The sequence below is a fragment of the Aquimarina sediminis genome, assembly GCF_002895435.1.
Lineage (GTDB): Bacteria > Bacteroidota > Bacteroidia > Flavobacteriales > Flavobacteriaceae > Aquimarina > Aquimarina sediminis.
Map to the genome: position 1 here is coordinate 288,358 of NZ_POYJ01000002.1, position 461,373 is coordinate 749,730.

A 461,373-nucleotide genomic window follows, 5' to 3' on the forward strand; every position below is an offset into this window, starting at 1 on the left:
AACAAATAACAAATACAAATATAGTAGTGTTAGTACAAGACCATTCCTATATAAAATATCAAATACTACCAAATGAGAAGTTTCAAATTCCTGCCCTGTTTCTGGAATAGTAAAATCCATACTGCCATTGCCGTGACCAAATAGCATTTGAAAAATAGAAGAGTTAATAAATTCGTTAAAAACATAACCTATTAATGTTCCTCTTCCAGCAAAAAAAGTATCCAAAGAAGTTTTTCCATCCAAAAAGCTTAAAAATCGAGTATTTAACTGGTATACTATTTCATCCATTTTTCCTGAAAAGATTAAAATTGCCATTCCGGCAATTACCCCTATAACCGAATATTTTATAATAGCATTAAACGTTTCTCTTTTAACATCATATAGAGCAGTTATGAATAGTGTAAAAACAGCCGCGATTAAAGCTCCTCTGGACATGGTTAATAATATGATAAGTAAAAATAAAAGGCAAAGAAAAATCCTTAGGCTTTTTTTCTTCAAATAAAAAAAACTAATTACGAGTCCTAGACCATTAAATATAGCAAACGTATTAACCCCAGCCACAAACTCTGCTTCAATTCTTTCTCCCCAGAGTACACTAAGTCTAAAAACATGGTCTGGTTCTTCTAGAAACACCCTGAGGCTAACAAAAATAACAATGACTAAAAACAAATTGAGAATATATTTTAAGCTTAAAGCCCTTATGTAATATGTCATAAGTATTAAGGCTAATACATTTTGAAAATAAATTACAGTTTTAGTAATTTGTTCATTTATTAACATCTTATTAGAAAGGATATTAATACCTGTACTAAAAAAAACTAGACTAAAAACAAGTACAGCAATAAGCGTAATATTATTATTAACTAATCTTCCTTTGGTTAATACCAACATAACCAAAAACTGAAATAAAACCATTAAAGTCGACAAATAGATATTTCCCATTCCGCTCAACACAATAAAGTTAAATGGGAATGACAACAATAATGTTGTTAAAGACGCCTTTGCAATGTTTATTTTCATTTTGACAGTTTTTCTAAAAACAGTTCTTTCATTTTTATTCCTGTCCTAATAAATAAATCTTCCATTTTTTCATTCTTAGGTAATTTTTCATCTCTAATTAGATAAACCCAACTTTCGACAAAAGTAGGTAAAACCAGTTTTAAGTTTAAGGAAGCTGTTGATCCAAAAGAAATAACAACTGATGGTTCTATGTTTTGTACTATACTATGAATTGGGGATTTATCTTCAATTAACACTAGTTTTTCCCTTAATTCTCGTTTCAAGAAATCCTTTACCAAATCTTTTTTTCCGTGGTGATGAGGTTTATAATATACTTTTTGTAAATCAGGAGTGGTTTTAAAATCTTTAATAATAATTTCTAAAGATTGTTTATAACCTGAGATAGGAATAAAATTAATAATTGGTTCCTGTCCTATTATCAAAACATTTCCTCTTTTTTGATAAGAGAAAGATTCATATGGAATCACCAAACTTTTTTGGGGTCTATTAGCTAGTTTTGGAAAAAATACATATTGCCCATTAACTTCCTTCATTTCAACTCCTGTAATATGCCCATCAAAATTTTGAGTCCGTAACCCTAAAACTCCAAGAAAATAGTTAACACTTTGTTTCCCTAGCATTTTCCCGTCCAAAGTAACTTTATAATAATTAAGCAGACCATCTTCAATGATAAATCTTTCTTTAATTTTTTTAAAATTAAAGAAAATAGCGTTAGTTAACACATGAGCTAAATCCACATAGAAGAAATTTAGCTCTATATTTTTCATGTATTTTATTTTCCTATATACTTTTAAAAAGGTAATAATTTGTTGCGCAAAATTAATATAACGTTGAATTTTGTTTTCGCTTACCTCCCTCGAAGCTTCTTCAAAATATACTTGATTCCAAAACACGGGATTATAGGAAAGCCCATGAGGGTTAATCAAAATATTTTCGTATTCATCATCCAAATGAAATTTCTTAGCTATTAAATTCTCAGAAATAGTCAAAGTATATGGCGTAATAGGTAGAAACAAATTTACTTTAGTCATATATCCAATTTTAATTTCTTTACGTAAAGAAATTTCATTACAAAAATTAAGAAAAAGCTTGCAAAGGTAGAAATTCCAGCTCCAATTAAACCTAAATTAGGTAATAGAATAAAATTTAAAACTACATTAATAATACATGCATAAATAACAGGTTTTATAAGGTAACTATCCTTATGAAGTGCGTACAAAATTATATGTGGAATTAAAGAAAGGTTAAAAAATACGTTAGCCAAAAGTAAGATAACGTAGGTATCCAACTCTGTACTATATTCTGATTTGCCAATCCAATTTAATACTGGGTGCAAAAAGACCAGCAGTAGTATTACCGATATACTCAGAAAAATAATCATTTCTTTCTTATAAGATCGAATTAGTACTTTTAGTTTTGCTTTGTCATTCTCTTTAAAAGCCTTAAGTATTTTTGGGTATAGCATAATTACAACTGCCGTATTAATTACAACATTAAGACTATTAGAAATATTGGCGTAAAATGAATAAATTCCTACCTCTATATTAGAATAGAAATAACCAATAATATACCGATCAGAAAGTTCAATTATTTTTAAAGTAATAGTACTTAACAAGAAGGGAATACTAATCAAAAATCCTTTGGTTATCCAGGTTCTATCAATATACAACTCTTTCAAATTTACATATCCAAAACTAAAAGTTAGAACAAAGCATAATAGAACCAGTATTACATTGCTAAATAACCAATAAGTGATAATATCAAAGATCTCGATTGAGTCCTCATTATATCTACTAATTAATACTAATACAATAATCCAAAAACTCGACCTAAAAAACATAATAAAATTAGCCAAAACGGGTCTTGAAAAAAGCACTAATAACCTATACAATTCTTGCCCAAAATATTCAGTAAACAGTAATAGATATACTATAAAAATATATGGCAAGTTATTATACGACATCGACACATAGAAAAGTGGAAATGACACAATAAAGAGAAGAAGACTAAATACTAATTGATTAAAAAGTTTTAAGGCAATTTTCTCCTGGCTATCACTTATGAAGTCACGATGGGCATAATTATAGAAGTCAAAACCAACTAAGTATATGAAAAAAGTAATTGTGGTAACCAAGAGGCTTAGATCCCCATAATCAGCAACCAGCATTTTTTTAGGAAGAAAAATAGTGAAAAAAAGGAATTTTATCCCCATTGAAAATACTTTCAAAAAAAGCACCAGTCCTTTGTTAAATATAGATTTAGATATTTTCATTGTCCATTTTTCATAACCAAATCCTTTTTACGCATAAATTGTCTAATCTTTATATCTAATCCTAAGCTCATGTTTTTTCTTGTGTTTTTTGATGTTTTTCATCTAAAACATACAAATAAAGTTTCCAAAAGGATTTTGAATTACTGAAGGATTTTAAAAACTTAAAATCAATATCGTCATGGTTCATGATGGGTACTGATGAAATTAGGTATTTACCATTCATTACTTTAAATTGCTCTGAGTTTAAGGATAAGTTTTTGATAGTGTATCCTGCTTCTTTGTTTATAATATATCTTCTCCCTATTTCTGAAGAAAACAAATAACATCGGCTTCCCCAAAAATCAAAATATTTTTGATTCCCTTTATTCTTTTCTAACTCTTCTTGAATTATTTTTCGAAACTGATGTTTATAGGACAACAGGTAATTATTTTGATAACTATCTAGAGTATTAAAACCATGATATTGCGCTACATTGGGGAAAATTCCTAAGCTTAAAAAATTATGATTTTCAATTTCATTTTCTCCTAAATAGGTTTTTATATCACCAAATAAATCTTCTGCAAAAAACTCTCTGAAATTTGGTTCTTCTATTGGAGTTTTAAGTAAAATCTTTGTGTTGTTTATATATTCTTTGTTCTTTTCGAAAATACTAAACAAACAAAATAAAACAGTCACGACACTAACTATCTTATGAATATGAAATCTGGACCTAAGGTTATCAATTACAAGAGCAAGAAACAATAACCACAAAAAAGGCAATAAAAAATAAAATCTCTCAGAATTAAAGCTTCTCAGAAAATTAATTTCTTTAAACATAAAAGTTAAAGAAGAATTAAGCCCTACCCATAATATTATAAACAAAATGCTAGCTCCCACTATTTTGATTTCTCGAGTAAACTTAAGTTTAAAAAACAATAGTCCCAGAAAAAATAATGCAATTATCGGTCTAACATCCAAAACTCCAGAATGGTAATGAGTTGCTTTTAAATAAGTAAGGATAGTATTATAAATACTTTTTAAAGAAGGTTCTCCCGACATAATAAAATTATTCCATTCTACCCTATGAGAAATGATATCACCCCTAAAAAAAGTGGAATATATAAGTTGAATTTCTACAAAAACATTAATAAGACATAAGAATAATATCCCTACAGCAAACGTTTTTGGAAAAACCCGATTGTTATAATAGTACACTCCCCCTATGAGTATAAGGAAAGGAATAATAAACGGTAGGGTAACAACAATAAAAGAATAAAAAGGGAATACTATAATAATCAACCAATCATACCATTTCTGCCTATTGTAAAGTAAGTTCAAAAAAGAAAACAATAACAAAGGTTGCCCGGAAATTGAGATTCCGTATTGTATATGGTAATACGATATAAATCCAAAACAGATGGAAATTATCACGACTACTCCGTTATTTTCTTTAATAAAGAATCTTTTTAGTAGCAAGAACATCCCTAGATAACCAATTACATGAACAAGCAAATGATTAACCAAATAGGCATATACCGGAGAAAGTATAGCAAAAATGAGAAATGTAATATTAAGTCCACTTCTGAGTAAGCCTCGAGGGAGACCATTCATAATACCCTCTATCTCATTTTGAAACCCTAGATTAAGGGTCATGTTTTGTTCAATAATTTTTTTAATGTAAACTAATTCTCCATCTAAATTATCATGTATTAGAATATAAGATTCCTCTCCCAAAAAAAACCAAAACACATAAGGAATTAGTATAAAAAGTAATCCAAAAAGAAAGTATTTTCTACTATTTTTCATTTTTAAAAATTCCTATTAAAGATTTTCCGAATACTTTAAAAAATAATACATCAAATACGACAGATAATCTAACTATATAATTATCCCAAAATTTTATATCTCCCAAACTAGGTAATTCTTTTTTTAAGAAGAGTTTATTGGCTAGTGATGCAAAAAAACCCATTGAATCTAAATAAAACAATTTTTCTAAACTTAGTTCGTCATTGACTTGCCGCAGTAATAATGATTTATTATATCGTCGATAATGTCCAATTCGTTTATCAAAATCACTAAACAAAAAATTATAAGTAGGAACAAGAATAATAAGTTTCCCATTCGGTTTAAGACATTGCTTTGCTTTCTTTATTTCCATAACAGCATCTTCAATGTGTTCTAAAACATCAATATAAACAATAGTATCGTACCTATGATCTTTTAAATCATCTATAGTTCCATTGATTACAGAAGTTTTATTTATTTTTAAGGAATCTATATTGGACTTAATTTCTGAAGCCAAATTTGCGTCTGGTTCTAATAAAGACCACGAGCTTATTTTCTGTTTTTCTTTTGCCAGAAACCTAGTGTTTATACCTATACCTGCCCCAACTTCTAAAACATCTCCCTCTATATATGGTCTTATTTTACTTGAAAAGTAAGATTTCCAATTTACAGCATTTTTAAACAACTGTAATTCATCTCCAATATACTCAGAATGCTCACCTAATTTCTTCATATGATTTAATATTATAAAACATTGACTTTTTAATAGATAATAACAGTAACCCAATAATAACCGTACTAATTATTAAAACACAAACAATAAGTATACTTGATCCAACAGAGCTAGCCCATCCTAAGATGGCATTATTTAAAATAAATTTAGAGTATAATACATACCCTCCTAATGTTATGGCAAAAAAGAACATTACAAAAAAGAATCTAATTAAAAAGAATAGAATTTCTTCAGAATATTCAATAAGGGAAGAAAGCCCGTGAAAAATCAATCCTTTATGATTCATCTTTGATTTTCCATCAATTCTTCTTTGCCTATCAAAGCGAATTTTTATAATATCAAATTTCTGCTTTGACAAAAACGCGGCATAGTGCAAAAAACGCTGATTATGAATTGCAAAAAGAACCTTGGGGCTAATTAGAGAGTAGTTTCCAAAAGTTATACTCTTTCCAATAATTAATCTAAATAATATTTTATACAAAAAGTAACCAGTTTTAAAGACAAATCCATCTTTTCGTTTTCCTCTACTTACAAAAACAATATCGAAATCCTTTAGTTTCAATAATTCTTTTATAGCATTAGGGTCATCCTCTCCATCGCTATCCATAATAATAGCTCCCTTCATATCTTCTTTATACTTATAAGCATAATTAAGCCCGATATTTATCGCTTCCTGATGTCCCATATTAAAATTAAGGCGAATTACTTTTAAACTAAACCTTGAAGAGCTGAATTGAAAGTTCTGGAGAATGTTCAAGCTAGAATCAACCGAAGCGTCATCCACTACTATTACTGTAAAAAATTTATTAGTGTCAGATAGCTTTGATTCTATTTCCTTAAGAAACGTTTCAATTACTTCCTCTTCATTAAAACATGGGGATATAATGTAATATTTCTCATCCATTTTTACTTAAGGTTTTATAATGATAGCTTTTCCCATGATACTGGAGTTCCTTTTTCAAAGGAGTCGCTAAATTTTTTACCTAATATCTCATTATAATATTTAGGATGTATTCCATTACCTGGTCGAATTGATTTAACATTATCCTCCGTTAATACTTCTCCTTTTTCAACATCCTTAACAATAAAGAGAGAACGAGAAGCTAATTTAGATAAATTTGATGCTTTCCCTCCAATATTATAGGAAACCTTCCCTATTGCCTTTTCAGCATTTCGAACAGAAGTTACCATTTCTGTAAATTCACTAACATCCAATGAAAACGCAGCATCCGCGCCTCCAATAGACTTATCCATAATAAAGTGTTTTTCTATCACTTTGGCTCCTAGAGCAACAGAAACTGTCGGTACTACAGTGCCAAGTGTATGATCAGATAGTCCAGGTATAACATCAAAAGTCTCTGCCAGATTATTTAATGTTTTTAAATTGGCATCTTCGATAGGTGCTGGATAAGAGGTTGTACACTTTAGCAAAACAATATTATCATTCCCAACATTCCTACAGGTATTAACCGCAAGTTCAATATCTGAAATAGTAGCGATACCTGTACTAATAATAATTGGTTTTCCTGTTCTTGCACATTTTTCGATTAAAGGTATATCCAAAATTTCTGGAGATGCAATTTTATAGGCAGGTGCATCCAAATTCTCTAAAAAATCTACAGCTGTCACGTCAAAAGGAGAGGAAAAACAAACCAACCCTTCTTCCTTTGCCACCTCAAAAAGTTTTTTATGCCATTCTCGAGGTAAAAAAGTTTCTTGATATAAATCATAAAGATATCTTCCATCCCACATGGTACCGTGATCTATAAAAAATTCTGGTCTTTTGGAATCTATGGTTATTGTATCAGGAGTAAACGTTTGTAACTTTATTGCATCTGCTCCTGTTTTTTTTGCTTCTCTTATGCTCTGAATTGCAATATCAATCTTTCCTCCGTGGTTTGCAGAAAGTTCTGCTATAATAAAACAAGGGGCATCTCCGCCAATCTTTTTATTTCCAATATAAAATTCTTTCATAATTATCGATTAAGAGATGTATTCATTAAATCCTTTATAAAACTGTTTCCCTTCTGCTACTTCTTCATAAGGTGATATACCTTGCCCCATTTTGTCTTCAATAGACCACAATAAATCTTTAAATCCAAACATGTGTCTAAATAAAACGGTACTAGAAAATCTAGGATTGATTTCAAAAACTACAGGTCCTTTAGAGGTTAATCTTAATTGAACATTGATACTCCCTACAAGATGTAATTTTTCTGCAATTTTTTTCAGAAGTTCTGATATTTCAATGTTAGAAACCACTTCTCCATAACCACTATATCCTCCTGTTAGTTCACGTTTAAGAATAATACTTCTTATTTCTCCTTTTTTGCTTCTAAATAAACCACATGTATATTCTCCTTGCTCAGAAGACAAATACTCTTGAACAATATAATCTTTATGTTTATTTTTTAAGTAGTTAAACTCAAAACTATCTTTTACTATATTCACCTTTGATGATCCAGAACCTGTTCTTGATTTAACAATCACAGGAAAGTTCTCTTGACCTGGATAACTTTCTATTAACTGGGTATCTGGAAAAGGAAGATTATTTTCTTTCAGAAAATTTGCAGTTTTAAGTTTATCAAAACCTATCTCTAAAGAAGATTCGTTAGCACAAACCATTCTGGCTGATCCAATTTTGTCTAATATCTTCGATTTTGAAAAAAAACGTAGTTCTGGCTCAGAAATAGGTATTATCAAATCAATATTGTTATCCTCAACAACTTGTTCAATCTTTGTTAAGTAATCTTTATGTGTGTATGGTAATCCTAAAAAAAAGTTTTTATAAATAAATTGACCTGCATTTTTATCAGAGATATCACACCCCATCAAATAATCTATATTTTCATTTTCGTTTAGTATTTTCCCAATACTTTGCCCTATATCACCTCCACAACCAGTAACTAATACATTCAATTTCATAATGTGCTATTATTTCTTCTTAGAATTTTATATAAATAATCTCTTTCTTTGTTCTCTTTTAACCTTTCTTCTAACTTGGTTACATCATAAGGTGTGCTGAAAGGCGTGTATACTTTATTTTCTGTATTGATTATTCCCCAATTTGCAATTCCGCCAGTAGTTCTTGCCTGACCTATTGAACCAACATTTATAAGTAGTGCATTTTTGCCTTTATACATCATTGGGTAATGCGTATGTCCCATAAACACAAAATCATAGTCCTTAGAATCGCAATTTTCTAAAATATTCTTTTCTACATCTGGATAGATATACTGATCCTTATCCAAAGGTGAACCATGACATAATAAAAAACGAATATTATCGACAACTACTTCTTTTTCAGTTGGAAGTTTCGATATTTCATAAATTAAATCCCTACTAAACTCCTTTTCATAACTCAAATAACTACTTCCGTACTTTGCTATTATGTTTTCTCTATATTTCTCATTCTCTTTTAGAAAATTTAAAAATACTCTTTCATGATTTCCTGAGATCATATGATGATCCCATTTCTTTATCTCATCAAAAACTTCAATTGCTCCATCGTAATATCCCAAATGATCTCCTAAAGAAAAAACTTTGTCAACTTTTTGTTTTTTCATCTGTTCCACTACAGCTTTCAAAGCGTCAATATTACCGTGAATATCAGATAGAATAGCTATTTTCATAATATTTAACGCTAAACCAGATTAGCCTGTTTAATAATTTTTAAGGCTGCTGCTTCAGGAGTTTGTAATTCATTTTTGTTTTTTAATTCAATAAAATCATTAACTCTAGGAAAAACACTATCATCTACTGTTCTAATTATTCCCTGCATTCCTGAGTCAACCACACCAGGATCAATACTTACAACATTAATTTTGATATTTTCTTCTTCTTGCGCCTTTAGTGTTCTAAAGAACATCTCATTAGCAGCTTTGGAAGCACAATACAAACTCCACCCTACAATAGGCGAGTTAGCGGCCCCACTAGAAATGTTTATAATAGATATCTTTTTACCTGAAGCTTCTCTGAAAAGATAATTGGTTATAACAATGGGAACAAATGTATTTAGATGTAACAATTGCTTTATTTCATTATTCTTAAAGGCTCCTATTTTGTTAATAGGGCTAATAGTTGCTGCGTTATTTATATAAAATACTTCTTCTGCTTTATCAAGAAATTCTAAAATTTTCAAATCTTGTTCGGGATTATTCAGATCAAGCAAATCCATTTTTACATAGATAAATTTACCCTCTTTAAGCAATTCTTGTTGTTTTTGTGTTATTCCTCTAGAAATCCCAATTATTCTATAATTACCATTAGTAATAAGATGATTGAACAGGGCTTCTCCAAGCCCTTTATTTATTCCTGTGATAAGTACCAGTTTCATATTTCAGATTTTCAGAAACACATATTTTTTTTAAAAACAAACTTCGTTTATATAGTCATTAATAATTCTAGAAATCTTTTTTTTTGATTTCCATCTATACATTTAGCTTGATTGTCTGTATATGACTTTAACAAAGATACATCAGTAAATTTTACAATTATATCTTTTAAGTTATTAAAATTGAAATTACAGAAGTCATCTATTCCATAAAAACATTTATTCTTATTAAACCAATGATATACTGCTTTTTGATTATCGACAAAATAACCTGAAATAATTGGCATTTTCACACATATAAGTTCGTATAAAATTGTGCTTGTTGGGGCAATAGCCAAATTACATATTTTCATTACATCTATTAATTCAAACTCTGACAGGTTTCTGTATATTTTTATTTTAGTTGGATAGTTTTGTTGTAATCGATTAATTTGGTCATCATCATATGCTGCCCCTAAAACAATATGTATTTTCTTAATTTGGTCAATTTCGAGCAGTACTTTGGTCGCTTGTAGAGAAAAATTGAACTTATCTGCCCCTCCAAAACAAACAAAGGCTTCATCTATATGCGTTATCAATTTTTTTCCTTTAGCTATTTCTATAAAAGATGGTCTTAGTAATGCATACTCAGTTCCTAATGCAAACTTTGTATACTCTTCATGATTATAATCTGAAGTTGTATAGGAAGAAGAATGGTTAACTACAACATCTGCGTACATATGCTCTTCTGCCAAATCATCTATATAGATTAAAGAAAAGCCAAATTCTTTTATTTTTTTTTGATAAGACGCTCTAAAATGATAGCCATCTGCAATAATAATATATTCATTGGGACTAAAGTTATCAGCAAGCCAAACGGGTTCCTTCAAAAAATCAACTTCGTCATCGTTAATAAGAGTTAAAGGGTACTCTTGGGGAATTACTTCTGCATTCGATGAAGAACGTGTTATATACACATACTCATAACTTTCTTTAAATATCTCTACAAGGGCGAATAAACGATATAGATGACCTAAACCTGTTATTGTATTACCGTCTGCTCTAAAAATAATCTTCTTTTTCAAAACTATCTTACTTTAAATAGAGGAACTAACGGTTTTGATTTTAAAATCGTCTGAATATTTTTATCTTGTTTGACTTCTATTAATGCATCAAAAAATACGGTATACGCATCCATTAATTTATCTATATCTTCTTTGGTATGAGCATAACTTAAATTGTGAGTTCCTAAGGCAAAAATTCCCTGCTCAAACATAATTTGCATAAACAGTGTTTTTAATTCTTCCGTGTTGGCCCAATCTGTTGATTTCATTACTAAAAAAGACCAACAAGGATATCCTTCTACACTAACAACATTTCCTAAGTCATACTTTGCTATTAACCCATTTAGATTATCCATCAAATACTCTCCTATCTTAAATATAGATTGTATTACAGGCTCTGACTGAAGAGTTGATAATGTAGCATATGCCGCTGCTAATGACAATGTTTCTCCTCCAAAAGTAAAAGAGAAAAAAACATCTTCCATTAAAGCCATAATTTCTTTTTTACCAGCCACTGCAGAAACTGGATAACCATTGGCCAAACCTTTTCCAAAAGTGGCTAAATCTGGAGTTACCCCAAAGAATTCTTGCGCTCCTCCATTAGCATACCTAAATCCGGTTACTGTTTCATCAAATATTAAAACAGCTCCTTCTTTGTGTGTCAATTCTTTAACTTTTTGAAGAAAGTTATCTTTGGGCGAAGCAATGTTTACAGGCTCCATGATTACTGCAGCTATATTTCCTTTTAGTTCTTCGATTTTTTCTTCAAGAGAATTAATATCGTTATACGCGAACTTATGCGTCAACTCTTGTGTGGCTTTGGGAACTCCTTCATTACGCGTTGTAGATCCAATATACCAGTCTTGCCAACCATGATACCCACAAACCAGAACATAATCTTTTTTTGTATAAGCTCTAGCAATTCGAATAGCTCCTGAAGTTGCATCAGAACCATTTTTTCCAAATCTCACTTGTTCTGCACAAGGTACCATTTCACAAATTTTTTCTGCAACCATAAATTCTAACTCATTAGCCAGAGAAAAAATAGTTCCTTTTTTTAATTGTTCTTGGACAGCGTTTGTGACTTTTTCATCATTATATCCAAGAGTAATGGCCGCCAAAGAATTAACAAAGTCGATATACTTATTGCCATCTACATCCCACATATAGGCTCCTTGCCCTTTTGAAGCAAAAAAGGGAGAGATTCCGATAGGGAGTTGTGTTTTGCTTTTACTAAATGTTTGCGAACCCAGAGGTACTGTTAATTCTGCTCTTTTAAGAAATTCCTCTGATTTTTTATATCTATTGCTCATTCTTATCTTCTTTTAACGATTTTATATACCCTTCATTTCGGATAATATTTTTATTTAAAACATTAACCTCTTTATTATTCATATAATAATCAGCATATGTTTTCCAATCCATATCCAAACCTAGAGCGCTAACCATTTTCTCAATTACCTCAAAATCCTTCTGTTCATCAACTGTAAGTCTAACATCATTATAATTTTCATCAATAAAATGATTATCGGATGTAAATAATTTTCCTTTTTTATAAGATGAGTTATTTCTAATATATGGAGTCACATGTTCTCTATCAGATTTTAAAGTTGTTTCATTCCAAGCTTTTTCCAGAGCATTAAACGTAAAAACTTCTATATCTTGACCATCAGGATATAATTCTTTCAAAACATTAGTATAATAGTCCAATTTTCTGTCTTTAGCTTCTCTAATAACCTCGTCTATCAAGACTGGATCAATTAATGGACAATCTGATGTCAATCGAACTATATAATCTGGTTTAACCTTTTTTACGGCTTGATAAAAACGATCTAACACATCATCTTCGCTTCCTCTAGAACACTTTACCTGTAATTGATTTGCTAGTTCTTCTATTTGATCATCCTCTTTGTTGGTTGTAGTAGCAATAAAAATGTCATCAACTAATTTGGCTTGCCTTATTCTATCAATATGGATTTGAAGCAATGTTTTCCCTTCTATTTCTTTTAAAACTTTATTTGGTAATCTTGTAGAACCTGACCTTGCTTGTGTAATTACAACTACTTTCATCTTAATTCCAATTTGAAGGGTTTAATAATTCATCTTCCACAACATGAATAGCATCAATTACATCGTGTGGAAAACTAATTTTTTCTTTACATATTTTGATATTATTTAGTAGCTGTTCTACACTTTCAACTCCTATTAAAACGTAATTTATATATTCTTTTTGAAGTACATATTGCAATGCTAGGGCTTCTGTACTTAAGACTTCCTTTTCTTGTATGTTTTTTAATGTTTTTAAATATGGTAGTAAAGGATTTAATTTCTTGGGCACTTCGGTACTCTTCTTAAAAAACAAACCTTGTAGAAAAACAGACCGAGTATGGACTTCAATTCCTTTGTCTTTTGCTTTTTCTAATAGTTCTTTTCTTTTAGACTCGTTGTCAAATAAATTAAAAGGTATTTGAATAAAATCAAAATCGCTATAATTAGAAATTATATCTTCAATTTCTCCGTTTGTATATAGAGAAATTCCTGCTTTCTCGATTATTCCTTTAGTTTTAGCTAATAAAATCTCATCATAAAAGCTCGTGTTATTTTTAAAGCTTTGGTAATTGTGAAACATGTATCCGTAAAGATCACTAACTCCTAAAACTTCACAGTTTTCAAGAATATGATCTAAGAGATCATTAGTTTGTAATGTGTGTTGCCCGTTCAATTTTGTAATGATCTTAAATTTTTTGTCAGGATTTTCTTTTTGAAACTTACCTATGACCTCTTGAGAATTACCATATGCTTCTGCTGTGTCTAATATTCTGATTCCACTAGTAAAAGCAGTTTCCAAAATATTGAACGCGCTCTCTAAAGAAGGTTTACCTGATTGGTTATTGATACCATAATCCAATCCTAATTGAACAGTTCCTAAAATAAGTTTATTTATCATTTTCTTTGATCATTCTTATAGAGTTACATACTTCTCCCTGATAAATTCCACTATTTTCATTTAAAGATTCAACAACAAACCCTATTTTTTCATATAATCTTAATGCCGAAGTATTGTTTTCAATAACCCCTAATGTAATTTTCGAGAGCCCTATTTCATCAAAGCAATACTTTATAACCCTTAATGAAGCCTCTTTAGCATATCCCTTTCCCCACTCATTCTTATCTCCCATCATTATTCCATACTCTCCAGAGTTATTGATTGGATCGATTGGATCAATCTTAATATTTCCTATATGCTTATTAGAATCTCTAAGATGAATTGCCCAAAACAAAATACTCTTTTCATCTTGCTCCTTAAGATATTTCTCTAATTCTTGAAGAGTATAGTTTCCTCCTGTCTCAAGATATTTATATACATCCACATCATTCAACCAATCAACATATTCATTCGAGAGGTGTTTTAAGGATAAGGGGTGTAGTTGCAATCTTTCGGTTTCTAAATTAATGGCCTTCATTCTATAAAGCTTAACACTTTCTCTATTACAAATACTTGTTCTTCATCTGATAACGTAGGGTACATTGGTAAACTAATGCAATGGGCATAATAATTCTCTGCATTACTTAAATCAACATCTTGATATCCGATTTCTCTATAATATGGTAATGTATGAACTGGGATATAGTGAATTTGGGCGTATATATTTTCATTTCTTAAATAGTCATATAACCCCTTTCTATTATTTACTTCAATAACAAACAAATGATGTGCATTGTAAGTGTTTGGTGGCAAAGATTGGTATTTTACTTTACCTTCAAAAGCATTCTTATACTTTGTAGCAATTTCATTTCTTCTTATCACTCCTACATTATTCTTTGCCAACTGTGTAATTCCTAATGCAGATTGAATATCTGTCAATCTATAATTAAATCCTAATTCTTTCATCTCATAAAACCACCCACCATGGTTTTCTGACATATTTTCTTTAGTAATCCCGTGAGTTCTTAATGATAATAGTTTATCATAGATCTTTTTGTTATTAGTTGTTATCATTCCTCCTTCTCCACAGGCTATATGTTTAACAGGATGAAAAGAAAAAATCCCAACATCTGCAAAATTACCATTACCACAGTTTTGTTTTATATTTTGAGAATCAACAAAGTACCCTCCAGGAGCATGGCACGCATCTTCAATAACCCATAAATCATGTTCATTTGCCAGATCTCTAAACTCTTGTAAATTAACCGGAAGACCTCCAAAGTCAACTGGGATAATACCTTTAAAAAAGCCTTTTGGTTTACTCTCAATAAGTCTTTTTGTGTGTTCTATAGAAAGTAAATAAGTATTTGGATCTATATCAGCAAACCAAACTTCACCTCCTCCGTATCTAATGCAATTAGCAGAAGCTGCGAAAGTTATTGGTGTGGTAATCACTCTATCACCAGGTTCTAATCCAAGTGCTAAAACAGAGATATGCAACCCAGCAGTTGCATTACTAACCGCCACGGCATATTTGGAGCCTACATAAGATGCAAATTTTTCTTCAAATTCTTTAACTTTCGGACCTTGGGTTAAGAAGTCTGCTTGTAACGTTTCGATAACGGCATCAATATCAGTTTTTTCTATTGACTGACGGCCATAAGGTATTGCTTTCATTATGCTATAAAATGTGGATCAACATGTTGTTTAACTAGTTCTCTTAGGCTTTCTATAGTTTCCCAGTCCGTATTTTCTCCAGAGTTATAATAAAATCCTTCAGGCACTTTACTTGCGTTAAAACGAGACACATACTCATCCAAATTAAAAATTGGTTTCTGAGGAAGAATTGCATAGTACTTACCTAAGTCCCATGTATTAAAAGAATCAGACATTGTAATCATTTCTTCATGTAATTTTTCGCCTGGACGGATACCAACAATTTCATGTTTAGCTTCAGGAGCAATAGCTTTTGCAACATCTGTAATTTTATATGACGGAATTTTAGGAACAAAAATCTCTCCTCCCCATGCGTTATCAATAGCGTTAAAAACCATTTCGCATCCATCTTCTAAACTAATATTGAATCGAGTCATTCTAGAATCGGTAATAGGTAATTTACCTTCTTCTCGTTTTTTTAAGAAAAAAGGCATTACAGAACCATTAGACCCCATAACATTACCATAACGAACTACAGAAAACTTAATCTTTCTTTTCCCTTTTATATTATTGGCAGCAACGAATAACTTATCCGAAGCTAGTTTTGTTGCACCATATAAATTAATTGGGGCAGCAGCTTTATCAGTAGAAAGAGCAACAACACTCTCAACATTAGCTTCTAAAGCGGCTTCAATCACATTTTCTGCTCCAAGTATATTTGTTTTTACACATTCCATAGGATTATATTCAGCTATATGCACATGTTTCATAGCTGCTGCATGAATTACAATATCTATCCCTTCAAACGCTCTTTTTAGTCTGCCTTGGTCTCTTACATCTCCTACAAAATAGCGAATTGCCGGGTATTTACTATCCGGGAAACTCATTGCCATTTGGAAATGTTTCTGTTCATCTCTAGAAAATATTACCAATCTTTTTACCTGAGGGAATCGTTCTAAAATGAGTTTAGTGAATGTTTTTCCAAAACTACCTGTTCCTCCAGTTATAAGGATTGATTTCCCATTTAAATCTAGCATAATTCGAAATTTTATCTTTTTTGAAATGTTTTAATGTTTTTTTGTAAAGACTTTTTCCAGTTTTCAATGTCTGAATTAAAGGATCTTAAGCATTTCTCTTTACAAAGTACACTATAATTTGGTCTTTGTGCAAAAGTAGGGTAATTATCCGTTTTTTTTAGTATTATCGAATCAAGTTTACCTGATACCCTTAAGATTTCTCTCGCAAAATCATACCAAGAAGCTTCACCAAGGTTACTGAAATGATAAATCCCATACTTTTGACTATTGTTTTTAACTAAACTAAGAATAAACTCAGCTAAATCATTAGCATTCGTTGGAGTACCGGTTTCAGAAGTTACAATTGTCAATTCTTGTTCCGTATTAGATTTCTTCAAGATTGTCTTAAAAAAATTATTTCCAAATTCAGAGTATAACCAAGAGGTTCTCAAGATATAGAACTTGTCCAATATTTCTTCAATGTACCGCTCTCCCACAAGTTTTGACTTGCCATACTCATTTAGCGGATTTGTAATATCATCTTCTGTATAAGGAGATCTTTTCATACCATCAAAAACATAATCAGTAGATATATGGACAAGAGTACTATTGTGTTTTTTACAAATTTGTGCTAAATTCTTAGCCCCTTCTGCATTAACCATAAAAGCTAATTCTGGTTCTTTTTCGGCTTGTTCAACATTTGTATATGCCGCACAATTGATAATATAATCAATTCTTTTATCATTAAAAAATTGTTCCAATTTATCTTTGTTTGTAATATCCAACATTGTTGAATTAGCAAAAAACAAATCTATCTTTGAATGGTTTTCCTCTATTTTTTGCAGGCATTGACCCAATTGTCCATTTGATCCAGTAACCAAAACATTTTTTACTTCAGATTTTTCGTTCATTTATGAATTTATCAGATCGTATTATTTTTAACATCATATCTTATCAAATATCTATTTAACAAAATTAGAATTAATGCCAAAAATAATATAGTATCAAATACAACTGGTATTAATACTATTTTTTTATTTAAAAAATCATTCACCAATGCTGCTTTATCCGGAAACTCAGAAATAACATTGATTGTATTCTTTGTGTTTGCCTTCTCATTGTTTAATTCAATCTTTTCGTCTTTTAATTTTCTGGCCTGATTTAACAGTTCAATTTCCGATGTTTGGTTTGGTTTGTTTTCTGCCAAATTAATACTTGTCACACCTTCAGGTTTTTCTGCTTCGATAATTTTTATCTTCTTATAAAACACTTGTAAATCATTGATTTCATCTTGTTGTGACTCTATAATCGAATCTTTAAGAGCAATATTATGATCATTTATTTGCTTTTGTAATTTAAAATACTCATTGTCTTCTATAGATGTTACAATTGCCACTTGGCACCTTTTGGCAATATCCTGAGAAGTAGCTTCTATCTTTATTCTATGAAATTTTGCATTGATATCGTTAAAGTTCTTTAAATAGTATTCATAATCTACCTGTTTTTGAGAAATTGAATCTAATCCACTAATAAATTCACTGAATTGCTTTATACGTTGTGTTTCATCAGAAAATGATTCTATTTCAACTTTTTTTATGTGTGATGCTTCATTTTCATTAATTCTTAACGCTTCTGATAGTGCTTTACTTTCATGTTGTAGGGCTAATTGATTATAAAACTCTATGTTATTATATAACTGTTGAACACTATTAAAATTAGGTTCAATAATCATTGAAGATCTATATCTGGGTTGTGAATTATAGTCCCAAAAACCTCCCACAACAATACCAAGTACTGTAGCAATAGTAAATTTGAATAAATGAGTTCTTATAAACTTAAGGAATAAGATAATTAAGTGAAAAATGTTTTTAAGGACATTACCAATAATCTTGAAAAATCTATTAAAAGCGTTTCCAACCAATATAAATAATTGTCCTAAATCGATTTCCTCTGAAGTGTTTTCTTTCATCGTCATCTGTTAATTTTTAAAGAGCATTGTTGCTCAAAATTGAGTAAATTATAAATAAGACCATATAATGTAACGGATTCAAAAAACACCAGACACACTAAAAAGAGTATCTTATTTTTAAAATCAAACGAAATATTATATTTGACGATAGGGTAGGAAAAACGTCAATCAAAACATACAATTTCTTGTATTTATCCTAAAATAGATTTTAGGAATTTTCTTTTTACGATGTAAAAAGAAAGGAATGCAAATTAGTAAAAAAACTTAAGTAAAAATGAACTTTATGTTATTTTTTAAAACTTAACGTTTATCTAACAAAATCAGGTAAAGTTTCTTAATGCTTTTGGCATTTTACAATTTTAAGTCTTTGGCATGCAGAAGATGGCTATCTTTCTCTGATAATTGAATTTCTGATGTATTTAGCTTCCAATCAATAGCAAGATCAGGATCATTATACATAATTCCAGATTCTGAGGACTTATGGTAATAGTTATCACATTTATATGCAAAAGTCGCACTTTCACTTAATGTAATAAATCCGTGAGCAAAGCCTCTGGGAACAAACAATTGAAAATTATTCTGATCATTTAATATTATTGAGAAATGCTGGAGATACGTTTTAGAATTTGGTCTTAAATCTACCGCAACATCCAATACCTCACCTTTAATCACTCTAACCAACTTAGCTTGCGCAAATTCGTCTTTTTGAAAATGTAACCCTCTGAGTGTTCCTTTTTTTGAAATTGACTGATTGTCTTGTACAAAATCAACTTTTAATCCAGAAACCTCTTCAAATACATCTTGATTAAAGCTCTCAAAAAAAGAACCTCTATCATCAGTAAAAATTTTAGGTTTAACCACAAAACAGCCTTCAATGTATGTTTTTTCTATTTTCAATTTAATTTTTATTTGTACTCTTTTTTGTTATTCAATATAAAAATGGTTCTCCCTTTAGGGTTGGGGTAAAAACCATTTTTATCACTCCAATTCTAATAAATATTTGCCATAACCACTTTTTACTAAAGGTTTTGCTAGTTGATGAAGTCTCTTCTTATCAATAAAACCTTTTTTATAAGCCATTTCTTCTATTGCTCCAATTTTAAGCCCTTGTCGTTCTTCAATAACCTGAACAAATTGACTTGCTTGCATAAGCGAATTAAACGTTCCTGTATCCAACCAAGCTGTACCTTTATCCAAGATACTTACTTTTAGTTTTCCTGCTTTCAAATACGCGTTATTAACATCTGTTATTTCTAACTCCCCCCGATCACTAGGAAATATTGTTTTGGCAATTTCTATAACTTCATTGTCATAAAAATAAATTCCTGGAACGGCATAATTTGATTTAGGTTTTTTGGGTTTTTCTTCTATAGATGTAACCTTCCCTGTTTTGTCAAAATCAACAACTCCGTATCGCTCTGGATCTTGTACATGATAGGCATATATAATTCCACCATCGGGATTGTTATTATTTTCTAACAGATCCTCTAGACCGGATCCATAAAAAATATTATCTCCAAGTATTAAAGCCACCTTATCTTCTCCAATAAATTTTTCTCCAATAATAAAGGCTTCTGCTAATCCATTAGGTTGATCCTGAACCGCATATTCAAACCTACAACCATAACTATTACCATCACCTAACAACTTTTTGAATAATGGCAGATCCTGAGGTGTTGAAATAATCAAGATTTCTCTAATCCCTGCAGAAATCAGCGTAGTGAGTGGATAATAGATCATTGGTTTGTCATAAACCGGCATTAACTGCTTGCTAATAGCCAATGTAAGCGGGTGTAAGCGAGTCCCTGATCCTCCTGCTAATATTATTCCTTTCATCTCTTTCTTTATAAGTCTGAATTCGGGTATCCGAAGTCAGAAGCTACTTGTTTTAACAGTAAAACACCTTGTTTATCATGAAATCCAAAATTTTAGTAAATATCTGTCATCTGTTTTCGGATTTCTCTTCAATATACTTATTCAAATACCATTTGATTGTTTTTAGAATTCCTGATTCAAAATTTTCTTCTGCGCTCCACCCCAGTTGGTTTTCAATTTTGGTAGCATCAATTGCATATCTATAATCATGACCAGGTCTATCCGTAACAAAGGTAATAAGGTCTTTATATGATTTAGAATTAGCTCTAGGAGAAATAGAATCCAAAATTTCACATATCGATGTAGCAATATATATGTTTTCTCGTTCGTTTTTACCACCAATATTGTATGTTTCTCCAACTTTTCCTGTCTGTAAAGCTAAATCTATTCCTTTACAGTGATCCAAAACATACAACCAATCTCTAATATTTTTACCATCACCATAAATGGGTATATTTTCTTCATTAATTGCTTTTCTTATAATAGTAGGGATTAATTTTTCATTATGTTGTCTTGGTCCATAGTTATTTGAACAATTCGTTGTTACTACGGGCAATCCATAAGTATGAAAATAACTCCTAACCAACATGTCTGAAGATGCTTTAGAAGCGCTATATGGGCTATTAGGGGCATAGGGAGTATCTTCTGTAAAAAGACCTGTTTCTCCTAATGTTCCGTATACTTCATCTGTCGAAACATGTAAAAATCGTGCATGATCAAATTCAGAATTTAACTGATTTGGTTCTTTCATCCATGTTTTATACGCTGTATTAAGAATATTAAAAGTTCCAACAATATTAGTATCTATAAATGCTTTAGGACCAGAAATAGAATTATCTACATGAGATTCTGCTGCAAAATGTACTACTGCATCTATTTTGTGTTCCTCAAAAATCTTTTCAACGATCTGTTGATCGCATATATCTCCTTCTATAAAAGTATAATTTTCATTAAACGGAGTCTCAATGTTGGATAGATCAGCGGCATATGTTAATTTATCAAGATTAATGAGTTTTGACTCAGAATTTTTTAAAACATAGTTGATATAATTTGACCCTATAAACCCTGCTCCTCCTGTTATTAATATATTTTTATTCATCTGTTTATTTTATTGTTTTAGAAGTCAGATGGAATCGCATAATAATCATTTCAGTTGGTATTTAATACTTAAGTATGCTTATTTCATAATGTATCTTAGATATAAACTTCTAAAAGTTTCATATCTTGAGTGTCACTTATAATAGATAATTTTTTAATACTTGCCGGAATTAATATCGTCTCTCCATACGAGATTTTTTCGGAAAAGCCCTCAACACTGATTTCGCCATTTCCTTCAACACACATTAAAATTTTGAACGAATCTAAGCTAGTATAATCTTTTTCAAACCTACCACTTATCTCAATAGCATTTGTGGTAAAATACTTTGAAGAAATCATTTTATTAGTAGTGTTTTTTTCTTTACCGTAATCTAACTTAAAAGATTTATCGGCTTTAAAATCTAGTGCATCCAACGCTAGATCAGTGTGCAACTCTCTTCCAACACCATTGGCATCTTTTCGATCCCAATCATATACTCTATAAGTAATATCAGACGTTTGCTGGATCTCTGCAATTAGTGACCCTGCACCTATAGCATGTATTCTACCTGCTTTAATAAAATAACTGTCTCCTTTAGAAATATTTTCGAAGTTGAGCAATTCCGTTATTTTTCCTTCTTCCAAAAAAACTTCATATTCCTTTCTTGAAGTATCAGTTTTGAAACCAACAATCAGTTCTGCTTTTGGGTCAGCCTGAACTACATACCACATCTCTGTTTTTCCAAAAGAATTATGGCGCTCTTTTGCTAATTCATCATTTGGATGCAGTTGAACAGATAAATCTTCTTTTGCATCAATAAATTTGATTAATAGTGGGAATTGATCCCCAAATTCCTCATACACCTTTTTGCCTAATAAACTTTCTTTATACTCAATAATCAAGTCATCAAGTTTTTTTCCAGAAAAGCTACCATTAGAAATTATCGAAATATCCTCACCTACTGTAGAAATCTCCCAACTTTCACCAATATTTTCATCTAATACTGACTTATTGAGGATAGTTTTTAATTTATTCCCTCCCCAGATTTTCTCTTTTAGAATTGGACGAAATTTTAAAGGATATAACATATTTTTTTCTTTATAATTCTTTTATAGGCTTTGACAATGAGTACTAAGAGTGAATTAAGATTTTCAAAATAAGATGTTTAAACTTCTTCGTCTTTTACAAAGCTATTAATAGATTTTGATAAGTATTTTAAAAGGTAAAATAAAGTAACTACTCCAATCAGAAGTAAAGGAATAAAGGTAAGCATTCTGTTTAGCAGTTTCTTACGTTTTGAAATAACATCTCCATAATCGATAGTTGAGAAAATCTCTTTATCCAATGTCACTAATTTTTCTTCTTCACTAATCATTTCTATTAGTTCTTCTTTTCGTTTCAACAACAGAGGGATTGTTGGGTTTTGTGATTCTATTTCAAAAACATACTTACTATCTTTTTCTACTGGATTTTGGGTCAAATTAGACAAATACTCATTAATAAACTGTAATGATCTCTTGTTCTGACCTAAATTCACATTGGCTTGTTTCAACTCTAAATCTAATAACTCTTTAAAATAATTGTTAGATTTTATATGTTTTAAAATGCTCTCAGCAACCTTTTCATTATCGCTATTTAGACCATCAAATATTATGGTTAACTTATGTTGTTTATAAAAGTTTCTATATTTTTTTTCTTCCAATAGTTTTTCATCATAAACCTCTATAAAGGACCCTTTATCTTCATATTCCTTATGTAATTCGCTTAGAACATCTTCTGCCCTGATAATAGGTTCAAAAGAAATCTCTTTTATATTTTCTACCAAATCCACTTTCAGACCTAGTTTTTTAACAAATACATCGTCTTTAAAATTATCTTCTAAATCTTCTATAAAGTTGTAAATGTATTCTGTAGAGTTATATTTAGGCTCAATTATAACTTCTTGAACATATTTGGTTCTTGCATCTTGACTTTGGTCTAAGAAAAAGCCAATACCCCCACCAATTACCAGTAAAATTAAGAATAAAATTGCCTTTTTCTTATAAAATAAAATTACAGAAATAATCAATTTTAGAAATTTTCTAAAACCATTTTTAATCATTCCAAAAATTTGAAATAAATCTATTTCATCATTGTAATTTTCATTACTCATAATACTATCTTTCTTTAAATATTTGTTCTATTATTTTCTCTGTTATCAAGTACGTTGGTTTCACCCCTGTAGTTCCCAATCCTCCAGATGCAAGAGTACTTCCTGTTTCTAATGGGTTATCAGAAGCATAATACGCATATCTTACTTTAACGTTCCAGCTTATACTTCTTCTAAGTTTTGAGGCGGATTGTATTGCTTTTTGATAATGCGCCCCTTCCATTTCTAATCCGATTACATTCCATGTAGAATCATGAAAAAACTTTAGAATATCTCTGTTTTGCAAAGATGTTCCTAAAACAGTAATCATAGCTCCATCATAGATATCGATACCATGCCCTTCTAATTCTTCCTTTTTAAGCTCGTTTTTAAACGGATAATTATCGGCTGTACCTTCAAAAACATGGGCAGAAGGTATCATAATGTCTCCTTTTCCTCCTTCAAGAATACCAGCTTTACCCATAATAGATATTGATTTGACATCAATAAGGGTTTTTTCTCCCTTGAGAGTAACATAGGGTTTTAACAATTCATCCATCGTTTCATACGCTTGTTCTCCAAAGGCATAATCCATTACGATAATTACTGGCTTATCTTTATCTTCGAGATCAGAGATTAGATTTTTATACTCCCCTTGGTTGTATTGTACTGTATCAAATATCTGAACATTTATATTTGCTCCACTCTGATCTTCGATATAGGTCATTCCTTGTTGTAATGCTACTTTTTTAACCTTGGATCTTAATCGATCATTATTGTTATCACTTAGTGATTCATAAACATCAAAAGGATCTTTATTTTTTAGTTCTGCTTTTAAAGCAACGGGTACATATAGTGCATTCATAACGCTATGCATATTGGCACTAATAATATGAATCGGGCGATCAAGTAAATCTAATCGTTCTAGTTTATTTTTAATTGTATTAGCCCAAATCTCACCATGAATATGATGCCCCAATCTTTCTCTTAATACCGGACTAAAAGTTACAATTCGCTTGTTATCTTCTACAGACTCTTCTATAGCCAGTTTACCAAGCCAATATATAATATCTAAAAATCGTTCTTTATTTTCTGGACACGAGAAGCTACTATAAACAGAAGTTACTTCTTCAAAAGTTCGCCCTAGAATATTAGCAGTATGTGTCAAAGCAATTTCTCTTTCGGCTTTGGTTAGGTCTTTTTTAGAAAGCACTGCTTTCTCCAGTTTCTGCCAATCTCTATTCACATTCCCTTGCTCATTAATCAATACCCTGTTCATAATCTTATGTGATTCTATAAACAAAAACGTAAGATGGGTTAGAACATCATAAATTTCAGAACGACCACGGGTAACTTCTATATTCATCTGTTCTTCGTCAATACGATAACAGTTTCTACGTCTCTTTGGAGGAACTATAACTTTAAAATGAGAGTTTTTATACCCTTCGTCACTAGTAAGATTAATATATCGACATTCTTCTATACCATATGGCAATCGATCTACTACATAAAGAAGCCCATTAAGTTCAACTTTTTCTTCTGCTACAGAGCCATAAATTTCTGGGCGAAGAGTTAACAACGCTTCTCTAAGGGTATCTCCAGAAACTCCCATGGGTTTATAAAAACCTCTATTGAAAAGATGACGCATAGTAATATACATACGTTCTATTGCGCTCGAACTTTCCTGAGCCCTCGTTCTTCCTTGTAATATTAGATTTGCCATAAATTTTTCCTAGCAAATATAATCTATTTGTATATCATAGTGGTGAGTGCATCTGCAATATTTCTATCATTAGATAACCTAGGAAGCTTGTTTTGCCCTCCAAGTTTACCCACAGATTTCATGTAGTCTTTAAATCCTCCTTTAGGAATGATAGTAATTTTTAAAGTCTTCAAGATCTTTCCTTTAATTAAATCATCATAGTAAGAATTTTGCTTTCGCAGGGATTTCTCAATCTCCTGTACTAATGTTTCTATCTCTTCTGGAGATTCTTTAAACTCTATAAACCACTCATGATATGGTAATTCTGAAGGTTCGGGGTTAACTTGAGGTGCTACCGTAAAATCATTGATTAAAGCTCCTGTTGCTTCTGCCCCATCTTTAAGTGCCTGATCTACTTCTTTTCCGATTACATGCTCTCCGAAAGCCGAAATAAAATGTTTTATTCTACCCGAAACAATTACCCTATAGGGGGAAACGCTAGTAAACATTACTGTATCACCAATATTATATGCCCATAATCCTGCATTAGTAGAAATAAGCATTACATAATTAACTCCCACTTCTACTTGACCAATAGTTAATCTCTTTGAGTCTTTTTCAAAAAATTCATCGGCTTTAACAAATTCATAAAACATCCCAGAATCTAGTTGTAACAGCATCCCTTTCTCATTCTGGCTATCCTGAAACGCAAAAAAACCTTCAGAAGCTGGGTACAATTCTATACTATCAACTTTTCTTCCTATTAGCTTCTCAAAAGTATTTTTATAGGGTTCAAAATTAACACCGCCATATATAAATAACTCAAATCCTTTAAAAAGTTCTCCTATTGTTTTTTGTGATCGCTGCTGCAATTTTTCAAAATACATCTGAACCCATGGTGGAATACCACTAATCACACTCATATTTTGATTTATTGTTTCCTCGACAATTGCATCAACTTTTTCTTCCCAATCTTCAATACAATTCGTTTCCCAACTAGGCATTCTATTCTTTTGAAGATACTTAGGAACATAATGTGCTACTATACCAGAAAGCCTACCTAGCATTATTCCGTTTTTCTCATTCATTTCTGGGCTTCCTTGAAGAAATATCATTTTACCATCAACAAAATTGGATTTTCCTGTTTCTTCAATATAGCACAAAATAGCATTACGAGCTGCTCTAATATGGGTAGGCATAGACTCCTTGGTTAAAGGAATATATTTTGCTCCACTCGTAGTTCCTGATGTCTTTGCAAAATATAATGGTTTTCCTGGCCAAAGGATATCTTTCTCCCCATCTACTACTCGATTTACATATGGTTTTAGCTCTTCATAATCTCTGATAGGGACCTTTTTTGTGAAATCTGAATGGGTTTTAATACTATTAAAACCATGATCAATCCCAAAGGAGGTGTTTTTTGCTGTTTCTATAAGGGTAGCAAAAACCTGTTCCTGAGTTTTTACCGGATCAGATGCCCATTTATTAATTTTTTTTCGAATACGCTTGGCAAAGACTTTAGCTCCTAGTGCTTTTAAAGACATAAATAATTATTGTTCAAAATCTATAAAGTTTGATGGATCCGTTGGGTATCCATCTCTCCATAATTCAAAATGTAAGTGAGGTCCTGTTGACAATTCTCCAGTAGAACCAGCTGTCGCAATCACTTCTCCTGCTCTAACCTGCTCACCTTGCTGTTTGGTCAGAGAGGCATTGTGTTTATAAACTGTGAGTAAGTTATTATTATGCTTGAGTATGATAACATGACCTGTTTCTGCAGTCCATTCAGAAAAAATTACGGTACCTGAAGATGCAGCTTTAACAGGAGTATCCTTAGGAACAGCTACATCAATACCATAATGTTTTTCATTTATATTGTATCTAGAGGTAATATTACCTTTTACCGGAGGAAATAATGAAAAATCAGAATTAGATTTTTCGCTTTCAAATAAACTGTATTTATCTTCTTTGGACACTTCCTCTCTAAGCTGAATATCCTGTTCTGAAGGCTTTAGATCAACTTCTTCAGGGTTTAATTTTTGAGATTGTATAGCAGAGTCAATATCAAATTCTACTGTTTTTACATCACCAGTAAGCACTTTTTTTATTGACTTATAATATTCTTTATTTACTTTAATTACAGATGCCAAAGAATCCGTTGTAGTAGCTAATCTGGTAGCTCTTAGATTTAATGAGGTAGAAGAATATCCAGGGATATATTCTCTTAATGGGGTGAATGCGATCAAAAATGTTGTACCTGCTATCAGAACTATTGAGGTAATAGTTAGCATAACAAAGACATTTAATCTGTTTAATTTAAACGATATCCTCTCTTCAAAAGTATCTTCATTAAGGATTACCAAGCGATACTTATAAAGTAGCTTTCTGGCAATCTTCTTTTGTTCTTTATTCTTTTTTGTCATTAAATAGGTATTCTATAAAAGAATGTTATCAAATCGGTATCATTAATCGCAAATATACATAATCTACCAATATCTAAACACAACGTTTATTCATGCTTAATCGTCTGTTTAGTTTGCTAAAATTGATATAAAAAGTGTTTTTTAATATCAAAAATATATATTTTGAAAGTTTGTTTTACTCTTTTGGAGGATATCTTGAGTCTTAAATGATTAAAATATAGTCTTACTATATCGTTAAAGATGGTATTAATTGTGTAGGTTTAATCATTTCTTGCTAACTTTGTATTCTAATTATTAAGATCATGATGTTATCCAGTATTTTTTTAGGAATGATAGGCCCATGGCAAATCGCCTTAATTGTGGCAATTGTATTACTTTTATTTGGAGGAAAGAAAATTCCTGAATTAATGAGAGGTCTAGGTAGCGGTATAAAAGAATTTAAGGATGCTTCAAAAGAAGAAGAAGATCCTAAGATTGATGAGAAAAAATAGTTTTCTAAAACATTTATATATAAAGCCCGACTATAACTAGTTGGGCTTTTTGTTTCTATTTTCTATTGGACTGGTATAAGGATATTAATCTACAAGTGACAACTGAATCCTTTTTCTACTCATGTCTACTTCTAATACAGTAACCATAAGATGTTGATGTAATTGTACCACAGCATTTACATCACTAATAAATTCGTTGGCTAGCTTAGAAATATGAATTAAGCCACTCTCTTTAATTCCTATATCAACAAAACACCCAAAATTTGTAATATTATTTACAATCCCAGGCAATTTCATACCTGCTTTTATATCTGCTATGGTTTTTACATTAGGATCGAACTCAAAAACCATTACCTTTTTTCTAGGGTCAACACCTGGTTTTTCGAGTTCTTTTACAATATCTGTCAATGTAGGGAGTCCTACTTCATCGGTGATGTAGTTTTGTAGTTTAATTTTTGTTATCGCCTCTCGGTTACCTATTAGTTCACTAATGGGAACACCCGCATCCTTAGCCATTTTTGAAACTAACTTATACCTTTCTGGGTGTACAGCAGAATTATCAAGTGGGTTTTTAGGGCTCGTAATTCTTAAAAAAGCTGCTGCTTGTTCGTAGGCTTTCCCCCCAAGTCTTGGTACTTTTTTGAGTTGTTCTCTAGATTCTAGCGCTCCATTTTCTGATCTGTAAGCTACAATGTTTTCTGCTAGTTTTTCTCCAATTCCTGAAACATAACTTAATAACGGAACACTAGCAGTATTTACATTGATCCCCACGCTATTCACACAACTCATCACTACGGTATCTAACTCATTTTTGAGTTTAGTTTGGTCTACATCATGCTGATATTGCCCAACTCCAATAGCTTTTGGATCGATTTTTACGAGTTCTGCCAGAGGATCTGCTAATCTTCTTCCAATAGATACTGCTCCTCGTACAGTTACATCATATGTCGGAAATTCTGCTCTTGCTATTTTGGAAGCTGAATACACAGAAGCTCCACTCTCATTTACCATGAATACTTGTATGGTTTGATCAAATGGTATTTTCTTAACAAAAGCTTCTGTTTCTCGTGCTGCAGTTCCATTTCCTATTGCAATAGCTTCAATCTTATATGCATTGACAAGAGATTTTATTTTTTTGATCGCATTGGTAGTTTCACGTTGAGGAGGATGAGGATAAATATTCTCATTGTGCAGCAAATCTCCTTGTTTATCAAGGCATACCAATTTACACCCTGATTTAAAACCAGGATCCAAAGCCAAAATATTCTTTTGTCCTAATGGAGAAGCCAGTAGTAATTGTTTTAGGTTTTGGGCAAATACATTTATAGCCTTATCATCTGCTTTTTCTTTAGATTGCTTGAGTACTTCGGTAGAAATTGCAGGTGTTAACAATCGTTTATAAGCATCTGATATCGCCAAAAACATGTGATCAGTACATGCTTCTACATTTGTTTTGATCATTACATCATCTATAATATCTAATGCATCATTTTCTGGTACTGCAATTTTTACTCTTACGATTTTTTCATTTTCTGCCCTCAAAATAGCCAATAATCTATGTGACGGACATTTGTGAAGTGGTTCTTCCCAATCAAAATATTGTTGATATTTCTGAGCCTCTTCTTCTTCTTTTTTGGTTTTAATAACTGTAGACGCGATTGTGGCTTTACGCTGGTAGAGCCTTCTTAGCCTATTTCTAATTTTTTCATCCTCATTAATCCATTCTGCAATGATGTCTCTTGCTCCCTGCAAAGCCAATTCCTCGGTGGTAACGGTATCATTTAGGTATTGAGAAGCGACAAAAAGAATCTCTTCTTCTCGTTGTTGCATAATAATATTAGCCAGAGGTTCTAATCCTTGTTCTTTGGCAACTGTAGCTTTGGTTTTTCTTTTTTTCTTATACGGTAAATACAAATCTTCAACCTGGGTAAGCGTATCTGCAGACAAAATTCTTTTTTCTAACTCTTGAGTTAGTGCTTCTTGTTCTTTGATCGAAGCCAACACGCTTTCCTTTCTCTTTTGCAATACTTCAAAAGCAGTTTTATGCTTTACTATTTCGCCAATTGCAACCTCATCAAGATCACCTGTCATCTCTTTACGATATCTCGATATAAAAGGGATAGTAGCACCTTCATCTAACAATGAAATGGTTTTAGCAATTTGTTTTTCTGAAACAGGAACTTGCTTCGCTATAAAAGAAACGATACTCATAAAAATCAATTTTTAGAATCGATAAATATAATGCCAAATAGAAGACATTATTTTATGAGAAAGAGAAAGTTTTCTACAATTTTTAAAAAAGTATAACTTTTACCTTAAAATGAATTACCACAAAAAGGCATTATTCAAACTTTATTGACTTAATAATAGCTTCTAACTCAAACATATTATCTCTTTTGTTTGTCGAAGGAGCAAATACAAAGCCTTCTAATACCATTAATCTATTATTCGTTATATCTTCTATCACGTAATTAACAAAAGGACCTGCCATAAAACGATCCTTGATCTCCCATGTTCCTTTAGTTTCAAAAGTAAATCTCCCATCCAGTTTGGTTTCATACAGATATGGAGCATAGGCTTCTTCTGTAATAAAATGACCAACTTCTGGAGTAGGAATCTTAACCGTTCCTATAGAGTCTCTCATTTTTATAATACTAGAAACAGTATTAGAATCTTTGGTTACAATTCCTAAAGGAAGTTCATAAATCATTAGGTTCATACTACCATGTGGGATATCTTTTCGTATCCAGAAAAACTTATCTTCTTCAATAGCAATTCTATAAGCCGAAGGAATATCTACTGTAACGCCAAATTGTTCTTTTATCTGCGGAATTTTTTCAAGAGATTTTCTTATTCGCCTCTGTTTTTCTTTTGTTTCTATGATTTTATACTCTGAAACGATTGTTTCATAATTTTTCCTAATCAAAGCAATAATTTCATCATCCGTAGCTCCTGTAATTACAACTCCTGTCTGCGGGGTGGCAAATTTATTGGTCAGCTTTCCATAACCACTCTTTTCTTCTTTAACTTTTTTGATCCAAAGAAATGTACGATTCTTTCTGGCCAATCCAGAAAATGCCGTGATAGGGATTTGCCTCATAGAAAACAAAGGTTCTTCCTGAGGTAGTCCAGGTACTTCGGCTCCAAAATACTTGCGAATAGTATCACCCACCTTGCTTTTCCATAATTTATTATCCACAACAACAGAAAGTTCGTTTATTTTTCCTACAGAATGAGCCATGGCTCCCTGTGTTTTTTTTGTTTTATCTTTTTTAGTTTCTGTGCAGCTAACAATACAAAACAGACAAAGAATTACAAGCGATAGTTTTTTCATAAGATGATGATAATAGCGGTTATGATTTAGAAAGTTTTAATTTCATACCTGGTTTTATACCACTACCGCGAATATCGTTCCAATTTTTAAGGTTTTCTACAGATACTCCTTTAAATTTTTGTGAAATACTCCACAATGTATCCCCAGTTTTAACAGTATATAACCCTGAACCACCACTAGAAGCAACTGTTTTTGAAACCGTTTTAGTAGTCTTCTGAGCTCTATCTACAACAGGTTTTCGAGGATAAATAGTAAGGCGTTGACCAATTTTAAGGTTATTACTTCGTAACCTATTCCATTTTTTTATTTGACTTACTCTAACACCATATTTTCTAGCAATTTTACCCAAATAATCACCACTACGAACTCTATATCTAACTCTGTCATTAGCTTCAAAGTATTTTGGCAATGGTTTTTCTCTCTTATCAAGCTCTGCTTTTGCTAATGAATATATTTTATCTTCATTGGCAACAAAAGGACCTATTTTATCCAAAGGGAGTCTTAATACATAATCTTCATCTTTAATATATGGAATGATATCCAATTTATAAGAAGGGTTTAAAAATTGTAATTCTTCTATGTCAATGTTCATATATTCTGATACCTGATCCAAAGAGATCATCTGCTTAACTCGTATGGTGTCTGTTTCAAAATAAGCAATTTCAGGTTTTTTAGGTTTAAAACCATGCTTATCGGCATATTCAAAAATATATAGGTTGGCTAAAAACGCAGGTAGATACCCGGCAGTTTCTCTTGGAAGATTATGTCTAATATTCCAATAGTTTGTATATCCTCCACTTCTACGAATAGCTTTGGTAACATTTCCAGGACCAGAATTATATGATGCCAAAGCGAGATCCCAGTCGCCAAATACTTTATATAAATTAGCCAAATATTTACATGCTGCTTTGGTAGCCATAATTGGATCCATACGCTCATCTACATATGAGCTTACTTCTAAACCAAACATTTTTCCTGTACCAAACATAAATTGCCATAATCCTGTTGCTCCAACTCTGGATTTTGCCCTAGGTTTTAGAGCAGATTCTACAATGGCTAAGTACTTTATTTCCAAAGGAATGTTTTGATTATCTAATTCTTGTTCAAAAAGCGGAAAATAAAACTCACTTAGAGACATCAAGCGTTCTAAATGTTTATGGCGATGTTTTAAATACCTTTTGATGACACTTTCTAATGCGGGATTGTATTCTACATTAAACGGAGTTCTGGCATCGAGTTCTTTCAATCTAGCTTTTAAAGTATCGGTAGGAAGATCAACATACTCTACTGGTTCGTATTCTAACTCTGTTACTGATTTATAGATTGTATCAAAAAGACTAGAATTATATAACTCTTGTTTCCAAATAGAGTCCAATTGAGACAGTTTGGGGTGATCTGTGGCTGTATATATTATACTATCTTTTACACTTGTAGATGTTAAGGTAGTTGTTTGCAGTTCACCAATCGTTTTAATGATCTTTGTAGTATCTACCACATGAATAGTTTCCTTTTTTATCTCTAGGTCTTTGTCTAGTTTAATTTCCTTAGAGTTCTCAGAATCCGATTGTTCTTTTGATGAAGATTCCTGTCCCATTACTGAAAACGAAACTAATAGAAAAAAAAGAAATGATATGCGATAGGTATTCATCTTATAAATAAGTTTATTTTAGTTCAATAAATTTTTGAAGGTTGTGTGTATTGTTTTTAACATGTTATCAACAATATATGAGCGAAAATCGTTTTTTTTTTCTAAACTACAAAAAATCAAGGCGTTAAAAACATAAAAAAACCAGTTAAAATGACTGGTTTCTCTTAATTTTTTCAAAAAATACGTATTTTCTTACAAAATATGGTTGCATTTTATGTTATGCTTCTATTGCAGCAATTCCTGGTAATGTTTTTCCTTCCAGACTTTCTAACATGGCTCCTCCTCCTGTAGAGACATAACTTACTTTATTTCCAAAACCAAACTGTTTTACGGCCGCTACAGAATCTCCTCCTCCAACAAGAGAAAAAGCTCCTTTTTCTGTAGATTCTGCTATAGAATTACCTAAGGCTATAGTTCCCTTAGCAAAGTTTTCCATTTCGAAAACTCCTAAAGGTCCATTCCATAAAATAGTTTTTGATTCTAGAATCACTTTATGAAAATTCTTCATTGTTTCTGGTCCTGCATCGAGTCCTTGCCATCCCTCTGGGATGCTATTTACAGCTACCACATTGGTATTTGCATTATTATCAAAAGCATCTGCTCCAAGTACATCTACAGGCAGATGAATCTGCACTCCTTTTTCTTTTGCTTTTTTCAAAATCTCTAATGCTAACTCTTGCTTATCGTCTTCACAAATAGAGCTTCCTATTTGCCCTCCTTGAGCCTTGATAAAAGTGTATGTCATTCCTCCTCCTATAATCAAATGATCTACTTTATCCAGAATGTTTTCAATTATAGTAATTTTTGAAGACACTTTAGATCCTCCTAGAACAGCCGTAATAGGTTTCTCTCCACTTTTTAAAACTTTATCAATGCTTTCAATTTCTTTTGCTAGTAAACTACCAAAGCATTTATTTTCAGGGAAAAACTGAGCGACTATAGTTGTAGAAGCATGAGCTCTATGAGCTGTACCAAAGGCATCATTGACATAAATATCTCCCAATTTTGATAATTGCTCTGCAAAACCAACATCTCCATTTGTTTCGTTTGGATGAAATCTCAAATTTTCTAATAATAAGACCTCTCCAGAATTCATTGCTGCAACGGCGTCTTCTGCTTCCTGACCAACACAATTTGCTACATACTTCACTTGTACACCAAGAACATCTGCAACTTTTTCTACAATGTGCCTTAACGAAAATTCATCCTGTACTCCTTTTGGTCTACCCAAATGAGACATTAATACTGCGCTTCCTCCATCTTCCAAAACTTTAATAATAGTAGGTTTAGCTGCCTGTATTCTAGTATCATCTGTTACTTCAAAATTCTCATTCAGGGGCACATTAAAGTCTACTCTAATTAATGCTTTTTTATCTTCAAAATTAAAATCGTTAACTGTCTTCATCTTTTTGAATTGGTTTTTCTGCAAACGAAAATAATTCTATTTCATTAAAAACACTTAAATCTCGTAGAAAAAATGCTTTAAATTAAAGGGAATCTTTCACTTTTATCGAATTTTTAGCAAAATCCCATATTAAATAAAAAAATCATATTACATATTCTTCTTTTTTGCTTACTATTCTCTTTTATTTTTTACAAATCTTCTATAATCGAAACCCTATTACTAAATGTTTCTTTTAGTATTATAAATTCTCAAATCATACAACCAACATCATACTTCTTTTTATATTTGCCTATGCTATTTTCACAGATTCTAGGCTTAAAACACATCAAGAGCTATTTGACTACAAGTTCAGATCGCAAAAGAATACCTCATGCTCAACTTTTTGTAGGTCCAAATGGTAGTGGAACACTCCCCATGGCAATTGCATATGCTCAATATATTTTATGTCAAAATCAAAATGCAGAAAACGAAGGGGGAAATCAGGCATGCAACATTAAATTTGATCATCTGGCACATCCAGATTTGCATTTTGTATACCCTGTAGCTACAAATGATAAGGTAAAAAAACATCCTACATCAGATCAATTTGCTGAAGAATGGAGAAGTTTTGTAAAAGAAAACCCTTACGGAAGTATCTTTGATTGGTACCTTTCTTTGGGTATTGAAAACAAACAAGGTCAAATCGGAGTAGATGAAGCATTAGAAATTGTAAAAAAGCTTTCGCTGAAAAGCTATGAAGGAGGCTATAAAGTAATGCTAATTTGGATGGCAAATAAAATGAATATTGCCGCTTCTAATAAGCTTCTCAAATTAATTGAAGAGCCTCCTGCAAAAACAATATTTATTCTGATCACCGAAGATGAGGAACAACTGATTCAAACTATTAGATCTAGATGCCAGGTATTACATTTTCCTCCATTAGGAGAAAAGGTTATAAAAGAGGCACTTCAAGAAAAAGAAAATGTTCCCGACAGTGAAGCTTTAAAGATTGCCCATCAGGCTAATGGTGACTATAGTAAAGCTTTACACCTATTGCATCACGACGGTGGTGATGATCAATTTGAAGATTGGTTTATACAATGGGTTCGTACAGCTTTTAAAGCCAAAGGAAATAAATCTGCTGTAAATGACCTAATTACCTGGAGCGAGTCTATCGCTGGAACTGGAAGGGAAACACAAAAGAAATTTCTAAAATATTGCTTGGATTTTTTCAGACAAGCAATGCTGCTTAATTATGGGGCAGAAAAACTGGTGTTTTTAGAGCCCAAAACAAATGGCTTTAAATTAGAAAAATTTGCTCCGTTTGTTCATGGAGCAAATATTATGGATATCTGTAATGAAATTCAGGATGCTACATATCATATAGAACGAAATGGAAATTCTAAAATCATTCTTACGGATCTTTCCATAAAACTAACTCGATTACTACATAAAAAAGAAAATTAATAGTACTCACTAAACCTTTTACATATGGATAATTTTATAAATAATATAGTTCCAATAACCATTTTACTGTTTCTTTTAATTACTTTCTTACAATCTGGTATTGATAAAGTAGTAGATTGGAAAGGAAATCTCGGCTGGTTAAAAGAGCATTTTGCATCAACTTTTATGGGAAATATGGTTCCCCTTCTATTGTCAATTATTTTGATTGTTGAAATCGTTACTGCGATATGTTGTGTTATGGGAATATATTATCTTATCCTAGATAACCATACCTGGTATGCTGTTTTGGCCATGTTTTTAGCATGTATAACACTATTAATGCTTCTTTTTGGGCAAAGAGTGGCAAAAGATTATCAAGGAGCATTAACGATTACCTGTTACTTTATAGTAGCGATTTTTGGTTTGTATGTAGTTTCTTTGTAAAAAAACTTTAAAATATAAAAGAGCACCCATTGGTGCTCTTTTGTTATAATATATATTCTTTTATTAATAAGTACATCCACATTTACTTTGTCTACATCCAAAATCAAAGCCTAAGGTAATCATATGAGATCCTGCTGCTGTGGTAGGTTCTAAAACCTCATTCACATTAACCTGATAACCATAAGCTACATAAAAATTAGACTTCTTGATACCAATCATAGGTGAAACAGATAAGGGCTTAAAATCCTGATCAACCAAAGAACGTAAACTAATACCTGCCCAATAATAATCACCTCGATGCATCTTACGAACCTTTAAGTTAAGATCAGTCGTAGATCGACCATCCCCAGCAAAATTCTGATACAAAACCGAAGGCTCAACCTCAATATCACTAAATCGATGATAAAAGGTATAACCTGAATAAATATAATAATTCTGAATCTGAGAAGGCTCTGTAGGATTAAAATCATCTATCTGCTTCTGTAACAAGTTTACTGCATTGGCACTCAAAAAGAAACGTCCCAATCGATATAACATAGAAATATCAAAATTAGAATCATTAACACTAATATCTGCCAAGCCTGGATTAAATGGATTGTCAGGATCACCATTGTTGAAGTCTGATGTGTCAATACCAAACTGAGTGAACTTATAACTGATACCAAAGGATAAATATTGATTGTTATATTCACTTAAAGTCAAATGATGAGCAAAGGATAACTGAATACCCTTCTGAGTCGTAAAGCCATTCTGGTCATTAAACAAAATTGCGCCAACTCCTGAACGATCTGAAATCCTACCATCCAAAGACAAAGACTGAGTCCCAGGAGAATCTTCAATACTAACCCACTGCTCAAAACCGGAAGCCCGAACCTGCCAGCAGTCACCAATACCAGCATAAGCCGATGATATCAAATAAGGATTATCTGCAATATATTGGTTTTGAACAGGGGCGAAAAACTCCTGCGAATTACCAAAATAACTCACAAATAAACTTAATACTATTACAATATATCTCTTCATATTAAAAATTACGGATCATTAAATCGTTTCTCTTTCTATATCTCTTAGTTTTATCCATATAGTTTATAACTCACTTAGATTGATAAATATTATCTATATAATGTAAAGTGACCTGTAAACTCTCTATTATCGACATCATTAAGAATAATGGTAAACCAATAATCTCCTGATGGAAGTTGCTTGCCTTGGTAAAGACCGTCCCATCCCTGTTCATCTCCTTTAAACTCTGCCAACATCCTACCATATCTGTCAAAGACTATAACCTCCATGTTCTCAAAGAAGAAAGGATCATTAGGATCTGGTGAAATCTGACGAGGATACCAAAAACGCTCCTCAACTGTACTATTGGGACTATCTGGTGTAAAGTAATTTGGAATACGAATGTTGATATAGGTCAAATTCTGAACACTAATAACCTCACATCCATCAGCATCAACAACTCGGATAACATAATCTGCAGTCTCACGAATCGTAAAGGTGTTGCCTTCTAACTCCGTATAATCTGATTGCTCTAAATCAGCAATACTCATACCGTCTTCCAACATAGTAAAGTAGAATGCATAGAATGGATCATTCTCAAAGGGTCGCCCGCCCGAAGCTATAATCTGATACTCATTAGGATCCTGTGCATTACCCGTCATCTGAGCTACAGGAATTGCTAATGGAGTATAGTCATTTATATCAATAGTACCTATCGTTTGACTACATCCCTGGAACTCCATAACACCTTCATAACTTCCTGGACTAACCTCAAAGATACCTGTCAAGTTAGAGTTGTTAGCTGGATTAGAAGTGCCATTAATACCATTCAAAGTATAAATAATACCCAAACCTTCGGACTCAGCAATGATATCAAAGTCTACAAAATAGCGCTCCTCACTGGTCATAACAACATTTGATGGATCGCTATAATCATAAACAGGACATTCTAATCGTGGAACCAAAGTAGCTCCTAGGTTAACTCCTGGCTCAATATCAAGATTAAAGGCACCCTGACAATTTGGATTGTTCTGAGAATCTCTAATAAACAAAGTAGTAGTGCCTCCTGGTAAATTGCTAACAAACAAATTAGACGGATCTGTTACCGGTAAATACGTTACCCCATCAATACTCCAGAAATAACTAGGGTCACTTGGATTAGCTGGTGGTAAACCTCCTGTAATAGATACAGTTGCTGTACCATTCATATCACCCGCACAATCCTCAGGAGTAGTAGCGATAACCGTAGCCAAAATAGGAGCTGGCTCTATAATTAAAATGTCTAGAACTTCTCGTGGACACCCATTATTATCCTCAACCTCTACTCGATATGTATCGGCTGGTAGATCTGTAAAAGTATGCTCACCCAAAGTATTATCTGAATCATCCTCTATAAAAGTAAATACAGCATCACCAGCACTATTGTATAAAGAATAGAAATAAGGTGCAGTACCTCCTGTTGCAGTTACTCGTATCGTACCATCTGTTTCTCCATTACATGAAATAGGAGTCTCAAATGCCTCAATAATAAATTCTGGTGGTTGAACAATACTAAAAGGAGTTACATTATCAACACAATCTCCACTAGTAACAGTATAAGTATAAGTACCTGCTAATAAATCTCCAAAGAAACTAGAACTTTGAGGACCCACTGCAACTGCAGCACCTAGGTAATCAACTCCGGCAATACTATACATATAACCACCTAAACCTCCTGTAGCAACTGCATCCACTGAACCTGTTGGCTCACTGAAACAAACAATATTAAAATTGCTAGAGTCTAGGGTAACTACAAATGGATCTGGATCCCGAACCTGAATACGAGTAGAAGCTGGTGACTCACATAAGTTACTATCACGCACATAAAAATCATAATCCCCAGATGGTAAGTTAATAAATGTATCTCCTGCTTGCCATACAATAGCACCACCGTTTAGACTAGATCCATACTCATAACCTGGGATACCACCTCCTGCAGTAACCAAAATATTGTTAGGATTTGCTGTCAAACAACTAATACCCGTTGGAGTAACATCTATCGTAACAGCTGGTGGAGCATCAATAACAACAGGGTTTTGAATAGCCTCGCATGCTAAGTTATCCGAAACAGTAACAATATAGTTGCCTGGCTTCAAATCTGTCCACTGGAATGTATCCGTAGCACTAGAAACGGCAGCTGATTGAGAACCATCAGGGAAGGTTAACATAAAGAAATATGTACCTGGACCCTGACCTCCAGTAGCGGTAGCGGTGATAATACCATCCTCACTATCTGCACAACTTAAAGTTGTCGGCGCAATTGGGTTTAGTCCTAATGGTGTCGGAGGTTGAATGTTTATAGTAGTGGTCTGCTCACAATTATTAGCATCACGAACTCGAATAACATAATCAATACCTGCTGGTGCAACACCACCATCTAATCCAAATCCTCCAAAGCGTGGATCGCTACCATAAATAACGAGAACACCTCCAACTGAATCTTCTAATTGATATTCTAAGGCACCGGTACCTCCTGAAGCAATTGCCTCTACTGTAGCATCATCACCAGGAGTACAAGTCTCATCTTGTAACTGATTAGCAGAAAGAATTATCGGCGCTGGTTGATTAATAGTAGTGGTATTCGATACCTCATCACAAAATGGAGTATCTAAAGCCTCTACAGAAACCTGATAAGTACCGCCTGGTAAGCTTCCTATTAATAATGGATTGGTAGTCGTATTTCCTAAAGTACTCGGAACAACAACTGCTCCTGTACCTGTATTAGTTACAATATAATTATAAGCACCAGTATAATTACCAATGTTTAATGAAATCTCTCCATTCGTATCTGTTGAACAGGCAAGGTGTGTAGTCGTTGTTAATTCTGCTGTGATTGTATCAAAAGCACCAATATCATATGGTGCAGTATCTATACTACAACCTGTACCCTGATCAGTAATTCTAAATACATAAGAACCAACATTAGGTAAAGAAAATGTAGCAGTAGTCTCAACTCCTGGAGTACCTCCATTGTCACCTGTACCAGCAACAACTGCCAATTGTGAAGCAACCGTACCGCTTAAATCTACAAAATCAAAAGGTCCTGTACCTCCAGTAATAGAAACAATAACAGTCTCATCATTATCACATGAAATAACACCTCCATTAACAGCTCCCGTATCTCGAACAACTGTAGGATCTGTCATAATTGGGAATGCTGGAACAACAACATCAAAATTAGCAAATGCACAATTATTATCATCAGTAACAGTAAAGGTATACGTACCAGAAACACTTGCTGTAACCTCATACTGAACACCTGCCGTACCACCATCTGCATCAGTAACATCAGTCTCTGATCCACTTGCTGCTCCTGTATAAGAAACATCATATGGTGCTGTACCGCCCGTAATAGTCAACGTAATCACTGGGAAAACATCCCCATTAGATGCATCACAACCATAAGCAGTCTGTGCAAAAGTAACATCAACTGCTGCTGTAGGACCACCAATAGTAACCTGAATAGCAGGTGTATTTGAACAGCCCTTATCCGAAGTAACTACAATATCATATGTACCTGCTGGTAAATTCTCAAATAATGGATTTGATTGTAATGGTCGCGTTGTAGGACCTGCTACAATCTCATATTGATATGGCGGATTATCATCTGCCGAAGCGTCCAAACTAACTAAAATAGTACCATCACTACCACCAAAACATGAAACATCTGTAGGAGTACCTGAAGGAATTGGGTCTAAGAAAGTAGGAACCGTAATATCAAAGGTAGCTGTACAACCCGGAGCTGCACTAATACCACTATCAATAACCTCAACACGGTAATCTCCTGGGAAAATACCATCAGTACCTGCAACAGTACTACTAAAAGTAATCTGATCTGCTCCTGGTCCTGGAGTTTGAGTAACTCCTGGAATCGTAGTACCACTTCCTGAATCAACTAAATCAAAAGTAAAGTTACCTGGATTAGCTGTAATGTCTGAACCACCGCTAACCGTAGCTATTATAGTAGCATCATTATCTCGACACGTAGGATCAGTAAAAGTAGCGCTAACCAATAGCTCTGGGAAAACTGTAATGCTTTGTGAAGTCGATGGACATCCATTCTCATCATAGACCGTAACCGTATAAGTACCTGGTCCCGAAACTGTAAACTGATGCTCGGTATTACTTACATTACCAACAACAGGTGTCCCAGCGTCTAACTGATATGTCAGCTCACCTGTACCTGGTGGAGATGCTACATTACTTGAAGCTGTTACCGTAAAAGTATAATCATTATCAAATGTACATGGATCATCTACAAAAGCAGGAATAGGGTTTAAAACCGGTGGAGGTGTTACACCAGGGATAGTAATCTCTCTGGAAATAACACAGTTATTACTGTCCTCTACAAAAATAACCCATGTCGTGCTGGTAGCAGGATCCAAAGTAAAGACTTCGGTCAAAGGATATACTCCTGGGTCTGGCTGTGGAGCAGTTCCTGCAACAGCAGCAAAACTATAAGGTCCAACGCCTCCATTGGCATCCATAGTAACCGTTGATAATGCATTATTACAATCAGGTATCGTAGCGCTTAATAAATCTAACGTTAACGCTGCTGGCTGATCGATAGTAGTCGTATTAGATACCTCATCACAAAATGGAGTATCCAAAGCCTCTACAGAAACCTGCAAAGTACCTCCTGGTAACCCTGTGATCAATAATGGATTCGTGGTTGTATTTCCTAAAGTACTCGGAACAACAACTGCTCCTGTACCTGTATTAGTTACAATATAATTATAAGCACCAGTGTAATTACCAATGTTTAATGAAATTTCACCAGTGGTCGCACCAGCACACAACACATCTGTTATTGTAGTTACTGTAGCTGTGATTGTATCAAAAGCACCAATATCATATGGTGCAGTATCTATACTACAACCTGTACCCTGATCAGTAATTCTAAATACATAAGAACCAACATTAGGTAAAGAAAATGTAGCAGTAGTCTCAACTCCTGGAGTACCTCCATTGTCACCTGTACCAGCAACAACTGCCAATTGTGAAGCAACCGTACCGCTTAAATCTACAAAATCAAAAGGTCCTGTACCTCCAGTAATAGAAACAATAACAGTCTCATCATTATCACATGAAATAACACCTCCATTAACAGCTCCCGTATCTCGAACAACTGTAGGATCTGTCATAATTGGGAATGCTGGAACAACAACATCAAAATTAGCAAATGCACAATTATTATCATCAGTAACAGTAAAGGTATACGTACCAGAAACACTTGCTGTAACCTCATACTGAACACCTGCCGTACCACCATCTGCATCAGTAACATCAGTCTCTGATCCACTTGCTGCTCCTGTATAAGAAACATCATATGGTGCTGTACCGCCCGTAATAGTCAACGTAATCACTGGGAAAACATCCCCATTAGATGCATCACAACCATAAGCAGTCTGTGCAAAAGTAACATCAACTGCTGCTGTAGGACCACCAATAGTAACCTGAATAGCAGGTGTATTTGAACAGCCCTTATCCGAAGTAACTACAATATCATATGTACCTGCTGGTAAATTCTCAAATAATGGATTTGATTGTAATGGTCGCGTTGTAGGACCTGCTACAATCTCATATTGATATGGCGGATTATCATCTGCCGAAGCGTCCAAACTAACTAAAATAGTACCATCACTACCACCAAAACATGAAACATCTGTAGGAGTACCTGAAGGAATTGGGTCTAAGAAAGTAGGAACCGTAATATCAAAGGTAGCTGTACAACCCGGAGCTGCACTAATACCACTATCAATAACCTCAACACGGTAATCTCCTGGGAAAATACCATCAGTACCTGCAACAGTACTACTAAAAGTAATCTGATCTGCTCCTGGTCCTGGAGTTTGAGTAACTCCTGGAATCGTAGTACCACTTCCTGAATCAACTAAATCAAAAGTAAAGTTACCTGGATTAGCTGTAATGTCTGAACCACCGCTAACCGTAGCTATTATAGTAGCATCATTATCTCGACACGTAGGATCAGTAAAAGTAGCGCTAACCAATAGCTCTGGGAAAACTGTAATGCTTTGTGAAGTCGATGGACATCCATTCTCATCATAAACCGTAACTGTATATGTACCTGGTCCCGAAACTGTAAACTGATGCTCGGTATTACTTACATTACCAACAACAGGTGTCCCAGCATCCAACTGATATGTCAACTCACCAGTACCTGGTGGAGAGGCTACATTACTTGAAGCTGTTACTGTAAAGGTATAATCATTATCAAAAGTACAAGGATCATCTACAAACGTAGGAATAGGATCCAAAGTAGGTGCCGCAGTAAATGCTGGGATAGTAATATCTCTTGAAACTACACAATTATTACTATCCTCTACAAAAATAGTCCATGCTGTATCGGTAACTGGATTCAAAGTAAATACCTCTGTCAATGGATATACTCCCGGATCCGGAGAACCAGCTCCTGCAACGGCAGCAAAACTGTAAGGTCCAACTCCTCCATTGGCATCCATAGTAACCGTAGATAAAGTATCATTACAATTCGTATCAGTTGCATTTATAAAATTAAGTGTAAGTGCACTACTTGGCTGAGTTATCGTAAAAGGTGCCGCATCCGTACAAGGTATCGCAGCTCCAGCTGTCTCTACAGCTCGAATAAAGTAGTTTCCTTCACTCAAACCAGTAGCTGTACCCGAAAGTATAGGCGCAACTAAAGTACCAGAGATACCAGCGCTTATTCCTGTATCGGCATCAAAAATTTCCCAAGCAATATTCGTAGCTCCCGCTGGGGTAACAACAGTAAAGTCGATTTCCCCATCTGAGCCTCCGAAACAATGAACAGGATCATTATTGGTTATTGTAATATCAAATCCTGGAGGATCGACAGCAGGCACCGTTTCAAAATATTTACATCCCGAAGAAGTATCTACAATTTCAAATACATAAGGTACTCCATAATCCAGACCTGTAAATTCATGTCGCGTTTCATTACCAGATCCGTTTAACAAAGAAGAAGGCAATCCATTTAAAGGTTCATATGGAGGAATTGATGAGCCTGTAGCTCTAAATTCGTTAATCAAAAACGGACCTACTCCTCCTGTTACCGTAACTCGATAAGTAGCTCCCGCAGCACAATCCGAAGGAATACCCGTAGCCGAAAAATCTAAATCAAAAGGTGGTTGGGTAACTAAAAATGGCCCTACTCTATTACTACACCCATCAGAAGCTATAACATCTACAAAATAAGAGTCCGGATCCAGATTATCAAATGTAGGACCTGAACCAGCTGCTAAATTGATAGGATTTGTTGTTGTTACGGTGTTTTGTGTTAAATCACTGTTTAATAATACGTATGTATAATCTGTCACTCCAGCTGACCCTCCTGTTGCAGGGTTTAATACTATTGTTCCGGTTACATTAGTCGTACAATCAATATTAGTAATAGAGCTAGCTGTAACGTCTATCTGAGGTGATTCGGTTACGGTAGCCTGTACCGTACCAACACATTCCTTTGAATCCCTAACTTCAAAATCATATGTCCCTGCAGCCAAACCAGTAAAAGTAAGATTAGTCGTAAAAATACCAGCCGGTAAAATTCTGGCTTCAAATGGGCTAACACCCGCAGTAGGGGTAATTGTTACGACCCCTGTAGATTCTCCAAAACAAAGAACAGGCGTAACCGTAGTTGTAGCTGTTGGAGTAACTGTAGGTGATACCACTATTGGTGCTGAGTTACCAACACAATTCAATCCATCTGTAACACGTATTTCATAAGTTCCAGCGGTGTTAATCGAAGCTGGAGAAGTAACCCCTGCCAAGAAAACTGTACCTGATCCCGAATTAATAACATCATAAGTATATGTCCCATCACCACCACTTGCTGTAAAAGCAATCGTAGCGTTTGGACTCACTGAACAATCTAGGTCTTTGGTAAGATTAGCCGTAATGGTAAGCTCTGGATTAATTGTAAAATTAATCGAAGGAGAGGTACAATTACTAACCGTATTAGTTACCGTCACAGTATGATTACCCGGTGTAAGATCCGGAATCTCAAATGTGTTTGCCGGTGCAGCTCCTCCTAAAAAGGTAACTATCTCTGGTGCACCACCATCCAAACTATAAGTAAATGGACCAACTGGTGTAGGAACCCCTAACGTAATAGTAATCCATTGTGTAGCAAAATCGGTAGTATCATAACATGGATCTCCTCCTACTGCAGTAGCGATAGTAGGAGGGGCTAGTTGACCAACTGTCTCCTGCTGAGTAACCTCACAGGCAGCAGCACTATTACCATCTCGAACAGCGATAGTATATGTCGCAGCCGCTAAACCACTAAATGTATTACTACTCTGAAAAGCAGTCAAAACTGTAGTGCCAGCTGCATCACGCAACTCATACTCATATCCGCCCCGTCCTCCTGCAGCAGTAACCGTAATAATACCAGAATTAACTCCACAGTTCGAATCCGTTACAGCAGTAGTAAAACTCAACACCGCAGGATCTGTAATGGTAACTTGAGTTGTATCACTACAATTCGTAGTGTCATCAGTAACGACAATGTTATACGTCCCAGCTCCTAATCCTGTTAAAGGAGTCGGTGTAGTATTGATCGAACCACCAGTAACCATACCCACAATTGTTCCACCAGTAATTACATAACTATATGTAGTCGTTGATAAATCAACTCCTGTAACATTAAAAGATAAAGAAGCATCCGTATCTCCATTACAAGTAGGCTCAGCAGTAATACTACCACTAACAGCTATAGGGTCTATAGGGTCTATTGTATAAGTCTCTGAATAAATACATCCATCAGTAGTCGTACGCGCTTCAAAAGTATAGGTGTCGTCTGCCGGTAATGTATAAACTGTTGTAGCACTAAAAGCTGTAGCACTTGCAGCCGGTGCAGTAATTCTATATTCAAAGCTACTCGCACCATTGGTACCTGTAGCAGTAACAGTAACATCTGAAGTCAAGCCAGGACATTGAACCTGTGTCTGTGAAAAACTAAGATCACTAACCTCCTGAAGTGGGTCTATCGTTAAATCTCCCAAGTTAACAGGACAGGCTGCTGTATTAGTATCTCGAATGTACAAAGTATAAGTACCATCCGTTAAACCTGTAAATACACCTGTAGTATTCGTATAATCAACACCATCAATACTATATTCATAACTACCATTACCATTTGCCGCACCTGAAACTGTAATCTCTCCTAAAATTGGAGTCGTACTCGATCCGGAAGCATCACAACTATAATCCTGTGTAATAGCAATATTAGCCGTAATCGGTGTAGGAGCAGTAATAGTTGTATTCAAGACAGGTGCTAAAGCACATCCATCACCATCAGTAATAGTAATAACATGGGCACCAACAGCTACATTAGTAAATGTAGTTGAAGTTGCTCCTATTGGTCCTATTGTTGTTGTTCCATCAAGAACATATGTAAATGGTCCATCTCCTGCAGTAACATTTACTAAAATAGAACCTGTATCTCCTGTACATAAAGGATCTGTCGGTGTAGCCGTCGCGGCTAGTGGAACATATGCCGTCACTACAATTGGTGCTGAAGTAGCAACACAATTCAATCCATCTGTAACACGTATTTCATAGGTTCCAGCTGTATTAATTGATGCAGGCGAAGTAACCCCTGCCAAGAAAACTGTGCCTGATCCCGAATTAATAACATCATAAGTATATGTTCCATCACCTCCACTTGCTGTAAAAGCAATTGTAGCATCCGGACTTGGAGCACAATCTAAATCTTTTGTAAGATTGGCCGTAATGGTAAGCTCTGGATTAATCGTAAAACTAATCGAAGGAGATGTACAATTACTAACTGTATTAGTCACAGTAACTGTATGATTACCAGGTGTAAGATCTGGTAACTCAAAAGTGTTTGCTGGTGCTGCTCCTCCTAAAAAGGTAACAATCTCTGGCGCACCGCCATCTAAGCTATATGTAAATGGACCAACTGGTGTGGGAACTCCCAACGTAATAGTAATCCATTGTGTAGCAAAATCTGTAGTATCATAGCATGGATCACCTCCTACTGCCGTAGCAATTGTAGGTGGAGCTAGTTGACCAACTGTCTCCTGCTGCGTAACCTCACAAGCAGCAGCACTATTACCATCTCGTACTGCAATTGTATATGTCGCAGCCGCTAAACCACTAAAAGTATTACTACTCTGAAAAGCAGTCAAAACTGTAGTACCAGCTGCATCACGCAACTCATACTCATATCCTCCTCGCCCACCTGCTGCGGTAACCGTAATAATACCAGAATTAACTCCACAATTCGAATCCGTAACCGAAGTCGTAAAACTCAATACCGCAGGATCTGTAATGATAACCTGAGCTGTATCACTACAATTTGTAGTGTCATCAGTAACAACAACATCATAAGTACCTGCACCTAACCCCGCTAAAGGTGTCGGTGTAGTGTTGATAGGACCACCAGTAACAGAACCTACAATAGTACCTCCAGTTATTACATAGCTATATGTAGTCGAAGATAAATCAACTCCTGTAACATTAAAAGATAAAGAAGCATCAGTATCTCCATTACAAGTAGGCTCAGCAGTAATACTACCACTAACCGCAATATTGTCTATAGGGTCTATTGTATAAGTCTCTGAATAAATACATCCATCAGTAGTTGTACGTGCTTCAAAAGTATAGGTGTCATCTGCTGGTAATGTATAGACTGTAGTGGTACTAAAAGCTGTAGCACTTGCAGCTGGTGCTGTAATTCTATATTCAAAGCTACTCGCACCATTAGTGCCTGTAGCGGTAACTGTAACATTTGAAGTCAATCCAGGGCATTGAACCTGAGTTTGTGAAAAACTAAGATCGCTAACCTCCTGAAGAGGATCTATTGTTAAATCTCCTAAGTTAACAGGACAAGCTGCTGTATTAGTATCACGAATGTACAGAGTATAAGTACCATCTGTTAAACCTGTAAATACACCTGTAGTATTCGTATAATCAACACCATCAATACTATATTCATAACTACCATTACCATTTGCCGCACCTGAAACTGTAATCTCTCCTAAAATTGGAGTCGTACTCGATCCGGAAGCATCACAACTATAATCCTGTGTAATAGCAATATTAGCCGTAATTGCCGCTGGAACTGTAAAATTAATAGTTGGCAGTACCAAGTCACATCCAAATTGATCCTCTACTGTAACAACATGAGAAACACTCGGATCAACACTATTAAATGTCTCTGAGGTACTAACTGTTGGGCCTATACTTACTTCTGTCGCAGTTCCTTGATCCAAAATATAGGTGAAAGGACCTTCTCCTGCAGTAATATTTACCAGAATAGAACCTAAACCTGTTGGACATACCGGGTCTGTAGGTGTAGCCGTGGCAACAAGTTGCTCATAAGGGCTTACATCTACACTTCCTGCAAAAATTGTACAAGTATTATCTAAATCATTAATATAAACCGGATAATTACCAGCAACTGTAGCTCTAAACTGATAAGTAGTCGCTGTCAAAGGAACTAGGGTAGTCCCTAAGAAATCTGATTGCGTATTAAACGCAAAATTACCCGACCCTCCTGTGACAGTAACCTCATAAATCGCAATAAATTCATCCGGATCAAATGGCAATGCTGCAGGATCATAATCCGGATGTAATGGATCGTTCAAATTTGGATCTGGTTGATATCCAGGATTACAATGTAAATCCTCGAGTAATACTACTGTAGCCGAAAATGGTGCTGCAGGAGCAACTACTCTTGTAAAAGTCTCAGAACAGCTACCGTCTGCAGATAAAACCTGAACCTCATAAGTATCAGGAACAAGTCCTGTAAACGTATGATTCGGAACTGTTACTGGTCCTTCAGAATCTGTAAAAGCAGTAGTGGTACTGTTTATAGTATATGTATAATTAATCTGTGAATCGGCAACTGTAATAGCAATAGATCCTCTATCATCTGGACAAGTTGGTGAAGTTACCGTAACGGTTTCATTAGCATCCAATTCGTCTAAGAAAACTGAATCTTGAAAAATACAAGCTGTAGGCAATCCTCCTGTCTGACGAACATTTACAGTATAAGTTCCTACTTCTGTCAATCCTGTAAACTCAGGAGAGACTTGGTATCCAATTGTAGCTCCACTTGGTGCTTCTAGTTGATATTCATATTGAGCAGATGAATTCTGCACACGTAATGTTCCTGGAGTACCACAAATGATTTGACGAATTACAGCAAGATCAGGGTCAAAATTATTCTGAAATACATTGAAGTAAAATGGAATCGTACAATTGGCATCAAAAGTAGCATTGATTCTATATTCTCCTGCTTGTGATACCGTATAACTATTCGTATCTGTACTTACCGTTACCCAATCACCATCACATGCTCCTGAATCTATCACGGGAGTAGGACAGTTAGGGTCTCTTGTTACAGAAGGGCAAGCAGAAGGATCTAATCGTTGCCATTCAATTGTAACTCCAGCAGCAAAACTTATAGGAATTGCTAAGGTAGTACCTGCTCCACATAAAAAGAGCTCTGGTAACTCATCTCCTGTAATAGGACATGTGCGAACATTACCATTTACATTTGGATTTGATCCTAAATTATTAGCAATATCAATTACAGGGTTTACAACCGTGTTAAATGCATCAACAACAAAAGTTTGTTGAGCATCCTGACAACCTGGTGCACCTGTCTCTGTAACAATATACGTTCCTGCTACTGTTACTACCAAATCCCGATTCGTTCCAATAACTACTCCTGGAGCACTTGCATTTACCCATTCATATGAAGTAAATCCATCTCCAGCAGTAAGGGTTAAAGATCCTGTACAAATAAATGCTGGTTGTTCTTCTGTAAAACAAATACCATCATTCACTAATACATTAGATGAACCTGCAATATCAGCTCTACAAGCATCTTGCGCAAGAATACTTTCTTCTCCTGTTTTGGTCGTGCCAGAATCCACACCCGTATAGGTAGAAATTGCAACATTATTAATTTGATTAGAACAAGCATCTCGTAAATCAGCACATGTAGCTACAACGCTAACTCCAAAACGAACAGTATGTACACCTCCGTTACGAACAACCAAAGGATCCACTATTGTAATATCTATTTCTCTGTTAGTGCCATTTGGTGTAGCCACAATACCGGGGTTACTGGTTGTAATACTGCCCAGAGTAAAATCTACATTATCAGGAAGAACATCAAGAATACTTGCATTAGTAATATCTTCATTACCTTGGTTCTCTATAGTAAGTTCATAAAACAGCTGATCAGCAAAATTTACTGGATCACCAGTAATATCAATACCATTAATATCTAATACACGTTTGGTAACGGTAAGCTCAGGTTCAATAATCTCAATTTGAAAAGAATTAAAGAATACACTATACGCATCACCAGACGAGGTTGTTCTAAAACTTGCAGTAGTCTGATTATTACCTATAACTGAATTCCCTGGATTAGGGATATCAAAAATATCTGCATCAAACCCCAATGTATTTATTGAAAAAGGTAATCTTGTATTTACATAATTACCATCGACAGAAACCGAACTGTCATAAAAATTATTGTTAGGGTTCGCCGGGGTTGTAAAAATGTTTTGCCAAGCTGTATCTGGTCGTTGTACCTGAAATATATCACCTGCAAAAGGTCTATCCCCCTCTAAAGTAGCAATAGCATACCTTGCTCTTACCGGTAATGGTGCTGGTAAGGTTTGAAAACCTGAATATCCAAAAGTTTGAAGTGGATTACCTGGAGCAATTACCAAATACCCATTGTTTGTACTAATATATCTTGCTGGTAAATTATTATCTTCATAAGCAACAACTAACACCCATCCTCCTGCAATACCGTTAGCATTATATCCTGAAAAACCTGTCGAAGCTCTCATATCGGCAACCGTATAGGTTCCATTAGGGCTAGCTAATCCTTGTACATAAGCCGTAACATCCGCATAACACACATATGGAATATCAATTCTTGCCGTATTACTAGGATTAGTGGCTGTATTACGATATCCATCATAAATTACCTGAGTTTGTGAAGGAGGAATAGTGACATATGCTCCTGCATCCTTTTTAATTTTTATAGTCCTAAAATCTGGTCTGTTATCTGGAAAAGGTAGACCTGAATACTGAACATAGTTAGGGTTTGATTGCATCTGAGTAAAATATGATGCTGACCAATATAACCCTGCATATCTTATTTCTTCACAACCTGTACTTAAAATTAAATCAGCACTACTAGAACTAAATGTAGAACCATCGCCATCTATATCTATATATCCAAAAGTTTTAGCATTATTAGAGGCGTTTCCATTATAGTTCATGTTTGGAGTAAAACCACTCTGATTTAATCCTACAATAGCGTTACCTATTATTTTAAGCTCTCCATTCATTGTAAACGTACTACCAGGAACAGGATTAAAGGGGACCTGAGCCGATAGTTTCATGCCTATCATTAAGAAAACTAAAATGATAGCAGATTTCAGTCTAAGTTTCATAAGCCGGGGGGTGTTTGGGTATTTGGTCATCACATGTCTTTCTTACATTATTGAATCTTCAATATATAAAGATCTCCATCATACGAATTGTTTACGTTTGAGAACAAGCTTTGCTTAGCCTCATCAAGATTGTCAAACCTTTTTAAATACACGTATATATAGTTGTCTTTGGGGTTCCTGAAATATTGAGGTTCCAATCCTTGAGATCGTAACTTCGCCATTCCTCTTTCAAAATAATTTTCTCTCTTAAAAATATTAGTAATCAGGTAGTATCCATTTTCGATATTATGTCCTCCGATATAAGAAAGACTTTCAGCTAATACAGTATCGTCTTTAACTGTATCTTTAATCAGTCTGGTTTCTTGTAATAACTTTTTATATGATTCTACTCTACTTTTGGCAATATGTAGTATCCACATATCACCAAAATACCTATTATCAATATTATTTAAATATTTCTCTGTCACTTCATTCTTATCGGTATAGCTCTCAATCGCTACATACTGAAACTGGTTTTCTGGATTAAGAATAATCTGAGCATCATTGAATCCAAGATCCTTTAATGTTCCAGTAAATTTATCGGCATAAGCTCCTCCTTTAAACACATTACCAATCAAGTAGTATCCTTCTGGATATCCAGGGATAAATTTAGTTGCAATCTGAGCTTCTGGTCTGGTTGTTTCAGCAAATTTTACAAATCTATTTCTTGCAGTAAGTTTCTTAGAACTACTTGGATCAGGATCTTTTTTAGCTTCTTCAGCGTCATCATCCATATTTACCAGAGACTCTAATAATTTTGTAAACTCACGCTTATCTACATTTAAGCTAGTATTTAACAATGAATCTCTACGAGCAAATATTTTATCAGTAATTCGACTACTATTATCCAACTCTTTCTTAATATCATCTAGCCCTTCTTCATTAGCTGATGCTGCTGCTTCGGCTTGCTTGATTCTTTCTGCTTCTGCCAATCGTGCCGCTTCGGCTGCTGCTTCGGCTTGCTTTAATCGTTCTTCCTCAGCCAATCGTGCCGCCTCTGCTGCTGCCTCTTGTCTTAATCGCTCTTCCTCAGCCAATCGTGCTGCCTCTGCTGCTGCCTCTTGTCTTAATCGCTCTTCCTCAGCTAATCGTGCCGCTTCTGCTGCCTCTTGTCTTAATCGCTCTTCCTCAGCTAATCGTGCCGCTTCTGCTGCCTCTTGTTCAGCTACTTCCCTTTCTAATTGCTTCTGAGCAGCTAGACGATCTTCTTCTACTTTTTGTTCAGCTACTTCTCTTTCTAGTTGCTTCTGGGAAGCTACTCGTTCTTCTTCAGCTTTTTGCTCAGCTACTTCACGCTCTATTTGTTTTTGAGCAGCCAAACGTTCTTCTTCGGCTTTTTGTTCTGCCACTTCACGTTCTAATTCTCTTTGGGCAGCTAAACGTTCTTCTTCAGCTTTTTGTTCTGCTTCCTCACGTTCCAATTCTCTTTGAGCAGCTAAACGTTCTTCTTCGACCTGCTGTTGTTTTGCGGCTTCTGCTTCTCTGGCAGCTTCTTCTGCAGCAATTCGTTCTTCTTGTGCTTTTTGCTCTGATACCTCTCGCTCAATTTTTCTTTGAGCAGCCAAACGCTCTTCTTCAGCTTTTTGCTCAGATTCTTCTCTTTCGATTCTTCTTTGAGCAGCCAAACGTTCTTCTTCGGCTTTTTGTTCTGCCTCTTCTCTTTCAATTCTTCTTTGGGCTGCCAAGCGTTCTTCTTCTGCTTTTTGCTCAGATTCTTCTCTTTCAATTCTTCTTTGGGCTGCCAAGCGTTCTTCTTCTGCTTTTTGCTCAGATTCTTCTCTTTCGATTCTTCTTTGAGCAGCCAAGCGTTCTTCTTCTGCTTGTTTATTGAGTAGTTTTACTTCTTCTTCTCTTTGTAATTCAAGTTCTCTTGCAGCCTTCGCTTCTTTTTCTTTAGCTTCGGCAATAGATCTTTCGAGTTCACTCATAGCTCTTTTATCCTGACTTTGAGAATCTCCTCTTTCATTTTGTAAGTCTCTTATGACTTTATTTTGTTCTAAAATTTCCTTTTTAAGTCTTCTTATTTCAGAATCTCTTGCTTCATAAGCTTTTTGTGTGCTTGTTTTTGATTTGCTTCGTCTTCGTGGCTTTTCAGTTTCAAAATTATAAGCCAAACCTACTTCGTGAGTTGCTCCAAAATTACTTGTATCTCCAAACCCTGTTTCATAAGTATACCCTACAGAAACATTTGAGGTAATATTTCCTCCAATTCCTAAAGAAACACCATAAAAACTATTATATCCGGCCTGAGCCCAACCCAACGCAGGTAATTCTACAATAACATTACCCCCATATCTTAAACTAGATGTTTCTGTCCCTGTATCGGGTAACATGTTTGCATACCCAATACCTCTAATTATTTTATCCGAACGTCTTGTTAAACTTCTTGTATACATAACATGACCTGTAAAAGCCATATTATCTGTAAGTAGTTCACTAGACGTTAAGTTATAAGCCACAAGATTTGATACAGAAACTCCTACATCAAATTCGTTATAATTAAAATTAACACCAGGAGTTATTTGAAAAACAGAACTGTTTTCGTAATTAAGGATAATAGGGTCACTTACTTCGACCCCATTATTTAATATAATACTAGTTGCAGAATCAATATTAGATTTAATTCCGCTTTGAGAAAAACCAAGGTTCATCCCAAAAGTCAAATTCATATCTCTATCTATCTCAACATTATATGCAAAGTTTGCAATTCCTCCAAAATACCTATAAATACCTTCATTTTGTTGATGTAACCCAATTGATACCCCAATTCTCTCATCAAAATTAGCCGTATAATTTATTAAAAATGTTTGTGGATTATCATTAAATGAAGCCCACTGTGTTTTATTATAAACGTTGATAGATTTTTTGTTTTCGCGTACTAAAGAAAAAGTAGGGTTAAAATAAAACCGATTGTATTTAACGAGGTTATGAGTAGGAATATCTGTGGGAAGAATACCATAAGTAGTGGTTTTCTCATCCTGTCCTCTAAGAAGATTAAAGGATACACACACGATTATTAAAAGTAATTTTCTGACCATAAACTTATCTCATTACCGTTATAGAACCTTTTCTGACTACGGAATTATTTTTTGTGATTATAAAATAATAGATCGGATCCTGACCCGATGACTTAGAATTCTCTGCAGGCCAATTATTCTGATAACTAGACGATACAAAATCAACCTGACCACGGGAACTATAAATCGTAACCTCTACATCCTGCTGATTAAATAAAGAAGGAGGCAACAACCAATTATCATTAATACCATCATTATTGGGGGTAACTACATTGGGAACAATCTCTGAATTACCCGCCTCTTCGGAAACCGTAATAGGTTGTGAGTCTACAATACAGTCTTGTAAAGTAATGCGCACAAAATAAACGCCTCTGGTATCAACAACTATAGAATGACTACCCTGACCACTTACTATAGTCTCACCATCAACCGCCAACTCATTATCGCCGTCAACAACTAAAAACCACTCGTATGTATAATTACTACTCTGTGCAACACTGAGAGTAACCGTAGATCCAAATGAAAGAAATCCAGGATCGGAATCTATAACAACTGTATCGCCTAAAAACTCAACCGTCAAATCATTTGAACGTGCAGTATCCATACCTGAGTCACGAAGTGTAGCTTCTAAAGCATAAACCTCGCCTAAATTATCTGAACCAACACTAAGTGTAGTCTCGGTAACTCCAGTAGATTGAGTACCCAAAAACCATTCAAAATCAAATAGTGGGTATTGTTCCTCTAGAATAGGAACCTCGGTTCCTGTAGAAGTAACACCATATAAGGTCTCTAATCCCAATGTACTGGTAGTAGCATCACAATCTAAAATCGTAGAAATCTCTGTACGAAAACCTACTGGCTCAAAAACTTCAGTTATAGCCTCCAAAGTATCCATACACACATCATTGGCAAAGACACTGGCACTATAAACGCCAGGGTTTGTTACATCAATAGACAAAGCTCCCGGATCTGTAATCGGAAGCACGCCTTGAAAACTTATACCGTTTCGAAACCATTCTACAGTACTGCCCGAAGTAGGCGCATTGGTAGTTATCGACAACGTTAAACTCGTTTGGGTCGGTAACAACATCACCTGGGGAGGCGGCTGAGTCAGAATATCTGAACCCAAATTGATAACCTCTACCGGATCTGTGGTGATAGAACAGGTTTCTGTACCAATTACATTTACAGTATAAATACCAGCAAAATTACTCTGTGGCAAATTAACAGATGGACCATCTAGTTCGGGAACCAAAACACCATCTTTAAACCACTCATAGGTAAAACCTGGATCTGATACACTAGTCGTTAATATTTTTACATCACTTGGACAAAAACTCTGCGGTGATGGTTCATTGATTCGTACTGTAGTAGTGTTAAAATCCATAACCTCTACAGTAGCCGTATCAAAATTAAAGGCAGGATTACAACTTCCAAAATTAACCTGAACAGTATATGTTCCTATTTGGTTAATATTTTCCAAGGTATTTCCAGATTCTCCCGAGATAACAGTACCATTAAAAGACCATATATATTCTGGAAAATCACCAGGCAAAGCGGTTAATGTAGCGGACTCTCCATCACACAATGCCACAGTATTGGCTTCTATATTTGATCCAGTTAATGTTACTCCCTGAGAAAAATCAAAATAATAGATAGGAATATTTTCTCTTACATCACTTAATGTACTTGTCGCTGGTACATTTACTCTTAAACTATAATTTTCTCCTCTTAAATCCGTAGGAATTGGAAAAGAGGGAAATTCAATATCGCCTCCAGGCGGGATAGCTATACTTGTAGTAAATCTGGTTAGTTCTCGAGTTACCCCATCAGAAAACACGCCATTTTCATCAGACAATTCTAAAACAAATTCTGTTCCTGATGCAAACAAAATATTAGCCTGTGCCATGGCCTCACGATTAGGAGTATTTTGATTTACACAGAGTATTGTTGCCGTGGCTCCACCAATAGAGAAGAAAGGAGCAGATATATCTTGACCATTAGCTTTCAATGAAGAAAATAGAAAGCTAGTCACTATAGCAATTAATGATATGAGGTTAAGTTTTTTTTCCATGATATCACACTTATAATTAAAGTGAATATGCAATATTAACTTTGCGATTTGGGGCGCTTGTTAATAATATTGTTAATATATTTTTTACCAAGACATAAAATTATAAATTAAATGTTTATATCAAACTAAAATTTAACTTTTTTTTGTAATAATTTTCTGACCTTTTATTCTGTGCTAAATTTTGACCAAAGCTATTGCAAACCTAAAATACCTCTCAATATACATAAAATTTTGTTAATCAAAGTATTGTAAACAGCCAAAAGATATTTATAAATGCTTAAACAAGGGTTAAATTTCCCTTCTTTTTGGAAATAAAACTAGGTATTAACGTTAAAAAATAATATAATCTTTTTATATTATGATACGTTCAACGTAAACCAAAAACTCTAAAAAAGGCAACTTTTTTCGATTAAGTGTAAAAAATAGTGTTGCAAACTCAGTGTTAAAAAGAAGCAGAATTCTATTTATAACCTCATGAATTTTCAAATAACGAAGCTAGATTGAGCAATATATTATAAATACAGATTTTTATTAACGCTTTTTTTACATATTATCTGATTTCGAAGCCAAATTTGACCAAAAAGTAATTTTGTAGTATTATCTTTTGATTAAGTCATTGTTACATAAAAAGTTGGTTGATAACCTTATCTATTTTACTTTAATTACGCTTCCAAAATTAGCAAAAACTTGGTTGACATATGAGTAGCTCAAATCATCTACAACTTTTGGTTGCATTCTAATGCTGAAGATAAATATTTAAAAAAGGTTAAAACCCTTTCAATTTACCACCGCTATAAACATGTTTCATTACTCTAAAACAAGAATAAGGTCTTTTAAAGTTATGGAGTTAGTTCTCCAAAATGATAAACAATAAAAAGATTGTAATAGGGTAATTATTTTGAAAATTACCCTATTAAACCTAAGAATCTATTGATTTTGTTCGTATTAAACCCGGATTATGCATTAGAACTTCGTTATGAAGCTCGAAAATGCAATAAAATATGATGTTTTATCAAATTGAGCATAGCACCGCTACGGTTAATTTGAGAAACATAACAAAGTGATATATTTTGAAGCAGTTTCGGGCTGTAGTAGATTTTCTAATGCATAATCCGGGTTAAAGCTTTTCTTCTATCAGTAAGTACATCCACATTTACTTTGTCTACATCCAAAATCAAAGCCTAAGGTAATCATATGAGATCCTGCTGCAGTGGTAGGCTCTAAAACCTCATTCACATTAACCTGATAACCATAAGCTACATAAAAATTAGACTTCTTGATACCAATCATAGGTGAAACAGATAAGGGCTTAAAATCCTGATCAACCAAAGAACGTAAACTAATACCTGCCCAATAATAATCACCTCGATGCATCTTACGAACCTTTAAGTTAAGATCAGTCGTAGATCGACCATCCCCAGCAAAATTCTGATACAAAACCGAAGGCTCAACCTCAATATCACTAAATCGATGATAAAAGGTATAACCAGAGTAAATATAATAGTTCTGAATCTGAGAAGGCTCTGTAGGATTAAAATCATCTATCTGCTTCTGTAACAAGTTTACTGCATTGGCACTCAAAAAGAAACGACCCAAACGATATAGCATCGCTATATCAAAATTAGAATCATTAACACTAATATCTGCCAATCCAGGACTAAATGGATTATCCGGATCACCATTGTTGAAGTCTGATGTGTCAATACCAAACTGGGTGAACTTATAACTGATACCAAAGGACAGATATTGATTGTTATACTCACTCAATGTTAAATGATGAGCAAACGATAACTGAATACCCTTCTGAGTGGTAAATCCATTGTGGTCATTAAACAAAATAGCACCAACTCCTGAACGATCTGAAATCCTACCATCTAAAGACAAAGATTGGGTCCCAGGAGAATCCTCAATACTAACCCACTGCTCAAAACCGGAAGCACGAACCTGCCAACAGTCACCAATACCAGCATATGCCGACGATATCAAATAAGGATTGTCTGCAATATATTGGTTCTGTACTGGTGCAAAAAACTCCTGCCCAATACCAGAATAGCTCGCCAATACACTAAATAGTATTATAATATGTCTCTTCATCTAATATTAAAAATTACAGATCATTAAATCGTTTCTATTTCTATTTCCCTTGGTTGTATCCATATAATTCATTATTCACTTGGATTAATATTATCTTATCTATATAATGTGAAGTGACCTGTAAACTCTCTATTATCAATATCATTAAGAATAATGGTAAACCAATAATCTCCCGATGGAAGTTCCTTACCTTGACAAAGACCATCCCATCCTTGTTCATCTCCCTTAAACTCTGCCAGCATTCTTCCGTATCTATCAAAGACTATAACCTCCATGTTCTCAAAGAAAAATGGATCATTTGGATCTGGAGAAATCTGACTCGGGTACCAAAAACGCTCCTCAACTGTACTATTTGGACTATCTGGTGTAAAGTAATTCGGAATACGGATATTGATATAGGTCAAACTCTCAACACTAATCGTCTCACATCCATCTGCATCCAAAACTCGTATTACATAATTACCTGTCTTATGAATCGTAAAAATGTTTCCTTCCAATTTTGTATAATCTGATGGGTCTAAATCAGCGATACTCATACCATCTTCCAAAATAGTGATGTAGAATGGATCATTCTCAAATGGTCGCCCGCCTGAAGCTATAATCTGATACTCATTAGGATTCTGAGCATTACCCGTCATCTGAGCCACTGGAATTGCCAATGGAGTATACTCAATAATCTCTATATTACCTACCGTCTGAGTACAATCCTGAAACTCCATAACACCTTCATAACTTCCTGGACTAACCTCAAAGATACCTGTCAAATTAGAGTTGTTAGCTGGATTAGAAGTACCATTGATACCATTTAAAGTATAAATAATACCTAATCCTTCTGACTCAGTAATGATATCAAAGTCCACAAAATAACGCTCATCACTAGTCATTACAACATTTGAAGGATCACTATAGTCGTATACAGGACATTCTAAACGTGGAACCAAAGTCGCTCCTAGATTAACGTCTGGTTCTATATCAAGATTAAAAGCTCCCTGACAATTTGGATTGTTTTGAGAATCTCTAATAAATAAAGTCGTAGTACCTCCTGATAAACCGCTAACAAACAAATTAGATGGATCTATTACCGGTAAATAAGTAACCCCATCAATACTCCAGAAATAACTAGGATCACTTGTATTAGCTGGTGGTAAGCCTCCTGTAATAGATACAGTTGCTGTACCATTCATATCACCCGTGCAATCCCCTGATGTTATAACAGTTACTGTAGCCAAAACAGGAGCTGGTTCTATGATTAAAATATCTGGAACTTTTTGTAAACAACCATTATTATCCCTAACCTCTACCCGATACGTATCTGCTGGTAGATTTGTAAAAGTATGCTCTCCTAAAACATTGTCTAAATCATCCTCTATTAACGTAACCACCGCATCGCCTGAACTATCATATAGAGAATAAAAATAAGGTGATGTACCACCAGTTGGTCCTGATAGAGGTGGAACTCTTACAATCTCCACATGAATACCACCATCATTCTCATCATTACACGAAATAGGACTGGCAGTAACTTCTATATCCAAAGATAGTGGCTGAACAATGCTAAAAGAGGTAACATTATCAACACAATCTCCACTGGTAACAGTATAGATATAGGTCCCTGCTAGTAAACCTCCAAAGAAACTAGAACTTTGAGGACCCACCGCAACGGCAGCGCCTAAGTAATCTACTCCAGCAATACTATACATATAATTGCCTAACCCTCCTCTAGCCACAGCATCTACAGAACCTGTCGGCTCACTGAAACAACCAATATCAAAATTGCTTGAATCTAGAGTAACAACAAAAGAATCAGGGTCTCTTACCTGAATACGTGTGGAAGCTGGTGACTCACACAAATTACTATCACGCACATAAAAATCATAATCTCCCTCCGGTAGGTTGATAAACGTATCTTCTGCTTGCCATACAATAGCACCGCCATTTAGACTAGATCCATACTCATATCCTGCTATACCACCTTCTGCAGTAACCAAAATAGTATTAGGATTTGCAGTCAAACAACTAATACCGGTAGAAGTAACGTCTATCGTAACTGGTGGTGGAGCATTAATAACAACTGGGCTAATCACGTCACATGATAAATCATCTGAAACAGTAACAATATAATTACCAGGCTTTAAACCTGTCCACTGGAATGTATTTGTAGGACTCCAAATGGCAGTCGATTGAGAACCATCAGGGAAAATTAACATAAAGTAAAATCTACCCTGACCACCCGTAGCTGTAGCAGTAATAATACCATCCTCACTATCTGCACAACTTAAACTAATCGGTGCAATTGGGTTTAGTCCCAATGGTGTTGGAGGCTGAATGTTTATGCCACTACGATCCCAATTATTATAATTATCACTAACCAATATAACATAGTCGATACCCGCTGGTGCAACACCCCCATCCAATCCTCCAAAGAATGGATTAGGACTAAACGGCACTAAAACACGACCAAACGAATCTTCTAGTTGATATACTAAGTCACCTCTACCTCCATAAGCATCTGCCACCACAATAGCATCATCACCAGGAGTACAACTCTCAGCCTGTAACAGACTGACAAAAAGAGATATCGGTGCTGGTTGACTAATAATAGTAGTATTCGATACCTCGTCACAAAAGGGAGTGCCCAAGGCTTCTACAGACATCCCAAAAGTACCTCCTGATAAGTTTATAGTAGGTAATAAATTCGTAATCGTTCCTACTCTAGCTGGAACCACAACAGCTCCAGTACCTGTATTGGTAACTGTATATTTATAGTCATCAACACCAGCACATGCAGCGGGTATTATATAGGGATTACCTGCAATACACTTGTTTTTTGCCAGTGCAAAAGACTCCCGCCCAATACCATAGTAGCTCGCAAACAGACTAAATAGTATAATATATTTCTTCATCTAATATTAAAAATTACAGATCATTAAATCGTTTCTACTCTATTTAGACACTGCTATCTATACAATGTAAAGTGACCCGTAATCTCTCTATTATCCACATCATTAAGAATAATGGTGAACCAATAGTCTCCTGATGGTAGTTGCACCCCTTGATAATGACCATCCCATCCTTGTTCATCTCCTTTAAACTCCGCAAGCCTTCTACCATATCTGTCAAAGACAATCACCTCCATATTCTCAAAGAAGAAGGGATCACTAGGATCTGGTGAAATCTGACGAGGATACCAAAAACGCTCCTCAACCGTACTATTAGGACTATCTGGAGTAAAGTAATTCGGAATACGAATATTGATATAAGTCAAATTCTGAACACTAATAACCTCACATCCATCGGCATCTACAACTCGGATAACATAATCAGCAGTCTCACGAATCGTAAAGATATTACCCTCTAACTCTGTATAATCTGATTGCTCCAAATCAGCAATACTCATACCATCTTCCAACATAGTAAAGTAGAATGTATAGAATGGATCATTCTCAAATGGACGTCCACCTGAAGCAATAATCTCATACTCATTAGGATCCTGTGCATTACCTGTCATCTGAGCCACCGGGATTGCCAATGGAGTATACTCATTTATATCAATAGTACCTATTGTCTGACTACATCCCTGAAACTCCATAACGCCTTCATAACTTCCTGGACTAACCTCAAAGATACCTGTCAAATTAGAGTTGTTAGCTGGATTCGATGTACCATTGATACCATTCAAAGTATAAATAATACCTAAACCTTCTGACTCAGCAATAATATCAAAATCTACAAAATAACGCTCATCACTAGTCATTACAACATTTGAAGGATCACTATAATCATATACAGGACATTCTAAACGTGGAACCAAAGTAGCTCCTAGATTAACTCCTGGCTCAATATCAAGATTAAAGGCACCCTGACAATTTGAATTGTTTTGAGAATCTCTAATAAATAAAGTCGTAGTACCTCCTGATAATTTGTTAATAAGCAAACTTGATGGGTTACTAACAGGTAAATACGTTACCCCGTCAATACTCCAAAAATAACTTGGGTCACTTGGATTAGCTGGAGGTAAGCCTCCTGTAATAGATACAGTCGCTGTACCATTCATATCACCCGCACAATCCTCGGGAGTAGTAGCGATAACCGTAGCCAAAATAGGCGCAGGTTCTATAATCAAAATATCTGTTCTATCAACAGGGCAACCTAGATTATCTTCTACTTCTACTCTATAGGTATCTGCCGGTAGATCAATAAATGTATGTTCTCCTAAAAGGTTGTCTGCATCATCCTCTATAAAGGTAAATACAGCATCACCCGCACTATTGTACAAAGAATAGAAATAAGGTGATCTACCTCCTGTGGGACCTGATGGTGGTGGAACTCTATTGATGCTTACCCGTATACTACCATCAGTCTCTCCATTACATGAAATAGCACGGGCAGTAACTTCTATATCCAAAGGTAATGGTTGAACTATTTTAAAAGGTATCCGTATCTCATCGCAACTCGCTAACGGATCTACAGGAATAGTGGTACTAGTAACAATATATTCATAAGAATCTGTACTGGCTAACAAGCCTCCAAAGAAACTAGTCTCTTGCGTATCCGTAGGACCAGGACCGGGCAAATTCACAGGGTTTCCTAGATAATCTGTTCCCTCTACTCGATATCTATAATTGCCCAATCCTCCTTTAACCACAGCATCTACCGAACCTGTTGACTCGCCAAAACAAACGATATTAAAATTGCTTGAATCTAACGTAGCTTTAAATGGATCCGGTTTTCGTACCTGAATAGTGGAAGAAGCTGGAGACTTACATTTATTCTTGTCACGTGCATAAAATTCATAATCTCCTGTTGATAAACCGTTAAATGTATCAGAAGTTTGCCATACAATGGCACCATCATTTAGACTATATCCATATTCATAGTCAGAAGCACCTCCTTTGGCAGTAACCACAACAGTATTGGGGTTTTCTGTCGAACAACTAACACCTTCTGGGGCAATTTCAATCTCGACCTTTGATGGTACAGTAATAACAACCGGGTTTTGAATCGCCTCACAAGCCAAATTATCTGAAACCGTAACAATATAATTGCCCGGTTTTAAATCGGTCCACTGGAAAGTGCTTGTATCACCCAAAACAGCAGCTGATTGCGAACCATCAGGGAAGGTTAACCTAAAAGAATATGTGCCAGCACCCTGACCTCCCGAAGCAGTAGCCGTGATAATACCATCCTCACTATCTGAACAATTTAAGGTTATCTGATCAATAGTGTTTAATTCTAATGGTACGGGAGGCTTAATATTAATTGTAGCAGTCTTATCACACTTATTAGCATCACGAACCCGAATTACGTAGTCAATACCAGCTGTCGTAAGGCCCCCATCTAATCTATATCCGCCAAAGCGTGGATCACTACTATAGCCAACCAAAACACCACCAGTAGATTCTTCTAATTGATATTCTAAATCCCCTGTACCTCCTGAGGCAACGGCCTCGACAGTGGCATCGTTACCAGGAGAACACGTCTCTTTGTTAGTTTGTTTTACTTCTAAGGAAATTTCAGTCTCTATTTTTTCTATTTCAAAAAAATCAGAAGCTCCTGCACAAAGCCTACTACCAGATACTTCGCTAACCCTAATATAATACTCACCAGGCGCAAGTCCTCCCGAAACATTAGAATTTATAGTGGTAGGACCTCCACTTGCAGTTACTGGACCTCCAGAAAGTACAGGAGGATCAGAAGGAGTTCCAAATCGATCAAAAATTTCCCATTGTAAATCAACAGGGTCTGGAACATAACCATCCACGGCAAACTCTATTGCTCCATCATTCTTACCAAAACACTGTTGATGAGTTAGCTCTCCTAAAGTAACCTTAGGACCATCCAGTGGATTGAGCATAAATGTTTCTTGATATTCACAATTCGTCCCTAGATCTATCACCTTAAAAGTATAACTTTTACCTAGCTCCAAAGCATTTGCACCAGTTATTCTATGGTCTTTAACAAGTCCAGCCGGTGTTGGAGGCGGTACAGGGTCTACAGCTCCATCATTTAACGGCTGAGTAGGATTGTTAGGATCACCTATAACCTCAATAGTAAATCCAACAATCGAACCGGTGTTATCAACCCCAGAACCGTTAACCACTACAATATCTACTATGGGTGATCCTGAAGAACAGCCACTAGTCACTTTGATATCTAATTCATCAACAGCATCTTTAATCTCAAAAGAACCAAAAGTTTTATTACACCCTTTAGTATCGGTAACCTTAATGGAATACTTTCCAAAATCTAACCCATCAAACGTAACCTGATTGGTCGTAGGGTAAGAAGGAGAAAGCGATGGTGTAAATGGTGATCCGTTTTTTGTTAATTCATAGGTGTAACTTGCTGCAACTGCCTCAGGTGTACCTCCACCCATAGTCAATGTTATTGCCCCTAGGGTGTTTCCTCCTGTTGAGTTACAGGTAATATTCTGAATCGTTTCTGTTGCTGTAATTTCTTTTGGAACCGTAAAATTAATCGTTGGTAATACCAGATCACATTCAAATCTATCTTTTACTGTAACTGTATGAGATACAGAAGTATCAACATTGTTAAAGGTTTCAGATGTATTATGTGTCGAACCTATACTAACTTCTGTAGTTGTACCCTCATCCAAAATATAGGTAAAAGGTCCTTTGCCTTCGGTAATTTCTACTTCGATTGCACCCTTTTCACTATAACATTTGAGCTCTTCGGGTGCAGCCGTTGCAACGAGCTTCTCATAAGCGCTTACATCAACACTCCCCGCAAAAATTGTGCAACCTCTATCTAAATCATTAACATAAACAGGATATGTACCTTTTTCAGTAGCTCTAAACCGATAAGTAGTAGCCGCCAAAGGGGCTAAGGTATTCCCTGAGAAATCCTTTTTATCATTAAATGCAAAATTATTTGAACCTCCTTTAACGGTAACCTCATAAAACGCTATAAATTCAGCAGGATCATATGGTAACGCTGTAGGATCGTAATCAGGATGTAGGGGATCATTAAGCTCCGGATTTGGTTGATGTGCAGGATTACAATGCAAATCCTCCAATAGTTTTACCTGAGCAGAAAAATCTTCTGCAGACTTCACCACTGCAGTAATCGTTTCAGAACAACTCCCATCTGCCGATTCGATCTTAACCTCATACGTATCAGGTTTAAGCCCCTTAAATGTATGACTAGGAACTGTAACTGGTCCTTCAGAATCGGTAAAAAGGGTAGTCGTGCTACTTATTGTATAGGTATAATTAATCTTTGAATTATCTACAGTAATAGAAATCTCACCTTTACCATCTGGGCAAGTCGGCGAAGTCACTTCAACTGTTTCTTTTACATTCGACTCATCTAACAAAATAGAATCTTGAAAAATACAAGCAGTCGGTAAACCATTTTTCTTACGAACATTAACAGTATAAGTGCCTTTTTCTGTCAAATCTTTAAACACAGGAGAATCCTGGTACCCTATTGGAGTCCCATTAGGAGGAACTAACTGATATTCATATTGATTTGAAGAATTTTTTACTTGTAGTATTCCTTTAGTGCTGCAAAATATTTTTTGAATTACTTCTAATTCAGGATTAAAATTATTTTTAAATACATTAAAATAAAACGGAATCATACAATTGCCATCAAAAGTAGCATTGATTCTATATTCTCCTGCCTGTGATACCGTATAACTATTAGTATCTGTACTTACTGTTACCCAATCACCCTCACATGCACCCGAATCTAACTGAGGAGTAGGGCAATTAGGATCTCTTGCCACAGATGGGCATGCTGCAGGGTCTAGTCGTTGCCATTCAACTGTAGTACCTGTTTCAAAATCTATTGGGATAGGTAGTGTAGTATTTGCGCCACATAAAAAGATCTCTGGCAATTTCTCCCCTGTAATAGGACATGTACGAAGATTACCACTAATACTAGGATTGGATCCCAAATTGTTAACAATATCAATAACTGGGTTTTCAACTGTGTTAAACGCCTTAACATCAAAAGTTTGTTGGGCATCCTGACATCCCGGGGCACCAGTCTCTGTAACAATATATATTCCTTCTTTAGTTACTACCAACTCCTGATCTGTACCAATAACCTCTGATGGAGCATTTGCATTTACCCATTTATATGTGGTAAATCCGTCACCTGCCTTTAGGGTTACGGATCCAGTACATATTAACACAGGTTGTTTTTTTGTAAAACAAATGTCGTTTTTAATCAGAACATTAGAGGCTCCATCTATGTTACCATTACAATTATCCTGTCCAAGAACACTTGCTTCTGAAGTCTCTGTTATACCAGAAAGTGCACCTGTATACGAAGATTTTGCTACATTACTAATTGTATCCGAACAAGCGTCTCGTAAATCTGCACAGGTGGCTACAACCTTAGTTCCAAAACGCACTGTGTGTGCTGCCCCATTACGAAGAAGTAAAGACCTATGTATTGTAATATCTATTTGTTTGTTATCTGCACTTGGAGTAGCGCTAATACCCGGATTACTGGTAGTGATACTACCTAAGGTAAAATCTACATTAACAGGAAGAACATCGAGAATCGTCGCATTAATAATATCTTCATTACCATTATTCTGTATAGTAAGTTCATAAAACAACTGATCCCCGAAGTCTACATTTTCTCCAGTAATATCAATACCATTATCATCCAGAACACGTTTGGTAACCGTAAGCTCCGGGCTAATAATTTCTGTCTGAAAAGAATGAAAAAATACGCTATAAGCATCACCGCCAGAAGATGTATTAAAATTAGCTGTTGTTTGATTGTTACCGATAACTGTATTCCCCGGATTAGGGATATTAAAAATATCTGCATCAAACCCCAATGTGTTTATTGAATTTGGTACTCTTGTAACTACATTAGTGCCATTATTAGAGATGGAACTATCAAAAAAATTGTTATTTGGATTTAGTGGATTTGTAAAAATGTTTTGCCAGTTCATATCTGGTCGTTGTACCTGAAATACGTCTCTAGTAAAAGGTCTATCACCTTCCATAGTGGCTATGGCATATCTCGCACGAACAGGTTGAGGAGCCAATAGGGTTTGAAACCCAGAATAGGTAAAATTTTGTGGGGCACCCCCAGGGACTACATTAACATAGCCACTATTAGTGCTCATAAATCTTGTAGGCTCCCTACTATCTTCAAATACTACTACCAACACCCATCCTCCGGATATTCCATTGGCATTATCGCCCGAAAAACCGGTAGACGCACGCATATCTGCAACTGTAAAGGTTTCTCCTGTAAAATTATTACCTAGACTTTGCATATAACTGGTAACATCTGCATAACAGACATAGGGAATATCCATTACTGCAGCATTATTAAGGTTAGTAGCAGTATTACGATATCCATCATAGATTACCTGAGTTTGTGCTGGTGTAATTGTGGTATATCCTGGTTGTGTAGAATGACGAATTTTTAAGGTTCTAAAATCTGGTCTGTTATCAGGTAAAGGTAAACCGTTATATTGCACATTTCTAAGATTGCTCGCCTGCATCTGCGTGAAATACGAAGCTGCCCAATATAGTCCTGCATATTTTACCTCTTGGCAACTATGTATATCCAAGGCAATACTACTGGAGCTAAAGGTTATAGGATCACCATCTATATCAATATACCCAAAAGTTCTCTGATTATTAGAAAGGTTTCCATTATAGGGCATATTAGGGGTAAGACCTCCTTGATTTAATCCCACAATAGCATTGGCATATATTTTAAGTTCTCCTCTCATACTAAACGTACTGCCAGGAACTGGGGTAAAAGGAACAGGAGCTGTAGAGGTCTGAGATGACACCTCTATACCTATCATTAATAAAATTAAAATGAGAGTAAATTTAGGTCTAAGTTTTATTAGTCGGGAATTTGGGGAATTGGTTATCATGTGTTTCTATTGCATTATTGAGTTTTTAACTGCATTATTTGTGTGAAGAATATGCTTTACCTTATTCGCTAGGTTTTTTCTTGTGGTAATTGATTTTGGGAGACGAATTACTCTTCTTCTGCCCTATTGTTACGTAGTTTCTAATCATATTTTTTATCTCATTATTGTTATAGCTCCTTTTTTGATTATAGAGCTGTTTTTTGTGATTATATAATAATAGATCGGATCCTGACCCGAAGACTTCGAATTCTCTGCAGGCCAATTATTCTGATAACTAGACGATACAAAATCAACCTGACCGCGCGAACTGTAAATCGTAACCTCTACATCCTGTTGATTAAACAAGGATGCTGGTAACAACCAATTATCATTGATACCATCATTATTAGGGGTAACTACATTGGGAACAATCTCTGAGTTACCAGCCTCTTCAGAAACAGTGATAGGCTGAGAGTCTACAATACAGTCTTGTAAAGTAATACGTACAAAATAAACGCCTCTAGTATCAACAACTATAGAATGACTGCCCTGACCACTTACTATAGTCTCACCATCAACCGCCAGCTCATTATCACCATCAACAACCAAAAACCAATCGTATGTATAATTACTACTCTGTGCAACACTTAAAGTAACCGTAGATCCAAATGAAAGAAAGCCAGGATCTGAATCTATAACAACTGTGTCTCCCAAAAACTCAACAGTCAACTCATTAGAACGGGCAGTATCCATACCTGAGTCTCGAAGCGTAGCTTCTAAAGCATAGGTCTCTCCTAAATTATCCGAACCAACACTTAGCGTAGTCTCGGTAACTCCAGTAGATTGAGTGCCCAAAAACCATTCGAAATCAAATAATGGATATTGTTCCTCTAGAATAGGAACCTCGGTACCTGTAGAAGTAACACCATATAAGGTCTCTAATCCTAATGTACTAGTAGTGGCATCACAATCTAAAATCGTAGAAATCTCTGTACGAAAACCTACCGGCTCAAAAACCTCTGTGATCGCCTCCAAAGTATCCATACACACATCATTGGCAAAAAGACTAGCACTATAAACTCCTGGGTTTGTTACATCAATAGACAAAGCTCCCGGATCTGTAATCGGAAGCACGCCTTGAAAACTTATGCCGTTTCTAAACCATTCTACTGTACTGCCTGAGGTAGGCGCATTGGTAGTTATTGACAACGTTAAACTCGTTTGGGTCGGTAACAACATCACCTGGAGAGGGGGCTGAGTCAGAATATCTGAACCCAAATTGATAACCTCTACAGGATCTGTGGTGATAGAGCAACCTTTTGGGCTTGTGATAGTCACGGTATATATGTCACTAAAATTACTTATCGGTAAGTTTACAGAATGACCATCATATTCAGATATTAAAACTCCATTCTTATACCATTGATAGGTAAACTCGGGGTAATTAATATTGGTACTTAACACCTTAACATCACTAGGGCAAAACTCCTGAGGAGAAGACTGTTCTATAAATGCTTGACCAGATTTAAAATTAACAACCTCTATTCCTTTAATATTAAAATTAAAAATATCAGTACAAGACCCAAGATCAAATACCGCTTGGTATGAACCAGATTCTGTTACATTTTCTAAAATATTACTAGTTTCTCCAGGAATTATCATACCATTAAACAACCACTCCTTTACAGGAATATCTTCAGGAATTGCAGTTAAAGTCGTTGATTCATTATCGCAGAGAACCACAATAGTTTCCTCATTATTTGGTCCTTGTACAGCAATCTCAGAAGAATCGAAATAATATATAGAAATATCATTTCTAATAGCACTTAGTGTGCCCCTTGCTGGTACAGTAACCCTCAGACTATAATCCTCTCCTCTTACGTCTTTAGGAATAGGAAAAGAAGGGAATTCAATAAGCCCACCTGGAGGAATCGCTACACTAGTAGTAAATCGACTTAATTCTCTGGTCACTTGATCAGAAAAAACACCATTCTCATCTGATAGTTCTAAGACAAACTCTGTACCCGATGCAAACAAGATATTAGCTTCTGCAATGGCTTCTCTGATAGAATCCTCACCCCCCAAACATAATATTTGTCTACTAATCGGAATTCCATTCAAAGAAAAGCTTGGTTTTGCAATTTCTTGAGCAACCGATTGTAGCGAAAATAGAAATAAGCAAATATTACAGGCTACTATTGGTAAGGAAATACCTTTGTTTATCATGTTTTTGTGATTTGGGGCACAATAACCTTGGTTTGATTATCAAATTAAATAGGTGGCTTAAAAACAGTTAGCATGGCGTACTATTTTTAAAGTTAATTGAGTAATAAAACTAGCTCTCTACTTTCTTGTTTCTAAATAAATATGGTGTAGCGTATTATTTACTTGGTGAATGAACAATAAAGAAAGGTAAGTTAGTATATAATAATTCAGAAAATGACCATAAATACATCGCTATGTATTAGAATTTATAATAGCAAACTAGTATGATCATCTATCAAATAACACTAATTCAGGGTCTTGATACAATAGAATGTGCTATGTTTAGGATATATATTTATTATGTTTAAAGTAAGCCTAGAAGAATTGAACCTAATTAGTGATCAAAAGCTAAATGTACCTGCCAAAATTCCTGCTCTCCATTAGGGGGCGTTGATTTTACTTATGTGCTGCCTAAAACATCTTAAATTTAAACAAATTAAACATAAATATCTGATAATCAGTAGTTTATATGTTAAAATGGCTTTCATCTTCCTTTTTATTCTTTTCATTTCAAAAAAAGACATATAACCTTCAATAGACTTAGTAAGATTATCATTTGGTATAAAAATTTAGGTCAATAAAAGTTTTTTAACTTCACAAATACCTGAAAATAGTGAGAAAACTAACTGGTTTTCTTCCTTTATCCGAAAAAACTTCCAGATCTGATCAATTTTGACTCAAAATCGATACAAAAACCTAAAAAGAGTTTCATTTTTTTGGAAAAAAATCAAAATCCCTGTTATTGTAATTAAAATTCAATTATTGGGTAAAAAATAATTTTAGGCAGGCATCTTTATATAAGAACATGGCGCTATAAGCTATAAAGTCCCTTAATATTAGTTATAGAACCCACTTCAAAATATAAATCTCTTTGATTTTTCTAAAAATGCCGATAGTAGCACTAGATTTCATTTGACAAAACAGCACATTTTATTGCATTTGTGAGCTTTTTAACGAAGTTCTGATATTTAATGAAGATAATGTCTACAAATTAAGTTTTCAGCTGTCATTCAGAGCCTATCGAAAGTATTAAAAACATCAATTTGAAACTCATTTGATAAACCCCTTAAAGTATTCCCTAAGAACTCATGTAACAAAGGGGTTATACGAACCTCCTTAACCCAATAGCGTTGATAATTGGTGCTAAAACCAAAAAAAATACCCTTATCGGAAAATCCAATAAGGGTATTTTAAATATTTTAAAAAAGTACTACTCCTTAGTCTCTGAAGTTGTAGTCTCTCCTCCATTTATTTCTTTAAGAATAGTGTCTGTAAGATCCAATTCTTCTTTTCCATAAAGGATATTACTTGCTTCGGTATCTCCATAGATATAAGTATATCCATTTTTCTTACCATATTCTTCTATATAGGTTTTTACTTTTCCTATAATAGAATCGATTTCTGCCTGGCTTCCTTGTTGAATTTCTTGCATTCTAGCTTGTTGTTCTCTTTGTAAAGCTTGTTGCTTATTCATAAGCTCCTGCTCTTTCTTTTCTCTATTGGCAGCAGACATAGATTTCATGATATTTTGGTATCCCTGTACTTCAATCTGAAATTGCTTTGCTTTTTCTTCAAGCTCTGCTCTTACTTCATTATTACGTTTTGTCCATTTTTCTTGTGCTACCTTCATTTCCTTAAAATCAGATACCACTTTCGTGTTATTTACATAACCCGTTTTTTCTATTTGTTGATTACAAGAAGCAAAAATTAAAAAAGCCCCAGCGATCCATAAAAATTTTTTCATTTTTCAAAAATTAAGTTCTCAGCAAAAATATCAAAGTTCAATTGATGTTATCTATTATATCCCTCAAAAAAAGCTTATATAAGAAAAAACGATCATTCTAATGTTTGTAATACACAAAACCTATTAAAAACGATCAAAAATAAAGCGTTTTAAGGCTCTTTTAAAAAAAAGCAACACGAATAGACATGATTTACTCTAAAAAGGCAAAAAAACCACCTAAAAATTAAGATTAGCTATTTTTTAATACATAAATGTGCGATGAATACTCTCCTATTTGTCTTCCTTTATAATTAGAGCGCATTCCTAACCAAAAAGCTTTTAAAAAATTCATTTTTTCATTTTTATATTTTTCTGACAAAAGTGATACATAAAATGAATCGAATTTCATAGGTAGCACTTTTTCCAATTCTAGACCCTGCTCTTGAAAAAGTTTTTTGATAGCAGTTTTGGAAAAATGCCAAAGATGACGAGGTACATCATACGCTGCCCAAAAAGATTTATAATATTTTGCATCATATGACTTAAAATTAGGAACAGCAATAATCACATATCCATTTGGTTTTAAAAGACGTTTTAACTCCTGTATTTGATTTTTTACATCTGGTACATGTTCTAAGACATGCCACATCGTGATCACATCAAATTTTTGAGAATCCAATGTTGTCGTTTCTGGTTGTAGATAAATTTCTTTTTCCTGTGCTAATTTGGTTGCAAAACTGTTTGGTTCTACTCCGTCAACAATCCACCCTTTTTTTTTGGCAATACACAAAAAATCACCCGTTCCTGCTCCAATATCCAAAAGATGACCAGAGCTACCATTTAACTTTGAAATTAATTTTACTTTTTTGTTTAAGGAGTATCCTTTAACCAAATGGTAAAGTTTTTCAAAAAGCGATCGTTTTGAATCTGTATGAGAAATATAGTCTTCACTCTCATAATATTTACCTAATTCGTTCTCATCAGGTTTTGGTGAAGTAATCAACATATCATATTCTCTATCGTAAAGTAAACTAAAACGTTCACCAGAAACAGTGTGATCTTCACACTCTATAAAAAAGTCTAGGTTTTTTTCTTTATTCATTTAAATAAATAGAAATTTTAAAACAATGGTTCTTTCCTTATGTTGTTTTTTATATCAATCAAAAATGATCGGGTTTTATTATAAAACAGTGATTTTGTAGAAAGGCAATTATCCCCCGCAGAATCCACAACTATAATTTTTACAAAAGTTTCTGCCTCTCCAATGATATTTTCTGATTCTTCATCAAAAACAATGGGAGACACAAAATCCATAGTGACTGTTCTATCTACATCAAAACTTATTTTTACATTAAATTCACTTTCAAAATCAGAAAACAGTTTTATATCAAAATCTGATAGCTTTTGATCATTTGTTAAACCAAATTGTTTTCGAAGTGAGCGTTTTGCTTCTTCTGGAAGCATTGAGGGTTTAAAAACAAAAGACTCTTCATTAAAAGCATTTTCTGTTTCAATTCTAAAATTATCAATCTGCCTTACATTATGTGTTGTAATGCACGAACAAAACAAAAACAAAATAAAGTAAAACAAAACACTATTCTTCATTATTATTAATTTTCTCCTTTGTAAAACAAATACCTCGAATCATATCTACGAGGTATTTAATCATAATCTAACTTTTATTATACATCACAGAATTTTCAGAATCACTACATTCTGCAAACAATGGTAAAAAAACAAATACAAAAGATCAAAACAACGAAATATTGATTATTCAAATTTTTTACTACAATTGTTCCACGTGGAACTTGTATCACAACTTCTTCATTTAATCAAAACTGATCTCTTCTATTACATGTTGTGTTTTTTATGCATCTACTCAAAATTCTATTTAATTCTGTTTATCGATACAATAAACAATCATCATATATCAGACAACCATTTTAAAAAAATCATTCCAAATATTATCTTCCCATGTATACCAAAAGAACAGAAATATCACTTGGTGATACTCCACTTATTCTTGATGCTTGTGAAACTGTTGCCGGTTTTATTTTAGACATTTTTTCTCTAGCTTCAAACGATAAAGATTTTAGTTTAGAATAATCAAAATCCTTAGGGATTTTTAAGTTTTCTAATCTACTTAATTTATCAGCATTGTTTTTTTCCTTTTCTATATAACCAGAGTATTTAACTTGAATTTCGGTTTGCTCTAAAACTTCTTTATCCAAATTATTCTCTTTTATATACTCTGAAACTTTTTCAAAATGTTTTATATCATCTAAAGTAATTTGAGGTCTAGAAAATATCTTAAACAGTTTTCCGCTTTGTTTAATAGGTGATGATTTCTTTTCTTCTAAAACAGGATTCACTTCTTCTGGAGACACACTAGTATCCTTAAAAAACTGAACAAAAGATTTAGCTTTCTTTTCTTTTTCTTCCATTCTTCTCATTCTCTCATTTGAAGCTAAACCAATCTCATGAGATTTTGGTGTTAATCGAAAATCGGCATTATCTTGTCTTAACAATGTTCTATACTCTGCTCGAGATGTAAACATGCGGTAAGGTTCTTCTGTTCCTTTAGTAATCAAATCATCAATTAACACTCCTATATAAGCCTCGCTTCTTTTTAAAATAAAAGACTCTTTTTCTTTCACTTTTAAGGCTGCATTCATTCCTGCCATTAATCCTTGTGAAGCTGCTTCCTCATAACCCGTTGTTCCATTAATCTGACCAGCAAAAAACAATCCCGAAATCAGTTTTGTTTCTAATGTATGCGTTAATTGTGTTGGTGGAAAATAATCATATTCTATAGCATATCCCGGTCTAAAAAATTTCACATTCTCAAAACCCACAACAGATTTTAATGCTTTGTACTGCACCTCTTCTGGCAACGAAGTTGAAAAACCATTTACATATACTTCTACAGTATTCCATCCCTCAGGTTCTACAAATAATTGATGTCTTTCTTTATCAGCAAAACGATTAATTTTATCTTCTATAGAAGGACAATATCTAGGACCTATACTTTTTATTCTTCCATTAAACATTGGCGAACGATCAAAACCTTCACGAAGTAAATCATGAACTTCTACCGAAGTATATGTCATGTGACATGATCTTTGTTTTGTTAACGGCTTGGTTAAATTAGAATAACTAAATTTTTCTGGAACATCATCCCCAGGTTGTTCAATCATTTTAGAATAATCTAAAGACCTTCCATCAACTCTTGGAGGAGTTCCTGTTTTCATTCTTCCTGCATCAAAACCAAAATCTATTAATTGTTCTGTTATTCCGGTTGCCGCTTTTTCACCTGCTCTACCTCCACCAAATTGTTTCTCTCCAATATGAATTAATCCATTCAAAAAAGTTCCATTTGTCAAGACAACAGACTTGGCTCTAATTTCAATACCGAGTGAAGTTTTAACACCTCTAATTTCATTATTCTCCACCAACAAACCACTCACCATATCTTGATAAAAATCTAGATTAGGAGTTTGCTCTAACAAGGTTCTCCACTCTTCTGCAAAACGCATTCGATCACTTTGCACTCTAGGACTCCACATTGCAGGTCCTTTTGATTTGTTCAACATTTTAAACTGTATCGCCGTACGATCACTTACGATACCACTATACCCTCCAAGGGCATCAATCTCTCTTACGATCTGTCCTTTTGCAATTCCTCCCATAGCGGGGTTGCAACTCATCTGTGCGATGTTTTGCAAGTTCATTGTAATTAGTAATGTACTACATCCTAAATTCGCAGCTGACGCTGCGGCTTCACTTCCTGCATGACCTGCACCAACTACAATAACATCGTATTCTCTTTCAAACATAACTTTTAAACAACTGTTCCACGTGGAACATATATATAAATTATTAAAAACACTACTACTGTTCCACGTGGAACAATGCTAATTTTTCGTCTTCTTTCATTCTCATCTTTATCTCTTCCTCCTTAGTTTTATCCTTGTATCCACAAAAATGTAATACCCCATGCACTAGCACTCTCCTTATTTCCTCATCAAAATTCACCTCGTATTTTAGCGCGTTTTCTTTGACCCTTTCTATGGAGATAAATATATCCCCACTAAGTTTATTACCAATAGTATTATCAAAACTTATTATGTCTGTATATGTATCGTGTTTGAGAAAATCCTGATTGATCTTTAATAAATATTCATCATTACATATGATAAAATTTATTTCTCCCTCAGACTTTTCTTCAGACAAAATCACTCTATTTATCCAAGAAGATAGCTCTGATTCATTAGTAAACTCTGCCTCTGTTTCGTAAAAAAAATTAATCATTATCTATATTAAAATACTTCTGTACTTTCTGTTTGTAATTTTGCCGCAAAGGTAACACTTGTCTGTTTAATATTTCAGTGGTATTAAAATATTGTTTTGCCTTTTCTAATTGCTGTGCATTCTTGTTATCAAACTGAATTTGATTGGTTTTACTTTCTCTTTTTTCTTCTTCCCCTTGTTCGAATGTTGCCTCTTCAAATTTTAATAGTTCATGCTTTAAATTTACCATCCTTCTTAGGGTTTGTTCATTAAAACCTTTCTCTAATAACTCCTGCTCTACCTGTTCCATTTTTCTTAAAAGATTACCGCCAGGTCTACCTCCTAAACCTTCTTTTCTAATCTTATCCTGTAAAGCGTTTCTTAATTGTTGTTGTTGTTTAAATATTTCATACAACTGACCATTCAACTCCTCCTTTTGCATTTGAGATTCTCCTTCGCCTTCCTTACCATTACCGTTTTTTTGACCACCTTTTTTTCCTCCCTTTTTTTCTCCTTGTTCTTTTCCTTCTTCTCCTTTACCTTTATTTTCCTTTCCGCTTTCTCCCTTCTTCTCCTTTCCTTTTTTCATTCCCTCGCCCATCTTCTTATTAAGTTCTTCTTGAGTTTTTATGATATCAGGTAGCTGCATTTCTTGTGAACCACTCTTTCCTTTACTTCCCGCCGCAGACATGCTACTTTGCATTTGATCCAATGTTCTACTTAATAAATAAGCAAGATCATTTGATCCTGTAACCGTGTACTGCTGATTTGCGGATCCTTGAACTATTTGATTTTCTGCCAACCTACCCAAAGCTTTATCAATATTAAATTCTATGTCGGTTAACTTCTTTGTAACACTTTCTGTTATCTGCGGAGTTCGCAATGCAAGTGCATAAAGACTATCGTCTATGTGGATAAAGTTTTCTCGTAAAACACTTTGTTTTTTTAGTTTAGAAGAATAGCTAGGATTATCTATATCTATACCTTTGAACTCCTTCATCAACCCCTCTTGGCTAATTGAAAAATCTACAAGATTATCCAAGATCTGTCTTAGCATTTCCATGTCTTCCTGCTGCTGTTCTGCTCCTCCCATTTGCATTTGCATTCTCATTCCGTTACTCATCTTCTTCATTTTTTGAGCAGCACTTTTTTGATTTTTCTTTGCTTCAGATTTACTCTCCTTTTCTAAATTATCGCTTGCCTTCTCTTGTTCTTTTTTGATTTCATTCTCATCTTCTTTCTTCTGATCAATGTTCATTGGCTTCTTCAAATTCTCGTTTTCCTTTTTAAGGTTATCCATTTCCTTTTGAAAATCTTCGAATTTTTTATTTAAATCCTCCTGCTTTTCTTTTGTATTTTCTTCATCTTTTTTATCTGCCAACTCTTCTTGCTCCTTGGCCAATTTATCCAATTCGTCAATCAACTTTTCTCTTTTCTCCATTACATAATACCTCTTAGTTAACTCTAAAAGCTGCTCTAGATTTTTCTTTAAATTTTTATTTTCTTTTCCTAACTCTTCAAGCTTTTTTGTTAACTCTTCCTTCTTAATTTTTTCAGCCAACCTTTCAATTTCCTCCAGAAGCTTTTCATTCTTTTTTAATCTTTCTTCATTACGCTCCAACCGTTCTTTTAATGCGTCTTTAAATGGTTCTTCTTTCTGCTTTTCTTCAAACTGATTCAGATTGTCCTTAAGCTTCTTTGAAAAATCTTGCATCATTTTTTCTTGCTGTTTCTGCCTATTTAAAAAATCCTCAAGCTTCTTCTTGTCATTAAAATCAAGTCTCTTTTTCTCTTTTTGTGTCCTACTTAGGCTTTCTAATTCTTTTTCCTGCTCCTTAAATTTATCCAATGATTTGTTTAAACCCGAAATAGCTTCGTTCTGTTTTTGTAATAAACTTTTCTCTTTTTCATCTTTAGTCAGTTGTCTAAAATTAAAAACCTGACTTTTTGTGCTTTTATAATTATGAATAATATCGTTATCAAAAACTTCAAAATAAAACTCGTAATTTACCCCTTCTACCAAATCAATATCACCAGGAAAAGCATAAATAAACTCATCAAATTCTGTTTCCTTAATTTTTATATTTTTAATCTGTATATCAGAGGTATTGTCAGAATCATAATATACCATTCTAAGTTTACTCAACCCATAATCATCACTAACTCTTCCAAAAAAATACATTGTTTGATTATCTATAGAGTCCCTTTCTGATTTTAAATTAAGCTCTGGATATTGGTCTTTAATCACATTAAGATTAAAAGATAAGTTGTCATAATTTTTAACATTTTTATTTGATGTAGTAATTTCATAATCCAAGTTTGTGTACACTCTTTTGTTGTACAAAAACCCTTTATTATTTTTCTTAAGAGAAACAACAGAGTCTTTAGTCTTTAATTCTACCTTTTCTGTATTTCTTGTATATACAATCCAACTCACATTTGTTCCTTCAGGTATGGTAGCATTTCCTGAACTTTTTAAAGTTTCATCCCTTTTTTTGGTGTATCCAGGATAATCTAATTTCATTTCAAAATCCAGTAATGCAGGCACAGGAACAACAGACAAATTGTAGGGAATTGAATTTATATCATTAGCACTAATCACAAACTCCACCGATTCTTTTGGTTGAATAAAAGTATATTCGAACTCACCTACTCCGGTGTTTTTTAAATAATAGACCTCCTGATTATAAGCAACTGTTGCATTCTCAGGAACAATATCGCCAACCATTCTTATTTTAAGAACAAAGTCACTATTTTCGTAAGCATTGAGGTTTTTGTTAACAATAAAAAACTGAAATGGTGCTGGAGGCTCATAAGCTACCTCATAATTAACGACTCTTTTATAACTATCTGAAATCCAGTGTGTTTTATTAAATAAAAATAAAACAAAGAAGAGTACTATGGGTATTGCGGCATATTTTAAATATTTACTATTTTTCTTTAAATTAATTGCAAGTTTAAAAGGAATAGGCTTTAACTCTTTTGATTTTTGTTCTATTCCCGCTATTAACAATGCTGAAAAAGATGTACTTTCGTTTAATTGTAACAGGTTAAGTAACCTATCATTTACTTCTGGAAAATGATTGCCGATTATATTCGAAGCCTTTTGATAATCTATCCCCTTTGTAAGTTTAAATAACTTTGCAATAGGTACTAGTATAAATTGTATAAATAATCCTAGTTCTACACTAATAAACAACCAAAACAAAATAGTTCTTCCTAACCTATTTAGCCATAAAAAATTCTCTATTAAAAGTGTTAGTAAAAAATATAGCACTCCAATTGCAAAAAAAAGTATAACTCCCTTAATTAGTTCATTGATGTAGTACTTCCTAATAAACTGTTCTAATTTATTCTTTATGAGTTGAAAATTCTCCATGATCTTAGCTTTCCTATTTCATTAACCTCTAAATCTACAATTTTATTTTTAATAGAATTGTTATATTTATGATAATTCAATCACCTAGAACATAACTTGTTATGAAAGAATTGAAATACTTATTCGCTTATACAATACCTGTTGTAACGATTCTCGGCCTATTATTACAAGGAGTATATACTTACTTAACTCCAATTTATGCATTTTTGATTATCCCTTTATTAGAATTATTCACCGATTCTTCTGAACAAAATTTAGATGATAAAGCAAGATTATCCATTGCAAAAAAGAAGATATTTGATTGGATGTTATATATTAATCTTCCATTGGTTTATGGTATTTTATATTTCACTCTTGTTACAGTCACTTCTACTTCTCTAGCGTTGTATGAAGTTATAGGAATAATTATCTCAACTGGTATTGTACTTGGTGCAAATGGAATTAATGTGGGTCATGAACTAGGTCATCGATTTACCAAAGAAAGATTTATAGGTAAAGCACTATTATTACCCTCATTATATATGCACTTTTATATAGAACACAACTATGGTCATCACCTTAAAGTAGCAACAAAAGAAGATCCAGCAACAGCAAAATACAACCACACTGTATATCAATTTTGGGTAACATCGATCATTGGTCAATATATTAATGCATGGAAAATACAACTAGAGTTATTGAAACACACTAACTCTCATTTTATTTCATTAAAAAATGATATGTTTTGGTACCTCATTATTACAATTCTATACGTATTGACAGTAACAATTTTCTTTAATATTTATGGTTCACTAATAATCACCTTAAGTGCAATTGTTGGGTTCCTACTTCTTGAAACAATTAACTATATAGAACACTATGGATTAACCAGAACAAAAACTGCAACAGGTAGATATGAACGAGTAACAGAGATTCATTCATGGAATTCTAATCATACCATTGGAAGAATTATGCTATATGAGCTTACCCGCCATAGTGATCATCATCATAGGGCGTCCAAAAAATATCAGCTTTTGGATCATCATGATAAGAGTCCTCAATTACCATTTGGATATCCTACTTCTATGGTTCTTTGTTTGTTTCCTCCCCTATGGTTTTTAATAATGAATAAGCGCGTTCCACGTGAAATGAAAAACTTATAAAATAAAGTTGGTTAATTATTAAATCATTTTCTCAAGATATATAAGATTGTATCTTTGCCTTTTATTTGTAAGACTTCATAAAAGCTTAAAAACACGTAATCATGACAAAGGATATTAGGGTACGATTTGCACCTAGTCCCACCGGACCCTTACATATAGGTGGTGTGAGAACTGCATTATTCAATTACCTTTTTGCAAAAAAACACAAAGGAACTTTTGTATTAAGAATAGAAGATACTGATCAAAACAGATATGTACCGGGTGCAGAAAACTATATAAAAGATGCTCTAGAATGGTGTAAAATTCCATATGATGAAGGGCCAGGAAAAGAAGGAGAATTTGGACCATATCGTCAAAGTGAACGTAAGGATTTATATAAACAATACGCTGATCAGCTCATAAAAAGTGGTTTTGCATACTATGCATTTGATACTCCTGAAGCTCTTGAAACAGAAAGAAAAAATCACGAAGCCAATGGAAAAACATTTATATATAATTGGCACAATAGAGAAAAACTAAACAATTCTTTATCTCTTTCTCAAAATGATATAGCCAATAAAATTAGTTCTGGTGAACCATATGTAATAAGATTCAAATCTCCGCAAGATGAAATATTACATCTTACAGATGAAATTAGAGGAGACATAAAAATTGACACCAACACTCTTGATGATAAAATTTTATTTAAAAGTGATGGGATGCCAACCTATCATCTTGCAAATATTGTAGATGATCATTTAATGAAAATTACACATGTAATCAGAGGTGAAGAATGGTTGCCTTCTTTAGCTTTGCATGTATTGTTATATCGTTCATTAGGTTGGGAAGCTCCAAGTTTCTCACATTTACCATTGATATTAAAACCTGTTGGTAAAGGAAAACTAAGCAAACGTGATGGTGATAAACTTGGATTTCCAGTTTTTCCATTGGCCTGGACAGATCCAAAAACTAATGAAATCTCCTCTGGATATCGTGAAGATGGATATCTTCCTGAAGCCGTAATTAATATGCTTGCCTTTCTTGGTTGGAATCCTGGAACAGAGCAAGAACTGTTTTCTTTGGATGAACTAATTAACGAGTTTGATCTAAAACGTGTTAATAAAGCTGGTGCAAAATTTGATCCCGAAAAAACCAAATGGTTTCAACAACAACATTTACAACAAACCGATAATCATCTGTTATCACAACAATTTTTAAGTATACTAAAAGAAAAAAACATTTCAACAACATTAGATGTTGATATCGTTGTTAATGCGGTAAAAGAAAGGGCTGTTTTTGTAAAAGATCTATGGGACCTAAGTCATTTTTACTTCTTATCCCCTACCGAATATGATCCCAAAGCTATTAAAAAAGCCTGGAAAGAAGACACTCCGAATTTAATGCACGAATTAAACAGAATTTTAGATGATATTAGTGATTTTTCGGAAGACAATGTTTCTTCAATTGTAAAAGGTTGGATCACTGGTAAAGAAATTGGTTTTGGAAAAATTATGATGCCTTTGCGTATTGCATTAGTAGGTTCACTTCAAGGTCCTGATTTGTTTCAAATTTCTTCACTAATAGGTAAAGAAGAAACTATAAAAAGAATTAAAAACGCCATAGAAAGCAACTAGTCGTTTTTTTAAATTATATATCAAACGTCATTAATTTGTTTTAAAACTTAGTGACGTTTTTTCTTTTATTAATGTAACATATTGCTAAGTTATTACACTAATAAGATAGTAATCCTAACTATTCTTATAATAGAATATTTATAATTAGGTAACTACAACAATCTTTAAATTATAAACAATCATTTCTAATTTATTAGTACATTGATTTACTAATAGCTTTTAATCTTTTAATCTAAAAACAATGGGCCTATTTTTAATTCCAATAATAATTTTCGGATTTATCATTTTGATATCTGGGATATTTACAGTCAAGCAACAAACCTCTGCAGTCGTAGAACGTTTTGGTAAATTTTTAAGTATAAGAAATTCGGGACTACATTTCAAAATACCAGTTTTTGATCGTATCGCCGGTCGTATTAATTTAAAAATTCAGCAGTTAGATGTTCTTGTAGAGACCAAAACAAAAGACGATGTATTTGTACGTCTTAAAATTTCTGTACAATTTCAAGTAATAAAAGATAAAGTATATGATGCTTTTTATAAACTAGAAAACCCTCATGATCAGATTACATCCTATGTTTTTGATGTTGTTAGGGCCGAAGTTCCTAAAATGAAACTAGATGATGTTTTTGAACGTAAAGACGATATTGCTATCGCCGTGAAACAAGAACTTAATGAAGCAATGGTAAATTATGGTTATGATATTATAAAAACTCTTGTAACTGATATTGATCCAGATTTGCAAGTTAAAGAGGCTATGAATCGTATTAATGCTGCTGAACGCGAAAAAGTAGCTGCCGAATATGAAGCTGAAGCTGAAAGAATTAAAATTGTTGCCAAGGCTCGTGCCGAAGCTGAAAGTAAAAGATTACAAGGTCAAGGTATTGCCGATCAAAGAAGAGAAATTGCTCGTGGTCTTGAAGAAAGTGTTGATGTATTAAACAATGTAGGTATAAACTCTCAAGAAGCTTCTGCCCTAATTGTAGTTACTCAACATTATGATACTTTACAATCTATAGGAGAAGAAACTAATAGTAATTTAATTTTACTTCCTAATTCTCCACAAGCTGGAAGTGATATGTTAAATAATATGATTGCGTCTTTTACTGCTTCAAACCAAATTGGAGAAGAAATGAAAAAACAAAACGCAAAAAAAGGTATTGGTAAAAAACGTGACGAGAATTAAAATTTATAAAATTTATCTAAAAACCCCGAGTAAAAATATTACTCGGGTTTTTTATTTGAGCATTTTTTAAAACAAAAATCAAAAAAGTATCATTTTTTTTAAAAAACTTAAAATAAAACGTTTTTTAGAGTTTTTAATAAAACAACATTAAATCATATTACCCTTTTTCAAAACAGCCTTAAACAGCTTTATACAAAGCCGTTTTTAATAAAAAATAATAATATATTTATCAAAAACAATAAGAATAATTTATACTATAAAAATTGCCTATCTTTACCAAAAAATCGTCCCACATGAAAAATTTCCTTTTTGTTTTCCTTTTTGTTTCCGGAAGTATTTTTTCTCAAAATCTAGATACCTTAAAAGAATTTGCATTAAGAGATGCCAAAGCAACTTCCCAAGCTTCTATAAATAGAAATATTAGTATAATTCTTAAATATACCCATCCCGAAGTTTACAAAGCTTATGGCGAAAAACAACTTATGGATACTATGGATGAAATTTACAGGACCATGGATGCACAAAAAATAAAAATCCTTAGTTCAGAAATAAACGAAGTGACAGAAATAAAAAAAGAAAATAGAGAATATCGTTGTTTAGTAAAAAACACTGTAAAAATGGATTTTAATGGTAGGTATATAACATTAAAAAGTTCACTCTTTGGATTTTATAATAAGAAAAAATCACAGTGGTATTTTGTAGAGTCTAATAAACTGTTGGATGATCCACAAACGAAAGAGTTATTTCCTAATTTTAAAACAGATATAGAAATCCCTTTAGATGAGCATATTGCGGATAATTAATCTCTAATAATCTAATTAAAAAGACGGATAAAAACCTTAATTGATTATAGGTTTTTATCCGTCTTTTTTAATTTATATACCATATTTTGAGGCAATATTTTTAGCCTCTAATTGCAATAATTCGTTTTTATCTTCAATTGCTTTATTTATAAAATCTTTTGCCAATTGATCTGGGGTAAGATCTTTATTTTCTAAGACAACATCTAATGCAATTATGGTAGCAATTCGAGTTCCTGCTTTTTTAACTGCAGTTTCATATAGAGGTACCAACTCATCAATCTCGACAGCCAAAGCCGCTTCTTTGATTTTCGTTTTAAGCACTTCTCTTTTCTCTTCTGGTAGGTTAGTATACTTCTTCCCTGCCCTTTTTATTTCATCAATTGCAGATATAGTTTTTTGTTGTTTTTGAGGTTGTTTTTGAGCATTTGTTTGTACCGAAGTAGGTTTAACCTTGGCCCAAGTATCTCGTAGACCTACAGTTTTATTAAATACTAAAGCGTCATTTTTACTATCCAAGTCAACATTGAAGTATCCTAATCTTTGAAACTGGAACTGATCCAAATGATTGGCATTGGCTAGACTTGGTTCTAAATATCCAGTAATAGTTTTTAGAGAATTAGGATTTAAAAATTCCATGAAGTCTTTATCTTTATGACCGTCTGGTGCTTCATCACTAAATAATCGATCATAAATTCTAACTTCTGCAGAAATTGCATGTTTTATAGATACCCAATGCAATGTACCTTTTACATTTCGTTTAGATTCCTCAGTACCACTACCTGATCTACTTTTTGGATCATAAGTACAATGAATTTCTGTAATACTTCCGTTATCATCCTTTATTACACTTTCTCCTTTTATGATATAAGCGTTTTTAAGACGTACTTCTTTACCTAAAGTTAGTCTAAAGAACTTCTTCCCTGCTTCTTCCTTAAAATCCTCTCTTTCGATGTACAATTCACCAGAAAAAGGTACTTGCCTAGAGCCTTTGGTTACATCCTCTGGATTATTTTCTGCTTCTAACCATTCTTCTTTTCCTTCTGGATAATTGGTAATGATAAGCTTAACAGGATCCAGAACTGCCATTACTCTAGATGCTGTTTTATTAAGATCTTCGCGTATACAAAATTCAAGCAAAGAAACATCTATTACATTTTCGCGCTTAGCAACCCCAACAGTTTCCACAAATTTTCGAATCGATGTAGGAGTATATCCACGTCTTCTTAATCCAGAAATAGTCGGCATCCTTGGATCATCCCATCCGTTAACGATACCTTCTTCAACCAATTTCAGTAGTTTACGCTTACTCATAATCGTATAACTCAAATTTAGTCGGGCAAATTCTCTTTGTTTAGGGCGTATATTTTCTGTATATATTTGATCCAAAAACCAATCATAGAGCTTTCTATGTGGCTTAAACTCTAATGAACATAAGGAGTGCGAAATATGTTCTATATAATCACTTTCGCCATGTGTCCAATCATACATAGGATATATACACCAAGTATCCCCCGTTCTATGATGCGATTTTTTTAAAATCCTATACATCAATGGATCTCTCATCAACATATTGGGATCAGCCATATCAATTTTTGCTCTCACCACATGCTCACCTTCATCAAATGCTCCTTCCTTCATTTTCTGAAATAGCTCCAAATTCTCCTCTATAGATCTATCTCTATAAGGACTATTAGTACCAGGTTCTGTGGTAGTTCCTTTTTGCTCAGCAATGGTTTCGGCAGATTGAGAATCTACATAAGCCTTACCATCTTTAATCAGTTGAACAGTCCAATCATATAATTGTTGAAAATAATCTGAAGAATAACATTCTTTATCCCATTGATATCCTAACCAACTAATATCTTGCTTAATTGCATCGACATACTCTTGCTCTTCTTTTGCTGGATTAGTATCATCAAACCTTAAGTTTACAGGAGCATTGTACCGAAGTCCGAGTCCAAAACTTATACCTATTGCCTTAGTATGCCCAATATGCAAATATCCATTAGGTTCTGGAGGAAAACGAAAACGTAAATTCTCTGTATCTGTCCCAGTAGTAAGGTCTTCTTCTATAATATGCTCAATAAAATTAAGCGGTTTTTTTTCTTCTGACATGTATAATGTAATAAGATACAAAATTACGAATTCTAATGATGCTTAGCTATTGCATCAAAATCTTTAATTTAATTATTTTTTTAAATGTTTTAATTCATTAGAAAAGGGTCTTTGTCCCCCCTTATATTAAGAAAGATTATCTTTACCTTTGCCTAAAAATCCAGTGGGACTTATAAAATTAAAAAATATTAAGGTTTATGCCTATCATGGATGCCTTATTGAAGAAAAAAAGATTGGATCTGATTATAGAGTAGATTTAAAGGTTAAAGCTGATTTATCTCAATCGGCTGTATCTGATCGATTATCAGAGACTGTAGATTATGTTCATCTTAATCATATTGTAAAGGAGGAAATGGCAATTCCCTCTAAGTTACTAGAACACGCTGCAGAGCGCATTTTAGTGAGAATATTGGATGAAATATCTCTGGTTGATAAAGTTATTGTTAATGTATCTAAAATCAATCCTCCTATAGGTGGAAATGTAGAAATGGTGACTATTACCAGAAGTAAGAGTAGGTAGCTAAATCATAAAAAAAACATAAGAATTGTGTTTTAATTGAAAATGATTTAAGAAGTAATCATAAATTTTTTTACATTTGCCTTCCAATCAAAAATTGGGTGTCGTGGCCGAGTGGCTAGGCAGTGGTCTGCAACACCATCTACAGCGGTTCGAATCCGCTCGACACCTCTAAAAATCCTGTACAAATTGTACGGGATTTTTTATTTAAAACTAGATTCGGGTGTTATTCTTTCTATTTCGTCCTGTATTCTTTTTTCCATAGTATCTGGCAAAAGACCTTTCAAAATTAGAAATATACCAAATACAATCATGACTATACTAATCACCCTTTTAATAACATATGTTCTTTTGGGAGTTAACTTTCTTTTTAATCTTTTGGCGAGTAACATCTTAATTAAATCAATAAAAAGATAAGTACCCAGCACCATAATAAAGAAATATACTATTCTGTTAGTATCCATATCTAATTGAGGACCAATAACAATAATGATACTAAGCCAAAACCCTAATACGCCAATATTTATAAAATTAAGTAAGAATCCTTTGATAAACAGCATTATGTAATTATGTTTATTTATAATTTCTACTGAAGTATCTCTAAGTTTATTATAGTTTTTTCTTTCCTGAATAAAAGAAATAACACCATATGTAGATAACAATACTCCACCAAATATAAATAAGGCAGGATCGTCTTTTATTTTTTCTAAAATCTGATTGGTACTAAAATAAGCTATTAGGATAAAGACAACATCTGCAAAAATAACTCCCAAATCTACAGCTAGTGCTGCTCTAAATCCTTTTATTGCCGCTGTTTCCAGAAGTACAAAAAAAACGGGACCTATTAAAAAGGCTAATAAAAAGCCTAATGGTATTGCTGCCTGAGCATCTTGAAACATTGCGTTGAAGCTTATTTGCTACAAAGTTAAAAAAACTAACTAGTTAACTTCAATAATTTTTCCTCCAAAAAGTTTTTGAGTGTCCATTTCTTTTGGATTTCCATAAATTTTTATTGTTCCACCTGCATTAGTATTTGCTTTTACATATTTACTAGCATATATGTTTGCCCTTCCTCCTGCACTAATTTTTACTTGCGTAGTTTCGGTTTTAAGATCTTTGGACATAAATTGTCCACCAGCTTTTACAGTAACTTCTTGTTCTTTAACTTTTCCTTTCAGGTTTAATTCTCCACCTGTTACCGCTCTTGCTATTAATTTATCACTTTCTATGGTTGCAATAATTTCTGCTCCTTCTTGAGCTCTAAGATCTAAGTCTAAAGATTTTAGTGTTTCTTGGACTGTTACTCTTGCACCTTCATTTACATCAATTTTTGATAGATCGCTGTAATATACAGTTACATTGGTATTATTTTCATCCCAAGTATTATTTAATGACATCTTAATTTTTAAAACCTCACCTTTGAGTACAACATCGACTTTTTGTCTTTTTATACCAGAAATTTCTACTTTATTTTCTTCACCATGAATTAAAATCACTTTTATTTTATCAAATACTTTTAACTCACTAAAATCACCAACTTTTTTAGTTACAACATCCTGTGCTTGTCCAAATATTACAGTAAGTAATACAAAAAGAAATACTATTTTTTTCATTGCCCCGCTATTAAATATTAAAATTCTATTGTGCTTTATATCCTTATAAACGGCACTTGATAAGGGTTTATTCTATCTCTTCTCTATTTCCTAATAAGATAAAATCCAAGTGTCTTTTTACAAGATCAGCATTTTTTACTTTTACATACACTTCATCTCCAAGCTGATATACTTTTTTTGTTTGCTCTCCAATAACAGCATATTCATCCTGATCAAAAACATAGTGGTCATCACCTATATCTTTAAGACGAATCATTCCTTCACATTTATTACTAATGATCTCTACATAAATCCCCCATTCGGTAACTCCAGAAATTACACCTAGAAACTGCTCATCTTTATGATCCTTCATAAATTTTATTTGCATAAACTTTATAGAATCTCTTTCTGCACTGGCCGCCAAATTCTCCATACTGCTGCTATGATTGCATTTTTCTTCATATTCTTCTTCGGCAACAGATTTTCCTTTATCTAAATAATGTTGTAGCAAACGATGTGCCATAACATCTGGATATCTTCGAATAGGAGATGTAAAATGTGAATAATACCCAAAAGCCAATCCATAATGTCCAATATTATGAGTTGTATACTCTGCTTTACTCATACTGCGTATGGCTAATGTATCGACTAGATTTTGTTCTTTCTTTCCTTGGACATCTTTTAATAATCCATTTAATGATTTGGTAGTAGTTTTACGATCTCTTAAATCTAATTTATACCCAAATCTTCCAATAACATTTTGTAGTGCTGCTAATTTCTCATCATTAGGCTCATCATGTACTCTATAAATAAATGTTTTTTTTGGTGTTTGTTTTCCTATGAATTCTGCCACTTTTTTATTAGCAAGTAACATAAACTCCTCTATAAGCTTATTAGCGTCTTTAGAAGTCTTAAAAAACACTCCTACGGGCTCGCTATTTTCGTTTAGATTAAACTTTACTTCTACTTTATCAAAAGAAATAGCACCTTCGCCCATCCGTCTGGATCGCATAATCTTTGCTAATTCATCTAATTTAAGTACAGCTTCTGTTATATTTTGATCTGCACTATATGCTTTACCAGTAATAGAAATATCTGCAGGAATTGCATTTTCTCTAGTTTCGATAATATGTTGTGCTTCTTCGTATGCAAATCGTGCATCAGAATAAGTTGCAGTTCTACCAAACCATTGATTTTTTATTTCAGCTTTATCATTTAATTCGAATACTGCAGAAAACGTATATTTCTCTTCATTAGGTCGTAAGGAACAGGCATTATTTGATAAAACCTCTGGTAACATTGGTACTACCCTATCTACCAAATATACTGATGTTGCTCTTTCATAAGCTTCATCATCAAGTTTTGTTCCTGGTTTAACATAATGTGATACATCTGCAATATGAATCCCAATTTCGTAATTACCATTTTCCAAAATCTCAAAAGACAATGCATCATCAAAATCCTTAGCATCTTTTGGATCAATTGTAAAGGTAAGAGTCTGTCTCATATCTCTACGATTCTTAATTTCAGACTCTTGTATAGAGGTGTCTAATGTATTTGCATATTCTTCAACTTCTTTAGGGAATTCATAAGGTAACCCATACTGTGCTAAAATAGAGTGAATCTCTGTATTATGTTCACCTGGTTTACCCAGTACTTTTATTACTTTTCCAAATGGTGAATCGGCCTTTTCTGGCCAATCTTCGAGTTTTACTAACACTTTATCCCCATCTTCGGCATCATAAATTTTATTTTTAGGTATAAAAATATCGGTATACATTCTACCATCTTGCATATTTACAAATGCGTAATTTTTTTGTATTTCAATTACCCCAACAAACTCATCCTTTTTGCGACTTATTATTTTTGAAATTTCACCTTCACTTTTTCCTCTTCGTTTTCTGCGATATATATATACCTCTACTTCATCACCATGTAATGCTTTGTTTAGGTTATTACTAGGGACAAAAATATCATCCTCTAGATCTTCGACAATTACATATCCTGTTCCTTTGGATGTTATTTCTAATATCCCAGTATAAGTATTAATATTAAGTGCAATTTTAAACTTGCCTCTTTCTACTTCTTCAATTTGTTTTTTTGCTGCAAGCTGTGATAGTTTCTTAATAATTTGATTTCTACTACTAGGATCATCTACACCAAACTTTGCTGCAATCTGTTTATAATTAAAAGTTTTATTGGATTCGGACTTTAATATTTTAAGTATTCCTTGTGTGATATTCTCTATTTTGGGCGACTTTTTTCTTCTTCTACTCTTTCTTTTCATTAATATCGATTCTATTTATTTATGCTAAAAGTACAGTTTATCTTTTAACATCTATGGTTTTAGGTTTAAAGTTTTGTTGCTTATTTACGTATATATGTAGTTAAAACTTATAAAATTTAATTTCTATAAAATCAAATCTTTACATTAAAAAAACATCGTAAATACAGTTTTTTTCTTAAAATTTACTTAATTTTAGTACACTAGGAACAAATTTTGATCGTTAAGTATTTGACCCATTATGTATAAAATCAAAAAAATACATAAAATAATCTTACTCTTCATTCTCATATTTATTTTGGGTATATACTCCTTTTCTATATATATTAACAATACTATTGATCAGAAAAAAGAAACTCTAGAAGGATCAGAAATAAATAGCTCTGTAAGAATTGACAGAGAAGCTACACAAATAAATTAGCTTCCTAAATATCTATATATTTCTTCAAAATTAAGAAAAACAATATTGTTTTCAAGTTCTTACTATCTAGAATATTACACTTATTTTGTATATTGTTGATATTCGAACCCAGGGAAGAACTAGTTAAATGAAAGATTTTATTACTATTAAAACATACACCTATCCATTTGAATATGCAATATTAAAACTTCTTCTTGATCAAGAAGGGATTTCTTATTTTTTCGAAAATGAAACAATGATTGGCGTTTTTCCTTTCTACTCAAACGCACTAGGGGGAATCAATTTAAAAGTCCACGAAAAGGATAAAGAAAAAGTACTTCAGATAATAAACGATCTAAATATAAACTCTCATTTAAGAATTGTATAAATTCATATTCTTACATTTTCTATTTTTAATTTTAGTTTTCAACATATATTATATATATCCTTTCTTTTTTTAAAATTTAAAAATAAATAATGATTATTATTATATAGTGTGAATAGCGGTATATCTTTTTTAGATTTTTTTTGGATATTAAGTAAAAGCATATTTTCATAAACATATAAACAAGATATTAATATCCTAATAGCTTGAAAATCTTGTAAAAGTTATATTTAATTAACAGTTGTTAATAGGTTATAAACACATAAGATTCTTTATATAATTATGGTAAAACCGTAGTTTATAACATTAAATTAATACCTGAAAACTTATCCAAAAAAACATGAGTTATAATTTTGATTTCTGCTTAGCATCTCTGTATTCTAATAAAAATTGATATAGCCAAAAAAACTTCCTCAATTTTAGCAACTACTTATCCACATATAGTGTTAACAGAACATTACTAGTTATTAACATTGGGGTAATATTGGGTTAAATTATTGGCTTTTTGGAGTTTACTTTTTTAGATTAAATTATCTTTGCTTTTTATAATGAAATTAATAAAAGAAATGAAAATAGCTATAGGAAACGATCACGCTGGAACTGAATACAAGTTTGCAATTAAAGAGTATTTGGAGTCTGAAAAAGTTGAAGTTGTAAATTATGGAACAAATGAGAATAGTAGTGTAGATTATCCTGATTTTGTGCATCCTGTAGCAAAAGATGTGGATAACACCAAAGTTGATTTTGGAATTTTAATTTGTGGAAGTGGTAATGGGGTTGCTATGACAGCAAATAAATATAAAAATGTTCGTGCAGGTCTTTGTTGGACAAAAGAAATTACCGAATTAACAAGACAGCATAATGATGCTAATGTAATATGTATTCCGGCAAGATTTACATCTATTCCACAGGCATTGGAGATGGTCAAAACATTTTTAGCTACAAAATTTGAGGGAGGAAGACATCTAAATAGAGTAAATAAAATACCTATGTGTATTTAAAATATGACAAAAAATTACGCTCATAATCAATCACACCATAAACTTACAGGGCGTAATTTATTATATTCTATTTTTTTAAATATTGGCATTACCGTTGCTCAGATAGTAGGTGGATTAATTTCTGGAAGTTTATCTTTATTATCAGATGCATTACATAATTTTAGCGATGTGATTTCTTTAATTGTTAGTTATTTTGCTAATAAATTGGTAAAGAAAGAAGCTTCTATCAAAAGAACTTTTGGGTTTAAAAGGGCAGAGATCATGGCAGCGTTTATAAATGCTGCTTCACTTATAATAATTGCGATAATACTCATTATTGAAGCTATAGAACGATTGCAAAACCCACAAGAAATAAGTGCGCGTCTTGTTATTGTATTTTCTATTGTAGCTATTATTGGTAATGGACTGAGTGTATTATTATTAAGAAGAAATAGTAAGGTAAATATGAATATAAGATCAGCTTATGTACATTTATTTACTGATATGTTAGCTTCTGTAGCCGTATTATTGGGAGGATTAATAATAAAGTTTTTCAAGTTATTTTGGATAGATAGTGCATTAACTTTTATAATTGCCATTTATTTGATTATTGTGGGCTATGATCTTTTTAAAAGGTCTTTTAGAGTATTAATGCTATATACTCCGGATACTATTGAGGTAAAAGAAATTGTTAGTGTAATTAATAAATTAGATAAAGTCAAAAGTATTCATCATATTCATGTATGGCAACTTAATGAAGAAGAAACACATTTAGAAGCACATATAGATTTTGAAAACAATATAAAAATATCAGAGTTTGGAGAAATCCTCGATACTGTTAAAGATATAGTTTACAAAAAATTTGGGATTAACCATGTTACCCTTCAACCAGAATATGATAACAAGGATAATAAGGATATCATAGTGCAAGATTAATACATATGGATATTAAATTTGAAATAAAAAGTTTTGATGAACTTACTACTGAAGAACTCTATAATATTTTACGATTACGAGCAGAGGTCTTTGTTGTAGAACAAGATTGTGTATATCAAGATATTGATAATAAAGATCAAAAAGCACTTCATGTGATTGGGTATAAAAATGAACGAGTTATAGCTTATACGAGACTATTTGATGCTGGAAAATATTTTGAAAGAGCAAGTATTGGTAGAGTAGTAGTAGCTGAAGAAGAAAGAAAATATGGTTATGGTCATGATTTAATAAAAGAAAGTATCAATGCTATAGAATCCTATTTTAAAACTAAAGACATTAAAATAGCAGCCCAAACCTATTTAAAAAACTTTTACGAATCACATGGTTTTATAAAGATAGGAGAAGAATATCTAGAAGATGGAATACCACATATAGACATGATCATTGACTAAAATATAAAAGAGCTGTTAGAATATCTCCTATCAGCTCTTTTATAATATTAAGAAAGTACCTCTATTTTAACATATTTTGATATTTTTTTGAGTCATTAAGAATTTCTTGACTTTTGGTCACTTCAGGATTATGTGTTACATAATAGTTATATAATCCTTCGCGATAGAAATAGCGTTTAATAATCTCATCTGTAAGCAAATTAACAATTTCATTCTTATATGTATCCAAAGCATTCTGTTTAGAGACATTAATAGAAGCTATAAGCTCATTGTATGAAGATGTAATGTCATTGTCTAATTTTTCTCGTTTAGCCACTTCTAGGGCTTTTTTAAAGGATTTTTCGGTATTAGTCTCAAAATTAAAATCACTTTTCTTTACAAAACTCTTAAAATCTTCATAATCATTATTAGTAAATTTAAAATCACTTGATTTTTTTAATTGATGTGAATAATAATATTTTGTTCCGTATTCGAAAATAGCATTTGATCTTAATAAGGCAGTTGTGATTTTGCTAAATTTAGATGTTTCTAATTCAATATCCGGTTGTATACCTCCTCCATCATATACTGTTCTACCGTTTTTGGTTTTAAAAGCTTTAAAATCTTGCTCGTCGATTCTCACGGCTTTATTATCCTTATCACGATTCCAATAATCCAGAGCTTGTATGCATCTGCCACTAGGGGTATAATATCGTGATATTGTAATTTTTAATTGAGTACCATATGTTAGCTTTTTTGGTCGTTGTACTAGTCCTTTACCAAAGCTTCTGGCTCCAATCACTATTCCTCTATCTAAATCTTGTATACTACCGGCTACAATCTCACTAGCAGAAGCACTTCTACCATTAACCAATACTACTAGCGGGATTTGAATATCAATAGGATCTCTTTTTGTAAAATATTCTTTATTATATTTTTTTACTACCGATTTTGTTGTCGTAATCAATTCATCTTTTGGGACAAAGATGTTTGTGACATTTATAGCTTCACTTAATAAACCACCTGGATTTCCTCTCAAATCCAGAATTATTTTATCAGCTCCTTTGGCCTTTAACTCTTTTAGTGCATCTATAGTTTCGCTAGAAGCTTTACTATTGAATTTTGATAATACAATATATCCAGTGTTATCTTCTAACAATGTATGATAAGGAACGGCATCTACTTCTATTTCTTCTCTTGTAAGTACTGTAGTTTTTGTTTGCCCCTGTCTTTTGTAAGTAATATCTACTTTGGTTCCACTTGCTCCTTTAAGAAGCTCTCCCGCGTCATCTTTAAAATCTGCAACAACTATATTTCCTATTTGTATAATTTCATCACCAGCTTTAAGACCAGCTTTATCTGCGGGATAATTTTTATAAGGTTCTATGATAATAATTTTGTCTTTTATAGTCTTTACAGAGGCTCCTATACCTGTATACTCTCCTGCATTACGTATTTTTGATGCTTCTACATCCTGTTCATTCCAATATTTGGTATATGGATCTAAATCATCTAACATGGCTTTAATTGCTGTATCCATTAATTCTGCAGGATTGGTTTCATCTACATAGTTCATGTTTAATTCTTTAAACATAGTAGTGAAAATTTCAATCTGTTTGGCAATTTCAAAAAAATCTGATTTAAAACTTACTGTAGAAAGCAAGAGCAAAATGGCGATAGCCGGGTAGATAATTCTCTTTTTCATGGACATATTTTTTAATATTTTAAATAAAAAACAGTATCAATTTTATATTAACTGGTTTTAATTTCTTGAGAAATAAATTTTTGTAATATTCCTTTTATTTTAGATTCAAGCAATGAATATTCAGGAATTTCTTTCCCTGAATATAAGAACATAAAAGTGAATTGATGGGTAGTATCGGATACAAGATACTTATTTTTTCTATAACTTTCTCGTAATAATCTCTTAATAAGATTTCGATCTACAGCTTTTTTAAAATTACGTTTACTAACAGATACTCCTGCTTTTACAGTAATGTTTTCTTCAAAAATAGATTTTCTATAGACTAATCGAATAGGGTATTTTGAAATAGATTTACCTTCTGAAAAGAGTAAATCTATTTCTGTTTTACTTTTTAATCTTTCTTTTTTATTAAAAGTTGCCTTCATGGGCGTTAAATGTAGTAATTAGATCAGTAATAAGATTTATATATAAAAAAACCTTACAGATTTACTAAAAACCGTAAGGTTAATATTTAGTTCTATAAGGTTTATTCTTAGGTTTTATGGTGTTTATTCTGAAAAAGCATTATTACTAGGGTTGATATCTGCCATAGTTTTTGTAATATCAATTTCAATCGACTTTATCTCAGATTTTGGTTTAGAAATTTCTAACGAATAGGTAGGGTGGGTCCAGGGCCAATCCGGTAAGATCGTTCTTTTCATTGACGGAATTGGGTTCTCTTTTTCACCACGCATCTGTCTTAAAGGAACGTAAAATGATTCTATAGTACTATCATTATATTCTACATAAATATCAACAGGCATAGGCATTAATCCAATACGTTCTATAGTAATTTTTGTAGTGTTGTTATTATCTACTACTTCTTTTATACCATAATCAATTGTGTTTGTTGTTTGTGTCCAATCAGTTAAATACCAATCTAATTGTATTCCGGATACCTTTTCTGCTACTCTTTTAAAGTCATTTGGAGTGGGATGTTTAAATTTCCACTCATTAAAATATCTTTTAATTGTTTTCGCAAGATTGTCTTCGCCTATTACATATCCTAGTTGAGAAAGAAATACAGCCCCTTTTGAATACGCAGAAGCACCATAAGCTGCGTTATGCGAATAACGGTCGGCCTGAGTAGTTTGTGGCTGTTCTATACCAGAAATAGCCAGTTGATAATATCCATTATATAATCCTCTTAATGAATTTGGATTATTTTGTTTCATTACTTCATTCATGGCTAAAGTAGAGATATAGCTTGTAAACCCTTCATCCATCCATTCATGTTTAGATTCATTGGTTGCAAGAATATGTTGAAACCATGAATGAGCCATTTCATGAGCAGTTACTCCAACTAGGCTACCAAAACTTCTTTCTCCAGTAATCAAAGTACACATAGCATACTCCATACCACCGTCACCTCCTTGCAAAACAGAGTATTGTTCATATGGGTATTTTCCTATTTTTTCACTAAAATAATTTATTAGCTCTACAGTTTTAGGCTGCAAATCTTTCCAATTATCAATAATGTTTTTATTGTTTTTATATAAAAAGTGTAAAGTAGGTCCATTAGGAACTTTTACTACGTCATGCAAATAATCAGGATCTGCAGTCCAGGCAAAATCATGTACGTTTTTGGCAATAAAATGCCACGAAAGCTTTTTTCCTTTTCTCTTTACTGTAGTTCCAGGACTCTCATATCCATATCCTATTTCTTGTGGATTTTGTAGGGTTCCTGTACCACCAATGATGTAATTTTTATCAAGCGTTAGTGTTACGTCAAAATTTCCCCATACTCCATGAAATTCTCTGGCTATATAAGGATCTGCATGCCATCCTTCAAAATCATATTCAGCAATTTTGGGATACCATTGTGTCATTGATAACGCTATGCCTTCTTTATTGTTTCTACCAGAACGACGAATTTGTAGAGGTACCTGACCATTAAAATTCATAGAAAAAGTAACTTTTTCTCCAGGCAGAATAGGTTTACCTAATGTTACTTCTAAAACTGTCCCTTCAGTTTTATACATAATAGGTTTACCATTTTGAGTTAGTGATGAAACTTTTAAATACCCTATTTCTTCTGGAGTAAGTTTACTTACTCTATTTCCCACTCTAGGATCTGGATCAGGAAGGTTAAGTGAACGTACATCCATTTCGCTTCCCGGTTGAAACGCATTGAAATGTAGATGATAGAACACTTGATGTAATGTATCAGGAGAATTATTAGAATACACTAATTCTTGTGTTCCTTCATATTGAAAGTTTTCAACATTCATATCTACTTTCATAGTATAATCAACCTGTTGTTGCCAATATGATGTGTTGTTTTGCGCAACTACACAAAATATCCCAACAAAAAAAACGAAAACAAATTTTTTAATCATAACACTATAAATTATTTAGACAACTTATCAGCCATAATGAGGGCGTTATACAAATTTACCATTTTACCTGATTTTGATAAAGAAGAGAAGCTTCCCACATTTGTTTGTTCACCTCCAATCACTACAGAGGCTTTGGTATTTAATCCACTATCCATAAGTATTTTTTTCACTTGCGAAGCTTTCAATTTTGGATAGTAAGATCTAATTAATGCTGCTACACCAGCTACACCAGGTGCTGCCATTGATGTTCCTTGTAAAAACTCATATGAATTGTTAGGGGTTGTTGACCATATTTGAACTCCAGGCGCAAAGGCATCTACATTTGTTTTTCCATAATTAGAAAAATCTGCAACCAAACTAGATCCATATGTATAATTTAAAGCCCCAATAGTGATAAAGTTATCCGCTATTTCTGCACCATTATCTATTTGATCATTTGGATATACTGTTTTTTTATCAAGATCTGCTCCTTCATTTCCTGCTGCATTTACGATTAAGACATCTTTTGAAGCAGCATAAGAAATCGCCTCTCTTACCCATTCTGGGTGTGTGCTGTAATATTTTCCAAAACTCGTATTGATTACTTTGGCACCATTATCTACCGCATATCGTAGTGCTAAAGCAATATCTTTATCATATTCATCACCATTAGGAACAGCTCTAATTGCCATTATTTTTACATTATGAGCAACACCATTCATCCCTATTCCATTATTTCTTTCTGCAGCAATAATACCAGCTACATGGGTACCATGTTTTATACCATCTTTTTTAGGATCTGGCCCCATAACATTATTATTTCCATACTTTTTATCTGTGATATCATCTACATTATCACCAACAACTGTTCTACCATCAAACTCAAGATTTAAATTGTAATTTAATTGTTCAGCAAAATGATCTACACCTTCTTTAATGTTTTTTATAAAATCAGGAATGGTATCTCCTGGCTCCATAAACCCAAACATTTGGGCAAGAAAAGCAACATGCTGTTGCATCTCCTGGGTTTTTGCTTCTACATTTAAAAGTTCTGCACGAGAATAATTTTCTTTTCCGATGGCATCTACAATTGCTTTATGAGACATTTCTGATTGATGTAGAATCTGCTCATATTGCAGCTTTTGTGTTGAGTTTTCCTGATATTCTTTTTCATATTCAGCTTTAGCTTCAATATACTTTTGGTATTCATCTCTATCGGTATCTTCTACCGAAGCTAAAGTTTTACCTACATATTTTGGCTTTAATTTTTTAATGATTCTTACATATTCAAGATTTTCATCTTTAGAATCTCCTAAAAAATTCCAACCATGGATATCATCAACATACCCATTGTTATCATCATCTTTATTGTTTCCTTTAATCTCTTTTTGGTTAGTCCAAATAACGCCATCAAGATCCTCATGTTCTATATCAACACCGCTATCGATAACACCAACAATAACAGTTTGACCCTTTTTATTTTTTAGAAGCTCATTATAAGCTTTATTTACACTCATTCCCGGTATAGTGTCTGAAACTAAATCAAGCGAATTCCAGCCCTTTAATTGAGTTTCTGTTGGGTCTATATTTTTTAAAGGAATGGCGTCAATGTTTTCTATAGGAGTAGAGACGATTGTAGGAGCACCACAGCCAACCAATAATAAAGATGAAGCAATAGTGGCAAAAAATTTACTAGATGTGGGAGTCATTTTGTTTTTTGTTTTAATTGAATATTTCATGACATGTAAAAACGTCTTTAAGACGAACCCCTTTTGGGGTATGTTGTACGGTTATTATTTCATTATGAGCATCATGTTCGAGGAACAAGTACCATCCATTTGATGCAGCGTTTTCGAGAAACAGTTTTTTTTCGTCCAAAGTTAACAAAGGTCTGGTATCATAACCCATTACATATGGTAAAGGTATATGACCAGCAGTTGGCAATAAGTCAGCCATAAAAACAATGGTCTTATCTTTATACTCTATATGAGGAATCATTTGCTTTTCTGTATGACCATTAGCAAATAGTACGCCAAAACCTAATTCAGAGCTTTTTTGGAATGTGGTATCTGTTCTGGAAACAAAGCTCAATTGTCCACTTTCTTGAATAGGAATAATGTTTTCTTTCAAAAAAGAAGCTTTTTCTCTTTGGTTAGGAGCTACTGCCCATTGCCAGTGTTCTTTATTACTCCATATTTTAGCATTTTTGAATGCTAATTCATATCCGGTTCGTGTATTATTCCATTGTACCACTCCACCACAATGATCAAAGTGAAGATGAGTAATAAAGACATCAGTAATATCATCCCTATGAAACCCATTCTTTTTTAAAGAAAGATCTATACTATCATTACCCCAAAGAGAATAATAACTAAAGAACTTTTCAGACTGTTTATCGCCCATTCCAGAGTCTATAAGGATAAGTCTGTCTCCATCTTCAATAAGCAAACATCTTGATGCAATATCAATAAGGTTTTTCTCATCTGCTGGATTTGTTTTGTTCCATAAAACTTTAGGAACTACTCCAAACATGGCACCTCCATCAAGCTTAAAATTCCCGGCATTTATGGGATATAAATTCATCTGTTTATTTATATTAATTTTTTATTCGCGTAATGTAATTGCCAACAATTATTTTTGTTGATGTTAACAAATTGTAATGACATATTCCCATAAAGCATTAAAAATCTTTGCAAAATAGAAAAAATGGAAGGGATCAGGATTTAATTTTTGGACTTTTTAACAATATTTCGTCATATTGTATGCCAGAGATAACTTTTTCTAGTCGAGTTCCATAGTCCAAGAGTGCTTTGATCTCTTTAATACTTGCTAAACGTTCTTTTCGCATTAATGATAAAGATGTACCATTACATTCAATATGATAATATGGATTACTTTCAAAAAACAGAACCAATTCATTGGTAAAAAACAGACGAATTTTTTCGGGATTTTCACCTAAAAGAAAAAATCGTTTAGAAAAATCAGGGTGTCCATGAATTAGGATATCTTTAAAGCCTGCAAATTTATATACAAACTCCAGTAAACCTTCTTTATCTAGAGTAAATCTTGGTACTTCTTTTTTTAATTTTATGGTTAATATCGTTGCCCTTACCAGAGTGCGCGCAATAAACTCTCCTTCTGAAAACTCAACATCCGAAATTCTAAAAACAGATTGAGGATCATAAATAGAGTTGTTTATATAGTTAATTTTTTTAGTTTTAAAGAATACAAAGTCGTGCAGACTCGAAACAGAATGATTCTTTTTTGGGTCATAATGCCATGAAAAATCAGTTGCAATTTTTTGTAAATCTTCTTGTCTTTTGGTTAAATTAGATTTTGCTCCAATTTTAATTTTTTTAGAAAAAGGAATCAAACTTCGTACAGCCAAAGGATGTTCTGAAGAGGTACCGTGAATATCAAGTCCGGTAATTTCAAAAGAGCCTCCTTTTCGGTTAAAGGTATCCTGATATCCCAATAAGCTTTCTTGTACAGTATAATCTACAAAATCACAAAGAGAAAAATCTATAATTGCATCTTGATCCTCTGGAATAGTGTCTAGTCTTCTTTTTAATTTGGAGTAATTCATAAAGTTAGAAAAGTTTTTTACACTTATGTAGTAGGTTCCATTAATTCCTTCTTTGAACATTAATACATTAGGTTTAAAAAGATTTCTTGCAAAAAACACGACGCTTTTATTAAGTATAAAATGTATAACAACGGTGGTTAGTATACCTATTAAGATACCTGTAATAAGATTGGTTGTTATAGTGGCAATTATAGTAGCAAAGAAAATAACAAGCTGTTCTTTACCAATTTTAGCGACATCTTTTAAATTTCTGGGAGCGGCCAATTTGTAACCTGTGTACACTAAAATAGCAGCCAATGCGGTAAGAGGAATTCTTTTGAGCTGATCCTGAAATAAAACCACGAATAGCAATAAGAATATGGAGTGAAAAAAATTGGATGTTCTATTTGTTCCACCATTATTAACATTAACAGAACTACGTGCGATCACTGTAACTACATTAAGACCACCTACAAAACCACTAACAATTGATGCAATACCAAGAGCCGTGAGATCTTTATTAACATTAGATCTTCTTTTTAATGGGTCTAGTTTGTCAACAGCTTTGATACTTAATAATGATTCAATACTTGAAATTAGTGTTATAGCCAATACTACCCCTATAAATTTAAAATCGAGAACCATTGAAAAATCAGGAGTAGGAAAATTTGAAAAAACACTATCAGGTATTTTTACCAAAAGTTCTTTTCCAATAGGAAAAGGATCGTTAGAGAAAAACTCATAATAATAACTAAAACCAATAGGGATCAAAACGATCCACATAGGCGCAGGAACTAACTGAAAATACTTGTTTCTAATTTTACCATAAAAAAACATAATCATAAGGCTTACTACTCCAAGCAGTGCTGCAATTGTAATAGCGCGATGTTCTGGTCTAAAAAGTAACAGTATACTATTAGGGATATTAGCTAGTAAAGAAATTGTATCTCCTTTAATACTAATATTGGCAAGCATTACATGAAATTGTTTGGCAAAAATGCTTATTCCTATAGCAGCCAGCATTCCTTGAATTGCTGAAGAAGGGAAAAAATCACTGAGTATACCAAGTCTTAATTGACCAATAAGGATCATTAATGCTCCAGAACATATTATAGCGGCTAGTGTAAAAATATACCCTTGGTATAAATCTCCATTGGCAAGTGTTGTTATTGCTCCTAGTAAAACGACTACCAATCCATTTCCAGGACCTGTAATAGTTACATTAGAACCACCAAAAATGCTAGCAATAATTCCTCCAACAACTGCCGCAATTACACCAGATATAGGAGGAGCTTCAGAAGCTAATGCGAGACCTAGCCCTAGAGGCAAGGCAATTAACGAAACCACAAAACCCGAAAAGATATTTTTGGGTAATTGAGCCATAAAACCAGATGTGTTACTTTTTGTGTCTTTCATTTATCTCATTATTAAAACATCTGTTGGTAGCTCTGATAAAATATGTTCGAGATCATGCAAAAAAATACGATCCAGAAATGTAGTCCTGTTTGGAGCATTCATAATCAACAAATCTGCAGCCACCACTTTTGCATAGTGACCTATTGAGTACCCTCTTTTTCCAAAGATGGATTGCGTTTTGATTAAGATACCAGTTTTGAGATCTGTAGAGACATCATTTAAAATATGCTGTACTCTAAGATCTTCTTTTTTGGAAAGTTCTTCTTTTACAATAGTATTTTTGAGTAAAGATTGATCATCTTCTACCACTACCTTTACTTCTTGACTGGAGATTTCTTCGACAATAGTAAGTTTTTGGGCTCCTAGGTTTTGAGCCACTTCAAACGAATCCAAAATTGTTTGCCTTGTTTTTTTATCCTTAAGCCCGTTTACAACAATATGATTACAAGGCCTTAAATCCTCTGAAGGTTTTATAAGCAACAATACAGAGCAATGAGCATTTCTTGTGATTTTTCTAGCAATTGAGCCAATATAAAACTTAACAAAGTCTTCTCTTGGGATGGCACCAAGCATAATTAGATCGGCATTTTTTTCACGAGCGGTTTCAATAATTGTGGTTACAGGATCACCTTCTTTCCAGAGAACTTCAGTTTTTTCATCATCATCAGAAAAACCAGAAATCAATTCTTTAATTTCATCTTCCTTATTTTTTGTTTTCTCTCCTACATGAACAATAATCATTTTAGAATCAAAAAAATCAACCATTCGCATGGTCTCAAAAATATTATTTTTCAAGTTCGGAGAAAAAGCAACACCGATAAGTATGGTTTTAAATTTATGATTAGATAATTCGCTCAAAGCTGATTTTTTAACAAAATTTTTAGAGGGGTAGAATATAGACTTAATTTCTGAGACATGAAAATAGTTCTTATTTCTGCTATGTTTAAAAAAATTACGATATTTCTTTAATATATTTGATATAAAGGCAAATTATGTTAGAACTGGCAGGAATAGTTATACTAGGAATTTTAGCACAATGGGTAGCATGGAAATTTAAAATTCCGGCGATTTTACCATTGATTTTAATAGGTCTATTAGTGGGACCACTTGCAACTCTATTTACAAGTGATGGTACCAAATTAATAGAACCTATATGGAATGGCACCGAGGGCTTGTTTCCCGGAGAAAGCCTATTTTATTTTGTATCCTTGGCAATAAGCATTATTCTTTTTGAAGGAGGTCTTACTTTAAGAAAGAATGAGATTGATAATGTTGGTTCGGTTATTATTAAGCTAATTACTGTGGCTGTGGTAGTTACTTTCTTCGGGGCTGGATTGGCTGCTCATTTTATTTTTGATCTAAGTTGGCCAATCGCATTCTTATTTTCTTCCCTGATTATTGTAACCGGTCCAACAGTAATAACACCAATTTTAAGAAATATTCCTCTAAAAAAAGATGTGTCTGCAGTATTAAAATGGGAAGGTATTTTGATAGATCCAATCGGTGCCCTAGTTGCTGTTTTGGTATTCGAATTTATAAGAGCCGGAGGAGGAGAAGAATTTACCTTTACTGCTTTAATAGAGTTCGGAAAAATAGTGCTGTTTGGATTAACTTTTGGTTTTACCTTTGCACATGGTCTTGCCTTTTCTCTTAAAAGAAAGATTATACCTCACTATTTGCTTAATGTAGTTACCTTGGCAACAGTATTAGGGGTTTTTGTAATATCTGATATCTTCGCCCATGAATCAGGATTACTGTCTGTAGTGGTTATGGGTATGGTTTTAGGAAATATTAATCTACCTTACATAGATGAAATCCTGTACTTTAAGGAATCACTGAGCGTACTTTTGATATCTATCTTATTTATTCTGTTGTCTGCTAATATTAACATTGAAGATTTACAATTAATATATAATTGGCAAGCTGTTTCACTTTTTATTATTGTCGTTTTTATAGTAAGACCGATTGGTGTATTTCTTAGTTCTATACGATCTGGGCTTAAAACTAAAGAAAAGCTTTTTATAAGCTGGGTTGGTCCTCGGGGGATTGTAGCAGCAGGGATAGCATCTCTTTTTGGATTAAAATTAGACAAAGTGGGCGTAGTAGGAGCAGAGTATATTACACCATTGGTATTTATGATAGTATTAGGAACGGTATTACTTAATGCAACTACGGCGCGTCTTTTTGCCAAGTTGGTTGGGGTATTTCTAAAAAAATCTGAAGGAATCTTAATCATTGGTGCTTCCAAAGTTTCGAGGTTGATTGCGGTTTATCTCAAAAACAATAGTAGACATGTGGTATTAGTTGATAGCAACAGAAACAATATTAATAAAGCAAAAGATCTTGGGTTAGACGCTATAGAAGGTAATGTATATGGTGATCAGTTAAAAGATAATATAGAACTTAATGATATAGGATATCTCATGGCACTTACAGGAAATAGTGATATCAATAAATATGCAATAGATAAGTTTAAAAATCAATTTGGAGAACACGGGTCTTTCAGACTTATAACGACCGAAGAAATGAGAGATCCGGAAAATAACCCGCAAGAAGGGTTATTTTCTCATACTGATGATTATTATAAACTTATTGAATTAGCTGAAAAATATCCTGGAATTCAGGAAATAAAAATTAGAGATAAAAAACACTATAAAACAATTATAGACCTTACCAAAGAGGATAAAAACATAATTCCATTATTTATCAAAGACCCAGATAAAAATATAAGAATTGTATCTTCATATAGTGAAGAGGTTGAACAGGTCGAAAACGATAGCTTTTTGGCCTATATTGGTAAATCAATAGATATCGAAGAAGTAAAATAGACTTATAAATCATTTTTAAAACAATGGTCTAATTAGTATGTTATCAGATACTCTGATCGCCTCATTATAATACCGAATTACTTAATCCGCGGTATTTTTATTACTTTTGAACTCACTTAACCTATAAAAAAACCAATATGAAAAAACTTATGTATGTTGCTGCTTGCGTCCTTGCCCTTGGATTTGCAGCATGTGATAGTGATGATGATACTGTTGATTGTACTGAAGCAAAGACTGCATATGTAGATGCGGCGATAAACTATGCTGAGGATGGCTCTATAGAAAAATGTAATGCTTATAAAACTGCGATAGAAGTATTTTTAAATAATGGTTGTACCGAGGATGAAGCAGAAATAAAAACCTTAGAAGGAGAATTAAATCGATTAGGTGATTGTACAATTGCAACAAGAGTTTGCTTGAAATGTACCAATAATGGAATTATTCTCGAAGTTTGTAGAGGTGAAAATGGAAATGCTTTTATTGTCGAAAAAGAAGAAGATAGAGATACAGGTATAGCTTTTGATAAATATATAGAACTTTCTAATTGCGATGTGGGCAATTAAATTATAAAACAAAAAAATGACTTGTTTAGAGTCATTTTTTTTGTTGAACACTTAATAAAAAACGATAAAAAACATATTTTATCGTTAAAAAGCATATTATTAACATAATTATTTGTTAACGTTACTTACTTAGGTTATATTCGCAATCATAACCCCCTATTATAAAAACCCAAATTATGAAAAAACTTATGTACTTGGCTGTATTTTCTTTAGCCTTTGGATTTACTGCATGTGGTAGTGATGATGATGGTTCATCAAATTGTAGAGAATGTAGTTTATTAGGAGTTCCTATTTCTGTTTGTGATAATGGAGATGGAACTATAAAGGTTTCTGGTGGAGGAGAAACCCAAACCGTAACTCTAGAAGAAGGAACTACCTATGATCAATATGCAGATGCTCTTTGTTCGGGAACAATTCCTTTCGGACTTTAGTAAATAGCAAAAAAACATGAAGGTGATCATTTTTGATCACCTTTTTTCTTTAATAAGATGTATATACACAGGAAAATGATCGCTATACCCACCAGTATATGAACCATTGGCAAAACTACGAAAAGGATACCCTTTGTATTTACCTCTTGACGTAATCAAATATTCTGGATTAAAGATTCCTGCTTTATAATATCTATATGTCGTATAATCATTCTGTAATAGATTAGCAGAAACAATTATTTGATCAAACAGGCTCCATCGATCTCCCCAAGCCAAAGAACCTATCCCTTTTTTTGCCATGTTATACATAGGATTATAAAGCTCTTTAATATTTACATCTTTTTTATGATGCTTTGCACCCAATGTTTTTCTAACACTTTGGTTATTTGGGTTATCATTAAGGTCTCCCATAATAACAATTTTTGCATAGGGGTTTATAGCAAACAAAGAGTCGGTAATCTTTTTATTTAAGGCTGCTGCTTTTATTCTTTTATATTGACTTTTGGCTTCTCCACCTCTTCTTGATGGCCAATGATTTACGATAATATGAATTAGATCTCCATCCAGATAACCGCTTACCAATAGCTGATCTCTGGTATGTATACGTTTGTTGGCATTAGTATCATAAATTAATAGTTGATGAGCACTTGTGTTTTTGGGTTTAAACATAGATTTTTGATACAGCAAAGCTACATCTATTCCTCTACGATCAGGAGAGTTAAAATGTACAATACCATAGTTCTTTAATCTAAGGGTAGGAGTATTGATAAGGCCTTCTAAAACTTTTCGGTTTTCTATTTCGGCTAGACCAACGATAGCAGGAGTATTGTTTGTTAATTCCTTACCTATATCAGAAATTGCTTTACCCATGTTGCTTAATTTATGATTGTAGATCTCATAGGTCCAGTGATCTTTCCCATTAGGCGTTCTATCGTTATCAAAAGTTATGGGATCATCTTCGGGATGAAAAAGATTCTCGAGGTTATAAAAAGCAATCGTATGAATCTTATACTCACTTTTTTCCTGTCCAAAGAATAATATTGGCAGTAAAAAAAATAGGGTTATAGATATGTTTGTTGACGTCATAAATAAGTTTTTAATCACAAAGATTAGTTTTTTCAGTTTTAAAAAATGAAACTCAGATCTTATATACTTGCCTATTAATAAAATGTTTATCAGCATAATTTTAAAGGCTGTTATGCACAATACAGGTATATGAGATATTATTTTTTTAAAGCTAAATGCGGACTATTGATTTTGCTTTTCAATATTACTTTTCTACATGCTCAACATACAGAAGTAAGAGGAAAGATTGTAGATGCAATTACGGATGAAAACCTTGAAAATGTTATCATCCAAATTAAAAATACTTACACTACAACATATACTAATGCTCTTGGTGAGTTCAATTTTAGTAGTGATAGCCTTCCTGTAGGAGAACAGATACTTATAGTCTCAAAAGAAAGGTTTGTGACCAAACGATTTCCTATTGTTATTAACCAGAATAGTATTCTGGATCTTAAAAAAATAGATTTACATTATGACTTTGAGAGAGAACAACAAATAGGAACAATTAGTCTTTCTGATCAAGAACTTAACGAAACTAATTACGGGTCGATTAGTACCGCTCCTCTGCTTCAATCTACCCGGGATATATTTCTTACTGCGGCAGCCTTTGATTTTAGCACCACATTTTTTCGCCCCAGAGGTCTTGGCAATGAGAATGGAAAAGTTTTGATTAATGGAATTACAATGAATAAAATTTTTAATGGGCGACCTCAATGGAGCAATTGGGGAGGGTTAAATGATGTACAACGTAATCAGGAATTCTCTGAAGGAATCTCACCAAACGATTATGATTTTGGAGGTCTTTTGGGAACAACCAATATTAGTATGAGAGCTTCTCAATATCGAAAAGGAGGGAAGCTATCCTATGCTACCTCTAATCGTAGCTATCGCGGAAGAGTGATGGCTACCTATAACTCTGGAACCACAACAAAAGGGTGGGCTTTCTCTCTTTCTTTGTCAAGAAGATATGCAAATGAAGGATTTGTAGAAGGAACATTATATGATGCGAATTCGGTTTTTGTTTCTGTAGAAAAAAAACTTGGAAACAACCACAGTCTAAACCTAACAGGTTTTTATACTCCTAATCGAAGAGGAAGATCTACCGCAATTACCCAAGAAGTCTTTAATTTAAAAGGAAATAGATATAACCCTAATTGGGGATATCAGGATAAAAAATTAAGGAATTCAAGAGAAAGAAAAGTAAAAGAACCAATAGTAATGCTTAATCATTATTGGAAAATTACTAAAAACACTCTTTTAAATACAAATTTAGCATTTCAAACTGGTAGCGTAGGAAACAGTAGGATTGATAATGGAGGAAGCGACCTAATAATTGGATCTAATGGACAACAAACCTATATAGGTGGAGGGAGAAGTGCCGATACAAACCCTGTGCATCCAGACAACTTACCAAGCTCTTTTTTAGAAAACTCAAATCCAACACCTTTGGATTATCAAAACGCTTATTTGGCGCAGCAAAACTTACTTAATAATGGGCAGTTAGATTGGAATAAAATAATACAAACAAATCAACAAAACACACAACAAGGCAATAATGCAACCTATATCTTATATGAGGACAGAACCGATGATACTCAACTAAATGGTAATATGATATTACATAGTAAAATAAATAAGCATTTAGACATTAATGCAGTTATCAATTATAGAAACCTAAAAAGTCAGAACTTTGCCGAGGTAACTGATCTTTTGGGAGGAACCAGTTTTTTGGATGTTGATATATTTGCTTTATCTGCCAGAGAGTTAACATCTTATGAGCAGATAAACAGAGCGCAAAGTGATTTACGCAACCCAAATCGTAAAGTAAAAGCAGGAGACCGTTATGATTACAACTATGAAATCAACGCTACCACAATTGAAGGTTTCGCCCAAGGACAATTTAAGTATAATCGTATCAGTTTCTTTTTAGGAGGAAATTTTTCTCAGACTTCATATCAAAGAAATGGACTGTTTGAAAACGGATATTTTCCGGGAAGCGCATCTTTTGGGAAAAGTACCCCATTAGATTTTATAAACTATGGAATAAAAGGAGGGATAACTTTAAATATCAATAACCACAATTTTATAAAACTTCAGGGAGCGTATTTTAATAAAGCCCCTTCAATTCGTAATGCTTTTGTTAATGCCAGGCAAAACAATAAGACTATAACCCAATTATTAGGAGAAACTCAGGAAAATGAAAAAATCCAATCCGCTGATGCTAGTTATATTTTTCGCTCACCAAAGATTAAAGCCAAACTAACGGGCTATTATATCAAAATGTTGGATGCTACCAATATTTCGTTCTTTTTTACAGAGGCGATTTCTGGATCAGATATTGGCTTTGTTCAGGAAATTTTAACCGATATCGATAAACTACATATTGGAGGTGAACTTGGTATCGAATATCAAATTACTCCTACATTAAAACTTAAAGCCGCTGCAGCTGCTGGAGATTTTGTGTTTGATAATAATCCCGGACTAACCTTAACTAGTACCAGCGATGTATTTTCAGATTCTGAAGGAGTACGCAACTTTGGAAAATCTACATTAAAAGGATATCACATTGCTGGTGGTCCCCAAAGAGCTGCCCAAGTAGGTTTTGAATATCGAGACCCTGATTTTTGGTGGTTTGGTGCTACCACAAATTATTTTTCTAATGCATATATCAATATAAGCCCTTTTGCAAGAACCTCAAATTTTTATCAGGATGCAGACGGGTTGCCTTTTAATGATTATGATGAGAATGTTGCAAAGCATCTTTTGAAGCAAGAGCAGTTCAAAGATTATTTTCTGGTAAATGCTATCGGCGGAAAATCCTGGAAGATCAAAAAATACAATATTGGTTTTTTTATCTCTGTAAACAATATTTTTAATCAAGAATACAAAACAGGAGGGTTTGAACAAGCCAGAAATGCTAATTATCGGCTGGCATTAGAAGAATCAAAACGAGACACCCCTGTTTTTGGACCAAAATATTTCTTCGGATTAGGAACCTCCTATTATCTCAATGTTTATGTAAGATTTTAAATAGAAATCTTCATAACCCAATTGATTAGTGATTTTAAAAAAAGAGTACAACCAATAAAACAGTCTAAAATGAATTTAACTAATACAAAGAAAATTTTCTGGATTTTGATTGTAGCTACTACAATTACAGCTTGCTCACCAGAAGATGATTTTAAAATATCTCAAATTATAATTGATGAACCGCGTATTGAAGGCACAACAATTACAATTGATGCAATGCTAGGTATTCTTGGACAAGAGCAAGAACAAGAAGGAGAGAATGCCAAAGTTTTTTTTAAAAACACTAATAACTTTATTGAAGGATATGTAATATCTAGTGATAAAGCGAGTAATTTTTTCAAAGAATTAATACTTCAGGACAAGGAGATTAATCCATCGGCAGGGATACGAGTATTAATTGATGATAATCCCTTATTTACTACATATGAATTTGGTCGTAGAATATATATTAAATTAGATGGTTTATCTCTGGGGATAGAAAATGGAGTACCAACTTTAGGAATTTCAGTAGGAAATGATATTGGTGCAATACCTTCTTTTTTTATAGATAAGTCGGTCATACGGTCTACAGAAATTGCCACAATAACTCCGCTAGAAGTTACTTTTGAAGATTTTACGGATAAGTTGTTGAATATATATATCAAAGTAAATAATATTCAGTTTACCAAGAACCTTGTTCAAGAAAATAACACCTTTACTTTTGCAGCAGAAACTCATGATAAATTTGATGGAGAACGTATTGTAGAAAGTTGCATCACAGGTAGAAATACTATTCTGAGCACAAGTACATTTTCAAAGTTCAAAGGGCTTAAACTACCTAGTAGGCAAGGAAGTTTCGAAGGGATATTGACCAAAAACTATCTAGGAAATGCATATAACATAGTAGTTAATACCCCTAAAGGTTTAATCTTTGATAATGAAACCAGATGTGATCCCATAGTGTTAGAATGTTCTAAAGTCTCTAATGGATCGCAGTTACTATTCGAAGAAGATTTTACAAATATCAAAATCAAGGATCTAGAAAAATTTGGGTGGATTAATAGTAATGTAACAGGAGGTAAGCTATCCTATAAAACAGGAAGTTTTGGCGAAAATCAATATCTACAGATCACTGGCTACAGATCCAAAGAAAGTATGTATGAAGTATGGCTTGTTACTCCTGATATAGATCTTAATTCATCAACCCATGAAATTTTAAATTTTGATCTTCAGGCGGGATATGATAACGGAAATATACTTGAAGTTTTTATTACCAATAATTTTAGCGGAAACCCAACAACAACATCTTGGGAAAAACTTGATGTTTCTATTCCCAGAGGACCATTAAATGCTTTTGGAAACATTATACCCGCAGGACCAATAGGTATATCTTGCCTAGAAGGAGTCGTTCGTATTGGTTTTAGATACATAGGGGGAGATCCCAGAGCTACCACCAGATACCATATTGACAATATAAAAATTACGGGAGATTAATATTCTAGTTTATCAATCCTCTCAATACCTGTAAACCTACTCATGTTAATTGACTTTGCCGGGTTGAGTATGGTGTATTCAAAAAAATAAGATCAAGTTACAGATTTCTGTAAGGATTTCATTTTGAGGTGTTTTAGCTTTGTTATCGATCTATAACCAAAACAGAATGATAAACTTGATAAAGCGTATAAAACTTTAACATTTTACTACCACCCGATTCCGAAAAACGAAACTGGCTTCATTTATTATTGCATCTAGAAACCATAATTATTTTAAAACCTAATAAAATCCAACTTATGTACACAAAACAATATCACCACGCATAGCATATCAAAATCAAAAATATACAGGAGTATATGATATGGCTACTATTCTAGACACTGCATCCATGTTTTATACCTCTTAAAGAAAAGTCCTTAAAAGAACTTTTCTACGGGCTTACCTATGGCATTCACCAAAGAATCGCCTTGGGGACACCCTACACAAATCAGCAATATAACTCATTAATTAACAATTTAAATTTATACAAAATGAATAGATCAAACTTGTTGGGGCTACTCTTGTTTGCCCTATGTTTTGTGCATATCAGTCATGCACAACTAACCTGCGAACAGAAAGCAGAAGAAATCTTACAATTTAAAAATGATTTCAAAGATTATCCCCCTCAGCTTATCGACCAACTGATTGAATATATTACTCCCTGTGCCGAAGAAGCATATGGTAAAACCAATCCGTCATCTGCCTATGCCAAGGGCTTGCTACATCTTCAGAAAGGAGATTACGCTTTTCTTTTTGGACAAAGGCGGGAACTGGCATATTTACATATATTCAGAGCAGCATATTATAAGTATCCAGATGCTATGCTCACTCATAGTATTAACCTGCTCACAGATGGATATCAAGAAAACTATCATATTAACTATACACAAATTGCCGGTAATATGGAAAGTTTGGTAACGCTCAACCACAAAACCGATATCGCACATTATATATTAGGATATCTTAATCTAAAAAATCTGGTGACCAATGAAGATTTTACCAATACGACCTTAATCAATAAAGCCAAGACCCATTTTGAGAGTAGTACCCATCCTATGGCAAAACACTGGCTGGCTATTATGCATTATTTTGGGTATGGCATGCCTGTAAACAAAGCAAAGGCATTACAGATGCTATCAGAGAATACTATCCTTAATAGCAAAACATTAAAACAGCAGCTACAAGGGCAAAATAATGACTGGATACCGATCTCGGCAGAGGAACGCCTGGCGAGTCTTGAAGGATATAATACCAACTATACACAAATGACCCTTATAGGGAGTGGCAAGACCACTTTTCATGGACATTATATAGAGTATGACTGGGCTGCCAAAGGAGTAAAACGCTATATCCCGGTTACCTTATCTATAGCCATACGGCAGGATCATGGAGATTATAAAGATGTACGTCTGGAATTTACCATGAATGGAGAGACAAGGATTAAAGACAATAGACTTTATACCCCTCTCAGAGAATATTACATAAATTTTGGTCAGTTCCTTCCGCTTAGGATCCCATTATTGCAGAACTTATTACAAGATCATCCAACTAAAAACACCCTTACTTATAGTATTCAAAGGCTTAATTTTAAAGAAGCTACTATAGATGGTAAGCAAGCACTGATTGTAAAACCTACTAGAAGTACTGAAATTGTAGAATTTAATGAAAAGGTACATACTCCGATCAGGATGGTTTTATACCCTGAGACAGCAGCAAGAACAACTACTATTGCAGCTACCGCTCCAGAAACCACAACATCAAAACCATTGGGTAAAGATTTTGCGGTGATCTCACCCAACCCCATAGGTAATCAGTTTAATATTACCTATACCCTGGATCAGCCGGCTGAAGTGCAGGTGGTGGTATATGATTTTTTTGGTCAGCAAAGGATAAGTGTACCCACTCAAAAATATACTGCCGGAGGTTCACAAACGATTACTGTTGATAGTGCGGAGTTACCAAGTGGTACCTATGTGATACAAATGACCATCAATGGAATGTCATACTCCAAAACAGTTGTTAAACAATAAAACCAATCCATAAAACAGATACAAATGAAACGAGCCATTATAAGAGTTTTTTGATACACAAAAGAATGATTATTAGGCGAGTTCCATATGACATCTAAAACAATATTATAAACACATGAAAATAGTATATAAATTACTGATAATGGGTATGGTATACCTGTTATCCAACACCACATATGCACAGATCCAGCAATACTCAGACGATGGTACAGAAAGCTGTATTGATTGTGAGGAAAAAGGCACTGAGACAGAAAGATGCTTTTGTTTAGGAATTATACAACTAGGTCTTTTTAATCAGTATATGCCCATTGATAATACACAACAGACTTGGCTACAGAATCAAGAGAATATTCTAAAAGAAGTAATGAAAGGAAGACCTACAAGTAGTAGTTTTAGTCAAGTGCAAAAAGAATACTTCGAAAAAACTTTGATTGACAATGCAGAAGAGTATTATCGCCTTGTAGATAAGCATTTCAGAAATTTACAAGGGTATGATGAAAAAAAATTAGAAAGCTCAACACTAAATTTTAAGGTACTGGAAATACGAAAAAACGAAGGAATTAGCAATGCTTCAACTTATGGGGATCTTAAGTTTGAAGATAGGTACTTAAAGGATATTCCAAACAGTCAAATAGAAGCATACATTTTTGTTCTAAAACAAATACGAAAAGAACAAAGAGATGCTTTAAAAAAGTATGATATAAACAGACAACAATTACAGCATGCTAGAACTAATAATCAATTTACAGGATATTTGGTTAACGAATATATTAAGCACTACAATAGTCTGGATTATGAAGATGCCATTCGGTTTATGACTGCATACATTACCTCTGTTAATATAGATAATACGAGTAAATTACCCGTTCCATTTGGTAACAACCCAAACATTTATGAGGTCATCAACAGGAATCATACAGAAGGATTGGCAGGTATTATAGCATTTAATCCTTATCAGAACAATCCGATAACTTTTCCAGAGTTGCCAGAAGATCAAGCTTTATTTAACTATGCTTTAGATAATCATATTAAAGTGCCAACAGAATGGTTTGATGGAAGGAATGAGGTAAAAAATGATCTCAAAAAACACCTGGAAATGGTTAGATATTATGGTCAAGCCATGAATATCCACAGTGATATTTTAAGGCAGTGGAGAAACGGTTCTAGTTATGGCTCTGCTGATATTAACTTAACAGCCGATAATAATACTATTGTATTTCAGGATGAAACCCGCCAAAATATGGCAATGAATGTAGTGTTTCCTGATAATACCTGGACAGGTATAAGCCTGAGAGGATATAACAATTTCCTCAATAGTTTATTTAGTAATAGAATCCCTCGTCCAGAATTTGAGGGTGAATTTATTAAGGATGCTTTTGAAGATAACCAAATAACAATACCTCTTTTATCGTATGATGAGATTGCGGCAATTTTTGATGTAGGACGTTTTAACTATCCTATTATTGGTCCCCCACAGATGCCTATAGTTTTTGAAGGTACTCTGGGACAAACTTTATGGAGTGCAGGCTTACGACTCCCTTCAATGTTTGAGTTACCCTATGTTATAGAAGGTTTTCAAACACTGGCACGAGGGGAAACTTTTGACTTTGCTTTTAGGAAGAAGGTATATGAGTTAACAATAAATTTAAATTTATCTAGCTCACTAGAGTCCTACCTAATTTATAATTTAGACAAAACAGAACTTGTTTATAAGTATTATTCTTCAGTAGTCAATAATGGAAGTTTGTCAATTGAAGAAATAAAATATATAACTAATGCTATTAGTGTTTTAAGAGAATTTCCTGATGTAAATCCTTTTTTAAGTGCTGATTGTAGAAGTTTTGAATATGCTCAACCACCAGGAGCTTCACAGAAAGCATGCGCAGTACAAAATTTTAATCACAGATTTTATACGGCGGGAATAAGACCAAATGGTAGTCCTTATGGTGGTTTTGTAGAAGTAAATTCAAATGGAGTTATATACTTTACTATGCCTAGTTGGATGACAAACGGTCGAGCAGCTAACCTTACAGCTAAAGCAGTATCAGCAGCCATTAAAGCAACAGATGTATACTTTTTTGACAATCCAGATGCAGTAGAAACCGATATACAATCTTTTTTTAATAATGAGTTAGTTATACAATTAAAAACATATGGTGGAAGAGTTACGTATACGCCTCCATTCAATATACCTAGCCCTGCACCTTACATAACAAATCTTTTAGGGGTCGGAGACCCATTTGATTGTGAATAATAAAAAGATTAGTTAATTTTAAACTTATTCTATACTAAATCCGAAGTTTGATGAAATATTTTAATTATTTAATACTAATTTCATTTTTTAATCAGAATAACTATTCGGTAAATAACATGAAATTTGAACAACTTTTAGGGAAACCTCTTTCTGTTTTTGAAAAAACAATAGGAAATGATTTTGAAAATAGACTTCATGGAAAGAGTTTTTATTATATCCCGAATGAACATATTGAAAAAAATTTTTTCAATATGACTTATAATATAATAACTATACTAAAAAATGAAAAAGAAGTTGTTCAATCAATTTCAATACATTTTCCCAAAACTATAAATCGTAAATTTTACGATTTATTTGTTGAAGAGTACGGAAAACCTAATAATATTCAAGTAATCAAAGGACAGGAATTTGTAAGTGAAAGTCATTTAAAAGATAAAAATGGCAAAATTCTTCAAACTGCAAGAAAGGGCAACTTCGATTTAGTTGAAGGAACCTTTGATGAAAAACCTCTGTTTATTATATGGAAAAAGGAAAACTTCTATGTTCAAGCTTTTTTACGGCATGAACAAAATATTAGTGAAATAACATTTAGTTTGGAAGGTCCTTCTTCTTTGAACGTTAAACCAAACTAGTATTTATTAAAGTAGTGATACTAAGCCTTAAAAGTTGACCATGGAAATATGAAAAGAGGATATCTACGCCTTAGATATCCTCTTCTTTCTTTTAAGTCATATAAAACTTATTAAGATGCTTACAAATTAACTGTGTATTTACTAGATGAAAATTATCCCTTTTATATTATAATGTCTCTTTTTATGACAAATGACGTTCCTTTAGACTTACTCGGAGAAGATATAAGAGGTATAACCTCAACAGGTAATATTACTATAGATAAAACCGGAGGCAATGCTCCTACTAAAAAAGGAAGATGTTAACCATATAAATTAAATCTTATTATGCATATAAATAAAAAATTAAAGCTGGCAATACCTTTGTTTTTGGTCTATTCATTGTTCACTTATTGTCAAAACATAGAAATCAAAAAACAAGATTTTGTAATGTCATTCTTTGAAGATGTTTTTATCAATAATAAATCCTTAGAAGTAATATCTAGTCAATATAGATATAAAGGTTCTGAGATTAAATCAGATGAAGAAGCAAATGATATGTTTAAACAATATATCATATATCTAAGAACAGAAAAGAAACATTTGTCTGACAAAAAAGCTCCTTTCAAAATAGAACCATATAATAATAGTTCAATTGAAGATTTATGGTTATTTGAAAGTAAACAACGAGAAAATATTTTTGTTATTAGTGTAAATGGTAAAGTTGAGTCTTATCTTTTATTAAAAGATGAGAAAATATTTTCGCTTTTGTATTTTCGAAAAGGAAGAGATAGTATAGCACATTTTATACCTTATTATATCAAACAAGAATAGTTTTTTCGTTTTAGAAAAACTTTCAGTTTAAAACAATCATATCTTAATTTTCAACGGCTATACTCTGATACATTTTTTAAGTAAATAGTATATCGGAGTATAGTCTGGATTATGAAGATACTATTTCATAGAAAATAGATGGTTCCTATCAAGAAAATAAATAAAGATTATTTATTGGTTTATGACTTTGCAGAAAAAAAGCGTTGCAAAACTTCATGAGATTAAAGAGGTATAAAACCCTGATGTATACACTCCTGAGCATTATGAAAAAACAAATAATACCATTTCATAACTTTTATATTATGAAAAAGGTTTCAATAGTATTGTCGTTTCTCTTCAGGTTACAGATATATAGAAGGAGACCCCAAAACTACCACCAGATATCATATTGACAATATAAAAATTGTAGGAGAGTAATATCCTTGTCAATCAAACCTCTCAAGACCTATATCTCTATTTAAGGGCCAAAATAATTTTTTTAAAATATTTTCTCAGTTTCAAATAATGAAACTACTATGCTGTATACTTGCCTTTTGGTCAGATGTAATGTGCACTACCATTACAAAAAACAGTAAATAATAGAACGTAATAGTAAGAAAACATTTCCAATCAATGATGAGCAACTCATTAATATGAATGAGGAATAGGCTGTTTAAAGTGAGGAGCGCATGATCAATGTTGAGTAGGTCGTGATTAGACATGAGGAATAGACGATTAGTCTTGAGGAAAGCTTCATCCATATTGAGGAATCTATGATCCTGTTTGAGGAATCGAAATATTGAAATTTTTATAACAATTAAATTTATTTATATGGCAAATTCAAGAAAATCAGAAGCAGAGATATTAGAACAATATCGGGTAGCATTCGAGAATGTTAAGAATCAACCTAAGATAGCTACAGAAATGGCAGAATTAGGTTATGATAGTGATAAGATAGAAGAAGGAGAACAACTACTTATCCAAACACGTAATACTTATGATTTTAACAAAAGAGAAGATGATGAAACCATAGTGGCATCTAGAGCTTTTAAACAAGAGAAAGAAACCCTGGATACAAAATTCAGAAAACATCGTAAAAAGGCAAGAGCCATATTACGCAAAAACCCAGAGATACTTAAAAAATTGGGAATGCATAGTGGTGTACCAAATGCATATACTAATTGGATAGAAACCATACGCAAATTTTATGTAGACATCGATGAGGATACATTACAAAAACTAGCATCAGTAAAGATTACTCCAGAAGATATAAGTAATGGTAAATTACAAATTCAGAAAGTCGAAAAAGGCAGAGCAGAGTATTTACGCGAAGCCGGGGAGTCTCAGGATGCTACCAAACAAAAAGATGCAGCATTTGCCAAAATGGATGACTGGATGCGAGATTTTTATGCAATCGCAAATATTGCCCTGGAAGACGAACCACAACTTATGGAAGCCTTGGGTAGAAAAAGAAAAAGCTAAACATAATTAGATCAGAACTGATAGTAACTAAAGAGTTAAAAGAAAACCATGGGCGAGATCATGATATGTATAAACCCGATGATATATTAAGATATATCTGTTTTCGCCCATTTTTGTCAATTTCTCAAAAAAACACTCAAACACCTGTTTTTAGTTAAGGTATATGACTTACAGTCAAGGGGTTAATTACCCCTTTTTTTGGTAGTCATATTTATAAATGCTATATGTAAGTGTTTATAAATCAATGTTTTATATTTATTATTTTCTTTTAAAAGGTATTTATTGTTTTTTTAAGACCCTATATTTAGATAATTTTAACATTGAAATTAATAGAGATTAAATATTTCTTTATTTGATATTACTCCACTCTAAGGGTCAGAACCCTACAATCGATAGAAGAATCATTACGACAAAACCATCAAGAAAGGAAAGAAACAAAAGTATATCTGGCGCCTAATGTAATTGTTTCAATAACTAACAGAATGATCTTATTAGCATTTGTAGGTTTCAAAAAAAATCAGCTCAGACCAATTTATAGGTAAAATAGTTAGATGTAGTTCAAAATCACACATCTCTCATTTTATCAAATTGAATGGCTGTTAATTAATATTCTTAAAACTAAAACAAATGAAAACATTGAAACGATTAGCGTTTTGCGCTATTATCGCAGGATTAATTTTGTCTTGCCAAAAAGATGAAGTTACTAGTGACATACCAGAACAAGTAACTATGCAACCAACCAAAGCACAGCTTACTAAGTTGTTTAATATGGGGGTGAATACAGATAACGTTACCATAGAAGAGGTTACTTTTTTAGATGGATCTTCATCAAAAAATCTGGTTTCGGGTGATATTAATATTCCAATAGCAGATTTAGATAAATATCCTGATCTGGATTCTGGCGAAGGTGATCATAAGCAATACAGAACTCCTAATTTGGTATCTGCACCTAATAGAAACATTAGAATTTTGGGATATACAGGAGGAAGTTTTGCATTAACTCCTAAAATGAAAACCGCTTTATCATGGGCTGTTTTTAATTATAATGTATTACCGAATACACTTAATTTTAGTCTTAGTTATGGTACGAATACCTCTGCAGCAGACATTGTAGTTTATAAAGTCGCAGGAGGAGCTGGTGGAAGTGCCGGATTTCCTACTCCAGCCGGTAAACCGTATAAATGGGTGAGAATTAACTCGGGAACTGATGCCTACAGTACCAATGTTAATGAGCATGTAATTGGTCATGAAATAGGACATTGTATTGGATTCAGACATCAGGATTGGTATAATCGCCAGAGTTGTAATTATACAGGTCCACTACCCGCAGAGTCTCCGGCTATCTGGATACCAGGAACCCCATGGTCTCCCTATGCCGATTCTATTATGCTAGCTTGTTTTGGATCTGGTGAGGATGGAGAGCTTACTCCTTCTGATAAAACAGCACTAAATATATTATACTAATAAATAGATCTCTATTAAATGCACCCCTTGATAATTATCAAGGGGTGCATTCTTATATCGTTTTGGCTTTGAAATCGCATACAAAATGTTATCCCATAAAAAGGAGCTATTGGTATATATAAAATAAAAAATGACTAGGAGGGTAGAATCAGAGTAAAGATTATAATTTTTGAAGATGTACACAAAGGAAGTTACATAGTCCAAAAGATCATTTGCATACTATTAGATAATGTTATATCTTACTGTTAGTTAGTGAATTAAAAACATCCAGTATAAAAGTACAAGGGATAATCAAAGCATGTCTTTAATACAATTTTTTGTATAATAATAAATACAAGGTTGTATATGGAGAGAGTGTTAGTAATAACAAATGATTTATTCTAAAAGTTACTTTTTATAAACGAATTTATATTTTGCATAAGCTATCTTTTCGAATACTGTTTTAAATTCTTCTAAAAGCACTTTAATCTAATATTTTATACAATACCAGTGTATTGGAACTGATATTAGCCGAAGAAACACACTAATAGTTTATCTGTGTGAATAGATTTATATGAACTTCAAAAAAACAGCAATGAAAAAAAATACTCTAATTATATTCATTCTAATTTTTGCAGGGATTAATGCTCAAGAATACAAAACCTATGAATCTCTTGATGAAGCTTTAAAAACCCCTAATCTAGTTTATGAACTGGATTTAAGTAATCAGAAGCTTACAAGACTTTCAAAATCTATAGGAAAACTCACTAATTTGCTGAGACTAAATTTAGACAATAACAAGCTTACCGACCTTCCTGAAACTATTGGTGAACTTACTAATTTAGAAGAGCTTAGTTTAAGCAGAAACAAGCTTAGGTCTCTTCCTAAAGAAATCGGAAAACTCACTAATTTAAAAGAGCTTACTTTAAGTTATAATTACCTATCAGATCTTCCTTTATCCTTTGAAAATCTTACTAATTTGACCAGGCTCAGTCTGGGGAATAATAGGTTTGATACCGTTCCGCAAATTATAGCGCAATTTTCCAACTTAACCAGGCTAGGGATAGATAAGAATCAAATTTCTAGCATTCCAGAGTTTATAAAAGAACTTACTCATCTACAGAAACTCTATTTAAATGATAATCAGATTACATTTATGCCAGAGTTTATAAGCGAAATTCTTTATTTAACAGATCTTAGTCTGAATAACAACCAACTTTCTAATCTACCAAAATCTATAGGCAAACTGACCTACTTAAAAGAACTTGATGTAGGAAAAAACAAGTTGAGTACTCTACCAGAATCGATGAATCAACTGGTGAGTATAACAGAACTCCATTTGGATAATAATAGATTTATTCGTTTTCCAGAATGTATTCCTCAACTTATGAGTTTGACATGGCTCGATTTGGGGAATAATCAACTTGATAACCTTCCTGAATCAATAGTGCAACTTATGAATCTAACCTGGTTTGATTTGAGTAATAATCAACTCGGTCATCTTCCAGACTCTACTACTGAGCTTATGAATTTGAATATGCTTGATTTAAGTGATAACAAACTTGTAAATCTTCCGGACTCTATAGGAAACCATATGAATTTGGCTGTATTGGATTTAGGCAATAATCAACTTACGCACATTCCCAAATCCGTTGGAAATTTCACAAACCTAACAAGACTAAATTTAGGGAACAATGCTCTAATTAGTTTGTCTTTACCTTTCGAGAATTTGATAAATTTAATAGAGTTGGATGTATGTAAAAACAACTTAAAAAATATCCCGACATCTATAGGTAAATTGGTTAATCTTAAAATCTTAAAAATAAATAACAATCAGATCAAAAAATTACCTGAATCAATAGCAAATCTAACCAAACTAACACAATTAGATTTAAGCAAGAATTTTATTAGTATCCTTCCAACATCTATAGGGAATTTAAAAAACTTGACTGAGCTTAACTTAGAAAGCAATCAACTTACTTTTCTTCCTTCATCAGTAGGTGCTTTTTCAAATTTGACCAAATTAAACCTGACCAAAAACAACCTTAAAAATATTCCTTCATCTATAGGTAACCTTAAAAACCTTAGAGTGTTAAAAATTAATAATAATCAACTAAAAACCCTTCCTTCATCTATAGGAAACCTTAAAAATTTAGAAGAACTTTTTTTATATGCCAATCAATTAAAAACCCTTCCTCCGTCTATAGGAAACCTTAAAAATTTAAGAGAACTTTTTATTCAGCAAAATCAACTTACTAATCTTCCGGAGTCAATAGGAGAACTCAGAAGTTTAACAGGGCTGTTTTTAAGAAAAAATCAACTTACAGACCTTCCGGGATCTCTAGAAAAACTTACGAATTTAACTTGGTTAATTTTAAGTTCCAACCAATTAGAAGAGGATAAAAAAGAAGAGCTTAAATTATTAATATCAGATTGTAAAATAGAGTTTTAGTTTTATACTGCGACATTGTGTTTATAACATCTACCTGAATTTTGTTCAGGTAGGCTATTACTTTTTTTCATATTCTTTTCTCTTTTGCTTTTGGTAAAGCGTTGTACTTTGCAAAAAAATAAATCTAATGGCTAATATAGAAATCCGTCATTTAAAACTAATTGACACTGTTGCCGAGGTAGGAAGCCTAAAAAATGCTGCAGAGAAGCTTTTTCTTACGCAATCAGCATTAAGTCATCAACTTAAAGAAATAGAGACACGCTTAGGGACTCAGATATTTTATAGAGTAAATAACCAATTGATATTTACTACTTCTGGTAAAGAATTGCGAGACGCCAGTAAAGAGATATTAGAACGCCTGGAACAAGCCGAAAATAATATTCAGGAAATAAATCAAGATAGCATTAAGGATTATATTCATGGATATTCTGAAGAAGAAACAATTCGATTAAATGATCAGGCAAATTCTATTGCAGAATTATTGCATTGCGATTCAAAATGGGTAGAAGGATCACTAATTCTGGAAGCTGGATGTGGCGTTGGAGCACAAACCAGGATTATTGCAAAAAACAATCCGGGTTCGACTTTTGTTTCTGTTGATTTATCAACTACCTCATTAAAAAAAGCAGAAGAATCAATCAAAGAGAATGATATTAAAAATGTAAGATTTAGTACTGCCGACATATTGAATTTACCCTTCAAAGACGGGCATTTTGATCATATTTTTGTTTGTTTCGTTTTAGAACATCTTTTACATCCAGAAAAGGCATTGCAAGAACTAAAAAGAGTTCTTAAACCCAAAGGAACACTTATGGTTATTGAAGGAGATCATGGTTCTGCTTATTTTTATCCGGATAGTTCTTCTGCACAAAAAGTAATACGGGCGCAAGTAACTTTACAACAACAAAAAGGTGGAAATCCTAATATTGGAAGACAATTGTATCCGATGTTGCTTGATTCTGGTTTTACAGATGTCTCGGTTTCTCCAAGAAATGTATATGTCGATGATTCAAAACCAGAACTTTTAGATGGATTTATAAAAAATACTTTTACGGCTATGATCAAAGGGGCAGGAGAAGAAGCGTTGGCAAATAAAATTATAAGCAAAGAAGAAATGAATACAGGAATAAATGATTTGTATAATACTGCCCAAGGAGGGGGAACCTTTTGTTATACTTTTTTTAAAGGGGTAGCCGTTAAGGGGTAGTATTTTTTATATAAGATCAAAATGGTACTATCTAAAATTATAGTCTTGGCGCTAAACAAGAGTTGAATCCAAAATCCTTCATAGCGGATTTGTTTATGTGTTTTATCTCAACTCTTGTGCGCCTACTTTAAATTCTAAAAAACATAGTCCATTATGTATCTTTGTTAGTAAGATATAATGCTATAAGATATGAAAAACAAGAATAGTAAAGAACAAGCTAATAACCCATTGCATGGTATTAAACTGGTAGATATTTTAGAATATCTGGTAGCACAATATGGTTGGGATGAGTTAGGCGCTAGAATTAATATTCGGTGTTTTAACAACGATCCTTCAATTAAATCCAGTCTTAAGTTCTTAAGAAGAACTCCATGGGCAAGAGATAAAGTAGAGAAACTATATCTTAAGTCTATTTAGGTATTAAAAAACAATAAATATGAGATTTTCTTAAAGCTGAATTTGTCCAAGTTTTAATACTACAAAATACTATTATTAGACTTTAACAGGTTCTGATATAAAGCATGGTTTTTACTATATTTTTAGCTCTTTTTTTAGTACCCTAGTTTATTTAATATAGTGTGAGAACTTTTTTTTAAAAGCAAATGTCTTTCTACTTTGGTTCTTGAATCAAGATGATCATAAGATTTAAGGGAAAACCGAAAACCTTAACAAAGAGTAGGTAATTAAAACATACTATTATGCTTGATAACATTTTAAATTTTGAAGGAACAGTAATTCTAAAAAGAGAAACTCAAAAATCAATTCACGGTGGTACCCATGGATGTCAAAATGAACCTCGTAAATGTTTCAGTGACAGTGATTGTTGTTCTGGAATATGTGGTATTGAAAGGCATATAAATGGTAGGCTCGTTGTGTTATCCGTATGTGCCGCATAAAATTATATCATAACTCCTAAAGAAAAAACTTCTATAGGAGGTTGAGCTATACATTATAGTTGTAACACTTTTTGATTCGCAATGATTGAAAACGTTGGTGTTTAATATAAGTAATAGTAAATAAGAACGCCTTACATAAGTTATAAAACTAATAAACACCAACAAATCCTAATTCCTATTACTCAATAGTATTATTGGTTTGTTGGTGTTTGTTTATTAATGTATTTCAAGACTTGCTTTAAAAAGCTTCTTTCTGTATTTGTTAATTTTTCATAACCTTTTTGGTTATATTTAGTTTTCCACTAACATCAAAGGCTTTTACGATATAAAACCCTTTAGGATAATTATTCATGTCGATAGATAGCTTAGATTGACCGGTATTAAGTCGTATCGTTTGGGTATATATTGTTTTACCTGTTACATCTGTGATGATAACATCTACATCGGTTTGTGTAAAAGAGCTAAACGCTACAGACAATTGATCTTTTACGGGATTAGGAGCGACTACGACATTTACTTCTTCCAAACCAAAGTCTTCGGTAAGTAATTCACTTTCTAAAGCCGTTGGATTTTCGGCATAAACGATATTGTTTTTGGTAGCACCGATGCGTTCACCATTTTCAAGACACATAATCGCATCCAGATCATAACCATCGGCAAACCAAGGGAAAATAGTTTTGTCACTAGTATCTACAACTTTGATATATTTTGCCGATCGTAGATTACCAGTAGCAAGATCAAATTCTCCATCCTGACAGGTGGTACCTAAAGAAACAAAATCAATACCATCTTGTGATGCGAATATCTCTGCTGTTTCTGGATAATAATTACATGGGATATTGTCAAAGAAACCGGTAGATTCGAATACAGCAAATTCATTAGCATCTGTATTATCAAAAATTTCATTGTTTAACTCTATTGTAATCGACCCACCAAAACCTAAACTCACAAAGTTAAGATATCTTCTTTCTCCAGGGCTTCCTAAAGCACGACTGGGGTTGCTTCTATACCGTCGTATTCTTCTACCATCTTGTCTTTTTCCCTGATTAAAAGAAATGACAGATGCACCTGTACACTCATTATCCACATATTCTGGTTCTAATAAGAATCGAGCAGAAACAGGTAAATGATCTGATGTGGTAAATGCATAATCATTATCATAGACTTCATAATGAACACTTACAGAATTTTCTATATAAGCATCATTAAGTTCATTGGTGATTGCAATATGATCAATCATATTTTCTCTAAAAACAAAAGATCGAAATCCTGCTTCGCTTAATGCAGAAGAAACAATATTATAATTTATTGAGTCATTTACATATTCCTGAAAACTAGAGATTGTAGATGGGATATCGGCTACCGTTTCATCAACATCATCATTGTAATCCCCAAGTAGAATAACCTTATTATTGGCAAAATTGACATCTAGTGAATCTTTTAATACTTCGACATCATACTTTCGCATATCATATCGATTCTGAGGATCGTTACTACTATTGGCTCTGGCATGAAGTGCGATCATATCAATACGTTCAGTAACCCCATTTATAGTAACATCTGCTGTCATTAAAAACGGTAATCTTCCGCTGGCGTAGAACCGGTCGGTATCACTAGGGTAGTCAACTAGTGCAGAAGCATCACCACCGTTATATAACGGATGGATAGAAGTAAACATAGCTCTTGTTTCTACTACAGAAACAGTTTCTGTATTATAAATAAATCCTACTTTTTGTGATACTCCTCCAGAACCAGGACGAGAAACGGCATCAGATAGAATATACTCATACCCAGGTAGCAGATCAACCAATTCTGCAAACAAGGTATCATCTGCTATTTCTTCTACCGCATATACATCTGCATTTAATTTTTGAAGAACTGTAGCGGTGCTGTCTCTTTGTATAGCGTCAGATAAAGGGTTTTGACCTACAGGCGAGTTATTTTCATCACCAAACCATTCTATATTCCATGCTACTACATCAAAGGTATCTTCTTTAGGAACCCCAATAGTATCTCCTGGTGGAATAAACTCTACGGCGCAAGGAATATCTGATTCCTGTCTTGGTAACAGTTGAAAAAACTCTCTAAAACGACCTATAACACCGATTACTTCAGGGCAGGTAACAGGTTGTGCCTTCCCTACGATTGAAGCTACATCATTATCTATTCGTAATTGCCCACTTCCGTTGGTATCGGTTAGCGTAAAATTAGAATTTCCGAATAATATATCTCCTGGGTTGGGGAATGTTGTATTGAGTACACGAACCAATTCGCCAGGGTGATCAGCAAGTTCTGCAAGAGTGATATCTATTGGAGTAATAGGATTCTGAGGAAGTCCATTATGTATCACCTCTGCTACAGAACTGATCTGAATTTGATCATTAAAAGCGGCTCTTATCCCAGTTATGGTAATAGAATCCCCTATTTTTAAACTTGCATTAGCATGAACCTGCTCGTCAAAAACAGCAATACCTCCTGTGGCATCCTGTATAAATGCGGGTCCTCTAAAATTATCAGTAGCCGTTAATACCCCTGCAATAGTTACCGGTGTTCCTTCTGCAATGGCTCTGGCTTCTGCAATACTAATAGGATCACCTGGGGTTACAATAACACCATCATTATCAGTTCCAGGAGTAGGAGCCTTGGCAACATAGGTAGAAGTATTACGTGCCCCCCCCTGTCCATTAGGAGCTCGTTGTAATGATTCGCTGTCTTTGTTTCCGTTTGTATTTTCATTTACCTGTGGCTGATCAGTATTCAATAGCACCAATAGCTCTACATCATCTGCATCGTCTGTGTCATATACAATAGCATCGATTATATTATCTGTGGTAACTGCAGTCCCATTAGGAAAACTTGTAGCATCACCAAAATATAGTGCTACAGCATCAGCACCATTCTGAAATGTGTTTCCAGGAACCACAATATCTACATTGGCAACAGCAGCATTACCAATCACAAAATATCCTTCGGCATTGGTAGAAAACCCATCTAAGTCAATGGCATTGTAACTGGTATTATTACTTCCATTATAATTTACCAATACATACCCATTGAGAGAGGTATTTCCTGTACCACCGTCATACAATTCTACAAACTCTAATGCATCAGAACCCTGAGTATCGGCATCGAGTTCATTAATAATAAGGTTTACTATTTCGGTAGCATTGGTATTCGGGTTTCCTGGTGTTGGTATTGCCTGTGTATAGGTTGAGGTATTTCTTAGTCCTCCTGATCCATTAGGAAAACGTTGTAACGAATGAAAGTTTTTATCATTATTTCCATCTTCATTAACTTGTGGTTCACCACTATTTAATAACACTAGTAGCTCTAGATCGTCACTATCATTAGTGTCATATACAATAGCATCTATTAAGTTATCTATAGTAACCGCACTTCCGCTAGGAAAATTAGAAGCTTCCGTTTTGTATAGCGCTACGGCGTCTGCACCATTTTGCAATCCATTGCCAGGAAAAGTAATTCCTACATTAGCAACATCTGCGTTACCGATAACAAAATACCCATTAGCATTTGTGGTAGCACCTGTTAAATCATAAGTGGCATAACTCTGATTGTTTGATCCATTAAAAAACACAAGTATGTGCCCGTCTAAAGTAGTATTTCCTGCACCGCCATCAAAGAGTTCTACAAATTCTAAAACATCTGACCCATCGGTATCTGCATCAATCTCATTGATGACTAGCGTAGCTGGTGGATCAACATCATCGATTACTACATTTTCGCGATTAGGTGTATTTACAGCTTCTCCTGGGTCGGCTACTACGGCAGGAAAACTAGGCAATCCACTTCCATCAAAATCATTTCTGATCCAATCATCTGTAGTATTTGAATCCTGACCATTAGGGAATCTGGATGCGCCTCCTACCGTAAATGAGCTTCCATCAAACGATTGTAATAAAGTAACAGTAGCATAGTTGTGATCTGATGCTCCGCCATCATTAACACCGATATCATCGATACGTTCTTCCCAAGGAGTTAGATCGAGAGTTCCGTCATCATTGCTATCCAGGTCTTGCCCCAGTGTTCCTGTAAAATTTTTCACCAAAAGAAGAGCCACTGTTCCGTTTTCAAAGACATTACTACCAAATGAAGTAGAGAAATATCCATTACTATCTGTGGTACCTAGTTGTATTACTTCATCAATTACACCAGCGGCATTACTATCTCCTTCAATTTCCAATAACCAGTATTCACTTAGATCAGTTTCGGTTCCTGCCAGAATTTCTACAAACTCATCGGTATCAGATCCGGTATGATTCATAACAAACTCATTTATTAGTGGTATGATAACCGGTGTTCCAAAAGTTTGATTGGTATTTACCGCACCATAAGTGTTGGTGTTGGTAGCTTCCCAGATAAAATCTGTTGCTAATGTTCCTGCACCTGATAATTGTAAAGAGGCACCAACCGGAGTACTGTTGGATTCTGATACACCAATATCGCTACTTGTCATTCCTGAAGCAGGACCATCGACTGCTGTAATTATTCCTTCGTAACTGATAAATTGGATAACCGTATTATTGTTATCGACTAATGCGATACCATCGGGAGCACCATTTTGTAATCCGTTGGTCGGAAGAATTTCCACTACGGAGCCATAACCATTTTGTTGGTCGGTAATTGTTCCTGAAATAGATATGGTATTATACACAGAACTATTCGATCCGTTATATAAAACTATGCTCCAACCAGAAAGATCTGTTCCTGCTGTTCCTGCGATTTCTATCGCTTCATTTACATCTGTACTTGAATTGTCGTAGTGTATCTCATTAATAAATACAGATTGCGTAAATCCATTTTGCGTCCCCAAAAAAAGGCAAGAGATAGCTAATGGAATTAAGAGTAATTTTAATTTCATGACTATTTGTTATTTGTGTGATTTTTTGCGGAATACAAGTTATAGCATTAGAATGACTATAATTGCACAGATATGTTAAAAAAAGTTTAATTATTGCTGCTTTTTCAATTTTTACACTCTAAATGGTACAATTATTTATTAAAATAATCATAACGTACTTGTAAAATATGGATTTGCCATTTTTGGTAATAAGAAGTCTAATCGGGAGAGAACTTGAAGATTAACCTTTTATTTATTACGGCTTTCCATTCGTCTACATGTTTTATTCCATTGGACGATAGAAACCTTCCATTGATCTAATTCTTCTCATAACAGTAGTGTGTTTACTATACTTTTATCACATGGTTTAAGTAAACACATTGTTGTCAATATAAAAAGAGAGGTTACACCGGGCTATTGCCCATCTCAATAAAGTTGCAATTACATATTAGTTTTCGTTTAAATTACCCCTAACAATAACTATTAAGCTCAAAGCCGAAGTACACAAGATTTATGACTGTAGTACTTCGGCTTTTGTGTTTTGGAGGTTTGAAAACCGATGACCGGTGACCGGGAGTGAGGGTCAAGGTCGGAATCTGGATGTGTCAAACTACAAGCTTTTTTTGGTGAAAAATTGATGTTCTACTACCTATCAAAAAAAGAACAAGCTCTTTTGCAAGAACCTGCTCTTTGAGTAAATGATCAAAATCCAGTACTATTTTTTAATTATTAACAGTAACTTTTTTCCAGGATTTGCTATAATAGGTATTGGTATTTTTATTATACATCTGGAAACCGATTCTCCATGTAGCAGTATTATTATTTCCATATTTAGGAAACTTGGCCGTCACCGTACTGGGTTGATTTAAATAGGACTGCTTATGAACCCAGTTTCCATTGGAGTTACGTACCTGAAAACGTACTTTAAATCGTCTTAAATGACTAGGCACTGCATTGAGCTCGGCTTGGGATAAAAAATAACTGTACGTTGCGTTTTGATACGCATTAACGTTTGAGGATCCATAAATCCCAGGAAGATATCCAGCAGAAATAACTAGTTTGGATTCAGGGTTTTCTACAATTTCTACATTGGTCTTTTCCAAAGATAATGTTTCGTCAGCTTCTGTAAGGTCAGATGTACTACAGGAAAAAAATAATATTCCTACAGACAAAAGAACTAGCTTTTTAAAATTTTGTGTTTTCATATTTAAAGTTATTGGTTTGTTTGGCGAATATAGAAGGATGCCAAAACAGAAAAGTCCGAATATTTTGAATTTCAAAATATTCGGACTTTTTTAGGTTCTTTTACCTATTTTATGAGGGGTAAAAGACCTTTTTGCTACGCGAGAAATAACTTTTATAGATTATGTCTTAACCGTATATATACAGGAAAATGGTCACTATATCCACCTTTATATTTTCTACCAGCATAGGTTCTAAAAGGGGTGCCTTTATACCGACCCTTATAGATTTTTAAAAAGTCTTTGTCAAATATTGAGGCATCAGAAAAACAATGTTTGCCCGATTCGTACTTATGAAAATTATTGCTAAAGACAATTTGATCAAATAAATTCCATTGACTTTTATAACTGGCACTACCTCTATATCTGGTAAGTAATTTTTCCATTGGATTAAAAAGATCCTGTTGTACCAGATGTTTTTTTACGCTTTCGCTAGATGGATCATCATTAAAATCCCCCATAATCACAATTTTTGCATCAGGGTTTTCATTGGTGATCTGATTTATAATTTCGCGATTCCTTTCTGCGGCGGTAACACGTTTATAAGCTGTTAACTCTGCTCCATCTCTTCTAGAGGGCCAATGATTTATTAATATGTGAATCTCTTCATTATTTAATTTTCCTGTAACCCATAAAATATCACGTGTATAATCCCTCTCGCCATTATCATTGTCAACCAAAAGCTGAACGCTTTTTGAATTAATAACCTCAAAAAATTGTTTTTGATAAAGCAACGCCACGTCTATACCACGTTCGTCAGGAGAATCATAATGCACAATACCATACTCTTTTTGCTTTAGATGTTTAGAATCAATCAGATCTTCGAGAACATTTTTGTTTTCTACCTCGGCGACACCGACCAATACAGGAGCTTTTCTTGATTTTGAAAATCCAATATTAGAAATGGCCGTACCCAGCTTGAATATTTTTTTCTCATACCGTTTGCGATTCCATCGCTTTTCAGAATTTGGCAGAAAATCGTTATCTAAGGTATTAGGATCATCTTTGGTGTCAAAAAGGTTTTCGAGGTTATAAAATGCTACTGTATAATGATTTGTTTTCTTTTTAGTAAAGTAAATTTTTTTGGCCATAGCATTTAATTTTATAGGATATCCGCTATCATATAAGTTTCAGAGTGTATGATACTATTTTAATTTTAAAATAGCACCAATAAACTGTTTCTTTTCATTTATTCTTTGTCAAAAAACTTAAGTATAGCTTCAGATATGCTTAGATTTTTTGCTTGAATACTAAAAAAACGAATTCAATTTTTAGGCGTGCGATTTCAAAATTAAAATAGTATAATTATCGTACTTTTGTAGCTCTGTTTACAGATGCAATATAATAAATTAAGATATAGAAGATTAGGTAGCTAATGTTAGAAAGGAAAGAAGTAGCATACGAGAAGACTGTTTTGATAGGGATTGTAACCAAAAATCAGGATGAAGAAAAGCTTGATGAGTTTTTGGATGAATTAGAGTTTCTTACCTATACTGCAGGAGGAGAAGTAGTAAAGCGATTTACTCAAAAGATGGACATGCCAAATTCTAAGACCTTTATAGGAACGGGTAAGATGGAGGATGTACGAATTTATGTAGAGCAAAATGATATCGGAACCGTAGTTTTTGATGATGAATTGTCGCCAGGACAATTGCGTAATATAGAGCGTATTCTAAAAGCTAAAATCATTGATCGAACAAATTTGATTCTTGATATATTTGCGCAGCGAGCACAAACCAGTTATGCCAGAACTCAGGTAGAACTGGCTCAATATCAATATTTATTACCTAGGTTAACAGGGTTGTGGACTCACTTAGAGAGACAACGAGGAGGTATAGGGATGCGTGGTCCTGGAGAAACCGAAATTGAAACTGACCGTCGAATCGTTAGAGATCGTATTTCTTTACTTAAGAAGAAACTTCTTACTATAGACAAACAAATGGCAACCCAACGAGGTAATCGAGGTAAATTAGTAAGAGTTGCTCTGGTAGGATATACCAATGTGGGTAAATCTACATTAATGAATGTGGTTGCCAAAAGTGAAGTTTTTGCAGAGAACAAGCTTTTTGCAACTCTAGATACCACTGTAAGAAAAGTAGTGGTAGGTAATCTTCCGTTTTTGCTTAGTGATACGGTTGGTTTTATTAGAAAACTTCCTACTCAACTAGTAGAAAGCTTTAAAAGTACCTTAGATGAAGTACGAGAAGCAGATCTATTGTTACATGTAGTTGATATCTCTCACCCTCAATTTGAAGACCATATAGAATCAGTAAACAGAATACTCGAAGAAATTGATTGCAGAGATAAGCCCACCATTATGGTATTTAATAAAATTGATGCGTATAAACATGAGATAATTGATGCTGATGATTTGGTGACAGAAAAAACTAAAGCACACTATACACTTGATGAATGGAAACAAACCTGGATGAGTAGAATAGGAGATAATGCATTGTTTATTTCTGCCATAAACAAAGAAAATATTGACGATTTTAGAAAACGAGTATACAAAGAAGTAAGAGAGATACATGTAACTCGTTTTCCGTATAATAACTTTTTATATCCCGAGATTGTCGAAGAATAGGTTTAAAACTCGTGTTTGAGTCCTAGTCCAATTACTTCACGTATCTGAAATCCACTGGTAGCATTGTCATCATAGATTGATTGAAAGGCGAAACTACCAGTGATATACTTATTGACTTGCAAATTAACATTTAACGTATAATCAATATCTATGTTTTCTGGATCCTCAATATAGTTAGAGTATAAGTTTAAGATTTGTTCTAGTGAGATGTTTTTTGCTACATTATATTTGGCATATGCCGCCAATGACCCTCCAAATTCAAAACGAGAACTCTCCCCTGTATCAACCCCAAAATAATCTCCATCTTTATAGTCTGGTATATTGGTAAATTCTTTGTCAACAAATATCATACGAGAGGTAACAGGTGCAATATTGAGGTGTAAATTATCCCTTTTTTTCCATAACAATCCAGGACCAATCTGTACAAAGGCCGGAGAAAAGAAATGTGTCTCCTCTGTACGAATAGTCTCTTCGGTATCTGGATCTTTGGTAAACCGATACCCTTTATCAAATTGAGACCTGAAGTTGGTAAATAAAGAATAATTCCAAAGACTCTTGCCTATTTTTTGTCCTAACCTAGAATTAAACTCAACCCGATCACTGGTCTTACGGGCAAAATCTTCATCCTTTAAAAAAGTAAGACCATAATCTGCGATAATTTTATTATCCCAGGTTAAGCTATTTTTTTTATAGTTAAACTCATAGTTTAATGTAGTGTTCCCTGCAACATTAGAGGTTCCTCCCCCTTGCCAGTCAAAATTAAAAGCAGATTGATTAAAGAGCATAGAAAAATTAGCCTTATCCTTCCAGCCAATATGCTCCTCTTTTGGCTTTTTTGGAGTAATCTCTTTTAGCTTTTGCTTTAAAACAATAATATTTAGATCGTTTGTTGTATTTTTTAAAATACTATCCAGAGATCGTTTTAAATTTACCTGAATCGAATCCAGGTTTTTTGTTTTCTTTTCTTCTTGCCCCGAAGTTTTGGTTATTAAAAAAAATAGTGAAATAATTAAAAAAAATACTCTCATATGTGGTTATATTACAGGGTTGTAACAAATACACACATGCGCAAAGCAAGTATAGACCTATGATATTTCTATCAAAAACAAGTTGCAGAAAATTACTTCTTCAATAGTTTTATACTGGTTTTGTTTGTATTTACCGATCTATTAACATAGATACTTCAACCCCCTATTATTTGGTAATTACATACTATATTAACGTTAACTGTAGGTTAATGTGTCAAAAATAGATAAAAAGAAAAGGTGTTTAAGATATTTTTGGAATAAAGTTAGTGTCTCGGCATTTATCAAAAACTATACGGTAACACGTAGAAATCTTACTTAAATATTTTACTGTTAATTAGAATTGAAACATACCATGAGATATACAAGATTAGCAATTATAGTAACCTTTTTTCTAAGTATTTACAAACTGTCTTTTGCTCAGTGCGATAAGGATTTGAATATGTATCAACATCATTCTATTGAATTGGAAAATGATACAATACGGTATCATACCTACTCTAAGCAAAGTTTTGATTCTCTAACGACTATACTGCTTTATATTCAAGGCTCTAAAGCATATTCTTTATATCAGGCAAAAAGAGAAAATGGAAAATTATGGATAGGAACCACAGTACCTATAAAGCTTAAAAGCATTCCAGAGAATTATCTTTTCGTGTTGATTTCAAAAAAAGACATACCTTTTTGTACCGTTTTGGATGAAGATATCCCTATTTCTGAGTTATATTATAAAAACCAAACGCTTGGGTATAGAACATTTCAGGTAGATCAAGTAGTTAATGATTTAATGAGAAAACATAAAAATCACTTCAAAAAAATTATTGCTTTGGGGCATTCTGAAGGAAGTGATGTCGTTGCTAAATTGGGGACAATAAATACAGATATAACTCATTTTGGCTATTGGTCTGGAGGAGGATATACTCAATTCCTTGATTTTGTAACTTTTATTAGAAAAAAAGTGGATACAAAACAGTTAAGCGAAGAGGAGGCACAGGCTAAAATAGACACTCTTTTCTATGATCTAAAGGATATAATGGCAAATCCTAATGCAATAGATAAATTTTGGAAAGGAAAAAACAATAGCTACAATAGATGGAGTCATTTTTGTGAACCTCCTATTGATAATTTATTAAAGATTAACAAACCAATATTTGTAGCTATCGGAACAAAAGACCGATCGGTACCAATAGAGTCAGCCTATTTAATACCCATAGAATTTATTAGGCATAAAAAGGATAATTTGACATTTAAGGCTTACCCAAATCTTGATCATGGATTTGGAAAAGAAATTGTGAAGGGAAAGTTTGAAGAGCATTTTAATGATGTTTTTGATGACTTTTTAAAGTGGGTAAATAAAGAATAAAATAGTTAGGCATTTAATCTTCAGTGAAAAAATTAATTATCAGATCATTGGATGTAACATTTTAAATAATTGTAGGTCATAATAAAAACAACATACATCAATCAAAAAAAATCTTTTTTATGAAAAATTTCGCAAAGAGTGTTTCATTATTTACTCTATTGTATTTGCTACCATACGTAAATTATGGTCAGTTACCAGCAAAAATGATACAATATCCGGATGTTTCTGCTACTCAGATTTGTTTTACTTATGCAGATGATTTGTGGATTGTTAATAAACAAGGAGGTAATGCACATCGATTAACGACCAAATATGGTCGAGAAGCCATGGGAAAATTTTCTCCAGATGGAAAAACAATCGCTTTTAATACCAACTATGATGGCAATGTAGACATTTATACAATTCCTGTAACCGGAGGTGTACCCAAACGTATCACTACGCATGGAATGTCTGATAATATTAAAGGCTGGACTCAAGACGGTAAATTTTTAATCTACACCTCTAGAATGGAAAGCGAAAAAGAGCGTTTTTCTAAAGCATTTAAAATATCTATTCAAGGAGGGTTACCAATAAGAATACCTATAAATAAAGTTGAAGAATTAGACTTACATACTAATGGTAATCTTGTAGCCATGACAGACAAATCAAGGCTTAGCAGAAATTGGAAAAGATACAGAGGAGGAATGGCTTCTGATATTTATCTCTTTAATCTAAAAAATCTGACTTCAGAGAATATTACCCAAAATGACAGTAATGATGAATTACCAATGTGGGATAATGATGACCTCTATTACCTTTCGGATAGAGATTCTTCCAAAAAATTTAATATCTGGAAGTATAATCTGCAATCCAAGCAACATGAACAAATTACATTTTTTAATGAATTTGATATAGAACGCCCTTCTATAGGAGTGTCTGAGATGGTTTTTGAAGCAGGAGGAAAGCTTCATCTTTTAGATTTGAAAACCAAAACAACAAAAGAAATAGCAATAAATGCTACAGGAGACTTTATCGCATTAAAACCACAAGTTAAAAAAGCAGAAAAGTATATTCATAGTGTAGGGATTGCTCCCGATGGCAATAGAGTTATTGTTGGCGCACGAGGAGATATCTTTTCTGTTCCTAAAAAAGAGGGAATAACTATAAATCTAACACGTACAAGCGGTATCGCAGAGCGATACCCTAGTTGGTCACCTAATGGAAGGTATATCGCATATTGGAGTGATCAAACAGGGGAGTATGAGCTAATGGTTAGAGACCTGAAAACTAATACTGAAAAACAAATTGCATATCAGGGTCCAGGATTTAGGTATGAATTGTTTTGGTCTCCAGACAGTAAAAAACTAGTTTTTGTAGACCAGGAGATGCGTATAAAACTTGCAGACATATCCGAGAATACTATTAGTCAAATTGATCAGGAAATTCAATTGTTTGAAGGTAGTTTAAGAGGGTTTTCTGTAAGTTGGTCAAACGACAGTAAATATATAACGTATGCAAATTCTCATGAAAACGGAAACCAACATATCATAATATATGATATAGAGAAAAAGAAGAAAAATACGATTACTTCTGCTTTTTATAATGATGCCAGCCCTGTGTTTTCTGCTGATAATGAATATATCTACTGTACAACCAACAGAACTTTCGACCCGGTTTATAGTGATTATGATAATAGTTGGACGTATCCAAATGCTACCAAAATAGGAATTATCCCACTGACAAAAGAGGCGGTACACCCCATTGAATTAAAAAATGATGAGGTTGCTATCAATGAAGATGATAAAAAGAAAAAAGAGCCAAAAGACAAAAAGAAAGACGAAGAAGAGAAAAATGAAGATATAAAACCAATCCGTATTGATTTTGACGGGATAGAAGCCAGAATGATTATTTTACCAGTAGAGTTAGGTAATACAGGAGGAATACGTGCAGCCCAAAACAAAATCATTTTCTTAAAACGCCCTAGAACCGGTTCTAAAGGAGAAAAATCAGTTCTTAAATATTACGATTTTGAAGAAGACGAAGAAAAAACAATCTTAGAGGATGTAGATAACTATGAGCTTTCTTTTGATAAAAAGAACCTACTAGTGTTTAGTGGAGAAAAAATGGGCATCATCAAAGTCGATGCTGATCAATCTCTAAAAGATCATATAGACACCTCTAAAATGGAAATGACGGTCAACCCTAAAGAGGAGTGGAGGCAAATTTTTATGGATGTATGGCGATTAGAAAGAGACTTTTTCTATGATAAGAATCTACATGGGCTAGATTGGGAAGCTATGAAAAACAAATATGAGCCGTTGATTGAATATGCAGCAAGTCGAAATGATCTGAACAAAATAACAGGAGCACTAATCGCAGAATTAAATGCATCACATACTTATAGAGGAGGTGGAGACGTAGTAAGAAGTACATATAAACCCTCTGGTTATTTAGGGATTGATTGGGAAATGAATCAAGGGAAGTATAGAATAAAAAGAATTATCGAACCTGCACCATGGGATACTGAAGTGAAATCGCCCCTAAAAAAGCCAGGTGTATTGGTTGAAGAAGGTGATTATATATTACAGATTAATGGAATCGAATTAACAGACTATGTAGATCCTTATGTGGCATTAGAAGGAAAAGCAGGTCAAACCATAGAAATCACGGTTAGCAAAACACCAGAGGGAAAGAATAGCAAGAAATATCTTGTACAGCCTATAAGAAGTGAAAGGCGACTTAGAAATCTTGCATGGATTGAAAAAATGAGAAAATATGTAGATAAAAAGTCTGGTGGGAGAATAGGATACATTTATGTGCCAAGTACAGGAATAGATGGGCAAGAAGAGCTGGTTAGAATGTTCTATGCACAGCATCATAAAGACGGGTTAATTATTGATGAGCGTTTTAATAATGGAGGGCAAATTCCTGATAGATTTGTAGAATTGTTAAACAGACCATTATTAAGTTACTACAAAGTAAGAGACGGTAAGGATTGGGCATGGCCTCCGAGAGGGCATTATGGACCAAAGGTAATGCTTATCAATGGATGGAGTGGTAGTGGAGGAGATGCTTTTCCTGACTATTTTAAGAAAAGAAAAATAGGACCACTAATTGGCACAAGAACCTGGGGAGGACTTATTGGTATTTCAGGATCTCCAGAATTGATCGATGGAGGGTATGTAACAGTACCTACTTTTAGAATGTATAATCCAGACGGAACATGGTTTGCAGAAGGACACGGGGTAGAACCTGATGTATATATTCCTGAAAACCCAGGAAAAGATGCACAAGGAGTGGATATACAGCTGGATGGTGCAATAGATGAAATCATGAAAACCCTTAAGGCAAATGATAGCAAACCTAAAAACAAAGTACCTTTGGCAGAGGATCGATCTAAATAATAGTGATTTTGTCTAAAAATAAAAGCGAGAGGACAATTCTTTTCGCTTTTATTGCATTGGTATTTTAGTCTATCAGGTTTTATAAATTGAGGTATATTCGTAATTCTATGGTATCATTTATGGAAAAATTAAAACTAATAAAAGCGCAGGCAACAGATAGAGATTTCTTATTTGGTTTAAGAAAGTTAACTATGGTCGAACACTTAGAAAAAGCAGGGATTAATTTATCAGATGCAGAGCATTTATCCAGAGTAAATTTTAATTATGAGTGTGCTTTTGTTGTATTCAAATCAAACAAAAAGGTAGGAGTACTGAAGTATGAAGAGAGAGAAGACACAATAGAAATATTACAAATACAAATATTACCCGATTATCAAGGTCAGGGGGTTGGGAAAAGCTTGATTGAAGATTTAGTTACAAAATCCAGAGATTTGAATAAGAGATTACAATTAAAAGTATTAAAAGAAAACCCCGCCAAGAAGCTATATGAGCGAATAGGTTTTGGTATAATCAGCCAAGATGATGATCAATTTCTTATGCAACTATAAGCTAATAAGGTAGAAAATCAACAAATAAGTAAAAAAGGGGGCTTTTAGAATAAAAGCCCCCTTTTTTATAGTAACTTTCTTGGTTTTAGAATCCGTAGTTAACTCCTAGTCCAAATACTTCTCTAATCTGAAATGCTCCAACAGCATTATCATCATAGATTGCCTGAAAAGTAACGTTTGTAGACAAGTATTTATTTATTGTCATTACAATATTGGCAGTATAATCAATATCTACATTTTGAGGGTCTTCTAAGTAATTAGAGTATAGATTCAGAATATTCTCCATAGATATATTTTTCATAATATCAAATTTGGCATATCCATTAAGAGCTGCACCAAACTCAAAACGCGAAGTCTCGTTTGCTTCTACCCCAAAATAACCGCCTGCTTCATTAAACAAATCTATTTCTGCCTGGCTCGCCTGTTCTGTAAAATCACCATCTACAAAGATAAACTTGGCAGTAGCAGGAGCAATATTCACTTTTAAATTGTCACTCTTTTTCCATAACATACCAGGACCAAATTGTAAAAATGCAGGAGAGAATATATGAGTAGTTTCTGTTCGGGTTTCTCTTGTTCCGATAACAGTACCAGTACCATCAAGTACAGTCTCTTCACCAAATTCATATCCTTTGTCAAACTGTGTTCTAAAGTTTAAGAAAAAAGAATAGTACCAATTAGATTCTTTGATCTGTTTACCTAATAAGGAGTTATATTCAAATCGATCATTTGTTTTACGAGTAAACTCTTGATCCTTAAGTTTTGTCAGACCATAATCTGCAATAATTTTATTATCCCAGGTGATATCACCTTTGCGATAATTAAAGTCGTAAGTTAGCGATAAATTACCTGCTATATTTGATGTACCTCCCCCTAACCAATCGGCATTAAAAGCGGATTGATTAAATAAGAAACTAATATTTCCTCCTCTGGTCCATCCCTCTTTTGGAGCTTCGTCTTTTTTTGTTTCTTCTTGAGCAAATAAAACCGTAGAACCAATTAATAGAACTACTGTTAACAATGTTTTTTTCATGTGATGATAGTTTTAAGGAATTTAATCAAGGTTATTCAGTACTAGTTGAATTTTGCTAAATAACCAGTGTAAATTTTTATGTTGGCAAATATATTTTAAGTAACGTTTTTCACTTTAAAAACATACTATCAGACGAGTGTTTTTCGACAAAAGACAGTATTTGTAGACAAAAGGATTTACTTCTTTTTATACAAAGGAACTGCAGAACATGCCTCTCCATACATAATACTTTTGGCAACAGGTTGTAACTTTTGGATTAAATCAATATAGGCTCCCTCAGGTACCGGTTTATTAGTACACCCTTTTATAATAATAAGTTTGTTTTGATACTCTGAAACATCAAGGTTATTTAAGATTTCAACATAAAGGATAGTTTCTAAAGTCTCTAATGAACCTACCACCACTTTTTTTGCAAATGGGAATAACGAGCTTGTTAGCAAAAGATAGGCCCACCCCGGAATAATGGCATCTGTAGAGCATGTTAATGCAACATAGGCGTCTTTATATTGGCTCCAATCATGTTCTGAAACTTGTTTCCTAAAATCTTTTTCACGTAGAAGTAACCCTTCAAAAAGCCAATCTTTAATGTCAAAAAGCACGCGGTTTCCATTAGGATAATAATCCTCTAAATCAAAAGTGATTAGGTTTTTGTTATTTGCGACTCTATTTACAATTTCTTCGGCCATTGTATGGTCATTTTTATTCTTTAAACAGATTTTTATTTGTATCCTATTTTCTCTGACAACTCTATTTTACTTTTTGCAAAGTTTCCTGTCCCAAAAGCAACTTCTTTACCTTCTTCATTGTATAGAGTAGATTCTGCTACAAAGAGAGTTCGGGATTTGGATTTTATCTTTCCAATCGCAGTAATAGCTCCTTTATGTACAGGGCGTATTAAATTAATATTAAATGAGGTAGTAAGTACAAAAGCATCTTCTACAATAGAATTTACAGCAAAAAAGGCAGCATCATCTAATAGTTTAAAATATACAGAACCATGTATTGCTCCTAATGCATGGAAGTATTTTTCAGAAATTTTAAGTTCTATTTGAGCTAAGCCTTCAGAAATTTTGACAGTAGTTGTATCGTACAATTGGGTATTAATATTCGCTTGTAGATACATTCTCTCTAACTTACTATAGTGTTCAGAACTCATTTTCCTTGTTTAATAATTTAAGAAAATAACATTAAAAGCGTTTTCTAAAAAGGCGCGAACTAAAGCATTCCTAATTCTAATTTAGCTTCTTCACTCATTAAATCTTGTGACCATGGTGGATCAAAGGTAAGTTCCATTTCTACATCGTTTACTTCATCCAGAGATTTTACTTTTTCTCGTATTTCTTCGGGCAAAGATTCTGCAACCGGACAATTAGGAGAAGTTAGTGTCATTAGGATTTTTACATCATAATCTTCATTGACAAATACGTCATAAATTAACCCTAATTCATATATGTCAACAGGAATTTCTGGATCGTAAATTGTTTTTAAAACTCTAACGATTTTTTCTCCTAATTCGTTTGTATCTATAGCGACTTCACTCATATTCTATACTCTTTAATTCAATTGGGTTTGATAAGCAATTGCATATAATTTTAACTGCTTTACCATGCTTACTAATCCATTAGCACGTGTTGGAGACAAATGTTCTTTTAATCCAATTTCGTCAATAAAACCGGTATCTGCTTTAATAATCTCTGCAGGATGTTGACCAGAAAACACACGTATTAATATCGCAATAATACCTTTGGTAATAATGGCATCACTATCTGCAGTAAATTCTACTTTGTCATCTTTCATATCCGCATGCACCCACACCTTACTTTGGCACCCTTTGATGATATTATCTTCTGTTTTATATTTCTCTTCAATAAGCGGAAGTGACTTTCCTAGTTCGATCATATATTCGTACCGTTGCATCCAATCGTCAAACATACCAAACTCATCAACGATCTCTTCCTGAATTTCTTGAATTGTCATTCCGTGTAAATTTTCAACAAAAATACAATAAGAATTAATGCTATTCAATACTTTCTGCCAATGATAGTATAGTATTAACTAATTGTTGTATTTCTTTTGGGGGGTAACCATGATCAAAACCAGCCGAAGTAAATGTATTGGTTTGAGAAATAATCTTTAATTGCGCATGAGGAGCACCATCAAAAAAACGTTTTTCTGTTGGAGATTTTAGCTCATGAATCTTTTGGAGGTTGATATTCTTTAGAAGAGAAAGAATAGAATTCCAATCCCTGTCTGAGCACTTTTTTGACTGAACATTTTTTAAATCTCTATCTATAGCTTTTTCGATAAGATTTTGGCTAAGATTAACTTGAAAAAAAGAAGCCATAGAGAGTGCCTCATATTCGATATTAATTATTTTGTGTTGTTTTTTAAGAGGTGTTATAGAAGTGTTCTGAGCTATAGCATCATCTTTTTCTTTGGAGACAACCTTAATCAAGGTATATCGTAATGAAGAACTATCTGCAGGAGGGTTTTCGATTTTGGTTATCACAACCTCAATCTCATAAGCATACCCTTCTTCATACTCAAAGCCTTCTATGGTATCATAGAAAAGAGACCACTTATCTGCACGATTTTCTTTATATAATAAACATTTTTGAGGAGCCACCCCAACACAATCTGATAGATGGCTACTTATAAAAATTCTTTTGGTTTCTTGGCAGGAAGAAAACAAAAGCATAAGACTTATTACGATAATAACCTTGTTCATGTCTATACTGTATTTTGCAAAAAAGCATCAAAACGATATACGAGATTATTTTATCTCAGACGTAGCTCCTGTTTGCTTTTTTTATTACTGTGATAATAGATTTACTATTATAGTATTGTAAAGAGTGTTGAACACTATAAACGATAAAAATTACATTTTTGTTTTATCTTTTAACAAAAAAAACAATAGTGAATAACTTGGGTAGAATTTCAGTAGTTCTAGCTCAACATCATTTTTGCTTTTTTTACCGCTTCTACCAAGGCATCTATTTCTTCTTTTGTGTTATAAAATGAAAAAGAAGCTCTTATGGTTCCTGGTATTTTATAGAAATCCATAATCGGTTGTGCACAGTGATGTCCAGTTCTCACTGCAATACCTAGTTTATCGACAATGGTTCCTACATCATATGGGTGGATATTCTCAAGATTAAAAGAAATTACAGAGGTTTTGTTTTTGGATGTACCATAGATTTTCAATCCATCTATTTCTAGTAATTTTTGTGTGCCGTATTCAAGCAATTGATTTTCATATGTTGCAATAGCATCAAATCCAATAGTATTCATATAATCCAATGCTGCCCCAAAAGCGATACCGCCACAAATGTTAGGAGTACCGGCTTCAAACTTATGTGGTAGACCAGCGTAAGTGGTTTTTTCAAAGGTAACCTGTTCAATCATTTCTCCCCCACCTTGATATGGTGGAATTTTGTTTAGCCATTCCTCTTTTCCGTAGAGCATACCCACTCCTGTTGGTCCACAAAGTTTATGAGCAGAGGCAACATAAAAATCTACATCCAAACTCTGAACATCTGGTTTGATATGCGGGCAGGATTGTGCACCATCTATCAATACTGCAGCGCCCACGGCATGTGCTTTCTCAATAATTTCCTCAATAGGGTTTATTGTTCCTAATGCATTAGAGATATGATTGGTAAAAACAAGCTTGGTTTTATCAGAAAGTAATTGATCATAGACGTCCATTACCAGTTCTCCTTCTTGATTCATTGGGATAACTTTGAGAATTGCACCAGAACGCTCACAGAGCATTTGCCATGGTACAATATTAGAATGATGCTCTAGGGCAGAAACGATAATCTCATCACCCTTAGAAAGAAGGTTTGTAAAACCAGTAGCTATGATATTGATACTATGAGTTGTTCCAGAGGTAAGAATAATCTCATGAGTGAGTTTTGCATTAAAATGTTCCTGCACTTTTTTTCGAGCGATTTCATAGGCATCTGTAGCTTCTTGAGAAAGCGTATGTACCCCTCGATGGATATTAGCATTGTAGTTACTATAATAATCTACTATAGCATCGATAACAACCTGCGGTGTTTGTGAAGTAGCCGCATTATCAAAATATACCAAAGGTTTTCCATTTACTTCTCTTTTTAGGATAGGAAAATCTTCTCTAATTTTTAGTACATCTAACATATCAATTTCTTTCTGCAAAAGTAGTAAGTATTTCTAATTAGGATTGCCTATTTTTAGAATGATTTAACCCTTTGTATGATGAAACGATTTAAAAAAATAATAAAAGTTCTATTTCTTCTACTTTTTGTAGGAATATGTATTGTTGTTGTTATGAATTACCCCAAGCTCACAATACTAACGGGGTATTCTGCAAAACATATGAATTCATCAGTTTTTATTGGAAATCGTAGTTTGGAATTTACTGATGTAAATGACAATAATTTCTCTCCTGTTCACTTGGCTGATGATGAGGTGAATATGAAGAAGAAAACTGCTGTTGCTTCTGTTTTTGGGCTTAAAGAAAGAAAAGCTATCTATAGAGATGGACTAGGAAGTGTGCTGATTGATGATGACTTTGATGAAAACAAACCGGTTTTAGTACCGTATAGAACCAAAATAAACACGGGATTGCCTTATCCATATGGAGAGTTAGAACAAAAAGACACTGTTTTTGGTGATATTGATTATGATAAAGTGAATAGAGTAGTGGCTTCTATTTTTGATACCAATGAGGAAAATATAAAGAAAACAAGAGCGGTACTAGTACTGTATAAAGATCAGATCATTGCAGAAAAATATATTGATGAGTTAGATAAAAATTCTAAATTATTAGGATGGTCTATGACCAAAAGTATTCTTAGTACTACCTATGGAGTACTCCAGACACAAGGCAAAATTAACATTGAGGACAAAGCTCCTATATCAGCATGGCAAAATGATGAAAGAAAAGAGATAACGATCAATAATTTATTGCAAATGAATAGTGGTTTAGAATGGGACGAAGACTACGGCTCAATTTCTGATGTCACAAAAATGTTATATGTCGATAAGGATATGACTTCTTCACAGATTCATAAGAAAGCAATTCATAAGCCAAATGAATATTGGTATTATTCTTCTGGGACTTCGAATTTACTATCAGGAATTTTGAGAAAACAATTTTCTACCTATCAAGAATATCTAGATTTTCCGTATCGTGAGTTTATTGATAAAATCGGAATGAATTCTATGCTTATAGAAACAGATATGGCTGGCAATTATGTGGGTTCATCCTATGCTTGGGCAACGGTAAGAGATTGGGGTAAATTTGGATTATTATACCTACATAAAGGAGATTGGAATGGAAATCAGATTTTTAACACCCAATGGTTTGATTATATAACCACTCCAAGCCCTACTTCTGAAGGAGATTATGGAGGACATTTTTGGCTAAATGCAGGAGGTTTTTACCCTGATGCACCAAAAGATATGTTTTCTGCAAATGGATTTCAGGGACAACGTGTATTTATTATCCCGTCTAAAGATTTGGTAATTGTACGTTTTGGACTCATTGGAGATGCAGGAGTGGATTTTAATACGTTTCTTAAGGAAATGGTAAGTGCAATAGAATGAGATTATAAAATCACCGCCTAATCTATATAGATTAGGCGGTGATTTTATATATTTTGTAAATATTGATTCTACAAATCGAAACCGATATTTACTCCCAGCTTATTAGCAATAAGCTTATTAATTCTATTTTTTAGCTGAGGTATTTTTACACTCGATAAGACATTATTTGCAAATGCATACATTAATAAAGCTCTAGCTTCTTTTTCTGCAATACCTCTGGAGCGCATATAGAACAAGGCATTGTCATCTAATTGTCCTATAGTACAACCATGTGAGCATTTTACATCGTCTGCAAAAATTTCTAACTGTGGCTTAGAGTTTATAGTTGCTTTATCACTTAATAGTATATTATTATTAGATTGAAAAGCATTAGTCTTTTGAGCCTCTCTGTTTACAATGATTTTGCCATTAAAAACACCTGTTGCTTTCTCATCAAAAATACCTTTATAGTCTTGATGGCTTTCACAATTTGGTTCTGTATGGTGTACCAAAGTATTATGATCTACATGTTGCTTTCCTTCAATAATTGTAACTCCATTGAGGATAGAGTCTATTCTTTCTCCTTTTTGATAGAAATTAAGGTTATTTCTAGTGATATTTCCTCCAAAAGCAAAAGTATGTACTGATGCTATACTTTGTGTATGTTGTTCTATAAAGGTGTTATCAACTAAAGAAGCATTTTGATTATCATTTTGGATTTTATAGTAATCCACAAAAGCTCTTTTATCAGCAAAAATCTCGGTGACAGAATTGGTTAAAACAGGATTTTCTGTTAAACTCTGATGTCTCTCGATAATTTGTACATGAGAATTTTCTCCAACAATAATCAGGTTTCTGGGTTGTAACATCTGGGCAGATTCATTTCCTGTAGAAAAATGTATGATCTGTATAGGTTTGTCTGCTAGTTTGTTTTTTGGAATATAAATATATGCTCCTTCTCTTGAAAAAGCGGTGTTTAAAGAAGTAAGACCATCCTGAGGAGCTATTTTATTGAAATAGTTCTCAATTATTGGGCTATATTTTTCATGAGTTAATGCAGAAGACATTAAACACACATCAATCTTTTCATGAGTGGTTTCGGATAGATGAGAAGAGTACTTACCATCAATAAATACAATTTTATATGTATCAAGGTCATGAAGAAAGTACTTTTTTATATCCTTAAACTCTAGTGCCTTTTCTTCTTTAGGGAAAATACTATAGTCATGTTTTAATACAGTATTTAGAGAAGTATATTTCCACGCTTCCTCTTTTTTTGTAGGAAATCCTTTTTCTTCAAAAGTTTTAATAGCGCGGCTTCTTATATCATGCACTGTTGAATCCACATCTACAGTGTTTTCAAACGCCAAAAAAGAAGATACTAATTTATCTTTCAACTCCATATTCATTGCTTATTGTCTGTTGTTTGTCATTGATTTAATAGTTGCGTAAAATCTGTAACAACCAACTAATTACGCATTTATTTCTTCTTTAATCCAGTCGTATCCTTTTTCTTCTAATTCTAGAGCGAGTTCTTTTGTACCAGATTTTACGATTTTACCATCATATAAAACATGTACAAAATCAGGAACGATGTAATCTAACAGTCTTTGGTAGTGAGTAATTACTACTATAGCATTATTTTCACTCTTTAATTTGTTCACACCATTTGCAACAATTCGAAGGGCGTCAATATCAAGTCCAGAGTCTGTCTCATCCAAAATAGCTAATTTGGGTTCCATCATCGCCATTTGAAAGATTTCATTACGTTTTTTTTCTCCTCCAGAGAAACCTTCATTAAGCGAACGGGATAAAAATTTACGATCAATTTCTAGCAACTCAGATTTTTCTCGAATTTTTTTCAGCATATCTTTAGCAGGCATTTCTTCTTGTCCTTGTGCTTTTCGAGTTTCGTTGATAGCCGTTTTCATAAAATTGGTAACGGTTACGCCAGGGATTTCGACAGGATACTGAAAAGACAGAAAAATACCTTTATGAGCACGTTCTTCTGCCGCAAGCTCCTCGATATCCTCTCCCTCTAAAAGAATTTTACCTTTTGTAACTTCATATTCCTCTTTTCCTGCAACAATACTGGCTAGTGTACTTTTTCCTGCGCCATTAGGTCCCATGATAGCATGGATTTCTCCTGCGTTAACATTAAGGTTTAGCCCTTTCAAAATTTCTTTTCCTTCTACACTGGCGTGTAAATCATTTATTTCTAACATGCTGTACAATGCTTTTATCTCTTAAACGGGAGATATAATTTATGTATTTAATTCTCTTTATTTAAATGTATATTGGAGTTTTCCTGACTTTCTGAAGATTTAATTTTGGTTGGCAATTCAGATGTTGGGGCGCTTACTCCAATAATTTCTTTTATTTCTACTATTTCCTCCCAACCTTGGTCGGGGTTAGGTTTTATAATACCTTTGACCACTACAGGAACCATATCGTATTCTTCTCTCTGTAATGGTTTTACTTTTTTTGCTAGTTCATGTGTTAATTTGTTAATCACTACACCGTATATAAAGTCGTTACCTTTTAATACAGCTGCATCATCAATAAGAATAAATTCTCCTCGAATCAAATCAGATTCTTTATTGTTGTTTTCAGATTTACATGAAAATAGTATCAGGCTTAGAGTAATTAAGATAAATGATTTTTTCATTAATATAGATTTGTTGGTTTTACAATATTACCCGACAGAACCTTCGAGAGAAATTTCAAGAAGTTTTTGTGCTTCTACTGCAAACTCCATAGGCAATTTATTCAATACTTCTTTACTAAAACCATTAACAATCAAAGCAATTGCTTTTTCAGTATCAATTCCTCGTTGGTTGCAATAAAAAAGTTGATCTTCACCTATTTTACTTGTAGTAGCTTCATGTTCTATCTGAGCAGTTTTGTTCTTTGCTTCTATATAAGGAAACGTATGTGCTCCACATTCATTGCCCATTAATAATGAATCACATTGTGAAAAGTTACGGGCATTAGTTGCTCTACTGTTTATTTGTACTAATCCCCGGTAGCTGTTCTGGGATTTTCCTGCAGAGATACCTTTAGAAATGATTGTACTCTTGGTGTTTTTGCCTAAGTGTATCATTTTTGTACCAGTATCTGCTTGTTGATAGTTGTTGGTTACTGCAATAGAATAAAATTCTCCTACAGAATTATCTCCTTTGAGTACACACGAAGGATATTTCCAGGTAACTGCTGATCCTGTTTCTACCTGTGTCCATGAAATCTTGGCATTGTTTTCACAGAGTCCTCTTTTGGTTACAAAATTATATACCCCACCTTTTCCTTCGGCATTACCAGGATACCAATTCTGCACTGTAGAATATTTTATTTCAGCACCATCTAATGCTATTAATTCAACAACAGCAGCATGCAATTGATTTTCATCTCTAGAAGGAGCAGTACATCCTTCTAGGTAGCTTACATAACTGTCTTTATCGGCAATTACCAACGTGCGTTCGAATTGACCTGTTCCTGCTTGATTAATTCTAAAATAGGTTGATAGTTCCATTGGGCAACGAACACCTTTAGGGATATAACAAAAAGAACCATCGCTAAAAACAGCAGAGTTTAAAGCGGCATAAAAATTATCTTTTTGAGGAACTATTGATCCTATATATTTTTTAACTAATTCAGGGTGTTCCTGAATAGCTTCAGAAATAGAGCAAAATATAATTCCTTTTTCGGCAAGAGTTGCTTTGAAAGTTGTAGCTACAGAAACAGAATCCATAACAATATCTACGGCTACTCCAGCTAACTTCTTTTGTTCTTCTAATGAAATTCCAAGTTTTTTAAAAGTATCTAGTAATTCTGGATCCACCTCATCGATACTATTGTATTTTGGTTTTTTATTGGGGGCAGAATAATAAGAAATACTTTGAAAATCGGGTTTTTCATAAGTAACATTTGCCCATTCGGGCTCATCCATCTGTTCCCAGATGCGAAATGCTTCTAATCTCCATTCTGTCATCCATTCGGGCTCTTCTTTTTTCTTAGAAATTGCACGAACTATATCTTCATTAAGACCAATAGGAAAAGTATCTGATTCTATATCGGTATAGAATCCGTACTCGTATTCCTTGGTTTCTAATTCTTTCTTTAAATCGTCTTCAGTATATGCCATCTTCTGTATCCTAAATTAATTCAGGATTTTTTATCAATTAAAGGGAGAAACTTTCTCCACAGCCACAAGTTCTACTTGCGTTGGGGTTATTAAATACAAATCCGGTACCATTAAGTCCTCCAGAATACTCAAGAGTGGTACCGATGAGGTAAAGAAAACTCTTTTTGTCAACAATGATTTTTATATCATTATCTTCAAAAACCTTATCTCCATCTTCTTGGTTTTTATCAAATTTTAAATCATACGATAAACCAGAACATCCGCCACTTTTTACACCTACACGCACGTAGTCTGTAGAAGCATCAAACCCATCATCATTCATCAATTCAACGACCTTCTTTTTTGCTGTATTAGATACTTTGATCATACTTATTGTATAATAGATTAATTATAAATAGAATGCAAATATACTACATAAGTAGATTTTATACACGAAACCTAACATTTATCTATCATATATTAGAATAGGCAAAAACTATAATAGAGATAGAAAAAGGTTTCTAAAATTCTGAAAAACGATTATCATTCAAAAAATCATCATCGGTAAGTGTTTTTAAGAAAGCAATAATTAATTGCTTATCACTTTCTGTCATTGGGATTCCTAAGGTGCCATTTTGATTTTTGAAGATAGGGTCTAATGTTTCTGAATCGACCATACCGTTGCCATAATGATCCAGCACATCATCAAGTGTTTTCAATCTACCATCATGCATATAAGGAAAAGTAAGTTCAATATTTCTTAAACTAGGAACTTTGAATTTATAGGAATCTTCTGATAATCCGGTAACACGGTTTCTTCCTACATCATTATATTGGGGATCAATAGCTAATCCATTATTTCTATAAGATTGGTCAGTAAACAAAGTACCTTTATGACAAGAAGCACATTTAGCTTTGAAAAGCTCAAATCCAGCTGCTTCATTTTCTGTAAATACAGAACCTTCATTTCTTTCTATCTTATCATATTTTGTATTTGCAGAAATCATCATAATCATAAACTGAGATATAGCCTTAAGGATATTGTCAGAATTGATTTTTTGATCATCAAATGCTTCTGCAAATAGCTTTACATATTCGGGTTTTTCTTCTAGTTTTTTGATAATTCCGGTAAATGTTTCATTCATTTCAACCTCTGCGGTAATTGGTATAATAGGTTGCAGATCTAGATGAATTGCTGCTCCATCCCAAGTGAATTCTTTCATAAATGCCATATTGTGCAGGGGTTGAGCATTGCGTGTGCCAAGAGCCCCGCCTACTCCATGACTTACGATATGAGTATGATGAGTAAATGCAAAATCCTGAATATGACAAAAACCACAAGAAATAACACCATCTGAAGCTAGACGACCGTCATAAAATAGCTTTTTCCCAAGTTCAAAACCTTTTTCGGTTGGTGGGTTAAGGGTTATGTTATAACTTGGTTCTGGGAAATTTGCAGGAACAGTAAATTCTAATTTTGTGTTTTCTATAGGGATATATTCACTATCCTTTTCAGAGCTACAAGCAGTTCCGAAAAGGATAATAAATATGTATGATAATAATTTCAAAATGATAGTTATTTGGTAATGCTAATCGCGTTAAACATGGTCATTACGTTTTCTGCAATTTTGGGAGCAAACTCCGGATCTACTTGAATACTATTTTTTACTGCTAGAGAATGTGTGTTTGTACTGTCAAAAACTTTAGTTATATCAGCATTAATTAATAGTATAGGTTCTGCTCCTTCTGCAATAGTTAATGTGCTTGGGAGGTCTAGTGTAATCTCTTTGTAATTATCTAGTGCAGTACCATGACTTCCTACATGAATTAAAAAATCAGTACTTGGTCCTGCATTGGTAGTATACCCTCCTTCAAACTTAAAAAATATATATCCTGCAGACCAATTCCATACCATGGCATTTTCTTCTGCTGTTGGTATAAAGTTAGCCATCCCCGATTCAAAAGGATATTTTGACTGATCAACGCCAACACCAAATTTAATTTTAGAATACTCGCCTGAGGCAATTTCTGAAAGAGAAACACTTTTACTGGTTTCTACTTCTTCATTGATCAAAAAATAGCTTTGTTCTGTAGGGTATTTAAATTCTTCTCCATTTGCTTTGATAAGGACAATGTTACTAACTATGTATTTTAATTCTGCAATGGTATAGGTTTCATTACTATCATTAGTATAAGAGAGATTGTTTAATGCTATAGTTTTGTTATCTATAACATTATTAAAGTCAATTTTTACTGATCCAAACGTAGGTTCTGTTGTTTGATCGTCATCATCACTTTTACATGATATAACCATTAAAAAGGTTAATGTGATTATTGTTATTTTTTTCATTTTTCATTTATATTTTATGATTATAAGGTCTTTTGAACCTTTGTTATTCGGTATGTCAAAATCATTACTTTCTGAGCTACCGACTACAATAATTTTTTTATCACTTGTTTCTATACATCCTTCTCCAAATTCGGCTTGACTCCCTCCAAGAGTAGATTTCCAAAGAATCTTTCCAGTGTTATCAATCATAATGTTCCAAACATCACTTTGTCCATTATTTTTGTCAAGATCAAGATCGTTACTTCTGGAGTTTCCAGTAATGATAAAACCATTATTTTGCATTTTGTGAATTCCTCTACCGGTATCAAACTGGGTTCCGCCTAATGATTTTTCCCATAAGATTTTCCCGGTTCCGTCTATCTGTATCATCCACAGGTCTGCATTTCCTTTGGCTCCAGAGATGTCACCATCAACGCTTCTAGAGTCTCCGACGATTATATATTTTCCATCTCCGGAGGTTGCGATTGCATAGCCTACATCGATTTCTGATCCGCCATAGGATTTTTCCCATACTTTGGTCCCGTCAGCGTTTACTTTTACTGCCCAAAAATCATAACTACCTTTGCTATTGGTAATGTCAAAATCAATACTTTCTGAAGAACCGATCATTAAGAATCCATTATCCTCTGTTTGAACGACATCATAGCTACGATCGTTATTGGTTCCTCCAAAATAGCGTCGCCATACTTTATTACCAGAAGCGTCAAGTTTTATACCCCAAAACTCTCCTACTCCATGTTTTGAGCCATTATCATTACCATCACCATTGCTGGCACTTACATCCAGGAATCCAGTAATAAAATACCCTCCATCATTGGTTTGTACTACAGAAAAAGCACGGTCAATACCAGGGAAACCAAAACTTTTTTCCCATTGAATATTACCACTAGTATCGAGTTTAACAATCCAATAATCTTGTAAGCCAGCATTAATAGTTACATCTTCATCTGCACTTCTGCTATATCCAACAACAGCGTAGCCATTATCATTAGTTTTGATAATTTTTTCTGCTCTTTCATCTCCAGTGCCTCCATAGGTTTTGCTCCAGGCTATTTCTCCATTTTTGGTAAGCCTGAGAACCCAATAATCACTATCAGTAGCTGTCTTATCCGTAATGTCACCGTCTACACTTAGTGTATATCCGGCAATGGCATAACCCCCATCAGTAGTCTCAACTACTGATAGGGCATTATCTTCATTGCTTCCACCAAATGTTTTTGTCCACTCTATGGTTCTTGTAACATTTTGATCAGGGTCAACTACTACGTCGGGCTCAGTAGTATTTGTAGAGTCGTCACTACTGCAAGATATTATGGTGAGTAATGCAATAATGAATGTGAAATTAAGATGTAAGAACTTAGGGGTTTTCATTTTTTTTATAAATTTAATCAATTAGTTTTTTACAAAACGCTTTGTATATGTTTGATCATTGGCTGCGATTTGTATAAAGTAAGTTCCGGTTTTTAAATTAGAAACATTTATGGTATTGGTAACAGTACCTTTGGCAACTACTTGCCCAATAAAGTTCTTAATTTCAAAATCGGCATTCTTTTCAATACCATCTATAAAAACACTTAAAAGATCTCCTTTAACTGGATTAGGGAATATATAAAAAGTAGTTTCTTCTATTGAGGAAATCGTTTCGCTTCTTGAAGCACTGGTTGTAATAGTAAGATTATCTATAGCGATATCTGCTTGCCAGGTGGATCCAGTTGTCCTGTTAAATCGCAATTTTAAACTGCTTCCTACATAAGAAGAGAGATTAACATTAGCAGTTTTCCAGAGATTTCCCTGATTTCCTGTTTTGTTCCAAATGCTAGTCCATGAAGTTCCATCATTGGTGCTTGCCTCTAGAGTAAAACTACCCATATCTGTAGCGCCATACATATGATATGCAAAAGAAAAAGTTGCCGAAGTTTGATTAGTTAGGTCTATACATGGAGAGTTTAGGATAGCTTGCTTATTAGGATGCCCTAAAGGTGCTGAAGCTTCAACATATGCATAATAGGAACCTTGTGCGGCACTAGAGGGTCCCGTGTTTCTTGAAGGAGTTCCATTAGCATCGATGGTCCAATCAATATTATCGGTAGAGGATTGGGTCCATAGACCAAGAGTGTTTTCAAATCCTTCATTATATGGAAATGAAGAAATTCCTGAAGAACAACCTGGATTACCTCCGCCTCCAGTAGTAATGTTTATGGTGTAATCTTCAACTTCTCCATATTGAAATGATTCGCATGGTGTTGGTATGGCATTATATTTCATAGAAACACGCATTCTGGTAGCCCCTTCTGCTGTTCCTGAAGGAATTGTGAATCCCCCACTTACAGGTGTTGTCTTAGAAGCAGTCTTAGTCCATACCTGCTCTCCAGAATCTACAAAATCGCCATCTCGATTATAATCGATCCATACACTATATGCTTCATTGTAGATATTATTTGTCCAGGTTGGAGTTATAGTAATTGTTTGAGGGTTTCCTATAGTTAGATCTGTCGATATTGAAGTGTAATCAGCGTATCCACCAGTTGAAGCCCCTGTTGTATTGTTGATTGTTCCTAAGCTTACATTACTTATATATTCATCTGCTACACTATTTCCGTTAGAGTTACAATAGTTTAGTTGTATATCTGTTGTGGTGAAATTAGTAGATCCACTATAGTTAGAAGTTGTTCCGTCTTGACATTTGCTTCTTACTTGCGCTTCATAAGATGTGTTGGCTGTTAAACTAGTTATGGTGTAGGAGGCACCATTTACTGTGGTAGTTGTCCATGTAGAGGTTCCTGTTTGGCGATATCTTAAATCGTAAGTAGCATTAGGGACGGCTGTCCAAGAAATGGTAGCCGCATTCCCTCCAATGTTTGAAGGTGTAACTCCGGTAGGAACGGTTGCTTGACATACCGCAGGGCTGCTTTTTCGTACTAAAAAAAAACCGCCTTGTATATCACTAATTACAATATTGCCACTATTAAAATATGGATACACGTTCCAAACCCCATCCATTGTTACGCTATTACTTGAAGGATAAGTGTCAAAAGAACCAATTTCGGTAATACTTTTGGCTGCAATATTTGAAATATCAATGACTCTTATTCCTGCTCTATAGTTTGCTAAATAGAATAAATTCCCTTTTACATAACCATTATGATCAGTGGCAGGAGTTGGTCCATAGTAATTAAAATGAAATTTAGGATTGTCTAAGTCTTGAAAATCAAAGATTACGGTTCTAGTGTTAAAACCAACTCCTTGCTCATCCAGTTCATCTCCTAAGATAAAATATTTCATATCCTCTGTAAACCACCCCTGGTGTGTATATTTAACATCAGAGTATTTTATAGTAGATATTGTTGTTGGGTTAGATTTATTGGTTATATCTGCAATTACTATTTCAATCTCATTGCTACCAATTAATATTTCTTTTCCAGTATAATCGGCATCTGGACCATTATATGTAATTACCTGAGCATCGTGAGTGTAGGCTCTCTGACCTACTGATAAAAACCCACCTGCGTTAATAGGGTTTTTAGGGTCTTGGATATTAATAAAGAGAGGTCCTCCTTTATAGGGACCTGAATTTCTTTGGGCGCCAACTACATAAGCATAACCAGAATCTTCATTGATCACTATATTGTGAGCATTTCCAAATTCGGTATATCTTGTGTCTGGAGTAAATGTTTGTGGAGGGTTTGTTACATTTCGTAATCTTGTGAGGTCAAAAACCTGCATTCCATGACCAGAAGCTTCACTTACGATAAAAGCATGATTTTTATATACTTTTACATCTCTCCACGTACTATTAGAGGTTGCAGTTGGAACTTTGCCAAGATAAATAGGATTGGTTGGATTAGAGGCGTCTATGAACGCAGTTCCGTTGTTTAAACCAATAATGGCATATTCTTTACCATTTTGAGGATCTGTCCAGCCCCAGCTATCATTACCAGTACTCGCATTCATGACAGAAAGTGAAATATGAGACATTAGATCATAATCATTGCAAGGATAAGAACCTGCTAGACCATTTTGACATGGGGTCTGACCATAGGAAAAAACTGCTGTAGTTATCAGCAGAAGAGTAATTTTAAAATTTTTCATTGAGTTTGTGATTTTAAGAGTTAGTTTAGAAAACTAAGTTTTTTTCATATTTAAAATGTTTTATGGGTTAAAAATTTAACTAATTTATCAATTTTACTTATGATTATTTGATAATACAATAAGGATTTGATAGTACTTTAACGTTATTTAACTATTTTTAACAAATTCATTGCTGTGTGAAGAGTCGTTTCTTTTGTGGTTAAAGGAAATTTTGATGTAAAGTTATAGTTTGTTGTAAATCAGTAATGTGTGTACGGGGGAGTATAATGTAGCTTTTTAGTAATATATCGGGTAAGTTTATAGATATCCTATCGTTAGAAAGCTTATATTTTCATGGAATACTTTTGCGGACTAGTAAGAAGCCTCTTTCAATATCACTTATTACAATATTGCCACTTTCAAAATATGGATAGACGTTCCATGCACCATTAAAACTGGCACTATTATTTGATGGGTAGGAATCAAAAAAACCAATTTCAGTAATATTTTTATTTCCAATATCAGAAATGTCGAGTACTCTAATTCCGGCACTATAATTGGCTAGATATAATAAGTTCCCTTTTACATATCCATTATGATCGATAGCTGGTGTTGTTCCATTATATATCATATGTAATTTGGGATTATCTAAATCTTTAAAATCAAAGATGATGGTTCGGGTATTAAAACCTACCTTTTGTTCATCGGTTTCATCACCAAGCACAAAATATTGCATATCTTCTGTAAACCATCCTTGGTGTGTGTACCCTACATCTGGATATTTAATAGTTGATATTGTAGTAGGATTATTTTTATCAGTAATATCCGCGATTACGATTTCTATTTCATTGCTGCCTATAAGAATTTCTCTGCCTATATAATCTGTATCGGGTCCTTGGTAATTGATTGCTTGGGCATCATGGCTATAGGCACTTTCACCAGAAGAAAGAAAACCTCCTACCAAAATAGGGTCTTTAGGATCTTGAATATTAACAAATACGGGACCTCCCTGAAAAGTTCCAGATCTACTGGTTCCAACAGCATATGCAAACCCAGAATCTTCATTAATAACAATATTATGAGCACTACCAAAATCAGTGAAATGAACATCTGCATCAAAAGTTTGAGGAGGGTTAGATATATTTCGTAATCTAGTTAGATCAAAAACTTGCATACCGTGGTTAGTAGCTTCGCTTACTATAAAAGCATGATCTCTATATACTTTTACATCTCTCCAAGAACTACTTACCGTTGCGGTTGGGAGTTTACCTAAGTAAATTGGATTATCTGGTGTAGAAAGATCTATAAATGCAGTACCATTATTTAATCCAATAAGTGCATATTCTTTTCCTGTAGATTTATCTGTCCAACCCCAACTATCATTACCAGAGCTAGCTCTCATATCTGCCAAGGTTATTCTGGATACAAAATCATACCCATTACAAAGGTAAGTACCACGGGCAATACCGTTTTTACAAAGATTAGAAACATCAGGATTTGCGGAGGTAATGATTCCTGTTTCTATTGTTGTTTCATTATCATCATCTCCACTACAGCCCAGAAGCATAAAGAGGAATAGAAAAAAATGATAAATGTTAGGGCAACTTCTCATAGTGACTGCTATTTTAGTAAAAATACAAAAGTATTATGTTAAAATCAGGCATTGAAAGTAAGGCTATGTAGGTCATACCAACACCAGTAACATGATATAATTGTTATTGGATAAAAGTGGTGTTCCAGAAATCATAGTATTAATTTGTTCTGGTGTAATGTAAAGTACACCTGGAAATTAAAAAATAAACACAAAAAATGTAGCTGATAAAAAGGGATGTTACCTAAATTTGCAAAATGATTGAAGATAAAAACACACCAAGGACCCCGCTATCTGAATTAGGAGAATTTGGGCTTATTAGTCATTTGACTAAAAATTTTAAGATAAAACAAAAGACAACGACATTAGGTATAGGAGATGATGCTGCAGTTTTGGGTTTTGAGAATAAAAAATGTGTATTGACAACTGATTTATTAATCGAAGGAGTACATTTTGATTTATCTTATGTTCCTTTAAAGCATCTCGGATATAAATCGGTAGTTGTAAATCTTTCTGATGTATATGCAATGAATGCTACAGCCACACAGATTACAGTATCCATTGCGGTGTCAAACAGGTTTCCTTTAGAAGCACTAGAGGAATTGTATGCAGGGATTGAGACTGCCGCAAAAATTTATAATATAGATGTAGTAGGAGGAGATACAACTTCTTCGACAACAGGATTACTTATTAGTATAACTGCTGTTGGTCATGCAAATGAAGAGGAGCTGGTGTATCGCAGTGGAGCCAAAGAAAATGACCTTTTGGTTGTAACAGGAGATCTTGGTGCTGCTTATATGGGACTTCAAGTACTAGAAAGAGAAAAGCAAGTATATGAGGTTAACCCTAATTCTCAACCTGATTTAGATCAATATACTTATTTAATAGAAAGACAACTTAAACCAGAGGCGAGAAAAGATATTTCTGGACTACTCAAAGCTCTTGAGGTAAAGCCAACAAGTATGATAGACATAAGTGATGGACTATCATCTGAAGTTATTCATCTTTGTACGCAATCTAAAGTTGGAGTGAATTTGTATGAAGAAAAAATACCATTAGATCCTACAGTTATATCTGCATGCGAGGAATTTAAGTTAAACAGTACTACAGTTGCGTTAAATGGAGGTGAAGATTATGAATTGTTGTTTACAATCAAACAAGAGGATTATCCAAAAATCAAAGCAAATCCTAGCCTTACAGTTATTGGTCATATAACAGATCAAAAAAGCGGAATAGGACTAGTGACCAGAGCTAATGAAAAGATAGAAATGAAAGCTCAGGGATGGAATCCAATACAAGATAAAAATGATTAAGAAGCTGCCTGTAATGTAGAATCAGGATTTGTTCTTGCTAATTTTTTGGCATGCACAGAGGCTAATGCATTATTAATTTCTTTTAATTTAGGAGTCATGGCTTCTAATCGACCTCTACTATTGGTTGTAGCTTGCTCACCACAATGCGAACATGTATATTCTTTAATATGATGGGTAACGTTTTTTGAAAGGACATAGTTGTGACCAAATAGGGAGCAATATATTTTTGAAAAGGAAAAGGCAGAGCTAGGGGTAGTATTTTTCATTACTTTTTAGGGGAGTTAAAGATTCACAAAATAGGGTTATAGGTTCATTATCAGTACAATAATAATGTTTTTTTTGTTATTAACCATAGTTTTGTAAGAAAAATTTGTCTTAAACTATTGGTTTTTAACTTTAAAACCCTTTAAAAAGTGTTTTTGACCATTAAAAAGGTATTTCGTCTAGTGTTTTTTTTGTTTACTACATTAGGTTGTAGGGCTTACCTCTGGGTATCTATGTTTTTGAATTAACAGAGCTTAAAAAATTATCTAATTCTGTTAAGTATTCATCTTTATTTTCTAGATATGACATGTGTCCCCCATCAAAACTAACAAGATTGATTTTATAGAGTTCAGCTTCCGTTTTGTTTTGCTCATATAATAGTACAGGATCTTTTTTTCCTGCAAATATGATTTTGGGACCTTTAAAGTTGGTTAAAACTGATGTGCGGTCTTTTCTAATTTTCATACCTTCTAAAGCAGAAATAATTCCTTGTAGCGGAATTTTAGAAGCTAGTACTTTTATCGTGTTTATTTCATTAGCGAATCGTTGTTGGTTTTCTTTGGCAAAAAGATTAGCAATAGCCATACTTGTATAAGCGTTAGGGTTATTTTTTACAATAGTAATGGCTCTATCCCTATTTGTTTTTCTTTCTTTACTATCTGGAAGTGATGTAGAGTTGAGTAAAACTAACCCAGAAGTCATATCGGGGAAAAGATCAATACAAGCTAAGGCTACATAACCTCCCATAGAATGACCTATAAAAATTGCGTTAGAAATATTTAAGTCATCCATAACCGCTTTGACAGCTTGTGCCATATCTTCCATTGTATGAATATATCCTATACACTCGGTTTGGCCATGACCTAACAAATCGATAGAAATGCAATGATATGAAGTAGATAGATGGTTGATTGTATCTTTCCACATAGAAGAATTTTCTAAAAACCCATGTAGAAAGATAATAGGTGACCCTTTTCCAAAGGTGTTATAATTTATTTTAATCCCTTTGTATGTTAATATCATTTTGAAAGTTTATTTTTAGGCAAATAAACGTAATTAATGAGATTTAATAAAGAAACTTTCGTTGCAGGATTTGCATTATTTTCTATGTTTTTTGGAGCAGGGAACCTTATGTTTCCGCCACTTCTAGGTTTTAAGTCGGGAGATGCATGGCTAATGGTAGTTATTGGGTTTGCTATATCTGCTGTGGTAATACCTATACTTGGTATTTTTGCACATGCCAGATTACAAGGCACAATGTTGGATTTTGCAAAAAAAGTATCTCCATTGTTTAGTCTAATATATTGTATTTTGGTATACATAATTTCTATTACGTTACCTTCTCCAAGAACCGCTTCGGTTACTCATGAAATGGCAATCGAACCTTTTTTGGGAACAAGCCCCTGGTTAACCAGTACTGTTTATTTTATTCTGGTATTGCTTTTTGTGCTTAATCGATCCAAAGTACTTACGCTATTAGGCAAGTTTCTTTCACCTGTTTTGTTTATAGTTGTACTTAGTATAATATGTGTTGGTATTTTTTCTGTACACAACCCCGTTATAAATCCTACAGAATTTAAGACTCCATTGGTTAAAGGGTTGTTAGAAGGATATCAAACTTTTGATGCCATAGGAGCTGTTGTAGTAGGAGGGGTGATTATAATTTCACTGAAAATGAAAAAGGGAGATAACTTTAAGCAAAATAAAGGGCTAATTATAAAATCAGGGATTGTTGCTGGATTGGGGCTTTTAATTATTTATTCTGGGATGATTTATAGTGGAGCACTATTTAATACTCAATTTGATACGGAGGTTACTCGCACAGAATTGTTATCTGGATTAAGTCTAAAAACTCTAGGTAAAATCGGAAAAGTTTTCTTGAGTATTTTAGTTAGTTTGGCATGTTTTACAACTGCAGTGGGTATAGTAACCGGGACTGCAGATTTTATAAAAGGGATATTTAATAATTCTCAAAAAGCATATTTTTTCACGGCGGTTATTGCTTGTGTTTTAGGAGTTTTAATGGGGCAGTTTGATGTACACTATATTGTTGTTATAGCAATACCTGCACTCATGTTTATTTACCCTATTACAATTATTTTAATTATACTAAATGTACTACCAAATAAATTTACTTCAGCAATAGTATTTAGAGCAGTAGTTTTGGTAACTATTTTGTTTAGTATTCCCGATTTTTTGGGATCCATAGGAATGAAAGAGTTTATACGTCCTGTTTTAGAAACCCTTCCTTTTGGCATGTATAGCTTAGCATGGTTGCTTCCTGCACTGGTCACGTTGTTTTTAATGAATATCCTTTCATATTTTAAAAGAGGGAATAATATATAATTTTGTCTACGAGGTAATTAGGGGGGATTTCCCCTTTTTTACTATCATAGTTTTTATTACTTTCGTGGCGGAAAACAACTAATCAATTATTTAAAGGAAAGGAAATCTATGAGAAAAATAATTACTCTCACTTTTATTGCATTACTTTTATTTTCATGTGCTAATGATGATAATTATGTACCTATAGCCACAGATTTGGATATAGATCTAAAAAATTTATTAACCGATGTTTCTGAAGAGAAAGGTCTAGCATACTTCATTTTGCCTCAAAGTGATGATTATCTAAACATACCGCAAGACCCACTTAATCCAATTACCAAAGAAAAGGTGGATCTAGGAAAGCTTTTAATGCATGAGACCGCAACAGGAGGTAAACCAAAAATTAATGAGATGAAATCTACTTACTCTTGTGCCTCTTGCCATCAGGCAGCAGCTGGGTTTAGCTCTGGACTAAGACAAGGTATCGGAGAGTGTGGTGTTGGTTTCGGAACAAATGGTAATGGTAGGGTTATAAATACGAATGTTCCTGTTGATTCAGTAGATATTCAACCACTTAGATCGCCTACCGTTCTTAATGTGGCGTATCAGGATGTTATGCTTTGGAATGGACAGTTTGGTGGTACAGGAACCAATGCCGGAACAGAAAGTAACTGGACCAACATTCAGGAGAATTTTTTAGGATTTCAAGGTGTAGAAGTTCAAGCTATAAAGGGGCAAGGTGTCCATAGAATAATGATAGATGAAGATTTTGTAAACACTTTTGAATACAAAGCAATGTTTGATGCAGCTTTTGGTGATGTTGCAGAAAGCGAACGTTATTCAACAAAAAATGCAGCACTTGCAATAGCCGCATATGAAAGAACATTATTAGCTAATAAATCTCCATGGCAAGACTGGTTAAAAGGAGATTATAATGCTATGAGCGATGTAGAAAAAAGAGGAGCTATTACTTTTTTTGGTAAAGCAAAATGTTATGAGTGTCATACTGGACCGGCATTAAATGATAAAAGCTTTCATGCTTTTGGGATGGGAGATTTTGATAATTCTGATAAGGCACTAGTTCTGGATACTGAAGGTTTTGAAGCAGTCAAAAAAGGAAGAGGAGGTTTTACAAAAAAACCAGAGGACAACTATAAGTTTAAAACTCCGACTCTTTATAATTTGATTGATAATGGTTTTTATGGTCATGGAGCAACATTTACGTCAGTAAAGGATGTTATCGTATATAAAAACAATGGAATCCCGCAATCGACCGAAGTGGTAGAAGAAAACTTAGCGACACAATTTGGAAATATTGATTTAACAGATCAGGAAATCGATGACCTTACAGTGTTTATAGAAAATAGCTTGCAAGATACCGATCTTACAAGATATGTTCCTGAAACACTAAATTCTGGGTTTTGTTTCCCAACTAATGATGTACAATCTCAAAGTGATTTAGGATGTAATTAGAAAGGGTGTACGGATTTTTTAAACTTAATTTAATGTAGCAATCCACCAGGTATTACCAAATGGATCTTGAAAACCAGCCCCTCGGGCTCCGTAATCTTCTTCCATTGGTTCCATCAAGGATTTGGCTCCAGCATCAATTGCTTCAAAATAAGTTTGATCGGTATCCTTTACATAGACATACATAGATCCAGGATGCGCAGGGTAGTATTGTGATGCTTCTGTAAGAAGAATAGTGCTATCTCCAATTTTGATCTCAGAATGCTGTATTCTATTATCAGTATCCATGCGACGTATCATTTCTTGGGCATGAAATATTTTTCGAATAAAATCGATAAAGTCTTCTGCTTTTTCGACAACTATATACGGCATGGCCTGCTGATGTCCAGCAGTAATTTTCATTCGTTGCATAATGTATAAAAGAGAGTTTTTATACTGAACGAAAGAACTAAGGAAAATATTCTACTAAACTATAAAAATATAGTTTTCAGAGAGTTTTATAAAAAAGTCCGATTTGGTTTTGAAACCAAATCGGACTTTTTTCTTCTTAAGAATATCAAACGTTATTTACGCCTCATTCATTAACTCTTCAATTTCTTCAGCCTCAATCGGGATATTCCCCATTAGGTTAAAAGGCTCTCCTTTTTCCTGGATTATAACATCGTCTTCTAACCGAATCCCGAATCCTTCATCAGGGATATAAATTCCTGGTTCAACGGTAAATACCATGTTTGCGCTCATAGGTTCTGTAAGGATACCATAATCATGAGTATCTAGTCCTATATGATGAGAAGTACCATGCATAAAATACTTTTTGTATGCAGGCCATTCTGGATCTTCCTTTTGTACATCAGCTTTATCTAAAAGCCCTAGACCCAATAACTCCGAAGTCATGATTTTACCAACTTCGATATGATAATCGCCCCAAATAGCACCAGGAACCAATAGCTTTGTTGCTTCATTTTTAACCCTAAGTACTGCGTCATAGACATCTTTTTGGCGTTTGGTATATTTTCCTGAAACAGGTATTGTACGAGATAAATCACTAGAATAATTAGCATACTCAGCGGCTACATCCATAAGAATTAGATCCCCAGCTTTACACTGTTGATTGTTCTCTATATAATGTAATACATTGGCATTATTTCCACTAGCAATTATAGGAGTATAGGCAAAACCTTTGGATCTATTATTTACGAATTCATGTAATAATTCGGCTTCAATATTATACTCCCAAACACCAGGCTTTACAAAGCCTAAAAGTCTACGAAATCCTTTTTCAGTAATATTACAAGCGGTTTGCATTAAATCAATCTCTATAGAATCCTTTACAGAACGTAATCTTTGTAAAATAGGATTGCTTTTTGCTACACTGTGTGCAGGATATTTTTCTTTCCACCATTTGGTAAAACGATCTTCTCGAGTTTCTGTTTCAACATTTGAACGATAGTGTTCATTGGTATTAACATATACTGTTTCACATTGCGTCATTATTTCGAAGAAAATCTTTTCCAGATCAGTAAGCCAGTATACGGTTTTAATTCCTGAAACCTCAAGAGCACGTTCTTTAGTTAACTTTTCTCCTTCCCAAATTGCTATATGCTCATTAGTTTCCTTAAGAAATAAAATCTCACGATGCTTTTCTTTAGGAGCATCAGGAAAAAGTAATAACACACTTTCTTCTTGGTCTACTCCACTTAAATAAAAAATATCTCTATGTTGTGCAAAGGGCATGGTGCTATCTGCACTAATTGGATATATGTCATTACTATTAAATATAGCAATGCTATTGGGTTTCATTTGTGCTGTGAAATTTTTCCTGTTTTTAATAAACAAATTTCTATCTATCTGGTGATATTTCATTGTCTGCGATATTATTTAATTGCAAATCTCATGGCTTTATATACCTGCCAGGAGTTAAGGATATTGATTTTTTTCAAAAATAAGATTATTATTTACGTAATAAAAAAAGGAACTCATTAGATTTTGAGTTCCTTTTTAAAAATTCAATGATTCCTGACTTTTTATGTTAAAGAGAATATATCTTATTTACTTATCGCATTTTTGATTAAACCAATTATAGCCATCAATACACCACCTCCTACACCACCACCGGCTATACTTCCTAATATTCCTGATAAATCCATGCCGCCAGAAGTATCAATTCCTAAATAACTTAGTAGGTATCCTCCGATACCACCTCCAAGTATTCCAAGAATAGAGTTTCCTATTCTGCCAAAAGATGAATTTTTAAGTAATGAACCAGCGATGTTTCCTCCAACAGCTCCACTTATCAGTTGAATAATTAATGGTAAATACTCTTCCATGATTGTATGTTTTAATTAGTTAGTATATAATAAATTAACTAAAAAAATACGAGAAAGACAAAAAATACCTTTTTTCGTTGTTGATTTATATATTTGTTTTTTTTGAAATATTGTTAAACAATGTCTAAAAATTTTGAGATTTATTTAACAATATATACTTTCAGAGCCATAAACATCTTGTCAAAATGAAAACACTCACTTCCTCTCTTTTCTCTTTATTGTTCTCTACTTTTATTTTTTCGCAACAACCGGCTACTAGTGCGGATGTGGTTTTAAAAGGACTGGCGAGTAAAAAACAATTAGAAAATTCTTCATTAGTAAAAAATGTTCCTTTTAAAAACATAGGGCCAACAGTAATGAGTGGTCGTGTAGTAGATGTAGATGTAAACCCTGATAATACCACAGAATTTTATGTGGGGTATGCTTCTGGAGGATTGTGGTATACGGTTAATAATGGTATTACCTTCGAACCTGTTCTGGATTCAGCCGAAACCATTAATGTAGGAGATATTGCAGTAGATTGGAAAAACAATGTTATTTGGGTAGGTACAGGAGAAAATAACTCTTCAAGATCATCCTATGCAGGAACAGGGATTCTAAAATCAACAGATAAAGGTAAAACATGGGAAAATGTGGGACTGCCCGATTCACATCATATTGGTAGAATAATTATTAACCCTACAAACCCCGATGAAGTAGTAATTGGAGTAACAGGACATCTATACTCTACTAATGATGAACGAGGAGTGTATAAGACTACAGACGGAGGGACTACATGGCATAAAACATTGTTTATTAATAATGAGACCGGGATAATTGATCTGGCTGTTGCTCCTAATAATTTCAAAATAATGTATGCCGCTGCCTGGGATAAAGATCGAAAATCCTGGAATTTTGAAGGTAGTGGATCTGGATCTGGTATTTATAAAAGTACAGATGCAGGTATGACCTGGAACAAAATCTCTACAGAAGCCAGTGGTTTTCCTACAGGAGAAGGAGTGGGTCGTATTGGTCTTGCAGTTTTTGATGAAAATACATTGTATGCAGTACATGATAACCAGTTTAGAAGAGAAAAAAATGAAACTAAAAAAAGCGGTGCAGGATTAACCAAGGATGATTTTAAGACAATGTCTAAAGAAAGCTTCTTGAAACTGGATGATAAAAAGCTAAATGCATTTCTAAAAACAAACGGATTTCAGGAAAAATATAGAGCGGATAATTTGAAACAACTGGTTAGAGGAGGTACAGTTGCCCCTATCGATCTGGCAAAATATTTAGAAGATGCTAATGCTATGTTATTTGATACACCTGTGATTGGAGCAGAGGTATATCGAAGTGATGATGGAGGAAAATCCTGGAAGAAAACTCATAGTGATTATATAGATGATGTTTTTTTTAGCTATGGATATTATTTTGCGCAGATTCAAGTAAACCCATCAAATAAAGATCATGTATATATATCTGGAGTACCCATTTTAAAATCTAAAGATGCTGGAAAAACATTTACAAGTATCAACGGTAAAAATGTACATGCAGATCATCATGCGTTGTGGATTAACCCCAAAAACCCAATGCACTTAGTAAATGGTAATGACGGTGGAGTAAATATCTCATATGATGACGGTAAGCACTGGATGAAAGCTAATCAACCTAGTGTGGGACAATTTTATGCCATAAATGTAGACCATGAGAAACCGTATAACGTATATGGTGGTTTACAGGATAATGGAGTTTGGGTAGGAGCGCATAATGCTGTAGAAGATGATTCGTGGCATCAAACTGGTCACTATCCTTGGGAAAGCATTATGGGAGGTGATGGTATGCAGGTTCAGATCGATAATAGAGACGCTAATATTGTGTATACAGGTTTTCAGTTTGGAAATTATTTTAGAATAAATAGATCAAAAAATAAACAAACATATATTCAGCCGAAACATGAATTGGGAGAATCTCCCTATAGGTTTAATTGGCAAACCCCAATCTTATTATCCTCTCACAATCAGGATATTTTATATCTTGGAGGTAATAAGTTAATGCGATCAATGAATCAAGGTGATGATTGGACTGCGATTTCTAACGATTTGACTAATGGAGGTAAGAAAGGAAATGTAGCCTATGGCACCTTGACTTCAATATCAGAATCTCCACTTCAGTTTGGATTGATATATACAGGTAGTGATGATGGATTGGTATATGTCACTAAAAATTCTGGAGGGAGTTGGAACAAAATTTCAGATTCTCTTCCAAAAGATTTGTGGGTATCCAGAGTGATTGCGTCTTCTCATAAAAAATCAAGAGTATATGTTACTTTAAATGGGTATCGCTGGGATGACTTTACTCCTTATGTATATGTAAGTGAGGATTATGGTCAGAATTGGACAACTATAGGAAGTAAATTACCAATATCTGCAATTAATGTGATCCAAGAAGATTCTGAAAATGAAGATGTACTATACTTGGGTGCTGATAATGGAGCTTATGTATCTTTGGATAGAGGAGCTACTTGGCAAGCTTTTTCTGGTGGATTGCCTAATGTAGCAGTTCATGATATTGTAATTCAACCAGAAGCAAAGGATTTACTGCTGGGAACACATGGAAGAAGTATTTACAAAACTAATATCAAAGCAATCCAATCTCTTAATGATGAGATTATGAAAAATGGATTGTATGTTTTTGAAATACCTGAAATAAAGTGGTCAGAACGATGGGGCGCATCTTGGAGCAAATGGTTAGCTTCATATGAACCATCTACTACGATTAAGTTTTATGCGGGAAGCTCAGAAGACTTTTCAATTAAAATTACCACAGAAGAAGGAATAGTATTGCAGGAGATTTCGGCAAAAGGAGATAAAGGACTGAACTATGTAATGTATGACCTGACAATATCAGAAAAAGGGAAGAAAACTCTGGAAAAAGAATTTCCTGATGAAGTGATTTCTAAAAGAAAAAATGGAAAATATTATTTACCTGTTGGAAAATATAGCATACAAATAACTAATGGGAAAGTATCTGAAAAAAGAACCTTTAATGTAAACTAAGATTCGAGTAATACTATATAAGTTTGGGTTATAGAGTATATTAGTACCATAAAAACTCTAATTGTACTAGAATATAACCTATGAAGTTTTTAAATACATCTGCAGTATTAGGTATATGCCTACTAGTTGGTTGTATTAAATTACAAGCACAAAATATTCCACCATATAATGTAAAACATTATGATATTTTTGATGGGCTCTCGAACAATTGGATATCTGACATTTTTCAGGATAAAGATGGCTTTATTTGGCTTGGTACTCAATATGGATTAAATAGGTTTGATGGTCTGAAATTTAAAATTTTCACCTATGTTCCTGGTGATTCTACAGCACTTAGAGCAAATTGGGTGCGAGGTATTACACAGCTTAATGATCATCTTATTTATGTTGGAACTCTTGGTGGTGGAGTTAGTGTTTTAAACCCCTATAATGAGACTTTTACTAAACTTAAAACTTCATCAGATAGTACCGAATATAATGTTTCTATTGTTAATAATCTGGTTAATGATACGAAGGGGAATATGTGGATCTCTTCTGCCATTGGAGCTTTTCGATATCGCCCAAAAGATTCTACTATCCATAAGTTTTATAATAAAGGGACAACCAATATAAGCGTTTCTAAAGATGGGATTACTCGAATTTTATGTGGACGAGTACAAGAAAATTATGAAGTAAAAAATGATACCATTAAGAAACTTCCCTTTGTAAAGGAGGAAAATGTACTGAATCTCTTTGCTATTAATGAAGACAGTACATTGGTATACACCAAGAACAAATTATTACTTTACTATAAGTTAGGTAACGACTTGCATCATCAAAAACTAAATTTTGATACAACCTATAGTAGTGGAGTGAGAGAGAAACCTTTTATTTTTAAAGATAATAAGGGGTGGGTTTGGGTAAATGCAGGTAAAAAAATCTACAAATTTTCTTCTGATTTTAGCCAACAAGATGCTATAGATCTAAAACAGTTATTAAACTTCAAGTCCTCAAAACCGCTCAAAGCTAATTCTATGTTCCAGGACAAAGAAGATAACTATTGGGTCGGAACTAATTTGGGCGTTTTTCAGTTAATTCCTCATAAACAGTTGAGACATCCTATTGTAGGAGGTATGGGAAAGGTACGAGAGATTGAAGAATGTGGGAATCGGGTATGGTTTGCCCTGCCTGATGGCATCTATGCATGGAATAAAAATAGTGATCAATTTCCTCAAAAGATAAATGAATATACAGTAACCTCAATGAAATGTGCTAGTGATGGTCTCTTATATACATTAACAAAACTACCAAATGGGCAAACAGGATTATTAAAGATAGATCCGATAACTGAAAAAACAGAGTCTGTTTTTTTTTCAAATGCAGGATTTTCTTTAGGAGTAAGTTGGCGAATTATAGAAGATCTTAATCAACGTCTCTGGATTGCTCAATGGGATAATATCATAGTATATGACCTGAAAGATCAAAGCTATTTTACGATTCCAGTTTTTCTAGAAAATACTGGGATTATCGAGCTGTATCCTGATAATAAGGATAATATATGGGGAGGTAGTATAGGAAAAGGCTTGTTTAAATTCTCTAATGCAAGTACTATATCAGAGAATAGTAATTACAAATACAAGCAGTTTTTGCACAAAATAGATGACCAGAACAGTATAACTTCTAATTTAATTCAAGCAATACATCAAAGTAACGATGATTTGCTATGGGTAGGTACGGATGGTGGGCTTAACTCTTTAGATCTTGAAACAGAAAAATTTCAAAGATTTCTGAGAAATGATAATATGCCCAATGACAAGATTTTAAATATTACTAGTGACAAAAAAGGTACAATATGGCTAAGTACTGTTAGCCATGGTATTTTATCGTATAACCCGCATACAGGAAAATTTAGCAATTATATTGTAAAAGACGGTTTATATGATAATTCAATGTTGCTTAGTTCCATATGTCAGAATAAAGAAGGTTATATCTGGATGGGTAGCGAAGGAGGTGTTCAATATTTTCATCCGGATCAATTAGCTGCTTCTACATCTGACAACCCAAACATGGTTTGGTTATCTCTAACAAAATACCAGTCAGATTCTACTGTTGTAAAAAAATTCCCCGGAAAAGGAAAAATAACTGAGACCCCTATAAAAATATATCCCGAGGATCAAAGTATTAGTTTTCAGTTTCAATCATTGACTTTTGAAAGACCGGAAAACTTGAGATATCGTTTTAAATTAAAAGGATATCATGAAGATTGGTTACCAATACAGGAGAACGGAACACTTACATTATCCTATTTACCAAAAGGGTCATATCAGTTATTGGCAGAAGCTTCTCTTGACGATCAATGGGAAATACAGTATCGACCAATACCTATAGTAGTTATTCCTCCTTGGTATAAAACTAAGCTAGCCTATGGGATCTATATAATGGTAACAATGTATTTGATTTTTATTGTATATAGAATTCAGTTAAGAAGAAAAATAGCAGAAACAGAGAAGGAGTTTGTTACCGACCTTTCTAAAGCTAAAACTAGGTGGTTTAATCAAATTGCTCATGAATTTAGAACCCCATTAACCGTTATTAATGGAGCGGCCGACCAGATTAGAGACCGTCTTGCTACAAAAGTTAATACAAAAACAGATAGGCATTTATCTCAAATAGAAGACCAGGTTAATCATTTATCAAATCAAGTACACAAGATCCTCGAAATTGCACAAATGCAGGATAATCAATTAGAAATTAAAACTAATACTGGCGACTTTATTGGCTTTCAGCAGTATTTGTTTTATTCTTTTACCTCTCTGGCAGAAAAACAAAATGTTTCCTTAAATTTTTCAAGTTCTCATGAAGAGCTATTCATGTCTTTTGATGAAGATAAATGGAGAAAAATCACAACCAATCTAATATCAAACGCTATAAAATATAATACCAAAGGAGGAGGTGTGTTATTTTCTATACAATATGAAGAAGAGAAAAAAAATCTTACTATTCAGGTTAAGGATACAGGAATAGGGATGTCAAAAAAGTTCATTGGGAAATTATTTGAGCCTTTTACTAAAGAAAAAACAGAAGACTCTAAAGGGGTTGGTTTAGGACTTACCCTAACCAAAGAATTAATACAGTTAATGGATGGTAAGATTACAGTACAAAGCCAAAAAGGGGAAGGAACCATCTTTACTGTTGAAGCACCTGTTTTAACTCCAGATAATGAGTTAGGGATAGAATATCAGGATAGTTTATTTTCAGAGGAAGATAATAAACCTCTTATCTTAATTGCAGAGGATCATAAAGAAGTAAGAGAGTATATTCATTTTTGCCTCTCCTCAGAGTTCGAAATACTACAAGCAAGCAATGGTCTTAAGGCTTGGGAATTGTGTGAGAAACACTTGCCAGATTTAGTGATTTCGGATGTTATGATGCCAGAATTTGATGGGATAGAACTAGGAACAAGAATAAGACAAAGTGTTGCAACAAATCATATTCCATTCATTTTATTGACTGCAAAATCAAGTCATACTAATCAGATAGAAGGATTAAAAATTGGTGCCGATGCATATCTTACAAAACCTTTTGATCGCGAAGAATTGTTAATTCGGGTAGATAATCTAATCAAAACCAGAAAAAAATTACAAGAAAAGTATCAAAAAGGAGATATTACAGTATCTTCAGAAAACAAGACTATCGACAATTTTATGAAATCAATAATCGAAGTAGTAAATAGTCAAATGGATAATGATGAGTTTGGGGTTCCTCAATTAGCAGAACATTTTCATATTAGCAGAGTACATTTGTTTAGAAAGATTAAAAACTTGACCGGTATGTCCCCTACAAGGTTAATACGCAAAATACGTTTACAACGTGCCAAAGAATTATTAAGAGAAAATGAGTTTACAATTGCCGAAATTGCCTACCAAACAGGTTTTAAAGACCCTGCTTACTTCACAAGAGTATATGTAGAAGAATTTAATGAAACCCCTTCTGAATCTAGAAAATAAAACTGCTTAACCCACCATTTTTAAAGAGTTTTAGTCCAAATGTAACCATAGTACAAGCTTTGGTAACCATAGTCCAACACCACTCCAGATTCTTATTTTACCTTGCTAGAGTAATAAAAAGCAGTCAAATCTGATTTGAATGATAACATCTCCTTTTTGAGGGTGTATTTAAGTCGTTTTTGGTAAGGACAAAAAAATAAAAATGGACATTAAGAAAAACTCAGGCAACAAAAAAGCTGCGAAAACAATTCGCATGCTTAAAGAGGTGTGTATCACATTTGTGATGATTACGATTATATTATTTATATTAAAACACCTCTCCTCTTTAGCACTTATGAACAAAGAAGATTTAGGATCATATCTATACTATATTTTAATTGCTATAGTATTTTGCTTCCTTCTAGTATCCATTGAGAAACCAGACCATATTGTATTCGATGGTTTTTTTCATGTTTCTTTTGACCGAAATATTGCATTAAAAGAAACTTTCAGGACTCCAGGAAAAGCTGCTCGTAGAATTTCTAAAACGAAGAAAAGGGCTCAATTCAATAAAGAAAAACCTTTAGAAAATAAGAATCTTACTTCGATCGCTTATCTCGATGAAATTTTTGCAGATTTTGACGATAACTTTTTACAAAACGCACCTATTCAAACAATCTCTATTCTGAGTTATTTTGCCACATCGTTATTTGAAAAAAACAATGTAGACGAGGTGCTTTGGGATATTGTAGAAAATTGTATTTCTCATTTATATTTAGAGGATTGTGTAGTCTATATGTTTGATAAAGAAAAACAATATTTAATCCAAAAAGCATCATTCGGAGACAAAAATAATGGAGAGAAAAAGGTAGTAAGCCCTATTAAAATTAAGAAAGGAGAAGGTATTGTAGGAAGCGTTGCAAAATCTGGGAAATACCAATGTATCAAAGATGTTACCAAAAACCCAGCATATATTCTTGATGATGCCCCTAGAATGTCAGAATTGTCCGTGCCTATTTTTATTGAAGACAACATTGTTGGTGTTTTAGACTCTGAACACTCAGAAAAAGATTTTTTTACTAATGATCATATTTTCTTATTTCATTTAATAGCCAAGCTTACAGAAAAAAAACTTAAACAAATATGCAGTAATGTTTCCAGTCATATTAATAACGATAACAAGTATTTTAAAGAGCTTGATTTTTTGATGCAAGAAGCCAAAATATATAGAGATCCATATTTGGGACTAGATAGTATGGCCAAAAAACTCAAGATAAGCGGTAACTACTTATCGCAACTGGTAAACAAACTAAGCGGTCATAATTTTACAGATTATGTAAATGGATATAGAATAGAAGATGCAAAATCTAAATTAAGAAACCCAAAATTTATAAACTATACTATTATATCTATCGCCTTAGAATCAGGATTTAATTCGAAATCTACATTTTATAGTGCTTTCAAAAAACGAATTGGTGTTTCGCCAAAAGAATACCGAAAAACCTCTTAAGGTAAGTCCGAATTCTTTGAAATTCAAACTTTCGGGACATTGTAAATCATCTTCCCTATTAATTTTACTCTACTGTTAGTATAGCATAAGAAGTAGTATATAATAAAGTACGCTTGCTGTAGGTAAAAATAAAAGATCAGACAGGTAACAAAAATATAGACAGATGAAAAAGAGAATTTTTTTATACGGCTTGAGCATTTTAGGTGCTATAACCTTTGGATGTAATAATGATGATGATAACAAGGATATACTACAGATCGAAAATCAAAATCCAGGGAATTTTTCTGTACAGGTATCAGAAATTACTGAGAATAGTGCATTACTGGATTGGACAACAGCAGTAGATCCAGATGATGATGAGGTAGTTTATACTGTTTTTTTGGGAGAGAACACAATAGAATCGGGACTTAAAACTCAAAAACTACTACTAGAGCAGCTAAATGCACAAACCAGCTATAGTGGTAAAGTGGTCGCTTCTGATACTAAAGGAGGTGTGGTAGAAGAGACATTTACCTTTAACACAGAAGAAGGAGAGGTTATTAATGAAGAAGTATCAATTGCATGGGAGAAATCACTTGGAGGTACCTCAGATGATGAAGGGTATGTTATTAGGCAAACCAGCGATGGTGGATATATAGTAGCAGGAGCATCAGAGTCTTTTGATGGAGATGTTGGTGGCAATAAAGGAGGAAAAGATTGTTGGATTGTAAAGCTAGATACTTCTGGTAATCTGGTTTGGGAAATTAATATTGGAGGATCCGATAATGATACTGTACATGATATACAACAAACTACTGATGGTGGTTATATCATTGGTGCTTTTTCTAACTCTGGCAGTGGAGATGTAGGTGGTAATAATGGGATGCGTGATTTTTGGATTATAAAGTTGAGTGCTTCTGGTAATCTGGTTTGGGAAACTAATATAGGGGGCAATAAAGACGATATACTAGAGTCAATAATACAAACGTCAGACGGAGGGTATGTAGCTGTTGGTTTTACAAGTTCTGATGGGTTTGATGTTAGTGGTCAATCTGATGCTTGGATTATTAAATTAGATGAATCCGGAGATTTTCTATGGGAAACAAATTTAGGTGGTCCTCAAAGAGATCTTGCTTTTTCTGTTGACGAAACTACAGATCAAGGTTTTATTGTTGCAGGGCATAGAGAAACTGGTGGAAACAAAAGAGATATATGGATTGCAAAGTTAAATGCTACAGGTAGTTTTGAATGGGAGAAAACCTACGTAGGTTCTCAAAATGAAGAAGCAGAATCAATTGAGCAAACATCAGATGGAGGGTATATCATTGGTGGATACTCTCGATCAGGCGATGGAGATATTGAAGAAAACAAAGGAGCGGCAGATGCGCTAGTTATCAAAACAGATGTTTCAGGTAATATTCAATGGAAAAATATAATAGGAGGTACTCAATCAGAAGGAATAAGTGACATACATCAAACCAGTGATGGAGGATATATTGCTGTAGGGAGTTCTAGTTCTAATGATATTGATATAGAAGAAAATAATGGAGCGAAAGACTTTCTGATTTTAAGGTTAGATACTTCAGGAGTCATTCTTTGGCAAAAGAATCTTGGAGGTGAAGGTGATGATTATGCTTTTTCTACACAACAAACAGCAGATGGTGGGTATGTTGTTGCAGGTTGGTACGCTAACATTACGGGGTCAGGAGAAGGTACTACAAGCGAATTTAATTATTGGGTGATAAAACTAGAGTAATTCTAAAAACAATACGTAATGACTAGTTTTTTTGTCCATGCTTTTCATTACCCCTGGATCCTCATTAACTAACCTAACAAGGATAATGAGGATCCTTTTTAAAAAATTAACACAGATGAAACGATTTACATTATTTTTGATATTTACTTTTTCTACATTTTTTTCTGGATTCTCTTGTTTTTGGGATTACGATACCATTGAGATGGAAAGAATGCAATTTCCGGATGTAATAGAGTTAATATCTGGAAAATTTCTAAGGCACTCCCAAGAGTTCTATCAATGGAGAATAGAAGATAGAGAGCTAAAACTTCAAAAATATCCTGATAGTTTGTATTTATATAATGATCTGGCAGTGGCGTATTCAAAAGTTGGAAATGATAAAAAAGCGATCGAAATTATTAAGAGGAAAGAGCGAATTAAACCAAATGATTATACAACTTATGCCAATTTGGGAACTTTTTATATTCATAATGGACAACTCTCTTTAGGTATCGAATATATAGATAAAGCAATAAAAATAAACCCGGATGCCCATTTTGGTAGAGAAATATACCAGCGATATCTCGTAGAATATGTGATGCAAAAAATGAAGAATGAAAAAATAACACTGCCTTTATCTTCAGAGGTAAGCCGCAACTTTGATCGTTTTCCACGTTATAAACTTGACAATTTTTATACTTTTTTAGTTAATAAGTACAATAGTAAGATAGAAATTCCCTTACAAAAAGATCTATTACCCAAAGAAGAGCTCGATAAAGCTATTAAAGGTGTTATGGGAATGATGAAATTTGGTAATTATAACTCCCCTGTTTTATTAGAAGCATTAGGAGATTTACTAATGGCTAATGGTTGGAAAAAAGGAGCACGACAACTGGCAGCAAGAGCTTATTTTAAAGCATCTTATCACAGCAAACAAACAGAAACAATACGACTATATGAGCAAAAAGTTGCATATGTTCTTTACCATCAATATACAAAGAAAAAAGGAGATCGATTCACAATTAAAGAATTAGAAAAATTGCTAAAAGAAGAAATAGCCGAAGGAGTTAAGTATTCTGAAAAAATACGTAGAGATGAAATAAATTGGATACAATCAGGTGTCAATCCCGAAAAAGAATTTGCAAAAAAATACTATCGAAAACCCTCATTAGGAGTAAGAATTCAGGAAACAAATTCAATAAATGTAGATGTAGAAAATCATTACCAAAAATATAAATTAAACGAAAAAAATAATCGAAAATCGTTTTCGAAAGACACGGTTTCGTTAAACAAGAGTTTTAAAAATTTGGTTAAAGAACATAAAGGCTTTTAATAAAAATTAGTTTAGAATAGCACTAAAAATCTACTACTCGGAAGAATGAAATATAAACCTTCAGAACTTATTGAAACAATTGGTTTAACTTTTTTTAGACGGCATATAATGTATGGGTTAAAAGGAAGCTTGTTTCCTGTGTATAACTGGGGTGACTGGATTATACATGCAAGATATCTTTTAACAGTTGTCAATACCACGCATATTGATGATCTTTTTGAATTAAGTAAAAAACATGATGAAGTATACGGGTTAAGTGGAGTGTGGATAGCCAGCCTTTTGAAAGAAAGGAAATATATCCCAGCTATTATTGAGATGTTTATCAAATGTAACCCTAGCTTTTTATCTTTTTCATTAATGGGATGTTTAGCAATATATGCAGATCGCAATGTTGCCAAATATGTGATTGAAGTCAAAAAAGAACATCCAGCTCTGAGACCTAGAATAAACTATTTTTTGAAAAGGTTGGATGAGTTATATGAGACGTCCTATTCAATTGATATAAAAATAGATAGTTCTTTTATGGATATCAATAGAAAACAAATTAAGGTCATGAATAACGTGATTACATATAGTGCAGTTATTAGGGCATATCACGATTTTAACTCTGGCGATGAGCTCAAAGCAAGTTTGGAAAAATTGTTAAGAGAAACTACACCACCAAGAAAATTTCCATTACTAAGACATAACAAAATAAATCATTATCCAAATAAAATTAGACATAAAACAAGGTGGTTAACTGCAAAGATGGGTATAAGAGATTATAATGCCGTTTTTCGGCTGAATAGGTATAAACAAAAATATACTTCTTTCTTCTCAAATTCTGTCACGAATTATATGTATGAGATGTCTTCAAAAAATGAAAAAAAACTGAAAGAAGCACTAAAAAAAACAACTAGTTATTATGATATTTTGAGTGGTATCGAATCTGATTATAAGTATAGATTACCTTGTGATATTATAGATAGCGCTTTTCAAAAATTGTTAGAGCTAATAAACCCATCTTATCAAGTATTAGAACAATATGCAATACAATTATTATTGCATGGCACCCAATATGATGAAAAGGCAAAAAGGATTTATGATCAAGCCCAAAGAATAAAAAGCAAATATACCTCTTTGAGTTTTGATGATCATAATGTACGTATGGATTATACATGCAAGTTGTAATCATTAAAATATAGAAGTATGATAATTTATGGAGGTAAAGCGGTTCATTTGAAATCTGAACGATCAAAAAAAACAACTTGTCCAAGTTGTGGAACCCAAGGCTCTTTGATTCTAAGTGTATATAGAATGCATGCTCATATTTTTTGGATCCCTTTGTTTCCTACGGTAAAAAGGGGGACATCTCAATGCCAACATTGCAAAAATATCCTTAAAACTAAGGAGATGCCGGAGTCACTTAAAAGAGAGTGTGAAAGTTTAAAAAATAATACCAAAGGACCGATATGGCAATTTGCTGGATTGGGAATAATTGCAGTTTTGATTACTTGGGGTATTTATGCTGATGGGGAAGACAAAAAATTAGAATATATAGCATCTCCTCAGGTAGGAGACATCTATGAATACAAAATTGAAATAGGAAGTTATTCAACTTTAAAAGTAATAGATGTTTCAAACGACAGTGTATTTGTCTCTCCAAATGAATATGAAATAAATAGAAAGAGTAAAATAAACAGAATTAATACACCCAAAAATTACTCTAAATCGTCATATGGAATTTCAAAAAATGAGCTAAAAAAAATGTATGATTCAGGAGAAATTTTTGATATAAATAGATAGAGATGTGCACTATACATTTAAGAGTTAAGATGCGTGTTATAATGACATATAAACTTCCTGTCATTAATAAACTTACAAGATTAGTATTAACCATATTGTGGGTAATAATTGAATAGGTTCCAAAAATACCAATACAGGTAAATCCCTTAAAAACCGTCCGGATTCTTTGAAATTCAAACTTTTCGGATACTTCAAATAATGACTGTTACTAGGTTTGTACTATGAAATTCTTTATGATAGTAGGATTTGTAGAATAGGTAAGGTTATGAGTGTAGTATTAAGGGTGATCAGAAGAAAATATTGTATCGTGTTATCAATAATTGTAACAAAAAACATGTTGGCAATACTTTTTTTCACTTTGCTACTACTTACATCTTGCGCTACTTTACTTGAAGAAAAAACATATGACTTGGATATAACAACAAATTTAAGTCATGCAAAAGTAAAAGTCTATGATAGTATCTATAAGCTACCAAATAAAGTAAATGTTAGAAGATCAAATGAGGATTTAGAACTAACCTTAATTTCTGATAGTCTGTTTCTGGATTACAAAGTTAGGTCTTCGTTAAACCCCACATTTCTTTATTTGAATATGGCAGGATTACAATTTGCGCCTTTAGGTTATGCAGTGGATTTTACAAATAAAAAGAGGTTCTATTATGGAGAGTCTATTCATTTGGATTTCAAGGATACTCTTAGAGTTGTGAAATCACCATCTTTTGGAAGATTGTGGTCTGATTTTTTTTCTGAAACAAATCCTAAAGCCAAAGGGAACGTTAATTTTTTATTTTCTATCGTAAGAGCAAATAGATTTAGTCTGAAACCGATAGATTTTGGAAAAAAGGTTAAAACAAGTTTTTTCGGCTGGGGAATTTTAACTGGGCTGGAATATTTTTATCGGGATGGTGTTTATAAGTTTAAAAATCGGTAATACAGGAGCTATTTCCTTTACAAGTCCGGTAAATGACACGAGAGAAAATTTGTCTACATGGTATTTACAAGTGACAGATAATTTCAAAAAAGGCAGACTAGGTTTGGGTTATGGACTTCATTATTCTATAAATAGATGGAATTACATAGATGGAAGAGAGGTAGAGAATAGTATTGAAATTGAAAGAGAAAATAAAAGCTTTGGTTTAGCAACTAACATATACTTCCAGTTAGGAAAATTATCTTTTGTAGGAGTAGAATATCAGCCATCTTTCTATAGAGTAGACCCAACAACTGATTTCGAATATGAGCACTTTGTAAGTTTAAATTTTACATGGAAATTTTCACTGAGAGGTAAAAAATCGATTATTAATTAATAAAAAAAGAGATGAAAAGGATGAAAAAAATTCAATATGTAAGTGTACTGTTTTTTGTTGCGCTTGCAGGGTGTAGTAATGATGATGATGTTTCAAATTCGAACTCTGAACCAGACCCTATAACAAATCCAGAAAAAGGAATTTTTGATGACTTTGATGGCACTGGATCACTAGTAAATTATATTACAAATAATGCTACAGCATTGCCAAATGTAAGTAGATTATCAGGAAGATATCATGCAGTTTTAGAAGATAATACAAATAATCAGACATTACATTTTAACGAAGAGCAAGGACGATTAGACGCTAAATTAGTAACATTTCCTTTTGAATTTATAGCAAGAAATATTGGTATTGGTACTACCGCCAATTCTCAAACAGCACCAGCGCATAACGACACTCAATACAATTTTTCGGGGATTCAAGTGCATGTAGAAGACTTTAATTCTATAAACTCTTCTCATGTAGTAGTAGGTCATAGAGGAACAAGAAGATTTACTATAGAAGGTAAAAACACAGTAAATGGTGTCTCTTCTGTAGATGATATAGGTATAGATATGGTTCCCTTGGGGCGAGCAGATATACGTGTTGTAGGAGACGAAAATAATGAACTTACTTTTTATTGGCAACAACCAAATTTAACAAGCAACAGTACTTCAGATGAATGGATACTCTATAATGGAACTGGTAAGTTGCCAGGAACAGCTCCTTCTTACAACAGCAAAGTTTATGTAGGGCTTATAACATATGCTTTTGGTACTGCGGGTACCCCATTTGTGGGGACTTGTGATGCTATCGAAATAAAATAAATAGAACATAATAAATAAACAACAATGAAAACATATACAAATATAATATTACTAGTATTTGTATCTATGACCTTTTTGTCATGTGATACTGAAGAGACACAAATAGAAAGTTTTGAAACAATGAATACTAATGAGGTTACTGCCAAAGCACTTAGTGTAGATGCCAAAAGAGTTCTTAATGAAGCCCCTTTTGCAGAGCGAGCGAGCCATACTACCCTAGTGTTTGATCATAAAATGTGGGTAATTGCTGGAACAAGTTATGATCTGCCTCTTAGTGATGTTTGGAGTAGTAAAGATGGTGAAAACTGGATTGCTATTACCAAGGATGGTGGATTTGGTGAAAGGTATGGTCATGCATCTACCACAACAAGTGATGGAATGTATATTACTGGAGGAACAAAAGGCAGCACTTTTTTGAATGATGTGTGGTATAGCAAAAATGGTAAAGAATGGACTCAAACAGCAAAAAATGCTCCATTTCCTGCCAGAAGATGGCATACATTAACAAATCTTCATGGAAGAATGTTTCTCATTGGAGGATTAAGTGGTGATATAGTTTCTGCAAAAGGAGATGTGTGGGTGAGTAATGATGGAGCAAATTGGGATCAAGTGACTAACCTAGCTCCATTTGGTAAACGTTATGGTCATGCCTCAGTGCTATACGATGATAAAATTTGGATTATAGGAGGATATGATGGTAGTGGAAATTATCTTAACGATGTTTGGTATTCAAAAAATGGATTTCAGTGGGTTCTCGTAACGCCAAATACAGATTTTCCTGTACGTCGTAATCATACCGTTGTTACCAATAAAGAAGGAATGTGGCTTACAGGAGGGATTGATGCAGGTCATAAGTATTATGATGACATATGGTTTAGCAATGATGGAATGAATTGGGAAAAAGTAACTGTCGAATATAAAACGTTTGCTCCTAGAGGATATCACTCCTCAGCATATTTTGATGATCAACTATGGGTGATTAACGGTTTTAGACAAGGTATAGGTGCTCCAAGTGATTTCTATAGTGATGTGTGGTCTTTTCAAGAATAATTAAAAAAAATTGAATAAAGAGAAGATGAATAGAATCTGTTGCAAATACCTTCAATTTATATGGTTTGAAGAAGATAAAAACACAAAAATGGGCAGAAGTAAGCTTAATAATTTAAAAAACAAAAACAAATGAAAAAAATAATTCTAATAATCTTTATTTGTACAGCTTCATTGTTTGGGCAAGGACAAAATAGTACCATCACAGTGACAGGAGAATATTCTCGAGAAATTGATATTGAAAAGTACATTATCTACGTTGATTTTAGAGAGGCGTTAGCTAGGAAACCTCAAAATTCAGAGCAAAAAAAAATACCCCAACTTAAAAGTGAATTTAAAGAAAAACTAAGCAAAGTAGGCGTAGATTTTGGAAAATTTAAAAAACACGATTTATATGAGGTTACCGGTACAGCATATGGCACGAGTTCATATTATTATTATGCTACAAAATCACTGGATGAGGTAAAAAAAATACTTATTCAAAAAATAGAAGGTGTTAGTGCATGGGCAGAAATTATGGCCAAAGAAATAACCAATAAGGATATGGCTATGCTCAATAAAATAGCTATAGATGATGCCAGAGATAAAGCAATGCAAATGGCAAGTAATATCAATAAAAAAATCGGAACGATTAAAGAAATAGAGGACATTAATCATAAGGAATTCGGATATTACAATGCAGGAAGACCATACGAACTCCACAAACACTACGTTAAGGTAACTTTTGCTTTAGAGTAGGATATTTAAAAAAGCGTATTGCCGCCTTTTGATTAAATAGAAACATGAAAGAACTTATTGTAGGTTTCAGTTACGTAATTTGTATTATAATAGTACTATCACTGATTTTATCAAATTGCACTTCAAAAAGGAATAAGTTTGAAGATGAGCTAAGTAAAGAAGAATTGGTTACTGTAGAGCTAGAGGCATTGAAGTTAACTATTATGGTTCCGCAAAAGCACTTTATAGTTAAGAGAGATAGTTTTTGTAGTATACATATAGATCCAAATAATAGATATGGAAGATATTTTACTATAGAAAAACCTAACATCAATGTTCAAAAAAAGAAGTACTCAGAATCTATAGATTTTGATAATGGAATAAAGTTGAGGTATTCAAAATTTATTCTAGAAAATCCAGGAAGCAGTAATGGTAAAGAATATTATGCAAAAGGTTTTTTTAGAACAGAACAGAAATTATTTTTAATCACTTGCTCAGAAACGAAAGAATATACTGAGGGAGACCCTGAGTTTTGTTTTAAATATATTTCGACCATAAAAAATACCACACACAAATAGATGAGACAAATAACACGAATTTTTATCATATTTCTTCTGACCTCATGTGCAGATAATTCTAAAAATACTATAGATAGCAGACCAATTGACAGTGCAAAAGAAAGAATAGAAGTTCTTGAAAAAGAGATTATCAAAAAATCAGAATTTCATGATGCAGAATTTTTATTATTCAATGTAAATGGTTTTTCGAAATCAAGAAATGCAATTCCTGGAGCATCATCATGGGATTATCAATTTGTTGTAAAAGTAGAACCTACTATGGTTACAAATTGGACTATAGGTTTTCAGAAATCAGATAACAAAGAATATGAGACAGGGTGGACAGATGATTTGGTTGCTCATAGAGACAATAATTGGGAAAGAAAATCAACACCCCAGCTGTATAATAGGGTTGATGATAATACCATTGTCATTGTGTATCAAAAAGAGGGAATCGTATTTAAACGAGTAATTGCAAATTAAACATAGGATCAGATTTAAAACCTAATAATGTATCAGATAGCAATAAAAACTATACTAGCAGTTAGTCTTCTTTTTTTGAACGCATGCAGTGCTCAAGGAAAGAAAAGCTCAATAAATGAAGAGAAATCAAGGGATTCTGTGTCAGACACCCTCGCAGTAGGATATACCTATTGGTGGCCACAATCTGGTCCTTTTGTTGGATATTGTGGTGATGAGTATGCATTGGTTTTTTTAGGAACGGTACAATTTATAGACATTCCAGCTAAAGATTCGACTAGTGTAGTTGTTTCTCAACAAGGAGGAATACAGATAAATGAAGTACTTGCAGTTAGAGATTTGAAGAAAAATAGATATATGAACCAGAACCTTCTGGTTTCTGATTGCTTTTATGGAAAAGATTTAAAAAAAGGAGATCGGGTGATGGTTTTCTGCTATGAGTATGAAGACAATTACAGTATTGCAGGAAGAAAATCGATACTAAAAATTGAGGAAACTAATGATCCAATTGTCCAATCCATTAAGAAATATATTAAAGCGAACCAGAACCCAATAGCAATAAAAAGCGATATTCTTTTATGGCAAAACTATGGATTGGATGATCAATTAAAGCAAATCATAAATTGTAAAGAAGCAATGGACTAATACCGTGATCCAAAAACAAATGGGATGGAAGATTTTTCTGAATACGAAAAAGTACCTAAAAAGCTTAATGTAAATGATATTGACTTTAGAAAGCTAGAAAAATTACAATGGGTAGTTACAGAAAAAGTACATGGAGCTAACTTCAGTTTTATTTATGAAAATAGAAAACTAAAATTTGCCAAAAGAAGAGAGTATCTATCCTGGAAAGATGATTTTTTTGGATTTCAATTAATTGTAAAGTGTTTGGAAGACAAAATTTTCCATTTCTTTGAAAGATTAAGTCACGATATTGAAGCAAAAAAATACATTTTGTATGGAGAACTTTTTGGAGGTGAATATCCTCACCCAGAAGTCTTACCAAGCGATAATATAAAGGCAATACAAACAGGAGTATACTATTCACCTGAAATTAAATTCTGCGCCTTTGATATTGCAATAGAAACAGATATCAAATATTATTTACCTTACAAAACAGCTGAAGAGTATTTTGTAAAGCACTCTATTTTTTATGCCAAACCTCTTTTTATAGGAAAGTATCTTGAGGCTTTAAATTTTGATACCCGAATAGATTCTACAATACCCGACAGATTAAGTTTACCATGGATAAAAGATAATCTGATTGAAGGTGTTGTGATAAAGCCCTATACCCAGCAAATCAAAACAAAGAATCAAATCAGACCTATTATTAAACTAAAAAACAAAGAGTTTGATGAAGAGATAAAGTTTCATCAGGCTCAAAAATGGAAATATATTCCTGAAACTTCATCGAATACAGAAGACCTTTCTTTTTTAATTGATGAGTTACAAAATTACATTATCAAGAATAGATTGGATAGTGCAATATCAAAAATAGGGGCATTAGATCAGAATAATGTATTAAGGATGTCTGAGATTGAAGCAGAGTTTTTACAAGATGTTCTGACAGATTTTAATGACGATAATGAATACATATTAAATGAACTCAATGATGCACAAAAAGATTGGGTTACAATTCGAATTAAGGCAGCTATAAAGAGGTTGATGATTTTAATCGACCCTAAATAAATATTCATTGTTGCTGTGCTTAGGGGCGTTTCCCTCAGGAAACTTAGGAAAAACCCTTGAAAAAAGTCCGAATTCTTTGAAATTCAAACTTTTGGGATACTACATTTTTCGGCTAGTATTAGGTTTGTCGTATTAACTTTTAAAATTATTTAAAATGAAAGCGATGACAAATTTAGTAAGGGGTATTATGATACTATTATTATCAGTATTGGTTTTTTCTTGTTCTGATGGAGAAGATGGAGCCATTGGTCCGGCAGGTCAGGATGGTATCAATGGTGTTGATGGGGCTGACGGTCAGGACGGGCAAGATGGAGCCGATGGCGAGGATGGAACCGATGGTCAACCTGGAACTGCAAATGTAATTTACTCAGACTGGATTGCAAGGGATTTTGATACTGCTGGAGCTGCCTCAACTAACGGGCAACTTCTTGCGACCTTGGGTATTAATGATTTTGATTTAAATCAGGATGTTATATTGGTATATGGAAGAAATGAAGTAAATGTAATTGTTTCTGAAGTCAAATTACTACCATATATACTTGCTTCTCAAGAGGAGTATTACGGATTTGAAGTTTCAAGTTTTGTAGGAGGGAGTACTTTACGAATTGAAGTAGCTACATTGGATGGAGGAACAAATTTATTTACCTTTTTTGATGATTTTCGATATGTAATTATTCCTGGAGGAACTGCATTACCGGGGGAAGAAGCTGCTAAATCTATAAAAGACTATACTTCGATGTCTTATGAAGAGATTATAGCCGCGTTTAATATCCCAGAATAATCTTTTTAACCAATCATTAATTGTGATAGTGAAGACTACATAAAAAGTAATCTTCACTATTTCTTTGATTGATAAAAGAGGTTTTTTACCCAAAAACTTAGGGAAACCCCTCAAAAAAAGTCCGAATTCTTTGAAATTCAAGCTTTCAGGATATTGAATCTTTGAGGTAGCGCTAGGTTTGTCATATTAACTTTTAAAATGATTGTAAAATGAAAGCGATGACAAATTTAGTAAGGAGTATGATGATACTATTATCAGTATTGGTTTTTTCTTGTTCTGATGGAGAGGATGGAGCAATTGGTCCAGCGGGTCAGGATGGTATCAATGGTGTTGATGGGCAAGATGGCACTAATGGAGAAGATGGTTCAGAGGGAGCAACAGGTACAGCTAATGTTATTTACTCAGATTGGATGGCTAGGGATTTTCTTTTTCAATTCGCCACTACTGAAAATTTTCAAGGATTAGAGGAGTTTGATTCTAGCGAATTTAATGAGAATACTGATTTTGTTTTTGTTTATGGAAGAAGAGTTACTGGGAGTGATACCGAGATATATCAATTACCATATGTTGGGAATGTTCCTTCTCAAGATTATTACGAATTTGGACTGTTTAATACCGCAGAGGGGCTTATATTACAATTAAGAGCAAGGACTCTAGATGCAAGCCTAAGTGATTTTGATTATTTTAATGATTTTAGGTATATGATCATTCCTGGAGGAGTTGCAAAGTCTGCAAAAGATTATACCTCGATGTCGTATAAAGAGATCGTAACTATGTTTAATATCCCAGAATAATTTTTTAGCCAAATAATTCGAACTAGAAATAGTGGGCGACGTATACGTATTGCTCACTATTTTTCACTAATTAAAATTATGAACAGATGAAAACAATAAAGTATATAGGAGTATTCCTTATTTTAATAATGTATGCTTGTAATAATGATGATGATGCTAATGATTTGTTGGTCATAGATGATAATTCTAATAGTTTGATGATCACATACGAAAAAGAGCGTATAGAAATTACCTTTTTGGAAATAGGAGAAACAGAGTCTCCAACAGTGAACTGGTCTGAAGAAAAAGGATCATTTTCTGCCACTAGCTTAACAACAGTAGGTGGAGATGATTTAGTAGGAAAAGCAGTGTTTATTGATGAAGAAACTGGAGTTCTTACTTGGGATAGGTCATTGCCTTTGGGGGAGAGCGAGATTTTCGTTACAGCTTCTAATTCGTCCGAAACGGCAACTACAACACTAGCCATTAAGAACACTTTTGTTAAAGGTTTTTTTGTAGGAGGATTTAATAATGACACATCTGATGACCCCGATATATCTACCATTATTAATGATACTTTTCTAGAACTATTAGAGGATAGAACCGCTATTTTTTCATCAGAGGATCCTACCTTTTCCGGAACAGGAACATGGGTTGCAGAGGGGAGCGTAATTCTTATTGAATATACAACCACTGATAATCCCGGAGAGAATTTTGTTATGCAAGGTTCTATGGTAGGAAGAACTAATGTTTTACCAATAGTTTTATTCGAGGGTAGATGGGGAAAGGATCTAAATGCAGATAATAACATAGAAGATGTAATGGGGCTATTTCTTTTTGAAATTGATTAGGATGATATGAAAAATTACTTTATTTTATTATTTCTTTGCCAATTTTCTGTTTTAGGTCAGATTGACATACAAATTGAAGCAAGCCGATCATCTGGCGTAGCGCCACTTTATGTTTTTTTTGATGCTACTTTGAGTTCGGGTATCGAGGGAGCTAATGATACTGTAAACACAGATTTCCTATGGAATTTCGATACAACAGATACAGATCCTAATGGTATTCGGGAGACTTCCAAAGGGATGGTCTCAGGATATGTTTTTGAGCATCCAGGTGTCTATACTGTCCAATGTTTAGCTACAGATCCTGACGGAAACACAGATATACAGACTATTATAATAACGGTTAATACCTTTGCAGGCACAACATTCTATGTGTCAGAAGATGGAAACGACGCTAATAACGGAACTAGTGAAGAAACGCCATGGCAAACAGCGGCATTTGCACTACAACAACTTAGCGGTAATGAACAATTATTGTTTAGAAGAGGAGATACTTTTGATACAAATGGAGAGAGTATATTAGGTTTACAAAATGGACCTATTCTTATTGGAACATATGGAACAGGAGATTCTCCTATTTTGTTTTCTGATACCGATGAAGTACTTGATATAAGAAACTCTGCAGATATACGGATTATAGATCTTCATTTAATTCCGCAAGGAAATGGACCTTTTGGTGCAGGAGCAATTTCTGTTATAAATAATTCAGAGAATATTGTAGCGCTAAGGCTTGAAATTGAACAATCTACAGGAAGGGCAATTTATCAGGACGAATCAAAATCTTTTGGTGTCTTTGATTCTTATCTACATGATTTTGGAGTCATAGGTGTATTTTCTGGAAGAAGCAGCTGCTTTTCTTTTGTAGGAAATAGGATAGATCGACTAGTTGGAACCTCTCAACCAGAACACGGGATTAGGATTCAAGGTGGGGAAAAACAATTTTTGGCGCATAATACATTAACAAACTTAGTAGATACCAAAACAGCTATCACCATAAGAGGTGACGGTCAAAGACACGTAATGATTTATAAAAATAGTATGGATAGACTTTTGGGTATAAATCCTCAAAATGCCCAGACTATTGCAGCAATTTCAGAGGTCGTTATAGAAGGCAATTATATAGGACAGAATGCTGATTATATAGGACAAGCCTTTGGACCTTCTTCAAACGGAATTAATATAGAAGCGACTAATATAGCTATTAGAAACAATGTCATCGATGGGTATCGCAATGCTGTTTTTGTCGGAAACGATGGTAATGGAGTTTTATCAGGAGATGTGGATATGTTTCATAATACTATAAACTGGAGACCTGTATCACCAGAAAGCGGAACCTCTGGAAGAATTGTACGAGTTAGAGGTTCTTTTAACGTAAGTATTCGAAATAATGTCATATCTGTTCCCTCGCAAGGTGAAGGTGAAATATTAAATGAAGATGAAGCTAGTACTAATATAGTTGTCAATAGTAATATGATTAGTGACAACCCTAATTATATCGTTTCTAATCTTCCTGATTCTGCTGCCGATCAAAATGATATACTGAATTATCTATTGACAGATTCTAGCCCCGTAATTGATCAAGGGACAAATGATATACCTGTGTTTTTTGATGCATTAAATACCCCAAGACACGAAGGAACAAACAAGGATGTGGGAGCTTTTGAGTACATTAGTTCTATTATGCCTGTAGAGGAAAACAATTTTGTTATCTATCCAAACCCAGTTAAAAACCATATTATTATTAGCAATAGTGATACCCTTTATGATATTATAATAATTGATATTAATGGGAAAAAGGTTTTGCAAAAAACGAAAGATAATTCTCCAATTGATGTAAGTCATTTATCCGATGGTTTTTACTTTTTGGTTTTAAAAAACGATAAAAAAGTAACGACTCATAAAATTATAAAACAAAGTATTTCAAATTAGGCTACCTTAGTGTTAAAAATGTATTTATTATGACATTAACAATGGGTATTCCTGCTTTACTGTTTCCTGCAATATCATTAACTATGTTGGCGTATAATGCTAGGTATTTGGCTATTGCAGCATTAATAAGACAATTGCATAGTGAATATTTGGTTTCGCCATCAACAAATACTGTATTACAAATTAAAAACTTAAGAAAACGACTATGGCTGATAAGAAATATGCAGGCAATAGCAATTGTAAGTTTTCTAACTAGTGTGATTACTATGTTTTTGTTATATGTAAAGCAAGAATCGTGGGCAAATATCGTTTTTGGGGTTAGCCTATTCTTGCTTATGGTTTCACTTTTTTTATCCTTTATAGAAGTTCAGATCTCTACTAAAGCTCTGGAAATTAAGCTTGATAGAATCGAAGAAAATAGTTAATAAATTCTTATCTTGTTGGTATAAATATTCTTTTCCAATTCTTTTTTAATGCTTCAAAATGAACTTTTCAATAATATAATACGGGATTCTAATGCAGGCTACTGGAAGTTGTATGATAATCCTGAAAGGGAAGTCTGGTCAGAAAAGTTCTATGATAATTTAGGGTATGAAAAAGAAAAAGTAACGACTACAATTGACTATTTTTTGGAACACTTGTTACATCAGGAAGATGTAGAGCTGTTTAGGGATAATTTTTTTAATTATAGATGTAATACAGTACATTTTAGGCAACATATAAAAATTTTAACCAAAAAAGGAGAATATAAACTGTTTAGATGTGCAACCAATAATGAGTTACCAGTAAATATAAAATCCGAAATAAGCTTCATTTTTTTTATAGAAGTTAAGCTGGATCCTGAACAGAATATTACAAAAGATAATTTTTATTATAAAGAAACAGCACAAATGACAGCCACTGGGAGCTGGTATGTTGATTTTGCAGAAAGAAAAAGCTTTTGGGATTTTGAAACCAGAAGAATTTTAGAATACCCAGATGATTATATTCCTTCTCTAAAAGATTCTGCTAATTATTATGCAGAAGATTCAAGACAACAAGCTGCAGATTTGTTTTTTAATTGTGCAATGGTAGGGACACCTTTTAACACGGAGATTAAAATGGTAACAGCCAATAATAGGATATTTTGGGTGAGAGCTATAGGAAAACCTGTATACAATGAAGATAAAGAAATAATTGGTATTAGAGGGGTTTTTCAGGATATAGATGAGATAAAAAGAAAAGAACTTAGGTTACTAAAATCAATTGATATTATTGCTTCTCAAAACTCTAGGCTGTTTAATTTTGCCCATATCGTTTCTCATAACCTAAGATCTCATACAAGTAATCTATCTTTATTAGTACAACTAATTGAAGATATTGACAATCCCGAAGAAAAGATTGGGTTGATTAAAGAGATAAAACAAATATCTTATAGCTTAAATACTACAATAGAGCATCTTAATGAGATTGTAGCGATACACACCAATAAAGATCAACAAAAGAAGGCAATCAAATTTATTGACGCTTTTAATTTGGTAACAAATGGTATTGGGCAAATGATTGCTGTGAGTAAAACCAAGTTTATTATTGATTTTAGTGATTTAGAAGAGATCAATTATATTTCTGCATATCTAGAAAGTATATTATTAAATTTAATAACTAATGCTATAAAATATAAACACCCAGACAGAGATCCGGTAATAAGGATTAGAACATATGTTAATGATGATAATAAATATCTGGAGATATCAGATAATGGGATAGGAATAGATATGCAATTATTTAAAGATAAAATCTTTGGAATGTATAAAACATTCCATTATAATAAGGATGCTGTGGGGATTGGATTATTTTTAACAAAAAATCAAGTAGAATCTTTAAATGGAAAAATTACTGTAGATAGTGAAGTAGATAAGGGAACAACTTTCACAATTGAATTTTAACACAAACATAACCCCCGTAATTATGATTAATAAAATAGGATTAGCTTGTATTATTGATGATGACAATATGTATGTAAATCTTATAAAAAAGATTGTAGAAGCAAAGAGTTTATGCCATAATTTGATGGTGTTTAAAAATGGACGAGATGCTCTTAATTATTTTGAAGCTATTTTAACTAGCTTAGATAAAAAGACAATTCCCGAGATTATTTTTCTTGATCTAAACATGCCCATAATGGATGGATGGGAGTTTTTAGAGAATTTTACTAAAATTAAAAATAAACTAGGAAAAACAATTACTCTTTATATTGTTAGTTCTTCGATTAATCCCGTTGACATCGAAAGAGCAAAAGGAATTAATTCTGTAGAAGATTATTTGGTAAAACCAGTAACTATTGAAGATCTGGAATCTATTTTTTTAAAGGAAGTTTAATGACCTTAGTTTTCCTTAAAAACAAAAAGACCTCAAAATACGAATGAGGTCTTTTTGTTCGAAGTACTCTTTTGGAGCAATCTATATTTGAGATACTCTAAGTGTATTTACCATTCCTTTTGCCGTAATTGGCATTGCCGCAAGGTTTATTAACATGTCTCCTTGCTCTACAAAACCACGCTCTAACGCAATATTATTAATATCTTCTACGGTTTCATCTGTACTTACAAATTTATCATAATAAAAAGCTTTTACACCCCATAAAAGGCTGAGCTGAGAAAGAATCCTATGATTGCTTGTAAAAACCAAAATATGTGCATCTGGTCTCCAGGCAGATATTTGAAAGGCAGTATATCCACTATTGGTAAGAGTACAGATTGCTTTTGCGTCAATATCATTAGCCATATGGGCTGCATGATAGCAGATTGATTTGGTAATAAACCTATTAGTTCTGATATGTGGAGGGTCCTGAGGAACCGTTATTAGATCAGATTTTTCTACACTTTTAATAACGTTAGACATAGTCTCAATAACCTGTACAGGATATTTACCTACAGAAGTCTCACCAGATAGCATAACTGCATCAGCACCGTCCATAACAGAATTGGCAACATCATTAACTTCTGCACGAGTGGGCGTAAGACTATCGATCATAGTCTCCATCATTTGTGTAGCAATGATTACAGGTATTCTAGCGGTTTTGGCTTTTAGAACTAATTTTTTCTGAATTAGAGGCACTTCTTGTGCTGGTATTTCTACACCAAGATCACCCCTTGCAACCATTAGCCCATCACAATAAGCTACAATTTTGTCGATGTTTTCTACACCTTCGGGCTTTTCGATTTTAGCAATGATTGGGATTTTATGCTCGCTGTGCTCTTTTATCAGATCTTGTAATTGGATTAGATCCTGAGCATGTCGTACAAAAGATAATGCCATCCAATCCACTCCTTGTTCACATGCAAAAATCGCGTCTTTTACATCTTTTTCTGTCAATGCAGGAAGAGAGATGTTAGTATTAGGTAGATTAACTCCCTTTTTGGATTTTAATGGTCCACCCTGTATTACTTTGGCCTTAACGGTATCTTTTTTATTGGATGAAATGACTTCAAAAATTAACTTGCCATCATCTAATAATATTCGTTCTCCAGCTTTTACATCTTTCGGAAAGCTCTCGTAATTCATATAAACCTTCTCAGAAGTACCTTCAAAAGGGGCGCCTGTTACAAAATTGATACTATCACCATCATTAACAATGATGTCCCCCTTCATAACTCCTACTCGTAGTTTTGGTCCCTGTAAATCTCCAAGTATGGCTGCATTATATCCATATTCTTCGCTTAGGCTTCTTATCATTTTTATGCGCTCTTTGACATCACTGTAATCGGCATGAGAAAAATTTATTCTAAAAACATTTACGCCTGCTTCCAACATTTTTTTTAATATCTCTTTGCTACTTGTCGCGGGTCCAAGGGTAGCAACTATCTTAGTTCTTTTACGTTTTGGCATTATTCGAATATTAAGTTGTTCTTTGATTTTAGTGTTGTGTACTCTACTGTGTACGCAGTGATAATTTGTGGAACGGTGAGTATATTAGTCACCAAAGATTTACTAGAAAAATTTGATGCTTCAGTTTCAATCTTTAGGAAATAATCTACATTCTTTAATTCCGGAATTAGATACTTTGTTGTATACCTCTCTTCTATAGTAGTAAACAACCCTTCTGATGCTTTATTTTTTGATTCTATTTGAGTTCTAAATTTGTTTCCCAAAAGATTATACGTACTATATTGAAAATGGTCGTCATATTGATACAAAGGAAAACTACCCATAAGATCACCATACTCAAAACTAATATCTTCCTTCTTTCTAAATAGTTTTAAATTCAGGTTTTTATTCAATAAAAAAGCTAGCCTGTACGAAGCTATTGAACAGTGAATGGCAATGAGCTCATAATCATCGTCGGCAATGGTATCTAATGCTAACCGTTGAACAGCCACTATCGTTTTTTATTAAGAATTAACGCGAAATATACAAATAAAATCATCTAACGAGTTTAAATCAATGGAAAGATATTTTACGAAAACGATTGAGTTAGTATCTTTTAGCAATAAGAAAATATAGTTTTTCTTATAAGGGTAGGTTTTGATATGTTTTTGGCTTATTTCGAATTATTTGTATAAAATGAATACGAACCTCTTAAATAGGATAAAAGTAAAGCAATTGAAATATAAATATTACGAAAGTTGATTAAGGTGCTTCTTTATACTTTTTTCAATTCTTGATAGTGTGTTTTTATGAATTACTGTTTTATTATCTATAATAGATAATACCGGGTTCATTTTTAAAATAATCTTTTTGATAATATCTTTAGAAACTTGAATATGAGCAGATAGCCTGTTAATTGCTATTTCTTTTTCTTTCTCATTTAAATCACTGTAATTTTTATTAAGCATAAGTAGGTGTTCTGTAAACTTGATAGGTTAAGGTTTGGGGGCATTATAGCTTCTAAGGATAAAAAGGCGCCTGGCTCTATGGATATGCTCTATAGTATCTTCGAGGTTTTTGCCCTTTTTGTATAGTTTGGTGATCCATTTGTGTATAAGAAGTTCGTACGGTCTTTTTTGGGATACATAGTAGAAAAAACTGTGTGATTCCAAATGGAGAGCCTTTAAAACCTTATTTGTGAAATTGTAATATATGTCATCTTCTTTAAGTTTCATTATTTGAAGTTTATGTCTGATATGATGCAAGTTACAAATTTTTATATAAAATACGTTATAAATGACGTAAAATCACGTATTATATGCCGTAATTTTTTAATAAGTGAATACTGATTTTTGCTAGGGTGTATACAAAGTATTGCCGGTTATGATAAAACAGGACAAATTACACCGTATTAAGTTAATAGGGGAACGGGTAAAAGAATTGAGGATCAATTCTGGGTATACGAGCTATGAAACCTTTGCTGTTGATAAAGGGCTAGATAGAAAACATTATTGGCGTTTGGAGAAAGGATCTAATTTTACGTTGAGTACACTTATCCGTATTTGTGATATTCACAATATCTCTCTAAAAGAATTTTTTAAAGACATAGAGTGATCATTTGGTTTTAGAATTAGATATTTATCTTAGACTGAAATGCAAAATATGCCCTTTTCGAAGCCTTTTCTTCGGCTTTCTTTTTTGAAGTAGCTCGAGCTTTTGCGATTACTTTTTCATCGATCCAGAGCTTTACTGCAAAATGTTTCATCTCATCCCTACCTGTATCTTCGTACACTTCGTAGTTAAACACTTTTTTCTCTTTTTGACACCACTCTATCAATAAACTTTTGTAGCTAATTATTTGACCTTCAAGGCTTTCTATATCTACATATGGGTCGATAACTGCTTCTTTAATAAATCGTTCACAGTATACAAAACCACGATCCAGATAAATAGCCCCTATTAATGCTTCAAAAAGGTTTCCATGGATATTTATTCCAAATTGAGATTTAGGAATATTGGTTTTTACTAATTCAATTAATTTAAGATCTTTTCCTAGTTCGTTTAGGTGTTTTCTACTTACTACTTTTGCTCTCATTTTGGTGAGATACCCTTCGTTGCCTTCTGGTACTTCTTTAAATAAATGAGCAGCAATGACACTACTAAGCATGGCATCACCTAGAAACTCTAATCTTTCAAAATTAACTGCATTACCTTTATGATCTTTTAGATTTAAAGACCGATGCGTAAATGCTTTTTCATAAGGTTTAATGTTTCGGGGCTTAAAATTGAGTATTTTCTGAATTTTAGAAAAAAAATTCCCGTTCTTATCAGAGCGGGAATTTAATATGTTTCGAATAACATTCATTATTCGTTCAATTTTTTGAATAACACACAAGCATTATGACCTCCGAAACCAAAGGTATTACTCATTGCATACTTAATTTCACGCTTTTGAGCTTTGTTTAAGGTCAAATTCAATGATGGATCTATGTTTTCATCTACCGTCGTATGATTGATTGTAGGAGGAACAATGCCATTTTGCATAGCCAGTATAGAAGCAATTGCTTCTATGGCTCCTGCAGCACCAAGCAAGTGTCCTGTCATAGATTTTGTTGAATTAATATTGATGTTAAGTGCATGATCTCCAAAAACTTTAGTAATAGCTTTCAATTCTGCAACATCTCCTAATGGTGTGGAGGTGCCATGAGTGTTTATAGCATCTACTTGTTCTGGTGTAACACCTGCATCTCTTAAACAGTTAAGCATCACGCGCTCTACACCTACTCCATCAGGGTGCGGTGCTGTCATATGATATGCATCACTAGACATTCCACCACCAACGACTTCGGCATAGATTTTAGCACCTCGTGCTTTTGCGTGTTCATATTCTTCAAGAATAAGAGCTCCACTTCCTTCTCCAAGAACGAAACCATCTCTGGTTGCGTCAAATGGTCTTGAAGCAGTTTCTGGGCTTTCATTTCTTGTAGATAAAGCATGCATCGCATTAAACCCTCCCATACCAGCAATTGTAACTGCGGCTTCGCTTCCTCCTGTAATGATGATATCACAATGACCTAAACGAATATAGTTTAGAGCATCTATCATAGCATTTGCAGAAGAAGCACAGGCAGAAACTGTGGTATAATTAGGTCCCATAAATCCATTTCGAATAGAAATATGTCCTGGAGCAATATCAGCAATCATTTTCGGGATAAAGAAAGGATTGAAACGTGGTGTTCCATTTCCATTGGCATAACCAATTACTTCTTCCTGAAAAGTTTCTATTCCGCCAATACCTGCTCCCCAAATCACTCCAACTCTAAATTTATCAACCTTTTCCAGATCAATCGCAGCATCTTTTATAGCTTCTTCTGAAGATACAATAGCGTACTGCGCAAATTTATCAAGTTTGCGTGCTTCTTTTCTATCAAAATAATCCGTAGGAGAATAATTTTTGACTTCGCAAGCAAATTTAGTCTTGAAATTTTCGGTATCGAAATAAGAGATAGGAGCACAACCGCTCTTACCATTTACTAATCCATCCCAATATTCATTAATATTGTTACCGATTGGTGTCAATGCACCTAGTCCTGTGACTACAACTCGCTTAAGATTCATATTTTGTTGTGAAGTTATTACTTTGCGTCTTCAATATACGATATTGCTTGACCAACTGTTGCAATGTTTTCAGCTTGATCATCTGGAATCTGAATATCGAATTCTTTTTCGAATTCCATAATCAATTCTACAGTGTCTAACGAATCAGCGCCTAGATCGTTTGTGAAACTAGCTTCATTCACAACTTCGTTTTCGTCTACTCCTAATTTGTCAACGATTATCGCTTTTACTCTTGATGCAATGTCTGACATAATGTTTAATTTTAATTTTTTAATTAGGTGGCAAAAATAAAAAACTTTATTTTAAAACCCCACAATCCCATAAAAATGTGTCTGTATTTTATCAAATATAGCGAAGTATTGCGTTTTTGCTACCTAAAAATGAATAATAATTATTTTTTTTGTGCTCTCTAATTAACAATTTATCACACTATGAAGCGTATTATAATTTTTGCTTCCGGCTCAGGTACCAATGCCGAGAATATAATCAAATATTTTCAAGGGCAAAAAAATGCTGAGGTAACACATGTGTTCTCTAACAACCTGCGTGCCAAAGTATTGAAAAGGGCTCATGCCTTGAAGGTAAAGGCGTTACACTTTGACAAAGAGTCATTTTATGACACAAATGAAGTACTAAATGTCTTAAAAGATGCCAAACCTGACATGATTGTGTTGGCAGGTTTTTTATGGATATTTCCTAAAAAAATTATAGAAATCTTCCCCAATAAGGTTATAAATGTTCATCCAGCATTATTACCAAAATATGGAGGAAAAGGGATGTATGGTCATCATGTGCATGAAGCTGTAGTTAAAAATAAGGAAAAAGAAAGCGGTATTACGATTCATTATGTGAATGAACATTATGATGAAGGAGCAATAATTTTTCAAGCAAAAACTCCAATTTCAGAAAAAGATTCTGCAGAAGATGTGGCTCAGGCGATTCATCAATTAGAATATAAACATTTCCCTCTCGTTATAGAAGAGCTTCTGTTTGCAGAAAAAGAGTAGTTTGAAAAGATTATAACTCAAAGTTGTTTGGTAAGAAAAATAATTGTCATGTTGAGTCGGTCGAAGCAAGTTTATAGAACAAAATCACTTCGACATGCTCAGTGTGACTTCCAAAACATTGTTAATAATGCCTCAAACAGATGTTATAAGGAATAACGAAGAAGAATCAACTGATAAAAATGGCAAAAAAAGAAAAGTTTTATGTTGTCTGGGAAGGGCACAGACCTGGGATTTATATGAGTTGGGATGACTGCAAGGCTGCAGTTAAAGGATTTGCTAATGCGAAGTACAAATCTTTTGATTCTTTTGATGTAGCTAAAAAAGCTTATAAAGGAGATTACGAGGATTATAAAGGTAAAAGCAAAGCAAAAAAAATACTAACCCCAGAACAACTGTCAAAAATAGGAGAACCAAATTTATATTCTATAGCGGTAGATGCAGCCTCCAGCGGTAACCCCGGTAAGATGGAATATCGCGGTGTAGATACTCAAACAGAAAAACAGCTTTTTCACCAAGGTCCATTTATAGAAGGAACTAATAATATAGGAGAGTTTTTGGCTCTTGTGCATGGTCTTGCCTATCTTAAAAAGAAAAATAGTGATCGTATTATATATTCTGATTCAAGAATAGCTATAGGATGGGTAAAACAAAAATCATGTAGAACAAAACTTAAGAGGACTAGTAAAAATGCAGAGATGTTCGAACTAGTAGATCGCGCATTACAATGGCTCAAAAGCAATACATATACTACTAAAATTGTAAAATGGGAAACCAAAGCCTGGGGAGAAATTCCTGCGGATTTTGGTAGAAAATAGATTTTAAAAACTTTTAGAAACAGTAATATATACAAAATGCTCCAGAAAAACTCTGGAGCATTTTTAATAATTATTAATCTAGTATATCAAACAATTGATATCTGGTTGTTCTTTCTTCTAGCTACCACATGCACCAAGATTATTCCATCCACTAGATGTTCTTTGGTATAAAGTTCCTTGGTAAGTTACTTTGTCTCCAACAGAATAAGAAGCATTACTATTATATGGAGCTACCCCACTACAAATATCAACAGGAGTACTATCACATGCTCCAAGATTATTCCATCCACTAGATGTTCTTTGGTATAAAGTTCCTTGATAAGTTACTTTGTCTCCAACAGAATAAGAAGCATTACTGTTGTATTCTGATACACCATCGCAGTTACCACCGCCAGTATTAGTACCTGGATATATTGTGGCAATAAAAGATTTATCGGTTGCAGATAATCGAGAATTATTTCCTACGGCAACACCATCGGTAGTGTGTTCTGCCGGAATAGGATAATGCATAATAGATTTTGGATCATATACGCTATAGTTAGAGACATTCTTTTCATAACGTCTAAAAAGATTGTTGTCTACCTGTGCTCTACTCCAGTTGTTAGGTGGTCCTGCATAATATGCATATACCGCTTCTTTATCCCAGTTAATCCCGGCTACAGGGTTTTGGTGTTCGTGAATCAAACCAAGTGCATGACCAAATTCATGAATAGTAGTTCTTCTAAACTCTGTGTCAGAGGTATTGTTGTTAAACCATCCAAAATGCATACTATGAGAATAGTTGTTAGAATCAGTTCCTAAGTATGACCAAGATCCACCATCATCTGCGAATTGACCTTCTTTAAAACCAATTTTGATATTAGCACTACTATTTGAAGACACCCATTCAAATTTAAGGTTAGCGTAGCTTTCCCATTCCACGGCATATTGTCGTACTTTGGATTGTACATAACTATTCCCATTCAAAAATTTAACACGGATTGTTTGCCCTGGTTCCCACTGCTTTGCTTTAAGACTTGCAGCTTTTGATTGATTAGTATCCCATTTTTCTATACAAACATGGGCGTTTTTTGCAGTTACATTCTGATTAGCTTCGATAAAATCTTCAGAATCCTTTTCACAATTGAACAATAAAATTGACAACGAAGTAACTAAAGCTAGTTTAGCTAAATTTAATTTTTTCATAATTGTTGAGTTTGTAGTTATTGCAAATAACGTTTATTTTTTATAAATATTTTAAGAATTCTGTAATTTTTTTAAATAAAATTTAACATTTTTGTATTATTTAATGTGTTTTAGTAGCTAATTTGTTGCTATTTTTTTATCGTAAAAAATACGTGAAACCCTTTTAAAATCTATGTTTTTCACTTAAGACCAACTCGCTATTGAATTGATTAATTTATCAGGAATGTTTGAAGGTGGAATATTTATTAAAAAACTATTTTTAAAAGATGGATAATGGTATTTTAAATAGAATGATCTAAAAAAAGGAGTAATTATCTAAGAAAAATATCTATTGGTTTTGATGGTACATAAGTTTGTGTAAAACCATCTTTACTACTTAAAACTAAAGCGTATATTTGCAAAAAAATATACTGCTAGTTTATGAGTAAATTACTTATTGTTGGTTCTATCGCCTTTGATGCAATAGAAACCCCTTTTGGTAAAACAGATAAAATATTAGGAGGAGCCGCTCCTTATATAGCACTTTCTGCATCTAATTTTAATGTTTCTTCTGCGATTGTCTCTGTAGTTGGTGAAGATTTTCCTTTGGATTATCTTGCAATGCTAGAGAAAAAGAACATTGATATTTCTGCTGTAGAAATTGTTAAAGGAGGAAAAACTTTTTTCTGGAGCGGTCGATATCACAATGATTTAAACTCTAGAGATACCCTAGATACACAACTCAATGTTCTTGCAGATTTTAATCCTGTAGTTCCAGAAGGATACAAGGATGCTACTATTGTAATGCTTGGTAATTTACATCCAATAGTTCAACTTGGTGTCATAGAGCAGCTTACTAGTCCTCCTAAGCTGATTGTACTTGATACTATGAATTTTTGGATGGATAATGCATTGGATGACTTGCTAAAAGTGATTTCTAAAGTTGATGTTATTACGATCAATGATGAAGAGGCGAGGCAATTAAGTGGAGAGTATTCTTTGGTAAAAGCAGCGCGGGCAATCGAAAAAATGGGACCAAAATATGTGGTGATTAAGAAAGGAGAGCATGGTGCTTTATTGTTTCATGAAGAGCAGATTTTCTTTGCTCCAGCATTACCATTAGAAGAAGTTTTCGATCCCACTGGTGCTGGAGATACATTTGCAGGAGGTTTCTCGGGATATTTAACTAAAACAAATGATATCTCATTTGAGAACATGAAAAAAGCAATTATTCATGCTTCTAATTTAGCCTCCTTTTGTGTAGAGAAATTTGGGACAGAACGAATGGAAAATTTAAAACGAGACGAAGTGCAGAGGCGACTTCAGCAGTTTAGAGAGTTAACACAATTTGAAATAGAATTGTCTTGATATAATAGGCCCTAAAGCGATTGTTTGGGGCTTTTTTAATTATGGTTTATTTAAACACAACAACATTTAGAATTTTTGGAATACAATGAGTGATGCGTTAAAACACGAATGCGGAATAGCATTTATTAGACTACTAAAACCATTAGAGTATTATAAAGAGAAATATGGTAGTGCATTTTATGGTGTAAATAAGATGTATCTGATGATGGAAAAACAGCATAATCGTGGTCAGGATGGGGCTGGATTTGCAAGTATTAAATTAGATACTGCTCCCGGAGAGAGATATATAAGTAGAGTTAGATCCAGCGAATCACAACCTATACAGGATATTTTTTCTCAGATTAATGATAGAATTAATAAAAAGTTAGTTGATCACCCAGAGTATGCAGATGATGTAGCGTTACAGAAAAAAAATATACCATATATAGGAGAAGTACTTTTGGGGCATGTGCGTTATGGTACTTTTGGAAAAAACAGTGTTGAAAGTGTTCATCCGTTTTTGAGACAAAACAATTGGATGCATCGTAATCTGATTGTAGCGGGTAACTTTAATATGACAAACAATGATGTATTGTTTGATAATCTGGTGAGATTGGGGCAGCATCCTAAGGACAAGGTTGATACTGTTACTGTAATGGAGAAAATTGGACACTTCTTGGATTCTGAAGTGGCTAAGCTATATAAGAAACTGAAGAAGGAAGGCTTTAATAAAAATGAAGCTTCCCCACAGATTGCAGATCGATTAAATGTAGCCAAAATTCTTAAAAAATCATCTAGAGACTGGGATGGTGGTTATGCTATGGCAGGTATGTTGGGTCATGGAGATGCTTTTGTGCTTAGAGATCCCGCAGGAATACGACCAGCATACTACTATAAAGATGATGAGGTGGTTGTAGTAGCTTCAGAAAGACCGGTAATTCAAACGGTGTTTAATGTTGCTTTTGATGAAGTAAAAGAATTGAGTCCTGGAAAAGCTATTATTGTTAAAAAGGATGGAAAAACCTCTGTTGATAGAATTATAGAACCATTAGAGAGAAAAGCATGTTCTTTTGAACGTATTTATTTCTCTAGGGGGAGTGATGCCGAAATCTATGAAGAAAGAAAAAACCTAGGGAGATTGATTATGCCTCAGGTTTTAGAGGAAATAGGGCATGATACTGTAAATACGGTTTTTTCTTTTATTCCTAATACAGCAGAAACTTCATTCTACGGTATGGTAGAAGCAGCTCAGGATGAATTAAACAAGCAGAAGAATGAAACTATACTAGCAGAGAAAGAGTCATTAACCGATGAGCGTCTGTCAGAGATTCTTTCATATAGGTTAAGAACTGAGAAAATTGCTATTAAGGATGCTAAGCTTCGTACTTTTATTACAGAAGATAGTAGTAGAGACGACTTGGTTGCTCATGTTTATGATGTTACTTATGGAGTGGTGAAGAAAGAAGACAACCTTGTAATAATTGATGATAGTATTGTTAGAGGAACTACTCTCAAAAAAAGTATTATCAAGATGGTCGACAGATTAAAACCAAAGAAAATAGTTATTGTTTCTTCAGCACCACAAATCCGTTTTCCTGATTGTTATGGTATTGATATGGCAAGACTAGAAGGTTTAATAGCATTTCAGGCAGCGTTGGAGCTTTTAAAAGAAAACGGAAACTATGATTTAGTAGAGCAGGTTTATGAAAAATGTAAAGCACAGGAGAATTTGGAAGATTCAGAAGTGCAAAATTTTGTGAAAGAAATTTATGCCGGTTTTACTGATCAAGAAATAAGTGATAAGATATCAGAATTGTTAAGTGATAATACAGTAAATGCTTCTGTAAAGATTATTTATCAAACTGTTGATAACTTGCATAAGGCATGTCCAAAGAATTTAGGAGATTGGTATTTTACCGGAGATTATCCGACTGTAGGAGGAAATAGGGTTGTAAATAAGGCTTTTATAAATTTCTTTGAAGGTAAAAACGAGAGAGCTTATTAAAAATCCAAAAATGTTTGATGTTAAAAATAGCTAATTTGTGTATTTCAACAATTATTTTGACCTTTCATCTAAAACATTTTTTCACTATGAAATAACGCTCTATATTAGCAAAGCCATAGCATAAGTAGGTTAAGTTCATGGTAGATTTGGGGCAAAAAAAGGTGGTTCTTCCACCTTTTTTTATTTTATGACATTTTTGAAAAATAATTATATAAAAAAAGAGCCGTACTAGTACGGCTCTTTTTGTCTTAAAAGAATAAATTATTTTCCTTGAGCATATCGCTTTGAAACCTCTTCCCAGTCAATTACATTAAAAAATGCAGAAACATAATCTGGGCGACGATTCTGGTAATTTAAATAATAAGCATGCTCCCATACATCTAATGCAAGAATAGGAGTACCTCCACAACCTACACCAGGCATTAAAGGATTGTCTTGATTCGCTGTAGAGCAAACTTCTACCTTTCCTCCTGGGTGAACACATAACCATGCCCATCCAGAACCAAATCGAGTGCCTGCCGCGCTAGAAAAAGCTCCTTTAAAAGCATCAAAAGTTTCATAAGCTGCATTTATGGCATCAGCAAGCTCACCAGAAGGTTTTCCTCCACCATTAGGAGACATTACTTCCCAAAACAAATTATGGTTATAGTAACCGCCCCCGTTATTTCTAACAGCAGTGTTTGACTTATCAAGATTAATTAGAATATTTTCGATAGTTTTTCCTTCAAGATCGGTTCCTTCAATTGCAGCATTTAGCTTACTGGTGTATCCTGCATGATGTTTATCATGATGGATTTCCATAGTTCGGGCGTCTATATGAGGTTCTAACGCATCAAAAGCGTAGTTTAATTTTGGTAATTCGAATGACATATGTTACTGTTTTGATTAATAAAAAAACGAAAATGACACCAAATTTAACAATTAGAGTGGTGAATAAAAATTTATAGTTGTTATAAATTAATTAAATATAAATTACAATAGTAAACAGTAAGTCATAACGCAAAGTTGTATTTGAGATTTATAAGCTTTATTCTTTAAAAGAACAACTAGCGAATTTGTAGTACTGTTATTGAGAAAAAAGTTGGACAAGTCTTATTTGATGAAAAAGTTATTCAATTCATTGATGAGGCTGATTCTCAGAAAGGTAATGTCTTCTGTTGTACTCACCTATTTTAATCAAAACCGTCAATTAAATTTTAAAAACAAACACGCTATGCATAATGCCACAAGCATTTAGTATTTTAGTAAAAAAAATTGAATACAAATACAGCCTTTACTATTTATAATGCTGCTGCTGGTGCCGGGAAAACGTATACTTTGGTCAAAGCATATTTGATAGCTTTACTTAAAGGAGAGTTTAAAGATGGTTACAAGAATATTTTGGCAATAACCTTTACAAATAAAGCGGTTGCCGAAATGAAAAACAGAATTCTAGAAAATCTTGTTGCCATCAGTGCTATTGATACTCCTTCACAATATCAGGATTTACAAAAAGAATTAGTAGAAGAGACTAAAATTCCTGAGAAAGAACTTAAACAAAAATCAAAAAGAATATTAAAAAGCATTCTCCACAACTATGCTGCGTTTGATGTTGTTACCATAGATACTTTTACACATAGGGTTATTAGAACATTTGCATATGATTTAGGAATTCCAATGAATTTTGAAATCGAAATGGATACAGATTCTTTAATCGAAGAGGCAGTAGACGCGGTAGTTGCAAAAATAGGAGTAGATAAAGAACTAACGAGATTAATTATTGATTTCGCAATAAGTAAATTGGAAGAAGATAAAAGCTGGGACATCACTATAGAATTGAATAAGATTGCAAGACTTTTATTTAGTGAAAACGATAGAGAGCATCTCAATAAACTTTCTCATAAAAAAATTAAAGATTTTGAGACCTTTAAAAAACTTTTGGAGCAAAAAATCGAACTAAGCAAGAAAAATGTTATTGATAAATCTATTACTGTGTTGCAATTGATTAATGATACAGGATTAGAATATACCGATTTTACGCGCAGCTCAATTCCAAACCATTTTTCGAAACTGGCAGAAGGAGATGTCAAAGTAGACTATAAGGCAGCATGGAAACAGAATATACAAGAAGCGTCTTTTTATGGAGCCAAACTAGATGATTATAAAAAAGAGTTGATCGATAGTATTCGCTCTAGAATAGAAGATGAGTTTTTGGAAACAAAACAGGTATTGACCCAAATAAATTTCTTTCAGAATGTAAAGAAAAATATAACACCTCTTTCTGTGCTTAATGCAATTAATAAAGAATTACTTGAGATCAAAAAAGATAGAAAGATTCTCCTTATATCAGAGTTTAATACAATTATAAGCAAGGCAATTCAAGGTCAGCCTGCTCCATTTATATATGAGCGTTTAGGAGAACGTTATAGAGATTATTTTATTGATGAATTTCAAGATACTTCAGAATTACAATGGAATAATTTAGTGCCACTGATTGATAATGCCGTGGCTACCGAGACATTAACTGGGAAAAGAGGACGAATTACTATTGTAGGAGATGCTAAGCAAGCCATTTATCGATGGAGAGGAGGTAAAGCAGAACAATTTATCGATTTATCTTCTGATAAAAACCCTTTTTCAGTACAGGAAAAACAAGTTCTTAATCTACCAAGAAATTATCGAAGTCATGAAGAAGTGATTAAATTTAATAATAGTCTATTTACTTTTTTATCTGGTGATTTTAGTGACGAAAAACATAGAGAGTTATACTTGTCAGGAAATAAACAAGAAGTTAATTCTAAAAAAGAAGGATATGTTAATGTGTCGTTTATTAAGGCAAAAAATGTTGCCGAAGAGAATGAGTTGTATCCAGAGAAGGTGTATGAGAGGGTAACGGAGCTAAATGAAAAAGGGTATAGACTTAATGAGATATGTATTATTGTAAGAAAACAAAGAGAAGGCGCCGCAATAGCAGATTTCTTAACCCAAAAAGGGTTATCTATAATTTCATCTGAGACATTATTGATCAATAACGCTCCTCAGGTTGTTTTTATAATTGATTTGCTCACCTGGAGTATCCAGTCAGATCACTTACAATCAAAAACGGATGTATTACATTTTTTAACAGGACAGTTTTTGATACAAGAAAGGCATGCTTTTTTACAAAAAATGATATCTGCTACCAAAAAATCATTTTCTTCAGAATTAAAAACTTTAGGTGTTGATTTTGCCTTTGCTCAGTTAGCAATAAAGCCGCTCTATGACGCTGTCGAGTATATTATATCTTGTTTTTCTCTGGCAGATAAAGAAACTGCGTATTTACAGTTTTTTTTAGATGTAGTATTCGCTTTTACACAAAGGCATACAGAAGGCGTTGTTGGATTTTTGGCTTATTGGCATGCTAATAAGGATAAACTAAGTATTGTAGCACCAGAAGCAGAACAGGCCATTAAAATTATGACAATACACAAAGCTAAAGGGCTAGAGTTCCCCTGTGTGATCTACCCCTATGCAAATATTGACATATATAAAGAAATAGAGCCCAAAACATGGTTGCCCGTTTGCAAAGAAGACTATTTAGGTTTTGAAGAAGTATTTATCAACTATAGTAAAGGTATATCAGACTATGGTGATGATGCCAAAGAAGTTGTTGTAAATAGACAATCTCAATTAGAGTTAGACGCATTTAATTTATTGTATGTGGTGCTTACTCGTGCAAAAGAACAGCTTTATGTTATTTCTAAGTTAGATTTAAATTCAAAAGGAGAGAGCAATCCAAATGCCTTTTCTGGTAAATTGATTTCATATTTAAAGTATATAAATGTGTGGGATCCCGAAAGAATAGAATATGTCTTTGGAAACTCGTCTATGCCTGATAAAGCAAATCCAGGAAAAGATAAAGAATCAAGAGTTGTTAAGCTTTCTCGATTTGAAGATTCTGCAGGGAGATATAAAGTGCATATTATTACTAATTCAGGGAAGCTATGGGATACGTCTCAACAAAATGCAATAGAAAAGGGAAATTTAGTACACGATCTTATGGCCTCTATTGTAACATGCCATGATGTAAAAGAAGTTGTTGAAGAAGCATATAATAAAGGAGAGATTATGATTTCGCAAAAAGAAACTCTTTATGATGAAATAAGGAATATTGTAGAACACCCTGAGCTCTCTCAATATTTCACTACGGGTAATTTGGTTTATAATGAAAGAGATATAATTTCTAATGGAAGGTTATTTCGCCCGGATCGAGTAGTCATTGACCAAAATAAGCTAACAACAATAATAGATTATAAAACTGGAGTGTATAGTGATTCTCATGCTGCGCAGATACAGGAATATGCCTCACTTCTTGAAAAAATTGGTCACATTATAAAAGATAGAGTTCTGATTTATTTTAATGAAGAAACGATTATAAAATATATATAAATACACAATCATTTTTGTAATTACTAAAAGAAAGTTAAGGATAAAAGGTAATTTTATCTTATAATTGTAACATAATTATAGAGATGAATGCAGTATTTTTTTCTCTAACATGGTTAGAATCATTGCTTTTTTCGGGGCTGAAAAATTGTAAATAAAAACGACAATCCCCTTCAAAGCTACGATATCTACTGGTCTGTTAAGAAAAATTTATTAGATTTATCTTTGACAGTTATTTTTAACATATTACATTTGCTCTAATTAACACTTAAAAATTAAATTATTGAATATGAAACATCTTAGCACATTTTTAGTGGCTTCGTTACTAGTACTTGGACTTAGTACGGCGAATGCACAAGATGAAAACAATCCTTGGGCGGTTTCTATAGGTATTAATGCCGTTGACATCTTTCCTACTGGGGGAGACCTTATTAATCAGGGAGAAATTTTCGATGAGTTTTTTAATGCTAGTGACCACTGGAATATACTTCCATCTGTATCTAAATTATCTGTTGGGAGATATATAGGAGATGGTTTTACTTTTACAGTTGCTGGGTCAGTTAACAAAATAGAAAATCTTGGTGAGCTTCCAGATGGTACTCCAGTTAACGCTGATGATCTATCTTACTATGCTGCTGATGCTACAATTGGTTATAGCCTTAAAAATGTATTAAAAACAAAATGGTTTGATCCTTACCTTGGTGTAGGTGGAGGTTATACTTGGATTGATGAAGTAGGAGCTGGAACATTAAACGGTTCTCTTGGATTCAATGTTTGGTTAACTGAAAACTTAGCTTTTAACGTTGGAACAACTTACAAGCACGTATTTGAAGATTATGAGACTGGTGATTATATCCCAACTCACTTCCAACACTCTGCAGGTCTTACTTTCGCTTTTGGAGGTAAAGATACTGACGGAGACGGAATATATGACAAAGATGATGAGTGTCCAGAAGTTCCTGGTTTAGAGGAATTCAACGGATGTCCTGATACTGATGGTGATGGAATCACTGATGCTAAAGATGATTGTCCTGATACAGCAGGTCTTGCTGAATTTAACGGATGTCCTGATACTGACGGTGACGGAGTTCCAGATCCTAAAGATGATTGTCCTACTGAAGCTGGATTACCTGCACTTAATGGATGTCCTGATGCTGACGGTGATGGAATCGCTGATGGTAAAGATGGTTGTCCTAACGAAGCTGGACCAGCTGCTAATAACGGATGTCCTTACCAAGATAAAGATGGTGACGGTGTATTAGATAAAGATGATAACTGTCCTGATGTTGCTGGTACTGTTGCAAACAATGGTTGCCCAGAAGTAACTGAAGAAGTACAGAAAACTCTTAACGAGTATGCTAAGACTATATTATTTGATTCTGGTAGATCTAGTATCAAAGAAGAATCTAACAAAGCACTTGCAGATATTATTGCTATCTTAAAAGAGTATCCTACTGCTAAGTTTACTATAGAAGGACATACTGATAGCCAAGGTAAAGCTTCAAATAACCAGAAATTATCTGACTCTAGAGCTAATGCAGTTAAAAGCTACTTAACTTCTAACGGTATCGATCAGTTTAGATTATCTGCTGTAGGTTATGGAGAAGACAGACCAATCGCTTCTAACAAAACTAGAGCGGGTAGAGCACAAAACAGAAGAGTAGAGATCAACTTAGTGAAGTAATTAAGGAGAATATCTCAATAATAAATAATAAAAACGTCCCGAATTTTCGGGACGTTTTTTATTTTTAGAAAGTCTAAAAAGAATCATCAAAATGTTTTGTTTTTCTAGTAGAGGGTGATTGATAAAAATGCATAAGCTTAATTTTTTTGATGATATAAAATTTTAACTCTTGAAAAGTTTTCTAAAAGAAGTATTACTAGAACTACATGATACCCAAGAAGAAATAAGTGATCTGATTTTTCTTGTGCCTAGTAAAAGAGCTGGTCTTTTTCTCAAAAAAGAGCTTTTAGAAATGTATACAGATCAAACTTTTTTTGCGCCAATTATTATTAGCATAGAAGAGTTTATCGCCAAACTATCAGGGCTTCAGCAAATAGATAATGTACAAACGTTATTTGAATTCTATGAAACATACCTAAATACTCATACTCATTTAGAAAAAGAAGATTTCGAAACCTTTGGTAACTGGGCGCAAACTCTGATTTATGATTTTAATGAAATTGATAGATATTGTATAGACCACAAAAGCTTTTTTACATATTTATCGGGGATACAAGATCTAAATCACTGGTATTTACAAAAAGAAAAGACCGAACTTGTCAAAAATTATATTAGCTTTTGGGAAAGCCTTATTGATTATTACAATAATTTTAAGGATAAACTTCTCGAACGAAAGGTTGGGTATCAAGGGCTATTGTATCGAAAAGCTTCAGAAGATATTAAAGCCTATATAAAAACCGAAAAAAAGAAACATATACTGCTTGGGTTTAATGCCCTAAACAATGCTGAACAAATAATTTTTCAATCACTTTTAGAGGCTGATATTGCCAAGATATATTGGGATGCAGATCGTTTTTTTGTTGAAAACACCTACCACGAAGCATCACTATTTCTCAGAATGTATAAAAATCAATGGGAGTACTTTAAGACTAAGCCATTCCAATGGGTACAAGATAATTTTTCTAAAGAAAAAGACATCTCACTAATAGGAGTACCTAAAAACATAGGTCAGGCAAAATCAATTAGTCAAATACTTACATCTATTCCCAAATCTGATATAGAAAAAACAGCACTAGTGCTTGCAGATGAAAGCTTATTACAGCCCTTGCTTAATTCACTTCCAAATACTGTCGAGGCTCTTAATATTACAATGGGATTGCCTCTTAAAGAAGTTCCAATAGCTGCTTTTTTTGAACAATTGTTTAATCTTCATAAAAATTACAACCACAAGGGATTTTATTATAAGTCGGTATTAGAAATCTTAAATAGCTTGCCGGCATATAGGATGCTTGGGTTTAGTACTACAGATCTAATCAATACAATTTCCAAAGAAAATATAATCTATGTAACTCTTGATAAATTGCAAGAACAGGCTTCTGACAAAGAAAAAGATGCACTAGAGCTATTGTTTGGGTCATGGAAAAATGTTCCTACGGCTTTGGATCAATGCAAGAAGATAATACTACAACTTAAAAATACTTTGGATAAAGAAAAGGATGAATTGGAGTTAGAGTATATATACCATTTTCATCTAGTATTTAATAAAGTTTTTACCCTGCATACTAATTATCAATATTTAAATACAATCGGAGCTTTATATACGCTGTATAAGGATGTTTTGATGACAGAGACCCTTGATTTTTCTGGTGAGCCATTTAGTGGTTTGCAACTTATGGGAATGTTAGAATCTCGTTGTCTGGATTTTGAAACCGTAATTATTACATCTGTCAATGAAGGGGTTCTACCAGCAGGTAAAAGTATGAATTCTTTTATTCCTTATGATTTAAAAAGAGCCTATAACCTCCCAACGTATAAAGAAAAAGATGCAATATATACATATCATTTCTATAGGTTGATTCAAAGAGCTAAAAAGGTATATCTGCTATACAACACAGAAGATGAAGGAGTAGGTGGAGGCGAAAAAAGTAGATTTTTACTTCAGTTGGACATCGATAAAAGACCAAATCATAAAATTACCAAATATACAGTATCAGCAGATGTACCTAAGTTGATCAAGACACCATTAGAGATTTGTAAAAATCAAGAAATAGTACAAAAACTAAAAGAGCTTGGTGTCCATGGATTGTCCCCTTCTGCTTTGACAAGTTATATAAGAAACCCAATGGATTTTTATTATAAATATGTGTTGGGTATTAAGGAAACAGAAGAAGTAGAAGAAACCATAGCAGCAAATACCCTAGGAACAGTAATCCATAATACGCTCGAAATATTTTATAAGCCTATCGAAGGAAAATTTCTTAGTGTTGTACACCTTAAAGAAATGAGGGAGAGGATTGATACTGAACTTCGTCATCAGTTTAAAGAAGAGTATAATAAGATGGATATTACGCAAGGTAAAAACCTTTTGATCTTTGAAGTTGCTAAACGTTATATCTATAATTTTTTACGAGAAGAAGAAAAACTACTACAAAAAGGAGCCCAATTAAAAATAGTATCCATAGAGAGCAATTTGAAGACAGAAATACAAATTCCTAACCTTGATTTTCCTATACATATCAAAGGGAAAGTAGACCGTATTGATGAGTTAGATGGACAAATTAGAATTATAGATTATAAGACAGGAAGAGTAAATAGAAATGATGTTGTTATCATGGATTGGAATGTAATTACCAGTGAGTATAAATATAGTAAAGTGATACAAGTCCTGGCATATGCATATATGCAACATAATGAAAACCCAATTTCAGAACCTTTTCAGGCAGGAATCATTTCATTTAAGAACCTCCAGGAAGGATACCTTAAATTTGGAACAAAAGAGAAGATAAGAGGCAAAGCAAATTATGAGATCACCAATGCCGTGTTTGAAAATTATCTTATAGAATTAAAAAAACTGATTTTGGAAATTTTTAATATTGAAATTCCATTTATACAAAAGGAAGTATAGATATGATAAATAGTAGAGATATTCGAATAGAAGGAAAACATCAAAAACCCATTTTAGCAGATGTTTTTTATAATGATGATAAGTCTAAAAAGCCAATTGTTATTTTCTGCCATGGATATAAAGGCTTTAAAGATTGGGGAGCTTGGAATTTGGTAGCTGAAGCTTTTGCAAATGCGGGAATGTTTTTTATAAAGTTTAATTTTTCGCATAATGGAGGTAATGCAGAACAACCTGTCGATTTTCCTGACCTTGAAGCTTTTGGGAATAATAATTATATCAAAGAATTAGATGATCTGGAAATTATCATAAATTGGGTTACTTCTTCTGGTTTCGAATTTAAAAATCAAATAGATACATCTAGTATTTCTTTGATTGGGCATTCGAGAGGAGGAGGAATAGCTATACTTAAAGCTGCCGAGGATTCGAGAATTACTAAATTGATTACCTGGGCAAGTGTCTCTGATTATAAAAAGAGATTTCCGAAAGGTGAGTCATTGGAAATTTGGAAAAATAATGGGGTGATGTACATTGGAAACGGTAGAACAAAACAACAAATGCCACATTATTTTCAATTTTATACATCCTTTATTGATAATGAAAAAAGGTTAACCATTGCTACTGCTGTAAAAAAGAATCAGATCCCGTATTTGATTATTCATGGTACAGAGGATCCAACAGTAGATGTGCAAGAAGGAAAACAAATATATGCTTGGAGTACAAAAGGTGAATTGTTTTTAATAAAAGGGGCAGATCACGTTTTTGGTGTAAAACACCCTTGGAATAAAGAGCAATTACCAAAGCATCTTAGTGAAATATTGCAAAAAACAATAGATTTTGTGAGTCTTTAACACATTCTTAAGCCATAAATGTAATAAACAATCATTTTTTTTCGTTTATTTGCCGTAATGAAGTTTAATAGACAAATACTTGCTTCTATATTCTTGGTGCTTTTTGGCATCATACTATTGGCAGACTTACACATTGTAGGACATGATGCCGATGATATCGATTGCTCTCTTTGTAAATTTACTTCAGATCATAATGATGATTTTACTTCTGAAGATATAGTTGTAACTCCTGTAGTTGTGCAGGTTCCAGCTGATATTGTTAGAACAACTTATGTGAATCGATATTTTGGTTCATCTACTTCATACACTTTTTTAAACAAGGCACCTCCTGTAGCCTAGTTTTCTATAATTTTAATTGACAATTAACTTGTAGTATATTCTATACTATATAGTATCTCTATTATTTTTTTACAGATGAAAAGACACACCTGGTTTTTGGTGTTTCTTCTCGGGATTAGCTTCTTATCCGCCCAAGAATGTGATAATACACTTTCTGGCAGAATCATAGATTTTCATGATGGAGTACCCTTAGAAGGCGCTAGAATAACATTTAACAATCGTACTATTGTGGCAGATGCTACAGGAACATATCATATCAACGGTTTATGCCCAACGACGTACGCCTTTACTATATCTCATGAAAAATGTAATTCTAAAGTAGTAACACTGGATATGGCAAAGGTTTCTTCTAAAGATTTCTATCTAGAGCATCATCTTAATGAATTAGAAGAGGTAAAAGTTAATGGAGCAAATAAAACCAAGACAACTTCTGCGCAAGAAGAAACTATAGGCTCTGATATTCTTGAGAAATATAGTAGTGCTTCTTTGGGTGATGCACTTAAAAATATTACAGGAGTTTCTTCTCTAAATACTGGGTCTACAATAGTAAAGCCTATAATTCAAGGGCTTAGCGGGAGCAGGGTATTAATTATGAATAATGGTGTCCGAATGCAAGATATGGAGTGGGGAGATGAGCATGCACCAAATATAGATATAAATACAGCCGGAAACGTTACGGTAGTAAAGGGAGCATCCGCATTAAAGTATGGTGGAGATGCAATAGGAGGAGTAGTTATTATGGAGCCGAATAAAGTACCTGCCAAAGATACATTATATGGAAAAACAGTTGTCTCAGGAGCTGTAAATGGTCGTGGAGGCTCAGTCTCTTCAGAACTTATAAAAGGATATGAAAACGGGTGGTTTCTTAAAGCCCAAGGAACAATAAAACGTTTTGGCGATGTAGAAGCACCAGATTATGTTCTCTCCAATACAGGGGTATTTGAAAAAGGAGCGTCCTTGTCTTTTGGTGTAAATAAATTTACTCATGGATGGGATGCGTACTATTCCTTTTTTAATAATGAAATTGGAGTACTGGCAACATCTCACATAGGTAATGTAGATGATCTTATTAGTGCTATTAATAGCCAGCAACCAGCGATTATTAGAGATTTTACCTATAAAATTAATAACCCTAGACAAGAAGTAACACATCATTTAGGACGATTACGATACTTTAAACGTTTTGAAGAACTTGGAAAATGGAATACGCAATATGATTTTCAATATAATCAACGATTTGAATATGATATTCGAAGAACAGAAGAACGTAGTAAAATACCAAGTATTGACCTTGAGCTAAAAACACATACATTAACTTCAGATTTTACCTTTGATTCTAATTCAGAGTTTTTGTGGAATATAGGAGGAGTGGTTAGATATCAGAATAATTTTGCTGATCCAAGTACAGGAGTACGAAGATTGATCCCTGATTATGATAAGTACGATGCAGGTGTATTTATTACAGGCGAATATGATTTAACGAATAATATCATATTGGATGGAGGGGTGCGATACGATTACAATCGTATGGATGCTCAAAAATTTTATTCAAAATCCCGATGGACTGAAAGAGGATATAATGTAGATTTTTCAGATTTTATTACAGGAGATTTTAATTCAGAATGGCTTACTAATCCAGTTTTTGATTATCATAGTATCTCAGGTACTATTGGAGCACAATATACCTATAAGGAAGATTATGAGTTTCGATTTAACTATGCCATGGCGCAACGTGCACCAAACCCATCAGAGCTATTTAGTGATGGTTTGCATCATTCTGCTGCCAGAATTGAGCTGGGAGATTTAAGAATTGATCAAGAGACTTCGCATAAAGTATCAATAAACTTGCAGAAAAACACAGATAAATGGGGTTGGGAAATTGCACCCTACGCCAATTTTATAAATGATTATATCCTACTCGAACCAGTAGATGTTCAGCTTTCGATACGTGGGGCGTTTCCTGTTTGGGATTATCGACAAACCGATGTTAGATTACTAGGAGTAGATGCAAAAGTTTATGCCAATTGGCATCAGGATTGGAGAACAGATCATAATTTCTCTCTAGTAAAGGGAAAAGAAAATAAAAGCGATACTCCATTAATTAATATACCAGCACCTAACTTTAATAATAGTGTTACCTATAAAAAGGAGGATTGGTTTGGATTAAACATTTCTGTTGAAAGTCAGTACTTTTTTGAACAAAATGAATATCCACCTAATTTAACAGTATTCTCTCCTCAACAACAAGAAAATGTATTGTTAGAGATTAATACACCACCGGCAGCGTATCATTTGCTGAATACAGATACAAGTATGGAGTTTTCTCTGGGAGAAAAAAATAAACTGAAAGTAGGATTAACAATAAATAATATATTAAATAAAAGTTACAGAAATTACCTAAACCGTCAGCGATATTTTGCAGATGATCTGGGTAGAAATTTTTTGTTAAGACTATCAATTAACTATTAAATTAAATTATAGAAGCAATGAACACAATCAAAATTTTATCAACGTTTGCAATCGGAGCAATTTTATTTACATCTTGTTCTAGTGATGATGATGCCCCTGTACAAGTTAACGAAGAAGAGCTAATAACAAAAATGACAGTATCTCTAGTAGGAGGAGGAGAAACAGTAACTCTAATTGTTACTGATGAAGATGGCGCAGATGGACCAGTTTCTCCAGAGGTTACTGTTTCAGGAAGTTTAAAAGAAAATACAACGTATAATGGGTCAGTAGTATTACTTAATGAATCTGAAAGTCCTGCAGAACTTATTAATGAAGAGATCGAAGCTGAAGCTGATGCGCATCAGTTCTTCTATGAAGCTAGCTCTGCATTAAACATAACAACGGCATACACGGATAAGGAGTCTGATTATAAAAAAGAAGATGGAACATCTTTTACTTCTACAAATCCAGTGGGACTGACATTTACAGTAGCGACAACCAGTGCAGGTACTGGCACTTTGACTGTGACTTTAAGACATGAACCTAATAAAAGTGCAAGTGGAGTGGCTAATGGAGATATTGCCAACGCAGGAGGAGAAACAGATATTACCCAAACTTTTGATATTACCGTAACACAATAATTGAAGCGTACTTGTTTATGTAAGTTGAGTTTGTGTAAAATTTGCATAACTAGTTTCAATTTTAACCCTCAGGAGTAGTTACCTGAGGGTTTTTAATTTTATATTATTTTAAAAAATAAATAGTGATAGAGCTAACATTGGTACAAGTTTTGATGTATTAAAAAACAATATACATGGGGGTAAGGTCATTTTTTAATAAAAGGGAATAGGGATATAGTAATAAAAATATTAAAAAGACCGTCTAAATCGTTAAAAATATTGACTTTCAGTGGATTAATGATAATAATTTTATGAAGATATTATAGCATCGTTAAATGTTAATTATCATCAAAAAATAGTTAAAAGATTTGGAATATTCCTCTTATATTAGATCTATAAAATATAACCGCTTAAACAATAAAATTGAAACTATCATAATTAGTATAAGTTGAGTTTGTGTTAAATACAATTAAGTTTCAATTCAGACCCCCAGGAGTAGTTACCCGGGGGTCGTTTTTTTTAAATATTGAGATTTGAGCTCAATTTTAGATGGTACTCTCCCACTTTTGTAACAATTGTAATCATTTTTATAGCAATTAATTCATTAATATATTTTTCTAAACTCTCAACGTAGCATATATAAATCATTTTAAAATCCAAAAAACCAAAAGAGGCTTAAAAATCTGATTTTGTGCATGTTGTAGACAACGAAATTCGTAGAAATACCAAAATAAGCTTTACATTGCTAATTATCGAATTAGAACAAAATTGGATAACTCAAAAGATAATAAATGTTTCCTCTCATGCAACCATTTGGTTTTGGGATTGTCAATAGTAAAGAACAATAAATAAAAGATAAAAAATGAAAAAAGTAATTCTGTTTACAGTATTTGTAATAACATCGTTTTTGATGGGTGCACAAGGTGCCTCAGAAAGCTCATCTCCGAAATATGAAGTAAAAGTTATTACTAGTGTAGAATCTATAGTTCCTAGTGGTTTGGGACGTTCGAGAATTATTTCTGCAAACGCAGAAAGAGACTATAAAGAGTTTACATCTGCACAGACAAAAGAAGATAATACACGTAATAAGTCTAAGAGAAAAGAAATTCGAGTTAAGGATTTCGAAGAAACGAAACTCCTGAATTTTTATAATATGGTAGGTATTCGTTTTCAGAATATAGCAGCAAATGATGCGGTAATCTCGTCAAAGATTACATCAATGTTGGCAGAAGGATGGGATCTGGTTTTTGTTACTAGTGCTGTAGAAAGTGATGCTGGAGAGCAAGATGGGAAAGGAATATTTATCACACGTTTTATCTTTAAGCGAGTGATACAATAGTGAGAATGCTCTATAAGGGAAAAAAGAATAAAAGAATCTATCATGTCTTGCTCTTTTGCTCAATAAGTTTACTACAACTACATGCGCAAAATACCAATTCTTTTTATGTAGATATGGGAGGTAGCTTTTCGACTTTTCAGGATGTAAAATACTCTAATGTGAGGTATAATGGATTTGGAGGAGAATTTGGGATGGGATACCAAAAAGAGAATCAAAAAGCGATATGGGGAGTTAATTTTAACGCTATGTTTACTTCGGAAAAGGCTGATAAACATAATGTTGGAACAGCTAGAACTAATAATTTGACAGTAGGGGCAAAATATCTGTATAATGTAAAGAGAAATTTATTTGTAGGAGCAACTTGGGATATACTCGATTTATATAAAAAAGATTTTGATGGTCTGCAGAATAATAGTGGATATGATATTATAGGAAGCACTTTATGGGCTTCGGGAGTTTACGACTATAAAAAATTCAGGTTTGGACTAGATGTAGGATTGGCTTCTTATTTCAGAGAAAGTAGAGGGTTCGCTTTTTCAGTACCTCAAAATGTAATGGAAAGTGGAGATTTTGACTATCAGAACGGCAAATTTGATGACCATTTTGCTTTTAAGTACTACGAGCTAAGAACAATGCCCAGACATTTTCAAGTAAGAACAACTATTCGATATCAACTGTCAAATAAATTTTCTATAGCTTATAAATGGCATCTAAGGAAGTTCTCTGAAGTAAAAAAATACCCAGTAACTTATGGTGCACATTCCATATCTATACGATATAATGTTTTTAATCGTATTAAATAAGGATGAAGTATTTAGTAAACCTTTTTTATAAATACATTATGATGAGATATCTAAAAACAAGTTTGTTTATACTTTTAGTCGGGTTCAGTTCTTGTGAAAAGGTTTTGATGGAACCTAATCCAGAAACTAATGCACTTGCCATATTTGATGAGTATACAACTCTGGTAGAAGAGAAATATGCTATGCTGGATTTTAAAAATGTGGATATAGAGACGTTGAAAAGTAGCCTAAGAACTAGAATCAATAATTCTACAAGCAATAAAGAACTTTTTGAAATAGTAGGAGAGGTTACCAAAAGTTTACGAGATGGTCATTCGAGTCTTATCGAAGATCAGGGTAATCCAAATAGCTTATTTGTGACTTTTGATCTGCAAGAAGGATATCCATTGGGGATTGACGAGTCTACTTTAGAGACTAGTTATGGTGTATATAGAACATATACGGATTATGCTACTGTATTTAACACAGAAATAAAACAATTAAAAGGAGAAGGAGTAATTAACAAAGCCATATGGGGTACCCTACCACAAGACAGAAAAGTTGGATATATTAGGATTCCTTCGTGGAGTGTTGAGATTTCGGATAAGGAAATTGAACAAATATTCACTGATATAAAAAATACAAAAGGTCTTATTTTTGATCTTCGTGGCAATGGTGGCGGAGACCCGGCTTTAGCGACCAAATTTGCTTCCTATTTTATAGATAAACCGATTTATAATGGCTATGAACGTTTTAAAGTCGGTCCTGGTACAAATGATTTTGCTAAGAGTCATATTACATTGCAACCGTCCAATAGTATCAATGAGTATATAAAACCTGTTATGGTACTAACAGACAGAAATGTGTATAGCGCTTCTACAACTTTTTTATATTCAATAGATCCAGTAGAAAGAATAAAAACGATTGGGCAAAAAACAGGAGGAGGTAGCGGGTCTGTAATTGATGGCTATTTAGCAAATGGATGGTATTGGAGCTTGTCTACGAGTGAATTTATTGATACCAAAGAAAGACATCTTGATGATGGTGTCGAACCAGATATTCCGGTAATACTTGATTTAGAGGATGTAACAAAAGATGAAGTAATAGAAAGAGCAATCTTAGAATTACAATAGAATAAAAGAATTGTTGGGGAGTTTCCAAAATCCAAAGTTGGTGATTTGGTGACAAAAAAGCTTGTAGATTCCTACAAGCTTTTTATTTTTTTGTCCCGTCCTGAAATAAGTCGATTTTTTGTCAACCTATTTTAGGACGACTCATGGAGATTGTACAGAATAGGTATTTCCAGAGCAGACAAAATTTTTAGGAATACAAAATAAACAGGTGCTAAAACAGTTTTAAGACAGCGAGACTACCATATTAAGATATCAAACTATGTAGAGTTCTAGCGGCGCTTTCTGCGGTTATATCACGTTGAGGAGAGCCAAACATTTCATATCCAACCATGAATTTTTTTACTGTAGCGCTTCGCAATAAAGGAGGATAAAAACTCATATGCCAATGCCAATGATAATAAGGTTCTCCATTAGTAGGAGCTTGATGTATGCCACTAGAATATGGAAAAGAACAATCAAATAATTTGTCATATGCTTTTGTTAATACAGAAATAGCCTCTGCATATGCGATTCTCTCGTCTGGATTCATTTCCATAATTGATGCTTGTTTTTTTATAGGGAGAATCATAGTTTCAAATGGCCATACTGCCCAAAAAGGAACTAGTATAATAAAATGTTTATTCTGAAATATGATACGCTCTTTTTTTTCTAATTCCTGAGTTATATAATCTTCTAACAGGGATTTTTTATGTTCAGAAAAGTATATTCGTTGATGGTTATCTTTTTTTATGATTTCATTTGGCAAACTCAATTGACTCCAGATTTGTCCATGAGGATGAGGGTTGCTACAGCCCATAACTGCACCTTTATTTTCAAAAATCTGTATATAATTAATATTGTCATGCGCTCCAAGGTTCTCATATTCTACCTGCCATTTTTTTATCACTTTTTCAATAGATTTTATGGACATTTGTGACAAGCTTTTTGAGTGATCAGGACTAAAGCATATTACTTTGCAGATTCCTGTTTCACTTTTGGCTTTAAACAAACCTTCATCAATAGAAAAAGAAGGCGATTCGTTTTGTAAAGCTGCAAAATCATTTTCAAAAACGAAAACATCTTTATATTCAGGATTTTTCTTTCCTCCGGCTCTGGTATTTCCTGAACACAAATAGCAGTTTTTATCATAAGTAGGTAAAGATTGCTTACTAATTTCTTCTTCCTGTCCTTGCCATGGTCTTTTTGCTCTATGGGGAGATACTAATACCCATTCTCCTGTAAGTGGATTGTATCGCTTGTGAGAATAATCTTGTAAATTGATGTCTAGCATGATGTATCTGCTATAATTTTCCAGTTACCATTTATTTTTTTGAAAATAATCATAAATACCCCATTTGCATTACCTGCGCTACGTTTTAAGTGATATTCTCCCATTACAAAATAGGACTCATTATCAATTCTTGAAATGTCGTTAATAACAAAGGATAATTTTCCTGTGTGCGCTTTAGTAGGATATCTTTTCTTATAGTTTGTCAGTGTATTATTCCATCCGTAGGTCAATCCTTTGCTCCCATAAAATTTTAAAGAATCTGATTTCCAATACCCTTCCATAAAACCTTCTAAATCATGATTAGACCAAGATTGTTCTTGTGCTTTAAGAATGGATATAATTTGCTGCTTATCAGATTTTTCATCTGAGTTTACTTTTTGATTGCAGCTAGTTAAGCCTATAACGAGCCATAGGATAAACAAATATTTCATTATCATATTATTCGATTTTATATGTTCCTTGGGAGATTTGTAATTCATATTGACTTAAATTTTTATTAAACTGCTCATAGTATAAAGGAGTGATGGTATTGATAAATGCATCAACTGTTCCTTTTTTAATTATATTTATAGTGCAACCTCCAAATCCACCACCCATCATTCGGGCTCCTAATATATTGGGGTTTTGTTTTGCTTGATCGATTAAAAAATCTAGTTCAGGACAACTTACTTTATATTGATTTTGTAATCCTTTGTGGGATTCAAAAAGTAATCTTCCCAGCTCTGTAAAATCATTATTTGTAAGCGCTTTTGATGCCCTAAGAACCCTGTCGTTTTCTTCAAGCACGAATAAAGCTTTTTGATAATCCTCGCTAGTAATTTTTTCTTTTACTGCATGCAATTTTTCATAGCTTGCTTCTCTTAGAGTGGATACGCCCATATGTTTAGCAATAGTTTCACAGGTAGATCTCCTTTGATTATAAGCACTTTCAGCAAGACTATGTTTAACATTGGTGTTGATTAATAGAATATCATAACCTTCGAAATTGATAGGAAAATAAGTGACGTTAAGATCTCTGCAGTCCAAAAGTAGCGCTTGATTTTTTTTTCCAAACATACTACTATATTGATCCATAATACCGCATTGCACACCAGCGTAATTATGCTCTGCTTTCTGAGAAACATGCACCATTTCTTCTTTAGTAAACTCAAGGTTAAATAATTCGTTTAATCCGAAAACAATACTGTTTTCTAATGCGGCGGAAGAAGACAATCCGGATCCAGGAGGGATATTGCCAGCTAAAACCAAATCAAAATTATAAATGATTCTACCTTCTTTTAGAACCTCGGCAATGACCCCCAGGACATAATTTTTCCATCCTCCATTTTTGATGGGTTTGATCTTTTGTAAGGAAAATTCAAATGCTTCATCGGCATCCATGGCATAAGCTGTACAATGATTCTTGTTGTTTTTTTGTATTCCAGAAACGATACCTTTATCAATCGCGGCCGGAAAAACAAACCCATGGTTATAATCCGTATGCTCTCCTATGATATTGATTCGTCCAGGAGAAAAGGATAATATAGGTTCTGCATCGAACCGTTTTAAAAAAGTAGATTTTACTTTTTGGATTAGTGAGTCATTGATCATTTATGGAGAGTATATTATAAGTTATATTTAGAGGTAATTAGTGTTGTCCTTGGTAGTAATAATACACATAGAAGCATGTTTTTTTTAATTAGTAATTTTTCATGTAATCTTCGTTGAAAATTTTGTTTAAATAGAAAATAAGTTCTTTTGCGTTTTCGGTTGTAAAAATAATCGGTGGCTTAATCTTTAACACATTATGATCAGGACCATCTATACTCATTAATATCCCATAGTCTTTAATTCTGTTAGCCAAATAATCTGCATAGCCTGGTAGAGGTTGGGTGTTTTTGTCAACCAGTTCAAAACCAAGAAATAATCCTTGACCTCTGACATCTCCAATAATTGGATATTTTAGAGCCAATCTTTTAAGCTCTTCTTTAAGAAACTCTCCTACCTTAAGAGCATGCTGTTGTAGGTTTTTATCCTTTACTACCTTTAAAACAGCGGTTCCTATGGCAGAAGAAACCGGGTTGCCTCCAAATGTGTTAAAGTACTCCATTCCATTAGCAAATTTGTCTGCCACTTCTTGTGTACAGACCACAGCTGCCAATGGATGACCATTACCCAATGGTTTTCCAATCGTAACAATATCCGGGATAACATCATACAATTGAAATCCCCAAAAAGCTTTTCCTACTCTTCCACATCCTACCTGTACTTCATCAGATATGCATAATCCACCTTCAGCACGAGTGTATTTGTAGGCTTTATTCAAGAAACCTTCGGGTAATTCGATCTGACCACCACAGCTTATAATGGGCTCTACAATAAAGGCTCCTACTTTCCTGCCTTTTTTGCGTATTGTTTCAAGACATTTCTGAACCTCAAATGCGTATTTATCGCCTGTGTTTTTTCCTCGATATTTTCCTCGATAAGCATCAGGGAGCGGAAAAACATGAGTGTGCTCAGGAGCACCGTGCCCTCCTTTACCATCGAATTTATATGAACTGATATCAATACACATATTGGCGTTTCCGTGATAACCGATTTCTGAAGCTATAATATCGCGTTCTCCCGTGGCAGCTTTAACCATTCTGATCGCTAATTCATTTGCCTCGCTCCCTGAATTGACAAAATGAACTACATTTAATTCGGAAGGAAGAGTTTCCAGTAACTCTTTTGTTAATTGATTGATGTTATCGTGTAGATAACGAGAATTGGTATTAATTAGAGCCATTTGTTCCTGACCAGCCCTAACCACATTATAATTTTCGTGCCCCACATGAGCAACATTATTGACAGTGTCCAAATATTTTCTGCCGTATTGGTCGATTAGATATTGTCCTGCCCCTCGAACCATTTTGATGGGTACTTTATATTGTAAACTCAGACTCTTACCCAAATGCTTTTTTCTATATGAAATTAGTTCTTCATTGGTAATCGTTTCTTGAGAGTTTAATTTTTTTAATTTGAATAAGAGATTTGGATCAGGACATAATCCTTTCCATACCTCTATTTGGTTATAGTATGCTACTCCAGGAAAGTCTACAGTATAGCTTAGTGTAGAAAGCATGATCTGAAAATGTAAATGTGGAGCCCAGTTACCGTTTTGAGATGGGTCTCCCAAGAATCCGATGCACTCCCCTTTTTTTATAATTTCTCCAGGTTGTTTTTGTAAAATACTATCCTTTGTAAGATGCCCGTATAGGGTATAAAATTCTATAGATTCTTGTTTGTGCTTTACTATAATTAAACCTCCATAGTTTTTATCTCCTGTGTCATTAAAAGAAGTTACAACTTCTCCATCTAATAGGGCATGAACCGGTGTACTTGCCGGAAGCCAAAAATCAATTCCTAGATGAACCGTTCTGCTTTCTCGTCCATTATTTCCTATTTTGTCATATGAATCTGATGTGTATAAAGCTCTTGGTTCTAAGTATCCTCCTGCAATAATTTTATTAGGATTTTCTTTTTGAAGACGATCAATCTTAAACTGAAATATATCCAAATCATTAAATTCTTCCTGATGCCCTATCCATGTACTGGATATACTTAGATCTAATAACTGTATATCGTGTTTTTGTACTGTTGGAAATAGTTCTGACAACGAATAATTATTGTTTTTTGCCCAGATCCTGAAAGCTTCTTCATGGGGATGTGTCCTGTACCTACAGATATTTCTAAAACTATAATATGCATATTCTTCATCGATCTCTACCCATTTTTTAAGTACTTTCCAGGCAGGTTTTTCACTAATTAATAAGTATTCATTATCAGGTTCGTTAATTTTATTAATTGCAGATTTAGTTACAGAAGTAACCAGCCGCATGGCTATAGCGATGTACAGATGTTTTAATTCATCTTCTTTTAATGGAAAAGTAGAATGATACCCCTGTATGATTGGTAAAGATGCTTCTAACGGATCGTTGTGATTCATTATGGCGTAGGCACAAGTTACTGCTAGATCATTAATAATCTGAGTATATATTGCATCTCCATAATCGATTGCTGCTTGAACCTTAGGGTGAATAAGATCTTCTGAAACAATAACATTATTATCATTGGCATCATTATGCACAACAGCTTTTCTTAGCTTACTATATGAATCTTGAATAGATGTAAACTTGTCTTGGAAAAAAAGAATAATGTTTTTTTCTTCTCCTTTGAATAAATTAAGGTGTTTTGTGGTCCATAATGACTGAGCAATATCCCAAGCAAATATTCGATGAGCCTTTGGATGATCAAATCCCTGCAAAGCATTTGTTAACAACCCACATTGTTCTCCCAGGCTATGTCTTAGAGAATTAAGTTGAGGATTTACACTACTCCATATTCTTCCACTTACCCATGATAGCAAGCGGATTTTTCTTGGAGTATTAGTGTCATCAACAATTTCGGATATGATATTACCTTGTTTGTCTCGTATTATTTTTGGGGCTATAAGATTCTTGTCATTTAATGCAACATATTCTAATAATTGTTGCTGGTAATTGAGGTAATCGATATCTTCATCTGGTCTTGATATTTTAAGAATATACCCATCTCCATTTTCAGTTTTTATTCTGAAATTAAAATCAATTTCTCCGGGAAGAGATGAAGCTTTTCCATTAATACCATATAATCGCAGCAAAATTTCTTCTGCTTTATCCGGGGTAATTTGTAAAGTTAAATATTTGGTCATTTACTCTTTATAATTGCAGTGTTATATTATATGACGGTCGTAAGAAAATTGTGCACGACGTATATGTCGTATTTTGTTTTCTTCGTATTGAAAATCAACATCTAAGATATTGATGTTTTTGGAATAAATGTATTGATAAAATTTCAATATTAATAGATTTTAAGACCTGATAATTGAATTGAATTTGGTTTGTATTTTAAGTGGTTTAGGATATTGTTTTATTTAGTAAATAGTATTCATTAATAAGTGTTTTTGTTCCAGTTGTATGGTTTGCGTTTTATCCACAGACCTCTGGTAAAATCGGGAAAATCTTGAGGAGCACCATTGTTTTCTATTGAAGCTTCAGAAAGTGGTGTAATTGCACTCCATGCGGCAGCATCATAGGCATCTAATGGAGGTGCAATGTTTTGTTTTGCTGATTCTACGAATGCATTGAGAACAAAAAAATCCATGCCACCATGCCCAGATCCAGTAGCATATTGTCCATGTTTTTTCCATAAAGGATGATCGTATTTTTTGAGCCATTCATCAGCTGTATCCCATTTATGAGGCTTAGATTTTCCTTCAATATAAATTCTATTACCATCAACCTCCCAAAGACCATTAGCACCTTGTACTCTAAACCCTAATGAATATGGTCTGGGTAAATTACAATCGTGTGTTACAATAATAGTTTCACCTTTTGCGGTTTCTATGGTCGTGGTTATTACATCTCCTTGTTTAAATTTTATTTTTGAGTTTTGATGTTCCTTACCCCCATTTTTAACAATATAATTATGAAGCCCTATTGCTTTTGTGGCATTAGAAGTTAATGATATAAAACGATTACCTCTATTGATATCGCAGAGGGTAGCAATTGGTCCAACTCCATGTGTTGGATAGACATCTCCATTTCTAAGCACAGAGTGGTTAGTTCTCCATTTGGCTTCGGATAATGCTTTTTCTCCAAATTCGACACCCCCACCATAAGGTTGCAAACCATTATTAAACTTTACTTTTCTTAAATCATGTTGATAACCACATCTAAAATGTACTAGTTCTCCAAACACATTTTGTTTTACCATATTTAGCACGGCTAAAACGTCTCTTCGGTAATTTACATTTTCTAGAATCATGAGATGAGATCCTGTTGTTTCGTGGGTGTTAACCAGATCCCAGCATTCTTCTAAAGTATTGGCTGCCGAGACCTCTAGTCCGGTATATTTTCCTGCTTTCATTGAGTCTACAGCCATTTTTGTATGCCATAACCAAGGCGTTGCTATAATTACTGCATCTACCTCATCTAATTCTAATAGGTTTCTATAGTCATACTCTGAATCACCAAAAACTTTTGGTTTTTTTAAACCGGCATCTTCAATTTTTTGCAATGCTATTTTTATGCGTTTTGGGTCAATATCACATATGGCAGTCACCTCTATGTCTTTTCTGAGTAAACTATTTTGTAAATGATTTGTTCCTCGAAGTCCTACACCAATAAATGCGAGCCTAAGCTTTGGATCGTTGGCAGTGGTCATAGCACCAAGTGCACTACCAGAAATCATAGATATACCAGCACTGGCTATGGCTGTTTTTTTTATAAAGTTTCTTCTTGAGTTCATTTTTTGATAAATTAAATTGTTTATGTAATGGATAAAAGTGAGATGAAAATGATTGTAGTTCTAAAAGATTATTTTTGGGTCGCTTTCTTCTAGCGTATTATTAATAATTGTGGTTAGTATATGTACTATGACTGTAATTGTTCTCATTTAGATCTTTAGTGTGGTTTTTTAGAATTAATTTTTATCAATGATAATTTGTCATTGTTTCGAGCAACTAGCACCGCTTTGGTTTTGCCAATGGTGATGAGTTGAGCATCTTTTACATCACCTCCTGCCCATAAATTGATTTTGTTATTGGGGATAAACTCAAATTGTTTGTTTGAGTTACCCTGAAGGAAGAAGCCATAATTTGCATCATTTCTTGGTGTTTCGACTTCTGAACCATATAGATTGCCTAATAATAAGATATCGCTGTTCTGATCACCATTAAAATCATGGATTAAAATTTTATTGACAGAAGATAGCTGAGCCCTATTTTCAAAAGGTTTAAACTTAAATTTGCCATCTTCGTTTTTTAATATTGCTGAGGCAAAATAGGTTGCTTTGTATGTAATGCCTGCGTTTAACTTTTCACCGTATATTTCATTTATACTTGCCGATCCAAAATCATTATAGGTCTTAAATTTTTTCTTTACAAAAGGCATTTGGATAGAGGTGCATTCTCTTCCTCTCACAGGATATACTTGATTTTTTTGACTATACCCTAGTACGATATCATTTGTGCCATTATTGTCAAAATCATTAATGTACATAAAGAAAGGTTTGTTGAAATTAGCTTTGTATTTATAATTTAGACCTAGATTTCCAGCTATAATATCAAGATCCCCGTCGGCATCGATATCATCTACCTCTATTGAGCTCCACCAACCTATATGTTCAGACAGCCCATACTTTTTGGATTGGTTTTTGAAAATTCCAGAATCGTTTATAAACAATTCTATGGATCCCCATTCATTGGTAATAAATAAATCACTATCTCCATCTTTATCTATGTCAGCCCATGTTGAAGCGGTGATCATTGTATGTTCTACCAGTTCGGGAATTATTTTTTTTGTAACATCTACAAAGTTTATTTTCTCATTGGTAGAGTTGTTTTGTAATAGATAGCTATTTACCAGATGCCCGTAAGCTCCAGGTTTTATTCTACCCCCAATAAACAGGTCTATGTCCCCGTCATTGTCATAGTCAGAAGTAGAAATTCTTAATCCGCTTGATTTGATATTTGGTATGGCAGTAAGGTTTTTTACAAAATTTCCATGACCTTTGTTTTCGTATAATCTGTCTGCGTAGTATTTATCATTAGGCATGTTTTCTATACCACCACTAATCACATATAGATCTTGATCACCATCATTATCAGCATCAAAAAAAATAGCTCCTACATCTTCGTGTTTTTTATCCAAGGCAAATACTTTAGTGTTTTTGGAAAAAGTGCCTGAAGGATTTTGAAGATACAAAGTGCTCGAGTGATCTTTTGCTCCTCCAATAAAAAAATCATCTAATCCATCACTATTTACATCTGCTACTGCAAGTGCAGGACCAAGTTGAGACATTCTGTGAGGTAACAAAGTTTCTTTTTCAAAATCATCAAAATCGTTTTCTTTGTGTACGAAATTTATACCTGATTGGCTTGTAATATCAGTAAATAAGGCTGTCGAAATTGTATCAATGTTTTTCTTCTGGGAAGTCTTCTTGTCGTTGTAAGAAACCGTAATAGTTTGGTTAGGTTTTATATTTTTGACTAGATGGCTGGTATTGTCATTCCAGATGACTTTTATACTATCTATAACTAGATCTTTATTAATTCCAAAATGAATAACATCTGCCATAGCCGATTGAAAACCACGGGTAAAATGATTTTCTACAGTTTGTTTTGATGATTTAGTATAAAGTATGACTTTTGCTCCTAATGCATTAATGTTTTGATGGTTTCCTACTAGCTTTACTTTTAAATAATTGTTTTGGTTTGAATTGTTTTGATATATATATGAAATGCCGGCAGAGTTATTAACTACAATATCAATAGCTCCATCATTATCAAAATCAGCATAAGCTGCTCCATTAGAGTTTGTTGCGCTTTGCTTTAAGATTAACTTTTTAAAGGTTAAATCACCATTATTTAAATAGAAGTAATTCTTTTTCTTTCTTGTTGGCATTTTGGATAAGATGTCGCCTATGTAACTTTTGGGGTCTATTTTTTTATTTTTTATGACTTCGGCCTGTTTGGCTTTTCTGTAATTAACAAAGTCATTATTCCTAAAATCTCCTTTAATTCCGTTTGAGATAAATAAATCTTTATACCCATCATTATTCATGTCAAAAAATAGTGGTGCCCAACTCCAATCGGTACTCGATACTCCTGACAATTGTCCTATATCAGAAAACATAGGAGTATTTGTTTTTTTATCCACCCCATTGTTTAATTGTAAGGTGTTATACATATACTGATGATGTAGACCTAGTTTTGTGTTTTTGTAAAACTTTTTTGGACGCATTCCGCTCATACTAGTCTTTTGAGAAAAGTTGTCTTCTGCCATCATGTCAACAGCCATAATATCCAATAGACCATCATTGTTTATATCAGCAATATCATTACCCATAGAAAAGTTGGACATATGCCCGAATGCTTGTAAGGAAGCTTCTCTAAAAGTTCCATTTTTATTGTTGATATATAAGTAGTCTTTTTCTGAAAAATCATTTCCTACATATATATCAGGCCAGTTATCATTGTTTAGATCTGATACTGTAACCCCTAATCCATAACCGATCATGTTATGTATAATATTGGCTTGATCAGTAACATCAATGTATTTTCCGTGATCGTTTTTATAAAGGCGATTACCTCTGTGTCTTGATTTTTGAGAAATAAGATTTTCTAAGTTATTTTCATCATATACTTCTATGCCATGATTTAATAAAAACATATCCAGGTCACCATCTTTATCATAATCAAAGAAAGTGGCTTGAGTGGTAAAATCTGGGAAATCTAATCCATATTTTTGTGCTTGATTTTCGAAAATAGGTACACCACTTGCATTTGCACCTTTGTTAATAAGTAGCTCATTTCTTCTTTTATCAGGATCTTTTATTTTTCCTGATTTACAATAATAGATGTCCATTAAGCCATCATTGTTAATATCAACAACAGTAACACCTGTTCCAAAACCATATCCTCCTCCTGCATTTGCAGTTTTCGCTACATTCTTAAATTTCATATTGCCCATATTAAGATATAGAGCATTAGCTTTAGTGCTATGAACAAAATAAATATCTACTAATTCATCATTATTAAAATCTGCAACTGCCACACCGCCTCCATTGTAGTAATACTCATAAAAAAGTCCATTGTTGTTAAGATTTTCTTTAAGTTCATTTAAGAAAAAAATACCCGTTTTGCTTGAAGGTAAGACTGTAAATGATTCTTTTGGTTTTACAGCAGGAATGATATTGCTATTGTTTAGGCTTTCTTCCTGTTTTTTACAGGCATAAATAGAAAGAAAAATTAGGACATATAATTTTAATTTTCTCATAGTAGTATATCATTACTGTTTATGGTAGGAATCCATTTCGTTTTAACGTAAATGGATTCCTTTGGCTAACTCAAATAAATTATATCTTAATTCTCATTAATATCCGGGATTTTGTTCTAGATTCGGGTTTTTATCTAATTCTTCTTGTGGAATGGGCATTAGAAGATTAGAATCATCCCAGTTTCGGGTTTCCCATATCTCTTTTCCATCTCCAATAAGGTTTCCGTCAGAATCCATATCTACTCTATATATCGTTAATGTTTCTGAATTACCCGCAATGCCCCACCTTCTAATATCCCAAAAACGATGTTCTTCAAATGCGAGTTCAATTCTACGTTCGCGTCTTACTCTGGTTCTTAATTCACTTTGACTAGCGATAGTTATAGCTGGCATATTTACTCGAGCTCTTACCGTATTTATTGCATCAACTGCGAGAGGGAGGTCGTTACCCGACTCTATCAAAGCCTCGGCGTAGTTCAGATATATTTCAGCTAGTCTTACATGTATCCAATGTTGTGTACTTCCTTCATTATGGTTTCTATCTTCTTGAATCATTTTTCGCATACCATAACCGGTTCTTGTGAAATCACCACTTGTTGCTATACCTGCAGAACCTCCGGGTCTGAACTCCCATGTTAGCCCTTTCCACTCAGAGCCATCATATAAAATTGATGCTTCGAATCTGGGGTCCCTGCCTGCATATGGGTTACTGGCATCATATCCAGATCCTGCTTCAGATGGTAATAGTCCAGTGTCTTTCATCTCATATTGATCAACCAAATTTTGTGTAGGACCTGTGCCTCCCCATCCACTTACGGCAGCGGTAGATTTGGGAGTGTTAAATAAATTTGCCCAATGAGTCTTATCGGGATCACTAAATTGTGTGTCAAAAATTACTTCAGAAGCTTCATTATTAACAAAAACACTTTCGTAATCATTATCAAGTGTTTTTGAAGTATTATCTAATACTAGTTTAGACGCTGCTGCAGACTCAGGATATTTACCTTCATATAATAATACACGCCCTTTCATAGCAATAGCAGCATCCCAAGAACCTCTGGTAGAGCTTGTGGATGCCGCATTTTCAAAAAAACTAGCTGCTATGTCAAATTCAGAAACTATGAAATTTAAGGTCTCTTCTTTTGTGTTCCTTTCAACAGATAAGTCATCAGAAAGTTCTTGTGGGACAGAGATGATAGGAACGCCTCCAAAGGTTTTTAGTAGTAAAGAATAAAAATACCCTCTTAAAAAATGTGCTTCACCTTTTAACTGATTGTTGATCTCATCCTGTCCTTGTAAATCATCATAGTTATTAATAAAATTATTTAATCTTCTTATTTGAAAATAAGCATTATCCCAAAGACCATTAAATGGAGAGTTGTTTGCTGTAATTGATGCAGTATTAAATATCGTGTTAGAACTCGGCCAGGTATATGAATTTTCAGCATTATCTGTTGCCGCATCTAACATATACCATCCTCCTGGTGCACCAAATCCTTGGGGGACACCATTATAAACAGCATTAAGAAATGCTTTTGCAAATCCGGGATCTTCAAATACGATTTCTGAAGAAATGGTTCCTCGAGGATCGAGGTCTATCGAATCTTTATCACATGAAGTGTGCAAAAAGACAAGTGAAATGATAACAATTGTTATTTTTTTCATAATTGTAGTTTTTTAAAATTGTAAGTTAAACCCTAAGTTGTAGACACGTTGTTGAGGATAGAATCGACCTCTTTGTTGTGGGTTTTCTGGGTCCAAATGTTTGATTTTAGACCAGGTCGCTAAATTCCTTCCATTTAAATAAATTCTCAATTTGTCTAACCCTAATTTGCTTGTGATTTTTTTAGATAATGAATACCCTATTTCTACATTCTTAAAACGAACGTAATCACCGGGGACTATCCAATATGATGATAATCTTTCATTCACAGCATTACTGGTTAAGGTAAGTCTAGGGTAGCTAGCATTGGTATTAATTACATTACCATCTGTACCGATTTGTGCACGATCTAAATGATCATCAAATACTTTTCCACCATTAAAGAAAGCCCAGGCCGCTTCTTGAGATAGATACATATCAAAGTTTGTTGCTCCTTGAAATAATGCTGAAAAATCAAATTGTCTGTAGTTAAACCCTAGATTAAGACCAAAGGTTATTTCTGGAGTAATGCCTCTACCTATTACTGTTCTATCATCGTTATCTACAAGACCATCTCCGTTTAAATCTGCATAACGAATATCTCCCGGTTGAGGGTTTTGAGTTTGATAGACCCCTCCTGGAGCGCTGGCATTTAAGTCATCAATTTCTTGCTGAGTTAAAAATAGACCTTGGGCAATAAAACCAATACGAGGGTGATTTGGATCAATAATAGACCTCCCTGTTAGTCTTCTTAAAGGATCTACATCTTCAACTTCTGCAATGTCTATAACTTCATTTTTGGCATAACCAAAATTAAGATTTACGAAATAGTCTAGATTTTTAATATTGTTGCTGTGGTTTAAAATAATTTCGAAACCTTTATTATCAACTATTCCAATATTTTCTCTTGGTAAGCTTGCACCAAAAGTACTGGGAACCGTTAATGCCCTGGTAGTTAGTATATCTGATGTTCTTTTGTAAAAAACATCGGCTTCGAGGGTAAATAAATTGTTCCACAAGCCTGCTTCGAGACCTAAGTTTACTGTTTTTGCTTTTTCCCAGGTGGTAGAAGGATCGGCTAAACCATTACTGGCTATGGACTGAGATACATCACCGTTATCTACAAAAGGATTGTCAAAGCCGAAGAATTCTAAAAACCTAAAACCACCTACACCGGCATCGCTACCCAATTCTCCATAAGAAGCTCTGATCTTTAAATTGTTAATGGCTTTGGAATCTGCAAGGAAATTTTCTTCAGATAGTCTCCATGCCATAGAAAATGAAGGAAAAAAATCAAATCTCGATTCTTTACTAAATTTATAGGAACCGTCATATCTACCATTAAATTCAAATAAATATTTATTGTCATAAGCATATGTGAACCTACCTGCGTATCCTAGTATGGCTGTTTCAAACCTACCATTAGAAATTGATCGAGTATCTGCATCTCCTGCGATAAATAAATCTGCACTTGTACCAATTATATTATTGATACTACTTGTTACGATATCGTATTCAGTTTCTGTACGTGAGTAAATTAATTTGGCTCCAAAGTCATGTTTATTAATAGTTTTGGAGTAATTTAAAATGGCTTCAGTTGTTAATTGATATCCTTTGGATCGAGATTCAAATAAACTGGCTTTTTCATCTCTATCGGTAGGAGTACTTAATGAGAATTCTCCTGTATCCGGATCAAAAGTAGTGTAAGAGGTAGGTATAGTAAATGTCGAAATACTACCATTAAAATTATCTCTATTAGCATTATTTCCTCCTGCTGACCTGTCATAAGCTACTTGAGTTGTTAAACTTAGACCTTCAATAAAAGGAAGTTTAAAGTTGAGAGCAATTCTAGACTGAAATTCAAAATCCTCTATTTTACTATATCCACCATTATCAATAACGGGTTGCTGGCTAAATATAGAATATCCTCCATTAGAGAATTGATTCACCTCGGTTGGTGGAGTTCTCATTAAGTTTCCAAATATTGTTGTTGAACTTCTTGAAGTACGTTCTCTGTTTTCTAATGCTCCACCAAAATCTGCTTGTAAGTTTATATTGTTATTAATGTCAACATCAACGTTTGATCTAAAGTTAAAGCGATCATAGTTATTGTTATTGTATAGAGCATCTTGGTATAAATAACCTAGCGATGTGAAATATCTTATGGTGTTGTTTTCATCACTCCCATTAGCAGATATGTTAATGGATTGCATAAAAGAATTATTTGCCAATGTTTCGTCAAGCCAATCCGTATTAGGATGAGTGTCAGGACTAGATCCATCTCTGAATTTTTCCAAATCTTCATTGGTATATGCAGGATCTACCCCGTCATTAGAGTTTGCTTCATTTAATAATGTCGCATAGTTGTACGAGTCCAAAAATTTAGGTAATCTGGTTGGCTCTTGAAAGCCTGAATACATATCTACATTAAATTTGGTTTTACCTTTACCTCTTTTTGTAGTTATTAAAATTACACCATTAGCAGCTCTCATTCCATATATCGCAGCAGCAGCAGCGTCTTTTAGAACACTAATGCTTTCTACATCATTTGTGTTTATGTTGTTTAAAGATCTTGGTATACCATCGACTAGTACAAGAGGAGAGTTTGAATTTAGCGAACTGATCCCTCGGATATTAATAGAAGAGCTACCATTTCCAGGTTCTCCCGAACTCTGTATGGTGGTAACACCCGCTAACCTACCAGAAAGAGCATTACTTAAACTTTCGGTACTATTTTTAACAATACCGTCAGACTTGATCATAGTTACTGAGCCTGTAAGGTTCACTTTCTTTTGACTGCCATATCCAACTATGACAATTTCATCTAATACAGAAGTGTCAGTTTTGAGTAATACAGTTATTTTCTTTTCTTTACCAACAACTATCTCTTGGGTTTCATAACCCAGATAGGTGATTACCAAAATATCGCCTTCTTGAGTTTCGATACTAAAATTTCCGTCAAAATCAGTTGTTGTACCAATAGTGGTGTTTTTTACAACTATTTCTGCCCCAATAATCGGAATCTGATTTTCGGCTTCCGAAACAGTACCCGTCACTGTTTTTTGTTGAGCTTGGATTGAGCAGACGGCAAACAGTGTAAAGACGAGTAATGTTTTAATACATAATTTTTCCATACTTAAAGTAATTAGTTTGAATTCAACAGATAAACTTGTGTTATATCTTGTTTTTTGTCATTTAAATAATGATATCTGTAAAAAAACACCTCTCTTTTTATTAATATCATAATTTTTAACATGCCGCAATATATAGTAACTTAATATTTAAAACCAACTACTCCCTACCAGTTTTTTTGTTTTAATTATATTTTTATCTTTGCTATATGAAATTAATTAGTATAGAAGAAAATTTAGGTTTAGCTAAATACAAACAAATAGTTTTGTCTATTGAAAAAGGTTTGCTAGATGGAGTTTTAAAAAAAGGAGATAAATTACCATCTATCAATAGTATCAAAAATAAATTTTCGGTTTCTAGAGATACCGTTTTAATGGCTTATAGTGAATTAAAAACCAGAGGGATTGTACAATCAATACCTGGTAAGGGCTATTATTTGAAAAGTGAAAATATTGATACTATTCACAAGGTATTTTTGCTGTTTGACGAATTAAATGTTTTTAAAGAAGATTTATACAATTCTTTTTTAAACAAATTACCAGATAATGTGCAGGTAGATATTTATTTCCATCACTTTAATTATGATGTGTTTAGTAAGCTTATTTATGATAATATAGGTAACTACAATAGTTATGTAATTATGCCGGCTAATTTAAAAAATACTAAAACTGTTATTGAAAAACTACCTAGTGAAAAAGTATATATTTTGGATCAAACAAATGAAGAATTATTAGAGTATCAAACAATTTTTCAAAATTTCGAAAAAGATATTTTTAATAATCTAATCAAAAGCATAAATCGCATTAAACAGTACGAATGTTTGATTCTCTTATTTCAAGATGATAAGCAGCCTGAAGGGATGCTTGTAGGGTTCAATAAATTTTGTAAAGTGTCAAATGTTGATAATGAAGTAGTAGATTCATTAGAAAGTATAGCACCACAAAAAGGAGATGTTTATATAATACCAGATGATCGAAATCTAATTGAGATAATTCAAAAAGCTAAGAAAGAAAAATTGGTAATAGGAAAGGATATCGGTATCATAGCCTATAATGACACTTTATTAAAAGAAGTTGTAGAAGGTGGAATAACAACCATTACTACTGATTTTAAGTATATGGGAGCTCAATTGGCTCAAATGATTTTTAATAAAGAACACAGTAGAATAGAAAACCCAAACTCTTTAATTATTAGGAGTTCTTTATAATCATTTGACGGATTTTATATAATTGTTATACAAATTAATAAATAAGAAGTAAAATGGTTTTTGGTATTCCCAAAAACAAAAACCCAGAAACACCTTGTACATACTAAACCATATAGATAATAAGGATCAAAATTACTTAGAGTTGAGTAATTCGACAACGAGTTTTTTTGCTAAAATTTGCTTAAGATTTGGAGGAAGCCTACAAAAACTGACACTCCATGAAAATCAAATTATTAAAGAATTTGAACCTTTTAACAAAGAAAAACCTTATGCTTCGGCTATTCTATTTCCCTTTACCGGGAGGATAAGAAATGGGCAATATGATTTTGAGTTAGAATCCTACCAGCTCGAGATGGATAAAGAAAATAACACAGCTCTGCACGGATTTGTTTATAACAAAGAATTTGATTTAGTAGATTATGAATTATCAGAAGAATTAGTGACAGTAAATCTCGAACATATTGAAGATAAAAAAAACAAGGGATTCCCTTATAACTATTCATTATTAATGACATATAAGTTTACCCATGAATCTGTAATTACTTATGTCACTATTAGAAATAAGGATGAATATTCTTTTCCTTTTAGCTTAGGTTGGCACCCTTTTTTTTTCAGTAGTAGTTTGTATAATAGTTATTTGGAAATTGAAAGTGATCGAGAAATAGTTTTCGACAATGAGATGATACCCGTAAAGTTCCAAAACAATGCTCTAAAATCACAAATTCAAATAAAAGATCTAAAACTAGATGATTGTTATAGGCTTAAAAATAATAGTGTAAGGTTTATAACACCAGATTATACTTTAAATATTAGTTCTTCTTCTCAGGAAAATTATTTGCAAGTGTATACACCGGCAGATAGTAAAGATTGTATAGCCATTGAGCTTATGACAGCACCTGCAGATAGTTTTAATAATAAGGTTGGTTTTAAATCTCTAGTCCCAGGAGAAAAATATAATATAAGTTGGAAAATAGCCCTTTCCAAAAATAACTAATGTTTAGTCTAATCAAATATTTATGATGCAGTTTATAACGTTTTTAATATTTACCATTTTAGTAGCAGTAATTTCTTATTATAAATCTAGGAAAACAAGTGAATCTACTTCTGATGGGTATTTTTTAGGAGGAAGGAGCTTAACAGGTATTGTTATTGCAGGTTCATTACTTTTAACGAACCTTTCGACAGAGCAAATTGTAGGGCTTAATGGTGCTGCTTTTAAAGATGGTATCTTGGTGATGGCTTGGGAAACATTGGCCGCGATTGCAATGGTTGTAACGGCAATTTTCCTACTTCCTCGATATCTAAAAGGAGGGATAACAACAGTACCTCAATTTTTAGAAAAGCGTTATGACAAAACCACCAAAACAATAACATCAGGTTTGTTTTTAAGCGGCTATGCCGTCGTGTTATTACCTATAGTATTATACTCGGGTGCATTGGCAATTAGTAATATGTTCAATGTAGCAGAGTTATTGAATGTTTCCAAAAATGAAGCCTTATGGATTACGGTGTGGTCAATTGGTAGTATTGGTTCTGTTTATGCAATTTTTGGAGGGTTAAAAGCTGTAGCAGTTTCAGATACTATAAATGCAATTGGTTTACTAATTGGAGGTATGCTCATTCCTTTTTTTGGATTAATGGCTGTTGGCGATGGAAGTGTATTTGAAGGAATATCGACACTAATGACTGAAAATCCTGAGAAATTCAAAGCATTAGGAGGTCCTAAATCCTCTGTACCTATTGAAACTATTTTTACCGGGATGATGCTAGTACAATTGTTTTATTGGGGCACTAATCAAGCCATTATTCAACGAGCATTAGGTGCTAAAAACTTAAAAGAAGGTCAAAAAGGATTGCTTTTGGCATCGTTTATCAAAATATTGGGACCACTAATAGTAGTGTTACCAGGGATTATAGCGTATCATATGTTTGGTGGTCAGTTAGAGAATCCTGATGAAGCATACCCTATGTTGGTTTCAAAAGTACTGCCCAAAGCATGGGTTGGTTTTTTTGCCGCTGTGTTGTTTGGAGCGATTTTAAGTTCATTTAATTCTGCATTAAATAGTTCGGTAACCTTATTCGGTATAGATATTTATAAATCACATTTTAATAAGGACGCAAGTGAAAGACAAGTCGTAAAAATTGGAAAGCAATTTGGTATTATTCTAGCAATTGTTTCAATGTGCGTAGCACCATTATTGGCATATGCCTCAGAGGGATTATTTGGATATTTGCAAGAAGCTAATGGGATTTATAGTATTCCGATTTTAACTATTATTCTAGTCGGTTATTTGACAAAATATGTGCCAGCAATTGCAGCCAAGGCTGGAATAATATCAGGATCAGTATTATATGTTATAAGTCAGTTTATAATAAAACCATACGTTATTGGTTCAGATAACTATCCCCATTTCTTGCATGTAATGGCAATCTTATTTGTGTTTAATGTACTGATAATGCTAATTATTGGGAAAATTTGGCCCAGAAAAGAAGCTTACGTTCAATCGTATACTCAACAAGTCAATATCGTTCCCTGGAAACATCTGTATAAAGTGGGGATAGGTATTTGTGTCATTGTTTTAGGAATCTATATATACTTTACATAAAATGGAATCAATTTTATCTAACATTACAAAACCATACAGCTTTTTTACAATCATTGTTTTATTGATTTTAGGCAGTTGTACGGAAAGAGAAAGAACATTTAAGGCTTCAGAAGTTTCTATACTCCCAAAACCAAATATGATGGTTTTAGAAGAGAGTTCGTTCAAAATTTCTTCAAAAACTACAATTTCTATTGATGATGATGAACAAAAAAACAGTGCAAACTATCTAATAAAGATGTTAAGTGCCACTACTGGATTTACACTAGAAGTTAATAAGGTACACAAAAAATCAGTAATACAATTTTCAAAAATAGAAGGGTTGCAGCCTGGAGCATATGAATTATATATTAATCCAAAAAAAATTACAATTAAAGCTAGTGATGAGTCAGGATATTTTTATGGTATTCAGTCATTATTACAATTAATTATACTTCAAGAAAATACTGATGCAAAATGGGAGATCCCAAGTTTAATCATTAAGGATCAACCACGATTTAGATGGAGGGCTTATATGTTGGACGAATCACGTTATTTTCATGGTGAGGAGTTTGTAAAACGTATTCTGGATCAAATGGCACTTCTTAAAATGAATGTGTTTCATTGGCATTTAATCGATGATGCAGGGTGGCGTTTAGAAATAAAAAAATACCCTAAGCTTACAGAAATCGGGTCAAAAAGAAAAGATACAGAAATCGGCACATGGAAAAGTGGAAAAACATCTGGAGAACCGCATAGTGGGTTTTATACACAAGAGCAAATTAAAAACATAGTAGCTTATGCCAAAGAACGACATATAACGATTGTTCCTGAATTTGAAATGCCTGGGCATTCGAGTGCTGCCATTGCTGCTTATACCTGGTTAGGCACGGCTGGTAAAGAGATTGAGGTACCAGTCACATTTGGAAGACATTATGATAATTATGATGTCACCAAGCCAGAGGTCATCCAATTTATAAAGGACGTCCTTACAGAGATGTTCGAACTGTTCCCTTCAGAAGTTATTCATATTGGAGGAGATGAGGTTGGTTATAAAGTATGGGAAGAATCAGAACATGTACAACAGTATATGAAAGAAAAAGGAATGAATACCGCTGCAGATTTGCAAGTAAATTTTACCAATGAGATTTCAAAATTTATGCAGCAAAAAGGAAGAAGAATGATGGGGTGGAACGAAATTATGGGGATTAACGTACATAAAGATTTTGAAGAAAAAAAGAATGATAAAGAAGCAGAAACAGAATTGGCTAGAAACGTGGTTGTTCATTTTTGGAAAGGAAATATTGACTTAATGACACAGGCCGTTAAAAACGGTTATGGAGTTGTTAATTCAATTCATAGTAGCACTTACTTGGATTATAATTATAAAACTATTGGTTTAAAAAAGGCTTATGATTTTAATCCTATTCCCAAAGATTTGGAAGAAAAGTATTATAAAAATATATATGGGTTGGGCTGTCAAATGTGGAGTGAATGGACACCTACAAATGCTGATATAGAGTATCAAACATTTCCAAGAATTGCAGCTTATGCAGAAGTTGGATGGACGACTATGAAAAACAAAGATTTTGATAGTTTTAAGATCGGGCTAAATCGACTTCAGAAATATTGGGATTTGCTAGGCATTAATTATGCAAAAATGGTTGATTAACTATTTATTAGCTAGCCTATAATTTAATAAAATTGAATCAGAATTAATATAGAACAAGAAGATACAAGAATATTAGTATAAAAGGTAAAAAACACACTCAAATGCGATTTTATATGATTATAGATAAAAAAACACATTTCAAAGTTAAGACAGTTAGAAGAGGCTTTATGATATTCCTTTTTTCGGTAGTTGTTATGACTTTGTATAATTGTAAAGAAAAAGAAGTCGATACTGTTTTTAGGAGTGATTTTACTTCTTCTTACCAACGTACTTGGATAGGTCCGCAATATTGGTCTAATCCCATACAAGATTGGCAAATTTTTAATGGAAAATTAGAATGTTTAGTAAGTAAGAAAAATAGAAATGTTCATGTTTTAACACAAAAAATAGATTCTATACATGGAAATTTAGAAATGAGCGTAACCTTTAAGTTGTTTAACTTCAATACTGATGGAAACAAAAATTGGATAGGTTTTGGTTTAGGTTCTAAAGGAGAGTTTAATGATTATAGGGATGACGCTATTTTTGGAAAAGGATTAAACATAGGAATTACTACCGATGGAAAGTTGTTTATTGGAACCATTCCAGAAAATGGTGAGGAAAACAAAATGCTTAAAGAGCAATTGAAAAAGGAATTAACATTAAATGTAGAAGTTAAATACAAAGATGAATCATATACAATAATATTATCAGTATTAGATATTGAATCCACTACTCCAGTACATCAAATAATCAAAAAAAATATTGACCCTAAAAGCTTAATAGGTGATTTGGTATTAATAAGCAACTATGAAAATCAAACCAATCCAGAACATAAAAGTGTTGCCTTTAAAGACTGGCGAATTTCAGGATCCAAATTAAAAACATATAAAGAGAACACATTTGGTCCTATAATGTTTTCACAATATACATTAAGTCAAGGAACTTTAAAGTTAACTGCTCAAATGGCACCAGTTAGTCTAAGTAATAAAGAAAAAGTTCATTTGCAGATCAAGGAAGGTAGTAATTGGAAAACCATTAAAAGTTGCAAAATTGATCAAGATTCCCGAACCTCAGTATTCAAAATCAAGAAATGGGATAATAGTAAAGACATATCGTATAGATTGGCTTATAAAATAGATAATGGGAAAAATAAAAAAGAAGAATTTTATAGGGAAGGAGTTATACGAAAAGAGCCGCTTGATAAAGATGAATTTATAATAGCAGCATTTACAGGAAATGATCACTTAGGTTTTCCGCATACTGAAATAACTGATAATGTTAAAAAACAAGACCCAGATATATTGTTTTTTTCTGGAGATCAAATATATGAACCTAGTGGAGGTTATGGAATACAAAGATCCCCACTAGATAAAGCAAGTCTTGATTATCTAAGAAAATGGTATATGTATGGATGGAGCTATAGAGATTTGATGAAAGATAGACCGACCATAAGTATTACCGATGATCACGATGTTTATCATGGAAATATATGGGGAAACAATGGCAAACCTACTCCTAGAGAATATGGTTTTGGAGCTAAAGCTCAAGATGCAGGAGGGTATAAAATGCCTCCGAGATGGGTAAATATGGTTCAAAGAACACAAACGAGTCATTTGCCTGATCCTTATGATCCAACTCCTGTAGAACAGGGTATCAAGACATATTATACTGATATGTTTTATGGAGGAATTAGTTTTGCTATTCTAGAAGACAGAAAATTCAAATCAGCTCCAAAAGAGCTTCTGGGAAAAGCAGATATCTGGAATGGCTGGGTACAGAATAACAGTTTTGATGTAAAAACTGAAGCAGATGTTGCAGAAGCTAAACTTTTGGGAGATAGACAAATATTGTTCTTAAAAAATTGGACTTCTGATTGGAGATATAATACTCAAATGAAAGTACTACTATCGCAAACTATTTTTTCTAATGTAGCTACGTTACCCGAAGAAGCATTGTCTGATGTTGTTGTACCCAAATTAAGAATTATGAAAAAGGGAGATTACCCACCAAATGACAAACCCGTATCAGATTTTGATTCTAATGGGTGGCCGCAAACCGGGAGAAACAAGGCTATAGAAACTATTAGAAAAGGATTTGTTTTTCATTTGGCAGGCGATCAGCACCTTGGTTCTACTATTCAATATGGTACAAAACAATGGAACGATGGAGGATATGCTTTTTGTGTTCCATCTATTACAAATCACTGGCCAAGAAGATGGTACCCTTCAAAAGGAATGGAAAAAGAAAATTCTCAAAAACCGAAATACACTGGAGATTTTGAAGATGGTTTCGGAAACAAAATGACTGTTTATGCAGTGTCGAATCCTTTGTATACGGGAAAAACTCCTGCAAAAATATATGATAGAGCTTCTGGATATGGAATTGTACGATTACATAAAAAAGAGAGAGAAATAACCATGGAATGCTGGCCAAGAGGAGCAGATATTCTAAAAGGAGATAGCCAGCAATATGAAGGATGGCCAATTAAGATAAAGCAAGAAGATAACTATGGAAAAAAAACTAATACATATTTACCAGAAATACAAGTGAAAGGTATAACGAATCCGGTTATACAAATAACAAATGAGGTAACAAACGAGATAGTATATACCCTTCGTATTAATGGAAGTACATTTTTACCCAAAGTGTTTAATAAAAATCATACCTATACCCTTAAAATTGGTAAAAATATTGGTGATCCTTTGGAGACAAAAGTATTTGAAAAATTAAAACCAAATCAAAAAGAAACTTTAATTGTCGAATTTGATGAGTAAGATAAAAAACATAGAATGGTTATTAAGGCTTGGTGTATTTCTAACCTTTTTAGGACATGGTATTTTATCGATCGGTAAAAACCCTCATTGGATTCCTTATATTGAAGCTATTGGGATGTCTAGGAATGTCTCTTTAAAATTGTTAACGATTATTGGATGCTTGGATGTAATAGTTGCTCTGATAATCTTAATAAAACCCAATAAGTATGTAATACTTTGGGCTTTTGTTTGGGCGTTTTCTACTGCACTAATTCGCCCTATTTCTGGAGAATCAATTTGGACTTTTATCGAACGAGGCTCAAATTGGGTAACACCATTAGTGCTATATTTCTACATAATTGAAGTTAAACCATTATCTATTGAGAGTAAGAAAAAGATAGTTTAGAAAATAATAAATAGTGATAATAAAAGATGAAAACATATATGATGCAATTGTAATCGGTACTGGAATTTCTGGTGGTTGGGCTGCAAAAGAACTCTGCGAAAAAGGTTTAAAAACCTTAGTGCTTGAAAGAGGTAAGGAGGTTAAGCATAATGAAGATTATAATACTGCTAATAAGGAGCTGTGGGACTTTGAGTTTAGAAGGAGACCAAGTCTTTCTGATCAAAGAAAACAATATAAACAAGCTAGAACAGGTTTTGTAACAAGGGAAGATACCAAACACTGGTTTGTAAATGACCTGAAGCATCCCTATAATGAAACAAAACGCTTTGATTGGATAAGAGGGTATCATGTTGGTGGTAGATCCATTACTTGGGGAAGACAAACCTTAAGAATGAGTGACCTGGATTTTGAAGCCAATAAAAAAGAAGACATTGGTGTAGATTGGCCTATTCGATATAAAGATATCTCTCCCTGGTATACTAAGGTCGAAAAATTTATAGGTGTGAGTGGTGAGTCTTTGGGACTTCCGCAGTTGCCAGATGGTTATTTTTCTCCTCCTTTTCCCTTGAATGTGGTAGAACAAAAGTTCAAAGAACAAATAAAACTACATTATCCCGATAGGTGTTTAACTATGGGAAGGTTTGCTAATTTGACTGGTGATGAAACGCATTTGGGTAGAGCCAATTGTACGTATAGAAATAAATGTATGAGAGGATGCCCTCATGGCGGTTATTTTAGTAGTAATGCAGCTACGTTACCTGCTGCAGAAAGAACAGGAAATATGGTGTTACGGGCTAATTCAATTGTGTATCAAATTGTCTATGGCGATACTTTAAAAAAGGCGACTGGAGTTATAGTAATAGATGCGCTTACAAAAGAAAAGATAGAGTTTTCGGCAAAGATTATTTTTTGTTGTGCATCCACTATTCCAACTACCAGTATTTTATTGCAGTCTACTTCCAAAAGATTCCCTAATGGATTGGGAAATGATAGTGGTGAGCTAGGGCATAATTTAATGGATCATCATTTTAGAGTAGGGGCTTCTGGTACTTATAATGGATTCAAAGATGTACCATATGTAAATAATCGTCCAGCTAGTTTTCATATTCCCAGATTTAGAAACTTATCGGATAATCGGTCTCAACAAAAGTTTTTACGAGGATATTCCTTTCAAGGAGCAGCTCGAAGGAGTGATTGGAGAAGAGCAATCCAAGAATTAAGCTATGGAGAGCCTTTAAAAGAAAAACTAACAAAGCAAGGTTCCTGGCAAATAGGGATTACCGGTTTTGGAGAGTGTTTACCTTATCACGAAAATAAAATGGTATTGGATTATAGCAAAAAAGATTCCTGGGGATTACCAACGGTGACTTTTGATTGTGAATTTAAGGAAAATGAAAAATTAATGCGTAAAGATATGCAGGAACAGGCTATAAAAATGCTTACCAAATGTGGGTTTACCGATGTAAAAGGGTTTGATTCTTTTTTGGTTCCCGGGCATGCTATTCATGAAATGGGTACTGCACGTATGGGGCGAGATCCAAAAACTTCTGTGTTAAATAAATATAATCAAATACACTCGGTTCCTAATGTTTATGTTACAGATGGCTCATGTATGACCTCCTCAGGTAATCAAAATCCATCATTAACATATATGGCTTTAACCGCAAGGGCAGTTAACCATGCTGTAGAACAGTTAAAAAAAGGAAAATTGTAATTTATGGAAAGAAGACAGGCTATAAAAAACATCGCTTTAGGGCTGGGGCTTACAATCTCTACTCCTACTATATTAAATATTTTGTCTTCTTGTAATTCTGAAAACAAAAGTAGTAAAACCTTATTTCTTACCTCGCAACAAGAATATGTTATTACACATTTAAGCGATATTATCATTCCTGTTTTGGATGAACAGGATAGAAATGAACTTGATTTAGTACAGTTTATTGATAAAATGATTTACCATACCGTAGAAAAAAAGAAAAAAGAGCTTTTTAATTTAGGAGGTCAGCAATTTGAAAAAGCATTTCAATCTCGGTTTGATCAAAATTCGATGAATGGCTCCAGAAAGGAATACCAGGAACTGTTGGATAGCTATTTTTCAATTTCCCAAGAGGACCAAAAACTTTTATTTGAACAACTGGATTTGGATATAGCAGATATTCCGGAAAACAAAAAAACATCCTTATTGACATATCATTTCTTAACTACCATACGCCAATACAGTTTATTGGGTTACTATACATCTAAGATTTATTACGAAAAACAATAAAATTATTGGTCATGAAAAAAAAACTACACCTTAGTACTTTATTCATTTGTTTTAGCTGGGTTTTTTTTGCTCAAAACAAGCCGCTCAAGGATATTTATAATTATATCGAAAACCCAAATATAATTGCGGAGAATAAGGAAGATGCTCATGCTACTTTTTATACATTTTCGACTGTTGAAGAGGCTAGAAAAAATGAATATATTAACTCAGAGAACTATCTTTCGTTAAATGGCCTTTGGAAATTTAAATGGGTAAAAACCCCGGCAAATAGACCATCGTCTTTTTTTAATCCGACCTTCGATGTTAATAATTGGAGTACTATTAAGGTTCCGGCAAACTGGGAAATAGAAGGTTTTGGAATTCCTATCTATGTAAATCATCAATATGAATTTTCAGATTTTAAGGCACCAGTATCCAAAGAAATGGAATTTATAGATGGAAGATATCCTAAAAACCCAGGCAAGATACCTCATGATTACAATCCTGTAGGTTCTTATAAACGAAGTTTTAGCATCAATCCTTCCTGGAAGAATAAAGAAGTTTTTTTACATATCGGAGCTATGAAATCAGGTGGCTTTGTCTGGATTAACGGGCATTATGTGGGGTATTCGCAAGGAAGCAAATTACCAGCAGAATTTGACGTTACCAAGTATGTAAAAAATGGTAAAAATGATATTGCTATTCAAATTTTTAGGTGGACAGATGGTTCCTATCTAGAGTGTCAAGATTTTTGGAGAATCAGCGGGATTGAAAGAGGTGTATATCTGTATGCGCAACCCAAAATCCGTATTAAAGATATAGAAATTACATCTTTATTAGATGACACCTATAAAAATGGAGTGCTGGATGCTACCGTTCTCCTTCAAAATCATACTTCAAAAAGAAGAGAGATACAGTTGTTGTATCAATTACTGGATAAAGATCAAAAAATAGTTAGTTCTGGGAAAAAAGAGTTGAAAATTAATAAAAACCAAACAGCAACAATCAATTTTAGTGACCATATAAAAAGTGCTAATCTATGGTCTGCAGAACATCCAAACCTTTATACATTTATTGTTACTACCAAAGAAAAAAAGAAAACCCTTGAAGTGACATCAAATGTAATTGGTTTTAGGACTATAGAAATTAAAAATGGATTATTACTCTTGAATAATCAACATATTACTTTAAAAGGAGTAAATACACAAGAACATAACCCAAAAACTGGACATGTTGTTGATAAAGAACAGATTGTTAAAGACATAAAGCTTTGGAAAGAGAACAATATTAATGCAGTACGACTAAGTCATTACCCACAACCAGAGATGTTTTATGATTTATGTGATAGATATGGTATTTATGTTGTAGATGAGGCTAATATAGAGTCTCATGGAATGTATTATGGAGAACATTCTTTAGCCAAAAATAAAGCCTGGGAAAAGGCACATGTGGATAGAATGACCAGAATGGTAAAACGAGACAAAAATCACCCATCGGTGATTATCTGGTCTATGGGGAATGAAGCTGGTAACGGCACCAATTTTTATGCAGGGTATAAAGCAATAAAAGAGCTTGATAAATCCAAGCGTCCCGTACAATACGAGCGTACTTATAAAAGTAGAGATGGTTCATTATTCGATATGGATTGGAATACCGATATCATTGTACCGCAATATCCTTCTCCTGCTACCTTTCAAAAGATTGGAGAAAGTAAAACAGATAAACCTTTTATACCAAGTGAGTACGCGCACGCTATGGGGAACAGTACAGGTAATTTTCAGGATTATTGGGATATTATAGAAAAATATGATAATCTACAAGGAGGTTTTATCTGGGATTGGGTAGATCAGTCTATTTGGAAAACAAATGAAAAAAATGAAACCTATTATGCCTACGGTGGAGATTATGGAACAAATATGCCTTCTGATAATACTTTTTTGAATAATGGTATTGTATTTCCAGATCGAACACCACAGCCCGCATTGTACGAAGTAAAAAAGGCACATGAATTTATTAATTTTAAAAGTAAAGGAATTAATAAGTATAACGAACAAAGAATTCTGATCGAGAACCTATACGATTTTACAAATCTAAACCAATTTTACTTTACAGTATTTATTAAGGCAGAAGGGAAAGTAATTAAAGAACTAAAAATTGATGGCCTCGATGTAGTACCTCATACCAGTAAACTAATTAGAGTTCCTCTAGATGAAATCGCATCTAGACCAAACACAGAGTATTTTTTAGAAATAAAAGCGCTAACAAAAAAAGAATGGGGAATACTTAAAAAGGATTTTGAAGTAGCTCATGAACAAATACGCCTGGACTCAAAAATTAAATGGAAACCTAACGTACAAAAAGGCAAAGAAGGAGGTACGTTAAAATTAGAGAATGAGGATCAAAATATGATTACAATTTCTAATGATCATGTAACTGTAGTCTTTGATAAAAGAAAAGGGCAAATAGTATCTTATACATACCAAGAAAATGAGATTATAAAATATGGAAAAGGACCACAATTAAATTTTTGGAGAGCACTTACAGATAATGATTTTGGTAATAAGATGTTCCAGAATAATATTTTATGGAAAGAAGCTTCAACCAATTATAAAGTAAGTTCTTTTACAATAAAAGATGGTGATCCTCTTGAAATCACTATTGTATACACTTTGCCAGGAGTCAATACTACATTTACCTCTATATACAGTCTGTTTAAAAACGGTGTTCTCAAAATAAATAATAAGTTAAACAAAACAAGTTATAAGGGAGATATACCTAGAATAGGAATGAAACTTCAACTTCCGAAAGAAATGAACCTCTTAAGATATTATGGTCGGGGTCCCTGGGAAAATTATATTGATAGAAATGCTTCGACCTTTGTTGACCATTACAAATCGACCGTAAGCGAGCAATATGTGCCATATATCAGACCTCAAGAGAATGGTTATAAGACAGATGTGAGATGGCTTACTTTGGGCAATTCAGATAATATTGGTGTACAGGTTGTTGCCAGTATAAATAACCCTAAAAACCTAAGTTTTAGCGCACTACATATGTTGAATGAAGATTTTGATGCATCAAATCTATCCGGTTATAATAAAACTAAAACGGAGGAAAAGATTAATAAAAGAGATGGGATGCCAAAAATAGAAAGGCAAGGGCATACTATAGATATTGTAGAAAGAGATTTGGTACAATTAAATATTGATTTAGGTCAAAGAGGATTAGGTGGTGATGATAGCTGGTATTCCAAGCCTCAAGAACAATATCAATTAAAGAGTGGCAAGGTTCATTCTTATACTTTTTATATCATTCCTTTTGTAAATGGGGATGAGCAGTTATACATTAATAATTTTAAAAAGTACTTTCCTTTAAGATCTTTTGAAGGTAAAAAGTAATTTCTTAATTCATCTATTTATGAAAAATGTAAGTATTCTAATTTTTTGCTTGGGGATTATAGGTTGTAATACTCCAAAAGATAACGAGGTAGTATCACCTCCCAATGTTATTTATTTTTTGGCAGATGATCTTGGATATGGCGAGCTAGGTGTTTATGGGCAGAAAAAAATAAAAACACCACATATAGATGCATTGGCAAATAATGGGATGTTATTTACTCAGCATTATTCAGGAGCTCCAGTATGTGCCCCTTCACGCAATGTTTTTTTAACAGGAAAACATACTGGGCATGCTTTTATTAGAGGAAATGATGAATGGGCAGAACGAGGAGATGTTTGGGATTACCAGAAAGCATTTTTGGACCCAAGATTAGAAGGGCAATTTCCGATACCTCCAAATACATTAACATTAGGGAGGTTGCTAAAAAAATCAGGATATAAAACAAGTGTTTTTGGTAAATGGGGATTGGGTGCTCCAGAGAGTCAAGGTATTCCTAATCTACAGGGATTCGACTATTTTTATGGATACAATTGTCAGCGACAAGCTCATAATTTGTATCCCTCACATTTATGGGAAAACAGAAACAAAATACTGTTAAAGAATGAAATGATCCCCCCAAATACAAAATTGGATTCATTATCAGATCCCAATAAAGAATCAAGCTATCAAAAATACAACCAAAAGGAATATGCACCCGAAGTAATACATCAAAAAGCATTATCATTTATAAAGGAAAACAAAGAACAACCTTTTTTTATGTATTATGCCACGCCTTTACCGCATTTGCCTTTGCAAGCCCCTAAAAAGTACGTAGATGAATACAAGAATACTTTTGGAGAAGAAGAACCTTATATTGGTAATAAGGGCTACTTTCCTGCGCGGTATCCAAAAGCAACATATGCAGCCATGATTACTTATATGGATAAACAACTTGGTGAATTAGTAGCATTACTAAAGGAAGAAGGGATTTATGAGAATACCATTATTATTTTTTCTAGTGATAATGGTCCAACTTATACTGGAGGTGTTGATTTTGATTTTTTCGAAAGCTCTAAACCTTTTACAAATGGTTATGGGAGAACAAAGGGGTTTGTATATGAAGGAGGTATACGGGTGCCATTAATTGTAAGTTGGCCAAATCATATTAAAAAAGGAAGTAAGAATGACCATGTTTCAGCTTTTTACGATATGATGCCTACAATTTGTGATATAGCAGGGGTAAAACCTCCAGAAGGGATAGATGGTATAAGCTTTAAACCGACTTTGTTTAACCAAAAACAAAAAGATCATGAATTTTTGTATTGGGAGTTTCCGGGTTATAATGGTCAGCAAGCTGTGCGGATGGGTAAATGGAAAGGTGTTCGCAAAAATATTTTTGACGGCAATTTTGATGTTGAATTATATAATTTGGAAACAGATATTAAGGAAATGAATGATGTGTCTAAATCACATCCTGCAATCCTAAAAAAGATCAAACAAATAATGATTGATGAGCATGAACCTTCTTTAAATGAAAATTTTAAGTTTAAAGAATTAGGTGATTTGTAATACAAAATTTCGTAAATATGAATGTAAAAACACTTTCTTTATTAGGTCTTATGATGATTCTTCCTTTATTGGTGGTATCTCAATCTAGAGAAATTATTACTTTGACAGATGATTGGAAATTTCAAAAAGGGAAGAATGATGATGCCTTTCAAAAACAATTTGATGATTTACAGTGGGAAACTGTAACTGTACCTCACGACTGGGCAATTTATGGTCCTTTTGATAGAGAGATTGACCTACAAAAAGTAACTATTACTCAAGATGGAATGTCCAAACCAGCCGAATTAACCGGCAGGAGTGGTGCACTTCCTTATACCGGAGAAGCATGGTATCGAAATACTTTTTTAGCTTCAGACTTTGATGACACAAAAAAAGCCATTGTTCTTTTTGATGGGGCTATGAGTGAACCAAAGGTATATATCAATGGGTCAAAAGTTGGAGAATGGAATTACGGATATAATTATTTTTATTTCGATATATCTAAATACATTGTTTCAGGTTCAGAAAATACAATTGCCGTTCATCTTTCGAATGTTGGTTTATCTTCACGATGGTATCCAGGAGCAGGTTTATATAGAAATGTCAGGATTATTATAAAAAATAAGAACAGTATTGATCAATGGGGAACCTTTATCACTACTCCATACATATCTGATAAAATTGCCAAGGTAAATATTAAAACCAAGGTTTCAGGACAAGATATTGAACTCATTACTAAAATAATAGATGCCACAGGTCAGGAAATTAATTCTCTGAAAACTACTCAATTATTCGATAATGAATTTGAACAGAATTTAGTAGTTGAAACCCCTAAGCTTTGGAGCCCTGATTCTCCTTATTTGTATACAGCTATTTCAGAAGTTTATAAAGATAATGAGTTACAGGATAGAATTTCAACAAAATTTGGAATTCGAGAGATTAAATACCAACCCAAAAAAGGATTTGTTCTCAATGGTAAAGTAACAAAATTCAAAGGAGTCTGTTTACATCATGATCTGGGACCACTTGGGGTAGCTGTTAACAAAGCAGCCTTAAAAAGACAACTGCGTATTTTAAAAGATATGGGAGCTAATGCTATTCGTAGTTCACATAACATGCCATCTATCGAACAATTAGAGCTATGTGATGAAATGGGTTTTTTATTTTTAGCCGAATCTTTTGATGAATGGGCTGTACCAAAAGTCGAAAATGGTTATAATCGATTTTTTAAAACAGATGTTGAAAAGGATATTGTCAATCTTGTTCACGCTACTAGAAATCATCCTTGCATTGTGATGTGGAGTGCCGGAAACGAAGTGCCAGATCAATTCGGTGCAATTGGAGCAAAAAGAGCCAAAATGATTCAAGATATTTTCCATAGAGAAGATCCTACAAGACCAGTCACTGCGGGTATGGATCAGGTAAAGGCAACCATGGAGTCTGGATTTGGCGCGGTTTTAGATATTCCTGGATTAAATTACCGTGTTGGTCTTTATGATGAAGCTTATGACAAGTTTCCACAGGGTATGATATTGGGCTCAGAAACTGCATCTACAGTGAGTTCTAGGGGTATTTACAAGTTTCCGGTTAAAAAGGGAGCACATGTATTGTATGATGATTATCAATGTTCGTCCTATGATTTGGAATATTGTCGCTGGTCAAATACCCCAGATGATGATGCCGTTTTGCAGGATGATAGAGATTGGGTAATTGGTGAATTTGTTTGGACAGGGTTTGACTATCTAGGAGAACCAACACCGTATTACACAGAATGGCCATCAAGAAGCTCTTATTTTGGAATTGTTGACCTAGCTGGTTTGCCCAAAGATCGGTATTATCATTATCGCAGTAGATGGAATACAAAAGACGAGACGTTACATATACTCCCACATTGGAACTGGAAAGGAAAAGAGGGAGATACAATTCCGGTATTTGTGTATACCAATTATAGTGCAGCAGAACTATTTTTAAATGGTAAAAGTTTGGGTGTTCAAAGAAAGAATGACTCTACTTCTTTAAGTCGATATCGACTTATGTGGATGGACGTAATATACGAGCCTGGGGAACTTAAAGTTGCTGCCCTGGATGACAATGGAAATGTTGTAGCAGAAAAAAGTATACATACCTCAGGTGATCCATATCAATTAAAATTAGAAGCTGATAAAACCATATTGAGAGCCAATGGTAAAGATTTGTCATATGTTACAGTTTCGGTCTTAGATAAAAATGGAATTGAATGCCCTACAGCTATTAATCAGCTAAAATTTAATGTGACAGGAAAAGGTTCTTTTCGTGCCGCATGTAACGGAGATGCTACTTCATTAGAAATGTTTCATTACCCGACAATGAAATTGTTTAGTGGAAAGCTAGTAGTTACCGTACAATCAAGTAAGGAAGATGGGGAAATTAAATTCTTAGTAGAAGGTTCTGGGCTAAAAGATGCCGAAATAGTGCTACAATCCAAAAAGTAAAAGGTATCTTATACATCACTTACAATACTGAAAGTCAAAATGAAGTCATTGACACATTAAAAAAGGCTTTACGAGGTAAAATAAAACTCTGTAAAGCCTCTTTATTATTAGTGGAGAAGATGGGAGTCGAACCCACGACCTCTTGACTGCCAGTCAAACGCTCTAGCCAGCTGAGCTACATCCCCTACTGTTTTTAATCAGCTCCTCGCAAAACTAATAACGGGATTCTACTGTCAAAATCCTTTTTGAGGATTGTATTTTCTTCCCAGAGTTTTGCAAAAAAACCTCGTTTTCGTCTAAAAACACAAAGAAGCTCAGGATAGTTTTCATTAAGATGCTCCAAAACTCCCTGAAACAAGGTTGCATTTTCAGAAGATTTATAAGATGAAGTAATTTCACCAAAATCTTTGTCAAATTTAGAATCTTCAGGTAAAAAATTTGCTGTTTTTACTTGAAGTAACTTCATTTCGGCATTAAAAGTACTTAAAATTTCTTTTATAGGTGTTAATGCGTTTTTCTTTTTTAAGACACCCGACTTAACAGCCATAAGCACTTTGTTTATAGGTTTGAAAACATAGTTTTCAGGAATAATTAATATCGGAATCTCTGTGTTTTTTAATAAGCTACCAGAGATTTCCCCAAGAAAATATGGGTTTTTAATATCACTCCTTTCTGCTCCCAGAATAAGTAAATCGATAGAACGCTCTAAGTTAAATTTTGGAATAGCTTCTAAAAGCTCTCCTTCTAAAGGCAGAGCAATTACTTCTACTCCTTTTTTATCAATTTTGGCAACTTCCTCTTCAATCGAAGAAGCCGTAATACTCTTTAGTGTTTTGTTTACAGAAGGTAGACTACCAGATCTAGGGAGTTCTTTAAAAACTTCCACTACATATACTGTTGCTTTGAGTTCTTTTGCAAAATCAATGGCATATTGAAGCCTAGCTATACTAATAGAATGTTTAGACACCCCCAAAGGAACCAATATATTCTTCATTACTTATTGTGATTTGTGATTTAAACAGTAAAATTACAATTTTAGACCTTTTATAAAATAAATTTTTGATAAATATTGATTTTAACCCCTTAGAATTGGTTTTTTCTTAAAGTTTTTTTAAATATTTATCAGAATATTATTCCCTACTATAATCTGCGAGATAAAGTTAGTACTTTTGAACTTAACCAAAAAAAGTATGATTCGTAAAGGATTACTATCAGATTTAGATGCTATTTATACATTGACCCGAGCTTGTGCCAAGGCCATGATGGCTAATGGTATTTATCAATGGAATGAGCATTATCCGACTCAAGAGCGTTTCCAAAAAGATATAGAGTTACAGGAGCTATATGTTTTAGAAGATAAAGATAATTTAATAGGAATTATTGTACTTACAGATCTAATGGATGAAGAGTATATCCCTGTTAATTGGTTGACTGAGAATAAGAATAACCTATATGTACACCGCGTGGCAATTCATCCAGAATACTGGGGTAAAGGGTATGCCCAAAAACTAATGGATTTTGCAGAAAACTACGCCCGAGAAAACCAATATCAATCAGTAAGACTAGATACTTTTAGTGAAAATAAAAGGAATCAAAAATTTTATGAGATACGAGGATATCAGCGCTTGGATGATATTTTTTTTCCGAAACAAAGTGAACACCCATTTCATTGTTATGAACTCATTGTATGAGTAAAGCTATTAGTTTTAAAAATATTAATCGTTTAGCTATACCTGCTATTATTGCCGGTATTGCAGAACCACTACTTTCTATAACAGATACTGCTATTGTAGGAAACATCCCAGAATATGGTACAGAGTCTTTGGCAGCAGTAGGTATTGTAGGCTCGTTTTTGTCGGCATTGATATGGATTCTCGGTCAAACACGAAGTGCTATTTCGGCGATTATCTCTCAATATTTGGGTGCAGGTAAGATAGAAGAAGTAAAAACATTGCCGGCTCAAGCCATATTCTTTAATGTAACCCTTAGTATTATTGTGCTAATTTCGACAGTTTTCTTTGTCGAAGATATTTTTAAGCTCTATAATGCCTCAGGGTTAATCTTGGAATACTGTGTAGTTTATTACGATATTCGGGTTTGGGGATTTCCTTTAACCTTATTCACATTTGCTGTTTTTGGTATTTTTAGAGGTCTTCAAAATACATTTTGGCCAATGATAGTAGCTGTAATTGGTGCAGTATCTAATATTGTACTAGACTTTATTTTGGTATATGGAATAAAAGACCTTATTGAGCCGATGGGAATTAGTGGAGCAGCGTGGGCCAGTCTGATTTCACAGTTTTTAATGGCGATTATAGTTTTTGTATTGCTGATACTGAAAACAGATGTGAGTCTAAAGTTACGTTTCCCTTTAAATAAAGAAATAGGAAGATTGGTAACAATGAGTCTTAATCTTTTTGTACGTTCTATTGCCTTAAATACCGCCTTATATTTTGCAACATCTCATGCGACAGATTATGGAGATGAATATATAGCTGCATATACTATTGCAATGAATATTTGGATGTTTACGGCATTTTTTATTGATGGTTATGGTGGTGCAGGTAATATATTGGGAGGAAAATTATTAGGAGCAAAAGATTATAAGTCTTTGTGGAGACTAAGTAAACGTGTAAGTGCATATGGTATTGGCGTAAGTTTGATTTTAGCAATATTTGGATTTGCATTTTATTATAAGATTGGAGAAGTATTTACAACAGATACTATAGTTCTAGAGACGTTTTATAGTGTCTTTTTTATTGTCTTAATTGTACAGCCTATTAATGGACTTGCTTTTGTCTTTGATGGGATTTTTAAAGGTTTGGGTGAAATGGGGTATTTAAGAAATGTGCTGCTAGGTGCTACATTCTTAGGGTTTATTCCAACGTTGTATTTATGTGATTATTTTGACCTAAAATTATATGGTATATGGATTGGGTTTACTGTTTGGGCACTTTTTAGAGGATTAGCACTGGTTATAAAGTTTAGAAAGAAATTTTTACCTTTAATTTCCTAAAAATAAAGAAGGGCAAATAATAAAGGAGCGTAAATAAGAATCAAAAGAATTCCTATTCGTAATCTATTTTTTTCAAAAAAATCTTCTAACATCATTTGTGTGTATTTTAAGAACCATCTATAAAAAAGACTTGTTTTCATACAGACAGTTACGTTTATTTTTATTTAGAATTAAGTGATAGATTCAGTAATAAAATATGTTTAACCCATATTTTGATATAGAAACTAACTCTAATGATTGGATGGTGTCGATCGAAATAATTACATAGGTATTTTAATCTTCAATCGGTATTAGTTATTTTTACTTTAAAGTTATTACAATAATGATACCAAGATCCAACGGAAGTTTATATACGCATATAGAAAACGATATTGCTACAATAGAGTTTGGGCATGAAGCCAGTAATTCTTTTCCTTCAGAATTATTAGCAAGATTAGCAAAGGCATTTGATACGCTATCAAATGATGAATCTGCAAGAGTAATTATTCTAAAATCAGAAGGAGACCGAGCTTTTTGTGCAGGAGCTTCTTTTGATGAGTTGGTTGCAATCAGGAATCTAGATGAAGGGAAGCATTTTTTTTCTGGATTTGCTAATGTGATTAATGCAATGCGAAAATGCAAAAAACCAATAATTGGTAGAATACAAGGCAAAGCTGTTGGAGGAGGAGTAGGATTGACTTCTGCTTGTGATTATTGTTTGGCTACAGAAGTAGCTTCGATAAAATTAAGTGAACTTACTATTGGGATTGGACCATTTGTAATAGAGCCTGCAGTATCAAGAAAAATAGGATTAGCAGGTTTTGAAGCATTGGCATGGGATGCTTCACAGTGGAAAAATGCCTATTGGGCAAAAGAACAAGGACTGTATGCTCGAGTTTTTGAAACGATATCAGAGCTAGACAAAGAGGTGCAATTGTTTGCAGAAAAGCTAGCAAGTTACAATCCAGAAGCAACACAGCAAATGAAAAAAATAAGCTGGAGAGGAACAGATCACTGGCAAGAACTTCTTATAGAGAGAGCGGCTATTTCTGGAGAATTGGTCCTTTCTGAATTTACTAAACGAGCACTAGAGAAATTCAAAAAATAAAAAGAGCTACGGGAAACCTTATTCTTGGTGATGCTTTTTTCTTTACATTACACCTTTACAAATTAAAACCTATAACCATGTTAAAAAAACTTTTAAACCTTAGTAATGTTCAGCCATTAAAAAAAGTAGAGCAATCAAGTATTAACGGAGGATCTGGAAACTGTTTTCTTGATTGTAGACAAGAGTATATTAGTTGCCTGGGAAGTGGCGGTTCTAATTGTCTTGCAGATTATGTTTTATGCAAATCTACTTGTTAGTAGTTCATATAATCTTACAAAATAATAAAGCGAGTTTTTCTCGCTTTTTTTGTTTCTGAAACAAGATAAAAGAATATCTTATATTGTAGAATTCAAAAATTTATTTGGTAATATTACAGGAGAAAGAAGAAGTTGTTGTTAGCAATACTGTTTTATACAAATGAGATAGAAAAAACATTTAAAGTAAAGTGCTAATTATAAAGAATAAATAAACAATGGATATACTAAATTTTTTAGGAGGGAATGGACTATTCCTATTATTAGGAATCGTTCTCGTAGTGGTTTACTTTATAAATAAGAGAAAGAGACGGTAATCTTCCGTAACTTTGCCAAAAATTACAAAGTAAACGATGAGTAAAATTCGTATCACTAAACAATTCTCTTTTGAAACTGGTCATGCCTTGTATGGATATGATGGAAAATGCAGGAATGTTCATGGACATAGTTATAAATTAAGTGTAACCGTAATCGGAACTCCTATTACAGATACTTCTCATGTAAAACTAGGGATGGTGATTGATTTTGGCGATCTTAAAAAGATTGTAAAAGAGGATATTGAAGATGTTTTTGATCATGCTACAGTATTTAATAAGAATACTCCCCATGTAGAACTAGCAAAAGAATTGAAGGATAGAGGGCATAATGTTATCTTGGTAGATTATCAACCTACCAGTGAGAATATGGTAATTGATTTTGCTGAAAAGATTAAATCCCGATTACCAGAAAATATAACACTATTTGCATTGAAACTTCAAGAGACCGAGACATCATTTGCAGAGTGGTATGCCTCAGATAATGAGTAAATGTTTTGGACTTGTTATTACCATGAACAATTTAGGTTTTGTCCTTTTCTTATCTTTACTTTTTAAACTATAACTATGAACCTTCCTGAAGGGAAAAAAATATACTTTGCTAGTGATAATCACTTGGGAGCGCCTACATCAGAAAAAAGTTTTCCCAGAGAGCAAAAGTTTGTAAAATGGCTGGATGAGGTTAAACAAGATGCTGCTGCAATCTTTTTGCTAGGAGATCTTTTTGACTTTTGGTTCGAATATAAAACCGTAGTGCCTAAAGGATTTACCAGAACATTAGGGAAATTAGCCGAAATTACAGATTCTGGAATTCCAGTGTATTACTTTGTAGGAAATCATGACTTGTGGATGAACGGATATTTTGAAGAAGAACTGAATATCCCAGTGTATCATAAACCTCAAGAGTTTACATTTAATGACACTACTTTTTTTATTGGACATGGTGATGGATTAGGCCCTGGAGATAAAGGGTATAAACGAATGAAAAAAGTATTTACCAATCCGGTAGCCAAGTGGTTTTTCAGATGGTTGCACCCTGATTTGGGAGTACGATTGGCACAATACCTTTCTGTAAAAAACAAACTGATTTCTGGAGATGAAGATGTAACTTTTCTGGGAGAGGATAATGAGTGGTTGGTGCAATATTGTAAAAGAAAATTAGGAGAAAAACATAGAGACTATTTTGTGTTTGGGCACCGCCATCTTCCTATGGAAATACAATTAAATGAGAAGTCACAATACACTAACCTCGGTGATTGGATCGGTTTTTATACTTATGCCGTTTTTGATGGGAAAGAACTAAAATTGATCAACTATAGTGGTTAAATTCTATGTCTTTTTTCAATGATGTTATTCGAGATAGAAATTCCAACTATTTCGGGAGCTGATAATTCTTGATGATGATCAAAAAAGATCACAGTATTGTCCAGAATAGCTTCAATCAGATAATGGCTTCCATTAAAATATGAGTTTTTTACTCTAGCTTTTTTACTTGAGCCTGAAGTAACTTTTATTTCATGTGGATATACTAAAATAGTTCCTGGTTCATGTGATTCTAAAAAAGAAGAAAGTTGTATTTTATTAACTTCTCCAAAAAGCGATGCGATATAATAATCGTTGGGGTTTTGATACAAATTGATGGTTTTTTCTTTAATCAAAATCTCACCTTGGCGAATAACGATGGTCTGGTCTGCAAAAGAAAGAATATCTGTTTTATCATGTGTTGCGGTAATGCTGGTAATCTTATTTCGTTTCAGATACTTGAATAGATTTCGTCGTAATGAACTTCGCCTAAAATTGTCAATATTTCCAAAAGGTTCGTCTAATAATAATAATTCTGGTCTTTTGGCTAATGCTTTAGCCAAGGCAACTCTTTGTTTTTGTCCACCGCTTAATTTTTCAACCTTGGTATTAGCAAAATTTGTCATTTCTACAATATCAAGTAATTCATCTACTCGACCTTGTTTAAGTTCGGGTTCAAAATTAGAAAGAAATTGACCGATATTTTCTGCGACACTACGATAGGACTGTAGTTCAAACCCCTGCGAGAGATATTTCATGTTTTCTTCTCCCGGAACAAGATTAAAAAGAGGACCTAATATTTTCTTTTTATTCCAGGATAGCTCCCCCTTCTGCACATCCAAAAGACCATATATGATCTTTAGTAAAGTACTTTTTCCACAACCACTGGCACCAATTAATGCTATATGTTGCCCTTTTTCGATAGTAAAGCTAACATTCTTTAAGACGGGCTGTGTATCATAAGCAAAGGATATATTGTGGACTGTAAGCATATTGTGGTCTTTTTTATAGTTTTTAAGCGATCTAGATATAAAGTCGCTATTATACATTTAAAGGCGTGTCGACGTGATTAATATAGCGTATTCCAAATATATTGAACTTTAATAAAAAAAATCCGCTTCTTTTCAGAAAACGGATTTTTTTATTTCGAATAAAAAGTCCTAACCTTTTACATCGCTTGTAACTTTTTCGGGTAATACTTCATACCCCATATTGTAGAGTGTAAAACCAAATATATCTGCATATTGCTCAATAGTTTTACTTACAGGTGTTCCTGCACCATGACCTGCATTGGTTTCAATTCTAATTAGCGTAGGGTTATCTCCAGATTGTTTTGACTGAAGTTCTGCTGCAAACTTAAAAGAATGAGCAGGTACTACACGATCATCATGATCTCCTGTGGTCACTAAAGTGGCAGGATACTGTACCCCCTCTTTTACATTATGAACAGGAGAATATGCTTTTATGTATTCGAACATTTCTTTACTGTCTTCAGAAGTACCATAATCATATGCCCATCCTGCACCAGCAGTAAATGTGTGATAGCGTAGCATATCCAAAACACCCACAGCCGGCAGCGCTACTTTCATAAGGTCTGGACGTTGTGTCATAGTAGCACCAACAAGTAACCCTCCGTTAGATCCACCTCGTATTGCAAGATAATCACTGGATGTATATTTGTTTTCTATTAAATATTCTGCTGCAGCAATAAAATCATCAAAAACATTTTGCTTCTGCATTTTAGTCCCGGCAACATGCCATTTTTTACCATATTCACCACCACCTCTTAGGTTAGGAACTGCGTATACTCCTCCTTGCTCCATCCATACAGCATTGCCGATACTAAAAGAAGGTGTTAGACTAGCATTAAACCCTCCATAACCGTATAAGATAGTTGGGTTTTTACCATTGAGTTCTACACCTTTTTTGTGCGTAATAATCATAGGTACTTTTGTTCCATCTTTTGAAGTATAAAAAACCTGTTTACTTTCATAGTTTTCAGGGTTGAAATCTATTTTTGGTTTGCGATATAATTCTGAAGTTCCTTCTGCAATATTATATTTATAAATGCTATTAGGTGTTTTGTAATTAGTGAAGGAATAGTAAAGTTCTTTTTCTTCTTTTTTAGCACCAAATCCATTTGCACTTCCTACCCCGGGTAGTGCTACCTCACGAATCAGTTTTCCATCATAATCATATTGCATTACTTTGGATACAGCATCTACCATATACCCAGCAAAGAAATATCCTCCACCAGTATTAGGGCTCAATACATTTTCTGTTTCAGGAATAAAATCTTTCCAGTTTTCTGGAGTTGGATTAGAAGCATCAACAGTAACAACCTTTTGATTAGGAGCATTTAGATTAGTAACCAAATATAATTTGGAACCTACATTTTCTATGACATAGGTATCATTATCTGCAGTGCCCATGATAGTAACTAATTTGCCATTAGGACCACTTAGATCTTTAATAAATAATTTGTTTCCAGAAGTCGAAACACTGGCAGAAATAATAAGGTATTGATCATCTTCAGTAACACTAGCACCCACATATCTGTGTTTTTCTTCTGGTGTTCCTCCATAAATCAACACATCGTCTTTTTGTGGTGTTCCTAATTTGTGATAATATACTTTGTGCTGATCCGTTTTAGCAGAAAGCTCACTTCCTTTGGGTTTATCGTAGCTAGAATAATAAAAACCATCATTTCCTTTCCAAGATATTCCTGAAAATTTAACATCAATTATTGTGTCACCAACAATCTCTTTGGTTTCAGTATTTCTAACAATTACCTTACGCCAGTCACTTCCGCCTTCAGAGATAGAATAAGCAACAAGCTTTCCGTTTTTAGAAAAATTCATTCCCCCTAATGATGTTGTACCATCTTTGCTAAAGGTATTAGGATCTAAAAAAACCTCGGGAGTATCTCCTTCGTTCTTAAACCGATAAATAACATATTGATTTTGAAGACCATCATTTTTATAAAAATAACTATAATCACCTTCTTTAAATGGGGAACCTACTTTTTCGTAGTTCCAAAGATCTGATAAACGTTTTTTAAGATCTTTTCTAAAAGGGATCTTTTCTAAATAACCAAAAGTGGTTTTGTTTTGGGCAGAGACCCAATCTTTAGTTTCCTTACTGCGATCATCTTCTAGCCAGCGATAAGAATCTTTTACTGGTGTGCCAAAATAGGTATCTACTGTATCTACTGTTTTCGTTTCTGGATAGTTCAATGCTATAGTAGTTTTAGCGGGTTCTTCTTTAATTTGGTTCTTGCAAGCCATGGTTAAAGTAACAATGGATAATACAAAGAGTGCTTTTTTCATGATGTAATGAGTTAATATAATTCGCAAATCTATCAAAAGATGTTGCTATAAATGCTAAAGAAAAGATAAAAAAGACTGCTCCACAAATTATAACCTATAAAGAAAATATCATTTTTCTCATATTGCTTTGGGGTTTAGCACTATGTAGGATAAATATGTAAGAGCAGTCGGAAATTTCTGTAAGAAACGAAAAATTTTGGTTTTAGAAAAGAGTTTTATAGCTGTCCCAGTTTTTAAAAATCAAGAAAGCATTTACAAGAAAAACAAAGGCTCCAGGACCAATATTTGCAGGATCTAGAGTGGCATGGAAAAGAATAATATTTATAGAGATTGGTGCTAATAGTATTAATGAGAAAGGAATAGCACGGTTGGTGAGTAGTAATAATCCGACAACAACCTCGATAATTCCTACAGTTTTTAGAACATAACTATCGCTTAACGCGCCAAAAAAAATACTTGCGTTTGGATTTGCAAATTCTAATACAGGCATGAATCCGATAAATTTGTTACTTCCAAAAATTACTAACATCACTCCTAATACTATTTTTAAAGCTAAAATTAATTTATTCATTTTTCTGGTTTTTTAGATTAAATTTTAAATAGATTCAATTATTTAGAAGAAAAAATGTTAAAAACCTTACAAATGTTGAGGAAAACCAGAGTTAAAAAAATACCTTTCACGAATGTAAATGTGATACATTGATTTGTTTTTTATCCCATAAAATTTTAGTCGCTTTTTCATAATTAATCTTCTAACCAGGAACCAATGAAACTAATAAATTTGTTAAACCTCACTTTTGTTATCTGTGTATTTTCTGCTATTTCTATTAATGCACAAGAATATTTTTATAAAGATAAAACACCTTTTGATTCAGAAATCCCATCTCCAGAAGAATTTCTTGGATACCCTATTGGAAAGCAACATACGCGCCATGATCAAATTGTAGCTTATTTTGCTAAGCTCGCCAGTGTTTCGGATAAAGCAATACTAACGGATTATGGAAAAACACATGAAAATAGAAGGCTAGTGATGCTTACTGTTTCTACTCCAGAAAACATGAACAATCTATCTATGTTAAAACAGCAGCACTTGGCATTTACTGATCCTTCTAAGTCGACTGCTAATTATAATGAGGTACCCGTTTTTGTTCAGCTGGGGTATAATGTACATGGTAATGAACCCTCTGGCTCTGAAGCCGCGATGTTAATGGCATATACCCTGATCGCTTCTAATAGTGATGAGGTGAAGAATTATATAAAAAATGCAGTAATATTTATTGATCCAACCATCAATCCTGATGGTCGTGATAGACACACTCAATGGGCAAATCAATTTAAAGGTAGTCCTTTGGTTAGTGATAATTATGATATAGAACATAATGAAATGTGGCCATATGGTCGTACTAATCATTATTGGTTTGATCTTAATCGCGATTGGTTACTAGGGATTAATCCAGAAAGCCGAGGAAAATTAAAATGGTATCATCAATGGTATCCAAATGTAGTAACTGATTTTCATGAAATGGGAACGAATAGCACTTACTTTTTTGAACCTATGAAACCTATAGGCTCTCAAGATCCTATAATGCCCAAAAAGAATTATGAAGAACTGAATAATTTGTTTGCTCCATATTTTTCTGAAGCTTTGGATAATATTGGATCGTTTTATTTTACCAAAGAAGCGTTTGATGGTACGTACCCCGGGTATGGTTCTTCTTATCCAGATTTACAAGGGGCATTGGCTTTATTGTTTGAACAAGCAAGTTCTAGGGGGCATTTACAGGACACAGATTATGGCACTTTATCATTTCCCTTTACTATTAGAAATCAATATATATCCAGTATTGCAACAGTAAAAGCAGCAGTTGAAAATAAAGGAAAACTTCGCAGGTACCAACAGGATTTTTTTAAGTCAGCAGCGCATACTGTTTTAAACAAGAGCTATGGTGCTTATGAATTTGGAGACACATTTGATCAAAATCGAAATAAGGCTTTTATTGATAAATTGTTACTTCATAAGATTAAAGTATATAGGGATGGAGATAGATTTATTGTACCGGTTAAGCAGCCTCAACAACGTATGGTACAAACCGTTTTTGAGACCTATAATAAATATCGGGATAGCGTATTTTATGATGCTTCAGCATGGAGTTTGGCGAATTTTTATAATATGAAATACAAAGGTGTAAAATCTGTGAACTTGGGACAAGAGATTATTTCTACCGATGAATTAGTTAATATTACGAAAGTTTCAAAATCTGACTATGCTTACATTATGGATTGGGATGATTACAATGCTCCTGCGGCTTTATATTTTATGCAGTCTAAAGGGATAAAAGCTGCTTCAGCATTTAAACCATTTGGCAGTGTGACCTCTGAGGGAAAAAAAGATTTTAATTATGGCAGTGTAATGATTCCTGTGAGTAAACAGAAAAAAAATAGTGCAGAGGTGTATACAATTATAAAAGAAGCACAGAGAAAATTTAGTGTTCCGGTATATGCAGTTAATTCGGGTTTTAGTACATCAGGAATCGATCTGGGAAGCTCTAATTTTAGAAAACTTGATAAGCCTAAAGCAATGTTACTAGTGGGTGAAGGTGTTCGTTCTTATGAAGCTGGAGAGGTGTGGCATTTGCTAGACACTAGGGTACACATGCCTATTACCAAATTAAAACTAAATTATTTTAACCGTGCCTCCTTAAAGAAATACAATGTATTAGTGATGGTGTCTGGTAATTATTCTCAATTAGACTCCCTTCAACAGAAAAAAATAAAAGACTGGGTATCACAAGGAAATACTTTGGTTACTATTGCCAACGCTAGTAAATGGGCTATTGATAAAAAGATTGTTAAAGAAAAGTTTACTAAAAAAGAAAAAGATACTATCAAAAGTAAAGAGGCAAAACGATTGTCGTATGTAGATGCTGATGAGAATATAGGTCGAGAACGTTTGGGGGGTGCTATTTTTGAGGTCGATTTGGATATTACGCATCCATTAGGTTTTGGATATAGAGACAACTCTCTTCCTGTGTATAAAAATAATGAAGTGTTTATTGCACCAAGTGAGAATCCATACTCTACAGTAGCAAAATATACAGATAACGCACATATTGATGGTTATATTTCTGTAAGCAATTACAATAACTATTTAAAGCCTTCTGCTTCTCTAATTGTAAGCAAATTAGGTAATGGGCGTGTTGTTATGTTTGCTGACAACCCTAATTTTAGAGGATCCTGGTATGGGACTAATCGTTTATTTTTGAATGCATTATTTTTAGGAAACCATATTGATATCCCCAATGTAAAAGAGTGATGTACAGTGAAATAAATAACAAATCCCCTATTGTAAATATTAATAGGGGATTTGTTACATCTATTCTATTGTATAGTAATTATCCTATAAGATTATTTTCGACCAGATATTCACCGATTTGTACAGCATTGGTAGCAGCTCCTTTACGTAGATTATCTGCTACAATCCACATATTCAAAGCATTTTCTCTAGAGTGATCTCTTCTGATTCGACCAACAAAAACATCATTTTTACCTTCTGCATAAATAGGCATTGGGTATGTATTGGTATCAGGGTTGTCCTGCACTGTTACTCCTGATGTTTCGTTAAGAATTTGTCTTACGTCATTTTCTTTAAACTCCTGATCAAATTCAAGGTTTACACTTTCACTATGCCCTCCAACCACAGGAATACGAATTGCAGTTGCTGTTACAGCAATTGTACGGTCATCAAGGATTTTTTGAGTTTCGTTCACCAATTTCATTTCTTCTTTGGTATACCCATTTTCCTGAAACACATCACAATGCGGAATAGCATTACGGTGAATAGGATATGGATAAGCCATCTCTCCTTTTTCACCTGCATACTCATTCTCTAATTGTTGAACCGCTTTTACTCCAGTTCCGGTAATTGACTGATAGGTAGAAACAATTGCACGTTTTATTTTATACTTTTCATGTAATGGACCTAAAGCCATTACTAATTGTATAGTAGAACAATTAGGATTGGCAATGATTTTGTCATCTGCAGTTAAACTTTTGGCGTTGATTTCTGGGACTACTAATTTTTTTGTAGCGTCCATTCTCCAGGCAGATGAATTATCGATTACTGTAATTCCTGCTTCGGCAAATTTTGGAGCCCATTCTAGTGAGGTACTTCCTCCTGCAGAGAAAAGAGCAACATCTGGTTTCATCTCAATGGCAGTAGTAAGACCTACTACAGAAAAATCTTTACCTTTATACGAAATCTGTTTTCCAACAGACCGTTCAGAGGCTACAGGAATTAATTCTGTTACCGGAAAATTTCTTTCTTCTAATACTTTTAACATTACGGTTCCTACCAGACCGGTAGCACCTACTACAGCTACTTTCATCAGTTTATATTTATTTTCATTTTCGCATATGCGAACGTCAAACACTTTTTAAATTCATACAAATTTGAGGAATATTTCCTAGACAACAAGCATTTAAGTAAAAAAATATAGAAAATAGTATTAATTGTTATATATGTAACAATTTGTAAAAAAGAACCGCCCTGTTTCTGGGCGGTTTACTGTTAGAATATGTAGTATAGCGGTAGCTATAGATAATTCATTTATGATGTTGAGTTTTTATTTTTTAAGCAAATCTCTTATCTCTGCTAATAACTCTTCTTGAGTTGGTCCAGCTGGTGCTGCTGGAGCCTCTTCTTCTTCTTTTTTCTTGGATTTTTCATAAGCTTTGAGTACCATAAAAATAAACAAACCAACAATAATAAAATTAATTATTGCCTGGATTAAATTACCATAGGTCATTACTGCCGCTCCAGCTTCTTTAGCAGCGGCAAGAGTTGCGTATTCACCGCCGTCTAGAGCAATAAATTTTTGAGTAAAATCAGTTCCTCCAGTAATAACACCAATGACAGGCATTATAATATCTGCAACTGCAGAGCCAACAATTTTGTTAAATGCTCCTCCGATTACAACAGCTGTAGCCAGTGCAACAATATCTCCTTTTAACAGGAAGGATTTAAAATCTTTAAAAAATCCCATAATTAAGTATGTTTTAATAGTTAGTAGTGTACTAATTTAACAAAAAATTGAGAAATTAATCCAACAGCATATAATACTAATGACCTTTTCGTTAAAAATCAATTATCATCGATAACAACACGTTTTACTCTAGGGGAAATTGCGGTGAGTAACTCATAAGAAATGGTTCCAGAGATTTCTGCTACTTGAGCAGCACTCGAATTAGAATCAAAAATAACAACTTCATCTCCTTCTTTACAATCAATATCGGTAACATCCACCATGATCATATCCATACATACATTACCAATGATATAAGCTCTTTTATTTTGAATAGTCACAAAACCTTTTTTGTTTCCATATTGTCTGCTAATTCCGTCGGCATGTCCAATTGGTATTGTGGCAGTTTTGGTGAATTCTGAAGCAATGAATGCCCTGTTGTACCCTAATGACTCTCCTGGCTCTAATTCATGAATTTGTGAGATTACTGATTTTAAACCTGCTACTGGTTTTAATTCAGAGTCATATTTTGCATCATTGCCATATCCATATAGCCCTATCCCGGCACGTACCATATCAAAATGTGCCTCGGGATAATTAAGAATTCCAGAGGTGTTAGATTGATGAAGAATAGGAGTATACCCTAGTTTATCAATCATCTGCGTAGTCATTTCTTTAAAGGAGTTAATTTGTTTTATCGTAAATTCTTTTTCTGTAGCATCTTCACTAGCCGCCAGATGAGAAAGAAGAGCAGCCACCTTAATGGCTTTTGTTTTATGAAGAGTATCAAGGATATGCTCAACATCATTTTTGGAAAATCCAATTCTATTTAATCCACTATTAAATTTGATATGAACAGGATAGTCCTTTTGATTTTGTTCTGCGGCTGTTTCTATAAACGCACTAAGAACTCTGGAGCTGTATAGACTGGGTTGTAACTGGTATTCAATTAATTTTTTAAAATTTACAGGCTGTGGATGCAATACCAGAATAGGTGTTTTTACTCCAGATTTTCGAAGGGTAATTCCTTCAGAAACATAGGCAACAGCAAAGTAATCTGCTCCTGCTTTTTCAAGATGTTTTGCAATTATAGATGCGTCACTACCATAACCCGAAGCTTTAACGACTGCTAAAATTTTAACTCCTGGATTAACCTTACTTTTTAAATAATTAAAATTGTGAGTTAGATGAGCCAGATTGATTTGCAGAACAGTTTCTTTTATACTACTCATCTGATTTTTCCGGTTTTTTGGATATTTCTTTTGGGTCTTTAACCTGTATATGTTTTACTTTTTCTTTTAGCATGGCTTTAAAATATGCGGCACGACTTAAAGGCTCATACTCTTCGGTTTCTCCTAATAGGACTAAATCGTTTTTTGTGGATTTTCTATAACTAAATTGTGCAAGATTACCTGTTCTGGTGCAAACAGCATGTACTTTGGTAACATACTCTGCAGTAGCCATTAATGCAGGCATAGGGCCAAAGGGATTTCCTTTGAAATCCATATCTAATCCAGCGACTATAACACGTATTCCTTTATTCGCTAAATCGTTACAAACAGCCACTATCTCATCATCAAAAAATTGCGCTTCGTCAATTCCAACTACATCACAGGTGTCTGCCAGGATTCTTATATTGGCGGCTGCGGGAACAGGTGTCGAACGAATCTCATTAGAATCATGAGAGACAACCATTTCATCGTCATAACGAATATCAATAGCGGGTTTAAAAATTTCTACATTTTGTTTGGCAAATTGAGCACGCTTTAATCTACGAATCAATTCTTCAGTTTTACCTGAAAACATAGAACCACAGATTACTTCAATCCACCCAAATTGCTCTTTATGATTTACTGTATTTTCGAGAAACATTTTGTATTTTTCAGCATCTATTAAGAATTCCCTTCACCTTACTCTAAAGATGGGGTAAATTTATTAAAAAACAAAAAGCAGTATTATAAACGAATAAGAAAGTTATGAAGAAGAAATTGGAAGCAGAACTTATAAGTATTGCTCATAGAATCCTACAGCTTAAAGACAAGGCTACTATACCAAGATTACAAGAAGAAGCTAGGGAGTTATATGAGAAGTTAACTATTCTTAGCTTTTCCGAATCGCATTTTGCAGGACCACAGCCTACCATTGGTCAGATTAGAGCCGTTTTAGACACAAATGAGCCAGCAGAATTAAAGGAAGTAAAACAAGAAGTAGAAGAGATTATTGCTCCAGAACCTACCCATCCTGTAGAAGAAGAAAAGTTAGAGGAAAACTCTATAGAAGTACTTGAGAAGAAGGAAGAAGAAAAGGATAAGACTGTTGTAGAAAGTAAGCCCGAAATTATAATAGAAGAAATCAATGCAAGAGTTACAGAGGATCTTTTTGTTCCTGCAACTGCAGTTACAAAAGAAGGAGTAGATTTTTCTGAACCTGTAGTATCACAAGATTCATTTGAAAAAAATGACAAGGATGATGTTACTCCCACGGCTCAGGATATTTCTTTTTCTGATAAAATAGATAATGATGAACGACCCAAATCTCTTAACGATCAGCTTAGAAAAGAAATTCATATTGGATTAAATGATCGATTGGCTTTTATTAAATATCTTTTTGAAGGAAATGCTTCGGATTATAATCGGGTATTGTCTCAATTGAGTACCCTCAGAGGTAAAAAAGAAGCAGAAGAGTTTATCACTACAATGATAAAACCTGATTATAATAACTGGAAAGATAAGGAGGAATATGAAGAACGTTTTATGAATATAGTTCTTAGTAAATTTGATCATTAATACTAAGTTATGAAAATTATATACTGGATTGCTACAGGGGCTTTATGTGCAATACTATTGTATTCTGCACAGATGTATTTTTTTAAAACCGAAATGGTAGAAGGTTTTTTTAAAAACTTTAATTACCCAACTTATATTGTAATACCTCTGGCAATAGCCAAAGTATTAGGAGTAATAGCAATTCTTACCAATAAAATAAAATGGATTAAAGAGTGGGCATATGCCGGTATTTTCTTTGATTTGGTTCTAGCCAGTTTGGCTCATTATTATGCAGGACACCCTGTAGGGTTATCTGTATATGCAATTGTAATCCTTATAATATCCTATATTGTCGGAAAAAAAATAAGACCCTAATGTCAAAATTATACTTAGTCCCTACACCTATTGGTAATCTTGATGATATGACTTTTAGAGCGATTAAAGTTCTCGAAGCTGCAGATTTGATACTAGCCGAAGATACACGTACTAGTGGAAAATTATTGAAGCACTTCGAGATAACAACGCCGATGCAAAGTCATCATATGCATAATGAACATAAAACCGTAGATCGCATTATTCAAAAATTACAAGGAGGTGAAATTATTGCTTTGATTAGTGATGCTGGAACTCCAGCGATAAGTGATCCCGGTTTTTTGCTAACCAGAGCATGTGTAGAAAATAAAGTAGAAGTAGAGTGCCTGCCAGGAGCAACAGCCTTTGTCCCGGCTTTGGTTAATAGTGGTTTGCCTAATGATAAGTTTGTTTTTGAAGGATTTTTACCAGCAAAAAAAGGTAGACAAACAAGATTAAAGCTCTTATCAGAAGAAACCAGAACGATGATTTTTTATGAATCCCCTCATAAACTGGTTAAAACATTAAATAATTTTGTTGAGTATTTTGGGGCAGATCGACAAGCTTCTGTATCAAGAGAATTAAGTAAGCTACACGAAGAAACCATTCGGGGTAGTGTCGAAGAAGTGATGAAACACTTCGAAAAAAAACCTCCAAAAGGTGAAATAGTTATTGTTATAAGCGGAAAAAAATAACCTATGAAAATATCAGATTTTTTTAGAAAATTAAAAACAACTCCAGAAGAGGTTTCTTTTGAAGATACCATGAACACAATTGAAGAAAGTTATGACTTTGCTGCTACAGCTTTTGAGAATGGAACCCTAAGCAATGAAGAAGGGCAAAATTCGGGTTCTTGTAAGTTGTTTTATTTTGCTAAACTAAATGATTTGACAGAAGAAGAGACTTTATTCTGTTTTGGAAATTATTATAGAATAGATGTACTTGAACACCCAGAGGGAGAAGATCATCAAAATATTCGAAATTTTATGAAAACGGGATGGACTGGGGTTTCGTTTAAAAAACAAGCATTATTTGAGAAACAGATATAAGTATACCATTTTTATAGTGGCTATAGTTGTATTTGTATTATGGCAACTACCTTATTTTGGATGGATTCAATTTCCATTTATATTATTAGGAACCTGGTTTCATGAAATGGGGCATGGGCTTACTGCCATACTCGTGGGTGGAAGTTTTAAATATCTCGAGATTTATGAAAATGGTGGTGGTGTGGCGTATTATACAATTACCAATGGTTATATGCCTCTTTCTATAGCAAATGCATTGGTTGCGGCAGGAGGTTTATTAGGACCTGCAATTACAGGAGCCATGCTTATTATTAGTGGTAAATCCCATAAAAGTGCAAGAATAGCATTAAGGGTCCTGATTGGAGTGATAATACTTTCCTTGATTTTATGGATTCGATCATTTTGGGGAATTGCAGTACTTATCTCATTTGTGATTTTTTTGATAGCAATTACTTTATTCAAAAACCAAAAACTAGAGGTAGTTACTATCTTATTTTTAGGTTTGCAATCTGTACTAAGTACATATCTTCAGTTGGATTACTTGTTTACAAAAGAATTTGAAAGAGATGGTGCAATTCAGATTTCAGACACCCAGGCAATTGCCGAGAATACTATTGGAACCTATTGGATCTGGGCAATATTAATTGTTTTGATAAGTGTCTATTTACTTTGGAAGAGTTTTCAGTTTTATTTTAAAAAATAATATGATTTGCTATTGCTGGCAACAATCGAGTTAGTCTAAAAATTATTTATAAAAAAACCTTCTAGAGTTTTTAAGCGCTAGAAGGTTTGATAAAATGTATTTTTTAGACTTAATCAAAAGAGGTTAAACATGTTTTCCTTTTTCCCAACCATGTTTGCCAAGATATTGTTCTCCAGATTCTATAGCACCTTCTTCTACTGTTGTACCCATAGAGTCATTCCAACGATTTAAGTATCCAAATAAAGAAATTACGCCTAGCATTTCTACAATTTCACCTTCATCCCAGTGTTTGTATAATTCCTCTTTTATTTGATCATCTACAGCATTTGGGATAACAGAAGCGGCAAGAGAAAAATCAAGTGCAGCACGTTCTGCATCACTAAAAGCTGGATGGGTTTTATATTCCCAGATATTATCTAATTGTTCTTGTTCTGCTCCATATCGTTCTGCAGCTCTAATAGCATGTGCCTGGCAGTATCTACATCCTGTAGCATTACTACTTACCCAGGCAATCATACGTTTGAGAGCCGAGGTTACTCGACCTTCATTTGCCATAACAGCCTTGTTGAGATTTATAAATGCTTTTGAAATAGCAGGTCTTCTTTGCATTGTAAGTACCGAATTAGGGCAAAAGCCTAATGTTTCATTAAAAAATTCTGCTAACTCTTTGGTTGCAGGATCATGGTTAGCGGGTAAGGGAGTAACTAATGCCATATATTTTTTTTAGATATTAAATATTAAATTTTTGAGCAAACCAAAATACAAAACTAATGGCAAATTAGGAGGGGTCGTTATGTTTTTTGTACTTTGGATTTTTTAATTCCAGAATTTACCATATTAATGAGATGGATACTACAACCCAAACCTGATACATCAACAATACAGCGTTTAGCAGAGGCTCTTAATGTAGATACAATAATTGCTACGTTATTGGTGCAACGAGGAATTGAAACTTTTGATCAGGCAAAAAGTTTTTTTAGACCCTCTTTAGAAGAGCTCCACGATCCTTTTTTAATGAAAGATATGGATCTGGCAGTTATTAGGGTTCAAAAAGCAATTGATAACAATGAAAACATAATGGTTTATGGAGATTATGATGTAGATGGCACTACATCGGTGGCATTATTATCTTCATATCTAAAGACGCTGTCTTCGCAGATTACTACATATATTCCAGATCGATATGAAGAAGGATATGGTGTTTCATATAAAGGAATTGATTATGCAGATGATAATGATATTTCTTTGATCATAGCATTAGATTGTGGGATTAAGGCTATTGATAAAGTTGCGTATGCCAAATCTAAAGGGATAGACTTCGTTATTTGTGATCATCACAGACCAGGAGGCAAGATCCCAGAAGCGGTTGCAGTTCTGGATCCTAAGCGGCAGGATTGTGACTATCCTTATAAGGAGTTATGCGGATGTGGAGTGGGCTTTAAATTAATTCAGGCACTAGCAGTAGGTCAAAATCAGACTATAGATGATCTGGTATTGTATTTAGATCTTGTGGCTACGGCAATTGGAGCAGATATTGTGCCAATAACCGGGGAGAACCGGACTCTGGCGTATTATGGATTACAAGTTATTAATATGAATCCCAGAATAGGCTTTAAAGCAATGCTATCTGAAGTTAAAAAGAAAAGTTTAACGATAACAGATGTAGTATTTATGATTGCTCCTAGAATTAATGCCGCTGGAAGAATGAAACATGGACTGCATGCTGTTAATTTATTGACAGAAGAAAATCTTGAAACGGCATTGCAATATGCAGCAGAAATAGAGCTGTATAATAGTGAAAGGAAAGATGCAGATAAAAGAATTACCCAAGAAGCATTGGAGCAAATACGACAAAACAATGAAGAAGATAGATTAACCACTGTGGTATATGAAGAAAGCTGGCATAAGGGCGTGATAGGAATTGTAGCTTCACGATTAACAGAAACTTATTATCGTCCGACTTTAGTATTTACAAAAAGTGGTTCCACATTAGCCGCTTCGGCCAGATCTGTAAAAGGATTTGATGTATATAATGCATTAGAGGCATGCTCTGATTATATAGAGCAATTTGGAGGACACAAATATGCAGCCGGATTAACCTTGTTAGAAGAACAATATGAACCCTTTAAACAAAAGTTTGAAGAAGAAGTGTCCTCAACTATTGATAAAAAACTACTAGTCCCCGAGGTAACTGTAGATATGGAAATAGAATTGGATCAAATCACACCCAAATTTTATCGTATTTTAAAGCAATTTGCACCTCATGGTCCAGGAAATATGTCTCCAGTTTTTATGACAGAAGGGTTAACTGATACAGGATATGGAAAAGGCGTGGGAGCCGATGAAAAGCATCTTAAATGTAAAGTGCAGAAAAATAAGGTTGCTATTGGAGCAATTGGTTTTAATCTTGGTTCAAAATGTAACCTGATTGCTCAAGGACAAAGAATAAAAGCTGCATATACAATAGATGAAAACGAATGGAATGGAGAAGTATCTTTACAATTAAAGCTAAAAGATATTAATTGATTTTTTAGATCTCGTAGTATTTGTAAGGTAATGGTTAATCAATTAGTGTAGATTCTACTATCATCTGGACATTTAACAATATTTAATCTTGTTTTTATTTAGATTTATTATAAATAGTATTATTTTTGAAGTAAAGATAGATTCAAAATGAACGCTATAGATAAAATTTACAGTAATGAACTAGGTATTTCTTTTTTCTGGAAGCAAGAAAAGCAAAACCCTATTTCCAAAGTTCAATTGGTTTTTAGAGACATTGGATTTTTATTGACTTTAAATGAATTAAAGGATTTTTCAAATTCATGTACTGTTACAATTGAGTCACAGTGCTGTAATCAATGCAATAGTCCACAACAATGTAGGACGTTATTATTAAGAACTCCTTCAGATAAGATAGACCTTGCTGTAAATAGAGATGAGCTTCATCAAATTCAAGAGTTAATTAATGGTACAATCTATCGAGTAGAGTTGCAGGATTGGTTTAAAAATCTGCCTCTTAATTAAGGAAATCAATAATTTTATATGTGATTTCACTCGCCTTAGTTTCCTGCAAAAAATGTTTTTCGTCTATAAAATGAATATCTTCCTGATCTACTTTAAGTGCATTGGCAGCTTTAGATTGTTGTGGAGGCCATTGTAGCATGGTATCATGTATTCCCCATATAACGGTAACGGGGATATCTATATTTTCAAAAACATCAGAATAATCAGGTAATTCATTACATGTCTGACTATAAAAATAGTACATGCCATGTGTTTTTCCTTCTAACAAAGGAGTTTTATACCCTTCAACATCCAGAACATTTAGAACATTTTCTTTGAGACCTTGATTAAACAAACCTTTAAGCAAGGTATTTGTAGTAACTCCATTTCTATAGCCCCACATTGCTGTTTTTGCCAACCCTCCCGGTTTCATTCTTACAGGAGGATAGAATCCGGCTTCATAAATAATAGTATTTAGTACAATTAGGTTTTCAATTTTATCAGGAGCTTGTTTCATAAGTTCCCATGTCCATAATCCACCTGCGTCATGCATTACATGAGACCAGGTATCTATTCCTAATGCATCCATAAGTTGTAATAATCTTTTGGCATGATTTTCTGCATTATAAATCTCAAAGCCTTCGGGAGAATCACTAGAACCAAAGCCCAGCATATCGGGTACAATTACACGATATCCATTTGCAACCAACGGCTTAATCATTTTACGATATAACCACCCCGAGGTTGGTACTCCGTGAAGAAGTACAATTGCAGGACCATTTCCTTTATCTATATACTTAATAATACCATCATCAGAAGGGAAAGTACGTTGATCTACCCTAAAATCTTCATATGTAATCTGATTTTTTCTGATTTTAGTGTTTTGATACGGTTTGCACGAAAAAAGGAGTATACCAAGAAGGGCTAATATCGAAATCTTCTTCATTATTATAATGATTTATGTGATAGCAATTTACTTAAATTCATTTAAATGGATTAACGTACTAATTTTAAGAATATTTGCGGCACTGCCATTTTTGTAATTAATGGATTTTCTTTATGGTGATTTGATTGTTATTAAAGCTAAAATTACTTCCAACGGTTTTTCCTAGAAGTAATTTTCCTATTGGAGAATTGGCAGCAACAGCAAAAAATGAATCTTTCTCCACAATTAGTTTTCCGACAGAAATACTTATAAAATAATTAGCTTGCGAAGTAGAGATTAAACTTCCTAGTCGAATATGATTAGAATGAGTGATGGAGATCTTTGATAAAACCTCTTGTAGCTTTTGGATCTCAGCCAGTTGTTTTCCGGCTTTTTCACGTTCTAATTGTAACATAGCCCGACCTGTTTCATGCTTATCCCCAGCGCTGCTTTTAGTTTCTGAGGTTAAAGATTCCTGAATATCAGAAATAGTATGTTGAATCCTTTTTAGCCTTTGGTCTACATAGTTTTGGCATTGTATTAAAAGCTCTTTTTTTATCTTTTCAGGGTTCATATTTTTATTTCTTATCAAGTATTAACGGGCCATAATTACGCATTTGTACGATGATCCATTTTTTTCTTTTTTCGGTATACTTTGAAGCGGGATTAGCCAAAAATCGATTAGGATTTGGTAGAATAGCTGCGATTGCAGCCGCTTCATCTCTTTTTAATCCAGCAGCATTGGTATTAAACCAAAATTGAGCAGCGGCTTGTGCACCATAAATCCCATTGCCCATTTCTATACTGTTTAAGTAAATTTCTAAAATACGTTCTTTACTCCAAAACGTTTCGATCAAAAAGGTAAAATAAGTTTCTAACCCTTTTCTTACCCAGCTACGATGAGGCCATAGAAAAACATTTTTGGCAGTTTGTTGAGAAATGGTACTGGCTCCTCTTAATCGTTTTCCTGATTTATATTCAATCATTGCTTTTTGAATTGCTTTTTTGTCAAAACCATGATGCTCAATGAATCGCTGGTCTTCACTACAAATAACTGCAAGTTGTAATGTTTTAGAGATTTTGGATAGGGGTTTCCATTGGTGTCTAATCGTGTATTTGTTTTTTGATTGTAGCTTTCGAATTACCATTAATGGGGTACCAGGAACATTAATCCATTTGTATAGAAATACCCAAAGAACGCTTAGTATGATAAAGACAATACAGCTTTTGGTAATAAAGCGAAAGAGTTTTTTCATGATTTGATTAACTTATAAAAGATCTGCTAACTCTGCACCAACTAAACTTCCTATTGCTACGCCCATTCCACCTTGGCGCACACCGCAAAAAACATTTTGAGATAGTTGTTTGATAATAGATTGTTTTTGATCTCCAACTCCCATGATCCCACTCCATCGATGATCAATTTCAAATCTGGTATTAGGCAAAATTATTTGGGATAAAAGATCTTCTAACTTTTGTTGTATTAATTCTGTTTGAGCAAGATCAGTAGTTTCTTCAGCCTTAAAATCTAAGTTTCTACCGCCCCCAAAAAGAATTCGATTATCAATATTTCTAAAATAGTAGTACCCTTTTTCTAGATGAAACGTTCCTTTGATCTGTAAATTGTCTATAGGATGAGTAATAAGAACCTGGGCTCTGGCAGGTTTTACTCCTTTAATCCCCAATTGAGAAGCAAAACCATTTGTGGCGATTACTATTTTGTTTGTAGAAAACGTAAATCGGTTAGTTTTTATATGAACAGAAGAGTTGTCATCATTAAGAGCTTCAACCGTACAGTTGTTTAAAATCCTTATCCCAGAAGATTGTACTTTTTTTAATAAAGCATCCATCATTTTTCCTGTGTCGATTTGACCTTCGAATTGATTTATAACGTATTGAGGTTGGATAGTGTTAAAATGGAAATAATTAGCGCTTAGATCAAAGACATCGTCTTTAAAAATTGGCTTTAGCAGTTTGTTGATCTGTTCTCTCTTTGAAAGGCATTCTTCATACAAAGCTTTATCTTCTTTTGTAAAAAGTTCATAGCCTCCGTTTTGAATATAATCAATAGTTTGATCTCCTAAATGTTGTCTTAACAATTGAAGACCATCGTACCTTTTTTTTACTAGCTGCAAGACCTCTTCTTCACTATGAGAATTTAAATCGTCCAGAATTTCAGAAAGGCTTCCAAAACAGGCAAAACCGGCATTTTTGGTACTGGCGCCATTAGGCAATATCCCTCTCTCTAGGATAAGAATTTTTGCTTTCGGAAATTTATTTCTTAATTGAAACGCGCAGCTAAGCCCAACAATTCCGCTACCGACAATTGTAAAATCAATATTAGATAACCAAGTTTTATATTCCCAATAACTTAATGACATTTATCTCATTTAAATATCTGCGTAAAAGCGTTTATAGTCCGTTCTTTAAAAGTAATAATTCCTTCTAAATGTATTGTCTTTGTATCGTTGTTTTTTGCTTTTATATCTATAGAATTCATAGAAGAGATATACGAATTGATAATAGGGAAATGATTTTCTTTTATTAGTTGATCAATATGTACCTGTATTCTAAAAAAATCCGTCGACATTTCTGTCTTTTGGAAAGGTAATGAAAACTCTTTTGAAGTACTTACTATGAATTTGTTTTCTTTTTGCGCTGCATAGAACTGATAAAAAGGAATTTCTTTTACAAATTGATTTTTATCAATAACTCGGCTGTTTTTTAGATATCTCTCAATAGTATTTGTGCTATCTGCCGTAATACTAAGCGACATGTTTGGAACCGTTTTTTCTTTTAAAGACACTACAGGTACTTTTTCAAAGTCATCATTGTACTCATAAGTTATGATACTGTCTTTCTGAAAAGTAGTACCTCCTAATTGAAACGTTATAAGGTCATTGAAATGTTGGGTTATAGAATCTGTAGCTAGAGTGGTTGTTCCCCAGTTTATCTCTTTTCCAAATATTTTTGATAAAGACAACTTATTTTTGGGTTTTCCAGACATATACATCTGAATACACTTGTTATTTGAAAATGAAGGCACTTTTGAGGACTTGTTAAATATAATTTCACTTGAGTTATTAAAACTACCTGTAAGTTCTATCACCCCATCTTTACCATCCAGATGTAGCATCATTTCTTTTCTTCCCGCAATACTTATATGGTGCTCTTCATTTATTAGTTGTTGTAACAGATGGTGAGTCGGTACCATGTATTTTTTATGAATCAAAATCTCTTCAAATACTTTTGAAACATCTTCTTTTTTGTAGGAGAGCGCAATAACAACTGTTTTGTCTAATTGCGCAATTGAGATGGTTTTCTTTTTGTTTGTCTTTTGATAGAAACCTTCTCTTTTTACTTCGTGAGAGGCTCCCAGTGTTTTGCTTAAATAAGAGATTGCCTGTGTTGAGTCCGAAATTTTTAGGGTACAAAAGATTGTATTTGATGCTTTTGGAACGGTATATAAAAATACACTTGCCGGAATATTGATTCCTTTGCCGTCACTTTTTTCTCCTGATATTGAATCCTCTTCTTTTGAAGAGTAATACTCCATATTCCCGACAAAATCCCAAGCCAAAGTTTTCATCAATTCATTAACGTCTACTTTTATTATAGTTGTTGCATCTGCGTGCACTACTTCTTTATAGGCTTGTCTCTGCCAATTTTTATATAAAACAACAAACACTACCAATAGGATTAGTAGTGCTGTTGTGATGACAATTTTATATTTTTTCATATTACTTATCGATCTCTTCAAGAAGAGTGATTAGATATTTTAATCCATTAGCATGCCCTGTTGGTACTCCCATTTTTAGCTCTAAGGTCATGTTATTGTTTTTAATTTTGGAAGTGGTCAACTGGATGTCTTCTACATTGTTAAATACATAATCTAATTTTTTCTTACCTCTATTACTCCTTTCAAAATTTTTGGCTATTCCAACTACTTCTTTAGTATTTATATAAATACTACTAGAGCTTTTTTGCAAAATTTGTCTATGCTTTTTCGAGATCTTGACGGGCGTATTACCTGCTTTTTTGATTCTCTCTAATGAGGTTCCTATAGATATTATACCATTTTCAATCTTAGCGTAGATCTCTGTTGGAAACTCTCTGTGAGTAATCGTGTATATTCCGTTTTTGTATGATGCAAATCCTTTTTCCTGGCTAAACTTAAGTATTTTTTTGAGTAAACTTGTATCATCAGAAGACAATAGTAGTAGAAAATCCGGGATAGTTTCAGTTTTTGTTTTTTCTACCTCGGTATATTTATAGTCCTCGTCGTATTCGTAGGTTTTATATGTAACTTCTTTATCAGAGAGATCATACATTAAAAATAAGGCATCTCCCTTAATAACTTTTCCTATTGCTTTTTCGTCTAATATCACCGAAATTAGATTTGTAATAATATCTGCTTCAGTCTCAAAAAGTCCACCTAGGCTGTTTTTTACCATTTTAGGATATTCTACCAAGAATTTTTCGGTGTCTATTGCATAAGAAGCATAACCTAGAATTTCTTCTTCGCTAATATATTTAAGGAATTTCTTGTTTAAAGAACCGCTATATACTTTCTTCATTCTAGCCGCCATTTTATTATCCATATGATAAACAATGCTAGCTTTTAGCTCATCTTTTTCGGCATACAGGTGTCCAGAAAGCCCTTGGGTTCCGAATTTTGCAGGGTTCATACCATTATAGAACAACTCTGAATAGCGACCCATATCTGCTTCTTTTAAAATATCAGAATATATCTCCATAATATCTGAAATCCATATGGAGAATTCAGCATTTTTATCACGGGATTTTGTATAATCTGCATTGGAGAATATAGATTGTTGCTGTGAAAAAGGTTTGTTGAAAATCTGATCAATTTTGCTTTCGATAAATTGAAAAGCTATTTCTCTTTTTTGAGATCTGTTTTCAAAAATCTCATAACTTCTGTATTCAACCGGAGACTCCTTATCACCATTTTCTTTTATTGATAAGTTATATCTTTTTCTTACTTCATTATTAGAAAAATAGGATTTAGATATCTGCCCATGAACAAATAGCATCATTTGATCGTTCCATGCTATGACAGAATTTTTATCATGATTTTTATAAAAGGCTTTTACTCCTTTAATCTCTTTAATGTTTTCTGATTCATGAATAAGCGATTCGAATTGATTAACATCATTTATAGGGATCAATGAACAATGATACCTAATACTATCTGTTACCTGGTAAAAATAATAGCCTGTAGAAGCAATATCAACACCTAATTCTGCAATGCTATGAATTTTTCCTTTCCTCGATACTTCTTTGATTATTTCTTTTCCAGGAGTAGTTTTGTCAAACTCTTCAATAGGAAAAAGTTCTGTAAGGTTTTCTCCTTTTAAAGAGGCTACAGCGTATACTTCTTTAGGTATTTTGCTAGCTAGGTCTTGAGCACTTATGTGTATTGCACTAAGCAGTACAATGGTAAATAGATAGAATTTATTCATTATTAAGTAATTATTTTGCTAATTGGATTTTGGTGGTGAGTGTTGCTTTGCCGTTTATTAAATCTATTGCATTGACTCTATGCATGGTCGCTTTTTTTGATTTAGAGACCTTTGTTGCCGTGTTTGAAACAGATCGAATTTCTTTCTCAAATCTATAAATGCTAGTGTATGAAGCATTTTCAAAGATTTTTTTATTGTCGTTTGATAGTTTGTTGTATTGTCTTAGTAATTCTGGATCGTAGCTGTATTTTTTAATAAACTCACTGCTTATATTATCATATTTATATGAGTTATATGATCCAATCTTTACTTTCTGTTTATTGAGTACCTCTTTGGTCAGATTATTTATACTCTTAATGTTTTTAAAAGAGCAACTAACAGAAAACACATAGTTTTCATAATCTTCTTTTTTGGTAATATTATAGATCCCTTCAGAATTTTTTAGATAATTTACTACTTCTATCATCCCCTCTTTAAGGTCTTCTTTTGATGGTACTTTATGACCATTTATGCTGTCCAAAAGCATTATAGATTTGATCTTGGATTTGCTTTGGCTTAGGTTTATGGTAAGAGTAAAATCTCCTGAACCATCTTTATTAACATTTACTTCTTCAAGTACTTCAAAACAAGATGTAAGAGACAAGAGTGCTATTACTGTTAAAAGTTTTGCTATTTGTTTTTTTAGCATAATTAGTCTTTTAGTTTTTAATGAAGATTGAGATTCAAGGGGAGTACAAAAATGCAACTAAAAAAGGATAAAAAGAACACGTTTTTAAGTGAAAAATGCCCCCCTGTTTTCAGGGAGGCATTTTTTATTCGAAAAAACAAAAAAGACAGGTATTAAGCCTCTTCCATTTCAAAATCTTCCATAAATTTAGTGGTATAGTTACCAGCTACATAATCAGGATTATCCATAAGTTGCCTATGAAAAGGAACTGTAGTTTTTATTCCTTCAACAACAAATTCGTCTAATGCTCTTTTCATTTTGTTGATTGCCTCTTCACGCGTTTGCGCAGTGGTAATCAATTTTGCAATCATAGAATCATAATTAGGCGGAATGATATATCCACTATATACATGAGTATCTACTCTTACGCCATGTCCACCAGGGATGTGTAAATTGGTAATTTTACCTGGAGAAGGGCGAAAATCCTTATATGGATCTTCAGCATTAATTCTACATTCTATAGAATGCAACTGCGGGAAATAGTTTTTACCAGAAATAGGTACCCCAGCAGCAACTAATATTTGTTCTCTAATCAAGTCATAGTCAACAACTTGCTCTGTAATAGGGTGTTCTACCTGGATACGGGTGTTCATTTCCATGAAGTAGAAATTTCGGTGTTTATCAACCAAAAACTCTACCGTTCCTGCTCCTTCATACTTAATAAATTCTGCAGCTTTTACTGCTGCTTCTCCCATTTTGTTACGCAATTCATCTGTCATGAATGGCGAGGGAGTTTCCTCTGTAAGTTTTTGGTGTCTACGTTGTACAGAACAATCTCTTTCTGATAAATGGCAAGCTCGACCATTGCTGTCTCCAACGACTTGAATTTCGATATGGCGTGGCTCTTCTATGAGTTTTTCCATATACATCCCATCGTTACCAAATGCTGCAGCTGCTTCTTGACGAGCGCTATCCCATGATTTTTTCAGGTCTTCTTTTTTCCATACAGCACGCATACCCTTACCACCACCACCGGCAGTAGCTTTTAGCATCACAGGGTATCCCATTTCATCTGCTAGTTTTTCTGTTTCTTCAAAAGAATCGAGTATACCTTCACTACCTGGGATGGTTGGTACTCCAGCAGCTTTCATAGTTGCTTTAGCAGAGGCTTTGTCCCCCATTTTGTTAATCATCTCGGCACTAGCTCCAATAAATTTTATCTCATGTTCTTCACATATCTTAGAGAACTTAGCATTCTCAGACAGGAAGCCGTAGCCTGGGTGGATAGCATCTGCATTTGTAATTTCTGCAGCAGCTATAATATTTGACATCTTAAGATAAGATTCATTACTAGGGGCAGGTCCAATACAAACTGCTTCATCTGCAAAACGCACATGTAAACTTTCTGCATCGGCTGTAGAATACACAGCAACCGATTTTATCCCCATTTCTTTGCAGGTTCTGATCACTCGCATGGCAATCTCACCTCTATTTGCAATTAGAATTTTTTTAAACATAACTTTTTAAATTTAAAAATCTCAAATTCCAAGCTCCACATTCAAAATAATTGAATTTATGGAGTTGTGTATTGGAATTTTAAAATTTGGTTATGATGGGTCTACCAAGTATAGTGGTTGATCAAATTCTACGGGAGAAGAATCGTCGACTAATACTTTTACAATTTTACCAGAGACTTCACTTTCTATCTCATTGAAAAGCTTCATCGCTTCGATGATACAAAGTACATCACCTTCTTTTATCGAATCACCAACTTCTACAAATGTAGGCTTGTCTGGCGACGGTTTTCGATAAAAAGTTCCAATAATTGGAGATTTGATAGTTATGTATTTAGAATCATCTTCGGTAGCACTTTGTTCTTCTGTTCCGGTAGCAGCAGGTGTTGTTGCTACAGGAGTTGTTTGCGCAGGAGCAACAGGTTGCTGAGATGTTACTGTACCAGCAACGGGTATTTGCTGTACAATTGTTGTTTCTTTACTATCTTCTGATCCAGTTTTAATGGTGATTTTAATGTCATCCATTTCTAACTTTACTTCGCTAGCTCCTGATTTAGCTACGAATTTAATTAAATTCTGAATTTCTTTTAAATCCATAATGTGGGTATTGTGTGTTTTAGTTGTTTAGGAATTATAGGCCCATTTTAGATAAATGGAACCCCAGGTGAAACCTCCTCCAAAAGAGGCAAATACTACATTGTCTCCTTTTTTGAGTTGTTTTTCATAATCATGTAACAATAATGGTAATGTGGCTGAGGTAGTATTACCATATCGTTGAATATTCATGAGAACCTTGTCCTCATTTAGTTCCATTCTTTTGGCTGTAGCATCTATTATACGTTTATTTGCCTGATGTGCAATTAGCCAATCTACATCTTCACCAGTTAGATTATTACGTTCCATAATCTTTGAACTGGCATCAGCCATATTAGAAACTGCATATTTAAATACAGTTTTTCCGTCTTGCTGAACAAAGTGTTGTCTATTGGCTACTGTTTCTTCTGATGGAGGTAGTATAGATCCACCAGCTTCGATTTTCAGGAATTCTCTTCCTACACCATCTGTACGAAGGTACTCGTCCTGTAGCCCCAAGCCTTCTTGGTTGGGTTCAAAAAGTACAGCTCCGCCACCATCACCAAAAATGATGCAAGTAGTACGGTCTGTATAATCAATAATCGAGGACATTTTATCTGCTCCTATTACTAATACTTTTTTATACCTACCAGATTCAATATAACTTGCGGCAGTAGACATTCCATATAAAAAACTGGAACATGCAGCTTGTAAGTCATAAGAAAATGCATTGGTTGCTCCGATTTGGGAAGCGGCATACGCTGCTGTTGCAGCAACAGGAAGATCTGGAGTAGCGGTAGCAAAGATCACCATATCAATCTCTTTTGGGTCGAGATTTCTTTTGGCGATCAAATCTTCTGCCGCTTTTATACCTAAGAAAGATGTTCCTTTATCTTGATCTTTAAGTATTCTACGTTCTTTAATACCTGTACGACTGGTAATCCATTCGTCGTTGGTGTCAACCATGGTTGCTAATATATCATTGGTTAACACGTAGTCTGGCACATAAGCGCCTACAGCTGTAATAGCGGCTGTGATTTTACTCATATCTTAGTTTTAGTTTCACGAACTATAACACAAAATTGTGCTTAAAAATTCGTTGAAATTACTAAATTATACACAAATATGGCGCAAAATAACTGGATTTTGACACATATTCAACTAAAAACAAAAAAACTCTCACAAATGTGAGAGCTCTCTTTGAAATTTTAACAGTATCCTTACGCTACTTCTTCTTCAGTATTGTCGATAACTATTTGACCACGGTAATATAATTTACCTTCGTGCCAGTGTGCTCTGTGGTACAAATGTGCTTCTCCTGTTGTAGGATCAGTAGCAATTTGCGGAGCAGTAGCTTTATAATGCGTTCTTCTTTTATCTCTTCTGGTTTTCGATATTTTTCTCTTAGGATGTGCCATTGCTTAGCTATTATTTATCGTTTAATAAGTTTTTTAATTTATCCCAACGAGGATCTGTCTCCTCATTGTCATCTACTATTTTTTTCTCTTTTGGACTTAATTCTTCTAATTTTTCAAGTATATCGGACTCTAATGTGCCGTTTTCTACACCAGGATGAACTCTTTTCGGAGGGATGGCAAGAACAAGTAGTTCATAAACATATTGATGAATATTAACTTCATATTCTCCATGAGGAATAATAAGAAGTTCTTCATTCTCATCATTATATTCATCTCCAAATTTTACTACTAAAAAAAAATCATTTTTAATAGGTAAATCAAATGGTTCGTTAGTGAGATCACAATTTACATTAACAGTTCCCGTTGCTTTAAATTGAAGTTCCAACATTGTTGTTTTTTTATTGAACTCCAGATCAACTTTTACTGCAGATGCATTAAACTCATCATACTCAAAATGTTCAAAGAACGCATTGTCAATTTGATACTCAAACTGGTGTAATCCTTGCTTCAGCCCAACAAAAGGAATAGTATACTCTTTAAGTTGTTTCATTTCATCATCAGTTTCAAGTGCCTATCAATTTGATAAAGGCGGGTGCAAAGATAATAAAAAATCGTTATGAAAGTATTTTTGTAAACAAAATTATATCAGATTGTTAGTCTTTGTTTGTTTAAGGATGCAACTATACAAGCTTAAAAAACCTAATTATTCTTGTTTTGTGGTTTACGAGGTTGTCTTTTTAAAGGGTTTTTGGTTAATTCTTGATATTCCTTTCTGTTTTTAAAAATATTTAGGGCTGCAAAAACTGCCTCTTTAAAAGAACTGTTATCAGCTTGGTTTTTTCCTGCAATTTCAAATGCGGTTCCATGGTCGGGTGAGGTTCTCACTTTGTTTAATCCTGCAGTATAGTTTACTCCTTTACCAAACGAGAGTGTTTTGAAAGGAATCAGTCCTTGATCATGGTATGAAGCTACAATGGCATCAAAGGATTTATAATTGTTGGATCCAAAAAAACTATCTGCGGCATAAGGACCGTATACTAATTTGCCAGAATCATTAATTTTTTTGATAGTTGGCTTTAATACTTCTTCATCTTCTTGACCGATTACTCCATTATCCCCACTATGTGGGTTAATACCTAATACTGCAATTTTCGGTTTTGAGATACCAAAATCCTGTTTTAGGGCATGATGAATGGTTGCTATTTTCTGCTCGATTAGTTTTGGTGTTATGGTTTCGGCAATATCTTTTACCGCAACATGATCAGTTAAAAGCCCTACTTTTAGATCATCGGTTATCATAAACATTAGACTATTTCCTTCTAGCTCTTGATCGAGATAATCGGTATGTCCAGGAAATTTAAACTCTTCAGATTGAATGCTATGTTTGTTAATAGGGGCAGTTACTAGTACATCAATCTCATTGTTTTTGAGAGACTGGGTGGCAGCTCGTAAGGATTTGATCGCATAGCTTCCTACTTTTTCGTCCTCTTTTCCAAAATTGATATTTACAGCTTCTTTCCAAACATTAAGAACATTTATTTTGCCATCCAAAATCTGAGAGGCTTTATCAATGCCGTGAAGATTAGTGTTGTACTTGTAATGTTTTTTTAAGAAAGACAGAATTTTTACTGAGGCAAAAATCACGGGAGTACAGAAATCTAACATTCTAGAATCCTCAAATGTTTTAAGCACCACTTCGCTTCCAATACCGTTAAGATCACCAATAGAAATTCCTAATCTTATTTTTTCTTCTTTCTTCATTATATAAACTACTTTATCAGTATTTTTGAAACCTAAAATCAGGCTCCAACCTTCAAGCCACAAATTTAATTAAATAATTTGCATTTATGTTTACAGGAATCATCGAAGAATTAGGAACCGTAACTTCTTTACACGCAGACAAGGAGAATCTGGATATAACAGTACGTGCTGGTTTTACTTCAGAGCTAAAGATAGATCAAAGTGTAGCGCATAATGGAGTTTGTTTAACTGTTGTGTCAATAGATAATGATAGTTATACGGTTACGGCAATTAAAGAAACTCTAGATAAGACTACACTTGGCAATCTGGTATCTGGCGATGTTGTAAATCTAGAAAGAGGAATGAGATTGGGGGATCGTTTGGATGGGCATATTGTGCAGGGGCATGTGGACCAAACAGCAGTTTGTAAATCTATATCCGAAGCTGATGGGAGCTGGTACTTTACTTTTAGTTATGATGAGTCACTTAGCAATATTACAATCGAAAAAGGTTCAATAACTGTTAATGGGGTTAGTTTGACAGTAGTTGATTCTAAAAAAAATGAGTTTAGTGTAGCAATTATTCCTTTTACATATGAGCATACTAATTTCAATACATTCCGAGTAGGAACTATGGTGAATCTAGAGTTTGATGTAATAGGCAAATATGTACAGAGAATTACCGAATTGAGATAGAGAAGTAGAATGATAGCTATACCAATTCTACTTCGTTAAATTTAAAAAGTGAAACTCTGTTTCGTTCGATCTTTAAAAGTACTCCTCCAAGATCACTTAGAGTAGAGCAGGACTCGAAATCCAATACTTTACCAAAATACTGGCTTTTTGTATCAATTACTTTATACTGCATAATTTTTTAGATTTGATTAGTATTCCCATGTTTCGATATAGTAATTCTTTCCCCAAAAAATGTACCATACCGTATCAAATTCAAAAGTAAATGTACAGGAGAGTCTTCGTAATTAAAAATAAACTTATCAGGTTTTATTAACAAAGAGGTTGTGTGATAGTTGTTAAGGTGTTGATAATAAGTCTTTTATTTAGATTTTTGATGAGATGTGTTTCCGGAGTGTAGCTTTGTATAGGTCTTATCCTTCTCTAATTGTTTAATAAAAGATGATGGGTAGATTCCTGCTTTTTTATAAAAAGCTTTTGAAAAGGCTTCAGAATTATTGAAACCTACTTCTTGGGCTATTGCTTTAATCTTGTATTTTCTGAAGATAGCATCTTTTCTAAGCTTATCTATTACATAATCTATACGCAGGTCATTGATATAGTTACTAAAGCTTTTTTCTTTATACGTGTTTACTGCCTTAGAGAGGTAACTAGAATTCGATCCGAAACTTTTAGCCAGGTCTTTGGTGTTTAGATTAGGTTTTAGATATTCTTTTTTTTCTTCAAATTGTTGCAAACGTTTAAGAAGATTGCTTAGTGTTTTCTGGTTTATGGGACAGGATTCAGATATGGTTGGTGGTTCTTTTTTGAAATCTTGTTTTGGGATTTTGTTAAATATCTGAATGAGTTTCTGCTTTTTTCGGTAATAACGATAATAATAAATGACACCAAATAGGCTTATAGCTAATAGTATAGAGATGATAATATGAATATAGAAGAATAAAAAATAAGGTAATGCAAAAAGTAACCTACTGCTCATAGTTAAATTGGTATGTGAAACTTGGATCGAATTAAAAATTCTAATAGAGTAGGATGATCAAAATTAAGAAATTTCTGGATAATATAATAAATTCTTCCTCTTTATTTAAGATATTTTTTGGAATAATTCCAAATTTTGTATCTTTGTTGTGGAATTATTCCAACGCAGTGTGCTAAATATTAATTCAAATTTTTAAATACTTTTTACCTTTTGCCGATTTTATTTTTAAAGTCTTGGCATGTGTTTTGTAAAACAATAGAGGTAACCCAATTCGATGAACTACTTACTATAAACAACCTTTATGTTATGAGTGGTATAAACTATGAAATACAGAACAGAAAATTACAATCGTATAAACATACTTTTGATTACGATTTCTGTAAAAGAAAATACGACGAGTACGCAAGTATGACGCTTGACCAATTTAGAGAATGTTTAAAAGACTCTCAAAAATTGGGAGAGATCGGTCATTTGTGCTGTTTTATTTTATGGGTAAAAAATAAGGCAGGCTATGAGTATAGAGATAGTCTGGGAGATTATGGGTTGATTCATTTACTTTTTCATTGTATAGAAAACAAGCATAATGTAGAAGTGCATGCCGAATATATTCACATGTTATTTAAAACGGATATCAAGTTGGCATAAAAGTTTCGATAAAAAAATAGTTATCTCAACAGATAAAATATTTGATGTTTGTTTTTCAGTCTTATTAATACGGGTTTTCCTTAGTAAAACTTATGTAAACACCTACTTTTATGTAGAATAACACCCCCAATTTTTATGGGTTAAATACCCCTTTTTGTTTACTGATTCTTAATGTAAAAACGTTTTAAATTCCTGAAAACAAACTAGTTGTGAGTAATTCAAAATCAGATGTATTACATATGGGTTTTTTAATAAATATCTGTTTTTTATTTTAGATATCAGAATGAATAAGAGGCAAATATTCTTGTGTTTGTGGCTCCGCTCTTATAGTTAGAATCTCGCACAAATTGTAATAGACCTATACCATACGACTACCCTGTGACGAGTTTCACTACTAAAACTATTTAATTAATCTCAAAAGTTAAACAATATGAGAAAGCTCACTTCATTAATGTTGTATACTGTCATTACGGTAATAGTTTGGTCATGTCAAAAAGAGAAAGTTGCGGATCAAATACCAATACAAGAAATATCAGAACCCACAAAACCACAGCTAAACAAGCTTTGTAATATGGGGATAAACACAAGTAAAGTTACCATCCAAGATGTTACTTTTATAGATGGATCTTCTGGTAAACACCTAGTAGCTGGTGATATTATGGTACCTATAAATGGTTTAAACGAATATCCAGAATTAAAACCTGTAGAGAATAATAATAAGCAATTTCAAACTGCAAATTTGGTGTCAATACCTTATAGAAACATTAATATTCTTGGGTATACTGGCAATGGATTTGCATTAACCAGTAAAATGCAAACAGCTCTACGATGGGCGGTTGCTAATTATAATGAAGTTGGTACAACTATTAGATTTAATCTTACTTTTGGGACTAATTATACAGCGGCAGATATGGTGGTGTATGCGATAAACGAAGTGGGTATTGGTGGATCAGCAGGGATTCTTGACCCCTCTGGAAGACCTTACAAATGGATTCGAGTTAATTTGGGGACAAACGCTTACAGCATTAATGTAAATGAGCATGTGATAGGACATGAAATTGCACATTGTATTGGATTTCGTCATCAAGATTGGTATAACCATCAAAGTTGTGGGTATAGTGGTCCTCTTCCTGCCGAGCCACTTGCTATTTGGATTGAAGGGACTCCGTGGTCTCCTTACGAAGATTCTATTACATTAACATGCTTTGATACTGGTACAGACGGTGAATTATCACCTTCTGATATTTTGGCATTAAACATATTGTACTAAAAGAATAGAGACAGATGCTGTTTTTTGATGCCTTTTGTCGAATAATTCTTTTTTGTCTAAACCAGTTTAATAACAGCTTTATACTATCTTAACTCTTATATTTGGTAACTAAAAATTGGTTTAGACATGGATAAATTTGAAAAGAAAGATGTAAAAAATCTATTTGGTGACGTCAAAGAGTATTTCTCTCCCAAAGTAATCGGAGAAGTAAATAATGTGTATGTCAAACTAGCTAAGATCAAAGGGGAAAAAGTACCCTGGCATGCCCATGAAAATGAAGATGAGCTTTTTTACATTGTAAAAGGAGAATTGTTATTTGAGATCGAAGATCAACCTTCTTTTATAATGAAAGAAGGAGATTTGTTTATTGTACCAAAAGGAGTTACTCATAGAGTAAGTGCTACAGAAGAATGTTGGATAATGCTTATCGAAAATAAAGAAACATTGCACACAGGTAATGTAGTCTCTGATATTACCAAATCTATTAAACAGCAAGAGTCTTAAAATTTGGTACAATTAAAATAAGGTTAATTATAGTAAGAAAACGATAGATATATAGGAACTTTATCATTTGGATAAAAAACCTAAATATTGCTGCGATGGCTAGGATAATTGTGCTAACCCTTCTTATTTTAACAATGTTTTTTTGGGCGATTAATTTTCATGTGGTGAAAATTGCGTTGAATTTTTATACTCCTATAAGCGTAGCTACCTTGCGATTTTTCTTTGGAGTAGTTTCACTATTGATCATTTTATATTTGAAGTATGGAAAAGCCTTTTCAAAATTCAAGTTTTCTGGAAAAGAGTGGTGGTATATGTTTCTCACTGCTTTTTTTGGAATCTTTTTGACGATTTACTTCTTTAATTTAGGATTAAAAACTACTAGTGCAGTTAATGGATCTCTGATTATCGCAACCAGCCCGGCAATAACTGCTGTTTTTGCATTTCTTCTTCAAAAAAGGAAAGTTAGTGTATTGCAATGGATAGCAATCGGAATAAGCTTTTTTGGGGTCGTCATAATTTTGGTAAAAGGTGATTTTGGAAAATTAACCCAATTACAATTTGAAATAGGAGATATGCATATCCTATTAATGGCGATTGTATTTTCATTATCCCAGATAATCGTAAGTAAATATTTACCCCATATAGATGCAATTGTATTGACAACCATAAGTTCATTAATAGCATTTGTTTTATTTGCGATTTTTTCAATTCCAGAACTTGTAACTATTCAAGTCCCTTCTGATCTTTCTTTTTGGAGTAGTATTTTGTTTATGGGGATATTGGGAACAGGAGTGGCGTATACAGCATTTTACTTTTGCGTTGTAAAATTAGGAGCCACTACCTCGACATTATACATGAATCTTATTCCTTTCTTTGCAGTATTGCTTGCATTTCCTTTTGGAGAGAAAGTCTATACGGTGCAACTTTTGGGAGGAGGTATTGTGATTATTGGTCTACTACTATTTGGAGTTTCAAAAAAATAAACAAATTCAAAATTATGTAGCCCAATATTTCTTGTGACTGTAATTTTAGAGTCATTTTTATTGAACACATTTTAAAACTATTGTTGTTATATTAGTGACTTTATATTTATTACACGTAAAACAGAGACTTATAAATAGCTAAAAGCTAATCATTGAGAAAAACAAAAAGATGAGTAATCTTAAAGACAAGTATAATTTTGAATTACGAACAGCTACAAAAGAAGAAATACATTTTCTTGCAGAATATCTAGCCAAAAAGAAATGGGAAGATAGCAGGGAGTACGTAAAAGAGCCTAAACCCAAAGTGACTAAAGCCGAGGTGAAAGATTTTATTAATAGAGAAAAAATTCACATTCTCGAACTAATAGGCAGTAGCGTATGGGTTCAGGATTATAAAAAATATAAGGTGTCAATTTTTGTCTATAACTATATTCAGGAGTATGATGAGGGGAGTATTGCCTCAATAACCTGTAGGACAATTAGAACGAAAAAGGGAATGGAAATTTTGGATAATGAAGATGTTATTTTTAATATGAATGAACTCAAAAATGGCATCTATTATAAAAAGAAAGTAAAATCAGGTCGTGCCAATAGACCAAGTGAAAAATCTATCCAGAAAACCCTTGAGATTAAAAAATATATAGAAATTACAAAGCCTGATATGACAATGGATAAGATTTGCCATGAATTTGGCTTTTCTAAAACCACGTATTATAGAGCAATTAAGTGGTTATCGGTGAGAGATATGTAATCACCGATATTTAATTTTTTTAATCACGAAGTTGCACAAATGTTATTTGAGTATTGCTTACCTCAGGAAATTTTGAACAAGTTGAGTATTATAGTATACCTCTCAAATAATTGGTTTTAAGGAAACTATAATCAGATAAATTAGAGATCTATTAGTACTGTAAAAATCTAAACATAGGTAACATTTTACCAAGTCAAGACATATACATTTAGATAACGTAATGAATGTTTAATAGCTAAATAATGAATATATGGCATTTGGTTTTGGTCCAGGAGCAGAAATGATGAAATCGGTTCGGTCTAACCGAAGTCAACTTGGTAAAAAAAAGTCCTTAAAAGATACTCATGAGCAATATAAAGGTGTAGAGGATAAAGACAAGTCTGAGTTTAAAAAAGTTTCAGAAAGTGAGATAAATGCTTTTAAAGAAAAATTTAAAGAGAAACAGAAAAAAGAAAAACGCCAGGATATGATTCTGATTGGGTTTGTGGCAATTGTGGTGCTGTCTTTTTTTTATTATGTATTGTTTTAAGGTATATATGGTTGATTACTAAAGAAATAATCAAGTTTTGATATTATTTAGCTTGTATTAATCTCAAAAACCAACAAATTGACGTAGAATGGTCTAAAAACAAAAAGAGTTACGAAATTTTGTTATCGTAACTCTTTGATTAGTATAGGTGGTCCCACTTGGGCTCGAACCAAGGACCCCCTGATTATGAGTCAGGTGCTCTAACCAGCTGAGCTATGGGACCTAAAACGGAGGGCAAATTTAAGGATTTGATATAAACGTGCCAACATTTTTTTCTATTATTTTAAGATCTCTTTTTTTTAAGATATAAAATCGTCACTTTTTTTTCTGTAGTCACTTAATTTATAGGCTTTTCCTGGCATAATTCAATCAAAACCCCATTAGTGCTTTTGGGGTGCAAAAAAGCTACTAGTTTATTATCAGCACCAGATTTTGGTGTTTTGTTGATTAATTGAAAGCCTTCTTTTTCTAATCGATCCAACTCTAGTTCAATATCATCTACATCAAAAGCAATATGATGAATACCCTCTCCTTTTTTGGTAATAAACTTTCCGATAGGTCCGTCTTCGCTAGTGCTTGCTAATAATTCAATTTTACTATCGCCTACTTTAAAAAAAGAAGTGATTACGGATTCGCTTTCTACCGCCTCTTGCTTGTAAGGGGGTACACCCAAAAGCTTCTCATATAAAGAGTTTGCCTTTTCTATGTCTTTGACTGCAATCCCCAGATGTTCTATTTTATTGATATGGTTCATAATATACTTTTATCACTATATGGCAAAAATACATATAAATTGTACTTTTGCATCATGGAAACAAATAGACAGAAAAAAATTGCAGGAGTATTACAACGCGATGTAGCAGATGTAATACAAATTGCATTGCGTGAAGCAGGGATAAAGGGGATTTTGATTTCCGTTACCAAAGTAAGTGTGACTACCGATCTCTCTATAGCAAAAGTATATATGAGTGTTTTTCCGCATCAGGAAGGAGAAAAAGTACTAAAAGAAGTAAATGCTGTAAAATCTCAAATTAAACATCAGGTAGCGCAGCGTACCAAAAATCAGTTGCGACGTATGCCAGAGGTGTCTTATTATATAGATGATTCTCTAGAGTATATTTCTAATATTGAGAAAGCTGTAAAAGGTGAAGAGAACCCTATTCTTAATCCAGATCTTTTAGAAAAACGCAAAAAGAAATAGTTTTTATGGGTATCGATTAAAATCAATTACAAGCGTATTGGTTAGAAATAGTGATGATATAGAGATGTAAAATTCTTGGTATGTAACCAGAATAAGATTTTCATTTCTGTTATCTTTATTCCGAAATTAAAAATTACATCCATCAAACGATCATACTAAGAATTTGAATTTTTCACTATACATCGCCAAGCGGTATTTATTTTCTCCGGGGAGTAGCAATGCCATCAATATCATTACGATTATTGCGGCTACGGGGGTAGTGATAGGTGCCATGGCTTTATTTTTGGTGTTATCGGGGTTTGCGGGACTCAAGGATTTTAGCCTTCAGTTTTCTACATATTTTGATCCCGATCTTAAGATTTTCCCGTCAAGCGGAAAAACGTTTACATTTTCAGATAGTCAAAAAGAAAAACTTACTGCCCTTGATGGAGTTATTGATTTTTCTGAAATAGTTGAAGAGCGCGTATTTCTGGAGTATAAAGGCAAGCAAAAAACCAGTTTTATTAAAGGAGTAGATGCTAATTATCATAAAGTAATCCATACTGATAGTATTATGGTATATGGCGAATGGCTAACCAATAATGACTTTCAGATCGTTGCGGGTAATACTATAAGTAGAGAATTGAGTATGGTACCAGAACAGACCTATACAAACCTACTCAGTATTTATGTCCCTAAACCAGGAAAAGGAATTCCTAGCGACCCGTCAAAAGCCTTTAGATCAGAGAAGGCTGTTAATATTGGGATTTATAGTGTAAACGAAGAGCTGGATAAAAAATATATTTTTGCGACTACAGGATTGGTGCGCAAATTACTAAACCTGCCAGAAGATAAAGTAACGCATATAGAGCTAAGACTAGCGCCAGAGGCTAACGAAGAGACTGTTTTAGAAAAAATACAACAGATTTTTGACAATGATGTTATCATCAAGAATAGGGTACAGCTCAATGATACGTTATATAAGATGCTAAATACCGAAAACCTGGTATCTTATCTGGTGATTACCTTGATTGCTATAATCGCTTTATTTAATGTAGCAGGAGCTATTATTATGATGATTATCGATAAAAGGGGTAATATAAAAACACTTTATAATGTTGGTGCCTCTTTGGGTAATATCAGAAAAATATTCTTGTTTCAAGGCTCACTTATGACAGTTTTAGGAACTTTATTAGGGCTGCTTTTAGGATTTATATTGATTGTATCGCAACAGCAGTTTGGATTATTAATGATTACTCCTTCATTACCTTACCCAACACGTATTACGGCTATAAGTTTTATTGTGGTCTTTTTTACCATTACTATTATAGGGTTTATTGCATCACTACTGGCATCTAGCAGGATTAACCAGAAATTGGTGGATTAATCTGAGTTTGATATATTTTTTCTTCTATCTTTTTCGAAAAATTCAAAGGATAAATGGTATTGACGGTTTTTTTAGAAGCTAAATTCTTAGATTGAATTCTGGATATAACTAATGCCGAAGTACTACACTTACAGACCCTGTGTACTTCGGCAATGAAATAATCGCTATTATTTGGGGTAAATATTACGAAAACTAATATGTATATGTTTCTTTTTAGAGGTGAACTATAGTTCACTTACTTTATGTTTCATAAAAAAAACAATGTGTTACTTAAACCATGTAGTAAAAGTATAGTAAATAAACGTTGACTAAGACCAAGTTTGGATCAAAGGAAAATATCTATAGACGAATTGGGTATATTGTTTCGATGAATGTAAATACTGAATAAGGGAATGTTCTTCGGTAAATTCAACTTGACATTACTGTTCGGTTTAAAGCTTTAAACTTCCGACCTCTGACCTCGGATTTCTATCCTTTTTATTTCTGCTCTTGGGGTATCAAAAAAACTTCGATATTATTCATTTTAAACCTCTGACATCCGACCTCGGACTTTCTTTCGATACCAAAACAAGCCTGCTAATAACAACAGTGTTAGCCCTCCTATTCCCCAATACAGTAATGTATTACTCTCAAAAGGAATGGGTGCAGCATCTCCCACCAGATAAAATGCTCCCCAGTAAAAAGGATCTAATCGGTTGATATCTGCTGTGGTCAGGTATTGTAATTTTGCCTGTTGCAGGGCTTTGGGTTTACTCATCCCATCTTTGAGATTAGTATAAAAGTATTTCATTAGCTCTGGAGTTGTTTGATCTGATACTTCCCAACTGGTGAGTAGCAAGCTTTTGGTACCTGCATATTGAAAAGCTGTACCCAGACTCATAATCCCCTCTCCCTTGGCAATTTTACCTGTTCCGGTATTACAGGCACTAAGTACTGTAAGCTCTGCAGGGATATTCAGAGCAAATAGCTCGTGACTATAGAGTAAGTTATCCTCTATGGTGTCTTTGTTTTTGGTAAAATAGAGTTTAGAATTCTCTGGTCTTTCGTTATCCACCTTCCCATGCAGGGCGAGGTGTAGGATATTATATTGTCCGGCATTTTTCTTAAAATTAGCTTCTATTGCCTGTGATCCATAATAGTATTGCCCATCGATAATATTAGAGATGGCTTTGATCTCTTTGCGAGTTCCAGGCAGGTCACCTCCTGCATTTCTAAGGGCAGCCAGACTCATTGTTCGGGTTTCTCCTGTTTGTCTACTATCAGAAAAGGAAAAGGCAAGGCATTCTTGTAATTGTTCAGTCTGTTCTTGTTGCTTAGTACCTCCAAACAATAGATTTGCAGAATTAGCATAGGTCACTGCATAGTCTCTAAGCAGATAGGATAATAGTGCCGGGTTATTAGATTTATCATGTTGAGTCAGCAGTAACTCAGAATTAAGATGCCATAAGGAGCCATCGGGTATAATGATAAGATTATCCCCTACAAATGTATTGGCTACAGGAGCAATCAATTGATTGTATAAACCATGTGCTTGTTCTTTAAAATCAGCAGTATTTTTATCAGCTATGGTTTTACGAAATTCTTCTACTTGCTCCGTAAGTTTTGGAGTGGATAATTCTTGTACTGCGATATTGTTTTTAGAAATGGTAAAGGCATAGGTGATACTATCTCCTGTAAAGAATTCTAATACAGTCGTTTTATCATCCAATTGTTGTTGAATATCTTTTACTGATACGATCTTGTTTTGATACTTAAGCTGGTAGTATTTTGGATAGTTTTTTTCTAAGATCTGAGTTAATGAATCCTGGCGTCTATTGATGTCGAAGAGTTTATTCTCAAAAAAAGTGATTCTGGTAGTATCGGTATCCTTATCAGCATATTCTTCTGTGATTTTGGATTGATAAAAAGCTTTATTTATTCTTAATTCCTTTTCTAATGCTACTAGATTTTGTGGTAAACCTGTAAAGTTCTTAGCGTTGGATACATTAAGTAGTTCTTTTAAGGTGTTAGCTTTACTTTTTTCGGCATAGTAAAAAGCTTTTTCCAAGGATTGTTGATTTTTTAGTAGTAGTTGAGCTGTTATAGCACCTTGGTAGATTTCTTTAGCTTGTTTGGCAAATTCTACCTTGTCTTGATAATTCGTAAATGTTTGCCGAATAGTATTGATTATAGTATCTGCTTGTTGATAGTTTAAAATAGAGTTATGAAGGTCGTCAATAATATTATTATGTTGATATAACATGGCTTGAGCTAGAGCTTGACCAGTTAAGGAGTGAAGTGATAATTTTAAACTTTTATATGAGTTTTCTATTAAATCGTGATCAATAACTTCTTTTTTTAAATTAACATCTAATGCTTTTTGATACCATAATAGAGCTGTTTTAAATTCTTTTTTTTCTTTATAAACCTCTCCAAAATTATTATATTCTGTTGCAAGCAAAAAGTTTGTTTCTCCAAGTAATTTTTGTCTAATTCTTAATGCTTTATGATAATTTTCTAATGCTTTGTTATAATTTTTATTTTTTGCATAGATCATTCCAATATCACTATAAGAGCCCGCTACCTTGGAATGATTTTCTCCATAGATTTCATACCATATGGTAAGCGCTCTTTTCTTATAGTCAATTGCTTTTTGGTATTTTTTTAGAAAAAAATTAGCTGAACCAATATTATTAATTAATTGCGCATTAAGTGGTTTGGCGTTTTTTATAGAACTTGAGGTAGTTAAGGCTTTGTTGAAAAAAAAAATCGCCTTTTTATAATTTTGTTTTTTCTCATGGCTAATGCCAATATTATTATAACTAGCTGCTATTCCATAGGAGTAATCATTTAACGTAAAAATTCGTAAAGCTTTATTGGTATACTCAAGAGCTTTATCAAATTCAAAATATTCATTATACAGACTTCCTATATTTATATAACTTTCTCCAACAGAATTATTTGTTTTATCCGATGTATTAAGAAGTACTAATAAATCTTTCTTGTAATAAGATAAAGCTTCTTTATAATCACCTAATTTCTTGGATAATAGCCCTAAGTTATTATAAGTGTTCCCAATTTTTTTATGATTTTCTCCTAGGTTTTTTTTTCTGATTATTAATGCTTTTTCAAAATAATAGCGTCCCTTTATGAATTCATTAATCTGTGTATTAAAAACACCAAGATCATTATAACTGCTAGCAATATCACTATGGTTTTTAGGAAGTACTCTTAATTTGATATCTAGAGCTTTTTGACAATAATATATTGACATATTAAAATCTGAAATTATGTAATAGTATTCTACCATATTACTATAAGCATCAATTTTCTCTCTACTATTTTGAGATAAATAGGTATCACATGTTTTTAATGCATTGGTAGCACTCTCTAAAGATTTTTTAAAGCTAGAATTGAGACGTTGTGTTTTAGAAATCCCATTATAACAAGCTGCCACCCTTTCCCAAGTTTCAGCCTTTTCATAAAGCGGCAATGCTTTTTGAAAATAGACTAAAGAACTATCCAGTTTTCTATCAATTAACAAAGAATCTGCTGTTTTATAGTACTGCGAAGCCAGTAAAGTGTCATTTTCTACCTGCGCATAGCTGGTATATGATAGGACTATAAAAAAAGTGATCCAGAAAAAAGGGGCTAGAAAAAGCGATCGTAGAGGTTTCATAAGAGATAATGTGTTACTATATCAATAACAAAGAACGTAAAAAATTAATCAGATTTGTAATACTACCATCCTGTTTGATAAAAGTGGTTAATCTGCCTTTTAATAGTATAAAAGGGGTGTCCAAGATGACTCGAGCTGATAAAAAGGTCTTTTGAATTGATGCCGAGGTGGTTCCAGCTGATATTGTCAAGCTTCTAGCCACCTATAGAGGTAGTTCGGGCTGATAAAATCATGCTTTGATTTGATCCCGAGGTGATGCTAACCACCTACATAGGTGGTTCGAGTTGATAAAATGGTTCTTCGATTTGATAATTTATCAAATCGAAGCGTGAACGTATCAAATATATTCGATAAAGTATCAACTCGAAGCGTGACTTTATCAAAAATAATCGTCAAATTATCAACTCGAAACGATAAACTATCAGCTCGAAGCGGCAATCTATCAGCTGGAACTACCTTAGGATCAACTCGAATTCTCACCAGATGGGCTACCCCCTTATCGATAAGGGGTAAAAAGGTATAACTGACGTATTAATAGTCAACTTCAACATTCGACTTCTACTACCGGGCTTCGAGAGCCTCAGCCCTCGGCTACTAAGAAAATATACTGTAAGCAATCCGTACCCTGAGGTTCTCGAAGGGTAAGATTCTTTTGTGTGTGTACATTTATATGGTTGTCATAACCTATATCAGGGACGGAAAACACTTCGGGCTTCCGTCATCAAGCTTCGGACTTCCAACCATTCCAGTTTTTCAATTGACCATGGATGTAACAAAGCACTTCGACAGCACTTCGACCTCAGTGTGACAACTCAGTGTGATATCGTTTTATTTTAACTTCTGACACCCGACCTCGAACTTCTTATGCTCTTTTTTTCAGAACTTTATGGTATGTGGGATTTCATCCTTAAATTCGTGGCATGCTTTTTGGTTTTTATCAAATAAAATGAGTATTTTGACTCGATTATTAAGGTTGTTTTAACAATAAAACAAGTTTTATCACGTTTTGATAACCGGTATAATTAACCTATAAATTGTAATACATTAATTAACCCAAACATTATGAAAAAACTACTTCTACTTTTATTCGTGCTAGGCACGGGAATTGCAACTCAAGCTCAACAAAAAAATAGTAAGGAGCTTAGTGATCTATTTAGTGATGAACTATACCCTTTAGCAAAAGATGTTTCCGAATTTACAAATAATAAAGTTATTGCCCATGGTAATGTAATTTCTATTGTAAAAAGTACGGGAACAACTTCTTTAGCGAAAAAAAGAATAGAAGGTATATCTATTGAGGCATATAGCCTTTCGTTACTTACCTCTAAAGGTAAAGAAATAGCGTTAACTGATCAACTATTAGCGAATAAGGTTGTAAATAAATTTTTTGAAGTACTAAAACGTGTTAAGGAAAGTGCTAAAACTGACAACAGAGCGGAGGTTGAAGATATTCTAAATGGTCTATAACAAGATAATAATCCATTTTGCTAAAATATAAAAAGAGCGACCCAATAAGGTCGCTCTTTTTGTTTGGTGCAATTAAAAACTAAATATCATTCAACAACTTCGTGATCTCATCCAGTTTAGGGGTAAGAATCACTTCGATACGTCTGTTTTTGCTTTTTCCTGCACTGGTTGCGTTAGAGGCTACAGGTGCAAATTCTCCTCTCCCTGCTGCGGTAAGATTTTGTGGGTCAATCTTTTTGTTTTGCAATAGGATGGTTACAATGGCCGTAGCTCTCTTGGTAGATAGGTCCCAGTTGCCTGATAATTGAGCATTGCCGGTATAGGGTACATTATCGGTATGTCCTTCTATCAAAACGGCAATATCTTTATTCTCACCAAGCACGCTACCCAATTGCTTTACTGCTTTTTGTCCTTGTGATCCTACTGCCCAGCTACCGGATTCAAACAATAATTTGTTTTCCATAGAGATATATACTTTGCCATTGCGTTCTTCTACCGTAAGACCTTTACCTTCAAAATTACGTAGGGCTTTAGATATAGCAGATTTTAAGGCTTGCATTTTGGCATCTTTAGCAGCGATTAACCCTTCTAGCTCATCTACACGTTTGGCACGTGATGCCAGATCTCGTTGCAGGGCATCCAAACGATTACGCTCCTGGATCAGGGCGCGTTCTTTTTCTTCTAATTGTCGTAATAGTTCTCTGTTTTTCTTACTGTTGGCAGCAATTGCTGCAGAGCTGTTTTTTTCTAGTGCATCATAAGAGTCTTTTAGGTTTTCATAATTGGCTTGCGCTGCATTATATCTTCCCTCGAGATCATCTCGTTCTGCCTTGAGTTTTTGATAGGCTGCTTCTAATTTATCCATTGCCTTTTTATCGGCATCACAAGCTTTTTTTAAAGCTGCCAGTTTATCTCCCGTTTTGCGATGTTCTCGCTTAAGACGTGCGTATTTACCTTCTAATTCTTTGTATACTTTTGTAGTTACGCAAGAGGTCATAAGTGTACCAATAAGTACCGCAAATACAATTCTTCTAATCATTTTTTGTTATTTATGGGGTTGTTTTAATTATTTATAAATGAGTTTGATCGTAGTTTGGTTTTAATTTGCTTCGACAAGCTCAGCATGACAAATTTAATGTAATACTATTGGTCATTCCAAAACCTCGTCACACTGAGCCTTTCGAAGTGCTGTCGAAAAGTCGATGCATTTTTTTTTCATTATAAAAAGCCTATTATATAGTTGGGTTTTATACATCCAATTCTACAACAATAGGGCAATGGTCGCTGTGTTTGGCTTCTGATAAGATAAGGGCTCTTTTTAGATTATCTTGTAGTGGTTGTGATACCATACCATAATCCAGGCGCCAGCCTTTATTATTAGCTCTGGCGTTTGCCCTGTAGCTCCACCAGGAGTATTGATCTGGTTCTGTATTAAAATGCCTGAAAGAATCTATAAAACCACTATCGATAAAATTGCCTATCCATTCTCGCTCTACCGGTAAAAATCCAGACACCTTTTTATTTCGTACAGGGTCATGAATATCAATGGCTTTATGACAGATATTATAATCCCCTAGTATCACAAGATTGGGGTGATCTTTCTTTAGATCATTAATATAGGTCTGAAAATCTGCCATATATTTAAGTTTATGCTCCAAACGATCCATATTCGTTCCACTAGGCAGGTATAAACTCATTATGGATACTCCATTAAAATCAGCTCTTAGGTTACGACCTTCAAAATCCATATATTCTATCCCGGTACCGTATTCTACATGATCCGGTTCTGTCTTAGATAAAATTGCTACACCACTATAGCCTTTTTTCTGGGCGCTGTACCAATAATTATAGGAGTACCCCGCTTCAGAAAAAAGATCCAGATCTAGCTGTTCTTTGTTTGCTTTTATTTCCTGAAGACAGATAACATCAGGATCTGCTTGTTGCAACCACTCTATAAACCCCTTGTTTATTGCTGCTCTAATTCCGTTTACATTATAGGAGACGATTTTCATTGACATATTAGGTTTAAATTTTAGTAAAAATAAAACTTATGAGAGAAAATGAATACTATATGTGATAGATTTTAACCTCTGGTATCTATCTGTATTCTAATATATTTTTATGATCTTTATAGGAAACAATCACAAATCATGAAACATATGCTTAAAATAGCTTGCTTTCTTCTAATTCTTGGTGCTTACAATTGTGTTCCTGCAAAGGGAGCAAATGCAACAAATAGCACTGCATCCAATAATACATCTAAAAACGAAAATGCAAAAGAAATGAAAGAAAACGGATTTAGTAAGGGTACAATCGTTGCCAGTAAATCAGAAGGCTGCCCTTACATTCTTACTGTAGAAGAATATAATGACAGCCTTGATCCTATAAATATTAATGAGTTCTTTAAAACTGAAGTGCCACAACAGGTTTGGGTAAAATTTTCTAGTTTAAGAAGACCAAGCAGGTGTGCAGATGCCCGCCCGGTTTCTATTACAGAAATCAATATCCGTAACGAGTAGTCTACTGTACATAGAACTTAGCGGCATATTCTTTTTTCTTTTCGCCAAACCTTACAAAATAGATTCCTGATCTTGCGTATGACATATCTATGGTATATGCGAATCTGTCATTGGCATCTTTTTTAACCAGATTAGAAGCTATGATCTGCCCAAGGATATTATAAACATAAACTCTAAGCTCTGTTTCTAGTCCTGCATCTTCTTTAGTGATCAAAAATTGATCATCAGGATGAGCAACTACCAACACTTCATTTTCTATGCTTTTATTTTCGCCTATATCTACCGTATAGTCATGGGTAGTTCCAAAATCCATAGAACCACAAGGATCATTAAGATCTGCACCATTATTTGTACCGGTATCTCCGGCTCTAACTCTAAGTAAATGCTTTCCTAAAGCGGCATCACCAGGTAAAGAAAGTACGATATCCTGATCACGATTTTTTTGTTCAATAACTATATTGTTTAATAGCAGTTCAGATTCTTCAAAAACAGTATTGTCATTAAAATCAATCCATAACGATAGTCGCTCTGATTCTTCATTATCAGCAAATCCAGATTGTACTGTTAAAACAAAAGCTCCAATAGAACGATTTAAGTTAATAGTGAGGTTTTCGCTAAAATCATTATATCCCGTAGAACAGTTGATACTAGAGTTAGTAACATTAGATAATTCAAAGAATGTTATTCCATCGTTAAACTGAGCACAATCAGAAGTTGGTCTACAAAATTTTCTTTCTACTGTTCTCAGGATTGCATTATTTGCGACATCCTGATCATCTGGTAAGGCAGTTCCAACCTGGAATCCAAAATTTCCGATTCCTGTTATATCTACTTCTGCATCAAATGTGTAATTTACACTCTGCTGAGCTCCTAGGGTACCCGTAAAAACTTCATCAACTCTACCTTCATTATCCAAAATATAAAAAACCGGAATATTGGATTGTGGCGTATTACCATAGTTAAATATGGTGATAGTTACCCGTTCTGGGGCAATAGCGACACCGCTTTCTGATGTTGGCGATACTAGTTCTGTTACTCCTACGTCTTTTGGAGGTAGGTTCGTAACTTTTTTGATACTACAATCATTTTCGGGAGTTGCATCTCCTGCAAGATTAGTCTCTGCCATAATAGTATAGGTTTCATCTACACTAAGGTCAGCTTTTGTTGCAAACGAAAAAGATGTAGTCTGACCAGGATTAAGCGGTCCTGCAAATAATTCGGTAATTGGAGTGCCTCCATTAACAGAATAGTCAACAGAAATATTGCTTTGTGCTGTAGTACCAAAGTTTTTGATGGTTACTGTGATCGTTTCATCAGCTGCAAAAGAAGCTTCTTTGACAGGGGCATCAATACTCACAACCCCAACATCTGTAGTTACCACTTCTGCTACTTTAAAGACTCCTACAATATTTCTGGCATTAAAACCTCCGTTTTCATAATATTCTGCGATATGCCAAAATGTTTGGTCGTCTGTGGGATCTACAGTAAGTTGTGCATAATCACCATAACGGTTTCCTCCGTTTACCTGATCTCCTGTTCCTACTGCGATTGTTTGTTCTGCAATAGTCATGGTTCCTAATGGATCACTGGCAAGTCTACCTGTATATCTTATCGAAGCAAAGCTATTGACAGTGGCTCCATTTGCGGTGGTTCCCATTGTAGTATATCCCATACCGATATTACCAAAAATATCCATTGCCATACTTCCGCACCAGGCACTTTTCCCATCTGGAGACATATAAGTTCCTTCCTGATATACTGTCCAGGGTTGACCATCACCATTTTGTCGTAACTCATACCATCTGATTGCCGATATGTTATCTGCTACAGCATCTATATCTACTGCAAAGTTGATCAATACAGAGTTATAACTACAAAACCTTCTATAATTAGAAGCAAACATTACTGCTCCTTGTAGCACATCGATATCTGATGCTCCCCCTCCAGGTTGCGGGATATTGCTGAAAGATCCTCCATCGAATGTAGAATCAAAAGGTGTTACTGTTATTTCTTCCGCTTCTGCGATGGTAGATGAGCTTGGTGAAGCCCAGTTTACATCTATTTTCCAAAATTTTAGAGCATCTTGATCTACACCAGCCCATTCATCATCCTGGAAATATATTATTCTTGCATCTCCATCCGGGGGCAATGTGTTACCCAAAGCATTAAATGCTGCCGGGCTGTAAAAACCACCTGTTCTCGCTCCAGGAAGTGGGAAACCAACCATTTTGACATCTTCTTCTCCAAGCAACATTTTTTCACGCTCTATCACAAAGACTACTTCGCTGGTGTCTACAGAGTTTTGGTCTTTATTGGCAGTCACATAATATCCATCAGACCAGATCGAAAATTTTGTGTAATCAGGAAAACTGTCTGTATTAAAGCGATAGGTGAACCATCCATCATTTACAGGGTCTGGTCCCTGACATACTGCTACCAAAAACCCATCAGGAGTATCAGAAAACTGAGTGATTACAAATCGATCTGCAAATTGATCATAAAATACTATAGGATCTCCCAGGGTCTCTCCCGCAAATATATTTGATAACGATGATGATGCTACTAGCTCATTACCACTTCTGTCATGTATGGCAAAGGCAGAGTTTTTAGCACTAACATAATGATTAGGACCTATAGCTCCGGTAGGATCTGTAGGAGATCGACTACTTGAATTTGCTTCAAATGTAAGAGAAGGAGCTTTGCCCGCTCTCATACTTTGATTACTTTTTTGTTGTGCCAGTAGGGGATCGATCCCTCTGGGAAAACCTTTTCCGGGAACAATCTTATTAGCATCTGTTTTCCTGGGGTTAATTTCCCCTTCTCTAGGTTCTTCAGGGATTAGTTTTTTTCCTGCTAATGGTCCTACAGCTCTCATATAGGTGGCAGTACTAATCATACTTGCATTCATGGTTTTCTTTTCTTGAGAAAATCCAATGGCTACAAAAAATAGAAAAGAAACAACTATAATTTTTTTAGATAGCATAAACAATTTATTTATAGAATATATAATAAGATTGGGTTTTAACTTAGCGACTAAAATACAACTAAACTTCAAAATATGACACTGATTAGGTAGTTTATCCTAATTATTGACAAAGAAATCTGGTTTTTTTAAAGAATTATTGATATTTATTAACCAAAAAGCTGCTGTATTATCAGCAGCTTTTTTGAGGAAAAACCTTATTTGTAAAGTTATTTTAGCCAGTATTCGGCATCTGTTTTTTCTGAGATAATAGCTTTGAGTTCAGTTATAGGAACTCTTTTTTGTTCCATTGTATCTCGATCTCTTATGGTAACGGTATTGTCATTTACAGTATCGTGATCTATGGTAATACAAAATGGAGTTCCGTTGGCATCTTGTCTTCTATAACGACGCCCGATAGCATCTTTTTCGTCATAAACTACATTGAATTTCCATTTTAGATCATCAACAATTTTTTGAGCGATCTCTGGTAAGCCATCTTTTTTGACCAACGGAAGTATTGCTGCTTTTATAGGAGCAACTACTGCTGGTAGTTTTAAGACAACCCTACTGGAACCATCCTCTAATTCTTCATCTTGCAAAGCGGTAGAGAAGACTGCCAAAAACATTCTATCCAGTCCTACAGAGGTTTCTACTACATAAGGAACATAGCTTTCTTTTAATTCTGGATCAAAAAATTGTAATTTTTTCCCAGAATATTCTTCATGTGCTTTAAGGTCAAAATCTGTTCTGGAGTGGATTCCTTCTAACTCTTTAAACCCAAAAGGAAAATCAAACTCTATATCGGCAGCAGCATTAGCGTAATGTGCTAATTTATCATGATCATGAAAACGATAATTTTCTTTGCCCAATCCTAAGGATAAATGCCAGTTTAGTCTGGTTTCTTTCCAATATTCATACCATTTCATTTCTTCGCCAGGACGTACAAAGAATTGCATTTCCATTTGTTCGAATTCTCGCATTCTAAAAATAAATTGACGAGCGACGATTTCATTTCTAAATGCTTTTCCGGTTTGAGCGATACCAAAAGGTATTTTCATACGACCGGTTTTCTGAACATTCAAAAAGTTTACAAAAATCCCTTGTGCAGTTTCTGGTCTTAAGAATAAATCGGTAGCAGAGTCTGCAGATGCCCCTAATTTTGTTCCGAACATTAAGTTAAACTGTCGTACTTCGGTCCAGTTTTTAGAGCCTGTTTCAGGATCTGCAATTCCTAACTCTTCTATAAGTGCTTTTACATCAGCAAGATCATCATTATCCAGAGACTTTGCCATGCGTTTTATAACCTCTTCTTTTTGAGAAAGATATTTTACAACTCTTGGATTGGTTGATACGAATTGCGCTTCGTCAAAAGATTCACCAAAACGTTTTTTGGCTTTAGCGATTTCCTTTTGTGCTTTTTGATTTAGCTTTTCTGCATAATCCTCTATAAGCACATCGGCTCTGTATCTTTTCTTAGAATCTTTATTGTCAATAAGAGGATCACTAAATGCATCAACGTGGCCCGAGGCTTTCCAGGTGGTTGGATGCATAAAAATTGCAGCATCCAGACCCACAATATTCTGGTGCATGTTTACCATACTTTTCCACCAGTATTCTCTTATGTTTTTTTTAAGTTCTACTCCATTTTGACCATAATCATATACAGCGCTCAATCCGTCATAAATCTCACTAGAACCAAAAATATACCCATACTCCTTTGCATGGGCTATAACTTTTTTAAATTTATCTTCTTGCTTTGCCATGGCGCAAAAATAACTGAATTTAAATGAATTGAAAACGAATCTTATTTTGTTTTTAGTAAAATTTAGAAATTTTGATAAAGGCATAAAAAAAACCGCCATATTGATATCAATATGGCGGCTTACGTTTTGTCCTAGAAAATTATCTTAATTCAAACTGTGTGTTTGAGATCATTCTTGGTCCAGAGAAAAGGTTTACAATATAGTTCCCTTTTACAAGCTCTCCTTGCGCTGCATCAACTAAGATACATACATCTAATGCTTCATTTTCATAAAATACTTTGTTGGTTCCACTATATGTTAATGCAGCACCTTCAAAGTTTACAGATATTTTATCACCGATTAGAACATTTTCAGGATTTACTACCTGTACAAAAAGGTTTTTGTCTCCTTTTTCAGTCAATTTATTAGGTGAAAGAGTAAAACAAACTCTCACTTTTTCAGATCTACTAGCTTTAGACGAAGTAGTAATTTTACCACTATTACGTACACGTACTCCTTCTGCTTTGATATTGGCAGCAGTAAGTGCAGAACCTCTTTCTACTATTTCGGCAAGTTTACTGTTCTGTGTTTGTAGAGAATCAGATAAGATGATTCTTTGATTTAATGCTACAGAAGTACTGTCTAGATCTGTTGTTAATTGTGTATTGGCAACTGTAAGACTGTCGGCAAGCTTAAATAATCTTTCACGCTCTTTTTTCAGTTTTCCTACTTCTCTTCTATAGCGAGATATTAATGCAAGATTTGCGTCATTGTCTTTTACACTATCCAATAAGACTACAATACGTTCTTTGGCTTTAAGTAGATGATCATCCATCACTTCGTTAAGAGCAATAGCATTATCGTACTTTGTAATTAATTCTCCTAATTCACTTTCAATTAGATCCTTTTCCTGTTGCAAAATTGCTTTATTTTGCTTCTCTTCGTTATAAAACTTATACGTAAAAATCCCTAGAATAAGCAACAGTGCTCCTAGAACACCGATTAGAATTTTTAGGGTCAAGTTATTGTTTTGAGTTGTCATAATTAAATTTTATAATTTTTGATGGTTATTTTAATTGCTAAATATAATAATTAATGTTAATCTCCATTGTAAAATGCTTAGAGACTTAATTTATTTATTTTATCCTATATACTGTGCTGCTTGTGACAATCCTCTATATAAAAACGAACGAGTATTGTGCACTTCTTGCAGGCATGAACTCCCGTTGGGGAATTTTCATAACGTAAACGCTAAAAAAATTGAAAAAGTATTTTATGGGCGTTCCAAAATTGAAAATGCAACCTCATTATTGGTGTTTCAGAAGGATAGTCTGGTGCAAAATTTAATCCATAACTTAAAGTATAGAGGAAGAGAAGAGATAGGGGAAGAACTAGGAAAATGGTTAGGTTATGAAATATCTCAAATACCTGATTATCAAAATATTGATGCGGTTATTCCTGTTCCGTTACACAAAAGAAGAATGCGCGAAAGAGGGTATAATCAGGTAGAACGATTTGGTGTTGAAATTGCTAAAAAAATTGATGCAAAATACATTGATTCTGTATTGAAAAAAAATTCCTACAATAAAAAACAATCTAAACACGGAAAGTTCTATAGATGGATAAATACGGTTGAAACATTTGGGATAAAAAATGAGTCTTTACTTAGAAATAAACATATTTTATTGGTTGATGATATAGTTACGACAGGTGCTACTATTGAATCATGCGTAAATGTATTGAAATCAATTCCTGGAATTAAAATAAGTATTGCTACTATGGCAATAACTGAGTAATTTTTGAGATTTGACTAACTGATATATTGTAATGTTGAATTTTTTACATGTTAAACCTAACCATAGAAGTAAGATTAATATGACTTATGACACTGGAGATTTATTTTAAGTTTTTTGTTTTTTAAATATAGTTGTTTCTTTGTGCCTTAAAATTATTGCGGAGATTATGAGCAGAAGAATAAATATGGTATTGCTTACCTTGGTATTGCTAATTGTAGTGATTGGTTGTGCCAAAAGAGGTTCGATAACCGGGGGTCCTAAAGATGAAACACCTCCTGTTTTTATCAAGGCTTTTCCTCCTAATTTCTCGACCAATTTTGATAAAAATGAGATCCGAATATATTTTGATGAATATATAAAATTAAAGGATCCTCAAAAGCAGATTATTGTATCGCCACCTATGGATCCCAAACCGACGATCACCCCTTTGGGAGGAGCGAGTAAATTCATAAAAATCAAATTTCTGGATACTTTGTTAGCAAATACAACTTATAGTATCAATTTTGGAGAAAGCGTTGTCGATAATAATGAAGGTAACCCTAATTCATTTTTTAGGTATGTTTTTTCTACTGGTGATTTTCTTGATTCACTTAGTATAAAAGGAACCATTGCTGATGCTATCCAAAAAAAGCCAGATTCTTATGTAACCGTGGCGTTGTACGAAGTTGATGAGGATTATAGTGATTCATTAGTGTATCAGACTGTTCCTAGATATATTACTAATACTTTGGATAGTCTGGATTTTAGTTTGCATAATCTGAAAGAAGGAAAATTTAAACTCATAGCGCTAAAAGACGCGTCTAACAATTACCTTTATGAACCCAAATCTGATAAAATAGGGTTTTATGAGGAAATCATTACACTTCCTGAAGATACTGCCAAGGTTTTTGATCTTAAAATATTTAAAGAAATACTTGATTTTAAAGCATTAAAACCAAAACAGACCTCAAAAAATGAGTTTATCTTTCCATACGAAGGTGCAAGAGATAGTATGAAGATTAAATTGTATAGCGATACACCTGATGATTTTGACACACGGGTTTTTCCTGATAAAGAAAAAGATACATTGCACTATTGGTTTAGACCCTTTTTTGAGACTGATACACTGCGATTTGAAATAACAAATTCAAAAACTTATCGTGATACGCTAATTACACGATTTAAAGATCAATATAAGGACTCTCTTATCGTGTCGTCTTCTATACGATCAACTCTTCCTCTTAATAAAGATTTTGTTTTTTCGGCAAACACACCTTTGGATAGTATCAATGAAAAATTAATTTCGCTAACGGATAAAGATACTCTGGAGATTCCTTTTTCTATAGATTTGGATGTCTCTAAAAATGAAGCTCGACTTAATTTTGAAAAAACAGAAAGTAATGTGTATAGCTTACGCTTTTTGCCTGAAGCAATTAAAGATTATATCGGTAATGTTAATGATACCATAAATATTAGTTTTAGTACCAAAAAACTAGCAGATTATGGGACTATTTTCTTAACTCTTCAGAATGTAGAAACGTATCCTGTTTTGGTTCAGATTACCAATGAAAAAGAAGAGGTTGTCATAGAAAAAGTGGTTAATACTCCTGAAACCCTTGTTTTTGATCATCTTAATCCTAACAAGTATTATATTAGAGTGGTCTTTGATAGCAATGGTAATGGAAAATGGGATACTGGTAATTTTCTTAAAGGATTACAACCTGAAGAAATACGTTATTTTGCCGAACCAATTGATGTAAGAGCAAATTGGGAAATTAAACAAACCTTTATATTAAACTAACTTAAAATTATCTCGATCCTCTAAAAAAGACAACTTACTTCGTGTATTTTTTATGTGTGAAAAGGATAAGGTAGCATGCAAGATCGTTTCTTTCTCAATGGGATTTTCTTCTAAAACCGAATTTCCCAAAACATCATATACGGCAGAATGACCATTGTATTCATATCCTTTACCATCAAGCCCTATACGATTTACTCCAATGCAATAGCACATATTTTCTATCGCTCTAGCTTTGAGCAATACATCCCAGGCATTAATCCGAAGCTTTGGCCAACTGGCAACATATAATAAAACGTCATAACCAGAAGTGTTTCTAGCCCAGACCGGAAATCTAAGATCGTAACAAATGAGAGGTTTAATCTTCCATCCTTTATATTCGATAATAACATCTTTTTGTCCTGCTGTAAATACTTCTTGTTCTTTTGCCAATGTAAACAACTGATGCTTGTCATATGTTTTGTAAGTGCCATTAGGAAACATAAAAATCAAACGATTATAATACTTGTCATTTTCTTCAATAATTATACTTCCTACGATGGCGCAATTTGATTTTTTAGCCATTTTGGTAAGCCATTGTAAAGAATCTCCTTCCATTTTTTCAGCTACTTCGAGAGCATTCATTGTAAATCCGGTGGTAAACATTTCGGGTAAAACAATGAGGTCTACTTTTTGGGATATAGCATTTATCTTTTGAGTAAAAGCCGCACGGTTTTGAACTGGATTTTCCCATGCCAGGTGAGATTGAAGTAATACAATGTCTAAGGTCTCTTTCATTTATATGATTTAATTGCTTTTAAATACAGCGAATATTCTCTTTTCTTTGTTGTCATTATCCATTGATTAAAAATAATAAAACCTAACGTTTAATCTATTAGTTTGTAATCTTTGTTTGTTTTTTTGCATCTATTAAAATTTGCTTTGTCCTATGTGCTGTTTCTTCAGTAATGGGTTGCATCCTTTGTAATATTATAACAATTGTTGTCCGTTTCATGTTAAAAAATACGTATTAGCCCTTTGGTAACTTTCTAATTCACGCCATTTATAGCGTAATCAATATCAATTCGATTTATGAACATTTGTTATTATGGCAATAGAGAAAAACGAAGCTCTTAAAAAGGCTATTGGAGAACGTATCAGAGAATTAAGGATCAAAGCTAACTATACAAGCTATGAAACATTTGCCCTTGATAATGACTTGCCTAGAAAGAATTATTGGCGTTTAGAAAAAGGATACAATTTTACAATCGAAACCCTGCTCCGTATTGTTAGTATTCATGATATCACCCTCGAAGAATTTTTTAAGGGGATAAAATAAGCACAACCTAAATAGTATATTACTTATCGCTTACTTTGTATTGTATTTTCCTTTTTTAAAAGGAGCAATCCTAAAAAGAAGTATTACTGCTAAAAGGGGTGTAATTAATGATTTTTTAGTAAAAAGCCAAAAGCTTTGTTAAAAAATCATATTTACCTAACAATTATTTTATATAGTAACCCAAATTCACTCTTCTTTTTTCTAGAAAATCCTTATTTTCGCAGACTTAACAGAAAGAACGATCAAATGAGCACGAAGTTTCCTGAATATAAAGGACTTGACCTACCCAAGGTAGCTGACGAAATACTAGATTTCTGGCAACAGAATTCTATTTTTGAAAAAAGTATAAGTGAGCGTGATGGAGCAGAACCGTTTGTATTTTTTGAAGGTCCGCCTTCGGCAAATGGATTACCTGGAATCCATCATGTAATGGCTCGTGCGATTAAAGATATTTTTTGTCGATACAAGACACAAAAAGGATACCAGGTAAAACGTAAGGCCGGATGGGATACCCATGGTCTGCCGATAGAGCTTGGGGTAGAGAAAGAATTAGGAATTACCAAAGAGGATATTGGTAAAAAGATTTCTGTAGAAGAATATAACGAGGCATGTAAAAAAGCCGTAATGCGTTATACAGATATCTGGAATGACCTTACTCAAAAAATTGGATATTGGGTAGATATGGATGATCCATATATTACCTATAAATCCAAATACATGGAAAGTGTATGGTGGCTACTATCACAGATTTATAAAAAAGGATTATTATACAAAGGCTACACCATTCAACCTTATTCTCCTAAGGCAGGAACCGGATTAAGTTCTCATGAGCTTAATCAACCAGGAACCTATCAGGATGTTACGGATACCACAGTGGTGGCTCAGTTTAAAACTATAGAAAATACATTACCCTCATTTCTGAAAGATGTAGAAGGAGATATTTATTTTCTGGCTTGGACGACTACTCCCTGGACACTTCCTTCTAATACAGCATTAACTGTTGGACCAAAAATTGATTATGTTGTTGTAAAAACATATAATCAATATACTTTTGAGCCTATAAACGTAATTCTTGCTAAGAACTTAGTGGGAAAACAGTTTGCAGGAAAATATGTTTTGGCAGAATCAGAATCAGAAGTAAGTACCTTTAAAGAAGGAGATAAGAAGATACCTTATTTTGTTTCAAAAGAATTTAAAGGAGCAGATCTGGTAGATATTCGTTATGAGCAGCTTATTGATTATGTACAGCCCTATCATAATCCAGAGAATGCGTTTAGAGTTATTACTGGTGATTTTGTAACCACCGAAGACGGAACAGGAATCGTACATACATCACCTACTTTTGGTGCAGATGATGCATTGGTGGCTAAACAAGCTAAGCCAGAGGTACCGGCCTTATTGGTTATGGACGAAAACGATAATCTCGTGCCAACGGTAGATTTACAAGGTAGATTTATCAAGCAAATGGGAGATTTGGGTGGTAAATATGTTAAAAATGAATACTATAATGATGGTGATGCTCCCGAAAAATCAGTAGATGTAGAAATAGCTATTAAGCTAAAAATCGAGAATAGAGCGTTTAAGGTCGAAAAATATGTACACAGTTATCCAAATTGCTGGCGTACAGATAAACCTATATTGTATTATCCATTAGATTCCTGGTTTATAAAAGTTACCGATTTTAAAGATCGTATGCACGAGCTTAATCTAGGAATAAACTGGAAGCCTAAAGCTACTGGTGAAGGACGTTTTGGTAACTGGTTGGCAAACGCCAATGATTGGAATTTATCCCGATCTCGTTTTTGGGGTATACCATTACCTATATGGAGAACAGAAGATGGCAAGGAGGAAATGATTATAGGTTCTGTTGAAGAATTAAAAGCAGAAATGGAGAAATCTGTTAATGCTGGAGTTCTGGAGGCAGATATCTTTTCTGACTTTGTTGTTGGGGATATGAGTGAAGAAAACTATGATAAAATTGACCTTCATAAAAATATTGTAGATCAAATTACTTTGGTTTCACCTTCAGGGAAGACCATGAAGCGCGAGAGTGATCTTATTGATGTATGGTTTGACTCTGGGTCTATGCCATATGCACAATGGCATTATCCTTTTGAAAATAAAGACAAGGTAGATGCGGGAGAAAGAAAAGCTGACTTTATCGCAGAGGGAGTTGATCAAACTCGAGGATGGTTCTATACATTACATGCTATAGGAACCATGATCTTTGATGATGTAGCATATAAAAATGTAGTGTCTAATGGGTTGGTATTGGATAAAAATGGGCAGAAAATGTCAAAAAGACTTGGTAATGCTGCCGATCCATTCGAAACTCTAAAAACATATGGTCCCGATGCTACCAGATGGTATATGATTAGTAATGCTAATCCTTGGGATAATCTAAAATTTGATCTTGAAGGAATAGCAGAGGTGCGTCGTAAGTTTTTTGGAACATTATACAATACCTACTCTTTCTTTACTTTGTATTCTAATATCGATAATTTCTCATATGCAGAAGCTGATATTCCATTAGCAGAACGTCCTGAAATTGATCGTTGGATATTGAGTGAATTACATACCTTAATCAAAAAAGTAGATACTTTTTATAACGATTATGAACCTACAAAAGCCGCTAGAGCTATCTCTGATTTTGTACAAGAAAATCTAAGTAACTGGTTTGTGCGTTTAAGTAGAAGAAGATATTGGAAAGGAGATTATCAACAAGATAAAATATCTGCTTACCAAACATTATATACCTGCATGCTTACGGTTGCTAAATTAGGTTCACCAATCGCGCCATTTTTTATGGATCGATTGTATAAAGATTTGATAGCAGGTACAGGAAAAGAAACTTTTGAAAGTGTTCATTTGGCTCATTTCCCAGAGTATAATGAAGATTTTGTAGATGCAGCATTAGAACACAAAATGCAAAAGGCACAAACTATTTCTTCTATGGTGCTTTCTCTTCGTCAAAAAGAAAAGATCAAAGTAAGACAGCCTTTGCAGCGCATTATGATACCTGTATTGAATGAAGCAGAAAAAAACGAAATAAATGACATTGCAACTCTAATAAAAAATGAGGTAAATGTTAAAGAAATAGAACTTATTGATGATGCTTCGGGTATTCTTGTAAAGCAAATTAAGCCTAATTTTAAAACATTAGGACCTAGATTTGGTAAAGATATGAAGTTGATTTCCAACAAGATACAATCATTTGATCAAGAAGTAATCAAAATACTTGAACAAACAGGTCATTTTGATATAGAAATTAATGATAAAATTATTACATTAGGTACCGATGATGTAGAAATAAGCTCTCAAGATATTGAGGGTTGGTTAGTAGCTAATTCAGGAGCTTTAACCGTCGCATTGGATGTTTCGATAAGTCCCGAGCTAAAAAAAGAAGGAATTGCCAGAGAACTTGTTAATCGTATTCAAAACATCCGTAAAGATAGCGGATTGGAAGTGACTGATAAGATAGAAATTGTTTTCTTAGAGAATCAGGCTATACAAGATGCTATTGCTACTAATGAGAATTATATTAAAAACGAAACCTTAACCGAGACAATTGAATTTGCATCAGATGTAATAAATGGTACAGAAATTGCGTTTGACGACATTGCAACCCAATTGATAATTAAAAAACATTAGAATATGGCAGAAGATATCAAAGTAAGGCACAGTGACGCTAATTTAGCAATGTTCAAGGAAATTATTCTTGACAAAATGGAAAAAGCACAGAAAGATTTGGAATTACTTAGAAGTGCATATAAAAATGATGGGAATAACGGTACAGATGACACTTCACCAACCTTTAAAGCATTTGAAGAAGGTAGTGAGACCATGTCTAAAGAGGCAAATACACAGCTTGCAATAAGACAAGAGAAATTTGTACGCGACTTAAAGAATGCATTATTACGTATTGAAAATAAAACATATGGAGTTTGTCGTGTAACTGGTAAATTGATTAACCCAGAGCGATTAAAATTAGTTCCGCATGCTACACTAAGCATTGAAGCGAAAAATATGCAGAGTTAGTATAAGCAGAACCGTAAAATTATATAGTAGACCTCTTAGGATTTTAACCCTAAGAGGTCTTTTTTTTATCTTGTATGTAACCTTTTTAAAAAAATCAGGTATTAACTATAGAAACCAATCAAAAGAGTAATCTTGAAAAATCTAACCGACGAAGAATTAATGATTTTGGTATCCAATGGCAATTTGGATATGATGAGTGTTCTTTTTGATAGATATCATATTAAGATCTTTAATTTCATACAAAAGATGACTAGAGACAGAGAAATTAGCGAAGATATAACGCAAGAAGTTTTTTATAAAGCAATTAAATACCGAAGCTCATATAGGAAAGGGAAGTTTTCAGCATGGATTTACACTATCGCCAGAAACATATTTTCTGATCACTATCAAAATCAGAAAAACAAAGATGAACGTTTTGAGAATGTAGCATATAAAGTAGAGCAAAAAGAACAGGATTATATCGAAAGCAAAGAAGTTAATGAAGAGCTGTATAGAGCCTTGAATCAATTAAGTAAAACAGATAAACAATTGGTGATTATGAATCGATATCAAGGGATTAAATATCAAGAAATAGCCGAAATCACAGGTTCGACAGCAGGTGCCGTAAAAACCAAAGTGCATAGGGCTATTCATAAATTAAAAAATCATTATTTACAAAATGCCTAAGTCATGAATTGTAAACATATAAAAAATCAACTCATCGATTATATAGATGATAATCTGGACAAAGAAACCAGTAAAAAAATCCAAACACATCTAGCTAGTTGTAAAAGCTGTAGTGAAGACTTGCAAGAACTACACAATGTTTTTGAAGCAATAGATGATACTCCAGTAGAACTCCCCAGTAAAAAACTGAGGATGAATTTTGAAAAGATGTTGGTACAAGAAAAAGAACTGGATGATGACTCAAAAGTGGTGTCATTACATCGAGAATCTAAGAATTCATGGAAAGTGGCAATGCAGATTGCTGCAACTATTGCACTTGTAGTTTGTGGGTATTTCTATGGAAAACTAGAAAAGACCGAATCTTTTTCTCAAGAAATAGCAGTATTAGAGAAAGAAAAATATCAAATGAAACAAACTATGACTATTTCTTTAATAGAAAATGAATCCGCTAGCAAACGTTTGCAAGCAGTAAACTATGCAGAAGAGTTTGAAAAACCAGGAAATGATATCCTAAACGCATTAATAAGTAAAATGCATTATGATGATCATATAAATGTGCGACTAGCTGCAGCAGAAGCACTAAGTAAATTTTCAGATTCAGAGATAGTACGTAAAGCTTTAATACATGCTTTGGATATGGAACAAGATTCAGGTATGCAAATTGAATTAATTCAAATATTAGTTTCTATTCAGGAAAAACGCGCAGTTCCTGCTATGGAAAAATTACTTCAAAACAAAGAAACCCTTGATTACGTAAAAGATCAAGTAAAAATAGGGTTGCCTAGTTTAATTTAAAAGTTCAATCGAAAAACAAATAATTATGAAAAAAATAGCAATAGCATTAATAGTATTTATTGCATCAGGAAATCTAATTGCACAAGATTACACACATTCATTGCAAGGAATAAAAAAGGTAAAAATACATTCATCTCCAGGAGTAACTGTAAAAGCTTATGACAAAAATGAACTGCTCATTAAAGGAGAAGAGGGACTTGAAAAGCCTGATAAAGCAAAAGGCTTAAAAGCTGTGTATTCTGGTGGGACAGATAATACCGGAATAGGAATACATATTGAGAAAGAAGGTAGTGTATTAGTTGTTAAAAATCTTAGAAATATGCATGGTCCTGGTATTCAGATTTACCTACCTAAGAACACGAATGTTTCTGTAGAAAATCATGGGATAAGCAGTTTGCAAATTAGTGGCTTTTCTTCTGAAATTGAAGCCAAAACCAATGTAGGAGGGATAGAAATCAAAGATGTCACTGGTCCCATTGTTGCCAAAAGTGCTGCAGGAGGAATTACTGTAATATTTGACAAAGTAAACCAATCATCACCAATATCAATCGTTTCTTCTGCTGGAGATGTAGATGTAAGCTTGCCTTCTAGTACTCCAGCAAATCTAAACCTGAAAGCCGTTATGGGGGAGATCTATACAGATTTTGATTTAAAAATCCCTGCTGAAGATAATGATATGAAAATTGTGGGTGGTAGAAAATCAATAGAAACAAAAATTAATAATGGAGGAGTGGATATTACCCTACGATCTGCTGTAGGCAGTATTTACTTGAGAAAGAAATAAAAGAGGTCATCAATCAATCAAAAAACAACATATCATGAAAAATGTACTAAAACTTGTGCTTTTTTGCTTTATTTCAATGCAAATAAACGCTCAGAAAGTAATTGAAAAAAAACTTAGGACTTCTGCAGATTTAGTTAAAGTAGAATTCAAATTTGCCGACAATATTGTAATCAAAACTTGGGATAAAAAAGATATCTATCTAAAGGCAAGTGTCGATATTAATGATGGAGAATTTAATGAGTATTTTAGTTTAGAAATAAAAAACACATCATCTGTATTAGATATATCATCTAGCTATGGAGAGTTATTCGACAAATGGAAAAAAGAACGAAAGGATAAGAGTGAAAAGAATTGGAGTCCTTGTAATAATCTGGATATTAATGCTGAGTATACACTTTTTCTTCCAAAATCCTCTACCCTAAGAGTAAAGAGTATTTCAGGAAATGTCGAATCGCAAAGTTATCATGGAGAACTAGTAGTTGATATCATTAGTGGGAATATTGATATTAAAGACTATAATGGAGATATGAACCTAAAAACAATTAGTGGCGATATCGATATTAATGTTTCAAGATCTAGAATAAAAGCAGAAACAATGTCTGGTATGATTTACTCTGATAAAAACATGCAATTTGATCACAATAAAAACCGAATAGCAGGTAGTAAGGTAACGGGTACATTTGGCGATATAAGAAGCGAATTGCACCTACAAACAATAAGTGGTAGTATATTTTTAAGAAAGCAGTAAAGTTAAATTTTACATTTTCTTTTGAATCAAACAGGCTAGCTATTTCCTCAATTTGAGGAAATAGCTAGCCTGTTTGATTCATGATAGTTAACGGTAGAAGTATACCGAAAATTACTTTTTTATGAAGATTATTAAAGAAGAGATGAAAAATCTAGATCTATTCACTAGAACATAAATATTCATAAAACAAAATAAAACACTATTTTTGTCCGTCACTTTTAGCACCCAAGCAAACTATTACGTATATGTCTTTAAAGAAATCAATTTTAGTTATAATTTTAGTGTTACTCATTGATCAAATCACCAAAATTTATATTAAAACCCATTTTACTCTTCATGACAGTGTAGAAGTTTTTGATTGGTTTCGTATTATTTTTGTTGAAAATAAAGGTATGGCATGGGGATTTGAACTTCCTGGTAATTACGGGAAATTGATTCTTACCTTGTTTAGGCTAGTAGCTATTACTGGAATTGGTTACTGGCTGTATGATTCTGTCCGTAAAAATAGCCCTATGGTACTTACATTTTGTATTGCATTAATTTTTGCTGGTGCCTTTGGAAATATTCTGGACTCTATATTTTATGGTATTTTGTTTAGTGAAAGCACACCAGTGGAGATTGCCACTTTTTTACCAGAAGGCGGAGGTTATGAAGGTGTTTTTTATGGCAAAGTAGTAGATATGATTCAGTTTACATTCTATGATGACATTTTGCCAGAATGGATTCCTTTTTGGGGAGGTGAACATTTTTCGTTTTTTGATCCGGTATTTAATGTAGCTGATTCAGCGATTAGTATCGGTGTATTTTTATTAGTTGTTTTTAATAAAAGAGCATTCCCTAAAAAATAAAGAATACCTCAAGCAGATAAAGAGTCTTTTTGTGCCAATACTCTTTCAAAATCTTTTAATGTGATTGGCTTGGTGAGGTAGTCTGTAACTATATCGATTGATTTGGCACGTTCTATATCTCTAGAGTCTATTGAAGAACTAACAACATAAAGAGTAATTTTTTCAAAGATTCCGTTTTTAATCTTTGAAAACTCCTCGAGAAATTTCCATCCATCCATTACCGGCATGTTTATATCTAAAAAGATTATTTGAGGGATATCTATAGTATTTTGTTTGGGTATTGAGTCAATAAAAAAATCTAAAGCTTCCTTACCATTGTTAAAAACTAAAATAGAATCAGATAGTTTTTTTAGTTCAATAATCTTGCTTAATAGGCTGATGTAGATATTATCATCATCAATAATACAGACGTTGTTTAAATTTCGGGACATTTTTTGGGGGCATAAAAAATTCACATTCAATATAATACAAAGTATCTACGAATCCAAAAAAAACGTTAACTATTTGTTAAAATAGAATACTTCCAAGGGTGTTACGCATATGTCCAGAGGTATATCTTTGGCAGTGATATTTTTGATGTTTTCATTCTCGGCAGTAAAAAAAGAAAGACCAATTTTTAATGTACTAGGGCTGCACTTTTCTAAAAACCGATCATAAAACCCTTTTCCATAGCCTATTCTGTTGCCTTTTTGGTCAAAACCTAATAAAGGTATAAAAACAACTTCTATTTTTTCTTCTGGTATTGGTATTCCATCCACAGGTTCAGGGATTCCCCAAGAATTTACTTTTAATATCGTGGTGTCCAAAAGTAAAAAATGCTCTAGGGTACATTCTTTAAAATTACTTTTTGATACGATTACATTTTTATCTTTTCCAAAGAGAATATTTAAAATGAACTCAGTGTTGATTTCTTTCTGTTTGTCTATAGGTAAAAAAATATGATAGTATGATTTTTCCCAAATTGGTAATTGAAGCAATTGATTTGCAATTTCTATACTTAGATTTTCAATTTCTTCATTACTTAAATTAGATCTTAAGGTTTTGTACTTAGCTCGCAATTCTTTTTTATCCATTTACTAACTCTTTGGTTACACGAAAAATAGCATCTCCTTTGTATACTATAGGGGATTCGTTGACATTGATTACGTATCCTTCATTAGAAGCTTTGACTACATGTCTCATCTTACCGTAAGGATCTGTGATCGTGGCTAAAATTTCATCTTTTTCTACATGTTTGCCAATAGGTATTTTAATATGCAATAAGCCACTATATTTGGCACGTACCCAAAAACTTTTTTTAATGATCAAGCTTTTAGAGTTGGATAAGGGAAGTTGAAAGGAATCATTTAGCATTTCTAGGTGGTGTAATATGCGCATGGTTCCTTGTACTCCTTTTATTGCAATATCCTTGCTGCTATTTTGTGATTTGCCTCCTTCAAACAATAATATATCTTTTCCTTTTTTAGCGCATGTAGCCCTATAAGATCCATCTAGATTTTTAGACAAAAGAGTAAATGGAGCATTAAAAATTTTAGCTAATGTAATAAGTCTTTCATTTTTTGGATCAACCCTAATGTGCGGAGCATTAAATCTACTAGCTCCTCCTGTATGAAAATCCAAACAAAAATCTGCTACAGGTAAAATCTCATTAATAAATTGATACGCAAAACGACTTGCTAAGGATCCGTTTTTGGTACCAGGAAAAACTCTGTTAAGATCTCTTCCGTCAGGAAAAAAACGATTCATACTTAAAAAGCCAAATACATTAAGTACAGGAATGCAGATAATACTTCCTTTTGCTGGTTTGTTGATTTTTTTGGCAATGATTTGCCTTACAACTTCTACTCCATTAATTTCATCTCCATGAATACCGGCGGTAATAAGAATAATTGGTCCCGGTACTTTTGATCTTTCTATAATTACAGGTATTTCTACTTTGGTAGAAGTGTATAATTTTGCTATGTTAAAATTTATAGTTGTACTAGTTCCTGGTAGTACTTCTTTACCCAGGATATTAAGTATATTTTTTTCAGTTACTTTGGTCATTGTCTCACAAACTTCTTTCAATATAACGAATAATAGTTTTTGCAATATCTTTTCCTGTTGCGGTCTCTATCCCTTCTAACCCAGGAGAAGAGTTAACTTCTAGAATAAGAGGTCCTCTATCACTTTGCAACATATCTACACCAGCTACACCCATTTTTAGAGCTTTCGCTGCTTTTATGGCTGCCTGTTCTTCTTCCTGGTTTAAGGTGATAACAGATGCGGTACCGCCTCTGTGCAGGTTAGATCTGAATTCTCCTTCTTTTCCTTGTCTTTTCATTGCGCCCACTACCTGATCATCTACAACCAGAACTCTAATATCTGCTCCTTTGGCTTCTTTTATGAATTCTTGTACAATAACTCTGGCTTGTAGACCATTAAAAGCTTCTAATACAGATTCTGCAGCAGTTTTCGTTTCTGCAAGAACAACACCCAAGCCTTGTGTCCCCTCTAGGAGTTTAATGATTAGCGGTGCTCCTCCAACATGAGATATAACTTCAGAAACATCTTTAGAGTAATTTGTAAACACCGTTTTAGGTAGTCCTAATCCGGCTTTAGATAATATTTGTAAGCTTCTTAATTTATCCCGGGATTGTAATAAAGCCTGTGATTTAAGAGTGGTAAATACATTCATTAATTCAAATTGCCGCACTACTGCTGTGCCATAAAAAGTTATAGAAGATCCAATTCTGGGGATTACGGCATCTACATGGTCTAATTTTTTACCTCGGTAATAAATCTCTGGTTTTTGTTTTTCAATTACAATATCACAGTTAAGAGGATCGATAACCTGTACATTATGTTTGCGTTTTACTGCTGCTTGAACCAATGCATTGGTAGAATACAAATTCGCACTACGCGACAATATTTTTATATTCATTATAAGGTTTGATTATAAGACTGATTTTCTAGTTGTGGATCTATTAAAAATTTGCCACTTAAAAACTTCCGACCAATCAAAATCGGAAAACGCATATCATCACGAGGAGATAAAGTAAGTATTATCGGATAAGTTTCATTAAATACAGAAATCTGCGTACGTATGGCATATCGCATTTCTATTTTTCCTGTATTACTTTTTACCGCAGTAATGTCGTAATTTTTAAATGTAAACCTTCTGCCGTTATGCTCAGAGTGCGTAGCATCTAGAAGTGTGCATTGTAATGTTTGGTCGACCTCTCTAATATCTGTGCAATGAATAAAAGAGGTATAGGCTCCTGTATCGATTTTAGCATCGATACTCTTTAATTCTAATAGAGGGAAATCCACCCTATCAGTTCTGCCAATTATTTTCTTTTCTTTTTCCAAAAGATATGATTGATATTGGACTACTAATGTAATAAAAATCAAGAAGCATTGTATATCCTCCTCTCTTTTTAATAAAAAACGAGATTTTAATCCGTATTTAACAAAATTTAACCATCTAATAGTTGCTTTCTAATTGAGGTAAACCCTTAACTTTACGGTTAGAATATGCAAGAAGCTACTTTAGACATACAGATTAAAACATTACCTACGAGCCCTGGAGTTTATCAGTATTATGATAAAGATGATAAATTACTATATATAGGAAAAGCAAAAAACTTAAAAAAAAGAGTTTCCTCATATTTCACAAAAAACCATGATAGTTATAGGATAAGTGTTTTGGTGAAAAAAATCAAAACTGTACGGCATATTGTGGTTGAGACCGAAACAGATGCATTATTACTAGAGAACAATTTGATTAAAAAAAATCAACCCCGTTTTAATGTAATGCTGAAGGATGATAAAACATATCCTTGGATTTGTATTAAAAAAGAACGATTTTCTAGAATATTTCTTACCAGAAACCTTATTAAAGATGGCTCAGAATATTATGGTCCGTATACTTCTGTAAAAACGGTATACACCCTTTTGGATCTTATTAAAGGATTATACCAGTTGAGGACTTGTAATTATGATTTGTCTCAGGAAAAAATAAACAATGGTAAGTACAAAGTTTGCTTAGAGTATCATTTAGGAAACTGTAAAGGTCCTTGCGAAGGGTTTCAAGATGAAAAAGAATACAACGAGAACCTCGAAGCGATTCGTCAAATTGTAAAGGGTAATTTTAAAGAATCTCTTAACCGTTTTCGCGATCAAATGACAGTACATGCCGAGAAGATGGAGTTTGAAGAAGCACAGCAGATAAAGGAAAAAATACAAATCCTAGAGAAGTATCAAGTAAAATCAACAGTAGTTAACCCTAAAATAAGTAATGTTGATGTGTTTTCAATTATATCTGATGAATCTTACGGTTATGTGAATTTTCTTCAAATATCCTATGGAGCAATTATTAGATCTCATACCACAGAGATTAAAAAGAAATTGGATGAATCTGACAAGGAGCTTTTGGAATTAGCGATTGTCGAGCTTCGACAACGTTTTGGGTCTAAATCAAAGGAGATTTTTGCCCCTTTCAAAGTAGAAGTAGGGGAAGGTCTAAAAATTACTATTCCGCAATTGGGGGACAAAAAAAAGATTGTGGATCTATCCTTAAGAAATGCCAAATACTATAGACAAGAGCGTTTTAAGCAAATCAAAATTATGGACCCTGATCGACACATAAAAAGGTTGATGGCTCAGATGAAAAAGGATCTTAGGTTACCAGAAGAACCAAGACATATAGAATGTTTTGATAATTCAAATATACAGGGCACTAACCCTGTTGCAGCATGTGTTGTTTTTAGAAACGGAAAACCCAGTAAAAAAGAGTACAGGAAATTTAATATAAAGACAGTAGAAGGAGCTAATGATTTTGCTTCTATGGAAGAAGTGGTTTATAGAAGGTACAAACGACTTACAGAAGAAGGTCAGCCTTTGCCGCAACTGGTTATTGTAGATGGAGGTAAAGGGCAGTTGTCTTCAGGGCTAAAAGCTCTTGATACATTGGGTTTAAGAGGTAAAATAACAATTATTGGGATTGCTAAGCGGTTAGAAGAGATTTACTACCCCGGTGATTCAATACCCTTATATTTGGATAAAAAGACAGAGTCTCTAAAGGTTATTCAACATTTGCGTAATGAAGCACATCGATTTGGAATTACATTTCATAGGCAAAAAAGAAGTAAGGCAGCTTTGGATACAGAATTAGATTTAATTCCGGGCATTGGAGAGAAAACAGTGGTAGAGCTATTAAAGCATTTTAGGTCAGTAAAAAGGATTAGTGAAGCCTCTAAACAGGAATTAATAGAGGTAGTTGGTAATTCTCGCGCAACCAAAGTACATAATTATTATCTTTCTAAAAAAGGAAAAACGTGACCAAGCATCATACATTAGACATTTTATTATCATGTATTGTCTTTTTGGGTTTCTTTTTTCCAAATACAATTTGGTCACAAGAAAAAGAAATTTTAGAGATTCATGATTATCCTTCGGATGATGTAAAAGTAGGATTGGTTTTAAGCGGTGGGGGGGCAAAAGGTCTTGCTCATATTGGCGCTCTTAAAGTAATAGAAGAATCAGGTGTACGAATTGATTATATTGGAGGCACAAGTATGGGGGCTATTGTTGGAGCATTATATGCTTCTGGCTACCGCGCCTCAGAATTAGATTCTATATTTAGAACAGTCGATTTTAATGCGTTTATACAAGATGAACTTCCTAGAAATGCAAAGACATTTTATGAGCGAGAAGATTCAGAGAAGTATGCCATAAGCTTGCCTTTTGATAAGTTTAAGATTGATTTGCCGAAAGGGCTTTCTAAAGGGCAGAATTTTTACAATCAATTTTCAAGATATGCTGCACATGTAAGCGAAATACGTGATTTTAATGATCTTCCGATCCCTTTTTTCTGTATGTCTACTAATATAGAAACAGGAGAACAAGTACTTTTGGACAAAGGGTATTTGCCAGAAGCTGTTGCTGCTAGTGGTGCTCTTCCTTCTGTTTTTAGCCCAGTAGAATTAAATGGAATTTTGATGACCGATGGAGGGGTTGCCAACAATTATCCAGTAAAGGAGATTAGGGAAAAAGGAGCAGAGATAGTGATAGGTGTTGATGTACAGGATAGTTTGATGTCTAAAAGTCAATTAAATTCTGTAACAGATATCATGTTGCAAATCAGTAATTTCAGAACTTATAATGCGATGAAAGATAAAGTCTCTGAAACAGATGTGTATATTAAACCCTCAATAACAGATTTCTCAGTAATATCATTTGATCAGGCAGATCAAATTATAACTAATGGTGAAAAAGCTGCATTTGCCAACTATGAGAAGCTGAAAGAAATTGCAATGCGCCAGAAAAAACACCCAAAGAAAGCACCAATAGTTAAAGATTCTGAGCAAATATTTATAAATAGTATTGTTATTTCTGGAAATAAGAGATATACCAGAGCGTATATCAAAGGGAAATTAAAGCTAAAAACACCGAAATTAACAACCTATCAAAAATTAAATGAAGGAATTAATAATTTATCTGCTACAGGAAATTTTGATAGAGTAAATTATAAGCTAATTGACAAGAATAAAGGTAAGGAACTAGTCCTTAGTGTTAAAGAAAGTGAAAATAAAATGTTATTGCGTTTTGCTCTTCATTATGATGATTTATATCAAACAGCTGCTTTGGTTAATGTTACCAGAAAAAGTCTCTTTATTGAAAACGATGTTCTGTCTGCCGATGTAGCATTGGGAGATAATATACGTTATGATATAGATTATTATGTAGATAAAGGTTTTTATTGGAGTACAGGATTAAAGGTTCGGTATACCAATTTCAGGAAAGCAATTGACTATGATTTTATACAGCGATTTGGTGAGTTTCCTGACATAAATATCAATACTATTGATGTAGAATACAGCGATTTTAATGGGCAGGCTTATGCAGAAACATTAATACAACAAAACTTCTCTGTTGGATTAGGGGCAGAATATAAACGACTTACGATTATTTCAGAAACATTTGGTGAGGATGAGAATCAAATTCCAAGAACTGTATTTGATGATAGTGATTATTGGAGTGCTTTTGGGTATATCAAACTAGATACCTATGATAATAAGTATTTTCCGAAACAAGGGTTCTTATTCGAAGGTGATTTGCATACTTACCTCCTCTCTTCTGATTTTACAAACGATTTTAATGAATTTTCAATAGCAAAGGCAAAATTAGGATATGCTACCCCGCTAATTAAGGATTTATCGATGAATATAGGTTTTGAAGCAGGTACAAAAATAGGAGATGCCTCTTTGAGCTCCCTTGATTTCTTATTAGGAGGTTTTGGGGCAAGAACCATTAACAACTTTATTCCCTTTTATGGCTATGACTTTCTTGGGATAACAGGAGAGAGTTTTGCAAAAGGAGTTGTGTCATTGGACTATGAAGTATTTAAGAAGAATCATATTAACGCATCCGCAAACTTTGCTAATGTAGGTGATAAATTGTTTAGTACTGGGGATTGGTTTGAGGATCCAGAATTCTCTGGATATGCTCTGGGATATGGACTGGATACTTTTGCTGGTCCTGTGCAAGTTAAATACACATATTCTCCAGAATTAGATGAAAGTAGTTGGTTCTTTAGTATTGGATTTTGGTTTTAAATCAAAAATTTAAGAAAAACACAGAATTATTTCCGATATTTGTGGTATTATGAACTTGTTTTGGCAGGATTTACTATTATTACTACACTACCTTATTAAACGGAACCCCGAATAAGGTAACCGTGCTATTCGTATTATTTTAAAAGAAAAAAGTAGTTAATATTTTAAATTTGCAGCAACATGCCTTTTTATCATTCTTTAGGGAAAATACCTCCCAAACGTCACACTATATTTAAAAAACCTGATGGTAGCTTATACTATGAACAATTGTTTGGAACCATAGGTTTCGACGGGATGTCGACTAATTCTTATCATTGTCATAGACCAACACAGGTAAAAGAGATTAAAGGAAGCTATAATGTAGCTCCTAAGATTGCTATCAAAAACAATATCAAGTCATATAGACTTCATGGTTTTAATGTTAGTCCTGAAAAGGATTATTTGGAAAGCCGAAAAAATGTATTGACAAATAGTGATGTAAGTATTGTTTTATCTGCTCCTCAAGAATCCACAACCGAGTATTTTTATAAAAACACCGACGCGGATGAAGTCATTTTTATACATCGAGGAACAGGAAAATTTCGTAGTCACTTAGGTAATATAGATTTTAAATATGGGGATTATATCGTAATTCCGAGAGGGACTATTTATAAGCTTGATTTTGATACAACCGATAATCGCTTATTTATAGTAGAATCAAGGAGTCCGATATATACTCCCAAAAGGTACCGTAATTGGTTTGGTCAATTGTTGGAGCACTCTCCTTTTTGCGAACGAGACTTTAGAACACCTTATGAGCTAGAAACAAATGATGAAAAAGGGGATTTTTTAATAAAGGTGAAGAAGCAAGACGAAATTTTTGACATGGTGTACGCAACACATCCTTTTGACGTGGTTGGGTATGATGGTTATAGTTTCCCTTACGCTTTTTCGATACATGATTTTGAACCCATTACAGGTAGAATCCACCAACCACCACCAGTGCATCAAACTTTTGAGACAGATACATTTGTAATTTGTTCTTTTGTGCCTAGGTTATATGATTATCACCCAGATAGTATCCCTGCACCTTATAATCATAGCAATATTGATAGTGATGAGGTGCTATATTATGTAGATGGTGATTTTATGAGTAGAAACGATATTGCTGCAGGTCATATTTCTTTGCATCCAGCAGGAATCCCACATGGACCACACCCTGGAGCGGCAGAGCGAAGTATTGGTAAAACAAAAACAGATGAACTTGCCGTTATGGTAGATACTTTTAAACCACTTATGGTAACCGAAGAAGCTATGAAAATAGCGGATGAAGATTATCATAAATCTTGGTTGGAGTGATTAAATGTATTGTTAGACTCTGTTGCATCTTTTAAATATTATGTTATGCTAAACTATAGGAAAGATATTACTGCTCACCTTAGGGCTATGTGGTAGTGTTATAAGATTAGACCGTTAAGGGAAGATTAACTGCGAATTTTCTCATTGATTCATTTTTTAACTATATAAAATAAAACATTATGTCATCTAATATAACACCACAAAATTTAGAAAAAATAGTTCCTCAGGCAGAAGATTTTTTGCCACTATTGGGAACAGATTATGTAGAGCTTTACGTGGGTAATGCAAAACAAGCTGCTTATTATTACCAGGCTGCCTGGGGATTTCAACCAATAGCGTATGCCGGATTAGAAACTGGTCGTACAGATAGTGTTTCTTATGTATTAGAACAAGATAAAATACGATTGGTGCTTACCTCTCCTCTACAACCTGATGGAGATATTAATAAGCATATAAATGCACATGGAGATGGAGTGAAAGTTGTAGCACTTTGGGTTGATGATGCGACCAAAAGTTATGAAGAAACTGTAAAAAGAGGGGCTAAATCATATCTGGAACCTGTTGTAGAGGAAGATGAAAACGGATCTGTTGTGTTTTCGGGAATCCATACTTATGGAGAAACAGTACATGTTTTTGTAGAACGAAAAAACTATAAAGGAGCCTTCTTACCTGGTTATATGCCATGGAACAAACCTTATAAAACAGAGCCTACAGGACTAAAATTTATAGATCATATGGTAGGCAATGTAGGTTGGAACGAGATGAATAAATGGTGTGAATTCTATGCAAAAGTAATGGGGTTTGCTCAATTGGTATCCTTTGATGACAAAGATATTTCTACAGAGTATACAGCCTTGATGAGTAAGGTAATGAGTAATGGTAATGGGCGTATCAAGTTTCCTATTAATGAGCCTGCAGAAGGAAGAAAAAAATCTCAGATTGAAGAATATATAGATTTTTATAATGGCGCAGGTGTACAACATATGGCCTTGGCAACAGACAATATTATTGAAACCGTTTCTGAACTTCAAAAACGAGGTATAGAGTTTCTTACTGTTCCGGCGAGTTATTATGAAACCGTATTAGATCGGGTTGGAGAGATAGATGAAGATTTGGCTCCATTAAAAGAATTGGGAATCTTGATTGATAGAGATGATGAAGGCTATCTTCTGCAGATTTTTACCAAACCTGTTTTAGACCGCCCAACAATGTTTTTTGAAATTATACAACGAAAAGGAGCACAATCTTTTGGAAAAGGTAATTTTAAAGCATTATTTGAGGCAATAGAAAGAGAACAAGAACAAAGAGGTACTCTATAAAGATATTCTAAAATATACTTTTTTGAAGAAAATGTATCCAGTATTTTCTTCACTATTTTGTATACCAATTATTGAACTCAATCAATGATTGGTATGCAATTATAGGTAGTACATTATTCTAATAATGTTTACTAACAGAATCTCTTGTATAATAGTAATTGTTTGTATGGATAAGATACAGAAAACAAACTCTTATAAAATTGTAAAATAATGAAATTAGCAACCATAAAAAATAATACCCGAGACGGGCAATTAATCGTAGTAAAAAAAGATCTAACCAAAGCTGTAAGAGTTTCTGAGATTGCTCAAACAATGCAGGAAGCTTTAGACAGTTGGGATGTTATTTCTCCTGAACTAGAAAAAATATATAAAAAATTACAAAATGATGAATTGCCGGAAGCGTTTGATTTTAATCCTTCAGATGCAATGGCAGCGATCCCAAGAGCTTATCATTGGGCAGATGGAAGTGCTTACGTAACCCATGTAGAGTTGGTAAGAAAAGCTAGAAACGCAGAGTTGCCAAAAACTTTTTGGACAGACCCGTTGATGTATATGGGAGCTTCGGATGCTTTTATTGGAGCTAATGAAGATATTAAAATAGAAAATGAAGAGTGGGGAATTGATTTTGAATCAGAAGTAGCGGTTATAACAGATGATGTTCCTGCGGGGATAAGTGCAAAAAATGCTCGTAAGCATATTAAACTAATTGCTATTATTAACGATGTTTCTTTAAGGAATCTTATACCTAATGAATTATCCAAGCAATTTGGCTTTTATCAGTCAAAACCATGGACATCTTTTTCGCCTGTTGTCGTTACACCAGATGAACTTGATGACGCCTGGGATAATGCCAAAGTACATTTACCATTAATATCTACTTTAAACTCCAAAGTTATCGGATCTCCAAATGCTGGAGTGGATATGACATTTGATTTTGGAGAGTTAATTGCTCATGCAGCAAAATCCAGAACTTTAATGGCAGGGTCGGTTATTGGGTCTGGTACTGTAGCTAATCAAGGAAGTCCAGATGGATCTAGTTGTTTGGCAGAAGTAAGATGTCTGGAAATTATAAAAGATGGAAAACCGACAACTCCATTTATGAGTTTTGAAGATCGAATCGAAATCGAAATGAAAGATAAACAAGGTAAAACTATTTTTGGAAAAATTGATCAAGTTGTTAAAAAATATGAACCTGTAAATTAAACATTAAATCGTTTAATTTGTGATGTAGCCAGACTAAAAAAAGTAATTCAAACAACTAATTTTTTGGATAAATCAGTGTTTTCTTGTTTTGAGAAAAATGCAATTTTAAGGGGAAACCACATAAACTTATGTTAAATTCCATAATAAAAAAACGTTTTCGTTTGATAATTGTTCAAAAAAAGTTCATTTTTGCATATATACGTGGAGTGGTTACCACATATATCTAAAACAATAATTATTCTCATAATTTAAGTTTTTAGTTGGTTAATAAAAGTAAAAAGGAGAGCTGTGGTGGCTCTCTTTTTTGTTTATACTTTTTGTTTGATAGCAATATACATTTTTATCTCTTCGCATTAAATAGTACTTTTGGAATGGATATTGTAATTACCTAACTAAATTATATATGTGTTAAACAATAACAATGCCCTAAACTATGAAGAAGTATATTTTAGTTTTACTTTTAATGATAAGTACGATTCCTGCCTTTGCCCAGAAAAATCATAAAGCGTTTGATTCTGGTGAATGGTTTAGGTTTAGGATTCATTATGGTCTGTTTACTGCGAGCTATGCCACACTCGAGGTCAAAGAAGAAAAACTAAATGGTATGCCTGTACATCATATTGTTGGAATAGGTAAGTCTTCTGGTATTTTAAGTGTTTTCTTTAAAGTAGAAGACTATTACGAGACCTATATTGATAAAAATAAAGTGAAACCATACCGGTTTATAAGAAAAATAAATGAAGGAGGGCATACTAAGGATATAGAAATTAATTTTAACCATAAGAACAGCAAAGCGTTAGTTTTTAATAAAAAGTACAATACCAAAAAGACATTTTCTATTAAATCAGATGTTCAGGATATGATGTCTTCTTTTTATTATTTGCGTAATAGCATTAATACTTCCTCTCTTAAAAAAGGTGATGAGCAATTTGTGAATATGTTTTTTGATAATGAAAACTACCGTTTTAAATTAAAGTTTTTAGGGCGTGAAGTTATTAAAACCAAAGTAGGTAAAGTAGCATGTCTAAAATTCAGACCGTATGTTCAGGCAGATAGAATTTTTAAAGAAGAAGAAAGTATGACTGTTTGGGTAAGTGATGATGATAATCGTATGCCTGTAAGAATAAAAGCAGATATATTAGTAGGTTCAATAAAAGCAGATTTAGATGCTTTTAAAGGGCTTAAACATCCATTTAAAATTGTAGTAGATTAATGAATGAATCTATAAAACCTGAAATTGCCGAGAAAATAAAACAATTAGAGAAAAAATTCCAGAATTCTGGTCAGGATTTGGGATCATATCTAGACGGTTTGCTTCATGATCGATATTTAACCTATTGGGATTATATTCATTTGGATACTTTGTTAAGTTTGCAAATTCCAAGAACACATTTTCCAGACGAAGAGATATTTATTACCTATCATCAAATCACAGAACTTTATTTTAAATTGATCATCCATGAATTAAAACAAATTATTGATGATAAATTACAAACTGCAACATTTTTTACAGACAAAATAAATAGAGTAAATCGCTATTTTAGAGTGTTGATCAATTCTTTTGATGTTATGATTAAAGGAATGGATAAGGAACAATTTCTTAAGTATAGAATGTCTCTTCTGCCAGCAAGTGGGTTTCAATCCGTGCAATTCAGGTTGATTGAGATTTATTCTACACCATTGGTAAATCTGGTTAATACCAAAGAAAGAGATCAGTTTTCTGAAACAGATATGCTAGGAGAAGTGTTCGAGCATTTGTACTGGAAATCTGGTGCAACCGATAAAGAAACTGGCGAAAAAACACTTACGCTCAAACAATTCGAATATAGATACACTCCTAGAATGATGCGTATTGCTCACCAGGTACAACACAGTACAATTTTTCATAAATATCTTGAACTCCCAGAAAAAGAGCAAAATAATGTGCACCTTATCGAAGCATTACGTACTTTTGACACTAATGTGAATATTAATTGGTTATTAATGCACATGGGTGCTGCGTATAGGTATCTCAATAAAGAAAAAGGTGAGGTTTTGGCAACAGGAGGAACAAATTGGAAAAAGTTTTTACCTCCAAGTTTCCAGAGAATCATGTTTTTTCCAAATCTTTGGAGTACTGAAGAAAAAGAAAATTGGGGTCAACAATGGGTCGCTCATCGATTTAATACCGCAAAATAAAACAGTCGTCAGTTGAAACAAATAGGTTACATACTACTTATCGCGGTAGTGTTATTCTCATGTCAGAAAGAAAAAAAAGAATTAAAGAGTATTGCTCCTGAAGTTATTAAGGAAACAACACCTCCCGTCATTACCGAATTTGGTTATGTTCTCAATGATTTTAATGTTGTCAAAGACACCATAAGACCAGGAGATAGCTTTGGTGCTATTATGGATACACATGGTATTAGTAGAACTAAAGTATTTGAAATAACTAATACAATAAAAGACACGTTTAATGTTGCCAGAATTCAAGCAGGAAAACCTTATATGCTTCTCAAATCTAAAGATACTACAGAAAAAGCACAGGTATTTGTATATCAAAACAACAAAATTGATTACACAGTGATTGATTTTAGAGATAGTATTATTGCTAAAAAAAGTAAAAAACCGGTAACCCTCGTAGAAAAAAAAGCTTCAGGAATCATAACCAATAGTTTGATGCAGACATTTGATGATATGGATCTTAATTTTTTGGTAGCTTATAATATGGCAGATATTTATGCCTGGACTATCGATTTTACAAGATTACAAGCTGGAGATAGATTTAAGGTTGTATATACCGAAAGATTTATTGATGATACTATTCCTGCGGGAGTTGAACAAATTAAAGCAGCATATTTTGAACATAGAGATAAACCTATATATGCTTTTAGGTTTATGGATGATTCTATTAATAATTCTTCTGACTATTTCGATGAAAATGCAAATAATTTGCGTAGAGCATTTCTTACATCTCCTGTGAAATTTAGTAGAATTTCGTCTAGATATAATCTTAAGCGTAGAATCAAATATTATGGATATAAAATAAGACCACATAGAGGAACCGATTTTGCTGCCCCTATTGGTACTCCCATATTAGCCACTTCAGATGGGATTGTAACTAAATCAGAGCGTAAAGGAGGTAATGGTAAATATGTAAAAATCAGGCATAATGCTACCTATGACACTCAATATCTGCATATGAGCAAGCAAGCCGTAAAAGTGGGGCAGTTTGTAAAACAAGGAGATGTTATAGGGTATATTGGTATGACAGGTAATACCGGAGGTCCCCATGTTTGCTACAGATTCTGGAAAAACGGAAAAGAAGTAGATCCTTTTAAGCAAGATCTTCCTGCATCAAAACCATTAGCAGATAGTCTCAGAACAGGGTTTTATAACCACATCAAACCCTTAAAAGCAGATTTAGATAGTATTCATTTTAAACCACAAAAGCCACAAGAAATATTATAGACCATGACATTACCAACTATTAACCCAACCACCACAAAAGCCTGGGAAGCATTAAAATCTCATTATGAGAATATAAAAGACATACATCTCAAAGACCTTTTTAAGCAAGCTCCGGATAGGGCAAAAGCCTTTTCTGTAGCGTGGAATGATTTCTATGTGGATTATTCCAAAAATAGAATAGATGATTCTACTCAAAGATTATTATTGGACCTCGCAAGAGAAGTGAAGCTGGATGAAGCGATACAACACTATTTTGGTGGAGGCATTATTAATGAGACAGAAAGCAGAGCCGTTTTACATACTGCACTTAGAGCACCTTCAACTAAAGATGTTATAATAGAAGGGAAAAATGTAATTCCCGAAGTCACTGCAGTAAAAGAAAAAATAAAATCTTTTAGTAAACAGGTTATTTCTGGGGATCTTAAAGGGTATACAGGTAAGTCTTTTACAGACATTGTTAATATTGGTATTGGAGGTTCTGATCTTGGTCCAGCAATGATAACAGAATCATTAGCATATTACAAGAATCATCTTAAGATACATTTTGTCTCTAATGTAGATGGAGACCACGTGCATCAAAATCTAAAAGGATTGGATCCAGAAACAACTTTGTTTGTGGTAGTTTCTAAAACTTTTTCTACACAAGAGACTTTATCCAATGCTACTACTGCCAGGAATTGGTTTACGAAAAAAGCTCCAAAAGAGGCTGTAGGCAAGCATTTTGTGGCTGTATCCAGTAATATTCTTAATGTTACTAGTTTTGGAATTGCAGAAGAAAATATTTTTCCGTTATGGGATTGGGTCGGTGGTCGCTTTTCTTTATGGAGTGCTGTTGGTTTATCAATAAGCTTATCATTGGGATATGAAAACTTTGAAGCTTTATTGGAAGGAGCGTATGAAATGGATGAACATTTTAAGAATACCTCTTTTGAAGAGAATATCCCAGTAATTTTGGGAATGCTCAGTATATGGTATAACAATTTCTTTAATGCAGAAAGCGAGGCGATTATCCCTTATTCTCAATACCTGCACAGGTTGCCGGCCTATCTTCAGCAAGGTATTATGGAAAGTAATGGAAAAAGTGTTGATAGAAATGGAGAACCTGTTAATTATCAAACAGGGACAATTATTTGGGGAGAACCAGGGACTAATGCTCAGCATGCTTTTTTTCAATTAATTCATCAGGGAACCAAATTAATCCCTGCCGAATTTCTAGGTTTTAAACATTCTTTGTTTGGAGATCAGGATCATCAGGATAAGTTAATGGCAAACTTTTTTGCGCAGACCGAAGCTTTAATGAATGGCAAAACCAAAGACGAAGTCCTTGAGGAGTTATCTAATAAAAATATTTCTGAAGAAAAAATAAAACAATTATTGCCTTTTAAAGTTTTTGCGGGAAACAAGCCAACTACAACTATTTTGGTAGATAAACTCACTCCCAAAAGCTTAGGGGCGCTAGTTTCTATGTATGAACAACGCATTTTTGTTCAGGGAGTTGTATGGAATATTTTTAGCTATGATCAATGGGGAGTAGAGCTCGGGAAGCAACTGGCTACCAATATTTTGTCAGAGATTGATACAAATCAAAAGGGAGAACATGATTCCTCTACAACTGCACTAATGCATAAATATCTGGAAAAATCTAAATAAAAAAACAACTCCTAATATTTATTGAGAGTAAAGTTTGTATAAAAAAATGGTCCTAGATTTAATCTGGGATTATTTTTTTATCTTGTAGGCATTACTGGTTTTAATGCATTTAAAGCTAAGTTTTGAACTCAAACACCCCTTTTCTGCCGCTTTGTTGCAACTTTGTAATAATTTTTAATTAACAATTTTTTGGTTAATAACTTTTGGATATTTTCAATTGACTAAGCATCAGTAGAATACAAAAATAATTATACCTTGAATCCATAATTAAATTGTGAAAAAAAATTAACATTAACATAAACTATGCACGCATAAAGATTCGTTCTTTTGCCTAGAATATTAACACTATCAATTATTTATAAAACTGGATGCGATTTAAATAATTCTTAAGACACTCAAAAAAGAAGTATTATTTTCATTGTTAAAGGTTCTCAGACAATTAAAAACAATTAAAACACACTCATGAAAAAGATTACATTTTTATTTGTTGTAATCCTTATGGCGACCGTTGGGGAAACGTTTGCGCAAGGGATCGTTACAGGGACAGTATTTGATGCCGATTCAAATGCTCCGCTACCAGGAGCAAATGTTATTGAAGTAAGAACTTCTAACGGAACAACATCGGATTTTGACGGTAAATTTTCTATTAAAGTAGAGAATACTACAGGAACAATTAACATTTCTTATGTTGGTTTTGAAGCTAAAAACATTGCTTATGATGTAACTAATGGAAATCAAGACCTCGGAACGATTAGCCTAGGGTTAGATAATTCTTTAGAAGAAATTATCCTTGTAGGTACGGGGGTTGTCGATTTGGCAGAAGATAGAAAAACACCTATTGCGGTAGCTACTATTAAAGGAGAAGATATACAACTAAAAGCGGCTGGTAATGTTGAATTTACAGAAACGATGAAAAATACACCTTCTGTATATGTCTCTAATCAAGCAGGAGGCTTTGGAGATAGCCAGATTTTCTTAAGAGGTTTTGATAATACCAACACTGCGGTTTTATTAAATGGGCAGCCTATTAATAGTCCAGAGGATGGTAGGATTTTTTGGTCTAATTGGGCAGGAATGTCTGATGTGGCAAATGCAGTACAGGTACAACGTGGTTTAGGATCTTCTAAATTAGCTATTTCATCCGTTGGAGGTACGATAAACATTATTTCTAAAACTACTGATCAGAAAGAAGGTGGTTTTGTACGATTATTAGGAGGTAATGATAGTTATGCCAAAGGAACTGTTGGTTATAATACAGGTTTAAGCGATAGTGGATGGGCATTCTCTGTGTTGTTAGATCATTGGCAAGCACATAGAAAATATGCAGAAGGTACCGCTGGTCAGGGGCAAAACTATTTGTTCTCCATTGGATATAAACCAAATGAGCAAAATACTTTTAATTTTTTGATTACAGGAGCTCCACAATGGCATGAGCAAAATTTTTCTCAAGATTTAGAAGTTTTCGAAGAATTTAGTGAGAAGCAAAATAGAAACTCTGGTTTCTTAAATGGTGAACGATATACAGAAAGAAGAAATTATTATCATAAGCCAGTTGCTAACTTAAACTGGGATTTTGATATTAATGAACAACTAGATTTGTCTACAGTACTATACGCATCTTGGGGTCGTGGAGGAGGAACCGGAGGTCTAGGTAGAGGTAGAGTTCGTGTTGATAATAATAATAATCAAAACATAGACTTTGATCAGATTGTTGAAAACAACATAGCTAGTGCAGATAGTAATGGTTTTGGAAACTTTGGGGATTCTTATATAAGAAGATCTTCTGTAAACAACCATAATTGGTATGGGTTGCTTTCAAATTTAAATATTGAAATGAATGAAAACTGGGCGTTTAATGTTGGTGTCGACGGAAGATTATATCGAGGAGATCACTTTAGGCAAGTAAACGATTTATTAGGTCTAAGAGGATTCACGGATAACTTTAGAACGGATAGACCAGACGACTATGTATTTACAGAAGAATATGAAGCAGATCCATGGTCAGCCTTATTTGATTTTGCAGATGAGGCTAATCGTACACAGTTTGATTATTCTGAAAACATCAATTACCTAGGAGGGTTTGGTCAGGCAGAATATTCTACAGATAAATTTGCTGTATTTTTTCAAGGGGCATTATCTACTCAATCATACCAAAGAGAAGGGCGTTTTGTAGGAACAGGTAATGGATTGGGTAAATCAGAAAAACTAAACAAAGTAGGATTCAATGTAAAAGGAGGGGCATCATATAACTTATCTCCGCAAAATTCTATTTTTGCTAATGCTGGATTTTTCTCTCGCCAACCATTTTTAGATAATGTATTCGGTGATATAAGAAACTCTAATGATATAGTGGAACCAGAAGTTGATAATGAAGAAATCACTGGTTTTGAAGCAGGATACCGTTTTAAAGGATCTAACTTTGCTTTAAGTGTTGATGTATATAGAACAGAATGGGCAAATCGTTTCTTAAACACTTTTGGTCCAGAGCAGGCAAATGGTGATTTTACAACATATAGATTAACAGGTGTAGGTCAGATTCACCAAGGATTTGAGTTTGATTTAGAATATAGACCAGATGACGGTAGATGGAGATTAAAAGGATATGGGTCTATCGGAAATTGGAAATTTGATGGAAGATCTCCTTACACCTTAACAAATGATCAAACAGCAACGATAATAGATTCTGGAAATGTAGATTTAACTGGAACTAAGGTTGGTAACGCTCCTCAAACTTCATTTGGTGTTAGTGGATATCTAGATATTCTCGATAATTTATCAATTGATATTGATTACAATATTTATACAGATCTATATGGTTTTGTAGATCCGGCAGATGTTGCTCAAGCAGCATTTAATGGAGCAGTTTATCAAGCAGATAGACTGCCATCATATGATCTGGTAGATGCTGGTCTTACATACAAGTTTAATATAGGTGAAAATAGAGTAACGTTTAGAGGGAATGTAAAAAACCTTTTTAACTCTCCTTATATAAACCAATTAGACTCTTTTGGCTACTATTTAGGAGTAGGAAGAACCTGGAACGCAAGTTTAAGTTATAAGTTCTAATAATTCATTAGAAATATAATATTATAAGAAAACCTCTCATTCAACTATTATCGAATGAGAGGTTTATTTTTACATTATGTCGGTACACAAATATTGTTTGAAGATAAATCAATCTAGAACAAATCTAAATAAGCTCATGCGTTGCTAGCACGCAAGGCTTTTTTATGCATAATATGTACCTTTGAATAAACTAATCATATTACTATGTACGAAGCTATTCAAATCGTTCACTCTTATTGGGCTTATCTTGTTGTTCTTGTCGTTACTTTGGCAACTATAAATGCTCTTGCCGGTTTTTTTACCAAAAGAGAATATTCTCCCAAAGACTTTAGAGTTTCTCTATTTGCGCTTATCGTTACACATATCCAACTTCTGGTAGGTATTGTAATTTTATTTGTATCTCCTCTTGTTGTGTGGTTCTCTGGGACTCATAAAATGGGAGAAATCATGAAAGATGCTACCCTGAGATTATATAATGTAGAACATCCATTGGTAATGATTTTAACAATTGTTTTTATTACAATGGGATATTCTAAACATAAGAAAAAACTGACTTCAACACCCAAGTTTAAGGTATTAGCTATTTTTTATACTATTGCATGGATACTTATGTTATCTCGTATTCCTTGGGCGAATTGGTTCTAGATTAAATAGATAATTATTACGTTTTAAGGCTGTAGAATTTAAGGGCAGACCAGTTCTTAGTCAATCTAAGAACCATAAGCGGTTATTACTATTCTTCTTGATCCTCCATAGTCACGATGTTCACAAAGATAAATACCTTGCCAGGTACCTAGGTTTAACTTTCCTTGTGTAATGGGTATTTGTATAGAAGTGCCCATCAGTGAAGATTTTATATGCGCAGGCATATCATCTGGTCCTTCATAGGTATGGATATAATATGGTGCATTTTCGGGTACCATAACATTCATATGGCTTTCAAAGTCCTGACGTACTGTTGGGTCTGCGTTCTCATTTATAGTTAGACTGGCAGAAGTGTGTTTAATAAATACCTGTAACTGTCCTATTGTGATTTGTTTAATCTCCCGCATCTCTTCGATGACTTTGTCAGTAATTAAGTGAAACCCTCTTGGATATGATGGTAGTTGTATTTCTTTTTGGAAAAATTTCATAAATAATAAATCATCTCTGTTTATGTGGAGTCAACGTATTTAATGATGCCGCCAAGAGCAATTTAATATAAATTTCACAGTCTCGCTAGATTGTATTGGTAATAACTATTTACCTTTGTATCTTAAAACTTCAGATCACTATGGATTTATCTCAAATCAAAATGGTTGCCACAGATATGGATGGTACACTTCTTAATACAAATAGTAAAGTAAGCCACCATTTTTTTGAGCTTTTTGAAGAGTTAAATGATCTAGGGGTGATTTTTGTTGCAGCTAGTGGCAGGCAGTATTATAGCATTATAGATAAGCTAAAACCAATCAAAGATAATATTTATGTGATTGCAGAAAACGGAGCCTTAACTATGCGACAAGATCAGGAGCTTCAAACCACAACAATTGATCGACAGACCTACCTTGAACTAATAGATATAACCAAAAAACTAGAAGGTTCTCAGGTTATTCTTTGTGGACGAAAACAAGGGTATATCCAGGATTATGGACAAGATTTTATTAATATGTTTAATGAATATTATGATCGATATGAGATCGTTGAAGATCTTGCTGATGTAACTGATGACCAATATCTCAAAATCGCTATATGTAATCAAAAGGGGTCTGAAGAGTACTTATATCCTGCATTAAAACATCTGGAAAACAGATTAAAAGTAAAAGTGTCGGGAGAAATCTGGCTAGACCTGTCTCATAGCCTTGCAAATAAGGGGCATGCTCTAGAACAATTACAAAAAAGTAATAATGTTTTGCCTGAAGAGACTATGGTTTTTGGAGATTATAACAATGATTTGGAAATGATGACCAGAGCCAAATATAGTTTTGCCATGGAGAATGCGCATCCCAACGTAAAAGCTATTGCAAACTATACCACAAAGAGTAATAATGATAATGGAGTAGAATATATGCTACACAAAATGATTGAAGCTAAGAAAGCAATGCTCAATAAATAGAAAGAAGTTTTGCCTAATAGGCTGTCTTGTCCATTTTTTCTTCCCATTCTTTAAAAACTTTGACAGCTTCTTCTCTCATAAGACCAACAAAATCGATTTGTCTGGTATCAATCGTTTTATCGAGTTCATCATAAATAAACTGATCATCAAAATTAATTGCTGCGGCATCTTCTTTTGTACAGCCATAAAAGACTTTCTTAGGTCTAGCCCAATAAATAGCTCCTAAGCACATAGGGCAAGGCTCACAAGAAGTGTAAATTATACAATCCTCTAGTTGAAAAGTTTTTAATTTATCACAAGCCTTTCGTATGGCTACCACTTCTGCATGTGCAGTTGGGTCATTAGTAGAAGTAACACTATTACAGCCTTCAGCTATGATTTTATCATCTTTGACAACTACAGCGCCAAAAGGACCTCCGGTATTAGAATTCATACCTTGTTGGGCTACTGCGATAGCTCTACCCATAAAATATTTATCTCTTTCTGTCATATTTTATAATTCTTTTAGAATCTGGTTATAACTAATAAAGATTACTGGGCTTTTTGTTGGTGTCGAATTAAAGACGTTAAAAAATCAAAAGCCTAATCATTCAATTTTAGAACCGCCATAAAAGCCTCTTGTGGGATTTCTACATTACCCACCTGACGCATACGTTTCTTTCCTTTTTTCTGTTTTTCCAATAGTTTACGCTTACGAGAGATATCTCCACCATAACATTTGGCTGTTACATCTTTTCTAAGTGCTTTTACAGTTTCACGAGCAATAAATTTAGCTCCAATTGCTGCCTGAATCGGAATGTCAAATTGTTGACGAGGAATCAACTCCTTCAGTTTTTCACATATCTTTTTACCCACATCATAAGCATTGTCTTTGTGTAATAATGCAGATAGAGCATCTACAATATTTCCATTAAGCAAGATGTCCACTTTTACCAATTTGGAAGCACGCATCCCAATAGGTGCATAATCAAAAGATGCATATCCTTTTGATACCGTTTTCAAACGATCGTAGAAATCAAAAACAATCTCTGCCAATGGCATATCAAATGTTAACTCTACTCGCTCTGTAGTCAAATAAGTTTGGTTTGTAATCTCACCACGTTTTTCGATACATAATGACATTACTGATCCTACAAAATCAGACTTGGTAATAATTGATGCTTTGATATAAGGTTCTTCTACTCTGTTCATAGAAGAAGGATCCGGTAAATCTGATGGATTATTTACGATAATAATGTCATCAGGATTTTTGTTGGTATACGCATGATAGGATACGTTAGGCACCGTAGTGATTACGGTCATATTAAATTCACGTTCTAATCGCTCCTGTATGATTTCCATATGTAACATCCCCAGGAATCCACATCTAAAACCAAAACCTAAAGCTGCCGAGCTTTCTGGTACAAATACCAGAGAAGCGTCATTAAGCTGTAATTTTTCCATAGAGTTACGAAGCTCTTCATAGTCTTCTGTATCTACAGGATAAATCCCTGCAAATACCATCGGTTTTACATCTTCAAAACCTTCAATTGCATTTTGCGTAGGCGTTTTGGCATCTGTTATGGTATCTCCTACTTTTACTTCACGAGCATCTTTGATACCTGTGATAAGGTACCCTACATCTCCTGTTTTAATCACCTGTTTAGGAACCTGATTTAACTTCAATGTTCCTACTTCATCTGCATTATAATCTTTACCCGTAGCTACAAACTTAATCTGTTGTCCTTTTTTAATTTCGCCATTAACTACCCTAAAATAGGTTTCTACTCCTCTAAACGGATTGTATACCGAATCAAAAATTAAGGCCTGTAGTGGTTCTTCTGGATCACCTTCTGGAGCAGGGATACGTTCTATAATGGCTTCAAGGATCTCTTCGATCCCAATTCCGGTTTTGGCACTTGCAGGAATAACTTCTTCAGCATCACATCCTAACAAATCCACAATATCATCGGTTACTTCTTCAGGATTTGCACTAGGCAGGTCTACTTTATTAAGTACGGGGATAATTTCCAAATCATTTTCCAGAGCCAGATATAAATTAGAGATGGTTTGTGCCTGTATACTTTGTGCAGCGTCTACTATTAATAATGCACCCTCACAAGCTGCAATAGAACGAGATACCTCATAAGAAAAATCTACATGACCCGGGGTGTCAATAAGATTAAGAATATATTCTTCTCCTTTATAGGTATACTCCATCTGGATGGCATGACTCTTTATGGTTATTCCACGTTCACGCTCCAAATCCATACTATCCAGTAGTTGAGCCTGTGCTTCACGTGCCGTTACCGAACCCGTAAAATCTAATAATCGATCCGCCAGTGTACTCTTACCATGGTCAATATGTGCAATAATGCAAAAGTTTCTTATGTGTTTCATCTCTCGTATATTCATCTTTAGGGCGTGACCTCTCGCTTGTGGCGAGTGGTCGGGCTATCTGCGCTACATGGTAGCTTGCTCCTATCCCTCACGCAATTCTCACTATTGTAATAGCTTGCAAATATAATTGATTTTAGAAGGTTTATACTATCCCTCCCCGTATTTTTAAATCTCACAGGTGTCGTAAACCGCTGAGATCTTAAAGAATTTGTATTTTTGCCAAAAAAAATATTGCTGTGGTCAAAATAGGAGACATAGATGTAGGAGAATTTCCATTGTTATTAGCACCGATGGAAGATGTAAGCGATCCACCTTTTCGAGCGTTGTGCAAGGAGCAAGGTGCAGATGTGGTATACACAGAGTTTATCTCTAGTGAAGGACTTATTCGTGATGCTGCCAAAAGTGTAATGAAACTGGATATTTATGAAAAAGAACGTCCCGTAGGTATTCAGATTTTTGGAGCTAATCTGGATTCGATGTTAAAATCTGTAGAGATTGTAGAAGCATCAGGTCCTGATATTATCGATATTAATTTCGGTTGTCCTGTAAAGAAGGTAGTAAGTAAGGGTGCTGGAGCAGGTATTCTTAAGGATATCGATCTTATGGTGTCGCTTACAAAAGCGATGGTAGATCATACTAAGCTACCCGTGACCGTGAAAACTCGTTTGGGATGGGATCACGATTCGATCAGAATTGTAGAGGTAGCAGAGCGATTGCAGGATGTAGGAGCCAAAGCCATTTCTATTCATGGGCGTACCCGAGCACAGATGTATAAAGGTAATGCCGATTGGAAACCGATTGCCGAGGTAAAAAACAATCCGAGAATGCATATTCCTGTTTTTGGTAATGGTGATGTAGATTCACCAGAACGTGCCAAAGAGATGCGAGATGTTTATGGACTAGACGGAGCTATGATCGGTCGTGCCAGTATTGGTTATCCATGGTTTTTTAACGAAGTAAAGCACTATTTTAAAACCGGCAAGCATTTACCCCCGCCAACGATAGAAGAACGTGTAGTAGCAGCGCGTAGACATTTACAAATGGCTATCGATTGGAAAGGAGAAAAATTAGGTGTTTTTGAAACCCGAAGACATTATACTAATTATTTTAAAGGAATACCTCATTTTAAAGAATACCGAACCAAAATGGTAACCAGCGATCAGCCTGAAGATGTATTTGCTGCTTTTGATGAAGTACAGGCTACATTTTCTGGGTTTCAATTTGTGTAGTTTTTTTGGTATGATCAAAACAAATCTTGTCGAGGCTTAATGTATTTGTTACATTGGAGTAGATAGGAATCCGTAATCAAGTAGCAGAAAATGCATAGCGGTCACTAGCCTGTCGAAGTGCTTTGATGCATCCATAGTCAATTGAAAAACTGGAATGGCTGGAAGTCCGAAGTCGGGTGTTGGGTGCTGTCCGTTCCTGATATAGGTTATGACAACCACATAAATGTATGTACACAAAAGAACCTTACCCTTCGAGAACCTCAGGGTACGGATTGCTTACAATATATTTTCTTAGTAGCCGAGGGCTGAGGCTCTCGAAGCCCGGTAGTAGAAGTCGAGTGTTGAAGTTGACCATTAATACGTCAATTATACCTTTTTTATCCCTTACCGATAAGGGGGTAGCCCATCTGGTGAGAATTCGAGTTGATCGCAAGGTGGTTCCAGCTGATAGATTGCCGCTTCGAGCTGATAGTTTATCGTTTCGAGTTGATAATTTGACGATTGTTTTTGATAAAGTCCCGCTTCGAGCTGATAGTTTATCGAATATATTTGATAGGTTCACGCTTCGATTTGATAAATTATCAAATCGAAGAACCATTTTATCAACTCGAACCACCTATGCAGGTGGTTAGAATCACCTCGGGATCAAATCGAAGCGGCAATCTATCAGCCCGAACTACCTCTGTAGGTGGCTAGAAGCTTGACAATATCAGCTAGAACCACCTCGGCATCAATTCAAAAGACCTTTTTATCAGCTCGAGTCATCTATGATACCCCTTTTATACTATTAAAAGGCAGATTAACCACTTTTAGCAAACAGTGTGGTAATTATTATACATCTGATTGATTTTTACGTTCTTTGTTATTGATATAGTAACACATTATCTCTTATGAAACCTCTACGATCACTTTTGCCAACCCCTATTTTCTGGATTACTTTTTTTATTGCCTTATCATATACCAGCTATGCGCAGGTAGAAAAAGACACCTTACTGGCTTCGCAGTACTATAAAACAGCAGATTCTTTGTTAATTGATAGAAAACTGGATAGTTCTTTAGTCTATTTTCAAAAAGCATTGCCGCTTTATAAAAAAGCTGAAGTTTGGGAAAGAGTAGCGAAATGCCACAACAAAGTCTTTAATGTCCACTGGTATAATCATTCAACATCTAAAGAGTTGTTAGAAAGTGCAAACTTAGCACTAGAGATTTGCAATCGATATTTAAAGAAAAATCATCCAGAAGAGGCAACTGCTTATGATAACTTAGGGCGTTACTATCAAGATATATATGATTTTAAAACTTCAATTAGTTTTCTTAACAAAGCACTATTAATACGTCGTAAATCTCTCCCTAGAAACCATAAAGATTTAGCGATTTCATATCATAATATAGGCTATCTACAGCAGGAACATGGCATGTTTGAAAAATCCTATGAGAACTATCTAAAAGCATTATCTATAAGAATTAATGTTTATGGAGAAAATCATCCTGCAACTTCAGAATCTTATTTTAAAATAGGAGAAATATATGGGCGGCAAGGAAAATACAATGAAGCAATAAGACAATATATAAAAGTATTAAAAATCAGAATCCAAGTATATGGTCAAAATCATGTACAAACAGGAGCAGTATATCGTAGTCTAGGATATAGTTATATGTCTAATTCAGAATATGTGAAATCCGAAATTAACTTAAAAAAAGGATTAGTTATTAGTATTAAAAACTATGGAGAAAATGATATGTACGTCGCAGGTTTGTATTACGTTTTAGGGATGTTATATAAAAGAGTAGGAAAATATGACCTATCTGAAAAAAATTATCAAAAGGCTTTACAAATTTATATTAGTTTGCTTGGAAAACAAACTACTCATGTTGCTAATACTAGTTATAGTCTGGCGGTACTTTTTGAAAACAAAGGTTTACCAGATACCGCCATAAATTATTATCAAAAAGCTCTTGAAATATATCTAAGCAAAAAAAAAGACCATCCCTACATTGGTAATATCTATAGTGGTATAGGAGGTGTGTTTTTTAGCAAAGGAGCTTATAAAAAAGCTCGCCAATTTTATAAAAAAGGTTTAGATATAACCCTGAAAACTGTAAAAGAAAAACATTATCTAACAGCAACTGCATATTCCAATATTGCTTGGACTTATGCCTACCACGAAGACTACGAAATAGCTCTTGAATACAACAAAAAGGCTTTACATATTAGAGAAAATGTTTTTGGAAATAGTCATCCCAAAATAGCTGCATTATACAACCAAAGGGGAGATATCCTTGAAATGGAAGAGCGATATATTAAAGCGTTATCATTTTATGAAAAGGCATTAGATGTATACACAAATAAATTTAAAGAAGGGCACCCAAGCATAGCGGAGTCTTTAGATAAAATAGGTGATTTAAAACAAAAAAATCAACTCTTTGAAGAAGCACAGGATTATTATGGTAGGGCATTAAAAATAAGAAAGAATATTTATCCGGAGAACAACAAGTTTATTGCAGAATCGTACAATAATATTGCTCAAACCTATTTTGATTCTGGAGCATATCAAAATGCCTTAGAAAATTATTCAAAAGCACAAAAAATAAATATCAAAAAAGATAATAGTAGCACTGATAATTTGTCAATTAACAGCTATTTGAGTTTAGATGTTTTACTAACAACCTTAGATGGGAAAGCAAAATCTTATTCATCTTTGTATCAAAAAAGTAAAGATTTGGATGATCTTAAAAAAGCAATCCATGCCTATAGACAAACTGATACGCTAATTAATAGTATACGACAGACATATACTAATTATCAAGACAAAGTAGATTTTTCTAAACAAACTAAAGAAATCTATCAAGGAGCTGTAACTGCCCAGCTATTGCAAAAAGATCAACAATCCATAGAAAAAGCTTTTTACTACGCAGAAAAAAGTAAATCCAATACTCTTAAAGAACTACTTAATGAAGCTAATGCTAAAAACTTTACAGGTTTACCACAAAATCTGGTGACCTTAGAAAAAGAGCTAAGAATCAATAAAGCTTTCTACCAATCTAAAATCACAGAAGAATATTCAGAAAAAGAGATAGACACCTCCAGAGTCACTCATTTCGAAAATAAGCTATTCGGCATCAATAGACGTCAGGATTCTTTAACTCAGGTCTTAGAAAAAAACTATCCAAAATACTACCTGCTTAAATACAAGGATGATATTGCTACCGTACAGGATATCCAACAACAATTGGATGATAAAACGACTGTATTAGAATTCTTTACAGGAGATAGTATTACCTATGCTTTTACCATTTCTAAAAACAATATCGCAGTGCAAGAGCTAGCCACTCCAAAACTTACGGAGCAGGTAGAAGAATTTCGTAAAACCATAGCTGATAAAAATATTGCTGATTTTAAAGAACAAGCACATGGTTTATACAATCTATTGATAGCTCCTGTGGCCAAGACATTTGTAGGGGATAACCTTATCATCATACCCGATGGTTCCTTATGGCATCTTAATTTTGAGTTATTGCTGACTCAACATGATAAATCTAATAACCCGGCACTATTATCCTATCTGCTTAGAGAATATGCTGTGACCTATGCCAATTCTGCAAATCTGTTGTTTGGAGGCACTAAGCATCAAGAACAGACTGAACCATTACAAGAGTGCCTTGCCTTTTCCTTTTCTGATAGTACACAAACTGGAGAGACAAGGGCAATGAGTCTGGCTGCCCTTAGAGATGCAGGAGACGACCTACCCGGGACTCGCAAAGAAATCAGAGCCATCTCTAACATTATCGATGGGCAATACTTTTATGGATCACAGGCAATAGAAGCTAATTTTAAGAAAAATGCCGGACAATATAATATCCTACACCTTGCCCTACATGGAGAGGTAGATAACGAAAGACCAGAGAATTCCAAACTCTATTTTACCAAAAGTAAGGATACACTAGAAGACAATTTACTCTATAGTCACGAGCTATTTGCCCTGGATATCCCCGCAGAACTTACAGTACTTAGTGCTTGTAATACTGGAACAGGCAAAATTGCCAAAGGAGAGGGGATTATGAGTTTGGGTACTGCTTTTCAATATGCAGGTACCAAAAGCTTGCTACTCACCAGTTGGGAGGTATCAGATCAAACCACTCCAGAGCTAATGAAATACTTCTATACCAACCTTAAAGATGGGATGAGTAAACCCAAAGCCCTGCAACAAGCAAAATTACAATACCTAACCACCGCAGATATCAACAGATTAGACCCTTTTTACTGGGGAGCATTTTATCTTGTAGGAGATGCAGCGCCCATTCCTTTTGAGAGTAATACATTACTGTATTGGATTATAGGAATTGTGGTGTTATTATCATTAGGAGGCTTGTTTTGGTATCGTAGGAGAGCCCGAGGTCGGGTGTCGGAAGTTTAAAGTTTTAAAGCGAACAATAAGAACTCTTATAACATAAGTCAGTGAAAGAATATTGCTAATCTGATTGAATTTCTTACATTTGCACTGTACAAATAGTACACGTTCTTTGTAAAACCATACTCCATAGTTTATGAATTTATGTTTAATTTTTAAAACTATGTATGATGAATTGGAAAATTCAAAAACTATTGAATGGTGAGACGATTGTCTCCAAAGAACCTGGTAATTCTATGTTGCCCATTTTGAAATCAAAACAACCTGTCCTCCTTGAGCCTGTAAATTGGGAAGATTGCGAAGCAGGAGATATTGTTTTTTGTAAAGTAAGAGGGAACTGTTTTACGCATTTGGTCAAAGGAAAAAATGCAAAACGAGGATTGCTAATCGGTAATAACCGAGGTCGCCTTAATGGGTGGACCAAAAATGTATATGGCAAAGTAATAGAGATATTGCCAATGTCGTAGAAGTAGCGCCAAGAGCGCTTTTTTTGTTTTTAATAAGTACTGCTCTAATTTTTCCTATTCCTTCCTTATTATTTAGATTTTTAGTGGTATGCGTAAGTTTTTTAGCCTTAAAGGTTAAACATTCAATGTTTTATGTGAGCCGTTTAACTCCAGAGACGAAGTCACGCGTCTTTTTGACGAAGTGTTTAACTTAGAAAGTAAAAACTTTAGCTTTTAGTATTGAAATTTTAACTCCGAAGGTTAAAACTTTAAGCAAGTAGGTTGAATTTTTAACCTAACTGCTTAAAATTTTGACTACCATCATTAAACCGAGCGTCTTTTTGACCCAAAATAAGGTCTTTAAGATGAAATACGGCTACTTTTCATATACATGCTATAAGAGTACTTTGGAAAAAACTAAAGTAAGTCTATATAAAAACATAGATTCCCTCACTCAGAATTACCTTTCCCTCATTGTAGGTTTTGTGAAGAAACGATGTGTACTACTTTTGAGTAAACCAATGAATATATACACTTAGATCTAAAATCTAAAAAATTGGAATTAAGATGTGAAAAAATAAAGGTTAAAAGGGGATATTGGATTTAGATATAGGATAAAGTTAAGTATAGATTCATTCCTAAGAGATATTTGATGGATGTTGGAGGAATTAATTTTAGGTTGGTTAGTTGAGTAAAGCGGATGCGGCAATGGGGTAGTCGTATCCGTTTTAATTAAAAAAGAGCTTCTCATTATAAGAAGCTCTTTTTATGGTTAATTGCATGGTTAATGAGTTTTTCTTTAGTTAAAAGTAAACCCTTTTGCAATTAGAGTTTGTGTTTAGTTAAGTGGTGTTAAAGAAATTATTATTCCAAAAGTATGATATCAAAGATCTTCGCATTTAATCAATTGAAAAACAGGGCGTTATGTTTTGTTGAGTTTTGTAGTGCTATTTGAAAACTGTAGAATGCCACATGTGAACTGTGGATTTATTCCACAATTAGTACGTTAAAAATAAATTTGAGACCAATCCAAAGAATACTTTTTGGGTTTAAGTTTTTTACTTAAAATCGTTGGCAGAATTGAAACTAATAGCTCAATTGTGATCGGTGCCACAAAAGAATAAAAGAAGGCTATAGAATTATGTTTTGCTAATGTTTATTATGATAATTTTTACAATAACTTAAAGAAGAGTTTTTACTTTTGAGCGTATTATACCAAAAGGCAATCAAGAATGCTATTTGGTGTTTTCTACCTAAAAATACATGACCAAAGAGATGAAGTATACTACATTACCCAATACAGATATCAAAGTAAGTAAAATATGCCTGGGATCAATGACCTGGGGTGAACAGAATACAGAAGAAGAAGGGCACCAACAATTGAATTATGCCATTGATCAGGGGATTAATTTTATTGATACTGCAGAGTTGTATTCTGTACCTTCCAGACCAGAAACTCAAGGAAGCACAGAAAAAATTATAGGAACCTGGTTAAAGAAGAGGGGTAAGCGAAATGATCTTGTCATCGCTACAAAAATTGTGGGTCCCAGAGATTTTGTAAAGCATATACGTACAGATGGGTTTACCAAAGCAGAGTTTGCTGATGCAATTGATAAAAGTTTACAACGATTACAGACAGATTATATTGATCTGTATCAGCTACATTGGCCAGAGCGGAATACTAATTTTTTTGGAGTACGAGGGTATGAACATGATGAAAATGAACGATGGAGTGATAATTTTGAGCAGGTACTAAGTTATCTTCAGGAATTTATTGCTGCAGGAAAAATAAGACAGATAGGGCTTTCTAACGAATCCCCTTATGGAGTGATGCGCTATGCCGAAGAAGCTAGAAAAGGAGCTCCAAAAATGATTACAGTGCAGAATCCATATAGTTTATTAAATCGAAAGGATGAGGTAGGGCTTACAGAAGTATTGCATCGCGAAAATATAGGGCACTTGCCGTATTCACCTCTTGGTTTTGGTCAACTGACAGGAAAATACCTTGAAGAAATGCCTAAAAATGCCAGGGTAACCTTGTTTCCACAATTCTCGAGATATCATAACGAGAAATCATTTGAAGCTACCAGAGCGTATAATGAAATAGCCAAGAATCATGGGATTAGTCTTACTCAAATGGCTCTGGCATATGTAAATGAGCGCCCTTTTGTTACAAGTACGATAATAGGCGCAACAACAATGGATCAGCTAAAAGAAAATATTGGTAGTATCGATATTACGCTTTCTGATACGATTATAAAGGAGATCGAAGCGGTGCATGAGAATAACCCTAATCCAGCACCTTAGCCAAAGAGATACTCGACAACATCTTCAATTTTGGTAACCATTTGGATATTGATTTGAGTATTTTGTAATGATATTTTGTTGTATTTGGATACAAAAATAGTAGAGAAACCTAGTTTCTCTGCTTCTTGTATTCGTTGTTCTACTTTGGCTACTGGTCTAATTTCTCCTGCCAAGCCAACCTCGGCAGCAAAACAAAAATCTTTAGAAATAGGAATGTCTTCACTCGATGATAATATCGCTGCAACTACTGCAAGATCTATAGCTGGGTCATCTACAGATATTCCTCCTGTGATATTCAAAAATACATCTTTGGCTCCAAGTCTAAAACCTGCTCGTTTTTCTAAGACAGCCAGTATCATATTAAGGCGTTTAAGGTTGTACCCAGTGGCGCTACGTTGAGGGGTGCCATAGACTGCGGTACTAACCAATGCTTGTATTTCTATCATAAGTGGTCGCATACCTTCTACTGTAGAGGCTATTGCTGTACCACTTAATTCTTCTTCTTTTTTTGAAATTAAGATTTCGCTGGGGTTACTCACTTCTCGCAAACCACTTCCTTGCATTTCATAAATACCTAGCTCAGATGTTGAACCAAATCGATTTTTTAGAGCTCTTAAAATTCGATATACGTGGTTTCGGTCTCCTTCAAACTGAAGTACAGTATCTACCATATGTTCCAGGATTTTTGGTCCTGCGATAGTGCCGTCTTTTGTAATATGACCAATTAACAAAACCGGAGTGGCAGTTTCTTTGGCAAACTTGATTAACTCGGTGGTGCATTCTCTGATTTGAGAAATACTTCCTGCACTACTTTCTATATAATCACTGTGAAGGGTTTGTATAGAATCTATAATCACAATATCTGGTTGAATCTCTTCAATTTGTCTAAAGATATTCTGAGTTTTGGTTTCGGTAAGGATTAAGCAGTTATCAGTTTTAGAATGTATACGTTCTGCACGCATTTTGATTTGCTGCTGGCTTTCTTCTCCAGAAACATATAAGGTTTTATAAGGTAGTTTAAGGCTAATTTGTAGTAATAATGTACTCTTACCTATTCCTGGTTCACCTCCTAGTAGCGTTAAAGAACCAGGAACCAAACCTCCTCCCAGGACTCTGTTTAATTCTGCGTCATCAGTATTATAACGAGTTTCCTTACCCGTACTAATTTCAGAGATGCGTAAAGGCTTGGCAGTTTTATTGGTTTTTGGACTAGAAGTAGCATTTTTCCAGTCACTTTTAGAAGCTTTCTGAACTACTTCTTCGGCAATAGTATTCCACTCTTTACAAGATGTGCATTGTCCTTGCCATTTGGCATATTGTGCACCACAATTCTGGCAAAAAAAAACAGTTTTGGTCTTAGCCATAAAAGATTGATAAGATTGTAAAAATACTATTATTTTAATAACTCTATAAACAAAAAGAGATCCTCATTTCAGGATCTCTTTTTGTTTGTTGTGAAGGCATGTTTACCAACCAAAATCTTCTTTGATTTTGTTTACTTTATCCAACATATAATCTTTGGTTAAGAAAGCAACTTCTGCAAGTTGAAAACCACTTTCATAGGCTCTCATTGCTTTTTTGGGCTCCCCAGTTTGTTCATAAAACATACCAAGGTAATAATATCCTAGCATCAAGTCAGAATGCTCCTTGATAGCTAGCTTGCCTAGAGGTTCCATCTCAGACCAATTTTCGGTCTTTTCTATAGCTGTAGATATTGCTATAAAGTCATTGATTCTTATTTTACGCTTTATTCCATATAATTTTTCTGTAGTCTTGTATATGTCTACCAGATAATCATAAGGAGAAGTTTCTAAAGGAAGAATAACTTCTTTATATGTTTTTTTGCTTATTGGGCGATACATCTCAAAAATATTTTCGAGAGCTTTCGGGATCGCTTTTCCTACCAAAGTGTAGTGCGATGATTCTTCAAAATTGTCAAAGAAATAGTTGATTTCTGGGTTTTCTATAGCTGATAGTTTTTCATCTAGAGCGATTAGATCTTTTTTGATATTATCAGCATCATTGGTTGCAGTAGCCAAATAGTACCAAATCTCGGATCCAGTAGATAGCCTGGTAGTAATTCGTTCTCCCATTGGTGGTCCGAACTCAGGGCTAAGACTTATATAACCTTGAAAAATAGGATTGTCTTTAAACAAAAAATAATTAATAAAATTGGCTGTATAGTCATGACCAACAATAATTTTTAGTTGTGCGGTACGATATGTCTGATTAAGGTACGGTACCAACTCTTGTCCTATAAATTCGAAAAACTCTGCACCTTTTAATTCAGGTAAGAATTCTGCTGTGTCATATTTACAATCATCTTCTCTGGTTTTTCTTTGATTAACCCCTACGACAATTGATTCGGGCATATCTTCCCAGTAAGAGAAATAATCAACATTTCCGGCAACGGGCTCAAATAGATAATCCCCATCCAGTACTATGATTAAGGGGTATATTTTATCTTCGTTTTTTTTGTAATTACGTGGAAGCTGAATTTTTAACTCTCTGTTTTGATCTAATTTAACAGATCTGAAGGACTCGTAGATAGCCTGTCCATAGCTGGAAACAACAAAAACACAAGCGATAATAAGAGTTACACTTTTTTTCATGAGTATTTTGGATTAGGGTTAAGCAAAGGGACAATATATAAATTATTTCCTTATTTTTCTCTGTTTAAAATAGGTAGAAATAAAAAGGATAACGCTCCTATAATTATATTTATTGCAGTTTGAGACCCCCATAAAATCCAACCGAAAGCTTCTCCTGCAGGTTTTTCTACGTCAAAAAGTAATAAAGCAGCAGATATTGCTATAGGAAATACACCAATACCGCCATTGGTCGTAGACATTGCGATAGATCCAGCAACAAATGTAACCAATACAGGACCTATAGATAAATCAGCAGTTTCGGGAACAGTATATTTAATAACATAAAACATCCCAACATATAATCCCCAAATTAAAAATGTGTAAAAAACAAAAGCCCTTCTTCTTTTAATTTTATAAATACTTTTTATTCCTTCGAGAATCCCTTCGCCAAAAAGACGAATTTTAACAAGAATAGGATTGTTAGACGTTTTTATGAGTTTAAGGAATAAAATACCCATAACTATCAGCCCCAAAAGCATGGCTAGCGTAATAAACGGACTAGCTATTTTTTCTTGTAAATAGGATAGTAAGAGTTCTGACTGAAACAATAACGCAATTGCAATTATTAATAAAAGCATTAGTGAATCAATTACTCTTTCTGATATGATAGTTCCAAAAGCTTTTTTAAACGGGATATCTTCATAGGTTGATATGGTACCGCCACGAAGAATTTCTCCCGATCTGGGGATTCCTAAATTAGCAAGATAACCTGCCATAACAGCCATAAAGCTATTTGAAAGTTTTACAGAATATCCCAGAGGTTCTAATAAAAATTTCCATCGATACGCTCTGGAAAGATGAGAAATGATTCCCATGGTCACGGATAGAATAATCCACTTTGGATTTGCTTGAGCAATGTAATCTAGTGTTTTTTGTCTTTCTTCGGGAGTGGCAGAACTGATAGAATACCAAATTAAAAAAACTCCCAAAGCTAATGGGAGTATAATTTTAAGGTACTTTATAAGCTTAGGATTCACTATGCTATTTTAATAAATTGTTTTCTTCATTAGGAAAGAGAAGCTTTGGTTTGAAGCTTTTGGCATCTTCTATATCCATCATGGCATAGGTGATTAGTATTAATACATCTCCTTTTGCCACTTTCCTTGCGGCTGCACCATTAAGCGTTATCTCTCCACTGTTTCTCGGACCTGGTATTGCGTATGTTTCTAGTCGTTCTCCGTTGTTATTGTTTACAATCTGGACTTTTTCTCCCTCAATAATGTTGGCGGCATCCATTAAGTCTTGATCAATTGTAATACTACCAATATAATTTAAATCGGCACCGGTTACTTTAACTCGATGAATTTTTGATTTTACTACGTGTACAAACATGTTACAAAGTTAGTTATTTTTAATTTAGAGCAATATTATCAATGAGTCTTATCTCTCCTGCAAATACAGCTATAAAAGCTCTGTATTTAGTGTCTTTTTGTTTCCGTTTAATAGATTTCAGATCTGATGCTTTCGCAATTTCAAAGTATTCTAATGTTAACTCATCGTTAGCTTTGAATTGTTCTGATACCCATTTGTTTAGAGTAGTAACACTTTTTGTGCCAAAATCCTTTTTTACTTGTTTTAAAATTGAATAAATTAAAGGGGATTCATCAAGCTGTTTCTGGTTTAACCTTTTATTTCGAGAGCTTAGGGCTAAACCGCTCTCTTCTCTGTATATAGGGCAGCCAATAATTTGGACTGACATTTTTTCAATTTCAATTAATTTTTTGACAATTTGAAGTTGCTGAAAATCTTTTTCGCCAAAATAAGCTTTATTGGGAGTAATAATATTGAAAAAATGATACAGAACAGTTCCGACACCATCAAAATGACCAGGTCTAAATTTACCTTCCATTTCATTTTCTAATCCCTTAAAATCATAGCTTATTGAGGAAATCTGGTCTCCATAAACCTCTTTTGGGGTAGGAGCGAACACAATTATTTCTTCTGATAACTTTGATAAAAGTTTGATGTCAGAGTCTAAAGTTCTGGGATAATTAACCAAATCTTCAGAGGTGTTAAACTGTGTTGGGTTAACAAAAATGCTAACTATTACTTTTTGGTTTTCCTTGAGAGCCCTTTCTATCAGGGCTAAATGTCCCTGATGTAACGCTCCCATTGTGGGAACAAATCCAATGGTTTCACCCTTCTTGATAAAACTTGCAACATCTGCAATTATGTCTAGTCTTTTTTTGTGTACCCGCATTGACGTATAACTTATAAGGCGTGCAAAAATAAGATATTACTGGCAGACTGCATAAATTTTCGTAATTTTGCAAAATTAATTCCAAAAGGAGGACGATAAAAGTATCGATTATATGAAAGATAAGAGGATATTGTATGTATCATCAGAAGTAATACCTTACCTACCAGAGACAGAAATTTCATCTATGTCTTTTGAGGCGCCACGAATGGTAAATAGTAAAGGCGGGCAAATAAGAATTTTTATGCCTAGATATGGAAACATTAATGAAAGAAGACATCAATTACATGAGGTGATTCGGCTTTCGGGTATGAATTTAGTAATTAATGATTTAGATATGCCTCTTATCATTAAGGTAGCGTCTATTCCGAAAGAGCGAATGCAAGTGTATTTTATTGATAATGAAGATTACTTTAAAAGAAAAGCAACTTTGACGGATGAAGAAGGAAAGCTGTTTCCTGATAATGACGAACGAGCTATTTTTTTTGCTAAAGGGGTTATCGAAACTGTCAAAAAATTAAATTGGTCACCAGATGTAATCCATGTACATGGGTGGTTAGCTTCTCTTTTGCCATTATATCTAAAGCATTATTACGCTAATGAACCTCTTTTTGGTCATAGTAAAATTGTAACTTCTGTGTATAATAGTGGTTATGATGGGATATTGGATAAAAATATGATGGGGAAGGTAAAATTTGACGGAATAGCAGAAGAAAAAATAAGTGATCTAGAGGAGCCAACATATAGTAATCTTATGAAAGTAGCTGTGGATAATTCTGATGCCGTTATTGTCGGGTCTGAAGAAATTCCTGAAGAGCTTGTAGAGCACTTAAAGACTATAGACCAACCAGTTTTAGAATATAAAAAACCAGATGAATTTGCTGAAGCCTATGAAGCTTTCTATCAAACCGAAGTATTGGTATAGGCAAAATGACTTAAATTATTTATGAAATTGAAGAACGTTTTAATTAGAGTAACAGCTATAGTAGCTGTTATTGTTACCTTTTTGTCTTGCGACAATGATTTTAATTCTGTTGGTAGTGAAATTATTGGAGATGTAAATTTTGAAGACAAAAAATACAGTACAATACCCGTATCTTATAGTAGAAAATTTGAAAGGGTACGTACAAGTAGGTTAGTGCATAATAATCAAGCTCTTCATGCTAATGTGTTAGGTGTGTATAATGACCCTGTTTATGGTCAGTCTGTATATAGCGTGCTTTCTCAGGTACAGCCAAATACCTTTAATCCAGATTTTGGAGATAATGCTGTTCTGGATAGTGTAGTCCTTAATTTACCATATTTCTCTGAAGCTACAGCAACGGCTACCGATGATAATGGAGCTACCATTACTACATATGAATTAGATTCGATTTATGGAAGCCAACCGTTTAAATTATCAGTGTATCAATCAGATTATTTTTTAAGAGATTTTGACCCTGCATCTAGTGATAGGCAGGTATATTATTCAGATGATATTCAAAATAATTTTGGTCCCGAAGTTGAACCAGCAAGTAATTTGCTATACAGTACTACTTCTTTTGTTCCTTCTGCATCAGAATTAACATTACTACTCCCTGATGGAACCGATGAAGGAACAGAGCCAGATGTAAGCAGAGTATCCCCTAGGTTAAGAATTAAGTTTTCTGATGAGGTTAGGGATAGGTTCAAAGAACAATTCCTGGATAAAGAAGGCGGTGTAGAATTGAGTAATGCCAATAACTTCTTTAACTATTTCAGAGGGATTTATTTTAAAACAGAACCTGTTAATAATGATGGAAGCCTTGTTTTGTTTAATATGAGTGGCGGTGATATAACATTACATTATACATCTGACTCTGGAACTCCAGTCGAAAGAACACAAAAAACGCTAGAGTTATCATTTGTCAATAATATAGTAAACGCTATTACGACAACGTTAGATCCTACGATTGCTGAAGAGTTAAAGGATGAAAATCAGGATAAAATTAATGGAGAAGATAATCTTTATCTAAAAGGAGGAGATGGTTCATATGCAGTAATCGATCTATTTGGAGGAACAGTTATTAATGAAAATGGAGAAGAAGAAAACGAATTAAGTTTCTTAAGAAGACAAGATTGGTTGATTAATGATGCAAACCTTACGTTTTATGTTAATAGGGATAAAGTTACATCGGGAGGAGATACAGAGCCAGAAAGAATTTATGTTTTTAATCTGAAAACAGGGACAATCCTTGCAGATTATAGTTTAGATTCTAATTTTCAGTTGCTTAATGAAGAAGATCCGGTGAATTCTATTTTAAGTCATTTAGGAAGAATTAATAGAGACTCTGACAAAAAAGGAGAATCGTATAAAATAAGACTTACGCAGCATATTCTTAGTCTTCTGGACGACGAAGAAATCGAGAATGTAAAGATTGGAGTTGCAGTGTCTCAAAACGTAAATATAACAACAACCGCCATTGGTGATACCCCCACAACTAATGATGAGATAATTCCCTCCTCATCAATAATTTCCCATGAAGGAACAATACTCTACGGAAATGGAGAAAATGTTCCTGAAGCTAAACGTTTAAAACTTGATATTTTTTATACAGCGTCAAAAAAGAACTAACAATATTTAAAAAAACTTAAATCATGTGCGGAATTGTAGGGTACATTGGGCATAGGGATGCCTATCCAATTGTGTTAAAGGGGTTAAAAAGATTAGAGTACAGAGGATATGATTCTGCTGGTATTGCTCTTTATGATGGAGAAGATATTAAATTATCTAAGACCAAGGGTAAAGTAGCGGATCTCGAAAAACGATTAGAAAAAGAGATCTCAACAAAAGGGACTATTGGGATCGGGCATACTAGATGGGCTACCCATGGTGTGCCTAATGATGTGAATTCTCATCCGCATTATTCTAATTCAGGAAACCTTGTAATTATACACAACGGAATTATCGAGAATTACGAATCTCTTAGAAAAGAGCTGTCTAATAGAGGGTATACATTTACATCTGAGACTGATACAGAAGTGTTGGTAAATCTAATAGAAGACGTTAAAACCAAAGAGAATGTAAAACTCGGTAAAGCTGTACAAATAGCTTTAAATCAAACTGTAGGAGCTTATGCAATAGCGGTTTTTGACAAGCAAAAGCCAGACGAAATTGTTGTTGCAAGATTAGGTAGCCCCTTAGCGATAGGGGTGGGTGAAGATGAGTTTTTTATTGCTTCTGATGCTTCTCCCTTTATAGAATACACCAATAATGCAATCTATCTTGAAGATGGCGAAATGGCTATCGTAAGAAGAAATAAAGGTGTAAAAGTAAGAAACATTAAAGATGATAAATTAGTTGACCCGTATTTGCAAGAGCTACAAATTAATCTTGAGCAGATAGAAAAAGGAGGCTATGATCATTTTATGCTTAAAGAGATTTATGAGCAACCTAATGCTATAAGCGACACTTATAGAGGAAGAATGCGAGTAGCAGAAGGAATTATAAAGATGGCAGGAATAGATGATAATCTTGCCAAGCTCCTAAATGCAAAACGTATACTAATCGTTGCATGTGGTACCTCATGGCACGCCGGTTTGGTAGCAGAATATATTTTTGAAGAATTAGTTCGTGTTCCGGTTGAAGTAGAGTATGCTTCAGAATTTAGATATCGAAACCCCATAATCCACCAGGATGATGTTGTGATCGCAATATCCCAAAGTGGGGAAACTGCTGATACAATGGCAGCGATTAAATTAGCCAAAGAAAATGGAGCTTTTGTTTTTGGAGTGTGTAACGTAGTTGGTTCCTCTATATCAAGAGAAACTCATGCAGGAGCTTATACACATGCAGGACCAGAAATTGGCGTTGCCTCGACAAAAGCATTTACAACACAAATTACCGTTTTATCTTTAATTGCATTAAAACTTGCTGAGCGCAAAGGAGCAATTTCTAATAGTGATTTCCATTATTACTTACAAGAATTAGAAAGAATCCCTGAAAAAGTAAAACAGGCATTAGAATCTAATGAACATATCAAGTTTATAGCTGATACTTATAAATCAGCAAAAAATTTCTTGTATTTAGGAAGAGGATTTAATTTTCCTGTAGCCTTAGAAGGAGCATTGAAACTAAAAGAGATATCATATATACATGCAGAAGGGTATCCTGCTGCTGAGATGAAGCATGGGCCGATTGCATTAATCGATGAGCAAATGCCAGTTGTGGTAATAGCAACCAAAAAAGGTCATTATGAGAAAGTTGTAAGTAATATTCAAGAAATTAAATCTAGAAAAGGAAAGATTATCGCGATTGTTACAGAAGGAGATGAGACCGTAAAAAATCTTGCAGATCACGTGATTGAAGTTCCTGAAACCGAAGAGTTTTTAACTCCTCTTCTTACAACAATACCATTACAATTATTGTCTTATCACATAGCTGTAATGTTGGATAAAAACGTAGACCAACCAAGAAATTTGGCAAAATCAGTAACAGTAGAATAGTGATTTACGCTCTATTAGATTATTGATTTGTAAGTAAATATATTCAAAAGCCTGTTTGCAATTTTGTAAACAGGCTTTTTTAGTTTAAACTAAACCCACTAAATGATTGCTTCGCTCTTCAATATGTGCCAGTTTAAAAACGCATCTCTCTCTTTTTAATCGCAAGGAATTAGCTTTAGAAAGGTGATTTTACACTTACTTTTTGAATAAGTTTTAAAGTAAGGTAAAACCGTAAATTGATGATAATTTATGTTAATTGTTATTTATATGATAAAAACACAAAGGTTTGCTTGATATATTGAAAGATTGATAAAAAAACGTATATTGTTGTCATAACTAATAAAACTTAGGGTATGAGAAAAATTACATTAGTAATAATGCTGATGGTAAGCATTATTACTACTGCACAAACAACAATTAAAGGACAGGTTGTAGATGATAGTAATCAACCCATTCCTGGGGCTAACATTTCATTAAAAGATTCTTCTGTAGGAACTGTAACTGATTTTGATGGTTTTTTTTCATTAACAGTTCAGGAGTCACCTCCTTTTACCATAGCGGTAAGTAGTGTAGGATTTGAATCTTCTTTAGTTGGTATATCAGTTCAAACTACAGATATAACTATCGTTTTAAAAGAAGGTACAGAGCTTGATGAAGTGGTTATCTCGGCTTCCAGAACTCCAGAACGTATTTTTGAATCTCCAGTAAGTGTAGAACGTTTTGGGGTTAAAGAGATAAAAAACACACCTTCTGTAGATTTTTATGATGGACTAGAAAATCTTAAAGGGATCGATATCAACACCAATAGTTTAACATTTAAATCAATTAATGCTAGAGGCTTTGCCACATTTGCCAATACTCGTTTTGTTCAATTAGTTGATGGGATGGATAATACAGCGCCGGCTCTTAATTTTGTGCTAGGAAACTTATTGGGAATGACGGAGTTAGATGTAAATAGTGTTGAGCTTCTTCCAGGAGCTTCTTCAGCCTTGTATGGAGCAAATGCATTTAATGGTATTTTGTTTATGACCAGTAAAAGTCCATTTGATCATACTGGGATTAGTTCCTATTTTAAGGGAGGAATAACTTCTCAAGAGGCTGCCGGAGATAATGAATTCTATGACTATGGTATTAGAATTGCACATAAATTCTCTAATAAGTTTGCTGCAAAAGCTAATTTCTCCTATTTGAGAGGTACAGACTGGTTTGCAACAAGTACTGTTAATGTTTTGGATCCAACAACTGATAGATCGGATCCTAATTATGATGGACTTAATATTTATGGGGATGAAGTAAGTACAAATTTGAGAGGGGTTGGTGTGGCTTTAGTAAATTTAGGAGTTTTGCCTTCAGGAGCAGAGAATCTATTGCCTAGTGAAGATGTTAGTAGAACGGGGTATGCTGAACAAGATTTGAATGCGTATAAAGCAGAAAGTATCAAATTTGATGCAGCGCTTCATTATAGACCATTTGCCAATGATTTTGAAATTATTTATAATGGAAAAATAGGGAAAGGAACAACAATTTATCAGGGAGCGAATCGATACTCAATCCGTAATTTTTTCTTGCAACAACATAAGATAGAGTTAAAGAATGATAATTTTTTTATACGCGGATATTTAACAGATGAAGATGCGGGAGATTCTTATGACACTAGGTTTACAGGGATTAATATCAACAGAAAGTGGAAAGATGATCAAACATGGTTTGGAGAATATGCAGGAGCCTTTGTTCAGGCTACATTGGCAGGGCAATTACCAGAGCAAGCTCATACGATTGCAAGGCAAACAGCTGATACTGGTCGTTTAGTTCCGGGAACTGCGGGGTTTCAAAATGCTTTTAGAGAAGTAACTAATGATCCAAATCTGGCGACAGGATCAAAATTCCAAGATGGATCGCAACTCAGACATGTTGATGTGAACTACAATTTTACACATATCACTGGTGATTTTGCTGATATCCAGGTAGGAGGGTCATTTAGAGAGTATAAATTAAACTCCTCAGGAACGATTTTTACTGATTTTGACGGACCTATTCGATATTCTGAATTTGGTGCGTATACACAAGTTCAAAAGAAATTTGCTGATGAAAGAGCAAAAGTAACAGCCTCTGTTCGTTATGATAAATCTGAATTGTTTGATGGAAATCTGTCTCCTAGGTTATCTGTTGGATATACATTGGGTGAAGAGAGAAGTCATAATATTCGTGCTTCTGTACAAACAGGATTTAGAAACCCTACTACTCAGGATTTATACATTGGATTAGATGTTGGTAGAGCTGTACTAGTTGGATCAGCAGAAGATAATTTGGATAGAGATGTTAGAACATTTGATGTAAGTGGTGATGGGCAAAATCTTATTGGAGCTAGTTCGGTTACGGTTTTAGGTAGAGAAGCTTATGAAAATTCATTTTCGGTAAGCTCTGTACAAAATGGAACACCAGAAGCTTCTAATGCAAAACCGGTAGAACCAGAGAAAATTACAGCATTTGAGGTTGGATATCGTGGTAAGGTAAAGAAGTTTGTAATTGATTTAAGTGGATATTATAACCAGTATAAGGACTTTATATCTACAGAAAACGTGTTGATTCCTTTGTATGGGCAGGTGGGTGATGGAACATTATCTCTCTTGGCATTACAAAATGGAGACTCGCAGGTGTATCAGGCGTATACAAACTCAGATATAGATATAAAATCTTATGGAGCTACAATAGGGGTAAATACCAAGGTTTTTGGAGATTTTGATTTGGGAGCTAATTATACATTTTCTGAACAGGATTTTGATAAATCCGAAGATCCTGATTTTAGAACAGAGTTTAATACTGCAAAGCATAAAGTGAAAGCGTCCTTTGGGCATGCAAACTTGTTTAAGAACTTTGGGTTTAATACAAGTTACAGATGGAGTGATAGTTATTTTTGGGAAGCTTCTTTTGGAAATGGAGATGTGCCTTCTTTTTCGGTTATCGATGCACAGATAAATTATAGGATTCCAAAATTAAAAACGACTCTTAAGGTTGGAGCAACTAATATTGGTGGAGATGAGTACTTTACAGCATTTGGAACTGGGTTTGTAGGATCACAGTACTACGTTAGTTTGTCAATAAATAATTTGTAATCAACGATCATTAAGTAAAGTAAAAGTTGAATATGAAATGAATGTGGCCTAAATTATGAATCGTATTCAAAATAACGGCTACATGAGTTTGATTAAGCAATTAAAAACAAAATAAAAAAAGAACAGATGAATACTCAATATAAATGGTTAATACTTCTGCTTGTTTTTGGATGTATCTCCTGTGAATCAGACGATGATGTATCTGCTGCAGATGAAGAAATTGTAATTACTTCTGGAAATGCCGATTTTTCAAAATATGTTTCTTTAGGTAATTCTTTAACGGCAGGATTTACTGATGGCGCCTTGTTTATTGCGGGTCAAGAAAATTCGATGCCTAATATTTTGGCACAACAATTTGCCTTAGCTGGGGGTGGAGAATTTAAGCAACCTTTAATGAATGACAATATAGGAGGGGCTCTTTTGGGAGGGACTCAGATTTTGAACCCAAGATTTTTCTTTGATGGAGCCGGTCCAAGTGTTCTTGATGCCGTTCCTACCACGGAGATTACAAATGCAGTAACAGGTCCTTTTAATAATTTAGGGGTTCCGGGAGCAAAAAGTTTTCATTTACCAGCAGAAGGTTATGGTAATGTGGCAGGAGTAGCTGGTGGATTGGCAAATCCCTATTTTGTAAGAATGGCGTCTAGTCCAACAGCTTCTGTATTAGGAGATGCAATGGTGCAGAGTCCAACGTTTTTTTCCTTATGGATTGGTAATAATGATGTTTTGGGATATGCACTTTCTGGTGGAGACGGAACAGACCCTATAACCGACCAAACAATATTTTCTCAATCTTATAATGCTTTGGTAACAACTCTAACTTCTGGAGGAGCAAAAGGAGTTGGGTTTAATATTCCTGATGTAACATCGATACCACATTTTACAACGGTTCCTCATAATCCCGTTCCGTTGGATGAAGCAACGACAGCAGCAGTAAATGGAGCTTATGCAGCTTATAATGGTGGTATAGTGCAGGCTTTTGCTTTTTTGGTGAGTCAGAATGTAATATCACAAGAAGACGCAGATGAAGAAATAGCCCGAAGAACAATAAGTTTTACTGCAGGAGAAGGAAATGCAGTCGTTATTTTGGATGAAAACTTGACCGATTTAACAGGAATAAATTCTGATTTAGTCAACATGAGGCAAGCTACAGTAGGAGATCTTTTGGTTTTACCTGCTAGTAGTTTTATAGGAACCTTAGCCGATCCTCAAAACCCCTTATCTGTAAATGGAGTAGCTGTTCCTTTGGCTGATAAGTGGGTATTAACACCTGAAGAGCAAGAAGAGATAGCAGTTGCAACGACTGCATTTAATTCAATAATAGACACTGCTGTGCAACAAGCAGGTTTGGCATTTGTAGATGCAAATACCATTCTAAAGGAAGCTTCGGAGAACGGAGTGATGTTTGATGAGTTTTTATTGCAAGGCAATTTGGTGTTTGGAGGAGCTTTTTCGTTAGATGGGGTACATCCTACGGCTAGGGGATATGCCTTTTTGGCTAATAAAGCACTAGAGTCTATAAACGCTACATATGGTTCTAATCTTCCGATGGTAAAAGCAGTAGATTACTCTACTTTTTATTCGGCTACACTACAATAAAAGAATAATATATAATAATAAGCCTGTCTCATATATGAAATGGGCTTTTTTATGCAATTTGCTGAAAAGGTTGAAATCCTTTTTTTCTTTCAATCAATTGAAAGTATAAAGAGCATAAAAAAGAAACAATCATATATCCTAAAATGATGATTGTTGCTCCTTGAAAAACAGTATCAATACCAAACCAATCACCATTATTTAGTATAAAATACAATCCTAGTGAGAGTTTAATAAATTCGGCAAATAAAGAAATCAAATGTCTATCCATTAGCGAAGTGTAGGCAAATATTGAAATTGCTAAAAAAATGGAATAATTTACAATTTGGATAAATTCAAGATCTCCTATGTTAATCAATAAATAATACATTAACGCTATTGTAATTACTAGCTGCGTCCAAGACCATAGTTTTAGTGTTAATGAGCTTTCTGGTTTGTATTTTTTTCTAGTATATGGGTTGATGGTAATTTGGATAGGGTATCTTTCTTTTACATCTTCAGGCCTCCACCCAGTGGGCATAAACCATATTTTTATTTTATCAAGCCAGTTTTGAGTTCTCCAGGCATCTTTAATAATCCCCCATAAATGCATGAAATTAATAAAGAAAGGATTCCATGTGTTCACAGGCTTTTTTACACCATAAACAGGAGGTATGTCAGGAAGTTCTTCTTGAAAACTACCAAAGAGCTTATCCCAAAAAATGAATATTTCTGCATAATTTTTGTCTAGATACTCATCATTAATTGCGTGGTGAACTCTATGATGCGAGGGCGTTACGATAATGTGTTCTAAAAACCCCATTTTATTTATTAATCGAGTATGATACCAAAACTGCGCAAAAAAATGTATCGGAGCGACAAACGCGACTATTTCTGCAGGAATCCCAAGTAAAGCTAATGGAATATAAAGAAAGAAATAGATAGAAACGATTGCCGAAACATTCTGCCGTAACGCACATGCGAGATTATATTCCTCACTACTATGATGAATAATGTGTCTGTTCCAGAATACATTTACAGTATGATTAAAACGGTGAGACCAATATCCTGCAAAATCTAATCCGATAAAGGTTAGAGCATAAACTAATATGGTAGATTTGATTTGGAGTAAAGCAATATGCTCAACCATCCATTCATAACTTATAATGATTACCGTTAGGCCAATCAGACTTTTAAGAGTGTTTGTTATACCCGAACTGATACTGGAAATAGTATCCATACTCTCATTAACAGGTGTTTTTTTTAACCTGCTTATCAGATACTCAATAAGGATAAGTACAATAAAACCTGGGATAGCATAGCTCAATGCTGTTGCGTAAGTTTCCATTATATTTAGTTTTATCTAAAGTTAAGTAAAATATCAATTAGTGAAAATTAATTTGTAAACAATTCAAAAACACCATTAAACCTCAAAAAAACAGACGTATTTGTAGGTAAAAATATGAGCGAATGATTACTTCGAAAAAACAAAACAAAATGAGTTATTTTTTTCATTTTAAAAGACTATATTTGCAGCCTGAAAAAAGCTAGTATTCAGTGTAGTTGAGTACTCGATTTTTTAATAATAGATTAAATACTAAACATTAAATAGTTATATAATGTCTAAAGTTACAGGTAAAGTATCTCAAATTGTAGGTCCAGTTATCGATGTAGAATTCGCCGCTGGTACTGAATTACCAAAAATTTATGATTCGTTAGAAATTAACAAAACAGACGGTAGCAAGCTAGTATTAGAAGTTCAGTCTCACATTGGTGAAGATACTGTACGTACGATTGCAATGGATTCCAGTGATGGATTAAGCAGAGGAGTCGAAGTAGTTGGAACTGGAGCTCCTATTCAGATGCCAATTGGAGGTGATGTATACGGACGTCTATTTAATGTGATTGGAGATGCAATTGATGGTCTTGGAGATCTTCCAAAAGCTGGAGAAGATGGTCTTCCTATCCACCGTCAGGCTCCTAAGTTTGAAGATTTATCCACTTCTACAGAAGTATTGTTTACTGGGATAAAAGTAATTGATCTTATTGAGCCTTATGCAAAAGGAGGTAAGATTGGATTATTTGGAGGTGCCGGAGTAGGTAAAACAGTACTTATTCAAGAGTTGATTAACAATATTGCAAAAGGACATGGTGGTCTTTCTGTATTCGCTGGAGTAGGAGAAAGAACACGTGAAGGAAATGACCTTCTTCGTGAGATGCTAGAATCTGGAATTATCAAGTATGGTGATGATTTTATGCACTCTATGGAAAATGGAGGATGGGATCTTTCTAAGGTAGATAAAGAAGTAATGAAAGAATCGAAAGCAACTTTCGTATTCGGACAAATGAATGAGCCACCAGGAGCACGTGCACGTGTAGCGCTTTCTGGTCTTACTATAGCAGAATATTTCCGTGATGGAGCTGGAGATGGACAAGGGAAGGATGTACTTTTCTTTGTTGATAATATCTTCCGTTTTACACAAGCAGGTTCTGAGGTATCAGCACTTTTAGGGCGTATGCCATCAGCGGTAGGATACCAACCAACATTAGCAACAGAGATGGGGGTGATGCAAGAACGTATTACTTCTACCAAGAAAGGATCGATTACATCTGTACAAGCAGTTTATGTACCTGCAGATGACCTTACCGATCCAGCACCAGCAACAACTTTTGCTCACTTGGATGCAACAACCGTATTATCTCGTAAAATTGCTGAGCTTGGAATCTATCCAGCGGTAGATCCATTAGATTCTACTTCTCGAATTCTTACAGCAGATATTTTAGGAGATGAGCACTATAATTGTGCACAAAGAGTAAAAGAGTTACTACAACGCTATAAAGAGTTACAAGATATTATTGCAATTCTTGGTATGGAAGAATTATCTGAAGAAGATAAATTAGCGGTAGGACGCGCCCGTCGTGTGCAGCGTTTCTTATCCCAGCCATTCCACGTAGCAGAGCAATTTACTGGTATACCTGGTTGTTTGGTAGATATTAAAGATACAATTAAGGCATTTACAATGATTATGGATGGAGAGTTAGATCACCTTCCAGAGGCAGCGTTTAACCTTAAAGGAACTATCGAAGAGGCTATAGAAGCTGGAGAGAAAATGTTAGCAGAGGCATAAGTCAATGCTAATGCTGAATCAACTCAGCACAGCACTAAACAAATAAATAACTTAATCTCGAAATGAATTCGAGATGACAAACAAATTGTCTATGTATTTAGAAATAGTAACACCAGAAGCTGTATTATTTAGTGGAGAAGTAACTTCGGTTGCTGTACCAGGAGCAGATGGAGAATTTCAGATGTTAGATAATCATGCGCCGATTATTTCTTTATTAGGTAAAGGAAATGTTAAAGTGTATGGAGATATGGATTTAAATGAAGAGGTTGCAGATAAATTTACCAAAGGTGAAAATGGAGCAACATTACTTTCTATTACATCTGGTACTATCGAAATGAAAGATAACAAAGTGATTGTGCTAGCTGATTAGTTGCTAGGATATTACTTATTAATAATAAAAAGACTCCTGTATAATAACAGGAGTCTTTTTTTTGTAGGTAAACAGTTTGATTATAAATATTGGTCAGAACAACAAGAGGATCTAAATGATTGATTTTTAGATAAAATTATGTTAAACTGCCTGATTTAGTTAAAAGGTTTTATACATTTCAAGAGCATATTAAATCGCTCTAATATTAAAACCTCACCTATGATTCAAAGACTGATCACCTTTGTAGTTATGCTAAGCACTGTATTGCTGTCTGCTCAGAAAAAACCGCTGGCTCATACCGACTACGATTTGTGGAAAAATATAACTGATGTGAAAATATCAGAAAAAGGTAAACTAGTTGTTTCTACAATAGAAACTAATACCAAAAGAGGGAATGGCTATATAGAGATATACAATACCCAAAGTAAAACTAAATCTAAATACCCTAATGGTTACAAGGTTTCGATATCTAAAGATGAGAACTATGTAGTTTTTCAAAAAAAACCAGATTATCAATTAACTAGAAAAGAAAAAAAGGAAGGTGTTAAAAAAGAAAATCGAACCAAAGATGCCTTGTTTATCTATAGTGTGAAAAGCAATACTATTTATGATTCTATTCATGAAGTTAAAAAGTATAAAATATCAAAAGAACAAAACTGGCTTATTGTTGAAAAATTTGGAAAGACAAAAGAAAAAAAATGTACTGTTGTTAATCGCCAAATAGATACATTGGATGCTAGATCCTCACTATCTTTTAAACAAAATTATGCTCTGGTCTATGATTTAAGAACCCAAAAAAAAGATACTATTCATCAAATAAAAGATTTTGTTTTACCTGAAAATGCAAAGGTTTTCTACTATACGTTAAGAAACAAAAAAGATAAAGAAAAAGATGTGGGGATTTTTAAATATGACCTAACATCAGGTTCAAAATTTGTTATAGACAGTACTAAGTATACTTATGATAAACTGGCAGTACATAAAGATGGAAATAAGCTGATCTATCTATGTGCTACCGATTCTACCTCACTAGATTCTTTAAAATATGAGTTGTATTATTATAAGGATAACTCTTTACAAGTGTTAGTTGATTCTGCGGGTAAAAATCTAAAAGAAAAATGGAAGCTTAGTAAAGATCAATTACCTTTTTTCTCGGATAGTGGTAAGAGAGCGTACTTCTATTCGAAGCCAAAAATTATATACTCCAAAGATACTACTTTACTCAAAGAAGAAATACCTCAGGTTGATGTATGGAATTGGCAGGATAAGTTGATTCAACCCGAGCAAGAATCAAAATTTGAGAAGCTTAATAAAAAGGCATATGTGTCTTACTATAATACAGAAACAAAAAAATATATTCACCTACAGGATAAGACGATAGAGGATCTTATTTTTGATAAAACCAAAGAACAACAATTTATATTAGGGGCTGTGACATCTCCCTATGATGTCAGGCGATCGTGGGATTACCCTTGGACAAAAGACTATTATTTGGTTAATTCTAATACAGGAGATAAGCGAATGATCCTTAAGAATAAAGGACTTCAACCTATTCTTTCTCCCAATGGAAGGTATGTATTGCATTATGATATGAAAGAGAAACATTGGTTTTCGATTGATTTGTCTACAATTAAGAGAGTAAATCTTACCAAAGATCTGGTTATTGCATTTCATGATGAAGATGATGATCGTCCGGCTTTACCTGCTCCATATGGATTTGGAGGATTTGACTCGATGGGATATGCATTGATTTATGATAAATTTGATATATGGAAGATTTCACTTTCAGGAGAAGAAAAACCTGTAAACCTTACTAAAAATGGAAGGAAAAATAATATCAGATATAGGACAGAAATGTTGGATTCAGAGGAAAAAACATTAGTCTCATATATTGGGAAAGAATTATTAATAACTAGCTTTGACAATACGACCAAAGCTTCAGGGGTATATACGTTGCATAAAGGAAAACTTGTAGAAAAAATTAAACCGTCAGAATTCCGAATTACTTCATTTAAGAAGGCAAAACAAGCTGATGTTTTTACCTATAGAAAACAAAATTTCAAGACCTTCTCCGACCTTTACGTTGTTAAGAACACTTTCCATAAAGGAACTAAAATAACAAATGTAAATCCTCATCAAAAAGATTTTAAATGGGGAACGGCAGAGTTGTTTACCTGGAAAACAGGTGACGGAAGAAAGCTAGAGGGAATCGTTTATAAACCAGAAAACTTTAACCCCTCAATAAAATACCCTTTGATTACTTATTTCTATGAAAAAAGATCAGATAGTTATCATTCTTACCATATCCCCAAGCCTAGTGCGTCTATTGTAAATCCATCATATTTGGTGAGTAATGACTATGTGATGTTTGTTCCTGATATTGTATATGATGAAGGTAAACCAGGGGCTAGTGCATATAATTGTATAGTGTCTGGAGTAGAAGCTCTGGAAGAGTTAGGGTATATAGATAGTGATAACATAGGGATACAAGGGCAGAGCTGGGGTGGATATCAGGTGGCTTATTTAATTACAGTAACAAATAAGTTTAAAGCTGCTATGGCAGGTGCTCCAGTGAGTAATATGACCTCTGCCTATGGAGGAATAAGATGGAAGTCAGGATTGAGTAGAGCGTTTCAATATGAAAGAACACAAAGTAGACTAGGAAAAAATTTATGGGATGGTTTTGATTTGTATATAGAAAATTCACCTCTTTTTGGTATACCGAAGATAGAAACACCCTTACTGATGATGCATAATGATAATGATGGAGCAGTGCCTTATTATCAAGGAATAGAAATGTTTATGGGGATGCGTAGACTGCAAAAACCTGTTTGGTTGTTAGTGTATAATGAAGAATCTCATAATTTAAAGAAGGTTAAGAATAAACAAGATCTATCTATTCGGATGATGCAGTTTTTTGATTATTATCTAAAAGGTAAGCCTGCGCCCAAATGGATGACCAGGGGAGTGCCTAGAATTCAAAAAGGAAAAGATTTGGGATATGAGTTAGATAGTCTAAGAACATCACCCAGTATTACGCCCAGTTCCAATGAATAATATTCCATTCTAAGCCGTCAGATTCATGTGTGAGTAATGTCTCAAAACCGATAGCCCGATGAGCATGTAAAGAACGTGTATTGCTAGAAGCTACTTCGGTAATCAGAAAATCGTATTTCTTATGAAGCTCACGTTTCATAGTTTGGTATAGACCTCTGAAAACTCCTTGTTTTCTATAAGCCTTATCAATACATACCTGTCCCATTACGATGTATGATGTGTTAGAATCCAGATGATCGTTAATTTTAGAGAACATGGGTTTTAGTACTTCGATATCATCTTTAAAATCATTGAGCATACATAATGCATAAGCGATGACCTTATTGCCGTCCTTTGCTATAATATGAGGTTGTTTATTATTCATTTTCTTAAGAATAGTAAGGTCGTGTATTACAGAGACAAATCCTTCAGTTTCTTTTTCTTCCTGAGAAATAGAGACAGGTAAATTGTTATGTTGTAAAGTGATAATTTGTTCTAGTTCTGCGACAGAAGTAGCTACAGTGTAGATGATGCTCATTTCACTAAAGGTTTGAAGATGAAACCAAATATAATATTATAATAAATTGATAAGGAGGAAACACTTAATTTTATGATTGAATTAAGATAAGTTAAAAACAGGACAGTTTTTAAGAGGTATTTGTTTTATTTTTGAAGCATTATGCAATTGCCAAAAAAACTTCAGAAAAAACTTCAGAATCGAGAAGAGAACAACTCACTTAGAAGACTCTATAGTAAGGGTAACCATGTAGATTTTTCTTCTAATGACTATCTTGGATTTGCTGCTAAAAAGAAAATTTTTGAACAAGCTCATAAGATACTTGAAGAAAGAGAGATTTATCAGAATGGAGCTACAGGATCTCGTTTGCTTTCTGGAAATTATAAGTTGTATGAAGAGACCGAAACCCAGTTGAAAGAATTTCATAATGCCGAAGCTGCATTATTGTTTAATTCGGGATATGATGCTAACATCGGTTTTTTTTCTGCTATACCACAGCGAGGGGATCTTGTTTTTTATGACGAATTGATTCATGCCTCAATCAGGGACGGCATCCAAATGAGCAATGCCAAAGCGTATAAGTTTGGACATAATGACTTAGATGATCTACAAAATAAGGTTCTGAAGCTTGGGTCTTCCAAAAACAGTATGGCAGAAACTAAGATCTATGTGGTTACCGAATCAATTTTTTCAATGGATGGTGATGCTCCAAATCTAGAGAGATTTGTGTTGTTTTGTAAGAATCATAACTGTCACCTTATTGTTGATGAAGCTCATGCAACAGGGGTGTTTGGAGAATGTGGTGTAGGGCTATTACAGGCTCTGAACCTTCAGGATCAGGTTTTTGCCAGAATCAATACATTTGGTAAAGCTATGGGGTGCCACGGTGCGGTAATTTTGGGCTCTATAGATTTAAAAAAGTACTTAATAAATTTTGCAAGAAGTTTTATATATACTACAGGGCTCCCTCCCCACTCTCTGGCTACAATTCAGGCTGCATATCAAGAGCTTATAAATACATCTCAAGTTGAAAAACTTACTCAAAATATTACTTTTTTTAACTCTAAAGTAGAAATAACAAAGCTGAAATCTCAATTTGTCAAAAGTAATTCGGCAATACATTCCTGCATTATCTCGGGTAATGAGAACGTAAAAAACGTAGCAGCAAAATTACAAGAAAATGGGTTTGATGTAAAGCCGATTTTATCTCCTACCGTTCCAAGAGGTCAAGAACGATTACGCTTTTGTATACATTCTTATAATTCTAAAGAAGAAATTTCGGAAGTTTTAGAACTACTTGCTACTTTTGTCCAAGCATGAAAGAGGCTTTTAAAACTGTTGCGGTTTTTCAATATTCTGCAGAAGCATTGATTATAAAAGGAAAATTAGAATCAGAAGGGATTCAGGTTTTTACCATGGATATGCATACAATCGATACAGATCCACTAGTGAGTAATGCTATAGGGGGAGTAAAATTAAAAGTATGGGCAGAAGATGAACAACGAGCTTTTCAGGTTTTAGAAAGTATACATAAATATGCAATAGGAAATCAAGGACAACCAATTTACTGCCCACAATGTAATGGAGAAAAGATAATGCTGACATCAACAATAGATAGTCTCAAAAGTTTACTCTTTTTCTTATTTGGTTTTATTTTATTCCTCTTGCCAATGTATCAAAAGATGAAGTATAAATGCGAGGATTGTAAAAAAGAATTTAATATTGATGAATAAAAAGATTTTTATCACGGGAATAGGGACAGAAGTGGGTAAAACCATTGCCTCGGCAATTGTAGTCGAAGCACTGCAAGCTGATTATTTTAAGCCAATACAAGCAGGAGATTTAGAATACTCTGATACAGATAAGGTACAAGAGTTAATATCGAATACAAAATCTAAGTTTCATAAAAATAGCTATGCTCTACATACTCCTATGAGCCCTCATGCCGCTGCAGAAATTGATGGTATTACTATTGAAATTGATAAAATAAAGATTCCTCAGGGTGATAATCATTTGGTTGTAGAAGGAGCAGGTGGATTGTTGGTTCCGTTAAATAATGAAGACACTATTTTGGATTTAATAGATCATGATTATCATGTTATTGTCGTTTCAAGGCATTATTTAGGAAGTATCAACCATACATTGATGACTATTAGAATTCTGAAAGAAAAAGGATTAAATGTGTCTGTTATTTTTAATGGAGAAGATCATAAAACTACTCAAGACATCATAAAAAGAATGACCGACATTAATGTTATTGGAAGAATTGATGAAGAACCTTATTTTGATAAAGCTGTAGTTAAGGAATATGCCGAGCTGTTTAGAGATAAATTGCAAAGTATTTAATCCAGGATTTTAGAAGCTTCGTTTTTGAATAAAATGATAAAGACATGAGTTTAAAAGAAAGAGATAAAAAGCATATTTGGCATCCACTTACCCAGCATAAGATTCATCCTGATGCCTTACCAATTGTTAAGGCAAAAGGAGCTCTGTTATATGGAGAAGACGGTAAGACGTACATAGATGGGATTGCATCCTGGTATACCGCTATGTACGGGCATTGCAACGATTATATTTTGAAGCAGGTTCAAGATCAAATGAAGCAGTTAGATCAGATTGTATTTGCGGGTTTTACTCATGAACCTGCGATTAGATTATCAGAAGAGCTAATTAAAATTTTACCTGAGAATCAGGAAAAGATTTTTTTCTCAGATAACGGATCTACAGCCAATGAAGTAGGGATTAAAATGGCTTTGCAGTATCATTTTAATAGAGGAGAAAAAAGAAATACAATTATTGCCTTTGAAGACGGTTTTCATGGGGATACCTTTGGGGCTATGTCTGCCTCTGGATTGTCGGTATACAATGGTCCTTTTGAAGATTTTTTTATAGATGTAAAACGTATTCCTACTCCTAATTTTGAAAATATTGACGATATCATAAAGCTATTGGAAAGGTATATGGCTGCTAATACTGTGGCGGCATTTATCTATGAGCCATTAGTACAGGGAGCAAATGCAATGCATATGTATGAAACCAGGTATTTAGACCAAATTCTTAATGTCTGCAAAGAAAATAATGTTATTACTATTGCAGATGAGGTAATGACTGGTTTTGGAAAAACAGGAAAAACCTTTGCTTCTGATTATATAGAAACCAAACCAGATATTATTTCGATGTCCAAATCCTTAACCGCAGGATTTGTACCTATGGCAGTAACAAGTTGTACGCAACAAATTTATGATGCTTTTCTTGATGATTCTGTAGGTAAGGCTTTTTTTCATGCACATACCTATTCTGCTAATTCTATTGCATGTACAGTTGCATTAGCTGGGATAGAATTACTACAAACCGAAGAATTTCAGAGTCATATCGAAAGAATAGTCAAATCCCATTCAGATTTTAATGCCAAAATAGAAAATCACCCCAAGGTTAAGACAACCAGACAAAAAGGAGTAATCTATGCATTGGACCTGGATATAGAAATGGATCGATATGGTAAGAAACGTTATGAGATCTTTGATCATTTTATGAAAAATGGCGTAGCGTTAAGACCATTAGGAAGTACCGTATATATATTGCCTCCGTATGTGATTACTCAGGATCAATTGGAGAAAGTGTATGATACTATTGTCGAGTTGTTGGAAACGATTTGATTATATAATTATAGCTTGCAGAAAAAGATGCTACTTTTTTATTAGATGTTCTAGGGTGGTCTTAAAATTTTTAGGATCATCAATGAAAAAGGCTAAGGTTTTATAGTTTTTGTTCATTCCATAAAGACCAATAAGTCTATTTTCTTTTTTTAGAGAAATAACAATGTTATGACTTTCTAGGGCACCAAGAGGAGATAGTTTTCTGGTCTGGGTATCAAATTTAATTTCTTTACTTATTATCTCTACAGACTCAATGTCATTAACGTCTATCGTAGTTTCGCTCAGAATACCATAGCGTAAGTGTATTTTGTGACCTTCAATACTAAAAGGTCTTTTGATTATAGATTTTAAAAAACCAAAAATTTGAATACTGGAGTATATACTTATTATACTTGCTATCCAAGCTGCTGATGTATTCCATTTTAAAAGAAGAAAGTGTAATGCATATGTTTCTATACCAATGATAATGATAAGTGCAGAAAGTAAAGAAAGAGTTCCACTGTTTTTGTGATAGGTAAATTCATTATCTGCTATGGCTTTCTTTTTCCAATAAATAAATCCAAAATAGAAAATAGCAAGCTCCATTGTAAGAAGTATTGCGATCTTTTTAGGTAGAATTTGAAGACAAGTTGCCCTTAAAACGGAGAAAAAATCTACTTCATTTTTTGCGTTGATCTTAAATCGTTTTATAGTTTGGCGAACTTTGTAGTAAACAAAAATAACTACTCCTAATTCTATAAAAGGAAACACCCAGGTTTTTATCAGGTTTAATAAGGATTGATGTTCTTTTGGAATGATATAAGAACTGGTAATTATTCCCAGAACAAAAAAAGAGGCAGTGGTGATTTTAGGAATATTTTTCTTTTTGCTTAATAAAAAGAAAATAGTCGGTATTGTAAAAAGTAGATCCAGAGTGATACCAATCGATAATGTATTAGTATGCGTATCAAATATCTTTGATTGTGTAATTAGAACTACAAACAAGATAAGAAGCAGCGGTGTGCCAAATAGTATTACATTATCGTTGATTTTAGTTGTTATATTCTTGCTGTTCATATCCTAATAAATCTATTTGTTCATCAGTTTTGTCGATAATTATATACATTTCGGTGTATGACCATTGATCATTTCGTTTGGATCCTACTACAAATAGCCTAGCTTCTCCTTTAGGTCCTTTTACAGGGATTGACATATCTGCAGATCCGATTCCATTTGTATACGATATGCTACCGCTCATTATTCCGTCTGTTTCTATAGGTTGTCCTAGAATTGTAATCACATACTCATCCTCATTTACTTTTGCAAGAGCCTCTTGAGAAGGTGTAGATTCACTTATTAATTCATTTACACCAAAGATTAGAGAGCCTAAGAAAACAAAAAATAAAACAATTAGGGTAAGACATCCTCCTACTGGCACAGCCCATCCCCAATTTCTGGCAAACCAGCTTTTTTCTTGTGTATGATTATTCATAAATGATTAGTTTGTTTATGTTATAAAGATAAGTATCTAAAAACTGTTTTTTGTTACTAAATTTATTTTTAAAAGAATAGTAAAAAGCGATATAACTATTGAACAAGATCGAACAAACCAGTACATTTGCCAAAACTTGAAAATTGCAACAAAAAGTATCAATAACCGGAATTTCTTCTATATCCCCATTAGGAATTTCTTCTGGAGATATATGGAAAGCATATAAAGACCCTCTGCATCGTATTACGAATAGGGAGTTTGAAGGAGAACAAACTGTCGTAGGAGAATTAAAAGAAGATGTAAAGGGAGTTGTAGAACAACTAAGAGTAGAGGATAGTCATTATGAAGCATTAGATGATTCTGTACTTTTTGGGATATATGCTGCCAGGCAAGCTGTTAAAATTGCAGGTTGGGATAAAGATCGCAACTTTGGAATTAACATAGGTTCTTCGCGTGGAGCAACAGGGCTTTTTGAAAAATATCATAAAGAATTCCTTGAAACAGGTAAATCATCTACGTTAAGTTCTCCTACTACTACTCTCGGTAATATTTCATCGTGGATTGCTCATGATTTACAAACAAGTGGACCAGAAATAAGTCATTCGATTACCTGCTCTACAGCATTACATGCAATGCTTAATGGCGTAGTGTGGCTACAATCGGATTTTGCAAATCAATTTTTAGTGGGGGGAAGTGAAGCACCGTTAACTTCATTTACTATTGCTCAAATGAAAGCGCTTAAAATTTATGCATCAGATACAGAATTGCCATATCCTTGTCAGGCAATGAATTGGGGTAAAAAAAGAAATTCTATGTTTCTTGGTGAGGGTGCTGCCGTAGCGTGTTTAGAAAAAGGAACTAAAGAAAATGCGATAGCTTTAATTGGAGGTGTTGGGTATGCAACAGAACCCTTGAAACATAATATATCTATATCAACTGATGCAGATTGTTTTCAAAGATCAATGAAAATGGCTTTGGGTAAAACACCGACAAATGAAGTAGATGCCATTGTAATGCACGCTCCAGGAACAGTAAAAGGAGATTTAGCAGAATATAATGCTATTAAAGCCGTTTTTAAAGACGTAGTACCTGCTTTGACAACTAATAAATGGAAAATTGGACATACTTTTGGAGCTAGTGGGATTCTTAGTTTAGAATTAGCAGTATTAATGTTAAAACATCAAGAGTTTATACCTGTGCCATTCGTTACGTATGATTCATTTCCTAAGCAATTGAATAAGATTATAGTAAATGCAGTTGGTTTTGGAGGTAATGCAGTTAGTATTCTGCTTGAACGCCCTTAGTACTATTAAAGGTAGTGTCTTTTTATTTGTTTATCTAATATTATAGGCTGTACTATGAAAAACACTGGATAGATAACAAAAAAGCCTTGATCACTCAGTACTAAGGTGGATGCTACTTTGATAACAAGTGGATAAACTGACAAGACTACCTCAAACTTTCAGTATTGAAGTACCTAAACTGACAAAGTTGCGTGGATTTTTAACAGTTGAAGTACCCTAGGGTGCTTCTGAAGTAGGTAGGAGTACTTATATAAGTGAGGGTATGGATATGAAAAAGTACCTAAATCGGATTCAAAATAGGAATGAATCGTATGCCACAGGGAAAATTTGTAATATTTGAAAAAGCAGGCATAATCCGTATCTTGAAGAACCTAAAAAGTTTTTTAAACTATTTGAAAGGTTTTTAGGAATAAAGTAGTGATATTTGTCAACAAAATTTATAGCTTAAAGCTACGTATTTTTTGATACATTTAATTATTTATGATTTATGAGCATTATTAGACACGATTGGACAGAGCAAGAGGTTCTTGATATTTACAATATGCCTTTAATGGATTTGTTGTACAAGGCAGCTACAATTCATAGAGAATGTCATGATCCTAATACAGTACAGGTTTCAACTCTCTTATCTATTAAAACAGGAGGGTGTCCTGAAGATTGTGGATATTGTCCGCAAGCAGCAAGATATCATACCGATATTGGAGGTAATGATCTTATGAGTGTGAGACAGGTCAAAGCACAAGCACTTCGTGCAAAAGCTTCTGGAAGCTCCAGAGTGTGTATGGGAGCTGCTTGGCGTAATGTTAAGGATGGTCAAGAGTTCGAGGATGTGTTAGAAATGGTACGTACCATTAACAAATTGGATATGGAAGTGTGCTGTACCCTGGGAATGCTTACTGAAAACCAAGCGCAAAGGCTGGCAGAAGCAGGGTTATATGCTTATAACCATAACCTAGATACTTCTGAAGATTATTATAAAGAAGTAATTTCTACTCGTGGATTTGAAGATCGTTTAAAAACGATTGAAAATGTTAGAAAAACAAATGTTACCGTATGTAGTGGTGGTATTATTGGTATGGGAGAAAAAGTTGAAGACCGGGCAGGAATGCTAGTAGCACTATCTAGATTAAGTCCTCAGCCAGAATCTGTGCCTATAAATTCTTTGGTAGCTGTAGAAGGAACTCCAATGGAAGATCAGAAACCCGTATCTATGTGGGATATGATTAGAATGGTGGCTACAACACGAATTGTAATGCCAATAACACAGGTTAGACTTTCTGCTGGTAGAACAGAAATGAGTAGAGAAGGACAAGCAATGTGTTTCTTTGCCGGGGCAAATTCAATTTTTGCAGGAGATAAATTATTAACAACTCCTAATCCCGATGTACATGAAGATATGGAGATGTTTAAAATGTTAGGGCTAAATCCTCAAAAACCATTTGTGAAAAAAGCACAACCCGAAACCGTAGAGGCAGAAGATTCAGAATTTGAATCGATGGGAGAAAAACCTAAATGGACTAGACCTACACATACAATTGAAAGAAATGAAGCTGCCAAGCAAAAAGCTAAGGGAGTAACAGTAGATAAATAACATTGTCTGTTTGTGTTTTTTTAAAATGCTAATTTATTATTAATATAGATTAGCATAGGTTGTAGATGCCTATTTTTGTAGTAAGTGAAATTAAATTTAGAACAAATACCAAGGGTAAAAACAATTACCAAAGAGAAGTTTCTTAAGGAATATGTTGAATTACAGAAACCGGTGATCATTGAACGGTTAATTGGAGATTGGGCAGCTTATAAGAAATGGAACCTTTCTTATATCAATTCTTTAGCTGGCAATAAAATCGTTCCTCTGTATGATAGTAGACCTATCTCATCAGAACGAAAATTCAATGAGGCTCATACTAGTATGAAAATGAGTGATTATCTTAGCTTGCTTGAGAAAGGATCTACTGATTATCGTATTTTTTTGTATAATCTTCTAAAAGAAGTGCCAGAGCTTCAAGAAGATTTTAGATATCCTGAGATCGGGTTGAAATTCATGAAAAAATTACCATTTTTGTTTTTTGGAGGCGGTGGTTCTAAAGTGTTTATGCACTATGATATAGATTATGCTAATATTCTTCATTTTCATTTTCATGGAGAAAAACAGTGTATCCTGTTTCCGCCATCAGAAACCAAATATCTATACAAACTACCACATTCGTTAATCTCTCATCAGGACATAGACTTTACAAATCCTGATTTTAAAAAATGGCCTGCACTAGAAAAGGCAAAAGGATATATTGCCAATTTGAAACATGGAGAAACGCTATACATGCCAGAAGGTTATTGGCATCAAATGACATATTTAACTCCAGGGTTTTCTATGAGTATTCGCTCTATTGCTAAAAAGAAAACACGATTTATAAAAGCTACTTATAATGTTTTTATACTTCGCCATTTTGATAATTTTATGCGAAAGATCCGAGGTGAAAAGTGGATAGAGTATAAGAAACACCAAGCTATAAAAAGAACTAGTAGAAAAGTAAAGACTTGAGGTAGTTTTTTAATCTGTGATATGGCGAGGTAGCATTAAAAAGGAGGTTAAGTCAAATGAATATCGTTAGTTTTTTATTATTGATTAGTGCTTTTCAAGGGTTTATTTTTGGTTTTGTAATTCTATTTTCTCCGTTTTTTAAAAGCAAAACCAATAATTATTTAGGGTATTCTATACTTGTACTTTCTTTGTTAATGTTTAACATGTTTTTTAGTAATATTGGTTTTTTTGATAGCTACCCTTATCTTAGGATTATTGATGATATAGAGTGGGTTTTTCTTTTTCCTGTTACCATCTTCTTTTATTTTGTTCTGTTATTAAATTTTAATATACAAAGTAGTAAGTGGATAAAGTGCTTATATATCCCTATAGGTATATCTATTACTCTTAAGGTATTTTATGTGCTAGAGGAGGATTATGAATTCTTTTCAATTATTTCTAATAATGCAGATAACTTTTATTTTATAGCATTTGAAATTGAAAAATATGCATATTATATATTTAATATCTTGTTGTTAACCTTTTCATTTGTGTTTATAAAAAAGAGTACGCCATTTAATGATAAAGAACCTTTGAAATGGGCATTTTTATTATGGAGTATGTTGTTTATTTTGACCTTAATTTGGATAGTCTTAAGTATTGTTGAATCTATATGGGATGCTGTGGATTCTCAGGTTGTAATAAGTATATTGGCAGTAGAGGTGTCATTTTTTTTATGATCTTAAGAAAGTAACTCATTTACTTTTTCATAAACAAGATGTGTTTCCCAGCCTCTGTATAGTAGGTAGTTTATGAGTTTTCTTCGTTTTTTGTTCTTGTCTGATTCTGTAATGCTATGATATTTCTTTTCTGCCAGCTCATGAAAAGTTTCAAGATAGTCTTTGTCAGGGATCTCTTTAAAAGCAGTTTTTATATTATATGGCGAGATCTTGCGGTATTTAAGCTCACGGGTTATACGTTCTTTTCCCCATTTTTTGATGTTAAATTTGCCTCTAGCAAAGGCTTTGGCAAATCGTTCTTCATTAAGAAAATTATGCTCTAGAAGATGTAGTATAATTTTTTCTTTAGCCTCTGGGATTAGTTTCATGGTATTTAGCTTATCCTCGACATCTTTATGGCAGCGCTCCTGGTAGGCACAGTAGTGTTCCATTTTTCTTGTGGCTTCGGTTACGGTTGTAGATTTAATAGGATTTCCATACATATACAGCAAATGTACAGTACTTTTTATCTATCTCAGATAAGCTATGGAAAATAATATCCAGGTAGTTTTGTGTGGCGGGTAGAGATAAGCGTTTTATTCAGAATTAAAATAAAGCATAAAATGGTATATTTATCACTTATTAACAATAGATCAACACCTCTTGAAACAAACGAATCCATACACTTTTTTTGATCAATTTTGTCTGAGAACCCCTCTTTTGCCACTAAATTTTTACTACGAGCTTACAAAGGAAAAGAATATACCTTTAAAAAAATTTAAGGATATCTGGGAAGATGGTATTATCAAAGAAGCAATCTTTTTGGCCTCGCCAGAACTATATTCTGAAATAGAGAAATGGCTTTCGGGTCAGCTTAAAGACGTTCAAAAAAGTAAACGATTAGAATCATCACTGTTAAAATATATATCCAGAATGAGCTCTCGATGCACTCCTTTTGGGTTATTTGCCGGATGTTGTATAGGTACCTTTGGAGAGACTACAGGTATTGAGCTTGTCGATGATAGGAAGCATCAAAGACAAACTCGTTTTGATATGAATTTTTTAGTTGCTTTTTCTCAAAAATTGGCAAAAGAAACAATAGTTAAAAAGCAATTGCAGTGGTATCCAAATAATAGTTTGTATAGGATTGGAGATCAATATAGGTATGTAGAATATGGGTATAACAAATATAACCGAAGAGAGCACTCTATAGAAGCAGTGACCTATTCTGATTACTTAGAAGTAATAATTGAAAATGCTAAATTCGGAAAAAAAATAAAAGAATTAGCGTTGCTGTTGGTTGATGATGAAATATCTTATGAAGAAGCTGAAGCCTTTATTGATGAACTTATAGATAACCAAATTTTAATAAGCGAGATAGAACCGTCGGTAACCGGTGAAGATTTTCTTGAACAATTAGAAAAATGTTTAGGTAGATTAGATGGTGTCGAAGCTATATTAAACGAAATTTATCACTACAAGATGTTTTTGGAGCAGATAGATCAGAAGCTTGGTAACAAGGATAAAGAATACTTGCGATTAAGTGAGAGAGTAGCAAAATTAGATACGCCTTTTGAATTAAAATACCTTTTTCAAACAGATATGTATACCCAGGCAAAATCAAACCAATTAAGTGTTCGGTGGGGGTATAAATTGAAAAGAGCAATGACATTGCTGAATAGAATAAGTAGTTCATCTTCTGAAACGCATTTACAGCGATTCAAGGATGCATTTGTGAAAAGATATGAGACCCAGGAGATTCCCTTGGCGACAGCTTTGGATACAGAAATTGGAATTGGTTACCTTCAGCATCAGGATGCAAACGACTCTACATCATTTTTGGACGGGTTGGACATTCCTTATAAACCTTTGCTAGAACAAAAAGTGCATTGGTCTGATGTTCACGAAATATTAAATGCAAAATTGCAGAAAATAGGTAGAGAAAATCAGTATACCTTGTTGCTAGAAGATAAGGATTTTGAACATCTTGATTTGGATTGGAATGATTTACCAGATACGATGTCTGCTATGGTTCAGGTAGCAAAAATAGAAGGAGAAGAAAAGATGATATTATCTTCAATGGGTGGATCTTCGGCAGCAAACCTTTTAGGTAGGTTTTCTACAGGAAATGAATTAATTTTAAAACATGTTGATAATATAGTGTCTATAGAGCAAGAAATTGGTCAAGATCAAATTCTTGCAGAAATTGTTCATTTGCCTGAGTCTAGAACTGGTAATGTAATTAGAAGAGCCACAATAAGAGAATATGAGATTCCGTATTTGGGAAAATCTAATGTGCCTGCTCGGAAGCAAGTTTTTGTAGAAGACATAATGATATCGGTAAAATATGGACGTATAGTGTTACGATCCAAAATTCTTAATAAAGAAATTATTCCTCGTTTGACAAATGCACATAATTATAGTGCTAATGCTTTGCCGGTTTATCACTTTTTGTGCGATGTCCAAAATCAAAATAAAAGACCAGGCATTGGATTTTATTGGGGTGAGGCGATAGAGAAGAAGGTTTTTTTGCCAAGAGTAGTGTATAAAGATTTTATATTGGCAAAGGCTAGATGGAAAATCAAAACGTCGGACTTACTTTTTCTAAAAGAAAGAGATAAAGTTTCTGCCGTAAATGAATGGAGAGTTAAACATAGGATACCAAGCTTAATCCAATTAATTGATGGAGATAATACTCTGTTGATTAATCTAGAGAATAATACATCAATAGATATGTGGTTGAATGCAATAAAGAATAGGGAAACTTGTGTGCTTGAGGAATTTTTATTCGCAGAAGAAGGTAAATTCGATAAAAAATTGGGAATTGTACAACAGCAAAAAATGAGTTATACTAATCAATTTGTTATTTCATTCTATAATCATAAAAAATTGGAGCGGGCAAGAAATGTAAAGGAAGAGTTAAAAATACTCGAGAAATGAGTACGATAGCTTTCTTTTATAAAATAGAGGATTTGCGTCTGGATATATTTTGAAAGCGAATAATAAGAATGTATATAAAAATCAAAAGATTTTAGTGAATGAGGGTAAAAAGAACTTTTATTGTTGGAGACGAGTGGTTGTATTATAAGCTTTATTGTGGCGCCAGGACATCCGACATGCTTCTTGTTGAAACTATAAAACCCCTTGTAGAGCAATTATTGGAAGAAAAACTAATAGATTCTTGGTTTTTTATACGCTACGGGGATCCCGATTTTCATCTTAGAATACGGTTCCATTTACTTGATCTAAGAAAAATAGGAGATATTATACTCCGTATAAATAACGTATTGCAGCAGTATATAACACAGCGTGTTGTGTATAAAGTGCAGACTGATACATATATACGAGAACTAGAGCGTTATGGGGTTAGTACAATAGAAGCTTCTGAAAAGTTGTTTTTTTATGATAGTGCTATGTTGTTAGATGCTATAAGTGTGATAGAGGATGAAGAATTGTATTTTTTGTTTGTAGTAAAAGGGGTAGACAAGTTGCTAGAGAGTTTTAATTACACCTTGCAAGAGAAGCTAAATATAGTAAACAGGAACACTTTAGCCTTTAAAAATGAGTTTCATGCTGATAAGAGGTTGAATAAACAATTGGATAAAAAATACAGAGGTTTAAAAAGTAAACTTCATTCGTTTTTAGAATCATCATACTCTGCTGAAGACTATGCTATTTTGGATAATATATTAGCTCATAGAAAGAAAAAATCATTAAGTATTGTAAAAAGTATTATTGATGAGCAACAATTTAATCGTTTAGAAGTAGAGTTAGATGATCTATTGAGTAGTTATATACATATGACTGTAAATAGAGCATTTAGATCAAAACAGCGTTTTTATGAATTAGTTTGTTATGATTTTCTACTACGATATTATAAAACAAAAATCAGTTACTCTAAAGCTGATAAAGAAATAAATAAAGTATAGGCTTTGGGCTTATTAATTTTGGTTAACAAAAAAACCCGACTCTTTTTCAAGGTCGGGTTTTATTTTATTTTATCAGTTCACCATTTTTATCGTGAAAATGATATTCTAAATACGTGTAAGCGTCTCTAGGTACAATCTTTACCCATCGTTTATGGTTAAAATACCATTTGGATCGGGTGGATGGAAATCCTTTTGTTAAAAAAGCTGCAATAAAAGGATGCGCACTAAGTGTGATCTTTTTATGATCTTTTTTAATTAATTTTTCTAATTCGACCTTCATTTTTTCTACCAAAACTATGGGCGCCTCAACTTCGCCATTTATTCCATTCGGATCTTCCTCACGGGTTTTGATATTCATCTCAGGTCGCACGCGTTGTCGCGTAATTTGAATCAAGCCAAATTTACTTGGCGGTAAAATTTTATGCTTTGCTCTGTCGTCTTTCATCTCTTCTCTCAATTGATTGAAAAGCGTTCTACGGTTTTCGGCATTGTTCATGTCAATAAAATCAACGACAATAATACCTCCCATATCTCTAAGACGAAGTTGACGAGCCACTTCAGCTGCACTAATAAGGTTTACTTCAAGTGCAGTATCTTCCTGGTTTTTGGCTTTATTAGATCGGTTACCGCTATTTACATCGATTACATGCATCGCTTCTGTATGCTCAATAACCAAATAAGCACCCTTACTCATAGATACCGTCTTACCAAAACTTGTTTTGATTTGCCTTTCGATACCATATTTTTCAAAAATTGGTATTTTAGGATTATGAAGTTTTACAATTGATTCCTTTTTTGGAGCAATTTCTTGCAGATACTCTTTGATTCTATTACATAGATCTTCTTCATCTACAATAATAGAAGTAAAGGTGTCGTTAAATACATCTCTCAATATAGAGGATGCTCTATTCATTTCACCTAATACTTTTGATGGGTGATGGGCTTTGTGCATTTTTTTGCACATACTTTGCCATCTCCCGATTAGATTTTGTAAATCTTTGTCTAGTTCTGCTACTTTTTTGCCTTCTGCTACAGTACGAACGATAATGCCAAAACCTTTAGGCTTAATACTTTTTACAAGCCGTTTTAAACGTTCTTTTTCTTCTGAGGATTCTATTTTTTGAGAAATAGAAATTCTATTTGAAAAAGGAACCAAAACAATATATCTACCGGCAATCGAAAGCTCTGAGCTAATTCGAGGGCCTTTGGTAGATATAGGTTCTTTTACTATCTGTACTAATAGTGATTGATTCGACTTCAACACATTGGTAATAGTACCATGTTTGTCAATGTCGTTCTCTACAGGAAAATCCTTAAGAGAGTAATTTTTTAATTTACCTGTGCTTACACGTTTTATGAATTTAAGTAAAGAAGATACTTGAGGACCTAGATCATGATAATGCAAAAAAGCATCTTTCTCATAGCCAACATCTACAAATGCGGCATTAAGACCTGGGACAGATTTACGAATTTTGGCAATAAATATATCACCTACTGCAAAATCACTATCGTCTTCTTCCTTATGTAATTCAATTAGTTTTCCATCCTTTAGTAAGGCAAAATCTGTAGAGGAACCTGACCTAATGATCAATTCTTTGTTCACTCTGATTAGATTTTTATCCCGATAACAATCGGAATGGATTAAACAATTTTTCACAGGAATTTTAATAATTCCGTTGAAATAAAACTTGCATATTGGTAGTGAATATGATGTTTTACTTCGATTTCAAAGAACTTAACTTTTTAAATAAAAAAAGTAGTTAGAAACTACTTTTTCTTATGGCGGTTGGCTCTTCTTCTCTTTTTTCGCTTGTGCGTAGCTACCTTGTGTCTTTTGCGTTTTTTACCACTTGGCATAGTGTATATTTTTATTTATTATTATTTATTTTACTTCTACGTTAGTCTTTACACCTTCAACAAATACTTTTGCAGGTTTAAACGCAGGTATATTGTGTGCAGGAATTTTGATAGTTGTGTTCTTAGAAATATTACGGCCTGTTTTTTCTGCTCTGGTTTTGATAATAAAACTACCAAATCCTCTAAGGTATACATTATCTCCACTTTCTAGTGAGCTTTTAACCTCTTCCATAAATGTTTCAACCGTTGCTTGAACATCTCCTTTTTCTATTCCCAGTTTTTCTGAAATTTTTGCTACAATATCTGCTTTAGTCATTATAATACCTATTTAGGGGTTTTTAAATTTTCAAGGGGGCAAATATAAGAATTTAAAATCCAAAATATCAATACTTAAGATGATATTTTCATCTTTAAACGTTTAATTTTGCAAAACTTATAATTTTATTATGATTTTTTCTAAAAAACTCATTACGTGGTACTTACAAAACAAAAGAGCAATGCCGTGGCGAGAAACCAAAAATCCGTATCACATTTGGCTTAGTGAAATTATACTTCAACAGACAAGAGTGGCGCAAGGGTTACCTTATTATATGTCATTTGTAGAGGCCTTTCCTACTGTGTTCGATCTGTCCAAAGCAAGTGAAGAAAAAGTGCTTAAACTCTGGCAAGGATTGGGGTATTATTCTAGAGCAAGAAACTTGCACGCAACAGCAAGATATGTAGCAAATCATTTGAATGGAGTTTTTCCTTCAGATTATAAAGGACTTTTAAAGTTAAAGGGAGTTGGAGACTATACCGCCAGTGCTATTGCATCTATATGTTATAGAGAAGCAGTTCCTGTGGTAGATGGAAACGTGTATAGGGTGTTATCCAGATATTATGGAATCGAAACACCTATTAATAGTACAAATGGAGTAAAAGAGTTTAAAGAATTGGCAATAACATTAATGGATACAGAGGAACCCGATCACTATAATCAGGCGATTATGGAATTTGGAGCGCTGCAATGTAAGCCCAAAAATCCATATTGTATTGTTTGTCCTATACAACATGGTTGTGAAGCCCTAAAAAATGGAACTGTCGATGTGCTACCAGTTAAACTTAAAAAGTTAAAAATTAAAAAAAGATACTTTAATTATTTGGTATTCACTTTTGGGAATGAACAAACAATAATCCAGCAAAGAGTTGGTAAGGGGATATGGCAGGGGTTATATGAGTTTCCTTTAATAGAGAGTGCTCATGATGTTGATGTTGATAAAATAATATCTCATACTATTTTTAATAAGATGGTTTTAAACAATAAGTATGAAATTATACCATATAAGGATGAACCGGTTATTCATAAATTATCTCATCAGCATTTGTATACAAGATTTTATATCGTTAAAATGGATAGCACAATAAAAGTGGATGAATCTCAAAGAGAAGTGAGTTTTAAGGAGGTGCATTCATATCCTGTTCCTATTTTGTTAGGTAATTTTGTAGATGGTTTTTTTAACTAAGTGTTTGGTGTCTTAAAACATAAGTTAAGAAGATGTTTAGATCATTTTTTTATCATTTTTTTATTACATTTACTATTCAACAAAGTTATTTATGGATCTCTAAGAAATAAGAAGTATCCTTATAGCGTTATTTATTAAGGATTGTTATTACTTTGTAATTTATAACCTAACAAGAAATTATAGAATAAGAATGTCTGGAACACTAAATAAGGTAATGTTAATTGGTCATACTGGTGATGAGGTAAAGATGCATTATTTTGAAGGAGGTAATTGTGTTGGTAGATTTCCTCTTGCTACCAATGATTCTTATGTTAATAAGAGTACGGGAGAGAGAGTAAATACAACAGAGTGGCATAATATTGTCGTGAGAAATAAAGCTGCAGAAATTTGCGAAAAATACCTTAATAAAGGAGATAAAATTTATATCGAAGGTCGTCTTAAGACTAGAAAATGGCAAGATGAGCAAGGAAAAGACAGATATAGTACAGAAATACAATGTACAGATTTTACTTTTCTTACTCCAAAAAACGAGACTGTCTCTGAGCAAAGACCTCAGAATACCCCTGTAAAGAATCCGCAGGATATTTCAACTAACTCACCAGAGGTAGAAGATGATGACCTTCCCTTCTGATATGTTTAACTAAAGAAAGATAATTTGGACCCTGATCCTGAACCTTTATTTATTTTATTACTTGTTTTTGATATTGCACAAACCATTAATTTGATTGCACTTCTAGTGTTGCTAGTTTTTTCTGCATTGATATCCGGTAGTGAAGTGGCTTTGTTTTCGTTAACACCTACAGATCTTAAGGATGAAGAAAACAGCTCTAAAAACCTTAAAATTGTATCAAGATTATTAGATAATCCTAAGAAATTATTGGCTACAATATTAGTGGCAAATAATTTTATCAATATAGCAATAGTGTTGCTTTTTGATTCATTAGGGAAAGTGTATTTTAAAGATCTTGATTATGTTTGGTTAGGGGTAATAAATGTAAGGTTTGTTGTAGAAGTTGGTGTTGCTGCCTTTTTGATTTTACTATTTGGTGAGATTTTGCCAAAACTGTATGCAAGCAGAAATAGAGTAAAGTTTGCCAAGTTTATGGCTCGCCCACTTAGAGTACTGGATTGGATTATTTCTCCTTTTAGTTTGCCAATGAGAAGCATTACGGTTAGAATACATAATAGATTAGGAAAACAAAAATCTAATTTAAGTGTGGATCAACTATCTCAAGCATTAGAGTTAACCTCGGATAATGATACAACCGATGAAGAGAAGAAAATATTAGAAGGTATTGTTTCCTTTGGAAATACAGATACTAAACAAGTAATGCGCCCTCGGATGGAGATTTTTGCATTAAGTAGTGTGGCTTCTTATAAAGTGATACTCCCTGAGATTATTGAAAATGGGTATTCCCGTATTCCTGTTTATGAAGATAGTATTGATAAGGTTATAGGGATTCTATATGTAAAAGACCTTTTGCCTCATATTAATGAGATATCTTTTGATTGGACAGCTATATTGAGAGAGCCGTATTTTGTACCAGAGAATAAGAAATTAGATGACCTGCTTAATAGTTTTAAAGACAAAAAAAACCATCTGGCAATTGTAGTAGATGAATATGGAGGAACAAGCGGTTTGATTTCATTAGAAGATATTATAGAAGAAATTGTTGGGGATATTAGTGATGAGTTTGATGATGAAGATTTGATATTTTCCAAATTAGATGACCAAAACTATGTTTTTGAAGGTAGAACTCCTTTAAAGGATTTTTATAAAGTCTTAAAGATGGAAGACAGTAGTATTTTTGAAGAAAAGAAAGGTGATGCAGAAACTATTGCCGGATTGCTGCTTGAGATGTCGGGGAGTTTTCCAAAACGAGGCGAGATTATAACTCTAAATCAATATTCATTTAAGATAGAATCATTAGATAACAAACGAATAAAACAAGTGAAATTAACGATTAATGAGAAAGAGGGTAATTAGATTTTTTTTGATAGCGAGTATGTTGGTTGCCTTTTCATGCGGAGGAGAAGTGTTGCCTAAACCTGAAGGAATGCTACGATTAAGCTATCCCGCTCCCAAGTACAAAGAAGTGTCATTGTCATGCCCTTATCTTTTTGATAAAAACGAATTTTCAAAACTTCAAGAAGCTCGAATAAACAGAAAATGCTGGTATAACCTGGATTATAAGAGGTTAAATGCAACAATGTATATTTCTTATTTCGAAATAAATAACAATCTGGATTCTTTACTTAGAGATGCTCAGAATCTTACTCAAGAACACGTAATTAAGGCAGATGAAATTATTCAAACGCCTTATGCAAATGAGGAAAATAGGGTTTACGGAGTTTTTTACGAAGTATCTGGAGATGCGGCATCTCAATCCCAGTTTTATGCTACTGATAGTGTGAGTCATTTTGTGGTTGGGTCAATATATTTTAAAGTAAAACCCAATTATGATTCGATTCTTCCTGCTGCTAATTATTTGCGTAATGATATGAGGCATCTTATGGAGACCCTTCGTTGGAAAGAATAGGAGTGCTTAAATAGACCTGCTTAGTTAATTTTATTCCAAAGTTACTCTGGCTCAATTATAATTTTATCACTTTTGCAATTTATTTTTAATATAATGCAAAGTACTAAGCAAAAATGGATATATCTGGCGGTGCTATCTCTTGTATGGGGTAGTTCATTTATTCTTATTAAAAAGTCTTTAATAGGACTTACTCCAATGCAATTAGGAGCGATAAGGACACTTTTTGCTGCAGCATTTTTGTTTTTAATCGGTTTTAGAAGCATGAAGACTATTGCGGTTTCCGATTGGAAATGGATAACAATATCTGGCTTTATGGGAACTTTTATTCCTGCATTTCTATTTGCCTTTGCAGAAACAGAAATCGATAGCGGTATTGCATCTATACTTAATTCAACAACACCTTTGATTACTTTGATATTAGGAGTAGTGATTTTTTCTGTGAGGTTTAATAAAAATCAATTTGTAGGGGTGATTGTTGGTTTAATGGGTTGTCTTGCTTTGATATTAGAGGGGGCTTCTGTAAACCCTAATCAAAATTATTGGTATGCACTTTTAGTTCTTTGTGCTTCCTTGTGTTATGCAATAAACGTAAATATTATTAAAAGGTATATGCAGCATATACCCCCATTGGCAATCGCTAATGGAAATTTTATTGTGTTGGTTATTCCTGCAATAATAGTATTGTATTTTTCAGGCTTTTTTAAAGCCGAGATTATTTCTGAACCAAAGGTGCATACCAGTTTAATGTACATTTCTATACTTGCTGTAATAGGGACAGGGATTGCCAAGGTGTTGTTCAATAAGCTGGTGCAAATTAGTACTCCTGTGTTTGCAAGTTCAGTAACTTATACTATTCCTATTGTAGCACTATTGTGGGGAGTATTGGATAATGAGAAATTTACTTTTTATCAAGTACTTGCTTCTGGAGTTATTATTTTTGGAGTATACTTGTCAAATAGACGCAAGTAGGTGTGTAGTGTTCTGTAAAACAATAAATTAACAGGGATTTAAGGCTAAGAAACTCTTAATTTTCATACTTTTAAGAAAGAATCTTAAAGAAAAAAGAGATGAAAAAGTCAACTGTTCCCGTTAGATATGGTGTCCTGATTGCTATTGGGCTTATTGCTTATTTTTTAATTCTCTCTTTAATAGGGATGCAAACTAAGCCTGTCTTTAGTATTGGTAATGGTGTCATTGTGGCTTTTGGACTATATATGGCTTTGAAAAATTATAAAATAGAAAAAGGAAAGAACTTTGATTACCAGAAAGGCTTTACTGCAGGTCTTTTTACCGGATTTAATGCCACTATCCTTTTTACGATATTTTTTGCAATCTATGTTACAAATATCAATACTGATTTCTTGCCAGAGATGCTGGCTAATTGGAGTTCACATTACCATGTAGGGGTAGGTATTGTCGTATTTGTTGCTGCAATTATGGGCTTTGCTACTACTTTTGTACTGACCTTGTCTTTTATGCAATTATTTAAAGAAAGCTGGAATCCTAAAAAAAACCAAAAATCCCGCCCTATAGAGGTGTAAAATATTTGTCATTTAATTAATTAGCAGTATATTTGCACCCGCCTATGAAAAATAGGTAAGTTCTTTTTATTTAAAAAAATAATTAATTAAACGTTACGCTATGTACGCAATTGTAGAGATAGCAGGGCAGCAATTTAAGGTTGCAAAAGACCAAAAAGTATTTGTACACCGTTTAGCAGGAGAAGAAGGAGACACAGTTTCTTTTGATAAAGTTCTTCTTGCAGCAGATGGTGAAAACATTACTTTAGGCGCCCCAGCTATAGATGGAGCTCAAGTAGGGGCAAAAATCACAAGACACCTGAAAGGTGATAAAGTTATTGTTTTCAAGAAAAAGAGACGTAAAGGATACCGTGTTAAAAACGGTCATCGTCAATCTCTTACAGAAATCGTTATTGAAAGCATTGTAACTTCTGGAGCTAAGAAAGCAGCTCCTAAGAAAGAAACTAAAAAAGCTGAACCGAAAAAAGATTCTGCACCAAAAGCCGAAACTAAAGCAGTTCCAAAAAAAGAGCAAGCAGGAACTGAGGATTTAGGCACAAAAACAGTGGCTGAATTGAAGGATTTAGCTAAAGCTAAAGGGATTTCTGGAATTTCTTCTATGAAGAAAGCAGAATTAATCGAAGCTTTACAAGGAAAATAATTAGGATAGCAGGAATATCCCTGTTAGTATTAACAATATAAAACCGAAAGAAAATGGCTCATAAAAAAGGAGTTGGTAGTTCGAAAAACGGTAGAGAATCAGAATCGAAACGCTTAGGTGTAAAGATATTTGGTGGACAAGCTGCCGTGGCTGGTAACATCATTGTAAGACAAAGAGGTACAGCCCACAAGCCAGGAGAGAATGTGTATGCAGGTAAAGATCATACACTACATGCAAAAGTAGATGGTTTGGTAAAGTTTACTAAAAAGAAAGACAATAAATCCTATGTTTCTATAATTCCATTTGAAGCATAAAGGATCTTTCCTTTGTAATATAAATAAATGACCCTTTTCAGCAATGAAAAGGGTTTTTTTTGTGAAAATGAACTATATGCTTCAGGGTGCCTGATAAGTAACTCTGTAGAAGGCTTGATTTTAGAATATGAATACTATATGGAAATGACCTGCTAAGAGAAGGGATTGTCAGGTGATGAAATCAAAACAATCTTTTTCCAAGGGGTTTATCTATAGGAAAAATGGTTATAGTTATTTGTATTTGTTCAATACAATGGTTTCAAAATAAAAAGTCCTTATCGTTTAAATGATAAGGACTTTTGTTTGTGGTACTATTCGAAATGCTATATTTCTATAGCTCTAAATTTAGTATCTGTAATATTCTGGTTTAAATGGACCTTCAACAGTAACACCGATATATTCTGCTTGCTCGGGTCTTAGTGTTTCTAATTCTACTCCAAGACGGGCTAAGTGCAATTTAGCTACCTTTTCATCAAGATGTTTAGGTAACATATATACTTCATTCTTGTAGTTTTCTTTGTTGTTCCAAAGTTCTATTTGTGCTAAAGTTTGATTGGTAAATGAGTTACTCATTACAAAACTTGGGTGTCCAGTAGCACAACCAAGGTTTACCAAACGCCCTTCGGCAAGGATGATAATATCTTTTCCGTCGATTGTGTATTTGTCGACTTGCGGTTTGATTTCATCTCTGGTGTCTCCATAGTTGTCATTTAACCAAGCCATATCAATTTCATTGTCAAAATGTCCAATGTTACAAACAATTGCTTTGTCTTTTAAAGCTTTGAAATGCTCCCCTTGTACAATATCCTTATTACCTGTAGTTGTTATAATAACATCAGCATTACCGATTACTGTATTTAGTTTTTTTACTTCAAAACCATCCATAGCTGCTTGTAGTGCGCAGATAGGATCTATTTCGGTAACAGTAACGATAGATCCGGCTCCTTTAAAAGAAGCTGCAGTACCTTTTCCTACATCCCCGTATCCGCAAACAACAACACGTTTACCAGCGAGCATAGTATCGGTAGCACGACGAATCGCATCTACAGCACTCTCACGACATCCATATTTATTGTCAAATTTAGATTTTGTTACAGAATCGTTTACATTAATTGCCGGCATTGGCAATGTTCCGTTTTTCATTCTTTCGTACAAACGGTGAACCCCGGTGGTAGTTTCTTCAGATAAACCATTAATACCATCAACTAACTCAGGGTATTTGTCTAACACCATGTTTGTAAGATCCCCACCATCATCTAAAATCATGTTCAAAGGCTTTCTGTCTTCTCCAAAGAATAATGTTTGTTCTATACACCAGTCAAACTCTTCTTCATTCATTCCTTTCCAAGCATAAACAGGGATTCCTGCATCAGCAATGGCAGCAGCAGCTTGATCCTGAGTAGAAAATATATTACAAGAACTCCAAGTTACTTCAGCACCAAGAGCTTGAAGTGTTTCAATTAAAACGGCAGTCTGTATAGTCATATGAAGACAACCTGCAATACGGGCACCTTTTAGAGGTTGTTCGTCTTTATATTCTTCACGAAGAGACATAAGTCCTGGCATCTCTGCTTCAGCTAATTCTATTTCTTTTCTTCCCCAGGCAGCTAATGAAATATCTTTTACTTTGTAAGGAACATAAGGTACTGTTTTGGTACTCATAGTAGTTAATTTTATGTTTATGGGGTGCGTTCTGGTATTTCGCACTAAATTGTTCTAAATTCGTTTTTTGAAAAATTGGATTTTACCCCATTTTCCAGTTTGCAAAGGTACATAATAACTTTAAGAATATAAATGCCTCTTTACAAAACTATAACAGTAGATGAAAGTACTAATGTGTTGATTTGGAAGATTGAAGAATCTTATGAATCCCTATGTCAAGGAATAGAATTAACACAACATTGTCAAAATAGAGTAGATAACATGAAGTCAGATATGCACCGTAGAGGTTTTATGAGTGTACGACATCTGCTAGCTGTATATGGATATACAGACCATGATCTATATTATGATGAGTTCGGAAAGCCCCATCTAAATGATGGGAAACAAATATCGATATCACATTCTTATGAGTATGCCGGAATTATAATTAGCGATAAGCTCGTAGGGATTGATATTGAAAAACAACGAGAAAAGATTCAGCGAATAGCTCATAAATTTGTGAATAATTTCGAAGCCGGATATGTGGAGCAAAATGATAGCGAAAAGACACGGTTTTTGACAATTATCTGGGGAGCTAAAGAGTCTTTGTATAAATTATATGCAACTGCTGGTCTAAGTTTTGAAGAGCATATTTTTATTTCACCTTTCGAATTAGAATATCCTTTTGTTTTTGGTGCAATTGGACATAATGATACTATTAGTCATTATGATTTGTCATTTATAGAGTTTGAAGGGTTTACATGTGTATATGCTTTACCAGCTACAGAATAATAGATATACAAGTCTTATGTCGAAATGGGAATTAATTCTTATGAATAACGGATTGCATATTTTATGAATTGTAAGAAGTGCTTGTGTTTTTAGTATCGTGTTGAATTTTTTATTTTAAAGCTTAGAATGAAAGCATATGGTAATATGAATCTTGTTTTGATATGTAAAAATGAAAAATAGTAATAGAAGTGATTATGAATTCCTTTTTTGATTTTTTCTTTGGTCAGTATTCAGAATACTCTAATCTGTTTATAACTTTAGAAATAATAGCTGCATTCTTTGGGCTGTTAAGTGTGGTTTTTGCTTGGTTTAATAGAATTTGGGTATATCCAACAGGTATTGTAAGTACTGCAATTTATGTTTATTTATTACTACAATGGACATTGTTGGGAGATATGATGATCAATGCATATTATTTTATAATGAGTATTTATGGGTGGTATATTTGGACTCGAAAAATTGATGATACTCATGTTACTCCTATAAGTAGAACAACAAATGAAGAAAAGAACATTGCCAGTATAATTTTTGTAATGACGTTGCTTTTTGTCTATGGAGTCTATGTTGTTTTTGATAAGTGGAATGATTGGACTGCTTATATAGACACATTAACAACAGGGATATTTTTTGTTGGAATGTGGTTAATGGCAAAAAGAAAAATCGAGAATTGGGTATTTTGGATTATGGGAGATATTATTTCAGTACCATTGTATTTTTACAAAGGGTTTACCTTTACCAGTTTTCAATATCTTTTATTTACTATAATCGCAATTTTTGGATACCTCACATGGAAGAAAAGCTTAGACAAGGAGCTAGTAACTGTATAAAGGTAGTACTTTTTGGTCCTGAATGTACAGGTAAAACTACACTATCGAAACAATTAGCTGATTATTACAACACGTTGTGGGTGCCAGAATATATGAGAGAGTACTTGCAAAAAAAATGGGACGATACAAAAGAGGTGTGTGCTTTTGAAGATTTACTCCCAATTGCTAAAGGGCAAATGAGATTAGAAAACGATCTGGCTGCGAAAACACATGAAATTTTATTTTGTGATACAAATCTTTTAGAATTGAAAGTGTATTCTGAAGCATATTACAACGGATTGGTGCCAAAAAAATTAGATAAAATTTCGCTAGAAAATGTTTATGATTTGTATCTTTTAACTTATATTGACACCCCTTGGGTTCCAGATGATCTAAGGGATAAACCCCACCAACGTGAAGAGATGTTTTTAAGATTTAAAGACTGTCTAGAAAAACATAATCTTCCATATATCGTCATAAAAGGAGATGAAAAATCTCGTTTTGATAAAGCAGTGACAAGTATTAGCCAATTAATAGAACAAAAAAGGTGAATATAACAGATAAAGACATTAAGTTAATCAAAGCAAAAGGATTAACTATTGATAAGGTGCTCTCCCAAATAGAAACTTTTAAAAATGAAATCCCATTTATGGCATTGAGAAGTGCTGCCACATTGGATAATGGAATTCTTAAATTTTCAGAGCACTATCAATCTGAACTTACTAAATTGTATGATTCCAGATTAGATAATCTCGAAACTATAAAATTTGTTCCTGCATCTGGTGCAGCTACCAGAATGTTTAAAGATTTGTTTCGATTTCTTGAAAACTATGAGTATGAAAAAGAAAGCTTGAATTCATATACAAATCACGAGAAAGCAGATGCTATTCGACTTTTTTTAATAGGGTTAGAAAAATTTCCTTTTTATACATCCGTAATGGATAATGTTAAAAAGATGTATCCCAAGTTTGAATCCCTGTCAGAAGGGAGGCAACTCTATATATTCATAGAGATGATGTTGAAAGAAAAAGGGTTGAACTATGGGACTTTCCCCAAGGGGTTATTGCCTTTTCATAAATATACGGATAGCATATCTACCTCTTTTGAAGAGCACCTGTATGAGGCTGCGGGTTATAATACTAATAAGAAAGGTGATTCTAAATTACATTTTACGATTTCTAAAGAACATCTTGAAGGTTTTAAGGATGAATTTGAAAGAATCAAGAAAAGAGTAGAAGAGAAGACCAGCACTAATTTTAGCATCACATATTCATTTCAAAAACCAGAAACAGATACTATTGCTGTAACAGAAGATAATGAACCGTTTAGAAAAGAAGATGGTTCTTTATTGTTTAGACCAGGAGGGCATGGAGCATTGATTGAAAACCTTAATGATTTGGATGCAGACATTATTTATATCAAAAATATAGACAATGTGGTAGTGCGTAAGTATCAGGATGAAGTTTCTGGGTATAAAAAAGTACTGGGGGGTAAGTTAATCGAAATTCAGGATGAGGTATTTAGAATACTGAATGCAATTGATCAAAAAAAACCTTCGGAAGCAGAATTAAAAGACATAAAAAAGTTTTTAGTGCAACAACTCAACGTTAGGTTGCCTTTGGATTTTGATAAGTTTTCGGATAAGTATAAACTCCAATTTTTAAGAGAATCATTAAATAGACCCATTCGTGTTTGTGGTATGGTGATTAATGAAGGAGAACCAGGTGGAGGACCATTTTGGGTAAAAAGTGAAAGCGGAAGGTTAATACTGCAAATTATTGAAGCTCCGCAAATTGATAAAACAGATCGAAGGCAAGAAGAAATTCTTAATCATGCCACTCATTTTAATCCTGTGGATTTGGTTTGCGGAGTGAGAGATTATCATGGTAATAAATTTAATTTATTGGATTTTGTGGATCCCGAGGCTGGATTTATTACAGAAAAAACGATGAATGGTAAAGTGCTAAAAGCTCTAGAACTTCCTGGTTTGTGGAATGGTGCAATGTCCAACTGGATTAGTGTCTTTGTCGAAGTACCTCTTACAACTTTTAACCCCGTAAAGACGGTGAATGATTTGCTGAAATCTGCACATCAGGTAACGCTTTTTTCGTGAATACCTCGGTAATTATAAAAGAATTACAATGTAAAGCTGTGCGAAGTTCTGGTGCGGGAGGTCAACATGTAAATAAGGTGTCTTCAAAAATAGAACTAACTTTTAGTGTCAAAACATCAAAAGGATTAACGAATGAGGAAAAGTTAGTGTTAAGCCAAAAAATGTCTTCCCGATTAACAAAATCGGGAGTCTTGATTTTGAGATGCAGTGATAGCAGAAGTCAATATAGAAACAAAGAACTGGCAATCAAAAGGCTTTTGGATATCCTAAAGTCTAATCTTCATGTTCAGAAAAGAAGAAAACCTACTAAGCCGTCAAAAAGGGCTGTTAAAAAACGTTTGGATAATAAACAAAAGAATGCATTAAAAAAAGCCAATCGTAAAAAGCCTCTACTATAAATAAATCTCCTCTTTTTAAAAGTGTGTATAATTTCTACACTTTTGTGTGGAATCCCCACTTTCTTATAAGCTAAATGGAATAGTTTAATTTATGTAATAATCTGATTTACAGGAAATTAAATTGTTTTGATATTGAAGCTAATCTTTGGAACAATTATTACTATTAAATAGGTGTAAGTAATTCAGTAACCCAATGAAAAAGTTACCAATGATTATAGGGATTGTAGTAAGTATCTTTTCGGCTCAGGGTGTTGTTGCTCAAGATGAATTGGCTGTTCTTAGTGATGATTATGAGTTTCGAGACTATGAATATGAACAACAAGAATATACTGAAATAAATATTGTCGAATTACCTATATCAGTTCAAGAAACTGCTGCAAGGGATTTCGAGCAATTAAGAATTGTAAAAGCATATATGTCTAAAGATAATACGTATAAAATTATCTTACAGGATAAAGATAGTAATACAAAAGTTGTATTTGCAAGCGCTAATGGCAAATGGATAAAGCCAAACGACAATAAATCTTAAATCTAGGGGTAGAAAAAGGATATCGTTTTGCAACCAAGGACGATATAAAGTTGTTTAGTGCTAAAAAAGAGACTCAATCCCAAGGGTCTCTTTTTTTATGTTTTTATTCGTATGAAGTGTTTTAAATCGTAATTTTATAGAATAGCTTTTTTTTAGATAATAAAACACAAAATATGTCAAAAATACTTATCGTTGAAGATGACGTGGCTTTTTGCACAATGCTCAAAACCTTTTTACAAAAAAAAGAGTATGAGGTTTCTACGGCGTTTTCGGGTAATGAAGCTATTCCAAAAATTAAAAAGGAAACTTTTGATGTTGTACTAGCAGATGTGAGGCTGCCAGATAGTGATGGTATTACTCTCTTGGATGAAATTTTACAACAGAACTCCAATACTCAAGTGATTATTATGACAGGGTATGCAGAGATTAATATGGCGGTTAATGCTATTAAACAAGGAGCTTTTGATTATGTTTCTAAACCTTTTAATCCTGATACAATATTACATACTATAGAAAAAGCATTAGATACTAGTGCTACTATAGATAAACCAGAGAAGAATAGGGGAGCTAATTCAATCTTACCTGAAGAAGTAAAAATAGATACTTCTTTTGTGAGAGGTGTTAGTGATGCATCCAAGAAGTTAAATGAATACGTCGCATTAGTAGCTCCTACTCGTATGTCTGTTTTGGTTATTGGAGATAGCGGAACGGGGAAAGAGTATGTTGCAAGTAGTATTCATAAGGCAAGTAAACGTGCAGAAAAACCATTTGTTGCTGTGGATTGTGGAGCTATACCTAAGGAAATTGCTTCTAGTGAGTTTTTTGGACATATTAAAGGATCATTTACGGGTGCTGTAAATGATAAAGTAGGCCATTTTGAGGCGGCAAATGGAGGTACCTTATTTTTGGATGAAATAGGGAATCTTAGTTATGAATTGCAAGTTCAGCTACTAAGAGCCCTTCAGGAACGAAAAATTAAACCTGTAGGTAGTAATAAAGAGGTAGAGGTTGATATTAGGGTAATTGTAGCTACTAATGAAGATCTAAGTCATGCAGTTAAAGAAGGGGAATTTAGAGAAGATTTGTATCATAGGTTGAATGAGTTTTCAATTAAAGTGCCTCCGTTACGAGACAGGATTGAAGATCTTATGCTTTTTGCGAATCACTTTCTCGAAGAGTCAAATATCGAATTAGAGAAGCATGTTGTTGGTTTTGCTGATGAGGTGTTAGAAACGTTCAAAAAATATAACTGGCCTGGTAATTTAAGAGAATTAAAAAATATAGTAAAACGTTCTGTTCTTCTTGCGCAAAGCGATATGATATCCTTAGACATTTTGCCAAATGATATTGTCTATGCTCCTAATATCGCAAAACAAACATATGGACTGTTTAAAAATCAGAATGAGCAAGAGTTAATTCTAGATGCATTAGAAAAGGCAAATGGGAATAAAGCGAAAGCGGCCAGAATGCTTTCAATAGATCGTAAAACATTATATAATAAATTAAAACAATACGATATAAGCCTTTAGTTTTCTACTTTCAGTTTGTTTATAAGGGATTCGATTTTTTTTACACCATCTTTTGCCAAGTCAAGTATTGATTTTTTATCAAGATGATATTGTTCAGAATGCTCAAGTTTTTCGAGAATCGGGACAATTTCTTTTGCTTTGATTTGTTTGAACATAGGAAGCATTTTATGAGCAATCTTTTTAATTCGAGGTATGTCGTTCTCATTAATTACTGATTTTAATTCTCGAATATTGTCTATAGTACTTTCATAAAACGTATCCAAAATAGCATAAAGAGAATCAGAATCTCCATGCGCAAAAAGCATTAAATCATTAAGAGAGTATAGCTCATGTTTGTGATTATCATAGGCTGAAGCTCCGTTAGAACTTAAGTCAACACTAAGTACTTCTGCAATAAGATCTAATAACTGCTTAGGAGCATATGGCTTTCGTAAACTAGCAGCAAATCCAGCTTTTTGGTACTCTAAAAAAGAAGTATCCGTTCTTCCTGACAAGGCAATAACTGGTATAGTGGATAGCTTATTATTGTTTTTTATTGCTTGCAAAAGTTCAAAACCACTCATTTTTGGCATTTGAATATCTGTTAGTACAAGGTTATATTTATTAGCTTGTAGTAATGAGATAGCTTCAACTCCATTCTTGCAAATATCATATGTCAGTCCTGCCAAAGAAGCAACTTCACTGGTTAATGCTAATTGACTTGGGTCATCATCAACTATTAGGACTTTTTTGTTTATAAAATTGTGTATTTCAGCAACATCTGTTTCTTCTTCCGGAATTAGTATAGTAGATAGTTTTAGAGGGATGTAAAAGATAAACTCGCTACCTTTATTAAGTTTACTGTTTAATTCAATTTTGCCATTCAAAAGTTTGATTATCTTTTTGGTAATGGCAAGTCCTAAACCAAAGCCTCCGTATCTTTTTTCGGTATGATCATCACCTTGAGAAAATTCTTCAAAAATGTAGTGCTGCTGCTGTTTTGTAATTCCAATACCAGTATCTTTTACAGAGATAACTAATTGTTTTTCTGATAAGCCATTTTCAATAACCTTACTATTTATGATTATTGATCCCTCATCAGTAAACTTATATGCGTTATTCACCAAATTCGTTAAAACTTGTTTTATCCTAAAAGGATCTCCCAAATATTGCTTGTTTAATTGATCATCCGTTATAATTTTGATCTCAATATTTTTCTTGTCATTTATTGGAATAACACCAGTAATTGTATTTTCAATTAACTTTTTGGGGGAGAAAGGCAACTCTTCAATGACCATTCTTCCTGCCTCGAGTTTTGATAAATCAAGAAGATCATTTACAAGGTGAAGGATGTAATCTGAAGATTTTTTAAGATGATCAAGATAATGTTTTTGTTTGTTGTCTAAACTTGTTCTTTCTAACAAATCAGAATACCCAATCACAGTATTTAAAGGAGAGCGAAGATCATGAGTAACTGTGTTAATTATTGATTCTCTAGTTTTTAATAAAGTTTCGGTAAACGTTTTTTCAGTTTCAAGCTCATTACGATATTTTTGACTTTTAGAAACATCTTTAGTAATTAGAAAAAGAAAGATGATAGCGATCAAAAAGCTTATAGCAGCAATTATTAGAATGATATCCGAGGTATTATTTAAAACTTGATTTGTAGCTTCTAGACGGGCAAAATATTGTTTTCTTTCATTACGATCTATGGCGGCAAGTAAATCTCTCAATTGTTTTGTGATGACTTGATCGTTTTTAAGAAGGTTATTTTCTTTTTCGGTTATCGCACGTCTATATTTTTTATCCTTTTGTTCGAGTTCAGAAAGAACCTGCTTTACAGAAGTGGCCAGCGAATCAACAGTTTGATTAGTAAGTCTTTTGGCATTGTCTTTTTTTGTTAACTCTAAAATATTAATGAGTTTTCTTCTAGTACGAGGGTCGTATTTTTTAAATCGGATATCATAATTAGTATACCCTCCAAAGCTTTTGTTTACCTTTTCAAGTTCATCTATGGCGGTTTCATATAATCCTTTTTGTTTTCTTTGTTCATAGACTTTAATGAGTTCCTCAAGGTTTTTGTTTTTACTATCAATAAGATATTTGATACTATCTATCTTTTGGGTCTGAAGGGTATCATCAGAAATTGTAGAAACCTGGTTGATAGTTTTTAATATAGTGTCTATTTTGGTTTTGTAGGTGATAAATTTTCTAACATCAGAAGTTTGAATAATGTTTCTTGTTAAACTTTCAGCTTCATATAACCCGGTAATTGCCTCTCCAACCAGAAAAAGTTTTTCGTTGTTTTGATTTTTAATTTTTGTAATCTGAGTATAGTTATCTAATTGCTGAGAGATAACCCAAAAAGTGGTTACTGCAAGTAAACCAGCCAGAAAGTATCCAGCGATTATTTTAAAGGTAACAGATCTTTTAGTATTCTTCATAATTATCTTATAACTTCAAAAACCCTAAAGCATTGCTTTATACCAAATAAAGTTACAATAAATCGATAAAACATAGTATTTTTGCGCAGAAATCTCAAAGGGGTGCTTTTTATGGTTTATAACCTGAAATGGCTGAGATCATACCCAATGAACCTGGGCAGGTAATGCTGCCAAGGGACTGCTAGATAATAAGAAGTGCCTAACGGACATTTTTTAGTAAATAGTAAGGTAATTTGTAACGTATTTTTAAAAATAGAATAATTACCCCTTTTATTCGTAATGAATTTTCACGAATGAAAAATCTATTGTTTTATAGTACTCTTTTCTTGTTGAGTATTAATTCGATTGCTCAGGAAAAACAAATGGATTCTGTACCATCCAAAGTAGAAAAACTTGATGAAGTCTTAGTCAAATCTGTTCGTGTAGAAGCAGATTCTCCTATCACTCACTCTAATTTATCTAAAAAAGAACTGGCGACACGTAATCTAGGGCAAGATATTCCTGTTTTATTAAATTATTTACCAGGAGTAGTGACAACCACCGATGCGGGAACAGGTGTGGGGTATACTTACATAAGAGTAAGAGGTAGTGATGCATCTAGAGTAAATGTTACATTAAATGGAATACCCTTTAATGATACAGAGAGTCAAGGTACTTTCTGGGTCAATCTTCCCGATTTTACATCCTCAGTCGAGAATCTTCAACTACAGCGAGGTGTAGGGACCTCTACCAATGGATCAGGAGCATTTGGAGCTAGCTTAAACCTGTTAACAGATGCTGTTTCTGAAGTGGGTAACGCAGAAATTTCGAATACCGTAGGGTCTTATGGCACCAGAAAACATAATGTAAAATTTAGTACTGGACTACTCAATAAAAATATAGAGATAGCAGGGCGATTATCTGCTATCGCTTCTGATGGATATGTTGATCGTGCCTCTTCTGACTTAAAATCTTATTTCTTACAAGGATCATTTGTCGATGATAACACTCTAATAAAAGCGATTACCTTTGGAGGACATGAGATTACATACCAATCCTGGAATGGTATTGATGAAGCTACCTTAGCCTCTGATCGAAGGTTTAATTCGGCAGGACAATATACCGATGAAAATGGAGAAACTCGCTTCTATGATAATGAGGTCGATAATTATAAGCAAGATCATTATCAATTACATTGGAATCAGAAATACACGAATAATTGGTCTACAAACCTTGGGTTAAATTATACTTATGGACGTGGATTTTTTGAGCAGTATAAAGAAGATGAGGATTTTTCAGATTATGACTTTACACCAATCACAATTGGTGGCGAAATTATCAATACTACCGATTTAATACGTAGACGATGGCTAGATAATGATTTTTATGTAATCAATGCTTCTGCTAATTATAAAAACAATAAGATTGATATCGATTTTGGAGGCTTTTATAGCCTGTACGATGGTGACCATTTTGGAGAAGTAATATGGGCTCAAAATGCTGGAGGATCACAGATACGTGACCACTATTACTTCGGAAACGGAGAGAAAAAAGAAGTAACCATTTTTGGTAAAACTACCTATAGAATCAATGATAAATGGAGTGCTTTTTTGGATTTACAAGGACGTTTTGTAGGGTATGAAACCACAGGGTTAACATCAGATCGAGTAGCTATGGAAATTGATGAGAACTATGAGTTTTTTAATCCAAAAGCAGGAGCCACTTTTCAAGTAAACAATTCTAATCAGTTATATGCATCATATGCTAGAGCAAATAGAGAACCTAGAAGAAGTGATTTTGAAAATGGAATTAATACAGCAGAGCAACTTAATGATATCGAACTAGGTTGGAGATTTAATACAAATAAAACTGTTGTTAATACCAATATATATTATATGTGGTATAAGGATCAACTGGTCTTAACAGGAGCATTAGATGATGTGGGAGCTCCAATTAGAGCAACAAGTGGAGAAAGCTATCGTTTGGGGCTTGAAATTGATGCAGATATTACACTTACGGATAAGTTTGTAGTCAAACCTAATGTAGCAATAAGTACTAATAAGAATAAAAACTTTGTAAGCTCAAGAGATGGTAGTTTGGTAAACCTGGGAGATACAAATATTTCTTATTCGCCTAATATTGTTGCCGGAAATATGATTATCTACAGACCGTTAAAAAACCTTCAACTAGGGTTCTTATCTAAGTTTGTTGGCGAACAATATATGGGTAATATTGATAGTGAAACCTCTAAGTTGGATAGTTTCTTTGTAAATGACCTTAATATTGTATATGAAATCAATGATATTCCTGTTTTTAAATCTATAGTGTTGACCGGATTGGTAAATAATGTTTTTGATGAAGAATATGTGTCTAACGGATATTTTTTCACGTATGATGATGATTTTTCTAACCCCGGAACAATAACAACTATCGAAGGTGCAGGTTTTTATCCACAGGCTGGAATCAACTTTTTGCTTGGAGTAACGTTAAAATTTTAATTAAAACTCAAGTTTATAAGTAATTTTAAACTTGAGTTTTATTACTTTTATCGCCTAAACTTTAGGGGTGTCTCTGCGATAGCAGATTCTGAGAAAGACCCTTTGAACCTGATGCGGTTAGTACCGACGAAGGGAAAAGTTAATGTTACATATTTTATATGTGATTTTACCTCTTCAGATTCAAAATAGGTGAGTATTGCCTAAAGTTTATGGACTTAATTAAAAAACAATGACCATAAACGTTAATAACAAATCTCAATCGATTACAGAAAACAGTTCCGTTTCTAGCTTATTAGTACAGTTAGATATTGTTGCTAATGGGATAGCTGTTGCAATTAATAATGATATTATTTCTAAAGAAGAATGGAGTAAAAGATTTTTACAACAAGAAGATCAAGTAACTATTATCCAAGCAACGCAAGGAGGATGATAGTCTGGTTAGAATAAAAAACACCAATAATAAGCCTCTACCAGATACTAACCACTTATACCTAAAATACTACAACATGAAGAAAAAAGATACTGCACCACAAGGAAATGTAATTTCGACCAAGCCTTTTCCTAGTTCAAAAAAAATCTATGTATCAGGAAAGATCCATCCACAAATTAAAGTGGCTATGCGCGAGATTTCATTAGATGATACAACCGATAGTTTTACTGGAAAAAAAATACCAAATCAATCAGTAACCGTTTATGATACCAGTGGTCCTTATACAGATCCTGAAAAAGAGATTAATGTACATGACGGAATTGAACCAATAAGAGAGCAGTGGATTCTGGATCGTGGAGATGTTGAGGAGTTGGATAACTTTTCTTCAAAGTATTGTAATGAGAGACTAAATGATTCTAGCTTGGATCATTTACGATTTAACCATCTTCGCAAACCTAAAAGAGCTAAAAAAGGAGCTAATGTTTCTCAGATGTATTATGCCAAGCAAGGAATCATTACTCCCGAAATGGAATATATTGCTATTCGTGAGAACCAAAAACTAGAAGAGATAAGGCGCCTATCCAAACAACATCCAGGGCAAGATTTTGGAGCGAGTATTCCCGAAGTAATAACAGCAGAGTTTGTAAGAGAGGAAGTAGCACGTGGTCGGGCAGTAATCCCTTCGAATATAAATCATCCAGAAAGTGAACCTATGATTATAGGAAGAAACTTTTTGGTAAAAATCAATGCGAATATCGGAAACTCGGCAACTACTTCTAGTATCGAAGAAGAAGTAGAAAAAGCCGTTTGGGCATGTCGATGGGGAGCTGATAATATAATGGACCTTTCTACAGGAAAAAATATTCACGAAACCCGTGAGTGGATTATTCGTAACTCACCCGTACCTATAGGGACCGTGCCTATATATCAAGCATTAGAAAAAGTAAATGGTAAAGCCGAAGATCTGACTTGGGAGATTTTTAGAGATACATTGATTGAGCAAGCAGAGCAAGGAGTAGATTATTTTACTATCCATGCAGGAGTGCGTCTGGCTTATGTACCAATGACAGCAAAACGTATTACAGGAATCGTTTCTAGGGGAGGATCTATAATGGCAAAGTGGTGCCTTGCTCACCATAAAGAAAGTTTCCTATATACGCATTTTGAGGAAATTTGTGAGATTCTTAAATCCTACGATGTGGCTTTCTCATTAGGAGATGGGTTGCGCCCCGGCTGTATTGCAGATGCCAATGATGAAGCTCAGTTTGCAGAATTAGAAACGCTGGGAGAATTAACAAAAATAGCCTGGAAACACGATGTGCAAACTTTTATAGAAGGACCAGGTCACGTGCCAATGCATATGATTAAAGCCAATATGGATAAACAGCTAGAAGCTTGTGGAGAAGCACCTTTTTATACACTAGGTCCTTTGACAACCGATATAGCACCGGGATATGATCATATTACCTCAGGGATCGGAGCAGCAATGATTGGTTGGTATGGTACAGCAATGTTGTGCTATGTGACTCCAAAAGAACATTTGGGATTGCCAAACAAAGAAGATGTACGTACAGGAGTAATTACATATAAACTAGCAGCGCATGCAGCCGATTTGGCAAAAGGACACCCAGGAGCACAGCATAGAGATGATGCATTAAGTAAAGCACGTTTTGAATTTCGCTGGGAAGATCAATTCAACTTGTCATTGGATCCAGAACTGGCAAGAGAATATCATGATGAAACCTTACCTGCCGAGGGAGCAAAAATTGCCCATTTTTGTAGTATGTGTGGTCCTAAATTCTGCTCGATGAAGATATCACAGGAAGTACGAGAATATGCCGCACAAAAAGAAATTGATGATCAAAAAGTATTCGAAACAGGAATGCAGGAAAAATCAGAAGAGTTTAAAGAAAAAGGAAACGAGATATATCTATAATATTAGGTGTAGTGTTATAGGTTGAGGAATATGAAACCACAACCTATACTCTTATGCTTCAAGCTTGGGTTTTATGCTAATTGTATTAACTTCTGAAAGAGAATTAGAAAACGAAGCAGGTTATATCAATGCTTTATTTGAAAATGGATTAGAACGATTACATTTTCGGAAACCAACTATGGATATCGAAGGATATAGAACTTTGCTTACTCAAATAGATGTAAAGTTTTATAACCGCATTATGATACATCAATTTCATGAGTTGTGCGAAGAATACAAGCTTAGAGGAATTCATATTCAGGAACAGCCTAGATTGGATTTAAAAGAAAAACTAAATAAGTATGTAGATGACTACAGAAAAAAAGGCTATAAAGTAAGTAGTTCTTTTCATTCTAAAGAAGATATTACAAATTGCTCTGTTGATTTCGAATATGTTTTATTGAGTCCCGTTTTTGGTTCAATTTCTAAAGCAGGATATATAGGAAAAGGATTTGATGTTAATGATCTAGAAGAGTTTGTTGTAGGGATGGGGGGAATTAATGAAAACACGTTACAAGCTACATTTGATCTTGGATTTAAAGGAGTTGGAGTTTTAGGTGGAATATGGAATACCGAGAATTCTTTAAAAAGCTTTAAAACAATTCATAATCAACTTAAATCAATCAGCTAATATAAAATGAAAGCGCGCCCATATATTCTCACAATTGCCGGTTTTGACCCATCAAATGGAGCTGGGTTTACCGCTGATATCAAAACAATTGAGGCGTTAAAGGGATATGGATTGACCGTTTGTACTGCAAATACTATTCAAAATGATATTGATTTCAAAATATGTGATTGGGTAGATGTAAAGATGATGACAAAACAAATAGAAATATTGTTTGATCGTTTTGCTATTGATTTTGTGAAAATTGGAATTATAGAAAACTGGAAAGTGCTTCATGAAATTATAGATTTTTTGATAGAAAAAAACAAGGAGATTAAAATCGTTTTGGACCCCATATTAAGATCGAGTTCAGATTTTGATTTTCATAATCCGTCAATACAAAAAGTATCGAATACTAGTGTTTTGTTTGATCAGATTCTGGACAAAATCTATTTGATAACACCAAATTATCTGGAAATAGAAAGGCTATATGTAGACAAAACCATTGATGAAACAGTAAAACACATCAGTAGTAAAACCAACCTGTTTTTAAAAGGAGGGCATAGGGAAGAAGTAGGAAAGGATGAATTGTTCACTAAAGGCGGGAAATATTTTGCTCTCAAGCCAAAAGGGCAAAATTTATCCGAAAAACATGGGAGTGGTTGTATTCTTTCTTCTTCGATTATAACATATTTGGCATTGGGATTTCCATTACTTAAAGCTTGTTTAAAAGGAAAAAGATATACCGAAAAAGTGTTAGGTTCGAATAAAAGCTTACTGGGGTATCACAATGTTTAGAAGTTAAAAATTTGATGATAATAATGACAACAGAAGAAATTTGCTTACAGTATATATCCCAAGGAAAAACTCCCCAAGAGCACCTTCATAATATTGAAGAGGTTTGCAAAGCCGGTTGCAAGTGGGTGCAGCTAAGACTTAAGGATGAAGATGTGGTTACTTATCTGGATACAGCTATAAAATGTCGAGATATTTGTGATCAGTATGAAGCGGTGATGATTATTAATGATAATGTAAGTATAGCAAAAGCTGTTTTGGCAGATGGGATACATTTGGGATTAAATGATATGAATCCTCAGGAAGCAAGAAAAATTCTTGGAGATAATTTTATTATCGGAGGTACTGCAAATACATTAGAAGATTGTATACAACAGGTCGATAATGGAGTAGATTATCTAGGTCTTGGTCCGTTTAGATATACTACCACAAAAAAGAAACTAAGTCCAGTATTGGGATTAGAAGGATATAAGAATATTCTAACAGGAATGAAATCTCAAAATATAGAAATACCTGTGCTTGCTATAGGAGGGATAGTAGAAAATGATATAAAGGATATTTTTTATACAGGAGTTGATGGAATTGCAGTTTCGGGTATGTTGACAAATCAACAGGACCTGAAAAAAACAATTCAAAATATAAAAGTAACTATAAAAGGAGGCGTTAAAAACTCAGAATATAATGGATAAACTAATAATTGCAAATAAAGAGTTTTCATCTCGTTTATTTACAGGAACCGGAAAGTTTAGTTCTTCTCAATTAATGAAAGAAGCTTTACTCGCTTCAGAAAGTGAATTAATCACTGTGGCTCTAAAGCGTGTTGATATTAATAATGAAGAAGATGATATTTTAAATCATTTGAATCATCAGCAAATAAACTTATTGCCTAATACCTCGGGAGTTAGAGATGCTAAAGAAGCAATTTTTGCTGCTCAGTTAGCTCGTGAAGCATTAGAAACCAATTGGGTAAAGTTGGAGATTCATCCTGATCCAAAATATTTACTTCCTGATCCTATCGAAACCCTAAAAGCGGCTGAAGAATTGGTAAAACAAGGGTTTGTAGTGATGCCTTACATTCATGCAGATCCTGTGTTGTGTAAACGATTAGAAGAAGTAGGAGTGCAATGTGTGATGCCTTTGGGAGCACCAATAGGAAGTAATAAGGGATTAAAGACAATAGAGTTTCTAGAAATAATAATAGACCAAAGTAACGTTCCTGTTATTGTAGATGCAGGTATTGGGAGCCCTTCACATGCCGCTCAAGCCATGGAAATTGGAGCAGATGCGGTATTAGTAAACACAGCTATTGCAGTATCTCAGCAACCAATACTAATGGCAAAAGCTTTTAAAATGGCTGTAGAAGCAGGTCGGATCGCGTATAATGCAAAATTAGCCCCCATAAGACAACATGCAGAAGCAAGTAGTCCATTAACGAGTTTTTTAAATGAGTAGCTTCAAAAATACATTTGAGCAGTACGACTGGGACGAGACACTTTCTGATATTTTTTCCAAAACAGAAACCGATGTTACTCATGCATTAGGAAAATCCAAAAGAGATCTTGAAGATTTTAAAGCACTGATTTCCCCTGCTGCAAAACCATTTTTGGAACAAATGGCTCAAATGAGCAGTTATGTTACTAAAAATAGATTTGGAAATACGATCCAGATGTATGCTCCAATGTATTTGAGTAACGAATGCCAAAATATTTGTACATATTGTGGATTTAGTATGACCAATAAAATCCCAAGGAGAACACTTACCGATGATGAAATTCTTAAAGAAGTAGGCTTTCTAAAATCTAAAGGATATGACCATATCCTTTTGGTAACAGGAGAAGCAAATAGAACCGTAGGAGTGGATTATATTAATAATGCTATACGATTAATACAGTCAAGATTTGCCAATATTACTATAGAAATACAGCCATTGAATCAGGAAGAATATGAAGTATTGATAGAAAGTGGTCTATATGCAGTATTGGTTTATCAGGAAACTTACCATAAAGAAGAATACAAAAAACATCACCCCAAAGGGCGAAAATCTAATTTTGATTATCGATTAGAAACTCCTGATAGATTAGGTAGGGCAGGAATTCATAAAATTGGATTAGGAGCACTATTCGGATTAGAAGATTGGAGAGCGGATAGTTTTTTTACAGCCTTACACCTTAGTTATCTACAAAAAACCTATTGGAAGACAAAGTACTCCATATCCTTTCCTAGATTAAGACCCTATAGTGGTGGATTAGAACCAAAGGTTGAAATGACAGACTCAGACTTGGTGCAATTGATATGTGCATTTAGGTTGTTTGATGAAGATGTCGAGTTATCGATGTCTACCCGAGAGAGCGAAGTCTTTAGAGAGAATATTGTTAATTTAGGGATTACTTCTATAAGTGCCGAATCCAAGACAAACCCAGGAGGTTATGCCGTGGCTCCACAATCTTTAGAGCAATTCGAAATTTCTGATGAAAGATCTACAGAAGATGTAGTGCAAATGCTTAAAAATAGAGGGCTCGAAGTAGTGTGGAAAGATTGGGCATATAATTGGCAGTAAATTATTAATATCTTTACGAACTAAAAGTCATTTCTGTGAAAATTGGAAAAGTAGTTTTATACAAGTTTTTTGTTAATAAGATAAAAAGTATAATTTTTCTGATACTCTTTCTAAGTAATCCAATTTATGGACAACAAGGAGTAGATGAAATAAAAAAGAATCGTAAAAAAGCAATACTTGTTGAGGTAAAAATGAATGAACCGGTACTGCTTAAAGATTCTTTATCAATTTTATTAACGTCTTTCTCGTTTAAACGAAAACCACATCTATCAGACAAAGGTCCCATAAAAATAATGGTACGGTTGTCACTTTCTAAAGGAAATAGTTGTGGAGAAGTCGAAATCCGAAGACATGGCTTGGTTGGAAAATCTGAATATACTTATGTTACATCATCATGGAATGGATATACTTTTAAGCTAAGGGATTTTAACCTCGAAGGAGCCTTTGAGATTATAATTTCCAAAACGCCTTTCAAAGAATAAAGGTGGTTTTATCTATTAGAACTAAACCAAACTAATTAGTAATAGTTAGTGTGTTTCCATCTCTTTTGATAGCATAGTTTCTAAGTCCAAATTGTCCATCTCCAGAAGTTTGTTGTCCTGTTACAATATTATATGAGTTCCCATCTTCGCAGTCACAAGTTGAAGTGATTCCTTTAATAGACTGTGATGAACATGAGCTAGGTGGGTGATTGGGATCGCTAAGCTCAAAAGCAGTATATTGAGTATTGTCAATATTGTAAATAATGATTCCTTTGATACTTCCGTTTTCTGTTCTGTCAATAAAGTGATTCCCAGGAAACTTTAAATCATTAAATTGGGGTAAGTTGAGATTAATTTGATAATTAATGCTGGTAGGGGGAAGAAATTGGTTGCTATTGCGATTATCATCACTGCTACATGATAAAATCAAAAGTGTACTTATTAAAAAAATGATCTTTTTCATAACGCTTTCATAATGTATTGGCAAAATACGTAAATTTGTAGTCTTCAGTAAAATTTTTGTTATCTTTGAATAACAAATCCCATTCTTGTGGGATTTTTTGTATTTATATAAACGATGAAGTTATGAGCAAAGTATCTTATTACACTGCAGATGGGCTGAAAAAATTGAGAGACGAACTAAGTCAACTCAAGGATATAGAGCGCCCAAAAGCCTCTCAGGCAATAGCAGAAGCACGTGATAAAGGGGATTTAAGTGAAAATGCCGAATATGATGCTGCAAAAGAAGCGCAGGGATTGTTAGAAATGCGAATTTCTAAATTAGAAGAAACCCTCGCTAATGCGCGTCTAATAGACGAATCTCAGTTAGATACGTCTAAAGCACTTATACATTCTAATGTAAAGATCAAGAACCAAACCAATGGCGCTGAGATGACCTATAAGCTGGTAGCACAAAGTGAAGCCGATCTTAAAACAGGTAAAATATCTGTAGATTCTCCAATAGGAAAAGGCCTCCTGGGGAAAAGCGTGGGAGAGGTAGCAGAAATACAAGTTCCTAATGGGATAATGAAGTTTGATGTCATAGAGATTACAAGAGAATAAAAGACATATTTTTTATCAGTCAGAAAGCCTTTTTTTTATTTTAAAAAAAGGCTTTTTTATGGTTTTGACTTACAGATAAATAAACTATATTTCGAAACCGAAACCCAACAAAAAAAAATAGTAATGTCTACCCTATTTACTAAGATTGTAAATGGCGAAATTCCATCGTATAAAATTACTGAGGATGAGAATTTTTACGCCTTTTTGGATATTAATCCAAATGCAAAAGGACATACATTGTGTATTCCAAAAAAAGAAGAAGATAAAATTTTTGATCTAAGTGAAGATGAATATCTAGAGCTAATGCGTTTTTCTCGAAAAGTAGCAAAGGCTATCGAGAGAACAGTTGCTTGCAAACGTGTTGGTATTGCCGTAGTTGGTTTAGAAGTTCCTCATGTGCATGTTCACCTGATTCCCTTAAACGAAATGAAAGAAATGACGTTCCAGCACAAAATTTCTATGTCAGAATCTGATTTTAAAACGTTAGCATTAGAGATTCAATCGAATTTATAAAATATGCAAGAATCTGATTTTAAATTATCATTAAAGCTTCGTATAGATTGGAGTGAAATGGATACTTATCAGCATGTAAATAATGTGAATTTTATGAAATACATGCAGAGTGCGCGTGTTCAATTTTGGGAGGTAACAGGCTTAGCAAAATTATATGCCGAAACCAAAAAGGGACCTATGCTGGTTTCAACTAAATGTGATTTTAAAAATCCCTTATTTTTTCCTGGTAATGTAGAAATCAAAACCAAAGTTAAGTTTATTAAAAACTCGAGCTTTGGATTATATCATCAGTTGTATAACGATAATGGTGTTTTGTGTGCAGAAGGACATGATGTAGCGGTATGTTTTGATTTTAATATTGACAAAACCTTCTTAATTTCTGAGGACTTAAGAAGGGTTATGCAACAATATTAGATTTAGGAGAATTATAATCCTATAAGCTCAGGTTTGACAAGATATAAATATACTCCAGAGGCTATAATTAAAAATAGAAATACAAGGAAGTAAAATAATCCTGTAAAATGTAAAGATCCTGATTTGTGGGGTATTGTCTTTTTGTGATAGTTATATACCCTTTCTATATCTGTTGTCCATTGACCAGGGAAAATTTGATTTTCACATTTACTACAATTGATGCATTCAATAATGTTGCTTTTGGTTTTTACTAAAAGTTTTGAAGATAGCCGTTGTTGTTTAAAAGAAAGGATCATACCATCGGTAGAATAACATTCTGGACAGTTGTTGTTAAGGCTTGCTTCTTTTAGGGTGATGTACTCAGTTTTCACGTTATTTAGATTTGGTGGTTAGTTATTAAGTTTGAGCTAATCAATATTATACCACTAAATTTGTGTTATAATATTCTATTGCTTAGTAGGACTTTTGTATAACGTTGTGAAGAAAAGATTGTTATACCTCAAGATAAAAAATTAGACCGAGGTTCCAGATTTACGAAGTGTGATTTGAAAGGTAGTTCCTTTACCAATATCTGATCTAAGTACCTTAATTCTTCCAAGATGATATTCTTCAATAATTCTTTTTGACAGGGATAAACCTAGCCCCCATCCACGACTTTTGGATGTATAGCCAGGCTCAAAAATTTTAGTAAATTTACTTTTAGGAATACCTTTTCCAGAATCTTTAATCCTAATAAATACTCGTTTTGCATCATCTGCTAGGTCTACTTTAAGGTCTCCCTTTCCTCTCATTGCATCAATTGCATTTTTTACCAGATTCTCGATAGTCCAACTATATAACTGAGAATTTAGCGATACATAAATCGGTTCTTCGGGTAAATTAAGTGAGAAATTAATTAGTTTAGAACTTCTGGATTGAAGGTAGGTATATGCGTTTTTGGTTTCTTCAACAATATCGACTTCTTCCAGGTTAGGAATAGAGCCAATTTTAGAGAAACGTTCTGTAATGACTTTTAACCTCTCAATATCTTTGTCTATTTCTATAATATATTCTGGATTTACATTTTCAGTTTTAAGAATTTCATTCCAACCTACTAATGATGATAAAGGGGTTCCTATTTGATGAGCAGTTTCTTTGGCCATACCTGCCCATAGTTTATTTTGCTCACTAGCTTTTGAAGTTGTGAAGAAGAAATAAATTACCCCAATAAGCAAAAAGATAATGATTGCTATAGTCATAGGGTAATACTTTAGTTTATTTAAAATATCAGAATTCCCATAATAGATATATTGAACGGTGTCTTTGAGATCTAACTCTATGGGGTCATTTTCAGACTTTAATGTTTTTAAATATGCCTTAAGTTTAATTTCATTATTCATCAAGCTTTGCGATAAATTTTGAAAATAACTCTGATCGGGCTTACCTAAAGAATCTCTAACAAACTCACCTTTAGAATCGGTAATGATAATTGGAATAGATTTATTAGTTGCTCCAATTACGATAGAAAGCTCTAGATAGTCATCAGATTGCTCGCTGTTTAAAGCCTTTTGAGATTGTGCCCATATTTGAACCTTAGTTCGTTCATCATCCTTAAGGCGTCTCATAAATAAAGAGGTGTTCCATAAAACGAGACCAGTTATTACCAAAACAGCAATAATTATAAAATAGCTCGAAAAATTACGCTCATCAGAAAAATTCATACAGCTTATTATCTAATCCTAAATATAAACGTTTTTAAACAATTTTATTGTTTATAAAACAGATAACTAAAACCAGTTTACATAATCGCGGTCAAGAGCAAAGATTGGTTATCTTTGCTTTATATAAAACAAATTATGATTACAATCGATCCGTCACAGGTAACCACAGGAAAATTACATGGTCTAATACTTGGTGCAATTGGTCCAAGACCTATCGCTTTTGCTAGTACGATGGATGCAAATGGCGTGGCTAATTTATCACCATTTAGTTTTTTTAATGTATTTAGTGCAAACCCACCTATTCTTATTTTTTCTCCAGCCAGAAGAGTAAGAGACAATACGACCAAGCATACATTGGAAAATGCAAAATTAACAAAAGAGGTTGTTATAAATATTGTCAATTATGATATTGTTCAACAGATGTCTTTGTCAAGTACAGAATATCCCGAAGGAGTTAATGAATTTGAAAAATCAGGACTTTCTATGGTGCCTTCAGAAAAAGTTAAGGCATATCGTGTTGGAGAATCTCCAGTTCAATTTGAATGTAAAGTAAATCAAGTAGTCCCGATGGGTGATCAGGGAGGAGCAGGAAATCTTATTATTTGTGAAGTGCTTCTTATGCATGTTAATGAGAGTGTATTGGATGAAGATCATAAGATAGATCAACATAAAATAGATCAGGTTGCTCGTATGGGAGGTAATTGGTATACCCGAGCGAATATGGGTATGTTTGAAGTACCTAAGCCTTTGAGTGCTATAGGTATGGGGGTAGACTCTTTGCCAGAAGATATAAAGAAAAGTACTATTTTTACTGGAAATGATTTAGGCAAGTTGGGAAATGTAGTTAATATTCCAGAAAAACTAGATGCTTTAGAATTTGTTAATAAACATAGTGATATTAAGAATAAAATTCAACAGGCTAACCTAATAGAAATTCATAAATTTGCAAAACAGTATCTGGATCAAGACGAAATAGATACCGCATGGAACATATTAGCAGCAAAATAATAATACAGTAAGATGGAAGTACAAGGTAAAGTAAAGATGATCGGTGAGACACAAACCTTTGGAAGCAATGGTTTTAGAAAGAGAGAAATTGTAGTTACTACTGAGGAGCAATACCCACAGCATATTATGGTAGAGTTCGTTCAGGATAAATGTGACTTGTTAAACTCTTTTCAGGTTGGACATGATGTAAAAATAAGTATCAATTTGCGTGGTCGTGAGTGGGTAAACCCACAAGGAGAAACTAAATATTTTAATTCTATCCAAGGATGGAGGATTGAAAGTTTACAACCTGCAGCGCATAACGCTTCAGCTCCTCAAACACCACCTGCAGATGCTTTTGAGCCTGCAACAGATTTGTCTAGTGAAGAACATGACGATTTACCGTTTTAAGCAAGTTTTGAATAAAGAAACTACTTATTAAAAAAAAGAAAAAAGTCCGATATCAAAAAAATATCGGACTTTTCATTATTGTGGTTTTAGATTAACCTCTTAATTAAATTCAAAAAAGCAATGATGAACAAAATTTCTCTTAAAAGGTCTTAACAAAGATTGTGATTTTTTTAATAATTTCAAACAACTGATTGATATTTAACGTTGTATAAACATTAACAAACATATTTTGTATATTCTAACAGATACTATACAGTTTCCACCAGTTAATCATGCTGATCATAATGGATTGCTAGCTGTGGGTGGAGATCTTTCTGTAGATAGACTATTGATGGCATATAATAGTGGTATTTTTCCTTGGTATAGTGATGACCAACCTATTATGTGGTTTAGTCCTGACCCTAGGATGGTGATGTTTTCGTCAGAATTAAAAATAAGCAAAAGCATGCGACAGCTTATTAAGAAAAATCATTTTGAAGTAACGTTTAATCAAGATTTTGATAGTGTAATAAAAAACTGCGCAGAAATCCAACGACCAGAACAAGATGGTACGTGGATTACATCTGATATGCAAAAAGCATATAAGAATTTATATGAAAAGGGATATGTTGTTTCGGTAGAAGTGTCTCTAGAAGACAGACTTGTTGGTGGTGTGTATGGAATTTGGCTAAAGGAAAAAAAAATATTTTGTGGTGAAAGTATGTTCTCTAAAGTGAGTAATGCTTCAAAATATGGTTTTATTGCTTTGGTAGAGTGGTTAAAAGAAAAAGAAGTAAAATTGATTGATTGTCAGGTATACACCGATCATTTGGCAAGTCTGGGAGCCAGAGAAATTCCGAGAGAAGAATTCTTGAAGTATTTACAATAAATAATTGACACAGGATTTGGTGTCTTAATAACTATTTAGTGATGATTATTCATAACTTAGGATTAGAAAATTCAATTTTAAACCAGTTTATTCTTGAACTTAGAGATGTAGAGATACAAAAAGACTCGATGCGTTTTAGAAAGAATATTGAACGTATTGGTGAGATCTTAAGCTATGAGTTGAGTAAAACGATTGCTAGTCAGACTAAAAGTGTACAAACGCCTTTGGGAGTCAAAGAGATTTCGGTACCCGAAAAAACACTTGTGTTATGCTCAATACTGAGAGCAGGATTGCCATTGCATCAAGGATTATTAAATTATTTTGATACTGCAGAAAATGCATTTATATCTGCATATAGAGACCATAAAAACAATGATGATTTCGAAATTATTGTTAAGTATATGGCTTCGCCCTCATTAGAAGGTAAAACATTAATTCTTGCAGATCCAATGATGGCAACCGGTAGAACTTTGGAGAATACCTTTGAGGTTATCAAAAAATATGGGACCCCAAAACAGATACATATTGTTTCGGTAATTGGTTCTGAGCAAGGAGTAGCCTACATTAAAAAAGTATTCCCAGAAAATACTCATTTATGGATAGCAGCTGTTGATAAAGAGCTAAATGATAAAAGTTATATTGTTCCTGGTTTGGGAGATGCCGGAGATTTGGCTTTTGGTATTAAGTTGTAAACCTCCGGACTTTTTTTAATGTACTTTTATAGTACGTTCATATTAACTGTTATCTTTGGTAGTAAAACACCAAAGAAGACTTTTCGATTACATTAGAATTTAAATAATACCCTACCATTGCAGGTGGTGCATCTTTATCTAAATCTATTTTTTCTGTTTTAAGAGCATACACAGTAATAACATATTGATGAATCCCATGCCCTTCTGGTGGACATGGTCCTCCATATCCATAAGTGCCAAAATCGGTTTTACTTTGAATGGCAGTTTTAGAAATCAAATCTTTTGATGTATTCCCTGCATCAGATGATAATTCGTTTATTGTATTGGGGATGTTAAAAACTACCCAATGCCACCAACCACTACCCGTAGGAGCATCTGGATCATGAATGGTAATGGCAAAACTTTTTGTTTCCTTAGGAGCATTTTCCCAGCGTAACTGCGGAGATATGTTTTCTCCAGTACAGCCAAATCCCTTAAACAATTGCTTGTTTGTAGCTTGTCCTCCTAATTCCGAGCTTTTTAAAGTAAATGTCTGGGCGTAGCTTAATGATAAACAAAAGAAAAAAAGTATAATTGTGGTTTTTTTCATAATTGACTCTGTTTTATAAATTAATGATATAGGCAAAATTACAATTTGAAAAAGGTAAAGGTTGTAATTTGAAGTTCAAAAAATGTCGCTAAAAGTTCAATTTTGATGAAGTTGATATTGTTTTGGTGTTATTCCAAAACGCTTCTTAAATGCTTGAGTAAAACTTGATAGGTTACTAAAACCATATTCAGAATAAATATCTGAAGGTCTTACGTTTTCTCTTTGTAATTGCTTTTTGGCAATCTCTAAGCGATTGTTTTGTATCCAATTAAAAGGGGTGTCGTTATAGGTTTCTTATTTATTAAATCACTAGGAAGTAATATAGTGTTCATAAATGAGATTAATTTAGTTTACGAAAAAGAGATTGACTAGACTTCTTTGTATCTAAAACAGCCAATCTCATGGTCATTAACCATACCAGTAGCTTGCATAAAGGCATACATTACTGTAGAGCCAACGAACTTAAACCCTCTTTTTTTTAAATCCTTACTTATAAGATCTGAGATTTCTGTTGTAGCCGGAGAGTCTTTATAATTCGACCAGTTATTCTTAATTGGTTTGCCATCTACAAACCTCCAGATATAATTATTAAAACTACCAAACTCTTCTTGAATCTTTATAAAGTTTTGGGCATTGGATATTGCAGAGTTTACTTTTAGTTTATTCCGAATTATGCCGGCATCTTGTAGAAGTTCTTGTTTTTTGTCTTCGTTGTAGTTGGCAACGATTTTGTAATCAAAATTATCAAAGGCGGCTTTGAAATTTTCGCGTTTTCTTAAAATAGTAATCCAACTTAAGCCAGCTTGAAAAGTTTCTAGTATTAAAAACTCAAACAAAAGTTGTTCGTCATGTAAAGGAACACCCCACTCATTGTCATGATAGGCTTCATATAGAGGGTCGCCAACGCACCATCCGCATTTATGTTTTTGCATAATTAAAACTTGGTTTTGCTAATCAAATCCCTAAAATACTGCTTATTTTTAGAAAGATATCAAACAATCGGGTAGTAGTTTCTTGATTTTTTCTTTCTCAGCATCAGATAGGTTGTTGCCAGACAAATGTAATGCTTCTAAGTTTTTTATGTCTTTTATGGATTCTGGTAATGAAGATAGTTTATTGTTATCCAGATGGAATTGTTTTAGACTTTTGAGTTTATTTATTGACTCAGGTAATTCTGATATATTATTGAATGATAATGAAAGGGTTTCTAATTTTTTAAGTTTCTCAAGTGATTTAGGTAATTTTTTTAATTGGTTGCTAATTAAGTATAATTGTTGAAGATTTTTAAGTTCGCCAATAGATTCAGGTAGTTCCGTTAGTTCATTTTCTGATAGATACAAGATGTCTACATTTTTTTTGTTTAACAGTGCTTTTTGTAAAGAATAGTAACTGTTTTCAAAATTAATAGCACAGTTAGGTAAGAGTTGCTTGCTTTTTTCTTTTTCAGATTTTGATAGTTTGTTACCTGAGATGTTAAAATCTTTTAGCGAAGTAAGCTTTTGAAGAGTTTTTGGTAGTCCGCTGATTTTGTTAGAGTTGAGGTAAAGTAGTTTTAATTTAGAGAGATTCCCAAAACTTTCAGGGATATCATCTAACTTATTCTCTTTACAAATTAACCACTCCAGGTTTTTTAGGTCACCAAAAGAATCAGGTAATTCATCGATTTGGTTATTTGATAGGTTTATAGCTTCTATTTTTTTTAGATTTCCAAATGTATCAGGTAGTCTGGATAGCTGATTTCCTTGTAAAAGAAGTTCTTGTAGGTTCGATAGGTTGCTAAAAGTATTGGGTAGTTCGGTAAGTTGATTATGTTTTACATCTAGTTTTTTTAAACGTGTAAGCTTACCAAAAGAATCAGGTAATACTTTGATTTGATTATTTTTTAAAAAGAGCCACCCTAAATTTTCTAGATTGCCAAAAGAATCAGGTAATATTTTGATTTGATTTTCAGATAATAGTAGTACTTCTATATTTTTCAGGGCACAAAAAGATTCAGGTAAATCAACAAGTTTGTTTTGTTTTAGATTAAGTGTACGTAAGTTTTTTAGATTTCCTAAATCATCTGATAGTGTGTGTATTTCATTCCCTTCAAGATTGAGATATTGTAGTTGTTGAAACTGTGTGATCTCCTTAGGTAGTTTTGTGAGTTTAGAATGGCTGAGGTCTAATTTGTATACTAACTCTTGATTGTCAAGAGCTTCTTGTAATGAGGTGTAAATTTTATTCTTCTGAGCTATTGCTGTTATGCTTCCTATCAGTACTATTACTATAGTAATTATCTTTCTCATACATTAACATTTTTCTATAGAAAACACCATAAAAAGGTATTAAAAAACAGGTAGTATTGTAGAAAGCACATAAAAATCTTTCTGAATATTCCCTATTGTAAAGTTATTGTTTAATTTCTTACTCATTACCTAAAAACCTTATTTTTTTAATTGTAAAACATGAGTAGAATATAGTACAAAGATTCAAATCAAATTGAAGTAATAATACACTGCTATTGGTGAAAAACGCTCACTGTTTTCAGGGAGTTTTGTTTTTTTGATGATGCAAAAATAACCGAGAATTATTGTTTTTGAGGATGCGAAAATATGTTGCATTTTGGGAGATAGCGAATTAACAGTTCTCGTTGCTTAAGAGATAAATAATTACGGGTTACATATAAAGTGGTTAATTTGTTAAGTTGATGTAGAGATTCTGGTAGCGAGGTAAAATTGTTTTTGGATAGATATAGACTTTTTAATTTTTTTAAACTTCCAATGGTTTCAGGCAAGAGGCTAATTTGATTTTTATTTAAATTTAATAATGTAAGGTTGCGTAAATTAGAAAAATCAAAAGGCAGGTTTTTAAGTTTGTTTTGGTCAACATAAAAGGTCGTGAGGTTGAGCAAGTCACCTATAGATTTTGGGATGCTAGTGAGTTGATTTTTAGAAAGAATTAGCTTTTCCAGAGATTTTAAGTTTCCAATTGTCGAGGGTAAAGAAGTAAGGTTGTTTTCGCTTAGGTGCAAAGCTTTTAATACTGATAAGTTACCAATAGAATCTGGAAGAATACAGAGCCTATTTTTACTTAGGTTTAGGGTTTGTAGTGCAGGCAGATTACCTATTGATTTTGGTAAAGATGATAATTTGTTTTCTTGTAAGAAACACGTTGTTAACTGTTGAGCTTTTCCAATTGACAGGGGGAGTTCAGTTAATTCGTTGTTGTTTAGTTCTAATAATTTTAGTTGAGATAACTCACCTATAGAAGAGGGTAGTGATGCTAACTTATTTTTCTTAAGATTAAGGGTTTTAAGATTTTTTAGATTGCCAAAAGATTCAGGTAAATGTATAATTAGATTACCAAATAGGTTAAGATTTTCTAGGGCAATTAAGTTGCCAAAACTATGTGGTAATGTGGTTAATTGGTTATAACTTAGCGTTAATTCTTTCAGTCTATGCAACCCACCTATTGCATTTGGTAATTGTTTCAGTTGGTTTTGGTGTAGATGTAAAAACTCTAGAGAGCTTAAATCTTCTATTGTATTTGGTAAGGATGTTAATTCATTGTTGTATGCTTTTAAATAAACCAGATTGCTAAGATTTCCTATCTCGTTGGGCAAGCTTTTTAGTTTATTACGATCTAGAATTAGAGTTTTTAGGGTAGATAAATTTCCAATAGAACTAGGTAATGAAGTGAGTTTGTTTTGATAAAGGTTTAAGACCGATAGGTTTTTTAAGGTTCCAATACAATCAGGTAATTTTACTAGTTTATTCTCGAAAACTGTTAAGGAATCAAGGTTTTTAAGAGAACATACAGTCTCGGGTAGAGAAGTTAACTCATTCCATTCGAGACGTAATGTCTGAAGATTTACAAGGTGTCCTATTGATTTAGGAATATTTGAAATTTTATTCCCTTCAAGCTCTAGTACTTCTAATTTGGATAAATTACTTATAGAATTTGGTAAAGTGGTAAGTCGGTTTTTGTTTAAAAAGCACTTTTTTAGATTTGATAGATTGCCAAAAGACTTTGGTAATGTGGTGATAATATTGTCACTTAGATCCAGTACTTGTAGCTTGGTTAATTGTTTTATTGATGTAGGGAAAAATTCAATTTTATTTCCTTGAGCAAGAAGAGTGTGTAAATTAGGGAAATCTCCGATAGCTGTTGGTAATTCTGAAATGCTTTTATATGAAAGATCTAATATGTATACTTGATTTTTATCAGCAAGTGCTTCTTTTATAGTTGTAAAAACCTTCTCTTTTTGAGAGAATATTGTTAGATGAAATAGTGTTAAAGTGAAAAAAAGAAAGCCTGTTTTTTTTGATAAAAAAGAATCCAAAAGCAAAGTGTTTTATTTATACAAAGATCAAAAAAAACAAATAGCTTGAAAAGCGTTTTATAACAATTTAAAAAAGGAAATTACTTGTATGATTATTGTAAGGTTTATAGATTAGGATAGTCTAATAAGTAGTAAAGTACAAAAGGATAGAATTGATGAAAAATAAAACCGTTAAAATGGTATCAGAGTATATCGAAGAAGGAATAAATGACTCATATAGTTATCAGGAATATAAAGACTTGGTGAGTAGTTTATTAGCTGAGGGAAAATCTACAGGTCATGAGCAATCAGAGGCATTAACCAATTATAGTAAGCTTAATGATCGTAGGATGAAAAGATGGGATAAAACCTTGAAAATTAGTAAATCTATAGCAGATTCTTTTTCGAATGCTGATCTAAATATAACCTGGGTGGTGTTAACAGAAGGATGGTGTGGAGACGCAGCTCATATACTACCAGTTTTGAATATGCTTGCAGAACTAAATGATGGCATAGATTTAAAAATTGTGTTAAGAGACGATCATGATGAGCTGATGAGTAATTTTTTGACCAATGGAGGGAAATCGATACCCAAACTTATTGCCTATGATAAAGAAAATAAAGAGGTAATAAACTCTTGGGGGCCCAGACCATCAGTAGCCACTCAAATGGTAAATGAATATAAACACAAACATGGTAGCTTAGATTCAGATTTTAAACAGGATTTACAGGTTTGGTATAATAAGGATAAGGGCGCAAATATTGCCGAAGACCTGCTTAATTTATTGTAATATTAAGATCCATAATTAAAGTAATAGGTAATAGAACCTTTCTGTTCTTCAATGTCAGAGCGAGAAAATAGAGCTTGTCGGGCATAATCAAGCGCGTTGTCAAATAAGCATTCGTTTCGCGTAGTAGAGTTTTTCTTATCAATTTTGGTATTGATAACATATCCATTTTGATTCACTTCAATTTTTACAACTACTTTACCACTTCCGTTGCAAGTGTATACAGGGTTAGGAAGATCTACTGCCTTTCTGTTTTTTAAATTGTAAGTAAGAGAACTGTTTCTGTTGTTGCTCTCTTCTTCTTCAGATTTTGGCTTCTCTTTTTTCTCGTTTTCTTTTTCCTCTTCATCATCAAGGGCTACTTCACTATCATCAGTTTTAAGTTCCTGGCTTTCTTCTGCCGCGGTTTCAGTTTCAGTTAGAGATTTAATTCGTTGCTCGAATTCATCATGATCTTCAAAATCTTCGTTATATGCAGAATGTGTTCTTTTGCCCTCTACGAGTTGTCGGTCTTCTTGGGCTATTAGCTCTTCTTCAGGCTGTTCTTCATCCAAAAGGAATTCTTCAGGTATCTCCATCAAAATTTCAGATTGCTCCTTTTGCTTATTCATCATATTGATGTTATAAAGACTTAGAACAACAATTCCCATCAGCATCGAAGTGATAATCAGAGCTTTATGTTTTTCTATAAATTCCATAGGTATCTATAACTAATTTTATTCTACATTATTTTATGTAGCTTCAATTTTTGATTGTAACTGACTCTCGAAAGCATCAACACTAATAGCATCTTCAACAGAAAATGCACCTATTTTAGTTCTTCTTAAACCAGTTAAATGAGCCCCGCTATCTAATTTTTTTCCAAAATCATGTGCCAATGATCGTATATACGTTCCTTTACCACAGACCACTCTAAAATCTACTTCTGGCAAGTCAATTCTAGTAATTTCGAATTCGGTTATTGATATTTTTCGTGGTCTAATTTCTACTGCTTCACCTTCTCTGGCATATTCATACAATCGTTTTCCATCTTTTTTTAATGCAGAAAAAACCGGAGGATATTGTTCGATTTCTCCAATAAAATCGATAGTTGCATTTTTAATCATTTCTTCAGAAATATGACCAATAGAGAAAGTTTGGTCTATTTCGGTCTCGAGGTCGTATGATGGTGTAGTTGCTCCCAACTTAAGAGTGCCTGTATACTCTTTAATTTGACCCTGAAATTCTTGTATACGTTTAGTAAATTTTCCTGTACAGATAATTAATAACCCAGAAGCAAGGGGATCAAGTGTTCCTGCATGACCAACTTTTATCTTTTTTATATTAAAGTTTTTTCGAATAAGCCAACGAAGTTTGTTTACAACCTGGAAAGATGTCCATTGTAATGATTTGTCAATCAATAAGATTTGACCGTCTTTATAATCTTGTTCGGTTAGCATTATAGGTGGGGCTATTTAATAAAACCAAAACTGATGGCTAATAAGCCAACAACAGTACAATATACGGCAAAATAAGTTAATTTGCTTCTTTTTACCAATGAAATCATCCATGTACAGGCAAAAAGCCCTGAAACAAAAGCAGCGATAAAGCCAAGTGCTATTGGAATACTGTTTTGAGATGAAAACGACAGATCTCCACTAAGAACATCTTTTGCAATTTTTCCAAAAATTAAAGGAATTACCATTAAAAAAGAAAATCGAGCAGCTTTAGTTTTGTCATTACCTAGTAAAACAGAAGTAGAAATTGTTGCTCCACTTCTTGAAATCCCTGGTAACATTGCAATAGCTTGTGAAATACCAATTACAAGTGCATTAGAACTGCTAACTGGTTTTTCGGTGTTTTTTGCCTTATCAGCCAACCACAAAAGGACCGCCGTGATAAGAAGCATAAAACCTACAAACATAATATTACTACCAAAAAGTTGTTCTAATTGTTCTTCAAAAAATAATCCGACTATAACTGCTGGTATCATAGAAATAATGATCTTAAGAGAAAAGAAGGTTTCTTCATTTTTTTTGAAACTCAATAATCCTTTTATAATGTCCAAGATGTCTTTTCTAAAGATAACTATTGTACTAAGTGCTGTTGCAAAATGAAGAACTACAGTAAAAAGAAGAGATTCTTCAGGTACACTATTATCACCTAAAATAGCTTTGCCAATTTCAAGATGTCCGCTGGAAGAAACGGGTAGGAATTCGGTTAGACCTTGCACTATTCCTAAAATAATCGCATCAATAATTTCCATATAAGATATTGGATTTTCTTAAATTTGATACAAATATATAACTACCGTAAAATAAAATGTTGAATTACTGTTTTTTCTTCTTATCAGGGTTCAGTAAAATGGCATAAACTTCAATTCCAAAACCTATCAAAACAATTGTAGGTGCCAACCTAATCCTTCTGAAGTTATAAATCTCGGGATTAAAAACATTAGGGTCATCACTTCCGCCACCAGCCATAAGGATAAAGCCAAGAGCAATTACACCAATTCCAATCGCCATAAAGACATAGTTCTTTTTTCCGAAAACAAAATCGGGTTTTGGAGGAGTATTTTTATTGGATTGTTTTTTGGTGCTCATCGTTTTCAATTTCGTTAAATATCACTTGATCATCAATCATTAACTTGGATATATGTCCCATGTTTTTATCTCGGGTAAATATAGTCCATCTTTTTATAGCATACAAAGTAACGGATTTATTAAAAATATCTGAACGCAATTGCTCCAAATTTAAGTTGTATTTGAGTCCCCGGTTAATATAATAGTAATGCGTGTCACCCTTAAGAGTGATTACAATATCAAAACCAGAACTTTCTTTAACCTCAGTAACTACACCGCTAATTTTCATAACATCGTCTGGTTGAACATTTCGAACAGGTCTAAAGGTTTGAATGACTACGACCATAAACGCCACAAAGATCGTAAAGACAATTGAGAGATATATTTTTCCAGTTTTTCCCAAGGTAAAAAATTATTAGATGTATTTTTCTAAAAAGTGGTCTGCAGATTTTAGGTAAATACTTTATTGTTAACGAAATGATTAGTTATATAATTTTCTTCTCTTCAAAATGGTTTGATTTTTTTGATAAAAAAGAAATACTATGCTTTTAGGTTCGAATTCAAATTTAAAAATTATTTAATTTTTTGCTTCTTTCTGATTACCTTTTTTTGATAAAAGGTTATCTGTTCTCTTCTTTGGGATGTAAAAACATTTTATACTATAGATTATACATTTTATACTATTAAGACGTCTTTTTGTATGATATAATAAAAACCTAATGCCTTGTTGAGGTAAATTCGTAAAATCTTAACATAAACTCAAACAACCATGAAAAAAATCATTTTAATTTTATTTGCGTGGGTATCATTAGCCTATTCGTATTCTCCTAAAATAAACACCTTGGAAAGGTTTAGTAATACTGGAGGAGAAAATAATGTTTCAGAAATTATAAACAATTCTAACATTTTGAACCCCTTAAGTGTTAATTGTTCTGAAGTGATAGTGGACATTGTCTTTGATAGATATCGATCAGAAACCAGTTGGAAAATAGAAAATGGTAGTGGGCAAATTATGCTATCTGGAAGAGGTACTTCAAATTCACCGAGTAGTGTTTCACAAAACGTATGTCTTGAAAATGGGAATTATACTTTTGTGATAGATGACACGTATGGTGATGGGATTTGCTGTAGGTATGGAGAAGGATCATACACCGTTTCATTAAACGGAACAGTGCTTGCTTCTGGAGGTTCATTTAGATACTCAGAATCCAAAGTATTTACTATTGGTCAAGCCTTACCACCTCCAAATCCATTTAATTTGACTGCTTCGGATATTAAAGCTAATTCAATGCGCCTAAGTTGGGAAGCACAAGGAGAAATTACGAATCAAACTACTTTTGATATTTATAATAATAATGAAATCATCAAGAGTATAGAGGGAATTGAGACCACAACATCTCTAACCGGTTTAGTACCAGAAACATCATATAATCTTTCTGTAAGAGCTAAGAATATTCAAGGAGATTTGTCTGAATTTTCAAACAGTATTACCGTAAGTACTCTGGCGGATAACAATGGCGGTGGAGTTTCTCAGGAAATGCAGGAACTTTTAAGTTTAGTTAATCAAGCAAGAGAAGCAGAAGGGGTGCATCCTTTGACAATTAATACTAAATTAACAGCGGCTGCCGAGTTTCATGCCAATGACATGAATAATAATGGCTTTTTCTCACATACAGGATCTAATGGGTCTAGTGTATCTGATAGAGTTAATGATCAGGGATATTCTTGGAGAAGAGTGGCAGAAAATATCGCAAAAGGACAACGTAACCCTCAAGAAGTTCATGATGCATGGATGAACAGTAGTGGACATAGAAGAAATATCTTAAATAGTGGTTATACAGAAATAGGACTAGCGAGAGTTGCAAGTTATTGGGTTCAGGTATTTGCAGCGCCTTCAGGTGCAGCCTCTTCACGTAGTAATGCTATTGTAATGGAACAATTTGAACCAAAACAGTTTGATATGTACCCTAATCTATTACAAGGAGATCAGAATAAAATTACCGTAGTTGGTCATGATGGGAATACTGCATATCAAGTTTATAGCCTAACAGGAATGATAATGTCTCAAGGAAAAGTAGAAAATGGTACTGTAGAATTGAATGATCTGTCATCAGGAATATATCTGGTGAAATTTGTTATGAATCAGAAAGTTATTACTAAGCGATTAGTGAAAAAGTAGGTTATAGTGCCTCAATATAATATCGTATTAACTTAATCGGATCCTCAATAGAGGGTCTGATTTTGTTTTAGGTCACTGCAAAGCATTTTTCCCTTAGAAAAGGAAAACCCACTTGAGTTAATAATACAATTCATCTGTTCTTAAATTCAGGAATCGTTGTGTGGCAAAAAACGTACTTATCCAAGTGATAAGTACTCCAATTCCAAAAACGCTTGTAAATAAAATAGCAAGTAGAATTTTGTCACTCAATAAAGCTAATTCTGGAAAAGTTTTATCAAGATAATATAGTACAACACCAACACCAATGATAGCAACTATTGCTCCTATCATTCCGAGACGTACACTTTTCCAAACAAAAGGTCTGCGAATAAATTTCTTAGTTGCTCCTACCATTTGCATGGTTTTAATGATAAACCTTTTAGAGTATACGGACAGGCGGATCGAGCTATTAATAAGTAATACAGCAATAAAAGTGAAAATTCCACTAATTAGCAATACCCAAAAACTAATACGTTTGATATTATCATTTAATAATGAAATCAAAGGTTTGTCATAGATCACTTCATCAACAAAATCTTTTTTGATAATAGATGCATTTATTTCTTCAATTTTAGTTTGATCTACAAAATCAGCTTTTAGATATACATCGATAGAATTTTGAAGAGGATTGTATCCAAGAAAATCCATAAAATTCTCCCCTATATCTTTACTATGCTCCTCAGCAGCCTCTTCTTTAGAAATATAAGTAGTGGATTTAGTGTATTCTGCAAGGGCTAGTGTCTTTTCAAGTTGTTTGATTTCTATATCTTTAGCAGTGTCTTTTAAATAAATAGTAAGCGCAATTTTTTCTTTAAAATGATCAGCTACTTTTTTAGTGTTTAAAATCAATAAACCTAATAATCCCAATAAAAATAATACCAATGAGATGCTAATTACTACAGAAAAATAAGAAGAGATTAGTCGTCGTTTTTGGTACTTTTCAAAAGATGAGCTCATAAATTAATTGATTTGTGCGTAAAAATAATAAAGAATAGTTAATTAACTTTGATTTACATAGGAATAACGTCTACTTAAAAAGATTCTTATTCATAAAATAGATTTTAAACATGCATATAGTTATTATAGGAGTTGGTGGAGTTGGGGGATATTTTGGAGGAAAAATCTCCAATTCTAATCAAAAAGTAACTCTGATTGCCAGAGGAAAACATCTTGAGGCTATTCAAAAAAAAGGGCTACAGGTCAAAAGCATCAATGGGGATTTTATAACACATCCATTTTTGGCAACCGATCGTATTGATATAGTAGAAAAAGCGGATTTGGTATTAATCTGTACAAAGTCTTGGCAAGTTCCTGAAGCAGCAGAATTGGTTAAACCTATTTTAAAGGAAGATACTATTGTTATTCCATTACAGAATGGAGCTGATAATGCCGAAAAAGTTAGTACTGTATTAGGTGTAAAACATGTGCTTGGTGGATTGTGCAGGATTTATAGTAAAATAGAAGCTCCGGGTGTTATCTCACATTTTGGTCACCAACCTGATGTTGTTTTTGGAGAACTTGATAAAAGTAAAACCAACCGCTTGCAAAAAGTAAAAGAAGTATTTGATCAAGCTGGATTTAATAATTCCATTTCGGGAGATATCGAAGTGGATATCTGGAGCAAGTTTATGTTTATTACCACGGTTAGTGGGTTGGGAGCACTAACACGAGTTACAATTGGAGAAATGTACGAAAATAAAGGAACCCGTCACGTTTTAGAGCAAACAGCTACCGAGATATATAAAGTAGGTATAGCAAAAGGTGTTTCGTTGCCAGAAGATATTGTAGATCGAATTATGACTTTTATCGGTAAACAACCGTATGAGTCTACAGCTTCTATGCAACGTGATATTATGGAAGGTAGACCATCAGAACTTGATAATTTTAATGGTTTTATTGTAAAAGAAGGGATAAAGGCAGAAGTTTTAACTCCTGTAAATACATTTATACATAGCTGCTTACAGCCAATGGAAGCTAAAGCTAGAATATAATCTTTGTTGATCCTTATTTTGATTTGGAAAAATAATGCCAAATAAGAAGATATAAAGGTATGGATAAGATATAAAGAACTTCTGTAGCACTTTGTTAAGCAAAAAAACTAAATGTTTTACTTTTTATGATCATCGCAAACAATTAACTAAGGATGTTGCTTCACTATCCTGAAGGTTTTAGTAAATTTGCGATCTTAATTTTAGATTGATGAGTTACGATTTTAATACTATCGAAGAAAAGTGGCAAGCCTATTGGGCTAAAAACGAAACTTTTAAAGCTGATAATGATAGCGATAAAGAAAAGTATTATGTGTTGGATATGTTTCCATATCCTTCAGGTGCAGGATTACATGTAGGGCATCCACTAGGATATATCGCTAGTGATATCTATGCACGGTATAAACGTCATAAAGGGTTTAATGTATTGCATCCACAAGGGTATGATTCTTTTGGATTACCGGCAGAACAATATGCAATCCAAACTGGGCAACACCCAGCGATTACCACCAAAGAAAATATAGCTCGCTATCGAGAGCAATTAGATAAAATCGGATTCTCTTTTGATTGGAGCCGTGAAGTAAGAACCAGTGATCCTAATTTTTATAAATGGACACAATGGATCTTTATTGAGCTTTTCAACTCATGGTATGATAATGATGCTGACAAGGCTAGATCTATTAAGGACTTAGAAGCTATTTTTGCTTCAGAAGGAAATGAAAAAGTAAATGCGGTATGTGATGAAGATATAGCCTCATTCACTGCCAAAGAGTGGAATGATTTTTCTTCAAAAGAAAAACAATCGATTGTATTAAAATATCGATTAACCTATTTGGCAGAGACCGAAGTAAACTGGTGTCCACAATTAGGAACTGTACTGGCTAATGATGAGATTGTAAATGGAGTTTCTGAACGTGGCGGGTATCCTGTGATTCGCAAAAAAATGACACAATGGAGTATGCGAATCTCTGCATATGCAGAACGCCTGCTACAAGGATTAGAGACTATCGATTGGACAGATTCGTTAAAAGAATCACAGCGTAACTGGATAGGAAAATCTGTTGGTGCCAGTGTTACGTTTAATGTAAAAGAACACGATGAAACAATAGAGGTTTTTACAACTCGCCCTGATACTATTTTTGGGGCTACATTTATGACGTTGGCTCCAGAGCATGAATTGGTAGCCAAAATAACAACTTCTAACCAAAAAGAGGCTGTTGATGCATATATAGAAGCTACGGCTAAGAGAAGTGAGCGTGAACGTATGGCAGATGTAAAGACCATTAGTGGGGTATTTACGGGGGCATATGCAGAGCACCCATTTACCAAAGCACCTGTGCCTATCTGGATCGGAGATTATGTATTAGCAGGATATGGTACCGGAGCTGTAATGGCTGTGCCGTGTGGAGATCAGCGTGATTACGATTTTGCAAAACATTTTGATATCCAGATAACTAATATTTTTGAAGGCGTAGATATTTCTGAAGAAGCTTTTGCAGATAAAGAAAAAACGATTATCGCAAATTCTGATTTTCTTAATGGGTTAAACTATAAAAAGGCGACCAAAACTGCCATTTATGAGTTAGAAAAACTAGGTCAGGGAGAAGGCAAAATCAATTATAGATTGCGTGATGCAGTATTTAGTCGTCAACGATATTGGGGTGAACCATTTCCAGTATACTATATAGATGGAATGCCGCAGATGATTAATGTAGAACATCTACCAATAGTATTACCCGAAGTAGAAAAATATTTACCTACAGAGACCGGTGAACCACCATTAGGGCGTGCAGATGTTTGGGCATGGGATGCCAAAAATAATAAAGTCGTTTCTAATGATTTAATAGATCATACGAATGTCTTTCCTTTAGAATTAAATACGATGCCTGGCTGGGCGGGGAGCTCTTGGTATCCATTTAGATATATGGATGCAGGTAATGAAGCAGAATTCGCTTCTGCAAAAGTTATGCAATATTGGCAAAATGTAGATTTATATATAGGAGGGAATGAGCATGCAACAGGTCATCTATTATATTCTCGTTTCTGGACAAAATTCCTGAAAGACAGAGAGTATTTAACCGTTGATGAGCCTTTTAAAAAGTTGATCAATCAGGGAATGATTTTAGGAACAAGTGCAATTGTTTATAGAATAACCGGAACTAATAAATATGTTTCTAAAGGAATAAAAGATCAATTTGAAACAGAAGAACTGCGTGTAGATGTAAGCTTGATTAATAGTTCAGATGAGTTAGATGTAGATGGGTTAAGAAAGTGGCAACCTCAGTATAATGATGCAGAGTTTGAATTCGAGGATGGAAAATACATTGTGGGCAGAGAAGTAGAAAAAATGTCTAAACGATGGTTTAATGTCGTGAATCCAGATGATATTTGCATTAAATATGGGGCAGATACATTGCGTTTGTATGAAATGTTCCTTGGACCGTTAGAACAAGCTAAGCCTTGGAATACAGCAGGGATTACCGGAGTGCACTCTTTTCTTAAGAAATTATGGAAATTATATCATAATGGTGAAGTGTTTAATGTAACAGATACAGAACCTAGTAAAGAAGATTTGAAAACATTACATAAAACGATCAAAAAGGTAGAAGAAGATATAGAGAACTTTTCGTTTAATACATCGGTAAGTACTTTTATGATTGCGGTAAATGAGTTAACAGCTCAAAAATGTACTTCAAGAGCTATACTAGAGCCTTTGATAGTGTTAATTTCTCCATATGCGCCACATATTGCAGAAGAATTATGGCAAAGGTTGGGGTATAGTGAATCTGTTTCTAGAGCGGCTTTTCCTGTGTTTGAGGAGAAGCATTTGGTAGAAAGTACCAAACAATATCCAATTTCATTTAATGGTAAAATGCGTTTTACTATGGAGTTGGCTTTGGATCTAAGTAAAGATGAGATAGAAGTAGCAGTTATGGCTCATGAAAAAACACAGCAGCAACTTGCTGGTCGAGAACCTAAAAAAGTGATCATAGTACCTGGTAAAATTGTGAATATAGTAGGGTAAGTTGTTGTAAGTGAGTTTTTTGTATATTGAGGGTAGGTAACGTCTTTCTTATTAAGGTTTCAGAACCTTTAGTATAAAAAAATGTATTATTTGTTAAATTTACTCTATGATCTTAGAGGTATTTGACGTTATTTTACTACTGTTTTACTGTTTTGATAAAAAAACATTCAATTTCTGTAAAAAGAAGAGTGTTGATTTTTAGGGTTTACTATGATTATACTAATAAAAATTTAATAAAAAACTTAATATCGAGTTGATGTTTTATGGTTTTTGTTAAAAAACAAAAAATCTTCAAATTTGTTAATTCTGTACTTTTAGAGTTTTTTTAATTGTGTATTTTGCGGAAAACATATATTTTCGGCACAAAAATTATAGATATGGTAATTGGTGTTCCCAAAGAAATCAAAAATAACGAGAACAGAGTAGGTGTTACACCTGCTGGGACTATGGAACTTGTTAGACATGGTCATACTGTTTTTATACAACAAAATGCTGGTCTTCAAAGTGGCTTTGAAGATGAAGAGTATATCAAATCTGGTGCTAAAATTTTACCAACAATCGAAGAGGTGTATAGTACTGCCGAAATGATTATTAAAGTAAAAGAACCTATTGAGCCAGAGTATGCATTGATCAAAAAAGATCAATTGGTATTTACCTACTTTCATTTTGCTTCTGGTGAAGCGCTAACTAATGCGATGATTGCTAGTGGTTCTGTCTGTGTTTCTTATGAAACCGTAGAAGATCCAGATCGTAGCTTACCTCTGTTAACACCTATGAGTGAGGTTGCAGGAAGAATGTCGGTTCAGCAAGGAGCTAAGTATTTAGAAAAGCCATTAAAGGGAAGAGGAATTCTTCTGGGTGGTGTTCCTGGTGTTCCGCCGGCAAAAGTACTGGTGCTTGGAGGTGGTGTTGTAGGTACACAAGCAGCAAAAATGGCAGCAGGAATGGGAGCTAACGTAACTATCTTGGATATCAGTATGAAGAGATTGCGTTATTTGGATGATGTGATGGCAGCTAACGTGAATACAGAATTCTCTAACGAATATAATATTAGAAAACACATAAAAGATTCTGATTTAATTATTGGAGGAGTGTTGATTCCAGGTGCCAAAGCTCCAAAATTAATTACCCGAGACATGCTTTCAGAAATGCGTCCGGGTACGGTGCTAGTTGATGTAGCAGTAGATCAGGGAGGTTGTTTTGAGACAACTAAGCCGACAACACACCAGGACCCGGTATATATTATTGATGATATAGTGCATTATTCTGTAGCGAATATGCCTGGAGCGGTGCCATATACGTCAACTTTGGCATTAACTAATGTCACTTTGCCATATGCAGTACAATTAGCAAATAAAGGCTGGAAAAAGGCGTGTGCAGAAAATGAGCCGCTAAAAAAAGGACTGAATGTAATCAACGGAGACGTAGTGTATCCAGCGATATCAGAAGCTTTTGACCTTCCGTTAAAAGATGTAAATGAATATTTGAATTAAACTCGATTTATTGGCTAACTCAAGTTTATTTTATCAAAAACCTCGCTTTGTGGCGAGGTTTTTGTATTTTATATCCCAATAAATTAAGATAAAAAGTATATAGTTATGATGGGATATTATGTCATTGCAGGAATCATATTCTTGGTGAGCTCATTTGTAAGTAATAAGTTAAAAAGTAAATTTAAGAAATACTCTAATATACGCTTGCAAAATGGAATGAGTGGGGCAGAAATTGCAACCAAGATGTTGCAAGATAATGGAATACGTGATGTGCAAGTGGTTTCGACTCCAGGAATGCTTACAGATCACTATAACCCTGCAAATAAAACAGTAAATTTAAGTGAAGGAGTGTATAATCAACGTAATGCTGCTGCAGCTGCTGTTGCTGCGCATGAGTGTGGTCATGCAGTGCAACATGCCAGAGCGTATAGTTGGTTAACAATGCGATCTAAGATTGTGCCCGCAGTAGGGGTAGCAAGTAAGCTTTCTAATTTTGTAATCATGGGAGGTTTGGTGCTTTCTGCATCAGGGATGATCTTCGGAAATACGGTTTTTCTAATAGGGATTATACTGTTTGCAGTGACTACATTATTCGCTTTTATTACGTTGCCAGTAGAGTATGATGCAAGTAATAGAGCTTTAGCTTGGTTAGAAAACAATAATATGCTTACTGCTCAAGAACATGCAGGAGCCAAAGATGCTTTAAAATGGGCTGCTCGTACTTATGTGGTTGCTGCTTTAGGGTCTTTAGCAACATTACTTTACTTTATCTCCATTTTCATGGGAGGAAGAAGGGACTGATATATAGTATTGGTTTCCTTTAATCTTTAAAGGGTAAAAAACAAACTGCTTACAATAGACTGTAAGCAGTTTTTTTATTTATACAGTTTGTGTAGATGTTAAATGAGGAAAAGACTGTTGTAATTGTAAATTAAAAATATTTATGGGTAATAGATTTAGGGATATGACACTGTACTATAAGTAGTTAATTAATGGAGTTAGCCGAAAATCCTTTAAAAAGAGTAGGTTCTTAAAACTTATAGTATTATGAAAAATCTTAAAGCATTTAATCAACTAAAGTGTTTTGTTTTAATCCTGTGTATTGGCACGTTTTTAATGACTTCTTGTGAGCAGGATGAGGAGTTGAAACTAGAGAAGCTCGAAGAAATCACCACGAAGAAATCTGAAAAAGGAGAAGAAATTAGTGGAGAATGTTATGTCGGAAGGGCTTCTTGCCCAGATAATTTAACCAATAATGGTTGTGATTTTACATCTGGTAGCGGTAGAGATATGCCTAATCAATATTTGATGGTAGATATGTTAAATAATTGTCGTAGACAGTCTCTTCCTTCCAATTGTAGCTGGTGGTCGAACATAACAGAGACACGTGTCATAAAAGTAGATTTAAACAATTGTTGTTATCCTGCATATGCAATGACAGGTAGATTGAATTCATGGAAAAATGCTGCAGTAGCCGCTAGACCGAGTTCGGCATATCTAATTACAAATTATGAAAGAATTGGCGGATTTATGGTTACTACTTATGGACCTTATAGAATGTCAATACGAGTTACATATCGTAAAAAAATATGTTCTGCAGTAGCTAATCCGGATGTGGTAAGAGAGTAAGTTATGGTATAGTTTGTGAGAAGAAGTGGTTACCTAAATCTGTAATATGCAATGAAGCTTTGTTGTAAATATTTCATATGCAATAAAGTACAATAAAGAGATGTTGTTTTGTAGTAGTTTCGAGCTACAACAGGTTTGCTACTACATAATGCGGATTAAAGTGTTTAGCTTTAAAGTAACCACTTTTTACTTATATTTTGATCTGTCTGTCGATTTGTTGATTTAGGGATATAAATGTTTCCGTTCGGGATACACCTTCTATAGCTTGGATGTTTTTATTCAAAACATTCATTAGGTGTTCATTGTCTTTACATAGTATTTTAATAAAGATAGACCAATTTCCTGTAGTGTAATGGCATTCGATTACCTCAGGGATGTCTTTTAATTGTTTTACTGCTTTGGGATTGCTTACTGCTTTGTCTAGATGTACTCCTACAAAAGCCATTGTTTTGTAGCCTAATACTTTTGGATCAATAATAAACTTAGAGCCGGCAATAAGTCCTGAAGCTTCGAGCTTACGAAGTCTTTGGTGAATTGCAGCACCCGATATTCCAATTTTTCTGGCAATTTCAAGAATTGGTCTTCGTGCATCCTCCATTAGATTGCGAAGGATTTCTTTGTCAATACCATCAATTTTCAGGTTATTATTTGAGCCTTTCATAGAGTAAAAAATGTCAATTAATAACTAAAAGTACAATTAATGGTTTGAAAATGATAGATAAAATTAAAATTTCGTGATAAATTGAATTTTTAGATAGTAAAAGACTTATGTTCAACCTGTAATAAGGTGAGTTGAATATTCTTGCCTATCCTTTTACTCCGTCAGGATTGTACCCGAGATACTCGCTTTCTTTTTCATTGAATATAATACCATATTCTTCTAGTTCTTTAAGGATAGGGGTGTATATTTCTTCTTGGATTGGAATCAATACTCCTGTTCCTGTGATTTGCTTATTTAGAATTCGTAAGGTTGCCATTGCGACAGGTAAACCTACGGTTCTCGCCATAGCTGTATACTTTTGATCTTCTCCTATGCATACCATTGTAGCATCTATTTGTTTGTGCTTACCATTAAGTTCGTAGCCGAACTTATGATACATCACGATCATGTCTTTATCTCCTTCGTCAAGAGTCCAGTTATCCATTAATATTTTTTGGAGAATTTGTGCAGGAGTGGCGTTAGGGATGCCTACTTTTTTATCCGGATTAAAAAGATCCAGTTCCAGAAGTTTATCCCACATAATATCGTCTTGATCGATTTTAAGATAGTGGCGTAGCTTTAATTCCACTGAATCAGAAGGCGAATACGCTAAAAAAGAATTTGTAAAATCCCGATAACTCATATGTTCAGAATTCTCAAGAGTATAGTCGTCTGCCGTCATGCCTAACTGTACAAAGGTATTCCAGGCTCTTGAAAAGCCTACTCTTCTTATTGTTCCGCGATACAAAGTTAAAATGTTATCTAGTCCATATATGCTTTGGTACTTTAGAGAATTTCGATTGGCATAGGCTTCAAAACGACCGTAGCCTTCGACTTCTAAAAACTCTGTTCTTCTAAATAATTTATGATACGGGATATATTTGTATGTTCCTTCTTGTATAAATTCTGCTGCACCACCTTGCCCAGCAATAACTACATTGCGAGGATTCCAGGTAAATTTGTAATTCCATAAATTAGTGTCACTTTCGGGAGCTACTAATCCTCCTGTAAAAGATTCAAACAAGACTATTTTGCCTCCTTGGTTTCTAATCTTATCGATAACCTGCATTGCGCTCATGTGATCAATTCCTGGGTCTACTCCTATTTCATTCATAAAAACAAGACCTTTCTCACGAACCTTTTCGTCAAGCTCCTGCATTTCTGGGCTAACATATGATGCGGTAACCATGCATTTGCCATAGGTAAGGCAATCTTTGGCAACTTCTATATGAAATCGAGCAGGCAACATCGATACGACAATATCTGCGTTTTGAATAGCTGCTACCCTAGAGTCTTTGTCAAAAACATCTAATAGTATTGCTTCGGTATTCGAATGACCGTTAGCTAATATGTTAGCGTTTTCGATAGAGATATCACCAATGGTGATGTGTAAATTCTCTGAAATAGATTTATCCTGAAAATATTTAATTAAAACAGCAGTGGATTTACCTGCACCAATAACTAAGATCTTTCGCATACCTTGTGATATTTTGATAACTTTGATACGAATGTAATAAATACCTTAAAAAGTAGATCCTTAAATTTAGTGGATTAATTATATTTTTTTTAAAAATGTGTCTAAGTTTTAAAATTCAATACTTATTATAGTCAATTATGAATAAAATATCTATAAACAAAACAATATTGATTACAGGTGCAGTAATGGGATTGCTGGCAGTACTTTTAGGGGCTTTTGGAGCTCATGGGCTGGAAAAATTTGTGGATTCAGAAAGTATCGATTCCTTTACTACAGGAGTGCGTTATCAAATGTATCATGCAATAATATGTGTGGTTTTAGGGAATATGTCTGTTTTACAAGAAGTTACAAGAAAACGGATTTTTTACTTTTTTGTAGGGGGAATAACCCTTTTTTCAGGGTCAATATATCTTTTGGTGATTGATGAAATTTTGGGTGTTTCTTTGTCAAGTATTGGTTTTGTTACGCCTATAGGAGGTTTGTTGTTGATATTGGGGTGGGTTTTCTTTGTAATTTCGCTTGCGAAGATTAAGTGATTTTTTTGTCGGTTAGTGTAATTATTATTTATAGTTTTGCATGTACATAACAAACATATATATATTTTTATGGAACCACTGTATCCAACTACGAAAACGTTTTCGTTAAAGAATTACGGTATTGAGAATGCTACCATGCGTTACCAATTATCTCCGGATGAACTTCAAGACGAGGTAGTGCAAAAAAATCAGGGAAAAATCACAGCATCAGGTACTTTAGCAATTAATACTGGCGAATTTACCGGTCGATCTCCAAAGGATCGTTTTATTGTTAAAGATGATATCACCAAAGATAAAGTGTGGTGGGGGGATATAAATATCCCATTTGACCCAGATGCATTTGATGCATTGTATGATAAAGTAACAAAATATCTTTCAGGAAAAGAGATATTTGTTCGTGATAGTTATGCTTGTGCAGACCCTAAATATCGTTTAAACATAAGGGTGATCAATGAATATCCTTGGTCAAATATGTTTGCTTATAACATGTTTTTGAGACCAACAAACGAGGAGTTGAAAGATTTTGATCCTGAATGGACGATTGTTAATGCACCTGGCTTCATGGCTGATCCAGAGATGGATGGTACAAGGCAACATAATTTTGCGATATTAAATTTCACAAAAAAAATTGCCCTTATCGGTGGTACAGGATATACCGGAGAGATTAAAAAAGGTATTTTTTCGGCATTAAATTTTATTTTGCCTGTGTATAAAAACTCTCTTCCAATGCATTGTTCTGCTAATGTTGGAGAAGAAGGAGATACAGCTATCTTTTTTGGGCTTTCGGGTACAGGTAAAACTACATTATCTACAGATCCGCATCGTAAATTGATAGGTGATGATGAACACGGATGGACTGAAGAGAATACGATCTTTAATTTTGAAGGAGGATGCTATGCAAAGGTAATTGATCTGTCTTCAGAAAAAGAACCTGAAATATATGGAGCTATTAAAAAGGGAGCAATCCTAGAAAATGTAGTTTTTGGAGATGATGGAGAGGTTGATTATGCAGATACTTCGATAACTCAAAATACTAGGGTTAGTTACCCAATTTACCATATAGAAAATATTAAGGAGCCTTCAATTGGTGAGAATCCAAAGAATATTTTCTTTTTAACTGCAGATGCATTTGGAGTGATGCCTCCGATTTCTAAATTAACGCCAAGTCAGGCAGCATATCATTTTATATCTGGATATACAGCTAAGGTGGCAGGAACTGAAGCTGGGGTTGTAGAGCCTACTCCATCGTTTTCTGCGTGTTTTGGAGCGCCATTTATGCCATTACATCCTGCTAAATATGCAGAGATGTTAATTAAGAAAATGAACGAAACAGGAGTAAATGTTTGGTTGGTAAATACAGGTTGGACCGGTGGACCATATGGTGTTGGAACCCGAATCAAGTTGAAATATACTAGAGCAATGATTCAAGCAGTACTTAATGGTGAGTTAGGGCAGTACTCTTATGATGATTATCATATCCATTCTGTTTTTGGAGTTGCGCAACCTAGAGAGTGCCCTGGTGTTCCTACTAGTGTACTTAGTCCAAGAACAACTTGGAATGACGACAAGGCATACTACACTACGGCGTTTAAATTGACAAATGCATTTAGAGAAAATTTCAAGAAATTTGAATCTTATGCTAATGAAGAAATTCGAAGAGGAGGACCTCAGAGATATTCTTTTTAGATAGAAACTATATGATATATATACTAAAAAAGAGTGCTACACTAGCACTCTTTTTTTTATTACAATGTTTTAAAAAACAAATTACATAGATAAATCCTGTGTAGTTTTATTTTTTATTTGCTTCTTTTATATATTTCTGAAGAGCCATTGTCATTGATGGCGTTTCTGGAGTTGGTGCTTGGATATTAACCACTAGATTATGCTCTTTTGCAGCTTTAACGGTAGAGTTTCCAAAGACAGCAATCCTGGTATTATTTTGTTTAAAGTCAGGGAAATTCTCAAATAATGATTGTATCCCAGAAGGACTAAAGAAAACTAAAATATCATAAAACACGTCTCTCAAATCAGAAAGGTCACTTACTACTGTTTTGTAAAAAACAGCTTGTTTCCATTCTACCTTTAAACTGTCTAATGTTTCAGGAATTAAAGGTTTTAATTTATCTGAAGACGGTAATAAGAATTTTTCGTTTTTGTACTTTTTGATTAAAGGAGATAATTCCTGGAAAGTACGCTTTCCAACATATATTTTTCTTTTTCGATATACTACATATTTCTGTAAGTAGTATGCGACAGCTTCGCTTTGACAAAAATACTTAAGAGTATCAGGTACTTTAAAGCGCATTTCATCGGCTATCCTAAAGAAATGATCGACAGAGTTGCGACTCGTAAGAATAATAGCTGTGTACTGTGATAAATCCACTTTTTGTAGTCTTACTTCTTTTGCATCAACTCCCTCTACATGAATGAAGGGGATAAAGTCGATTTTTACTTTTTCCTTTTCTTCTAAATCAAAATAAGGTGAATTTTCCACTTTAGGCTCCGGCTGTGAGACCAAAATTGTTTTCACTTTCATATAGTTTCTTTCTTTTTTGTAAAGGTTCCTACTAATTAACTAATGAGCTTGTATAGTATAAAATAGGGTGCGATTTCAAGTGCGCAAAGATACAAAATAAAATAAAACAAGTAGTTTAAAATAATAGTTTCATTTTTTTTATAAAAAGAAATAAGCATAATTATATTCAGAATAATCAATAAAATCAATAAAATTATAAAAACAATTTTTGTAGGTTGTAATGTGTAAATAAACAGGATATTTACTGGTAATAGGGTGACTGCCATGAAATTGCGATAAGACACCTTGTAGAATAAGTAGGTGTCAATTACGGCGTCTATTGAAAAAATAGTGGCTATGATTTTTTCTACTAGTAATTTACAAATAATAATCACTGCATAAATGATTGCAATCTTAAAATATAGTGTAATCTCATTCGGAATGACCTGCCATTCAAAGACATTAATGCATAAATAGATGAATAGAGATACAGAAACAATCTGAAATAATAAAAGAATGGCATTGAATAAAGATGAGAGTTTATTTAGCTTCTGATGGGTAATAATGTACTTACTATTACTAAAAAGCATCATAAAATCAGCAAACCGAAGCGCATTCACTCTTTTGGCTATAACGAGCAAAAATACAGATACCATTATAAGAATGGTAAGCCAGTTGGTTGACGTTATTTCGCGTAAAATAAATTCCATATGCCGTTAAGGGGTTAAAATTACAATCAATTAAGTGATAAAAACAAAAAAATAGCTAGTAATTATTTAGTTATATTTGCGTGAAAAATAGCCTTGATGGTGGATGCCTTAGTCATAATCCCTACTTATAACGAAATTGAAAATGTGGAGCGTATCATTAAAAATGTGTTTTCGCTTCAACGCGATTTTCATATTCTTATTGTTGATGATAGTTCTCCTGATGGAACCAATGCCAAGGTAAAAGAGTTGCAGTCAAAATATCCTGAAACCCTTTTTTTAATGGTTAGAGAAGGTAAAATGGGGCTAGGAACAGCGTATATTGCAGGTTTTGAGTGGGCATTAGACCGGTCGTATGAATATATTTTTGAGATGGATGCAGATTTTTCTCATAACCCCAATGACTTGATACGACTGTATAATGCTTGTGCCAGAGGATCTGCAGATGTAGCCATAGGATCCAGATATGTTACTGGAGTAAATGTCGTAAACTGGCCTATGAGTAGAGTATTGTTGTCCTGGGGAGCGTCAAAATATGTGCGTTTTATTACAGGAATGGATATTCATGACACAACGGCCGGATTTATCTGTTATAAAAGAGAGGTATTAGAAAAGATAAATTTGAATAAAATTCGATTTGTAGGATATGCTTTTCAGATAGAAATGAAGTTTAAGGCATATTTATTGAAATATAAAATAAAAGAAATCCCTGTAATCTTTACAGATAGAACAAAGGGGACTTCAAAAATGAGCAAAGGAATTATTTCTGAAGCTGTATTTGGAGTTATAAAAATGAAATTTAACAGCTTATTTAATCGTTACGAGATATGATCATGAACAATGTGCTTATTAAAAATGCCAATATCGTTAATGAAGGGAAGATTTTTAATGGAGACGTATATATCGAAGATGGTATTTTTAAAGAAATTGCGCCTCAGATAAGTGCAAAATCACCAGATGTGCATATTTTTGATGCAGAAGGTAAATACTTATTGCCAGGAGTTATAGACGATCAGGTACACTTTAGAGAACCTGGATTGACGCATAAGGCTAATATAGGAACAGAGTCCAAAGCTGCAATAGCAGGAGGGATTACGTCGTTTATAGAAATGCCGAATACCGTTCCTCAGACAACCACAATAGAAAAACTGGACGAAAAGTTTGAAATCGCAGCACAAACCAGTTATGCGAACTATTCTTTTATGTTTGGAGGAACAAATGATAACTTAGAAGAAATACTAAAAGTAGACCCCAAAAAAGTAGCAGGGCTTAAGTTATTTCTAGGGTCTTCTACAGGTAATATGCTTGTAGATAATCCAGAGGTATTAGAAAAAATCTTTTCTTCTACTGACTTATTGATATCAGTACATTGTGAGGATGAGCAAACCATTAAGGATAATACAGCAAAATATGTGGCAGAATATGGAGATGATATTCCTGTAAAATATCATCCAATTATTAGAAGTGAAGAAGCTTGTTATTTATCTTCTTCTCAGGCAATTGCATTAGCTAAAAAAACAGGGGCTAGATTACATGTTTTTCACCTTTCTACTGCCAAGGAGCTAAAGTTGTTTACCAATAAAATTCCATTAAGAGAAAAGAAGATAACAGCAGAAGTTTGTATACATCATCTATGGTTTTCTGATAAGGATTATGAGGAGAAAGGAACCTTGATTAAATGGAACCCTGCGGTAAAGACAGAAAAAGACAGAGATGCCTTGTTTAAGGCGTTACTAAAAGATAAAATAGATGTAATTGCTACAGATCATGCGCCGCATACTATAGAAGAAAAAGATAATGTATACACCAAGGCACCCTCGGGAGGACCATTGGTACAGCATGCACTTCCTGCAATGTTAGAGTTTTATCATCAGGATAAAATCTCTCTGGAAAAGATAGTTGAAAAAATGTGTCATAATCCAGCCATATTATTTCAGATAGAAAAAAGAGGGTATATAAAAGAAGGATACCATGCAGATGCTGTATTAGTAGATCTTAATGCTCCTTGGACCGTAAATAAAGATAATATAGCATACAAATGTGGGTGGTCTCCGTTTGAAGGTACTACGTTTAAATCCAGAATCACGCACACATTTGTAAACGGAAGCTTGGTATACAAGAATTTTAAGTTCTATGATGTGAGACATGCACAGCGATTAACTTTTGACAGATGAATAGAAGTATAATGTATTTTGTGGTATTTCTGATTTTTGTTTCCTGCCAGAGTGTGGATCAGGCAAGTATGCCTAAAACACTGATAGAAGAAGATCAAATGGTAGAAATTCTAACGGATATTGCTTTTTTAAAGGCAGCAAAGACCTCGAATAAAGCTACTTTTGAAGCTGAAAAAATCAATCCAGAATCATTTATTTTAAAAAAATATAGCGTTGATAGTATCGTATTCGCAGAAAATAACGCCTGGTATTCTGGTCAGATAGATAAGTATCAGGCAATTTTTGTGCGTGTAAAAGCAAATCTGGATAAAGAAAAAACAAAATATGAAAAGCTAAAGAAAAAGAAAGACTCTGTTCTAAAGGCTAAAAGAGATTCTATTAAAAAACTAGGTGATACCTTAAAGGTTAAAAAAGATAAGATCACTCCTGTTCCAGAATTTGAAGAAGTAAAAGAAGATATCAAAAATGCAAAGGATAAGAGGATTAATGCTCTTTCTCCTTCAAAAAAAGGGTAGCAGTTTCTTTGATGCTTTTTTCGATAGGAACAAAACTATAAATAAGCTCTTTCTTTATTTTATCATTTTTGTAATACTTTATAGAAAAAGCACTTCGCAGCGATGATTTGAATATAGAACGTTTGGTTCTAAAGAAAAAATGGCTAATACGTTGCAGGTGGTAGACTACTTTCATTAAAAAAGGAGAGATTCTCTTTTTGGGAGCAGGCTTTCCTAATGCTTGGGCAATCATAGTAAAAGCACTTTTGTAGCTTAAGTTCTCTCCCACCAATATATATCGTTGATTTGTATACTTACCTTGCATGAGTAGATGCATAATATTAATAACATCTTGTATAGCTACATATCCAGATGTCCCACAGGTATAATATTTCATACCACTATGTATTTTTTTGAACAGGTATCCACTACCAGTATCAAAAAAACCAGAACCGATAATAATTCCAGGATTTACAATTACAGCATTAAGCCCTTCTTGTACTCCTCTCCAGACTTCCATCTCGGCACCATATTTTGTAATGGCATATACAGAATTAGGAACTTCAGGATTCCATTCTGCACTCTCATCTATATGATCATTTAAAAGACTTTCACTAAGAGTGGCAATTGAGCTCACATAGCAGAGTTTTTTTACATTTTTGATCAGGCAAAGGTTTACAATATTGGCAGTTCCTTCGATATTGGATTTTCGTAATTCTTTATAGTGAGAAGGGTCAAAACTAATCATAGCAGCACAATGATATACCTGAGTTATACCTTCAAAAGCTTCCGTTAAAGCAGGGATATCATTAATATCAGTATGAATCCATCTTATACTATCAAACAGCTGTTGTTGTTCTTTAGGGAAATAAGAACAAAATACTTTTTTGGCATGTTCTTTTTTGGCTTCGGTTCTATATAGTGCACAAATCTGATGTTTCTCTTGTATAAGTTTTACCAATAGATGTGTGCCTACTAAGCCTGTTGCTCCTGTAACTAATATCATAATGTATATTCTACGATAGCTAAAGTAAACAATTAATATACGTTTTGTAAATTAAACCTGGATTATGCAGTCAAAAATCTACTACAGTTTAATAAAAATATAGTGTAGTGATCACTGAACCCTTTGACTAGCTTAGAACAGGTAAGTCGAGGTGAAAGCGGCACGATATGGATAGGGCTTCGAGTGCCTCAGCCCACACAGAGCATTGATAAAATATAGGTTTTGCATTCTGAGGCTCTCGAAGGGTAAGGTTTCTTGGGGTGTAAGTATATTATGAGGTTTTCATAGCACCGGGCTTCGGCTACGCTCAGCCCTCAGGGGAGAATAGTTCAATTAAAACATAGTGTAGCAGTCACTGAATCCTTCGCCAAGACTTAGGGAACACGTAGCCGAAGTGAAGCGGTATAGATTCTTAGATCGTCAGAGTATAAACTAAAGCCGAAGTACAACATTTACAGACCCTGTGTACTTCGGCTTTGAGATTAATCGCTATTATTTAAGGTAAAAAAATATCGCGAAAACTAATATTTAAAACTAATATGCATATGTTTTATATGAAAAAACAATAATGCTACTTAAACCATATTGTAAAAGTATAGTAAATAAATGTTTACTACGGCAAGACTTAGGTCAAAAGGGGTTCTCTATAGATGAATTGAGTATTTTGTTTCGACGAATGGAAATACTTAATAGGAGAATGTGTTTCGATATTCCTCTCATTGGCTATTTGAAGGGTTCTGTATTATATTATTGTTTAACTTTAAATAGATGACTTCTGGTTTCTAGCCTTTCACTTTTTATTGCAGTACCAAGTACATCAAAGCACTTCGATAGCACTTCGACAGGCTCAGTGTGACATCATTATTCATTTTAAACTTCCGACACCCGACCTCGGAATCTCTTGCGATACCAAAACAAGCCTCCTAAAGATAATAACAGCACAACTACTATAATCCAATACAGTAATGTGTTATTCCCAAAAGGAATGGGCGCAGCATCCCCAATCAGATAAAATGCTCCCCAGTAAAAAGGATCTAATCGGTTGATATCTGCAGTGGTCAGGTATTGTAATTTCGCTTGTTGTAGTGCTTTTGCTTTACTCATCCCATCTTTGAGATTGGTATAAAAGTATTTCATTAGCTCTGGAGTGGTTTGATCAGATACCTCCCAGCTGGTGAGTAGCAAGCTTTTGGTACCCGCATATTGAAAAGCAGTACCCAAACTCATAATCCCTTCTCCCTTGGCAATTTTACCTGTTCCTGTGTTGCAGGCACTAAGCACGGTAAGCTCTGCGGGGATATCCAAAGCAAATAGCTCGTGGCTATAGAGTAAGTTATCCTCTATGGTGTCTTTGTTTTTGGTAAAATAGAGTTTAGAATTCTCAGGTCTTTCATTATCAACATCCCCATGTAGGGCAAGGTGCAGGATGTTATATTGTCCGGCATTTTTCTTAAAGTTGGTTTCTATCGCTTGTGATCCATAATAGTATTGCCCATCGATAATATTAGATATGGCTCTAATTTCTTTACGGGTTCCTGGCAAGTCGCCTTTTGCATCTCTGAGAGCAGCCAGGCTCATTGCCCTTGTTTCTCCAGTTTGTGTACTATCAGAAAATGAAAAAGCGAGGCATTCTTGTAATTGTTCAGTCTGTTCTTGTTGCTTAGTACCTCCAAACAATAGATTTGCCGAATTGGCATAGGTCACAGCATATTCTCTAAGCAGATAGGATAATAGTGCCGGGTTATTAGATTTATCATGTTGAGTCAGCAGTAACTCAAAATTAAGATGCCATAAGGAGCCATCAGGTATGATGATAAGGTTGTCTCCCACAAATGTATTGGCAGCAGGAGCAATCAATTGATTGTATAAATGATGGGATTGCTGTTTAAAATCAGCAGTATTTTTATCAGCTATGGTTTTACGAAATTCTTCTACTTGTTCAGTAAGTTTTGGAGTGGATAACTCTTGTACTGCGATATTGTTTTTAGAAATGGTAAAAGCGTAGGTAATACTATCTCCTGTAAAGAATTCTAATACTGTAGTGTTATCATCTAATTGTTGTTGGATTTTTTGTACTGTAGCAATATCATCTTTGTACTTAAGCAGGTAGTATTTTGGATAGTTTTTTTCTAATACGTGAGTTAAAGAATCCTGACGTCTATTGATATCAAATAGTTTATTTTCGAAAAGAGTGACTTTTGAGGTATCCATCTTTTTTTCTGAATATTCTTCTGTGATTTTGGATTGATAAAAAGCTTTATTAATTCTTAGCTCTTTTTCTACTGTTACCAGATTATTCGGTAAACCTGTAAAGTTTTTGGCATTAGCTTCGTTAAGCAGCTCTTTTAGGGTGTTGGATTTACTTTTTTCTGCATAGTAAAAAGCTTTTTCTAAGGATTGTTGACCTTTTTGCAATAGTTGAGCACCTATAGCACCTTGGTAGGTTTCTTTGGCTTGTTTAGAAAAATCTACTTTGTCTTGATAATTAGTAAAGGTTTGTCGAATAGCATTGATTAGTGTATCTGCCTGTTGGTAGGTTTTGATTGCATCGCTAAGATGGTTTGAGTTATTTTCTTGATCATATAGCTTTTGGAATGTTTTAGCTTTTCCGGTCAATGTAGTCAGTAGAATACTTTGATCTAGATATTGAGCTTTTGATTTAGTATTTGCTTTTATGGCTTTATCATAAAACAACAGGCTATTTGTATAGTCTTTTTGATAAAAATATACATTGGCAATATTGGTATAGGATAGGGCAACTTTTGGATGATGTTCTCCATATGCTTGCGATTGTATTGTAAGTGCTTTTTGGTAGTGTACTAATGAGTTAGTATAGGCTTTGTCGTTGAAATAAACACTTCCTAAACTAGTATGAGAATCTGCTACATCAGGATGATTTTTTTTGAATAGATGAAGTCGAATTTTTAGCGCTTTATTAATGTAGTGCACTGCCGTATCATATTCTTTTTTGAGCTTGTATAACTTGCCAATATCATTGTAAGAATAGGCTATATCAGAGTTGTTTGTGCTGTATATTTTTGTACGTATGTTTAATGCTTTTTGATAGTGCAATACCGCTTGATCATAATCTTTTTTTAATCGATATACATTGCCTATATTGTTGTAATTAAGTGCAACATGGGGATTTTGTTTCCCCCCAATTTTTTTATTACTATGAAGTGCTTTTTTTAGGTAATCTAAAGCTTTGGCATATTCTCCTTTATATTTATATATTATACCAATATTGTTATATACTTGTTTGTCAGATTTTTCTTTGTTCTTTTCTGAAAGATTCTTTTCATTAATAATTGCCTTTTTATAAAAATATAATGCTTTATCATATTGACCTTTGTTTTTATAACAAATGCCTATACGATTAAGAGCACTAGTTATAGTATAATGTTTTTCACCATGCATATTGATAAGAGTGGATAAATATTTTTTAAAATAAGTAAGAGCTATATCATACTCTCCTTTTTTTCTATATACATCGCCAATAACTTTTAATGTTTTTGAAGTAATTCTATTATTTGTATTTAGTTGTTTAGTTTTGCTTAATAAAGCTTTTTTTAGGTAGTTTAAAGCTTTATTGTAATGTTCTTTTCTATAGTGTGTAAGACCAATTTGAAAATAATTGTGACGTGTCTCTAAGTGATCTAATCCAAGTTCCCTTTCTCTGATTAATCTTGATTTCTCATAATAAAACAATGCTGCACCATATTTTCTTTGCATAAATAAAGTGTTTCCAATATTAATATTTAAATGGGCGATTGAAAGCTTATTGGAAGAAAAAAAACCTTGTCTAATAGCTAACGATTTCTGATAGTATTCTAATGCTATTTTGTAATCTTTTTTGTTTTTATGCCAGTAATAATGCCCAATATTATCATATGCAAATGCTTCTTCTATATTATTTTTTTGTAAATGTGTTTTGCTGGTGATTAAGGCTTTTTTTGCATTTAAGTGGGATTCTTCATATTGCTCTTTTTGTCTTAAACCTTCCGAGGTTTTATTATAACAACGAGCTACTCGTTCCCATGCTTTGGTCTTTTTATAAAGCGGCAATGCTTTTTCAAAATAGACAATAGAACTATCCAATTTTTTGTCAGTCAGCAACGAATCCGCTTTCTTATAATATTGAGAAGCTAATAAGGTATCTTTTTCTATCTGGGCAGACATGGTGTGAGATAGTGTTGTAAAAAACAGGACTGATAGTAAAGAAGCTAGAGAAGATGATAGCGCATTTTTCATAAGAGATACTGTATTGCTCTATATATTAATAGCAAATAACGTAAAAATGTTACCTTATTGTTGGAGAATAATACAGAAATTGATTTCTATTCTCTGTTTTTAGCATGGCTATGTTGCGTATATTAAAGGGTCTCGTGCCTTGAGGTTCTCGAAGGGTAAGGTTTCTTGAGGTGCAGATGTATTGTGAGTTTTTCATAGTGCCGGGCTTCGGCTGCGCTCAGCCCTCGGGGGAAGGATAGTTTAATCAAGAATATAGTATAGCGGTCACTGAGCGTAGTCGAAGTGAAAGCGGTATCCTATAAAAACCCAATGTATTTTTATCGCTGAGTAGTGAAAAACCATTCCAAGTGAAAACAAAGGATTTCTAACATATTCATAGCTGGATATTATCCATATTTTTATCTTTGCTGCTCTTAATTGAATTATAGCACGATGACCAAAAATTTTATAGAAGAACTACGCTGGAGAGGGATGTTGCATGATGCCATGCCTGGGACCGAAGAATACCTGATAGAACAAATGAGATCTGCCTATGTGGGGTTTGATCCTACTGCCGATTCATTGCATATCGGTAATCTGGTTCCTATTATGTTGTTGGCGCATTATCAAAGAGCAGGGCATAAGCCTTTTGCTTTGGTAGGTGGGGCAACAGGTATGATTGGTGATCCTTCAGGGAAATCGGCAGAGCGTAATCTACTCGATGAAAAAACATTGCGTCATAATCAAGAGGCTATAAAATCACAATTAAGTAGATTTCTGGATTTTGAAAGTGATGCTGCTAATGCTGCTGTACTGGTAAACAACTATGATTGGATGAAAGAGTTTTCGTTCCTGGAGTTTATCAGAGATGTCGGTAAACATATTACCGTAAACTATATGATGGCCAAGGATTCTGTTAAAAATAGAATTTCTTCTGAGTCATCAGAAGGAATGTCATTTACAGAATTTACATACCAACTGGTACAAGGATACGACTTCTTACATCTGTACAGAGCTCATACATGTACACTGCAGATGGGAGGAAGCGATCAGTGGGGTAATATCACCACAGGAACAGAATTAATCAGAAGAATAGCTGGAGGAAAAGGATATGCATTAACCTGTCCGTTGATCACGAAATCAGATGGATCTAAATTTGGTAAGTCTGAAGGAGGTAACGTATGGTTGGATGCTAAACGAACTTCACCATATAAATTCTACCAATATTGGTTAAATACTAGTGATGAAGATGCAGAAAAATACATTAAGATTTTCACATTTTTGACCGAAGAAGAGATAAAAGCTTTGGTTGCACAGCATAAAGAAGCACCACATCAGCGAATTTTACAGAAAAAACTGGCAGATGAAGTTACCGTAATAGTACATTCTCAAGAAGATCTGGATAATGCAATTAAAGCATCTGCAATTCTCTTTGGGAAATCTACTTCTGCCGATCTAAAAGATCTGGATGAGGCTACTTTTTTAGATGTGTTTGATGGAGTGCCGCAGGCAGAAATTACAAAAGACAAAATA

The 461,373-nt window shown here is 33.7% G+C and carries 369 protein-coding genes, 3 tRNA genes, 1 pseudogene and 1 riboswitch (2 of these 374 cut by a window edge); of the genes and pseudogenes, 198 read left to right on the top strand and 175 right to left on the bottom strand.

Annotated features, from left to right (window positions below; genetic code table 11):
- The 27 genes from C1X07_RS05745 to C1X07_RS05875 all read right to left on the bottom strand — a co-directional run.
- Positions 1 to 1,020, bottom strand: partial view of an O-antigen ligase family protein gene (locus tag C1X07_RS05745; RefSeq protein WP_103069034.1) — the 5' portion only. Its footprint begins 186 nt before the window's first position; only the first 1,020 of its 1,206 coding nucleotides appear in the window; its start codon is at positions 1,018 to 1,020; the stop codon falls past the left edge of the window.
- The gene (locus C1X07_RS05750; protein WP_103069035.1) at positions 1,017 to 2,051 is read right to left on the bottom strand and encodes a polysialyltransferase family glycosyltransferase; all 1,035 of its coding nucleotides are present in this window, start codon (positions 2,049 to 2,051) and stop codon (positions 1,017 to 1,019) included. Before C1X07_RS05750 ends, C1X07_RS05745 begins: the two co-directional genes overlap by 4 nt.
- The gene (locus C1X07_RS05755; RefSeq protein ID WP_103069036.1) at positions 2,048 to 3,292 is read right to left on the bottom strand and encodes an oligosaccharide flippase family protein; all 1,245 of its coding nucleotides are present in this window, start codon (positions 3,290 to 3,292) and stop codon (positions 2,048 to 2,050) included. The genes C1X07_RS05750 and C1X07_RS05755 overlap by 4 nt, the downstream gene beginning before the upstream one ends.
- A 67-nt stretch (positions 3,293 to 3,359) precedes the next feature.
- Positions 3,360 to 5,078 (bottom strand): DUF6044 family protein, encoded by a 1,719-nt coding sequence (locus tag C1X07_RS05760; RefSeq protein ID WP_103069037.1) that lies wholly within the window; start codon positions 5,076 to 5,078, stop codon positions 3,360 to 3,362.
- Positions 5,068 to 5,790, bottom strand: coding sequence for a class I SAM-dependent methyltransferase (locus C1X07_RS05765; RefSeq protein ID WP_103069038.1), 723 nt, complete (start codon positions 5,788 to 5,790; stop codon positions 5,068 to 5,070). The genes C1X07_RS05760 and C1X07_RS05765 overlap by 11 nt, the downstream gene beginning before the upstream one ends.
- Entirely contained in the window at positions 5,774 to 6,694 is a 921-nt protein-coding gene (locus tag C1X07_RS05770; protein ID WP_103069039.1) for a glycosyltransferase, read from the bottom strand. The genes C1X07_RS05765 and C1X07_RS05770 overlap by 17 nt, the downstream gene beginning before the upstream one ends.
- 14 nt (positions 6,695 to 6,708) lie before the next feature.
- Positions 6,709 to 7,764, bottom strand: a complete 1,056-nt coding sequence (pseI, locus tag C1X07_RS05775) for a pseudaminic acid synthase (protein WP_103069040.1) — start codon at positions 7,762 to 7,764, stop codon at positions 6,709 to 6,711.
- A gap of 9 nt (positions 7,765 to 7,773) precedes the next feature.
- On the bottom strand, positions 7,774 to 8,715 hold the full coding sequence (locus tag C1X07_RS05780; RefSeq protein ID WP_103069041.1) for an ATP-grasp domain-containing protein: 942 nt from the start codon (positions 8,713 to 8,715) through the stop codon (positions 7,774 to 7,776).
- Entirely contained in the window at positions 8,712 to 9,422 is a 711-nt protein-coding gene (locus C1X07_RS05785; RefSeq protein ID WP_103069042.1) for a metallophosphoesterase family protein, read from the bottom strand. The genes C1X07_RS05780 and C1X07_RS05785 overlap by 4 nt, the downstream gene beginning before the upstream one ends.
- 11 nt (positions 9,423 to 9,433) lie before the next feature.
- Positions 9,434 to 10,126, bottom strand: coding sequence for an SDR family NAD(P)-dependent oxidoreductase (locus C1X07_RS05790; protein WP_103069043.1), 693 nt, complete (start codon positions 10,124 to 10,126; stop codon positions 9,434 to 9,436).
- Between the two features lie 47 nt (positions 10,127 to 10,173).
- Positions 10,174 to 11,187 (bottom strand): UDP-2,4-diacetamido-2,4,6-trideoxy-beta-L-altropyranose hydrolase, encoded by a 1,014-nt coding sequence (gene pseG, locus C1X07_RS05795; protein ID WP_164914102.1) that lies wholly within the window; start codon positions 11,185 to 11,187, stop codon positions 10,174 to 10,176.
- A gap of 2 nt (positions 11,188 to 11,189) precedes the next feature.
- A complete protein-coding gene (locus C1X07_RS05800) occupies positions 11,190 to 12,479 on the bottom strand; it encodes an aspartate aminotransferase family protein (RefSeq protein WP_103069045.1) in 1,290 nt (429 codons plus the stop codon).
- Positions 12,469 to 13,236 (bottom strand): cytidylyltransferase domain-containing protein, encoded by a 768-nt coding sequence (locus C1X07_RS05805; protein ID WP_103069046.1) that lies wholly within the window; start codon positions 13,234 to 13,236, stop codon positions 12,469 to 12,471. The genes C1X07_RS05800 and C1X07_RS05805 overlap by 11 nt, the downstream gene beginning before the upstream one ends.
- Position 13,237: 1 nt before the next feature.
- On the bottom strand, positions 13,238 to 14,113 hold the full coding sequence (locus C1X07_RS05810; protein ID WP_103069047.1) for an aldo/keto reductase: 876 nt from the start codon (positions 14,111 to 14,113) through the stop codon (positions 13,238 to 13,240).
- Entirely contained in the window at positions 14,103 to 14,630 is a 528-nt protein-coding gene (locus tag C1X07_RS05815) for a GNAT family N-acetyltransferase (RefSeq protein WP_103069048.1), read from the bottom strand. Before C1X07_RS05815 ends, C1X07_RS05810 begins: the two co-directional genes overlap by 11 nt.
- Entirely contained in the window at positions 14,627 to 15,769 is a 1,143-nt protein-coding gene (gene pseC / locus C1X07_RS05820) for a UDP-4-amino-4,6-dideoxy-N-acetyl-beta-L-altrosamine transaminase (RefSeq protein WP_103069049.1), read from the bottom strand. Before pseC ends, C1X07_RS05815 begins: the two co-directional genes overlap by 4 nt.
- Positions 15,769 to 16,785 (bottom strand): UDP-N-acetylglucosamine 4,6-dehydratase (inverting), encoded by a 1,017-nt coding sequence (pseB, locus tag C1X07_RS05825; protein ID WP_103069050.1) that lies wholly within the window; start codon positions 16,783 to 16,785, stop codon positions 15,769 to 15,771. Before pseB ends, pseC begins: the two co-directional genes overlap by 1 nt.
- Before the next feature lie 11 nt (positions 16,786 to 16,796).
- Positions 16,797 to 17,675 (bottom strand): dTDP-4-dehydrorhamnose reductase, encoded by an 879-nt coding sequence (gene rfbD, locus C1X07_RS05830; protein ID WP_103069051.1) that lies wholly within the window; start codon positions 17,673 to 17,675, stop codon positions 16,797 to 16,799.
- Positions 17,676 to 17,686: 11 nt separating this feature from the next.
- Positions 17,687 to 18,739 carry a hypothetical protein gene (locus tag C1X07_RS05835; RefSeq protein WP_128755204.1) on the bottom strand — a complete coding sequence of 351 codons (1,053 nt, stop codon included), beginning with the start codon at positions 18,737 to 18,739 and terminating at the stop codon, positions 17,687 to 17,689.
- A gap of 345 nt (positions 18,740 to 19,084) precedes the next feature.
- Positions 19,085 to 19,630 (bottom strand): dTDP-4-dehydrorhamnose 3,5-epimerase, encoded by a 546-nt coding sequence (gene rfbC / locus C1X07_RS05840; protein WP_103069053.1) that lies wholly within the window; start codon positions 19,628 to 19,630, stop codon positions 19,085 to 19,087.
- An 81-nt stretch (positions 19,631 to 19,711) separates the two neighbouring features.
- A complete protein-coding gene (gene rfbA, locus C1X07_RS05845; protein ID WP_103069054.1) occupies positions 19,712 to 20,569 on the bottom strand; it encodes a glucose-1-phosphate thymidylyltransferase RfbA in 858 nt (285 codons plus the stop codon).
- A 106-nt stretch (positions 20,570 to 20,675) separates the two neighbouring features.
- A complete protein-coding gene (rfbB, locus tag C1X07_RS05850; RefSeq protein WP_103069055.1) occupies positions 20,676 to 21,707 on the bottom strand; it encodes a dTDP-glucose 4,6-dehydratase in 1,032 nt (343 codons plus the stop codon).
- Between the two features lie 95 nt (positions 21,708 to 21,802).
- Complete coding sequence (locus tag C1X07_RS05855) at positions 21,803 to 22,774, bottom strand: type I phosphomannose isomerase catalytic subunit (RefSeq protein ID WP_103069056.1); 972 nt, start codon at positions 22,772 to 22,774, stop codon at positions 21,803 to 21,805.
- A 77-nt stretch (positions 22,775 to 22,851) separates the two neighbouring features.
- Positions 22,852 to 23,838, bottom strand: a complete 987-nt coding sequence (locus C1X07_RS05860; RefSeq protein ID WP_103069057.1) for a hypothetical protein — start codon at positions 23,836 to 23,838, stop codon at positions 22,852 to 22,854.
- Positions 23,839 to 23,842: 4 nt separating this feature from the next.
- Positions 23,843 to 25,537, bottom strand: a complete 1,695-nt coding sequence (locus tag C1X07_RS05865) for a DUF6909 family protein (RefSeq protein WP_103069058.1) — start codon at positions 25,535 to 25,537, stop codon at positions 23,843 to 23,845.
- Positions 25,538 to 25,560: 23 nt separating this feature from the next.
- Complete coding sequence (locus C1X07_RS05870; protein WP_103069059.1) at positions 25,561 to 27,060, bottom strand: GH3 auxin-responsive promoter family protein; 1,500 nt, start codon at positions 27,058 to 27,060, stop codon at positions 25,561 to 25,563.
- Positions 27,061 to 27,066: 6 nt separating this feature from the next.
- Positions 27,067 to 27,939: a M23 family metallopeptidase gene (locus C1X07_RS05875; protein ID WP_103069060.1), complete on the bottom strand. Its 873-nt coding sequence runs from the start codon at positions 27,937 to 27,939 to the stop codon at positions 27,067 to 27,069.
- Positions 27,940 to 28,241: 302 nt separating this feature from the next.
- Between C1X07_RS05875 and C1X07_RS05880 the strand changes: the two genes are divergently transcribed.
- Positions 28,242 to 28,430, top strand: coding sequence for a twin-arginine translocase TatA/TatE family subunit (locus tag C1X07_RS05880; protein WP_103069061.1), 189 nt, complete (start codon positions 28,242 to 28,244; stop codon positions 28,428 to 28,430).
- Positions 28,431 to 28,514: 84 nt separating this feature from the next.
- Here C1X07_RS05880 and C1X07_RS05885 read toward each other — a convergent pair whose 3' ends face one another.
- From C1X07_RS05885 to C1X07_RS05900, 4 genes are all read right to left on the bottom strand, one after another.
- Positions 28,515 to 30,641 (bottom strand): Tex family protein, encoded by a 2,127-nt coding sequence (locus C1X07_RS05885; RefSeq protein ID WP_103069062.1) that lies wholly within the window; start codon positions 30,639 to 30,641, stop codon positions 28,515 to 28,517.
- A 130-nt stretch (positions 30,642 to 30,771) separates the two neighbouring features.
- Complete coding sequence (locus C1X07_RS05890) at positions 30,772 to 31,764, bottom strand: DUF4837 family protein (protein WP_103069063.1); 993 nt, start codon at positions 31,762 to 31,764, stop codon at positions 30,772 to 30,774.
- 19 nt (positions 31,765 to 31,783) lie between these two features.
- A complete protein-coding gene (locus C1X07_RS05895) occupies positions 31,784 to 33,412 on the bottom strand; it encodes a LysM peptidoglycan-binding domain-containing protein (RefSeq protein WP_241507201.1) in 1,629 nt (542 codons plus the stop codon).
- 217 nt (positions 33,413 to 33,629) lie between these two features.
- On the bottom strand, positions 33,630 to 34,817 hold the full coding sequence (locus C1X07_RS05900) for a phosphoglycerate kinase (RefSeq protein ID WP_103069065.1): 1,188 nt from the start codon (positions 34,815 to 34,817) through the stop codon (positions 33,630 to 33,632).
- A gap of 291 nt (positions 34,818 to 35,108) precedes the next feature.
- On the opposite strand from C1X07_RS05900, the gene C1X07_RS05905 reads away from it, so the two are divergent.
- Entirely contained in the window at positions 35,109 to 36,263 is a 1,155-nt protein-coding gene (locus C1X07_RS05905; protein ID WP_103069066.1) for a DNA polymerase III subunit, read from the top strand.
- Between the two features lie 24 nt (positions 36,264 to 36,287).
- A complete protein-coding gene (locus C1X07_RS05910; protein WP_103069067.1) occupies positions 36,288 to 36,686 on the top strand; it encodes a DoxX family protein in 399 nt (132 codons plus the stop codon).
- Positions 36,687 to 36,749: 63 nt separating this feature from the next.
- Here the strand turns inward: C1X07_RS05910 and C1X07_RS05915 are convergent, their stop codons facing one another.
- From C1X07_RS05915 to C1X07_RS05980, 14 genes are all read right to left on the bottom strand, one after another.
- Positions 36,750 to 37,709, bottom strand: a complete 960-nt coding sequence (locus tag C1X07_RS05915; RefSeq protein ID WP_103069068.1) for a PorP/SprF family type IX secretion system membrane protein — start codon at positions 37,707 to 37,709, stop codon at positions 36,750 to 36,752.
- Between the two features lie 89 nt (positions 37,710 to 37,798).
- Positions 37,799 to 52,198, bottom strand: coding sequence for a T9SS type B sorting domain-containing protein (locus tag C1X07_RS05920; RefSeq protein ID WP_164914103.1), 14,400 nt, complete (start codon positions 52,196 to 52,198; stop codon positions 37,799 to 37,801).
- Between the two features lie 47 nt (positions 52,199 to 52,245).
- Entirely contained in the window at positions 52,246 to 55,275 is a 3,030-nt protein-coding gene (locus C1X07_RS05925; RefSeq protein WP_103069070.1) for a PorP/SprF family type IX secretion system membrane protein, read from the bottom strand.
- A 4-nt stretch (positions 55,276 to 55,279) separates the two neighbouring features.
- Complete coding sequence (locus C1X07_RS05930) at positions 55,280 to 57,328, bottom strand: T9SS type B sorting domain-containing protein (RefSeq protein ID WP_103069071.1); 2,049 nt, start codon at positions 57,326 to 57,328, stop codon at positions 55,280 to 55,282.
- 1,134 nt (positions 57,329 to 58,462) lie between these two features.
- The gene (locus C1X07_RS05935) at positions 58,463 to 59,422 is read right to left on the bottom strand and encodes a PorP/SprF family type IX secretion system membrane protein (protein ID WP_103069072.1); all 960 of its coding nucleotides are present in this window, start codon (positions 59,420 to 59,422) and stop codon (positions 58,463 to 58,465) included.
- 95 nt (positions 59,423 to 59,517) lie between these two features.
- Positions 59,518 to 62,325, bottom strand: coding sequence for a T9SS type B sorting domain-containing protein (locus C1X07_RS05940; RefSeq protein ID WP_103069073.1), 2,808 nt, complete (start codon positions 62,323 to 62,325; stop codon positions 59,518 to 59,520).
- A gap of 53 nt (positions 62,326 to 62,378) precedes the next feature.
- On the bottom strand, positions 62,379 to 69,233 hold the full coding sequence (locus tag C1X07_RS05945) for a T9SS type B sorting domain-containing protein (protein WP_164914104.1): 6,855 nt from the start codon (positions 69,231 to 69,233) through the stop codon (positions 62,379 to 62,381).
- Between the two features lie 225 nt (positions 69,234 to 69,458).
- Entirely contained in the window at positions 69,459 to 71,510 is a 2,052-nt protein-coding gene (locus tag C1X07_RS05950) for a T9SS type B sorting domain-containing protein (protein WP_103069075.1), read from the bottom strand.
- A 1,249-nt stretch (positions 71,511 to 72,759) separates the two neighbouring features.
- Positions 72,760 to 73,293, bottom strand: a complete 534-nt coding sequence (locus tag C1X07_RS05955; RefSeq protein WP_103069076.1) for an OmpH family outer membrane protein — start codon at positions 73,291 to 73,293, stop codon at positions 72,760 to 72,762.
- A gap of 229 nt (positions 73,294 to 73,522) precedes the next feature.
- Positions 73,523 to 74,374 (bottom strand): class I SAM-dependent methyltransferase, encoded by an 852-nt coding sequence (locus C1X07_RS05960; RefSeq protein WP_103069077.1) that lies wholly within the window; start codon positions 74,372 to 74,374, stop codon positions 73,523 to 73,525.
- Between the two features lie 17 nt (positions 74,375 to 74,391).
- Positions 74,392 to 74,877, bottom strand: a complete 486-nt coding sequence (locus tag C1X07_RS05965) for a hypothetical protein (RefSeq protein WP_103069078.1) — start codon at positions 74,875 to 74,877, stop codon at positions 74,392 to 74,394.
- A gap of 359 nt (positions 74,878 to 75,236) precedes the next feature.
- Complete coding sequence (mnmG, locus tag C1X07_RS05970) at positions 75,237 to 77,108, bottom strand: tRNA uridine-5-carboxymethylaminomethyl(34) synthesis enzyme MnmG (RefSeq protein ID WP_103069079.1); 1,872 nt, start codon at positions 77,106 to 77,108, stop codon at positions 75,237 to 75,239.
- A 55-nt stretch (positions 77,109 to 77,163) separates the two neighbouring features.
- Positions 77,164 to 77,583, bottom strand: a complete 420-nt coding sequence (gene ybeY / locus C1X07_RS05975; protein WP_103069080.1) for an rRNA maturation RNase YbeY — start codon at positions 77,581 to 77,583, stop codon at positions 77,164 to 77,166.
- The gene (locus C1X07_RS05980; protein WP_103069081.1) at positions 77,576 to 80,941 is read right to left on the bottom strand and encodes a DUF4175 family protein; all 3,366 of its coding nucleotides are present in this window, start codon (positions 80,939 to 80,941) and stop codon (positions 77,576 to 77,578) included. The genes ybeY and C1X07_RS05980 overlap by 8 nt, the downstream gene beginning before the upstream one ends.
- Before the next feature lie 101 nt (positions 80,942 to 81,042).
- Here C1X07_RS05980 and C1X07_RS05985 point away from each other — a divergent pair, with 101 nt between their 5' ends.
- The 4 genes from C1X07_RS05985 (at position 81,043) to C1X07_RS06000 (ending at position 85,685) form a co-directional block, all read left to right on the top strand.
- Complete coding sequence (locus tag C1X07_RS05985) at positions 81,043 to 82,083, top strand: alkane 1-monooxygenase (RefSeq protein ID WP_103069082.1); 1,041 nt, start codon at positions 81,043 to 81,045, stop codon at positions 82,081 to 82,083.
- Positions 82,084 to 82,184: 101 nt separating this feature from the next.
- On the top strand, positions 82,185 to 83,696 hold the full coding sequence (gene gltX / locus C1X07_RS05990) for a glutamate--tRNA ligase (RefSeq protein ID WP_103069083.1): 1,512 nt from the start codon (positions 82,185 to 82,187) through the stop codon (positions 83,694 to 83,696).
- Positions 83,697 to 83,937: 241 nt separating this feature from the next.
- Positions 83,938 to 84,882 carry an SPFH domain-containing protein gene (locus C1X07_RS05995; RefSeq protein WP_103069084.1) on the top strand — a complete coding sequence of 315 codons (945 nt, stop codon included), beginning with the start codon at positions 83,938 to 83,940 and terminating at the stop codon, positions 84,880 to 84,882.
- Between the two features lie 293 nt (positions 84,883 to 85,175).
- The gene (locus tag C1X07_RS06000) at positions 85,176 to 85,685 is read left to right on the top strand and encodes a hypothetical protein (protein WP_103069085.1); all 510 of its coding nucleotides are present in this window, start codon (positions 85,176 to 85,178) and stop codon (positions 85,683 to 85,685) included.
- 72 nt (positions 85,686 to 85,757) lie between these two features.
- Here C1X07_RS06000 and C1X07_RS06005 read toward each other — a convergent pair whose 3' ends face one another.
- Positions 85,758 to 87,800: a glutamine--tRNA ligase/YqeY domain fusion protein gene (locus C1X07_RS06005; protein WP_103069086.1), complete on the bottom strand. Its 2,043-nt coding sequence runs from the start codon at positions 87,798 to 87,800 to the stop codon at positions 85,758 to 85,760.
- Positions 87,801 to 87,963: 163 nt separating this feature from the next.
- Between C1X07_RS06005 and folB the strand changes: the two genes are divergently transcribed.
- Positions 87,964 to 88,320 carry a dihydroneopterin aldolase gene (gene folB / locus C1X07_RS06010; protein ID WP_103069600.1) on the top strand — a complete coding sequence of 119 codons (357 nt, stop codon included), beginning with the start codon at positions 87,964 to 87,966 and terminating at the stop codon, positions 88,318 to 88,320.
- A gap of 97 nt (positions 88,321 to 88,417) precedes the next feature.
- Positions 88,418 to 88,488: transfer RNA gene (locus C1X07_RS06015), tRNA-Cys, on the top strand.
- A 32-nt stretch (positions 88,489 to 88,520) separates the two neighbouring features.
- On the opposite strand, the gene C1X07_RS06020 is transcribed toward C1X07_RS06015, so the two are convergent.
- From C1X07_RS06020 to rnr, 3 genes are all read right to left on the bottom strand, one after another.
- Positions 88,521 to 89,216 carry a LysE family translocator gene (locus tag C1X07_RS06020; RefSeq protein WP_103069087.1) on the bottom strand — a complete coding sequence of 232 codons (696 nt, stop codon included), beginning with the start codon at positions 89,214 to 89,216 and terminating at the stop codon, positions 88,521 to 88,523.
- A 39-nt stretch (positions 89,217 to 89,255) separates the two neighbouring features.
- Positions 89,256 to 89,930, bottom strand: coding sequence for a head GIN domain-containing protein (locus C1X07_RS06025; protein WP_103069088.1), 675 nt, complete (start codon positions 89,928 to 89,930; stop codon positions 89,256 to 89,258).
- A gap of 67 nt (positions 89,931 to 89,997) precedes the next feature.
- On the bottom strand, positions 89,998 to 92,196 hold the full coding sequence (rnr, locus tag C1X07_RS06030; protein ID WP_103069089.1) for a ribonuclease R: 2,199 nt from the start codon (positions 92,194 to 92,196) through the stop codon (positions 89,998 to 90,000).
- A gap of 545 nt (positions 92,197 to 92,741) precedes the next feature.
- Here rnr and C1X07_RS06040 point away from each other — a divergent pair.
- The 4 genes from C1X07_RS06040 to C1X07_RS06055 all read left to right on the top strand — a co-directional run bounded on the left by C1X07_RS06040 (position 92,742) and on the right by C1X07_RS06055 (position 95,346).
- The gene (locus C1X07_RS06040) at positions 92,742 to 92,981 is read left to right on the top strand and encodes a putative signal transducing protein (RefSeq protein ID WP_103069091.1); all 240 of its coding nucleotides are present in this window, start codon (positions 92,742 to 92,744) and stop codon (positions 92,979 to 92,981) included.
- A 563-nt stretch (positions 92,982 to 93,544) separates the two neighbouring features.
- Entirely contained in the window at positions 93,545 to 93,979 is a 435-nt protein-coding gene (gene rpiB, locus C1X07_RS06045; RefSeq protein WP_103069601.1) for a ribose 5-phosphate isomerase B, read from the top strand.
- A 3-nt stretch (positions 93,980 to 93,982) separates the two neighbouring features.
- Positions 93,983 to 94,894, top strand: a complete 912-nt coding sequence (locus C1X07_RS06050) for a cation diffusion facilitator family transporter (protein ID WP_103069092.1) — start codon at positions 93,983 to 93,985, stop codon at positions 94,892 to 94,894.
- A gap of 5 nt (positions 94,895 to 94,899) precedes the next feature.
- Positions 94,900 to 95,346, top strand: a complete 447-nt coding sequence (locus C1X07_RS06055) for a GNAT family N-acetyltransferase (protein WP_206604212.1) — start codon at positions 94,900 to 94,902, stop codon at positions 95,344 to 95,346.
- Positions 95,347 to 95,407: 61 nt separating this feature from the next.
- On the opposite strand, the gene C1X07_RS06060 is transcribed toward C1X07_RS06055, so the two are convergent.
- The 7 genes from C1X07_RS06060 to C1X07_RS06090 all read right to left on the bottom strand — a co-directional run bounded on the left by C1X07_RS06060 (position 95,408) and on the right by C1X07_RS06090 (position 105,226).
- Positions 95,408 to 97,030 (bottom strand): S41 family peptidase, encoded by a 1,623-nt coding sequence (locus C1X07_RS06060; RefSeq protein WP_103069093.1) that lies wholly within the window; start codon positions 97,028 to 97,030, stop codon positions 95,408 to 95,410.
- Positions 97,031 to 97,077: 47 nt separating this feature from the next.
- Positions 97,078 to 97,455, bottom strand: a complete 378-nt coding sequence (rnpA, locus tag C1X07_RS06065) for a ribonuclease P protein component (RefSeq protein WP_103069094.1) — start codon at positions 97,453 to 97,455, stop codon at positions 97,078 to 97,080.
- Positions 97,456 to 97,578: 123 nt separating this feature from the next.
- Complete coding sequence (locus tag C1X07_RS06070) at positions 97,579 to 99,408, bottom strand: M1 family metallopeptidase (RefSeq protein WP_103069095.1); 1,830 nt, start codon at positions 99,406 to 99,408, stop codon at positions 97,579 to 97,581.
- Positions 99,409 to 99,419: 11 nt separating this feature from the next.
- Positions 99,420 to 101,096, bottom strand: a complete 1,677-nt coding sequence (locus C1X07_RS06075; protein ID WP_103069603.1) for a S8 family peptidase — start codon at positions 101,094 to 101,096, stop codon at positions 99,420 to 99,422.
- 13 nt (positions 101,097 to 101,109) lie between these two features.
- On the bottom strand, positions 101,110 to 101,970 hold the full coding sequence (locus tag C1X07_RS06080) for an MBL fold metallo-hydrolase (RefSeq protein ID WP_103069096.1): 861 nt from the start codon (positions 101,968 to 101,970) through the stop codon (positions 101,110 to 101,112).
- A gap of 133 nt (positions 101,971 to 102,103) precedes the next feature.
- The gene (locus C1X07_RS06085; RefSeq protein WP_103069097.1) at positions 102,104 to 104,368 is read right to left on the bottom strand and encodes a SulP family inorganic anion transporter; all 2,265 of its coding nucleotides are present in this window, start codon (positions 104,366 to 104,368) and stop codon (positions 102,104 to 102,106) included.
- Positions 104,369 to 105,226 (bottom strand): universal stress protein, encoded by an 858-nt coding sequence (locus tag C1X07_RS06090; protein ID WP_241507202.1) that lies wholly within the window; start codon positions 105,224 to 105,226, stop codon positions 104,369 to 104,371.
- Between the two features lie 134 nt (positions 105,227 to 105,360).
- On the opposite strand from C1X07_RS06090, the gene C1X07_RS06095 reads away from it, so the two are divergent.
- The 3 genes from C1X07_RS06095 to C1X07_RS06105 all read left to right on the top strand — a co-directional run bounded on the left by C1X07_RS06095 (position 105,361) and on the right by C1X07_RS06105 (position 108,190).
- The gene (locus C1X07_RS06095) at positions 105,361 to 107,196 is read left to right on the top strand and encodes a cation:proton antiporter (protein WP_103069098.1); all 1,836 of its coding nucleotides are present in this window, start codon (positions 105,361 to 105,363) and stop codon (positions 107,194 to 107,196) included.
- A 137-nt stretch (positions 107,197 to 107,333) separates the two neighbouring features.
- On the top strand, positions 107,334 to 107,759 hold the full coding sequence (locus C1X07_RS06100) for a hypothetical protein (RefSeq protein WP_103069099.1): 426 nt from the start codon (positions 107,334 to 107,336) through the stop codon (positions 107,757 to 107,759).
- Positions 107,760 to 107,935: 176 nt separating this feature from the next.
- A complete protein-coding gene (locus tag C1X07_RS06105; protein WP_103069100.1) occupies positions 107,936 to 108,190 on the top strand; it encodes a hypothetical protein in 255 nt (84 codons plus the stop codon).
- Positions 108,191 to 108,226: 36 nt separating this feature from the next.
- Here the strand turns inward: C1X07_RS06105 and C1X07_RS06110 are convergent, their stop codons facing one another.
- Positions 108,227 to 109,276, bottom strand: a complete 1,050-nt coding sequence (locus C1X07_RS06110) for an endonuclease/exonuclease/phosphatase family protein (protein WP_103069101.1) — start codon at positions 109,274 to 109,276, stop codon at positions 108,227 to 108,229.
- A 129-nt stretch (positions 109,277 to 109,405) separates the two neighbouring features.
- Here C1X07_RS06110 and C1X07_RS06115 point away from each other — a divergent pair, with 129 nt between their 5' ends.
- From C1X07_RS06115 to C1X07_RS24760, 12 genes are all read left to right on the top strand, one after another.
- Positions 109,406 to 112,288: a carboxypeptidase-like regulatory domain-containing protein gene (locus C1X07_RS06115; RefSeq protein WP_128755205.1), complete on the top strand. Its 2,883-nt coding sequence runs from the start codon at positions 109,406 to 109,408 to the stop codon at positions 112,286 to 112,288.
- Positions 112,289 to 112,357: 69 nt separating this feature from the next.
- Positions 112,358 to 113,761 carry a DUF5689 domain-containing protein gene (locus C1X07_RS06120; RefSeq protein ID WP_103069102.1) on the top strand — a complete coding sequence of 468 codons (1,404 nt, stop codon included), beginning with the start codon at positions 112,358 to 112,360 and terminating at the stop codon, positions 113,759 to 113,761.
- Between the two features lie 530 nt (positions 113,762 to 114,291).
- Positions 114,292 to 115,830: a T9SS type A sorting domain-containing protein gene (locus C1X07_RS06125; RefSeq protein WP_103069103.1), complete on the top strand. Its 1,539-nt coding sequence runs from the start codon at positions 114,292 to 114,294 to the stop codon at positions 115,828 to 115,830.
- A gap of 115 nt (positions 115,831 to 115,945) precedes the next feature.
- On the top strand, positions 115,946 to 118,084 hold the full coding sequence (locus C1X07_RS06130) for a hypothetical protein (RefSeq protein ID WP_128755206.1): 2,139 nt from the start codon (positions 115,946 to 115,948) through the stop codon (positions 118,082 to 118,084).
- Positions 118,085 to 118,200: 116 nt separating this feature from the next.
- Positions 118,201 to 118,716 (top strand): hypothetical protein, encoded by a 516-nt coding sequence (locus C1X07_RS06135; RefSeq protein WP_103069105.1) that lies wholly within the window; start codon positions 118,201 to 118,203, stop codon positions 118,714 to 118,716.
- Between the two features lie 324 nt (positions 118,717 to 119,040).
- Positions 119,041 to 119,526, top strand: a complete 486-nt coding sequence (locus C1X07_RS06140) for a hypothetical protein (protein WP_103069106.1) — start codon at positions 119,041 to 119,043, stop codon at positions 119,524 to 119,526.
- A gap of 810 nt (positions 119,527 to 120,336) precedes the next feature.
- Positions 120,337 to 120,987: a hypothetical protein gene (locus C1X07_RS06145; protein WP_103069107.1), complete on the top strand. Its 651-nt coding sequence runs from the start codon at positions 120,337 to 120,339 to the stop codon at positions 120,985 to 120,987.
- A 627-nt stretch (positions 120,988 to 121,614) separates the two neighbouring features.
- The gene (locus tag C1X07_RS06150; RefSeq protein WP_103069108.1) at positions 121,615 to 122,451 is read left to right on the top strand and encodes a M57 family metalloprotease; all 837 of its coding nucleotides are present in this window, start codon (positions 121,615 to 121,617) and stop codon (positions 122,449 to 122,451) included.
- A gap of 574 nt (positions 122,452 to 123,025) precedes the next feature.
- A complete protein-coding gene (locus C1X07_RS06155) occupies positions 123,026 to 124,882 on the top strand; it encodes a leucine-rich repeat domain-containing protein (RefSeq protein ID WP_164914105.1) in 1,857 nt (618 codons plus the stop codon).
- Positions 124,883 to 125,009: 127 nt separating this feature from the next.
- Positions 125,010 to 126,089 carry a methyltransferase domain-containing protein gene (locus tag C1X07_RS06160; protein WP_103069110.1) on the top strand — a complete coding sequence of 360 codons (1,080 nt, stop codon included), beginning with the start codon at positions 125,010 to 125,012 and terminating at the stop codon, positions 126,087 to 126,089.
- Between the two features lie 189 nt (positions 126,090 to 126,278).
- Positions 126,279 to 126,506 (top strand): VF530 family protein, encoded by a 228-nt coding sequence (locus C1X07_RS06165; RefSeq protein ID WP_103069111.1) that lies wholly within the window; start codon positions 126,279 to 126,281, stop codon positions 126,504 to 126,506.
- A 281-nt stretch (positions 126,507 to 126,787) separates the two neighbouring features.
- A complete protein-coding gene (locus tag C1X07_RS24760; protein WP_128755207.1) occupies positions 126,788 to 126,985 on the top strand; it encodes a hypothetical protein in 198 nt (65 codons plus the stop codon).
- A gap of 262 nt (positions 126,986 to 127,247) precedes the next feature.
- Here C1X07_RS24760 and C1X07_RS06170 read toward each other — a convergent pair whose 3' ends face one another.
- The 3 genes from C1X07_RS06170 to C1X07_RS06180 form a co-directional block, all read right to left on the bottom strand.
- Positions 127,248 to 131,864: a T9SS type A sorting domain-containing protein gene (locus tag C1X07_RS06170; protein WP_103069112.1), complete on the bottom strand. Its 4,617-nt coding sequence runs from the start codon at positions 131,862 to 131,864 to the stop codon at positions 127,248 to 127,250.
- A gap of 701 nt (positions 131,865 to 132,565) precedes the next feature.
- Positions 132,566 to 133,048 (bottom strand): hypothetical protein, encoded by a 483-nt coding sequence (locus C1X07_RS06175; RefSeq protein WP_103069113.1) that lies wholly within the window; start codon positions 133,046 to 133,048, stop codon positions 132,566 to 132,568.
- Positions 133,049 to 133,200: 152 nt separating this feature from the next.
- On the bottom strand, positions 133,201 to 134,175 hold the full coding sequence (locus tag C1X07_RS06180) for an endonuclease/exonuclease/phosphatase family protein (RefSeq protein WP_103069114.1): 975 nt from the start codon (positions 134,173 to 134,175) through the stop codon (positions 133,201 to 133,203).
- A 284-nt stretch (positions 134,176 to 134,459) separates the two neighbouring features.
- On the opposite strand from C1X07_RS06180, the gene hflX reads away from it, so the two are divergent.
- Positions 134,460 to 135,668, top strand: a complete 1,209-nt coding sequence (gene hflX, locus C1X07_RS06185; protein ID WP_103069115.1) for a GTPase HflX — start codon at positions 134,460 to 134,462, stop codon at positions 135,666 to 135,668.
- A gap of 2 nt (positions 135,669 to 135,670) precedes the next feature.
- Here the strand turns inward: hflX and C1X07_RS06190 are convergent, their stop codons facing one another.
- Positions 135,671 to 136,696 carry a DUF3078 domain-containing protein gene (locus C1X07_RS06190; protein ID WP_241507203.1) on the bottom strand — a complete coding sequence of 342 codons (1,026 nt, stop codon included), beginning with the start codon at positions 136,694 to 136,696 and terminating at the stop codon, positions 135,671 to 135,673.
- 352 nt (positions 136,697 to 137,048) lie between these two features.
- Here C1X07_RS06190 and C1X07_RS06195 point away from each other — a divergent pair, with 352 nt between their 5' ends.
- The 3 genes from C1X07_RS06195 to C1X07_RS06205 all read left to right on the top strand — a co-directional run bounded on the left by C1X07_RS06195 (position 137,049) and on the right by C1X07_RS06205 (position 141,987).
- The gene (locus C1X07_RS06195; protein ID WP_103069116.1) at positions 137,049 to 138,056 is read left to right on the top strand and encodes an alpha/beta hydrolase family protein; all 1,008 of its coding nucleotides are present in this window, start codon (positions 137,049 to 137,051) and stop codon (positions 138,054 to 138,056) included.
- A gap of 119 nt (positions 138,057 to 138,175) precedes the next feature.
- Positions 138,176 to 141,439: a S41 family peptidase gene (locus tag C1X07_RS06200; RefSeq protein WP_103069117.1), complete on the top strand. Its 3,264-nt coding sequence runs from the start codon at positions 138,176 to 138,178 to the stop codon at positions 141,437 to 141,439.
- Positions 141,440 to 141,558: 119 nt separating this feature from the next.
- Complete coding sequence (locus C1X07_RS06205) at positions 141,559 to 141,987, top strand: GNAT family N-acetyltransferase (protein WP_164914106.1); 429 nt, start codon at positions 141,559 to 141,561, stop codon at positions 141,985 to 141,987.
- 85 nt (positions 141,988 to 142,072) lie between these two features.
- On the opposite strand, the gene C1X07_RS06210 is transcribed toward C1X07_RS06205, so the two are convergent.
- The 7 genes from C1X07_RS06210 to C1X07_RS06240 all read right to left on the bottom strand — a co-directional run bounded on the left by C1X07_RS06210 (position 142,073) and on the right by C1X07_RS06240 (position 147,181).
- The gene (locus C1X07_RS06210; protein ID WP_103069119.1) at positions 142,073 to 143,020 is read right to left on the bottom strand and encodes a DUF3078 domain-containing protein; all 948 of its coding nucleotides are present in this window, start codon (positions 143,018 to 143,020) and stop codon (positions 142,073 to 142,075) included.
- Positions 143,021 to 143,196: 176 nt separating this feature from the next.
- The gene (locus tag C1X07_RS06215) at positions 143,197 to 143,706 is read right to left on the bottom strand and encodes a DUF2480 family protein (RefSeq protein ID WP_103069120.1); all 510 of its coding nucleotides are present in this window, start codon (positions 143,704 to 143,706) and stop codon (positions 143,197 to 143,199) included.
- Between the two features lie 32 nt (positions 143,707 to 143,738).
- The gene (locus C1X07_RS06220; RefSeq protein WP_103069121.1) at positions 143,739 to 144,176 is read right to left on the bottom strand and encodes a PaaI family thioesterase; all 438 of its coding nucleotides are present in this window, start codon (positions 144,174 to 144,176) and stop codon (positions 143,739 to 143,741) included.
- A 59-nt stretch (positions 144,177 to 144,235) separates the two neighbouring features.
- The gene (locus C1X07_RS06225) at positions 144,236 to 144,562 is read right to left on the bottom strand and encodes a DUF59 domain-containing protein (RefSeq protein WP_103069122.1); all 327 of its coding nucleotides are present in this window, start codon (positions 144,560 to 144,562) and stop codon (positions 144,236 to 144,238) included.
- 12 nt (positions 144,563 to 144,574) lie between these two features.
- Positions 144,575 to 144,997 (bottom strand): SufE family protein, encoded by a 423-nt coding sequence (locus tag C1X07_RS06230; protein ID WP_103069123.1) that lies wholly within the window; start codon positions 144,995 to 144,997, stop codon positions 144,575 to 144,577.
- Positions 144,998 to 145,037: 40 nt separating this feature from the next.
- Positions 145,038 to 145,748, bottom strand: a complete 711-nt coding sequence (locus tag C1X07_RS06235; RefSeq protein ID WP_103069124.1) for a DUF4377 domain-containing protein — start codon at positions 145,746 to 145,748, stop codon at positions 145,038 to 145,040.
- Between the two features lie 218 nt (positions 145,749 to 145,966).
- Positions 145,967 to 147,181: an aminotransferase class V-fold PLP-dependent enzyme gene (locus C1X07_RS06240; RefSeq protein ID WP_103069125.1), complete on the bottom strand. Its 1,215-nt coding sequence runs from the start codon at positions 147,179 to 147,181 to the stop codon at positions 145,967 to 145,969.
- A gap of 78 nt (positions 147,182 to 147,259) precedes the next feature.
- On the opposite strand from C1X07_RS06240, the gene C1X07_RS06245 reads away from it, so the two are divergent.
- A complete protein-coding gene (locus C1X07_RS06245) occupies positions 147,260 to 148,612 on the top strand; it encodes a serine hydrolase domain-containing protein (RefSeq protein ID WP_103069126.1) in 1,353 nt (450 codons plus the stop codon).
- 68 nt (positions 148,613 to 148,680) lie between these two features.
- On the opposite strand, the gene sufD is transcribed toward C1X07_RS06245, so the two are convergent.
- From sufD to C1X07_RS06295, 10 genes are all read right to left on the bottom strand, one after another.
- The gene (sufD, locus tag C1X07_RS06250; RefSeq protein ID WP_103069607.1) at positions 148,681 to 149,994 is read right to left on the bottom strand and encodes a Fe-S cluster assembly protein SufD; all 1,314 of its coding nucleotides are present in this window, start codon (positions 149,992 to 149,994) and stop codon (positions 148,681 to 148,683) included.
- Positions 149,995 to 150,063: 69 nt separating this feature from the next.
- Entirely contained in the window at positions 150,064 to 150,816 is a 753-nt protein-coding gene (gene sufC, locus C1X07_RS06255) for a Fe-S cluster assembly ATPase SufC (RefSeq protein ID WP_103069127.1), read from the bottom strand.
- 47 nt (positions 150,817 to 150,863) lie between these two features.
- Positions 150,864 to 151,259 carry a hypothetical protein gene (locus C1X07_RS06260; RefSeq protein ID WP_206604213.1) on the bottom strand — a complete coding sequence of 132 codons (396 nt, stop codon included), beginning with the start codon at positions 151,257 to 151,259 and terminating at the stop codon, positions 150,864 to 150,866.
- Positions 151,260 to 151,286: 27 nt separating this feature from the next.
- A complete protein-coding gene (sufB, locus tag C1X07_RS06265) occupies positions 151,287 to 152,732 on the bottom strand; it encodes a Fe-S cluster assembly protein SufB (RefSeq protein ID WP_103069128.1) in 1,446 nt (481 codons plus the stop codon).
- A gap of 37 nt (positions 152,733 to 152,769) precedes the next feature.
- The gene (locus C1X07_RS06270) at positions 152,770 to 153,099 is read right to left on the bottom strand and encodes a HesB/IscA family protein (protein ID WP_103069129.1); all 330 of its coding nucleotides are present in this window, start codon (positions 153,097 to 153,099) and stop codon (positions 152,770 to 152,772) included.
- A 133-nt stretch (positions 153,100 to 153,232) separates the two neighbouring features.
- A complete protein-coding gene (locus C1X07_RS06275; RefSeq protein ID WP_394335664.1) occupies positions 153,233 to 154,279 on the bottom strand; it encodes a cytochrome-c peroxidase in 1,047 nt (348 codons plus the stop codon).
- Between the two features lie 8 nt (positions 154,280 to 154,287).
- On the bottom strand, positions 154,288 to 155,061 hold the full coding sequence (locus C1X07_RS06280; protein WP_103069131.1) for an MbnP family protein: 774 nt from the start codon (positions 155,059 to 155,061) through the stop codon (positions 154,288 to 154,290).
- A gap of 3 nt (positions 155,062 to 155,064) precedes the next feature.
- The gene (locus C1X07_RS06285) at positions 155,065 to 156,432 is read right to left on the bottom strand and encodes a hypothetical protein (RefSeq protein WP_103069132.1); all 1,368 of its coding nucleotides are present in this window, start codon (positions 156,430 to 156,432) and stop codon (positions 155,065 to 155,067) included.
- 21 nt (positions 156,433 to 156,453) lie between these two features.
- The gene (locus C1X07_RS25435) at positions 156,454 to 159,150 is read right to left on the bottom strand and encodes a choice-of-anchor B family protein (RefSeq protein ID WP_103069133.1); all 2,697 of its coding nucleotides are present in this window, start codon (positions 159,148 to 159,150) and stop codon (positions 156,454 to 156,456) included.
- Positions 159,151 to 159,481: 331 nt separating this feature from the next.
- Complete coding sequence (locus C1X07_RS06295) at positions 159,482 to 160,741, bottom strand: choice-of-anchor B family protein (protein ID WP_103069134.1); 1,260 nt, start codon at positions 160,739 to 160,741, stop codon at positions 159,482 to 159,484.
- 236 nt (positions 160,742 to 160,977) lie between these two features.
- On the opposite strand from C1X07_RS06295, the gene thiL reads away from it, so the two are divergent.
- Complete coding sequence (thiL, locus tag C1X07_RS06300) at positions 160,978 to 162,033, top strand: thiamine-phosphate kinase (RefSeq protein WP_103069135.1); 1,056 nt, start codon at positions 160,978 to 160,980, stop codon at positions 162,031 to 162,033.
- On the opposite strand, the gene C1X07_RS06305 is transcribed toward thiL, so the two are convergent.
- Positions 162,030 to 162,299, bottom strand: coding sequence for a hypothetical protein (locus C1X07_RS06305; RefSeq protein WP_103069136.1), 270 nt, complete (start codon positions 162,297 to 162,299; stop codon positions 162,030 to 162,032). The two genes, thiL and C1X07_RS06305, sit on opposite strands and share 4 nt — an antisense overlap.
- Positions 162,300 to 162,528: 229 nt before the next feature.
- Positions 162,529 to 163,320 (bottom strand): alpha/beta fold hydrolase, encoded by a 792-nt coding sequence (locus tag C1X07_RS06310; RefSeq protein ID WP_103069137.1) that lies wholly within the window; start codon positions 163,318 to 163,320, stop codon positions 162,529 to 162,531.
- Between the two features lie 36 nt (positions 163,321 to 163,356).
- Between C1X07_RS06310 and brnQ the strand changes: the two genes are divergently transcribed.
- Positions 163,357 to 164,643 (top strand): branched-chain amino acid transport system II carrier protein, encoded by a 1,287-nt coding sequence (gene brnQ / locus C1X07_RS06315; protein ID WP_103069138.1) that lies wholly within the window; start codon positions 163,357 to 163,359, stop codon positions 164,641 to 164,643.
- 108 nt (positions 164,644 to 164,751) lie between these two features.
- The gene (locus tag C1X07_RS06320; RefSeq protein WP_103069139.1) at positions 164,752 to 166,095 is read left to right on the top strand and encodes a cytochrome-c peroxidase; all 1,344 of its coding nucleotides are present in this window, start codon (positions 164,752 to 164,754) and stop codon (positions 166,093 to 166,095) included.
- 24 nt (positions 166,096 to 166,119) lie between these two features.
- On the opposite strand, the gene C1X07_RS06325 is transcribed toward C1X07_RS06320, so the two are convergent.
- The 3 genes from C1X07_RS06325 to C1X07_RS06335 form a co-directional block, all read right to left on the bottom strand.
- Complete coding sequence (locus C1X07_RS06325; protein WP_128755208.1) at positions 166,120 to 166,503, bottom strand: VOC family protein; 384 nt, start codon at positions 166,501 to 166,503, stop codon at positions 166,120 to 166,122.
- A 156-nt stretch (positions 166,504 to 166,659) separates the two neighbouring features.
- The gene (locus tag C1X07_RS06330; RefSeq protein ID WP_103069141.1) at positions 166,660 to 167,955 is read right to left on the bottom strand and encodes an aminopeptidase P family protein; all 1,296 of its coding nucleotides are present in this window, start codon (positions 167,953 to 167,955) and stop codon (positions 166,660 to 166,662) included.
- Between the two features lie 182 nt (positions 167,956 to 168,137).
- On the bottom strand, positions 168,138 to 168,419 hold the full coding sequence (locus C1X07_RS06335; protein WP_103069142.1) for a hypothetical protein: 282 nt from the start codon (positions 168,417 to 168,419) through the stop codon (positions 168,138 to 168,140).
- A 185-nt stretch (positions 168,420 to 168,604) separates the two neighbouring features.
- Here C1X07_RS06335 and C1X07_RS06340 point away from each other — a divergent pair, with 185 nt between their 5' ends.
- From C1X07_RS06340 to C1X07_RS06450, 23 genes are all read left to right on the top strand, one after another.
- A complete protein-coding gene (locus tag C1X07_RS06340; protein WP_103069143.1) occupies positions 168,605 to 171,457 on the top strand; it encodes a VPS10 domain-containing protein in 2,853 nt (950 codons plus the stop codon).
- Positions 171,458 to 171,537: 80 nt separating this feature from the next.
- Positions 171,538 to 175,443: a hybrid sensor histidine kinase/response regulator transcription factor gene (locus C1X07_RS06345; RefSeq protein ID WP_103069144.1), complete on the top strand. Its 3,906-nt coding sequence runs from the start codon at positions 171,538 to 171,540 to the stop codon at positions 175,441 to 175,443.
- 202 nt (positions 175,444 to 175,645) lie between these two features.
- Positions 175,646 to 176,932 (top strand): helix-turn-helix domain-containing protein, encoded by a 1,287-nt coding sequence (locus tag C1X07_RS06350; protein WP_103069145.1) that lies wholly within the window; start codon positions 175,646 to 175,648, stop codon positions 176,930 to 176,932.
- Between the two features lie 163 nt (positions 176,933 to 177,095).
- Complete coding sequence (locus C1X07_RS06355; protein ID WP_128755209.1) at positions 177,096 to 178,667, top strand: T9SS C-terminal target domain-containing protein; 1,572 nt, start codon at positions 177,096 to 177,098, stop codon at positions 178,665 to 178,667.
- A gap of 115 nt (positions 178,668 to 178,782) precedes the next feature.
- Positions 178,783 to 179,979 (top strand): tetratricopeptide repeat protein, encoded by a 1,197-nt coding sequence (locus C1X07_RS06360; RefSeq protein ID WP_164914107.1) that lies wholly within the window; start codon positions 178,783 to 178,785, stop codon positions 179,977 to 179,979.
- Positions 179,980 to 180,024: 45 nt separating this feature from the next.
- Positions 180,025 to 181,149: a hypothetical protein gene (locus C1X07_RS06365; protein ID WP_103069148.1), complete on the top strand. Its 1,125-nt coding sequence runs from the start codon at positions 180,025 to 180,027 to the stop codon at positions 181,147 to 181,149.
- Positions 181,150 to 181,167: 18 nt separating this feature from the next.
- On the top strand, positions 181,168 to 181,764 hold the full coding sequence (locus C1X07_RS06370) for a zinc ribbon domain-containing protein (RefSeq protein ID WP_103069149.1): 597 nt from the start codon (positions 181,168 to 181,170) through the stop codon (positions 181,762 to 181,764).
- A gap of 265 nt (positions 181,765 to 182,029) precedes the next feature.
- Positions 182,030 to 182,695, top strand: a complete 666-nt coding sequence (locus C1X07_RS06375; RefSeq protein ID WP_128755210.1) for a hypothetical protein — start codon at positions 182,030 to 182,032, stop codon at positions 182,693 to 182,695.
- A complete protein-coding gene (locus C1X07_RS06380; RefSeq protein WP_103069151.1) occupies positions 182,667 to 183,071 on the top strand; it encodes a hypothetical protein in 405 nt (134 codons plus the stop codon). Before C1X07_RS06375 ends, C1X07_RS06380 begins: the two co-directional genes overlap by 29 nt.
- 20 nt (positions 183,072 to 183,091) lie before the next feature.
- Positions 183,092 to 183,880 carry a hypothetical protein gene (locus C1X07_RS06385; RefSeq protein ID WP_103069152.1) on the top strand — a complete coding sequence of 263 codons (789 nt, stop codon included), beginning with the start codon at positions 183,092 to 183,094 and terminating at the stop codon, positions 183,878 to 183,880.
- A 24-nt stretch (positions 183,881 to 183,904) separates the two neighbouring features.
- On the top strand, positions 183,905 to 184,930 hold the full coding sequence (locus tag C1X07_RS06390) for a Kelch repeat-containing protein (RefSeq protein ID WP_103069153.1): 1,026 nt from the start codon (positions 183,905 to 183,907) through the stop codon (positions 184,928 to 184,930).
- 129 nt (positions 184,931 to 185,059) lie between these two features.
- On the top strand, positions 185,060 to 185,665 hold the full coding sequence (locus C1X07_RS06395) for an SIMPL domain-containing protein (RefSeq protein WP_103069154.1): 606 nt from the start codon (positions 185,060 to 185,062) through the stop codon (positions 185,663 to 185,665).
- 44 nt (positions 185,666 to 185,709) lie between these two features.
- Positions 185,710 to 186,222, top strand: coding sequence for a hypothetical protein (locus tag C1X07_RS06400; RefSeq protein ID WP_103069155.1), 513 nt, complete (start codon positions 185,710 to 185,712; stop codon positions 186,220 to 186,222).
- Positions 186,223 to 186,684: a hypothetical protein gene (locus C1X07_RS06405; protein WP_103069156.1), complete on the top strand. Its 462-nt coding sequence runs from the start codon at positions 186,223 to 186,225 to the stop codon at positions 186,682 to 186,684.
- A 27-nt stretch (positions 186,685 to 186,711) separates the two neighbouring features.
- Positions 186,712 to 187,326: a hypothetical protein gene (locus C1X07_RS06410; RefSeq protein ID WP_103069157.1), complete on the top strand. Its 615-nt coding sequence runs from the start codon at positions 186,712 to 186,714 to the stop codon at positions 187,324 to 187,326.
- 24 nt (positions 187,327 to 187,350) lie between these two features.
- Positions 187,351 to 188,370, top strand: a complete 1,020-nt coding sequence (locus C1X07_RS06415; RefSeq protein WP_103069158.1) for an RNA ligase family protein — start codon at positions 187,351 to 187,353, stop codon at positions 188,368 to 188,370.
- Positions 188,371 to 188,533: 163 nt separating this feature from the next.
- A complete protein-coding gene (locus C1X07_RS06420; RefSeq protein ID WP_128755211.1) occupies positions 188,534 to 189,151 on the top strand; it encodes a collagen-like protein in 618 nt (205 codons plus the stop codon).
- 218 nt (positions 189,152 to 189,369) lie between these two features.
- Entirely contained in the window at positions 189,370 to 189,945 is a 576-nt protein-coding gene (locus C1X07_RS06425; RefSeq protein WP_128755212.1) for a collagen-like protein, read from the top strand.
- An 86-nt stretch (positions 189,946 to 190,031) separates the two neighbouring features.
- Positions 190,032 to 190,775 carry a hypothetical protein gene (locus tag C1X07_RS06430; RefSeq protein ID WP_103069161.1) on the top strand — a complete coding sequence of 248 codons (744 nt, stop codon included), beginning with the start codon at positions 190,032 to 190,034 and terminating at the stop codon, positions 190,773 to 190,775.
- 6 nt (positions 190,776 to 190,781) lie between these two features.
- Complete coding sequence (locus C1X07_RS06435; protein ID WP_103069162.1) at positions 190,782 to 192,701, top strand: T9SS type A sorting domain-containing protein; 1,920 nt, start codon at positions 190,782 to 190,784, stop codon at positions 192,699 to 192,701.
- 29 nt (positions 192,702 to 192,730) lie between these two features.
- Positions 192,731 to 193,126 (top strand): DUF2721 domain-containing protein, encoded by a 396-nt coding sequence (locus tag C1X07_RS06440; protein ID WP_103069163.1) that lies wholly within the window; start codon positions 192,731 to 192,733, stop codon positions 193,124 to 193,126.
- A 48-nt stretch (positions 193,127 to 193,174) separates the two neighbouring features.
- Positions 193,175 to 194,626: an ATP-binding protein gene (locus C1X07_RS06445; RefSeq protein ID WP_103069164.1), complete on the top strand. Its 1,452-nt coding sequence runs from the start codon at positions 193,175 to 193,177 to the stop codon at positions 194,624 to 194,626.
- Positions 194,627 to 194,648: 22 nt separating this feature from the next.
- The gene (locus C1X07_RS06450; protein ID WP_103069165.1) at positions 194,649 to 195,059 is read left to right on the top strand and encodes a response regulator; all 411 of its coding nucleotides are present in this window, start codon (positions 194,649 to 194,651) and stop codon (positions 195,057 to 195,059) included.
- Positions 195,060 to 195,140: 81 nt separating this feature from the next.
- Here C1X07_RS06450 and pyk read toward each other — a convergent pair whose 3' ends face one another.
- From pyk to C1X07_RS06465, 3 genes are all read right to left on the bottom strand, one after another.
- Positions 195,141 to 196,568 (bottom strand): pyruvate kinase, encoded by a 1,428-nt coding sequence (gene pyk, locus C1X07_RS06455; protein ID WP_103069166.1) that lies wholly within the window; start codon positions 196,566 to 196,568, stop codon positions 195,141 to 195,143.
- Positions 196,568 to 197,059: an IPExxxVDY family protein gene (locus C1X07_RS06460; protein ID WP_164914108.1), complete on the bottom strand. Its 492-nt coding sequence runs from the start codon at positions 197,057 to 197,059 to the stop codon at positions 196,568 to 196,570. The genes pyk and C1X07_RS06460 overlap by 1 nt, the downstream gene beginning before the upstream one ends.
- 237 nt (positions 197,060 to 197,296) lie before the next feature.
- Positions 197,297 to 197,515: a hypothetical protein gene (locus C1X07_RS06465; RefSeq protein WP_103069168.1), complete on the bottom strand. Its 219-nt coding sequence runs from the start codon at positions 197,513 to 197,515 to the stop codon at positions 197,297 to 197,299.
- A 415-nt stretch (positions 197,516 to 197,930) separates the two neighbouring features.
- Here C1X07_RS06465 and C1X07_RS06470 point away from each other — a divergent pair, with 415 nt between their 5' ends.
- Positions 197,931 to 198,161: a helix-turn-helix domain-containing protein gene (locus tag C1X07_RS06470; RefSeq protein ID WP_103069169.1), complete on the top strand. Its 231-nt coding sequence runs from the start codon at positions 197,931 to 197,933 to the stop codon at positions 198,159 to 198,161.
- A 16-nt stretch (positions 198,162 to 198,177) separates the two neighbouring features.
- Here the strand turns inward: C1X07_RS06470 and rnc are convergent, their stop codons facing one another.
- Genes rnc through C1X07_RS06485 form a run of 3 tightly spaced genes read right to left on the bottom strand, consistent with a single transcriptional unit; the run spans position 198,178 to position 200,416 of the window.
- Positions 198,178 to 198,912 (bottom strand): ribonuclease III, encoded by a 735-nt coding sequence (rnc, locus tag C1X07_RS06475; RefSeq protein ID WP_103069608.1) that lies wholly within the window; start codon positions 198,910 to 198,912, stop codon positions 198,178 to 198,180.
- Positions 198,912 to 200,165, bottom strand: a complete 1,254-nt coding sequence (gene fabF / locus C1X07_RS06480; protein ID WP_103069170.1) for a beta-ketoacyl-ACP synthase II — start codon at positions 200,163 to 200,165, stop codon at positions 198,912 to 198,914. The genes rnc and fabF overlap by 1 nt, the downstream gene beginning before the upstream one ends.
- Before the next feature lie 17 nt (positions 200,166 to 200,182).
- Positions 200,183 to 200,416, bottom strand: a complete 234-nt coding sequence (locus C1X07_RS06485; protein ID WP_024768509.1) for an acyl carrier protein — start codon at positions 200,414 to 200,416, stop codon at positions 200,183 to 200,185.
- Between the two features lie 180 nt (positions 200,417 to 200,596).
- On the opposite strand from C1X07_RS06485, the gene purN reads away from it, so the two are divergent.
- Positions 200,597 to 201,172 carry a phosphoribosylglycinamide formyltransferase gene (purN, locus tag C1X07_RS06490; protein WP_103069171.1) on the top strand — a complete coding sequence of 192 codons (576 nt, stop codon included), beginning with the start codon at positions 200,597 to 200,599 and terminating at the stop codon, positions 201,170 to 201,172.
- Between the two features lie 179 nt (positions 201,173 to 201,351).
- On the top strand, positions 201,352 to 201,987 hold the full coding sequence (locus C1X07_RS06495; RefSeq protein ID WP_103069172.1) for a ribonuclease H1 domain-containing protein: 636 nt from the start codon (positions 201,352 to 201,354) through the stop codon (positions 201,985 to 201,987).
- A 117-nt stretch (positions 201,988 to 202,104) separates the two neighbouring features.
- On the opposite strand, the gene C1X07_RS06500 is transcribed toward C1X07_RS06495, so the two are convergent.
- Positions 202,105 to 203,172: a carbohydrate-binding protein gene (locus C1X07_RS06500; RefSeq protein ID WP_103069173.1), complete on the bottom strand. Its 1,068-nt coding sequence runs from the start codon at positions 203,170 to 203,172 to the stop codon at positions 202,105 to 202,107.
- Positions 203,173 to 203,592: 420 nt separating this feature from the next.
- Here C1X07_RS06500 and C1X07_RS06505 point away from each other — a divergent pair, with 420 nt between their 5' ends.
- Positions 203,593 to 204,519 carry a PfkB family carbohydrate kinase gene (locus tag C1X07_RS06505; RefSeq protein WP_103069174.1) on the top strand — a complete coding sequence of 309 codons (927 nt, stop codon included), beginning with the start codon at positions 203,593 to 203,595 and terminating at the stop codon, positions 204,517 to 204,519.
- An 85-nt stretch (positions 204,520 to 204,604) separates the two neighbouring features.
- Positions 204,605 to 206,503 (top strand): amidophosphoribosyltransferase, encoded by a 1,899-nt coding sequence (locus C1X07_RS06510; RefSeq protein ID WP_103069175.1) that lies wholly within the window; start codon positions 204,605 to 204,607, stop codon positions 206,501 to 206,503.
- 261 nt (positions 206,504 to 206,764) lie between these two features.
- On the opposite strand, the gene C1X07_RS06515 is transcribed toward C1X07_RS06510, so the two are convergent.
- Entirely contained in the window at positions 206,765 to 207,373 is a 609-nt protein-coding gene (locus tag C1X07_RS06515) for a superoxide dismutase (protein WP_103069176.1), read from the bottom strand.
- A gap of 384 nt (positions 207,374 to 207,757) precedes the next feature.
- Here C1X07_RS06515 and C1X07_RS06520 point away from each other — a divergent pair, with 384 nt between their 5' ends.
- The 10 genes from C1X07_RS06520 to C1X07_RS06565 all read left to right on the top strand — a co-directional run bounded on the left by C1X07_RS06520 (position 207,758) and on the right by C1X07_RS06565 (position 223,005).
- Complete coding sequence (locus C1X07_RS06520) at positions 207,758 to 210,910, top strand: UvrD-helicase domain-containing protein (protein ID WP_103069177.1); 3,153 nt, start codon at positions 207,758 to 207,760, stop codon at positions 210,908 to 210,910.
- Between the two features lie 286 nt (positions 210,911 to 211,196).
- The gene (locus C1X07_RS06525) at positions 211,197 to 212,591 is read left to right on the top strand and encodes an OmpA family protein (protein WP_103069178.1); all 1,395 of its coding nucleotides are present in this window, start codon (positions 211,197 to 211,199) and stop codon (positions 212,589 to 212,591) included.
- A gap of 169 nt (positions 212,592 to 212,760) precedes the next feature.
- Positions 212,761 to 215,496 (top strand): PD-(D/E)XK nuclease family protein, encoded by a 2,736-nt coding sequence (locus C1X07_RS06530; protein ID WP_103069179.1) that lies wholly within the window; start codon positions 212,761 to 212,763, stop codon positions 215,494 to 215,496.
- Positions 215,497 to 215,498: 2 nt separating this feature from the next.
- The gene (locus C1X07_RS06535) at positions 215,499 to 216,344 is read left to right on the top strand and encodes an alpha/beta hydrolase family protein (protein WP_103069180.1); all 846 of its coding nucleotides are present in this window, start codon (positions 215,499 to 215,501) and stop codon (positions 216,342 to 216,344) included.
- A gap of 57 nt (positions 216,345 to 216,401) precedes the next feature.
- Positions 216,402 to 216,683, top strand: a complete 282-nt coding sequence (locus C1X07_RS06540; protein ID WP_103069181.1) for a hypothetical protein — start codon at positions 216,402 to 216,404, stop codon at positions 216,681 to 216,683.
- A 75-nt stretch (positions 216,684 to 216,758) separates the two neighbouring features.
- Positions 216,759 to 219,152: a TonB-dependent receptor gene (locus C1X07_RS06545; RefSeq protein WP_103069182.1), complete on the top strand. Its 2,394-nt coding sequence runs from the start codon at positions 216,759 to 216,761 to the stop codon at positions 219,150 to 219,152.
- Between the two features lie 17 nt (positions 219,153 to 219,169).
- Positions 219,170 to 219,772 (top strand): type 1 periplasmic binding fold superfamily protein, encoded by a 603-nt coding sequence (locus tag C1X07_RS06550; RefSeq protein ID WP_103069183.1) that lies wholly within the window; start codon positions 219,170 to 219,172, stop codon positions 219,770 to 219,772.
- An 889-nt stretch (positions 219,773 to 220,661) separates the two neighbouring features.
- Positions 220,662 to 221,090 carry a hypothetical protein gene (locus C1X07_RS06555; protein ID WP_103069609.1) on the top strand — a complete coding sequence of 143 codons (429 nt, stop codon included), beginning with the start codon at positions 220,662 to 220,664 and terminating at the stop codon, positions 221,088 to 221,090.
- A 5-nt stretch (positions 221,091 to 221,095) separates the two neighbouring features.
- The gene (locus C1X07_RS06560) at positions 221,096 to 221,893 is read left to right on the top strand and encodes a hypothetical protein (protein WP_103069184.1); all 798 of its coding nucleotides are present in this window, start codon (positions 221,096 to 221,098) and stop codon (positions 221,891 to 221,893) included.
- 38 nt (positions 221,894 to 221,931) lie between these two features.
- Positions 221,932 to 223,005 (top strand): S41 family peptidase, encoded by a 1,074-nt coding sequence (locus C1X07_RS06565; protein WP_164914109.1) that lies wholly within the window; start codon positions 221,932 to 221,934, stop codon positions 223,003 to 223,005.
- A 244-nt stretch (positions 223,006 to 223,249) separates the two neighbouring features.
- Here the strand turns inward: C1X07_RS06565 and C1X07_RS06570 are convergent, their stop codons facing one another.
- From C1X07_RS06570 to C1X07_RS06605, 8 genes are all read right to left on the bottom strand, one after another.
- Positions 223,250 to 224,275: a UDP-glucose--hexose-1-phosphate uridylyltransferase gene (locus C1X07_RS06570; RefSeq protein WP_103069186.1), complete on the bottom strand. Its 1,026-nt coding sequence runs from the start codon at positions 224,273 to 224,275 to the stop codon at positions 223,250 to 223,252.
- Positions 224,269 to 224,712 carry a YybH family protein gene (locus tag C1X07_RS06575; RefSeq protein ID WP_317046072.1) on the bottom strand — a complete coding sequence of 148 codons (444 nt, stop codon included), beginning with the start codon at positions 224,710 to 224,712 and terminating at the stop codon, positions 224,269 to 224,271. The genes C1X07_RS06570 and C1X07_RS06575 overlap by 7 nt, the downstream gene beginning before the upstream one ends.
- A 1-nt stretch (position 224,713) precedes the next feature.
- On the bottom strand, positions 224,714 to 225,865 hold the full coding sequence (gene galK / locus C1X07_RS06580; protein WP_103069187.1) for a galactokinase: 1,152 nt from the start codon (positions 225,863 to 225,865) through the stop codon (positions 224,714 to 224,716).
- Between the two features lie 88 nt (positions 225,866 to 225,953).
- On the bottom strand, positions 225,954 to 228,986 hold the full coding sequence (locus C1X07_RS06585) for an aminotransferase class III-fold pyridoxal phosphate-dependent enzyme (RefSeq protein WP_103069188.1): 3,033 nt from the start codon (positions 228,984 to 228,986) through the stop codon (positions 225,954 to 225,956).
- 239 nt (positions 228,987 to 229,225) lie between these two features.
- Positions 229,226 to 230,584, bottom strand: a complete 1,359-nt coding sequence (locus C1X07_RS06590; RefSeq protein WP_103069189.1) for a Gfo/Idh/MocA family protein — start codon at positions 230,582 to 230,584, stop codon at positions 229,226 to 229,228.
- A 155-nt stretch (positions 230,585 to 230,739) separates the two neighbouring features.
- Positions 230,740 to 234,114: a VCBS repeat-containing protein gene (locus C1X07_RS06595; protein ID WP_103069190.1), complete on the bottom strand. Its 3,375-nt coding sequence runs from the start codon at positions 234,112 to 234,114 to the stop codon at positions 230,740 to 230,742.
- A gap of 96 nt (positions 234,115 to 234,210) precedes the next feature.
- Complete coding sequence (locus C1X07_RS06600; RefSeq protein WP_103069191.1) at positions 234,211 to 235,779, bottom strand: RagB/SusD family nutrient uptake outer membrane protein; 1,569 nt, start codon at positions 235,777 to 235,779, stop codon at positions 234,211 to 234,213.
- Between the two features lie 12 nt (positions 235,780 to 235,791).
- On the bottom strand, positions 235,792 to 238,890 hold the full coding sequence (locus tag C1X07_RS06605) for a SusC/RagA family TonB-linked outer membrane protein (RefSeq protein WP_103069192.1): 3,099 nt from the start codon (positions 238,888 to 238,890) through the stop codon (positions 235,792 to 235,794).
- Positions 238,891 to 239,096: 206 nt separating this feature from the next.
- Between C1X07_RS06605 and C1X07_RS06610 the strand changes: the two genes are divergently transcribed.
- The 11 genes from C1X07_RS06610 to C1X07_RS06660 all read left to right on the top strand — a co-directional run bounded on the left by C1X07_RS06610 (position 239,097) and on the right by C1X07_RS06660 (position 257,132).
- Positions 239,097 to 240,095 (top strand): GntR family transcriptional regulator, encoded by a 999-nt coding sequence (locus tag C1X07_RS06610; protein WP_103069193.1) that lies wholly within the window; start codon positions 239,097 to 239,099, stop codon positions 240,093 to 240,095.
- 142 nt (positions 240,096 to 240,237) lie between these two features.
- Positions 240,238 to 241,089, top strand: a complete 852-nt coding sequence (locus C1X07_RS06615) for an aldose 1-epimerase (protein ID WP_164914110.1) — start codon at positions 240,238 to 240,240, stop codon at positions 241,087 to 241,089.
- A 25-nt stretch (positions 241,090 to 241,114) separates the two neighbouring features.
- Positions 241,115 to 242,701 (top strand): solute:sodium symporter family transporter, encoded by a 1,587-nt coding sequence (locus C1X07_RS06620; RefSeq protein ID WP_103069195.1) that lies wholly within the window; start codon positions 241,115 to 241,117, stop codon positions 242,699 to 242,701.
- Position 242,702: 1 nt separating this feature from the next.
- Complete coding sequence (locus C1X07_RS06625) at positions 242,703 to 244,349, top strand: beta-N-acetylhexosaminidase (protein WP_103069196.1); 1,647 nt, start codon at positions 242,703 to 242,705, stop codon at positions 244,347 to 244,349.
- A gap of 113 nt (positions 244,350 to 244,462) precedes the next feature.
- The gene (locus tag C1X07_RS06630) at positions 244,463 to 247,105 is read left to right on the top strand and encodes an alkaline phosphatase D family protein (protein ID WP_164914111.1); all 2,643 of its coding nucleotides are present in this window, start codon (positions 244,463 to 244,465) and stop codon (positions 247,103 to 247,105) included.
- Positions 247,098 to 247,490, top strand: a complete 393-nt coding sequence (locus C1X07_RS06635; RefSeq protein WP_103069198.1) for a hypothetical protein — start codon at positions 247,098 to 247,100, stop codon at positions 247,488 to 247,490. The genes C1X07_RS06630 and C1X07_RS06635 overlap by 8 nt, the downstream gene beginning before the upstream one ends.
- A gap of 13 nt (positions 247,491 to 247,503) precedes the next feature.
- Positions 247,504 to 249,204: a GMC oxidoreductase gene (locus C1X07_RS06640; protein WP_241507204.1), complete on the top strand. Its 1,701-nt coding sequence runs from the start codon at positions 247,504 to 247,506 to the stop codon at positions 249,202 to 249,204.
- Positions 249,205 to 249,207: 3 nt separating this feature from the next.
- A complete protein-coding gene (locus C1X07_RS06645; protein WP_103069199.1) occupies positions 249,208 to 249,756 on the top strand; it encodes a gluconate 2-dehydrogenase subunit 3 family protein in 549 nt (182 codons plus the stop codon).
- Positions 249,757 to 249,767: 11 nt separating this feature from the next.
- Positions 249,768 to 253,133 carry a glycoside hydrolase family 2 TIM barrel-domain containing protein gene (locus C1X07_RS06650; RefSeq protein ID WP_103069200.1) on the top strand — a complete coding sequence of 1,122 codons (3,366 nt, stop codon included), beginning with the start codon at positions 249,768 to 249,770 and terminating at the stop codon, positions 253,131 to 253,133.
- Between the two features lie 19 nt (positions 253,134 to 253,152).
- A complete protein-coding gene (locus C1X07_RS06655; protein WP_103069201.1) occupies positions 253,153 to 254,682 on the top strand; it encodes an arylsulfatase in 1,530 nt (509 codons plus the stop codon).
- A 17-nt stretch (positions 254,683 to 254,699) separates the two neighbouring features.
- Positions 254,700 to 257,132, top strand: a complete 2,433-nt coding sequence (locus tag C1X07_RS06660; protein WP_103069202.1) for a glycoside hydrolase family 2 TIM barrel-domain containing protein — start codon at positions 254,700 to 254,702, stop codon at positions 257,130 to 257,132.
- 111 nt (positions 257,133 to 257,243) lie between these two features.
- Here the strand turns inward: C1X07_RS06660 and C1X07_RS06665 are convergent.
- Positions 257,244 to 257,317, bottom strand: a tRNA-Ala gene (locus tag C1X07_RS06665).
- A gap of 8 nt (positions 257,318 to 257,325) precedes the next feature.
- On the bottom strand, positions 257,326 to 258,126 hold the full coding sequence (locus C1X07_RS06670) for a universal stress protein (protein ID WP_103069203.1): 801 nt from the start codon (positions 258,124 to 258,126) through the stop codon (positions 257,326 to 257,328).
- Between the two features lie 196 nt (positions 258,127 to 258,322).
- Here C1X07_RS06670 and C1X07_RS06675 point away from each other — a divergent pair, with 196 nt between their 5' ends.
- The 6 genes from C1X07_RS06675 to C1X07_RS06700 all read left to right on the top strand — a co-directional run bounded on the left by C1X07_RS06675 (position 258,323) and on the right by C1X07_RS06700 (position 263,129).
- Complete coding sequence (locus tag C1X07_RS06675; protein WP_103069204.1) at positions 258,323 to 258,823, top strand: GNAT family N-acetyltransferase; 501 nt, start codon at positions 258,323 to 258,325, stop codon at positions 258,821 to 258,823.
- Positions 258,820 to 260,148, top strand: a complete 1,329-nt coding sequence (locus C1X07_RS06680) for an MATE family efflux transporter (RefSeq protein ID WP_103069205.1) — start codon at positions 258,820 to 258,822, stop codon at positions 260,146 to 260,148. The genes C1X07_RS06675 and C1X07_RS06680 overlap by 4 nt, the downstream gene beginning before the upstream one ends.
- A gap of 322 nt (positions 260,149 to 260,470) precedes the next feature.
- The gene (locus C1X07_RS06685; RefSeq protein ID WP_394335666.1) at positions 260,471 to 261,235 is read left to right on the top strand and encodes an enoyl-CoA hydratase/isomerase family protein; all 765 of its coding nucleotides are present in this window, start codon (positions 260,471 to 260,473) and stop codon (positions 261,233 to 261,235) included.
- Between the two features lie 77 nt (positions 261,236 to 261,312).
- Positions 261,313 to 261,492 carry a hypothetical protein gene (locus C1X07_RS06690; RefSeq protein WP_103069207.1) on the top strand — a complete coding sequence of 60 codons (180 nt, stop codon included), beginning with the start codon at positions 261,313 to 261,315 and terminating at the stop codon, positions 261,490 to 261,492.
- A gap of 350 nt (positions 261,493 to 261,842) precedes the next feature.
- Positions 261,843 to 262,295 carry a 6-pyruvoyl trahydropterin synthase family protein gene (locus C1X07_RS06695; protein WP_103069208.1) on the top strand — a complete coding sequence of 151 codons (453 nt, stop codon included), beginning with the start codon at positions 261,843 to 261,845 and terminating at the stop codon, positions 262,293 to 262,295.
- 75 nt (positions 262,296 to 262,370) lie between these two features.
- Positions 262,371 to 263,129, top strand: a complete 759-nt coding sequence (locus C1X07_RS06700; protein WP_103069209.1) for a UDP-2,3-diacylglucosamine diphosphatase — start codon at positions 262,371 to 262,373, stop codon at positions 263,127 to 263,129.
- Here the strand turns inward: C1X07_RS06700 and C1X07_RS06705 are convergent.
- From C1X07_RS06705 to C1X07_RS06715, 3 genes are all read right to left on the bottom strand, one after another.
- A complete protein-coding gene (locus C1X07_RS06705) occupies positions 263,126 to 264,097 on the bottom strand; it encodes an ABC transporter ATP-binding protein (RefSeq protein ID WP_103069612.1) in 972 nt (323 codons plus the stop codon). The two genes, C1X07_RS06700 and C1X07_RS06705, sit on opposite strands and share 4 nt — an antisense overlap.
- Before the next feature lie 168 nt (positions 264,098 to 264,265).
- Positions 264,266 to 266,434: a prolyl oligopeptidase family serine peptidase gene (locus C1X07_RS06710; RefSeq protein WP_103069210.1), complete on the bottom strand. Its 2,169-nt coding sequence runs from the start codon at positions 266,432 to 266,434 to the stop codon at positions 264,266 to 264,268.
- 202 nt (positions 266,435 to 266,636) lie between these two features.
- On the bottom strand, positions 266,637 to 267,005 hold the full coding sequence (locus C1X07_RS06715; protein WP_103069211.1) for a DoxX family membrane protein: 369 nt from the start codon (positions 267,003 to 267,005) through the stop codon (positions 266,637 to 266,639).
- A 195-nt stretch (positions 267,006 to 267,200) separates the two neighbouring features.
- Between C1X07_RS06715 and C1X07_RS06720 the strand changes: the two genes are divergently transcribed.
- Positions 267,201 to 269,747 (top strand): M14 family zinc carboxypeptidase, encoded by a 2,547-nt coding sequence (locus C1X07_RS06720; protein ID WP_103069212.1) that lies wholly within the window; start codon positions 267,201 to 267,203, stop codon positions 269,745 to 269,747.
- 79 nt (positions 269,748 to 269,826) lie between these two features.
- Here the strand turns inward: C1X07_RS06720 and C1X07_RS06725 are convergent, their stop codons facing one another.
- The 4 genes from C1X07_RS06725 to C1X07_RS06740 all read right to left on the bottom strand — a co-directional run bounded on the left by C1X07_RS06725 (position 269,827) and on the right by C1X07_RS06740 (position 273,327).
- Positions 269,827 to 270,819, bottom strand: coding sequence for an aspartate-semialdehyde dehydrogenase (locus C1X07_RS06725; protein WP_103069213.1), 993 nt, complete (start codon positions 270,817 to 270,819; stop codon positions 269,827 to 269,829).
- Between the two features lie 237 nt (positions 270,820 to 271,056).
- The gene (gene mscL, locus C1X07_RS06730; RefSeq protein ID WP_103069214.1) at positions 271,057 to 271,476 is read right to left on the bottom strand and encodes a large conductance mechanosensitive channel protein MscL; all 420 of its coding nucleotides are present in this window, start codon (positions 271,474 to 271,476) and stop codon (positions 271,057 to 271,059) included.
- 98 nt (positions 271,477 to 271,574) lie between these two features.
- Positions 271,575 to 272,687: an alanine racemase gene (alr, locus tag C1X07_RS06735; protein ID WP_103069215.1), complete on the bottom strand. Its 1,113-nt coding sequence runs from the start codon at positions 272,685 to 272,687 to the stop codon at positions 271,575 to 271,577.
- The gene (locus tag C1X07_RS06740) at positions 272,680 to 273,327 is read right to left on the bottom strand and encodes a thymidine kinase (RefSeq protein ID WP_103069216.1); all 648 of its coding nucleotides are present in this window, start codon (positions 273,325 to 273,327) and stop codon (positions 272,680 to 272,682) included. The genes alr and C1X07_RS06740 overlap by 8 nt, the downstream gene beginning before the upstream one ends.
- Before the next feature lie 104 nt (positions 273,328 to 273,431).
- On the opposite strand from C1X07_RS06740, the gene C1X07_RS06745 reads away from it, so the two are divergent.
- From C1X07_RS06745 to C1X07_RS06765, 5 genes are read left to right on the top strand one after another with little or no spacing between them, the layout of a single operon-like run.
- Positions 273,432 to 274,241 (top strand): hypothetical protein, encoded by an 810-nt coding sequence (locus C1X07_RS06745; protein ID WP_103069217.1) that lies wholly within the window; start codon positions 273,432 to 273,434, stop codon positions 274,239 to 274,241.
- Positions 274,242 to 274,250: 9 nt separating this feature from the next.
- Positions 274,251 to 274,595, top strand: a complete 345-nt coding sequence (locus tag C1X07_RS06750) for a DoxX family protein (protein WP_103069218.1) — start codon at positions 274,251 to 274,253, stop codon at positions 274,593 to 274,595.
- Positions 274,595 to 275,266, top strand: coding sequence for a 16S rRNA (cytidine(1402)-2'-O)-methyltransferase (gene rsmI / locus C1X07_RS06755; protein ID WP_103069219.1), 672 nt, complete (start codon positions 274,595 to 274,597; stop codon positions 275,264 to 275,266). Before C1X07_RS06750 ends, rsmI begins: the two co-directional genes overlap by 1 nt.
- Before the next feature lie 3 nt (positions 275,267 to 275,269).
- Positions 275,270 to 275,620 carry a HopJ type III effector protein gene (locus C1X07_RS06760; protein ID WP_103069220.1) on the top strand — a complete coding sequence of 117 codons (351 nt, stop codon included), beginning with the start codon at positions 275,270 to 275,272 and terminating at the stop codon, positions 275,618 to 275,620.
- The gene (locus tag C1X07_RS06765) at positions 275,604 to 276,302 is read left to right on the top strand and encodes a M50 family metallopeptidase (protein WP_103069221.1); all 699 of its coding nucleotides are present in this window, start codon (positions 275,604 to 275,606) and stop codon (positions 276,300 to 276,302) included. Before C1X07_RS06760 ends, C1X07_RS06765 begins: the two co-directional genes overlap by 17 nt.
- A gap of 123 nt (positions 276,303 to 276,425) precedes the next feature.
- Here the strand turns inward: C1X07_RS06765 and C1X07_RS06770 are convergent, their stop codons facing one another.
- Entirely contained in the window at positions 276,426 to 277,016 is a 591-nt protein-coding gene (locus C1X07_RS06770) for a carboxymuconolactone decarboxylase family protein (protein ID WP_103069222.1), read from the bottom strand.
- Positions 277,017 to 277,142: 126 nt separating this feature from the next.
- Between C1X07_RS06770 and recJ the strand changes: the two genes are divergently transcribed.
- Both recJ and C1X07_RS06780 read left to right on the top strand, forming a co-directional pair.
- A complete protein-coding gene (gene recJ / locus C1X07_RS06775) occupies positions 277,143 to 278,828 on the top strand; it encodes a single-stranded-DNA-specific exonuclease RecJ (protein ID WP_103069223.1) in 1,686 nt (561 codons plus the stop codon).
- Between the two features lie 147 nt (positions 278,829 to 278,975).
- Positions 278,976 to 279,329 carry a hypothetical protein gene (locus C1X07_RS06780; RefSeq protein ID WP_103069224.1) on the top strand — a complete coding sequence of 118 codons (354 nt, stop codon included), beginning with the start codon at positions 278,976 to 278,978 and terminating at the stop codon, positions 279,327 to 279,329.
- Here the strand turns inward: C1X07_RS06780 and C1X07_RS06785 are convergent.
- The 13 genes from C1X07_RS06785 to pdxA all read right to left on the bottom strand — a co-directional run bounded on the left by C1X07_RS06785 (position 279,322) and on the right by pdxA (position 291,649).
- Positions 279,322 to 280,254 (bottom strand): alpha/beta fold hydrolase, encoded by a 933-nt coding sequence (locus C1X07_RS06785; protein ID WP_103069225.1) that lies wholly within the window; start codon positions 280,252 to 280,254, stop codon positions 279,322 to 279,324. The genes C1X07_RS06780 and C1X07_RS06785 overlap by 8 nt on opposite strands.
- A gap of 97 nt (positions 280,255 to 280,351) precedes the next feature.
- Complete coding sequence (locus C1X07_RS06790) at positions 280,352 to 280,807, bottom strand: 3-oxoacyl-ACP synthase (protein WP_103069613.1); 456 nt, start codon at positions 280,805 to 280,807, stop codon at positions 280,352 to 280,354.
- Positions 280,808 to 280,811: 4 nt separating this feature from the next.
- A complete protein-coding gene (mtgA, locus tag C1X07_RS06795; RefSeq protein ID WP_241507221.1) occupies positions 280,812 to 281,492 on the bottom strand; it encodes a monofunctional biosynthetic peptidoglycan transglycosylase in 681 nt (226 codons plus the stop codon).
- Positions 281,493 to 281,501: 9 nt separating this feature from the next.
- Positions 281,502 to 282,614: an NAD(P)/FAD-dependent oxidoreductase gene (locus tag C1X07_RS06800; RefSeq protein ID WP_103069227.1), complete on the bottom strand. Its 1,113-nt coding sequence runs from the start codon at positions 282,612 to 282,614 to the stop codon at positions 281,502 to 281,504.
- 5 nt (positions 282,615 to 282,619) lie between these two features.
- Entirely contained in the window at positions 282,620 to 283,972 is a 1,353-nt protein-coding gene (locus C1X07_RS06805; protein ID WP_103069228.1) for a hypothetical protein, read from the bottom strand.
- A 1-nt stretch (position 283,973) separates the two neighbouring features.
- Positions 283,974 to 285,716: a hypothetical protein gene (locus C1X07_RS06810; protein WP_103069229.1), complete on the bottom strand. Its 1,743-nt coding sequence runs from the start codon at positions 285,714 to 285,716 to the stop codon at positions 283,974 to 283,976.
- A 10-nt stretch (positions 285,717 to 285,726) separates the two neighbouring features.
- Positions 285,727 to 286,404, bottom strand: coding sequence for a hypothetical protein (locus C1X07_RS06815; RefSeq protein WP_128755213.1), 678 nt, complete (start codon positions 286,402 to 286,404; stop codon positions 285,727 to 285,729).
- 152 nt (positions 286,405 to 286,556) lie between these two features.
- Entirely contained in the window at positions 286,557 to 287,900 is a 1,344-nt protein-coding gene (gene accC, locus C1X07_RS06820) for an acetyl-CoA carboxylase biotin carboxylase subunit (RefSeq protein WP_103069231.1), read from the bottom strand.
- Between the two features lie 90 nt (positions 287,901 to 287,990).
- Positions 287,991 to 288,494, bottom strand: coding sequence for an acetyl-CoA carboxylase biotin carboxyl carrier protein (gene accB / locus C1X07_RS06825; RefSeq protein ID WP_103069232.1), 504 nt, complete (start codon positions 288,492 to 288,494; stop codon positions 287,991 to 287,993).
- 27 nt (positions 288,495 to 288,521) lie between these two features.
- Complete coding sequence (locus C1X07_RS06830; protein WP_103069233.1) at positions 288,522 to 289,517, bottom strand: beta-ketoacyl-ACP synthase III; 996 nt, start codon at positions 289,515 to 289,517, stop codon at positions 288,522 to 288,524.
- Positions 289,518 to 289,690: 173 nt separating this feature from the next.
- Entirely contained in the window at positions 289,691 to 289,888 is a 198-nt protein-coding gene (rpmF, locus tag C1X07_RS06835) for a 50S ribosomal protein L32 (RefSeq protein ID WP_103069234.1), read from the bottom strand.
- Positions 289,889 to 289,898: 10 nt separating this feature from the next.
- The gene (locus C1X07_RS06840; RefSeq protein ID WP_103069235.1) at positions 289,899 to 290,438 is read right to left on the bottom strand and encodes a YceD family protein; all 540 of its coding nucleotides are present in this window, start codon (positions 290,436 to 290,438) and stop codon (positions 289,899 to 289,901) included.
- Between the two features lie 149 nt (positions 290,439 to 290,587).
- Entirely contained in the window at positions 290,588 to 291,649 is a 1,062-nt protein-coding gene (pdxA, locus tag C1X07_RS06845; protein ID WP_103069614.1) for a 4-hydroxythreonine-4-phosphate dehydrogenase PdxA, read from the bottom strand.
- A gap of 86 nt (positions 291,650 to 291,735) precedes the next feature.
- Between pdxA and C1X07_RS06850 the strand changes: the two genes are divergently transcribed.
- Positions 291,736 to 292,323 carry a riboflavin synthase gene (locus C1X07_RS06850; protein WP_103069236.1) on the top strand — a complete coding sequence of 196 codons (588 nt, stop codon included), beginning with the start codon at positions 291,736 to 291,738 and terminating at the stop codon, positions 292,321 to 292,323.
- 16 nt (positions 292,324 to 292,339) lie between these two features.
- Here the strand turns inward: C1X07_RS06850 and C1X07_RS24965 are convergent, their stop codons facing one another.
- Together C1X07_RS24965 and C1X07_RS06855 are read right to left on the bottom strand one after the other, a co-directional pair.
- The gene (locus C1X07_RS24965) at positions 292,340 to 292,495 is read right to left on the bottom strand and encodes a hypothetical protein (protein WP_164914112.1); all 156 of its coding nucleotides are present in this window, start codon (positions 292,493 to 292,495) and stop codon (positions 292,340 to 292,342) included.
- Between the two features lie 186 nt (positions 292,496 to 292,681).
- Entirely contained in the window at positions 292,682 to 293,299 is a 618-nt protein-coding gene (locus C1X07_RS06855) for a helix-turn-helix domain-containing protein (RefSeq protein ID WP_103069237.1), read from the bottom strand.
- Between the two features lie 306 nt (positions 293,300 to 293,605).
- Here C1X07_RS06855 and C1X07_RS06860 point away from each other — a divergent pair, with 306 nt between their 5' ends.
- From C1X07_RS06860 to C1X07_RS06885, 6 genes are all read left to right on the top strand, one after another.
- The gene (locus C1X07_RS06860; RefSeq protein WP_128755214.1) at positions 293,606 to 293,944 is read left to right on the top strand and encodes a hypothetical protein; all 339 of its coding nucleotides are present in this window, start codon (positions 293,606 to 293,608) and stop codon (positions 293,942 to 293,944) included.
- Positions 293,945 to 294,374: 430 nt separating this feature from the next.
- Entirely contained in the window at positions 294,375 to 295,214 is an 840-nt protein-coding gene (locus C1X07_RS06865) for a M57 family metalloprotease (RefSeq protein WP_103069239.1), read from the top strand.
- A 126-nt stretch (positions 295,215 to 295,340) separates the two neighbouring features.
- Positions 295,341 to 295,718, top strand: coding sequence for a cupin domain-containing protein (locus C1X07_RS06870; protein WP_103069240.1), 378 nt, complete (start codon positions 295,341 to 295,343; stop codon positions 295,716 to 295,718).
- A gap of 95 nt (positions 295,719 to 295,813) precedes the next feature.
- On the top strand, positions 295,814 to 296,701 hold the full coding sequence (locus C1X07_RS06875) for a DMT family transporter (RefSeq protein WP_103069241.1): 888 nt from the start codon (positions 295,814 to 295,816) through the stop codon (positions 296,699 to 296,701).
- A gap of 169 nt (positions 296,702 to 296,870) precedes the next feature.
- Positions 296,871 to 297,452: a hypothetical protein gene (locus tag C1X07_RS06880; protein ID WP_103069242.1), complete on the top strand. Its 582-nt coding sequence runs from the start codon at positions 296,871 to 296,873 to the stop codon at positions 297,450 to 297,452.
- 250 nt (positions 297,453 to 297,702) lie between these two features.
- Complete coding sequence (locus C1X07_RS06885) at positions 297,703 to 297,981, top strand: hypothetical protein (protein WP_103069243.1); 279 nt, start codon at positions 297,703 to 297,705, stop codon at positions 297,979 to 297,981.
- A gap of 149 nt (positions 297,982 to 298,130) precedes the next feature.
- Here the strand turns inward: C1X07_RS06885 and C1X07_RS06890 are convergent.
- Positions 298,131 to 298,204: transfer RNA gene (locus C1X07_RS06890), tRNA-Ile, on the bottom strand.
- A 114-nt stretch (positions 298,205 to 298,318) separates the two neighbouring features.
- Positions 298,319 to 298,726 (bottom strand): methylmalonyl-CoA epimerase, encoded by a 408-nt coding sequence (mce, locus tag C1X07_RS06895; RefSeq protein WP_206604222.1) that lies wholly within the window; start codon positions 298,724 to 298,726, stop codon positions 298,319 to 298,321.
- A 63-nt stretch (positions 298,727 to 298,789) separates the two neighbouring features.
- On the opposite strand from mce, the gene rbfA reads away from it, so the two are divergent.
- Together rbfA and C1X07_RS06905 are read left to right on the top strand one after the other, a co-directional pair.
- Complete coding sequence (gene rbfA, locus C1X07_RS06900; RefSeq protein ID WP_103069615.1) at positions 298,790 to 299,182, top strand: 30S ribosome-binding factor RbfA; 393 nt, start codon at positions 298,790 to 298,792, stop codon at positions 299,180 to 299,182.
- Between the two features lie 163 nt (positions 299,183 to 299,345).
- Positions 299,346 to 300,548: an ABC transporter permease gene (locus tag C1X07_RS06905; RefSeq protein WP_103069245.1), complete on the top strand. Its 1,203-nt coding sequence runs from the start codon at positions 299,346 to 299,348 to the stop codon at positions 300,546 to 300,548.
- Between the two features lie 523 nt (positions 300,549 to 301,071).
- Here the strand turns inward: C1X07_RS06905 and C1X07_RS06910 are convergent.
- Positions 301,072 to 304,206 (bottom strand): CHAT domain-containing protein, encoded by a 3,135-nt coding sequence (locus tag C1X07_RS06910; protein WP_103069246.1) that lies wholly within the window; start codon positions 304,204 to 304,206, stop codon positions 301,072 to 301,074.
- Between the two features lie 1,062 nt (positions 304,207 to 305,268).
- Here C1X07_RS06910 and C1X07_RS06915 point away from each other — a divergent pair.
- Positions 305,269 to 305,673 (top strand): hypothetical protein, encoded by a 405-nt coding sequence (locus tag C1X07_RS06915; protein WP_103069247.1) that lies wholly within the window; start codon positions 305,269 to 305,271, stop codon positions 305,671 to 305,673.
- 79 nt (positions 305,674 to 305,752) lie between these two features.
- Here C1X07_RS06915 and C1X07_RS06920 read toward each other — a convergent pair whose 3' ends face one another.
- On the bottom strand, positions 305,753 to 306,712 hold the full coding sequence (locus tag C1X07_RS06920; protein ID WP_103069248.1) for an OmpA/MotB family protein: 960 nt from the start codon (positions 306,710 to 306,712) through the stop codon (positions 305,753 to 305,755).
- A gap of 208 nt (positions 306,713 to 306,920) precedes the next feature.
- Positions 306,921 to 307,685 carry an exodeoxyribonuclease III gene (locus tag C1X07_RS06925; RefSeq protein ID WP_103069249.1) on the bottom strand — a complete coding sequence of 255 codons (765 nt, stop codon included), beginning with the start codon at positions 307,683 to 307,685 and terminating at the stop codon, positions 306,921 to 306,923.
- Between the two features lie 147 nt (positions 307,686 to 307,832).
- Here C1X07_RS06925 and C1X07_RS06930 point away from each other — a divergent pair, with 147 nt between their 5' ends.
- Positions 307,833 to 308,192, top strand: coding sequence for a hypothetical protein (locus tag C1X07_RS06930; protein WP_128755215.1), 360 nt, complete (start codon positions 307,833 to 307,835; stop codon positions 308,190 to 308,192).
- A 1-nt stretch (position 308,193) separates the two neighbouring features.
- Here the strand turns inward: C1X07_RS06930 and C1X07_RS06935 are convergent, their stop codons facing one another.
- The 3 genes from C1X07_RS06935 to C1X07_RS06945 all read right to left on the bottom strand — a co-directional run bounded on the left by C1X07_RS06935 (position 308,194) and on the right by C1X07_RS06945 (position 313,941).
- Entirely contained in the window at positions 308,194 to 311,175 is a 2,982-nt protein-coding gene (locus tag C1X07_RS06935; RefSeq protein ID WP_103069251.1) for a GEVED domain-containing protein, read from the bottom strand.
- Positions 311,176 to 311,384: 209 nt separating this feature from the next.
- Positions 311,385 to 312,920 (bottom strand): glycine--tRNA ligase, encoded by a 1,536-nt coding sequence (locus C1X07_RS06940; RefSeq protein ID WP_103069252.1) that lies wholly within the window; start codon positions 312,918 to 312,920, stop codon positions 311,385 to 311,387.
- A 139-nt stretch (positions 312,921 to 313,059) separates the two neighbouring features.
- Positions 313,060 to 313,941, bottom strand: a complete 882-nt coding sequence (locus tag C1X07_RS06945; protein WP_103069253.1) for a hypothetical protein — start codon at positions 313,939 to 313,941, stop codon at positions 313,060 to 313,062.
- Positions 313,942 to 314,014: 73 nt separating this feature from the next.
- Between C1X07_RS06945 and C1X07_RS06950 the strand changes: the two genes are divergently transcribed.
- Positions 314,015 to 314,695: a ComF family protein gene (locus C1X07_RS06950; RefSeq protein WP_103069254.1), complete on the top strand. Its 681-nt coding sequence runs from the start codon at positions 314,015 to 314,017 to the stop codon at positions 314,693 to 314,695.
- 166 nt (positions 314,696 to 314,861) lie between these two features.
- The gene (locus C1X07_RS06955; protein WP_103069255.1) at positions 314,862 to 316,475 is read left to right on the top strand and encodes an Ig-like domain-containing protein; all 1,614 of its coding nucleotides are present in this window, start codon (positions 314,862 to 314,864) and stop codon (positions 316,473 to 316,475) included.
- On the opposite strand, the gene C1X07_RS06960 is transcribed toward C1X07_RS06955, so the two are convergent.
- Positions 316,467 to 317,249 (bottom strand): amidohydrolase, encoded by a 783-nt coding sequence (locus C1X07_RS06960; RefSeq protein WP_103069256.1) that lies wholly within the window; start codon positions 317,247 to 317,249, stop codon positions 316,467 to 316,469. The genes C1X07_RS06955 and C1X07_RS06960 overlap by 9 nt on opposite strands.
- A 310-nt stretch (positions 317,250 to 317,559) precedes the next feature.
- Here C1X07_RS06960 and C1X07_RS06965 point away from each other — a divergent pair, with 310 nt between their 5' ends.
- The 8 genes from C1X07_RS06965 to C1X07_RS07000 all read left to right on the top strand — a co-directional run bounded on the left by C1X07_RS06965 (position 317,560) and on the right by C1X07_RS07000 (position 325,669).
- Positions 317,560 to 317,790, top strand: a complete 231-nt coding sequence (locus tag C1X07_RS06965) for a helix-turn-helix transcriptional regulator (RefSeq protein ID WP_103069257.1) — start codon at positions 317,560 to 317,562, stop codon at positions 317,788 to 317,790.
- 246 nt (positions 317,791 to 318,036) lie between these two features.
- Entirely contained in the window at positions 318,037 to 321,441 is a 3,405-nt protein-coding gene (gene ileS, locus C1X07_RS06970; RefSeq protein WP_103069258.1) for an isoleucine--tRNA ligase, read from the top strand.
- 3 nt (positions 321,442 to 321,444) lie between these two features.
- Positions 321,445 to 321,828, top strand: a complete 384-nt coding sequence (locus C1X07_RS06975) for a TraR/DksA family transcriptional regulator (RefSeq protein ID WP_103069259.1) — start codon at positions 321,445 to 321,447, stop codon at positions 321,826 to 321,828.
- A 132-nt stretch (positions 321,829 to 321,960) separates the two neighbouring features.
- Positions 321,961 to 322,494: an RNA polymerase sigma factor gene (locus C1X07_RS06980; RefSeq protein WP_128755216.1), complete on the top strand. Its 534-nt coding sequence runs from the start codon at positions 321,961 to 321,963 to the stop codon at positions 322,492 to 322,494.
- A 3-nt stretch (positions 322,495 to 322,497) separates the two neighbouring features.
- On the top strand, positions 322,498 to 323,289 hold the full coding sequence (locus C1X07_RS06985; protein WP_103069616.1) for a HEAT repeat domain-containing protein: 792 nt from the start codon (positions 322,498 to 322,500) through the stop codon (positions 323,287 to 323,289).
- A gap of 25 nt (positions 323,290 to 323,314) precedes the next feature.
- Positions 323,315 to 324,073, top strand: coding sequence for a DUF4097 family beta strand repeat-containing protein (locus C1X07_RS06990; RefSeq protein WP_103069261.1), 759 nt, complete (start codon positions 323,315 to 323,317; stop codon positions 324,071 to 324,073).
- A 34-nt stretch (positions 324,074 to 324,107) separates the two neighbouring features.
- The gene (locus C1X07_RS06995) at positions 324,108 to 324,821 is read left to right on the top strand and encodes a DUF4097 family beta strand repeat-containing protein (RefSeq protein ID WP_128755217.1); all 714 of its coding nucleotides are present in this window, start codon (positions 324,108 to 324,110) and stop codon (positions 324,819 to 324,821) included.
- 245 nt (positions 324,822 to 325,066) lie between these two features.
- The gene (locus C1X07_RS07000) at positions 325,067 to 325,669 is read left to right on the top strand and encodes a lipoprotein signal peptidase (protein WP_103069263.1); all 603 of its coding nucleotides are present in this window, start codon (positions 325,067 to 325,069) and stop codon (positions 325,667 to 325,669) included.
- An 8-nt stretch (positions 325,670 to 325,677) separates the two neighbouring features.
- On the opposite strand, the gene C1X07_RS07005 is transcribed toward C1X07_RS07000, so the two are convergent.
- From C1X07_RS07005 to C1X07_RS07025, 5 genes are all read right to left on the bottom strand, one after another.
- Complete coding sequence (locus C1X07_RS07005; protein ID WP_103069264.1) at positions 325,678 to 326,100, bottom strand: response regulator; 423 nt, start codon at positions 326,098 to 326,100, stop codon at positions 325,678 to 325,680.
- 69 nt (positions 326,101 to 326,169) lie between these two features.
- Positions 326,170 to 326,742, bottom strand: coding sequence for a 5-formyltetrahydrofolate cyclo-ligase (locus tag C1X07_RS07010; protein ID WP_103069265.1), 573 nt, complete (start codon positions 326,740 to 326,742; stop codon positions 326,170 to 326,172).
- Positions 326,735 to 327,715 (bottom strand): succinylglutamate desuccinylase/aspartoacylase family protein, encoded by a 981-nt coding sequence (locus tag C1X07_RS07015; protein WP_103069266.1) that lies wholly within the window; start codon positions 327,713 to 327,715, stop codon positions 326,735 to 326,737. Before C1X07_RS07015 ends, C1X07_RS07010 begins: the two co-directional genes overlap by 8 nt.
- A gap of 4 nt (positions 327,716 to 327,719) precedes the next feature.
- On the bottom strand, positions 327,720 to 328,592 hold the full coding sequence (gene rimK, locus C1X07_RS07020; RefSeq protein WP_103069267.1) for a 30S ribosomal protein S6--L-glutamate ligase: 873 nt from the start codon (positions 328,590 to 328,592) through the stop codon (positions 327,720 to 327,722).
- Positions 328,592 to 329,020: an ATP-dependent zinc protease family protein gene (locus tag C1X07_RS07025; RefSeq protein ID WP_103069268.1), complete on the bottom strand. Its 429-nt coding sequence runs from the start codon at positions 329,018 to 329,020 to the stop codon at positions 328,592 to 328,594. Before C1X07_RS07025 ends, rimK begins: the two co-directional genes overlap by 1 nt.
- A 165-nt stretch (positions 329,021 to 329,185) precedes the next feature.
- On the opposite strand from C1X07_RS07025, the gene uvrC reads away from it, so the two are divergent.
- The 11 genes from uvrC to C1X07_RS07080 all read left to right on the top strand — a co-directional run bounded on the left by uvrC (position 329,186) and on the right by C1X07_RS07080 (position 345,938).
- Positions 329,186 to 330,991, top strand: a complete 1,806-nt coding sequence (gene uvrC, locus C1X07_RS07030) for an excinuclease ABC subunit UvrC (protein WP_103069269.1) — start codon at positions 329,186 to 329,188, stop codon at positions 330,989 to 330,991.
- The gene (locus C1X07_RS07035) at positions 330,988 to 333,267 is read left to right on the top strand and encodes a patatin-like phospholipase family protein (protein WP_241507205.1); all 2,280 of its coding nucleotides are present in this window, start codon (positions 330,988 to 330,990) and stop codon (positions 333,265 to 333,267) included. The genes uvrC and C1X07_RS07035 overlap by 4 nt, the downstream gene beginning before the upstream one ends.
- Before the next feature lie 180 nt (positions 333,268 to 333,447).
- A complete protein-coding gene (locus C1X07_RS07040) occupies positions 333,448 to 334,605 on the top strand; it encodes a homogentisate 1,2-dioxygenase (RefSeq protein ID WP_103069270.1) in 1,158 nt (385 codons plus the stop codon).
- Positions 334,606 to 334,784: 179 nt separating this feature from the next.
- Entirely contained in the window at positions 334,785 to 335,924 is a 1,140-nt protein-coding gene (gene hppD / locus C1X07_RS07045) for a 4-hydroxyphenylpyruvate dioxygenase (RefSeq protein WP_103069271.1), read from the top strand.
- Between the two features lie 210 nt (positions 335,925 to 336,134).
- Entirely contained in the window at positions 336,135 to 337,127 is a 993-nt protein-coding gene (locus C1X07_RS07050) for a fumarylacetoacetate hydrolase family protein (protein WP_103069272.1), read from the top strand.
- Positions 337,128 to 337,560: 433 nt separating this feature from the next.
- Entirely contained in the window at positions 337,561 to 338,340 is a 780-nt protein-coding gene (locus C1X07_RS07055) for a DUF3108 domain-containing protein (protein WP_103069273.1), read from the top strand.
- Positions 338,340 to 339,305, top strand: coding sequence for a tryptophan 2,3-dioxygenase family protein (locus C1X07_RS07060; RefSeq protein WP_103069274.1), 966 nt, complete (start codon positions 338,340 to 338,342; stop codon positions 339,303 to 339,305). The genes C1X07_RS07055 and C1X07_RS07060 overlap by 1 nt, the downstream gene beginning before the upstream one ends.
- 12 nt (positions 339,306 to 339,317) lie before the next feature.
- Positions 339,318 to 340,577 carry a peptidoglycan DD-metalloendopeptidase family protein gene (locus C1X07_RS07065; protein WP_103069275.1) on the top strand — a complete coding sequence of 420 codons (1,260 nt, stop codon included), beginning with the start codon at positions 339,318 to 339,320 and terminating at the stop codon, positions 340,575 to 340,577.
- 3 nt (positions 340,578 to 340,580) lie between these two features.
- Positions 340,581 to 342,227 carry a glucose-6-phosphate isomerase gene (pgi, locus tag C1X07_RS07070; RefSeq protein WP_103069276.1) on the top strand — a complete coding sequence of 549 codons (1,647 nt, stop codon included), beginning with the start codon at positions 340,581 to 340,583 and terminating at the stop codon, positions 342,225 to 342,227.
- A gap of 462 nt (positions 342,228 to 342,689) precedes the next feature.
- A complete protein-coding gene (locus tag C1X07_RS07075; protein WP_103069277.1) occupies positions 342,690 to 345,293 on the top strand; it encodes a TonB-dependent receptor in 2,604 nt (867 codons plus the stop codon).
- Between the two features lie 204 nt (positions 345,294 to 345,497).
- Positions 345,498 to 345,938, top strand: coding sequence for a hypothetical protein (locus tag C1X07_RS07080; protein WP_103069278.1), 441 nt, complete (start codon positions 345,498 to 345,500; stop codon positions 345,936 to 345,938).
- A 65-nt stretch (positions 345,939 to 346,003) separates the two neighbouring features.
- Here the strand turns inward: C1X07_RS07080 and C1X07_RS07085 are convergent, their stop codons facing one another.
- Positions 346,004 to 346,426, bottom strand: coding sequence for a secondary thiamine-phosphate synthase enzyme YjbQ (locus tag C1X07_RS07085; protein ID WP_103069279.1), 423 nt, complete (start codon positions 346,424 to 346,426; stop codon positions 346,004 to 346,006).
- A gap of 140 nt (positions 346,427 to 346,566) precedes the next feature.
- Between C1X07_RS07085 and C1X07_RS07090 the strand changes: the two genes are divergently transcribed.
- Complete coding sequence (locus C1X07_RS07090) at positions 346,567 to 347,388, top strand: HAD family hydrolase (protein ID WP_103069280.1); 822 nt, start codon at positions 346,567 to 346,569, stop codon at positions 347,386 to 347,388.
- A 13-nt stretch (positions 347,389 to 347,401) separates the two neighbouring features.
- Here the strand turns inward: C1X07_RS07090 and C1X07_RS07095 are convergent, their stop codons facing one another.
- Positions 347,402 to 347,878, bottom strand: coding sequence for a nucleoside deaminase (locus C1X07_RS07095; RefSeq protein ID WP_103069281.1), 477 nt, complete (start codon positions 347,876 to 347,878; stop codon positions 347,402 to 347,404).
- A 92-nt stretch (positions 347,879 to 347,970) separates the two neighbouring features.
- The gene (lepA, locus tag C1X07_RS07100) at positions 347,971 to 349,767 is read right to left on the bottom strand and encodes a translation elongation factor 4 (RefSeq protein ID WP_103069618.1); all 1,797 of its coding nucleotides are present in this window, start codon (positions 349,765 to 349,767) and stop codon (positions 347,971 to 347,973) included.
- A gap of 236 nt (positions 349,768 to 350,003) precedes the next feature.
- Here lepA and dusB point away from each other — a divergent pair, with 236 nt between their 5' ends.
- The 4 genes from dusB (at position 350,004) to C1X07_RS07120 (ending at position 358,158) form a co-directional block, all read left to right on the top strand.
- Positions 350,004 to 350,996 (top strand): tRNA dihydrouridine synthase DusB, encoded by a 993-nt coding sequence (gene dusB, locus C1X07_RS07105; protein WP_103069282.1) that lies wholly within the window; start codon positions 350,004 to 350,006, stop codon positions 350,994 to 350,996.
- Between the two features lie 890 nt (positions 350,997 to 351,886).
- A complete protein-coding gene (locus C1X07_RS07110; protein ID WP_103069283.1) occupies positions 351,887 to 355,411 on the top strand; it encodes a CHAT domain-containing protein in 3,525 nt (1,174 codons plus the stop codon).
- A gap of 161 nt (positions 355,412 to 355,572) precedes the next feature.
- On the top strand, positions 355,573 to 355,872 hold the full coding sequence (locus tag C1X07_RS07115; RefSeq protein WP_103069284.1) for a phage repressor protein: 300 nt from the start codon (positions 355,573 to 355,575) through the stop codon (positions 355,870 to 355,872).
- Between the two features lie 1,254 nt (positions 355,873 to 357,126).
- The gene (locus C1X07_RS07120) at positions 357,127 to 358,158 is read left to right on the top strand and encodes an aldo/keto reductase (RefSeq protein WP_103069619.1); all 1,032 of its coding nucleotides are present in this window, start codon (positions 357,127 to 357,129) and stop codon (positions 358,156 to 358,158) included.
- On the opposite strand, the gene radA is transcribed toward C1X07_RS07120, so the two are convergent.
- From radA to panC, 5 genes are all read right to left on the bottom strand, one after another.
- On the bottom strand, positions 358,155 to 359,522 hold the full coding sequence (gene radA, locus C1X07_RS07125; protein WP_103069285.1) for a DNA repair protein RadA: 1,368 nt from the start codon (positions 359,520 to 359,522) through the stop codon (positions 358,155 to 358,157). The two genes, C1X07_RS07120 and radA, sit on opposite strands and share 4 nt — an antisense overlap.
- A 102-nt stretch (positions 359,523 to 359,624) precedes the next feature.
- On the bottom strand, positions 359,625 to 360,770 hold the full coding sequence (locus tag C1X07_RS07130) for an alpha/beta hydrolase (RefSeq protein WP_103069286.1): 1,146 nt from the start codon (positions 360,768 to 360,770) through the stop codon (positions 359,625 to 359,627).
- 50 nt (positions 360,771 to 360,820) lie between these two features.
- On the bottom strand, positions 360,821 to 361,786 hold the full coding sequence (locus C1X07_RS07135; protein ID WP_103069287.1) for a lysylphosphatidylglycerol synthase transmembrane domain-containing protein: 966 nt from the start codon (positions 361,784 to 361,786) through the stop codon (positions 360,821 to 360,823).
- Positions 361,787 to 361,790: 4 nt separating this feature from the next.
- Entirely contained in the window at positions 361,791 to 362,141 is a 351-nt protein-coding gene (panD, locus tag C1X07_RS07140) for an aspartate 1-decarboxylase (protein ID WP_103069288.1), read from the bottom strand.
- Between the two features lie 19 nt (positions 362,142 to 362,160).
- The gene (gene panC, locus C1X07_RS07145) at positions 362,161 to 363,009 is read right to left on the bottom strand and encodes a pantoate--beta-alanine ligase (protein WP_103069289.1); all 849 of its coding nucleotides are present in this window, start codon (positions 363,007 to 363,009) and stop codon (positions 362,161 to 362,163) included.
- 112 nt (positions 363,010 to 363,121) lie between these two features.
- Between panC and C1X07_RS07150 the strand changes: the two genes are divergently transcribed.
- The 5 genes from C1X07_RS07150 to C1X07_RS07170 all read left to right on the top strand — a co-directional run bounded on the left by C1X07_RS07150 (position 363,122) and on the right by C1X07_RS07170 (position 372,182).
- Positions 363,122 to 363,931: a glycogen/starch synthase gene (locus C1X07_RS07150; RefSeq protein WP_103069290.1), complete on the top strand. Its 810-nt coding sequence runs from the start codon at positions 363,122 to 363,124 to the stop codon at positions 363,929 to 363,931.
- A gap of 21 nt (positions 363,932 to 363,952) precedes the next feature.
- Positions 363,953 to 365,599, top strand: a complete 1,647-nt coding sequence (locus tag C1X07_RS07155; RefSeq protein WP_103069291.1) for a DUF4270 domain-containing protein — start codon at positions 363,953 to 363,955, stop codon at positions 365,597 to 365,599.
- A gap of 23 nt (positions 365,600 to 365,622) precedes the next feature.
- The gene (gene glmS, locus C1X07_RS07160; protein ID WP_103069292.1) at positions 365,623 to 367,470 is read left to right on the top strand and encodes a glutamine--fructose-6-phosphate transaminase (isomerizing); all 1,848 of its coding nucleotides are present in this window, start codon (positions 365,623 to 365,625) and stop codon (positions 367,468 to 367,470) included.
- A gap of 353 nt (positions 367,471 to 367,823) precedes the next feature.
- Positions 367,824 to 370,583: a TonB-dependent receptor gene (locus C1X07_RS07165; RefSeq protein ID WP_103069293.1), complete on the top strand. Its 2,760-nt coding sequence runs from the start codon at positions 367,824 to 367,826 to the stop codon at positions 370,581 to 370,583.
- Positions 370,584 to 370,709: 126 nt separating this feature from the next.
- Positions 370,710 to 372,182, top strand: a complete 1,473-nt coding sequence (locus C1X07_RS07170; protein WP_103069294.1) for an SGNH/GDSL hydrolase family protein — start codon at positions 370,710 to 370,712, stop codon at positions 372,180 to 372,182.
- Positions 372,183 to 372,231: 49 nt separating this feature from the next.
- On the opposite strand, the gene C1X07_RS07175 is transcribed toward C1X07_RS07170, so the two are convergent.
- Positions 372,232 to 373,506, bottom strand: a complete 1,275-nt coding sequence (locus C1X07_RS07175; RefSeq protein WP_103069295.1) for a sterol desaturase family protein — start codon at positions 373,504 to 373,506, stop codon at positions 372,232 to 372,234.
- Between the two features lie 271 nt (positions 373,507 to 373,777).
- Here C1X07_RS07175 and atpD point away from each other — a divergent pair, with 271 nt between their 5' ends.
- From atpD to C1X07_RS07190, 3 genes are all read left to right on the top strand, one after another.
- Positions 373,778 to 375,286, top strand: a complete 1,509-nt coding sequence (atpD, locus tag C1X07_RS07180; protein ID WP_103069296.1) for a F0F1 ATP synthase subunit beta — start codon at positions 373,778 to 373,780, stop codon at positions 375,284 to 375,286.
- Between the two features lie 91 nt (positions 375,287 to 375,377).
- Complete coding sequence (locus tag C1X07_RS07185; protein WP_103069297.1) at positions 375,378 to 375,656, top strand: F0F1 ATP synthase subunit epsilon; 279 nt, start codon at positions 375,378 to 375,380, stop codon at positions 375,654 to 375,656.
- A 219-nt stretch (positions 375,657 to 375,875) separates the two neighbouring features.
- The gene (locus tag C1X07_RS07190) at positions 375,876 to 378,713 is read left to right on the top strand and encodes an alpha/beta hydrolase family protein (protein ID WP_103069298.1); all 2,838 of its coding nucleotides are present in this window, start codon (positions 375,876 to 375,878) and stop codon (positions 378,711 to 378,713) included.
- Here C1X07_RS07190 and C1X07_RS07195 read toward each other — a convergent pair.
- The gene (locus tag C1X07_RS07195) at positions 378,691 to 379,230 is read right to left on the bottom strand and encodes a GNAT family N-acetyltransferase (protein WP_103069299.1); all 540 of its coding nucleotides are present in this window, start codon (positions 379,228 to 379,230) and stop codon (positions 378,691 to 378,693) included. The two genes, C1X07_RS07190 and C1X07_RS07195, sit on opposite strands and share 23 nt — an antisense overlap.
- Before the next feature lie 141 nt (positions 379,231 to 379,371).
- Between C1X07_RS07195 and C1X07_RS07200 the strand changes: the two genes are divergently transcribed.
- The 4 genes from C1X07_RS07200 to bioA are packed head-to-tail and all read left to right on the top strand — an operon-like array spanning position 379,372 to position 382,865.
- Positions 379,372 to 380,529, top strand: a complete 1,158-nt coding sequence (locus tag C1X07_RS07200) for an aminotransferase class I/II-fold pyridoxal phosphate-dependent enzyme (RefSeq protein ID WP_103069300.1) — start codon at positions 379,372 to 379,374, stop codon at positions 380,527 to 380,529.
- Entirely contained in the window at positions 380,526 to 380,942 is a 417-nt protein-coding gene (locus C1X07_RS07205; protein ID WP_103069301.1) for a putative signal transducing protein, read from the top strand. Before C1X07_RS07200 ends, C1X07_RS07205 begins: the two co-directional genes overlap by 4 nt.
- Positions 380,935 to 381,555 (top strand): dethiobiotin synthase, encoded by a 621-nt coding sequence (gene bioD, locus C1X07_RS07210; RefSeq protein WP_103069302.1) that lies wholly within the window; start codon positions 380,935 to 380,937, stop codon positions 381,553 to 381,555. The genes C1X07_RS07205 and bioD overlap by 8 nt, the downstream gene beginning before the upstream one ends.
- Before the next feature lie 44 nt (positions 381,556 to 381,599).
- Positions 381,600 to 382,865 carry an adenosylmethionine--8-amino-7-oxononanoate transaminase gene (gene bioA, locus C1X07_RS07215; protein ID WP_103069303.1) on the top strand — a complete coding sequence of 422 codons (1,266 nt, stop codon included), beginning with the start codon at positions 381,600 to 381,602 and terminating at the stop codon, positions 382,863 to 382,865.
- Between the two features lie 30 nt (positions 382,866 to 382,895).
- Here the strand turns inward: bioA and C1X07_RS07220 are convergent, their stop codons facing one another.
- Positions 382,896 to 383,921, bottom strand: coding sequence for a hypothetical protein (locus C1X07_RS07220; RefSeq protein WP_103069304.1), 1,026 nt, complete (start codon positions 383,919 to 383,921; stop codon positions 382,896 to 382,898).
- Positions 383,896 to 384,336 carry a cytochrome c oxidase assembly factor Coa1 family protein gene (locus tag C1X07_RS07225; RefSeq protein ID WP_103069305.1) on the bottom strand — a complete coding sequence of 147 codons (441 nt, stop codon included), beginning with the start codon at positions 384,334 to 384,336 and terminating at the stop codon, positions 383,896 to 383,898. The genes C1X07_RS07220 and C1X07_RS07225 overlap by 26 nt, the downstream gene beginning before the upstream one ends.
- Before the next feature lie 143 nt (positions 384,337 to 384,479).
- On the opposite strand from C1X07_RS07225, the gene C1X07_RS07230 reads away from it, so the two are divergent.
- The 4 genes from C1X07_RS07230 (at position 384,480) to C1X07_RS07245 (ending at position 388,901) form a co-directional block, all read left to right on the top strand.
- The gene (locus C1X07_RS07230) at positions 384,480 to 385,640 is read left to right on the top strand and encodes a beta-ketoacyl synthase N-terminal-like domain-containing protein (RefSeq protein ID WP_103069306.1); all 1,161 of its coding nucleotides are present in this window, start codon (positions 384,480 to 384,482) and stop codon (positions 385,638 to 385,640) included.
- 487 nt (positions 385,641 to 386,127) lie between these two features.
- Complete coding sequence (gene bioB, locus C1X07_RS07235; protein WP_103069307.1) at positions 386,128 to 387,231, top strand: biotin synthase BioB; 1,104 nt, start codon at positions 386,128 to 386,130, stop codon at positions 387,229 to 387,231.
- An 84-nt stretch (positions 387,232 to 387,315) separates the two neighbouring features.
- Entirely contained in the window at positions 387,316 to 388,182 is an 867-nt protein-coding gene (locus C1X07_RS07240; RefSeq protein WP_103069308.1) for a cupin-like domain-containing protein, read from the top strand.
- Positions 388,183 to 388,238: 56 nt separating this feature from the next.
- A complete protein-coding gene (locus C1X07_RS07245; protein WP_103069309.1) occupies positions 388,239 to 388,901 on the top strand; it encodes a hypothetical protein in 663 nt (220 codons plus the stop codon).
- Positions 388,902 to 388,903: 2 nt separating this feature from the next.
- Here the strand turns inward: C1X07_RS07245 and C1X07_RS07250 are convergent, their stop codons facing one another.
- A complete protein-coding gene (locus tag C1X07_RS07250) occupies positions 388,904 to 389,383 on the bottom strand; it encodes a regulatory protein RecX (RefSeq protein WP_103069310.1) in 480 nt (159 codons plus the stop codon).
- Positions 389,384 to 389,600: 217 nt separating this feature from the next.
- Here C1X07_RS07250 and C1X07_RS07255 point away from each other — a divergent pair, with 217 nt between their 5' ends.
- Entirely contained in the window at positions 389,601 to 391,820 is a 2,220-nt protein-coding gene (locus tag C1X07_RS07255) for a lantibiotic dehydratase family protein (RefSeq protein ID WP_164914113.1), read from the top strand.
- A 98-nt stretch (positions 391,821 to 391,918) separates the two neighbouring features.
- Complete coding sequence (locus C1X07_RS07260) at positions 391,919 to 392,809, top strand: thiopeptide-type bacteriocin biosynthesis protein (RefSeq protein WP_103069312.1); 891 nt, start codon at positions 391,919 to 391,921, stop codon at positions 392,807 to 392,809.
- Positions 392,810 to 392,873: 64 nt separating this feature from the next.
- Here the strand turns inward: C1X07_RS07260 and C1X07_RS07265 are convergent, their stop codons facing one another.
- On the bottom strand, positions 392,874 to 394,412 hold the full coding sequence (locus tag C1X07_RS07265) for an Rne/Rng family ribonuclease (RefSeq protein WP_103069313.1): 1,539 nt from the start codon (positions 394,410 to 394,412) through the stop codon (positions 392,874 to 392,876).
- Positions 394,413 to 394,691: 279 nt separating this feature from the next.
- Positions 394,692 to 394,982 carry an HU family DNA-binding protein gene (locus C1X07_RS07270; protein ID WP_024768281.1) on the bottom strand — a complete coding sequence of 97 codons (291 nt, stop codon included), beginning with the start codon at positions 394,980 to 394,982 and terminating at the stop codon, positions 394,692 to 394,694.
- Positions 394,983 to 395,112: 130 nt separating this feature from the next.
- Here C1X07_RS07270 and mutY point away from each other — a divergent pair, with 130 nt between their 5' ends.
- From mutY to rpmA, 8 genes are all read left to right on the top strand, one after another.
- Entirely contained in the window at positions 395,113 to 396,168 is a 1,056-nt protein-coding gene (gene mutY / locus C1X07_RS07275; protein ID WP_103069314.1) for an A/G-specific adenine glycosylase, read from the top strand.
- 190 nt (positions 396,169 to 396,358) lie between these two features.
- Positions 396,359 to 396,799, top strand: a complete 441-nt coding sequence (locus C1X07_RS07280; protein ID WP_103069315.1) for a single-stranded DNA-binding protein — start codon at positions 396,359 to 396,361, stop codon at positions 396,797 to 396,799.
- Positions 396,800 to 396,823: 24 nt separating this feature from the next.
- A complete protein-coding gene (locus C1X07_RS07285) occupies positions 396,824 to 398,155 on the top strand; it encodes a gliding motility-associated protein GldE (protein ID WP_103069316.1) in 1,332 nt (443 codons plus the stop codon).
- Positions 398,136 to 398,708, top strand: coding sequence for a gliding motility lipoprotein GldD (gene gldD, locus C1X07_RS07290; RefSeq protein ID WP_103069317.1), 573 nt, complete (start codon positions 398,136 to 398,138; stop codon positions 398,706 to 398,708). Before C1X07_RS07285 ends, gldD begins: the two co-directional genes overlap by 20 nt.
- Before the next feature lie 93 nt (positions 398,709 to 398,801).
- On the top strand, positions 398,802 to 399,677 hold the full coding sequence (locus C1X07_RS07295) for a DMT family transporter (RefSeq protein WP_103069318.1): 876 nt from the start codon (positions 398,802 to 398,804) through the stop codon (positions 399,675 to 399,677).
- Between the two features lie 98 nt (positions 399,678 to 399,775).
- A complete protein-coding gene (locus C1X07_RS07300; protein ID WP_103069319.1) occupies positions 399,776 to 400,249 on the top strand; it encodes a DUF4199 domain-containing protein in 474 nt (157 codons plus the stop codon).
- Between the two features lie 100 nt (positions 400,250 to 400,349).
- Positions 400,350 to 400,889 carry a 50S ribosomal protein L21 gene (gene rplU, locus C1X07_RS07305; protein ID WP_103069320.1) on the top strand — a complete coding sequence of 180 codons (540 nt, stop codon included), beginning with the start codon at positions 400,350 to 400,352 and terminating at the stop codon, positions 400,887 to 400,889.
- Positions 400,890 to 400,942: 53 nt separating this feature from the next.
- Complete coding sequence (gene rpmA / locus C1X07_RS07310) at positions 400,943 to 401,203, top strand: 50S ribosomal protein L27 (protein WP_034239735.1); 261 nt, start codon at positions 400,943 to 400,945, stop codon at positions 401,201 to 401,203.
- 345 nt (positions 401,204 to 401,548) lie between these two features.
- Here rpmA and ahcY read toward each other — a convergent pair whose 3' ends face one another.
- Positions 401,549 to 402,865 (bottom strand): adenosylhomocysteinase, encoded by a 1,317-nt coding sequence (gene ahcY / locus C1X07_RS07315; protein WP_103069321.1) that lies wholly within the window; start codon positions 402,863 to 402,865, stop codon positions 401,549 to 401,551.
- Between the two features lie 132 nt (positions 402,866 to 402,997).
- Here ahcY and C1X07_RS07320 point away from each other — a divergent pair, with 132 nt between their 5' ends.
- The 7 genes from C1X07_RS07320 to C1X07_RS07350 all read left to right on the top strand — a co-directional run bounded on the left by C1X07_RS07320 (position 402,998) and on the right by C1X07_RS07350 (position 409,011).
- The gene (locus C1X07_RS07320) at positions 402,998 to 403,636 is read left to right on the top strand and encodes a 4'-phosphopantetheinyl transferase family protein (protein ID WP_103069322.1); all 639 of its coding nucleotides are present in this window, start codon (positions 402,998 to 403,000) and stop codon (positions 403,634 to 403,636) included.
- Positions 403,637 to 403,830: 194 nt separating this feature from the next.
- Positions 403,831 to 404,463, top strand: a complete 633-nt coding sequence (gene pnuC / locus C1X07_RS07325) for a nicotinamide riboside transporter PnuC (protein WP_103069323.1) — start codon at positions 403,831 to 403,833, stop codon at positions 404,461 to 404,463.
- Positions 404,424 to 404,993, top strand: coding sequence for an AAA family ATPase (locus tag C1X07_RS07330; protein WP_103069324.1), 570 nt, complete (start codon positions 404,424 to 404,426; stop codon positions 404,991 to 404,993). The genes pnuC and C1X07_RS07330 overlap by 40 nt, the downstream gene beginning before the upstream one ends.
- Complete coding sequence (locus tag C1X07_RS07335; RefSeq protein WP_103069325.1) at positions 404,990 to 406,555, top strand: DUF4301 family protein; 1,566 nt, start codon at positions 404,990 to 404,992, stop codon at positions 406,553 to 406,555. The genes C1X07_RS07330 and C1X07_RS07335 overlap by 4 nt, the downstream gene beginning before the upstream one ends.
- Positions 406,552 to 406,953: an alternative ribosome rescue aminoacyl-tRNA hydrolase ArfB gene (gene arfB, locus C1X07_RS07340; protein ID WP_103069326.1), complete on the top strand. Its 402-nt coding sequence runs from the start codon at positions 406,552 to 406,554 to the stop codon at positions 406,951 to 406,953. Before C1X07_RS07335 ends, arfB begins: the two co-directional genes overlap by 4 nt.
- Positions 406,954 to 407,146: 193 nt before the next feature.
- Entirely contained in the window at positions 407,147 to 407,482 is a 336-nt protein-coding gene (locus tag C1X07_RS07345) for a hypothetical protein (protein ID WP_103069327.1), read from the top strand.
- Between the two features lie 173 nt (positions 407,483 to 407,655).
- Entirely contained in the window at positions 407,656 to 409,011 is a 1,356-nt protein-coding gene (locus C1X07_RS07350) for a sigma-54-dependent transcriptional regulator (protein WP_103069328.1), read from the top strand.
- Here the strand turns inward: C1X07_RS07350 and C1X07_RS07355 are convergent.
- Complete coding sequence (locus C1X07_RS07355; RefSeq protein WP_103069329.1) at positions 409,008 to 411,434, bottom strand: hybrid sensor histidine kinase/response regulator; 2,427 nt, start codon at positions 411,432 to 411,434, stop codon at positions 409,008 to 409,010. The two genes, C1X07_RS07350 and C1X07_RS07355, sit on opposite strands and share 4 nt — an antisense overlap.
- Before the next feature lie 293 nt (positions 411,435 to 411,727).
- On the opposite strand from C1X07_RS07355, the gene C1X07_RS07360 reads away from it, so the two are divergent.
- The 9 genes from C1X07_RS07360 (at position 411,728) to C1X07_RS07400 (ending at position 420,757) form a co-directional block, all read left to right on the top strand.
- Positions 411,728 to 413,911 (top strand): TonB-dependent receptor, encoded by a 2,184-nt coding sequence (locus C1X07_RS07360; protein WP_103069330.1) that lies wholly within the window; start codon positions 411,728 to 411,730, stop codon positions 413,909 to 413,911.
- Positions 413,912 to 413,964: 53 nt separating this feature from the next.
- Positions 413,965 to 414,063: riboswitch (TPP riboswitch) on the top strand.
- 77 nt (positions 414,064 to 414,140) lie between these two features.
- Entirely contained in the window at positions 414,141 to 414,341 is a 201-nt protein-coding gene (gene thiS, locus C1X07_RS07365) for a sulfur carrier protein ThiS (protein WP_103069331.1), read from the top strand.
- Between the two features lie 76 nt (positions 414,342 to 414,417).
- On the top strand, positions 414,418 to 416,277 hold the full coding sequence (gene thiC, locus C1X07_RS07370) for a phosphomethylpyrimidine synthase ThiC (protein WP_103069332.1): 1,860 nt from the start codon (positions 414,418 to 414,420) through the stop codon (positions 416,275 to 416,277).
- 73 nt (positions 416,278 to 416,350) lie between these two features.
- The gene (locus C1X07_RS07375) at positions 416,351 to 416,947 is read left to right on the top strand and encodes a thiamine phosphate synthase (protein WP_103069333.1); all 597 of its coding nucleotides are present in this window, start codon (positions 416,351 to 416,353) and stop codon (positions 416,945 to 416,947) included.
- A 6-nt stretch (positions 416,948 to 416,953) separates the two neighbouring features.
- The gene (locus tag C1X07_RS07380; RefSeq protein WP_103069334.1) at positions 416,954 to 417,721 is read left to right on the top strand and encodes a hydroxymethylpyrimidine/phosphomethylpyrimidine kinase; all 768 of its coding nucleotides are present in this window, start codon (positions 416,954 to 416,956) and stop codon (positions 417,719 to 417,721) included.
- A 23-nt stretch (positions 417,722 to 417,744) separates the two neighbouring features.
- A complete protein-coding gene (locus C1X07_RS07385; protein WP_103069335.1) occupies positions 417,745 to 418,407 on the top strand; it encodes a thiamine phosphate synthase in 663 nt (220 codons plus the stop codon).
- Positions 418,397 to 419,170 (top strand): thiazole synthase, encoded by a 774-nt coding sequence (locus C1X07_RS07390; protein WP_103069336.1) that lies wholly within the window; start codon positions 418,397 to 418,399, stop codon positions 419,168 to 419,170. Before C1X07_RS07385 ends, C1X07_RS07390 begins: the two co-directional genes overlap by 11 nt.
- Positions 419,163 to 420,275, top strand: a complete 1,113-nt coding sequence (gene thiH / locus C1X07_RS07395; RefSeq protein ID WP_103069337.1) for a 2-iminoacetate synthase ThiH — start codon at positions 419,163 to 419,165, stop codon at positions 420,273 to 420,275. Before C1X07_RS07390 ends, thiH begins: the two co-directional genes overlap by 8 nt.
- A 35-nt stretch (positions 420,276 to 420,310) precedes the next feature.
- Positions 420,311 to 420,757, top strand: coding sequence for a hypothetical protein (locus tag C1X07_RS07400; RefSeq protein ID WP_103069338.1), 447 nt, complete (start codon positions 420,311 to 420,313; stop codon positions 420,755 to 420,757).
- Positions 420,758 to 420,788: 31 nt separating this feature from the next.
- Here the strand turns inward: C1X07_RS07400 and C1X07_RS07405 are convergent, their stop codons facing one another.
- Positions 420,789 to 421,220: a hypothetical protein gene (locus C1X07_RS07405; RefSeq protein ID WP_103069339.1), complete on the bottom strand. Its 432-nt coding sequence runs from the start codon at positions 421,218 to 421,220 to the stop codon at positions 420,789 to 420,791.
- 122 nt (positions 421,221 to 421,342) lie between these two features.
- Between C1X07_RS07405 and greA the strand changes: the two genes are divergently transcribed.
- The 3 genes from greA to C1X07_RS07420 all read left to right on the top strand — a co-directional run bounded on the left by greA (position 421,343) and on the right by C1X07_RS07420 (position 422,746).
- Positions 421,343 to 421,819, top strand: a complete 477-nt coding sequence (gene greA / locus C1X07_RS07410) for a transcription elongation factor GreA (protein ID WP_103069340.1) — start codon at positions 421,343 to 421,345, stop codon at positions 421,817 to 421,819.
- Positions 421,820 to 421,942: 123 nt separating this feature from the next.
- Positions 421,943 to 422,332: an HIT family protein gene (locus tag C1X07_RS07415; RefSeq protein ID WP_103069341.1), complete on the top strand. Its 390-nt coding sequence runs from the start codon at positions 421,943 to 421,945 to the stop codon at positions 422,330 to 422,332.
- Positions 422,333 to 422,335: 3 nt separating this feature from the next.
- Positions 422,336 to 422,746, top strand: a complete 411-nt coding sequence (locus tag C1X07_RS07420; RefSeq protein ID WP_103069342.1) for an acyl-CoA thioesterase — start codon at positions 422,336 to 422,338, stop codon at positions 422,744 to 422,746.
- 11 nt (positions 422,747 to 422,757) lie between these two features.
- On the opposite strand, the gene C1X07_RS07425 is transcribed toward C1X07_RS07420, so the two are convergent.
- Both C1X07_RS07425 and C1X07_RS07430 read right to left on the bottom strand, forming a co-directional pair.
- A complete protein-coding gene (locus C1X07_RS07425; protein ID WP_103069343.1) occupies positions 422,758 to 423,117 on the bottom strand; it encodes a hypothetical protein in 360 nt (119 codons plus the stop codon).
- Positions 423,118 to 423,258: 141 nt separating this feature from the next.
- Positions 423,259 to 424,446 (bottom strand): sensor histidine kinase, encoded by a 1,188-nt coding sequence (locus tag C1X07_RS07430; RefSeq protein WP_103069344.1) that lies wholly within the window; start codon positions 424,444 to 424,446, stop codon positions 423,259 to 423,261.
- 135 nt (positions 424,447 to 424,581) lie between these two features.
- On the opposite strand from C1X07_RS07430, the gene C1X07_RS07435 reads away from it, so the two are divergent.
- The 4 genes from C1X07_RS07435 to upp all read left to right on the top strand — a co-directional run bounded on the left by C1X07_RS07435 (position 424,582) and on the right by upp (position 427,404).
- Complete coding sequence (locus C1X07_RS07435; RefSeq protein WP_103069345.1) at positions 424,582 to 425,454, top strand: flavin reductase family protein; 873 nt, start codon at positions 424,582 to 424,584, stop codon at positions 425,452 to 425,454.
- A 12-nt stretch (positions 425,455 to 425,466) separates the two neighbouring features.
- Positions 425,467 to 425,844, top strand: coding sequence for a DUF3127 domain-containing protein (locus tag C1X07_RS07440; protein ID WP_103069346.1), 378 nt, complete (start codon positions 425,467 to 425,469; stop codon positions 425,842 to 425,844).
- A 229-nt stretch (positions 425,845 to 426,073) separates the two neighbouring features.
- Positions 426,074 to 426,712: a leucyl/phenylalanyl-tRNA--protein transferase gene (gene aat, locus C1X07_RS07445; RefSeq protein WP_103069347.1), complete on the top strand. Its 639-nt coding sequence runs from the start codon at positions 426,074 to 426,076 to the stop codon at positions 426,710 to 426,712.
- Positions 426,713 to 426,753: 41 nt separating this feature from the next.
- Positions 426,754 to 427,404: a uracil phosphoribosyltransferase gene (upp, locus tag C1X07_RS07450; protein WP_103069348.1), complete on the top strand. Its 651-nt coding sequence runs from the start codon at positions 426,754 to 426,756 to the stop codon at positions 427,402 to 427,404.
- A 49-nt stretch (positions 427,405 to 427,453) separates the two neighbouring features.
- Here upp and C1X07_RS07455 read toward each other — a convergent pair whose 3' ends face one another.
- From C1X07_RS07455 to C1X07_RS07475, 5 genes and pseudogenes are all read right to left on the bottom strand, one after another.
- Positions 427,454 to 427,993, bottom strand: coding sequence for a YbhB/YbcL family Raf kinase inhibitor-like protein (locus C1X07_RS07455; protein WP_103069349.1), 540 nt, complete (start codon positions 427,991 to 427,993; stop codon positions 427,454 to 427,456).
- Between the two features lie 96 nt (positions 427,994 to 428,089).
- Positions 428,090 to 428,269, bottom strand: a pseudogene (locus C1X07_RS25470) (helix-turn-helix domain-containing protein); the annotation flags it as partial.
- A gap of 92 nt (positions 428,270 to 428,361) precedes the next feature.
- On the bottom strand, positions 428,362 to 428,925 hold the full coding sequence (locus C1X07_RS07465) for a DNA-3-methyladenine glycosylase I (RefSeq protein WP_103069350.1): 564 nt from the start codon (positions 428,923 to 428,925) through the stop codon (positions 428,362 to 428,364).
- Positions 428,926 to 428,973: 48 nt separating this feature from the next.
- Positions 428,974 to 430,281, bottom strand: coding sequence for a leucine-rich repeat domain-containing protein (locus C1X07_RS07470; protein ID WP_103069351.1), 1,308 nt, complete (start codon positions 430,279 to 430,281; stop codon positions 428,974 to 428,976).
- Between the two features lie 281 nt (positions 430,282 to 430,562).
- Positions 430,563 to 432,317 (bottom strand): leucine-rich repeat domain-containing protein, encoded by a 1,755-nt coding sequence (locus C1X07_RS07475; RefSeq protein ID WP_164914114.1) that lies wholly within the window; start codon positions 432,315 to 432,317, stop codon positions 430,563 to 430,565.
- Between the two features lie 155 nt (positions 432,318 to 432,472).
- Between C1X07_RS07475 and C1X07_RS07480 the strand changes: the two genes are divergently transcribed.
- Complete coding sequence (locus tag C1X07_RS07480) at positions 432,473 to 433,087, top strand: thioredoxin family protein (RefSeq protein ID WP_241507206.1); 615 nt, start codon at positions 432,473 to 432,475, stop codon at positions 433,085 to 433,087.
- 2 nt (positions 433,088 to 433,089) lie between these two features.
- Here the strand turns inward: C1X07_RS07480 and C1X07_RS07485 are convergent, their stop codons facing one another.
- From C1X07_RS07485 to C1X07_RS07505, 5 genes are all read right to left on the bottom strand, one after another.
- Positions 433,090 to 433,782 (bottom strand): hypothetical protein, encoded by a 693-nt coding sequence (locus C1X07_RS07485; protein ID WP_103069354.1) that lies wholly within the window; start codon positions 433,780 to 433,782, stop codon positions 433,090 to 433,092.
- A 33-nt stretch (positions 433,783 to 433,815) separates the two neighbouring features.
- On the bottom strand, positions 433,816 to 434,523 hold the full coding sequence (gene truB, locus C1X07_RS07490; RefSeq protein WP_103069355.1) for a tRNA pseudouridine(55) synthase TruB: 708 nt from the start codon (positions 434,521 to 434,523) through the stop codon (positions 433,816 to 433,818).
- Between the two features lie 11 nt (positions 434,524 to 434,534).
- Positions 434,535 to 435,329, bottom strand: a complete 795-nt coding sequence (locus C1X07_RS07495) for an undecaprenyl-diphosphate phosphatase (protein WP_103069356.1) — start codon at positions 435,327 to 435,329, stop codon at positions 434,535 to 434,537.
- A 64-nt stretch (positions 435,330 to 435,393) separates the two neighbouring features.
- Positions 435,394 to 435,666 (bottom strand): DUF3098 domain-containing protein, encoded by a 273-nt coding sequence (locus C1X07_RS07500; protein ID WP_103069357.1) that lies wholly within the window; start codon positions 435,664 to 435,666, stop codon positions 435,394 to 435,396.
- Positions 435,641 to 436,048 (bottom strand): hypothetical protein, encoded by a 408-nt coding sequence (locus C1X07_RS07505; RefSeq protein ID WP_241507207.1) that lies wholly within the window; start codon positions 436,046 to 436,048, stop codon positions 435,641 to 435,643. Before C1X07_RS07505 ends, C1X07_RS07500 begins: the two co-directional genes overlap by 26 nt.
- 366 nt (positions 436,049 to 436,414) lie before the next feature.
- Here C1X07_RS07505 and C1X07_RS07510 point away from each other — a divergent pair, with 366 nt between their 5' ends.
- Positions 436,415 to 437,824, top strand: coding sequence for a CAP domain-containing protein (locus tag C1X07_RS07510; protein ID WP_103069359.1), 1,410 nt, complete (start codon positions 436,415 to 436,417; stop codon positions 437,822 to 437,824).
- 117 nt (positions 437,825 to 437,941) lie between these two features.
- On the opposite strand, the gene C1X07_RS07515 is transcribed toward C1X07_RS07510, so the two are convergent.
- Entirely contained in the window at positions 437,942 to 438,820 is an 879-nt protein-coding gene (locus tag C1X07_RS07515; protein WP_103069360.1) for a cell division protein FtsX, read from the bottom strand.
- Between the two features lie 110 nt (positions 438,821 to 438,930).
- Between C1X07_RS07515 and C1X07_RS07520 the strand changes: the two genes are divergently transcribed.
- The 5 genes from C1X07_RS07520 (at position 438,931) to C1X07_RS07540 (ending at position 445,998) form a co-directional block, all read left to right on the top strand.
- A complete protein-coding gene (locus C1X07_RS07520) occupies positions 438,931 to 439,854 on the top strand; it encodes a 2-dehydropantoate 2-reductase (protein ID WP_103069361.1) in 924 nt (307 codons plus the stop codon).
- A gap of 208 nt (positions 439,855 to 440,062) precedes the next feature.
- The gene (gene leuS / locus C1X07_RS07525; RefSeq protein ID WP_103069362.1) at positions 440,063 to 442,876 is read left to right on the top strand and encodes a leucine--tRNA ligase; all 2,814 of its coding nucleotides are present in this window, start codon (positions 440,063 to 440,065) and stop codon (positions 442,874 to 442,876) included.
- Positions 442,877 to 443,253: 377 nt separating this feature from the next.
- Positions 443,254 to 444,369, top strand: coding sequence for an alanine dehydrogenase (gene ald, locus C1X07_RS07530; protein WP_103069363.1), 1,116 nt, complete (start codon positions 443,254 to 443,256; stop codon positions 444,367 to 444,369).
- Between the two features lie 105 nt (positions 444,370 to 444,474).
- On the top strand, positions 444,475 to 445,170 hold the full coding sequence (locus tag C1X07_RS07535; protein ID WP_103069364.1) for a zinc metallopeptidase: 696 nt from the start codon (positions 444,475 to 444,477) through the stop codon (positions 445,168 to 445,170).
- 246 nt (positions 445,171 to 445,416) lie between these two features.
- Positions 445,417 to 445,998, top strand: a complete 582-nt coding sequence (locus tag C1X07_RS07540) for a hypothetical protein (protein WP_128755218.1) — start codon at positions 445,417 to 445,419, stop codon at positions 445,996 to 445,998.
- A gap of 190 nt (positions 445,999 to 446,188) precedes the next feature.
- On the opposite strand, the gene C1X07_RS07545 is transcribed toward C1X07_RS07540, so the two are convergent.
- Positions 446,189 to 446,659 (bottom strand): Lrp/AsnC ligand binding domain-containing protein, encoded by a 471-nt coding sequence (locus C1X07_RS07545; RefSeq protein WP_103069366.1) that lies wholly within the window; start codon positions 446,657 to 446,659, stop codon positions 446,189 to 446,191.
- Between the two features lie 145 nt (positions 446,660 to 446,804).
- On the bottom strand, positions 446,805 to 448,175 hold the full coding sequence (locus C1X07_RS07550; protein WP_103069367.1) for a saccharopine dehydrogenase family protein: 1,371 nt from the start codon (positions 448,173 to 448,175) through the stop codon (positions 446,805 to 446,807).
- Between the two features lie 137 nt (positions 448,176 to 448,312).
- On the opposite strand from C1X07_RS07550, the gene C1X07_RS07555 reads away from it, so the two are divergent.
- Positions 448,313 to 448,711 (top strand): DUF423 domain-containing protein, encoded by a 399-nt coding sequence (locus tag C1X07_RS07555; protein ID WP_241507208.1) that lies wholly within the window; start codon positions 448,313 to 448,315, stop codon positions 448,709 to 448,711.
- Positions 448,712 to 448,780: 69 nt separating this feature from the next.
- Positions 448,781 to 450,397: a phosphoenolpyruvate carboxykinase (ATP) gene (gene pckA, locus C1X07_RS07560; protein WP_103069368.1), complete on the top strand. Its 1,617-nt coding sequence runs from the start codon at positions 448,781 to 448,783 to the stop codon at positions 450,395 to 450,397.
- A gap of 106 nt (positions 450,398 to 450,503) precedes the next feature.
- Here the strand turns inward: pckA and C1X07_RS07565 are convergent, their stop codons facing one another.
- Positions 450,504 to 451,250, bottom strand: coding sequence for a uroporphyrinogen-III synthase (locus C1X07_RS07565; RefSeq protein WP_103069369.1), 747 nt, complete (start codon positions 451,248 to 451,250; stop codon positions 450,504 to 450,506).
- A 35-nt stretch (positions 451,251 to 451,285) separates the two neighbouring features.
- Entirely contained in the window at positions 451,286 to 451,939 is a 654-nt protein-coding gene (locus C1X07_RS07570) for a DUF4271 domain-containing protein (protein WP_103069370.1), read from the bottom strand.
- Between the two features lie 96 nt (positions 451,940 to 452,035).
- On the opposite strand from C1X07_RS07570, the gene C1X07_RS07575 reads away from it, so the two are divergent.
- From C1X07_RS07575 to C1X07_RS07585, 3 genes are read left to right on the top strand one after another with little or no spacing between them, the layout of a single operon-like run.
- A complete protein-coding gene (locus C1X07_RS07575) occupies positions 452,036 to 452,767 on the top strand; it encodes a polyprenol monophosphomannose synthase (protein WP_103069371.1) in 732 nt (243 codons plus the stop codon).
- 2 nt (positions 452,768 to 452,769) lie between these two features.
- Positions 452,770 to 454,110, top strand: a complete 1,341-nt coding sequence (locus tag C1X07_RS07580; protein ID WP_103069372.1) for a dihydroorotase — start codon at positions 452,770 to 452,772, stop codon at positions 454,108 to 454,110.
- Entirely contained in the window at positions 454,107 to 454,625 is a 519-nt protein-coding gene (locus C1X07_RS07585; protein WP_103069373.1) for a DUF4296 domain-containing protein, read from the top strand. Before C1X07_RS07580 ends, C1X07_RS07585 begins: the two co-directional genes overlap by 4 nt.
- Here the strand turns inward: C1X07_RS07585 and C1X07_RS07590 are convergent.
- Together C1X07_RS07590 and C1X07_RS07595 are read right to left on the bottom strand one after the other, a co-directional pair.
- A complete protein-coding gene (locus C1X07_RS07590) occupies positions 454,594 to 455,610 on the bottom strand; it encodes an NAD-dependent epimerase/dehydratase family protein (protein WP_103069374.1) in 1,017 nt (338 codons plus the stop codon). The two genes, C1X07_RS07585 and C1X07_RS07590, sit on opposite strands and share 32 nt — an antisense overlap.
- Before the next feature lie 870 nt (positions 455,611 to 456,480).
- Positions 456,481 to 459,861, bottom strand: a complete 3,381-nt coding sequence (locus C1X07_RS07595; RefSeq protein WP_103069375.1) for a CHAT domain-containing protein — start codon at positions 459,859 to 459,861, stop codon at positions 456,481 to 456,483.
- 432 nt (positions 459,862 to 460,293) lie between these two features.
- Here C1X07_RS07595 and tyrS point away from each other — a divergent pair, with 432 nt between their 5' ends.
- Positions 460,294 to 461,373, top strand: partial view of a tyrosine--tRNA ligase gene (gene tyrS / locus C1X07_RS07600; RefSeq protein ID WP_103069376.1) — the 5' portion only. 216 nt of this gene lie beyond the right edge of the window; the window shows 1,080 of its 1,296 coding nt (coding positions 1-1,080); its start codon is at positions 460,294 to 460,296; its stop codon lies off the right edge, out of view.

Coding starts and splice junctions, on each gene's coding strand:
- C1X07_RS06925 (WP_103069249.1), bottom strand. CDS start 307,685: ATGAAAATCGTCTCCTATAATGTAAACGGAATTAGAGCAGCAATAAAC.
- C1X07_RS06180 (WP_103069114.1), bottom strand. CDS start 134,175: ATGGCCAAAAAAATTTACTTTACTAAAAAGAAAACAAATCATTATACA.
- C1X07_RS06540 (WP_103069181.1), top strand. CDS start 216,402: ATGAAGTTTAATAGACAAATACTTGCTTCTATATTCTTGGTGCTTTTT.
- thiC (WP_103069332.1), top strand. CDS start 414,418: ATGAAGAAAAAAGATACTGCACCACAAGGAAATGTAATTTCGACCAAG.
- C1X07_RS06995 (WP_128755217.1), top strand. CDS start 324,108: ATGAAAAATGTACTAAAACTTGTGCTTTTTTGCTTTATTTCAATGCAA.
- C1X07_RS07385 (WP_103069335.1), top strand. CDS start 417,745: ATGACAACAGAAGAAATTTGCTTACAGTATATATCCCAAGGAAAAACT.
- ileS (WP_103069258.1), top strand. CDS start 318,037: ATGAGCACGAAGTTTCCTGAATATAAAGGACTTGACCTACCCAAGGTA.
- greA (WP_103069340.1), top strand. CDS start 421,343: ATGAGCAAAGTATCTTATTACACTGCAGATGGGCTGAAAAAATTGAGA.
- purN (WP_103069171.1), top strand. CDS start 200,597: ATGAAGCGTATTATAATTTTTGCTTCCGGCTCAGGTACCAATGCCGAG.
- rimK (WP_103069267.1), bottom strand. CDS start 328,592: ATGAATATAAAAATATTGTCGCGTAGTGCGAATTTGTATTCTACCAAT.
- C1X07_RS06595 (WP_103069190.1), bottom strand. CDS start 234,114: ATGAGAAAATTAAAATTATATGTCCTAATTTTTCTTTCTATTTATGCC.
- C1X07_RS07485 (WP_103069354.1), bottom strand. CDS start 433,782: ATGGAATTTATAGAAAAACATAAAGCTCTGATTATCACTTCGATGCTG.
- C1X07_RS07245 (WP_103069309.1), top strand. CDS start 388,239: ATGAATATCGTTAGTTTTTTATTATTGATTAGTGCTTTTCAAGGGTTT.
- C1X07_RS06915 (WP_103069247.1), top strand. CDS start 305,269: ATGAAAAAACTACTTCTACTTTTATTCGTGCTAGGCACGGGAATTGCA.
- C1X07_RS06940 (WP_103069252.1), bottom strand. CDS start 312,920: ATGGCAAAGCAAGAAGATAAATTTAAAAAAGTTATAGCCCATGCAAAG.
- C1X07_RS07565 (WP_103069369.1), bottom strand. CDS start 451,250: ATGAAAGTGAAAACAATTTTGGTCTCACAGCCGGAGCCTAAAGTGGAA.
- C1X07_RS07355 (WP_103069329.1), bottom strand. CDS start 411,434: ATGAAGAATACTAAAAGATCTGTTACCTTTAAAATAATCGCTGGATAC.
- C1X07_RS06220 (WP_103069121.1), bottom strand. CDS start 144,176: ATGAGTTCTGAACACTATAGTAAGTTAGAGAGAATGTATCTACAAGCG.
- C1X07_RS05780 (WP_103069041.1), bottom strand. CDS start 8,715: ATGAAATTGAATGTATTAGTTACTGGTTGTGGAGGTGATATAGGGCAA.
- C1X07_RS07545 (WP_103069366.1), bottom strand. CDS start 446,659: ATGAAAGGCTCAAATAATAACCTGAAAATTGATGGTATTGACAAAGAA.
- C1X07_RS06380 (WP_103069151.1), top strand. CDS start 182,667: ATGGTGTTTATAAGTTTAAAAATCGGTAATACAGGAGCTATTTCCTTT.
- C1X07_RS06100 (WP_103069099.1), top strand. CDS start 107,334: ATGAAAAAACTTATGTATGTTGCTGCTTGCGTCCTTGCCCTTGGATTT.
- C1X07_RS07535 (WP_103069364.1), top strand. CDS start 444,475: ATGATGGGATATTATGTCATTGCAGGAATCATATTCTTGGTGAGCTCA.
- C1X07_RS06200 (WP_103069117.1), top strand. CDS start 138,176: ATGAAAAATTTCGCAAAGAGTGTTTCATTATTTACTCTATTGTATTTG.
- C1X07_RS07200 (WP_103069300.1), top strand. CDS start 379,372: ATGCAATTGCCAAAAAAACTTCAGAAAAAACTTCAGAATCGAGAAGAG.
- C1X07_RS06370 (WP_103069149.1), top strand. CDS start 181,168: ATGATAATTTATGGAGGTAAAGCGGTTCATTTGAAATCTGAACGATCA.
- leuS (WP_103069362.1), top strand. CDS start 440,063: ATGAGTTACGATTTTAATACTATCGAAGAAAAGTGGCAAGCCTATTGG.
- C1X07_RS07555 (WP_241507208.1), top strand. CDS start 448,313: ATGAATAAAATATCTATAAACAAAACAATATTGATTACAGGTGCAGTA.
- panC (WP_103069289.1), bottom strand. CDS start 363,009: ATGCGGGTACACAAAAAAAGACTAGACATAATTGCAGATGTTGCAAGT.
- C1X07_RS06625 (WP_103069196.1), top strand. CDS start 242,703: ATGGAATCAATTTTATCTAACATTACAAAACCATACAGCTTTTTTACA.
- C1X07_RS06375 (WP_128755210.1), top strand. CDS start 182,030: ATGAGTGTAGTATTAAGGGTGATCAGAAGAAAATATTGTATCGTGTTA.
- mscL (WP_103069214.1), bottom strand. CDS start 271,476: ATGGGATTTTTTAAAGATTTTAAATCCTTCCTGTTAAAAGGAGATATT.
- C1X07_RS06605 (WP_103069192.1), bottom strand. CDS start 238,890: ATGGAAAAATTATGTATTAAAACATTACTCGTCTTTACACTGTTTGCC.
- C1X07_RS07005 (WP_103069264.1), bottom strand. CDS start 326,100: ATGTCCCGAAATTTAAACAACGTCTGTATTATTGATGATGATAATATC.
- C1X07_RS07190 (WP_103069298.1), top strand. CDS start 375,876: ATGATTCAAAGACTGATCACCTTTGTAGTTATGCTAAGCACTGTATTG.
- fabF (WP_103069170.1), bottom strand. CDS start 200,165: ATGAATCTTAAGCGAGTTGTAGTCACAGGACTAGGTGCATTGACACCA.
- C1X07_RS05790 (WP_103069043.1), bottom strand. CDS start 10,126: ATGAAACTGGTACTTATCACAGGAATAAATAAAGGGCTTGGAGAAGCC.
- C1X07_RS05760 (WP_103069037.1), bottom strand. CDS start 5,078: ATGAAAAATAGTAGAAAATACTTTCTTTTTGGATTACTTTTTATACTA.
- C1X07_RS07060 (WP_103069274.1), top strand. CDS start 338,340: ATGAATGAATCTATAAAACCTGAAATTGCCGAGAAAATAAAACAATTA.
- C1X07_RS06555 (WP_103069609.1), top strand. CDS start 220,662: ATGGGTGCACAAGGTGCCTCAGAAAGCTCATCTCCGAAATATGAAGTA.
- C1X07_RS06805 (WP_103069228.1), bottom strand. CDS start 283,972: ATGAAAAAATATAAAATTGTCATCACAACAGCACTACTAATCCTATTG.
- C1X07_RS07480 (WP_241507206.1), top strand. CDS start 432,473: ATGAAAAATAAAACCGTTAAAATGGTATCAGAGTATATCGAAGAAGGA.
- rfbA (WP_103069054.1), bottom strand. CDS start 20,569: ATGAAAGGAATAATATTAGCAGGAGGATCAGGGACTCGCTTACACCCG.
- C1X07_RS07175 (WP_103069295.1), bottom strand. CDS start 373,506: ATGGAAACTTACGCAACAGCATTGAGCTATGCTATCCCAGGTTTTATT.
- C1X07_RS05935 (WP_103069072.1), bottom strand. CDS start 59,422: ATGAAGAGACATATTATAATACTATTTAGTGTATTGGCGAGCTATTCT.
- C1X07_RS06055 (WP_206604212.1), top strand. CDS start 94,900: ATGGATATTAAATTTGAAATAAAAAGTTTTGATGAACTTACTACTGAA.
- C1X07_RS06960 (WP_103069256.1), bottom strand. CDS start 317,249: ATGAAAGAGACCTTAGACATTGTATTACTTCAATCTCACCTGGCATGG.
- C1X07_RS06135 (WP_103069105.1), top strand. CDS start 118,201: ATGAAATTTGAACAACTTTTAGGGAAACCTCTTTCTGTTTTTGAAAAA.
- C1X07_RS06325 (WP_128755208.1), bottom strand. CDS start 166,503: ATGCAACGAATGAAAATTACTGCTGGACATCAGCAGGCCATGCCGTAT.
- C1X07_RS06415 (WP_103069158.1), top strand. CDS start 187,351: ATGGAAGATTTTTCTGAATACGAAAAAGTACCTAAAAAGCTTAATGTA.
- C1X07_RS06430 (WP_103069161.1), top strand. CDS start 190,032: ATGAAAACAATAAAGTATATAGGAGTATTCCTTATTTTAATAATGTAT.
- truB (WP_103069355.1), bottom strand. CDS start 434,523: ATGCTAACCGAACAAGATTATAAAGACGGTCAAATCTTATTGATTGAC.
- C1X07_RS07420 (WP_103069342.1), top strand. CDS start 422,336: ATGCAAGAATCTGATTTTAAATTATCATTAAAGCTTCGTATAGATTGG.
- bioD (WP_103069302.1), top strand. CDS start 380,935: ATGAATAAAAAGATTTTTATCACGGGAATAGGGACAGAAGTGGGTAAA.
- C1X07_RS06410 (WP_103069157.1), top strand. CDS start 186,712: ATGTATCAGATAGCAATAAAAACTATACTAGCAGTTAGTCTTCTTTTT.
- C1X07_RS06320 (WP_103069139.1), top strand. CDS start 164,752: ATGAGAAAAATAATTACTCTCACTTTTATTGCATTACTTTTATTTTCA.
- C1X07_RS05870 (WP_103069059.1), bottom strand. CDS start 27,060: ATGTCTTTAAAAGCACTAGGAGCTAAAGTCTTTGCCAAGCGTATTCGA.
- C1X07_RS07185 (WP_103069297.1), top strand. CDS start 375,378: ATGTATTTAGAAATAGTAACACCAGAAGCTGTATTATTTAGTGGAGAA.
- C1X07_RS07130 (WP_103069286.1), bottom strand. CDS start 360,770: ATGAAAAAAAGTGTAACTCTTATTATCGCTTGTGTTTTTGTTGTTTCC.
- C1X07_RS06700 (WP_103069209.1), top strand. CDS start 262,371: ATGAACCTTCCTGAAGGGAAAAAAATATACTTTGCTAGTGATAATCAC.
- C1X07_RS05810 (WP_103069047.1), bottom strand. CDS start 14,113: ATGATAAATAAACTTATTTTAGGAACTGTTCAATTAGGATTGGATTAT.
- C1X07_RS07375 (WP_103069333.1), top strand. CDS start 416,351: ATGCTAATTGTATTAACTTCTGAAAGAGAATTAGAAAACGAAGCAGGT.
- C1X07_RS06770 (WP_103069222.1), bottom strand. CDS start 277,016: ATGGCATTAGTTACTCCCTTACCCGCTAACCATGATCCTGCAACCAAA.
- rpmA (WP_034239735.1), top strand. CDS start 400,943: ATGGCTCATAAAAAAGGAGTTGGTAGTTCGAAAAACGGTAGAGAATCA.
- C1X07_RS06110 (WP_103069101.1), bottom strand. CDS start 109,276: ATGACGTCAACAAACATATCTATAACCCTATTTTTTTTACTGCCAATA.
- C1X07_RS07040 (WP_103069270.1), top strand. CDS start 333,448: ATGCCTTTTTATCATTCTTTAGGGAAAATACCTCCCAAACGTCACACT.
- C1X07_RS25435 (WP_103069133.1), bottom strand. CDS start 159,150: ATGAAAAATTTTAAAATTACTCTTCTGCTGATAACTACAGCAGTTTTT.
- C1X07_RS07050 (WP_103069272.1), top strand. CDS start 336,135: ATGAAATTAGCAACCATAAAAAATAATACCCGAGACGGGCAATTAATC.
- C1X07_RS07155 (WP_103069291.1), top strand. CDS start 363,953: ATGAAATTGAAGAACGTTTTAATTAGAGTAACAGCTATAGTAGCTGTT.
- rnpA (WP_103069094.1), bottom strand. CDS start 97,455: ATGAAGGCAACTTTTAATAAAAAAGAAAGATTAAAAAGTAAAACAGAA.
- C1X07_RS07360 (WP_103069330.1), top strand. CDS start 411,728: ATGAAAAATCTATTGTTTTATAGTACTCTTTTCTTGTTGAGTATTAAT.
- rpmF (WP_103069234.1), bottom strand. CDS start 289,888: ATGGCACATCCTAAGAGAAAAATATCGAAAACCAGAAGAGATAAAAGA.
- C1X07_RS06535 (WP_103069180.1), top strand. CDS start 215,499: ATGATAAATAGTAGAGATATTCGAATAGAAGGAAAACATCAAAAACCC.
- C1X07_RS06485 (WP_024768509.1), bottom strand. CDS start 200,416: ATGTCAGACATTGCATCAAGAGTAAAAGCGATAATCGTTGACAAATTA.
- rnc (WP_103069608.1), bottom strand. CDS start 198,912: ATGAATGTTATTCGAAACATATTAAATTCCCGCTCTGATAAGAACGGG.
- C1X07_RS06830 (WP_103069233.1), bottom strand. CDS start 289,517: ATGAGTAAAATCACAGCCGCTATTACAGCTGTAGGCGCTTATGTGCCA.
- C1X07_RS07195 (WP_103069299.1), bottom strand. CDS start 379,230: ATGAGCATCATCTACACTGTAGCTACTTCTGTCGCAGAACTAGAACAA.
- C1X07_RS07510 (WP_103069359.1), top strand. CDS start 436,415: ATGAAAAAAATCATTTTAATTTTATTTGCGTGGGTATCATTAGCCTAT.
- gltX (WP_103069083.1), top strand. CDS start 82,185: ATGACAAAGGATATTAGGGTACGATTTGCACCTAGTCCCACCGGACCC.
- C1X07_RS06095 (WP_103069098.1), top strand. CDS start 105,361: ATGTTAGAACTGGCAGGAATAGTTATACTAGGAATTTTAGCACAATGG.
- C1X07_RS06440 (WP_103069163.1), top strand. CDS start 192,731: ATGACATTAACAATGGGTATTCCTGCTTTACTGTTTCCTGCAATATCA.
- C1X07_RS06450 (WP_103069165.1), top strand. CDS start 194,649: ATGATTAATAAAATAGGATTAGCTTGTATTATTGATGATGACAATATG.
- C1X07_RS06560 (WP_103069184.1), top strand. CDS start 221,096: ATGCTCTATAAGGGAAAAAAGAATAAAAGAATCTATCATGTCTTGCTC.
- C1X07_RS07440 (WP_103069346.1), top strand. CDS start 425,467: ATGGAAGTACAAGGTAAAGTAAAGATGATCGGTGAGACACAAACCTTT.
- C1X07_RS06705 (WP_103069612.1), bottom strand. CDS start 264,097: ATGCTTACAGTCCACAATATATCCTTTGCTTATGATACACAGCCCGTC.
- rfbD (WP_103069051.1), bottom strand. CDS start 17,675: ATGAACGAAAAATCTGAAGTAAAAAATGTTTTGGTTACTGGATCAAAT.
- C1X07_RS06420 (WP_128755211.1), top strand. CDS start 188,534: ATGACAAATTTAGTAAGGGGTATTATGATACTATTATTATCAGTATTG.
- C1X07_RS06225 (WP_103069122.1), bottom strand. CDS start 144,562: ATGAGTGAAGTCGCTATAGATACAAACGAATTAGGAGAAAAAATCGTT.
- C1X07_RS06650 (WP_103069200.1), top strand. CDS start 249,768: ATGAAAAAAAAACTACACCTTAGTACTTTATTCATTTGTTTTAGCTGG.
- rfbB (WP_103069055.1), bottom strand. CDS start 21,707: ATGAATAAAAATATATTAATAACAGGAGGAGCAGGGTTTATAGGGTCA.
- C1X07_RS06630 (WP_164914111.1), top strand. CDS start 244,463: ATGATTATAGATAAAAAAACACATTTCAAAGTTAAGACAGTTAGAAGA.
- gldD (WP_103069317.1), top strand. CDS start 398,136: ATGAGAAAGAGGGTAATTAGATTTTTTTTGATAGCGAGTATGTTGGTT.
- bioB (WP_103069307.1), top strand. CDS start 386,128: ATGAGCATTATTAGACACGATTGGACAGAGCAAGAGGTTCTTGATATT.
- C1X07_RS05995 (WP_103069084.1), top strand. CDS start 83,938: ATGGGCCTATTTTTAATTCCAATAATAATTTTCGGATTTATCATTTTG.
- hflX (WP_103069115.1), top strand. CDS start 134,460: ATGTTAGAAAGGAAAGAAGTAGCATACGAGAAGACTGTTTTGATAGGG.
- pgi (WP_103069276.1), top strand. CDS start 340,581: ATGACATTACCAACTATTAACCCAACCACCACAAAAGCCTGGGAAGCA.
- C1X07_RS05985 (WP_103069082.1), top strand. CDS start 81,043: ATGAAAGAATTGAAATACTTATTCGCTTATACAATACCTGTTGTAACG.
- rplU (WP_103069320.1), top strand. CDS start 400,350: ATGTACGCAATTGTAGAGATAGCAGGGCAGCAATTTAAGGTTGCAAAA.
- C1X07_RS06335 (WP_103069142.1), bottom strand. CDS start 168,419: ATGGAAGAGTATTTACCATTAATTATTCAACTGATAAGTGGAGCTGTT.
- C1X07_RS07575 (WP_103069371.1), top strand. CDS start 452,036: ATGGTGGATGCCTTAGTCATAATCCCTACTTATAACGAAATTGAAAAT.
- C1X07_RS07220 (WP_103069304.1), bottom strand. CDS start 383,921: ATGAACAGCAAGAATATAACAACTAAAATCAACGATAATGTAATACTA.
- C1X07_RS05945 (WP_164914104.1), bottom strand. CDS start 69,233: ATGATAGGTATAGAGGTGTCATCTCAGACCTCTACAGCTCCTGTTCCT.
- C1X07_RS06685 (WP_394335666.1), top strand. CDS start 260,471: ATGATACCAAGATCCAACGGAAGTTTATATACGCATATAGAAAACGAT.
- C1X07_RS05865 (WP_103069058.1), bottom strand. CDS start 25,537: ATGGCAAATCTAATATTACAAGGAAGAACGAGGGCTCAGGAAAGTTCG.
- brnQ (WP_103069138.1), top strand. CDS start 163,357: ATGAGATTTAATAAAGAAACTTTCGTTGCAGGATTTGCATTATTTTCT.
- C1X07_RS06205 (WP_164914106.1), top strand. CDS start 141,559: ATGGAAAAATTAAAACTAATAAAAGCGCAGGCAACAGATAGAGATTTC.
- C1X07_RS06020 (WP_103069087.1), bottom strand. CDS start 89,216: ATGTTTCAAGATGCTCAGGCAGCAATACCATTAGGCTTTTTATTAGCC.
- C1X07_RS06680 (WP_103069205.1), top strand. CDS start 258,820: ATGAGTAAAGCTATTAGTTTTAAAAATATTAATCGTTTAGCTATACCT.
- C1X07_RS06985 (WP_103069616.1), top strand. CDS start 322,498: ATGAATTGTAAACATATAAAAAATCAACTCATCGATTATATAGATGAT.
- pnuC (WP_103069323.1), top strand. CDS start 403,831: ATGAATTCCTTTTTTGATTTTTTCTTTGGTCAGTATTCAGAATACTCT.
- pseB (WP_103069050.1), bottom strand. CDS start 16,785: ATGCTAGATTTAAATGGGAAATCAATCCTTATAACTGGAGGAACAGGT.
- C1X07_RS06875 (WP_103069241.1), top strand. CDS start 295,814: ATGGCTAGGATAATTGTGCTAACCCTTCTTATTTTAACAATGTTTTTT.
- C1X07_RS05890 (WP_103069063.1), bottom strand. CDS start 31,764: ATGAAAAAACTATCGCTTGTAATTCTTTGTCTGTTTTGTATTGTTAGC.
- C1X07_RS07295 (WP_103069318.1), top strand. CDS start 398,802: ATGCAAAGTACTAAGCAAAAATGGATATATCTGGCGGTGCTATCTCTT.
- C1X07_RS06785 (WP_103069225.1), bottom strand. CDS start 280,254: ATGAAGAAGATTTCGATATTAGCCCTTCTTGGTATACTCCTTTTTTCG.
- C1X07_RS06190 (WP_241507203.1), bottom strand. CDS start 136,696: ATGAGAGTATTTTTTTTAATTATTTCACTATTTTTTTTAATAACCAAA.
- C1X07_RS06910 (WP_103069246.1), bottom strand. CDS start 304,206: ATGAAACCTCTACGATCGCTTTTTCTAGCCCCTTTTTTCTGGATCACT.
- C1X07_RS05785 (WP_103069042.1), bottom strand. CDS start 9,422: ATGAAAATAGCTATTCTATCTGATATTCACGGTAATATTGACGCTTTG.
- C1X07_RS06360 (WP_164914107.1), top strand. CDS start 178,783: ATGAAACGATTTACATTATTTTTGATATTTACTTTTTCTACATTTTTT.
- panD (WP_103069288.1), bottom strand. CDS start 362,141: ATGTTTGTACACGTAGTAAAATCAAAAATTCATCGAGTTAAAGTAACC.
- C1X07_RS06345 (WP_103069144.1), top strand. CDS start 171,538: ATGAAGTTTTTAAATACATCTGCAGTATTAGGTATATGCCTACTAGTT.
- C1X07_RS06510 (WP_103069175.1), top strand. CDS start 204,605: ATGAGTGATGCGTTAAAACACGAATGCGGAATAGCATTTATTAGACTA.
- C1X07_RS05940 (WP_103069073.1), bottom strand. CDS start 62,325: ATGAAGAAATATATTATACTATTTAGTCTGTTTGCGAGCTACTATGGT.
- C1X07_RS06720 (WP_103069212.1), top strand. CDS start 267,201: ATGAAACTAATAAATTTGTTAAACCTCACTTTTGTTATCTGTGTATTT.
- C1X07_RS06880 (WP_103069242.1), top strand. CDS start 296,871: ATGAGTAATCTTAAAGACAAGTATAATTTTGAATTACGAACAGCTACA.
- C1X07_RS06120 (WP_103069102.1), top strand. CDS start 112,358: ATGAATTTAACTAATACAAAGAAAATTTTCTGGATTTTGATTGTAGCT.
- C1X07_RS07225 (WP_103069305.1), bottom strand. CDS start 384,336: ATGAATAATCATACACAAGAAAAAAGCTGGTTTGCCAGAAATTGGGGA.
- C1X07_RS06130 (WP_128755206.1), top strand. CDS start 115,946: ATGAAAATAGTATATAAATTACTGATAATGGGTATGGTATACCTGTTA.
- C1X07_RS06745 (WP_103069217.1), top strand. CDS start 273,432: ATGAAGAAGAAATTGGAAGCAGAACTTATAAGTATTGCTCATAGAATC.
- C1X07_RS05800 (WP_103069045.1), bottom strand. CDS start 12,479: ATGAGCAATAGATATAAAAAATCAGAGGAATTTCTTAAAAGAGCAGAA.
- C1X07_RS06610 (WP_103069193.1), top strand. CDS start 239,097: ATGAAATTAATTAGTATAGAAGAAAATTTAGGTTTAGCTAAATACAAA.
- C1X07_RS07270 (WP_024768281.1), bottom strand. CDS start 394,982: ATGACTAAAGCAGATATTGTAGCAAAAATTTCAGAAAAACTGGGAATA.
- alr (WP_103069215.1), bottom strand. CDS start 272,687: ATGAGTAGTATAAAAGAAACTGTTCTGCAAATCAATCTGGCTCATCTA.
- C1X07_RS07120 (WP_103069619.1), top strand. CDS start 357,127: ATGAAGTATACTACATTACCCAATACAGATATCAAAGTAAGTAAAATA.
- C1X07_RS07115 (WP_103069284.1), top strand. CDS start 355,573: ATGATGAATTGGAAAATTCAAAAACTATTGAATGGTGAGACGATTGTC.
- C1X07_RS06710 (WP_103069210.1), bottom strand. CDS start 266,434: ATGAAAAAAGCACTCTTTGTATTATCCATTGTTACTTTAACCATGGCT.
- C1X07_RS07380 (WP_103069334.1), top strand. CDS start 416,954: ATGAAAGCGCGCCCATATATTCTCACAATTGCCGGTTTTGACCCATCA.
- C1X07_RS06975 (WP_103069259.1), top strand. CDS start 321,445: ATGGCAGAAGATATCAAAGTAAGGCACAGTGACGCTAATTTAGCAATG.
- C1X07_RS06310 (WP_103069137.1), bottom strand. CDS start 163,320: ATGATATTAACATACAAAGGGATTAAAATAAATTATAACACCTTTGGA.
- C1X07_RS06675 (WP_103069204.1), top strand. CDS start 258,323: ATGATTCGTAAAGGATTACTATCAGATTTAGATGCTATTTATACATTG.
- C1X07_RS06800 (WP_103069227.1), bottom strand. CDS start 282,614: ATGTCATTAAGTTATTGGGAATATAAAACTTGGTTATCTAATATTGAT.
- C1X07_RS07345 (WP_103069327.1), top strand. CDS start 407,147: ATGAAAAAGTTACCAATGATTATAGGGATTGTAGTAAGTATCTTTTCG.
- C1X07_RS07595 (WP_103069375.1), bottom strand. CDS start 459,861: ATGAAAAATGCGCTATCATCTTCTCTAGCTTCTTTACTATCAGTCCTG.
- C1X07_RS05965 (WP_103069078.1), bottom strand. CDS start 74,877: ATGAAGAATAGTGTTTTGTTTTACTTTATTTTGTTTTTGTTTTGTTCG.
- C1X07_RS06150 (WP_103069108.1), top strand. CDS start 121,615: ATGAAAACATTGAAACGATTAGCGTTTTGCGCTATTATCGCAGGATTA.
- C1X07_RS06930 (WP_128755215.1), top strand. CDS start 307,833: ATGCTTAAAATAGCTTGCTTTCTTCTAATTCTTGGTGCTTACAATTGT.
- C1X07_RS06270 (WP_103069129.1), bottom strand. CDS start 153,099: ATGATCAAAGTATCTAATACAGCAAAAAAGAAGGTCGTTGAATTGATG.
- C1X07_RS05955 (WP_103069076.1), bottom strand. CDS start 73,293: ATGAAAAAATTTTTATGGATCGCTGGGGCTTTTTTAATTTTTGCTTCT.
- C1X07_RS07260 (WP_103069312.1), top strand. CDS start 391,919: ATGAGGGTAAAAAGAACTTTTATTGTTGGAGACGAGTGGTTGTATTAT.
- hppD (WP_103069271.1), top strand. CDS start 334,785: ATGTCATCTAATATAACACCACAAAATTTAGAAAAAATAGTTCCTCAG.
- C1X07_RS06515 (WP_103069176.1), bottom strand. CDS start 207,373: ATGTCATTCGAATTACCAAAATTAAACTACGCTTTTGATGCGTTAGAA.
- C1X07_RS05920 (WP_164914103.1), bottom strand. CDS start 52,198: ATGAAACTTAGACTGAAATCTGCTATCATTTTAGTTTTCTTAATGATA.
- C1X07_RS06025 (WP_103069088.1), bottom strand. CDS start 89,930: ATGAAAAAAATAGTATTTCTTTTTGTATTACTTACTGTAATATTTGGA.
- C1X07_RS06145 (WP_103069107.1), top strand. CDS start 120,337: ATGGCAAATTCAAGAAAATCAGAAGCAGAGATATTAGAACAATATCGG.
- C1X07_RS07090 (WP_103069280.1), top strand. CDS start 346,567: ATGGATTTATCTCAAATCAAAATGGTTGCCACAGATATGGATGGTACA.
- C1X07_RS06245 (WP_103069126.1), top strand. CDS start 147,260: ATGAAACGATTTAAAAAAATAATAAAAGTTCTATTTCTTCTACTTTTT.
- C1X07_RS05855 (WP_103069056.1), bottom strand. CDS start 22,774: ATGTTATATCCTTTAAAATTTCGTCCAATTCTAAAAGAGAAAATCTGG.
- C1X07_RS06495 (WP_103069172.1), top strand. CDS start 201,352: ATGGCAAAAAAAGAAAAGTTTTATGTTGTCTGGGAAGGGCACAGACCT.
- C1X07_RS06780 (WP_103069224.1), top strand. CDS start 278,976: ATGAACGCTATAGATAAAATTTACAGTAATGAACTAGGTATTTCTTTT.
- C1X07_RS06885 (WP_103069243.1), top strand. CDS start 297,703: ATGGCATTTGGTTTTGGTCCAGGAGCAGAAATGATGAAATCGGTTCGG.
- C1X07_RS06215 (WP_103069120.1), bottom strand. CDS start 143,706: ATGGCCGAAGAAATTGTAAATAGAGTCGCAAATAACAAAAACCTAATC.
- C1X07_RS06740 (WP_103069216.1), bottom strand. CDS start 273,327: ATGTTTCTCGAAAATACAGTAAATCATAAAGAGCAATTTGGGTGGATT.
- C1X07_RS06080 (WP_103069096.1), bottom strand. CDS start 101,970: ATGAATTTATATCCCATAAATGCCGGGAATTTTAAGCTTGATGGAGGT.
- recJ (WP_103069223.1), top strand. CDS start 277,143: ATGAGATGGATACTACAACCCAAACCTGATACATCAACAATACAGCGT.
- C1X07_RS06235 (WP_103069124.1), bottom strand. CDS start 145,748: ATGAACAAGGTTATTATCGTAATAAGTCTTATGCTTTTGTTTTCTTCC.
- upp (WP_103069348.1), top strand. CDS start 426,754: ATGATTATTCATAACTTAGGATTAGAAAATTCAATTTTAAACCAGTTT.
- C1X07_RS06950 (WP_103069254.1), top strand. CDS start 314,015: ATGCTTAGAGACTTAATTTATTTATTTTATCCTATATACTGTGCTGCT.
- C1X07_RS06850 (WP_103069236.1), top strand. CDS start 291,736: ATGTTTACAGGAATCATCGAAGAATTAGGAACCGTAACTTCTTTACAC.
- rsmI (WP_103069219.1), top strand. CDS start 274,595: ATGTCAAAATTATACTTAGTCCCTACACCTATTGGTAATCTTGATGAT.
- C1X07_RS06445 (WP_103069164.1), top strand. CDS start 193,175: ATGCTTCAAAATGAACTTTTCAATAATATAATACGGGATTCTAATGCA.
- C1X07_RS07150 (WP_103069290.1), top strand. CDS start 363,122: ATGAAAGATAAGAGGATATTGTATGTATCATCAGAAGTAATACCTTAC.
- C1X07_RS07580 (WP_103069372.1), top strand. CDS start 452,770: ATGAACAATGTGCTTATTAAAAATGCCAATATCGTTAATGAAGGGAAG.
- C1X07_RS06070 (WP_103069095.1), bottom strand. CDS start 99,408: ATGATTAAAAAATTTGTTTTCGTTTTTTTTGTTGGGATATTTTGTGTA.
- radA (WP_103069285.1), bottom strand. CDS start 359,522: ATGGCTAAGACCAAAACTGTTTTTTTTTGCCAGAATTGTGGTGCACAA.
- C1X07_RS07550 (WP_103069367.1), bottom strand. CDS start 448,175: ATGCGAAAGATCTTAGTTATTGGTGCAGGTAAATCCACTGCTGTTTTA.
- C1X07_RS05770 (WP_103069039.1), bottom strand. CDS start 6,694: ATGGATGAGAAATATTACATTATATCCCCATGTTTTAATGAAGAGGAA.
- ald (WP_103069363.1), top strand. CDS start 443,254: ATGGTAATTGGTGTTCCCAAAGAAATCAAAAATAACGAGAACAGAGTA.
- C1X07_RS24760 (WP_128755207.1), top strand. CDS start 126,788: ATGCTTGATAACATTTTAAATTTTGAAGGAACAGTAATTCTAAAAAGA.
- C1X07_RS06405 (WP_103069156.1), top strand. CDS start 186,223: ATGAGACAAATAACACGAATTTTTATCATATTTCTTCTGACCTCATGT.
- C1X07_RS06645 (WP_103069199.1), top strand. CDS start 249,208: ATGGAAAGAAGACAGGCTATAAAAAACATCGCTTTAGGGCTGGGGCTT.
- C1X07_RS06060 (WP_103069093.1), bottom strand. CDS start 97,030: ATGAAAAAGAGAATTATCTACCCGGCTATCGCCATTTTGCTCTTGCTT.
- C1X07_RS07170 (WP_103069294.1), top strand. CDS start 370,710: ATGAATACTCAATATAAATGGTTAATACTTCTGCTTGTTTTTGGATGT.
- thiH (WP_103069337.1), top strand. CDS start 419,163: ATGAGTAGCTTCAAAAATACATTTGAGCAGTACGACTGGGACGAGACA.
- C1X07_RS24965 (WP_164914112.1), bottom strand. CDS start 292,495: ATGCAGTATAAAGTAATTGATACAAAAAGCCAGTATTTTGGTAAAGTA.
- C1X07_RS05960 (WP_103069077.1), bottom strand. CDS start 74,374: ATGAATAAAGAAAAAAACCTAGACTTTTTTATAGAGTGTGAAGATCAC.
- C1X07_RS06330 (WP_103069141.1), bottom strand. CDS start 167,955: ATGAAATATCACCAGATAGATAGAAATTTGTTTATTAAAAACAGGAAA.
- C1X07_RS06660 (WP_103069202.1), top strand. CDS start 254,700: ATGAATGTAAAAACACTTTCTTTATTAGGTCTTATGATGATTCTTCCT.
- C1X07_RS07405 (WP_103069339.1), bottom strand. CDS start 421,220: ATGAAAAAGATCATTTTTTTAATAAGTACACTTTTGATTTTATCATGT.
- galK (WP_103069187.1), bottom strand. CDS start 225,865: ATGATCAATGACTCACTAATCCAAAAAGTAAAATCTACTTTTTTAAAA.
- C1X07_RS06690 (WP_103069207.1), top strand. CDS start 261,313: ATGTTAAAAAAACTTTTAAACCTTAGTAATGTTCAGCCATTAAAAAAA.
- C1X07_RS07435 (WP_103069345.1), top strand. CDS start 424,582: ATGATTACAATCGATCCGTCACAGGTAACCACAGGAAAATTACATGGT.
- C1X07_RS06570 (WP_103069186.1), bottom strand. CDS start 224,275: ATGCTAGACATCAATTTACAAGATTATTCTCACAAGCGATACAATCCA.
- C1X07_RS06840 (WP_103069235.1), bottom strand. CDS start 290,438: ATGAAACAACTTAAAGAGTATACTATTCCTTTTGTTGGGCTGAAGCAA.
- C1X07_RS06670 (WP_103069203.1), bottom strand. CDS start 258,126: ATGAAGAATATATTGGTTCCTTTGGGGGTGTCTAAACATTCTATTAGT.
- C1X07_RS06585 (WP_103069188.1), bottom strand. CDS start 228,986: ATGACCAAATATTTAACTTTACAAATTACCCCGGATAAAGCAGAAGAA.
- C1X07_RS07055 (WP_103069273.1), top strand. CDS start 337,561: ATGAAGAAGTATATTTTAGTTTTACTTTTAATGATAAGTACGATTCCT.
- C1X07_RS07495 (WP_103069356.1), bottom strand. CDS start 435,329: ATGGAAATTATTGATGCGATTATTTTAGGAATAGTGCAAGGTCTAACC.
- sufB (WP_103069128.1), bottom strand. CDS start 152,732: ATGGCATATACTGAAGACGATTTAAAGAAAGAATTAGAAACCAAGGAA.
- ahcY (WP_103069321.1), bottom strand. CDS start 402,865: ATGAGTACCAAAACAGTACCTTATGTTCCTTACAAAGTAAAAGATATT.
- C1X07_RS06040 (WP_103069091.1), top strand. CDS start 92,742: ATGAAAGATTTTATTACTATTAAAACATACACCTATCCATTTGAATAT.
- C1X07_RS06695 (WP_103069208.1), top strand. CDS start 261,843: ATGAGTAAAATTCGTATCACTAAACAATTCTCTTTTGAAACTGGTCAT.
- C1X07_RS07205 (WP_103069301.1), top strand. CDS start 380,526: ATGAAAGAGGCTTTTAAAACTGTTGCGGTTTTTCAATATTCTGCAGAA.
- C1X07_RS06465 (WP_103069168.1), bottom strand. CDS start 197,515: ATGCTTAATAAAAATTACAGTGATTTAAATGAGAAAGAAAAAGAAATA.
- C1X07_RS06155 (WP_164914105.1), top strand. CDS start 123,026: ATGAAAAAAAATACTCTAATTATATTCATTCTAATTTTTGCAGGGATT.
- C1X07_RS06395 (WP_103069154.1), top strand. CDS start 185,060: ATGAAAAAAATAATTCTAATAATCTTTATTTGTACAGCTTCATTGTTT.
- C1X07_RS06390 (WP_103069153.1), top strand. CDS start 183,905: ATGAAAACATATACAAATATAATATTACTAGTATTTGTATCTATGACC.
- C1X07_RS07250 (WP_103069310.1), bottom strand. CDS start 389,383: ATGTATGGAAATCCTATTAAATCTACAACCGTAACCGAAGCCACAAGA.
- C1X07_RS06285 (WP_103069132.1), bottom strand. CDS start 156,432: ATGAAAACCCCTAAGTTCTTACATCTTAATTTCACATTCATTATTGCA.
- C1X07_RS06635 (WP_103069198.1), top strand. CDS start 247,098: ATGAGTAAGATAAAAAACATAGAATGGTTATTAAGGCTTGGTGTATTT.
- bioA (WP_103069303.1), top strand. CDS start 381,600: ATGAGTTTAAAAGAAAGAGATAAAAAGCATATTTGGCATCCACTTACC.
- C1X07_RS06750 (WP_103069218.1), top strand. CDS start 274,251: ATGAAAATTATATACTGGATTGCTACAGGGGCTTTATGTGCAATACTA.
- C1X07_RS06715 (WP_103069211.1), bottom strand. CDS start 267,005: ATGAATAAATTAATTTTAGCTTTAAAAATAGTATTAGGAGTGATGTTA.
- C1X07_RS06500 (WP_103069173.1), bottom strand. CDS start 203,172: ATGAAAAAATTAAATTTAGCTAAACTAGCTTTAGTTACTTCGTTGTCA.
- pseC (WP_103069049.1), bottom strand. CDS start 15,769: ATGAAAGCAATACCTTATGGCCGTCAGTCAATAGAAAAAACTGATATT.
- C1X07_RS06160 (WP_103069110.1), top strand. CDS start 125,010: ATGGCTAATATAGAAATCCGTCATTTAAAACTAATTGACACTGTTGCC.
- C1X07_RS07430 (WP_103069344.1), bottom strand. CDS start 424,446: ATGAATTTTTCTGATGAGCGTAATTTTTCGAGCTATTTTATAATTATT.
- C1X07_RS07540 (WP_128755218.1), top strand. CDS start 445,417: ATGAAAAATCTTAAAGCATTTAATCAACTAAAGTGTTTTGTTTTAATC.
- C1X07_RS05980 (WP_103069081.1), bottom strand. CDS start 80,941: ATGGAGAATTTTCAACTCATAAAGAATAAATTAGAACAGTTTATTAGG.
- C1X07_RS06550 (WP_103069183.1), top strand. CDS start 219,170: ATGAACACAATCAAAATTTTATCAACGTTTGCAATCGGAGCAATTTTA.
- C1X07_RS06865 (WP_103069239.1), top strand. CDS start 294,375: ATGAGAAAGCTCACTTCATTAATGTTGTATACTGTCATTACGGTAATA.
- C1X07_RS07470 (WP_103069351.1), bottom strand. CDS start 430,281: ATGAGAAAGATAATTACTATAGTAATAGTACTGATAGGAAGCATAACA.
- pyk (WP_103069166.1), bottom strand. CDS start 196,568: ATGCCAAAACGTAAAAGAACTAAGATAGTTGCTACCCTTGGACCCGCG.
- C1X07_RS06525 (WP_103069178.1), top strand. CDS start 211,197: ATGAAACATCTTAGCACATTTTTAGTGGCTTCGTTACTAGTACTTGGA.
- C1X07_RS07515 (WP_103069360.1), bottom strand. CDS start 438,820: ATGAGCTCATCTTTTGAAAAGTACCAAAAACGACGACTAATCTCTTCT.
- accB (WP_103069232.1), bottom strand. CDS start 288,494: ATGGATTTAAAAGAAATTCAGAATTTAATTAAATTCGTAGCTAAATCA.
- C1X07_RS05910 (WP_103069067.1), top strand. CDS start 36,288: ATGGATAATTTTATAAATAATATAGTTCCAATAACCATTTTACTGTTT.
- lepA (WP_103069618.1), bottom strand. CDS start 349,767: ATGAAACACATAAGAAACTTTTGCATTATTGCACATATTGACCATGGT.
- C1X07_RS06955 (WP_103069255.1), top strand. CDS start 314,862: ATGAGCAGAAGAATAAATATGGTATTGCTTACCTTGGTATTGCTAATT.
- C1X07_RS06855 (WP_103069237.1), bottom strand. CDS start 293,299: ATGAGCAGTAGGTTACTTTTTGCATTACCTTATTTTTTATTCTTCTAT.
- C1X07_RS06115 (WP_128755205.1), top strand. CDS start 109,406: ATGAGATATTATTTTTTTAAAGCTAAATGCGGACTATTGATTTTGCTT.
- ybeY (WP_103069080.1), bottom strand. CDS start 77,583: ATGATTAATTTTTTTTACGAAACAGAGGCAGAGTTTACTAATGAATCA.
- C1X07_RS06125 (WP_103069103.1), top strand. CDS start 114,292: ATGAATAGATCAAACTTGTTGGGGCTACTCTTGTTTGCCCTATGTTTT.
- C1X07_RS06400 (WP_103069155.1), top strand. CDS start 185,710: ATGAAAGAACTTATTGTAGGTTTCAGTTACGTAATTTGTATTATAATA.
- C1X07_RS07280 (WP_103069315.1), top strand. CDS start 396,359: ATGTCTGGAACACTAAATAAGGTAATGTTAATTGGTCATACTGGTGAT.
- C1X07_RS06935 (WP_103069251.1), bottom strand. CDS start 311,175: ATGCTATCTAAAAAAATTATAGTTGTTTCTTTTCTATTTTTTGTAGCC.
- C1X07_RS06005 (WP_103069086.1), bottom strand. CDS start 87,800: ATGTCAGAAGAAAAAAAACCGCTTAATTTTATTGAGCATATTATAGAA.
- C1X07_RS07110 (WP_103069283.1), top strand. CDS start 351,887: ATGAAACCTCTACGATCACTTTTGCCAACCCCTATTTTCTGGATTACT.
- C1X07_RS06295 (WP_103069134.1), bottom strand. CDS start 160,741: ATGAGAAGTTGCCCTAACATTTATCATTTTTTTCTATTCCTCTTTATG.
- C1X07_RS06165 (WP_103069111.1), top strand. CDS start 126,279: ATGAAAAACAAGAATAGTAAAGAACAAGCTAATAACCCATTGCATGGT.
- C1X07_RS07300 (WP_103069319.1), top strand. CDS start 399,776: ATGAAAAAGTCAACTGTTCCCGTTAGATATGGTGTCCTGATTGCTATT.
- C1X07_RS06230 (WP_103069123.1), bottom strand. CDS start 144,997: ATGACAATTCAAGAAATTCAGGAAGAGATCGTTGATGAGTTTGGTATG.
- C1X07_RS06600 (WP_103069191.1), bottom strand. CDS start 235,779: ATGAAAAAAATAACAATTGTTATCATTTCACTTGTCTTTTTGCACACT.
- C1X07_RS06545 (WP_103069182.1), top strand. CDS start 216,759: ATGAAAAGACACACCTGGTTTTTGGTGTTTCTTCTCGGGATTAGCTTC.
- C1X07_RS07330 (WP_103069324.1), top strand. CDS start 404,424: ATGGAAGAAAAGCTTAGACAAGGAGCTAGTAACTGTATAAAGGTAGTA.
- C1X07_RS06260 (WP_206604213.1), bottom strand. CDS start 151,259: ATGAAAAAATCATTTATCTTAATTACTCTAAGCCTGATACTATTTTCA.
- C1X07_RS06175 (WP_103069113.1), bottom strand. CDS start 133,048: ATGAAAACACAAAATTTTAAAAAGCTAGTTCTTTTGTCTGTAGGAATA.
- C1X07_RS05900 (WP_103069065.1), bottom strand. CDS start 34,817: ATGAAGACAGTTAACGATTTTAATTTTGAAGATAAAAAAGCATTAATT.
- C1X07_RS06655 (WP_103069201.1), top strand. CDS start 253,153: ATGAAAAATGTAAGTATTCTAATTTTTTGCTTGGGGATTATAGGTTGT.
- C1X07_RS05905 (WP_103069066.1), top strand. CDS start 35,109: ATGCTATTTTCACAGATTCTAGGCTTAAAACACATCAAGAGCTATTTG.
- C1X07_RS06075 (WP_103069603.1), bottom strand. CDS start 101,096: ATGACTCCCACATCTAGTAAATTTTTTGCCACTATTGCTTCATCTTTA.
- C1X07_RS05765 (WP_103069038.1), bottom strand. CDS start 5,790: ATGAAGAAATTAGGTGAGCATTCTGAGTATATTGGAGATGAATTACAG.
- C1X07_RS06810 (WP_103069229.1), bottom strand. CDS start 285,716: ATGAATAAATTCTATCTATTTACCATTGTACTGCTTAGTGCAATACAC.
- C1X07_RS07465 (WP_103069350.1), bottom strand. CDS start 428,925: ATGCAAAAACATAAATGCGGATGGTGCGTTGGCGACCCTCTATATGAA.
- C1X07_RS06725 (WP_103069213.1), bottom strand. CDS start 270,819: ATGAAAGTAGCTGTAGTAGGTGCTACCGGTCTGGTAGGAACCGTAATG.
- C1X07_RS06140 (WP_103069106.1), top strand. CDS start 119,041: ATGCATATAAATAAAAAATTAAAGCTGGCAATACCTTTGTTTTTGGTC.
- pckA (WP_103069368.1), top strand. CDS start 448,781: ATGGAACCACTGTATCCAACTACGAAAACGTTTTCGTTAAAGAATTAC.
- C1X07_RS05755 (WP_103069036.1), bottom strand. CDS start 3,292: ATGAAAATATCTAAATCTATATTTAACAAAGGACTGGTGCTTTTTTTG.
- C1X07_RS06815 (WP_128755213.1), bottom strand. CDS start 286,404: ATGCTAAAAAAACAAATAGCAAAACTTTTAACAGTAATAGCACTCTTG.
- C1X07_RS05815 (WP_103069048.1), bottom strand. CDS start 14,630: ATGAAGGCCATTAATTTAGAAACCGAAAGATTGCAACTACACCCCTTA.
- C1X07_RS07080 (WP_103069278.1), top strand. CDS start 345,498: ATGTACGAAGCTATTCAAATCGTTCACTCTTATTGGGCTTATCTTGTT.
- C1X07_RS06590 (WP_103069189.1), bottom strand. CDS start 230,584: ATGAACTCAAGAAGAAACTTTATAAAAAAAACAGCCATAGCCAGTGCT.
- C1X07_RS07085 (WP_103069279.1), bottom strand. CDS start 346,426: ATGAAATTTTTCCAAAAAGAAATACAACTACCATCATATCCAAGAGGG.
- C1X07_RS06790 (WP_103069613.1), bottom strand. CDS start 280,807: ATGAACCCTGAAAAGATAAAAAAAGAGCTTTTAATACAATGCCAAAAC.
- C1X07_RS06350 (WP_103069145.1), top strand. CDS start 175,646: ATGGACATTAAGAAAAACTCAGGCAACAAAAAAGCTGCGAAAACAATT.
- C1X07_RS06470 (WP_103069169.1), top strand. CDS start 197,931: ATGATAAAACAGGACAAATTACACCGTATTAAGTTAATAGGGGAACGG.
- C1X07_RS05950 (WP_103069075.1), bottom strand. CDS start 71,510: ATGATAAACAAAGGTATTTCCTTACCAATAGTAGCCTGTAATATTTGC.
- sufC (WP_103069127.1), bottom strand. CDS start 150,816: ATGTTAGAAATAAATGATTTACACGCCAGTGTAGAAGGAAAAGAAATT.
- C1X07_RS05860 (WP_103069057.1), bottom strand. CDS start 23,838: ATGAGTAATGAAAATTACAATGATGAAATAGATTTATTTCAAATTTTT.
- C1X07_RS06575 (WP_317046072.1), bottom strand. CDS start 224,712: ATGATAATGAAATATTTGTTTATCCTATGGCTCGTTATAGGCTTAACT.
- pdxA (WP_103069614.1), bottom strand. CDS start 291,649: ATGAAGAAAGAAGAAAAAATAAGATTAGGAATTTCTATTGGTGATCTT.
- C1X07_RS07585 (WP_103069373.1), top strand. CDS start 454,107: ATGAATAGAAGTATAATGTATTTTGTGGTATTTCTGATTTTTGTTTCC.
- C1X07_RS06240 (WP_103069125.1), bottom strand. CDS start 147,181: ATGTTAGATGTACTAAAAATTAGAGAAGATTTTCCTATCCTAAAAAGA.
- C1X07_RS06000 (WP_103069085.1), top strand. CDS start 85,176: ATGAAAAATTTCCTTTTTGTTTTCCTTTTTGTTTCCGGAAGTATTTTT.
- C1X07_RS07590 (WP_103069374.1), bottom strand. CDS start 455,610: ATGATATTAGTTACAGGAGCAACAGGCTTAGTAGGCACACATCTATTG.
- C1X07_RS05750 (WP_103069035.1), bottom strand. CDS start 2,051: ATGACTAAAGTAAATTTGTTTCTACCTATTACGCCATATACTTTGACT.
- C1X07_RS05835 (WP_128755204.1), bottom strand. CDS start 18,739: ATGACGATGAAAGAAAACACTTCAGAGGAAATCGATTTAGGACAATTA.
- C1X07_RS06435 (WP_103069162.1), top strand. CDS start 190,782: ATGAAAAATTACTTTATTTTATTATTTCTTTGCCAATTTTCTGTTTTA.
- C1X07_RS06280 (WP_103069131.1), bottom strand. CDS start 155,061: ATGAAAAAAATAACAATAATCACATTAACCTTTTTAATGGTTATATCA.
- C1X07_RS06050 (WP_103069092.1), top strand. CDS start 93,983: ATGACAAAAAATTACGCTCATAATCAATCACACCATAAACTTACAGGG.
- thiS (WP_103069331.1), top strand. CDS start 414,141: ATGACCATAAACGTTAATAACAAATCTCAATCGATTACAGAAAACAGT.
- C1X07_RS07350 (WP_103069328.1), top strand. CDS start 407,656: ATGTCAAAAATACTTATCGTTGAAGATGACGTGGCTTTTTGCACAATG.
- C1X07_RS07320 (WP_103069322.1), top strand. CDS start 402,998: ATGCCTCTTTACAAAACTATAACAGTAGATGAAAGTACTAATGTGTTG.
- thiL (WP_103069135.1), top strand. CDS start 160,978: ATGATTGAAGATAAAAACACACCAAGGACCCCGCTATCTGAATTAGGA.
- C1X07_RS06505 (WP_103069174.1), top strand. CDS start 203,593: ATGAGTAAATTACTTATTGTTGGTTCTATCGCCTTTGATGCAATAGAA.
- mutY (WP_103069314.1), top strand. CDS start 395,113: ATGATTTTTTCTAAAAAACTCATTACGTGGTACTTACAAAACAAAAGA.
- sufD (WP_103069607.1), bottom strand. CDS start 149,994: ATGGAGTTGAAAGATAAATTAGTATCTTCTTTTTTGGCGTTTGAAAAC.
- C1X07_RS06945 (WP_103069253.1), bottom strand. CDS start 313,941: ATGACAACTCAAAACAATAACTTGACCCTAAAAATTCTAATCGGTGTT.
- C1X07_RS07570 (WP_103069370.1), bottom strand. CDS start 451,939: ATGGAATTTATTTTACGCGAAATAACGTCAACCAACTGGCTTACCATT.
- C1X07_RS06990 (WP_103069261.1), top strand. CDS start 323,315: ATGAAAAAAATAGCAATAGCATTAATAGTATTTATTGCATCAGGAAAT.
- uvrC (WP_103069269.1), top strand. CDS start 329,186: ATGCAAGAAGCTACTTTAGACATACAGATTAAAACATTACCTACGAGC.
- C1X07_RS07010 (WP_103069265.1), bottom strand. CDS start 326,742: ATGGATAAAAAAGAATTGCGAGCTAAGTACAAAACCTTAAGATCTAAT.
- C1X07_RS06920 (WP_103069248.1), bottom strand. CDS start 306,712: ATGATTAGAAGAATTGTATTTGCGGTACTTATTGGTACACTTATGACC.
- C1X07_RS06365 (WP_103069148.1), top strand. CDS start 180,025: ATGAAATATAAACCTTCAGAACTTATTGAAACAATTGGTTTAACTTTT.
- C1X07_RS07165 (WP_103069293.1), top strand. CDS start 367,824: ATGAGAAAAATTACATTAGTAATAATGCTGATGGTAAGCATTATTACT.
- C1X07_RS07075 (WP_103069277.1), top strand. CDS start 342,690: ATGAAAAAGATTACATTTTTATTTGTTGTAATCCTTATGGCGACCGTT.
- C1X07_RS07095 (WP_103069281.1), bottom strand. CDS start 347,878: ATGACAGAAAGAGATAAATATTTTATGGGTAGAGCTATCGCAGTAGCC.
- C1X07_RS06385 (WP_103069152.1), top strand. CDS start 183,092: ATGAAAAAAATTCAATATGTAAGTGTACTGTTTTTTGTTGCGCTTGCA.
- mnmG (WP_103069079.1), bottom strand. CDS start 77,108: ATGTTTGAAAGAGAATACGATGTTATTGTAGTTGGTGCAGGTCATGCA.
- C1X07_RS05885 (WP_103069062.1), bottom strand. CDS start 30,641: ATGAGTATCGTTTCTTTTATAGCGAAGCAAGTTCCTGTTTCAGAAAAA.
- glmS (WP_103069292.1), top strand. CDS start 365,623: ATGTGCGGAATTGTAGGGTACATTGGGCATAGGGATGCCTATCCAATT.
- rnr (WP_103069089.1), bottom strand. CDS start 92,196: ATGAAAAGAAAGAGTAGAAGAAGAAAAAAGTCGCCCAAAATAGAGAAT.
- C1X07_RS05805 (WP_103069046.1), bottom strand. CDS start 13,236: ATGAAAGTAGTTGTAATTACACAAGCAAGGTCAGGTTCTACAAGATTA.
- C1X07_RS07415 (WP_103069341.1), top strand. CDS start 421,943: ATGTCTACCCTATTTACTAAGATTGTAAATGGCGAAATTCCATCGTAT.
- C1X07_RS06305 (WP_103069136.1), bottom strand. CDS start 162,299: ATGAAAAATACTACCCCTAGCTCTGCCTTTTCCTTTTCAAAAATATAT.
- C1X07_RS07015 (WP_103069266.1), bottom strand. CDS start 327,715: ATGACCAAAGTAACTGAAAAAAATATACTTAATATCCTGGGTAAAGAA.
- C1X07_RS06340 (WP_103069143.1), top strand. CDS start 168,605: ATGAAAACACTCACTTCCTCTCTTTTCTCTTTATTGTTCTCTACTTTT.
- accC (WP_103069231.1), bottom strand. CDS start 287,900: ATGTTTAAAAAAATTCTAATTGCAAATAGAGGTGAGATTGCCATGCGA.
- C1X07_RS06620 (WP_103069195.1), top strand. CDS start 241,115: ATGCAGTTTATAACGTTTTTAATATTTACCATTTTAGTAGCAGTAATT.
- C1X07_RS06760 (WP_103069220.1), top strand. CDS start 275,270: ATGAAAATATCAGATTTTTTTAGAAAATTAAAAACAACTCCAGAAGAG.
- rbfA (WP_103069615.1), top strand. CDS start 298,790: ATGGAAACAAATAGACAGAAAAAAATTGCAGGAGTATTACAACGCGAT.
- C1X07_RS07000 (WP_103069263.1), top strand. CDS start 325,067: ATGTCTTTAAAGAAATCAATTTTAGTTATAATTTTAGTGTTACTCATT.
- C1X07_RS06085 (WP_103069097.1), bottom strand. CDS start 104,368: ATGAAAGACACAAAAAGTAACACATCTGGTTTTATGGCTCAATTACCC.
- C1X07_RS06425 (WP_128755212.1), top strand. CDS start 189,370: ATGACAAATTTAGTAAGGAGTATGATGATACTATTATCAGTATTGGTT.
- C1X07_RS05880 (WP_103069061.1), top strand. CDS start 28,242: ATGATGTTATCCAGTATTTTTTTAGGAATGATAGGCCCATGGCAAATC.
- pseI (WP_103069040.1), bottom strand. CDS start 7,764: ATGAAAGAATTTTATATTGGAAATAAAAAGATTGGCGGAGATGCCCCT.
- C1X07_RS06565 (WP_164914109.1), top strand. CDS start 221,932: ATGATGAGATATCTAAAAACAAGTTTGTTTATACTTTTAGTCGGGTTC.
- C1X07_RS06965 (WP_103069257.1), top strand. CDS start 317,560: ATGGCAATAGAGAAAAACGAAGCTCTTAAAAAGGCTATTGGAGAACGT.
- C1X07_RS06195 (WP_103069116.1), top strand. CDS start 137,049: ATGAGATATACAAGATTAGCAATTATAGTAACCTTTTTTCTAAGTATT.
- rpiB (WP_103069601.1), top strand. CDS start 93,545: ATGAAAATAGCTATAGGAAACGATCACGCTGGAACTGAATACAAGTTT.
- atpD (WP_103069296.1), top strand. CDS start 373,778: ATGTCTAAAGTTACAGGTAAAGTATCTCAAATTGTAGGTCCAGTTATC.
- C1X07_RS06355 (WP_128755209.1), top strand. CDS start 177,096: ATGAAAAAGAGAATTTTTTTATACGGCTTGAGCATTTTAGGTGCTATA.
- C1X07_RS06210 (WP_103069119.1), bottom strand. CDS start 143,020: ATGAAAAAAACATTGTTAACAGTAGTTCTATTAATTGGTTCTACGGTT.
- C1X07_RS07500 (WP_103069357.1), bottom strand. CDS start 435,666: ATGAGCACCAAAAAACAATCCAATAAAAATACTCCTCCAAAACCCGAT.
- C1X07_RS06105 (WP_103069100.1), top strand. CDS start 107,936: ATGAAAAAACTTATGTACTTGGCTGTATTTTCTTTAGCCTTTGGATTT.
- C1X07_RS05930 (WP_103069071.1), bottom strand. CDS start 57,328: ATGGAAAAAAAACTTAACCTCATATCATTAATTGCTATAGTGACTAGC.
- C1X07_RS07520 (WP_103069361.1), top strand. CDS start 438,931: ATGCATATAGTTATTATAGGAGTTGGTGGAGTTGGGGGATATTTTGGA.
- C1X07_RS05915 (WP_103069068.1), bottom strand. CDS start 37,709: ATGAAGAGATATATTGTAATAGTATTAAGTTTATTTGTGAGTTATTTT.
- C1X07_RS06170 (WP_103069112.1), bottom strand. CDS start 131,864: ATGAAATTAAAATTACTCTTAATTCCATTAGCTATCTCTTGCCTTTTT.
- C1X07_RS06860 (WP_128755214.1), top strand. CDS start 293,606: ATGAGTGGTATAAACTATGAAATACAGAACAGAAAATTACAATCGTAT.
- C1X07_RS05875 (WP_103069060.1), bottom strand. CDS start 27,939: ATGACAAAAAAGAATAAAGAACAAAAGAAGATTGCCAGAAAGCTACTT.
- C1X07_RS05925 (WP_103069070.1), bottom strand. CDS start 55,275: ATGGTCAGAAAATTACTTTTAATAATCGTGTGTGTATCCTTTAATCTT.
- C1X07_RS07455 (WP_103069349.1), bottom strand. CDS start 427,993: ATGAAAAAAACCACAATTATACTTTTTTTCTTTTGTTTATCATTAAGC.
- C1X07_RS05895 (WP_241507201.1), bottom strand. CDS start 33,412: ATGAATACCTATCGCATATCATTTCTTTTTTTTCTATTAGTTTCGTTT.
- C1X07_RS06870 (WP_103069240.1), top strand. CDS start 295,341: ATGGATAAATTTGAAAAGAAAGATGTAAAAAATCTATTTGGTGACGTC.